294 protein-coding genes, 3 pseudogenes, 3 riboswitches and 1 other annotated feature (1 of these 301 only partly in view) are annotated in these 338201 nt (G+C 43.3%); of the genes and pseudogenes, 56 read left to right on the top strand and 241 right to left on the bottom strand.

Annotated elements, in window-relative coordinates; genetic code table 11:
* A partial coding sequence (locus ACRRU2_RS04410; RefSeq protein WP_432500086.1) for a hypothetical protein occupies positions 1-312 on the top strand: 312 nt, incomplete at its 5' end.
* A gap of 1706 nt (positions 313-2018) precedes the next feature.
* On the opposite strand, the pseudogene ACRRU2_RS04405 reads toward ACRRU2_RS04410, so the two are convergent.
* The 6 genes and pseudogenes from ACRRU2_RS04405 to ACRRU2_RS04380 form a co-directional block, all read right to left on the bottom strand.
* Positions 2019-3950: pseudogene (locus ACRRU2_RS04405) on the bottom strand (alkaline phosphatase family protein); the annotation flags it as partial.
* A gap of 125 nt (positions 3951-4075) precedes the next feature.
* Complete coding sequence (locus ACRRU2_RS04400) at positions 4076-4789, bottom strand: histidine phosphatase family protein (RefSeq protein ID WP_432500085.1); 714 nt, start codon at positions 4787-4789, stop codon at positions 4076-4078.
* Positions 4790-4816: 27 nt separating this feature from the next.
* Entirely contained in the window at positions 4817-6424 is a 1608-nt protein-coding gene (locus ACRRU2_RS04395) for an alkaline phosphatase family protein (protein ID WP_432500084.1), read from the bottom strand.
* A gap of 63 nt (positions 6425-6487) precedes the next feature.
* Entirely contained in the window at positions 6488-8110 is a 1623-nt protein-coding gene (locus ACRRU2_RS04390; protein ID WP_432500083.1) for an extracellular solute-binding protein, read from the bottom strand.
* Between the two features lie 142 nt (positions 8111-8252).
* A complete protein-coding gene (locus ACRRU2_RS04385; protein WP_432500082.1) occupies positions 8253-9131 on the bottom strand; it encodes a carbohydrate ABC transporter permease in 879 nt (292 codons plus the stop codon).
* Positions 9132-9165: 34 nt separating this feature from the next.
* Positions 9166-10134 carry an ABC transporter permease gene (locus ACRRU2_RS04380; RefSeq protein ID WP_432500081.1) on the bottom strand — a complete coding sequence of 323 codons (969 nt, stop codon included), beginning with the start codon at positions 10132-10134 and terminating at the stop codon, positions 9166-9168.
* A gap of 248 nt (positions 10135-10382) precedes the next feature.
* Here ACRRU2_RS04380 and ACRRU2_RS04375 point away from each other — a divergent pair, with 248 nt between their 5' ends.
* Entirely contained in the window at positions 10383-12713 is a 2331-nt protein-coding gene (locus tag ACRRU2_RS04375; protein WP_432500079.1) for a helix-turn-helix domain-containing protein, read from the top strand.
* Between the two features lie 61 nt (positions 12714-12774).
* Here the strand turns inward: ACRRU2_RS04375 and ACRRU2_RS04370 are convergent, their stop codons facing one another.
* Positions 12775-13566, bottom strand: coding sequence for a metallophosphoesterase (locus ACRRU2_RS04370; RefSeq protein WP_432500078.1), 792 nt, complete (start codon positions 13564-13566; stop codon positions 12775-12777).
* A gap of 141 nt (positions 13567-13707) precedes the next feature.
* Between ACRRU2_RS04370 and ACRRU2_RS04365 the strand changes: the two genes are divergently transcribed.
* The gene (locus tag ACRRU2_RS04365; protein WP_331699411.1) at positions 13708-14037 is read left to right on the top strand and encodes a helix-turn-helix domain-containing protein; all 330 of its coding nucleotides are present in this window, start codon (positions 13708-13710) and stop codon (positions 14035-14037) included.
* 10 nt (positions 14038-14047) lie between these two features.
* On the opposite strand, the gene ACRRU2_RS04360 is transcribed toward ACRRU2_RS04365, so the two are convergent.
* From ACRRU2_RS04360 to ACRRU2_RS04310, 11 genes are all read right to left on the bottom strand, one after another.
* Positions 14048-14209 (bottom strand): hypothetical protein, encoded by a 162-nt coding sequence (locus ACRRU2_RS04360; protein WP_331699412.1) that lies wholly within the window; start codon positions 14207-14209, stop codon positions 14048-14050.
* 15 nt (positions 14210-14224) lie between these two features.
* Positions 14225-14308: riboswitch (cyclic di-GMP riboswitch) on the bottom strand.
* A 153-nt stretch (positions 14309-14461) separates the two neighbouring features.
* A complete protein-coding gene (galE, locus tag ACRRU2_RS04355; RefSeq protein WP_432500076.1) occupies positions 14462-15520 on the bottom strand; it encodes a UDP-glucose 4-epimerase GalE in 1059 nt (352 codons plus the stop codon).
* A 25-nt stretch (positions 15521-15545) separates the two neighbouring features.
* Positions 15546-16658: a glycosyltransferase family 1 protein gene (locus tag ACRRU2_RS04350; RefSeq protein ID WP_432500075.1), complete on the bottom strand. Its 1113-nt coding sequence runs from the start codon at positions 16656-16658 to the stop codon at positions 15546-15548.
* 15 nt (positions 16659-16673) lie between these two features.
* Positions 16674-18476, bottom strand: a complete 1803-nt coding sequence (locus ACRRU2_RS04345) for an ABC transporter ATP-binding protein (RefSeq protein WP_432500073.1) — start codon at positions 18474-18476, stop codon at positions 16674-16676.
* Positions 18473-18949, bottom strand: coding sequence for a lasso peptide biosynthesis B2 protein (locus ACRRU2_RS04340; protein ID WP_331699416.1), 477 nt, complete (start codon positions 18947-18949; stop codon positions 18473-18475). The genes ACRRU2_RS04345 and ACRRU2_RS04340 overlap by 4 nt, the downstream gene beginning before the upstream one ends.
* Positions 18950-18951: 2 nt before the next feature.
* Positions 18952-19260: a lasso peptide biosynthesis PqqD family chaperone gene (locus ACRRU2_RS04335; RefSeq protein ID WP_331699417.1), complete on the bottom strand. Its 309-nt coding sequence runs from the start codon at positions 19258-19260 to the stop codon at positions 18952-18954.
* A gap of 3 nt (positions 19261-19263) precedes the next feature.
* A complete protein-coding gene (locus ACRRU2_RS04330) occupies positions 19264-20187 on the bottom strand; it encodes an aldolase (RefSeq protein ID WP_432500072.1) in 924 nt (307 codons plus the stop codon).
* 85 nt (positions 20188-20272) lie between these two features.
* Positions 20273-20410, bottom strand: a complete 138-nt coding sequence (locus tag ACRRU2_RS04325) for a paeninodin family lasso peptide (protein ID WP_331699419.1) — start codon at positions 20408-20410, stop codon at positions 20273-20275.
* A 14-nt stretch (positions 20411-20424) separates the two neighbouring features.
* Positions 20425-22359, bottom strand: a complete 1935-nt coding sequence (locus tag ACRRU2_RS04320; RefSeq protein ID WP_432500071.1) for an asparagine synthase-related protein — start codon at positions 22357-22359, stop codon at positions 20425-20427.
* A 465-nt stretch (positions 22360-22824) separates the two neighbouring features.
* Complete coding sequence (locus ACRRU2_RS04315; protein WP_432500070.1) at positions 22825-25566, bottom strand: hypothetical protein; 2742 nt, start codon at positions 25564-25566, stop codon at positions 22825-22827.
* A 22-nt stretch (positions 25567-25588) separates the two neighbouring features.
* Positions 25589-26779 (bottom strand): fibronectin type III domain-containing protein, encoded by a 1191-nt coding sequence (locus ACRRU2_RS04310; protein WP_432500069.1) that lies wholly within the window; start codon positions 26777-26779, stop codon positions 25589-25591.
* A gap of 137 nt (positions 26780-26916) precedes the next feature.
* On the opposite strand from ACRRU2_RS04310, the gene ACRRU2_RS04305 reads away from it, so the two are divergent.
* Positions 26917-27633 (top strand): metallophosphoesterase family protein, encoded by a 717-nt coding sequence (locus tag ACRRU2_RS04305; RefSeq protein WP_432500068.1) that lies wholly within the window; start codon positions 26917-26919, stop codon positions 27631-27633.
* 54 nt (positions 27634-27687) lie between these two features.
* Here the strand turns inward: ACRRU2_RS04305 and ACRRU2_RS04300 are convergent, their stop codons facing one another.
* The 29 genes from ACRRU2_RS04300 to ACRRU2_RS04160 all read right to left on the bottom strand — a co-directional run bounded on the left by ACRRU2_RS04300 (position 27688) and on the right by ACRRU2_RS04160 (position 61471).
* Entirely contained in the window at positions 27688-29232 is a 1545-nt protein-coding gene (locus tag ACRRU2_RS04300; RefSeq protein ID WP_432500067.1) for an oligosaccharide flippase family protein, read from the bottom strand.
* Between the two features lie 14 nt (positions 29233-29246).
* Positions 29247-30437, bottom strand: a complete 1191-nt coding sequence (locus ACRRU2_RS04295; RefSeq protein ID WP_432500066.1) for a glycosyltransferase — start codon at positions 30435-30437, stop codon at positions 29247-29249.
* Positions 30438-30456: 19 nt separating this feature from the next.
* Positions 30457-31500 (bottom strand): glycosyltransferase, encoded by a 1044-nt coding sequence (locus ACRRU2_RS04290; RefSeq protein WP_432500065.1) that lies wholly within the window; start codon positions 31498-31500, stop codon positions 30457-30459.
* A gap of 192 nt (positions 31501-31692) precedes the next feature.
* Positions 31693-32109, bottom strand: coding sequence for an adenylyltransferase/cytidyltransferase family protein (locus tag ACRRU2_RS04285; RefSeq protein ID WP_331699427.1), 417 nt, complete (start codon positions 32107-32109; stop codon positions 31693-31695).
* The gene (locus tag ACRRU2_RS04280) at positions 32096-33283 is read right to left on the bottom strand and encodes a CDP-glycerol glycerophosphotransferase family protein (protein WP_432500064.1); all 1188 of its coding nucleotides are present in this window, start codon (positions 33281-33283) and stop codon (positions 32096-32098) included. Before ACRRU2_RS04280 ends, ACRRU2_RS04285 begins: the two co-directional genes overlap by 14 nt.
* A gap of 18 nt (positions 33284-33301) precedes the next feature.
* Entirely contained in the window at positions 33302-34330 is a 1029-nt protein-coding gene (locus ACRRU2_RS04275) for a glycosyltransferase family 2 protein (RefSeq protein WP_432500063.1), read from the bottom strand.
* Positions 34331-34341: 11 nt separating this feature from the next.
* Positions 34342-35523 (bottom strand): glycosyltransferase, encoded by a 1182-nt coding sequence (locus tag ACRRU2_RS04270; protein ID WP_331699430.1) that lies wholly within the window; start codon positions 35521-35523, stop codon positions 34342-34344.
* A gap of 38 nt (positions 35524-35561) precedes the next feature.
* Entirely contained in the window at positions 35562-36755 is a 1194-nt protein-coding gene (locus tag ACRRU2_RS04265) for a nucleotidyltransferase domain-containing protein (RefSeq protein ID WP_331699431.1), read from the bottom strand.
* A 143-nt stretch (positions 36756-36898) separates the two neighbouring features.
* Positions 36899-38080, bottom strand: coding sequence for an aminotransferase class I/II-fold pyridoxal phosphate-dependent enzyme (locus ACRRU2_RS04260; protein WP_432500062.1), 1182 nt, complete (start codon positions 38078-38080; stop codon positions 36899-36901).
* Between the two features lie 11 nt (positions 38081-38091).
* A complete protein-coding gene (locus tag ACRRU2_RS04255; protein WP_432500060.1) occupies positions 38092-38700 on the bottom strand; it encodes a sugar transferase in 609 nt (202 codons plus the stop codon).
* 29 nt (positions 38701-38729) lie between these two features.
* A complete protein-coding gene (locus ACRRU2_RS04250; protein WP_432500059.1) occupies positions 38730-39797 on the bottom strand; it encodes an EpsG family protein in 1068 nt (355 codons plus the stop codon).
* Positions 39778-40698 carry a glycosyltransferase family 2 protein gene (locus tag ACRRU2_RS04245; protein WP_432500058.1) on the bottom strand — a complete coding sequence of 307 codons (921 nt, stop codon included), beginning with the start codon at positions 40696-40698 and terminating at the stop codon, positions 39778-39780. The genes ACRRU2_RS04250 and ACRRU2_RS04245 overlap by 20 nt, the downstream gene beginning before the upstream one ends.
* Positions 40664-41809: a glycosyltransferase family 1 protein gene (locus tag ACRRU2_RS04240; protein WP_432500057.1), complete on the bottom strand. Its 1146-nt coding sequence runs from the start codon at positions 41807-41809 to the stop codon at positions 40664-40666. Before ACRRU2_RS04240 ends, ACRRU2_RS04245 begins: the two co-directional genes overlap by 35 nt.
* Entirely contained in the window at positions 41806-42951 is a 1146-nt protein-coding gene (locus tag ACRRU2_RS04235; protein ID WP_331699437.1) for a glycosyltransferase family 4 protein, read from the bottom strand. The genes ACRRU2_RS04240 and ACRRU2_RS04235 overlap by 4 nt, the downstream gene beginning before the upstream one ends.
* Positions 42948-43829, bottom strand: a complete 882-nt coding sequence (gene galU, locus ACRRU2_RS04230; RefSeq protein ID WP_432500056.1) for a UTP--glucose-1-phosphate uridylyltransferase GalU — start codon at positions 43827-43829, stop codon at positions 42948-42950. The genes ACRRU2_RS04235 and galU overlap by 4 nt, the downstream gene beginning before the upstream one ends.
* 24 nt (positions 43830-43853) lie before the next feature.
* Positions 43854-45680, bottom strand: coding sequence for a polysaccharide biosynthesis protein (locus ACRRU2_RS04225; RefSeq protein WP_432500055.1), 1827 nt, complete (start codon positions 45678-45680; stop codon positions 43854-43856).
* A gap of 327 nt (positions 45681-46007) precedes the next feature.
* Positions 46008-46673, bottom strand: a complete 666-nt coding sequence (locus ACRRU2_RS04220; RefSeq protein WP_331699440.1) for a CpsD/CapB family tyrosine-protein kinase — start codon at positions 46671-46673, stop codon at positions 46008-46010.
* Positions 46663-47412 (bottom strand): YveK family protein, encoded by a 750-nt coding sequence (locus tag ACRRU2_RS04215; protein WP_331699441.1) that lies wholly within the window; start codon positions 47410-47412, stop codon positions 46663-46665. Before ACRRU2_RS04215 ends, ACRRU2_RS04220 begins: the two co-directional genes overlap by 11 nt.
* 94 nt (positions 47413-47506) lie before the next feature.
* Positions 47507-47920, bottom strand: a complete 414-nt coding sequence (locus tag ACRRU2_RS04210; protein WP_331699442.1) for a helix-turn-helix domain-containing protein — start codon at positions 47918-47920, stop codon at positions 47507-47509.
* A gap of 177 nt (positions 47921-48097) precedes the next feature.
* The gene (locus tag ACRRU2_RS04205; protein ID WP_432500053.1) at positions 48098-50407 is read right to left on the bottom strand and encodes a DUF4962 domain-containing protein; all 2310 of its coding nucleotides are present in this window, start codon (positions 50405-50407) and stop codon (positions 48098-48100) included.
* Positions 50404-52500, bottom strand: a complete 2097-nt coding sequence (locus tag ACRRU2_RS04200; RefSeq protein ID WP_432500051.1) for a heparinase II/III domain-containing protein — start codon at positions 52498-52500, stop codon at positions 50404-50406. Before ACRRU2_RS04200 ends, ACRRU2_RS04205 begins: the two co-directional genes overlap by 4 nt.
* Positions 52497-53264 carry an SDR family NAD(P)-dependent oxidoreductase gene (locus ACRRU2_RS04195; protein ID WP_432500050.1) on the bottom strand — a complete coding sequence of 256 codons (768 nt, stop codon included), beginning with the start codon at positions 53262-53264 and terminating at the stop codon, positions 52497-52499. Before ACRRU2_RS04195 ends, ACRRU2_RS04200 begins: the two co-directional genes overlap by 4 nt.
* Positions 53265-53267: 3 nt before the next feature.
* On the bottom strand, positions 53268-55103 hold the full coding sequence (locus tag ACRRU2_RS04190; RefSeq protein ID WP_331699447.1) for a sensor histidine kinase: 1836 nt from the start codon (positions 55101-55103) through the stop codon (positions 53268-53270).
* Complete coding sequence (locus ACRRU2_RS04185; RefSeq protein WP_432500048.1) at positions 55103-56143, bottom strand: response regulator transcription factor; 1041 nt, start codon at positions 56141-56143, stop codon at positions 55103-55105. The genes ACRRU2_RS04190 and ACRRU2_RS04185 overlap by 1 nt, the downstream gene beginning before the upstream one ends.
* Before the next feature lie 29 nt (positions 56144-56172).
* Entirely contained in the window at positions 56173-57771 is a 1599-nt protein-coding gene (locus ACRRU2_RS04180; RefSeq protein WP_432500047.1) for an extracellular solute-binding protein, read from the bottom strand.
* Positions 57772-57897: 126 nt separating this feature from the next.
* Positions 57898-58773: a carbohydrate ABC transporter permease gene (locus tag ACRRU2_RS04175; protein WP_432500046.1), complete on the bottom strand. Its 876-nt coding sequence runs from the start codon at positions 58771-58773 to the stop codon at positions 57898-57900.
* A gap of 16 nt (positions 58774-58789) precedes the next feature.
* The gene (locus tag ACRRU2_RS04170) at positions 58790-59755 is read right to left on the bottom strand and encodes an ABC transporter permease (RefSeq protein WP_331699451.1); all 966 of its coding nucleotides are present in this window, start codon (positions 59753-59755) and stop codon (positions 58790-58792) included.
* Positions 59756-59762: 7 nt separating this feature from the next.
* Positions 59763-59948: a tautomerase family protein gene (locus ACRRU2_RS04165; RefSeq protein ID WP_432500045.1), complete on the bottom strand. Its 186-nt coding sequence runs from the start codon at positions 59946-59948 to the stop codon at positions 59763-59765.
* Positions 59949-60583: 635 nt separating this feature from the next.
* Positions 60584-61471: a LysR family transcriptional regulator gene (locus tag ACRRU2_RS04160; RefSeq protein WP_432500044.1), complete on the bottom strand. Its 888-nt coding sequence runs from the start codon at positions 61469-61471 to the stop codon at positions 60584-60586.
* A 114-nt stretch (positions 61472-61585) separates the two neighbouring features.
* Here ACRRU2_RS04160 and ACRRU2_RS04155 point away from each other — a divergent pair, with 114 nt between their 5' ends.
* Entirely contained in the window at positions 61586-61957 is a 372-nt protein-coding gene (locus ACRRU2_RS04155) for a CidA/LrgA family protein (protein WP_331699454.1), read from the top strand.
* Positions 61954-62649 carry an LrgB family protein gene (locus ACRRU2_RS04150; RefSeq protein ID WP_432500043.1) on the top strand — a complete coding sequence of 232 codons (696 nt, stop codon included), beginning with the start codon at positions 61954-61956 and terminating at the stop codon, positions 62647-62649. Before ACRRU2_RS04155 ends, ACRRU2_RS04150 begins: the two co-directional genes overlap by 4 nt.
* A 222-nt stretch (positions 62650-62871) precedes the next feature.
* Here ACRRU2_RS04150 and ACRRU2_RS04145 read toward each other — a convergent pair whose 3' ends face one another.
* The 4 genes from ACRRU2_RS04145 to ACRRU2_RS04130 form a co-directional block, all read right to left on the bottom strand.
* The gene (locus ACRRU2_RS04145; RefSeq protein WP_432500042.1) at positions 62872-63093 is read right to left on the bottom strand and encodes a helix-turn-helix domain-containing protein; all 222 of its coding nucleotides are present in this window, start codon (positions 63091-63093) and stop codon (positions 62872-62874) included.
* Between the two features lie 10 nt (positions 63094-63103).
* On the bottom strand, positions 63104-63586 hold the full coding sequence (locus tag ACRRU2_RS04140; protein WP_432500041.1) for a DUF2975 domain-containing protein: 483 nt from the start codon (positions 63584-63586) through the stop codon (positions 63104-63106).
* A 418-nt stretch (positions 63587-64004) separates the two neighbouring features.
* Positions 64005-64202 (bottom strand): hypothetical protein, encoded by a 198-nt coding sequence (locus tag ACRRU2_RS04135; protein WP_331699458.1) that lies wholly within the window; start codon positions 64200-64202, stop codon positions 64005-64007.
* A gap of 147 nt (positions 64203-64349) precedes the next feature.
* Positions 64350-65204: a manganese catalase family protein gene (locus ACRRU2_RS04130; RefSeq protein WP_432500040.1), complete on the bottom strand. Its 855-nt coding sequence runs from the start codon at positions 65202-65204 to the stop codon at positions 64350-64352.
* Positions 65205-65408: 204 nt separating this feature from the next.
* Here ACRRU2_RS04130 and ACRRU2_RS04125 point away from each other — a divergent pair, with 204 nt between their 5' ends.
* From ACRRU2_RS04125 to ACRRU2_RS04115, 3 genes are read left to right on the top strand one after another with little or no spacing between them, the layout of a single operon-like run.
* The gene (locus ACRRU2_RS04125; protein WP_331699460.1) at positions 65409-65894 is read left to right on the top strand and encodes a DUF2243 domain-containing protein; all 486 of its coding nucleotides are present in this window, start codon (positions 65409-65411) and stop codon (positions 65892-65894) included.
* A gap of 13 nt (positions 65895-65907) precedes the next feature.
* A complete protein-coding gene (locus ACRRU2_RS04120) occupies positions 65908-66714 on the top strand; it encodes a cytochrome c oxidase assembly protein (protein ID WP_432500039.1) in 807 nt (268 codons plus the stop codon).
* Between the two features lie 57 nt (positions 66715-66771).
* Positions 66772-69903 (top strand): ATP-binding protein, encoded by a 3132-nt coding sequence (locus ACRRU2_RS04115; RefSeq protein WP_432500038.1) that lies wholly within the window; start codon positions 66772-66774, stop codon positions 69901-69903.
* A gap of 151 nt (positions 69904-70054) precedes the next feature.
* On the opposite strand, the gene ACRRU2_RS04110 is transcribed toward ACRRU2_RS04115, so the two are convergent.
* Positions 70055-70684, bottom strand: coding sequence for an HAD family hydrolase (locus ACRRU2_RS04110; RefSeq protein ID WP_432500037.1), 630 nt, complete (start codon positions 70682-70684; stop codon positions 70055-70057).
* A gap of 48 nt (positions 70685-70732) precedes the next feature.
* Complete coding sequence (locus ACRRU2_RS04105) at positions 70733-71569, bottom strand: SDR family oxidoreductase (protein ID WP_432500035.1); 837 nt, start codon at positions 71567-71569, stop codon at positions 70733-70735.
* Between the two features lie 225 nt (positions 71570-71794).
* Here ACRRU2_RS04105 and ACRRU2_RS04100 point away from each other — a divergent pair, with 225 nt between their 5' ends.
* Positions 71795-74971 (top strand): family 10 glycosylhydrolase, encoded by a 3177-nt coding sequence (locus ACRRU2_RS04100; protein ID WP_432500034.1) that lies wholly within the window; start codon positions 71795-71797, stop codon positions 74969-74971.
* Positions 74968-76416, top strand: a complete 1449-nt coding sequence (locus ACRRU2_RS04095; protein WP_432500033.1) for an S-layer homology domain-containing protein — start codon at positions 74968-74970, stop codon at positions 76414-76416. The genes ACRRU2_RS04100 and ACRRU2_RS04095 overlap by 4 nt, the downstream gene beginning before the upstream one ends.
* Positions 76417-76517: 101 nt before the next feature.
* Here the strand turns inward: ACRRU2_RS04095 and ACRRU2_RS04090 are convergent, their stop codons facing one another.
* From ACRRU2_RS04090 to uppS, 14 genes are all read right to left on the bottom strand, one after another.
* The gene (locus tag ACRRU2_RS04090) at positions 76518-77792 is read right to left on the bottom strand and encodes a DHHW family protein (RefSeq protein WP_331699468.1); all 1275 of its coding nucleotides are present in this window, start codon (positions 77790-77792) and stop codon (positions 76518-76520) included.
* A 20-nt stretch (positions 77793-77812) separates the two neighbouring features.
* Entirely contained in the window at positions 77813-79219 is a 1407-nt protein-coding gene (locus ACRRU2_RS04085; protein WP_432500032.1) for an MBOAT family O-acyltransferase, read from the bottom strand.
* A gap of 190 nt (positions 79220-79409) precedes the next feature.
* Positions 79410-80300: a hypothetical protein gene (locus ACRRU2_RS04080; RefSeq protein WP_331699470.1), complete on the bottom strand. Its 891-nt coding sequence runs from the start codon at positions 80298-80300 to the stop codon at positions 79410-79412.
* 107 nt (positions 80301-80407) lie between these two features.
* Positions 80408-80932: a thiol-disulfide oxidoreductase ResA gene (gene resA / locus ACRRU2_RS04075; RefSeq protein WP_432500031.1), complete on the bottom strand. Its 525-nt coding sequence runs from the start codon at positions 80930-80932 to the stop codon at positions 80408-80410.
* A 15-nt stretch (positions 80933-80947) separates the two neighbouring features.
* Complete coding sequence (locus tag ACRRU2_RS04070) at positions 80948-81895, bottom strand: F510_1955 family glycosylhydrolase (RefSeq protein ID WP_432500030.1); 948 nt, start codon at positions 81893-81895, stop codon at positions 80948-80950.
* A gap of 60 nt (positions 81896-81955) precedes the next feature.
* Positions 81956-82813, bottom strand: coding sequence for a M56 family metallopeptidase (locus tag ACRRU2_RS04065; RefSeq protein ID WP_432500029.1), 858 nt, complete (start codon positions 82811-82813; stop codon positions 81956-81958).
* Positions 82810-83244: a BlaI/MecI/CopY family transcriptional regulator gene (locus ACRRU2_RS04060; RefSeq protein ID WP_432500028.1), complete on the bottom strand. Its 435-nt coding sequence runs from the start codon at positions 83242-83244 to the stop codon at positions 82810-82812. The genes ACRRU2_RS04065 and ACRRU2_RS04060 overlap by 4 nt, the downstream gene beginning before the upstream one ends.
* 66 nt (positions 83245-83310) lie before the next feature.
* Positions 83311-83931 (bottom strand): TVP38/TMEM64 family protein, encoded by a 621-nt coding sequence (locus tag ACRRU2_RS04055; protein WP_432500027.1) that lies wholly within the window; start codon positions 83929-83931, stop codon positions 83311-83313.
* 62 nt (positions 83932-83993) lie between these two features.
* On the bottom strand, positions 83994-85289 hold the full coding sequence (locus ACRRU2_RS04050) for a hypothetical protein (protein ID WP_432500026.1): 1296 nt from the start codon (positions 85287-85289) through the stop codon (positions 83994-83996).
* Positions 85279-85812 (bottom strand): sigma-70 family RNA polymerase sigma factor, encoded by a 534-nt coding sequence (locus ACRRU2_RS04045; protein ID WP_331699477.1) that lies wholly within the window; start codon positions 85810-85812, stop codon positions 85279-85281. The genes ACRRU2_RS04050 and ACRRU2_RS04045 overlap by 11 nt, the downstream gene beginning before the upstream one ends.
* Before the next feature lie 194 nt (positions 85813-86006).
* Positions 86007-86291 (bottom strand): DUF3889 domain-containing protein, encoded by a 285-nt coding sequence (locus tag ACRRU2_RS04040; protein ID WP_432500024.1) that lies wholly within the window; start codon positions 86289-86291, stop codon positions 86007-86009.
* 498 nt (positions 86292-86789) lie between these two features.
* Entirely contained in the window at positions 86790-88094 is a 1305-nt protein-coding gene (locus ACRRU2_RS04035; RefSeq protein WP_331699479.1) for a hemolysin family protein, read from the bottom strand.
* 34 nt (positions 88095-88128) lie between these two features.
* Positions 88129-88539: a MerR family transcriptional regulator gene (locus ACRRU2_RS04030; RefSeq protein WP_432500022.1), complete on the bottom strand. Its 411-nt coding sequence runs from the start codon at positions 88537-88539 to the stop codon at positions 88129-88131.
* Between the two features lie 189 nt (positions 88540-88728).
* Positions 88729-89478 carry a polyprenyl diphosphate synthase gene (gene uppS / locus ACRRU2_RS04025; protein WP_432500021.1) on the bottom strand — a complete coding sequence of 250 codons (750 nt, stop codon included), beginning with the start codon at positions 89476-89478 and terminating at the stop codon, positions 88729-88731.
* A gap of 216 nt (positions 89479-89694) precedes the next feature.
* Between uppS and ACRRU2_RS04020 the strand changes: the two genes are divergently transcribed.
* Positions 89695-90783 (top strand): AI-2E family transporter, encoded by a 1089-nt coding sequence (locus tag ACRRU2_RS04020; RefSeq protein ID WP_432500020.1) that lies wholly within the window; start codon positions 89695-89697, stop codon positions 90781-90783.
* A 59-nt stretch (positions 90784-90842) separates the two neighbouring features.
* Here the strand turns inward: ACRRU2_RS04020 and ACRRU2_RS04015 are convergent, their stop codons facing one another.
* Entirely contained in the window at positions 90843-91772 is a 930-nt protein-coding gene (locus ACRRU2_RS04015) for a DMT family transporter (protein ID WP_432500018.1), read from the bottom strand.
* Positions 91773-91919: 147 nt separating this feature from the next.
* Here ACRRU2_RS04015 and ACRRU2_RS04010 point away from each other — a divergent pair, with 147 nt between their 5' ends.
* Positions 91920-92588 (top strand): Crp/Fnr family transcriptional regulator, encoded by a 669-nt coding sequence (locus ACRRU2_RS04010; protein ID WP_432500017.1) that lies wholly within the window; start codon positions 91920-91922, stop codon positions 92586-92588.
* 35 nt (positions 92589-92623) lie between these two features.
* On the opposite strand, the gene ACRRU2_RS04005 is transcribed toward ACRRU2_RS04010, so the two are convergent.
* The 5 genes from ACRRU2_RS04005 to ACRRU2_RS03985 form a co-directional block, all read right to left on the bottom strand.
* On the bottom strand, positions 92624-93259 hold the full coding sequence (locus ACRRU2_RS04005; RefSeq protein WP_432500016.1) for a spore coat protein: 636 nt from the start codon (positions 93257-93259) through the stop codon (positions 92624-92626).
* A 112-nt stretch (positions 93260-93371) separates the two neighbouring features.
* Entirely contained in the window at positions 93372-94664 is a 1293-nt protein-coding gene (locus tag ACRRU2_RS04000) for an MFS transporter (protein WP_432500015.1), read from the bottom strand.
* A 213-nt stretch (positions 94665-94877) separates the two neighbouring features.
* A complete protein-coding gene (locus tag ACRRU2_RS03995; RefSeq protein ID WP_331702008.1) occupies positions 94878-96080 on the bottom strand; it encodes an MFS transporter in 1203 nt (400 codons plus the stop codon).
* Positions 96081-96103: 23 nt separating this feature from the next.
* Entirely contained in the window at positions 96104-96694 is a 591-nt protein-coding gene (locus ACRRU2_RS03990; protein WP_432500014.1) for a TetR/AcrR family transcriptional regulator, read from the bottom strand.
* 115 nt (positions 96695-96809) lie between these two features.
* Positions 96810-97532, bottom strand: a complete 723-nt coding sequence (locus ACRRU2_RS03985; RefSeq protein WP_432500013.1) for an RNA polymerase sigma factor — start codon at positions 97530-97532, stop codon at positions 96810-96812.
* A 176-nt stretch (positions 97533-97708) separates the two neighbouring features.
* On the opposite strand from ACRRU2_RS03985, the gene clpP reads away from it, so the two are divergent.
* Entirely contained in the window at positions 97709-98293 is a 585-nt protein-coding gene (gene clpP, locus ACRRU2_RS03980) for an ATP-dependent Clp endopeptidase proteolytic subunit ClpP (protein ID WP_331702011.1), read from the top strand.
* Between the two features lie 53 nt (positions 98294-98346).
* On the opposite strand, the gene ACRRU2_RS03975 is transcribed toward clpP, so the two are convergent.
* From ACRRU2_RS03975 to ACRRU2_RS03910, 14 genes are all read right to left on the bottom strand, one after another.
* Positions 98347-100347, bottom strand: a complete 2001-nt coding sequence (locus tag ACRRU2_RS03975; RefSeq protein WP_432500012.1) for a S9 family peptidase — start codon at positions 100345-100347, stop codon at positions 98347-98349.
* On the bottom strand, positions 100344-101549 hold the full coding sequence (locus ACRRU2_RS03970) for a M20 metallopeptidase family protein (protein WP_432500011.1): 1206 nt from the start codon (positions 101547-101549) through the stop codon (positions 100344-100346). Before ACRRU2_RS03970 ends, ACRRU2_RS03975 begins: the two co-directional genes overlap by 4 nt.
* Positions 101550-101761: 212 nt before the next feature.
* A complete protein-coding gene (locus tag ACRRU2_RS03965) occupies positions 101762-102784 on the bottom strand; it encodes a hypothetical protein (protein WP_432500010.1) in 1023 nt (340 codons plus the stop codon).
* A 60-nt stretch (positions 102785-102844) separates the two neighbouring features.
* Positions 102845-103924 carry a DNA glycosylase AlkZ-like family protein gene (locus ACRRU2_RS03960; protein WP_432500009.1) on the bottom strand — a complete coding sequence of 360 codons (1080 nt, stop codon included), beginning with the start codon at positions 103922-103924 and terminating at the stop codon, positions 102845-102847.
* A 28-nt stretch (positions 103925-103952) separates the two neighbouring features.
* A complete protein-coding gene (locus ACRRU2_RS03955) occupies positions 103953-104939 on the bottom strand; it encodes an acryloyl-CoA reductase (RefSeq protein ID WP_432500008.1) in 987 nt (328 codons plus the stop codon).
* Positions 104940-105057: 118 nt separating this feature from the next.
* Complete coding sequence (locus tag ACRRU2_RS03950) at positions 105058-107127, bottom strand: MMPL family transporter (RefSeq protein ID WP_432500007.1); 2070 nt, start codon at positions 107125-107127, stop codon at positions 105058-105060.
* 52 nt (positions 107128-107179) lie between these two features.
* On the bottom strand, positions 107180-108382 hold the full coding sequence (locus ACRRU2_RS03945) for an NAD(P)/FAD-dependent oxidoreductase (RefSeq protein ID WP_432500006.1): 1203 nt from the start codon (positions 108380-108382) through the stop codon (positions 107180-107182).
* Positions 108383-108384: 2 nt separating this feature from the next.
* On the bottom strand, positions 108385-109119 hold the full coding sequence (locus ACRRU2_RS03940) for a methyltransferase domain-containing protein (RefSeq protein WP_432500100.1): 735 nt from the start codon (positions 109117-109119) through the stop codon (positions 108385-108387).
* Entirely contained in the window at positions 109112-110263 is a 1152-nt protein-coding gene (locus tag ACRRU2_RS03935; protein WP_432500004.1) for a type III polyketide synthase, read from the bottom strand. Before ACRRU2_RS03935 ends, ACRRU2_RS03940 begins: the two co-directional genes overlap by 8 nt.
* 268 nt (positions 110264-110531) lie before the next feature.
* Positions 110532-111467, bottom strand: a complete 936-nt coding sequence (locus ACRRU2_RS03930) for a methylenetetrahydrofolate reductase (protein WP_331702020.1) — start codon at positions 111465-111467, stop codon at positions 110532-110534.
* Between the two features lie 114 nt (positions 111468-111581).
* Complete coding sequence (gene metE, locus ACRRU2_RS03925; protein ID WP_432500003.1) at positions 111582-113870, bottom strand: 5-methyltetrahydropteroyltriglutamate--homocysteine S-methyltransferase; 2289 nt, start codon at positions 113868-113870, stop codon at positions 111582-111584.
* Positions 113871-114090: 220 nt separating this feature from the next.
* A complete protein-coding gene (locus ACRRU2_RS03920; protein WP_432500002.1) occupies positions 114091-115677 on the bottom strand; it encodes a copper amine oxidase N-terminal domain-containing protein in 1587 nt (528 codons plus the stop codon).
* A gap of 186 nt (positions 115678-115863) precedes the next feature.
* A complete protein-coding gene (locus ACRRU2_RS03915; protein WP_432500001.1) occupies positions 115864-116526 on the bottom strand; it encodes an HAD family hydrolase in 663 nt (220 codons plus the stop codon).
* A 722-nt stretch (positions 116527-117248) separates the two neighbouring features.
* Complete coding sequence (locus ACRRU2_RS03910) at positions 117249-117482, bottom strand: DUF362 domain-containing protein (RefSeq protein WP_331702024.1); 234 nt, start codon at positions 117480-117482, stop codon at positions 117249-117251.
* 265 nt (positions 117483-117747) lie between these two features.
* Between ACRRU2_RS03910 and htpX the strand changes: the two genes are divergently transcribed.
* Entirely contained in the window at positions 117748-118626 is an 879-nt protein-coding gene (htpX, locus tag ACRRU2_RS03905; RefSeq protein ID WP_331702043.1) for a protease HtpX, read from the top strand.
* 69 nt (positions 118627-118695) lie between these two features.
* Here htpX and ACRRU2_RS03900 read toward each other — a convergent pair whose 3' ends face one another.
* Entirely contained in the window at positions 118696-119664 is a 969-nt protein-coding gene (locus ACRRU2_RS03900; RefSeq protein ID WP_432500000.1) for an ABC transporter permease, read from the bottom strand.
* Positions 119648-120574 (bottom strand): ABC transporter ATP-binding protein, encoded by a 927-nt coding sequence (locus tag ACRRU2_RS03895; RefSeq protein WP_331702026.1) that lies wholly within the window; start codon positions 120572-120574, stop codon positions 119648-119650. Before ACRRU2_RS03895 ends, ACRRU2_RS03900 begins: the two co-directional genes overlap by 17 nt.
* A gap of 231 nt (positions 120575-120805) precedes the next feature.
* Here ACRRU2_RS03895 and ACRRU2_RS03890 point away from each other — a divergent pair, with 231 nt between their 5' ends.
* Positions 120806-121306 (top strand): NUDIX hydrolase, encoded by a 501-nt coding sequence (locus ACRRU2_RS03890; RefSeq protein WP_432499999.1) that lies wholly within the window; start codon positions 120806-120808, stop codon positions 121304-121306.
* Here ACRRU2_RS03890 and mnmH read toward each other — a convergent pair.
* Positions 121276-122307, bottom strand: coding sequence for a tRNA 2-selenouridine(34) synthase MnmH (gene mnmH, locus ACRRU2_RS03885; protein ID WP_432499998.1), 1032 nt, complete (start codon positions 122305-122307; stop codon positions 121276-121278). The two genes, ACRRU2_RS03890 and mnmH, sit on opposite strands and share 31 nt — an antisense overlap.
* A 28-nt stretch (positions 122308-122335) precedes the next feature.
* The gene (gene selD / locus ACRRU2_RS03880) at positions 122336-123382 is read right to left on the bottom strand and encodes a selenide, water dikinase SelD (protein WP_432499997.1); all 1047 of its coding nucleotides are present in this window, start codon (positions 123380-123382) and stop codon (positions 122336-122338) included.
* Positions 123383-123814: 432 nt separating this feature from the next.
* On the opposite strand from selD, the gene ACRRU2_RS03875 reads away from it, so the two are divergent.
* Positions 123815-125023 (top strand): multidrug effflux MFS transporter, encoded by a 1209-nt coding sequence (locus tag ACRRU2_RS03875; RefSeq protein ID WP_432499996.1) that lies wholly within the window; start codon positions 123815-123817, stop codon positions 125021-125023.
* A 176-nt stretch (positions 125024-125199) separates the two neighbouring features.
* On the opposite strand, the gene thrS is transcribed toward ACRRU2_RS03875, so the two are convergent.
* Positions 125200-127110 carry a threonine--tRNA ligase gene (thrS, locus tag ACRRU2_RS03870; RefSeq protein ID WP_331702044.1) on the bottom strand — a complete coding sequence of 637 codons (1911 nt, stop codon included), beginning with the start codon at positions 127108-127110 and terminating at the stop codon, positions 125200-125202.
* A gap of 609 nt (positions 127111-127719) precedes the next feature.
* Here thrS and ACRRU2_RS03865 point away from each other — a divergent pair.
* Together ACRRU2_RS03865 and ACRRU2_RS03860 are read left to right on the top strand one after the other, a co-directional pair.
* Positions 127720-128658 carry a permease gene (locus ACRRU2_RS03865; RefSeq protein ID WP_432499995.1) on the top strand — a complete coding sequence of 313 codons (939 nt, stop codon included), beginning with the start codon at positions 127720-127722 and terminating at the stop codon, positions 128656-128658.
* Positions 128659-128735: 77 nt separating this feature from the next.
* Positions 128736-129698: a TIGR03943 family putative permease subunit gene (locus ACRRU2_RS03860; RefSeq protein ID WP_432499994.1), complete on the top strand. Its 963-nt coding sequence runs from the start codon at positions 128736-128738 to the stop codon at positions 129696-129698.
* A 48-nt stretch (positions 129699-129746) separates the two neighbouring features.
* Here the strand turns inward: ACRRU2_RS03860 and ACRRU2_RS03855 are convergent, their stop codons facing one another.
* Positions 129747-130955 carry a GTP-binding protein gene (locus tag ACRRU2_RS03855; RefSeq protein ID WP_432499993.1) on the bottom strand — a complete coding sequence of 403 codons (1209 nt, stop codon included), beginning with the start codon at positions 130953-130955 and terminating at the stop codon, positions 129747-129749.
* A gap of 166 nt (positions 130956-131121) precedes the next feature.
* On the opposite strand from ACRRU2_RS03855, the gene ACRRU2_RS03850 reads away from it, so the two are divergent.
* Genes ACRRU2_RS03850 through ACRRU2_RS03840 form a run of 3 tightly spaced genes read left to right on the top strand, consistent with a single transcriptional unit; the run spans position 131122 to position 132375 of the window.
* On the top strand, positions 131122-131655 hold the full coding sequence (locus ACRRU2_RS03850; protein ID WP_432499992.1) for a TetR/AcrR family transcriptional regulator: 534 nt from the start codon (positions 131122-131124) through the stop codon (positions 131653-131655).
* 12 nt (positions 131656-131667) lie between these two features.
* Positions 131668-131994 (top strand): DMT family transporter, encoded by a 327-nt coding sequence (locus tag ACRRU2_RS03845; RefSeq protein WP_331702035.1) that lies wholly within the window; start codon positions 131668-131670, stop codon positions 131992-131994.
* Between the two features lie 33 nt (positions 131995-132027).
* The gene (locus ACRRU2_RS03840) at positions 132028-132375 is read left to right on the top strand and encodes a DMT family transporter (RefSeq protein ID WP_432499990.1); all 348 of its coding nucleotides are present in this window, start codon (positions 132028-132030) and stop codon (positions 132373-132375) included.
* Positions 132376-132415: 40 nt separating this feature from the next.
* Here the strand turns inward: ACRRU2_RS03840 and ACRRU2_RS03835 are convergent, their stop codons facing one another.
* Both ACRRU2_RS03835 and ACRRU2_RS03830 read right to left on the bottom strand, forming a co-directional pair.
* Entirely contained in the window at positions 132416-132637 is a 222-nt protein-coding gene (locus ACRRU2_RS03835; RefSeq protein ID WP_331702038.1) for a hypothetical protein, read from the bottom strand.
* Entirely contained in the window at positions 132634-133641 is a 1008-nt protein-coding gene (locus tag ACRRU2_RS03830; protein WP_432499989.1) for a TIR domain-containing protein, read from the bottom strand. Before ACRRU2_RS03830 ends, ACRRU2_RS03835 begins: the two co-directional genes overlap by 4 nt.
* A 170-nt stretch (positions 133642-133811) precedes the next feature.
* Here ACRRU2_RS03830 and msrA point away from each other — a divergent pair, with 170 nt between their 5' ends.
* A complete protein-coding gene (gene msrA, locus ACRRU2_RS03825) occupies positions 133812-134333 on the top strand; it encodes a peptide-methionine (S)-S-oxide reductase MsrA (RefSeq protein WP_432499987.1) in 522 nt (173 codons plus the stop codon).
* A gap of 183 nt (positions 134334-134516) precedes the next feature.
* Here the strand turns inward: msrA and ACRRU2_RS03820 are convergent, their stop codons facing one another.
* On the bottom strand, positions 134517-135299 hold the full coding sequence (locus tag ACRRU2_RS03820) for a hypothetical protein (protein ID WP_432499986.1): 783 nt from the start codon (positions 135297-135299) through the stop codon (positions 134517-134519).
* A 267-nt stretch (positions 135300-135566) separates the two neighbouring features.
* Entirely contained in the window at positions 135567-136286 is a 720-nt protein-coding gene (locus ACRRU2_RS03815; RefSeq protein WP_331699492.1) for a YebC/PmpR family DNA-binding transcriptional regulator, read from the bottom strand.
* Positions 136287-136597: 311 nt separating this feature from the next.
* Here ACRRU2_RS03815 and ACRRU2_RS03810 point away from each other — a divergent pair, with 311 nt between their 5' ends.
* Both ACRRU2_RS03810 and ACRRU2_RS03805 read left to right on the top strand, forming a co-directional pair.
* Entirely contained in the window at positions 136598-137047 is a 450-nt protein-coding gene (locus ACRRU2_RS03810) for a disulfide oxidoreductase (protein ID WP_331699493.1), read from the top strand.
* Positions 137048-137121: 74 nt separating this feature from the next.
* Positions 137122-137481 carry a c-type cytochrome gene (locus ACRRU2_RS03805; RefSeq protein ID WP_331699494.1) on the top strand — a complete coding sequence of 120 codons (360 nt, stop codon included), beginning with the start codon at positions 137122-137124 and terminating at the stop codon, positions 137479-137481.
* Between the two features lie 92 nt (positions 137482-137573).
* Here the strand turns inward: ACRRU2_RS03805 and ACRRU2_RS03800 are convergent, their stop codons facing one another.
* Both ACRRU2_RS03800 and ACRRU2_RS03795 read right to left on the bottom strand, forming a co-directional pair.
* Positions 137574-138212: a response regulator transcription factor gene (locus tag ACRRU2_RS03800; RefSeq protein WP_331699495.1), complete on the bottom strand. Its 639-nt coding sequence runs from the start codon at positions 138210-138212 to the stop codon at positions 137574-137576.
* 1 nt (position 138213) lies between these two features.
* Positions 138214-139056, bottom strand: a complete 843-nt coding sequence (locus ACRRU2_RS03795) for a sensor histidine kinase (RefSeq protein ID WP_331699496.1) — start codon at positions 139054-139056, stop codon at positions 138214-138216.
* Positions 139057-139315: 259 nt separating this feature from the next.
* Between ACRRU2_RS03795 and ACRRU2_RS03790 the strand changes: the two genes are divergently transcribed.
* Entirely contained in the window at positions 139316-139597 is a 282-nt protein-coding gene (locus ACRRU2_RS03790) for a hypothetical protein (RefSeq protein WP_331699497.1), read from the top strand.
* 60 nt (positions 139598-139657) lie between these two features.
* On the opposite strand, the gene ACRRU2_RS03785 is transcribed toward ACRRU2_RS03790, so the two are convergent.
* The 3 genes from ACRRU2_RS03785 to pyk form a co-directional block, all read right to left on the bottom strand.
* Positions 139658-140002, bottom strand: a complete 345-nt coding sequence (locus ACRRU2_RS03785) for a hypothetical protein (RefSeq protein WP_331699498.1) — start codon at positions 140000-140002, stop codon at positions 139658-139660.
* Between the two features lie 72 nt (positions 140003-140074).
* Complete coding sequence (locus tag ACRRU2_RS03780; protein WP_432499985.1) at positions 140075-141007, bottom strand: EamA family transporter; 933 nt, start codon at positions 141005-141007, stop codon at positions 140075-140077.
* Between the two features lie 68 nt (positions 141008-141075).
* Positions 141076-141184: riboswitch (purine riboswitch) on the bottom strand.
* Between the two features lie 38 nt (positions 141185-141222).
* Positions 141223-142641 (bottom strand): pyruvate kinase, encoded by a 1419-nt coding sequence (pyk, locus tag ACRRU2_RS03775; protein WP_331699500.1) that lies wholly within the window; start codon positions 142639-142641, stop codon positions 141223-141225.
* A gap of 105 nt (positions 142642-142746) precedes the next feature.
* Between pyk and ACRRU2_RS03770 the strand changes: the two genes are divergently transcribed.
* A complete protein-coding gene (locus ACRRU2_RS03770) occupies positions 142747-143556 on the top strand; it encodes a helix-turn-helix domain-containing protein (RefSeq protein ID WP_432499984.1) in 810 nt (269 codons plus the stop codon).
* Here ACRRU2_RS03770 and ACRRU2_RS03765 read toward each other — a convergent pair.
* The 3 genes from ACRRU2_RS03765 to ACRRU2_RS03755 form a co-directional block, all read right to left on the bottom strand.
* On the bottom strand, positions 143553-144521 hold the full coding sequence (locus ACRRU2_RS03765) for a 2-hydroxyacid dehydrogenase (RefSeq protein ID WP_331699502.1): 969 nt from the start codon (positions 144519-144521) through the stop codon (positions 143553-143555). The two genes, ACRRU2_RS03770 and ACRRU2_RS03765, sit on opposite strands and share 4 nt — an antisense overlap.
* Before the next feature lie 134 nt (positions 144522-144655).
* Positions 144656-146488 carry a polysaccharide deacetylase family protein gene (locus ACRRU2_RS03760; protein WP_432499983.1) on the bottom strand — a complete coding sequence of 611 codons (1833 nt, stop codon included), beginning with the start codon at positions 146486-146488 and terminating at the stop codon, positions 144656-144658.
* Positions 146489-146503: 15 nt separating this feature from the next.
* On the bottom strand, positions 146504-147928 hold the full coding sequence (locus ACRRU2_RS03755; protein ID WP_432499981.1) for an MBOAT family O-acyltransferase: 1425 nt from the start codon (positions 147926-147928) through the stop codon (positions 146504-146506).
* A gap of 196 nt (positions 147929-148124) precedes the next feature.
* Between ACRRU2_RS03755 and ACRRU2_RS03750 the strand changes: the two genes are divergently transcribed.
* Positions 148125-149027: a rhodanese-related sulfurtransferase gene (locus ACRRU2_RS03750; protein WP_432499980.1), complete on the top strand. Its 903-nt coding sequence runs from the start codon at positions 148125-148127 to the stop codon at positions 149025-149027.
* A 119-nt stretch (positions 149028-149146) separates the two neighbouring features.
* Here the strand turns inward: ACRRU2_RS03750 and ACRRU2_RS03745 are convergent, their stop codons facing one another.
* Together ACRRU2_RS03745 and ACRRU2_RS03740 are read right to left on the bottom strand one after the other, a co-directional pair.
* Positions 149147-150358 carry a glucosaminidase domain-containing protein gene (locus tag ACRRU2_RS03745; RefSeq protein ID WP_432499979.1) on the bottom strand — a complete coding sequence of 404 codons (1212 nt, stop codon included), beginning with the start codon at positions 150356-150358 and terminating at the stop codon, positions 149147-149149.
* Between the two features lie 236 nt (positions 150359-150594).
* Positions 150595-152541 (bottom strand): ATP-dependent DNA helicase, encoded by a 1947-nt coding sequence (locus ACRRU2_RS03740; RefSeq protein WP_432499978.1) that lies wholly within the window; start codon positions 152539-152541, stop codon positions 150595-150597.
* A 142-nt stretch (positions 152542-152683) separates the two neighbouring features.
* Between ACRRU2_RS03740 and ACRRU2_RS03735 the strand changes: the two genes are divergently transcribed.
* On the top strand, positions 152684-153862 hold the full coding sequence (locus ACRRU2_RS03735) for a chloride channel protein (RefSeq protein WP_331699508.1): 1179 nt from the start codon (positions 152684-152686) through the stop codon (positions 153860-153862).
* Here ACRRU2_RS03735 and ACRRU2_RS03730 read toward each other — a convergent pair whose 3' ends face one another.
* Positions 153863-154738: a radical SAM/SPASM domain-containing protein gene (locus tag ACRRU2_RS03730; protein WP_331699627.1), complete on the bottom strand. Its 876-nt coding sequence runs from the start codon at positions 154736-154738 to the stop codon at positions 153863-153865.
* Positions 154739-154885: 147 nt separating this feature from the next.
* Positions 154886-154988, top strand: a riboswitch (guanidine-I (ykkC/yxkD leader).
* A 121-nt stretch (positions 154989-155109) separates the two neighbouring features.
* Here ACRRU2_RS03730 and ACRRU2_RS03725 point away from each other — a divergent pair.
* Together ACRRU2_RS03725 and ACRRU2_RS03720 are read left to right on the top strand one after the other, a co-directional pair.
* The gene (locus ACRRU2_RS03725) at positions 155110-155496 is read left to right on the top strand and encodes a DMT family transporter (RefSeq protein WP_331699509.1); all 387 of its coding nucleotides are present in this window, start codon (positions 155110-155112) and stop codon (positions 155494-155496) included.
* Positions 155493-155807 (top strand): DMT family transporter, encoded by a 315-nt coding sequence (locus tag ACRRU2_RS03720; protein ID WP_331699510.1) that lies wholly within the window; start codon positions 155493-155495, stop codon positions 155805-155807. Before ACRRU2_RS03725 ends, ACRRU2_RS03720 begins: the two co-directional genes overlap by 4 nt.
* A 93-nt stretch (positions 155808-155900) precedes the next feature.
* On the opposite strand, the gene ACRRU2_RS03715 is transcribed toward ACRRU2_RS03720, so the two are convergent.
* On the bottom strand, positions 155901-160934 hold the full coding sequence (locus tag ACRRU2_RS03715; protein WP_432499977.1) for an S-layer homology domain-containing protein: 5034 nt from the start codon (positions 160932-160934) through the stop codon (positions 155901-155903).
* Positions 160935-161234: 300 nt separating this feature from the next.
* On the opposite strand from ACRRU2_RS03715, the gene ACRRU2_RS03710 reads away from it, so the two are divergent.
* From ACRRU2_RS03710 to ACRRU2_RS03700, 3 genes and pseudogenes are all read left to right on the top strand, one after another.
* On the top strand, positions 161235-161564 hold the full coding sequence (locus ACRRU2_RS03710; protein ID WP_331699512.1) for an ArsR/SmtB family transcription factor: 330 nt from the start codon (positions 161235-161237) through the stop codon (positions 161562-161564).
* Positions 161565-161607: 43 nt separating this feature from the next.
* Positions 161608-162066: pseudogene (locus ACRRU2_RS03705) on the top strand (SRPBCC family protein); the annotation flags it as partial.
* A gap of 30 nt (positions 162067-162096) precedes the next feature.
* The gene (locus ACRRU2_RS03700; protein WP_432500099.1) at positions 162097-162600 is read left to right on the top strand and encodes an SRPBCC domain-containing protein; all 504 of its coding nucleotides are present in this window, start codon (positions 162097-162099) and stop codon (positions 162598-162600) included.
* 70 nt (positions 162601-162670) lie between these two features.
* Here ACRRU2_RS03700 and ACRRU2_RS03695 read toward each other — a convergent pair whose 3' ends face one another.
* From ACRRU2_RS03695 to ACRRU2_RS03660, 8 genes are all read right to left on the bottom strand, one after another.
* A complete protein-coding gene (locus tag ACRRU2_RS03695) occupies positions 162671-167830 on the bottom strand; it encodes an S-layer homology domain-containing protein (RefSeq protein ID WP_432499976.1) in 5160 nt (1719 codons plus the stop codon).
* 55 nt (positions 167831-167885) lie between these two features.
* Positions 167886-168734, bottom strand: coding sequence for a carbohydrate ABC transporter permease (locus ACRRU2_RS03690; RefSeq protein WP_331699514.1), 849 nt, complete (start codon positions 168732-168734; stop codon positions 167886-167888).
* An 18-nt stretch (positions 168735-168752) separates the two neighbouring features.
* Complete coding sequence (locus tag ACRRU2_RS03685) at positions 168753-169622, bottom strand: carbohydrate ABC transporter permease (RefSeq protein WP_432500097.1); 870 nt, start codon at positions 169620-169622, stop codon at positions 168753-168755.
* A gap of 118 nt (positions 169623-169740) precedes the next feature.
* On the bottom strand, positions 169741-171111 hold the full coding sequence (locus tag ACRRU2_RS03680) for an ABC transporter substrate-binding protein (protein ID WP_432499975.1): 1371 nt from the start codon (positions 171109-171111) through the stop codon (positions 169741-169743).
* A gap of 102 nt (positions 171112-171213) precedes the next feature.
* Positions 171214-172638 carry a response regulator gene (locus ACRRU2_RS03675; RefSeq protein WP_432499974.1) on the bottom strand — a complete coding sequence of 475 codons (1425 nt, stop codon included), beginning with the start codon at positions 172636-172638 and terminating at the stop codon, positions 171214-171216.
* Entirely contained in the window at positions 172610-174406 is a 1797-nt protein-coding gene (locus ACRRU2_RS03670) for a cache domain-containing sensor histidine kinase (RefSeq protein WP_432499973.1), read from the bottom strand. The genes ACRRU2_RS03675 and ACRRU2_RS03670 overlap by 29 nt, the downstream gene beginning before the upstream one ends.
* A gap of 294 nt (positions 174407-174700) precedes the next feature.
* Positions 174701-175708, bottom strand: a complete 1008-nt coding sequence (locus ACRRU2_RS03665; protein WP_432499972.1) for a Gfo/Idh/MocA family protein — start codon at positions 175706-175708, stop codon at positions 174701-174703.
* A gap of 92 nt (positions 175709-175800) precedes the next feature.
* Positions 175801-176286 (bottom strand): hypothetical protein, encoded by a 486-nt coding sequence (locus ACRRU2_RS03660; protein ID WP_432499971.1) that lies wholly within the window; start codon positions 176284-176286, stop codon positions 175801-175803.
* Positions 176287-176501: 215 nt separating this feature from the next.
* Between ACRRU2_RS03660 and ACRRU2_RS03655 the strand changes: the two genes are divergently transcribed.
* From ACRRU2_RS03655 to ACRRU2_RS03645, 3 genes are read left to right on the top strand one after another with little or no spacing between them, the layout of a single operon-like run.
* Positions 176502-177599, top strand: coding sequence for an endospore germination permease (locus tag ACRRU2_RS03655; RefSeq protein ID WP_432499970.1), 1098 nt, complete (start codon positions 176502-176504; stop codon positions 177597-177599).
* Positions 177583-179064 carry a spore germination protein gene (locus tag ACRRU2_RS03650; protein ID WP_432499969.1) on the top strand — a complete coding sequence of 494 codons (1482 nt, stop codon included), beginning with the start codon at positions 177583-177585 and terminating at the stop codon, positions 179062-179064. The genes ACRRU2_RS03655 and ACRRU2_RS03650 overlap by 17 nt, the downstream gene beginning before the upstream one ends.
* A gap of 5 nt (positions 179065-179069) precedes the next feature.
* Positions 179070-180239 carry a Ger(x)C family spore germination protein gene (locus tag ACRRU2_RS03645; RefSeq protein WP_331699522.1) on the top strand — a complete coding sequence of 390 codons (1170 nt, stop codon included), beginning with the start codon at positions 179070-179072 and terminating at the stop codon, positions 180237-180239.
* A 155-nt stretch (positions 180240-180394) separates the two neighbouring features.
* Here ACRRU2_RS03645 and pgmB read toward each other — a convergent pair whose 3' ends face one another.
* The 14 genes and pseudogenes from pgmB to ACRRU2_RS03575 form a co-directional block, all read right to left on the bottom strand.
* Positions 180395-181066, bottom strand: coding sequence for a beta-phosphoglucomutase (gene pgmB / locus ACRRU2_RS03640; protein ID WP_432499968.1), 672 nt, complete (start codon positions 181064-181066; stop codon positions 180395-180397).
* 18 nt (positions 181067-181084) lie between these two features.
* Complete coding sequence (locus ACRRU2_RS03635; RefSeq protein WP_432499967.1) at positions 181085-183373, bottom strand: glycoside hydrolase family 65 protein; 2289 nt, start codon at positions 183371-183373, stop codon at positions 181085-181087.
* Between the two features lie 20 nt (positions 183374-183393).
* Positions 183394-185478 (bottom strand): amylo-alpha-1,6-glucosidase, encoded by a 2085-nt coding sequence (locus tag ACRRU2_RS03630; protein WP_432499966.1) that lies wholly within the window; start codon positions 185476-185478, stop codon positions 183394-183396.
* Between the two features lie 30 nt (positions 185479-185508).
* A complete protein-coding gene (locus ACRRU2_RS03625; protein WP_432499965.1) occupies positions 185509-186345 on the bottom strand; it encodes a carbohydrate ABC transporter permease in 837 nt (278 codons plus the stop codon).
* Positions 186345-187220: a carbohydrate ABC transporter permease gene (locus ACRRU2_RS03620; RefSeq protein ID WP_331699527.1), complete on the bottom strand. Its 876-nt coding sequence runs from the start codon at positions 187218-187220 to the stop codon at positions 186345-186347. Before ACRRU2_RS03620 ends, ACRRU2_RS03625 begins: the two co-directional genes overlap by 1 nt.
* 97 nt (positions 187221-187317) lie before the next feature.
* On the bottom strand, positions 187318-188574 hold the full coding sequence (locus tag ACRRU2_RS03615) for a sugar ABC transporter substrate-binding protein (RefSeq protein ID WP_331699528.1): 1257 nt from the start codon (positions 188572-188574) through the stop codon (positions 187318-187320).
* Positions 188575-188763: 189 nt separating this feature from the next.
* Entirely contained in the window at positions 188764-190317 is a 1554-nt protein-coding gene (locus ACRRU2_RS03610) for a response regulator transcription factor (RefSeq protein ID WP_432499964.1), read from the bottom strand.
* Complete coding sequence (locus ACRRU2_RS03605) at positions 190298-192085, bottom strand: sensor histidine kinase (RefSeq protein WP_432499963.1); 1788 nt, start codon at positions 192083-192085, stop codon at positions 190298-190300. The genes ACRRU2_RS03610 and ACRRU2_RS03605 overlap by 20 nt, the downstream gene beginning before the upstream one ends.
* Before the next feature lie 76 nt (positions 192086-192161).
* Positions 192162-192954 (bottom strand): annotated as a pseudogene (locus ACRRU2_RS03600) (ADP-ribosylglycohydrolase family protein).
* 74 nt (positions 192955-193028) lie between these two features.
* Positions 193029-194042 (bottom strand): AAA family ATPase, encoded by a 1014-nt coding sequence (locus tag ACRRU2_RS03595; RefSeq protein WP_432499962.1) that lies wholly within the window; start codon positions 194040-194042, stop codon positions 193029-193031.
* An 11-nt stretch (positions 194043-194053) separates the two neighbouring features.
* Positions 194054-194725, bottom strand: a complete 672-nt coding sequence (gene pnuC, locus ACRRU2_RS03590) for a nicotinamide riboside transporter PnuC (protein ID WP_432499961.1) — start codon at positions 194723-194725, stop codon at positions 194054-194056.
* A 72-nt stretch (positions 194726-194797) separates the two neighbouring features.
* Positions 194798-195583, bottom strand: a complete 786-nt coding sequence (locus tag ACRRU2_RS03585) for an NUDIX domain-containing protein (protein ID WP_432500096.1) — start codon at positions 195581-195583, stop codon at positions 194798-194800.
* 170 nt (positions 195584-195753) lie between these two features.
* On the bottom strand, positions 195754-196836 hold the full coding sequence (locus ACRRU2_RS03580; protein WP_432499960.1) for a lactonase family protein: 1083 nt from the start codon (positions 196834-196836) through the stop codon (positions 195754-195756).
* A gap of 51 nt (positions 196837-196887) precedes the next feature.
* The gene (locus tag ACRRU2_RS03575; RefSeq protein WP_432499959.1) at positions 196888-197532 is read right to left on the bottom strand and encodes a DsbA family oxidoreductase; all 645 of its coding nucleotides are present in this window, start codon (positions 197530-197532) and stop codon (positions 196888-196890) included.
* Positions 197533-197660: 128 nt separating this feature from the next.
* On the opposite strand from ACRRU2_RS03575, the gene xerS reads away from it, so the two are divergent.
* On the top strand, positions 197661-198743 hold the full coding sequence (gene xerS / locus ACRRU2_RS03570) for a tyrosine recombinase XerS (RefSeq protein WP_432499958.1): 1083 nt from the start codon (positions 197661-197663) through the stop codon (positions 198741-198743).
* A gap of 5 nt (positions 198744-198748) precedes the next feature.
* Here xerS and ACRRU2_RS03565 read toward each other — a convergent pair whose 3' ends face one another.
* Complete coding sequence (locus tag ACRRU2_RS03565) at positions 198749-199282, bottom strand: ADP-heptose synthase (protein ID WP_331699537.1); 534 nt, start codon at positions 199280-199282, stop codon at positions 198749-198751.
* 132 nt (positions 199283-199414) lie between these two features.
* Between ACRRU2_RS03565 and ACRRU2_RS03560 the strand changes: the two genes are divergently transcribed.
* Positions 199415-200392 (top strand): YpdA family putative bacillithiol disulfide reductase, encoded by a 978-nt coding sequence (locus ACRRU2_RS03560; RefSeq protein ID WP_432499957.1) that lies wholly within the window; start codon positions 199415-199417, stop codon positions 200390-200392.
* Between the two features lie 128 nt (positions 200393-200520).
* Here ACRRU2_RS03560 and ACRRU2_RS03555 read toward each other — a convergent pair whose 3' ends face one another.
* The 7 genes from ACRRU2_RS03555 to ACRRU2_RS03525 all read right to left on the bottom strand — a co-directional run bounded on the left by ACRRU2_RS03555 (position 200521) and on the right by ACRRU2_RS03525 (position 207856).
* Entirely contained in the window at positions 200521-201867 is a 1347-nt protein-coding gene (locus tag ACRRU2_RS03555; protein ID WP_432499956.1) for a DUF4129 domain-containing protein, read from the bottom strand.
* Entirely contained in the window at positions 201864-202949 is a 1086-nt protein-coding gene (locus tag ACRRU2_RS03550) for a DUF58 domain-containing protein (protein WP_432499955.1), read from the bottom strand. Before ACRRU2_RS03550 ends, ACRRU2_RS03555 begins: the two co-directional genes overlap by 4 nt.
* A gap of 13 nt (positions 202950-202962) precedes the next feature.
* Positions 202963-203922: an AAA family ATPase gene (locus tag ACRRU2_RS03545; RefSeq protein ID WP_331699631.1), complete on the bottom strand. Its 960-nt coding sequence runs from the start codon at positions 203920-203922 to the stop codon at positions 202963-202965.
* Positions 203923-203945: 23 nt separating this feature from the next.
* Positions 203946-204863 carry a polysaccharide deacetylase family protein gene (locus ACRRU2_RS03540; protein ID WP_331699541.1) on the bottom strand — a complete coding sequence of 306 codons (918 nt, stop codon included), beginning with the start codon at positions 204861-204863 and terminating at the stop codon, positions 203946-203948.
* A 46-nt stretch (positions 204864-204909) separates the two neighbouring features.
* Positions 204910-205920 carry a phosphotransferase gene (locus ACRRU2_RS03535; protein WP_432499954.1) on the bottom strand — a complete coding sequence of 337 codons (1011 nt, stop codon included), beginning with the start codon at positions 205918-205920 and terminating at the stop codon, positions 204910-204912.
* 511 nt (positions 205921-206431) lie between these two features.
* The gene (locus tag ACRRU2_RS03530) at positions 206432-207037 is read right to left on the bottom strand and encodes a DUF3298 and DUF4163 domain-containing protein (RefSeq protein WP_331699544.1); all 606 of its coding nucleotides are present in this window, start codon (positions 207035-207037) and stop codon (positions 206432-206434) included.
* Between the two features lie 90 nt (positions 207038-207127).
* Entirely contained in the window at positions 207128-207856 is a 729-nt protein-coding gene (locus ACRRU2_RS03525; protein WP_331699545.1) for a phosphonate ABC transporter ATP-binding protein, read from the bottom strand.
* A gap of 166 nt (positions 207857-208022) precedes the next feature.
* On the opposite strand from ACRRU2_RS03525, the gene ACRRU2_RS03520 reads away from it, so the two are divergent.
* Positions 208023-208247: a hypothetical protein gene (locus ACRRU2_RS03520; protein ID WP_331699546.1), complete on the top strand. Its 225-nt coding sequence runs from the start codon at positions 208023-208025 to the stop codon at positions 208245-208247.
* A 142-nt stretch (positions 208248-208389) separates the two neighbouring features.
* The gene (locus ACRRU2_RS03515; protein ID WP_432499953.1) at positions 208390-209124 is read left to right on the top strand and encodes an HAD family hydrolase; all 735 of its coding nucleotides are present in this window, start codon (positions 208390-208392) and stop codon (positions 209122-209124) included.
* 7 nt (positions 209125-209131) lie between these two features.
* On the opposite strand, the gene ACRRU2_RS03510 is transcribed toward ACRRU2_RS03515, so the two are convergent.
* The 26 genes from ACRRU2_RS03510 to pdhA form a co-directional block, all read right to left on the bottom strand.
* Complete coding sequence (locus ACRRU2_RS03510) at positions 209132-211393, bottom strand: DNA topoisomerase 3 (RefSeq protein ID WP_432499952.1); 2262 nt, start codon at positions 211391-211393, stop codon at positions 209132-209134.
* Positions 211394-211444: 51 nt separating this feature from the next.
* Positions 211445-212485 carry a hypothetical protein gene (locus ACRRU2_RS03505; RefSeq protein ID WP_432499951.1) on the bottom strand — a complete coding sequence of 347 codons (1041 nt, stop codon included), beginning with the start codon at positions 212483-212485 and terminating at the stop codon, positions 211445-211447.
* 48 nt (positions 212486-212533) lie between these two features.
* On the bottom strand, positions 212534-212857 hold the full coding sequence (locus ACRRU2_RS03500) for a hypothetical protein (RefSeq protein WP_331699550.1): 324 nt from the start codon (positions 212855-212857) through the stop codon (positions 212534-212536).
* Positions 212858-212942: 85 nt separating this feature from the next.
* Positions 212943-213431 (bottom strand): dihydrofolate reductase, encoded by a 489-nt coding sequence (locus tag ACRRU2_RS03495; RefSeq protein ID WP_331699551.1) that lies wholly within the window; start codon positions 213429-213431, stop codon positions 212943-212945.
* A gap of 76 nt (positions 213432-213507) precedes the next feature.
* Positions 213508-214488, bottom strand: a complete 981-nt coding sequence (locus ACRRU2_RS03490) for a thymidylate synthase (RefSeq protein WP_432499950.1) — start codon at positions 214486-214488, stop codon at positions 213508-213510.
* 95 nt (positions 214489-214583) lie between these two features.
* Positions 214584-215306 carry a sulfite exporter TauE/SafE family protein gene (locus tag ACRRU2_RS03485; protein WP_331699552.1) on the bottom strand — a complete coding sequence of 241 codons (723 nt, stop codon included), beginning with the start codon at positions 215304-215306 and terminating at the stop codon, positions 214584-214586.
* Between the two features lie 1927 nt (positions 215307-217233).
* Positions 217234-217446, bottom strand: a complete 213-nt coding sequence (locus tag ACRRU2_RS03480; RefSeq protein ID WP_331699554.1) for a transcriptional repressor — start codon at positions 217444-217446, stop codon at positions 217234-217236.
* A gap of 117 nt (positions 217447-217563) precedes the next feature.
* On the bottom strand, positions 217564-219279 hold the full coding sequence (locus ACRRU2_RS03475; protein WP_432499949.1) for an ABC transporter ATP-binding protein: 1716 nt from the start codon (positions 219277-219279) through the stop codon (positions 217564-217566).
* A gap of 119 nt (positions 219280-219398) precedes the next feature.
* Positions 219399-219896: a GNAT family N-acetyltransferase gene (locus tag ACRRU2_RS03470; protein ID WP_331699556.1), complete on the bottom strand. Its 498-nt coding sequence runs from the start codon at positions 219894-219896 to the stop codon at positions 219399-219401.
* Positions 219897-219942: 46 nt separating this feature from the next.
* Positions 219943-220644 carry a GH25 family lysozyme gene (locus tag ACRRU2_RS03465; RefSeq protein ID WP_432499947.1) on the bottom strand — a complete coding sequence of 234 codons (702 nt, stop codon included), beginning with the start codon at positions 220642-220644 and terminating at the stop codon, positions 219943-219945.
* Positions 220645-220840: 196 nt separating this feature from the next.
* Entirely contained in the window at positions 220841-221350 is a 510-nt protein-coding gene (locus tag ACRRU2_RS03460) for a GNAT family N-acetyltransferase (protein ID WP_331699558.1), read from the bottom strand.
* A 27-nt stretch (positions 221351-221377) separates the two neighbouring features.
* Positions 221378-221524, bottom strand: a complete 147-nt coding sequence (locus ACRRU2_RS03455) for a hypothetical protein (protein WP_331699559.1) — start codon at positions 221522-221524, stop codon at positions 221378-221380.
* A gap of 48 nt (positions 221525-221572) precedes the next feature.
* On the bottom strand, positions 221573-222112 hold the full coding sequence (locus ACRRU2_RS03450) for a hypothetical protein (protein WP_432499946.1): 540 nt from the start codon (positions 222110-222112) through the stop codon (positions 221573-221575).
* A gap of 569 nt (positions 222113-222681) precedes the next feature.
* Positions 222682-223170, bottom strand: a complete 489-nt coding sequence (locus ACRRU2_RS03445; protein WP_432499944.1) for a GNAT family N-acetyltransferase — start codon at positions 223168-223170, stop codon at positions 222682-222684.
* Between the two features lie 605 nt (positions 223171-223775).
* Positions 223776-224345, bottom strand: coding sequence for an HD domain-containing protein (locus ACRRU2_RS03440; protein WP_432499943.1), 570 nt, complete (start codon positions 224343-224345; stop codon positions 223776-223778).
* A gap of 9 nt (positions 224346-224354) precedes the next feature.
* Entirely contained in the window at positions 224355-224777 is a 423-nt protein-coding gene (locus ACRRU2_RS03435; protein WP_432499942.1) for a macro domain-containing protein, read from the bottom strand.
* Between the two features lie 85 nt (positions 224778-224862).
* Complete coding sequence (locus ACRRU2_RS03430; protein WP_432499941.1) at positions 224863-225294, bottom strand: VOC family protein; 432 nt, start codon at positions 225292-225294, stop codon at positions 224863-224865.
* A 28-nt stretch (positions 225295-225322) separates the two neighbouring features.
* Entirely contained in the window at positions 225323-225985 is a 663-nt protein-coding gene (locus ACRRU2_RS03425; protein ID WP_331699567.1) for a hypothetical protein, read from the bottom strand.
* Positions 225986-226139: 154 nt separating this feature from the next.
* Positions 226140-227072 (bottom strand): aldolase, encoded by a 933-nt coding sequence (locus tag ACRRU2_RS03420; RefSeq protein ID WP_432499940.1) that lies wholly within the window; start codon positions 227070-227072, stop codon positions 226140-226142.
* Between the two features lie 115 nt (positions 227073-227187).
* On the bottom strand, positions 227188-227343 hold the full coding sequence (locus ACRRU2_RS03415) for a paeninodin family lasso peptide (RefSeq protein ID WP_432499939.1): 156 nt from the start codon (positions 227341-227343) through the stop codon (positions 227188-227190).
* Between the two features lie 31 nt (positions 227344-227374).
* Positions 227375-229315, bottom strand: coding sequence for an asparagine synthase-related protein (locus tag ACRRU2_RS03410; protein ID WP_432499938.1), 1941 nt, complete (start codon positions 229313-229315; stop codon positions 227375-227377).
* Positions 229316-229532: 217 nt separating this feature from the next.
* A complete protein-coding gene (locus ACRRU2_RS03405; RefSeq protein ID WP_432499937.1) occupies positions 229533-231500 on the bottom strand; it encodes a heavy metal translocating P-type ATPase in 1968 nt (655 codons plus the stop codon).
* A gap of 358 nt (positions 231501-231858) precedes the next feature.
* Positions 231859-233274, bottom strand: a complete 1416-nt coding sequence (gene lpdA / locus ACRRU2_RS03400; protein WP_432499936.1) for a dihydrolipoyl dehydrogenase — start codon at positions 233272-233274, stop codon at positions 231859-231861.
* 3 nt (positions 233275-233277) lie between these two features.
* On the bottom strand, positions 233278-234582 hold the full coding sequence (locus ACRRU2_RS03395) for a dihydrolipoamide acetyltransferase family protein (protein ID WP_331699572.1): 1305 nt from the start codon (positions 234580-234582) through the stop codon (positions 233278-233280).
* A gap of 45 nt (positions 234583-234627) precedes the next feature.
* Positions 234628-235605, bottom strand: a complete 978-nt coding sequence (locus tag ACRRU2_RS03390; RefSeq protein WP_331699573.1) for an alpha-ketoacid dehydrogenase subunit beta — start codon at positions 235603-235605, stop codon at positions 234628-234630.
* Positions 235606-235624: 19 nt separating this feature from the next.
* A complete protein-coding gene (gene pdhA, locus ACRRU2_RS03385) occupies positions 235625-236692 on the bottom strand; it encodes a pyruvate dehydrogenase (acetyl-transferring) E1 component subunit alpha (RefSeq protein WP_331699574.1) in 1068 nt (355 codons plus the stop codon).
* A gap of 678 nt (positions 236693-237370) precedes the next feature.
* Between pdhA and ACRRU2_RS03380 the strand changes: the two genes are divergently transcribed.
* Positions 237371-238108, top strand: coding sequence for an alpha/beta hydrolase (locus tag ACRRU2_RS03380; protein ID WP_331699575.1), 738 nt, complete (start codon positions 237371-237373; stop codon positions 238106-238108).
* Positions 238109-238205: 97 nt separating this feature from the next.
* Here the strand turns inward: ACRRU2_RS03380 and ACRRU2_RS03375 are convergent, their stop codons facing one another.
* The gene (locus tag ACRRU2_RS03375; protein WP_331699576.1) at positions 238206-238727 is read right to left on the bottom strand and encodes a low molecular weight protein-tyrosine-phosphatase; all 522 of its coding nucleotides are present in this window, start codon (positions 238725-238727) and stop codon (positions 238206-238208) included.
* 226 nt (positions 238728-238953) lie between these two features.
* On the opposite strand from ACRRU2_RS03375, the gene ACRRU2_RS03370 reads away from it, so the two are divergent.
* Positions 238954-239595, top strand: a complete 642-nt coding sequence (locus ACRRU2_RS03370) for a thiamine diphosphokinase (protein ID WP_331699577.1) — start codon at positions 238954-238956, stop codon at positions 239593-239595.
* Between the two features lie 233 nt (positions 239596-239828).
* Here the strand turns inward: ACRRU2_RS03370 and ACRRU2_RS03365 are convergent, their stop codons facing one another.
* The 7 genes from ACRRU2_RS03365 to ACRRU2_RS03335 all read right to left on the bottom strand — a co-directional run bounded on the left by ACRRU2_RS03365 (position 239829) and on the right by ACRRU2_RS03335 (position 249208).
* On the bottom strand, positions 239829-240986 hold the full coding sequence (locus ACRRU2_RS03365; RefSeq protein ID WP_331699578.1) for a Gfo/Idh/MocA family protein: 1158 nt from the start codon (positions 240984-240986) through the stop codon (positions 239829-239831).
* Between the two features lie 34 nt (positions 240987-241020).
* Positions 241021-242082 (bottom strand): NAD(P)-dependent alcohol dehydrogenase, encoded by a 1062-nt coding sequence (locus ACRRU2_RS03360; RefSeq protein ID WP_331699579.1) that lies wholly within the window; start codon positions 242080-242082, stop codon positions 241021-241023.
* A gap of 22 nt (positions 242083-242104) precedes the next feature.
* On the bottom strand, positions 242105-243724 hold the full coding sequence (locus tag ACRRU2_RS03355) for a response regulator (RefSeq protein ID WP_432499935.1): 1620 nt from the start codon (positions 243722-243724) through the stop codon (positions 242105-242107).
* A gap of 40 nt (positions 243725-243764) precedes the next feature.
* A complete protein-coding gene (locus ACRRU2_RS03350) occupies positions 243765-245507 on the bottom strand; it encodes a sensor histidine kinase (RefSeq protein WP_432499934.1) in 1743 nt (580 codons plus the stop codon).
* A 111-nt stretch (positions 245508-245618) separates the two neighbouring features.
* Positions 245619-246461: a carbohydrate ABC transporter permease gene (locus ACRRU2_RS03345; protein ID WP_432499933.1), complete on the bottom strand. Its 843-nt coding sequence runs from the start codon at positions 246459-246461 to the stop codon at positions 245619-245621.
* Positions 246458-247420 (bottom strand): carbohydrate ABC transporter permease, encoded by a 963-nt coding sequence (locus ACRRU2_RS03340; RefSeq protein ID WP_331699583.1) that lies wholly within the window; start codon positions 247418-247420, stop codon positions 246458-246460. Before ACRRU2_RS03340 ends, ACRRU2_RS03345 begins: the two co-directional genes overlap by 4 nt.
* Positions 247421-247894: 474 nt before the next feature.
* On the bottom strand, positions 247895-249208 hold the full coding sequence (locus ACRRU2_RS03335; protein WP_432499932.1) for an ABC transporter substrate-binding protein: 1314 nt from the start codon (positions 249206-249208) through the stop codon (positions 247895-247897).
* A gap of 435 nt (positions 249209-249643) precedes the next feature.
* On the opposite strand from ACRRU2_RS03335, the gene ACRRU2_RS03330 reads away from it, so the two are divergent.
* The gene (locus ACRRU2_RS03330) at positions 249644-250687 is read left to right on the top strand and encodes a lytic polysaccharide monooxygenase (protein WP_432499931.1); all 1044 of its coding nucleotides are present in this window, start codon (positions 249644-249646) and stop codon (positions 250685-250687) included.
* A gap of 177 nt (positions 250688-250864) precedes the next feature.
* Positions 250865-251893 (top strand): DUF2332 domain-containing protein, encoded by a 1029-nt coding sequence (locus tag ACRRU2_RS03325; RefSeq protein ID WP_432499930.1) that lies wholly within the window; start codon positions 250865-250867, stop codon positions 251891-251893.
* Positions 251894-251895: 2 nt separating this feature from the next.
* Here ACRRU2_RS03325 and ACRRU2_RS03320 read toward each other — a convergent pair whose 3' ends face one another.
* From ACRRU2_RS03320 to ACRRU2_RS03255, 14 genes are all read right to left on the bottom strand, one after another.
* Positions 251896-252489, bottom strand: coding sequence for a hypothetical protein (locus tag ACRRU2_RS03320; RefSeq protein WP_432499929.1), 594 nt, complete (start codon positions 252487-252489; stop codon positions 251896-251898).
* 77 nt (positions 252490-252566) lie between these two features.
* Positions 252567-253238, bottom strand: a complete 672-nt coding sequence (locus ACRRU2_RS03315) for a GNAT family N-acetyltransferase (protein WP_432500094.1) — start codon at positions 253236-253238, stop codon at positions 252567-252569.
* A gap of 17 nt (positions 253239-253255) precedes the next feature.
* Positions 253256-253867, bottom strand: a complete 612-nt coding sequence (locus tag ACRRU2_RS03310) for a GNAT family N-acetyltransferase (protein WP_432500093.1) — start codon at positions 253865-253867, stop codon at positions 253256-253258.
* Positions 253868-253943: 76 nt separating this feature from the next.
* Positions 253944-254804 (bottom strand): carbon-nitrogen hydrolase family protein, encoded by an 861-nt coding sequence (locus ACRRU2_RS03305; protein ID WP_331699588.1) that lies wholly within the window; start codon positions 254802-254804, stop codon positions 253944-253946.
* A 19-nt stretch (positions 254805-254823) separates the two neighbouring features.
* Positions 254824-256179, bottom strand: coding sequence for a sensor histidine kinase (locus ACRRU2_RS03300; protein ID WP_331699589.1), 1356 nt, complete (start codon positions 256177-256179; stop codon positions 254824-254826).
* A complete protein-coding gene (locus tag ACRRU2_RS03295) occupies positions 256176-256874 on the bottom strand; it encodes a response regulator transcription factor (protein WP_331699590.1) in 699 nt (232 codons plus the stop codon). The genes ACRRU2_RS03300 and ACRRU2_RS03295 overlap by 4 nt, the downstream gene beginning before the upstream one ends.
* A 143-nt stretch (positions 256875-257017) precedes the next feature.
* A complete protein-coding gene (locus ACRRU2_RS03290; RefSeq protein WP_331699591.1) occupies positions 257018-258568 on the bottom strand; it encodes an ABC-F family ATP-binding cassette domain-containing protein in 1551 nt (516 codons plus the stop codon).
* Between the two features lie 72 nt (positions 258569-258640).
* Complete coding sequence (locus tag ACRRU2_RS03285; protein WP_432499928.1) at positions 258641-260236, bottom strand: serine/threonine protein kinase; 1596 nt, start codon at positions 260234-260236, stop codon at positions 258641-258643.
* 213 nt (positions 260237-260449) lie between these two features.
* A complete protein-coding gene (locus ACRRU2_RS03280; RefSeq protein ID WP_432499927.1) occupies positions 260450-261469 on the bottom strand; it encodes an SAM-dependent methyltransferase in 1020 nt (339 codons plus the stop codon).
* Positions 261470-261501: 32 nt separating this feature from the next.
* Entirely contained in the window at positions 261502-261843 is a 342-nt protein-coding gene (locus ACRRU2_RS03275; RefSeq protein ID WP_331699594.1) for a cyclic-phosphate processing receiver domain-containing protein, read from the bottom strand.
* Between the two features lie 47 nt (positions 261844-261890).
* On the bottom strand, positions 261891-262706 hold the full coding sequence (locus ACRRU2_RS03270) for an Fpg/Nei family DNA glycosylase (RefSeq protein WP_331699595.1): 816 nt from the start codon (positions 262704-262706) through the stop codon (positions 261891-261893).
* A 27-nt stretch (positions 262707-262733) separates the two neighbouring features.
* A complete protein-coding gene (locus ACRRU2_RS03265) occupies positions 262734-263540 on the bottom strand; it encodes a TIGR01457 family HAD-type hydrolase (RefSeq protein ID WP_331699635.1) in 807 nt (268 codons plus the stop codon).
* Positions 263541-263660: 120 nt separating this feature from the next.
* Positions 263661-264974 carry a ribonuclease H-like domain-containing protein gene (locus ACRRU2_RS03260; RefSeq protein WP_432499926.1) on the bottom strand — a complete coding sequence of 438 codons (1314 nt, stop codon included), beginning with the start codon at positions 264972-264974 and terminating at the stop codon, positions 263661-263663.
* Positions 264971-267256, bottom strand: a complete 2286-nt coding sequence (locus ACRRU2_RS03255; protein WP_331699598.1) for a DEAD/DEAH box helicase — start codon at positions 267254-267256, stop codon at positions 264971-264973. Before ACRRU2_RS03255 ends, ACRRU2_RS03260 begins: the two co-directional genes overlap by 4 nt.
* A 210-nt stretch (positions 267257-267466) precedes the next feature.
* Here ACRRU2_RS03255 and ACRRU2_RS03250 point away from each other — a divergent pair, with 210 nt between their 5' ends.
* Positions 267467-268012: a 1,2-dihydroxy-3-keto-5-methylthiopentene dioxygenase gene (locus tag ACRRU2_RS03250; protein WP_331699599.1), complete on the top strand. Its 546-nt coding sequence runs from the start codon at positions 267467-267469 to the stop codon at positions 268010-268012.
* Between the two features lie 102 nt (positions 268013-268114).
* Here ACRRU2_RS03250 and ACRRU2_RS03245 read toward each other — a convergent pair whose 3' ends face one another.
* The 5 genes from ACRRU2_RS03245 to yneA all read right to left on the bottom strand — a co-directional run bounded on the left by ACRRU2_RS03245 (position 268115) and on the right by yneA (position 271372).
* Positions 268115-268903, bottom strand: a complete 789-nt coding sequence (locus ACRRU2_RS03245) for an HAD family hydrolase (RefSeq protein WP_432499924.1) — start codon at positions 268901-268903, stop codon at positions 268115-268117.
* A 68-nt stretch (positions 268904-268971) separates the two neighbouring features.
* Positions 268972-269490 carry a hypothetical protein gene (locus ACRRU2_RS03240; protein ID WP_432499922.1) on the bottom strand — a complete coding sequence of 173 codons (519 nt, stop codon included), beginning with the start codon at positions 269488-269490 and terminating at the stop codon, positions 268972-268974.
* Positions 269491-269544: 54 nt separating this feature from the next.
* Entirely contained in the window at positions 269545-270531 is a 987-nt protein-coding gene (locus ACRRU2_RS03235) for an aldo/keto reductase (protein ID WP_432499921.1), read from the bottom strand.
* Positions 270532-270574: 43 nt separating this feature from the next.
* The gene (locus ACRRU2_RS03230) at positions 270575-270766 is read right to left on the bottom strand and encodes a DUF896 domain-containing protein (RefSeq protein ID WP_432499920.1); all 192 of its coding nucleotides are present in this window, start codon (positions 270764-270766) and stop codon (positions 270575-270577) included.
* A gap of 225 nt (positions 270767-270991) precedes the next feature.
* Positions 270992-271372: a cell division suppressor protein YneA gene (yneA, locus tag ACRRU2_RS03225; protein ID WP_432499919.1), complete on the bottom strand. Its 381-nt coding sequence runs from the start codon at positions 271370-271372 to the stop codon at positions 270992-270994.
* A 156-nt stretch (positions 271373-271528) separates the two neighbouring features.
* Between yneA and lexA the strand changes: the two genes are divergently transcribed.
* Together lexA and ACRRU2_RS03215 are read left to right on the top strand one after the other, a co-directional pair.
* Complete coding sequence (gene lexA, locus ACRRU2_RS03220) at positions 271529-272149, top strand: transcriptional repressor LexA (RefSeq protein WP_331699605.1); 621 nt, start codon at positions 271529-271531, stop codon at positions 272147-272149.
* A 78-nt stretch (positions 272150-272227) separates the two neighbouring features.
* Positions 272228-272338 carry a YjcZ family sporulation protein gene (locus ACRRU2_RS03215; RefSeq protein ID WP_331699606.1) on the top strand — a complete coding sequence of 37 codons (111 nt, stop codon included), beginning with the start codon at positions 272228-272230 and terminating at the stop codon, positions 272336-272338.
* A gap of 1642 nt (positions 272339-273980) precedes the next feature.
* Here ACRRU2_RS03215 and glnA read toward each other — a convergent pair.
* From glnA to ACRRU2_RS03125, 18 genes are all read right to left on the bottom strand, one after another.
* Positions 273981-275306, bottom strand: coding sequence for a type I glutamate--ammonia ligase (gene glnA / locus ACRRU2_RS03210; protein ID WP_432500092.1), 1326 nt, complete (start codon positions 275304-275306; stop codon positions 273981-273983).
* A gap of 133 nt (positions 275307-275439) precedes the next feature.
* Positions 275440-275838, bottom strand: a complete 399-nt coding sequence (locus ACRRU2_RS03205; protein ID WP_432499918.1) for a MerR family transcriptional regulator — start codon at positions 275836-275838, stop codon at positions 275440-275442.
* 73 nt (positions 275839-275911) lie between these two features.
* On the bottom strand, positions 275912-277147 hold the full coding sequence (locus ACRRU2_RS03200) for an aminotransferase class I/II-fold pyridoxal phosphate-dependent enzyme (RefSeq protein WP_331699638.1): 1236 nt from the start codon (positions 277145-277147) through the stop codon (positions 275912-275914).
* Between the two features lie 132 nt (positions 277148-277279).
* On the bottom strand, positions 277280-278254 hold the full coding sequence (locus tag ACRRU2_RS03195) for an AAA family ATPase (protein ID WP_432499916.1): 975 nt from the start codon (positions 278252-278254) through the stop codon (positions 277280-277282).
* Between the two features lie 87 nt (positions 278255-278341).
* On the bottom strand, positions 278342-279196 hold the full coding sequence (locus ACRRU2_RS03190) for a YdcF family protein (protein ID WP_432499915.1): 855 nt from the start codon (positions 279194-279196) through the stop codon (positions 278342-278344).
* A 19-nt stretch (positions 279197-279215) separates the two neighbouring features.
* Positions 279216-279749, bottom strand: coding sequence for a DUF402 domain-containing protein (locus ACRRU2_RS03185; protein ID WP_432499914.1), 534 nt, complete (start codon positions 279747-279749; stop codon positions 279216-279218).
* A gap of 178 nt (positions 279750-279927) precedes the next feature.
* Complete coding sequence (locus ACRRU2_RS03180; RefSeq protein WP_432499913.1) at positions 279928-282366, bottom strand: PBP1A family penicillin-binding protein; 2439 nt, start codon at positions 282364-282366, stop codon at positions 279928-279930.
* Between the two features lie 246 nt (positions 282367-282612).
* The gene (gene hfq, locus ACRRU2_RS03175) at positions 282613-282858 is read right to left on the bottom strand and encodes an RNA chaperone Hfq (RefSeq protein WP_331699612.1); all 246 of its coding nucleotides are present in this window, start codon (positions 282856-282858) and stop codon (positions 282613-282615) included.
* A 29-nt stretch (positions 282859-282887) separates the two neighbouring features.
* Positions 282888-283886, bottom strand: a complete 999-nt coding sequence (miaA, locus tag ACRRU2_RS03170) for a tRNA (adenosine(37)-N6)-dimethylallyltransferase MiaA (RefSeq protein ID WP_432500090.1) — start codon at positions 283884-283886, stop codon at positions 282888-282890.
* On the bottom strand, positions 283876-284655 hold the full coding sequence (locus ACRRU2_RS03165) for a class I SAM-dependent methyltransferase (protein ID WP_432499911.1): 780 nt from the start codon (positions 284653-284655) through the stop codon (positions 283876-283878). The genes miaA and ACRRU2_RS03165 overlap by 11 nt, the downstream gene beginning before the upstream one ends.
* Positions 284652-286628, bottom strand: coding sequence for a DNA mismatch repair endonuclease MutL (gene mutL / locus ACRRU2_RS03160; protein ID WP_432499910.1), 1977 nt, complete (start codon positions 286626-286628; stop codon positions 284652-284654). The genes ACRRU2_RS03165 and mutL overlap by 4 nt, the downstream gene beginning before the upstream one ends.
* 42 nt (positions 286629-286670) lie before the next feature.
* The gene (gene mutS / locus ACRRU2_RS03155) at positions 286671-289340 is read right to left on the bottom strand and encodes a DNA mismatch repair protein MutS (RefSeq protein ID WP_432499909.1); all 2670 of its coding nucleotides are present in this window, start codon (positions 289338-289340) and stop codon (positions 286671-286673) included.
* Between the two features lie 125 nt (positions 289341-289465).
* Positions 289466-290851 (bottom strand): putative amidoligase domain-containing protein, encoded by a 1386-nt coding sequence (locus tag ACRRU2_RS03150; RefSeq protein ID WP_331699616.1) that lies wholly within the window; start codon positions 290849-290851, stop codon positions 289466-289468.
* A 194-nt stretch (positions 290852-291045) separates the two neighbouring features.
* Positions 291046-291609 carry an outer spore coat protein CotE gene (locus ACRRU2_RS03145; protein WP_331699617.1) on the bottom strand — a complete coding sequence of 188 codons (564 nt, stop codon included), beginning with the start codon at positions 291607-291609 and terminating at the stop codon, positions 291046-291048.
* Between the two features lie 317 nt (positions 291610-291926).
* Entirely contained in the window at positions 291927-292742 is an 816-nt protein-coding gene (locus ACRRU2_RS03140) for an ABC transporter permease (RefSeq protein WP_331699618.1), read from the bottom strand.
* 2 nt (positions 292743-292744) lie between these two features.
* A complete protein-coding gene (locus tag ACRRU2_RS03135; RefSeq protein WP_432499908.1) occupies positions 292745-293533 on the bottom strand; it encodes an ABC transporter ATP-binding protein in 789 nt (262 codons plus the stop codon).
* Between the two features lie 36 nt (positions 293534-293569).
* A complete protein-coding gene (locus tag ACRRU2_RS03130) occupies positions 293570-294568 on the bottom strand; it encodes an ABC transporter substrate-binding protein (RefSeq protein ID WP_432499906.1) in 999 nt (332 codons plus the stop codon).
* Between the two features lie 139 nt (positions 294569-294707).
* On the bottom strand, positions 294708-296222 hold the full coding sequence (locus tag ACRRU2_RS03125) for a carboxypeptidase M32 (RefSeq protein ID WP_432499905.1): 1515 nt from the start codon (positions 296220-296222) through the stop codon (positions 294708-294710).
* 119 nt (positions 296223-296341) lie between these two features.
* On the opposite strand from ACRRU2_RS03125, the gene ACRRU2_RS03120 reads away from it, so the two are divergent.
* The gene (locus ACRRU2_RS03120; RefSeq protein WP_331699622.1) at positions 296342-296677 is read left to right on the top strand and encodes an iron-sulfur cluster biosynthesis family protein; all 336 of its coding nucleotides are present in this window, start codon (positions 296342-296344) and stop codon (positions 296675-296677) included.
* Here ACRRU2_RS03120 and ACRRU2_RS03115 read toward each other — a convergent pair.
* A complete protein-coding gene (locus ACRRU2_RS03115) occupies positions 296674-297192 on the bottom strand; it encodes a DUF309 domain-containing protein (protein ID WP_432499904.1) in 519 nt (172 codons plus the stop codon). The two genes, ACRRU2_RS03120 and ACRRU2_RS03115, sit on opposite strands and share 4 nt — an antisense overlap.
* 150 nt (positions 297193-297342) lie before the next feature.
* Between ACRRU2_RS03115 and ACRRU2_RS03110 the strand changes: the two genes are divergently transcribed.
* From ACRRU2_RS03110 to ACRRU2_RS03100, 3 genes are all read left to right on the top strand, one after another.
* A complete protein-coding gene (locus tag ACRRU2_RS03110) occupies positions 297343-297777 on the top strand; it encodes a hypothetical protein (protein ID WP_331699624.1) in 435 nt (144 codons plus the stop codon).
* A 2-nt stretch (positions 297778-297779) separates the two neighbouring features.
* Positions 297780-298067, top strand: coding sequence for a YxcD family protein (locus ACRRU2_RS03105; protein ID WP_331699625.1), 288 nt, complete (start codon positions 297780-297782; stop codon positions 298065-298067).
* A 175-nt stretch (positions 298068-298242) separates the two neighbouring features.
* Positions 298243-300159 carry a glycosyl hydrolase family 18 protein gene (locus ACRRU2_RS03100; RefSeq protein WP_432499903.1) on the top strand — a complete coding sequence of 639 codons (1917 nt, stop codon included), beginning with the start codon at positions 298243-298245 and terminating at the stop codon, positions 300157-300159.
* 108 nt (positions 300160-300267) lie between these two features.
* Here ACRRU2_RS03100 and ACRRU2_RS03095 read toward each other — a convergent pair whose 3' ends face one another.
* The 6 genes from ACRRU2_RS03095 to ACRRU2_RS03070 form a co-directional block, all read right to left on the bottom strand.
* Positions 300268-300858, bottom strand: coding sequence for a hypothetical protein (locus ACRRU2_RS03095; RefSeq protein WP_432499902.1), 591 nt, complete (start codon positions 300856-300858; stop codon positions 300268-300270).
* Positions 300859-301260: 402 nt separating this feature from the next.
* Positions 301261-302685, bottom strand: a complete 1425-nt coding sequence (locus ACRRU2_RS03090; protein ID WP_432500089.1) for an MDR family MFS transporter — start codon at positions 302683-302685, stop codon at positions 301261-301263.
* 70 nt (positions 302686-302755) lie between these two features.
* Positions 302756-303352 (bottom strand): TetR/AcrR family transcriptional regulator, encoded by a 597-nt coding sequence (locus ACRRU2_RS03085; RefSeq protein ID WP_432499901.1) that lies wholly within the window; start codon positions 303350-303352, stop codon positions 302756-302758.
* Positions 303353-303567: 215 nt separating this feature from the next.
* Positions 303568-304020 (bottom strand): hypothetical protein, encoded by a 453-nt coding sequence (locus ACRRU2_RS03080; protein ID WP_331698804.1) that lies wholly within the window; start codon positions 304018-304020, stop codon positions 303568-303570.
* 122 nt (positions 304021-304142) lie between these two features.
* Entirely contained in the window at positions 304143-304322 is a 180-nt protein-coding gene (locus ACRRU2_RS03075) for a hypothetical protein (RefSeq protein WP_331698803.1), read from the bottom strand.
* Positions 304323-304404: 82 nt separating this feature from the next.
* On the bottom strand, positions 304405-305634 hold the full coding sequence (locus tag ACRRU2_RS03070; RefSeq protein ID WP_432499900.1) for a DUF418 domain-containing protein: 1230 nt from the start codon (positions 305632-305634) through the stop codon (positions 304405-304407).
* Positions 305635-305773: 139 nt separating this feature from the next.
* Here ACRRU2_RS03070 and ACRRU2_RS03065 point away from each other — a divergent pair, with 139 nt between their 5' ends.
* Both ACRRU2_RS03065 and ACRRU2_RS03060 read left to right on the top strand, forming a co-directional pair.
* A complete protein-coding gene (locus ACRRU2_RS03065) occupies positions 305774-306502 on the top strand; it encodes a response regulator transcription factor (protein WP_432499899.1) in 729 nt (242 codons plus the stop codon).
* Positions 306499-308253, top strand: coding sequence for a sensor histidine kinase (locus tag ACRRU2_RS03060; RefSeq protein ID WP_432499898.1), 1755 nt, complete (start codon positions 306499-306501; stop codon positions 308251-308253). Before ACRRU2_RS03065 ends, ACRRU2_RS03060 begins: the two co-directional genes overlap by 4 nt.
* Before the next feature lie 81 nt (positions 308254-308334).
* Here the strand turns inward: ACRRU2_RS03060 and ACRRU2_RS03055 are convergent, their stop codons facing one another.
* Genes ACRRU2_RS03055 through ACRRU2_RS03030 form a run of 6 tightly spaced genes read right to left on the bottom strand, consistent with a single transcriptional unit; the run spans position 308335 to position 316476 of the window.
* The gene (locus tag ACRRU2_RS03055) at positions 308335-309618 is read right to left on the bottom strand and encodes an alpha-L-fucosidase (RefSeq protein ID WP_432499897.1); all 1284 of its coding nucleotides are present in this window, start codon (positions 309616-309618) and stop codon (positions 308335-308337) included.
* Positions 309619-309667: 49 nt separating this feature from the next.
* On the bottom strand, positions 309668-311974 hold the full coding sequence (locus ACRRU2_RS03050; RefSeq protein ID WP_432499896.1) for a helix-turn-helix domain-containing protein: 2307 nt from the start codon (positions 311972-311974) through the stop codon (positions 309668-309670).
* Positions 311975-312005: 31 nt separating this feature from the next.
* Positions 312006-312878 carry a sugar phosphate isomerase/epimerase family protein gene (locus tag ACRRU2_RS03045; RefSeq protein ID WP_432499895.1) on the bottom strand — a complete coding sequence of 291 codons (873 nt, stop codon included), beginning with the start codon at positions 312876-312878 and terminating at the stop codon, positions 312006-312008.
* 21 nt (positions 312879-312899) lie between these two features.
* A complete protein-coding gene (locus ACRRU2_RS03040; protein WP_432499894.1) occupies positions 312900-314594 on the bottom strand; it encodes an ABC transporter substrate-binding protein in 1695 nt (564 codons plus the stop codon).
* Between the two features lie 38 nt (positions 314595-314632).
* Complete coding sequence (locus ACRRU2_RS03035; protein ID WP_432499893.1) at positions 314633-315538, bottom strand: carbohydrate ABC transporter permease; 906 nt, start codon at positions 315536-315538, stop codon at positions 314633-314635.
* A 17-nt stretch (positions 315539-315555) separates the two neighbouring features.
* Positions 315556-316476, bottom strand: coding sequence for an ABC transporter permease (locus ACRRU2_RS03030; protein ID WP_432499892.1), 921 nt, complete (start codon positions 316474-316476; stop codon positions 315556-315558).
* A 388-nt stretch (positions 316477-316864) separates the two neighbouring features.
* Here ACRRU2_RS03030 and ACRRU2_RS03025 point away from each other — a divergent pair, with 388 nt between their 5' ends.
* Positions 316865-318295: a PLP-dependent aminotransferase family protein gene (locus ACRRU2_RS03025; protein ID WP_432499891.1), complete on the top strand. Its 1431-nt coding sequence runs from the start codon at positions 316865-316867 to the stop codon at positions 318293-318295.
* A gap of 146 nt (positions 318296-318441) precedes the next feature.
* Here the strand turns inward: ACRRU2_RS03025 and cyoD are convergent, their stop codons facing one another.
* The 4 genes from cyoD to cyoA are packed head-to-tail and all read right to left on the bottom strand — an operon-like array spanning position 318442 to position 322319.
* Positions 318442-318771 (bottom strand): cytochrome o ubiquinol oxidase subunit IV, encoded by a 330-nt coding sequence (cyoD, locus tag ACRRU2_RS03020; protein WP_432499890.1) that lies wholly within the window; start codon positions 318769-318771, stop codon positions 318442-318444.
* Positions 318772-319398: a cytochrome o ubiquinol oxidase subunit III gene (cyoC, locus tag ACRRU2_RS03015; protein ID WP_331698791.1), complete on the bottom strand. Its 627-nt coding sequence runs from the start codon at positions 319396-319398 to the stop codon at positions 318772-318774.
* Positions 319399-319402: 4 nt separating this feature from the next.
* Positions 319403-321370: a cbb3-type cytochrome c oxidase subunit I gene (locus ACRRU2_RS03010; RefSeq protein WP_331698790.1), complete on the bottom strand. Its 1968-nt coding sequence runs from the start codon at positions 321368-321370 to the stop codon at positions 319403-319405.
* A gap of 34 nt (positions 321371-321404) precedes the next feature.
* Complete coding sequence (gene cyoA, locus ACRRU2_RS03005; protein WP_331698789.1) at positions 321405-322319, bottom strand: ubiquinol oxidase subunit II; 915 nt, start codon at positions 322317-322319, stop codon at positions 321405-321407.
* Between the two features lie 387 nt (positions 322320-322706).
* On the opposite strand from cyoA, the gene ACRRU2_RS03000 reads away from it, so the two are divergent.
* Positions 322707-323363, top strand: a complete 657-nt coding sequence (locus tag ACRRU2_RS03000) for a hypothetical protein (RefSeq protein ID WP_331698788.1) — start codon at positions 322707-322709, stop codon at positions 323361-323363.
* 106 nt (positions 323364-323469) lie between these two features.
* Here the strand turns inward: ACRRU2_RS03000 and ACRRU2_RS02995 are convergent, their stop codons facing one another.
* The 14 genes from ACRRU2_RS02995 to ACRRU2_RS02930 form a co-directional block, all read right to left on the bottom strand.
* The gene (locus ACRRU2_RS02995; RefSeq protein ID WP_331698787.1) at positions 323470-324486 is read right to left on the bottom strand and encodes a LacI family DNA-binding transcriptional regulator; all 1017 of its coding nucleotides are present in this window, start codon (positions 324484-324486) and stop codon (positions 323470-323472) included.
* An 82-nt stretch (positions 324487-324568) separates the two neighbouring features.
* Positions 324569-325651 (bottom strand): glycoside hydrolase family 172 protein, encoded by a 1083-nt coding sequence (locus ACRRU2_RS02990; RefSeq protein WP_331698786.1) that lies wholly within the window; start codon positions 325649-325651, stop codon positions 324569-324571.
* Between the two features lie 20 nt (positions 325652-325671).
* A complete protein-coding gene (locus ACRRU2_RS02985) occupies positions 325672-327705 on the bottom strand; it encodes a hypothetical protein (RefSeq protein ID WP_432499889.1) in 2034 nt (677 codons plus the stop codon).
* 49 nt (positions 327706-327754) lie between these two features.
* Complete coding sequence (locus tag ACRRU2_RS02980; protein WP_331698784.1) at positions 327755-328597, bottom strand: carbohydrate ABC transporter permease; 843 nt, start codon at positions 328595-328597, stop codon at positions 327755-327757.
* A 13-nt stretch (positions 328598-328610) separates the two neighbouring features.
* Positions 328611-329519, bottom strand: a complete 909-nt coding sequence (locus tag ACRRU2_RS02975; RefSeq protein ID WP_432499888.1) for a carbohydrate ABC transporter permease — start codon at positions 329517-329519, stop codon at positions 328611-328613.
* 69 nt (positions 329520-329588) lie between these two features.
* The gene (locus ACRRU2_RS02970) at positions 329589-330908 is read right to left on the bottom strand and encodes an ABC transporter substrate-binding protein (protein ID WP_432499887.1); all 1320 of its coding nucleotides are present in this window, start codon (positions 330906-330908) and stop codon (positions 329589-329591) included.
* A 62-nt stretch (positions 330909-330970) separates the two neighbouring features.
* A complete protein-coding gene (locus ACRRU2_RS02965; protein ID WP_432499886.1) occupies positions 330971-332095 on the bottom strand; it encodes a DUF4185 domain-containing protein in 1125 nt (374 codons plus the stop codon).
* 31 nt (positions 332096-332126) lie between these two features.
* Positions 332127-333230 (bottom strand): glycoside hydrolase family 172 protein, encoded by a 1104-nt coding sequence (locus tag ACRRU2_RS02960; protein ID WP_432499885.1) that lies wholly within the window; start codon positions 333228-333230, stop codon positions 332127-332129.
* 364 nt (positions 333231-333594) lie between these two features.
* Complete coding sequence (locus tag ACRRU2_RS02955; protein WP_331698779.1) at positions 333595-334122, bottom strand: GNAT family N-acetyltransferase; 528 nt, start codon at positions 334120-334122, stop codon at positions 333595-333597.
* 165 nt (positions 334123-334287) lie between these two features.
* Complete coding sequence (locus tag ACRRU2_RS02950; RefSeq protein WP_432499884.1) at positions 334288-334653, bottom strand: GNAT family N-acetyltransferase; 366 nt, start codon at positions 334651-334653, stop codon at positions 334288-334290.
* Positions 334654-334773: 120 nt separating this feature from the next.
* Positions 334774-335646 carry an alpha/beta hydrolase gene (locus tag ACRRU2_RS02945; RefSeq protein ID WP_432499883.1) on the bottom strand — a complete coding sequence of 291 codons (873 nt, stop codon included), beginning with the start codon at positions 335644-335646 and terminating at the stop codon, positions 334774-334776.
* 131 nt (positions 335647-335777) lie between these two features.
* Positions 335778-337037: a tyrosine--tRNA ligase gene (tyrS, locus tag ACRRU2_RS02940; protein WP_432499882.1), complete on the bottom strand. Its 1260-nt coding sequence runs from the start codon at positions 337035-337037 to the stop codon at positions 335778-335780.
* A gap of 99 nt (positions 337038-337136) precedes the next feature.
* Positions 337137-337381 (bottom strand) — a binding site (T-box leader).
* 66 nt (positions 337382-337447) lie between these two features.
* Positions 337448-338134, bottom strand: coding sequence for an N-acetylmannosamine-6-phosphate 2-epimerase (locus ACRRU2_RS02935; protein WP_331698775.1), 687 nt, complete (start codon positions 338132-338134; stop codon positions 337448-337450).
* Positions 338135-338147: 13 nt separating this feature from the next.
* Positions 338148-338201: the 3' portion of a dihydrodipicolinate synthase family protein gene (locus ACRRU2_RS02930; protein WP_432499881.1), read on the bottom strand. 234 nt of this gene lie beyond the right edge of the window; 54 of the gene's 288 nt are visible here — the last part of the coding sequence; the start codon falls outside the window, past its right edge — the gene reads right to left on this strand; its stop codon occupies positions 338148-338150.

Raw genomic sequence — 338201 nt, 5'->3', positions numbered from 1 at the left:
CACATTCCGCTATACGTCTTCAAATGGGGCACTTTCTGCGATTTATGGATCAATAACGGAACGTCTGTCACTTTGCCGCCACAAAACTACGCTTTTGGACGTAATAACGGAACGACTGACCATCTAGCGAAGCTGTCGATTACTTATAATTATACTATGAAACGCGTCTATCGGCGTAAATTACAAAAGGAGCAGCCGCGGCATGCTCCTCGTTACTATTTTAATAGACTTGAATTGTCAGAAGAATTCCTTTATTCCAAAGTAACCGGTTCCGCCAAGTTACGGCCTACATTCGTGAGACTGCCGCTGTAGCTATCCACAACATATACCTTAACCTTATAGTTAGATCCGTTAGTATTGAAGTGTGCCGTTACCTTTTCTTGTTGATTGATTTCTTTTTCCACAGCGATGATGCCGGTTGGCTTTTTCCCTTTCCATAACTGAAACACAATAACAACCTTCCCTGCAGATTGATTCACGGTTGGCGCGACTATAACAGAAGCCTTTATGCCATTTTGCCGGGATAATTGACCACCTGTAATCACGTATGGCTTCTCGTCGCTGCCCGGCAAGACATCTCGAAGCGATATATCTTTTGCTTTCACAACGGTATAAGTTCCCCATGGCAATTGTCCAGTCGTCCCTGTCTCTGCTGTGATCTCCTTAGCAGCCGCTTTATTGCCGCTTGATATAGAAATTGTATAAGCTCCTTGCGGGACATCGAAATAATATTGCAGCCTGCCGTCGACAGGATTGTTATAAGCATCCACTACATCCATGACACCTTTTCGTCCCATCGCTGTTTGTCCTGACATATTGCCATAAACGGCTGTATAAGCTTCACTGTTATCCGCATTTGAAAGCACTACCTTTACGTCTTCTTTGTCAGCGCCATTCAGAATGATTTCACCAAATAAGTGTACGGCTCCTGTTCGCTTCCCCAATTGAAAAGCGGCAAGCGCTGTTTCGAGCGCACTCAAAGCTTCATCTATCTGGCCGCTAGCAGCCTGAATGTTTTCTTCAACGATGACCGCTTCTCGAATCGATTGCTGCAAAATCGCCTTGGAGCCAGGCTTGTATTGTCCAACTGCTTCCCCTTCTATGGCCTCTTCAACTAGCCCTATGGCCTCCGCTATTCTGTCAGTCAATGCTTGTCTAGGCGTCAAGCTGGTTATAAACAGGACCTTGCGTGTTTGCTTGCCCGCCGCTTCAGCCTCTATAATGACACGATTGATCCCCGGTACAAGAGCCTGGGTAACCGAAAAGCGCCCTGCTTCATCCCCTTTGCCAACAGCTATTCTATTGATTTTTACAGTTGCCCTCGCCTCGGTCTGCCCCGCTATGTCAATCGAGCTCTCGAATACCGTGAAATCTGCCGACAAAGGCTCATCGATCGTTAAAGCTGGTCCTTTCAAGCTGTCGATTAATATATCATCCAAAACAGTCCCCGTCGCTCCTGCTGGTCCATCAAAACCTAAAACTCTAGCTATCGTTGGAGCAATATCGATATTGTGTATTTGATTCTCATACACAATTCCCTTCTGGACAGCCTCTCCGGAAATCATAGTAAATATATGCTGGGAAGATTCATCAAGCGAATCATGCTGCCCTCTTATTACGCGAACCCGGTTAGGGTCACCAGTTTTGAAATTATAAGGCGGCTTTGGCGAAATCAACAAATCTGCAAAATGTGCCGGCGCTCCTCTCTTTATTAATTCCTCTTGAAATAAATGGGCACCGTAAAACTCTTTTTCCATCACGTCCTCGATGATTTGATGAACTGCGACTTTCTCTAGTGGAATTAAAAACTTAATCTGAGCTTGCAGCCCTACGGTTGTGATTACAATTTCAGTATCCGTCTTCGCACCTCTGCCTTCCTGGAATACGGTTTCTACCTTAAACGGTTCGCCCCTGTACGCATACCCTGCATTAGCAATCACCGCTTCAAGCTCCGGAAGACTGCTCAATGCTGGAGGGCTTGCCGCAGCGCTAGCTTCATCATCCGCCCCTAGAAGACTCATGCCATGGTCTGCAGTTAAAAAAATAGTCGTTTTTTCGTATATTCCTCTATCTTTTAAAGCTTGAACCAGCCGTCCCAATTCTCTGTCCATATGAATCACTGTGCTAGCCATGCTCCGCATCAATTCTTCCCGCGAATGCGATACAATTGAAACATCACGGACATTTTCTTCGTTATGGCCTGCCCCGTCGATTTCATCGCCATAAATGCTGAGAAATTTGGGCACCTCTGCGAATGTGACCATCTTTCCCCCGGTTTGGACCGGCTCGCCTTTAATGACTTTGATCATTTCATCTACACGCTGCGTAAACCCGCCCAACCCTGCCGCTTCTATATATGGTTGGGAGAGATTTCCCGCAAATAAGCCCCGTTCTTCAAAAAACCATGCATTGACTCCCACGATCGTTATGCCGCGTTTGGCGGCGGCTTCAGCTATATTTTCAAGAACATTCTCTCTGCCATACTGAATTATACGGTTTAATTCTTGGTCGTAATACCGATAGCTGTTTCCGGTATCCGCAGGCCACGCGCCCGAAGCGACTGCCTGCATCATAGACCCAGTAATAGACGGCACACCGGTCCGCGCATCGCTAAACAGGACGCCGTTTTGCAGCAATCCATTAATCGTTGGCGTGCCTTCATATTCGACGGAGTTAGCGAGCTCATACCAATTGTAGGCAAAGCCATCCCAATTTACATATAAAACATAACGGTCCTCTGTTTCTAATGCCAGAAGATTTTTCCCCTCTGCATGAATAGGAGCCGGAATATTCAATAAGCTTGCAATCGTTGGCGCCAGATCAGCAATGCTTGTTTCAACAGATACTCTGCCTGTTTTATTCAATGCCTGTATCGGTGCGCCGGCAATGACTCCAAATATAAATCTGGCCGAGTCTTCAAAGGAATCGGGTCTGCTTACCCCTACACTGGCCGGACAAAAGCTGTAACCGCTCTTCGGAATGATGATTATGTCTGCAAACATTGGATGTACGCCTAGCAAATCTAAATCGCTTCTGACAAGCACCTCCTCAACATAGCTTTCATTTTTCAGCAGCGCAACGAGCTCATTTTCCCGCTCTGCATCCAGCATGTTGTAACGCAATTGCAAATATTTGGCTTCGTAGTTTTTAATAAGAACCAGTTCATGCGGACCTGCTGCATTCCCCGCACTTACTTCCTTAAATGTAAATCCCCCACTAGTCAAAGCGCTATGAATATCGGTAATTTTTTTAGTTTCTGTCACAGCATCTCCACTGTGAGAGCTTAAGATATATACCGTATTCATAGGCTCACCGTACTGGTTGACTGCACTTAGGAGAGAACCCAAATGGCTGTCCAGCTGAACTAGCGTGGCAAGCAGCTCATTCAAATAGGTTTCCCTGTCTGTTATAGGGGTGTTCCGTTTGAGCATATACAAATCGTTAGCATAAATATTCAAATAATCCGGTTGTCCAGCATCAGCAAGCTGCTGCACGGCAATTGCGGCACTGTCCGCAAACTTCTTTGTGCTTGTAAAATAAATATACGTATCAGCAGCCTCGCCGCTTACAGCTGCTTCATCAATCACAACCGCTTTTTTCAAATTTTGCATAGCTTGTGTAATCGTCTGAGCCAAATTGACGCTGCTCTCCAGTCCCTTCACTTCACTGCCATCGAAATATTTATAAGTATTACCTGTCGTTTTGGGAAAAGCGCCTGTCATTGTGCTATACTTGGCAGCTTCCACGCTGGGTACAGTCGTCGAATGATTAGCAAGCCTCATACCCGAATGTACAAGGCTGTCCAAATTCGGTGTTGCTATTCCTTTCGTTTTTGCCAGCTCATAAAGCTCATTGTAAAACCCGTCCCATGTAATATGAACAACCTTGGAAGGTGATTCGCTTCCTTCTGCATAGATAAAAGTAGCGTCCTGTTTCCCATTAAGCGGCATAAAGCTGCCTGCTGCCATTGTTGCCATGATCAAAAAAATGATTAAAGTTTTTCCGGAGGTTTTCATAGATTTATCTCTCCCATCGTTTCATTTCAAAAACGATACAGCAAATAGCTATTTAGAGGCTATCCGTGAAACAAATCAGCTGGAATGCCCCTGAGCTTAACTGGCAGATCGGCTTTGTGCAAATGCGAGGTTGCTCCCAGCTCAATACAGCGCGGAACTGCCCATTTCTCCGTTCTTTGGTCCATTAGTACAACCGTTACAGAGCTTGGTGCCAGCCAAAAAGAAGACCAGGCAATCGAAATCGGAATTTGAAGCAAATGTGCAAGCCAGGTTAAACCGAGCCCGCCATGGCAAAATACTGCAACTTTATGCTTATTGGGCCTCAAGCATTTATATCGCCCGCCCTCTCGCTTATAGCCGTGAGTTTCCAGCAAGTCATCCGAGCCTTGCCTGATTTGAGCAATTTTGGCCATCAGCTGTTCATTATTGCGGAAAAAATGATTTTGCGACCAATTATCATGCGTTGGAAAAGGCTCATCATTTAAAATAAATTCTCCCGGCACATTAAAAGGCGCCACTGTTCCGATTTCTTCTATATCCTGATACATACCGGTAATTTCTTGCATCCAATCAAGCAGCTCGTATGGCTTGTTTAACCGCTTTGCCGTATATTCCATCGTATGAACGGCGCGTCCGAGCGGAGAAGAGTAAATATTATCCAGTCCCTGCTTTTCAAGTAAAGCAGCCAAAGCTTCGGCTTCCAAATGCCCGTCCGGTGTAATTGTCCCGTTATCATAGTCCGGATCGGCATGGCGAATAATGTATAGCAGCATGTTTATATCCCCCTTAACTCAAAGCTTCTATTTATTTGCATTTTTGCATGTCACATAAATTGTTTTTTTGCTCGTTTTATCTTCGAAAGCGGTCTCAACTACATATCGGTTTACCCCAGTCGTACAGGTCGCAATAAACGAAAATTCCCCATTCTCATCTGAATAACCGGCATATTTATTATTAATCGTTATAGAAGCACTAGCTGCTGTCTTGCCGGATATAGAAACATTAACGCCATACACAATTTCAGCAAGCGGATGAATAGTCAAGTGCGGGCCGCGCAAATGCTCTGCCAGAATATCATCGAGCGCTGTTCCAACCGCATGAGAAGGACCTTCAAAGCCGAGCAGCCTTGCCAGTGTCGGCGCGATGTCAACGATTGCTACAGGCTTTTCATAAACAGCTCCTTTGACAATATTGGCACCAGACAGCAGAGTAAAAGTATGCTGCACTTGCGGATCAAGCGAATCGTGATTCCCTCCTACGGCGCTCATCCCCTCTGGATCTGGCCTAAAATGATAGGGAGGTCGAGCAGAAATAAGCAGATCGGCATAATTGGCAGGCAACCCCGCTTTTATCAGCTCTTCTTTTGTCAGATGCGCCCCGTAGTATTTCTTAACTTTTATTTCACCCACAAAATCATGAATAGCCTTATGGCACAGAGGATTAACAAATGTAATCTGTGCTTGTAATGTAACAGGTACAATGACGATATCCGTAAGTTGATGTGCTTTCATCCCGGCAACAGGCAATATCTCAACAAGAAACTTTTTTCCAATATGCTTAAGTCCAATCTCAGCGATAGATGCGGCCAGATCAGCCAAGCTGGTTATTGCACCTGGCTGTCCATTATTCACCGTCTCCTTCGATTCGGCTCCATAATGCACCATTCCGTGATCTGTCGTTAAAAGAATGGTAGTACGCTCAAAAATGCCTTTATTTTTCAAGGCGCTTATAATCCGCCCCAAATCCTGATCCATTCTCATAATCGTCCTGGCTATATTGTCATACCATTCCTGTCTGCTACTTGCGATGCTAAGATAGTCGTATGGAGTGATAGCATTATGTGCTATTGTGTCAATATCATCCGCATAGATAGATATAAACCTCGGCAATTCATCCGGCACATAGCAGAAATTCCCAGTACGTACAGGCTCGCCATTAATCAATTTAATTAACGTATCCGCACGCTGGCCGAAGTTCCCAGGGGAACCCGCCACTTTAATATAGGGCTGCTGCGTATTTCCTTCAAACAATCCCCTATTTTCAAAATACCATGCATTTACCGCAGCAGCGCTAATGCCGTGACGCACAGCAGCTTCAGCGATATTTTCCGTCTTGTTTTCTCTGGCAAATTGAACAACGACATTGTTCTCCGCATCAAAGAAGCGGTAGTAATTCCCTGTGTCCGCAGGCCAAACCCCCGAAGCCAGGCATTGCTGCATAGCTCCAGTAATTGAAGGAACCCCTGTACGCGCTTGTGCACAAAGAACGCCGTCTTCGAGCAGACTATTAATATGCGGCGTGCCCTCATAGGAAGAATTAACAAGCCTGTACCACTCATAAGCAAAACCATCCCAATTGATATACAATACATAGTCTGAGCTGGACGGATTGATTATCGCTTTTGACATAGGTATTCTCCTTTCAAGAAAAAGTGCAGCCTTCAATGATTAAGACTGCACTTGCTGAATGAACTATTCGTTAATGCTTTGATACCATTCATTGGCTTCCTTCTCTAATTGTTCCCCGCCGGCCTTTCTCCACTTCTCAACAAATTCATCGAAATAATCAATCGGTTTATCGCCTGTAATGATATGAATGAATGATTCCTCTTCAATTTTCTTAAGCTCTTCCTTATACTTTCCGTCCGAAGGCAGCGGTGACAGCAAGGCATTGGAAATTCCGCCGACATCAAAATGATTGGCAAGCGCCCAGTCTATTCTCGGCTGAGCCCGTTTAATCGTCCAAATTCGCGCCTCCAGTCCGCTGACAAGCCCCATTTGCGCCACGGTCTTGGAATCATTGTCATTGATAAAGCCTGGGAAGCCATTGGTTGGATCATAGTCCCAATGCTTGCCTTTAATGCCGAATATACTCGTCATATAGTCCTCATAATCTTCACTTTGCGCATTTAAAATTTGCAGAATTTTAGCCATTTTATCCGGCTCATCCTCTAGCTGCTTTCCAAAGCCGATAAAATTGCCGCTTACCGCATTAGGCTCAGGAACGCCCATTGCACCATTTGAGCCTTTCGGCGGAACGCCATGAATCAATGTTTCCAACGCAGCGGGATTCACTTTTTGCAGCTCCAAATAAATTTCCGATTTAGAATCTCCTTCATACGTTAAAGGCTTCCAGTGGTAATAATCACCAAGGCTCGTAAAGCCGATCCGGTTATTCATAAAGGCGTGCGAGAAGGCATAATAGCCGCCTTGATTCTCTCCCGTTATAAACTCAGGATCAAGCACACCGTCCTTATACCATCTGCTTAAAGTTGCAAGCGCTTCTTTCATTTCAGGCTGCACGGAGCCGTAAACTAATTTGCCGTCCCTTTCCTGCCATATCATCGGCAAGTAGCCAAACGCCCCGTATACGGCTTGCATTCCAGATTGAGATAAGCCATAAGTATCCTTTTTGCCCGAGCGATCCGGGTCATCATTCGCAAATTTATACATCGCAGCTTCAAACTCCTCGAATGTCTCAGGAGCTTTGTCAATCCCCACATTTTTCAACCAATCTCCGCGCCATACAATCGGCTTTCTGAAGCGAACTTGATTCGGAATAGGAATGCCGTAAACCTTGCCGTCAATCGTTCCATATTTTAAAGCGTCCGGCACAGCTGCTTCTAGAAATTCCTCATAAATAAATGGTGCATATTCCTTCAGCATATCCACTGGTATTTCAGCCAAAATATCTTGCTTTACATATTTTTGCAGTGCTTCAAAGCCTATTACATCCATAAAATCCGGAATTTCACGCGATGCGAATTTCAAGTTTAATATTTCATGCCATTTGCTCGTCTCAATATTCCAAGCATCAAACTCCACGTTGAACTTTTCGCCGAAATACTTGATTAGCTCCCCATTATTATCAGGCGGCACGATATGAGAGCGTGCAAAGGAAATATGATACTTTTTATCAGGATCCGGCTTCGTCTTATCGACCTCTCCCTTCTCCCCCTCCGTTTCCTTGTTCTGAACCGCATCTGAGCTGGCTGGGGCTTTTTCAGGCTGCTTGCCTCCGTCACCGCAGGCTGAAAGAGCTACCGCAAATACAAGCAGAACCGACAACATCATGAACCATCCGTTTTTTCTCAACCTATTAACCTCCCATATTTTTTGTGCAAATCTAATTACTCTTATATTAGAGTCAATTTCACATTATCGTAAAAAGCATTATGAAAATTGACTCTTTTAGAAAAACGTATTTAACGTTTATCTACAAAGAAAAATACCTAATCTAGCCCTTAAGAGAACCGATCATGATGCCTTTCACAAAATATTTTTGCACGAATGGATACACCATAATGATAGGCAGGGTTGCGACCATGACTGTTGTCGCCTTAATGGTTTCTGGATTAACCGCCAAATCCTCATCGCCTCCCATTTCCATCATTTCTACTGTTCCTTCCAGTACGATCCGCCGCAATACGACCTGTAAAACTTGCTTTTTTGATTCGGAAATGTAGATCATACTGTCGAACCAGGCGTTCCAATGATGTACTGCCGTCCATAAGCCGAGCGTTGCAATGATCGGCATCGACAAAGGGATGACAATACTGAACAAAATTCTAATTTCATTAGCGCCATCAATCTTCGCTGATTCCTCCAGACTCTCTGGAATTGACATAAAAAAATTGCGGGCAATAATCATCTGAAACGTTAGAATTAAACCAGGCAAAATAAGCGCCCACATCGAGTTCATCAGCTTTAAATTATTAATTAAAAAATAACTGGGAATAAGTCCTCCTGAAAAAAACATCGTGAATACGATAAAGGCCGTCCAGAACCCGCGGTGCGGAAATTTTTTCTTGGAAAGCGGATATGCCGTAAATATGCTTGCGATCACCGTTAAAACTGTGCCAATTATCGTGCGGGTGAGTGTATTAATAAATCCATAAGCTATAAATTGGTTTTGAAGCACATGTGCATAATTGGTGAGCGTGAACTTAGACGGCAATATATGAATCTGCGTCAGCGCCGCTTCGCTGGAGCTTAAAGATGTTGCTAGCAAAAAAAGAAACGGATAAAGCGTAGATATACAAAGTAATATCAAGAAAGTATAGTTGAAGCAATCGAACGCGATATCCCATTTAGAAGCCTTTATTTTGACATTCATCGTAAAATATTCTCCTTTCCAGGCAAATGCGGTCCTACCACAATCCGTAGTCGTTAATTTTTTTGCTTACAGCATTAGTAATGACAATCAAAACGAAGGCAATGACATTTTTGAATAAACCTACGGCTGTAGCAAAGCTGTACTCCATTTCAATAAGACCCCGCCGGTAAGTGTAGGTGCTCAGCACGTCGCCTACGTTATACACAGCTGCATTGTACAAATTGAATATTTGATCAAAGTCGTCATTAACGATTCGTCCAACTGCAAAAATAAACATAATCGTAATAACCGGAGCCAGCGATGGCAGCGATATATACCAAATATTGTGGAACCGGTTAGCGCCGTCTACAGTTGCAGCTTCATACAGCTCCGGATTAACTCCGCTCAAAGCGGCCAAATAAATGATCGTCCCCCACCCGATTTCCTTCCAAATATCAGTTGCGACCAATATCGAACGGAACCAGCTCGGCTCTGCCAGAAAATAAATCGGCTGAATGCCAATCGACTGTAATAACAAATTAATTGGACCTATCGATGGAGATAAGAACTGAGTAAACAAACCGGCAATAACAACCCATGATAAAAAATGCGGCATGTAGCTGATCGTTTGCACCACTCTTTTAAAAAACAGCTTTCTTACTTCATTTAAAAGCAGTGCTAAAATGATTGGCGCCGGGAAGCCGAATATTAGCTTGTATGTACTAATAATGAGCGTATTTCTGAATACTTCCCAGAAGCTTCCCAAGGCGAATAAATCCCGGAAATGTTCCAAGCCCGCCCAACTGCTGCCCCATATCCCCAGGCTGAATTTGTAATTTTTGAATGCAATTAATAAGCCGTACATAGGGACATAGTGAAAAATAATGTAATAAATGATAGCAGGGATAAACAATAGAACCAAATATTTCTGATTTACATACGCTTGAAAAAAACCTGTCTTCTTCCTATCCGATTCCAACTGAAACTCATCATTATGATGCCGGTTGTGTGTACGTTGAAGCATGGAGCGATCTCCTTTCTACTTGTCTCGTTTGCAATCGCTTTGTAATTCTACAATGAGCGGAACATAGCAATTTAGATATAATAAACATTCACAAAGATTGAATTTTTGTGTTTTATTCATATAAAAATTTCACAAAAGTATAAAGGAACGGCTTTTTGCTGAAAGCGATTACAATATTTCAAGCCCCATGCTATAATATTTTTTGCAATATTAGAGTTCGGCAGCTCAATGGAACGGGGGTATTAAAAATGAGACGATTCCATAAGTTCAATACGGTTTTTTACAAGCTTATCTTCTCTTATACGATCATAATTTCTGTCACCATCATTTTTGTTGGCATAACTTTTTATTTATATTTCTCCACAAAGTTCAATGAGCAGGTCGAAAAAGTTAATTATCATATATTAGCTCATCTGAAACAAACGATTGAAGATAACATTATAAAAAAAGTGGAAGCAACCTATTTGGATTTGGTGGCTGATACCTGGCAGGACAATCCCGCCATATTTCTATTCGACCATCCGATAGAAGGTAATCATCCTACTATAAATGCGGTTTATCAGCAGTTGAACGCGATCGTTAATTTTAATGCGGAGCTTTTTGATTCAATCGGCATTTATTATGAGGATCATAATATTGTCATTTCCTCATCCTCCGGCATTTCTTATTTAAAGGATGACGTAACGGTAGATCTGAGCTGGCTCAGCGTAGCAAAGCAAACTAAAAAAACAGCAGCATGGATGGAAGCGCGACAGGTAGCTGCCAATGTTCATTCCGACTCCGGCCGGTCTGATATTGTTACCTTTGTAAGCCCCTACCCTTTTACCTCTAAAAAGGACAAGGTGAAAGGCTACATCGCTTTTCATCTAAAAGAAAGCGCATTTCACAGCATCATCCAGTCTATTGCTCCTTACGAAAACAGCCAGTTTTATCTGCTTAATGACGAAGGCAATCTAATCACACATAGTAACCATTCTGTCTTGTTCAATGGTACAGCCGATTACCCCTACATCCAAGATATTCTCCATGCTCAATCGGATAACGAAGACTTTATTATTCAAGCCGATGGAGTTGAAACACTAGTATCTTATGCTGTTATCCCAGGGGTGCAGTGGAAGATTATCAACCATACCCCTGTGAATGAATTTTATAAAAGCACAACGCCAATAAGAAATACTTTGATCGTAATTTGCTTGTTGGCGATCGTAATCGGGCTGCTGGTGTCCAATTTTTTCACCAAAAATATTTACCAGCCATTAAAAACGATTATCCAAGGCACACGGCAGCTGTTCGGCAATCAGCCATTGCCGATCGACACCAATAATGAGTACCAAATTATAGATAATGTCATTAATAATTTATCCATTAAAGTTTCTAAGCTGAAGGATACTTTGGAAACCAATATGCCCTTGATCAAGCATAATCTCATTACCGGATTGCTGCATAATACGATCACCCGTCAAAATGAGCTGGATGAAAGATTAAGGCTTCTTAATATGAAGCTTACAGGCGATAGCTTTCTTTCTCTGACTTTTCATTTGGATATACCTATGTTGAATACCCTTTCTATAGAAAGCCGCCAATATATTAAATATGATCTCATTCATTTCCTAGAAACAAATAGCACGCCTGATACACTGTTGCTTGCAACCGACCTTGCAGAAAACCAGATTTGCACTCTCGCCTGTACAGAAAATGATACTTTTGATGCTATTGTAACGTTGGTCCGTAACGCCGTCGGCTATATTTCTTCGAGCTTTAACATAGATGCTGTAGCCGTGATTGGCTCTCCCGTTACTGACCCATTAATGTTTCATAGATCATACAAGGATTCATTGGCATTGATGAAATACCATTATTTTTTGCCGGAACAAAGGATTTTATATGGAGATGAGCTTTTGGCAAGAGAAAACAGCAGCGAGGAAATTCCAGAGGAATATGTCGAAAGAATGGCTTCAAGTCTTAGAACCAATGATATTCAAATTATAAAAAAGGAAGTAAGCAATGTCCTCTCGCTTATGCAAGCTGGTAATTTTTCAGCTGATCACTGCCACCAGAAGCTGCGGGACATGATCACCATATTCCGCAGCTATTTAAAGGACATATATTTAAAGACAGAAGAAGCTGTCGGGACTGAGCGATTGGAGCATTTTAAATTTATAAGCAATATCAACCAGTTTGAAGGCTGGCTGCTGCAGGTTATTGAAGCGTGCAGCAATAGCTTGAATGACCGTCAAAAAAACAAAAACTCGGCCATTATCGAGAAGGCCAAGTCTTATATTTTGGACAATATAGACGCTTCCTTATCGCTTGATACTGTAGCTGAGCATATTTTGTTAAGCCCGCGTTATTTAAGCAAATTGTTTCGAGAAGAGACAGGAATACATTTCACAGATTTCATTACATCCGCACGAATTGAGAAAGCTCGGGAGCTCATTCTATCAACGAATGATACGATCGAACAAATATCGTATAAAGTCGGATTCAACAGTTCAGCTTATTTTATAAAGAAATTCAAAGAAAATTATGGGGTGACGCCAAAGAATTTTAAGCATAATTTTCAAATGCAAAGCAGCTAATCTGAGTGCCGAAATCAAAATACGGACATCAACAATAGATAGCATCTATTGTTGATGTCCGTTATAAATCATGTATCGTGACCTCGCTCCTCACCATAAATCTATTGTTTAAACCTGTTTGTCCAATACCCTTTGAAATATAAAGCATCCCGTATTCCATTTTATGAAGCCCTTTATAAACTCCCTTCGCAGGTAAAACTCCTTTTGGCTTTAAGCGAAAGAAGAATGGGATATTGAATTGTTTGCCATGAAAATGACCTGCCATCATATAATCGTAATGATTTTTTACAGTGGTTAGTACATTAGGATCATGCGTTATGACAACGACGGGTTTAGATTGAACGGTTACGTTTCGTTCTAGTATGGTGTTTATTGAAGAAAAAGCATCTGACACCTTGCTATGCCCTGTCGAATAATCATCGATGCCAACTAGCTGAATTTCTTTTAATTGTCGTGATTCATTTCTTAGTAAAACAATATCTAGCTTTTCAAATAGCTCGAGCAGCTGAGTGAAATGAGCATTTTGATAATCATGATTGCCAAGCACAGCATAGACTGGGATTTGACTTTCAGCTATTGTTTTGAAATACCGTTCTAGACGGGAAATACTGCTGGACTTTGATGTATAATCTCCTGTAAGCATAATATAATCCGGTGCGCATCTTTCAATAATTGCCCTAAGTTTCGCTGGTGAAATTCTCAGCATATCTACATGCAAATCGCTAATTTGCAATATACGAACACCAGTATTTAGCGGCTGATGAATATGTTCTATTTTCAACCATTGTGTTGGAAATATTAAAAAGAAATAATAGATAGCAAAGACGGATATAATGGTTAGAACAATATACAAAATTTTCCTCCTGCAGGGCTGATTGCCTCTGTTTGCTTAAAACTTTAATCCAGCGCAGTTAAAGATATTAGCTTTCACAACTTTGAATTATTCGTTATAATGAAGGATAACCAGCAATGATATAATATGGAGGCATCTGTTATGATCGGACAACGAATTCAACTTCTGCGTAAAAAAAATGCACTTTCATTAACGGAGCTTTCACAGCGAGCGGGTGTCGCAAAATCCTACTTAAGCTCAATAGAAAGAGGACTTCAACAAAACCCATCCATCCAATTTCTTGAAAAGATAAGTGAAGTACTTCACGTTTCTGTTGAAGATTTAATACATGACGATACAAATGAAAGTGCAGCTGAAACCCTGGACCAAGAATGGGAGCAGTTAGTAAGAGAAGCAATGGTTTCTGGAGTCAGCAAGGAACAATTCAAGGAATTCCTCGAGTTTAATAAGTGGAAATCCAACAGGGAATAACTATGTATACCTAAACAGCGTTATCCTGTATAAGTGTCTGGCCCTTCTCCTTCAGAATGGCCAGCACCGTTTTCACTTCTTCTGCCGTAAACCCCTTTGAGCGTGCACTAAGCATCAATTCGACCCATTCAACATCCAATTCAGTTTCATATACCGAGTTTAAACGTGACATCTCCTCAATTCCCCCATCTCATCGGGGCGGTTGCACCACTGACTCCATGCGCCTAAGGTGCCCAAATAATAGACGCACTTCCCAGTCTCCCACTGATTCATATTCAAACGCTCAAATTGAATTATAGCCCACCTTTTTTAAAATTGCTGTCTAATTATGGTTAATTTAATTGGTTTATTATCGGAATTTATGTCGAATAATTTCTACTTTTTAATAGATTTGTGATACATTTAGCGCTATATACCTATATTGTCATATGACATTTGCGCTTCTTGCGTGTAATGTCACTAGATTATCTTCGTTTTCATAACCATTGGGATTTTGGAGCTGCCAGCGCCACGCATCTTCGCACATTTCTTGAATATCAATTTGTGCTTCCCAATCTAGTATTTCTTTTGCTTTTGCTGGACTGGCATAGCAAACAGCCACATCACCAGGTCTATTATCTGCGATTGAAAAAGGAATATTTCTGCCGGAAGCTTGCTCGAACGCTGCAACCATCTCAAGCACGCTATACCCTTTTCCTGTGCCTAGATTATAGGCATCAACACCTGTACTATTGCGGATTTTCTCCAATGCCTTTATATGTCCGCGGGCCAAATCTACTACATGTATATAATCCCTTACTCCTGTTCCATCCTTAGTGTTATAGCTGTCGCCGAATATAGTAAGCTTCTCCTGTCTACCTATAGCAACTTGTGTAATATACGGCATCAAATTGTTTGGTATTCCGTTTGGATCCTCGCCGATCCGTCCGCTCTTATGGGCGCCTACAGGATTAAAATAGCGCAGCAACGCAATGCTCCAGCGAGAATCTGCTTGATATAGATCTCTCAACACTTCTTCCGTCATCAATTTTGTTCTGCCGTATGGATTCGTGGCGGTTAAAGGGAAATGCTCCTTAATCGGGCAAATTTCTGAATGGCCATATACAGTAGCAGATGAACTGAACACAAGCTTTCTTACATTGTGCTTTTCCATCATTCTGCACAGATGCAAGGTGCCATTTAAATTGTTATGATAATATTGCAAAGGCATTTTGGCAGATTCACCGACTGATTTTAATCCGGCAAAATGTATGACCGCTTCAATCTCATGCTCTTGAAAAATCCGATCCAGTCCGCATGAATCCAAAATGTTCATCGAGTAGCTTTTAAATCTACGCTTGCTTAGCTGCTTTACACGCTCCAATGCTTCTGGCTTACTGTTAGAAAAATTATCGATCACTACGATATCAAAACCTTGATTTAACAACTCTACACAGGTGTGGGATCCAATATAACCGGCCCCACCCGTAACTAATATTGCCATTATATGGCCTCCAATCTATTTATCCTTATGACACACCATACATTTGCAGCCATTGCTTTAAATTTTGTTTTATATCGAAGCCCTTTTGACCTATTTTATGATGAATGGTTTGCCTGTCAGGCTTCGTGCTTGCTAATGCCTTATCGATACTTTCGCTCCACTGCTCATAGCTTTTATCCAGGCCTATGTATTGAATGAGACCCAAACCCATATCAGTGAGTTTAGGCACCGCATCGGACACTACACACGGAGTACCAGCAGCCTGTGCTTCGAGAACTGCAATTCCAAAGCCTTCAAACTGAGACGGGAATACAAACACATCAAAACAGCTCATTAAGCTCGGCACATCCGCCCTTGTTCCCAAAAAGCGAATATTGGCATGCAGCCCCATCTGACTCGCCTCTAACTCAATAGCCGGTCTAAGCGCACCCTCGCCGACGAGCACTAGCACTGCTTTTTTTCCTTTCATAAGCATTTCTCTTAACAACTGCAAAAGAAAACGATGGTTTTTACTTGTGGAAAAGGTCCCTACATGGCCGATCATTAAACTGCCTGCTGGAATATTAAGCTCTTGTCTCACCTTATTACGCGTTTGTAAAGATGTATTCTCATATGCGTTAAGATCGATGGCATTATACAGTAATCGTGTTTTGGAAGAGGAGCCAAATAAAAACTGAGCTGCCTCGTTGCTGCAGGCACGATAGTCTGTAGCTGAGTAGCGAATTACCGCTTTCATGGCGCGCAGCATGAAGCCTGCTTTCATGCCTGATCCCTTTGGCCAGCTGCTGCTGTGCGAATGACAGATCCTTATCGGGATGCCAGCCAGCTTAGCCGACAATGCCGGGAATCCGCTTTGATAATCCATATGGGAATGAACAGCGGCGTAATCAGCGCCTGACATAATTTTTTTCAATTCATGAATATAGCCAATGGGGCCTTGATTTCCCAAACTTTTGATTTTATATATCCTTCCGCCCAAAGCTTCAATTTCCTCATCGTAATCACAGCATTCTTCTCGATGTGATACAAAGTCAAACTGCAGCATCTGTCGGTCCAAATTGCGATAAACATTCATCAATAAAGTTTCAGCGCCTCCTCTATTCATCGCGCTTACGATATGCAGAATCCGCCTAGCCATGCTCCTCCTCCTCCACTATGTAGCAACTTGCATTTGATTACTTAACAGACGGCTGAACAATCCTTTATTATCAGCAGACAGCTTAACAAAATCTCCTGACTGTACGATTTTTCCTTGATCCAGCACAATGACTTGATCTGCATTGCGGATCGTCGTCAATCTATGTGCGATGACAATGACGGTGATTTCACCTTTCAGCTTCTCAATTGCTTCTTGAATTTTTGTCTCGTTCATCGTGTCCAGCGCACTCGTCGCTTCGTCAAGAATAAGAATCGACGGCTTCCTTAAAATAGCCCTTGCAAGAACGAGCCTCTGGCGCTCCCCCCCCGACAGCCGAATGCCGCGATCGCCAATAATCGTATCCAAACCATCCGGCAATTTAAGCACAAACTCGGCAGCCGAAGAAAATTGCAGCGCCTCCCACAATTGGCCTTCACTTGCTTCTGGATCAATCATCGACAAATTATCCCGGATACTGCCATGAAATAAAAAAGGATCCTGCGGTACATAACTAATCGAGCTTCTAAGCGAGAGCAGATCCTCATCCGTCAATGTCTTGCCGTCTATAAGCACCTCGCCATGCTCGGGCTTCATTAATCCCATGACTAGATCAATTAAAGTGCTTTTCCCCGCGCCAGATTGGCCAACAATTGCAGTCATGCACTTAGCTGGAATTCGCAGATTGATGTTTTCAAGCGTGTAATAAGGTTGTTCCTGGTCATAACGGAAATAGACCTCTCGGCATTCCATTTGATGCTTCAGCTTGAGCGGCATAAATGACTTGCTTCTGCCGACATCCGAAATGTCAATTTCCTGTGCATGCAGAGAATCTTCTTGTAATTCCATTAATGCACGGAATGCAGGCGATGCCGATGCAATTTGTTCCAGATTAGACTGGATATCCGTAATACGCGGCCAGAGACGAGCGAACATAGCTAAAACGAGCAGCAAATGCCCTCCTTCATTTTGAAACATTGTAACTGAGGTGAAAACAAATGCAGCAATCAGAATAGATGAGGTAATTTTATAAACCAGCTTCGAATTACTTCTTTGCTTTACGTTTAAGTATCGTTCTTCTGCAGAATCACGCGACCAATCCTGTAACCAGCTATAACGTGACTGCTCTAAAGAATTGCTTTTAATATCCTTCATTCCGTTAAATTGATCAACGATCCCCGCCATATAGCTTTCATGAAGCTTGACGGCTTTAAATCCAATCTTCTGTGATTGCTTAATAAATCTTCGAGATACTAAAATAACCAGGCATCCGAAACCGAGTATCGAAAGTGTCATAAAAGGAGATATAAGGAATGCAATTCCGATTTGAATGGCTGTAAACACTAGAGAAGCCATAAATTGAAGCACAAGATAAGCTCCATTAGTTACACGGCCCAATTGGTCCGTTAAAGAGCTGATTAAATCTGTTTTTCGTTTTCTCATAAAAAAAGACCATTGAGCCTGTAATAATGCCCTATTGATCTCTAATCTAACACTATTAATATAACCCGTTAAAATTTGCGTATCACGCATGCTTAACCTTCGGCTAATAAGACTTTGTCCTGTAACTAAAAGCAAATACAGCGTTAGCACGATTAATAAAGCCTGCAGCATAGGCATTTGTTTCAAAAATTCTAAAAGACCCATACCAGGAATTTGGATTTGAATATCAATGATGCCAATGATCGATAGAAGCGGTATCAGCAATATAGTGCCTATTCCATCCAACAATCCGATGATCATGACCCCGAACAGATTGAAGTATAGCTTACTCCCCGCATAGAAATGCAGCTTTCTAGTAAAATATAAAATTTGTTTCATAGCTTATTCCTTTCCATTGCTTGTGACGAATATTTTTTGGAAAAGAAGCCTGTAATCGTAAACCTGCTCATTTCTTCGTATCCCGTAACATATAATGACCCGCTCCGCAGCCAGGCATGAGCAATAAGCTTTCCAGTCTCATCCTTTGCGGTTCCTAGATATAAAGTACTCTCAATGCGACGCTTCTCCAGCATTTTCATAGCTGTCACCGCGCGCACTAAACATTTCGTCTCCCAAAAAGTATATTTACACATGATTTCAATAGCTTGGTGTACGCTTATTAATGTTCGATGATTCTCTTTTTGGTAATCCTGACCTGTTTCAACCATGTATTCACCAAGCGATGCAGCAAGCTTGGAAAAAGGATAATGCAGCAAATAAAACCTAGCCCATCCTAAATACAAGGTCGCTTCTATCAAGAGAAGCTTAGTTTTGAAATCCAAAGAAAACAACATTTTTAATTTTCTGAGCATTTCTAGGCACCTTTATTTTCCCGATTCAATATAACTAGCTTTTCTTTTGATAAATGAATTAAAAATGATAGTAATTGATCTTCACAAGTGCTGCGATCAACATCAAATTCCTCCATCAACTCATCAACAATTTGCGTCACAAGCTTAGGCTCTTGAATGAGGTTCCATATCTGGCTGCCCATTACACCCAAATTATAATACTTTCCGTTTTCCACACTTAATATTACTTTTTCTTCTCCCATATCGCTTACTATATTGTTTTGACTACATACGACTAATGCATTTAATAATAGCGACTGATCTGTTATCATTGTTCATTCCCCCACAGTGATAGTATCCAATATCAAATCGACAAGCTGCGGTGCTGAAAAGCCATCTGCAGAACGATGAAGCCGGTAGATTGGTATTTGATTGCCTATTTTAGCTGATAAACCAAAATGCCAATCTGAAAGATTCATGCTGGGAATCATAAATTGTCTAAAAGTATGTTTAAAAAGTAAAGGCAGTTTTTCTAGTTTATTTACGGCTTCCAAACTATTTTCTGAACTTTCTGACATATTCAATTCGAAAATTCCAGCTAGCGGCATTTTATCTGCACAATAACGTTCCTCAACAGGCACACAAAACTTGGTAGCCCGGCCATGGATCGAGCGCAGCTCCTCATTGTCCATACCAAAGGCATCCAGGCTTTGCTGCCACAGCTTTTGCTGGGGGTAGGACGGCGTCACAATTGGATATTTTTCTATTGATGAAAAGGTGACCGGAATAATATCATCCGTTAATAGCTTATAACCGCGCTCTACGAATGCAGTCGCTAATGTAGACTTTCCTGCTCCAGATTCACCAATAAATCCGTATGCTTTTCCTGAAATAACTACTGCACTTCCATGTAATGGATAAATTGACCTTTGAAGCAGCAATATACCCATGCAGGTGCCTAGAATATATAAGCGGATTATATCTTCATCCGTCCAAGAATAAGGAGAGACGATAATTTTATTGCCATTTATTATCCGAAATACTCCGGCATCATGAGTTTGCAGCGTTACCATATCATCCGCGACTGAAATAGATTGCGTATTGGCGTTAAACCCATGTCTTAGAAATCGATCGATTACAATTTCTATTTCAGCTGAGTACTGATCTTCGCTTGCTTTCATGAGTTCTGGAAAAGAAATATCGCTCAAAATGTGTAAACCAAATGCTTTGTAACTTTCTTTAGTCCCTACATTTTGCAAATTACCCACTCCATAATAATTGATATTGGAAGCTCAATATCTTGCAGGATACGAGCTTCCAATTACTGCTTATTAGGCTTCAAGCCTAGCTCCAGGTAAGTTGATCTCTTGGAGTTCCTACCGGATAGTCATGATCAAGTTCATTTCCGTTATTTGGATGCAGTTCTGTCATATTAACTTGCAGAACTTCCAATTCGGGCATAACCCACTGCTTTTTCGTCATATGTATCACCTCCTTTAAAAGTTTCGTTTCAGAAATCGATATACGATGACGCTCCACATTAAAACACGCAGATCTTGGTCATTAGCATTTTTTGAATGAACAGCATCCTGATATTTATACAAAGCATCATTAATAATCGCTCCATCCAGAAATTGTAATATTGTATCATCCCTGCTCATCTGCTTAGCTTCTTCGATAAATGAAGGCCAGAAGGCTTGCATGCGATGCAGCCAATCCGCTCCTTGGATGCCGCGTACTGTTTGATTCATTCTTACCTGATCCGGCAAATGATTTTCAGTTGCTCGCCTTATAAGTGCACGATCTAATCCATGAAGCACATATTGGTCTTCAGGAACGGACAAACAAAATTGAATGACGCGTATATCATTTGAAGGATCTCGGCTCCATAAGCCGTAGGACAAGGATAGTTTGGAATTAATCGTATTCGTTGAATACCAATGGAATAGATCTTCGAAATGCCATTTTCTGAATTTGTATATATTCGTTTCAGTAAATATCCCGGTTGCGTCCATACCATGCATTTGGAGTTGTTCCGTTACTTTTGTTTTTCTGGCAAAGTCAGGGTTTATGATAGCTCTTGGCTTTACTAATACATGTCCTTTATTTCTGTTTAGCGCTGGCCATGTACTCATCATTTCCGACAAGACTCGCGCACGTCCAGTGCTTCTTTTCATGCTGTACGCTTTAAGCTCTTGAGCTAAGCGAATCCATCTTAATTGTTTGAACAGAAGCATGTAATTTTCTATCGCGTATCCCCAGGAAATCGTCATATTTCCACGGGCTCCGTTTAATAACACCCCGACGTTTTGTTCGGCCGCTTTCTCGAAAATGCCCTTGATCCAAAATGAATTAGCAAAGTTTTTATAAGGCATTTCCAGTATATCCAGCAGCGAATCAATTTCTGTATACGAATTAGTATCTTGAAAGTTCAAATAATTGGCTTTAATTCCGCCTATATGCTTAACGACAGATTCGATATATGAAGTCTCATTTGCCATTCTATTTTTAGGTGTATAATCAATAAAGTCATCCGTTGGAATATAACTGTATGTATGCAGCGGCTTGTTTTTTGAACGCAGCATTTTTGCCGCATAAGCCACAACCGCTCCCGAATCTAGTCCACCGCTTAAATGCGATCCTACATGACGATAGGTACGGGACCGGGCGTTGACTGCCTCTTCAAACACATCACGAAATGCTTCTACATATTGTTCATCCTGCTTAAAGCGCAGCTTCTTATCTGCCTTAATTGTAATATACCTTGAAGTCTTTACTTGATTGCCTTCTACCGTCATACTATGGGCAGGCGGCAGCTCGTATATGTCCTGATATACGTTAAGCGAAGCATCAACAGTTAGAATAGCTGTACAAATTGCAAGATACTGAGCCAACCATTGTTCATTAAGGCGTTTTTCTACTTGAGGCAAGCCTAATAATGGTTTCATCGTCGTGCATAGCGCTAATCGAAATCCATTCCAGTGGTAGTACAGCGTTCTGCTCCCTGAGGAATCTCTGGCGGCGAATAATCGCTGCTCTCGTTCATCCCAAATAATAAAGGCATAATCGCCAATCAAAAATCGGGGCGCCTCCTTCCCCCATTTTGCGTAAGAAAGAAGTATCAATTCGGCATCCGTAATATGTACTCTTCGAGCATATGGAACAGCAAGCAGATCGAATAATTCCTTGCGATTATCAATAATGGCATCAGCAGCAATCACCAATTGTCTTAACGAATCATATAGGGGATTGAGTTCATCAATAGATTCCGGAGTAATCCATTGATTATGGCAGCCAAGGAACACATTATCTTTATGCCAGGCTTGGATTGTATGACAAGGAAATTTGGCTAGAGCACTCATGATCGTACTTCCTTGATCAAGTGTAGAAGATTGTCGCTCTGTCATATAAATGGCTGTAATGGCGCTCATTCTATCCTCCAGTTAAACCGTGGTTTGTTCGTTGTGTTGAACAGAATTACCACTCACTTTTGTTCTTTATTAAGAACATAACTAAATATTACACTTATATACAACTACTGTCAACAAGTAAATCATAGATTGATTGTGAAAGATAAAAAAACTTGTTTTATGCAAGAAGTTACTATATTGAACAGCACTAGAATGGTTAACTTTCAATCGAATTATATCCTATCATCCTTGCATATACTGTCAAAATTTGTTGCATGAATATGTACATTTGACTATATTTTTTGTTTTTTATAACGAATTCATTAATCCGCTTTAATTACTACTGTGAGCGACTGAAAGTTCTTCGTAAAGAACACAATCCTCTTTCATCAGAAAAGAAAAATCCATCTTAATGTAACTCATGCATTGACATTAAGATGGATTTTATGAAGCCTTAATCGTTTCTTAAATATAAGAAAGTGACCATTAATTCATTATTTTTCCGAAAGGTTTAAATTCAGCTCTGTTTCCGATTTTTTTCCAGGTTAACAATCTATTCGTCGTCCATACTACGGAATTGTCCCTTGTCGTTTGAGCGATATTTGTATTCCATTGGGGTTCAGTACTAGCAGAGATGCCAGCAACTGTACATGTAAAGTAAATACCATCGAGCCCGTCTGCCTTTATTACTTCATCCTTTTGATAAGCCTTATTTGGTGCCCATACTCCAACATTCTGATTAATATCCATAACAACCTCTCCAGAAAAACCTTTAAATTCAATAGGTGCAGGGGCAGTATTGCCAGGGAATATGGCCTCATATACATGAGTTCCGGCATAGATCCGATCCCGGTGATTGAAATAGCTTTTGCCGGTTCTTTCCTGATTACAAGCATACCCAGCAGTAGTGCACACCCAGCCTTGGTATTCACCTGGTACAGGCGCCGAATTATTAAGCACATACCCCAGCTCATATTTCCCTGTGACCGGCATTGTTTTCACATGGCTATAAGGTTCGAACACCCCATTCACATAATTGTTAGCAGTGAAAACTTGGTCACTAGTAATCGGTTGTATGGCCGTTTCTACGATATTATTTTTATAAATAATGACGTTCTCCGTTAACTGTCTGTTCAAATTTACAGCAACTACAGGTTTAGCAGATTTGAAACGGTTGCCATCAATTAATAAATATCTGCACGTAAACGTATTCACCCAAAAGTCAAACATAATAAAGTTGTCAGCTGTATTGTTATATTCGAAGCTATTATTGACTAGTTCCAAGCTTCCTTTAATATTGTACAGCAGTGCTACCGGCTTGTTATTCCCGATAAATTGACAATTACGTATGGCGAGCTTTTCCAAATAATAGTCTGCTGTCAAGTAAAATAATTGATTAAACGTATCCCAGTTGCTGAACCGGCAGTCCGCAATTTCGTAGGCGGCCCCCTTCAATAAGGCTATCGTGGGAATGAAATTAAATTCACAGCTTTGAATGATGCCTGCAGGTAAACGAAGAGGTTTCGTATTGTGGAATATGCAATTCGAAATTCTCCAGCCATAGGCATCGCTTTGGCCAGTTACTGTATTTAATGCCGAAGTCTGTCCCTTGAATATGCAATGGGAAATACTTTGCGGTTCCTTGCCATAAAAGAGAGTCGGTTGTTGACCCGTCATAAATTTTGAATTCTCATCATGATAAAACACACAATTATTCACATCTACTAAATAGGGTAAATCTTTCGTAATATGCAGTGAGCTATTGTGAAAGTAATTATCGCTAAATATGGTTGCCGCTGCTTTTCTGGTTGCCGCTGTGCACATGTACAGTTTATTATTAGTAAACATGACATCGCCATCAAAGGTCAGGACAGCGTTAGCGTAATGATTGTTATCTATTGTAATATCTTTACAGCGATCCCAAACCTGGCTGGGACCTAGCCGCTCCATTACATTATTCGTTATGGCCACATGCTTCGTACTGACGAGACTAACGCCAATTTTGCAGTCATAAATATGATTGCTGTCTATAAAGAAATATTGATTTAATTCATAGCCGTCTTCGATATCTATTGCTGCTTGTGGTGGGGTACCGGCGATATCATGTATTTTATTGTTTTTAAAAGTGATAAATTTACCTGTACCGCTTATTCCACAACGCTTGGAATGATGCAAATGGCATTTTTCTATATACACATGTTTGGGGTATAAAGGAACTGATACACTTAATATAACGGAATTAGAGGCGGCAGGATCCGGTATATGAGCTTGATATAAAACGATCCTGGCGTATGCAGCTTGAAGAGGTACCGGGATTTCATCGAATATTTTAATAGTAGATAGTGCGGTTAAAAAGTTATCCTTGGCATCATAAAAAATGACATCCATTACACGTGATTTAATATCTGTTCCCAAATCCGCCCAGCCATTGCCGCTTATAGTGAAATAGCCAAACTTTTTTATTGCCTCGCTATTCAGCAGCAGTGTATTTTTCAAACGTATTTTGGTGCTATCATTTATATCCAACCCTGTTGAGGTGTTAATGCTGCCTTGCTCCCAGTCCTTCAGATTGTAGCCGCTCTGGAAATTGGGAGAAAGTCCGAATGCAATAGAGTCGCCTGCACAATTAAATATCTCCAGATTTTTCAACTCAATTCGTTCCGGATTATCTAGGCTAGCATCACCGCTGAAGCTGCCAATTAGAACGCCAGAACAGCTTTCATGTGTGCCTCCGCTTGAATAGTCATGGTACTCCCGATCACCTTCTAGGATGCCGTTAGTCACCTTTACGTTGTTTTGAGATCTAATATTTATAATACTGTACTTATCATATCCATTATTTCTAATTCGCAAAGTAGCTCCGTTTAAATTTAAAGTCATCCTGCTTGCCGGTAGTATTGGATTATACTCATCAATTAAATAGTTTCCGAAAGGTAGTATGATCTCCGTAAAACCTTGATCAGAAGCCCATTGTATTGCCGCATTTATACCAATGGAATTCGCTTTAGCTTGCTGCTGATCGTTTGTGTCAATAATGTTTCCCGTTATCCCCCATCTGTTCAAATCTATTATATAAGCGCTGGGAACCTCGCCAATCTTTTGATCGAGATCCAGCAGCTTTTCCTTCAAACTGGTCGTAGGATCAACATAAACCGCTTCAGCGATCGTTATTGGGTATATATAATGATCATTACTGCTATCTTTAATTTTGTTTATTTTACCTTTCATCGCTAATCACCCCCAGTTCATCTTAATTGCTTTCTATGACCCAAGTCCCTCCGAATAAAGCGGCATCTTTTCCATTCCCGCTCTGGTCCTTTAGGATACTAAATAACGGGTTTGCCGAGTCGTTCCCCCCATTCAACGTTGGTTCGGTTAAATTGTAGGCAGCCACAAGATGTCCTTGAAGAAAAATTTGGATACGATAAACCTTGCCCTTCATGGCAGGGTTATTTTTATAATCCGAAAAAATGTTGATATCATCTGCAGCATTTGATTTTAATCCCAATGATAATGATATGGTTATTTTTTGATACATGACCTCACTGAATTTAAATGAGCTCTTTCCATTAACAAGGATCGTTTCCCATACATTGCTGTACTGTACATTTCCATTGCCGTTAATAGCGAGGTAAGCGGCAGACAGGCCAGGTCTGGCATCTAAATAGTAATACCAAATATTTTTTGGAGATTGAAAAGCTTGGCAAGTCAGTTCAATTTTATCAAAAGGCAAACTCGGCAATTTAATGTAATCGGTTACTCCATTCATCTGCAATGCATAGATGCCATTCGTTCTTACAATAATGTTAACTCCATTGGATTCATACCCTGAAGAGCTTCTTGCTTTAATAGTATACCTATATTCAGTTGACGGTGCAGCTTGCTTAATCTGATAGCTTATAGGCTGCAGTTTGGATAAGGTCGCTGGAACGGTATCCACAAATAATTCATTTCGATAGATCGCATATTCTTTAACATTGGGAGATACACTTTCTTCCCAGTTTAATATAAAGCTAGTTTGTTCTAGATCGGTAATATGAACATTTTCAACTTCTGCAGGAATTGCATCATCCAGCAGTTCAACAGGCTCTTCCTCTAAAGCTCCTGCCCATTCCTCAAACATAATGGCGTTCTCTAGATTTTTCATTTCAAACGGTACCCATTTTCCATCTTGATAAGCCAGTACATTTTTATTCTGTGGCGGTTTTGTTGTAAAATCCACATCCGTGCTTTGACTTATGGAAAATTTCATATCATTATTATCAACACTTGGCAATAGAGCCCAATATTTTGGATCAGAGAGTGGTATCCCAACATTATCAACTAGGCAAAGATAGGCAGAATTATGTTCATCCGATACTACATTTCCTTTACTGTACTTAGCATTGGGGTCAAACAAGCCCTGATAATCCTTCATTTCAGCTGCCAAATATATGAACATTGACAAACACCCTCCCGCTATAAAGCCATATCCTTCCTTAAACTATTATATTTAATAAGCGGTTGATACGCTTGTTCATATGCCCTATGATGATTAAAGGAATAATTTGTATCATGAATAGAAAAGGATGGTGCAGAATGAAAGCAGCATTTATATCGGATATACATGGCAATGCTGTTGCCTTGGAAGAGGTGCTTCGGGACATTGAACAAAGAGCAGTCGATAAAATATTTGTACTGGGCGATATCTGTTACCGGGGTCCAGAACCGAAGCGGGCGTTGGAGTTAATTCAGTCTTTACAAACGGAAGTAATCAAAGGAAATGCTGACGAATGGGTTGTGCGCGGCGTGCAGCAAGGGGAAGTCCCTGATCATCTGCTAGACTTGATGAACAAAGAGAGAGAGTGGACCGTTTCCAAGCTCGACCATACGGATATGGACTACTTAGAACAGTTACCTACTGCCATACATTATAAACATGATGATGTAAGCTTGACCGCATTCCATGCGGTTCCTGACAATTTATTCAAAGTCATACTGCCTAATGCCGATGACGAAGTTTTAGACACAGAAATCGTAAAGAAAGCCAATGCAGACATTTATGTATACGCTCATATCCATAAACCATATATCCGATATGCTAACGAAAAAATTATTATGAATATTGGCAGTGTCGGGCTGCCGTTTGATGGTATGCGCATGGCCTCCTACGGAATCGTAACAATTGAGCAAAATCGGATAAGCACCTCTATTGAACGTGTCGCTTATGATACCGAGAAAGTAATAAGCTTATACCACTCGGTTAATTATCCAAATATGAATATGACAAACGTTATTAAAAATGCCAAGGTTTAATCCCTAATCAGCCCTTAATAGATTAGGTAGTAAATCATATAGTTTACTACCTAATCACCCTTCCACTCCTAGCTGTAATGACTTCATTATTTTTCTATAAACCTTCCCGATTGGCGCTTTGATTAATTGCTTTTCATACTCATTCATACTCAAAAACCAAGCCACTAGGAAATAAACGATCGAGAATAGCAAGCATTCAAACAATAACTGCCCCCAGCTTGATACTAGTAAATACTTTTTGGTAAAAACCGCAAACAAAATACTGCCTGATAAAGGCAAGCTCATTTTCATAATATTTATCCAAAATTTTTTGATCTCGATCTTTAATTTCTGTTGGTAATAAATATTCATAATGATTACATTTCCAATAATAAAAGCGATTGCCGTTGCAATAGCGCAACCTACCGCACCCCAATACTGGACAAATATAATGCTTAAAATAACATTTGCTACTGCTATGCAAAAATACAAAATGGTTTTGAACTTTTGCAAGTTTTTAGCTTGCAAAATAACCCCCCCCATACTTTGGATAAGAGAAATCAAAGAAGGCACGAGTATAATCAAGGCAATAAGATAGGAAGTATTATAATCGGAACCAACCCAAAGGTGGATGAAAGGCTGACCAAATACGATAAACCCGCTCATAGCAAAAGATAGTATGATAAATTGGACACGCCCAACCTTTATAAACAAATCAGAAAGCTCTTTGTCGGGCACTTCACGTGTAACCATGCCCGTTACCTTCGTTAAAAACACATTTGAAATAGCTGAAGAAAAACCTATAAAATAACCGCTAAAAGCAGTGCCTATAGAATAAATTGAAACCGCGATCGATCCGCTGTATATGCCTAAAATGATTTGGTCCGTAGACCAATAGATTCTTTCTATAATTAGATTCAGAAAAATAAAAGATGAAAATACGATAATTTCACGAAGCAATCCTTTAGGGATACGGCCAAATACTATTTTTATCTTGAGCACTTTAAAGCAATAGAACATGTTGAAAATAATGGATAGCATGCTGACTGCTGTCGTTACTACAGCCATAGCGATTGAACCATAACCCATGATTAATAAAGGAAGTACAATTAGCGGGCTAATGATGGAGCTAATGATTACGATAACCTTTTGAATGACGAATTTCTCTAGTGCTAGAATGATAACACTGAAAATGCCAAAGCCTATTCCTATTGCAATATTGATAACCATAATCGCCATTAAATACTTTAATGTTGTTAATTCCTCTATACTAAGCGATCTGGAAAATATTTGTTCTGCATTTAAAGTAAGAATTGTTCCCGATATTAATGCTATACTCCCTAACAATCCATACATGATGAAAAACATGCCATATAATCGGGAGCATTGCTGTTCATCATTTAGCGCTTTGTATTTTGCTGTATACCTAATGACCGCATTGCCTAAGCCAAAATTCAAAATTCCGACATAACTTGCAGCCGAGGTAGCTAAACTGTAAATGCCATACTCACTCTGACCCAACAATTTCAACATGATCGGCGTATACACAATGGATATGGCGCTGCTTATAAATAAAGCAAGATAAGACAATATGGCTCCAGCCTTCAATTGATTCCTCATATATATATCCTTTTTTAAAATATTATTTTATGAGCAATACCCGAAGTTGCGGTTCTCTTTGCATCATTTGCTAAATTTTTAATGTAATTACTTCTCAAAGCTGGATTATCTAGCAATTGTTTCACCGCAATATATATTTCATACTCATTGATCGCAACGATTGAGCCTGTGCTGCCATCTGTAATTTGTTCCCTTGCACCGTTAAAATCAGTAGTAACAATCGGCTTATTCAAACATCTCGCTTCATTAAGAGTGATGCAATAGCCCTCATGCCTGGAAGGCTGTACATATAAGTCACACTGAGCTAAATAAGGATACGGATTCGGGTTTGAGCCTAATAAGATAAAATGCTCCTGTAGGTCAAACTCTGCAATAAGCTTTTCAAGCTCCTTTCTGGAGCTGCCTTCGCCTACGCAATACCATTTTACTTTGTAACCATCTTGTATTAACCTGTCCAATGCCCTAATAGCGAGATCTTGACCTTTTTCAATCGATAATCTGCCTATCGTTAAAATTCTAATTCCTTCAAATGGATCAGAAAAGCCTCTTCCCTCTCGGGACTGATTCATTACGCTTTGAGCGGATACCAGATTATAGAAAACCGCTGTTTTTTCTTCTAAATGTGGAAGTGCATGAACGAGATTGTTTCTGGCTTGTTTGGAAACGGCATAAATTTTATCGAAATAGGGATACATCTTAGATGCAAATGTACAGTTAAAGCCTATTTTAGTAATATCAAAATGAACCCATTGCAGCTTGTTGGCAGCTTTAATTTTCTTCAACACAAAATAACTAATAAAATCCATTGGACCGGCATAAGCAACTGCGATATCATATGTTTTTGCTGTTTGTGGGTAATCTTTTAGTATAGTTTGATATAAAAATGTCCTGTCTTGCAGCAACTTACTTCCTATATACAACGAACTGGCTTTAATAAACTTACCTAGCTCCCATTTTTTTAGTGACCTCAAAGCTACATGTAGCAACGGCTTATTAATCAACTCTTTCATACCCGGATAATCAATAACATACTCGATCGTTACATGCCGGGGAATCTGATTCATAAACCCCCCGTACTCTTCCAACATAAGCAAAGTAATGTTGTAGTTCTCAGGCGGCAGCTGTTCCAGCATATTAAGCAATGCCTTTTCCGTACCGCCAACATTCATGTTGATTATCATGAAAAGCAGCTGTTTTTTTCTCATTACCTATACTCACTTTCCATTATCCAATTAATTCATAAAACTTTTCCAGTTCCTCGATGTTACCTTTTTTCTCAAGCTGCAAATAATTTACAATACTTTCTCTCAAAGCTTTATCCTTTATTATTTTCATAATTCCGTCGCACACCGCTACACCATTCATATCTACAACGAGCCCGTTCTTTCCATCCACCATTTGATTGAATACGGCATCGAATCTAGTTGTCACTACGGGTACGTTTAACATGCGAGCTTCTGCTAATGCAAGCCCAAATCCTTCAAATCGGGATGTTTGCACATAAATATCCGAATGCTTGATATACGGATAAGGATTAGATTTTACACCTAGTAGAATCAAGTGCTCTGTGAGCTTATATTCCTTAATATATTGTTCTATTTCTTCTTGCAAAGGGCCTTTTCCAAGTACATACCATCTGAATTTTACACCCATCTCTTTTAATTTTCTGCAGGCTGCCAGTGTAATGTCATATCCCTTTTGGTGGTTTAATCTGCCTATTGTCAATATTCGGATCCCGTCATAGTCATCGTTAAAGCCCTCGCCCATGTCTGCCATTTGAGATATTAATTGTGGATTATTAATATCGTAAATAACGTTTATTTTGTTTGCATATTGAGGGAATGTTTCAATGAAAATTTCTTTAGTTGAATCTGAAACAGCGACAATGCCGTTATATTGATCATAAAACCTCTTTTGAAATTTTTGCTCTTTCTCGTCTATCCTATAAGTCACATTTACCCATGCAAACTTTTTATCCGCTGCAATTTTGTCCGCTACATAGAAGGTTGGCACACCTTGAGCATAACTGATTGCGATATCATAATGCTTTGGATTGCTTTCAATAACGTGAGAGACAGATTGCCAAAAAATTCTTGCTTTTTGTGGATGGCTGTATTTTTTCATCCTTATACCTATCGAATATCTACCTCTGGATTGAATCCACTTGAAATTAAACTTCTTTATTGAATACGATATTGCTTCTTTAATACTTAAGGTGGAAAACTTAATGTAATTTAAAGGCGGTAAAATATGCACCTCTTTAGGCACAAGCTGTTCAAGCTTCCCGCCGTGTCCAAACAGCATCAAATCAACGGAATATTCAGAAAAGTCAAGCAAGGACAGTAAAGTAACTAAACTCTTCTCTGCACCTGCGACATCCAAAGAGTCTATAACAAATAATAGATTTTTTTTCATATAAACCATTTAACCTCACTTTGTCGGCTGCATTTTATCGTTGTTCTATGTTGTTATTTTTTGCTTTACCATAGTAGACGAAACACCTTGTGTGTAAGGAAAATATATAATCTCAACACCGACCATATCAAACTTTTTCTCCATTTCAACGAATAGAGGATCTCCTTTCCAGTCATCCCCTACAAACATAACGTCAAACTTTAAATACTCCCAGGCCAGAAACTTGTCACGGCTCGTTTGTTGAACGACTTTATCCACATATTTAAGTGATTGTACGATAGACATCCTGTCCGATTGAGGAATAACAGGCCATTTGTTTTTATACTTCATAACCAGCTCATCTGTGCTGACACCTACAATTAAAAAATCACATTGTTGTTTCGCATTTTTTATTATATTAAGATGTCCTACATGAAATAAGTCAAATACACCTGTTGTGTAACCAATTTTATACGGCTTCATTCATTTGCCTCCTCTCATTTTCGAAACAAACTTCATCAATCCGCTTGATCAAGCTTTCACATGCTTTGCCTTCCTCGAAGGTTCCTATGCGAGCTAAAAATTGCTTTAAATTTCTTTCGTATTCTTCCCTATCGAAATTTTCAACCTTATTTAATAAATCATTATTGCTAAACGCACTAATATAAGGTAATTCCCACAATTCAAAATATAGTTTCCTTTCTGTGCTGGAGTATTCTTCTACATCAGGGACATACAAAAAGCATGGCCGCTGTGTAAATGAATAATCAAACATTAAAGAGGAATAATCGGAAATTAAAACATCCGCAACGCTTAACAATTGCTGAATATCATCATAAGAAGTAACGTTTATTACGTCATTACTAAATGGCAGCTCTTTAGCTTTAGATAGGAGATGAGGATGGAGTCTAACAAGAACAATCCACTCTCCGCCAAATTTATTTTTCAGAGAAGCTAATAATTGTGAATAGTTAATATCATATACGTCTAAATTATTATTTTTTCTAAAAGTCGGAGCATACAGCACAATGTTATGGTCAATAGGTAGATGCAGGGCAGATAAAACTTGCTCTCGCATAGCCGGATTTTTATGAAAAAGGATATCATTTCTTGGAGTGCCAATTTCCAATATTTCGCCATCGTACCAGAATGATCTTTGAAATATCTCTGTGCTTAATTTACAGCCGGATAATAATAAATCGCATTTAAGAGAATCCTGTTTAGCCATTTGCACATAATGTTCAGGCAAGCTATGCTCCGCATCCTTTTCGATATGCTTTAACCGTAATGAACTATGCCAGGTTTGGATGTAATATTGTTTTTTTCTTTTTATGAACATTTCAGTCGTCCTGTAATTCGTAATAATTACTTTCGCAGTACATAAATGGTAAAAGTAAGTGAATGACATCACCTTCACCTTTTTAATGCCAGTGAGATTCCGCTTTGACTCCAGATCATTAAAGGCCCAGACGATATCGAACTTATTATCAGGAAAATTGGCTACTATGTATTCTGAAATATATTTTGGATTATCCCCGTATTGACTCCCATAATAACTAAATAAAAATATTTTATTATTTTTAATAGGGAGAACATTTAATATATGAATGATAGTTAAAATGAAACGTTTCTTGAAACTCGCCATCAGGTTCTTCATATCTATCCCCTTACTTATTTAAAGATCCAATCGCTTAAGCCCATTCGGCAATGGCAAGATTCTCATCTTAATCGATAACCTTCGAGCCAACAGGTATGCGATATTGAAATAAGGATGTACGTAAAATAACAACAATTGATTTTTCAAATGTCTGTCTGCTTGAACGGACCGATTAAAATGATTAAAGTACCTCTTAATATATTTCTGTATTTTTTTTCGATAAAAACGGTTGCCGCCATTCTTCCTGTTTGCCAGCAGAAGCGTATAATGGGTAAGATTGGCTTTAAGAAGTGATTTGTACGATTCACTCGTTAATTCTGAATAATACATTTCAATAAATAAATGCCTTTCTTTTAATCCGCGGATCATATCCAAATTTTTGGGACTGTAGGAAGCGACGATACTATCGTTTCTCTGATAGTAATATAGCAAAGGCAGATGTATGATAACGTATGTATTAACCCGATGCATCACATGATGTGCCCAGAATACATCCTCGAATAAAACACCTTTTCTAAATGGAATATCTTTAATCAGACTGGTTTGATAAAGCTTGCCCCAAGCGAAGTTTTTTATTTTTTCGTTAATTACGAGTTCGTACATTAGCTGTTTATTATTTAGAACTACCGGATCATCTTTATCTGAAAAGTAACGAGTATCCAATTGTAAATAATCATCATAGGCGTAATAAAATGCTGATTGAACAACTTCTGCTTTGTAATGGATACTTTTATCCACCAATTCTTCAATCATTGTTTTTTCTAACCAATCATCGCTGTCAACGAACATTGTATAGTCACCAGTTACAACCTGCATGCCGGCATTTCTAGCATCAGATAATCCGCCATTATGCTTATGAATCACTCTTACCCGGTTATCTTTCAGAGCATAACTGTCTGCAATGTCCCCGCATTGATCGGGGGATCCGTCATTCACTAGAATAATCTCTAAATGAGTGTAGGTTTGGTTAAGTATACTATCTACACAGCGGCGCAAATATAGCTCTACTTTATAGATAGGTACGACTACACTTACCACTGGATGCATATCATTACCGCCTAACTAATCAATTTGTACAGCTTTTTAAGCTCTATGCTATTTTCATAGCTTTTTATGCTGCAATTGCTGGATAGCTTCATTCTATAGCTCGAATCAAGGTAAAGCTGTTCGATGCCATCTGCAATGCCTTCTGCAGATAACTCCGCTATATGACCATCAATACCATGCTCCACCTGGCTTCCGGCGGTCGTATAATTAGTAATGACGACAGGCTTAGCCAGTATTTGAGCCTCTACAACGGTGACCGCTTTTCCTTCGTAACGCGATGGCTGCACATACAAATCTGCCCGATTTATGAAAGGATAAGGATTAAGCTGCTTGCCCAGCAAAATGAACTCATTGTCCAACTCATTCTCCTGGACCAGCTTCCGGATATCTGCTTCATCACCACCGTACCCGACCACATACCAAGCAAGCTGATCATAGCCCCTTGATTTGAGTATTTTTAAAGCTTTTACAGCTTGATCAATGCCTTTAGCATGTGAAAGTCGAGCAACAGTAACGATTTTGAAGCGTGTGTCATGACAAATTTGGCTCTCAATTGGTTCCTTAGCTCTTTCAATGACAAAGCTTTCGGAGGTGATATTTTCAATTACACTAACCTTTGATTCGAGTGAAGGATACTTATGAATAAACGATTCCTTGCAATGCTCCGATACAGCAATAATCGTATTGAATTTATCCCACATCGCAACATCCAGCTTTTCATCTGTTTCTGCCATAGAATAATCGGTATGAATCCACGCGATTTTGGTTTTGGCTTTCACTTTATTTGCTACGAAATAATGCGGCCACAAATAGCTGATCGCTACATCGTATCTTTGCTCCATAGCAGGCAGGAATGGGATGGCGTATCTCCACATATACTGCATCTGCTTATAGCCGGGTTCCGCTTTAGCACTCCATAACGCTTTATATTTAGCCAATAATCTCGTGCATCCGACAAGCCATTGTCCTTGCTTCATTATCTGTCCGATAGGCAAACGAAAGGTTTTATAAGCAAGAGATTCATCCAGTAATTGAGGGCCTTCGGGCAGCATGGGCAAGAAATCCCCAGTATGGCTGTAAAGCATAAGATCAACCTTATAGTTTTCATAATCAAAAGCTTCCAGCATACTAAGCAAGCTTCGCTCTACTCCGCCAACTTCCATATCAAATGAAGATATCAGCACCTTATTCATAACGACCTCCACTTAAAAAAGTAATGATATTTATTTCCCTACATATCCAATGATGATCTTTCTCTATGCTTACGCACAGCCCACAAAACTGGACGTAATGGAAAATAGAGAAAATGTATGGGCTTAGGCAAGCGGAGTGTTTGTGCATCCTCAGGATAGGGATATAGGAAGCTGGCAATAAATAATCCTTTTTGCTTTGCTGTAAGTAATGAAAATAAATACTTTTTATGATAGCTGCTTACTTCTGCCGTAAGCGGCTCTGAGTGCAAATTGATCATCCTTTGAATATAAAACATCGTATCCTGCACAAGCCATTCCCCTTTTCGCGAGTGGAGAAGCGGCTTCATCCCTTCTTGCAATGGGATTGAAAATAGGCGAACACATAAAAAAACGGCTAAACTCCCTAAATGCAAATACTGATGTTTTTTTAGCAATGCGGTTAATTTTACCCAGTCTATCGGCTGGCTTATGAGCTTTTTAATATCAAGCAGCCAGCGCAGCCTTGACCACCCATGCCTTGCTCCATGTGTAACTAGAAATAGAAACAGATCTTCTCTGCCCAAATAATAAATGGGACGGTTTATCAATGAGCTTTTTCGCTTACGCTCCCACAATTGAATGAAATGCGGTTCCTTGGACGGAAATGGATTTAGTCGCCAATGAATCTCGACTTTAATTTTCTTCTCAGGATGAATAAATGTGACATGGTGATGTCTCCACTTCCAATCATTAAGAATCGTATCGATGTACTCATCCTTAACATAGCCAAGACCTTCTAGCAGTTGCTCTGCTTTAGGAAGATCGTTAAGCGGCACAAGCAGGTCTAAGTCGCTGGAGGTTCTTAATGAAACATCGCCATACAAATCCGCTGCAATAATGGGACCTTTTAAAAACAGAGTACGAATGGCATTTTCTGAAAACAACTTGGCAATTTGCTCCATTTCTCCGCTTAGTGACAGCATGAGCAAAGTATTGCGGTAAAAATCTCGTTGAAACATTTGCAGAACGAAAGGTGGAATATTAGCATCTTTCATTTTTTGAATTTCCTTATTAATATAAGGAAATACACGATGATGTCGAGCCAGCTCAATCACATGGTTCCAATTAACCACTTCGAGCAGCTCATTAAATTCCATAGCTAAGTCATCTACGCTATTATCATCAAGCATAGCTAACAGCAGCTTCAATTCATTAGACAAGTCTTCCTTGGACATTTGAATCTGTGTACTCATGAATATCTCCTTCATGTCTGCAAATTATCTTATAATTCTTATATAGAACAAAATATTTAATTTCGTTCTATATAAAGAACACCTCTACAGAATATCACCGCATAACTAGATTGTCAAACTATTTACATGATTTATGAAGATCATCAAGCAGATTGAACATCCTCGCGAACGGAAGCGACTAAGCCTTCCTTTAAGCAATCAATCACTCTTTCTTGATCATGAACCGACATATTCGAGCCTGAAGGCAGGCATAGACCAGAAGCAAACAGCTCTTCACATACCGAGCGTCCCGGCTCATGTGAATAGTAGGCTGCTCCTTCATATACAGGTTGCAGATGAAGCGGCTTCCATAATGGGCGCGCTTCAATATTGGCATCTGCTAATCGCTCTAAAAGCTGAAGATGAGTAATACCCGTTATTTCTTTATCCACTAGCATAGTGCTTAACCAGCGGTTGGAGCAGCTTCCTTCCGGCTCCGATAAAAAGCTTACCCCCTCTATCCCTGCTAAACTTTGTTCATAATGTTCGTAGATTGCCCTACGTGCCAGGATACGCTGGTCAATCACTTCCATTTGAGCTCTGCCAATGCCTGCAAGTACATTGCTCATCCGATAATTGTATCCTGTACAGCTGTGCTGATAGTGAAGTGCAACATCCCTTGCTTGAGTAGCCAAATATTTCGCTTGATGGATCAGCTTCTCGTCATCAGAAACCAGCATACCGCCACCTGAAGTCGTAATGATTTTGTTGCCATTGAAAGAAAAGATACCTAACTTTCCGAAGCTGCCGCTTTGTTTCCCATTATAGGTAGAACCTAGCGACTCCGCTGCATCCTCTATAACGGGTACGTCGTATCTATTGCAGATGGACATAATCTCTGTCATTTTGGCCATTAGACCGTATAGATGCACGATAATGACTGCCTTTGGCAAGCGATTCGCCTTTTTAGCATCCTCCAGCGCTCTCTCCAAAGCTTGAGGAGACATATTCCACGTATCCGGCTCTGAATCTATAAATACAGTACTCGCGCCTATGTATCGAACGGGATTTGCACTGGCGATAAATGTAAAGCTCGGGCAAAATACAACGTCATCTCTTTGGACATTAAGAAGAAGCAGAGCCAAATGAATGGCCGCCGTGCCAGAACTGACGGCTGCAGCACTTTTAATCCCTGTGTAAGTTGCAACCTTTTCTTCGAAAGCATCGATATTCGGCCCAAGCGGCGCAACCCAGTTTGTCTCAAACGCTTGATTGATATAGTGCTGCTCGTTGCCGCTCATATGTGGTGAAGACAAATATATTCTTTTCGGTTTATCCGTTAGCATATATTACACCTCTATCCTTCTAAATTAGTCGTTTTCCCTTGAAATACAGGCATCGTTGCATGATTATCATTGGATATGCCTTTGGATTTGGCTACAACCCCAATCGTCATCCATAATATTTTGAGATCGAGTCTAAAACATTGATGCTGCGCATACCATGCGTCCCTCTCGAGCCTCTCCTCCCACGTCATCGCATTGCGGCCATGAACCTGCGCCCATCCTGTAATGCCAGGCTTAACCAAATGGCGTTTAGCTTGCTCTTCTGTGTACAGCGGCAAATATTCCATTAATAAAGGCCGCGGACCGACCAAGCTTAACTCTCCCTTTAGCACATTAAAAAGCTGGGGTAATTCATCCAGGCTTAACTTCCTGAGAAAACGTCCAACTCCAGTTAATCGAATATAATCAGGCAGCAATTGTCCTTCGTCGTCCGTTGCGTTAGTCATCGTTCTGAATTTTAAAATTTCAAAAGGTTTACCATGCAAGCCAGGGCGAACCTGCCTAAACAAAATAGGCGCACCAAAATGGATGCGCACAATTAAAGCAGTACCTAGTATGACCGGCCAAAGCATAAGCAGCAGCAAGCCGGCAACGATATAATCCATGCTTTTCTTTACCATTTATAACTCCCCTATTTGCAAGCTAATTCTTAAAAAATAAGATAGTCGCTTTTATAATTAATATTTAGCACAATGACATGCTCATAAATAAAAAAAATCAAGTATAGTGCAATCAGCAAAAAATACATTAACAGATGATCCTTCTTTCGAAAGACAGGAACAAGCCAGCCGATTAACAGCAATTGATACAAATTAAAATAAATAGATAGCCGCGCAAAAATCCAATTCTGAGAAGAAATGATCATGATTACCGTTCCAAGAATGGATAAATTAACAACGATATCACTATAGGGGCATATTTCCTTCAGCTTCTCCCGTCCCATATATGCTACAACTAATGGTGCAGCTGTTACGAGTACTCTTATAAAATTCGCTCCGCCTTCTTTGAAGCTATTATAATAGCCATATTGTGTGTCTTCTATCGCTTTGAAAAACAGCTCCGAAAAGTAGTTGTATCCGAGTACGATCCCAATCGCCAGCAATAGCATCAAAAACGTAGAGCTCTTCCAGGCCTCGCGTCTTACGATGAAATAGACGGGAATCATAACTAACGCGCTTTGATGAAATAAAGAAGCAAATACGGTTATTAACATATATAGCTTCCAATTTCCTGCGAACAATGCTTTGGTTGCTGCAAATACGATCGAAGCCGCCAAATATTGCCGCATGCCGTTCATAGAAACTAAAAAGGCGCCTGAAGCAATATAAATAAATATGCTCATTTCAAACAAACGGGAATATTGGTAAAGCGTTATGACAATTAGTACATTCGTAATTAAAGCTGTTGCAAATAGTAAAATTTGAGGATCATCGGACAATTGCTTAAGCAGCATTTGAAACAATCTGAAGCCGCGGTCACTTTGATCCGCAAGCGCAGCCCAGCTAAAATCTCCCACTTTATAAGCATGCTTGTAAAAGTAAGTATCGCCAATATTGCTTCGCAGTCCGGATACAACTACTAAGGTAGCGGCTACAGCTGCGGCCATGATTTTATTCGGCTGTACATTGGTCGAACCGTTAAATACTGGAACAGAAAAGTATCTTGCCATAGCGGCAAAAGCAAATACGATCGCTAAATTAACCCACAGAATAGTCATTCGCTTTTCCTTTCAATTGCTTGCTGTGTAGCTTTAACCGAATGTAGCCGTGAAGGAGTATACCGGGAAGGATAGCAGCAGCAACGAGCCAAGGATGGCTAAGCTCCTTCCAGATTTGCTTCGAACCAGCAAACATGCTGCTGGAGACATAATGAACAGCCTGACGATATTTGAAGCCCATGCTGGCGCTTGGAAGCTTCATCAATGCTTGACGATAGAAGGAAAAACCTTTTGGATGAGCAGCATATTGCTTAAACATATTGAGTGACGACCCATCCGGCAAATAATCTACAATGCACAGCACTTCATTAAGCATAAGCAGTTTATAATGCTGATCAAGCATGTAGTATTTATAGGCCAGGCCGACATATCTCTCTCCTTCGAACAGAGGATAAGGGTATTGGCGCGTCAGCTCTGTACGATAAACAAGCTTCTTGTCACCTGACACGCCGTGCTTATAGTACAAATCAAATAAAGAGGAGCTCTGCAGCTGCTCAGGCAATAAGGAGCCAATTACCGTACCATTTACATAGGCGTCTAAACCTACAAAGCCTGCAACAGCTGAGCTTTTATTGTTCGTCCAGAAGTTCACTATTTTATCGACTGCATCTTCAGGCAAATAGTCATCGGAATCTATGCACATATTCAATTCGGTCGTAATAAGCTCATAGGCCGTATTATGAGCTCCATGCATCCCTTGATTGCTTTGATAAACGTAGCGGATAGTAAGCCTTCCCTCTGCGATCCATTCATCAACGAGCTGCTTCGTGTTGTCGCTGGAGCCATCATCAATAATTAACCATTCAAAGCTTTCATTCGTTTGTCTAAGCAAACTATCATATAATTGAAGCAGAATATAAGCTCGGTTATACGTGGGCGTAAATATCGTTAACAGCTTCATTCTTCACCTCGTTATTTGACATATAAAACTGCTCCAGAACCTTTGCTGAATTTGTAATATTGTAATTTGACTTTTGGAGTTTATTTGTCATATTTTTGCGGTCATAGGGATGATCGACATTCAATATAGCTTGCGTAAAAGCATTAATCGTCTCAATAGGCTGGAAAGACATCAGGCCCAATTGCAAATCCGACTCATTGCTTACTCGATCTGAAACGATGCATGGCAAGCCTGCTGCTTGAGCTTCTATTAAAGTGACTGGCAAGCCTTCAAAAAAAGAAGGAAAGATGAGAACATCGAATGCTTGCATAAGCTCATCGACATTATTCCTGACACCAAGCAAAGAGATGCTGTCCGACAAGCCGTTGCTCCTAATCCACTGCTCGACCTCGGATCGAAGCGGTCCATCACCTACTAACAACATCTTGCTATCCGGCCTATGCCGAAGCACCTCCTTCATAAGCTCCAGCATAAATGCATGGTTTTTAACAGGTACGAAGCGTCCTACGTGGCCGATGACGAACTGCTCCTCCTTTAAGTTAAGCTCTTTTCTTGTCTGACATCTTATGCTTTCCGAATAGCTAAACGGCTCCAGCTCCACTCCATTGGGTAGAATCAACGCTTGCTTTGCTTGCTGGCGGAATAACCAATTAGCCGCCTCCTTGGAGCAGGCAAAGTAATGGGACGCTGACGACATTATTCGAGTACCTGCCAGCCATTTGTATAATCGATTCACAAAGCCGCCCTCACTAGCCGAGCTATGACTATGTGCTATTCTCGTCGGGATACCTGACTTGCGGGCCGCATGTAGTACGAATCCGCTCATTTTATCCATATGGGCATGAACAATGGAATAATCGTGATGCTGGCTGAAGAACTTTTTCAAAGCTTGCAAATAGCCAAAATGACCCGCTTCACTTACATAGGGAATGCGATAAATACGCCCACCCAACGATCGGATTTCATTATCGAACACGCCTTCCTTGCATGTCAGAAAATCGAATTGCAGCTTCGTCCGATCCATTTGCCGATACAAATTCATAATTAGTGTTTCTGCACCGCCGCGATTCATATTAACGACGGCATGTAAAATTCTTATCGGGTTGCTCATTGTGATTGCTTCAATCCTTCCATCTTCTTACTCATTAAAGGAATATATAAGGAATGCAGCTCACGCTTCACATTAGACAAGCTGTACTGCTCCACCAGCTTCAAGCTGCGATTGCCCATGCGTTGCCGGATACTTGCTGATCGATACAATTGCTCCAATGCTTCCGCCATAGAAGCTGCTGTTTTCACGATATAGCCGTTTATCCCATCCCGGACAAGCTCCGAATGGCCACGATTAGGAGTGGCTACAACAGGCAGTCCACAAGCCATCGCTTCCAGAATATTGACTGGCAGCCCTTCGCGCAAACTAGAAGCCACTGCTATGTCACACATCGGCAGCAGCTCCTTAATATCGTTGCGAAATCCGAGGAAATGTACTTTGGCCGCTATTCCAAGCTTTGCGGCAAGCTGCCGGCATGCCTCGAGCTGAGGCCCTTCTCCAGCTAACAGCAATCTTGCTTGGGGCACTTTGGGCAGTAAATTTGTCAGCATATGAAGCAGAAGCTGTTGATTTTTGTTTTTGTTAAATTCACCTGCGTAAAATAATAAAAATTGATCGTCATTGAAATGCTGCTTATTCCGTATGCTGGATTTGTTTATATAGCTGATAGGCCGGTATGATTCCAAATCTATTCCAACCCCATGAACATGGGCGATTTGTTTAGCTTTAAAGCTTTTGACAATGGCCAGCTTATGATCCTCGTAATTAATCGTAATTAAACAATCTGTATAACGAGAAAGCAGCTTCTCAATAGGGTAATAAATAAGCCAATGGGCAAGCGGAGCGCCCTTGCAGAAATGAAAGCCGTGAGCGGTGTAGAGCAGCTTCGTTCCCCTTTTTCGTGCTTTTCTGGCCGCAAGACGTGCTAATACGCCTCCCATTGGGGTATGACAATGGATGATTTCATAGGAATTGCGATCTATCAAGTCCCTAAGCTCGCGGTAAGCTTTAATATTATTGCGGCTGAGCGGAGAGCGCTCAATCGATATCGCGAACTTTTGATCAACAAAAGGGAGGTCCATATCGCCTTTTGCAGCGATATGAACCTCCCAGCCCTGCTCCTTGAACCACTTCATGATGGGCAAATGAAATGCTTTGAAATGATAGTCCACGGTAGCGCAAAATAGTATTTTTTTGTTCATAACCGCGCCATTTCCCTATCCATTACTTGCGATAAATATTGCAGCAGATCATGCTTTAATTCTTCACGCTGCATTGCAAACTCGATCGTCGTTTGGATGAAGCCCATCTTCTCTCCAACATCATGGCGAACGCCCTCAAATTCAAAGGCATACACAGCTTCAATTTCATTTAATGCTGCAATTGCATCGGTCAGCTGGATTTCGCCTCCAGTCCCAGGCTGCTGATTTCCAAGTACTTCGAAGATGGAAGGGTTCAAAATATATCTTCCCATAATGGCCATATTGGAGGGAGCCTCTTCCCTCGCAGGCTTCTCAATTAAATGTCTGACTCGATGGAATGCCTCTTCCATTTTTGTTCCATTAACGATGCCATACCGCGATACCTCTTCATCCGGCACTCTTTTCACACCGATAATCGAGGTATGGTATTGCTCATACTTCTCAATCATTTGTTTGATGCAAGGCTTCTTAGATGCGATAATATCATCACCAAGAAGCACCGCAAAGGGCTCATTGCCGATAAACTTTCTTGCACACCAAATCGCATGTCCAAGACCTTTAGGCTCCTTCTGCCTGATATAATGAATATCAACCATATCGGATGACTTGCGCACCTCATGCAGCAGCTCGAATTTATTATTAGAGGTAAGTGCATGCTCCAATTCCATTGAATTGTCAAAGTGGTCCTCAATTGCACGTTTCCCTTTGCCTGTCACGATTATTATATCTTCGATTCCCGATTCGATCGCTTCTTCTACAATATATTGAATCGTTGGTTTATCAACAATGGGCAGCATTTCCTTAGGCATTGCTTTGGTCGCGGGCAAAAACCTTGTGCCTAATCCAGCTGCCGGAATAATAGCTTTTCTAACCTTCATTAAATACGATCCACCCTTCTACTATTATCCAAATGCTGATACTAAGCTTGGTTGTTTAATTTCGTGATTAGCGATCGCTAACAACTGTATTCGCAGCTCTGACTTGCTCATCCGTGAAAATTGATGAATGAGTCTTTCTATTTCATCCATATGTATTTCTGAAGGTGTTCCTATATAAATTTTGGGATATACCTGCTGATCCATACGCTCACCATCCTTGAGCATTTCTTCATATAGCTTCTCACCAGGGCGAATACCTGTATATTTAATCCCAATTTCATCCACGGTATAGCCAGACATGCGGATAACATTTTGTGCCAAATCTTTAATTTTTACGGGTTCACCCATATCCAAAACGAATATTTCCCCTCCTCTTGCCAACGCACCAGCTTGAATAACAAGACAGGAGGCTTCAGGAATAGTCATGAAATAACGTTCCATATCAGGATGGGTAACCGTAATCGGACCACCCTTTTCAATTTGCTTCTTGAATAAGGGTATGACACTCCCTCTGCTGCCAAGCACATTTCCAAATCGGACTGCTACAAACTTAGTAGTGCTGCCGCGATCCATATGCTGAATGATCATTTCCGCAGCCCGTTTCGTCGCGCCCATGACACTTGTCGGGTTAACCGCTTTATCTGTCGATATCATAACGAAGGTTTGCACATGATTCGCGCTCGCTGCTTTAGCTGCATTCAGAGTGCCCAGCACATTGTTTTTGAAAGCTTCTTCCGGGTTTCTTTCCATTAAAGGAACATGTTTATGCGCAGCAGCGTGATAAACAACATGCGGCTTATGAAGCTCCATTACACTTAACATTTTTTCAGCGTCCTGCAAATCTGCAATTTCTGTAATGATCTCAATATGGGTATGTCCGAAAAGCTCCCTCAGTTCCATCTCAATAGAATAAATGCTATTCTCGCCATGACCTAATAATATTAATTTTTCAGGAAGAAACCTTGCTACTTGTCGACAAACCTCGGACCCAATAGAACCGCCGGCCCCTGTGACCAGGACAACCTTTTGTGTCACATAGCCCGAGATGCTGTCGATATCAAGCTCTACAGGCTCGCGGCCTAATAGATCCTCTACCTGCATATCGCGGAAATGACTGACGGAAACTTTGCCTGAAGCTAAATCCTCCAGCTTCGGAATCGTTTTTGTAACGGTATTCGTTTTAGCACATTCAGTAAATATCGTTGCCAGCTGTTTTTTGCTTAGAGAAGGAATTGCAATGACAATATTGTCAATTTTTTGCTGCTTGGCAACTTCAGCAATTTGCGACACTCCTCCTAATACTGGAACGCCCATAATGTCCAAATGATGTTTATGTATGTCATCATCGATGAATGCTACCAGTTTCAATTCTGACTGCTGATTGTTAAGCAGTTGCCTAGCCAGCATCGTACCTGCCGAGCCTGCACCTACAATAAGTGTTCGTTTGCTAGGCTGGCTGGTATTATGCTCAACGCCTTGTGCCATTCTCCAAACTACCCTCGAACCTCCAATGAGCATCAAGCTAAGGAGCCAGGTAATAAGCAGCAATTGAACAGGCAGCTGGCCCCAGACGATCCATTCAATAACGCCGAGAACAACGATCGAGGCAGTTACTGATTTTGTGATTGTCATAAATTCATGAATACTGGCATATTCCCATACTTTTTTATATAGCTTGTAATAACCAAACAACAAATAATGACAAATCAAGAGCATGACAAAGCTCGACCACAGTACTGCAGGCGGGCTGGACAAAGTAGTATAAAGTAATAAGTAACTTCCTAATACAGCTAACAAAATAATAAAAGCGTCCGCTAGCATAAATAAAATAACCCGAAGTTGATAATTCAAGCTATCCACCCTTTCAAATGTATTGAACGATTAAAACGTTTGATTATAAGGCTTTTTAAAAAAACCGTATAATAAAAAGCTTTAATCAAGGACTTTTTTATATTTCAAGGATAAATAAATGGGCATTCAACCCACCCTCACGCCACACTTTTGACGACTCGCGTCTAAGGTCTGTACTGACCCACAGCATGGCCGAGTGCCTCCATTGATAACGGCTAGGAGACATTGCCGGTCGTTATAACGAACACAAGAAGCATGCAGGAACGACCCTGTCGTCCTTCACTGGGGACGCACGGTTTCTTAGAATTAAAAAAAAGCGCCTGATAATCAACCGCTTTTATTGTTCAAAATAACACCTAAAACATTCGCACTTGCAAACAGCAAAGCACTTTGTACCTTTAAGGCTTGCTCTTGATTGGACTTTCCGTTCTTTAACAGCATGATCACACCATCACATAAACTCGCCAGCGATAGCGTGTCTGACAATCCAAGCACAGGAGGAGTATCGATAAGCACTCTATCATAATGGCTAGATGCAAATTTTATGAGATCTCGCATAGCTGCAGAATCGAATAAATCTGTCGAATTCAATAAGCGCTGACCGCTGGGCAAAATATGCATGCCTTCTATATCCGTACGGTAAATCGTATCACTTGGACTTAATTGCTGGCTCAGTACATTCGACAATCCCGGAGAAGCCTTAATATTAAAAGCTTTATGAAGAACAGGATTGCGCAGATTAGCGTCAATAATAAGAACTCTTTCGCCTCTTTGAGCCATACAAATAGCTAAATTTATCGTCGCTGTCGTCCTGCCGTCACCCTTGGCTGGAGAAGCAATCAGCAATGTTTTGACTTCACTGCCCTTAGATGCGTATAAAATGTTGTTTCGAATCATCCGGTACTGCTCTGATATTTCACAATAAGGATTAAAATACGATAATAGACTTTTTCCGACTATCGATTTATCCGATTTAATTCTTTCACGAACCAACTGTCTCCCCCCGAACTAGTATACTTTTCTGCTTCTTTGTGTTCTTCGAAAAATCTTTACGTTTAATTTTGGATACATGACCCAATACGTTTAATTGCAAAAGCTCTTCTATTTCGTTTTCAGTCCGTATGGTATCATCTAAAGTATCCAGCAAAAATGTCAAACCAACACTTAATGCCAGACCTAGCAGGAAAGCCGCATAAATCATAGTGTTGCTTTTCGTATTAATCGAGGTTGGATTTGGCTCTGCATCAGACAAAACCCTTACATTCGAAATGCCCAGCGTTTCTTTGCCCACTGTTTTGTACAGCTCTACACTTTTATTCGCAATATTGGCAGCTGTCTGCGGGTTGGAGTCAATAACCGATAGCAGAACAATCAACGATCCATCAACATTATCTACTTTAATTTGACCTCTTAGCTGGGAAGCGGAACGCTCCAATGACAATTGCTCTATTACTTGATTTAACAAAATAGGTTCCTTGAACAGCACTTTCGCCGTATTCATCATCTCTGTACTGGTATTAATAATGATTCGAGTGGAGGATACATAAGCCGGCGGCTCAGGGCGAGCATTGTATATTCCGCCTAGAATCGTACAGAGAGTCGTGATCAATACGATCAGCCATAACCGTTTTTTTAATTTAAGAATGATTTGCTTCAAATCAATTTCACGTGAAGGTTTCCTGCCTTTAGACGTATGTAACTCTGAAACAATTTCTGATTCCTTTAGTATCATTTTCACACCTGCTTTGTTTTTTATAACGAACGATAAGTCAATATTAGTTCATTATATAGAACATGTCAATGTATTTATACGCAATTTTCTAGATTCATTCGTTGTCAATTTGCAGAATGATTATTTTTGATGTTTTCTGCTTGCCGCTTCTGCTTGCATCGGCCTTCATATACTCTTCCTTCCATCTGCTCGAACGAACAATTTCCTTTAATGCTTTGAAATCCCCTTTACTCATGCCTTCATCAACAGCCTCTTTAATCATAGAATGCCATTCTTCATCAAGAACACTATTTATAGAAGCGTTAAGTGAAAGATCACGATCCAGTAAATATTCAATATCACTATCCAAATGATAGGCAATTTTGGCCAGCACCTGTAAAGAGGGGTTGTTCTGTACGTTTCTTTCGATGTAGCTTAAATAAGATTTTGAAACGCCTGCTAAATCCGCTAATTTTGTTATTGAGTATCCTTTTTTCTCCCTTAGTAATTTAATGCGTTCCCCGATCATAGCAATCTCCTTCGCCAGATTGAATACTTATCTTCTACAATACCTCTATTGTAGTTCTTTATAACGAACACGTCAATATGTTTTATCGTTCCTGCAACGAACAGGTTCAAGGTGAAAACTTATCCTTTTCTTTTTATAAAAAAAAGCTTTAGTCACTGCGGACTAAAGCTTCCATTTCTAATACGCCTTCGCTATTTCCAGCTTTTGTGTCTTGCCGTCACCGCCTGTGAAGTACAAATGAACACCATGATCCTGATCGTCCATAAAATAAGAGACATACTTTGGCTCATGCTTTTTCATTGGCACCAGCAGCGCGGCAATTCGGTGACTTGCCGCCTTCGGCGCAGCAGCATGCAAATGCCACTGTGGATCCAGTCCTTCAATCTCCCCAGCTTCGACATCCGTAAAATTCTGATGCTGGCTTAAGCTTACTTCGCCAGATGAGCAGTAAACAAAACGCACATCCATATCAGCTTTGTTGCCGCACACTTTAAACGAGGATGCAGACAGCTCCATTTGATGCTGCGTATGCAGCAGCCATTCAACTTTCGCTGGCTGCTGCAAATCTACCGAGTCAACGACAACAATATAACTATCATTGAAAAAGTAGATCTCGCGCTTGTAATTGCTAAGGTAAGGCACATGCTCCAAATAAGCCGCTGTGGCGTTTAAACGGCAGTAGCTGTATGCAGCCTCTGAGCGGACCTCCTCAACAACGCCAAACGCTTCTTTGCATAACACTTTATTTGTGCCGGCATATTGGCCAAGTCCATCGATCAAAAGACCGTTTACCGACCTTGTTTGTCTGCGCCAGTTCGTATGCATCGTGCTTCCAAAAGCTATATAATAGCCGCTTTCTATCGCAAGCGGCTCGCCGAATGCATGCAGCAGAAATGCATTCTGATCGCCATGGCTGTGGCTGATCGAGCCATAACCGCTGCTTTTGGCCAGCAGCATAATATGTTCGCTAGGGTCATCCATGTTTTTGTGCATGGCAACCCAGCCAATATCGCGGAACCATTTGACCTTCTCAATCGTCCCGCTATCTGGCAGCACCGATTCTACTTCTGAATAATCGTGCCTGTATACAAGCTCATCAAATCGGAAATCCCACCAGCCGTAATTGTAAAACTTCGTATCCGCATCTTTATCGTTCTTTTTCGTCTGCTCATAATACCATTGATAAAGCCCATTACCTGTAATTCCGGCAAATTGCCGCATATTGAAGCCTGTTTTCAGGCTAGGCGGCTCACCGAGAGTAGATTGGTCGCCAAAGCTGGCGCGGACCGTGTCCGGACTGTTGCAATACAAGGGGAAATCGCCAGTCTTTTGAAAAAATGGCCGCTGAAAAAAATCGATGCCGCAATAATTCTTTATTAAATTGATCGCATCAATAACAAAAGCCATTCCTGTCGTCCAATACATCGGCCCCTCGGCCCAGCCTCCATCAGCGCCTCCCCATGGCGTGTACAGGCATGAGTAATACTCTAATGTATAATCAAGCCAGTCCTGCACAGCCGGCGCTTCGCCGCGCAATGCAATACAGGCAGGCACAAGCACGGACGACAAGGAGCGGACGGCATGGCTGTCAAACGGTACCTGGTGAATCTGTGACCGGACGATGACATGATCGGCTACCTGCTTTGTCCTAGCGAGTAAAGATTCGCGAACGGCAAGGCGCTCCTCTTCTGTCAAATAATCAAATAGCCAATCATAGCCCCAAGCCAGTGCCCCCGCGATCCGGAAGGCCGCCTCGTCATTATAGTCTCTTGATGTTGTGCCGCCGGTATCCCAGGCTGCCGCATGCAGCAGCCAAAGCTTTGCCTTTTCAATTAGATCTGTATCCTGCAGCACAACCCCGGCTATGCTCATATGCCGGATCGCATACAGCATTTCCTGGCAGTCCATGTACATTTGGCGCCATAGTTTCGCTACGCGTTTGTTGTTCGGGTACCTTGCAGGCTCTGCGATTAACTCTTTTTTTGTCCAAGGCAGCACGGAACGCTCCATAAATTCATCCCAGCCGCAATATGCAGCATCTCGCCTCACCTGCTCGCGCAGCCTTTCTACTCCAGCTTGATCCAGCCATAGCCGCGGATGCTCATCCACAGCCGACTGATAGCGTGCTGACCGTTGCGGCAGCGGCGTTTCAGGCAAACCTGCATCTACACAAAAACTTCGGATCACGCTCCAATTTGCAGCCTGCAGGCCATCTGCCTCAAGCGTATATCTCCAATAGTATCGCCCCGGCTCCAAAGGAGCTTCGGGCGTATACAGATTGTACGGAATCGCTTGAATTGTTCTTGTTGTCTCCGGCTCAAACTGCTCAGTCGCAGCTATTTGCAATCTGTAGCTTGCCTCACCTTGCTGTGCAGGCATCCATGTAAAGCGAGGCGGGTTTTCAATGATGATCGTGTGCTCATTTGGTTCGTATTGAACCGACAATACACCGCTTTTGGGCTCAAAAAGCTTAAGTTTTGCGCTCACTTTGTCAGCTCCTTTATGCCTTCAACCGTGCAAACATATTGCATCGATTTGTTTTCATCTCCAACGACTAATGTCCTGTTATCCTTCGCCAACTCTATTGTACAAGGCTTTGATCCGCTCCGATAAACGGCTACGAAATCCGCCTGGTCATCCAAACATCTGGCCAGAAAGCCATTCATCGCAGCTGAAGGATCTACCGCAAGTCCCGGAGAAGTGATATGGAGCAGTCTTGCTTCAGCAGGCAGCAGCAGTGTGACAGACAGACTGCTTAATTGTTCGGGATCAAGATCTGAAGCATACTCTATTACAGTGCTTGCCGTTTTACTGGAGGAGGTAAAGTCGTATTTTTGTTCTGAATAGCTATGCACTGCTTTCACATAGTTGTATCCATCCGACTCTCCAAGGGTGAGCTCTGCAGAAATCGGCTGCCAGCTGTCAGACAAGCCCGCTACTTGCCCGCAAAAGTGAAAGGTCCAATCTATTATATTGTTATTTGATAACGCAACATTGTACCAATCAATAACCCAATCCTCCGTTAGAAGCACATGCCGACGCAGCCTTGCTCCTTCATAAGCTTCGCTTGCTTCGAGACTGATAGAAGCCTTTCCGTTCTCCGGCTGCTGATCACTGCTTGCTGCAAAATACGTGCAGCGGGCGGCGGACGGTTTCTGAGATTGGCCTCCAACGGTTACTGTATTATGGCTAACTGTGTGCGGATACCAATTTTTCTTAAGCTCAGAACCGTACGGAACAGTACCGGGATCAGGCGATACAGCAAATCTGCCATCATAAAGCATCAAATTCAGCTTATCAAAATGGCCATGATTACCGCCATGAGGGCCGAAATCAAGCAAACAAGCTAACGGATTGTCAGGATGCTGCAGCCGGGCAAAGCCGATTTCCTCCAGCTTCCAGGATATCATCTTCGACATCTGATGCTTCGATGGTCGTTCCGAACAGCCATACAATACGGCTTCCAGCAGAGCCGGGTTTCCATACTGCTCTTCTAATCCAGCAGCGCGCCCGGCTGCAGCCGCGCTTTCATAGGCGGCCTTAAGCAGCGGCAAATAGGAGGATTGACCGAAATGGGCATAGCCGATTTCCAAAACCTCTACTATTTCGCGTGTATAGGGCAAACGTTCATAAGGGCCGTCATGAAAGGCTGGCAGCTGCCCTTTTTCATCCGCAAGCAGAACTAGCACATGAAGCATTTTTTCCAGCGACTGACCATCCTTGCCCTGCAAAAAATAACCGTCAACGCCAAATCGGCCTAACATTTCGGCTGCTATCATATACGCGCGAAGCACGAATAAATGATAATAGACGCTGCCTTCGAACTCAAAGCCATCCCCGCGAATAGCGCAGCTTAAATGCTCATGCAAACCGCCTGGCCCATACACAAGCTTCTCCAGACTGTCTTTATTTTGCTCCGCTGCGTAAACACAGCATAAAGCAGCATTCAGCCACGCCGTGTAGTTATTTTCTACCTCTCCTCTTTCTACGGTTAAAATGTAATGGTATTGCTCCATACTGCTGCCAAGCATACGTAAAAACGGAACTATAACAGCACTGTCCTGTGCAAACGATACCCCATGATCCGACAGATTCAAATACGCCCTAATTAAAGTCGTTGCCCAGATCGCCTCAGTCAATGCCTGATGGAAGGCTCTTCCTTTAAGCATCCATGGTTTGGCATCCGGATGTATCGGATATATCGGAAATTGCTTCGCATATTGAACAATTAGCTGCCTTCCCCAATTACCGTACTTTGGATTTCTAGTAGAAGCGTATATTGCAGCTGCCTGCAGCGCATAGCGCGCCATCGCCTGATGCTTAAATACGAGCCATGCCCCTCTATAAGGCTCTCCGCTTAAAACACAGCCATGGGTGCAGTGAAAAACGTCGGCGTCAGCCTGCAACGGATCAAATAAAAGCTCGGTATGGTGCTCCGGGCAGACATATTGATGCCACCATCCGCCCGGCTGCAGCGGAACAGCCAAATTCCGCATTATTACCTGATCGAGCTCAAGCTGCAATTGTGCAATGGCTTCCTCATACGTGGCTGCCAGCTCTTCTTGAATAAATGTTTTCATCGCATGAACATTCCGCCGTTAATTTCAATCGTTTCGCCAGTCAAATAACTGCTCAGCTCAGAAACAAGAAACAAGGCTGATCCAGCTACATCCAGCGGCAAGCCTTCCCTGCCGAGTGGAATGCCCTTGATCGTCGCCTGCCTTGCAGCTTCCGGCGTAAAGGTGGAATGGAAGGCTGTCTCGCCAATAAAGCCCGGTGAAATAGCGTTTACTAGAATGCCGTCAGCCGCAACCTCTTTGGCAAGCCCTTTGGTATAGGCCATGACCGCAGCTTTGCTTGCAGCATAGATGGATGCACCTGCTCCGCCCCCATTATGGGCCGCAACGGAAGTTAAATTAACAATTCGGCCGCCTCCGCTGCGCTTCATGCCGGCAAGAACAGCTTTGCAAGCAAACACCGTGCTTTTAAAATTCACATCCATAACCTGTTCATAAAGCTGTTCAGTCATATCTGCATTATTAAGCCGACTAACCAAATGCCCGGCATTATTAATTAAAATTCCAACCGGACCTCCGAATGCTTGCTCCACCTCAGCAACCAGTCTTTCTACTTCTTCAACCTTAGTGACATCGGCACGGAACGCTTTGCCTTCTCCTCCGGCCGCTTCAATTTGCGCTACTGTCTCGTTAGCTCCTGCCTCGTTGTTTAGATAGTTAACAGCGACTTTAGCACCGCTTTTCGCCAGCATAATCGCAATTCCCTGTCCAATACCTCCGCTCGCACCCGTCACCAAAGCAATTTTACCATTCAATTGTATATTCATTTCCTATTCTCCTCTCTTGTTGTCTCTTGGCATAACTATCGTAATAGTTGATCCGCTGCCTTCCTTGCTATCCATTAAAATCCCGTATTCATCGCCATAAACCATCTGAATTCTGCGGTGCACATTCAAAATGCCGATCCCGCTTCGCCTCGCTTTCCACGGCTGAGCGTCATCGTCCGCCAATCTGTTCTCACGCAGCCGCTGCCGAAGCTTTTCAAGCCGCTTTTCAGATATGCCTGCACCATTATCGCTGACAGAAATAAAAAGCTTTTCCTCCTCATGCCAGGCGTTAATGCGAATATAATGATGCGGCTCAATGCCGCTTTCAAAAGCGTGCTGAAATACATTCTCGACAACCGGCTGTAAAGTAAGGCGCACCGTCCGCTCCAATAGCAAATCTGGCGCAATTAATACTTCCAGTTCAAACTCTCTGCCGATGCGATGCTTCAAAATAATCATATAATTACGTACATGATTGAGCTCATTGACGATTGTGCTTTCCTCCAAATTCGTCTGAACGGAGTAACGCAGCATAAATGCCATTGCCTCAACCATTTCGGATATATCGTCAGAATCCTGGACTATCGCATAGCAATTAATCGTTTCCAGCGTGTTGTACAAAAAGTGGGGATTAATTTGCAGCTGCAGCGCTTGGAATTCCGCCTTTTGCCGCTCCAGCTGAATATTTTGCAGCTCAAGCTGCGTTTGCTTCTCCTTTAATTCGGCATCATAAACACGTTCAATCATTTCAGAAAGCCGGCCGACCATCCGGTTATAGCTGTGCACTAGACCGCCAATCTCATCCTCGCGCGGCGCTACTTGAATTAGCTGCCAGTTTCCCCGCTCCGTTTCACGCATGCCGTTGCGCAATGTCCGAATAGGCCTGACTATCGAACGGCCAAATCGAACAGCCAGCACAAGAGCAATAATAAGCGTAATTACACCGACAAGTATTGTCGTGGAACGAATATTAGCGATAGGCACCCGCAACTCTGCAAGCGGCATCGTAATCGCCATGCTCCAGCCCGAATAGGCAGATTTTCGCGCAATAATCATCCGTTCGCTTCCAGCCACCTCGGCAATCATCCGCTCTTCATTGCCCTGCACAATGCGCTCGGGGATGTCCGTTTGCAGCAATGCGTTCATCGGTTTGGAATCAGGCGCATAGATAACCTCGCCCTCACTGTCGAGAATAAAGAAAAAGCCTTGCTCGCCCAAATCCATTTGCCGCCACAATTCCGTCAATTGCTGCTCATGAAATTCGATGGCCAAAATCCCCTTAACATCGTAAGAGGAATAGCCTCTTATTTTGCGTGCTACGGTAATGACCTTTTCTTTATCTTTCGGCAGAAGGCTTGTTCTCAGAATAGAGACAAACCCGCTTGGCTCTGTAATGCGCTCCAGCTCCTCCAGACGCTTGCTTGTATCCACACTGTGTGAGGAAAAGCCCTGGTTGCCGTCAAATATGGAACGTCCATGATAGCCCAATATATAAATCATATTGATTTGCGTCGGGTACGTAATATACATTTTGCTAAATATATTTTTTTGAATTTCGTTTGTATACCAGTAGTAGTCATAGCTGTCATCCGGATCCATATCCAAAAACCTTTTCACCTGCTTTTGCGATAAAATCGAATCGGATATGCGTTCGAATGTTTTTAGCTGATTATCCGTTTGGTTCGCAGCACTGTTAATGACCGTAGTAAAATATTTTTCGACCTGTGCATCAATGGCCCGCGAAGATTCCATATAGGAAAAAACGCCGACCATCGTAAGAGAAAGTAAAATAACGATGAAAAAATAGAGAAAGAGCTGCTTGGCCAAGCTTCGCTTCATTATTCAATCCCCAACAAAGCCCGGTACTCCGAAGGGGTGTAGCCCGTATTTTTTTTAAACGTTTTTGTAAAATGCGGATGATCCGAGTAGCCTACCTCGTAAGAAACATCCGTTATTTTATAATGAGGTATCGCAAGCGGCTTTTTCGCTTTCTCCATTCTTCTTCTAATGCGGTATTGTACAAAGGTTTCATCGGTCATCTGCTTGAACAACTGACTGAAATAGGACGGATTGAGTCCAAGCCGCTGTGCAGCATCCTCGAGAGTCAGCTCCCTGGACAGATTATTCTCGATATACAGCTTCACTTCCTCAACCGGGTCCTTGGCATTGCCCTTCCGCTTGTTTCGAATAAGCTGCAGCAGCTCTTCAAGCTGCTGCTCAAGCCATTCGAACGGATCGCCTTCTTTTGTCATCGATTGTTCAATAGATGGAGCAGCTGGAAATTGGTAAATATCTCTTTTGTTCAAGCTCCTTACGAGCTGAGCAAGCAGATCGTCGATGACCATTCGCAGCTGATCCGTAAATATCCCTTGTTTTGCACAATAGCTTTTCACATTACGCACCGCTTCACAAGCTGCTTCCTCATTCAAAATCCAAACTGCGTCCTCCAGCTCCTTTAGCCAGCGTTCCTGTTCAGCTATCGGAATAAATACAGCTTGCTGCTTGCTTTCCGAGCAGGCGATTAATTTATGAATAACATTGGCCATCCCGGTTTTTGTAACCGGCTTCAAAATATACTCTTTCACGCCGTAAGATACACACTTTTGCGCATATTCGAAATCGCTGTAGCCTGTAACTACGACTACTTCCGTTTGGAAATTGCTTTCTCGAATTTTGTGGCAGAGCTCCAGCCCATCCATGCGAGGCATCCTAATATCGGTAAATACGAAATCCGGTTTCATCCGCTTTATTTTTTCATAGGCTTCCGCCCCATTCTCAGCAGTTTCGGTCATCACCGCCGATGGAGACAGCTGCACAATCAGCTTTTCAAGCCCTTTACGTATGATCGGCTCATCATCTACTATTAAAAATCGATACATAGGACCACCTCGCTTTATAGGTTAGCTAGCTATTCATATGAATTTTCTTTATTATTGTATCTATCAGTCGCTTCTTTAATAATGGCATTTCCGCCTTTGGACAAATATTCCTCTAATGTTTTATCGAAGCTATCGATAGAATCCTTGCCATATACGATGCGCAGCACCGATTCCAAAATTAACGGCGGCATCTCGTCCGACTTCGGATTGAGATCCGGATTTTGGATCAAGGCTTCTAGACGTGGATCGAATTCAATTCCTCTTCTGCCTTCCTTGGCCAGCATATTGTCAAAAGCGTCGATCATTTGCAGGCCTGTCTCAGAAAGCGAAGATACACGTTTATTATAAGTCGTATCCTGAACCAGCCACAGCCAATAATTCAAATAGCGCATTTTGTCTGTGCCTTCTGTATCAGTCGGAACCTCAAATTTCGGCTCTCCATTAACCAGCTCGTAATCTTCTCCTTCAATCCCGAAGCTAAATAATAAATCAGCCTCGTCGCTTACCATCCAGTTGAAAAACTTTACAATATCGGCAGCTTTGTCCTTAGCATTCACGTTTATGAAGAAGGATCTTGTTACTGGATTGTAATGCGCATAACCGCCTTTGCCATCCGTGCCTGCTGGTGATGGAACTAAAGCTACTTCTGCTTCTGGCACGTTGTTTTTCAGCTGTGCTCCCCAAATCGGAAGCTCATTGGCATTCATCGACCACATGCCCGCTTTGCCGCTCGTTACATTGCTGCGGAAATCCGTGCTCTCAATCGTAGCGAACTCCTTGCTGATTAATCCTTCGTCATACATCGTTTTATAAACTTGGATCGCTTTTTTCATATTTTCGGTATCGAAGAAGCTTGGCTTAACTTGTCCGTCTGGAAACAGCTTAAACTGATTCAAATAGCCAAAAACATCGTAAGCTCCAAAAAATGTATCGGCATATTTAAAGTTTTGTCTGCCTGCAAACGGCTGCTCTACGCCGATTTCCTTAAATGCGCGCAGTACGTCAAGCGTTTCTTCTACCGTTGTCGGGATTTCCTTGTTAACCTTCTTCAGCAAATCTGTACGAATCCATGTCGCGCGGCGTGACGGATTGGATAGCACTTCCGGTATGCCGTAAATATTACCCGTCTTGGAATCCGTCATGCGATCCCAGGCCGCCTTCGGAATAAATTTCAACAAATCCTGCCCATGCTCCTGCAGCAAATCATTCAAAGGCAAAAACACACCGTTTTCTACTGAGCCGGCCAGCTCCGGGCCGCTTATTCCGCCGCTGCCTTGCACAACATCCGGAATATCATTAGTTGCAAACATCTGCACCATTTTTTCCTGATATTCATTGTGCGGGATTAAGCGGATATCCAGATCGGAATTCGTCATCTCCTCCAGCTTCTGCACGTATTTGTCTTTGTTAATATCAGGATGCTTCTCTACGTAGGCAACGTTCAGCGTACGCATCGATATTGAGAACTTTACGGGTTCCTTGTTGGCGCCAGGATCACTGCTTGTTCCATTTGCGCTGGCTTTTGGTGACTCACTAGGCTTATTTACAGGCGCTTTTTCTCCGCCGCAGCCTGCAGCCAAAGCAAGTGTAAGTAAAACGGCTCCTGCTCTTGCTACTATTTTTTTCATCCGTTCCCCTCATTTCAATTGTTTTTAGCTTGGTTAAAGCGTTTTCAAGCTTACCAACAGTATATTTTGAGCGATCACTGCGTCACAATGGACTGTGTTTGTATCGACTTGTCATTTTTTTAGGTACTAGGATTTAATGGATCCGATTAGCATGCCGCTAATAAAAAATCGCTGCAAAAAAGGATAGAGTATAATAATCGGCACTGTAGCGACCAGAATAACCGCCATCTGCACCCCTTGAACGGATTGCGAGGTTACCTCAAATGCCAAATTCCCGGTATCCGTAAGATCATCTGTAATAAGCAGCTCTCTTAGCTTAACCTGCAAAGGATACAAGCTGCGGTTATTAATATAGTATAATGCGTCCATGTATTTGTTCCAATTGGTTACGGAATAAAAAATTCCGACCGTAGCCAAAGCAGGCTTGGACAACGGCAGCACGATGCTCCATAACGTCCTTAATTCACTGCAGCCGTCGATTCGCGCGGCGTCGATAATTTCACTTGGCAGCTGGGCGAAAAAGGTGCGCAGCACGAACAAATTGAAAGCGCTGATCGCGGTTGGCACCATAAGCGCCCACAGTGTATTGGTAAGCCCCAGCTCCCGCATCAGAATAAATTGCGGAATAAGCGGCGCGCTAAAAATCATAGTGAGCAAAATAACGATTAACATCACTCTTCTGCCTACATATTCTTGGCGGGAAAGCGGATAGGCTAGCGTTGCTGTTGCCGCCAGATTGATGGCTGTACCTACCACTGTAATATAAACAGAAATAGCAAAAGCCCGCCAAATCGACTGATCATCAAATACATACTGATAATAATTCCATGTAAACTCTACCGGCCAAAACATAACCTCGCCGCGATCTATCGCTCCGCTGCCGCTGAAGGACTGCGCTATTACATTAAGAAATGGCAGAAACATCGTAAGCGACAATAAAGTTAAAAATAAATAATTTGTAATATGAAATAGTTTTCTGCTTAAACTATCACGTTTAACCAATGCTGTCACCCCTTTTCTAATACAAAGATTCTCCTGTTGCTTTTTTGCTCAGCGTATTTGCTACGAGAAGCAGGAACAAGCCTACTACCGATTTAAATACTCCTATTGCCGTAGCATAGCTGAATTGCAGCTGACGCAGGCCTGCTTTGTATATATAAGTGTCCAAAATTTCACTATTGCGAATGTTAAGCGGATTTTGGAACACAAACACTCTTTCGAAGCCGTAGTCAAGGAAGTCGCCGATTTTGAGCAAAAATAAAATCGTTACTACCGGCAGCAAGGCCGGCAATGTTATATTAAGCGTCTGCTTCCAGCGTCCTGCCCCGTCAATTTCAGCAGCTTCATATAGATCAGGATTTACGCTTGCGAGCGCAGCCAAATATATGATCGTTCCCCACCCGACATCGCGCCATAGACCCGAACCTACTAGAATGGTGCGGATATAGGATTCCTCGCCAAGAAAGTAAATTGGATCTATTCCGACCCAGCCCAGCATCACATTAAGTACGCCGGATTCTGGCGACAGTATGCCTACAAATATCCCGCTTACAATTACCCAGGATAAAAAGTGCGGAGCGTACATAATCGTTTGAACAATTTTTTTATAGAGCATCAATCTAACCTCGTTAAGAAGCAAGGCTAAAATAATGGGCGCTGTGAAAGCGAATACAATATCATAAATGCCGAGCAGCAGCGTATTTTTCAAAATATTAATAAAATCATAATGACTGAACATACGCTCGAAATGCTTCAAGCCCACCCATGGGCTGCCTGTCACACCATTAAATAAATTGAAATCCTGAAATGCTATAACCGATCCCATCAGCGGAACATATTTAAAAAGTAAAAAATATAAAATGCCCGGCAATGAGATCAAATAAAGCGCCTTGAATTTCCACATATACCCTAGCAGCTGTTTCCCGGTTAACGATTTTTTCTGCTTGTTGCTTGGGTTGCCTAGATTGCTTGCGTTACTTGCCATCGCTAACTCACCTCTTGTTCTTCAAATTGTCCGGCGCATTCTCATCAATTGGAATTTCATCAAATTCGATCTGAATATACCTCGCTTCCCTGTCAATAATCCGCGACAGCTCTCTTGTGAATACTTCTACGATTTCGTCCTTTTGCGCCTTCGTTCGGCCTTCATACATTCTTATCGATATTTGCGGCATCATCTGTCCTCCATTTTGAAAGTTTTATAACGTACTTTTATCCTAAAAGCTAGACCGTCTTCCAACAATGGAATCGCATTTTGCTACTTGTGTTTTTTTTAGGTACCCGTAATCGGGTCGCAGGAACACAATTGCCATAAATGCGCTGAATACGATCGCATTCATTCTGCAAGCCACAAAAAAAGCATCTCTGAAGGATGCCATGGATGTCGATCTTAATGGAAATGTATGCGAAGAAAACTAGACAAGTGCATATGGGGGACATATGGGGAGACATAAGGTCAACTACATGCATATTTGGCCGTTTTGAGGTGGTGCAGATGGGTGCAGACCGAATTTGTGTGAAATTTCGTATACATTTGTGATTTTTGGAAAATTTTTGCTGATTGTGTACGAAATATCGAACACATTCAGCCACATCGGACCATCAACGCCCAGTTTTGTATGAAATTTCATATACAATTGTACTTTTTGAGTCAATTCTGCTGATTGTGTATGATAATTCATATACAATTGTACCTTTTGGAACTTTTCTGCTGATTATATATGATATTTCATATACATTCTGCCACGTCGAGATTGCGGCAAGGTAGTTCTGTTCGAAACATAATCCCTTAGCACATACTTTATGTGCAGGCTCAAGTTGCTTTAAATTTTTCTCTCGTGAAAGCGATCCACTCCTGGGCTGCGCGAGACAAATAGCTATCCCTCTTCCAAGCGATCGCCAACTGCCAAGGAATAATTGGATCGATCAACGACACCGCTCGAACTTTATTAGAATCCAGTGAGCGGCAGATCGTATCCGGAAGCATCGTAATACCAAGGTCCGCCCCGACCATCTCACCGATAAAATCCCATTGCGTGCTTTCGTACACGATCCGCGGCTCAAATCCGGCTTTCCGGCATTCGCTTATTATGCGATCATGCAGGGCAAATCCGCTGCTAAACAAAATAAACTTTTCCTCAGCCAGAATTTTCAACGAAATCCGCGATTGTTTCGCGAGCGGATGCGACACAGGTACAATTACCTTCAAGCGATCATCGACGATTTGGAACGAATCGATAGCCTTTTCTTCAACAGGCAAAAGAATAACACCAACGTCCAGTGAACCGTTCTCGATATAATCCTTAATCATTCTCGCCCCTTCTTCAACCAAGGTGACGGAAATGCCAGGATAACGCTCTTGGAATGACTTGATCACACTCGGAAAGAAGTTCGTCCCCGCCATAGGCGGTATGCCGATGCGGATGCTTCCTCTGTTCAGATACGTCAGATCGTTAAGTTCCGCAGTTAATTGATCAACCATCTGAAGAATAGGTCCTGCATATCTCATGATAGTCTCACCCGCTTCTGTGAGTTTGAATTGATTCCCTTCACGAATGAACACCATTGTATTTAGCTCATTTTCCAAGTTTTTTATGGACTTGCTAATTGTCGGCTGTGTGACATTCAAAGCTTCAGCTGCCTTGGTGAAGCTATTCCATCGCATAATTTCCGATACTTGTTTAATTTGGTGAATATCCATACTAATGCAATGCCCCCCTTCCATAGACAATTGGAATGAAATCAATTCCATATATTCATTTTACTTATGAAATACGAATCTGTATATTTAAGTCTGAAAGGAGCCTTCAGATCCATGAAATCTTTGTTTAAAATTATTGTTCAAGTCCTGTTTTTAATTATTCTCGCCAAATTTTGCGATTTTCTCGTACAGTGGATGCATCTGCCTGTGCCAGGCAGTATTGTTGGCATTATAATCTTGTATACGCTGCTTAAGCTCAAAATTATTCGCCTTAACTGGATTGAGATGGGTTCCCAGTGGCTGCTTTCAGAAATGCTTTTGTTTTTCATCCCTGCAACGGTCAGCATTATTAATTACAAAGCGTTGATTATGCATAGCGGAATTCAAGTGCTCGCTACAATTTTAGGCAGCACCATTGTTGTGATGTTATGCGCAGGATTAATCGGCCAGCGGATATCTAATCGAAATGAGAGTGGCTCCGCATGATACAAGCTGGTTTTTGGTTATTATGCACGGTCATCATATACTTGGCAGCCAAACGCATATACCTGACTTTTCCTAAAATTTATTTTACCCCGCTCTTGATTACGCCACTCGTTGTTATCACCATTATTATCATAAGTGGAGTTTCATATGATACCTACAACAAGGGGGCGGTCTGGCTAACCGATCTGGTTGAGCCTGCCACCATTGCACTGGCTGTTATGCTGTATAAACATATCAATGTTCTGAAAAAAAATATTTTAGCTATTCTCGTCAGCGTTTGCTGCGGTGCAATGACCGCTTTCCTAAGTACAACGGCTTTAGCGCAGCTGTTCGGATTGAAAAACGATATTCTGGCCAGCCTTGCTCCTCGAACAGCAACGACGCCAATAGCTGTATCTATCTCTGGCATGATAGGCGGGGTCCCAACGATTACAGCTGTAGCTACCATGATTACCGGTCTTATCGGCATGATCATAGGACCTCTAATTATAAAATGGTGTAGTATCCGCAATCCGATTGGACAGGGTACACTGTTCGGTACCAGCGCACACTCGGCTGGCATCAGTAAAGCATTTGAATATGACGGAGTTGCGGGTTCCATTGCAAGCATCGCAATGATATTGACTGCTTTTATTACACTTATCATAGTCCCTTGGCTGCTCGCATTGTTTCGGCAGGGCTTCCTCCTATAACAAATTCAGCAAATGGCGTATCCAACCCCATCCTCTTCATAAAAAAAGAACCAAGCACACCAGAGTAAAGACTCTGGAATCGCTTGGTTCACTTATCATTATTATTTCTCTTTGGACCATATTATCTCGGTTCGGTTAAAGCCTTTTTGGGCATCAAATACGGTACCTATTATAGCAGAGCACTCTAAAGCTGAGCTGCCAATAATATCACAGATTGCACCCTTATTCCAAAGTGATTTCATCACTTCTGTATTCTAAAATATCTCCTGGCTGACATTCTAAAGCCTTGCAAATTGCCTCTAAAGTGGATAATCGTATTGCTTTTGCTTTACCATTTTTAAGTATGGAAAGATTAGCCATTGTAATTCCGACTCTCTCCGAAAGCTCTGTTACGCTCATTTTTCTTTTAGCCAGCATCACATCAATATTGATTATAATTGCCATCTTTTTCACCTCAGATCGTCAAATCATTTTCTGATTTTATATCAATAGCCTCTTTTAATAGCTTTTGGAGAACTGCAGCAAAAAAGGCAATTACCATAGAGGCGAAAATCAAGACCATTCCGATTATGATGATGCCTGGCGCATCGTCTTTTTCAGCAATGAGATAGAAGATCGGTAAGCCTAGCACGAACAAGCTGCTAATTATGAAAGCACAATACTTAATTTTCTTTAAAACTTGCACAGATAAATCTGAGAAAGCTTTGTTCTTGTCAATATAGCCTAAAAGTTTAAATGCTTGATACAGTGCAAAGTAAAAAGGTATCGCTGCTGCATAAAATACAATAAAAACGAGATATTTTAAATACGCATGATCAGGATACAATACTGCTGTATAATTTGCTATCTCTGGCACCAAAAATATACACAAAGCAAGAACCGGGATTCCAATAAGTATAACGGCGGTCTTTAAAAAAAGTGTTGTTCCTCGTTCCATAAAACTCCCTCAATTCATCAAGTTTTATTTTACTTTACTATATCTTTTATCGTTTTGCAATATATTTTAATTGTTTAAAAATATTTTTATGTTGTTTCACTACTTAGTCCATTACTTTTCGGTATTAAAAAAAGACCGCGATTTACGCGATCTTTAATCAATCTTAGCCAGTAAATACATTGCGACCATTCTCCAATGACATTATCCGCTCATAATTAAAAGGGATGCCACTTCGATCAAGATTGGGATTCCGACCGCTGTTGTAGTCCAATTTTTCTGATGAAATAACCCCTGTAATGGATAAAATTGGCCTACAAAGGCGGACGCTGCCGCTTCTCCATTCCCATTCTTACTCTCCGTTCTCCCTTCTTATTGCTTATCAATCGTTGCCCACAATTAATCGACACCCTCTGGCTTCTTATTTCAACTGACGCTTAAGTATGTATGTAGTTTGGCTTTCTTTTACTGCAAGTTCCCATCCTTCATCACCAAGAATATTTAAAACTCTAATGAGGGGGATATTATTGTACTTTGGAAGATGCTCTTTTTCATCCAAAAAGTATCGAACTCCGTATATATCATCCTGTTTTCTCAGGACGGTGTATTCAAACTTCATAACAATCACCTCTCACTCTTTTCTTTTGATATTACCACATAATGGATGGAATGTAAGATGAAAATATAATAATTCAATTATTCCTGAGAAAAAGAAAAAGAACTGCCAAAAGGCAGCTCTAATTACTATATTTTGTTATAAAGCTATTTAGCGAAACATATCCGTTAATCCGGGACTGTGTTCATTTGGCATTTCTGGCAGTTCAGGAACAGGAAAACCAGCGGGAGGCTGTGTTATGGCTAGCTCGCCATCATTCCGGCTTGGTGAACTTCCTTGAAATATCTCTGCAATACGAGTCTCATCAAGCCTAAAATTAAATTGTGCATTATGAAAACCCATATCCACATATTTTCTGCATTCCGGGTATTTATTAATATCATAATTGGGTACAGGAAAAAGCTTGCCCCAATTAACACCCAATACTTCTAAAGCTTTTGCAAATGCATTTTGATGAGCATTATCTCTAACAATAAGAAAGCCGAGTGTTTCACGGAAGGTTTTATTAGAACTCATCTCGTAAATTCGTGTTTTTTGAAGTACGCCCGTAGATTCAAGGACAACGTTATTCAGCATGTCGCTTATTAAATTTCCATGACTGTAAACCCAAGAACCATTCCATGGATTTCCTCCCGCATCAACAGGCAAAGAGCTTTGTGCACCCATAATGAAATGATGGGGATTGGCGTGCTTGATTGCCTCATCAAGCGGTGCCCTATCCATGCCCGAATTACCTGGAGAAGATTCGCCAGCTCCATTCAATAACTGATTGATCGTATTTTGCACAAGCTCAACATGAGCAATTTCCTCGAGAAAGACACCACGTAACAAGTCGCGGAATTGTTTATCTTTCCCTCTAAAATTAGAGCTTTGAAAAAAATATTGCATCATAGTTCGCATTTCTCCGAACTGTCCGCCTAACGTCTCCTGCAGTACTTTGGCCGCTGCGGGATCAGGCTGATCTGGTTCTATTATATTAATCAATTCTTCCTTGTAATAATACACTGGTTTTCACTCCTTATATGATTTGGTTGTTAGTTTTTACACGCTTTAGTAACGAATTTAGATTTCCCAGAGCATTATATAATTATTCGATTTTAATTTTCATTGGACGGTCTTTCCGTATCTTGTTAAAGGTTTTAGAGAAACTGTTTTAGGGAATATTGGTTACTGAGAATAAATTTTTAAGAGGAAAAGGAGAAAAGAGAAATGAGCATTCAACATAATCCAAATAAAGATAAAATTATATTTCCCTCTTCCCTTCTAAATCGCAATCTATGGTCAGGTTTCCTTTGCGGTTTGGGATTAGTCGCTTTTCTAGATGAAGTGCTATTTCATCAACTGCTTCAATGGCATCATTTCTATGATAAATCAACTACTGCAATTGGCCTGGCTTCTGATGGCTTTTTCCATGCTTTCAGCTGGTTCTGTTCAATTGGAGGTATGTTTATGTTCGCGGATCTTCGCAGATTCAAGGTTTGGTTACCAAAGAGATGGTATGGTGGAATATTACTCGGAGGAGGCTTATTTCAGCTTTATGACGGAATTATCCAGCACAAACTGATGCGTCTTCACCAAATTCGCTATGTAGACCAAGTAATTATCTACGATTTAGTCTGGAATGTAATTGCTGTAGCAATGATCGTTTGCGGAGCCTTTCTTATTAAGTATTCAAAAAGAGATAGTTTAAGATAGGGGAAAAACAATTATGAATTTTAATTTTTTTCAACAAAATAGCAGCTTCTCGCTAGTTCTACTCCTTGTCATTCTCATAGCACTTGTAAGTTATACAGCTGCTGCCGTCCAATCCGGAGATCGTTATAAACCATGGCCCATAAGTCGTTATTTTTACTGGACTATCGGCATTGTTTGCACAGCTGCAGCTGTGACTGGCCCGCTTGCGGCAAGGGCTCACACGGATTTCACCGCTCACATGGTCGGTCATCTGCTGTTGGGCATGCTCTCCCCCCTCCTTCTCACTTTAGCTGCCCCGATTACTCTTTTTTTAAAGACAATTAATGTTAAATCCGCACGTCGATTGACATATATATTAAAAAGCCAGCCTCTGCGAATGATTTCCCATCCTATTTCTGCTGCTCTTCTCAATGTTGGAGGCTTGTGGTTTCTCTATACAACAGATTTATATATGGCCATGCATAATAATCCCATACTCCATTTTTTGATACATATGCATATCTGGTTAGCAGGCTGGCTTTTTACTTTAAGTATAATCTACATTGAACCTACACCCCATCGTCATAGTTTCTTGCTTCGTTCCTGCGTGTTCGTAACGGCATTTGCCGCACATGGCATATTATCGAAGTATATTTATGCTCATCCTCCTGCAGGAGTGCCGTCAGAGCAAGCAAAAATAGGCGGTATGCTTATGTACTATGGCGGAGATATTATTGAAATCGCTATTATATTAATCTTTTGCAATCAGTGGTTTAGGAAGTCCCGCACTGTTCAGAAATTAGTAAACACTAGTCGGAGACAGGCTCCTTCGCCCCAATGATCAACTCAAGATAATCAATAGAGGATTTTATCTATTTATGTCGAAATCTCTGTTATTATGAAAAATATTAATAAAACCTACATTAAGTATATAGCCATAATTGTATTTATTTTCCTAACATTATTGTGTTTCCGATGGCTTTGGTCAGAGCTGTTTTATACTTCAGACCAGCCTCGCCCGATTAACGGGATACTTGACCTGCGCGGTACGGATTTAGGCAATTCTCCTCCCTTTAACTTGGATGGCGAATGGGAGTTTTACCCGAATCAGCTTATAACCGGACAAAATAAACCGCCAGCTGAACAAGCCGTCGCAATAAAGGTTCCAGGAAATTGGATAAACTCCTTTGATCATGATCATGGAACCTCTTACGGCTATGGTACCTATCGACTGCAGATTTTAATTGATCCTCTCGATGTGCCTGTTGCATTTTGGATAAAAAATATTGAAGCTTCTTCCCGTGCAGAAATAAATGGCGTTTCCGAAAGTAGTTTTGGCAATCCTGCATCAAACAAAACAGAATATGCCCCGAAAAACATTTCTTACACGGCTTCTTATACTAAAGAAGGGACTACAGTAATCGAATTGCTTATTCAAGTAGCCAATTTTGATCAGCCGTTTTCTGGGGGCATTTTAAATTCCATTCGTTTTGGCTCGCAGGCCGCCATTGATTACGTGCGATGGTACTCTATCGGCTTTCAGATGATGACGTTTTTTATTTTGCTGCTTCATAGTTTATATGCTTTTTTCTTTTACTTATTCAATCGTAAGGAAACAGGCTTGCTATTGACGTCCCTTGTTATGCTAACAACTGGGATAGCTATCATGAGCGGTCATGAAAATATACTTTCGCTTTGGTTGCCGATCAACTACACTTGGACGATTAAGCTAAGAATAATATCACTGCTTTGGCAAAATGTATTAATCCTTCTCGTTTTCAGAAAATTCGCTTCGGCCTCTCTGCGAAATGCAGGACTAAAAGTATATATCATAGGTGTGATCTGTCTTACCGGAGCTTTGATCGTTGCACCCGCAGCATGGGTAAGCGGCATCCTTCATTATAATATCTTTTTCCTATTTTATTTATTAGCGTTCATTAGTTTCCTTTTTACCGTTCGGACCATGATATTTAAAGAAAAAGAAGACAAAGATATTATATTTTTACTAATCTGCGCAACTGGCGTCGCATCAAGCGTAATTTGGAGCACTCTGGAGTATATTCTCAATATAACTGCCATTAATACTGTTTACTATCCAATTGATATTGTTGCGGCGCTTATTGGGTTTTCTGCTTATTGGTTCAAACGGTACTTTCGAAATGCCAGGGAAAACTTGTTACTCAACGAGCAGCTAAAAAAAACTGACAAGCTAAAAGACCAATTTCTCGCAAATACATCACACGAGCTTAGAACGCCACTGCATGGCATTATGAATATCGCTGAATCCATCGTAACTGCGGAAAAAGAAAAATTGAACGAGAGCAGTCTTCAAGATATGGAATTAATTATAACGATAAGCCGCCACATGTCTCATACGCTAAGGGATCTGCTTGACGTTACACGGCTCCAGGAGCATCGCATTACTCTTAAGCAAGAACCCTTATGGATACAATCGGTCGCACCTGGTGTAATCGCTATGCTTAAATTTATGTTGGATGGCAGACCAGTTCAACTTCATGTGAATATCGATATCTCCATACCTCCTGTATGGGCTGATGAGCAAAGACTCGTGCAAATTTTATATAATTTACTGCATAATGCCCTTAAATTCACTGAAAAAGGCACTATAACAGTTTCTGCCGAAGTGTTTGAAGACAATGTAATCATTCATGTATCTGATACTGGAGTAGGCATGAGTACTTTGACTCAAGAAAAAATATTCATGCCTTACGAACAAGGCTCTTACGGAATAAACGATGGCCGGGGCATTGGCCTTGGTCTGAGTATTTGCAAGCAGCTAGTCGAATTGCATGGGGGATTATTAAGTGTTCATTCCGAGCTTGGCAAAGGTTCCGTATTCAGCTTTCATTTGCCAAAAGCAAACAGCTTTAACATTTCAACGTCTCAGCCAAACGATCAGCTTTTTGAAGACAGTATTGATAATACAACAAAAGGATTATTAATTAAAAACGATTCCTTTAACAAACTGACAGTAACAGTTCTTCCCCCTTCCCTGCCGAACGATAAGAAAGTAAATATACTTGCTGTGGATGATGACCCTGTTAATTTGAATGTGCTTGTTAAAATCCTTTCAAACGAGTCATATAATCTTACTACTGCAAACTCTGCGCTTGAGGCGCTGGAATTACTGGAAACTCGAAAGTGGGATCTGCTGATCGCGGATGTGATGATGCCCAATATGTCTGGCTATGAGTTGACGGAATTGGTTAGGAAGCAGTACTCCTTGTCTGAACTTCCTGTTTTATTGCTTACTGCACGCAGTCAGACTGCTGATATTTATACCGGTTTCTCTTCGGGGGCAAATGATTATGTGACAAAGCCTGTGGATGCAACTGAGTTGAAATACCGGATTAGAGCTTTAATTATGATGAAGCTGTCCATTAATGAACGATTACGTTTGGAAGCTGCTTATCTGCAAGCTCAGATTCATCCGCATTTTTTATTTAACACACTTAACTCGCTTATGGCGCTAAGCACAATTGATACCGAAAGAATGAGAGAACTGGGTAATGCTTTCGCATCTTTTTTGCGAATTAGTTTTGATTTTTTAAATACGGGTGAGCTTGTAGAGTTGTCTCATGAATTAGAGTTAGTCAAAGCTTATTTATATATTGAAAAAGAGCGATTTGGAGATAGAGTGTCCGTAGTATGGGAAGTATCGCCAGAAATCAATCCACTTCTTCCCCCGCTTACAATTCAGCCGCTAGTAGAAAATGCTGTGAAGCATGGCCTTCTCAGTCAAAATAAAGGAGGTACCGTTCACATTCGCATTTTGCAACATAGTAATGTTACAACAGTTGAAGTAATAGATAATGGCGTAGGCATGGAGCAACAACAAGTTCTTCAGCTATTGAGCCCAACCATGAAAGGAAAAAGCGGTATTGGTGTTTCTAACACGAACCAACGACTAGTACAGCTATACGGTACAGGCTTATCTATTATTAGTAAACCAAACCAAGGAACTACAGTATCGTTTGTCATTCCAGAATACAAAAACAACCCGATGTAAAACAGTAAAAAGCCGATCCAATTGGGTCGGCTTTTTACTCAAGTTAATACGTTGCTTAATTAAATTTACAAAGGGATATTCAGTCAATAAAATCAGATCGGTTTGAAACATTGTCTCTTCTAATACTGCCAAGCTTTTATCGACATGATTTTTAGGGATTAATTAATTTTAATAACTCTCGCGGAGTTTCAATTTTATATTTAGCAGGAATAAGCTCATGCTGCTTGCAGCCCCATAAAGCTAACCCAAAGTCAACGCCTGCATCACGAGCACATTCATAATCATAAATGGTATCTCCAATATAAATTGAAGTTTCAGGACTCGCGTGTGAGATTTCTAAAAACTTCAATAATGGATCTGGATTGGGTTTATGTTTTTCAGTATCATCGGCACAAACCCTGTGTAATAAGTATTGTGTAAGTCCAAATGGAACGAAATCTTGCTGATATTCTTCCATTGTTTTTGAAGTTACAACCCCTTGTACAATTCCTTGCTTTTGTAAAGAATTTAACAGATCTGTAATTCCATCGAAAACCTTTATTGAGCTATAAAAATCCTTCATGAAGTAATTCCATCTCTCATTTGCAACAAGTATATCTGTGATGCCAAGCTGCGGCAACGCAGAAGCACCAGGAATACCTAACACAAATTGCAAATCCGAACTGGAAACCTCCCTGTTGTAATCTGCTTGCAACATTTTTTGCAGGGAGCTGATAACCGCTTTTTCGGTGTCTATTAAAGTTCCATCAATATCAAAGATCACATGATCATATTTGGGCATAAAAACACTTCCTTGCGATAAATTTGGTGTCTTTTGTAAAAATAAAGGCTATTTTAGGTCACACCATATCAGACTTTGCTCATACAGTTTCCCCTGCTGCTTTATATCCATTGAATATGCTCCCGTTTGCTTTTTTATTTCTTTTTTATAATATTGCCCCGTTATGCCTTCCATTGAGCAATCCATAGCTAATTTTAAAGACGGCTTTGCACCTTTTTCTGGACTGTACATAAACAGCTTCAGAAGCGGACGGAAAAAGGAAGGCGCCATTCGTGCTGATTGAGGCGTATAGATGACTCCGGGATGCACAGCATTTACCGTCACAGCAGTGCCTGACAGCTCACGAGCCAGCGCATAAGTGAACATGATAACAGCCAGCTTGGAAGCACTGTATACTTTCATGGAACTATATTGGACAGGATCAGTTAATTTCTCAATATCCAAGCTTTCCGCGTGCATTTCCGAAGCAACGTTTATTATTCGGGAAGGTGCGCTTCTCTTAATTGTTTCCAGCAATAACTGAGTCAAGAGGAACGGAGCATAATAGTTCAAAGCAAAGGTAAGCTCCATACCATCGTTATTTTTTTGATAATCTTTAAATACGCCGCCAGCGTTGTTGATTAATACATGCAATTTGTCATGACGGCTTAAAAATTGATTAGCCAAAGAGCGGATCCCATCACTCGTTGTAAGATCCGCAAGAATAAGCTCGACGTTTCGGTTTCCGCTCCGTTGTATAATATCTTTTTGCGCAGCCTCGCCACGCTCGCGGCTTCTTGCACCTATCACAACATATGCTCCGGATTTCGCAAGTCCAAGAGCTGTTTCTTTTCCGATTCCCGTGCTGGCACCCGTAACTAGACATATCTTTCCGGTCATTTTCATTGAACTTCTCCCTCCTATCAAAGTTTTTCTGTCATTAATAAGTTTCAACATTCAAGTCTCAGTTCCTTTGTAACCTCTTCAGAGTATTTTCTTACTCTCTAATAATCGTTCACGATAAAGTCATTAGAGTGCCAAAACTAGTCATTATCGCCCCCTGTAAGCTGAGAGCGCCAACGCCTATAATGGAACCGTATTCCAAATTTACATAGGAAAGGTGGAAAAAAATTGCGAAAAAATAAAAGTCGAATGTGTATGTTTCTCATCGTTTGCCTGTTCAGCACCTTGTTCCCTGCTTATGGATCAGTGCATGCGGCCGGCAGTGAAAGCAGCACCGAAGACAACAACATCTATGTGGTGACACAGGATGGAACTAAAAAACTCGAGGTGAATTATGTAAATTTCAATGTGAACCAGCCTGATCAGTGGAGCAATTATGTAGCTCTTTATACTAGTGGAGCGCCATCCACCGTTGGGTATACGAATCATAGTGACGCCGAGTATGCAGGAAAAGTATTCGTAAAAAGTAAAAATGTAGCGATACAAGTTAATGAACAAGATCAAATCATGCGCGTGATCGGACCATTGCAAGAGCCTGTAACCACAGCTACAGAATGGGAAGATAATCAATACATTGATATTCCTGAAGGCGGCTATGTATTGATATCCAGTGACAACTCGTGGAACACAGAACCAAAGCGGCGTGCCAATTTGTTCGCCTTCAAAGGAGGCACAATTGCTCTGGAGAGGAAAGGCGAGCGTCTTACTGCTGCGGATTTCCTTCCATCGACAGAGCCAGGCTTGGACGTTGAGGAAGCAACAGACAAAACCGTTACCACCCCTTCGTACACCATTAAAGGAAAAGTACTGAATTACAAAGCAGAGAACGGTCTTTCTGTAAAAGTTGGCGACATTGCCGCATCTATTCAATCCGATGGATCATTTAATCAGCCAATCACTCTCTTAGAAGGAGAAAATCCAATCTCTGTCAAGCTGCTTCAAAACGACATCCTGCTGGTTGAAAAACAGTTCACACTCACCTATCAAAAAACTGATCTGATCGAGATTGAAGCTCCGCCAGAAGACGTTACAATCAATCCCGTAGGTCCCAAAAAGCCTATCCATTATATTGACAAAGATATAACAGCAATCTCAAATGTGATCGCTATATTCACTACCGAGTACGGTGCAAAAATCCAAATTCCGACCTATAATGTCGCCATTCAGGTTGATGCCAGCAGTAAAGTGACTGCCATAATTAACCCGGCTAAAGATAGCGGTCCACCGCAATGGACAGCTGGCGAGCTTAATATTCCGCAAGGCGGTTATGTGGTCATGGCGCAAGATGACAGCTATGACACGATTGGCCTGAAAAAGTATTTGGCTACCAGCTTTAAATTAGATGATGTGGTCAAACTGCACAAAAACGGCAGTATCGTGCCTATTACTGAGCTAATGAGCGGGACAGGAACAAAACCGCGCCTGCAGCTCGACGGCATGAGCATGTATACAACCGCTGCAACGAAGACGACTATTTCTGGAAAAATCGCAAACCATGAAGACGCTGATGTCTCGATCGGCGGACAAACCATCAATCTTCAAGCTGATGGAACGTTCAGTCATGAAACAATACTTGTCGAAGGGCCGAACTATATCGATGTCGTACTATCCAAAAACGAAATTGAGGTGGATCGCAAATCGGTTATCGTCTACAGCAGGCCTTCCTTGACACCGGAAAAGCAAATTATTTTATGGGTCGATCAGGCAGCCAATGCAAAGAAATTTCAATCAAGCGACAGTGTACTCAAATTTTTGCAGCATGCCAAGGATGCAGGCGTTACAGATGTCGCTTTTGATGTGAAAGGTGTCGAAGGCTACGTTTCGTATAAAAAAAGCAGCATAACTAAGCGTCCCTACGTGAGCGAAATGATTGCCAGCGATCGCAAGGGCTCGAACCCTGATCTCGATCTGCTCGAATTGTTTCTGGAGCATGGCCATGCGCTAGGCCTTAAAATCCATGCGGCCTTTAATGTTTTTGCCGAAGGCTCCATTGCCATGAAGGATTTTGCCATCATTGACGATCATTTGGAGTGGGAAGAGCGCGTATACCGTCCAGAGCCGGAGGATAACGGAGAAATCAAGCGGCTAAGGGAAAGCGCTTATGGCAAGAAAGGTCTGTCAAGCGCATCCGGCGGAGCGGTCGTCTTGTTTGTGAATCCTTCCAACGACGAAGTCCGTAAGTTCCAATTGGATACATTCGAAGAAGTGCTTCAAAACTATGACGTGGACGGCATTATTCTTGACCGAGGCCGTTACGACAATGAAACGGCTGACTTCAGCGATGAGACAAAAGCGAAATTTACTGAGTTTCTGCAGAGTCGAGACAAAGAGCTAACGAACTGGCCAAGCGATATATTCCATTATGACAATGGAAGACGAGTTGATGGTCCGCTTATTCAGGATTGGTGGGAGTTCCGGTCCAGTACGATTCAAAGCTTTGTTGAAGAAACCCGCAGCCTAGTTGATAGCTATTCTGAAAAAAATAATAAAAAAATCCAAACTTCAGCTTACGTTGGCGCCTGGTATGAATCCTATTATTTAAATGGCGTACATTGGGGAAGCAAAAACTTCCGATACGACAGCCGCTTGAACTTTCCTGTGGACTCTATCTATACTGATAATTATTACGAAACCGGCTATTTAGATTCCGTTGATTTCTTGATGGTGGGCACCTATTACGATACGATTGCGAACATTCAGCGCTATATTACGATTGATTCCATTGTGACCAATGGAGAAAAACCGCTTTATGCCGGCATGGCGCTGGCAGATCTGCAGGACCCTGCCCTGCAGCGTGAAATTTTCCAAACCGCGCTGGGCAGCTCGGACGGTCTTATGCTGTTCGACGCATCGCTGGCCAACTGGCCGGTCGTTAAAGCTTCCATTCAAGATGAAGATTATGTGAAGGATTACCAGATCGGCATCAGCAATCCGCGCGACCCTGCATCCTTTATCGAAGGCAGCTACTATAACGTCAGCCGAAACCTTGGCGATCTCAACGTGTTCAGCGAAGAGTTCGGCACCTCGACAGGTACTAATAAATTCGGTGTAGAGGTTGTCACCGACAAGAATGGCATAGTGACTAAGGTCGTCAACAAAAATCAAGCAATTAATTGGAGCTGGGGCGCCCCAGAAGACAACAACAGCCCAATTCCGACAGGCGGCATGGTCGTCTCCGCCCTCGATGAGAACGGAGTAAGAACGAAGCGCCAGCTTGTAGCCAATACTTACAATGTAGGTGATGACATCAGGAGTGCTGCACTATCGGGCTTCCTGAACTATGATGGCAAAACAAAGGCAATGTTAAATTACTTGGCGCCGGTTCGAATATCGAGGTCAAGTTGAACAATATTGCTGCGAACGTCAATCAAAACGGCGATTTTAGCGGAAATGTTGACCTGCAGCCAGGCAGTAACAGAGTGACCTTCGCTGTATATGTTGATGGTATGAAAACGAACGAGAAGACGATTCAAGTAACGTATTCGCCTTCAACCTCTCCTTCTACGGGCGGCGCTCTTGTACTATCTCCAGTTCTGAAGCCGACAGAAGGAGGCATAGTGGTCGTTGTAACTGCCACTCAAACAACGGACGCTGACGGCAACCCGGCAATGAAAGCAGCACTTGATGCAGACACGATCTCCAAAGCTGTAGCCGAATTACAAAAGCTAGGCAATAACGCTAGTAATATCGTCGTCGAAGTGCCAGACTCACAGCAAACGGCTATCGTTACGGTGCCTGCACAAGCTCTTGCCAGCGCTGCCGCTTCGATTGAAGGTGCGGCCTTGATTGTAAAATCCGGCAGCGCCAGCTACAAACTGCCGGCTAGCCTTCTTGATACCGCTGCACTTGCTAAACAACTGGGAGTGTCTGAAGATCATATTCAAGTGACGCTTACTATTACGAAAATAACTGGAACAAACGCGACAGCGATCGCAGAGGCCGCTGCTGCTGCAGGCGGCAAGCTCATCGGAGATGCTTATGATTTCCAAATTTCCGTGCAGGCAGGCGGTAAAACGATAGACATCAATAATTTCAAAGACCAATATGTGGAACGTACTTTATTGCTTAACGGACTTGTTCCAAGCCATTCCTCTGTCATTGTTTTCGACCCGGGCACGAAGAGCTTGACGTTCGTTCCAGCACGATTCACTCAAGCTGATGACAGTACGACTGCCACATTTAAACGGACTGGTAACAGCATATATGCCGTTGTCGCTGCGAGTAAGTCATTCCAAGATACAAAAGGTCACTGGGCGCAAGCCGATATCGATCTGCTCGCTTCGAAGCAGCTCGCGAAAGGCGTTACAGACAACTATTTTGTTCCTGACCGATCGATTACACGCGCCGAATTTGCAGCTCTGCTCGTTCGTACACTCGGCCTTGTCGAAGATGATTGGAATAACACATTCAGCGATGTGCATTCGGGTGATTGGTATGCTGCTGCGGTTGCAACAGCTGCCCAAGCAGGCTTGATCCAAGGCTATGAGGACGGCACATTCCGGCCTAACCAAGCGATCAGCCGTGAGCAGCTGGCTGTTCTTGCCTCTCGCGCCAAAGCATTTGTTACAAAAATGGCTGGCAGCTTGAGCACAACTGCACTCAGAGGCTTCTCTGACGCCGATGCCATTAGCAGCTGGGCCCAAAGCGCAATGGCTGAAGCTGTTAACTCAGGCTTGATGAACGGATTATCCGATTCCATCCTCGCACCGAAAAATCAATCGACACGCGCTCAAGCCATCGTAATTTTAAAGCGTCTGGCGATTCAGCTAGAGCTTATGGATAAGAACTGATGCGAATGCAGCATTAGTTATGTTAAAGCCCTTTCGCTTCCATTGAGAAGCAGAAAGGGCTTTATTTATTCAATGATTTTTAATTCCAACCTTCGGTGGATTCACTTTTCAAACTCATACGTGCCGCTAAAAAGATTATCATCATGAAAAGCGATAATAAGCATGTCAAAATGTTCGCTCGCAAGTATTTTCTTTAAACTGAATTCGGAATAATAACGATTGTCATACACTGTCAGTTTGTTAAAGCTTTGCGCCAAATATGGCGTAAGAGGATTCATGTAGGAATCTTTCAGCAATAACACATTTAATTGATTGTCTGCATTAGGGTTTTCATAATAAATTTTCCGTCTGTCTCCTCCATAGATGCTGCCATACGTATATGTGCTGCGCCCCCGTTTGAAACCATAAAAATCGTTAAAGCTTTGATTAAATTTGGAGCCGTCCTTATTGATAACCTCGAACTGTTCAAATATAAACGGTACTTCCGGTTCGTATATCATCGTTCTATCAGCTGTTTTTGGATTGACTGCAAAGTTGATTTGCACGTTATAGCTGCCTTCAAAATGACCCGCCGTTAATGCAGAAACCTTTATATCGTTCAAAGTCATCGGCTCATCCTCGAATTGATCCGATCGATTCGAAATTTGAGTGATCATTTCTTGATAAGCAGCAAAAGCACCTTTAATATTCCAATGATGATCCGTCTCCAAGTAGAGCTCCTCTAACTGTGCGTTCGTAAATGTATCGAACTTATCTCCAATATTCACTACGTTAACAGATTCAGCTAGTTTGGACAAAAAATAATCTTTCGATTGGGCATAAGCCTCCGTCTGCATATAAGCAGGATATAAATGCATCAGTGACTTTGTTCTCGATGGATTGAAAACAAAAAAAGTTTCTGTATTTAGCTGCTCTGCAAATGCAATCATATCGTTTAATTTTGCAGCAGCAGTGTCAATCTTATCCGTATGAACGACTTTATCGGGAATCGGCAATAACCATTTTTTATTGATCATGACTAGATTGGATACAACTCGAGAATCTTTCACTACTGTTCCTTCTTCGGACTTCTGTTTCGCTTTTACTTGAAATAAGTTTTCAAGCAGCATAGAGTTGAAAATTTTAGAGTTTTGCTGCTTTTGATAGATGCCAACCATCTCGTTGCGCAGTACGATTTGATCATTGAAATACTGATTCATATCTTCGAAATAACGATGAGTGGCTAGCGCTTCAAAGCTGAAAGCAGGCAATTTGCTTAACGATCTATTTTCAATAGCAGAGATGTCTTTATCAGGAGAAATAATACTGGCAATGGCGATGCCGAAAATAATTGCTAGAAATAAGGCCATATAAACGATAGAAACAGTTTTGTTCATTCCGGCACTCCTTTTGAAAATTAAAATCTAAAATACAAGAAAGGATTGTAGGTTGAATTTATAAGATACAAGATCACTTCCACAAATAGAAAAAAGTAAAAAAACAAAGCACATGCAGTTTTTACTTTCGTTAACGTATTTCCTAATTGAAGCTTTTGCAGTCTTGGAAAAATCGGTGCAGCAACCAGAATAGCAGCGGTGAAATGAAGCCAATTCATTGATAATAACGATAACGCTTGAGAATCGAAAATATCATTGCCTCGCGAATGGAACATGGCAGCAATGAAATCAGTTGCGAAACTGAAATTATCCGCCCGGAAGAAAACCCATCCGATCATAACAAGCAGCAGAACGGCTACATGATTTAACGGATACATTTTGGAAAGCAGCTTCTCTAGCCCGGCTTTCTCCAAAGCAATCAGGAGGCCGTAGTAGATCCCCCAAGCGATGAATGTCCAGCTGGCTCCATGCCAAAACCCTGTTAGCGACCACACGATAAATAAGTTGCGGTATATTTTCCATTTAGCCACTCTGCTTCCGCCAAGCGGAATATATACGTAATCTCGGAACCAGCTGCCAAGTGAAATATGCCAGCGTCTCCAAAACTCTGAAATACTCTTTGAAATGTACGGGTAATTAAAGTTTTCTGCGAACTCAAAACCGAACATTTTTGCCAAACCGATCGCCATATCGCTGTATCCTGAAAAATCATAATAAATTTGCAGCGTATATGCGATTATACCTACCCAGGCACTGCCTGTTGAAAGATCCATGGTAGACGTAGCGAATACAGTGTCCGCAACGGAGCCGAGCGGATTAGCCAACAGCACTTTTTTAGACAAGCCTAAAATAAAGCGTTTGATGCCCTCTGCGAATTGTATGGAAGAAAACACACGTTTCTTAAGCTGATCTGCAATCGCATTATAACGAATGATAGGACCTGCAACAAGCTGAGGGAAAAAAGCAATATAAAGAGACAGGCTGAATAAATTCCGCTGGGCTCTCTCCTTTTTTCTATATACATCTATTAAATAACTGAGCGCATGAAATGTATAAAAAGATATGCCTAGAGGCAACGGTATGTCCGTTAAATGAACATTCGTCTGGAAGACATCGTTCATGGCATGGACGAAGAAATTTGCATATTTAAAGACGCCAAGCAGTCCAATATTTACAACAATAGCCAGTGTCAAAATTAATTTTTTCTTCTTCTCATGACTATCTGTTCGATCAATCCAAATTCCATAACCATAGTTCATCATAATAGATATTATCATGAGCAAGACATACCTCGGTTCCCCCCAGGCATAAAAAACGAGACTGAAAATCAATAAAATAACATTCTTGAATTTAAATGGGACTGAAAAATATAAGATAAGTACTAGCGGTAAAAAGTAAAACAAGAAAATGACTGAACTAAAAACCAAAACGAATTCCTCCTGATGGTAACGATCCAAATATATGTATTTCTGATTATAACGCAAATAAACTAAAAAAAGTTGTTATGATTTCTTAATAAAAAAACCTGTCTTACCAAAAGTTGCTTTGCTAAAAGCTGCATCGCTTACCTTTAGTGACAGGTTTCTAAAGCATTAACATTTAATTGCCAGCTTTTTATTAGCTTAGCTTCTGTTGAAGAATAGAGGCCAGCTCTTCAGCTGAATCCCAAATAATAGGTCGAATATTTTGTATTTGTACAAAAAGTTTTTCAGCCTCACTGCTGCTTGCGGTCCATATTACCGGAATGTTTAAACCATGCGCATATCCGGCTGCTAAATACACCTCAGGAGATTGATCGGTTAAATCAGCAATAATTAGTTTGCTTTCTGATATTGACTCCAAAGTATAAGTATCATCGTTCTTCGTTTTGTTATGTGCTAACAAGCGCGGCATATACCCGCATTGTTCGATTCTAGGAAAGAGGATCTCGAGCCACTCGGTTCGCAAATTGTCATTATCCGAAATCAGAACGAAGCATGGCTTTAATTTTTTGCCTCCAGCGCTGGCGGCGGCTTCACTCCATCCTTTTTCCGTAAGTTTAAAGGTATTCCCTTCCCTAATGAGCAGCTGCATAGTGACAAGCTTATCAATGATGTAGACCAGCTCCTGCAGATTAGGAGAATAGGTCAGATTATAGCTGCTGGAAAGCGGATGAATGACTACAGGCTCGCCCGGCCCTCCGGTATGCCTGTGCAAAAATTGTAACAGACGGTTCCCTTTATCATCAATAGTTAAAGGAATTTTCGGACTATTTGCAATTGATTCCAGATCGTTGGCAGATAGAGTAACCTTCTCATCACAATCTGTTAGCTCCCGGATATAAGCCGATACTAAGTAAAACATGTTCCGTTTTTTATGATGCGGCAACGAATTAATAGTTTCGTAGCTTTCTCTCAGCAGACTGTAGAATCCGTCTGGCGAACAGGAACAGCCCATGTATTTATCGTAATCGCCTTCCGTTTTAGTGGTGACTATCTCCTCACAGAACAAACAGTATTTCTTAATCATGGTAACTTATCACCTCTTATCGATTGGTATCTACCACCTTACCAACTTTTGTCGGAAAAGTAGACAAGAAAATATTTCCTGCCGGCGATAAGATAAAATAATGATGTCTATAATCCCACTAATTTATTAATGCCATTGATGATGTCCTGCTCCTTCATTTCACCAATAAATTTATCTTGAATCACACCTGAAGAATCGATGAAAAATGTTGTCGGGTAGTACTGGACATTATACTTTTTTCGAATTTGATCATTGTTGTCAATTACGATTGGAAATGTAATATTATGCTGATTAATAAAGTTTTTAACGGTTATGGTACTTTCACTTAAATTGATGCCCAGCACTACGACATTATCCTCTTTCCATTGATCATACTGTTTTTGCAGGGCTGGCATTTCATTTACGCATGGCGGACAAAAAGTGCCCCAAAAGTTTATGACCAGCGATTTTCCCTCGAAATCAGAAAGTTGATGAACATGTTTATCCAATGTAGCTAAACTAAACTCCGGAGCCATTGATCCAATCTTGACGGATTTATCTGGCTTAAAAACCGCAGAGCCGATTGAGTATCCGCCGATAAGCAATGCGATTGTCAGCACGCTAATCTGAATCCACTTGCGATATTTCTTCAACTATTATCACCTCTTCTAAACACTTTCGCCTTGACTCACAATTTGTTTCCAGTTTGAACCTCGATCCGTTGATACATAAACATTCATTTTGACTGTAGAAAAAACAAGCTCATTCCTAGTCATTGGGTTCTGAGAAATATATGTTATCGCATCCTCTGTCAAATCTGGCAAATTAACCTCAGTCAATTGTTTCAAGCCGATATCCATCCGATACATTTCACCTTTTTCATTAAAGCTGCCGACAAATAGTTCATTCTCTGCTCCAAAAGCTAGAGAAGTTACCTGCATATCAGCTATTTTTACGAATTGATTGCCTGCGTCTTCGGAAACATATAAGCCATTCTTTGTGCCTATTGCTAGTATCGAATCATTTGTTGGATGAACAGCTAGTGCACCAGGCACTTCGTTTATCCCGATCATCTCACTTTTTACCCATGTTTCGGCCTCATCTTTAGTGTAATATAAGCCTACTGTCTTGAGTCTAGTGTTTGGTTCTGGATTAAATACATAAATGGTATGCGTTTCATAGCTTGCGCTCATTAAATGGAAGTCAATTTCACCATATAGATCCAGGAAATCGAGGCTTAATCCATCATCTGTACTTTTAAGCAGGCCAAAAGGATTCTTTTTATTGGAGCCTTGGGCTGGATGCCCACTGCTGTAAAATCCATTGTCAACCGCTGTAAAGCCCATATAATCATGCTCTTCTCCTTGACCATGAGTCCATTCTCCCTGAGCATATATTTTCAATCCGTAGTGGGAAGGAATTAATATTCGCTGGCCATCCCCTGAATAACCAAGGCCATGGATATGTGTCAGCATGACCGTATTGGAACCGGGGCCTTGCAAAGAAATCACGACAGTAATGATAGCTGCTAGCAGTAAGGCAATCCAAGTCCACTTGAATCCTTTAGCCCTCCTCTTCCATATTTGCGTTTGTTTTCGATATTCCTGTTTTTTCATATTTAAGTCCCCTCCATTTTCACTACATACTGTAGTGTTATATTTTAAAAAAAGGCAAGTTTACGAACACCCGCCCAAAATGAGACTGCTCATAATAAAAGTGAACATTAAAGTTAAAAACAACGGTTTAAAATTAAGTATTGGAATGTGAAGAGTCTGTTTTGGCTCAAGCACTTGCATAATACGGTAGTTGATTGCATTTTCCGCAAAGTATACTGCAGCAGCTGCATGCTGCATCCTCCCAACGCTTGAAAGCTTAAGCAGCACATTGCCTAAATGATACTCTGTGCCCATTTGTCTCATTGCAAATTGGTCTGCAAGCAATTCTTTCCATGTCTTAAAGCTTCGCACCATTGTCTTCATCGATGGGATATACCCCATTCCCTCAAGGAGAAGAGTCAGTAAAAAAAGGTTCAGCGGATCCCTGTTCTGGACATGATATTGTTCATGAAGCAGGATCGCTTCAACTTCTTTTTTTGAAAACATGCCGATAACTCCAGAAGAGACAATTATTTGCGGCTTTAAAAGCCCTATTGTCATTGCTATAAACTTCTCATCATTTACAACTATAAATTTTGCTCCCCATTTTCGATACTTTGCATTAAGCAGCTTCGTAAGCTTTATATGTTTTTGGCTATGAAAAATGCCCAGCCATTTCCTAGTTAAGTATATTTGTTTGACAAATCGCCATAACATTCTTCCAAACGTATAAATAATGATTGCATTGATTATAAATGTAAAGATATTGTATGCCAAAGTTGTTTCATTAAATGCACTTATACAATATTGCAGAAAGTTGATAGGAAACCGAATATCCCATATTTGTTGAACAGTATACAGACCCATTTGCGCCAAAACTATAAAGCCAACTACTAATAAAAAAATAAATATAAGATTAATTCTTAGCGCAGGCTTCATATGTTTTTCCTGCTTTTTAGCCGATTTAATTTATCCGATAATTTATTAATCAATTCCGTATCGGCATCTTCCAAAGCATCAATCATATGTCCGACAACAAGATCTCCAAATTCATGAATGAGGCCTTGTGTCACCGCCTTCGTTTGCGTGTGTAGAAATTGCTCCTTGGTTTGCACTGGCTTGAAAATCGTTACCCTGCTTCTACCCTTCCCTTGGGTATTTTTACTTAAATGCTCTTTCTCCAATAAACGGTTCATTACGGTCATTACAGCGTTAAAGGAAATAGGACTTTCCTGATTCAATATAGATTGCACGTCTTTAATGCTCATACCTTCTGACAACCATAGCAGGTTCATTATTTTAGCTTCAAGAGGACCAAAAAAACGGTTCAAGCCTTCTTCATTCATATTGAATTTTTTCACGTTAGCCATTACCTTCACCCCTTACACTACGAATTGTAGTCTATTATTATGCATGGTGTCAATTGCCTATCGGTCTTATCTTTGTCCATGACCTATCAATCGGTATGCCCCATACACGAACAAGAGAAACAGCACATAAATGAAAAACACGGCTATCCAATCTGCAGTACCTGAATGTAAACTATCGCCAACAAGTGTAAAGGCAAACATGACCGGGACTTTGCCTAGAAGCGTCGAAAGCAGAAATAGTTTGAAAGAAAGTCCAAACACACCAGCATATATATTAATAACCGCTGCAGGCATGACAGGAATAATCCGGGCTGTTAACACTGACCAAAAAGTATAGCTTTTTAAAAATTGATCTAACCGTTTTAAAGATTTATACCGGCTTAGCAGCTTTGCTCCCTGCTGCTGCAGTAAAAAACGAAATAAAACATAAATTAATGCGGCGGCCAACGTTGATGCAAACACGCTCATCAGCCCGCCAAGGAATACGCCGTACTTAGCTCCAATCATTCCGCTTACCATGCCAAATGGAATACCAGGAACTGCTGCTAATGCTGCTATAGTTAAAAAATCAGTTATTACGCTCCCTTTCTCTTCTTTCACCCATGCCATTAATAAGTCCAGATTGAATAGAATCAGTATAATGACAAAAAAATTAATCAAGGCAATTATAAATTTATATCCCTTCATTAAACAATACCTAATTTCATTTTATTGTGCGATGCACCCAGATTGATTATAGCTTAAATCCCTTAAGGTTTAAAATATTTATCCGCAAGGAACTGAAAAATCCAAGGTCCACGAATTAGAACTTCCGGCTTGACGATTGTCAATTTCTTTTCCTTAAAACCCGAGGGTATGTCAAATTCAACGTATTCCAGCGCGCCAGTTTGATCATTCAGTTTGCCATGATAGCTTTTTAGTTCAAACCCCAACATATGCAACGATTTTTCTGTATTCGGATTAAAATGCAGATCCAAATACACACGTAAAATATTATCGCTTAACCTTTCAGTCCGTGTAATTGTGACCGGAAATCCGGCGATCGTAAAGGTCTTGTTCAGGTTATCTTCCGTCTTGGTAGGCACTTTGACCGCAACCTTATCTTCGTACTCGACATTAATCTCCGGGATGTGAAGTGTATATGCTGCATTAGTCTGATCCGGGTTAAGTTTAAAATAAAAATCTCTTACGGGTCCTCCGATCCCCGGTATTTTTTCGATTTCCAGCAACTTGCCATCTGCATCCTTTAAACTTAAAGTGCGGCCATTGTGAATGCCATGTACTCCATAATCTATAACTCTAATGTTGCCAGCTTGTTGCGAAATGAGTGAGAGCCTGCCTTTGCTGCCGTTTCTTGAGGCAATTGCAGTAATACTTATGTCGTTTAGAGCTGCTGTCTCGCCCATCTCTTCATAGCTGCCAAACTTTTCGGCCTTCATGAGTGTGAATGGAATCTCGAACTGATTAGGTTCCCTGATGATAATTTTTGCCGGGCCGTCTTCAATATCGAGCTTTCCTTGATACCAATAACCAGCAGACCACTGGTTTACAGATCCAACGGACGTGGAGTGCTTTATTACAAACTCCGCCCCTTTATTATTAACTAAAACAATCTCATTAGGCTTTTGAAAGAACCTGTTGCCCGTCATTGTCAAATAGGTCATTTCCTGATCCACCATAACTCCAGTAACCATAATTTCTCCTAATCCGAGCTGCATGTTAACGGGCTGTTTTAACACATAGCGATTAATTTCCTGCTCTTCTTGCTTTACAATCCCAATACCCGGCACGAACTGGAGTATTCGCTGAATACCTGCGATGACTTGCGGTTGAAACGCAGAGATGGTCAAAATAATAACTAGCAGTCCTACAGCAATAGATGTAAAAATTGATTTCCGGGATAATTTTATAGTCGGTTTCTTGCAACTGGCACCTATAGATTGATTTAATTCTTCTTGAGCACGTTGAATACCCATAAGACTGTGCTGACGAAGCTCCGAAGGCAGCGGAATACTTTTAAATTCTCGTTTCCATTCATGGTTCAAGCCATCCATCCTCCCTTGCCTGTTTCCGTAGTTTTCCAAGTGCCCGATATAATATAGTTTTTGACGTACCGAGAGGAAGCTCTAAAATGTCTGCTGTCTCCTTGATCGTGTGGTCATAAAAGAAGCGTAAAATAATAACACTCTTCTCCTCTTCATTCAACCGATCAATCATGTCCTGAAGCGATAATGACAACGGGATATCAAGCGCTTTTCCGTCATCATTTAATAATTCCTCATACTCTGGCTTTAATGGAACGACTTTGCGTCTTTGCCGAAGCAGATCGATCGAACACCGAATCGCAATGCTGATTAGCCAAGTTTTGAAATATTTAGGCTCCTTTAATCCTTGTAACGCTCGATAGGAGCGATAAGCCGTTTCTTGAACAACATCGAGCGCATCATCCCGATGGTTTAAATATAGGAAAGCGATACGATAAATGTCCGCTTCGAATTGGCTAAATAAATGAATAAATGCATTCTGATCACCGTTCTGTGCTTGCTTGACCCAACTAATAATGCTCATCACCTGCCTGTTCTTGACTATCTATTTATTTGACGGAGATGCTGAGGATTTGGCTTTACATGATTAAAAATTTTCTTATTTGAAGCTTAGGAATACTCTTTTTGTCGGTAATTCAGCTGTTCTTTTGAATAATTAAAAATAATTGCAAAAAAATAACCCAATAGATGAGCACTTATTAGTGTCTATCACTTGGGTTAAAGGAATTTAATAGATCGTATTTTATCCGTTGTCGGGTCGAATTGAATTGTTATAAACACCCCAAATTCATTTCCTTCTTTGTTTCTTAGCCAAAGTTTAAATTTTTCTTCTGACTTCGCAGGTGCTAAATCTACCCGGCCTATGTGCTTATAGTCGATAATTTCCGCATAATCAAATCGTTTTTGAGTTTCTTCTATTGCGATTTCACCCCATTTTGCATAGTCAGGTACAGCTTCGGCGGAAACGGAAGAAATAGTGAATACAGTAATTAAATTAATCATCAGTAGCAGGATCGTCTTAATGTTGAACACCTCCGTGCCTAGTTTCCCCTGATGAATGTGAAATATTCCCATTGTGCATAAAACTTCATATAGAAGCGATCGGTGCTATATATACGCACTGTATAAAGGCTGGCTCAGTAGTGGATCACCTCCCCTAGCTGGTCAGACGTTCCGTTATTACGCCCAAAATCGCAGTTTTGAAGCAGCAAAGTGACACACGTTCCGTTATTGATCCTAAAATCACAAAAAAAGCCTCATTAAGAGGCGTATAGCGGAACGTCTGGCCGCGAAAATTAAAAATTGGCGGTTTGGAGTCATATAACGGAACGTGTGGCCGCGAAAATCAAAAAAGACGGTTTGAGTCAAATTGCAGAACGTGTGTCCATGTCGATCTGATTCGGGCAAACGCAAATAATCTATAAGAGTGATAGAGAGCAAGAATGGGACTGGAGCAGCAGCAAAGTCGCCCGACTTGTAGCAGTCCCATTTTTTGGAGCGTCAAACATCATCCATTTTCTTTACTTCAATGTATTGCAGCACTAGTCCATGTTTCTGTTTTATACTGAAATCATATCCGCCGTATTCAATTGTATGATTCGTTTTGAGCTCAGAGTCTCTAACAAAATACCAGCCGCCAAGCGTGTCGACATGGTCATCTTTCATTGGAATTTGCAGCAAATGTGAGACGTCATCAAGCAGCACCTTCGCATTAATAATATAATGATCCTCATTGACTTTACGTATGTGAGAAATTTCTTCCTCATCGAATTCATCCCGAATTTCCCCAACCAGCTCTTCTACAATATCTTCAACCGTTAACAAGCCTGATGTTCCGCCATATTCGTCTACTAGTATAGACATATGTATGCGTTCAGCTTGCATTTTCTGCAGCACTTCTTTAATTGGTGCCGTTTCAATCACGTTAATGATAGGTTGAACAAACTTGCTGAGTGTAAAAGTAGCACTTGAATCCTTATCCTTAATCCCTTGTAATAATAAATCCTTGATGTTGATATAACCTATAATATTATCTCTATCTCCCTTATAGACAGGATATCTCGTATATTTCTCTTGTGAGATGCGTTCCAGCACAATTTCAAAAGAAGTATTAATTTCAAATCCAACAATTTCTGTTCTAGGAATCATAATTTCCTTGGCATGCTTATCATCAAATTCAAATACATTATTGACGAATTTTAATTCATTATTGTTGATTTCCCCAGACTTATAACTTTCCGCCAATAATAATCTTAATTCCTCTTCCGTGTGTGACACTTCATGCTCACTGGCAGGCTTCATGCCAAAAATACCGACTAAAAAGCGTGCTGAACCATTTAAGAACCAAATAAACGGATACAACAGCTTGTAAAAGATCATAATGGGTTTAGAAAATAACAGCGTTACAGCTTCCGCTTTCTGAATCGCAATCGTTTTGGGTGCCAGTTCTCCTACGACAACGTGTAAAAACGTAGCAATCACAAAAGCAGCACCAATTGTAAAACCATGAATCCAATTAACCGGAATGCCTATGCTTTCAAATAATGGATGCAAAATAAATTCAAAGGTTGATTCGCCAACCATACCAATGCCTAGAGCGGTTACTGTAATTCCTAGTTGACAAGCAGATAAATATTCATCCAAATGAGCGGTGACATGCTTTGCAGCTCTGGATCCTTTTCTTCCCTCTAACGTTAACTGTTCTATTCTTGTTTGTCTCACTTTAACGATTGCAAACTCTGTTGCTACGAAAAATGCGGTTAAAGCTATCAGAATCACAAAAATTGTTAAATTTATCGCTGTCAAAAAGTTCGTCTTACTTAAAGTAAGACTTCACCCCCTATGAAAGTAATAGTAATATCGTTTGCATTAAAGCCACACTATCATTGCGCAGTAATTTATTCATTTTTTTCAAATCTTTTTCATCGGCTAGTTCATTATTTGAAATAAACTGCTGTACTTCTTTATTTAATAGATGAATTTTTGCACGAAGCTCATAAATATCGATTTCTTCGTGAGTCTGACATTCAGCTGCTTTGGGCACAGGATTTTCAAATTGATGCTTTATATCCTGCAAACTGAAGCCTTGTTTTTTCAACCGTTCAATCGTAATTAATCTTTCTATACAGTCTTTTGGATAATGCCTATAGTTATTCTCTGATTTCTTTACTTCTAATAAGCCTAGTTGCGTATAGTAATCTATCGTACGCTTCGTGACACCAGCAGCATCAGCCAATTCACTTATTCTCAATTCTTCCTTCCCATGGTATCCCCTCCACTATCACGTTACACACAAACTAGAACGTTACACTTTATAATAACTATATTATTCCTGCGTTTACAAGAAAATTAGAAAACTCTAATCGTAAAACAAAAAATCCCTTCCCCTACATAGGAGATGAGATTTTAGGACGATTCACGTCAACTTCCGAATATATATTCATTTAGCCTGAACACGTTTTCGATTTTGGTAGTCCAATATAGCTTTATGCAATAAATATTTATTAAAGCTTGGCCACATTTCGTTAGTGAACCATATTTCTGCTTGCGCAGATTGCCATAATAAAAAACCGCTGAGCCGCTTCTCTCCGCTTGTTCGAATAATGAGTTCAGGCGAAGGACAATCGGAGGTATAGAGATGTCGTTCGAACTCTTGCTCAGACAGTTCCTCTTTGCCTTGTTCGGAAACTATGGATTTAATTGCATAAATAATTTCGCTGCGGCCGCCGTAATTCATTGCAAAATTAACGACCATTCCATTATTCGAGCTTGTCATATCTTCTGCAAATTTCATATGCTGCCGGGTATCAGCAGGAAACTTTTGAATATCTCCAATAAAATGGACCTTAATATTGTTTCGATTCATTTCTTCCATGGTTTCATCATTTACAAATTCGTTTACTAGACTAATGATATAGTCCACTTCATTTTTGGGCCGTTTCCAATTTTCTGTGGAAAAAGCATATAACGTTAAATAATCAACGTTCATTTCCCGGCAGTTTCGAATTGTTTCTTTCATCGTGTCCATGCCTGCATAATGTCCGGCCGTACGGGGCAAGCCTCTATTTGTTCCCCACCTGCCGTTGCCGTCCATCATAATTGCGATATGTTTAGGGAAGTTATGATCCCAATCTATCTGTTTAGTTATTTTTTTCATTTTGTTTTTTTCTATCAAATCAAGAATGTTCATTTCTATCACCATTCTTTTCTTCTAATACTATTGCATCTTAAAGTAATTATAACGTATACATACAATGTTTTCCAATATTTTAGTAAAAGATTTAACTCTGATGTCATTACGTATAAAGTATACTTTTTCCAGACGAATTGAAATAGATGGGCAGGAATAAGTTATATCCTAATCGAATGTTTTTAAAGAACTCAACTAGAAAAGAAGGTGTGCTTTATGCCCCAAGGCAAGTATTTTCGTATCGGATACGGAATTGCATTATTTTTATTAATCGTATTTTTGGCAAGCAAGGTAGATTTTTTGTTTAGACCGATAGGTATCGTGTTTCAAACCTTGTTTTTCCCGATTTTTGTTTCTGGTATTTTATACTATGTTCTGCGTCCGGTTATTAAGGGTCTTGAGAAGCTCAAGCTTGCCAGATGGCTGGCTATTTCACTCGTCTATATTGTTGGTCTGGGCATTATTGTGGCCGCGTCCATTTGGGTAGGACCATATATCGTCAATCAGTTCAATTCGCTGGTAGAAAGCTTGCCGCATCTGCTTGCTTCAGCGCAATCCCAGCTTGCAGAATTGCAAAAGCATGCCTGGTTTGGGCAATACCTGCCAAAGAATAAGGTGGACTGGTCTGAAAATGTAGGTGAATATTTAAATCGTGCAACGACGATTACGTTAAATTCAGTTCAAAGTATTATTTCTTTTTTCACTCAATTTCTAATTGTTCTTACTACAGTCCCATTCATCCTGTATTACATGCTTAGCGAGGGCGAGAAGGTGCCGCGTAAAATATTACACTTTCTTCCAGAAGATCAGGTCGATGACGGCCGTCATATTTTAAAAGAAATGGACGAAGCGCTCAGCTCCTATTTGCAAGGAAAAGTGCTGCTCAGCCTCTGTCTCGGCGTTCTAATATTTATTGGGTATGCGGCAATTGGACTGGAGTATCCGTTGATTCTGGCCATTTGCATGATGTTTTTCAACTTGATTCCGTATGTCGGGGGCATAATTGGAGCTGTCCCGGCTGTTATCATCGCTTTGATCGATTCACCTGCCATGGCCATTAAAGTAGTTGTAATCGTGTTGATTGCACAACAAATTGAAGGCAATTTGCTTTCACCGCAAATTATGGGACGGAAGCTTAACATTCATCCGTTAACGATTATTTTAATATTGCTCGTGGCAGGCAGCTTCGGAGGACTGCTCGGCATGTTCCTGGCGGTACCTTTCTACGCTGTTGCACGTGAGATCGTTACTTATTTCTATCAGCTGCACCTGCTGAAAAATCGCAAGAAGAAGATGCAAGCTTAATATAGTAAAAGAAAGCCCACTATTTTTCAATAAAAATAGCGGGCTTTCCTCTGCCTTAATCATCGACTTGCTCGATCAGCTTTTGTAAGACTCTCTCTTGAAAGAAGAATCGGAATAATAAGAATAAAAGCAAAGCCAATAAAATCAAAGGCCGCAAAATGTTGTCCCAGCCACAGCGCAGAAAGCAAGGTTGCCACAATAGGCTCAACTGATGAAAGTAAACTTCCTGCAGTTGCACCGACTCTTTTTATTCCTTCCAAATAAAATACATACGACAAAATCGTTCCGAACAGCACGAGCACACTTAATGACAGAAACACTGACAAATCATAATTCACTTCGTAGATCCACGGCTTGAACAAAACAAATAAAGCTGCCCCGGCGATCAGCATCCCCCAGCCTGTCACTATCAGCGTATCATGCTTCCTCATGAGCCGCTGCGGCTGAATGCTATAAACAGCAAAGGATGCAGCGCTAATTATTCCCCATATTAACGCTTGCGCAGAAATGACAAGATTATCTATGTTCCCATGCGTTGCGATTATAAAAATCCCGATAATAACGAGTAAAATCGATAAAAGCTCAAGGCGGGCCGGTATTCTCTTCGTCCGAAAAACAACATAAATCATTATAAAAATAGGGCTTATGTAGCTAATAAAGGTAGCGGTTGCTGCATTGGATGCCGAAATAGACGCAAAAAAAGCATATTGGCATAAAGCAGTGCCTACGAGTGCAAAAATAAAAATAGGAACAATATTGTTCCGGTCCTGCCAAATTGAAAAGATAGCTGCTTTTCCTTTTCTGAAGCAGGCAACTAGCAAAATAATTACCCCAGCACTTACTAAACGTACAGGAACAAGCCACTCTGCTGTAACAGCTTTGCTTTGAAATAAATATTGACCGCAAACCCCTGCTAAAGCCCAACAAATCCCCCCAAGCATGGCAAATAGATAACCTGTTTTTTTATCAGACTGTTCTCCACTTATCACCGCCACTGCATCCTCTACTGTTTAAAGTAATATACACCCTTCTACTTTTCTAATAGTAAGCTGGAAGCTGGACAATGTAAGTAGCCTAGGCTACAATCTTAATGTTAATGTCATTAATAAATCGGCGCAAAGGAGGATTACATACAATTGCTGTCCGTTAAAGTGCCTGACAATCTTTTTACCTATTTTGATCAGGCTGGGAAAACCGTCACATTTACTGCCGGAGAGCCTATTTATATGCAAGGCGAGCATGCCAATCTCTTTTACCTGATAAAAAAAGGCAGGGTCAGAGTGTATTACATATCGAGCAGCGGAGAAGAATTGACACTGGAAATAGTTGAAAAAGGCCGCTTCGTTGGTGAATCTTCCTTTCTTGGTCATTCCGTTATGCCGACCTCTGTCAGCGCAGTCAATGATGTTGAGTTAAGCTGTTGTACACTAGAGCATTTATATCCTTATATCCATCAATCCAAAGAGCTGACGATGATTATGTTTCAACTGCTTTCTTTTACTTGCTCCAGACTGGCTAATCAATTGAAAAGAGTAACCTTATACAATCGGTTTGAGCGAGTTGCCAGCTTCCTGCTGGACGAAACAGAAAATCCAAATGCTGATCGCAATATTACATCGGCCTGCATCCCATATTCTCATGAAGAGCTGGCTGTTTGTTTAGGTCTTAATCGTGTAACGGTTACGAGAGTTCTTAAGCGATTTAAAGAGGAAGGCTTGATTGAGCTGCAGTATAAGAAGGTAATTATTGTCAACCGTGAGGGGTTAGCTAACGTACTACGGGATACCAAGCTTATCAAAAGATAAGCGGCCCGTTTAGAGCCGCTTATCTTTACTTTCACTTAATGAACGGCGCCTGAATTAGGCGCTGGCATTTGTGCACCGCTTGCAGGTGCGTAAGCTTGCAATATTTGCTGCATATCCGCTTGGTTTAATTGAGGAACCTGATAGTATCCTCTTTGATTTTGATACATAAACAATTCGTAAGACATTTCAATAAAGTTTTGTACCTGAGAAGCCAATACACGTCTTACGACTGGGTTAGTCGTCTCCAAAGCCGATTTTGTCAAAAGCGAAGCATGCGATTTAATATGCCCTTGCATATAGTCGCAAATGTTTTGATCTTTTATTTCAGAAAGTGTCTGCACAGGTTTACATGGCTGGCTTGGCTGCATGCCATATACAGGCTCTAGAACATTATCAATTAAATAAGTGGACGTTTTTTCACTTGGTGCCTGGCCAGTTTTAAAACATTCTACAGTAATATTATATTGTGACTCCATGAATTGATATTGCTTGTCCAAAATTCTTATCAATTCCGGATCTTGAGCATACTGCCTGTACATCATAAATTGATCCAACGCGCCGATTGCACAGCTTAGCACTTCGTGCACATCAAATAGCTCATGCCCCCCATGATTCATATTTGCTGCTACTTGAGAATTTCCATTTTTTGTTGTTGCTTGTTGCTGTTGCATTGTGACAGCTCCTTTTATTTATAATTGTACTGATATTCCTAATATGGTTTAATGAGGTTTGGTTTATGCGAACTTTTGCATTCACAATTATTGTGAAAAATATTGTTCCGCATCATCTTGCCTTTTGTCTCACTAATGGTTTGAACAGATCAGCTTTATTCGTCTTGTTCGTTTTGTTCGTTTTATTCGTATTCCCTTTTTCTTCTTCTTTTTCAGGCGTAACTGCAAAAAAGGTAAGCAATCCTCCTATAGCGCCCAGGCTGGCCATCGTGCCGAACAAAAGCCAATGACCGCCCATCATTAATAAGGAGACGACGGATGGGCCAAGCGTTACGCCAATGAAGCGCATGCTGCTGTACAATGAAGTAATGGTGCCTCGGCTGTCCTTTTCAATGCCATTAGTAATGAGCGCGTCCATACAAGGCAGTACCATCCCTACTCCAATCCCGCTTAAACTTAAAAAGCCTACCATGAAATAAATTTCGCTTGAGAAGCCCGTTATAAGCATTGCTGCTCCAAGCAGCACCATTCCGCTAAAACCTAGCCATTTCATCCTCGTTTTATTTTGCCCAATTATTTTTCCGCTGCCATAAGAGGCTAGACAAAGAAGAGCTAGCGGAATAGCTAACACATACCCTTTTACTGCACCGTGCAAATTATATTTCGACTCTAAAATTTCTGATAAATAAAACAATACCCCAAAAATGACGAACATACAGATGCCGCCAATTGTAAATATTGCATAAAGCCAGCGCCCTTTTTCCTTCAATATATCCTTGATTTCTGATAAAAAAACTTTTAGCTCCTTTTTGGAGCTCTGTTCCTGCTTCTTCGGTTTTTTAACAAGAAATATGACTAACCCAAATGAAATGACACACAAGATTGGAATCGCAATAAAAGGCGCATACCATAGCAACAGACCTAAATACGCGCCCAGTATCGGACTGACCACCTTGCCAAATGTATTGGCGGTTTCTATGATGCCGAGTCCTTTGCTTGCTTCTTTTTCATCTTTAAACAGGTCGCCAATAAATGGTATAACGATAGGAAAAGCTCCCGCTGCCCCTACTCCCTGCAGTAATCTGCCCGCCAATATAACATAATAAGCGCTGATCCCTTCCATAAACCATGCAGCCGCTACGCATATCCCGCCTCCAGCTGCTGTTATAAGCAAACTGGGAAGAATAATTATTTTGCGTCCAAACCGATCTGATAAATAGCCTGCAATTGGGATCATCACGATCGCAATTAAACCATATACCGTAATGATCATACTGACTTGAAACGCGCTTACATGGAGCTCTTTAGAAATTTGGGGCAAAATAGGTATGAGCATGGAGTTGCCAAGCGTCATAATTAGCGGAATAGAAGCTAGAGCAAAAAGAGCCCCTTTTTGACTCTTCATGGACGACCCACCTTTTTTGTATTCACATGCTGATTATTGTGGTTTCTTTGCCGGTAATTATTCACCCTGTGAATTGTCTGACAGTAATAAGGCTGCAAACATGGACGTATATGCCCTTTGGTAAAGAATAACACTTTGCATTGTATAAGGATAAATAACCCAAGCATAAAAAAACGCAGCCATTCTGTAAAGAATGATTGCGTTTATATATTCTTATTGCCGTAACGATTCAGTCATTTTATTCGCTTTCCACATTACAGTAATGACAAGTCCGACAAACATGACAACAGCGGAAAATATATAAGGATAATTAACATTAATATCGAATAATATTCCGCTTAACGCAGGTCCGACAACCGTACCCAGGCTTGTGTAGGTTGAGTTCATCCCAGCGACGAAGCCCTGCTCCTTCCCTGCTGCTTTGGATAAAAACGTCGTTAACGCTGGACGGAGCAAATCGAAAGCCAAAAAAATAAAGGACGTAACGATTAGGACGAGCAAGAAGCCTGAAATCATCGTGGATACGACAGCCAGTCCCGCTCCTACAATCAAACAAAGCTGAATCAGCTTCTTTTCTCCAATGACATCAACCATTTTACTGAATAAAAATACTTGAACGATAGCGCCGAAGATTGAGCTGATCGTAATAATCGAGGCGATATCTTTAGGCGTAAAACCAAATTTATGGTCGGTGAACAAGCTAAATACGGTCTCGTAAGCAGACAAACCGAAAGAAAGAATAAAAACAATTACAAATGCTACAAAATATAGCGGCTTGACTGATTTTTTTAAATCTTTAAAGAAAGTCGATTGCTTGGCATGTCGTGATATTTCTGCAAGCTGTTCCTTTGATAAAGGCTCCTTCAAAAAGAAAATGGATGATATACATGCGACAAATGCAATAGCAGCAGCAAAATAAAAGGGGGCGCGTACGCCTAATTCAGCTACAAAACCGCCAATGCCCGGCCCAATAATAAAGCCGGTGCTAATCGCAGCTGACATATAGCCCATCGCTTTTGGCCGTTCTTCAATGGAAGTGACATCCGCAATATAGGCAGTAACGCCTGGCATAACAAACGCGGCACTAATGCCGCCCAATACTCTGGACAAGTATAGAACAGGCACATGCTCGCCTATACCAAAGATTAACTCTGACAAACCGAAAAGAAAAAGGCCGATAATAATCATTTTTTTGCGCCCGTACTGATCCACCCAGCGTCCTGCGAGCGGAGACATAATAAGCTGTGCAATAGCAAAGGCTGCCATTAAATAACCCATCGTTTGACCATTCAAATGCATGATATTTATAAACGATGGCATAACTGGAATAATAAGACCGACGCCAAGAAATACGATAAATATATTGCTAAGTAAAATAACTAATACGAGCTTTTGCTCTTTTATTGATTTTTGCATAGTGAAACTCCTCTTTTGTAGCATCAACGATGTGTAATCCCTCTCCAAAATACGCGCCATGAGGATTCTAATTTGGTGCGCAGCCTTTGCTCATCATTGCCATAAACAAGCTCCATCATTATCGAATCCATTATGCCTAAAAAAGCATAGGTTGGCGTCATTGCTTCATCTTTCAGAATTGTATCGGCATCAATCCACTCCTGAAACTTGCTTTTCAGAATAGCCTGCACCTTACTTTCAATATCGATAACGTCGTATTCGATCTGTTCGGCGAGATGAGCCGGTGGGAAAAACGTCATTCTTAGCCAAAATTTCATTTGTTCATCTTTTTGAAAAAGATCGATTATGAACAATAAAAAGCCATATAGATCCTTCTCAGGCTGCTGTGAATCCTTCTTATTGAAGTATGCCACGATGGCGGACCATTCACTCTCCTTCACATCGCGCAGCACTTGAAGAAACAGATCGTCCTTTCCTTTAAAATGGGCATAAATAGATTGCTTCTTCATCCCCACTTCATCTGCTATTTGAGAAAGCGACGCGCCTTCGTATCCATGAATAGTAAAATACTTAAGCGCAGCTTCTTTGATTTCATCACTTTTCAGCAGTATCACCCCACTTTTTAACGAACGTTCGTCAGGTAATATTATCAGAAAATAAATGGACAGGCAAGTATATTTTTTGCAAAAAAAATTGCCACGCCTTTAGCGTGACAATATAAGCATAGATTCAAGCTGACATACGCGCCTGGAAAGAATAATTTGAGTACATCGATGGTAAATGTCCCATTTGCGGTTGAAACGATTTCCCATATTCCCCAATTGCCGTAACCTGAGCCGGGTGATCCATTTGAATCAGTCTCAGCACTGCTTCTACTTCGCCATTCAAATAGGCTTCAGCAAGCTTCTTTAGTCCGGCAGCATCCGAATCCTCTATTATGAACTGTTCCAGATTGCTCTCATACTGCAGCCCTTTAAGATTTTTACGCGCTCTATGATAAGCAGTTTTAACTGCACCTTCTGTTGTGTTAAGCTTTTTTGCTGTCTCGGCTGAGGAGTAGCCAAGCACGCCCCTCATCAGAGTGACTGTTCGCTGCAATGGGGTCAAGTGCTTGATAAGAAGCTGAAAGGCGATCTCTAAATTAAAACGGCTAAAGCTTGAATCTGTTTGCTCGCTGCATTGCTCTTGATAGCGATTCAAAATACGATCAAAAACCTTCTTTCGGCGGACATGATCAATCCAGGTGTTTTTTGCTGTGCGCAGCAAAAGCGCTTCAATATTGTTATGCTGCTGAAGGTTAATCGACTCGAGAAATTTTATCCATGTGGCCTGTTTGAGGTCGTCGGATTCCCAATCGCAATTTGTAAGCGACAGACAGTATCTGCCGAGAGAAGCATTCAACTTCTCTATATCTATATTTCCCTGCTCCGATAGTTGAATGGGTTGTTTCATTTTCCGAAATCACTCCTTAACCACTTTTAGTTCTATCTTATATGTAAACGATTCATGCATGCCAAACGTTACGCTGCTTTGAAAAAATAAAAAAACTATTTTTAGGTGAAATCCGTATCCTTTTACATAGCTCATTCGTTTACTTGTCATTCCATACTTTTGAGGAGGAGAAAACAGTGAACAATTACGTACCTTATGTTGTTGAACAGTCCAGTCGCGGTGAGCGTTCTTACGACATTTATTCGAGACTGCTGAAGGATCGCATCGTGTTTGTCGGTTCGGAAATAACGGATACGCTCGCGAATAGTATTATCGCACAATTGCTATTTTTGACGGCAGAGGATCCGGATAAAGATATTCATATGTACATTAATAGCCCTGGCGGTTCTGTGAGCGCAGGCTTCGGCATCTATGATACGATGCAGTTTATAAAGCCTAAAATTCATACCATATGCACAGGCTTTGCCGCATCTTTCGGTTCCATGCTGCTGCTGGCTGGCGCCAAAGGCTATCGCACCGCTCTGCCCAATAGTGAAATTATGATTCATCAGCCGCATGGCGGCGTTCAAGGCCAAGCAAGCGATATTGCAATCAGTGCAAGGCGTATTTTAAAATTACGGGAGAAAATTGTTCGCATTACGTCTGAACGCACAGGGCAGCCTGTCGAAATAATCGAAAGAGATATGGATCGCGATTTCTTCATGACCGCTGAGGAAGCGCTGGAATACGGCATTATAGACAAAGTGCTCACAACCAATTAGATGCTCATAGAGCGCAATGGCTGCCAATATTGCTGGCAGCCTTTGTATTTTGATCATAAATAACGGTCAAACCAATCACTGGTCCTCTTAAGGCGCTCCAAGCGCAATGATGGTATTCCGTTTCGTGGCAGCGCATGATTGGATTTGGGGAAACGTACAAATTCAGTCTCCTTTCCAAGCCGCTTCAGAGCGGTATACAGCTCTTCTGCCTGGCCAATAGGGCAGCGCAGATCCTGCTCCCCATGCAAAATAAGCAAAGGTGTCTGTATATTTTTCACATATGCAAGCGGCGATCGGGCCCATAGCTTTTCAGCATCCTCCCAGGGATTACCTTCTATCTCCCCTTCAGTATATGAAATCCCTATATCGCTAGTACCGAAAAATGAAAGCCAATTCGAGATGGAACGCTCAGTAACCGCTGCGCGAAAACGGTCATTTTGCCCGACGATCCAGCTCGTCAAAAAGCCGCCATAGCTTCCTCCGCATACACCGAGCCTGTTTTCATCAATAAAATTATAATGGCTTAATACGTAATCAACGGCATCTAATAAATCCTCATAATCCCGACCGCCAAAGTCGCCCCGGCACGCTTGTGCAAAATGCTGGCCATATCCAAAGCTGCCGCGCGGATTAATAAATAGAATGCCATATCCTTTAGCTGCTAAAGCTTGAAACTCGTGGCTGTACGAATTCCCGTATAAAGCATGAGGACCCCCATGAATATGAAGCAGCATAGGGTATTTTTCACCGCTTTCCATTAGGGAAGGCTTCATAAGCCAGCCCTGCAGCTCCCATTCGTCAGCGGTCGTAAACCAAAAAGATTGTGGCGTGCTAACTTCCTTCTCTCTCATTATTTGATCATTCCACGCCGTTAAGCGCAACTCTTTCTTTGTAAAAGTATCTATTCGATACAGCTCTCCAGGACTAGCCGCATCGGATGAGGCGGCAATTATATAACGTCCATCCGCCGATATGGCAAGCTGATACACATCCCTATCGCCGCTTGTTACCGCCTCATAGCTGCCTTTTCTTGAAAAACGGTAGACATGAGCATTGCCGTGCAGCGAGCCAATCACATACATTGGCGATTCATCGCTTACGCTGCCATACAACGGTGCAGGCGAGGTTCCAAATGATTTCATATCGCTCAGCACAACATTCCCAATTTGCATATCAAGTTGGCTATTTATAATAGCCGGTATTCCGTCGCTTATTTGAATAGTATACAGGTTATTATGTGTAGCACTGCCATAAGCTCTGTCATTGGCGATGAAATCTATTGTATCACCTTTAGGCGAGTAGCTCGCTTGACTAATAAACAAGCTGGAATCTGTTAATTTAACAATCTTTCCATCAGATATATTAATTTTATAAATATCGCTGAAGATAAGCAGATCAGGATCAAGAACAGGATCATCTACGATTTTGGCCAAATAAGCCAGCTCTTCCCCATCTGGTGACCAGAAAGGCTGAGATGCAACTATGTCGCCATAAGTCAGCAGTTGCGTATGGGTACCCTCAGCTTCTATTACAAAAAGATGTGTGTATCGGCCATCCCACCACCCGGAACCCTCCGCTCTCGGGCTTGTTCGCGAGAAGGATTGCCCTGTAATGGTTTGTTCGTTCAATTTTCCTATTCCGGAAATTTTCTCTGCTTCCGCTTGCGTACGAGCAGTGTAAGCAATACGCAATCCATCCGGTGACCAAACAAATGTTTCTACCCCATACTTGGCACTCGTTAGCTGAACCGCATCTCCTCCTTGCCAGGGCTTGATCCAAATCTGCTTTCCTTCTGCACCAGGTCGCAAAAAGGCAAGCTTTTTACCGCATGGCGACCATATTGGAAGCTCATCTTTATCTCCTTCAGTAAATGAACGGTCATTACAGCCATCAAGTTCAACAAGACGGACATTCGATCTGTAACTATTGTTTTCTTTATCCACAGTTTTAAAGATGTAAGCTATCGTACCGCTTTGAGAGTTTACAGACGGATCGCTAATCCAAGCGTATGCATATAGATCCTCTGCCGTTATAATACCTTTTCTAATCATCATTTTTTCACCTGCCCGATAGACGATTCCTCTAAAAAAGCGATTGCGATCGCAGCCAGCATCGCTATGCCATATGGGAGCGCCTGCTCATCCAAATCGAACATGGGATGATGCAGCGGATAACTCGAATACGGTTGATTGTCGCAAACCCCCAAACGAAAGAAAACACTGGGAACGCGTTCGGAATAATAGGCAAAGTCTTCACCGCCAGTTGAAGGTTTAGCATATACCCACCTTTTTTCGCCGAATAAGCGCTCGCTTGTTTGAGTGACAAAATCGACCATTCTTTCATCATTTACGACGACAGGATAACCGATCGAATAGCTGAATTCATAATCAGCTCCGTATGACTGTGTAACGCCGCGAATAATAGATTCAATCAGCTGCGGCATTTTTTCACGCACAGCCGGACTTAACGTTCTGACAGTGCCTGCCATATTGACATCCGGTGCGATTGCGGAGTCCATAAATCCGCCTTCAATTTTGCCGATCGACACGACAACCGGCTCCAAAGGATCGACCAAACGGCTGGCGATATGCTGAAGAGCATTAATCACTTGAGCTGCAACTGCGATAGCATCGATTCCTTCATGCGGACGTGCTGCATGACCGCCCTTGCCGATAATTTTGATATGAATGCTGTCTACGGAAGCAAATGCTACGCCTTTCGCAACTGAAATCGACTTCGTTGGCAAGCTGGGAAATACGTGCAAGCCTGCCATCGCATCCACCTTGGGATTTTCCAGCAAGCCGTCCTCAATCATAGCTTTTGCGCCTGCCAGCCCTTCCTCTGCCGGTTGAAACACGAATTTTATATTGCCCTGCTTTGGTTTTCCCAAGCTTGACAATAATTGCGCTGCGCCCATTAGCATGCTTGTATGCGCATCATGTCCGCATAAATGTGCTTTCCCGGCTATGGCAGATCGGTATGATACAGTTTTCTGATCTTGGATAGGCAGTGCATCCATATCCGCTCTCAAACCGATTGTAGGTCCAGGCTTCTCACCTCTTAAAATAGCTACAACGCCTGTTTTTCCTACCTGGGTCCTCACTTCCAAGCCAAGCTTAGTCAAGTGTTCGGCTACAATTCGCGACGTGCGATGCTCCTCAAATCCAATTTCGGGATGCTGATGAAAGTCCCTGCGCCACGCAACTGCCTGCTCCTTTAACTTTTGCGCCAAATCGATAAGTCCATCCAATTGCAATGCGGCATCCTCCTTTTTGTATGCTTCTGCTTAACAAATCTATGTAGATTGCACCAATAAACATACTTATTTTTTTAGTTTATTATAGCGAACAGTTTTCGACACATCAATACAATTCACATTAGAATACTAGGATTTAATGCAAGACTGCAGCCAGATTGCTGCAGCCTTCCCACAAAATTGCTGTTTTCAATATTTCACGCCTGCAGATCCTAAAAAAAGGCAGCCGCCTCTTTAGCAGTACGCTCCGGTGTTTTCAACGATAAATATTCACCGTGCAGAAAGGTAAATACATTCATATCACTTGTCCCCAAAGCGCCCAATGTAAGTCTTGGAACAATTCTAATATGTGCTGGATAGGCAGCATTGGCTTTCTTTGGAAGAATGATCATCATATTAAAGCTGGCTACACCGATCTTTTTGAAAAGTGAAAAGAAGCTCAGCATGCTGGATGCCAGATCTCGCCAATCCTGCTCCTGTAATTGCACGATAGCAGGCATATGTTCAAACAGGCCTATGAAATCATAATGGCTTTTTGGCGCATAAGCATGGAGCCAGTTCATCGATCCTTTGCGTCCTATCCATCTTTGCTGCAGCTGTTTTTCCGTGTCTAGCAAATCTGCATAGAAAGATGTTCCGAACTGATTATAATAGCGCTCACTATACATAATGGCTTTCTGATCATAATTTGTAGGCTTTTCAGATGCTAGAACGTGTAAATGCGGATGCAGGATGCTTCCGCCAGATGGAGGCAAGTAATTCCAATTAATTGACAAATGATCAGTTTTACGGTCCGCGTCAATAACCTTTTGCAAATATGTATGAGCAGTTCTCAGACTATCGTAAATAACTTGCTCTGAAAACTGTTCAAGAGGAACATAGTGCTGTTCCGTCATCCTTACGACACCATTATGTTTGGCATAAGGAAACAAATTAGGAAACAGGATTGCCTCTCCATTGGTCAGCTTGCCGTCATTTACTAATTGTTCTGGATAAGCAGGTGTTGCCTTCCATACATTTTCAGAACAAAATGGACATTTGCTGCCGCTCGTGCTGATGCCGACTTCACTATAATCAGACGGCATGAATGGCGCGCCTGGATCAAATAGAATACGAGAGCTTTCTCCCGTTAATGGATCAAGCCTGATTTCTGTTTCCCTGCTAATAAGCTTGCCTTCCTGCATCGGATCGTGAAAAGCAGAAAGCTCCTTATGAGCGTGAAATGAAATAGCCAATAGCCTCTCCCCTTCTCCCATTAAGCTCATCATTGCCTGCACTATACCTTTTCAACAGCGTTATTGAAATACCTGCTCTATTCCGCTGTATTTATGGATCGGATGACGCTCAGGCTCATATATTTTCGTGACTGCTTCAATTATTTCATTTCTTCTTGCTTCTATTTGCTCCAGCGGCAGCTCCACTACTATATTATCAACCGGATAAGGGCCTATGCGCCAATGCCCCAGTACAGCTCCTTTAAATTCCCCGTCTATAAGCAAATACTGCAGCACTTCAAGCCCCTTGTATTGCTTCAACAGCTCATCCATATGGGCTCTTACGATTATATCGGACCTGTCCAGCATGAATACAGCAGAAGGAACTTCAGTGGCAGCAAATTGATGGATATCATCGCTACAGATAAAGCCTTTGCCCAGCTCTGCAGCTTCTGCTTCAACAATAACCTGCTCTGCCAATAAAGTCTGCACTGCCTTTTGGATCGTTTTCAGCGGGAATTGGGACCAGCTCTTTATATTGGCAGCCGTAGCAAAAGCCATTGACCGTATAAAGGTGACAATTACTTTGGACGCCGCGCGTGCAAACTGATCCTCTCCTGTTTCGACCTTAAACCATTCTGTCTCAAAATCAAACCAGCCAGTATCCCAGTCGGTATCCGGCTGATGCTCATAGATAAGAAAGGCTTCATGCAAATCTTGAAGCGCTTTCGTTATTTCGGAGGCGCTGTATTGCTGAAGCTCCTGCTTAAGCTGATCTTTGGAAATTCCTCCGGAATACTTGATCACCTGCCATACATCCTCATGGACAGCGCCAGATTTAGTTAACGGCTTACGGAATGCAGCGGCATAGACAGGCAAATCCTCCTCCAGCACATAGCCGATTCTTCCGCCGCAAAACCTGCCTTTAATTAGCCGGTTGTTTTCCCGCAGCTCGCCTGTCAGCTGTTCGTCTGGAAAGGATGCGCGGTGCACAAGCTTGGGCGGGTCGCCCGGCCGAGTATTATGCACTGGAGAAACAGGCTGCAGCAGCTTGAACAATTGCATATACTCCTGCTCATTATGGAAGCTTTCGATAGGATTAATAAAACGTTGTCTGCTCAGGCGTTCAGCCAGTACTTGCTTCTTCTCTAGTGTAATCATAGCAGCCTCCTAAATATCATTCATCACTTTACAGTCTCACAATTGTACGTCCGCGCAGCTTGCCTTCTACGATTTGCTGCAGAGCGGTTGGCAGCTGCTCAAACGTAACCTCGTGAGCCATACGATTGAGATGCTTCGGCTTCAAATCAGAAGCAAGCCGCTGCCATACCCGCAACCGAAGCTCCATCGGACATTGGACGGAATCGATGCCTAGCCAATTGATACCGCGCAAAATAAATGGATATACAGTCGTGCTCACATCCGAGCCGCCCGTTAAACCGCAAGTTGCCGCTGAACCGCCATATTGCAATGAGCTAAGAACATTTTGCAGCGTGCTGCCGCCTACCGTGTCTACAGCTGCGGCAAAACGTGCAGAATGAAGCGCTCTTGGCTCAAGTGCGCTCAACTGCTCCCTATCAATGACTGAAGTTGCACCAAGCTCCAGCAAATACGCATGCTCTTCCCGCTTGCCTGTGCTGGCAATTACCTCGTAGCCTTTGCTTGCTAACATATCTACGGCGACACTTCCCACACCGCCCGTCGCGCCAGTCACGACAACAGGTCCGGCATCAGGTTTTAACCCGTTGTCCTCCAGTCTAATAACAGACAGCCCAGCTGTAAAGCCGGCTGTGCCAAGCAGCATCGCTTCCCGCAAAGAAAGCCCGCTTGGCAGCGGCACAACCCAATTTGCAGGAACACAAGCGAGCTCGCTGTACCCGCCATGCCAGCTTACGCCAAGACCATAGCCAGTCACAACAACCTCGTCACCGGCCTTATACTTCGGATCTGCAGATTGAATAACAGTGCCAGCCAAATCGATGCCCGGAATAAGCGGATAGCTCTTTGCAATTTGTTGCCATATGGCAATCATTCCATCCTTGAAATTCACGCTTGAATAGGCAACTTGAATCGTGACCTCTCCTTGAGGCAGTTCATTTTCATGCAGCTTCTTTTGCTCCATCGTTATGGAGCCGTCGTCATGCTGTTCCAATACGTACGCTCGAAATGCTTCCAACGCGATACCCGCCTTTCCTTTTTCCAAGCCTCGATTCCTTCGTTAATATTTCCATTTTACCATAAACCTGTCCTCATCACTGCTTCTTATGAACTCGCTGCGATTCCTTTTAGATTTACTATTTTGCGCCTGGCAACCACCAATTCCATTTGCCAAGCAGCACCATCACAGCTGGAACGAGCACCATTCTGATTATGGTAGCATCGATTAGAATGGCGGCCGCAATGCCGATGCCAAGCTGCTTTACGCCAACTACCTCGCCAAAAGCAAACGGTACGGTGACTGCGATCATAATGCCTGCGGCCGCGCTTATGAGCCTGCTTATTGAGGCTAAGCCAGTAATGACCGCATGCTTATTATCTGATGTAATTTTATACTCCTCGAAAATGCGGGATAGCAAAAATACCCCGTAATCCATACTGATGCCGAACACCAGTCCAAAAATAAATACAGGTATCATAATCGCAATATTTTCAGGCTCGGCCCCGATAATGCCTTTTTGAAACAGCCAAGTTAATATGCCAAACGCTGCGCCCAGGCTCATCAAATTCATCAAGATCGTTTTAACTGGAATAAGCAAGGAGCGAAAGGCTACAAGCAGCAGAACATAGGTGGTAGTCAAAATAAACAAAAATACTTTGTTCAGATTCGTAAAAATAGCGTCAAAAACTTCTTGCTCATATTTTGCTTCTCCGCCTACCAAAAAAGGCAAGTCTGCGGAAGCCCTGCCTTCTATCTCCCATTTTCTGAGCCAATCTCTTGTTGCTTCAGCCGATTTCTCACTTTGTAGCGTTACTAGCATAAGCATCCTATTACCGTTTTGGTAATAGCGATATAGCTCTGTATTTGTAAAAATTGACTTCACTACTAGTACATTAGGATCAGCCTGCAGTTTTTTCACTAGCTTATATGCATGGTACAAGTCATCTTTATTAAAGCGGTTGGCAGATGCTTCCGCAATAATCGCAACATCGGTCGTACTAACGGAGGTGAAGTGAGCTTCATAGCTCTCAAAGGCGATTCGGGAAGGATAGCTTTGCGGTAATGAGGATGCATCCGGTACGGACAGCTTCATACTGAACAAAGGAATAAAACAGAGGACAAGCAATAAGATGGCTATAGCGCCAGTAACAACCGGTCTTTTTACCGCAAGGCGGGAAAGAGCAAGCCATATGCTGTGGCGTGCACGAACAGGTGGTCTTTCTGATTTAATAATCCGCCATAGACTTAACAAAATAATTGGCATCAGCGTAAAAACGAGCATGACCGCTATCGTCAAAACGATTATAGCGCCAAGAGCGACGGAGTGAAACAACGGCAGCGGAATAAACATAATGCCGGCCAGACCGAGAAAAAAGCAAAGCGCAGAATAAAGAACCGCTCTGCCGGCAGAGGCAATGGTAGCATGCAGCGCTTGCTGCACTGGCTTTAGTTGCAATTCCTCACGAAACCTGTTTACAATCAACAGTGCAAAATCAATGCTTAAAGCTAGTCCAACCATAGGGATAACATTAAGCACAAAATTCGACAGTTCTATTTTTTGTCCTACGAAATACATGATCCCCATCGTGCTAGCAACTGTAATAACACCTATCACGATAGGGATTAGCGCAGAAACCAAACCTCCAAAAGCTATCCATAATATAATAAAAGCTATTGGTATGCCAATCCGTTCGGCATGGGTCAAATCACGCAAGCTTGCCTTGTTAACATCAGCTTGAACGACGGGCTTTCCAGTCAGCTTGGCGGAAGCGTACTGGCTTTGCGGCAGCAGACTGTTCAGCTGATCAATAATCGGCGCAATCTGAGAGCCTTTCTCATGAAAGGACAGCAGTGCATATGCATAATTTTTATTCATCATACCTGCATACAGCAGCGGTGATTGGATCGTTTTAACGCTTTTCAGCTGCTGCACATTTTGAAGTGTCTGATCAATATAAGCTCGAAACTGCTTAACAGACGACTTATTTTCAAAGACGATCATTACAGGATCGTCAGGCATATGAAAATCACTTGCGAGCCTATCCTGTACGATTGCGTATGCACCGCTCGGCATGAGCCCATGATCCTGCAGTACAAGCGGCAAACGGACAGAAAAAAAGCCGAGCAGCAGCAAAACGAGCAGCCAGAAGAGCATAATCGATCTGCGATGCTGCATAAGGCTGGAAAGAAGCCACTGAACAACCATGACGATGCTCCTTCCTGCAAACAATACAATCTTGCTTTACTATTCGTTCTGTTTAAGGCTTTAATCTTGTCTTTCGCACTAAACGATATGCGATGAAAGGCATCACTCGGACAATCGGAAGAAGCAGCTTTGTCATTCTCGGCTCCCCGAGCAGCCATTGCAGCATTTTCCCCCATCTTCTTGGACCATTAAATTGCCGCTTAACCGCTTGTGTGTATTTTAATCGCCACTGCCGCATCGTCAGCTCGCCCTTCAAATACTGGTCTGCAAGCGGCGCACAAAGCTCGGCAGAGCGCAAAGCCATTGACATGCCATCGCCGCATAACGGCGGAATCATAACAGCCGCATCGCCTACCGCAGGAAGAGTGCTCCAGGCCTGCGGCTTGCGCCTCAGATCAACCGGCGCTACTGCAGCTTCTGAGCCTTCAATTAATTTGGCGCCTGCGAGTCTTTTTTGCAGTGCGCTGTTGCTTTTGCAAGCAGCTTCGAGCCATTCAGCTACTGATTTTGGTTTTTGGGAAAAAGCTCGCTGGCTAATAAGCGCAGCGATATTAACCTTGCCCTCTTCAATAGGGGAAATGCCCAGATAGCCTCCAGGAAAAAAATAAAGCTCTACTGCTGATTGTATGGCAGCTCCATCATAATGAGCCTTAATTCCGACATAAGCATGCTTTGCCTCGCGCTTCAGCCTATTTCTGAAATGAGCTGCCTTTTCTGCCCCTATGTAATTGGAATGCCGCTCAGGCTCAGCTGACGTAAAAGCAACGCCTGCACCGCCAATCGCTCCCCATGCTGAAATTGCAATTTTGGCTTCGAAAGCGATGGTATGCTTATTTTGCACAGCTTCGATACGGTAGCTATCGGCAGCGCAGTTTATTGATCTGACCTTAGCTCCGGTCATCACATGCACGCCAGAGCATTGTGCAGCTTCAATAAGCGCAGCATCCAGCATGAAGCGGCTAATGCCAAGCGCTGCTCCAGGCAGCGGGACAGCCAACTGTTCACCGTTAGGAAGTATTAGATTGGCATGCGCAATAAGACTAGGCTCAAGTGTCATAATTGCCTCTGACAAACCAAGCTTGTGAAGCATTCCTATTGATTCCGGAGACAGAAATTCTCCGCAAACCTTATGTCTCGGAAAGGTTTTGCCTTCAAGCAGCACCGTGCTCCAGCCACGCTCCGACAAGCTTTTTGCAAGCGTGCTGCCAGCTACGCCTGCGCCTATAATGACAGCATCATAATATTGGCTCGACATCGCTATCCACTCCGATTGCTGTTTTTGGCTCCGCTGTCCGTAATGATTACAGCATAACGAAATAGCGGACGCCATGAATAATATAGCTCCGGTCCGTCCAGCGCGCCTCGAAGCCGCTTCCAATCATAGTTGCGAAAGCCTTTGGCGACAGACAAAGGGCCATCGTTCAATATGTATCTGTTCCCAGACATGACGCGCGTAGCCAGCCAGACTGCAAGCCACGCCAACGGATGACGATGGATATCATTAATTACAACACCGAGCCTGGCAGCCTTCAGCATGCTTTGAGCGACCCGCGGCAATGCCGCGTCTGCAAAATGATGAATAAATTGCGATCCTGTTACAATATCTGCGCCAGCCGCGGGCAGCTCAAACAAATTACAGCGTATAACTTGAACGCGCGGCTCATTGTTAAAAAGCTGCCTTGCCTCTGCACATGCTTCCTCGGTAATATCAGCTAATGTAATGCGCATATCGATGCCGTTTTTGTCAGCCCAGCGCAGGAGCTGCCTGTTCACATCTCCAGAGCCGCATCCGACATCGAGCACAGCCAACCGCTTTGGCCTCCCTGCCGCTGTCCATAAGCGGCGCACGCCGTACAAGCAAGGCGCTGCTGCTCCAAAGAGGCGGTTCAGCCATCGCAATTGCCGCAAAGCTTCACGCAGCTCTCCTCCGCCCATTGAGCTATCATCCATCAATTCGTCTTCGATAGCTCTGTATTTAAGCGGCCTAAGCATAGGTTTCATCTTTCAGCTCTGCAATAGCAGAAGCTGCAGCTGGAATATAGCTTATCTGAATCATTTCACAAGTAAGTCCGGGGCCAAATGCTAGCGCAATACCGCTTGTCTTGTCTGCTAAGTTATTAATCAGCTGCTTTCTCATCTCATCGAGCACAAACAGAATCGTAGCAGAGGACATATTTCCGTATCGTTCTAGGATGGTGCGGCTGGGGCCCGTTTGCTCCTTGTCCAGACTATACACCTCTTCCAGCACGTCGATGATTCCTTTGCCGCCAGGATGAATAGCCCATAGCGATGGCAAAGCGTCGCTGCCTTGCAGCCGCTCAATCTGTTCCGGTATAAACTCGCGAATAAGCTTAGGGATTTTTGTAGAAAGATACAGATCAAAGCCATAATTGCCAACTTCCCAGACCATTTCTTCGGCACAACCCGGCAATAGAACAGAATGGCTTGTACCTAGTTCAAAGGAAGCCGGGCGGCTGCCGGCCATACTTGATGCAACAACGCAAGCTGATGCTCCGTCTCCAAAAAACGAAGCGCCAAATAATGCCTCGCGTGCCGTAGATGGCTGAATATGCAGCGTGCACAGCTCTACTGTTACGATCAGCACTTTGGCATGGCGGTCATGTTGAATGAGCTCCTTGGATAAGCAGATAGCTTTGAGGCCTGCAGCACATCCAAGAAAATTAAGGGGAATGCGGTTTACCGTCTCTCTAAGTCCAAGCTCCTTCACAAGCAAGGTGTCCAAACCGGGAAGAAATTGGCCTGTACAGCTGACGGTAATAAGGTGAGTAATTTCAGAGGATTGAATTTGACTGTCTTTTAAGGCTTTTTGTGCAGCGCGAAAAGCGATAGGTACGGATTGCTGCTTGTACATCGCCATTCGCTCTTTCGTTGTCGGCACCAGATGGTTTGCGGCCAGCGAGAAATAACGGCAGCTGTCTGAAGGCTCTAGTAAATTAGGCTCGCAGGTATACCGTGTTTTTACGCCGCACTGCTTAAACAATCGCTTCGCCCATCTTGCTGAATCCGGATATGCATGCAGCGCTTGTGCCAGCCGATGAGCAGTTTCATCTTGTTCGAGACGATAATCAGGCACAGCTGTGCCTATCCCGATAATTGCAGAAATTTCATGATTCATATTAAAATAACCTCCCTAGCCTGCACACCATACATAACAAAGCAGACAACCCTGTTTGTACCATCTTATTCGCGGGATTATTGCTATATGCTGGAAATCATATTACACCTTTCGCGCACGATAAAAGAGAGGTCGGCTTTTGTACAAAAATAAGAACAAGTGTAAGGCTCCCCTTACACTTGTTCTTATTTTTCTTCGGTAAACGCGTCTGCCAAAAAGCAGCGAAGCTGTTTATCCTTATATAGCTATAGGAGGTTCAAGCCCTGCCTCACACAGCAGCCCCGAGCCTGCTTTCCATTATCGATCGAATATCATGCACCAATTGAATGGAGGCTTCTATCTCGACCTTTCTTGTCGACAAGCTCTCTATGCTGCATCCGATCGGAATCCCTTTTTCGAGGCCAAAATCAAACAGCTCTTCAAAAATTTTGCGAGATTCCTTGACAGACTTTTCAAGTACATCAACAGAGTATTTAAGATCATTATCAAGCCATTTAGGAATGCTGATGCCGAGCCATTTCATAAATTCTAATGTTTTGGCAGAACCGCAAGGCGCAAGATTGAATAAAATAGGCACAAGCTCCTTATTGTTATCCTTGCAATAATAATAATAATCGGACAAGAAGTTTTTTGACGCTTCTACATTATAAGTAGCCTGCGATATAAAAAAGCGGCAGCCGCTATTAATTTTGCTAATAATACGCAAATGCTCGTCATTTTTTTTCATATGACGCTCTGGAATAACAACGCCGCCAAAAGTCAAATTATTACTGATCTGACTGCTAAGCTTATACGCATCAGCCAAGCTTATATTGACGATTTCCTTGCTCGAGGAAGCTCCTACAAAAACAGAGAAACGGTCCTGCTCTTGCTCAGCCTGCAGCCAATTCGTAAATTGCTCTTCTGTGTTTTTACCTACGCAGCGATAAATAATTTTAGGCATTTGCAGCTCGCTTAAATAATCATTGCTGTATTTCGTAGGTTCAATAGTCGGCAGGTATGGAAAGGGGCGATCCTCATCGATGCGGTCGCTTTCCTCCTGCACATCGTATAAAATCAAACCGTCAATTTGAAGCCCGTGCAATCTTTCACACTGCTTCTGCGATATTTCGGCTATTTTTTCTGGCGTATGAGTATGCTTAGGCGGAGTCATCCCATATGTTAGTATGCCTGGCTCTCTTCTAAGTATTTTTTCTTTTAACATTTGCTGCACATCCTCTATTTGATAATTCCATTATAAACGCATTTGGAAACTAAGGAAAGACAGGCCGCATATTTGCTTAGCAGCCTGTCTGCTTAGTCGCTCCTCGCCTTTGGCTTACACAGTTGCGCTATGACTGGAACGTGCTATGCTTGTCGCCGCCACCATATTGCGCAGCGCTTCAACTGTTTCTTCCTTGCCGCGCGTCTTAAGGCCGCAATCCGGATTAATCCAGAATAGTCTTGCGTCAAGCACCTGGAGCGCGCGATCGATCATGCTTGTCATTTCCTCAACAGCAGGAATTCTAGGACTATGAATATCATATACGCCAAGTCCGATTCCTTTGCCGTACGTGTTCAGCTCGAAGCTGTGAATAAGCTCTCCGTGACTGCGGGACGTTTCTATGGAAATAACATCTGCATCCATCGCATCAATGGAGCCAATCATATCATGGAATTCACAATAGCACATATGCGTATGGATTTGAGTCGTATTTTGTACAGTGCAAGTCGTCATGCGGAATGCCTTGACAGCCCAGTCCAAATAGTTGGCCTGATCTTCTTCCTTCAGCGGCAAGCCTTCGCGGACGGCAGGCTCATCCACTTGGATCATGCCGATTCCTGCTTTTTCAAGCGCTTCTACTTCTTGTCTGAGTGCATAAGCCAGCTGATAAGCAATCCGCTCGCGAGAAATATCCTCGCGGACGAATGACCAGTTCATTATCGTAATCGGTCCCGTCAGCATGCCTTTTACAGGCCGTTTTGTCAATGATTGCGCATATTTTGTTTCTTCTACAGTCATCTCGTTTACAAAAGCTACATCGCCATAAATAACAGGCGGCTTTACGCAACGGGAGCCGTATGATTGCACCCAGCCGTTTTGAGTAAAGGCAAAGCCGGCCAGCTTTTCGCCAAAGTACTCAACCATATCTGTACGTTCGAATTCGCCATGTACGAGTACATCAAGGCCGATTTCCTCCTGCAGCTTAATCCAATCATTGATTTCATCTTGAATAAAGGCTGCGTACTGCTCTTTCGTCCAATCCCCCTTGCGCCACAATTGTCGCGCTTTTCTGACTTCTGCCGTCTGAGGAAAGCTGCCAATTGTCGTTGTCGGGAATATCGGCAGCTGCCACTTTGCCTGTTGAGCTGCGAGACGCTCGGCGAAAGGCAGCTGGCGCTCCAGCTTCGTTTGAGCTATTAAAGCGACAGCATCTTGAATATCCTGACGCTTGCGTTTGCTGGAATGCTTGAAGGCTTCGCATGCGCGTTCATTTTCCGCAAGCTCTGCACTTATTGCATGCCCCTCGCCATGTGCCGCTTTTGTCAGCCACACAATTTCATCCAGCTTTTCATCAGCGAATGCCAGCGCATCCTTAAGCTCCTTATCGAGCTTCGTTTCAAATTGTACGGAAACCGGAACATGCAGCAGACTGCAGGAAGATTGAATAATGAGCTGATCTTCCGTGACATGCGATTGAATAGCTTTTAGCAGCTCTAACTTTTCTTTAATGGAAGCTTTCCAAATGCCGCGTCCGTCGATTAATCCTGCCCCTAGCACTTTATCCTTTGGAAAACCAAATTTTTTGATGGATGCCAAATTACCGGCAAAACCATGAACAAAATCTAGCCCTATCGCTTTTACTGGAAGCTTGACAATCTCTTCATATTGATCCGCCGCTTCGAAATACGTTTGCAATATAACATTCAGATTCGGCGCCGCAGCTGCTAACTGTCCATAGATGTTTGACAGCCGCTTCACATCCTCAGCGCTAAGCTTTGTAGAAATAACTGGTTCATCGATTTGCACCCATTGAACGCCTTCTTTTTCAAGCTCCTGCAATACTTGAATGTACAGCGGAAGCAAGCGCTCGAGCCACGCGTCAAATTCGGCAGCAGCATAACCTTTGGACAGCTTAAGGAAGGTTAAAGGACCAATAATAACCGGCTTGCCCGCAATCCCTAGCTTTTCCTTGGCCTCGCGATAAGCGAGCAGCGGTTTATTTTCAGTGAGGAAGGGCTCTGCCCCATCCAATTCTGGCACAATATAATGATAATTCGTATTAAACCATTTGGTCATTTCACTAGCGGCTGCATCCTTAGTCCCGCGGGCAATACCATAATAGACAGACAGCGGAACGTTTCCACCGTCATATGCAAATCGTTTTGGCACTATTCCAAACATGGTCGCCGTATCTAAAATTTGATCATAGTAGCTGAAATCATTAACAGGAATAAGCTCGATTCCCTTCTCCTGAAGCTTGCGCAAATGCTCCAAGCGCAGCTCCTGCAATTGCTGCTGGAAATCTTTTTCCTCCAGCTTGCCTGACCAAAACGCCTCCAGTGCTTTTTTCCATTCCCTATGCGCACCTATGCGAGGATATCCCAAAACGCTATTTTTAACCATATCATGAGCTCCTTCACTACTTGTTACATGTAAGATACCACGAAAAGAATGCTATAGTGTAACTGGATTATGCTATGGTTAGATATAACTAAAAGCTATAACAGAAATGGCAGGGCTTCGTTTTTTTATAAGCAGTAACCAAAAAACAATCAAGGCTGACCACGAAAAAAGCAATCATCCTATAGCGAGCTGCATGCTCTAAGATCATTGCTTTCTCCTGTTATTTTGTTGTTTTTTCTTGTGCTTGAAGGTGAGCCGTGAATCGCATTTGCTTAATTTCCTCTTTAGACAGCTCAGGAAGTGATGGATCCGTCTTTACGATAACGAAGCGGGAATCTCCCTCCCATTTAACCTTGGCTCCGAACGTTTCAAGTACAAGCCGCGCCGGGATATACGTTCTTCCGCCGGCAAGGCGAGCAGGCGTATTTAACGTTTGCTTTTTTCCATTAATATAGACATTTTGGGAATCTATCTTTAATTGAATGGTAGTCTTGTCTTTACTTGCCGTTACTACTCGATTTACGGGATCCCAGTTGATTTTGGCCTCCAGCTTTGTCAACAGCTCGCGGAATGGCACTAAAGTATACTGATTTTCAATTATCGGCTCGTTCTGCAGCTTTTGCAGCTCATTATTCCATACAATAGCAGCCTTATATCCGACTTTATCAGCTGGAGCAACTTCATCAATGAGCCAGTCTCCAACTTTTGGCAGATTTTCGCGAATTGGATTACTTAAGAAATCAATCCATTCTCCTGTATTGGCATCAATTGATGGATGAACCCCATTGTAGAACAACGGCACACCGGGCTTGATTCGAAGCGTATAGTGAAGAATAAGTACACCATTCTTACCGGGTACATACTCGCGATTCAAATCATATAAGGACAATAAACGTTTTTGTGCCAGTTCAATCGGATATCTAGGCACAGCTTTATCTGTAAACTTTGGCGGATCAGCATAATAAAGACTTGGGAACTTCCCTTTTGAGTCCAGTACATACCTATAGTGAAGGGAATAAGCCAGACGTTTACTGGCAGGTCCATTCTCCTCTGCCCAATGCAAATACGGTTTAATTTCATTAATAATAATTTTCGCCGCTGCCGGTGTAGTAATAAATTCGCTCTCTTTTTCAAGCGCATCATTGGCCGCATAAACATTATTTGTCCAATACACTTCGTAGGAGGCAATTTCGCCTGTAACACGATCTACTAATATAGCCATATGATTACTGTCATCACGATAACCGTTATGAAGTCGGTCATAATGCACCCAATGGACTGTTTTCTCTTGATCTCGAGTATTGTATTCCGATACCGGATAACGGTCGTGAATCCAATCATCCTTAAGCTGCCAGCTTTGCTTGCTTGCAAACTGATCTGCAATGGCGGTTGCTTCTTCAAAAGAAATTTTCTGTTTGCTTTCATCATAAGGAGGCTGCATCAAATCTCCCGTATATTTGTATAAACTGTATTTCACTCTGAAACTCGTCAGCTCTCCATCAACAGCAGATATAGCCAGTTCACCGGTATGGCGGGCATTGCCATAAAAGTCCTTCTCAACGGTCTTGAAGGTAAGCTCCCAGTAAGCACCATTAAATTTAGCCGTCACCTTTGCGCCTTCTGGCAGCAGCAGCAGCTCCTCGGCACGTTCAATAGCTTGATCAGCATTATTTATTTTCAAATCGTTTATACTTGCGGCATAAGTAGCTGCAGGACTTGTCAAATCCACTGCTCCTATTGCCAGCGCTGCTGCAGCTACTAAGGCGCAAGCCCGCTGCACAGCCTTTTTCTTTATAAATCTATGCATGCGTTTTGTTCATCCTCTCTCCTTTAAAAGATATAATCATTGCATAGTTAGACGTTATGTACTACAAAAAGTTTCCAAGGATTTAATGAATTAAAAGCAATAAGTTACGTGGAAATAGAAAAAACAAAAACCCGTGCAATGAAGCGCTTTTGAGCGCTGTGCACAGGTTTCAAAATTTCTAGTAATTTATTCAGCCGACAATTGCTTTACCAGTTCATCCAAACTGATATCAGCCAGGGATGACAACAGCAAGTCATAGTTTTCAAATGTCATATAACTGGTCACTTCATTAGGCGTAACTACTGTCTTGATGCCAGCACACTTCGCCGCAAACAATCCATGCCTGGAATCCTCAAAGGCAATCGCTTCAGCCGGCTTAATCTGCAGCCATTCTAGCGCTTTTAGATATAACTCTGGGTTAGGCTTTACCTTCTCTACATCGTCAGCAGATGCAATAAATTCGAAATAGTGCCCAATATTAAATGCCGTTAAATATTTTTCAATCCAATGTCTGTGTGAGCTGGATGCGATTGCTAAACGCAAGCCCGCTTGCTTGGCTGCAGCCAAATAATTCTCAATGCCTGGCCGCAGCGTTTGCTTCACCATATACTCATTATGCTTTTCAGCTGTAAAAGCTTCCAACTGTTTATGATCAAATGACCGTTTCGTTTGCTCCTCAAGATTTATATGAGGATTAAAGGCTTCAAAGCCTGTTCCAACGCATTGCCCCCAAACCTCGAGCGGCAAATCAACATTATAGCTGCTATACAAATCACGATAAGCATAATACCAAGGTGTCTCCGTATCCACTATGGTTCCGTCGAAATCAAAAATAAGAGCTTTAATCAATTGGCTTCACCTATCCTGTCCTCTCTCTTATTTAAAAAGCAAAGAATTATTTTATCTACTCCCTACTATATCATTTAATTTCAATCGTTTCATTCGTTTTATATCTCCATGCTTCGCTGGCTGTCCCGGGCTTATGAAATATACTTTAATATGCCAATACTAGCTGCATTTCTTCAATTTGTTTAGGAAACTTACATTGGAAAGCTCTTGACGTGTTCCACATGGGTATAGAGGCAGGTATCAACCAGCATATATTGCTTGTTGCCCTGTCTACAAGGAATCTACAACTTCAATAGATGGTCAGTCGTTCCGTTATTTGGCCCAAAATTGCAGTTTTGAGGAGGTAAAGTGACACACGTTCCGCTATTGGTCAATAAATCGAAGAAAAAGTCCCATATAAATCCGAATAGCGGAATGTGTGACCATCTCCATTCATTGTGCACATTTGGTAAGCAAAAGAAAAGGGATCGGAGAGCAGGTTTGAGACTGGAGAAGCGGCAGCGTCCGCCTTTGTAGGCTAATTTTAACCATTAGTTTGGCACAATTCGCAAAATATTAGGCTCCACGAACACTTGTCCATTCTGCCTTGACAGCAGGCACCCAACAACAGCAACGCAAAAAATAGCCCATCAGGCTGCTTGGCGCAGCCTAATGGGTTAATTAATTGGATGCTATACATTTGTAAGCTACAACATTTGTAAGCTATAAAATGTCAGCTAATGTCAGCTATAGAAGCTTGCCGCCTTTTCTATGAAATGCTTGCGATCCTCAGTCAAATCATCCTCATAGTAAATCGCACCGACGGGACAAGCCGTTTCACATGCACCGCAGTCAATACATACATCTGCATTAATAAAATACTGGTCTTCACCTTCCGCTATACAATCGACGGGACATACATCAACGCAATCTGTTGCTTTTTCTCCAATACAAGCTTCCGTTATTACAAAAGCCATTCTCTTCACACCTTTCACCATGATCTGATTTCTTGTGCAAAAAAATAGTAAATGGATATTGCGGCTGCTATTTATCGGAATTCGCTATTCAAACTCGATTTCCTTCTTGTCTCTACTAAAAATAATATGCTTTTCATTCAAAAACTTGACCAAAATCTATTTCCTGTTTGATCACAGAATGTTACTATGTAACAAGCATAGTTTTAGGTGCAATAGAAATACATATTAGTAATTACATTTTATTAGAGAAAGAAGGTTGATGAAGCTGTTTAGACGTATTATGTTGTTTCTGCTAACTAATATTTTAGTCATTACAACGATTTCTATTATTTTTGCTGTTTTTGGCATAGGCAATTACATTACGGAGGATGGCATTAATTTTGCATCCTTGCTCGTATTTAGTGCTGTTGTCGGTTTTACTGGGTCATTTATTTCCCTTGCCATGTCCAGATGGATGGCTAAAATGGCGATGCGCGTTTCCGTTCTTGATCCTAGTAAGCCTCTGTCTTCTCAAGAGCGAGACATCGTTGAACGGGTACATTATTATGCGCGTGCTGCCGGGCTTACTCATATGCCGGAGGTTGGTATTTATCAATCCCCAGAAGTAAATGCTTTTGCAACAGGCCCTTCCAAGAAACGCTCACTCGTAGCTTTGTCTACAGGGCTGCTTGATCAATTGGACAACGATGCGGTTGACGGCGTAATCGCCCATGAAATTGCCCACATCGCAAACGGCGACATGGTAACCATGACGCTGTTGCAAGGTGTCGTCAATACATTCGTCGTCTTTTTATCTCGTATTGCAGCTTATATCGTATCCAGCCTTGTCAAACGCGATGAGCTTAGCGGTATCGTACATTTTGTATGTATCATTGTGTTTCAGATTATTTTCTCTATACTTGGCACCATTGTCGTCATGGCATTTTCCCGATATCGCGAGTACCATGCGGATGCGGGCGGCGCAGCCTATGCGGGCCGTGACAAAATGATTCACGCGCTGCAATCCTTGAAGAGAAAGCATGAGCTTATTGATAACAGCCAAACTTCGCTTGCTACTTTAAAAATTAGCAATCGTCCAAAAATGCTTTCCCTCTTCTCATCCCATCCTGCTCTCGATGATCGTATTCAGCGTTTGCAGCAATAATCTAAACGTAACGCAAAGGGCAATTCCGCAGTCATTCCATTTGACTGACAGAATTGCCCTTTTTATTGTTTATCCCGCTACATCTCTTTTGGTAAACATAAACCACGCGATCAGCTGGAATACGATGTAGTAGACTGCAAGCATAATAATGGAGAAGGATAACGTCATTTCCGGCCTTAGCGGATGACCGTTTGCATATCTGCTAAGATCGATATTGGCAAATAGCAAATATTTGACCCACTCGTACTTGGCAAGCACCGATACTAGTGTATTTCCCATCAATATGCCTAATAAAGAAAAGCCTATAGCCATTGAAGAGCTGCGGAAGGAAGCGGATATCATAAATGCGAAAGTGACATACATGATAAGCTCAATGACGCTGTAGCCGTATTTTTGCAGTACGTTTAATACCATGGAGCTTTCTACAATCTGGCCGTCAGCGCCGATTGAAATCTTAGGCTGGGACAAGCTATCGAGCCCTTCCAAAGAAGCTCCTATGGCAAATGAGACAGCGAAGCATAAAACGAGCAGCAAGATGGCAAACATAAAAGTTGATATATATTTACAGAGCAAAACCTTCGCTCGTGATGCAGGCCCAACAAGCAATAGCTTAATCGTTCCCCATGAAAATTCTGCTGCAACCATATCTGCTGCGACTATAACCGTAAGGATCGTGACTAAAATAATTAAAGCGGAAGATGTGTCCATATAAGACCATAATGTATATGCGTATGGATTTATATTATTATCCAAATAATACTCATTTACTTTAATGCGATTCTCTAAGTTTATGGCTGTTTGCTCATCAAATGCTCCTTCATTTTCTGTGAGCGCTTGACGCATTGATTCGTTGCCCTGTGTAATCTCCTCGCGCCAATTCGACTGATCGGACTGCGACGATTGGTCCCACTTCATAATCCCTGCCACAAGCATTAATGCTATAATCAGCAGCCCTATCATTGCCCAAGTACGGGGTCTGCGGTATATTTTCATATTTTCATTTTTAATCAACATAGCTGCACTAGACAATTTGTTCACCCCTTGTTAGCTCCAAAAATTGATCTTCAAGTGAATAATTATCCGTCCAAATGCCGTATATGTCGATTTGTCCATGTACAAGTGTTCGAATAATTTCCGGAATACGCTCCTTGCCAGCTGTAATATGAAGCCCGTCAGCTTGTGCAATCACGCTTAGATCTGGCAATACAGCAGCTAATTGCTCCAGCGCTTGCTCTGGGTCTGTTACCTCTACTCTAATTTTATTGCTGCTGGCTGCGTTTTTCATCTCGCTTATTGTACGCACATCTATAAGCTTGCCTGTCTGAATAATCGCTATCCGATCGCACATCAGCTCCATCTCCGACAGCAGATGTGAGGAGACGATAACCGCGATCCCTTCCTCTCTTGCCAATTGGCGCAAATAATCTCGCAGCTCGCGAATGCCGGCAGGATCCAAGCCGTTAGTCGGCTCGTCAAAAATAAGCACGGATGGCTTATGCAGCAAAGCCTGCGCTACGCCAAGCCGCTGACGCATGCCGAGCGAGTAGCGCTTTACCTTCTCGTGGATGCGATTTTCCAAACCTACAAGCTTAACAACCTCATTAATTCTTTCCTTTGTCACTCCCGCATGTCTTCTGCCAAACATGACCAGGTTTTGATAGCCGCTCAAAAATTTATACATTTCCGGATTCTCAACGATAGCGCCAATATGCGTCATCGCAAGCTCGAAATGCTTGCTTACCGAAATGCCTTTAACTAATATTTCGCCTTTAGTCATTCCGATTAGTCCCACAATCATGCGAATCGTCGTTGTTTTCCCCGCACCGTTTGGCCCTAGAAAACCGAACACCTCGCCTTTCGGAACATCAAATGACAGATTGTCCACAATAACGCGGCTGCCAATTTTTTTGGTTACGCCGCGAAGCTGCAATACTGCTTCATCACTCACTGCTGTTAACCCCCTGCAAATCTCATAGTATGCGATAACTATAACGTAATTTTGCCAGAGCATAGAATGGTCTTCAGTCTAAATGCTAGCTGGACCCTGGTCCAGTCAGCTGTTGGACTTTAGAATAGCTGACTAATGAAATCCATTGCGCAATCCTTTCTGAACGATTACACTTTTTAAGTAGTGAATAACCTTGTACAACATGCGAGTGATAGTAATGGAGGTCTGGAAATGTCTACGATTATTGTAAATTGGGGGCAATCACGCGTAGCCTTGACTTGGGAGCAAACCATAAATCTTCCGCCAGCACAGCTTATTACAAGCGTGCATGGATTTTGCTTTTACGAAGAAAAGCTGTTATTAGTAAATCTGCATGCTCGCGGCTGGGATTTTCCAGGCGGACATATAGAATTGGGTGAAACGCCTGCGCAATGCATGAGGCGTGAAGCGCTGGAGGAGGCCTATGTAGAAGGAGTTTGCCAGTTGTTAGGTGCTATATGTGTTGATCACAACGACAATCCGAATTGGACGGAGCAAAGCCCATACCCGAAAGTTGGCTATCAAGTGTTCTATCGGATGAATGTTACAACGCTCCGTCCTTATCTGGCTGAATATGAAGCGGGCGAAAGAATTTTTATCGAGCCCGCAGAAATAAGCCAGTTTTATAAAAACTGGCATTCTGTCTATCAGGAAATATTGGATTATGCATGCAGTAAAATTTCTTCCACCTGATCAAATGCTTCATCTACAGTCTGAACTTTAACCAAATAGTTTTTTTCCAGCTCATATTGACCTTGCGAGAAGGAATATTTGGGATCGTAGTAATAAACGAGCATCATCTCAACTGCAGCTGCGTATTTTTCGGCTTCCAGGCAGGATTGGATTTCATGTGCAATAGGCGTATGAATTCTGGACTTGATTCGCTGGAAAGCCTGCAGGCAGGCTTCATTGTTTTTCCAAGGCTCATAGTCCTTTAATATTTGCTCGACACGCGCTTGCACGGGCAGTTCAATCATAATGGCAATACCGGTCTCTTTCTTGCTCATCAAAAAATCAGGAATGACGGCTTTACCGACTCGTTTGCTTTCCGCTTCAACGGCAAAGAAAGCGGCGTTTTGGGTCGCAAGCAGCTCTTCTACGAGCAGGCCTTCAAACATTTTCTGATTATTCGGTTCAAGCCCGATTCCTCCAAATATAGAGCCGCGATGGCCTGCCATTCCCTCCAAATCAATTACTGCATGGCCTTTTTCCTTCAACCGGCGCAATATGTCCGTTTTTCCGCAGCCTGTATTGCCCTGCAGCACGACCGCTTTCGGATTATAATTCATCGTCTCAAGCTGCCCGACTACCCACTGGCGATATGATCTGTAGCCGCCAATTAAACGAGAAGCTTGAATTCCCATTAATGAAACGACGGTTGCAGACGTTTTGCTTCGCATCCCGCCTCGCCAACAAAACACCGTTTTCTCGCCCGGAATTTCGGAAAACCGTTTTATAAAAGCTGGCAATTTAGCAGATACAATTTCCAAGCCGCGCTGTTTGGCAGCTTCTACACTGACCTGCTTATAGATTGTTCCAACCTCCGCCCGCTCCTCATCATCAAATAAAGGAATATTGATACTGCCTGGTATTGTCGCCAGTTTGAATTCGGATGGCGAACGCACATCAATCGTTGTTACCGTGTGAGCTTGCTTATGCAACCTCCACTTTTCTAGCGTTATATCTTGAAACATATTAGCAGCGCCACACTTTCAATCAGCATTAAGAAACGTAAATCCGGCCTTGTCCTTCTCCTATTACTTCGCCAATTAAGGCCGCCTCTATACCTGCATGTACGAATTGCTCCAGCAATTGCTCCGCTTCATCAGCAGCGACAGCAATCAGCAATCCTCCTGAAGTAACGGCATCGCATAAAATCCACTGATCAAGCTGGTCAAGTCCTTCTGGAAATACGACGTCTGCCTTAATGTGGTTATAATTGTTTTTCGTTCCTCCAGGTACAAAGCCAAGCTCTGCCAGCTCTCTTGTACGCGGCAAAACAGGCACACTATCTCTATGAACCGAAAATTCGGCTTTGCTGCCCTTGGCCATCTCCAGCAAATGTCCCAACAGACCGAAACCAGTAACATCTGTGCAAGCATGCACCGTATACTTGCTCATTATTTCAGCTGCCTGTCTGTTCAATGCAGACATGACTTTCGTAACCCGATCGATTTCTTGTTCCGACAATTGATTGTTTTTAAGAGAAGTCGTCATAATGCCGACACCGATCGGTTTCGTTAAAATAAGCTTATCTCCCAGCTTTGCTCCTGTGTTCGTTCTTACTTGTTCCGGATGCACAACGCCAGTAACAGCCATGCCGAATTTTGGCTCCTTATCATCAATGGAATGGCCGCCGACAATAGTAACACCGGCTTCTGCAGCCTTATCCGCAGCTCCGCGCATGATTTCCGCCAATATTTGCTTGTCCAATGTAGTAATTGGAAATGCAACGATATTAAGAGCCGTAAGTGGTGTTCCACCCATTGCATAAATATCACTAATCGCATTAGCTGCCGCAATCTGGCCAAAGGAGTAAGGGTCATCAACGATGGGCGTGAAAAAATCAACCGTTTGTACGATGGCGAGCTCATCATTTAGTTTATAAACGCCGGCGTCATCACTAGTATCCAATCCTACTAATAAATTCGGGTTTGGCTTAGCGGGCGGGAGACTGCGTACAACTTGCCCCAAATCAGCCGGGCCGATTTTGCAGCCGCACCCGCCTTTGCTTGATAACGCCGTTAACTTAACGGTTTGCTGTTCCATTTTTTATCATCCTCTTTCATAAAGTGAAAAATCTTATCCTGTCGCCTCGAAATGTGTTAAGATTGCAACGTTATATGCTCTAATAATTGCTTTTGCAACTATTTACTTACCTTAAGTTATTATAAAACTTAAATTGTATCCCTTTCAAGGCTGTATAAGTAAGCTTCTGTTATAAAAGCACATACTTAAATGATGTATAATCAATGTTTTCATTATTAATTTAACAGGGGCTTGATGAAAGCGTGATAAAACTTGCTTGTAGCAATAATGCGATCCTGTTATACTGCATAAAGATATTATCCCCCCTATAAATGAAAAGGTTGTTTGATATGTTACCATTTTCCCGATTGTGCAAGTGCAAGCCCCCCATCCCGTAATCTCAACAAACAACATGATTTGATTGAGATTTTGCAAGTATAGGGGGAAGTAAAAATGTTAAGAAAAATCTCAGCACCGTCATTATTGTTATTTATCGTATTAGTAGGATTTCCGCAGATAAGCGAAACGATCTACACACCGTCACTGCCTGATATTACGGAGCAGCTTCAAGCAAGCAGCAATCATATTCAATTAACGTTAAGCATCTATTTTCTCGGCTTTGCTATCGGTGTATTTTGCTGGGGCAGATTATCCGATTTAATTGGCCGCAGACCTTCCCTTCTTTGGGGGATTGCTGTCTATGGGATCGGCAGCCTTGGCTGTTATTTGTCTCCATCTGTTGAATGGCTGCTAGTTAGCCGTTTTATTCAAGCGTTCGGAGCAAGTACAGGCTCTGTTGTAACACAGACTATATTACGGGAGAGTATCCCGGACGATCGGCGCCATGTCATGTTCGCCCAAATTTCCGCCGCTCTCGCCTTTACTCCCGCCGTCGGACCATTGCTGGGCGGATGGATAGATCAATGGCTTGGCTTTCGCGCTGTCTTTATGACCTTAATTGTGATAAGCGTTGCTATATTCGCCTATACATGGACTTCTTTGCCGGAAACGCGAAAAGCAGCCTCTATTAAAAATACCAGCTCCTTTGCAGTAGCTAGGAGAATGCTTAAAGATGGCCGCATCTGGGCATTCGGTTTCTTGATTGGCGCAACGAACGGGATTCTTTTTAGCTATTATGCTGAAGCTCCTTTTATTTTCATTGAATTTTTCGGGCTCGAACCTGGTTGGTTTGGATTGCTTGGCATATTTGTGGCCTTGTCATCCATATTGGGCGCCATGCTGTCCAAGCAGCTTTTAAGCCGGCTGACCGCTGAAAATATTATTGCTCGTGGTTGCCTTACGGCTGCAGCCGGAGCTTTGTTATTAGTGCTTCTTACCTTCATTAACCCGCTGTCCAATGTGTTCTCACTGGTCGGCATCATTTTTTGCCTCTTTATTTTGCTGCTCGGCGTCGGTATGGCAATTCCGAATTGCCTAAGCCTGGCACTTGTACAATATAAGGATGTGGTTGGTACTGCGGGAGCGGTGTTCGGTTTGGGTTACTATTTACTCGTTAGTCTGATTACGAGTGGCATGAGCTATTTGCATAACGGTTCCTTGCTTACGATGCCGCTGTATTTTCTCGGCCTGTCCATTGCAATGGTTTTGGTCAGCAAAGTTCTTGCAAGCAGAAGCACGATGTATATGAAGCAACAACGATAAACGACTCCGCCATCCTTAGGACAGGCGCGTTTACCGATGAAATATAGGAACATGTATAAAGTGAAAACTTATACTTTCCTATATTTTAATAGATAGGAGCTGGCCCAGTCGGGTCAGCTCCTTTGTAGATTTTATTTAATTTACAATTTAACCGTTGGATGCGTGATATGCGTTATCTACCGCTTCCTGCTCTTAATCTCCGCTGCGATTTGTGCTGCAAGCTCTTCCGGCTTTCTTTGCCCCAAATCTCCTTCGCCGCGTTTTCTGACGGATACTGTATTATTATTTCTTTCTGCTTCCCCCAAAACGAGCATATAAGGGACCTTCTGCAGCTGCGCTTCGCGAATTTTATAGCCGAGCTTCTCATCGCGCACATCTAACTCAATACGAATTCCTTCCTTATCAAGCAGCTGCTTCACTTGAAGAGCATCATCCAAATAATGGTCAGAAACAGTCAGCAGCTTTACGTGAACCGGGGCCAGCCAAAGCGGAAATGCTCCTGCAAAATGCTCAGTCAATATTCCGATAAATCTTTCTATGGATCCATAAAGCGCACGGTGAATGACTACTGGACGATGTTTTAAACTATCCTCGCCGATATAGCTTAAATCGAATTTTTCTGGCATTTGAAAATCAAGCTGTATCGTACCGCACTGCCAGCTGCGCTTTAACGCATCCAAAATGTGAAAGTCTATTTTTGGTCCGTAAAAAGCGCCGTCGCCTTCATTAATTACATAATCTGCACCCAGCTTATCCAATACGTTTTTAAGCGATTGCTCCGCTTGATTCCACAATTCCTCCGAGCCCATCGAATTTTCCGGCCGAGTTGACAATTCGATGCGATAGCTAAAGCCAAGCACCTCATATACATGATCAATCAATGCAATGACACGGCTGATTTCCTCCTCGATTTGCTCAGGAAGCACGAATAAATGAGCATCATCCTGACAAAACGTGCGAACCCGCATCATGCCGTTCAATGCTCCAGAAAATTCATGGCGATGCACTTGGCCGAATTCAGCAATCCGAATGGGCAGCTCGCGATACGAGTGCAGGCTGTTTTTGTAAATCAACATATGTCCGGGGCAATTCATTGGCTTGAGTGCGAACTTCGTATCATCAACATTTGTAAAATACATATTATCTTTATAGTGATCCCAGTGCCCCGATTGCTCCCAAATGCGATTATTCATCATCAACGGTGTCCGAACCTCTTCATATTCCCGTTCCCGCTGCAGTTCTCTAGCGAAGCTTTCCAGCTCATTGCGAATCGTCATTCCTTTAGGCAGGAAAAACGGCATGCCAGGCGCCTCCTCAGAAAACATAAACAGCTCCAGCTCCTTGCCAAGCTTGCGATGATCACGTTTCTTCGCTTCCTCAAGCATATGCAAATGCTCATCCAGCTGCGCTTTTTTTGGAAAAGCAGTGCCGTAAATTCGCTGCAGCATTTTATTGTTGGAGTCGCCGCGCCAATAAGCGCCAGCTACGCTCATCAGCTTGAACGCTTTAATTTTTCCAGTAGTCGGCAAATGAGGTCCGCGGCACAGGTCAACAAATTCACCTTGACGATACAGGGAAATTTCTGCTTCCTGAGGCAGATCGCGAATTAATTCCAGCTTAAGTGAATCGTCTAACCCCTCAAACAGATTAATCGCTTCCGAGCGGCTGACAATCTGTCGAGTTATCGGCAGGTTCTCTTGGACGATGCGGGCCATCTCTCTCTCAATTTCCGCCAAATCGTCTGTAGAGAATGTTTTGTCAATATTAATATCATAATAAAAGCCATCTTCAATGACAGGGCCGATACCAAGCTGTATTTTGCTGCCGCTATACAGTCTTTTTATAGCTTGAGCCATCAAATGGGCTGTGCTGTGGCGATATATATCTAGACCATCCTTGCTGTCGAGTGTAATAATGTCCAGCTGAGCATCATGCTCAATCTGATAGTTCATGTCTACAAGTTTACCGTCAAGCTTGCCTGCAATCGCATTTTTCTTAAGTCCTGCGCTAATTGATTCAGCAATTTGCCCAACAGTTGTTCCAAGTTCATACCTCCGTTTTATTCCATCCTGCAGCATAATTTCCATAACATGCTCTCCTCCAATCTTCAAGATTAAGTTTATATGAACGCAAAAAAACGCAGCTCTCCTCGAAGGGACGAGTGCGTTCAGCTCGTGGTTCCACCCTAATTCGACCTGATGCAGGTAATAACTGCAGCAAGGTCCTTATTAGTATCCAGTAACGGGGATAAAACGGTGCCGCATAATGCTGCCATCAGACAGGTTCAACGCCACAGCTACAAAGGGGTAATATTCGCGCCGTAATTGAAGAAGCTTTCAGCAAACGCTCCTCTCTCTGGGCAATTCGTACACGATATCATGTCTTTGATCAATGCTCTATATGAATGACTTTGACTCAGCTTACTAAACTTGCTTTAGAAAAGTCAAGTTTTTTAGTCAATTCTATTAAAAAAGTTAATTTGACACATTTCCTTTATCGCGATATTATTTATGCGTAATGATTACGTTTATCTATTTTTAGGGAAAGGAGGAAAGATATTGCGCATTGCCTCTAACCGTCAACACATTCATCTTTTTTATATATTCCTGTGCGGTCTAATCGTTTGGTTCGCTTTTTTTCCTGAGTCTGTGAGATTTTTAGTGCAAGGAAAGCTCTGGGAGCTGTCTTCATTTACGATGTTCAAGACAATTTTGCTAGGCATTTTGTTAGAGACTCTCCCCTTTCTTCTGTTGGGTGTCATCGTCTCCTCACTCATGCAGCAGTTTGTGTCTGAAAGGTTTATACGAAAATGTATTCCTCGCAACCCGCTGCTTGGGGTACCGTTTGCCTTAGTGCTAGGATTTTTGTTCCCGGTTTGTGAATGCGGATTAATCCCGATCGTTAGGCGTCTACTTGCCAAAGGCATGCCCTTATATATCGGAATTGTATTTATAGTTGTTGGTCCAATTGTTAATCCAGTCGTAATTGCAGCAACCTATACTGCTTTTCGCTCTCGCCCTGATTTAATTTACTCCCGAATGGGATTAGCGCTTGCAGCCGGATTGTTAATAGGGTTAATTATATACTTTTTTGTAAAAGGAAACCCATTAAAAAATAAGCAATCAGCAGCAGACGAGCGCCAGCATAGCCACAGCTGCGGCTTGGAGAAGGAGCATGCAGACATCCATGCGAACCCGCATACCATACATACAAACAAGCCAAATAAGCTCCTTACTATGGTCGATCATGCCGGCAATGAGTTTTTTGATATGGGTAAATATGTTATGCTGGGCTCCATTCTTACAGCAGCCATTCAAACTTTTCTGCCGAGAACGAATTTAGTTGATATTGGACAAGCTGAATTCAGCTCTATTTTCTTTATGATGGGCTTTGCATACATTCTTTCTATTTGCTCAACGTCAGATGCTTTCGTCGCTTCATCATTTGCATCGATCTTTTCCAGCAGCTCCTTGCTCGCTTTTCTTGTCTTTGGACCTATGCTGGATTTCAAGAGTACTTTAATGCTTATGTCTGTATTTAAAAAACGTTTTGTGCTGCTTCTCTCTGTTCTTATATTTATAACCGTATTTGCTGGCGCTTTATTATTAGGTTATTGGTACTTTCCAAGCAATTAGTAAATAAAACAGCTTTAATTATCAACATTAATATTTAATTGTATTAATTAATTTGAAAGGAGATTTGCAATTATATTATGCACACCTTTCATTATGTTCTGCGTGCTCTGCTGATGGGCGGTTTCTCCTATCTGATCGTCAAGCTCGTCAAGGATGAACGCCTTAATTACTATATAGCGCCCCGTACGGAATTATTAGTTAAGCTATCTGCTCTGGCTATGTTTATACTAGCGGTTGTATTCGTCTATATCGCCTTGCACAATGTTACTCATAAACAGAAACCTGATTGTGGGTGCAGCCATCAGCCTTCAAAATCTAAAGCGAAAAATATCATCATTTACAGCATGTTTCTGCTGCCATTATTGCTCGGACTTTTCACCTCGGATACACTGCTCGGGAGCAATATTACTTCTCTTAAAGGGGTCAATCTTGCCACTAGCAATAATGTTACGGCTAACAGCACTGCTTCGGCTGCAGTAACAGCTGAATTATCAGCACCACCAAGCACGGTATCTTCCAGCAATGCCCCTGCCCCTGCTGAAGTGCCAACTGCAGCAAAAGACAATTTGGACACGCTGTTCCCTTTCGATGAATACACAGAAATGCATGCCACCCTTGGAAAAAAACTATATGAGCAGGATACGGTCTATGTGCAAGAAGCAGGTTTCATTGAAACGCTAACGACACTTGATCTGTACAAAGAAAATTTTCTCGGTAAAGAAATCGTTATAAGCGGCTTTGTTTATCGCGAGGACGATATGACACAAAACCAATTTGTTGTTGCCAGATTAGCTATGATGTGCTGCTCTGCAGATACGGAGCCCTATGGCATTCTAGCAACCTATAGCCACGGCAATCATTTGGCAGAGGATACTTGGGTGCGTATAACTGGCGTATTAACGACAACTGCTTACCGCGAATATGAAATTATGGACCTGGATGTCAGCAAGGTTGAATACATCGAAACGCCAAGCACGCCTTACGTATATCCCAATGACGGGTATGCGGATGAATATGATTCAAGCATAACGGCTTATTAATACTAGGGCCTCTATGAATTATTTTCATAAAGGCCCTTCGTTGTGCAATTATTGATGCTGAAGCTCTTCCTCGCTCACATTTGGAAAATCATCATCGAGCCTGCTCCAGCTTTGCTCCATCTCATCATCCGTCAGCAAGCATAGGTCAAGGCTTGTAACAATAGCTTCCCTGTCCATATCAATGCCGATAAAAACGACTTTATTGATGCGATCGCCATACACCGGATCCCACTGTTTTCGCAGCTCTGAATCCTGCATTAGCATTTCATTTTGCTCTGCTTTAGTCAGCGCAGCTACCCAGTATCCCATTGGGCCAAATTGTACGGAAGGCCCTGCCTGACTGATGCTTTGCGCCATATGATTGCGGCTGGCCAGCCACATTATTCCCTTTGCCCTGACTATTTCGGATGGCCAATAGGACATCCACTGCTTCAATCTGGCAGGATGGAAGGGCCGAACTCTCTCATAGACGAAGGAAGTAATGCCGTATTCCTCTGTTTCCGGCGTATGCTCATCCAGCTCCAGCTCTTTGATCCAGCCAGCCGATACACTTGCCTCATCAAAATTAAATAATCCAGTATCCAATATTTCAGAAGGGTCAATTTGGCCATAATTCGTGCGGATAAGCTTGGCGCGCGGCTGCAGCTTCTTTAGTAAGCTTTCCAGTTCAGCTAGCTCTTCAGGCTTGATCATATCGCATTTGTTCAGAATAAGAACATCGCAAAATTCAATTTGATCGATCAGCAGATCAACGACATCCCGCGAGTCGTTTTGAGCTACGCCTTGATTGCGCTCCAGCAATGATTCGCCAGAGGAAAAGTCATGCCAGAAGCGGTAAGCATCAACGACCGTCACCATGCAGTCCAGCTTGCAGTAACGAGACAAATCTATTCCCTGCTGCTCATCCACATACGTAAAGGTATGAGCAACCGGTATTGGCTCCCCCACCCCTGTCGATTCGATCAATATGTAATTAAAACGATTTTGCTGCACAAGCCGTTCTACCTCCCTCAGCAAATCCTCCCGAAGCGTGCAGCAGATGCAGCCATTGGACATTTCCACAAGCTGCTCATTGGTTCGTGAAAGCCCTCCCCCATTTTTAACCAGATCAGCATCGATATTAACTTCACTGAGATCATTAACAATGACAGCTACCTTCATGCCCTTGCGATTGTTCAGCACATGGTTAAGCACCGTTGTTTTTCCAGCTCCTAAATAACCGCTAAGCACTGTTACAGGAATTTTATTCAAAGACATATGTTTCCTCCTAGCTTTTTACTTAATCGTAATCATTACGTATAAGAATATAGCAACTGAAATATCATTTGTCAACCCTGCTGTTAAGTTGATTGATTTTTAAAAACCTCCTTTCAAAATTGACACTGAACCGTCCAGACGGTATAGTAAATCTGAGGTGAAGCATATGAATCGTAATTCCAAATACAATCGGGTGCTCCTTTCCGCAGCAAGCATCGTGAAGAAACAAGGCGTTGAGCGTTTAACACTAGAGGCCGTCGCCAAAAAGGCTGGTATAAGCAAAGGAGGGCTGCTCTACCACTTCCCTAACAAAGAACTACTGCTAGAAGGTATGGTTAAATATATGACGGGTGATTTTGTCCATAGTCTTCAAGAAAGAATTAACAGCAGCTCACATGATAGGGGAAAATGGAGCCGCGCCTATATTCAGCAAACTGTCGAGGATATTAATAAGGATAATGGCATTAGCGAAGCTCTAATCGTGGCTATGTTCGCGAATCCGGAGCTGCTTTTGGAAATGCAAACCCATTATGCGCAGTGGCAGCAAAATTTCGTTCAGGATGGGATCGATCCTGTACAAGCGACAATGGTTCGCTTAATTGCTGACGGACTTTGGTTTTCAGAAGTATTCGGACTAGGAAAGATTGATGAAGCATTACGAAATCAAATACTAGAAAAAGCAATTCAGTTGACAAAATAAGGAGAAATTTACTTGAATCCATTTCTACTTCTGGCAACAGCGATTATAAGCGAAGTTTTCGGCAGCACGATGCTGAAAGTATCCAACGGCTTTAAGAAGCTGCTGCCTTCAGCGGGCGTTGTAATTGGCATGGGTGTATCATTTTATTGTTTATCCTTAGCCCTGCAATCTTTAACTCTAGGTACTGCGTATGCGATTTGGTCTGGCGTAGGGACAGCATTGACAGCTATGGTCGGTGTTATGATTTTTAAAGAAACATTCAATGTGAAAAAGCTGCTCGGTTTACTATTAATAATTTGCGGAGTAGTTTTAATGAAATTAAGCAATGGAGCATCTTAACAATGATTAATAACTAACATCGGGGGCTTCAGTATGAAAGGCTACTACGCATTAACGCTCGCCATTATTTGTGAAGTATTTGGCACAACGATGCTGAAATTATCAGAAGGCTTCACGAATCTCCTCCCATCCATCGCATTTGGCGCGGGCTTCCTGACCGCTTTTTATTTTTTATCCGTCAGCTTGAAGCGTGTACCGCTAAGCTTGGCTTATGCGATTTGGTCAGGAGCAGGCACTGTTCTGACAGCAATAATAGGCATTATCGTATGGCAGGAAGTTTTTACTTTATTTTCGGCGGCTGGCATCCTTCTCATCGTGGGAGGCATCGCTCTCCTCAACGCTTCTTCAGCACAAAAAAAGAAGCTGTCTGCTTCATCATAAGATGAAGCAAGGCAGCTTCAGGAAAATATCAATTCGGTTATTATGCGAATGATGGCCTGCGTTCAATTACTTTCCCGCTTACAACTTTAACATATTCTTTGTCTCCACCTTCTACGGATGGGCCAATATAAACGTCTGCTTCCGAGGACTGCATTAGAAAAGCCGCTTGTGCTTGTGTCGGCAAAGGAATGACCTTCCTTTGAGCATGCTTGCCCAATCCGGATTTGCGCTTCATTCTTCTAATCGACGAACGCTTGTTCATAAGGAATCCCCTCCTATCAAGTAATTCATTGTATTTAACAACTCGTCATTATGTTCAACAATTTCAGCTAATTGTACATCTGTCAATGTCCGATTTCCGGAAATATGCACCGATAATGCATGCTTCTTACCCAAAGGATAGCATAATACACATACCTCTGCAATCTCACGACGCTTAAAAAATGACCATTCTCCGCTTAAAAACGTATCCAGCATGTATATTCTTTGTTCGCCTTCTTTTTTTCCCGCATTTTCATCCATGTGGAACGAACGCTCGCGGCCAACATTGCCGCCAGCCTGGTATATCCGATCTTGCTCTCTCTTCCATATGGCAGCCCCTAATACTCGAAAATCTCTGGGCGCCAGGAACGAGAATCGGATAGCCTCTGCATAGGACGCGTACTGCTGCGCTTGATTGGCTGCACCGGAATTGCGAATATACTCCCAAAAAAAATGTAAAATACTTTGCTTGCGGACGAGCAGAACGTTAGGATCTACAAACAAGCCTTCCTTAGCGATTGCTGCCATAATTTCACCACAGGCGGTATCCACAGCTGCTGCATGCTTTAAATCGGTTCGATTGGAATTGTAGCGAAGCATCGTTAAACCTGTCAAATCGGATAAAAGATGATATTCCGAGACGGTCGTTTTATGAATCAGATCATCTCTGCTTGCCAAATTATGAGGAATAATTCCATACACGCGTCTTCTGCCCAGCCTGCCCCAAAACATGCCCATTTCAAATATTGTATTATCTCTTGTAATAAATACGGGCTTGCCGCGAATAAGCGCTACATCATCTGCTGCAAACAAAAAAACTGCAAAATCGTTCGTGGAAAGCTCACGCTCCAACGCTTCCATCGTATAATCATTGCCATTAAACGCTGCAGCATACCAAGGATTTACTTCAGCAACGTACTCAAGAGCAGTACCGACCGCTCTGGCAAAATCGATTGCTTCCCTTGAGCTGCCTATAAAAACTCGCGGTTTTCTATGCCGAGTCATCAACGCATCGTGCTCCTTTGGTGAAATAATTTCCTCTATATCATAATTATACTAGATTAATTAAGCTGGAGAAAGCATATCTAACGTTTTCAGTAGACTTATTGGAAAATTAGGTCTAAAATAATAAAGCATACGAAATGATTTCTTTTGCTGCATGGAAGGTGAACAAAATGTTAAAAAAAGCTACTTTTGCCGGCGGTTGCTTCTGGTGTATGGTAACGCCATTCGAGGAACAGCCAGGCATTCATGGTATTATTTCAGGTTATATGGGCGGTACCCTAGAAAATCCGACTTATGAGCAAGTGCTAACGGGCGAGACAGGTCATCACGAAGTTGTACAAATCACTTATGATCCTGATATTTTCCCTTACGAGAAGCTGCTTGAGCTTTACTGGCCGCAAATCGACCCTACAGATGCGACAGGCCAAGGCAACGATCGGTCTAGCCAATACATCGCAGCTATTTTTTATCATGATGAAGAACAGCGCCTGCTTGCAGAAGCATCCAAAAAAGCGCTTGGCGAGAGCGGCCGTTTCGAGCAGCCGATCGTCACTCAAATTAAAGAAGCGGTTGTGTTTTACCCGGCGGAGGAATATCATCAAGATTTTCACCGCAAAGACCCTGAATACTATAAGGAATCTCGCGTTTATTCAGGCCGGGATGCTATTATCGAAAAATATTGGAGCAAATAAGAAAGAACAACACAATCGTCCTTAATTGAGGACGTACGAAAAAAGACTCATTCTCAGCAGAGATTGAGTCTTTTTTCTCAAAATAATAGAAAGCATAAGGTTTTAACTTATCCTGTTTCTATATTTCATCGATTATATCGGTAAGCGCGCCAGTCCAAAGGATGGCGAAGCCATTTATCCTTGTTACGTAACGTTGATAATGTATGGGTACACATTTACTTGATCGTTAAACTTGAATTCCGCCCAAATTTTATATAAGCCTGGCTTATGAAAATGAGTGTGAAAAACCGTTTTATCAGAAGATATCGGATGCACGTGCACAAAATTTTCCCCAGACCCATCCAAAATCACCACATGGCCTAACGCTCCCAAGTATGGCTGCGGCTTCCCGCCCAGCATGTCGAAATCAAGCGTCACTTCTTTATGAGCTTGGATGTCCGATTCCATTTTAAGTTCTATAGCCTGAGCATTAACCATTTTAGTAAATTGAGTATCTGGAATAAGCTTAGCATCATTGTTTGCCAGATCCGTATCGCCTACATGAATTTGAATAGGTTCAACGACATAATTCAGATTTTTCGGCTTAATGTCAACAAATACGTTATAAACATTATCTTTTAAATTTATCTTTTGCGAAAAGATACCATCCCGTTGTTTTTCAGGATGCAAATGAAAATATTGCTGCAAATCCGAGCTGACAACAATGACATGCATCAGCTTGTCGTGCGACGGCTCCAGCTCAGGAGCTTGATCGGTAAAATCCTTCAGTTCGATTAACAGCTCATCTTTCAAATAAAAAGCATCAGCCGTAACTTCATTGTCCGAAGGCTCCAGCTGATAATGCTCCGTGTAATGGTCTCCGGTATCCACTTTATTGTTTAAGCTCGCGTATACTTGATATCCAGCGGCTACTGAGCCGAAGCATATCCACGCTGCAATTACGCTTTTCCTTATTCTACTTTTCAAATACTCTCCTCCTTCTTGAAAATTAAGGAATACTACTCAAAAAGTATTTCTCGTGGTCATTTTTTTATACATTCAAAAGACAAAAAAGAGCTTCGTCACAAACAGCGTCACTGTCGTAAACTAACATAAAACTACGTTCACCATCTGCAGAGTTCTCCCTTGTAACAACATGCTATTGATTTATACGAAGTCGAAACCGATACAAAGGAACCTCGAATAAAAAACAAAAAAACGGGACTCGTCGTAACGAGCACCCGCTTCATACAGTTATTCTCCAAGATCTACATTATGATAAACCTGCTGGACGTCCTCTAAATCTTCAAGCGCATCAATCAGCTTCTCAAACTGCTTCAATGCATCGCCTTCAAGCGTTACCTCACTCTGAGCTAGCATCGTCAGCTCCGCTACTGTAAATTCCGTAATACCAGCAGCCTTGAACGCTTCCTGTACTTCATGAAATTGATCAGGCTCTGCGTAAACGATGACAGCATCCTCTTCTTCAATCAAATCTCTTACCTCAATGTCGGCATCCATAAGCAGCTCAAACGTTTCATCCAATGTTTTGCCTGTGATGCCTATAACAGCTGTGGCGCTGAACATATAGGCTACTGAACCGCTGACCCCCATGTTGCCGCCATTTTTATTGAAAGCGGAACGAACCTCAGGCGCTGTCCGATTCACGTTATTGGTCAATGCATCTACAATAACCATAGTTCCATTAGGACCAAAGCCCTCATAGCGCAGCTCCTCATAAATCTCTTCGCCGCTGCCTTTCGCTTTATCAAGCGCACGATCAATGATTGCTTTCGGCACATTGTAAGTTTTTGCGCGTTCCAGTACAACCTTCAGAGCGCGATTAGACTCTGGATCCGGTTCACCTTTCTTTGCCGCTACATAAATCTCTACGCCAAATTTGGCATAAATCCGGCTCGTATTCGCATCTTTACTTGCTTTTTTTTCTTTAATATTATTCCACTTGCGACCCATACTGTACCTGCTTTCCGTTATAGAATATTCAACTTATTATACCATCAATTTGTCCAATGAAAAACTGCTCATGCCTGCTATTCTTCCAATGCAGGTTCTACTGCTTGATGCCCAAGCCTATAATAACATAATAAATGCTGTGATTTGATGAACGACACGAAACTTTCACTTGATTGAAACGGTTCAAATAGCCCTAAGTAGTCATGCCTGTATTCAGGAAATGATTTATGATAATAATAAGCCTATCCCATTATTTTGCAATAAGAACAATATGAATATAATCCAATTCTCCGAAAAGGAGCTGGACCGAATTGACTAAAAGCAATCATTCTGAAACGAAGGCAGCACAGCTGCTGTTTTTCGCCTGGGGAGTCGCTTTCCTTGCAACAGCGGGAAGCTTATATATGAGCGAAGTTTTACACTATATCCCTTGCGACCTATGCTGGATTCAGCGTATTTTTATGTATCCGCTAGCTTTAATACTTGGTATTGCATTTTTTCGAGAAGAATATCAAATTATTTATTACGCGCTGCCGCTTGCCATCATCGGATCGCTTTTTTCTATCTATCACATACTAGTACAGCAATTCCCAGATACGATCGGCTCGCTGGCTGCATGTGAGGCTGGCTCATGCATCGGTGATTATTTATACTGGTTTGGGTTTATTACTATACCAATGCTTGCTTTAACTGCCTTCATCCTAATAATCATCTCACTTTTGTGGATGAAGAAGCATGCTTCACGCGTTAGTAAGACATAATAAAAACAACTTGCCAACGCTATATCAAATTTCCACCGTGCAGCTTCAATATTTTAAAGAAAGGGGAAATACTTATGAAATGGATTATGTCAGTCGTATTAGGTCTTGCTGCAGTTCTGGCTGTTTATGTTATGATCTTTCAATTTCCGGAAAAGAAAACAATCGATGAAAACAAGCCTTCTATAGAAATTCCAGAGACGCCTAATGACGCTGCCACGGCAGAGGCTGTCTATCGCAGCAATTGCATGGGCTGCCATGGCGATCAATATCAAGGAAAGGCTGGACCGGCCCTTACCGGGGTGGGCACCAAAATGTCCAGAGAAGCCATCTATAATAAAATAGTGAAGGGCGGCGGCGGCATGATCCCGTTTGAAGGAAAGCTGCCGGATGAAGATATTATTAATTTGACCAACTGGCTTTCCACCTTCAAATAATACAATAAACAGCTTCGCCGTTCTTTGGACAGGGATGAGCAAAGGGAATGTAACAAGCATTTTCCTCTGCTCGTCTTTTTTGCTTCCCCACTCTACAGACCGCGTTCATACGCATATCTTGCCAGCTGAACACGATTTTCCAGATGCAGCTTCTGCAGTATATTTTTCAAATGATTTTTTACAGTATGCTCAGATATAATCAGTGTGTCCGCAATATCCCGATTCAGCATCCCGCGGGCAACGAGCGTCAATATTTCTTTCTCTCTCGGTGTCAAAGGAGTGTCTTCAGGTTCAGGCCTGTTCGCTTGGGAAAACTCATTCAGTATACGCTGCGCAAGCTCCTGCGACATAGGCGCCTGATCGAGCGCGACCGCTTTTAAATATTCATGCCAAGCGCTTGGATTTAAATTTTTGATCAAATATCCTTGTGCTCCTTTTTTAAGCGCTTCAAACAAATGAGCAATATTGTCAGATACAGTTACCATAACAATTTTAACGTAGGGATATTTATCTTTTATAAGCTTGGTAGCCTCCAGGCCATCCATCCGCTTCATATTTATGTCCATAAGTATAAGGTCAGGCATAACCTGCTCCGTCCATTCTATCGCCTGCTCGCCATTTTCCGCTTCGCCAACAACCTCGAATAATGGATCAAGTCCAAGAATGGAGCGCATCCCTTCTCTCGCATGAGGATGATCATCCACAATCAGCACTCTAATCGGCTGAGTCATATCATGCCACTTCCTTCCCAATTTTCATAACCTCTACAATTGTGTACGGTTCCTGCCGCTGGATAGAAAACTGCCATCCCAGCTCAAGCGCTCGTTCCTTTACAATTTTTAACCCGTAGCTTTCCGCCTTCTGAAGCGATTGCGGTGTAAAGCCTTGCCCATCGTCCATAATGCGGCATCTCCAGCCCGTATCCGTATACTCCACATAAATAAAAATATGCTTGGCATTATGAGCATGTTTGCGAATATTTACAAGCGCTTCGCGAATAAACTCATACAATCCAATTTTTTCTTTGACGGATAATGCTTCTTCCTCGATCTTCCATTCATATTCTATTTTTATATTAGTCTCCAGGTATATATCACGAATCAGCATCTCCATCGATTCCTTCCAAGGCACAGTAACGAGCTCAGGCGGATAGCGAAGATTGGATATCGATTGCCTCACATACTGATTCACTTCATGCACAGTTTGTTTAATAGATTGCAGCTTGCTATTTTCTTCCGCCAAAGCGGACTGCTGAGCCAGCTCTTCAACCTTGATCGACATCAGGAACAAAGATTGTGCAATGCCGTCATGAAGCTCTTTGGCCAAATTTTCTCTTTCATGCAGAGCTGCCTGAACTAATTTGGATTGCTGCAGTTCAGCTTGAATCGTCTCAAGCACACTGAACAGCTTCGTCAACAGCAGCATAGTTACTAGAAAAACGATAACCGGAGCTAGCCAGTTCCCTAAATCCATCGACACATACGACAACAAATATTCATGACGAACATATTCCCAAACGCCGATTGTAATCGTCGGAATCGTTAATATGAGCCATTTAATTCGTTTATACAACATGAGCTCTCCCTTCTAGCGCTTGCAATGCCTGCAGCTTCACTATCTATTATGGATGATCGAAACAAAGTTAGAAATGACTCTTTCGGGCTACTGCTTGCCAAGAAACAGAAAGCGACCGAAAAGTGTCGAGAAGTATTAGGAATCGAATTCCAATTTCTGACAAACATTGCATACAAGCTTTGGTATGATTACATTCGTGTCTCATTCGTTAAAAAATATGAGAATGGTATGAAGTGTACAAAAAGGAGTGTTACTCAGCATGGAATGGATTACAGATGAGCTGTTTGAAAATGAAACGATCAGCTTGGACGGGTTTAATTTTAAAAATTGCACCTTCCGCAAATGTGTCATTATGATTCAATCATTGGATATTAACTTACTTCACTGTTCATTTCTCGAATCGATGCTTTATATCAAACCGATGCTCTCCGCCGCTGATATATCTCATCGCTTATCGAAATCCACATATGACAAAACGACTTATTTTATAAGAAATGATTGCCGGTATCCCAGAACAGTGCTTCAGCTTCAACTTCAGTAATCACATAATAACAGGGCTGCCACCCCGTCCATGAGACGTAATGACAGCCCTGTTGTATCCTTATTTGATAATGGATTGACAGGATACATAGCCGGCAATCTGCTCATTCTCAATTCCGCATATTGCCTTTTGCTTATCCGTTACGAGCACCCGCTGCCCGTTTGGCACGCGCTCCACCTCTAGTTTCTCCAATACCTGTTTGAATTCAGGAGTTCTGCGCGCCTGGTCAAGCAGCTCCATATCCCCTATCGATTGTGTAACGAAGCTGCCTTCCAGCACTTCATATGTTTTGCCGACTTCAATTTCATTGCGATTAAATAACATATAAATGACTGCGACAATAAAAGAAACAATAAAAATAATCTGCAAAATTCTGCTGAGCGTCAAGGCTTTACCGGTAAACATAACAAACTCCCTTTAATCCGATCATGCGGTGTATTTATGCTGCTCCTTCCAGTCTACACCAATGCAGACGCGCTAACAACCCGTCGGCTGATAGCTTAGCTTCTCTTTACGCCTGCGGTATGCCTCTGGCACGATAATGCCAACTAGCACAAGCAATACCCCTGCCCATTTCAACCAGCTTACCTGCTCATGGAGTACGAGCGTAGACAGCATGACAGCCACAGGAAGCTCTACTGCTCCGAGAATGCCGGCCAAGCCTTCTCCGATATACGGTACACCATAGGCGAAGAGCAGCGGCGGTATAAATGCGCCAAAACAGCCTAATAAAAGCCCGAACAAAAGCAAATCGCCCCACAAACGTCCATTTATCAAATGATGCGGCGGGAAGATCAGGCTTACAAAGAGCAGTGCGCCTGCTACCATCCAAAGCGTGCGATGCAAAGGGTTTGCTTTGGGCAGCACGCCTCCGCTTATAAGAATAAATACTGTATAGCTGACTGCTGCAAGTAGCCCAAATAGGATACCTGTCATGCTGACGGCTTGTACTTGCTCCTCCAATACACCTGCTGCAAGAACAGTTCCAGCAATTACGATAGCCAGCGACACCAGCATTATCGCCTGCGGCCATTTTCTCTGCCTCACGGCTTGTATTACCAAGCTGATCCATACAAATTGAAAAAGCAAAATAATTGCCAATGAAGCCGGAATGTATTTTAATGCATTATAGTATAACAAGCCTGTAGCAGCCTGAGGAACGCCTGCCAGCATCAGCCACGCAACCTTTTTGCCATTTAATCGCTCAAATGCTGCACCTGCCTGCTTCTGCTGACCTTTGCCTTTCCATTTCATTGCCAGACTTAACAGGCTTAATAATAAAAAACCAACCAGCAGCTGTGTGCCGACAACCTCCTGCAGTTTATAACCTTTATCATAAGCCAGAACGACAAAGGTTGATAAAATGCCATAGCTCGCGGCTCCAAAAAAAACTGCAATCATATGCTTCATAATACTATTGACCTCCTTAGTGCTGTAAAAATAAAAAAATCCTAGCCTCGAATAGGAATAATCTTCATAAGATCATATCCGCTATTCGTAGCTAGGAAGTTAAGGCTTCCTGTAGAGACCCTCACCCTAATGAAAGTGACTTTGTGAGGCTATACGAAATATTGCACAACAAAATATATTTTATCGTTTTTAATCATATTGTCAAGCGCTCAATTTTATTCTACCTCATGAATGCGGATTAAGTTTGTTGCCCCAGCCTTGCCGATCGGCACTCCTGCCGAAATGACAATATAATCTCCGCGCTGTATCAGGCGGGCTTCAACTGCTCTTTGTATCGACATATCGAATAAATCATCTGTGCTAGTAACAGGCTCGCCTTTTAGCGGCGTAACGCCTCGGACAAGCGTTAATCGCTTCATCACATGGTCATGAGCCGTAATCGCAATGATTGGCGCCTTCGGTCTATGCTTCGATACCATCCGGGCGGAAAATCCGCTTTCCGTAGGCGTAACTATCGCGCTTGTAGCAAGCTGCAAGGAGGTTGCCACAACTGCCTGGCTGATCACCTCAGTCGTTGTAGCAGGATGAGCATTGCGCTTTGCCGTAAATTGATCCTCATAATTAATCGTCGATTCTGTCCGGTGAGCGATTGTCGCCATCATTTTCACTGATTCAAGCGGATAATTTCCTGCCGCTGTTTCACCGGAAAGCATAATTGCATCGGCACCTTGCAGCACCGCATTTGCAACGTCGCTTACTTCAGCGCGCGTCGGCCTTGGATTAACCTGCATTGAATCAAGCATTTGAGTTGCAACAATGACAGGCTTGCCTGCTGCATTGCATTTATCGATCATTTGCTTCTGAATCATGGGAACATCCTCAGCAGGAATTTCTACGCCCAAATCACCGCGAGCAACCATAATGCCATCAGAGGTTTCAATAATACCGTCTAGATTGTCGACGCCTTCTTCATTTTCGATTTTGGAAATAATCTGAATATGACCTGCTCCTGCTTGTTCCAGCAGCTGTCTGACATGGAGTACATCCTCGGCCTTGCGGACAAAAGACATGGCAATCATATCTACTCCTGCAGCAACTCCAAATTGAATATGCTGCTTATCCCTTTCCGTTACGCCCGGCAACGATGTGCGGATACCCGGCAAATTAACGCCTTTGCGCGGCTTTAATGTACCGCCATTTACAATACGGCACTTGGTTTCCGTCCCTTGGGCAGAAATGACCGTAAGCTCAATTAGTCCGTCATCGATTAAAATACGGTCTCCCGCTTGTACATCTGCGGCCAGTTCAGCATAATTAACACTTACGACTGAAGCAGTACCCTCCGTCTGCTCGCTAGTTAGAATAATTTCAGCTCCGCTGACAAGCTCTACCGACTTCTCCTTCAGCGTGCCTATTCTAATTTCAGGTCCTTTAATATCCATCATCACTGCCACAACTGTGTCAGCTTTCTTCGCTGCCTGTCTAACAAGATCAATTCGCCCTTGATGATCCTGCAGCTCGCCGTGCGCCATATTCAAGCGCGCAACACTCATACCAGCAAGCATCATTTGCTCAAGCATTTCAACGGATTCACAAGCCGGTCCCATCGTACATACAATTTTCGTTTGATTCATAACGTTCATCCTCCGTTCTTGACTGCTGTTATTGTAATGGATAAAACAGACAACGTACATGAACTATAGTATGATAGAAAGACTATAGTACAACGAGGTGACTGGATGATTACGATACCGCATTGGCGCCGCGACCAGGGAATGAGCTGGTATGACAGTGCAGAACTAGCAAAAAAGCAGCATCATTTTATTGTTGTTACGTATGGAAGCTGCCTGTACTGGATAAATGGAGAAAAGGTAATGGTGAGTAAAGGCGATTTTTTACTTATACCTAGCTCTGTTCCATACTACGGAAAAAGCATTCCAACCGTTTTCCATGAGAAGCTGCATTTTGAAGTGCAGGAATTGCCGCCGTTCAGCGGGATAACGCCCACAAGCAAAACTATAAGACTGCCGTTGTTTCAATCTGACAGCTGGATAAAATCGAAAGCTGGCTGCTATGACTTAAGCGTGGAAAGAATTCGGACTGCTTTAAAGGAATTAGAAGAGGGGTTAGCCTTTGCGGAAGGGCGCTTGCTGGCAGCTTTGCTGGAGACGCTGACCTTGTGGAGCCGCGAGCTTGAGCAGGGAGAAATGACAGAGCCTATCGTACAGCATGTGGAAAAAATGAAAAAGTACATCGCAGAGCATTATCGCCAAGCCATTACCAAGCAGCATCTGGGCAGCTGCATTAAACGCTCGCCAAACTATGCTGCGGCGATATTCAGTAAAGTGACGGGCCAGCCTATAAGTGCATATGTCCATGCCGCCAGAATAAAAACAGCTGTCTATTTGCTGCAGGATTCGCTGCTGACCGTCAGCGAAATAGCCGAATATCTCGGCTATCGCGACGTCACATATTTTCAGCGAATTTTCAAACGAATGATTGGCCATCCTCCATCCGTTCTGATGAAGGATCGCCCTCCAACGCCTTAGCTAAGCCTGCGGGCAACATTTTGCGGCTGCGCTTCAATCAGTGCCATTTTCAAATTTTTTGCGCCCAGCATCGCCATATTAAATCTTGTATTATCGGTTGCTGAGCCGATATGAGGCAAAGTCAGCACATTTTTCATTTGCAGCAGCGGATGATCCTTCTGAATAGGCTCCTGCTTAAAAACATCCAGTCCAGCTCCTGCAATCCAGCCTTCCGACAGTGCTTCTACGAGCGCTTCCTCGTCAATCGTTTGTCCGCGCGACACATTAATGAAATAAGCAGACTTCTTCATGAGCTTGAATTGGTCGCGCCCAATCATGCCCTCTGTCGCTTTCGTTAACGGGGTTAACAAAAGCACGAAATCAGAAGTTTTAAGCAGCTCCTCCAAGGACGAATACCTTACGCCAAGCTGTTGTTCAACCGCTTCCTTCCGGCTGCGGTTATAGTATTGAACATCCATTGAAAATCCCAGCTTGGCTCTGCGGGCCACAGCCTCGCCTATTCTGCCCATTCCAATAATGCCAAGCGTAGCATGATGAACATCGGTTCCAAATATCGTACGTCCCGCATTGGCATTCCACAGTCCCTGTTTCACAAAATGATCAAGCTCAGCCACTCTGCGCGCGCAGCCCAATATTAGCGCAAATGAAAGATCGGCAACCGTCTCGTCAAGCACATTTGGCGTATGCATGCCAATTACTCCATGCTTCTCCATCGCATCGAAATGAAAATGATCATAGCCAACGCTGATCGTGCTGACCGCTCTCAGCTTAGGAGCCGCTTCCAACAAACGCTCATCGATCGTTCTGCCAGCAGTCAGTATGCCTTCTGCACGGCTCAAATAAAGCATCAAAGTTTCTTTGTCTATTTTTTCATTTTTATCCCAATAGTCAAGATTGAAGCTCTCTTCCAAATATTGCTTCACCTCAAGCGGCAATGGTCGATCAATAAATATCGTCGGTTTCATCACATAACTCCTTTGCGTCGTTATAAGTATGTGTTTCATTATAAATAATACGATGCCGTTTGGATAGGCTTGACTGAGCATTTTACAAGAAGAAACGGCTCGACCTTATATAAGGACGAACCGTTTCTTGAAAATTATTTTGCCTGAAGCTGTTTCACCAAGTCCTCACTCTTCACTCCAGGGCTGCCATTAATCCGTTTCAGCGCAAACAAAGTTCGCGGATCGCCCTTCACCAAGTAATTGACGCCAGATTCAGTAGTAAGTGTAGCCCGATAGCCCAGATCTTTAATTATCTGTTCGGATAGATGCGAATAATATCCAAATGGATATGTAAACACCGTTACCTTCTGGCCTGTCTTCTCCTCAATGATTTGGCTTAAACCATTTATATCCGCTTCAAGCGCTTTAGCATAAGCTCCTGTCGTTTCACCATCCATCTGTAAAATACCGACACGCGTCTGGCCGTCATCCTTGCTCTCATGCATGTCTATCGTATGATTCTGCAAATCGACCAAGCCCGAATCAACCATTTCCTTTGCTTGCTCCCATGTAAAATGCGGATAAAAATTAACGCCTGGCAAGCGATGCTCCGTCCGTCCAGCTGACCAGCCGATCGGCGAAATAGTTGCCTTCATATTAAGCTCCTTCAACACTGGAAAAGCATGCTCGTAATTGCTTAAGTAACCATCATCAAACGTTATTGCAACCGGATTTGGCGGCAGCTCCTTCTTGCCGTCTACAAAATCGATCAGATCAGGTATAGATACCGTATTGAACCCCGCTTTCGCAATAGCGAGCATATCACTTCTGAATTTATCCGGCGGCGTAATTAATGAGTTCGGCTCAAAAGGATCTGCATCGATATGATGATAGACTAAAATCGGCACTTTTGTTTTTTCAGCTGCCGCCGCTGCTGGCGCTGTGAACACCTTTTCCGCATGAGCCGCTGCATTGTCCTTCGTTGTGTAATGACCAAAGTCAGCAGGCACGTATACATTCTCATCTTCGAAAATATATCCCAGCATCATAGTGCCAAGCGAATTGCGATAATGCATCGTATCATAAAAATATCTTGGGTCGCCGCTAACTCCCGTATAACCGGTAAAATCCCAAAAATCCGTTACTTCGGCGATTTTTACCCAATATTTTTTCAGATCGTCAAGATTGTAGCTTCTCAGCTCCTGCTCGGAAGTAGCACCTGTAATCAGCCTGAAGCTGATGCCGCGCTCATCGCAATATTGCTTCATTCTCTTTAATGACTCTACATTATTGTCCAGAGCGATTGGCTCCATCTTCCCGAAAGGAGCAAAAGCCGCTTTATTACGATCCATATATTGACCTAAATTATTAACATCCTCTGCATCTCGTTTAACCTTGTTGTAGACGCCGTTTTCAGGTATGAATTGAGCGTATTCAAAGGAATCTATTTGTCTTTCAGCCAATCCCTGCAGCTTATCGTAGCCGTAAGACGGATTGAGCAACAAATATTTCAAATAAAACATCAGCTTCGACTCGCCAGAAACTTTGGCGTGCAAAGACTGCTTGAAGTCAGTCGCCTTCTCATTATAGTGGCTGATCTCCTGCAAGCTCATATGAATAACAATGTTTTTAGGCTTATATTGATCTACAATATAATACATCGTTTTTTCATAATCATGAAAATCGCCGCCATACATCAGCATGCTGTAAAATTTTGCGTCATCCCCATAATATTGATTTAACAATTCTGGAGAGATCGAGCTTGATTTGGAGCCTCCGATAATATAGGAATTATACTGCTCATGCCGCTCGTCCAAGTAAGCGATTTTTGCTACTCTCGGGTTATTAACCATATTGTATGAATGCCATTTTAAAAACTTATCACCGAACACTCCAAAAGGATCGACAATAATATTGAAGCCGCCAACTGCCAGCCCGCCTACGACAAGCGCAGCTGCAAAAGCTATTAACCATTTACGCAAGCTCATATGCTCACCTCAGCCTTAAAATTGAAAATATAAAAATTTAGAAACAGAAGTCATTTGCGTTAATGAAATGCCTAATAGAAAGGCAGCTGCAAAGGCATAGCGATAGCGCGGCTTGAAATCCTTCGTTATTTCGCTTGAATTTGGCGCAAAAAAAGCAATAATCATCGCAATAGCAAGCAGCACAATCGTATACAGATGATAGGCGCCAAAGGTAAGGAACTGGTAATACACAGCACTGCCTACGCCGTATTCCTTCCAGACAAACATCATTTTCATCACTTCCAGCGCATGTGGAAGATTGTCAGAAACGAATAAAATACGTGTGCCGACTACGCCCGCAAATGTAATTACCCATGCTAAAATAAAAGGCAGCTTCCACTTTTTGCGATACATGAAATGAGACATGCATACAAATACGCCATTAATAACGCCCCATAAAACAAACTCCCAGCCTGCTCCATGCCAAAAGCCGGATACAAAAAAGGTAATCATTACAGCACTATAGAAGTTAAAGCTGCCCTTTCCCTTTCGATATACGCTGCGAAATACATAATCGGATAAAAAGCGCGACAGCGTCATATGCCAGCGATTCCAATATTCTCTGAAATTTCTTGCCTTATATGGTGAATTGAAATTTTGCGGAAGACGAATATTAAACAGCAAAGCAAGTCCGATCGCCATATCAGCGTAACCGGATAAATCAAAATAGTAAGAAAGCGTATAGCCTACCGATGACAACCAGGCTGTAAGTGTATCACCCGCACTAATATTAGCAAAAAATTGCTGGGAGTAATTCGTTAGAGGATCAGCCAGCATTATTTTTTTGGCACAGCCAATTGAAAACAAGAATAGCCCCAGCATAATATTGGAAGCATTGAACAAGCGCTGCTTATTGTCCTGGTATTGCGGCAATACTTCAGCATGATGAACGATTGGACCTACAATCAACTGCGGGAAAAATGTAATAAATAAAAAGAAATCAATCGCTGGCGTAGGCTTAGCCGTACCGCGATAACTGTCTACCAAATAAGCAATCAACTGGAAGGTATAAAAGGATATGCCCAGCGGCAGCACAATATTAACAAGCCCGTAAGCTTGCCCAGTAATCATATTTACATTATCGATCATAAAATTCGCATATTTATAATAGCCCAAAAATAAAATATTCAGCGTCAGCCCTGCTGCCAAAAGCAATCGCTTGAGCCCATTCCTGCCGGCATTGCCACTCTTGATCATTAAATTGCCGAGCATTAAATTGACGCACATATCAATAATAAAAATTATAGTAAAGCTGCCGCTGCCTTGCGCGTAAAAGTATACCGAGGCTATAACGAGCCATAGCTTGGCCCAAAAATGAAGCTTAAAATGACTAAGCAGCCTGAATCCTAAAAAAACAATCGGCAAAAAAATAAAAATAAATGAATATGTTGAAAAAATCACAAAATACGACCTTCCTTCATCCGAATGCATAACTAGAATGAAATGGCAGTTGCCAAGAATTATTTCATTATAGCACAGATAAAGATCAATGCATAAATCGACAAATCTCTTTCTATTATTAACCAAGTGTTGAAAATCAGCGCAAACAGTTCTATCATAGAAATAATAATATGATAAAGATAGGAAGGTTTACCCAATGACACAAAAAGGCGGTTACCGCGTTTTATTGTACTATAAATTTGTTCCAATTCCCGATGCTGCAAGCTTTACAGCTGAGCATTTGACTTATTGCAAGGAGCTTGGCGTAAAAGGCAGAATTTTAATTGCGGATGAGGGCATTAACGGCACCTTATCAGGCACTTATGAGCAAACAGAGCAATATATGCAGCATATGCATGCCAACCCTCTGTTTGCCGATATGGTTTTCAAAATTGACGAAGCGGATAAGCATGCTTTCCGCAAAATTTTTGTAAGGCACAAAAAAGAGCTCGTCACTTTGCGGTATGAAAAGCCTTTAGATCCAAACAGCTTGAGCGGCAAGCGCTTATCGCCCAAGGAATTTCATGATTATTTGCAGCGCGAAGACGTCATTGTCCTCGACGGACGCAGCGATTATGAATATGATCTGGGTCATTTCCGCAACGCGATTAAGCCTACGCTGGAAACATTCAAGGAATTTCCGAAGTGGCTGCGTGAAAATATGCAAGACTATAAGGACAAGCCCATTTTGACTTATTGTACGGGAGGCATCCGCTGCGAGAAGCTTACAGGTGTTATGCTAAGTGAAGGCTTCACTGATGTATATCAGCTGGAAGGCGGGATCGTAACGTACGGCAAAGATGATGAAGTAAAGGGCAGACTGTGGGACGGCAAATGCTACGTATTCGATGAGCGTATTTCTGTAGATATTAATCATACTGATGAAGCGGTAGTTGTCGGCAAATGCTATCATTGCGGCACTCCTGCAGAAACGTATATTAATTGCGCGGATGATACCTGTCATCGCCAGCATATTGTATGCGATAATTGCGAACAGCAATATAATCATTACTGCTCGCCTGAATGCGAAGAGCATGTGCATAACCTAGCCCAGGGATAAACGTGCCCCGCTCCAAGGCATATAATAAACAGGGATATCGGCAACAACAACCGATATCCCTGTTTTATGGTTCGTCCCACTACGCAGACGAGCATTGTTTTTCATGCTATATTAAAAAGCTAATGAAGGATAGCTTTTTTGTAGTCACTCTTCATAATGGACTTCACTAATGAAGGCCATTTACTATTAGTTGGACAATACTTTTTAGCCACCTTTTCAATGGTATCCAAGCCTTTGCCCACATAATTTTTTGAAATCAGCTGCGCAAACTTCTCCACACTGTCGCTTTTCGTCTTAAAACTAAAGCCTTTATTAAACCCGTCACCGTCAATGGCATTCAATCCGAACAAGTTATTTTTCTGCTTGGCAAGCTTACTTTTGCCGTGACCGCTCTCCAGCTTCATCACCGCTACCGTGAAAAAAGCATTAACGCCGTACTTCACTTCCATTTCAAGCACAGCCTCGCCAAGCCCATGGCCTGCCAGAGCTGAATCTCCAAACAGCTTTTCAATTTGCTCGCTCGTAAGACCGGAAGCCTGGTCAACCGTCGAGGTAGGCTGATTGGCCTTTTTGTCTTTTTGAACGGTTTTCACAATTTTAGGCAAAGCTTCGCTCTTCAGCTTGGCAGACAGCTGCTGAGGATGCTGGTCTGTTGCCGACGATACTGCTTCCGTATAGCTTTGAATCGTAACTGGCTTGTTCATTTCACGCTGTTCTAATGCTCCCTCTTCTGCTTGCTCAATCCGTTTCACATAATTTCCATTTATGTATCCATCCGACTCCAGCTCAAGCCAGCCATTTTCAAGCTCGCTTACAATAGTGAGCTGGTCGCCTTGCTTCACCGTTTTAAGTATTTTAGAATCGGCATGACCCTGCTCCCGTATATTCAAAAAGTAAGCTGTAACTTCAACCATAAAGGATGGAAGGCTGCCGGCAATCTCTGTTTTCTCGTTATATGTAATTTCATTCCTTTGCAATACTTTATCTAAACTCTCTGTGATCGTTTCAGCATACAAGCTTGAATATGCCTCATCCATCGTTATGCTTTCATCCGCTAGAGCTCTATTATCGTCTTCCTCATCATTTTCCTCATAAATTTTATTCCATGCATTATTCAGCTTTTGAAAGGCGGCTAACCAGGCTGGCTTCCAATCGCTATGATGCGCTACGTCAATATGAACAGCCTCACTAGCAGGAACTTCCTCCATGACTGAGCTCGATGTTTCCAGATGGGCGGATTCAGTGCGGTGAGGCGGATTAAGCAAAAGGGTTATCACTAGCAATAAACAAATAGTCATTATACTTATTGGATGATTGATCATTTTTCTCATATCAAGTACCTCTTTCCTAAATTTATTTAAGAAGATCGGTCTTGGAAGAGTATATGTGGCAACGTCCAAGCTAAGACTGTCATTTTAAAAAAAGTGCTTAAAAATAATAAAAAAACAGCTTTCCTGTAATAGGAAAACTGTTGATATTAGTGGATTTTCAGTCCTTAAAAAATATTTTTTCGCTATTTATTATTTTTTTTCAGACAATTTATTAATGCTATTAAATTTATAGGTGTTTAGCAGAGAGAATACCGGGATACTGGCATTATTTGAATGATTTTATTCAACATCGCATCATCCATTAACTGCTCGGACAGCAATACGATTTGACCGGCATCCTCGCGCGCCCGAATCAACCGGCCGATGCCTTGCCGCAATCTCAGCAGCATATAAGGCATATCAATTTGCTCGAACGACTGCTCCGCTTCCGCACGCAGCGCTGTAAAGACAGGATCATTAGGCGGAAACGGCAGATCCCAAATAATGACCTGTGTCAATGCAGGACCCGGAATATCAAGGCCCTCCCACAAGGTAGAAGCGCAAAGCACGCTGCTTTTATCCATTTGAAACTGTTTAATTAAATGACTGATTTCCTGTGTGCCTTCAAACAGCATACCGCTCAACTCGGCATTAGAATAACAATATTGTCTAAACACTTCAAGCTGCTGCTGCGAGGAAAACAGGACGAGTGTGCTGCCACCATTTTTTTCTATCAGCTCAATCGTTTTTCGGGATTTTTCCGCTAAGGATATGGCTGGCTGCTTCATGATGGAAAGCTTCATTTGCACATCATAATCATATGGCGACTGAACGGTGAAGGATAGATGGCTTCCGATGCCAAGCGCATCGGCAAGCAGCTTGAAATCACCGTTAACAGATAAGGTAGCAGAGGAAAATACGATCGGCATCGTGCCGTTAAACACGTACTCCTTTAGCATTTCCTTTACTTTTTTGGGCATAATGATAAGCGACAATCCTAATTTGTCCTTGCTTGCCCAGCTAATAGGCTGTACAGGCTGCCGAAATTGTGACAAAGCTTGCTGAATCGTATCCAAATGCTCTTCGACAATTTTGAGCTGATAAGAATCGATCGTAAACATGCCGCCTTCATACACAAGCTGCTCTTCAATCTCGTTAATAGCGGCATGAAATTGATGCAGCTCTTTTGTCAGCCTGTCACTCCATAAAATCTCCATTCGGTCAGATGCTTCAACCTGCCTGCTAGACTGCTCCAACTGTTGAAACAAGCGTTCACTGGCCGATATCGCTTCCTCAATCGCAAGTGCGAGTGATTCTCGAATTTCACCCTGCAGCAGACGAACAACAATTTCTTCAAACACATCATGATTGAGCTTATAGGTCAATGCTTTTTGAGCCGCGGTTTCAAGCAGATGCCCTTCATCGAATACAACCGAGCTGTGTTCCGGCAGCAATGGAAGCTGTCCTTCACGCTTGCGTGATTCAAATGTCCATACATGCTGCATATAAAAATCATGCGAGCAAATAATGGCATCTGCTGTTTTACGGTAATAATCTCTCGACAGCGTTTGTCCGCAGCGATGCCTGCGATCGCAGACGAAGCAATCCTGAAATACATCCCAGCCAATCCTCGACCATTCCTTATCACTTAAATCCGGATAATCTCTGCGATCTCCGTACGGATAAAAGCTTTGCATCGTAGTCGGCTTCGTAACAAAATCTGGCAGCCCTTCATATATGTCGAACAAGCGGTCCGCGAACAGCTCATTCTCCTCTTCGCCTCTAGCTTCATCAAGCTTTTCCAAGCACAGATACTGATCTTTAGATTTCGCGAGTCTGGCATCAATTTGAAAATCCAAATGCTTGGCTATCTTGGCAAGATCGCCTTCCTCTTTTACGAGCTGCTCAATTAAGGACTCATCTGCACACGCTATAATTGCCGGCTTTCCGCTATAGCGCGCGTAGCTGATTGCATATAACAAATAAGCTAGCGTTTTTCCTGTGCCTACACCAGCCTCGGCAAAAATAATCTCACGATCCGCATACGCGCGTTCCAACTGAAACGCCATATAAATTTGCTCATCACGCACTTCAAAGCCTGATTCTGGCAGCTTTTCATAAAAAACATCTGCAATCCAATCGCTAGCCTGCTGAATAAACGGCTGCTTATGGTCATAGTCAAACGGATAATGGTTAAGCTTCACTTCTCTGTTTCTCCTTTAAGATGAACCTTCCCATCGAATGGAATCTGTTCATGTACATACCTTATTTTTGGCGAAAATGCTTCAACTACTAGTGAAAATTTGTGTATAATACAATTGAAATTGCAAAGGAGAACCTAGTCATATGAATCATATTAAATTTATGCTATACACGATTGCAGCAGGCTTGCTGGCAGGTACTCTATCTGCTTTTTTTCTGGTTAGCTTAGAATGGGTCACCAGTATGCAAAACACTTATCATTGGCTGCTTTGGCTGCTTCCGCTTGGAGGAGCACTTGTATCGTATGCTTATATTAAATTTGGCAAAGATACAAGCCGCGGCAATGCGCTTATTTTTGAACAGATTCAGACCGGGCGAGGCAGCGTTCCCTTTCGCATCGTGCCGTTTGTACTTGGCGGAACATTGATCACCCATCTATTTGGCGGTTCCGCAGGCCGGGAAGGGACAGCGATGCAAATGGGCGGCGGAGCTGCCAGCTGGCTTGGTGCTGTCGGCAATTTAAACGCAGAACAGATCAGACTATTGCTGCTTGCCGGCATTAGCGCAGGCTTCGGCTCCTTATTCGGAACGCCGCTGGCAGCGGCTGTTTTCGCATTGGAGGCTGCAGCCAGAGGCAAGCAGCGCCTTCACGCTATCATCCCTTGCCTTGCAGCCAGTTATACCGCCCATTTCGTATGTCTGCTCTGGGGCGCAAAGCATCAGCATTACTTTATTAGCCTAGTACCTCATTTTAATTTCATAATTTTAATCAAGCTTATAGCAGCCTCAGCAGCGATTGGCGCAGCTGCCTGGCTGTTTAAAAAAGCACTCTCCAGCTTGAAAAGACTGTTTCAAGCCTATTTGCCGCATACGGCTTGGCGAAGCTTCGCAGGGGGAATCATCATCATTGCACTTGTCTATGCACTGGGCACCAGAGCTTACCTTGGCTTAGGGCTTCCCTTAATCGAGCAAGCATTCGATCAGCCGGCAGCAGCACAATGGTTCGCCCTCAAACTCATATTTACTGTTATAACACTGGCAGCAGGCTTTATCGGCGGCGAGGTTACGCCATTATTCGCTATAGGCGCAACGCTTGGCAGCGCGCTTGCTCCGCTAATAGGCACATCGCCTTCGTTTTTGGCGGCAATCGGCCTTTCTGCCATGTTTGGCGCTGCCACGAAAGCGCCGCTCGCCGCATTTGTGCTTGGCCTAGAATTGTTTGGCACGGATGCAGCCTTATATTTGCTGGCAGCTTGTCTTATCAGCAGCCTGTGCTCCGGGAAAAACAGCATTTATGCTGCCCCTGTCCGCCAATCGATGTGATTAGCCGAATCGCTTCCGATAGCCGCACTTCTTGCAAAGCTCCTCAACGGCTTCTCTTCTTGAGAAGCCGTCATAAATCCGCGTTGCCCGCTCTCCATCAATAATGTCCGAAAAGCTCTGTTCATGCACGTTGCCTAAGTTGATAATACCTTCACCATCCAGACAGCAGGGAATCACAGTTCCATCGATCAGCACTCCAGCCTGATTGCGCAGCGCGTAGCAAAAGCCTTTTCCCTCGTCTGCTGGAGCAGCCAGATCAGGCCAATCGAATTCAGGATCCTGATTCAAATAAATGCGATCAGCAATTTTGACGCCAGTGCCTGGCTTGAAGCGCTCTTCTATCTGATAATCCAGGCTATATTCCTTTTCTATCATCGCCAGCAGTTCGCGATTTTTTTGCTTTTGCTGATTTAGCTCATTGTCCATGTCGAGATTCCACAATCTGTACGAAACAATCAAGTTGCTGGCGGCATTTGCCTCTCGGACAAAATCTAAAATTTGCGACAGATAGCCTTCCTTATCCTTAGATCCGGGATGCCCGTCAAAGCTGTGCAAGGAAAAATTAATCTGGCGCAGTGCAGGTTTTCCGAGCAGCTTATGCTTATTTTTCGCAATCAGCGTGCCATTAGTCGTAATATTTACTTTAAAGCCCTTCTCATGGCTAATATCGAGCAATTGGTCAAGCTTCGGATGCAAAAGCGGCTCGCCCTTCACATGGAAATAAATATAGTCGGTAAAGGGCTTGACCTGATCCAGCGTTTTACTGAAATCTGCAACAGAAATAAACCCTTTGGCACGCTGAGTAGGCGGACAAAAGGTGCAGGATAAATTGCAAATGCTCGTCGTTTCTATATAAAATTTTTTAAATCGCTTCACTGCAATCACAATTCCTATCTTGTTAAAATCGTATTGATTATCCATCTAGTATACACTAGTTAACTGCTGTAGTCTCTAGCCCAAAAAAGCTTAAAAAACAAGTTGACCCCTGCTGAAAATCATAATATAATGGCGGTACGAATGAGGTAAACAGTTTTCTAGGGTTCCGCAGTCATCCACGGCTGGCCTGGTCCGAGAGAAAACACGCGTAATAGCCGCGTTAACACGGAGGGATAAAAGCCCGGGAGATATCATCGTGATATTTCTCGAGGCTTTTTTTGTTTTTTGCGCATCCTATAAAAATATTTGCAAGTATCCACTCGTGTGCGACGCGATTATTCGCGGCTACAAAATAGAAAGGGAGAGCAGCTATGACTGTAAATCGAAATGTGTACTGGATTTTGCTAATTGTTGCAGGCTTTTTTGAAATTATGTGGGTTGTAGGATTAAAGCATGCCGATTCTGTGCTGCTTTGGGGTATGACAGTCATCGCCATACTCGTCAGCTTTGGATTGCTTATACACACCAGCAAATTTTTGCCTACTAGCACAGCATATGCCGTTTTCGTTGGCATCGGCACCGCAGGAACGGTCGTATCCGAAATGACCATATTCGGGGAGCCATTCAGCTGGGGCAAAATTATACTCATTATTGTTCTGCTTATTGGAATCATCGGACTGAAGCTTGTTACAGACGAGCATTCGCAGGCACAAGAAACAAGTAATGCTAACGAGAAAGGAGCAGGAGTAAGCAAATGAGCTGGATATATATCATTTTGGCTGGATTATTTGAAGTTGTAGGCGTTTCTGGAATAGCTAGAATCAGTCAAGCAGGAACGATTAAAAATTATTTCATTATGATTGCCGGTTTTACGATCAGCTTCCTGTTTCTTGCTCTTGCCATGGAATCTATGCCAATGGGCACTGCATATGCCGTTTGGACTGGAATAGGCACGATCGGCAGCGCCATCGTCGGCATAGTAGTATTTCATGAATCGCGCAGTAAAAAAAGAGTGTTTTTTATCGCCCTCGTTCTTTTTTCTGTTATTGGATTAAAATTGATTGAATAGGCGTTTACAGCAAAAAGGCTGAAAACAGGGGCTATCCCTGCTTCAGCCTTTTTGAACTTGATCGCTGTGCATTCCCTTTTCATTTGCTAGTTGCTATTTTTGGACTTCAAGCATACGAAGCAATACTGTGATGACTTCTGCACGGGTTGCATGCCCATTAGGAATAAACTGTTTATTGCCGCGTCCTTGCATAATGCCAGCTTCATGAACAGCGTTTACGCTTTCTCTCGCCCATTTTGGAATATCATGATAATCGGTATAGCTCCCTGTACTATCCTTTTTTGCCGGCAAATCGAGTGCACGAGCAATCATAACAGCAAGCTGTGCACGTGTAATATACGCCGCCGGTCTGAAAGTTCCATCCTCATAACCGCTTATTATGCCTGCATGAATTGCTTTCTCAACGGATTCCCGCGCCCAAGAGCTTATTGATGCATGATCGGCAAATGAAATTCCTCCCTTCGTACTATCAGACTTCAACGCATTCATTAGCATGACTGTAAATTGCTCCCTTGTCACATCGTCATTCGGTCTGAATGTGCCGTCAGGAAAACCATTTATTAAGTTTAAAGCCGCGGCACGCTTAATTAAGCTTTCAGCCCAATGATTTTTAATGTCATTAAATGTTGCTCCATTTTCAACCGCTGATTCGCTCTCGTTTTCATTTTCTTTCGAGCCGCTGGAATTATCGCCATCACCATCATCGGTGTCTCCCCCATTGCTGCCATTCTCATTTCCCCCTCCGGGAGTTTCTGTATCAGGAGGCCCAGCATCTGCAGCAGGACCGAATATAGCCACCTCCGCAATACTGTTCCAGGCGTTGGATGTATTGCCGTATCCTTTTATGCGCACGTATCGTGCGGTTACAGGTGAAAAAGAATGCAATTCAAGCTCAATACTGCTGCCCGAGCTGAATCCGTCGAAAACCTTGCTCCATGCTATTCCATCCTCAGACAGTTCAATTTGAAAATAGCTGGACCTTATATTGCCTTGATACCATGCGACTGCCAGAGCGGCCACCTTTTTCAGCCCGCCCAAGTCATATTGTATCCACTGATCGCCTTCAGCCGACCAGCGCGTATTAAAATTATTGTCGAGCGTATTTTCCGGCACATTCCCGTCATGTGTACTTGCCGTCACACCGGCAGGAATAATTTTTCTATCCTCCGGCGGCATAGTCTGATCCACCGTCTGCTTAAACACGATGTAATATACAGCCGGTTTTTTCTGAGCATTCGGGTCTTTTACTTTAATGATGGTCGTACCTGGAAGCTGTGCAGCAGGCTGTACACTTACTTCAAATTGGCTGCTTGTACCTGTAACAACAGGTACGGTTTGACGATCACGCGGCAGCTCCACATCGTAAACATATCGATCCGATTGAAAATCAGCCAACGGCACTCCATCAATTGCCAAGCCGCTGAGCACTGCAATTTCCCCGGCCTCAATCTCCCACTCATCCAGCGGAACGACCGGCACATCGTCGAGCATCGACAAATCACCGTTTATTATTGGCGTCATACGAACAGTAATCGCAGCCTCCTTCACTTCCTCCAAATGAATTGCCAGCTTCTGAACACCGACATTCCTCGTTTGGCCGGCCGGATTCAATGAAGTTGGCAGGGGCTCGGCAGGCATAACGCTAAAGGAAGCATTGACCGGACTTAAAATCTCGACTGCAAGCTGCCGTCCATCTTGACTCAACAAGGCAATCGTCCCATTCTGCTTTAACTCAATGTCGGCACGCGTATGCATAAACCAATACAGCTCGGAAGGCACCTTCAGCTTGACCTCATCCTGTACGAGAAATTGACGGCGATGATCAATAAGCGCTGTCCCCCGCTTCACAGATACGGCAGATTTTTGATAAGCTGGCGTCAAATCAGCAATTGCAAATGCTCCCTCGCTGGATTCGAACGATGTTCGCGTAATTTCTGATATAGAGCTTGCGGACTGATCTACACCGGCAGACGGCTGTATGACGAGTGTATTATGGCCTTCCGCACGTTTACGGTAATAGGTCCATCTCAATCCGGTTTCACTCATATCCCAATAGCCCGGCAAGTTATAATTTTCCGAACCCAGATCCAGCGCCCAGCGAACCCCATTCGCATCAAAGACAAATGAGCCCGTGTCAAGATCGCCGTGCGGCGCGCCGTTTTCCCCTCCTTTGAAGCCAACGAACAAAGCATTCGGATCATTCCAGCTGCTTCTCATAGTGACAGCCTTGGGAAGAATAAAATGATGATCCAAATCTGCTGGCGGTGCTGCTCCATAGCTTCCTTCACGATACCAAAGCATATCGTATAAGCCAGGATTAATCGAAGCCCCGCTTGCAAACTGATGGTACCAGGTATATTCAGGCTTGTTAAAATGCTCTGCGAACCAAAGCAAAAGTCTGCCTGGGATTAAGGAGCTGCCATTGTCAAAATAATTGAATGCCCCTTTCGGTCCCGCAATGTAAATCGGATATTCAGCAGTTTCGGCTATTCCTTCTCTTTCTGAAAAGCCAAAATCATGACCAAATACACTATTTAATGAAGAAAGAAAGTAAATGAGATACATTGTACCGTATTCCCAATAAGCAGGCCCCTCAGTTGCCGAACCGTCGGGTGCATACTGCGGCAGCCCAAACTGAATCGATTTGAAGGCTTCCCTTAAAATCAGCCCGGCAAGCTCCTCCTCCTCATCGGCGATGGCAAGAGCGCCAAGCGTCATCCCTGCATTCGATACAAAATTCCAATTGTCGCGGTTATAAACCCACCAGTAGGTTTTGTTCAAATACATAGGCACTGCCGGCGTTAATCCTTTGTCAGCTATCGCCTCGCGAATCGTTGCCCGCTGCTGCTCTGTAAGCACATGGTAAAGCCAGTCATATCCTAGCGACACCCCGTGGGTCATCATTGCCGTATCCAGAAAGTGGCCGGGACTCCAATCGGGATATGCGGCGCTAGACACATGCTCCAGCTCTTGCCAGGCTCTTTGCGCATAGCTATCGTCCTCTGTAATTTGATAGACAAATGCCAGTGTTGCGATTCTCGTTGCTGAGGTTGTATCGAGACGCAAGCCGTCCGGCTTGTTATAAACGCGCGGCTGCTCGGACAACATGGCATCTGCCTGCGATTTTACAAACTTGAACCACTCCTTCATTTGTGGATTATTATCAGCCAATTGCTGACGGATACGTGCAAAATCATCGGCAGTTGCCATCAATCTCGGATGGCTGTTGTTCGGCTGCTCCGCCTTCAGCTCGGCAATAATTTCTTCTGCTGTTGGAGCCGTGTATACATGAATGTAAGTTGAGGAGCTCCCTCCTAAAGAACTGGTCACACGCACGTAGAAAGTATCATTTCCTACATAATCTTGATTTGGCGTATACGTCCAGCTTCCTAGGCCGTCCATAACGAGCTGTCCATTGGCTGGCTGCTGCTCTACTTCATACTGCAAACCTTCCGGATGATTGCTAAGCGCTTTTAATGTACCGGAAACTGCAGTGTTTTTATTCGTCGGGTAGATCCCTTCCTCCAATTGTGGCGGCTTATGGACTGGTGTAACCGTAATAGCTACTCTAGCGGCAGCCAGATCGCCAGCTTCATTTTTAACAGTTACATAAAAGCTGTCTTCCCCCGTGAAGGATGGATCAGGATAATACTCCCATTTTCCATCAGCCGTTAAATATGCCAGACCATGTGCAGGCTCTGTAAATAACTCATAGGCAAGCAAGCCTTCATCCGCTGATTCCGCTTCGATGGCACCGCTTACAAATCCTCCTTGCAGAACGGTTTCTTGAACATTCGATACCGTAATTCCAGATGGTTCACCCACATAGACAACAGCAACAGCCGATTTCCCCTTATTGGTCCCTTCTGTTTTGGCTGTTATTAGTGCGATCCCATCAGAAAGACCCGTCACTGCACCATCCGATACAGTTGCAACGGCTGGATTCGAGCTTTCCCATGAAATTAATGTCTCCACGGCGTCTTCAGGTGAAATTTGAAGGCTTAATGATTTTGTTTCGCCTGGCAGTAGAATGACCTGCTCCTCTAGTAACTTGATTCCATCAATCGGAATCCACTGCAGCATACTGGAATCATCAAACCAAACTTTTCCAGTCCCATTTTCGTAAAAACTTTCCCAAGTGACTTTGTGTGCGTCCGCTGGAATGTCTACCACCTTTTCTATTAATGTCCAGTCCTCCGCTGCAGCAAGGGAAGTTGATTCGATATAGGCAATGCGAGTGTTCGATTGATCGTAGACCTGAATTCTATAATATACCTTGCCAGTATAATCTTCCGTCTTAACCCATTGCTGCATCCGGTATTGCTTTCCTTTTTGACTGGCAGACAAAACGATACTCTGAATAAGCGCTCCCCGGCTCATGCTGTCCGCTTCTATTTTATAAGCGTTGCTTCCTGTTCTTGCAATCGTTTGATCAACCGAATATACCGGACTTCCTGAAAATGTATAAGTGGTCCACGGCGGGCTGGCACCATTGTTCATTGTTTCATAGCCGCCATTTACAAGAAGCTCTGCCGGTGCCGCATATTCATATAACTGAATATCATCAAACCATGCAGTCCCTGTTGAATTTTCTAAGAAACCTTCCCACATGATTCTCACAGTTCCTTCCGGTATATAAATCTGCTTTTGAATAAGCGTCCAATCATTCGTTCCCCGCAAAACACTGCTTTCAACAAGCACGGTTCTAGTGCCGCCGCTGTCATACATTTGAACTCTCGCATAAACACGGCCCGTAGATATGATATCTTCTGTTTTTACCCATTGCTGAAACACATAATCTTTACCTGCTTGTCCGCTTGTCAAATGAACAACTTGCCTGACTTGCCCTCTCGCTTGCTCGCTTGCACGAATCTGATAAGAATGTTCACCTTCCTTGGACTCGGAGTTCGTAACCCCATATTGAGGCGTACCTGTGAAAGTATACGTTTCCCAATGGCTCGGATTACTGCTGCCGTCGAGCATTTCAAAGCTGCCATTCGAAATCAAGTTGGCCGGGCCAGAGGCAAAGCTTTTTTCTGCATTACCGCCAATCCATGGGATACTTGGAATGAGCAGCACTATACACAGCAGCATTGCAATACTTTTTCTCCATAAGCTTCCTTTCATACAGTCTTTACTCCTCCTTCATATAAGTGTTGAGATTTACATAGCTGAAATTCATGTACATCTCCCTTTCACAATAAAAGAGGACCTCTCCATTTTCTATAAACAGTCTTGCAACGTGCTATCCAGATCACATCATTACAGCTATCTATTCTTAAAACAACTATTCATATTTAATATTTTGCCTCAATCTGACTTGTCTTTTGACTTTTTATAATATTCCTTTACAGGAATATTCCCTTTATGGTATATTCTTATTACGATATTATTGAATGGAAATGAGGAGTGAGACAGCTGTAAACAATGGACATTTCGATTTTTGCAGCACTTGCTGAACCAAGCCGGTTTCAAATCGTTGAACTTTTGCGGGATGGCCCACTCACTGTTGGGGATATCGCAGAACGAACTGGACTGCGGCAGCCGCAAGCCTCCAAGCATCTTCGCGTACTAAGCGAAGCCGGTCTTGTCGAAGTAAATGCCGAAGCCAATAAACGATTTTATAAGCTGCGACAGGAACCGTTTAAGGAAATGGAGCAATGGCTGGAGTCATGGCACCGTGTTTGGGATGAAAGATTCGACCGCTTAGACGATTATTTAAAAGAGCTGCAGAGCAAGGAAAAAGAAGACACTTAAGTCATGATTGCACACAAATTCAAATTATTTTATTTGGGAGTGAATGAAAATGACAACAAAAAATGATGCAACGAGCAAAACCGCAGTAAAAGTTGAAGGCCGCGAATTGATTATTTCCCGCAGTTTCCATGCGTCACGAGAGCTTGTATTTAAAGCTTGGACTGACCCTAAGCATTTGCCTCAATGGTGGGGACCAAAACAATTTACGACCACAGTGCAGGAAATCAATATTCAGCCTGGCGGAGTATGGCGTTATGTTATGCACGGGCCTGATGGTAATGATTACAACAACAAGATCACCTTTATCAAAGTAGAATCCCCTGAATATCTCGAGTATGCTCATGGGGACGATACAGATGATGAACAGTTCCGGGTAACTGTAACTTTCGGCCAAGAAGGCCAGTCAACTCAGCTTACGATGCGTATGCAGTTCAAATCCATCGAAGAGCTGGAGCAATCTGTCAAGCAATATGGAGCGATAGAAGGAGCACAGTCTACTCTAGACAGGCTTGAGGTGCAGCTCCCTAAAATTATGTTGACGAAGGCTCAAGGCCAAGCGTTTATGTTAGAGCGCATTTTCGATGCGCCCAAAGAGCTCGTATTCAAAGCTTTTTCAGAAGCGGAGCATCTGAAAAATTGGTGGGGGCCTCGTGGATGGACGCTTACCCATTGCAATGTTGATTTTAGACCGGGCGGCTCCTGGCATTATTGCATGAAATGCATGGATAAAAACCAAGGCGATTTTTACGGCTTTGAATCATGGGGCAAAGCGGTTTACAAAGAGATTGCAGCAGGAGAAAAAATTGTATACGTTGATTATTTCTCAGACGCTGAGGGTAATGAATCAACGGAGCTGCCTCCAAGTGAAGTTATATTGCATTTCGAAGAGGCAGATGGCAAAACAATCGTTAGAAGCCAGTCCATATTCCATTCCGAGGATGCTTTGAAGACCGTTATCGAAATGGGCATGGAGCAAGGTATTACCGAGACTTGGGATCGTCTCGCCGAGCATCTGCTTTCGGTTATCAAATCATAAGGGTTATTCTACCAAAAGCACAAGAAGCTGTTCATGAACGATTCGGTTCATGAACAGCTTCTTTCAACTTTTACTGCTGCAACCTTTCATTCGTTTCTAACAATCTGACGATAATCACTGCCGCTTCAGCCCGGGTGACAATGCCGTCTGCTACGAAACGGTTGCCTCCGCGGCCTTCGATCAGACCGCTCTCTGCCGCTGTAGCAGCGTAACCTTTGGCCCAGACCGGAATGAGCTCGTCATCCGCGAATCCGGTATTTCCGCCGTTTTTCACCGGAAGATTCATTGCACGGACAATAACAGCCGTCATCTCGGCCCGCGTCATATTGGCCTGCGGGCGGAAGCTGCCATCGCTATAGCCATTAATCCAGCCGGCTTGCACAGCAGACTTCACTGCATCAGCTGCCCATGCACCGATTTGTTTTTGATCTGCAAAGTCAAGCGCGGCTGTTTCATCCGACGGATCAAGAGCACGAACCAGCATAGATATCAACTCCTGGCGGCTTACCGCTTTATCAGGCTGGAAGGTATGATTGCTATAGCCCTGCACAATTCCAAGCTGTGTTGCCTTTTCGATCCAGACTTGTCCCCAATGCCCTTTGATGTCGGTCAATATGACTTGCTCTGGCTGCCCTGGCGTCCGATCCATGGCAAATACAGCAAATTTCCCAAAACTGCCGATCTCCGCCTTAATCATATCGCCATCCGCTTCCCCGCCGACTTCAATCCATTTCTCCTGCTTTTCGTCGTACTGCCAAATAGACGGATATTGTGATTCTCCCAGCTTCTTCTTGTCGAATGCAAGACTCAAGAGCGCCGGCTTATTCAGTTTAACCTCCGGCTCCCCTTGTACATCGACGATCGGACTAAGCAGTTGGCGCAACATACTGGCATAGTCGATGATCTCCTTATCATCCAGCTCCAGCAGCAACAGCTTCGTGCTTTGGTCTGTCGTGCCCTCGGCAATGATCAGCTTGGCGATATTGCCCAGGCTTACTTCCCCTGCTGCCTTGCCCGGCAAATACAATTGACCCGTATGCGAAATATTAGAACTCGGACCAGATCCTCCCTGATACGGCGGAGTTACAACCGCTTTTTCAATATCGACCTTTATAGTCGCAAGATTGGAATATTCAAAACCATCATATACCCGGAACGTAAACGTATCCTCTCCCGAGACAGCAGCATCCGCTGTGTAGACAAACTTACCCTCAGCCGCATCAGTAAGCACGGCTGTCCCTTTCTTGCCGTTTGCCACTATTTCGTAAGTAAGCTTAGTCCCTTCTACATGCTCCGCTTGCAGGCTTCCTTGTACATTCTGGCCGGCTTTAACGGTATAAGCGTCATCTTGGGCGGTTGGAATTGCCTGATTGAACATCCACTGCATCGACCGGAACTGACTTGGTCTCTTCTCAAGGCCAATACCGGAGCCCCATTCCATCCAGCCTCTTCTGCCAGCGCCGTTGTTATCATTCACAAGCAGCGATAGGCTCATCACATCTCCGCGCCCGGGCCGAATCGGCGTCAGTTCCGACCAAGGCAGAGCAAGCTTATAGATCGTCAGCTTCTGCTCTTCATCCCTCGTTACCGCAGCTTTGCCGTTAGATACCGGCCCTGCCGGCAATTCTCCCATCGTCGTCCAGCGATAAATTTGCGGGCCACCAAGCGTATCCGATATGCCATATTCATACCAGCCCAGGCTTTCACCGGGAATTCCGGGAGACAAGGCAAACTGGATACTGTCATTATTCCATATGTCAGCTCCGGAGGCCGGCGCCGCATGAACATCATCCTTTATTTTTGCAGTCAAATATAACTGATCCTGATCGTAGTGCAGCCAAACTTGCCCTCTCACTTCAATGCTGCCGGTATGACCGGACAACAACACGGGTTTCCCTTGCGACAAGTCGATTGTAGGTGGAAGAACATCAATCTCCGGCTCGATATGATCGTTGATCGCAATCGTGCCCCGGTTGACCGGATTAAAGCTGAAATTTCCTGTATACACATAGGGGTCTTGCTGAGCAAACTCAACGCGAATGGATGCCTGCTGGTCCCCTCCAAGAGAAATCGGGTCAAGCGCGATGCTAAATAACTGTTTGCCGCCCGGCTGTATAGTCGTGTTAACAAGCTCTTGGCCGGATTGTCCGCCAACTTTCCAGGTTATGTTGTTGACAGTAAGTTCTGCAGCTTCTCTAAAGTTTTCTACATTTACATTCAATATTTGAGTCAATGATCCTTCATTCTGCAGCAGCGCTGGTCTAATTGTAACCTTATGCGATATGCCGGTTGCAACCTCATGCCGCAGCTTGCCGATCTTGTTGCCTGCTCCGTCCAACAAATGAACCGCTACCGAACGGAAGCCTTCCCGCGTCTCGCCAATGGTCAGAGAAAGCTCTGCTGATTGCCCCTGCGCAGCCGCAAGCGAATATCTGTTTTCCTGCATCTTTGCAGTTACAGCCAGCTGCTGAGGTCCGGTTTTGTTGTTCATGGTTACCGTGAATGTATACGGATCACCTATTGCCGCTTGCTCGCCGGCAACTGCAAAAGTATCGTCCTGTACGATCCTGTCTATGCTTCCTTTGATATAGAAAGGTTCCCCCGACAGTGTCATATAAATTTTGCCGTTATACGGCGTATAGATCTCCGTGTTGCCCATCAGATCCGTAATTTCCAGATTGTTGTTCGTTTCGATAACAGCTTGGGTTTCTTGTTGGGCCCAGACGACCCGAAGAGCTTCGCCATCCTTCGTGAACCGATGGCTGCTGATCACGCTGCCGAATGACTCGATCTTCTGGAAAACCGCATCGGCAAGCTGCCTACTTGTGGCCGCGTAGCTCGCATAAGCCGGTTTTGGCGTGTAGGCTCCCATCAGATCATTCTTATGCCGGACCAAACCAAAATTGTCTTCATTGTAATCAGGTTGCAGCCCATCATTCATAAAATCGTACCAGGCCATCCGCTCCACTCCGTGCCCCAGTCCCAACACAAATGCCCGCAGCAAATAGTTGGCCTGTGTCTTCTCATCGACTCCTTTGGTAGATTGATGCGTCGGTATACCAAATTCCGTCACCCAGATCGGCACAAGCTCATCATCATTGTATTGCTTAATCAACGTTTTCAGGTCTGCCATCGGGTCGAATATTTCGTCCGGAGTGTTCGGGACCATGTATTTCTGTATGGACATGGCATCCAGATAGTTCAGACCGGCGTTTTTGTCCTCGCCTTCTCCCACACCTTTGAACACGCCTTCGATCCAGTTCAGATCGATGCCTGCAGAGACGATGCCTACAATTGGCACATCGGGATATGCCGGCTTTACTGCGTTATAGGTCTCCTTCATCAGCTTGAAGTAATAGTCCGGCTGCGAATTGGCAGGACTGTTGCCCCGTTTGCCAAAGCCGCCATTGAATTCATTGTACACATTCAGCCCAATAATCTGATCCTTATATCTCCCCACATAGGCCTTGGCGTATTCAGCAAACCCTTTTCTGCCCGCATCCGTATAAGGCGTGCCATTGTTGTCGTAAAACGGGTTATTGAAAGCCGCGACCAGAAGTACTTTAAGGTCATTCTCCGCAAGCTTCGCCATGTAATCATTCGGCGAAGGATCAAAGGTGTATTTGCCTTTTTCCTTCTCAAGGGTCATCCATTCCACGCCGTCTCGTACGTAGGAAGCTCCCATATAACGAATAATCTCGGCCAGCTCCTTGCTCCACCCGCCAGCCGTTCTGTTCAGATGCGTATTGATGCCAAACGGCGAGTCACCGTTGCCGGGAGGCAAAGCAGAGGAGACAACCGCATAAGCGGTTTTGCGAACCAGCGGTTCAGTGCCTGGCCGCTCAGCTGAAACTTCCAGCGTAAAATATCCCAATTTGCTGAAAGGCACCGTAATCCCGGCCTGCCCGACATTTGTGTTCTCACTTCCCGATGCGACTTGCTCCCCGTAAATATCGAAAGCAGCCCAATTGATCACTGGCCAGGATGATCTTACGATAAATTTATTCGGTTCATCATCCAGAAATATGTTGCCAAGCGTCGTTTGCTGAATTTTCAGCTCCGGAAGCCAGTCGCCGATTCGAGCCGTAAACTGATCGAACAGCACTGTGGCAGTTAGCGCGGGGTTCTTAATGTCAAATCGGTCAAAAAGAATCGTAATCGCTACGGCCGGTTTATGCCATTCCCCATCATTCGCTCCGTTCCAATACTCAAACGATTTGGAACCCATTTCATTGATAACAACTTGCTGCCAATCAGATGTATCCTGCAACGTAATTCGCTGCTGGAATGTCTGTCCCGTCGCATCTGTTGTTCTTACACGCACGGACTTCAGATCCGAAGTTTTAATCCAGAAAGCCATTTGTTCAATATCAAGTTCGTCCACCTCTTTTTTGATGGAGGCATAGGGCGAGCCTGTAGGTCTTTGGCTGAAATCCGCCAGTATTTTCCCTGCATGGCTTCCTCTGTAGCTCTCAGCCGATTCGATCACCTGGTAACTGCTCTTGACGGCCGACGTATCTCCAAAGCTGAAGATCCATTCATCATTTGCTTGCTCGAAATCACTGATTACGCTATCAAAATCCTCCGGCGGCAGAGTGACATCAGCCGTAATCTGGTCGACCAGCACCGCGGCAGTTAAAGCGCCATTCTTAATGTCAAATCGATCAAAAAGAATCGATATGTTGTTCGTCGGTGCGTGCCATACCCCATCACTCGCCCCGTTCCAATGCTCAAACGATTTGGAACCCATTTCACTGATAACAACTTGCTGCCAATCGGATGTCTCCTGCAGCGTAATACGCTGTTGGAATGTCTGCCCTGTTGAATCCGTAGTTCGTATACGTATTGACTTCAGATCCGAAGTTTTTACCCAGAACGCCATTTGGGTAATGTCTAGGCCACTCATCTCTTTTTTGATGAGCACATACGGCGAACCGGTAGGCCTTTGGCTGAAATCTGCCAATAATTGCCCCATATAATTCCCTACGTAACTATCATCTGATTCGATCACTTCAAAGCTTCCCTGCACGGCAGGCGTATCGCCGAGACTAAAAATCCATTGATCAGTTCCTTGTTCAAAATCGCTGATTACGTAATTAAAATCCGTTGCAGCAGGAGCGAAGTCCGTTTCTTCAGCTGCAAACGCATGTTCTGTATTAAAATGAGCTATAACGTTCCAGATGCCTGACAAACAAAGGACCAGAAGGATGACACCAAACTTTTTAATCATACGCCTTTCATTCCTCCCTAATGTATTTTATATACATTCTTTTAGCTTAAATCTGTTATCCTTTGACAGCGGAACTTGAAAACCCTTGAATAATATACTTCTGACCCAGGAAGAAGACGATGAGCAGCGGCACGACTCCTGCCGTGGCGGCGGCCATCATCATGTTGTAGTCCACCCCCGCTTCTAGCATAAAATTTTGCATGCCGAGCGGTACCGTATACAATCTCTTGTCAAGCAGAAATATCAAGGCGTTCTCGTAATCGTTCCACGTCCATGTAAAATCAATAATGGCGAAGGTTGCCAGAACTGGCTTGGAAAGCGGCAGAAACAATTGAAAGAAAATCCGGAAATGGCCGGCTCCATCAATAAAAGCCGCTTCCGATATTTCATGGGGTATGCTCATGAAAAATTGCCGGATCATAAAGACGCCGAATACCGTAAACAAGCCCGGCAGAATGAGCGCCCAATGGGTATTGTAAATTTTCATCCAATCAAACATGATAAATTTCGGGACAAACAGCACTTGGGGCGGAATCATCATCAAACATAAATAAAGCAAAAAGATAGCATCCCTTCCTTTGAAAGGAATCCGGCTAAACCCATAAGCAGCAAATGCGGCCAACAAAGGAGCGCCGATCATTAAGATCAATGATATTTTTAAAGAGTTCAAATAAAACATCATAAATCCATCGCCTGTCATCCATACCTTGAAATGGTTAGTCCATACTGGATCAAGCGGAATCCACTGAATCGGATAAGTGAAGACGTCCTTCGGCTTCTTGAACGAGGTGCTGATCATCCAGATCATTGGTGACAAAAGCAGCAAACTGGCTAGCGCCATGAGGATTGTGTTTAAGCTTTTGACCAACCGTTCTCTGAATATTCTGAAATTTCTTGTATCCATTTTACGTCTCCTCTCCCTTTAATAATGGACCCACTTTTTCTGGCCAACCCATTGAATAAGTGTGATACAAAGGATAATTAGGAACATGGTCCACGAGACAGCTGACGCATATCCCATTTCATAGAAGTTAAACGCTTTCTTATAAGCAAAAATAGAGAAAACCGTCGTACTATTGGCCGGGCCTCCTTGCGTGATGGCATAAATCATGCCAAAGCCTTTAATGGAGCCTATAAAGCCAGTAATCGTCAGGAAAAGAGTCGTCGGGCTTACTAAAGGAAATATAATCAGTCGAAGCAGCTGCCCAAACGTCGCTCCGTCTATCTTGGCGGCTTCCAGTTGCTCTGAGGACAATTCCTGCAGCGCGGCTAAATAAATAATCATGTTATATCCGATGCCGCCTGCGGTCATCATCACTAGCACCGCATACATCGCTGTATCCGGTGAAGCGAACCATAACGGAGGATCGGATACACCAACCGATCGCAGGAATGCGTTAATCGGACCATTGGTCGGTTGAAACAGCACCATCCACACGAAGGCAACGGCTATGCCGCTGGTGAAATACGGAGCGAAAAAGAATGCCCTTAGCGTCTTCTGAAAATAAGTACGATTGTTAAGCATGACTGCAATTAAAAATCCAAGCATAATTGAAATCGGTACAGGAATTAACACCAGCAAGGTGTTCTTGACCGATACAGCAAACAAATCGTCCCTCACCATCATCCTGAAATTATCCAATCCGATAAAACGCGGGCTTTGCCCGCTAGCGAATATCCAATCCGTAAACATTAAGTAAAATGAAAACAGGGCTGGAACTAACATAAACACCGTCATTCCAATTAAATTGGGAGCAATGAATATATAACCAATCAGCCTCTGACGCTTCATCCAGTTCACGATCAGTCACCGCCTTTCTCTCTGTATTGTGTGTAGTTGTAACCATCATGCAGCTTTCGGCCAAAGAGGAAGACGGTACTCAAGCACCGCCTCCCCAAAGTCTGCGGCTTTATTTAGATGACTCTTGCAAATTCTTGTTATGCACGCGCGCCAGTTCCTTTGCGCCTTCCTCAGGAGTCAACTTGCCTGAAAACACGTTGTCATAGACAGCCTGCTGCTCGCTTCCCGTCTTCCGGTCCAGACGGCTCAATCCAAGCGGAAGGTTCCCAAATATAACCCGCTTGATCGATTCCAGATCATACGTATCTTCTGCTCCTTTGAACATAAGAGCAACGGCTTCATCGATCGGGAAATCCTTGGATGCCGGCACTCTGCCGCCTGCCGACATCGGCAGCATTCCGCCGTCCGCATACCACTGGATGAACTTCCAGGCTGCTTCTGGATGTTTGGAGCGAGGATTAATAGAAATAACATCACCCAACCCGCCGGCATAGATATAATCAGTTTGATCCTTTTCTACTTTAGGAGCTGGAGCCGCCGCCACTTTGAATGTCCGCGGAAATTCCGCCAGATTGTTCGTCGTACGGAAGACCTGATTCGTGGAGAACAGCATCGCTGTTTCACCTTTTACAAACATTTGATCCAGGGCGGGCTTTGAAGTAATCTGCTCCGTATGAGGCATCAAGCTTTTATCGGTGAACATCATGTCCGAATAAACTTGAAGCGTTTTAACCGTAAACGGATTATCAAATGCCGAGGTGCCATCTGGATTCGTCAGCTGCAAACTCTGCTTCCTCATAGAACCATTAATCGGCACATTGAAGTAATAATCGCTTTGCGCAAGTCCCCATACATTGTCATCCTTCAGCTTGGCGGCATAATCCCTAAGCTCGTCCAGCCCCCATTCTGTTGGAACCTCTAGTCCCTTCTCATCGAGCATATCCTTGTTCAGCCAGACAAACGAAGGACCTTTCGTAGTCGGAACACCATAATACTTGTCATCCACTGTCCAGAAAGCGGCGCCTTCGCCCATTTTGTCATTCACGCTGTAGTCGGTGAATGCACTCAGATCAAGTGCATTCCCAGCTTTGATCCGCTTCTCGTAAAGACTGTAATCATAACCCACATACATGTCCACAGGCTGGCTGGACATCAGCGCCGTATCCAGTTTCAGGTTGCCGGCATCGTCATTGACGAACCGCACATATTCTAATTGAATATCTGGATTTTCCTTGTTCCAGTTGTCGACTACCTCTTGAGGCCCGCTCTCGGGCGGCACGCCTCCCCACAGAGTCAGCTTGATTGGGTCTGCGCTTGCAGTTGGGCTGGGCTCGACGCTTGAGGACGGCGTGGATGACGGCGTCCCTGCTGCTCCTCCATTACCGTTATTGCTATTACTGTTTCCTCCGCAGCCGGCAAGCATCAGAGACACCGCCACTATCCATACCAATCCTGCAACTAACCGCTTTCTTTTTCTCATCTTTCCTGTAACCTCCCTAAATGGATGTTTGATTCATCCCAAATATACCAATTCGCTCCTAATCCTATAAGGGACGAAACTTGCAGATTAGCAGTACAAAACTTACATGTTATTCTCTCTCCTGAAAGAACTGGGAGTTTGTCCAACCAGGCGTTTGAATATTTTAATAAAGTAAGCATCGTCGGTGAAGCCCGTCTGACTCGCAATTTCCTCCATACTGAGCTTGGAATGCAGCAACAGGCGCTTGGCTTGTTCAATCCGAATATTCCGCAAATAGGCGATTGGCGTCAATCCTGTTTTTTTGCCGAACACGGTGCTCAAGTAATCCACGTTAATTGCTACCTGCCTGGCCAAATCTGTTACTTTAATATTTTCCTTATAGTGCTCCAGCATATATTGAATCACCAGGTTCACCTCGGGATGGTCCGTAAAGCTTACATGCTCTTCCTGTTTCTGCCGAATAAGCTCGCGTATTTCCTGTACAACATGCACAAGCAGCGATTCATGGCTTACTTCAGAATAGATTTCTGCCCAATCCCCCGGCTTTCGTCCTGCCAGCATCGTCAACATATGAAGCAGATGAACCGCAGATTTTTTCACTTCAACATGGGAAAATGACGATTCCTTCATACTCTCCCAAATTTGCGCTGTTACTTCAGCGCATTTGGATTCACTTCGCTCTTCAAAGCAGCGAATCAGCTCAGCCTCCAACTCTCCTAGTGGTGTTGTTACGCGTTTATTACCTGTCGTATAGGAATCACAACCATACCAATTACCGTTTAATAGATTCAGAGCTTGCAGCCAATCATGGGATAAACAGGCTAAGCTGCTGCCTGCCACCGATTCCACCCTCTCCATCCGGCATAATTCCATCTCCTTCTGAAAGTTCCAGCAAAAAAAGGTCGTTTGACCTGCATCATGAAACGATTGGACGAGCAAATATTGTTCTGGCCTGATATATGCCTGTTCAGCTTTTGCGGGAACAGCACCGCTTAACACAACAACAATATCCAGACTCAAACCGCGAAATTTCTCCATCGGCGTGACGAGCTCAACTGAATCAGCTTGTGGGGATGCTACCGTTCCCCAAATAACCGCCCAAATCCGATGATAAAGTGGATAAAGTGCCTCTCCCGCCGCTTTTAGCTCAGCAAGCAATTCCTCCTTGATCCGCGCCAGACTATTCAGCAAAATATCATCATTTAAGGACAGTTTCAGCAAATAATTGGAAGCCCCGTATTGAAGGGCGTCCCGCGCATAATCAAAGTGGCTCATAGCCGTCAGCATAATAAAGCGACTGCGAATTCCTGCCTTCCTCGTTTCCTTCAGCAGTTCAATACCATCCATGCCGGGCATAACAATATCGGCGATGACGACATCGGGCTTCAACTCTAGAATAGTGGCTAACGCTTCACTGCCGTTTCCCGCTTCCCCGACAACACAAAAGCCGTGTCGTTCCCAATCCAAAATTTCTCTAATCGCTTCGCGGACAAACACTTCATCTTCCACTAATAAAATCGTCCACATGCCTGTCATCTCCTTTCTGTGAATACGGCGCTGCAATCAACAGAGGCAAACGAATGCGAACCAGGGTACCTTCTGAGTCCGATATAAGTTCCAAAGCTCCCTCCCGCTTAAAAAGCAGTTCCAGCCTTTCCCTTAAATTGCTCAGTCCGATCCCGTGTCCGCTGCGTCTTCCTGGCCTGCGTGCTGCCTCTTCCATACCGATGCCGTTATCTTCCACTTCCAGAACAAGCTCGCTTCCCTCTGCCCGCGCCCTGACCCATATGGTCCCTCGGCCTTCGGTCATGTTAAAGCCATGAGCGATACAATTTTCTGCCAAAGGCTGTAAACTAAACTTGGGAACGAGTGCATATTGCACCGCTTCCTCCGTTTCATAGATGATTGTGAAATGTTCCCTGAATCGAAACGCCTGTATAGATTCATAGGACCGCAACAGTTTGATCTCTTCTTGAAGAGGAATCAACTCGATATCTGAATTAAGACTAGCCTCCAGAATTAAACCCAATGAAGTGCAAATTCCCGCAATGGCGTCCTGCTTTTCTTTTCTGGCAATCCATTTGACAGTATTCAAGGTATTCAAAAGAAAATGCGGGTTCATCTGGTAAAGCAGCATTTGGAAACGGACCGCCTGCTTTTGCCGCTCCTCCTGCTTAAGCCTGGCGATGAGCGCCACAACATCATCAATCATCCGATTGAAGCTGTCGCTAAGAGAACGAATCTCGTCTGTTGCCCCTCTTTTGACGGCTATTTTAACATTCAGCTTCTTATCCGACGCCTCCTCCATGCCTTGCTTCAATACATATAGAGGCTGAGTCATCCGAGACGCCAAAAAGAAGGTTACCAATATGAAAACGATTATGAGTATGATCAGAAATAAATATATCATCAGCCTTAATCGTTGAACCTCCTGCTGCAGCTCGCTCAAGGACATTTGACTAACCACATACCAGTCTAACTCCTCCACATAGCTATAATTGACAAGAGACAAAGCACGTTCATCCTTGAAATGCCCATTTTGTGTCTGTGAAGAAATGATTCTTTTCACACTCTCCGGACTGAAAGCAGTCTCCTTGTTTTGCATAACTGACTCTCCCTGGCCAGTGAAAATAGTCAGATCCTGATAGGCTGGATTATCTTTTAGTGTATTGCGAAACCATTCTTGAATGTTGATGCTAATACGTGCCAATCCGTAATTTCCCCGAAGATCGTCATCCAGCATTATATATAGACTCAGAAGCTTGTTTCCCTGACTTCCTCTTACATCATTCCAATCATCCGCCACCCAGCGATATGGGCGGTTGCCGGCTTGCAGTTTATTGTGCCAATCCTGCAGTTCTTTCTGCTCATTAGTCAACTGGTCATTGGGGGCATAGGAGGTATATACATTGCCGTTACGGTCGATTAAACGAAAATAAAGCTCTGTCTGATGAAAAAAAAAGCTGTTGTTGATTCCAAACATTTTGCTCTCTATTATTTTCTTTCGTTCAAGAGGATCATACTTATCAGGGGCATGCATAATCTGGATCAAGCTTTCATCCTGGCTCAGCATAATATTCGCTTTATAAGCAAATGCCATCATATCCGTTAAAGATATATAAACCTGCTGCATACGCTCAGACATGCGGTCTATCATATCAATCTGCCTAATGGATTCGAAATGTTGAAAAAGGTAATAAATACCGATGCACAGAGGAATCATTAAAAGTGTGATATAAGCGATAAAAAGTCTGTTTTTCAGCGTATTCGGAAGCCATTTTCGCCTGGTCTGCATCCTGTTTAAGTCACTCCTTATATGTACTCGAGTCTCCAAAATGTACCCTTCATTTTATCACATTCCAAAACTATATCAGCAGATTAAAAACTTGTATATCAGTATAACAATTCTTAGATGATAGAAGATTAAACATCTTTGAGCATCCAAATCATAAGGAGTATTCCGACAAACGCATAAGAAGCTGTCCATGAACCGGCTCGGTCATGAACAGCTTCTTTCTTGTGTACATCGGGAGTGTAGGAGTTCCATTTTTGAATATAAATCAATAATAAAGTCTAGCCAAATTACATTTTAAAGCGATATGCTCTTTCCGGTAGCGATTGATTCATCTACAGCAAAGCTAGCTTCCATCGTTTTATAAGCATCGCGAAATTCGCATCTGGTTGGCGTTCCATTACGCAATGCCTGAATAAAATCATCAATCTCTTCGACAAAAGGATGATGAGAGACGTCCCCGCTATCCGGCAAAATCGTCGGTATAACAGCATATTCTGTTTGTCCAGGCAGCTTGTGTGTAAAGAGCTGATTATTCATAATCGCTCCCTTCTCCCCTAGCAAATGCACATTGAACCGATAAGGTGTTTTACACTCCAAGGAAGATGAGACTTTACCGATTCCGCCATTTTTGAGCTTGAAAATGGCAATAGCATTGGGGTCAAACTCATATTCAGAGTCAGCCCAGGTGCTGCAGCTGTAAGCTGTTACCTCTGAAATTTCACCGGCAAAATAACGAAGAGCATCAATCGCGTGGCAGCCTGCTGACAGCATGCTGCTTCCGCCTCTAGCCTTCGTCTTGCTCCAACGATACTGGCCATATTGCGGGCCAACATGATGCCAATAATCAATTTGAGCCATGTAGACGCGTCCGATCGCATCATCATCAATTAAAGCCTTCGTATTTGTAAAAGAAGGATTCCACCGCAAAACAAAGCTGACAGCTGTGCGAACCGGGTGCTTCTCGAACGCCTCGGACATCGCATACAGCCCTGCTCTATCCATCGCCAACGGCTTTTCCAGCACCAAATGCTTGCCGTATTGTGCTGCTAGAACGGCCTGTTCAGGACGAAGATCAGGCGTGGAGCACAATACTACTGCGTCTACATCCGACGCCTGGATAGCCTGCTCATAATTATTCGTAACATCTGCTTGGATTCCCAATTGAACCAGCCTGCTTTTTGCAAATTCGATATTTTGACTTACTACTGCTGCAACTTCAGCATCAGCTCTCTCTGCAATCGCTTTCAAATATTCACCAGCTACCCAACCCGTACCTACTACAACAAACCTCAACTTTCCCATACGATTTGTCCTCCTAGAATTGTACTTTTTTGTTTTTGCTGTCTCATATTCTTTTACTTATGCGGAGTAAGTCCTTAGAAATACCACTAATCTTAAGACCGTAACGCTTTGAGGTACCATTGCTCTTCTGCGGGCCGCTCCTTCGTAAGCAGCCATATTTCTGTGAATGCAGCTGATGGCGCTGCGATTTTGTCCCAGGCATTATTAAAATCACTCCAGCCGAAGCTCGGGGACAAGTTCCGGATAAGCAAGGCTAGTGGATAATCTGAGCTATACCCCTTGCTTTTTGCTTCCTTTCGCAAAACCAGCTGATTTAACGATTCGATTAAACTATCGATCGATTCGATACAAATAATGGAACGATGTTCTCTCAGAAACAATTGCCGTGCCTCCTGCTCGCTGTAAAACAAATGGGTAATCTCCAATCCCAGCTTGCTCCCCCGGCTATCCATCAAAACAGCATCCGGCTTTTCCTGCTGATAAAGCAGTCTCAAACGATTGTCCGCCGTTTTGTTATACAAGCTAATAAACAGATCAACCGCTTCGCGCTCCAGCTTTTTTTTCGTGCTGACCGCCATATTCCGTTCACCTCACTGCCCATAAATGCCTTGGAAGGCGTGCAGTTCCTTCCAACTCTCTTTATATAATCATATTATCATTTTTGCCGCTTAGTTACACGACTCGTTTCACTCTAAAAAACGATCCCGCAAACCGTCAACCCCAGCCCTGCATAAACTTTGCGGAAAAGGGCATTATACCAGATAATGTATTTTCCTGTATTGGAGGAATTTTAGTGCAAGTATCTTTCTCAAGACTGCAGCTTATATTTTTGCTGCTGCTGTCGCTTGGCATATCCAATCATGTACTTATTATTCCACACCTTCTCCAAGAAGCAGGCCGGGATGCATGGGTAAGTATTTTAGCTGCGTATGTGATCCTTATAGGCTGGAGTTTTTTTCTATATCTCATTTTAAAATCAATGGGGATCACTCCGTTCAACAGCTGGCTTGAAGCCAAGGGCGGAAAAATCGGATACTGGATTATCGTCAGCGGATTAACTTTATATTTACTGGTTGCCGGAACGATGATTATTTTTGATACTGTAAAAAATATTAATATATTTTTTCTGCCAAGTACGCCTAATGCCGTTATTATTTTCAGTTTTATTATTTTGTCCTTCGGCGCAGCCAGGTCAGGTCTGAAAACTTTAATCTATTTGTCTATTCTACTATTGCCTATTGTGTGGATTTTAGGAATCGGCGTTTCATTCATGACTGTTAAAAGCAAGGATTACAGTATGCTGTACCCGCTTTTTACGGAAGGTTTTACACCCGATTTGCGAGGCATAGTCATTGTATTCGGCGGGAGTATAGATTTAATGATTTTATTGCTCTTGCAACATAAATTAAAAAAACCATTAAATTATGGCACGGTTGCTATATTATTGACGCTGTTGGCAGGATTGATTATGGGTCCGACAATCGGATCCATTACTGCATTCGGCCCTTTTCAAGCCGCTAATATGAGGTTTCCCGCATTCGAACAGTGGAGATTGGTTATGATTGGCAACCATATTTCCCATGTCGATTTTTTGGCCGCCTTTCAACTGATGGCAGGCAGTGTAATGAGAACGGCGTTGATTATTTTTTTAGCAGCTGAGCTTATCGGATACCGCATGCAAAAATATAAACGAGCAATTATGGTCGTCGCCACACTCATTATGGCCCTGCCTTCTATTATGCAATTAAGCGATATTAGAGCTCAAAAAATAATTCACAGTTATTTTTACGGCTATTCGTTTTGGTTTGGAGTAATGATTACGGCTGCTCTTTTGGTTATAGCTTATTTTCCTAGAAAGAAGGCGGATATTGCAAATGAAAACGTCACCTGAAGAAAAAGCATTATTTGCAGATTTGGATATCTTGCTAAGCAAAGGATCCTTGAAAATAAGCCGATTAAAGGAAGTATTGTCCTATTATGCAGACATTCACTTTCCTACACTTCCGGAATTGGAAAACACCAATAAGCTTACGGCTTTTTATTGTGAAGGAATGATTGATAAATTTCAGCTTAACGAGTATTTATCAAAAATGTGTCAATATATTATAGATCAGCCCCCGTTACAGCCTTTCGATTTTTCGGAAGGACTGGAAAGCTTGCCACTATTCGAAATTAACCATACATTTCTCGAGTTATTTGAAAAGCTGTTTACAGGATATTTAATTATTTATCACGAGGGCGATAAAGGCTTCTGGGCAATAAATATTTGCAATGTACCCCAGCGCTCACTGCAAGAATCCAATACAGAAATTTCTATAAAAGGACCAAAGGATGCTTTCACGGAAGACCTTTTTACCAATATATCGCTTATTAGGAAGCGACTGCAAACCAGTCTGCTATATAATGAACAATTTATGGTCGGAACGTTAAGTAAAACGCGCATTTCTTTGCTTTACCTCAAGCACAAAGCAAATCCGGAAATGATTACAGAAGCGCGCCAACGCTTAAATACTTTTAAAGTGGAAAGCCTGGTAAGCAGCGGGCAGTTAGAGCAATGGCTGTCAAACCGCACCTTTTCCTTATTTCCATTGATTGATTATATTGGACGGCCAGACTTTGTCGTGGAAACATTATTACGCGGCCGATTCATCCTGATTGTAGATGGGTCCCCTATGGCGCTGATTGGCCCAAGTAATTTTCTAGAACTGCTGAAGTCGCCTGAAGACGTTCATTTTCCCTATTACTATGTAATGTTTCAAAGAATATTGCGAATCATCGGCTTGCTGCTCAGTATATTTTTGCCCGGCTTCTGGATTGCTATCGCAACCGTTAATTTGGATCAAATCCCTTTCGCCCTGCTTGCAACTGTCGTCATTTCACGGGAAGGCATACCGCTCCCCTCTTTTCTTGAAGCGTTGCTGCTGCTGTTCCAATTCGAGCTGCTTCGCGAAGCGGGCATCCGGCTGCCTAAAGCGGTTGGCCAGACAATCGGAATTGTTGGCGGTTTAATTATCGGCGATTCACTTATTCGCGCCGGTCTAGCCTCACCTACACTACTGGTTGTTATCGCGATATCAGCTGTTGCTACATTTTGCTTAGTCAATCAATCGTTATCAGGGACGGTAGGCTTGTTAAGAGCATTTATCTTGTTGGTCTCCTCTTACCTTGGCGTATATGGATTTTTTTTAAGCATGTTTGCGATTTTAATTTATCTTTGCCGGCTCGAATCATTCGGACTTGCCTATCTTGAGCCTTTAACCTCCTTGAAATTCAAACAATGGATGGATGCGTTTTTAATGAATCCGTTCAAACGATCACGAATGTCCTCCGCCATGCTAAACAAACGAAAAAGGTGAGCGCTTTGAATAATATCAAACGATATTTTCTGAGTATAACAACATTTGCAATATTGATCTTTATCTCCGGATGTGCTTCCACCGACATTTATGACATTGAAAAACTAAACTATGCATCAGCAATTGGTGTCGATTTTAAGGATGGAAAATATCACGGATATATTCAGTTTCTCGACTTTCAATCCGTTGCAAAAACGAGCGGTCAAAAAAAATCTGTTAATGTATGGGTTGGCGAAGGAGTAGGAAATTCTTTTGAGGAAGCCTTTTTCAATTTATATAAAAGCTCTCAGGAAAGAGTGTATTGGGGGCATGTGACTTCCGTTTTAATAACAGAAGCTGCCTTCAAGAAAGGTTTTGAGTCCATCTCTGACAGTATTAGCCGATACTATGAATTTCGCTTGACTCCTTGGGTATTCGGTACACGTGAATCGATTAAGGATATTTTTTCCACTGCAGGCTTCTTCGGCCAATCGCCGCTCAGCACGATTCTCCATGAGCCGGAAGGCACTTATTCACAAGCATCTATCATTAAATCAATCAAGCTGCATCGATTAATTGCGCAAGTCCATGAACCTGGTTATACAACAGCCATTCCTGTATTGTCTTTAGATAGCAAAAATTGGAGCAACAAAGAAAAAAAAGAGCCTAAACTGACATTTGATGGGGCCTTTTTTCTTAAAAACACCACTTTTCAGAACTATATGACGTTAAAAGATTTGGAAGGCTTGCGCTGGATTCAAAAAGGCTCCATACGCATCGGTGTCCCGGTTCCGAGAAATGAACCTACCCTGCAAATCGTATTTGAAAAACCAAAAACAAAGTTGAATTATGTTCCTGCAGAAAAAAAACCTAGTTTTACAGTTAACATAAAGGCAAGAGGGTATATCGTCAATCGCTCTAAAAATGATCTGCAGGATCTCGATCAGTTGACAGAAAAAACAAAAGAAGAAATTAAGCGGGAAATTGAAGAAACATTTCGTGCAGGCAAAGAAAAACATATAGATGTTTACAATCTTGAGCATACCCTTTATCAAAAACATTTTCACAACTGGAAATCCCTATCTTCCTCAGACAGTCCATTGATCGACGATACTGCCATTCGCGAAATTAATCTCAATATCGATATAGAGCATTCAAGCTCAGACAAAAACAGGCAAATTAAAAGTAATAAATAGTCAAGGATAAACGGCTCCGCCGTCCTTTGGACAGGCGCGTTTACTGGTGAAATATAAGAACAGATATAAGGTTGCAAAGACTTATACTTTCTTAGATTGCAAAAAAAGCTTCCAACTCCATAACAATTATGGAATTGGAAGCTTCTTTTTAAATGCTAGTGCTGACGATGCAGCTCAATAAGCGCATCTGCATTCAGCTCTGCTGTGCAGCTATAAGTTACATGAGCATGGGGGAAATGCTCCTTTTTGCCAATTGCAACAGCTGTCATATGGGCGGAACGGATCGCTTCAACACCAGCGACTGCATCTTCTATGCCAACGCATGCCTCTGGCTTTACGCCAAGCTGCTCGGCTGCTGCGAGAAACACTTCTGGATCAGGCTTGGAGTTTTTGATTTCGGCAGCATCGACGATAATATCGAATTGCTCTTCCATCTTCAAGTTTTTAATAACGGAAAAAGCGTTTTTGCTGGCAGAAGCAATGGCCGTTTTAATCCCTAACCGCTTCAGCTTACCAAGCAGCTCCGGTATGCCCGGCAGCACATCGGAAGGCTTGATCTGAGCGATCAGCTCCTTGTACAAATCATTTTTTCTCTCTGCCAACGCATTTAATTGTTCTTCTGAATAATTGAGCTCTACAGGCGACAGGCTGAGCAGCAGGCGCAAAGACTCCAATCGGGAAACTCCCTTCAAATTCTCGTTGAATTCTCGAGTAAATGGAAGATTAAGCTCATCACCGATTGCTTTCCATGCGAGGTAATGGTGCTCGGCTGTATCAGTTATAACGCCATCCAGATCAAAGATGACGGCTTGCAGCTTATCGCTCATTGCATTTTCTCTCACTTTCTATACTTGGATTAGCTCAGCCTTGTAAGTCTCGTGCGGCTGTAAAGGTATGCTCTTTCCGAAAAGTGTAACGGATAGCGAATCGCCACTTGCCAAAGTAAGCTCAATACCTGATTTTGAAACAACCATTTCAATTGAACGCCCTTTGTATTGCAGCTTAAATTGATATTGGTCCCAATCGGCTGGCAGCTTCGGTGCAAGTGATAAAGTGTCTGGCTTAATACGCACTCCCGCGAAGCCGAATACGATTGCCATCCAAGTGCCGCCCATGTTGGCAAGATGCAGACCATCCTTGGTATTCCCATGCGTGTTATCCAAATCTAAACGGGCAGTTTCTTTGAAATAGTGATAGGCTTTATCCGCATAGCCGATTTTTGAAGCCATAATGCTGAAGATACAAGTCGATAACGAAGAGTCATGTGTTGTAATCTGTTCATAATAATCATAGGAACGTTTAATCGTTTCTTCCGACTGCTCATCCTCCAGCAGAAAATGCGCCAACACAGTATCTGCCTGCTTGCAAACCTGGTAACGATAAATCGTCAACGGATGGAAATGAAGCAGCAGCGGATACTTTTCCTTCGGGGTGTTTTCAAAATCCCATACTTTTTTATTTAAAAATGAATCGTCCTGCGGGTTAATGCCAAGCGCCGCGTCATACGGCAAGTACATGTTTTGCGCCGCATTTGCCCAAACGGAAATTTCATCCTCAGACAACTCCAGCTGTATTAGCAGTTCATTGTAGCGCTGCTCGTTATGAGCTTGCAGAAGCTTCAGCGTTTTTGCTGCCCATGCTAAATTATGCTTGGCCATAACATTCGTATAGTAGTTATTATTTACGCAGCATGTATATTCGTCCGGACCGGTAACCTCGTCAATATAAAAGCGGCCGTCACGTTCATGGCCAACTTCGATCCAAAGCCTGGCAGTCTCGGCCAGCACCTCGCACCCGTAGCCCGCTAAGAAATCATAATCCTCTGTTGCCATAAAATATTGAATGTAGCTATAAGCGATATCAGCGCTAATATGGTACTGTGCCGTACCTGATGGGAAAAAGGACGAGCACTCCGTGCCAGCAATCGTACGCCATGGATAAAGAGCCCCCTTCTTATGGCCCATCTCCCGAGCGCGCTGCTTCGCAAACGGCAAAATATGATGACGGTAAATAAGCAGCCCCCTGGCAATATCGGGTTGCGTAAGCAGAAAGACAGGCAGCATATATATTTCTGTATCCCAGAAATAATGTCCCTCATAGCCTTCTCCCGAAAGCCCCTTCGCTGCAATATTGCTGTATTCATCGCGGCCTGCCGATTGCAGCAGCTGGAAAACATTAAAGCGAATGCCTTCCTGCAGCTCATCATCATTTGAAATGACGATATCAGAACGAAGCCAAAAATCTGCTAAATATTGCTGTTGCTGCTCCATGATCTGGGCAAAGCTTAGAGCAGACAGCTCAGATGCTTTTTGCTTCGCAATAACAAGCGATTGCTCACCATGCCGAAGTGTATCCGTAAATACATTCCACTTCGTGAATGTGATCGGCTCAGCAGCAGCAAACACTGTGCGATATTTTACTTGCTTGGTTAAGACAATATGTTCATTTTCTAATGCTTCTGAATGACTGTATGTGGTTGCGCAGTTGACTGAAAGCTTAGAAGCCAATGTCTCATTGCGCACAAATCCGATGCCGCTTTCCGTACCGATCGCATTTGTTGTAAGCAGCTTTGCATGTCCAGAAGCTACGCGCGGATCATTGACAGCGGTATAGTTTTCAACATCGCCATTCAAATGTGATTCGATAGCAATTGTCCCTTGCACAGCGATTGGCTCAATGAGAATATGAATGGCAAGCAATTCACGAACCGTAAACGAAACTAGGCGTCGAAACGTTATTTTAAGCTCCTGCCCGGAAGGCGATTTCCAATGAATGAAGCGTTCGGATATGCCTTCCTTGAGCTTGAGCTCCCGCTTATAGGAAATGACTTCTCCCGTAAAAAGATTAAAATGCTCCCGCGCATCTCCTACATAGATATCAATGCCTTGGGCATCCATAATATTAACCAGCTTTTGCTGCGTAGAAGGAAAACCGTAGAGCTTTTCACCGTATGGAATATTGATGACATCATGAAAGGCGTTAATATAGCTCCCGCGAATCGTTTTCATATCGCCGCTATAGCCTTCCTCGAAATTGCCGCGTACTCCCAGATAACCGTTGCCAAGCGCATAGATACTTTCCTGGTTAAGCAAATCAGCTTCTGCAAGCGATGTATGATTAATAGACCAAGTCATTTTGATTGCTCCTATCCGTGTTATTCGGTAACGATCTTTACGTCCAGACCTGTTGTATTCGTTAAAATAGTTGCATACGTTTCATCGCTGTCCTGATCGATGTACAAATATAAATCTAGTTTTCCTGATCCGATTGTTAGTCCCACAACATTCATATCTTGAATATCAAGCGGCAAGCTTGGCGACAGCGTAATGATGCCATTGGGCACATCAACCTGCAGTCCAAGCATCGCCTGCAGCATAACAAACGCAGTTGCAGCTGACCAGGCCTGAGGGGAGCAAGTCGTCGGATAAGGCACAAGGCGATCGCATTCCTGTCTGCTATATCCGCAAAACAATTCAGGGAAGCGCTGATCTGGAACTTCAGCAGCAGCATGCAGCAAGCCCGAAACGAGCAGCTTAGCTTCCTTCAAGCGGCCGCTTCGCAAAAATCCGAGCAATATCATCCCATTATCATGCGGCCAAACACTTCCGTTATGGTAGCCCATCGGATAATAGCCTGTTGAATGGCTGCTCATTGTGCGAATTCCGTAGCCTGTAAACATATCCTCGTTCAGCAGTCTGCTGCTTACCGCTTCCTTCTTCGCATCGTTTAATATCGAGGACAATAGCAAATGGCCTGGATTAGAAGTTATGGAACGCACTGGCTTAAGCTCTCCATCAAGCGCAATGCTGAAAAACTGTTCTTCCTCCAGCCAGAAATACTGAACAATTTGCTCGGCTAGATGATTGGCTTCGGAACGTAATTTTCCACTTCGCTCATATTGATTAAGCGATTCATAAATCGACGACAGGCCCTGCTTCGCCCAGCAAATATAACCCTGTACTTCAATGAGCGCGATAGGCGCAGCAGCAAGCTGCCCATTCTCTTGGACAATACTATTGCTAGAATCTTTCCAGCCTTGATTCGGAAAGCCTTGCTCCGCCTCTTGCTTATAGGTCAGAAAACCGGCAGCATTTCCTTGGCTGCGCCGGTCAATCCAGCCAAGGGCTGCATCGACCGCATCCTGCAGCTCATTGATGATGGAGATATCTCCGCTCCACTTCACATATTCGACAAGCAGCACGAGAAATAACGGAGTAGAATCTACCCCTCCATAATAAGGCGAAAAAGGGGACTGGCCCGTTTGTACAAGCTCGCCAAATCGAATTTCATGCATTATTTTCCCGACTTCCTCATCGCGCCACGGATCTTCTTTTTTACCTAGATGAGCTGCAAGCGTGCGAAGCGTGCCAAGCGCGTGAGCGGGATGAAGAGGCAGCATGAATAATGCTGTAATAAGACTGTCTCTGCCAAATACAGTTGCAAACCATGGCAATCCTGCAACCATTGTAGCCCCGTAACCAATATCGGTTTGCAGCATGCGCAAATCCTGCAGGCTCCGCTCGTATAGCGAATTAAACATGGCATTTGAACTCGTCATTCTCGTATTGCGCGTTAACCATAAATCATAGCTGAACTGCAGCTTTTCTAGCCCCTGTTCAAACGGCAACAACGCTCGCTCGGTTTGATCGGTTACAGGTACGAATGCAAACTGGATTGCAGTATGCTTTCCAGCTTCTAGTGTCAGCTCATACATCAGCTCTTGTTCCTGTTCATTGACATCAGGATTGCCATCCCATTGAATGAGCGTTTGCCGCAGCTGCACATCTTTTCCTATATATTGAAGCAGCATGCTATTGCTTTTAAATACGGCAGCAGTCTTCTCTCCTACTTCACCGGAACGATAGTGGCGCACGATAAACATATCCTGAAAATCTGCATCAAATTTCACAGAAAGCTTAATTGGCTGTTCAGTTAAGAAATAGTTCGTCAGCGTCAACTGCTCACGCAAGGCGCCATCATATAAATAACTGCTTCTTTTGATCTCTATAGCGCCGCAATCCTTGATTTCATGCTTTAAAATGGTGGTCTGCATATAGCTTTCAGTCGTTCCTTCGCCTAACAGCTCAGGCTGCTCCCCGTTAATACGCAGCTCGTAGTGGCTTAGAAACCGTGTATCCTTCATATATAATCCATGTCCTAAATCTTGCCGCGAATCGGCATTGCCATATTGATCGGTTACATAAAACAACGGATGCTCCATCAAAACTTTGTTGCTCATATTGCTCCTATTCTCGCATCAGATAAGCCATTATTTAACGGCTCCTGCGGCTATTCCTTTAATGATGTATTTTTGCGCAAAAGCATAGAATATGACAACTGGAATGATCGTTAATGTCAGGCCTGCCATAGCTTGATTCCATACGATTGTAAATTCACCGAAGAAATAGAAGGTTGACAGCTGTATCGTACGCAAACCTTTGTCTGAAAGCACAAGTGAAGGAAGCAAATAGTCGTTCCAGGATGCAATGACATCCAAAATGGCTACAGTCACCGTAATGCTTTTCAACAATGGAAATACGATGCGCCAAAACACGCCAAAAGTGCTGCAGCCGTCCAGGATCGCCGCTTCCTCAAGAGCAATCGGGATCGATTTGATAAATCCGTGGTATAGAAAAACAGCAATGCCTGCATGGAAGCCGATATTCATAAAAATCAAGCCCTCATGTGTGTTTAATACAGGCAAGTGCAAATAAGTACGGATCCAGTCCATAACCTGCATAAGCGGCATCATTAACGTTTGGAATGGAATGAGCATCGTCGCTACGAAGGAGAAAAATATTATTTTACTCATTGCATTATTGCGGCGCACCAGCATCCACGCCGTCATTGATGAAAGCACGATAACGAAAACTACGGTAGCTATCGTGACATACAACGAATTGCCGAAGACGGTCAGAAAGTTCATTTTTTTCATTGCGCCAGCATAATATTCGAAGCTAAAGCTTGAAGGCAGCGCAAGTACATTTTCATAAAGCTCGGATCTCGTCTTGAACGAGTTAACAAGCATGATATAAATCGGAGACAAAAAGATAAGCGCAGCAATAATGATTAGCACGGAAATGACGCCATTATTAGCTTTTCTCATTACATTTGCACCTCTTTTCGTTTCGTAATAATAACCTGTGTAATGGTAACAAGTGCAACGATGACAAAGAATATAATCGCTTTTGCTTGACCTAACCCATAGTTGCCATAGCCGAATATTTCATTGAAAATATTCATGGCAAACAGCTCTGTTTTATGCATAGGTCCGCCATTAGTCAAGGAAAGGTTGACGTCGTAAATTTTGAAGGCTCCTGACAGCGTCAAGAACAGACAAATTGTAAAAGACGGCATAAGCAGCGGGAATATAATTTTGGTCATGCGATGCCATAAATTTGCCCCGTCAACCTTTGCAGCCTCCATAACCTCATCAGAAATACCTTGAATGCCTGCAATATAAATAACCATTGTGTAGCCTGCCATTTGCCAGGTAAACACTATTACTAGCGCAACCAATGCAAATTGCGGGTTGATCAGCCAGTTAAAGAAAACAGAATCAATTCCTGTAATTGAACCGATTTGCTTGAAGCCGTCCGTAAATATAAAGCGCCAAATATATCCTAAAATCAATCCGCCAATCAGGTTCGGCATAAAGAGCAATGTACGTGCAAGATTGCTCGTTTTAAATCCGGCAGTTACGATTAATGCGAAAATTATACCCAGTAAATTAACGCTGATTAAAGCGAAGATTGTAAATTTGATCGTAACCCAGGCTGAATCTAAAAAACGCTGGTCTTGAAACAAAGTGGAGTAATTATCAAAACCAACAAACACTTTCGGGTTGCTAGGGATGCCATCCCAATTAATAAACGAGTAATAAATACCGATTAGAAATGGGATTACGACTACGATCAGAAATATTAAAAATAACGGCATTGTGAACAAGCAATACCAAAGCTTGCTTTTGTTATTCGACACGGGTACCACCCTCTCACTTGTCTAGTCTTAACGGATATGAAGAAAGCCTAACATCCTTCAAGAAAGAGTTAGGCTTTCGATATTGAATGTCTGAGTATTATTTAGCAGCTTTTACCCATACCTCTTCGATTTTCTCCAAAAATTGCTGTGGAGTCATGGAAGCGTTAAGGAAGAACTCAGAAGTTAGCGGTGCAAGATCGTTTATAATAATACCTTGAGGGAAGTAATTAAGAGCCCAAGGAATCGTATTTCCTGCTTTCGTTGCCTCGAATACTTCTTGAGATAGCGGATCAAGTCCAGTTGCCTCAATTGTGGTTACCGCAGGAATAAAGCCAAAGTCATTCACGATTGTGTTTTTACCTGTTTCGCTAGTGTATAGCCAGTCAATGAATGCATTTGCCGCAGCAATTTGCTCTTTGGATGCTTTATTGTTAATTACCCAGCCTGCCGGGATATCAACTGCAAGCTTGTTATTTCCCGTAATTGGAAGTGGAGCCATGCCGATTTCCATTTTGTCATAATCAGCTAACATGCCGTAGCTCCAGTTGCCTTGGTGAACGATAGCCGTTTTGCCTGTTGCAAGATCACCCATTTGTGTATCATATGTGACTTCCATAGGGTTCGTGGAGTTGGCGCGAATCGCTTCCATCACTTGTGCAAACTCTTGGAATGCTGGCACTTCATTAAGTTTAACTTCGCCTTTGTTCATTTTCTCAATAAATGCAATCGGATCTTCTTGAAGTGCAAACGGTGTATTAATAATGTGACCGATTAAGAAGTATGCTTCTTGAGACAAGCTTAATCCATTTACGCCGTCTGCTTTAAGCTTCTCTAGCGCCTTGATAAAGGAGCTTGTATCGGTAGCTGCTGATGGATCATACAATTTTTTGTTGTATACCAAGCCAAAGCCTTCAACCCCAGTTGGCACACCAACGATTTTACCATCAATTTCTAGCGCCATATTTGGTGAAATATAAGATGCATATTTTTCATTGCTCATGTCGTAGTAGTAAGAAGCGAATTTTTCAGCCTCTGCACCTGGTTGAACGGAGAAGATCGTTGGACCTTCATTTGCTGCAAGCTTTGTTTGCAGCTGTGTAATGTAAGAGTCTCCGGCAGAGCCCCAAACCTCTACTTCATTGCCTGTTTCCTTCTTGTACTTTTCAACAAGGTTTTCCAGAGATTCAGCAATTTCTACCTTACTCTGGAACAATGTAATTTTGGCTTGAGCCGTTGATTGATTGCCTTCATTGCCAGCGCCATTGTCTTTGTTGCCGTTTGAGCTCTTGCCGCCGCATGCCGATAATGTCAGCATAATCGCAAGCAGTAAGAAAATAAAACTTCTTTTCTTCATGATGATACCCCCTAATCGATTGTCGATTTGTATACCCTCATTATAAGTTCTATGGTTTACAGCCTACAGGTGATATATTCGCCTAAATGAGTAAATTTTGAATCTGCTTATAATTAAACATAAAAAAAGCACATGAAACAGAACATTTCTTTCTTAAAAGGACTCGTTCTGTGTCATGCGCCTAGTCATTTATTGCTTGAATTTTTTTCTATAGCTCGTCGGAGAAAGATTAAAGTGCTTTCGGAATACTTTTCCAAAATAATTTAGTTCTTCAAAACCGCTTTCTATAGCGACATCCTGAATAGATAAGTCAGTATGAATTAATAATGAACTTGCCTTCTCCATACGCAAATGTGTTAAGTAATGGATAATTGTCGTATTATATTCCTCTTTAAATCGCTTTGCCAAGTATTGTGCTGAAAAATGAAAACGCTCTGCCAAGCTGGCGAGTGTAATATCGTCCTTAATATGGTCGTTAATATAGTTGCGTATAGCAAGGATATGCTGAGTATGGTTTAATTCCACCTTGCTATAATCAATCAATTCCATCATATCGCTAAAAATTTGCTCCAGCCGAACTGCCCACTCATCTAAACGGCTGATCCATAACGGCATCGTTTCATGCAAGCGATCATCCTTAAACTGAGAATAAATACGCATAAGCAATAAGTTGATTTCAACGGTATAATGCTGCAATTCCCGCAAAGTAACAACTTGCTTGGCAGTTAGCTCATCTAAAAAGCTGGCGATCATTTCTTTGATATGCTGTATGTTTTTCGTACGGACCGCTTCCAGAATGACAATTTCCTTATCCATAAAAGAGTAAAAGAAAGCAGGATGATCACCTTGCTTGCCATTGTTAATAATATTGCTGCTTAGTATCAATGACTTTTCTTCTAACAATGTCGGCTGCAGCAGCTCATAAGAAATCTGCTCGTTATGAAAGCCCACGAAAGTCGTTAATCGAAGGGTTCGATTCCAAGCCTCTTGCAGCTGGTTTATTTTACTTGGCACAATATACGGCGCTCGATTCGAGCTGATCAAGATCACAATAAACGATTCATGCTGTATAAAGTACCATTCTCCAACAGAATCAAAAAATTCCTTTGTAATATTTTTTAAAGCAAAATTGAACAGCCGCTCATCTCCGGCATAATATTGTCTAACAAGCTCGTCCTTGTTTCTGGGCAGAAAAGTAACGACATAAAAGTTGTTTGCAGCTATGCCCAGCGAGTTAAGAAAAGCTGAGATTTCCTCTTTTTCAAGGTCCTCCTTTTCAAATAAGCTTGAAAAACGCTGCTCCTTGGCTAAATGATTCGCCTCATTAATACGAAAATTTGTACTCAGCTCATTTAATTGCTTTTGCCTCTCTTCGTTCACCTGTGAGCATGCTTTTCGTATCGCTTGATCAAGATCATGAATTTTAAACGGTTTTAGCAAATAATCAACACCGCTTGCAAGAAGCGTGGCCCGTGCATAATCGAATTGCTGGTATCCGCTAAGCACGATAACCTTTGAAGTCCAGCCTTCCTCTCGCAGCTTTTCTAAAAATTGCGGGCCATCCATAATATGCATGCTCATGTCGCAAATAATAATTTCAGGCTGATGCGCTCTAACTAATTCAAGTGCCTCCAGACCATTTTCCGCCATATAGATTTGATCAATATGATGACTTTCCCAATCGATCGAAAGCTCGATCCCTTCTCTTACATGCTCTTCATCATCAACGATCAGAAGCTTCATGCTCGTTCCCCCCTGTTGTTTCAAATGGCAAATACAAGGCTACTACTGTGCTTTCGTAAGATCTGCTTGTAATCGACCAATGGAATTGCGGCCCGAAATATAACCGCAATCGTTTCAATACATTAGATAAGCCAATGCCCTGCCTCTCTGCGGCAACAATCTGATGCTCCAAGTAAGAGCTTTTGATGTTTTCAATTTGCTCATCCGTAAAGCCTTTGCCGTTATCCATGACCTGGATTAATATCGTGTCAGGCAAAACAGAAATGTGAACTGAAATTTTAATCTGCCCCTTTCCACGCTCTAAACCGTGAATAATACTATTTTCAACTAGAGGCTGAAGGATCATTTTGGGAACACGAATTTTCGCTGCTGCTTCAGGACAGTCAAGCTCATACTCCAGCTTTTGCTTATAGCGTCCCTTTTGCAAAATGGCATAGTGCTCCAGATGCTCAATTTCTTGATATAAATATACATTTTCGCTTTCAATATCCATAGAATAACGGAACAAAGCGCCAAATTCAGCCAAACGATCACTTACTTCACGCGCGTTTGATTTAATCGCAAGCGTACCTATAGATTGCAAGGTGTTATAAAAAAAGTGCGGATTAATTTGTGCCTGCAGCATTTTCAGCTGAGCCTGCGACAGCTCCAGCTGATGCCTGTACTGCTTGTTCCACAGCTCATCCAATTCACTTGCCATTTCTTGAAATCTTATTTCAAGTAAATCAAGCTCATCCGGGGTAGCGGGCACAGGCTTGCGCTTCAACTGAAAATTTCCCATCTGCAGCTTTTTAATATGCTGTAAAATAAGTTTAATTCTTCGCAGCATATAATAAGCGACGAAAGCGGCTAGTATAGATACAAAAGCAATCGAACCAATTTGAATCGCTAAAGTTTTGCTCAAGGCATTAGTCCTGGCTTCATTAATTAAAGACTGCGGAATTAGCTTTACTATCGTTAACGCTATTCCATTATGCGAGTCGCGGTAGTATACATAGCTTCCTTCAGATGCTTGCAGCTCGCCTTTTTCTATTGCCGAAGCATGAACCAGCTTGCGATTTAGCTCAGGCTGCCAAGGCAAGGCTTGCTCGCTATTTCTATCTGTTGTATAAAGCAGCTCCAAGTCATCACCTAAAAAAACATAGATAGGTCCCAGCTCGCTTGTTGATAATGAATGAACGACAGATCGGATATGAGCCGGCTTCACATCGAAGGTCGTCAAGCCGATGACTTCGCGAGTTGATATGTCAATAAAAGGCTTATTGATTCTAAGCCGCCGCTCTTTATTAAAAAATGTTACTTGATAAGGCTGCTGAAGCTCGTTATGGGCAGAAGACAGCTCTCCATCAATGAAATCAGGAATCGTAACTCTAGTATTGTAATTATGTCTAATACTGAATTGCTTATTCGTAAGTGCGCTTTTATAGGATACTGAACCTATTTCACTGTAATTTCCATAAATCTGTTCCAAGCGCTGGGCAATATATACACTTTCTGCAGGCGTCTGCGGCTCGGAAGATGAAAGCAGACGCACAAGCGCCGGGTCACTAAAATAAGACAGGCCTAGGAGTGATAATTCATGAAAATAAGCATGCAGCGTTGACATGGTAATGGACATGGAATTTTGGTTCAGCTCGACAAGCTGCGATTTAATCGCTTTTCCCGTAATTTGATAAGACAAATAGTTTGAAATGATAAAAGGGATAGTCGTCGCTATAATCAAGCTGATTATAATTTTTGAGATGATGCTGCCCTTAATAAATTTCATCAATATTCCCGCCTTATCCCTCACATTAATTGTTCATTGTAGCATAAGCCTAAGCAGCCTTACAAATGTTTGAAGCTTACTTTCGCAGTGTCATTATTCGATCGCATACTTGTTCCAGCCTGTCCGCAATTAATATTTTGCTGGAATATGACTCTGGAATATCCTCATAACCAAAATGTACGCCTGCAACTCCTCCCGCTATAGCAGCAATTGTATCAGAGTCTCCGCCTGCATTAGCCGCCTTTTGGACGACTTCGGAAAAAGAATGCGAAGTTAATAAAATGTGAATGACCCATTTGAAGGTGTGCTCTACAAACCCGTCTGGCTCACAATCTGGTTCCGCATCAAGCATAAGACTGTATTTTGTGTGCTTGATTTCCTGCTGTACCGCTTTATGTATATTAACCCCTTCGTTTATAATTCGATACACGATGCGGCAGTATATTTCACATGCTTCATTGCATCGATCATCGTAATGTCATTTTCGATTGCAAGCGAGCAATTCTTGTTACATCCTCCAGTTTGGTATAGCATAAGGCAGCAGGAAGACAGCGCATTAATGAGCCGTTTCCTGCACTTTGCCCTAGAGTCGTATGGGCCTCAATAGCTGAATCGAACCAATTTCTGTTATACTGGCGCAAGGCAAACCGAATAATATTTCCAATATCTTTTGGATTACTGTAATACCATTCTAAAAATCTTTTACCAATTGCAGTTAAAGGCTCTGACGGGTTTTCCAGTATGCCCTCTGCCACACATAAGGTCATCATCGTATCATCCGTCACCTCGCCAGGCTCCAAATGCCATACCCCGCCGCCGATCATATCAGTCAAATATCCGTATTGGTCAGCGATTTCCCGCCGAGTCATAAACTCAGTCGTTCCACCTAGCGCATCACCGACAGCAACACCATACAGCCCGCCTTTAATTCGGTTATATATATTCATAGCCATTCCTCCAGACTTCTGTATTTCTTGAATTTACGAAGGATCTCGTTTACTCTGCCCGCACGCTCCTCCAAGTTTCCCGACAAATAGAAATAAGGGATCTTCCGGCACTTCAAGTCAGCTATAATCTGTTTTTGAAAAATTTGTCTTTCTACAGCGCCGGAACGGTCCCAAGTATCCTCGTAAGGAATATCATCACCGCAAACAAATACGAGATCGTAGCGTTTTGACGCGTCGTCAGCTAATTGAGATAGACGGGGCAGCGCTTCGCCATGATAGGATTTCGAAAACATATAGGTTGTAATAGCATTCGTATCTACGAATAAATAATGATTTGCTTTGTGCAGCAGTCCTTCTTCCCGCTCCAAATGAATCTCGGCAAGCTCAACGAGCTGAGCCTGCGATAATCTGCGCTCCACATGATGCTGCTCCCAGTATTCCCTGCCATACTCAGGCATCCACACGGTTTGATGCAAATCAGCCATATGCGCTGCCAGTGTTGTTTTTCCTGTCGACGGCGCTCCGAGAAATACTATATTTGCCGCCAAATCACGATAGACGACGGGATGCAAAAACGTTCTGCTCTGATAAGGAGCCTTACGCACCTTAGTGCCAGATACAGGGAACTGCACTCTGTCTGGATCAACAAGCCGATTCACCGCACCAAGCACCTCGCTCATATGCTCCCCGTAAAATTCACTGCAATAAAAATGTGTAATCAGACAGCCATTCAGTATACGAAGCACATATTGCTCCTGCATGCTTTTAATCTCAGGCGTATCGCCAACCTCGCTTGGGCCATCCCATGCTTCTATGACTCGTACAGCAGGGTACAGCTTGCGAATCCAGCTCGCACGAACCGGCAGCGGAATATCTGTCGTTTCGGGACAATCATATATAATTACAATAACTTCATCCATTTCTGCCATTGCTGTTTCAATAACATGCTGATGACCGCGATGTAAAGGCGCGTACTTCCCCAGCGTAAGACCTATTTTGCGACTGTTCATATTTTCATCCCCTATTTAATAGAGTAATCAGCTTTAGCCGAAGCCAAATCAGCCATCTGTCGTGCAGACCACTGCTTTCTCCAAGAATACAATCCCATTGCTGCTATGGCTAAAAAGATGACGTAAAGAAAAGCGACCGCATAAAGCCCTTTATACGCATACATGCCAATGGACAGCACATCGACCAATAGCCAGCAATACCAATTCTCCAGTACTTTGTTGGACAGCAAATATTGTGCTATTAAACTAAGCGTTGCAATAAAAGCATCGACATAAGGAATTGAAGCATCTGTATAATGATCAAGCCAGTAGCCCCATCCGGCCGAGACTCCGACCAGGCTTATTAGCAATATGACAGCCATTGCCAGCTGTATTCTTCTAGTCGGCCTCACCTTATCACTACCGCGTTTTGTCAGCCAAATAATCCAGCCGTAAATACTTAATATGAAAAAGAATACTTGAAGCGTCATATCCGCATACAGTTTAACTTCCCAAAACATATAAAAGAAGCAGGCAACATTAACAAGTCCGATCGGCCAAGCCCATATATGCTCGCGAGCTGTCAGCCAAACGCTGAGCAATCCCGTAAGTGTAGCCACAATTTCTAATGCTGTAGATGATGTTGCATAAGCGACACCCAGCATCATAACAACCAAAACCATCATCATTCCTGTTTTATTCATCTCAAGCCACTCCCTATCCTTCTTTTCTTCAATAATGTCGAAATGACAATATCAAAACTTGTAAAAAAGTGCCTAGCTGTATATTGACAGCTGAGGCACATAGTCCGTAAAACGGTACAGCTGTGCAGCACGCTGTGAGTAGCGATTCGACATGAGCGGTTCACCCCCGCGGCCGCGCGCTTCCTCGATAATTCCTTTACGACTTTGAGTAGAAGTAATTTTTCGGATAAAGTTTTTTTCCTCAAACTCAGGTACAACCGTTTGAATAACCTGATATAGCTCTCCGATCGTAAACCGCTCTGGAAGAAACTCCCTTGCAATTGTTGTAGTGAGCATTTTATGCTGAATTTGCTGCAGCGCATCAACTAAAATGCTGCGATGGTCAAAGGCAAGATTCATGGCAAGCGCCTCGTTAATCGGAAACAGTCTGACATCCATAGCATCATCATCAGCCCGCCGGGCAGCCAAGTACTGTTCATGCACTAATGCAAAAAAAGCATGCGATATAATCCAGCCTCGCGGATCGCGTCCTGGAGTGCTATAAGCGTTAAAATATTCAATATGAACATCCTTCACACCTGTCTCTTCCTCCAGTTCGCGCTTAGCGCTGTCGAGCAAGGACTCTGTATCTTTGGAAAATCCTCCTGGCAGCGCCCAGCTGCCGGCAAACGGCCAGCCCTTCCTCTGAATAAGCAGCACTTCAAGACGGCGGTCAGGCAATGATTTTTTTCGAGTCCCTTTTGGGGTGGAGGTAATGGTGAAAATAACAATATCTGCTGGCGCTCCATCGGGCGTTCTATAGTTGCCGGGTGAATAATTGATTTCTTCATCGGCTGGTTTGTTCTTGTTCAAATCAATACTGCCGCCTTTCTATTTGATATTGTCATTATGACATATTTAAATCATATGTCAAGCAGCAAATTTAATAAATGTCTTAATGTAGGCTGATGTCTGTACTTTTTACACAAAAAATCCCGAAAAGCCTATTCATGCCTTTCGGGAATAAAATTGTTTAACAGGTAGAAATTCTAATCCAAGTATACTGGAATTACACATACCGGCTTGGAAACTTCAAGCTGTTCGCCTGTATATTGCAGTGTCCCGTCCTCGTTGATGGAGAACATAACGATATTGTTTGTATCACGATTAGCTACTAATGCAAATTTGCCGTCTGGCGTCAAAGCAAAATGACGCGGATGACCGCCCTCGACCGATACGAATTGTTTGCTGGTCAATTTGCCGGAAGCAGCATCGACAGCATACACAGCAATGCTGTCATGACCGCGGTTAGAGCCATATAAGTATGCACCGTCAGCAGAAATTGTAATCTCTGCGCAGCCATTCTCGCCTTTAAAGCCTTCAGGCAGCGTACTGACTGTTTCCTCTATCGCAAGCAAGCCTGCATGCTTGTCATAGCGTAATACCGTAATAGTAGAATCGAGCTCATTAATAACGTAAGCAAAGCTTCCATTCGGGTGGAATACAAGATGACGCGGACCTGCTCCGCCATGCAGCTGGGTAACCTGGTGAGGTTCAAGCTTATGCTTCTGCTTGTCCACCTTATAAGTAATAATTTGATCCAGTCCTAAATCCTGAACGAACAAATAGCTGCCATCTGCACTATAGAAGCTGGAATGCGGATGCGGCTTGTCCTGGCGTTCTGGGTCTTTACCCTTCCCGGCATGCTGCTGGACGTCAAGCAGCTCGCCTATTGAGCCATCTGCTGAAAGTTCAAGCGTGCCTACCATCCCCCCATGGTAGCTGGTGACCGTTATTCTTGTACTTAACTCGTCTCGCTGAATATGGCACGTAGTTGAGTTTACTGTTTTTTTGCGATTTATTACCGTCAGCTTGCCTGTGGCTGGATCGATTGAAAATGAAGAAGCTTCTCCTGCTTTGCTCCCATTAGCATCTGTCATTTCTCCAATGCTGTACGCTCTATGCTTAGCCATATCCACATTTAGAAATGTTGGATTGCGATATCCGTCCAAGCTTTGAATAATATGAAGCTTGCCTGTGGCTGGGTCAAATTCGCTTACATATATGCCAGGTCCGTCCGTTTCTGCGTAAGAACCAATATATACAAGCAAGCGCTGATTAGATGTTGTCACGAATAGCTCCCCCTTGTATCCATTCTATAAAGAGTGTCGACTGTTGTTGCATTAGTTTGCTTGAGACTCTTGCCACACTTTATTTAAAGTATCTAAAAATACTTCAGTCGGCTGTGCGCCAGATACAGCGTATTTGCGGTTAAAAACAAAGAATGGCACGCCTCTGATGCCAAGCTGGCTGCCCTCCTGCTCCTGAGCCTGTACACGATCCGCATACTGATGGCCTTCCAGTACGGCAAGCGCTTCAGTTCTGGACAAGCCTGCACGCTCCGCTATATCAGCGAGAACGTCATAGCTTGCAAGGTCAGCATTATAAGTGAAATAAGCGTTCAGCAGCATTTCTCCTACTTCTACACCTTTGCCCCTTTCTTCGGCAAACTGAGCTAATCTGTGAGCATCAAAAGTGTTAATGACAAGCATGTTGTCAAAATTGAACTCCAATCCGACTGCAGCTGCCTGCTGCTTAATGCCAGTGCTCATCTCACGAGCTTTTTCAACCGTCATACCGTATTTTTCCGCCAGCATCGAATGCGTGCTCTGCTTCAAGCTGGAATCTGCCTGGGGATCCAGTTCAAAGCTGCGGAGCTTCAGCTCCACCTCAGCCCTGTGCTCAAACTTCTCTAGTGCCGCATCTAATCTTTTCTTGCCGATATAGCAAAACGGACAAACATAGTCCGACCAGATTTCTATTTTCATTTACTGACACCTCCCTTATGTATCCATCCTTTATTATTATAGCATGAAATCAGTTGACAATCTTCTTCCCTGCCTTGCTCTGCTAAGCACCTTATTCTACAATATAGATGTGTAAAGGAGGGATTGCGGTGAATATTCTTAAACAAAAATCACGCGAAGAGCTGGATGCGCGCTTGCCTTCTATGCCTTGGTATATTGAACAATTTATTAATTACAAGCTGCCAGATTTGTCTCCAGCCTCGTTAGTTGAATATATGAGAGATTATGAAGCTTTCCTGAATTGGCTAATGGCAGAAGGGCTAAGCGAGGCTGCGTCTATTAAAGAAGTTACCTTGCTGGAGCTGGAGCGACTGCGTATGGAAAGTATAGATTCTTTTCGCATGTTTCTTTCTACGTATAAGGAGGAACGCAATAATCGCACAACGATTTCACGAAAGCTTTCATCACTTCGGTCGTTATTTCACTATTTGAGCCAGATTGCGGAGGATGAGCAGTTCTACCCCTTGCTGAAAAGAAACGTCATGGCCAAGGTTTCCATTAAACGGACTCATAAGCCAAAAGACACGGCAGCCCGGCTTGAAGGGAAACTGCTGCAGGAAGAAGAAATCTCACAATTTTTAACTTATATTAGGCATGATTATGGGCAGGAAATAGCGAAGAACAAGCAGGCTACATACTCCTATGAACTTAATAAAGTAAGAGACACCTGTATTATCAGCTTTATTTTGCATTCAGGCTTGCGTGTTTCCGAGCTTGTCAATTTGAATTTGGATGATATTGATGTAAAGAAAAAGCTATGCTATGTATTCCGTAAAGGTAAAAATGACGATACTTTCAAAACGCCCGTATACTTCCGGCAAGATGCAATCGTGGATCTTAATCAGTATTTAGCGCTTCGTGAAACACGCTACAAAGCGCCACGCAAAGAAAAAGCACTGTTCCTTGCAATTGCAAACGGCAATAAGGAAGGCTCACGCATGACAAAAAGAGCTATTCAAGCGATGGTACTCAAGTACGCTAAACGCTTTGGCAAGCCCTTCTTGTCCGTTCATAAGCTTCGTCACTCATTTGCTACCGATTATTATTTACAAAACGATATTTATAAAACACAGGAGCAGCTTGGTCACGCCTCTCCCGAAACGACACAAATTTATGCGCATCTGACCGATAAAACAATGGCTGAAGCTATTGATCGCCGTTTGGAGCAATAAAAAATTTATGGCTTGTATAGCTTCTCGATATCGGCTGCCGACAAGCCTTCTTCAATCGCAAATTCAAAATCATCAATATCATAGAGCTGAATAGGAACCTCAGCTTCAATCAGCTTTTCCTGCAATTCATATTGATCAGTTAACAATGGCATTTGCTTGCGCATGCATACCAGCACAAGCTCTGTTTCAATCGGATCTAACAAATCTCCGTAGTGCGCATTGTCTACGGCATTAATGATTGTAAACTGAACATTTTCGTTCAAAAGCAATGGGGCGCTTTCACGCCAAGGGGCTTGCAAAGCCCGGTCAATTTTTTTACGATTAAGAGGCTCTTCAAAAAATTGAATAAGGGTTTGAATGTGTGATTTCACCAATTGATCATCGTCGGGGTCGACCATAACAGGTTCGTCCCCTTCCCGTATTTCATATAATTCGCTAATCGTAGAATACGGCACAATGTAATGAATCGGTTTTGCAGGGACGAGCAAATGACCATAGGTAGCAGCTAGTATCGCTTCCATAACAAACTGTTGAACCATCTCTCTCCCTCCTTATTATCATAATATGTTCAAGCTTAATTATACCTTATCCAATTACTAGATCAACAGAGGCGTACGTACGGATCCTTTACTCAAAATGACGAAAATTCGCCTTTATTTTAGGAGGAAAAAATGTCTATCGAACATACTATTATAATCGGAGCTGGACCTTGTGGTCTTGCTGCAGCCATCGAGCTGGGCAAAAGCGGGATTAAGCCGCTTATTATTGAAAAGCGCAACATAGTTCATTCCATTTCGCAATATCCAACCTATATGCATTTTTTCAGCTCGCCTGAGATGCTGGAAATTGGCGATATTCCATTTACGACAGCTAATGATAAGCCATCCCGTCTGGAGGCGCTGAATTATTACCGTACAGCAGCACAGCGGCATGAAGTGCAGGTTCACCCTTTTCAAACCATTACGAGCATAGCTCATGAGGATGGCATTTTCTATCTTACTGGCGAGGACCGTTTCGGCAAGCCATTAAGCTATTCCAGTCATCATGTCATTATTGCCACTGGCTACTTCGATAATCCGAACATGCTGGGCATACCTGGCGAGGACAAAGACAAAGTGACTCACTTTTTCCGGGAATCGCATCCTTATGTGGGCATGGAGGTAGCGATAATTGGAGGCAGCAACTCCGCCATAGACGCTGCATTGGAGCTTGAGCGAGTTGGCGCCAAAGTAACGGTTATTTACCGGGGCTCGGATTATTCCAAGAGCATTAAGCCCTGGGTAAAGCCGACCTTTGAAAGCAAGGTGGCCAAAGGAACGATACGCATGCTGTTTGAATCTAGGGTAATCGCAATTGAGGACGATTGTGTGAGCATTGAAACCACTGGCAGCATGAAGACGATTGCTAACGATTTCGTGCTTGTACTGACCGGCTTCCACCCAGACCGCAGCTTTCTGCAGCAAGCAGGCGTAACGATTGAGCCTGAAGGCTATCCGACCTTTAATGAGGAGACGATGGAAACGAATATTCCCGGCATTTATTTGGCGGGTGTCGTCGCCTCTCGTCATGAAGCTAATGAAATCTTTATTGAGTCGGGTAGATTTCACGGCCGAAAAATTGCGGCACATATGAAAACTAACGAAAATTAACTTGAATTAATTTACTTGCCAAAAGGCATCCTTCAATCATTTGCTGAGGATGCCTTTTCGTATTATATGAAGATTACAATCCGGATGCAGGATTTTCAGGCTGTTGTAACAATGAAGCGGCTGCCTGGTTATTTCCGATCTAAATCTCCAAGTATTTTTTTCTTAAGCTGCTCCGTTTCCTCATAGCTTGGTACATGATCGCCATATCGCACAGCATCATAAACATCTATAAAGCGGCTCGCTTGCAGCTTGGCCTGTTCTTTTTCATATTGCCTTTGCAGATCGGCGCCTGTCTCCTGAGCCGTCCGTTCGCTTTTCGCACGATAGCGGTATACTCTAGCCAGCTCACCAAGCCATTGGGCATACAAAAGCCTTATTTTCTCTCTATTATCAGTAGTACGGCTCCATTTTGTTTCAAAGCTTTTTCTGCCTTTTGCATGACCGCCCCGGTGAGAACGCCGTTTCCTGCGTTTTTTAATTATTGACGTTAATTGTTCTTCTTCATCAACATAGTAGCCATACTGGCCTTCCATTGGGCCGCTTCGCTTCATAAATTTCAGCCATAAGCGATAAGCCAGCTTCAGCAATTTCTTTGACACCGCATATAAAAGCAGCAGTAATGCTGCAGCAACAGCTGCAATGACAATAATTTTTATTATTTGCTCCAGAATGAGCATCCATTTGGCAGGCTCTGAAGGTTCGACCTCAGGGAATTGCGATGGCGCCGTCGGCTCAGGCTGCTGTTCCACAACAGGCTCTTTGGGCTCTCTGGAGAGCCAGCTTAAAATCCAAGCCATTACCTTTTTAAATCCAGCCATTACAGCATCTTTATAAAATAATAGGAATGACGCTGCCAGCAAAATACATGTAATTAATGACATTAACATTCTATTGTGCTTGGCAGCTGCAATTGCAGCTGGCGATTGGCCCACATCAACCGTTTCATTTTTTATAAATCGCCCGTTAAATATGTAAAATGACATTATTAATACAACAGCGCCGCATACAAATAGCTGTGTCTCTACCTCAATAAGCCGGACAAGCAGCCATACTTTCAATGGCTGAGCTGCCACATAGGTCACAATTCCAGCGATCATGTACCTGCTGTCAAACGAATCCTTCCATCCTTTGCGCGTAAGCACAATCCCTTTCCAGCATAACAAGGCACTAAGAAGCACTAACGCTGCGAGCATCTCCTGCCGTATGCCAGGCATAAAGATGAGTGAAAACAGGAAGCAATAAATATACCCTATTGCGCATGATGCCAACAGCTCCATAATGAATCTGCTGCTTTTCCATATTCCCTTCAATGCCGCTCCGCTCCAATAAACGAGAGGAAGCATAATAAGCCAAAAAGCAATGGAAGCATGAGGCAGCAAGTAAATAGCTGCTGTCAAAAAAACCGGAAGATAAAAAAGAAGCTCTGCCGCTCCTTTGGCAAGTATGACGCCGTTTGTTTTCAGCCAATTTTTCATTCGCTTTTATCCTCCGCTAGCTCCCATACTGTAACGGAATTACCGTTCGAGCGAATTCGTGCTGCCTGCTCCTCTAGCTCATCATTCCAGAAGGTCGATATGATAAGCACATCGCGCCCTTCATACCCGTCTTCTGCAGCAGCTTGCAATAAGTAGGAAAACGGCTCCGTTTTCTCCAAGCTTAATCTAGCCATCGCTTCAAAAATAAACAATAAGTGCTCATAACCTGATCCAGGTTCAATTTTTGTAGAAGAATATTGATTATTAAGCTGCATATTGGAGCTGAAGCCAGCTTCCATTCCTTGTTCAATTGATGCTGCGGCAGCGCCTGCCGCCCACGAAATGCCCTGCTCAATCAAATCTACATTATTGACTGAGCGCCACATGCCTTCCTCATCATCAATATTCAAATAAATCATCAACTGCCGATTCGCTGTGTAATCATGTTTATGTACTTGCAGCTGACCGGTTCTCGCAGTTGCCTTCCAATTAATAGAGCGAAGTGTATCGCCCGCTTCGTATTTCCGCACTCCCGCTGTCAGAAATGGGTCATGGATAATCCACCGCTTAACAACATGCTCCCCCTGCAAGCTATGAAAAGGAAGCTGATCGAGCGCCACCTCTGCCGGCTTAGGATACACAAGCAATTCTCCCGTCAAGGGAATTTGCTTATGCCGAATATGAACACCCAGCAAATCGCCGCTGGTCATCGTGACCGTCTGCAGCCTGTAAACGCCTCTTCGTGCGGCTACAAGGCGGTGCCTTCTTGTAATTTGAACGTAGGGCTTCAGCGAAAATAAACTTTTATGGTTTTGATACACTTGACCTTTACTGACAGAAAAATTGTCCAGCTTGCCGAAATGCAAATGCGTGGAGAGCTGCGACTCCACTCTAAGCCATGGTACGGGGAACCATTTGCGATTGGCAATTCGCTCAACCAGCTCTACTTGATCACCCGCATAGCAAGCTGCAACCTTAAAGTTGCGGTCATATTGAATATCCTTTAACGCTAATCGATAAAACACTAGGCCTTGTAAATAAAACAATGCGACGGCCAACAAAATAAATCCAACTAGTAGCATGGCATACTCCCGGCTATGTTATCGTAGCTTCTGCTTCCGTAGGGACAGGAATTTGATTCAATATATCATCCAATATTTTATGCGCATCCGCTTGCATTCTTTGCATTCCTCTTAGCGCTAAACGATGGCTCAGCACAGGCTTTGCCAGCGCTTTCACATCATCGGGAGTTGCAAAGTGGCGCCCCCTCAGTATAGCTCGTACCTGCACTGCGCGCAGCAGCGCTTGCGAGCCGCGGGGACTAACGCCAGTCGCAACCTCCTCCCGTTGTCTCGTCGCTTCAATAATACTGACGATATAACGCAGCAGCTCTTCTGATACCTGAACCTGCGGATAAGCTTTCTGTGCAGCGATAATCAGTTCTCTATCCGCAACTGCCTGCAGCGTTTCCAACGGCTGCTTGCTCATAAAGCGCTTTAACAGCTCCACGCTCTCGTCAGAGGTCGGATAGCCCATTTTTATTTTAAAAAGAAAACGGTCAAGCTGGGCCTCCGGCAATGCAAACGTCCCCTGATGCTCGATAGGATTTTGCGTAGCAATAACCATAAAAGGCTGCTCCAGCTGCTTCGTTTCGCCATCGATGCTGATCTGTCTTTCTTCCATGCATTCAAGCAGGCTGGATTGCGTACGCGGCGTTGCGCGATTTATTTCATCTGCCAGCAGCAGATTCGTAAACAGCGGCCCCGCGCGAAACTCAAATTCACCAGACTTCTGATTATAATAGTGAATACCGCTCAAATCAGAAGGCAGCAAGTCGGGTGTAAATTGAATGCGTTTAAAATCAAGCTGCAGCGATCGGGCGAGCGACTTGGCCAGCATCGTTTTGCCGGTGCCGGGCACATCCTCCAGAAGAACATGGCCGGAGGTAATGAGCGCAATAATAAGTAATTCTACAACCTCTTCCTTGCCTACAATAACCTGAGCAACATTATGCTTCACCTGCTCCGTCAACTGCTTGATAGAAGTAAAGGGCATATGCTTTTTTATCTCTCCTTTGCTTACTTTTGCTTGCGGCTGCGCTGCAGCTGTTGAAGCTCTCTCCAACGAATCAGCTTGATCCCTTCCTCTTTGATGAAAGAAGTCATCTCTGGATCCAAAAACAATTGATGCTCCATACCTCGTTTTTCAGGCTGAAAATGAAAGGCTTTCAGCTCGTCCGTCACGTATGACGGGTGGATAATAAGCTCTGATACGCCTGGACGAAGCGAACGCAATAGCTGCTTCATATTGTTTTTCAGGACGTCATACGTTTCTCCTTCTGCCAAATGAAAAGGCAAGCCTACCAGATAGTCTAGAATAACAACGCCAAAGGAATCAGCCAAGGCAGCCAATTGCTTGGCCTGCTCAGCCATCTCAGGCGGAGCGACTTGACCGTCCTCCTGCAGCAGGTAGCGCGGTAAACGGAAAGGCAAGCCATAATCAGCACAAATGCTTAATACAAGCGGTAAGAAATTACGGCCCGTCGTAAGCCCATACAAGCTGCCCATATGATTGTCCGCATGTGTAGGATTCATGCCAAACTTAAGCGCTTTCTCGATTTGACTGATGATTTCAGCTCGTACCTGCGATTCATCCGCCTGCTGCTCGAATGTTTTGCATTCTTTCGGAAAATAACCTTCCTCCGTCACAAGCGAGTGAACAGCTTCTTGCGTAGTAACCGGTCCCCATTTGTACCGATCCCATTCGCTCGTAAACGTTAAATGCACGCCCACATCATACTGCGGGTTTTGCGCACTCCAGCTGGCTCCTTCAGGCGCCCAGCCGCATGGCATCATAATCGTCGCCGAGCTGATTGCTCCTGCAGCGAGCAGATGCTGGACGGATTGATTAACAGAGTGGCATACGCCATAGTCATCCCCATTAATAAGCAGCAATCTATCATTGGCATCATAGCCTAATTGTTGAGCTAAATTCATGTTTATTCTCCTCCATTCCTATACTATAGTTATTGTACTCCTAAATTTAGTTAGTTACGATAAAAATTTCCCGCAGTTCTGCACTGTTATCGATATACTCGATGTGATCAGCTGTCTGATCAATTATTTCACACAGCAGCTCCAACTCGCTTAACCCGTTGCGATATCTGACCACAACATGCAAAAACACATCCAACAGCCGCAGCTTCATCAATAATGGCATACAGTCAAGCTCTTCCTGCGTCAAGCTGACCTCTTGTGTAAAAGCGTTCATCATCAGACTTATTCCTTCATGCATAGAAGAAAGCAGATTAGGCTTATTTAGCAGGTCTGCTGCAATTACAGCAGGCTCCATCGCGCGCAAATCAATTGCAGCAAATTCAAAATCAAGTATGGCGATGATGGCCTCGCCCGAGGCGACCGTATTATTGATTACGATATCACCATGAATCCATTGCTGTGGCAGCTTTTGAAGCTCAGAACTCCATTGCTTAGCTTTGCAGAACTGTTCCATTAAAAATTCGATTTTCTTTCTTCGCAAAGCAAGCTCCGACTCCTCGTTCATCAGCTCTTCTAATAATTCAGCCGTTATAAACTCATAAGAGGCTGGCAGCTTGTAGTAAGGGTCATACACAGGCTGAGCAGTCATTTGTAGCGCTGCCAGCTGCCTGCTTAGTTGACCTGCTGCTTTCCCCAAGCCGGCAATATGAGGCGCATGCTGATTGAGGGGCCTTTCCCCTTCAATAAAATAATACAAGGCAAATAAAGTGCCATCCTCCAGCTTGCAAAAGGTGCCTCCCGTTTTATTGCGCACAGGAATAGGCGTTTGAATTGATGACTTGCTGCTATTCAGCTTCTCCAAAAGCTCATGCTCAACCTGGACGATTGCGCCATCCTTATGATTGTTATATATGCGAAGCATAAAACACTCTTGGCCTGCTGCAATTTTTCTAGTTGTATTGTTCATACCGCTTTCCATGGGCAGAACGCTCCAAGGCTCGGAAATAGAATAATGCGCTAAATAAGTATTAAGCTCGCTCTTGTTTATTTCGCTCATTCAAAAAGCTCCCCCTCTTCTTTTTTATTATAATCCCCAAGGGGAGATATTGGCAAAAATTCCGAACAACTGACAATCCTTTCCCGATGCGGGAATGCAAAATGTCGAATCAATCTAATATTTGTTGATTCATGCGCTTCCCTGGGAAATATTCATTTTCATTTCCTCATTTCCCAGACTGCTTGAACGGATTGGATTTAAATTTATAACGAAGCTCTACAGGGTATCGATTCATTGTGGATAGGGCAATAAGCAAACGAAAGGGAGGTTACTACGATCAAGTTTGGGATTCCGACCGCTGTAGTAGTCCCGTTTTTTAGATGAAATAACCCCTGTAAAGGATAAATTTGGCCTACAAAGGCGGACGCTGCCGCTCCTCCATTCCCAATCTTGCTCTTCGTTTTTCCCCTTTCTTTTTGCTTGCCAATCGTTGCCCACAAAGAATCGACACTCTCCTCTAACAAGCCCGTAATAAAAAAGATGCTGCAGCTGCAGCATCTTTTTTTTGACCCTAGTACATAGGCTGTAGCGGACCGTTTTCGTTGACGATCGATTCCAGATCATAGATCGAAATGGGGAAATAAAGCAGCCCATATACATAAGGCGCGATTTCATATTGCTGAAAATAAATGACTAGTGAGCGGTCAGCAATGTAAAAATCCTGATCAGGCCGAATAGACTTGAATGGTTCAAATGTTTCGATTTTGCGAGCTGAAATTTGCGCTTTTATATGTTCGCTTAATACCGCTACATAATTGGAGTTAGGTTTGAACAGATCCTTCAGCTGATACTGTTTTCCCGTAGAGGTCCGAAAAGTATACGATTTTTCAAGCGTCGCTCCATGCGCTCCGCCTGTATATGCGTAATTAATAAGCGAAAGGCTTAAAATATCCTTTTGGTTATTTTTCACTTCATACAAGCCAAGCATTTCAGCACGGGGATCGCTTAGATCGCCTTGAGCATTGACGAGCTGCTGAGCTCCATGTACTAACACTTTATTGATATGTGCATCAGCCTGAGCATTGCTGCCGAGACTGATATGCGGAATATACAGCTCCGCCTTGGGAAATGTCGCCTTGGAGGACTGAACAACTACAGGCGATACAAACGTTGACATAATGAGACACCTGCCTATTTGATATGATGTCTCATTATATGCAGCACCTGCTTTGAATTTTCCCGCTTCCCTTATTTCCCGTCAAATAAGCTAGTCCATTAAGCGCTTCTCACGCTCAGTCAGTCTTCTGCCGCGAACATCCACTACGATTTCACCTTTATTAAGACCGACGATGCGATCTGCAAATCGCTCAGCCCAATCACCCTGATGCATAACTGCTATTACAATAACCTGCTGCTCCTCGCACAGGCTTTTCAGATCCTTAAGCACAGCCTCAGCTGAATGGGGATCAAGGCCGGATACCGGCTCATCAACCGCAATCACTTTTGCCCCGTGCACGAGCGCTCGCGCAATAGCCATTCTTTGCTTCTCGCCACCGCTTAAAGTGCCTGCCTTTTGATGGGCTTTGTCAATTAAGCCGCGCTTCTCGATCATTTCCATCGCGCCCATATAATCATCGTTGCGCATCATGCCTGTCCATCTGCGCCATGCCGGCGTTTGTGTTATCGAGCCAATAATGACGTTTTTCAGGCCTGTTTTATTCGGAAACAAGAACGGTTTTTCTTCCAAATATGCGACCTCGCGCTTTACCTTCATGCGTCCCTTTATGCCGGCTTGAAATACATCCATGCCGTCGAATTGATATTTCCCCTTCGTCCACTTTTCCTGCAGCGCAAGACATTTAAGAAACATGGACTTACCGCTGCCGCTATTGCCTTTGATGGCAATAAAATCGCCAGGGTAGGCTTCAAAATCTATATGGTTCAATACTTTTGGACCGCCTGGTATTCGCTTTGAAAGATTTTGAATTCTTATCATTTTCCGCTCCCTTTCTGCACGTTGCAAAAGATCATTATTACTAGTGTAAGTGATATAAAAAACTCTTTCCACACGAACAAATGTTTGCTATAATAAAAACAAGAACAAACGTTCCATTACACCCATTTATTCACATCACCAATCGTTTAAAGGAGGCTGGATCACCATGATTAACAATTGCGAAAATTTCCGTTTTGTAGAGTCTAGACGTAATGGCAAGGACCTTACTTTCAAGTTTTACGACAATGGGAAGCTTACCATTATTGATAATCTTACCGAGGAGGTGATCTCGCCCAACGACTTGCGCGGCGCCAGCAAGGATTTCTATGTTCGCAAGCGCATTTCCTTTATCAAGAACAAGCTGATCGCTTCACAACTGAAATACGCCTAATCTATTTCATCATACCAGCGCATGACAGCATTTGGCTATCATGCGCTGTTTGTATTTTATTTAATAGCGGATTGACGACTTGCCCTACTTTCATGTAGATTGAATGTACAGTTGGAACTGTTAGCGAAAGGAGTAATACAAGATGAAGCAACAGCTGTTATTCGATCTAGATGATACACTTATATACTGCAACCGCTATTTCTTTGAAGTTATAGACCAGTTTGCCGATTCATTAAAAACATGGTTCAACGGATATTCAGCTGTCACCGACAGCGCGATCCGCGATAAGCAAATGGAATTTGATTTGGCGCTGATCGACAAAAGCGGGTTTAAAAGCGAGCATTTTCCTCGCTCTTTTCTGAATACGTATCAACACTTTTGCGCCATAACCGGGCGTGATAGCAGCAAACAGGAAGAAAACTTCCTATGGGATATCGGCATCAGCGTTTATCAGCATGATACCGAGCCCTATCCGAATATGGAGCAAACGTTGACTCAGCTTGCGTCAGAGGGCCATGAGCTGCATTTATACACGGGCGGCGAGCCAAAGATTCAACAGCGCAAAATCGATCAGATGGAGCTTGGCCGTTTTTTTGAATCACGCATTTATATACGCCAGCTTAAAAATTATGATGCATTGGAAGGCATTCTCCAGTCTGGCAGTTTCGACCGGACACAAACTTGGATGATCGGCAATTCGATCCGTACCGATGTCGTCCCAGCCCTTACAGCTGGCATTCATGCTATTCATATGCAGGCGCAAGAGGAATGGCACTACAATATTATTCCGATTGATCTCGAGCCGAAGGGCGCATTTTTGCGCTTGCAGCAGCTGCTTGACATCCCGCATGCCATTAAACAATTTGTCAGCCGATAGCTGTGGCTTACTCGACGCCCAGCTCGCCTGTTTCCAAATTTTTCAGGACAATCCGTCCTTGCGTCTCGGTGCTATTGGACAGCTCAAGCTTAAGCTTAGCTGTCTTTCCTTTTTCCGCCAGGGCTCTCACCTGTGCATCGCTTAATACCCGGCCAAAGCTCTCCTTCCAAATGACGAAGCCGCAGCCGCTCTTATAATTGGAGCACCCATAGCCTTTTCTTCCCATAAAGAGCGAGCCGCCGCAGCCTGGCCGTGGACATGCGGCTACAAAGCCCGGCTCCATGGTCGAAGTGGCTTTAGGGGCAGATGCCGCGCCACTTTCCGCTTTCTTGCTTGTTCGTGCTTGGCCGCTGGCTTTACTGCTTCCTTTGGCTGATTTTCGTCCGCGGGAAGCTTGACCCTCTTCTTGCTCAAACAGATGCTTGGCGGCCTGGCGCTGTTCTTTCACTTTGTCCACGATCATTGTGGCAAAACGCTTGACGTTATTCATAAACTGCTCATCCGATGCCGAACCGCGGGCAATTTCATTGAGGCGTCTCTCCCACATCCCAGTCATCTCTGGCGATGTGAGCAATTCAACACCTGCAGCACGAATCAGCTCAATGGTAGTTCTTCCTTTTTTGGTTACGACAATTCGTTTTCCCTGCATTTCTATATAGCCTACATTTTTCAGACGCTCGATCGTAGCAGCCCTGGTCGCTGGCGTTCCAAGCCCGGAATCCTTCATCGCATCGCGAACATCCTCATCCTCGATCTGCTTGCCGGCACTTTCCATAGCCTTAAGCAGTGTACCTTCAGTATAATGCTTGGGCGGCTGTGTATCCTTCTCCTTCACTATCGCCTCGCTGCATTGAACTGAGCCGTCCTTATCGATATGAAAAGGCTCCATAACCTCTTCTTCTGTTTCTTCCTCCTCTTTGCCCTCCTTGCTTTTCTTGCTTGTCCGCTTCGCTCCTTCTTTCGTCTGATCGTTGGCATAGAGCTCCTTCCAGCCAAGACTAATCCGTTCTTTAATATTCGTTTTAAATAATTCCTGTTCAATATCGGTTATAACCGTATGTAATTTATATTGGGCCGGCGGAAAAAACTGTGATAAAAACCTGCGCACGATCATATCATACAGCTTCTGCTCATCTGGCGATAATCCTTTGGCTGTACGCTTAGTCGGCAGTATCGCATGGTGGTCCTCAACCTTCGCCGGATTGCAAATCGATTTATTGCCTTTATGTACAAAGCTTCGGTCCGCCTTTTCAACCCACTGCTTATACTCTGTATATTGCAATGCAGAAAGCGCCTGATGCATTTCGGGAATATTTTGCTCTGTAACGTAATTAGAATTCGTTCTTGGATAGGAAATAACCTTATGCTTTTCATACAGCGCTTGAGCCGTATCTAACGTTTTCTTGGCGGAAAAGCCTAATTTACCGTTTGCTTCCCGCTGCAACAAGGTCAAATCATACAGCTTATACGGATACTCTTTCGTCTCCTTCATTTCATAGGACGCTATTTTGCCTGCTTTATTCTTCACCTTCGCTGCAATCGCTTCCGCTTTAGACTGCTCCGTTATTCGATCACCCTGCCAAATTCCGCTATAGGCTGTCCCAGTTTGCTGGAATTGCCCCTCAACTTCAAAAAATTTAAGTGAAGAAAAAGCCTCAATTTGAATTTGACGGTCATAAATTAAGGCAAGCACCGGCGTCTGAACACGCCCGACAGACATCAATACATTATGCTTAGTCGTAAACGCGCGCGATCCATTCATACCGATAAGCCAATCAGCTTCACTGCGAGCTCTTGCCGCCCTTGTAAGATTAGCGTGTACTGATTCATCCTTGAGCTCGTCAAAGCCTTTGCGAATCGTCTCAGGCGTAAGGTCAGAAATCCAAAGCCGCTTAACGGGCTGAACCAGCTTCAAGTGCCGTTGAATAAGCGAAAAGATATATTGCCCCTCTCGCCCGGCGTCACAGCAATTAATAAGCTGATCGCAACGCTTGGCAAGATCAGCGATAACCTTCAACTGGCTAAGCGTATTTTTATGAGGAACGAGCTTGAAGCTGCTTGGGATAATTGGCAAATCATAAATATTCCATTTCTTGTACCGGTTATCATAAGCATCAGGCTCAGCAAGACCGATCAAATGGCCGATTGCCCAAGTAATGATATATTTTTCCCCTTCAAGATGAGTACGATTGTTTTTAGCTTTCGGATCGATAGCTGCAGCAATATTGCGCCCCATATCCGGTTTTTCTGCAATAATTAATGTTTTCATTATCAATAGCTCCTTTGCGTCGAGCTAGGCCAGGAAGCTGAAACTTTCTTATTATTCATTAGTTATAAATTGAATAATTGCTCCATAGATGGACCTTACACCATCTGCCCATTTTTTATCCTCAGCATATTCACGATTAATCCAAGTAAAGGCATCTATATGTTCGGGACGTTCTTTGCTTAGTCGATTAATTGTACGCGCCGCAATTTGCGAGGATTCCGTAATATTTGTATTGTAATCCTTCCAGCTGTGAAATACGTTGAACGGGTTGTTTGCGATCTCCACTGCTCTTTTATGCGCTTTGGGCACAAACCCTTGTTCTTGGCCGGTAATTGCAAACAGCAGCGCAGGATGTATGTCAAAATCTTTAGCCGTCTGTAAAATGGCCGAAAAATACGGCTCATCCGCAAGCAGCGAGGATTTATTGACGAGATATTGCTTTAATTTTTCCGTATTGACTTTTGCGTAGCGAAGCGCGGCAGGCAGCTCATTCAGTGAACTCAGACTGGCTTCTGCTTGTACGTTGGCCTGTAATTCCGCTGCTCGATCCGCGATATGCTCTGCTTCATCACTCGCCTTCGAGCTTATCCAGCCATATATCAGCAATCCGAACACAAGCGATGCGAATAATATACTATAGGTAAAAGCCTGCTTTCTCCGCTGCTGCTTCACATAGGCGACAGCTGAAGGAAGCGGAATGACCTTCCCGCCTGCTTCAGCCGACAGCCTTTTCACGGAACGCTCCTCCGATTGTGATCCTCCTAATTGATCAGACTGCTTCACACGCCAGCTTTGCAGCGCAGCAGCAATGGAAGGCTCATTTTGATCCAGCTGCGAGCACAGCTCATCGATATCGCTGAGCTGAACCAACCGCCGCTCCTCAGCCACGCACTGTCGAAGCAATTGCTGCAGCAGATCCCTCTTCACATTCTCCTCAAAATCGGGCAGCTGCTTGTACAATATTTTTTTAACGGCATCGGCTACAATTTCTGCTCGTTTCTCGCCGGAAACAGCAGCGTATTTTTGCTGCACATATGCTCTTATTCTGCGAATATCATTACTGGATAAAATATATGCGTTCTCGGCTGTCATGAAGCTTCCTCCTTCATGTCCTATTAAACCGATAGTACCATAATTTTCTTACTCAGGGATTGGCAAATTTACAATTTGCTGCTGTAAATGTTCCTGCTCAACAAACTGGCGCAGCTGCTCTTTCTCCGAAAACGTAAATTGATATTCGCAATCACAACCCTCATCCTGCGGAATCATCTGAACGATCGTTCCGTTAGCTGCCAAGCAAATGACCAAAATTGTAAAATCAATCAAATCCTCCGGCAGAGGCGTCTCTTCTGCAAGCTCTGCGCGCAAAGTGATATCGACCCATTGCCAGTCGCGGCGCTCCAAGGCAGGATGAAGCCGCTTGAATTTCAGCTCTGTTATACGATCTGAACCGTATTGAATCATTGTTTAAGCTCCTCCCGGCCACAACGTGAATAGAAGCGCCATGCGGCGCTTCTTTGGAATTTCTTATTCCGCTTCATATAAATGCTTAATTCTTGCGTTTAAAAACCTGTGTAGTAAAATCGAATTTATTTTTTTCATCACTTGCTCTAAAATGACTTTCGGCCAGCTCCCATTCTGCCTCTGGAAGATCAGGAAAAAAAGCGTCGCCTGCCTCTACCGCTGTATGTACTTCCGTTAAAAGAACAGTATCTGCATACGGAAGCAGCTGTTTATAAATCTCAGCTCCGCCCATCACCATCAGATCAGCGGATTGCGCCAGCTCCACCGCTTCCTCCAAGTCGTGTACATATTCATATCCTTCTTTTGCGAAATCCGTTTGCCGTGTCAACACGACATTTCTGCGATTGACCAAAGGCTTTGGCAAAGACTCGCATGTTTTTCTGCCCATTAACACGGTTTTACCCGTTGTCATTTTTGTAAAATAAGCCATTTCGGCAGGCAAACGCCAAGGCAATTTATTTTCAATGCCGATCACACGATTGCGATCCATGGCAGCAATAAGCGTTATAGACATAGTATACATCCTTCCTGCGATCTAAAATCAGCTGCACCCAGCTTCAAACATGTGAAAAGATAGAGGAACTGGCGCTTTACACCGCAATCGGCGCTTTAATACTTGGATGAGGATTATACCCTTCAATCGTCAAATCTTCCATCTCGATATCAAAAATCGATTGCTTTTCCGGATTGATTTTCAACATTGGCAAATCACGCAAATCACGAGATAATTGCTCTTTGACTTGATCGATATGATTCAAATAAATATGAGCATCACCGATCGTATGCACAAATTCGCCCACTTCCAAGCCGCATTCATGCGCAATTAAATGTGTCAGCAGCGCATAAGATGGCACATTAAAGTTAATGCCCAAGAAAGAATCACCGCTGCGCTGATATAACTGGCAAGATAACTTGCCGTTTGCTACATAAAATTGAAACAACGCATGGCATGGCGGCAATGCTGCTTTACTTCCCTTTGCGCCGGCATTCACAACATCTTCCGGGTTCCATGCATTTACAATAATGCGGCGTGAGTCAGGATTACGTTTAATTTGATTAATCGCATCCTGCAGCTGATCAATTTCATTTCCTTCGGAATCTGTCCAGTGGCGCCACTGCTTGCCGTAAACATTTCCTAGCTCCCCGTATTTGGCTGCAAACTCATCATCGTTTAAAATCCGATCACAAAAAGCTTTCATTTCTTGTTCAAGCACTTGATTAAAGGCTTCATCCACTAAGCAACGACGTCCAAAATCAGTCATATCAGGACCGTTATACTCTTCAGATTCCACCCATCTTTTAAATGCCCACTCGTCCCAAATGTGATTGTTGTTTTTAAGTAAATAACGAATATTTGTATCACCTTTTATAAACCACAACAACTCACTTGCAATTAGCCGAAATGGCGTACGTTTAGTTGTAAACAACGGGAAACCTTTTGATAAATCAAATCGCATTTGATACCCAAATACACTAATTGTACCCGTACCTGTGCGATCTTCCTTTTTCACACCGTTATCTAAAATGTATTGTAAAAAATCTAAGTATGTTTGCTCCAGCTCATTAGCCAACTTAAATCCACCTCCGTATTACTTCACCTCATATATTATAGCTGAAAAATCATCTGGAGGGTAACCTTGTCTTTATTTATTCATCACGCTTTATTTTATCCCCAGATACTAGTCACCACGAGATATCCTCCAGTCAAAAGAAGAATCACGTAGGTGGTGATCCGGAATACTTGCTGACTGATCCATTTAAACAATAGCTGACCCAACAGAATACCTGCAAAAAGCGATGGCAATGCAATTAGCGACGATGTCCATATCACTTTACTCGTGCCGCTGACAGAAACCATCATGATCAAGCTGACCGAGTATGCAAATAAATAATAGGCCAAAGTCGTGCTTCTTAATACAGTTTTATCAATCCCTGCTCCTGCGAAATACAACAATAAAGGCGGCCCTGGCACACCTATGCTCGTAGTGAGCAGCCCCGATAATCCCCCGGCTATATAGTCTTTTTTACCCGTACGCTGTATAACTAGGTTTAAAATAAGCATGATCGTGACAGCTAGTATAAGTCCGCCTACAATCGCTTTTAATAATTCTACATCCAAATAAAGATAAATAAATATCCCTAAAATTAACCCTAAGCAGCTTCCTTTTATCAATTTTATTAAAAGTGATCGATCTACTTCGTTGGCTATTTTAGCAATCATAAAAACAGAAAGACAAATGGATAGAATAATATTAATCTGAATGGCCGTATGAGCCGGATAGATTAATAGTAAAAAGGGCGTTCCAACTATAGAAAAACCATATCCTGTACTGGTTTGTAGGAGTGAGGCTATAAGCACGATAATTACGAGTATGATTACATCATTCAAAATTTAAAGCACCATCTTTCTGAAACGGGAAACTTAAATGCTAACGGGCGGCATCTAGTATGACTAGTAAACCAGTCTTTGACAGTAATTTCAATAGCTTTATCAATGAAAATAATGATTAAAACCAGTTATCAATTAAATTCTCTACTGATAAATAAAATAGTTGAAATATGTGCATAAATGTTACATACAATGTTCCTACAATGAAATTAGTTTTACTTCTCCATCTTCGTGCGCTTTGGCTCATTGCTAGTAACTGTAAAAGATGCATCGGGTAACGTTTATATATGAAATTTCATACACAATACGCTGAAATATCCCAGAAAACACGATTGTATATGAATTATCATACATAACCGGTCGGGGTTACCTTCAAAAGGGCTAATGTATATGAAATTTCATATACATTACGCTGAAATATCCCGAAAAACACGATTGTATATGAATTATCATACATATCCAGTCGGGATCACTCAAAACGGCTCAATGTATGTGAAATTTCATACAGAAACGATCGACGCTTCCTGAAAACTTAAACAAATGAAAGTTAGGCTTGAATATAATTAGTGCATACACAAAGGAGAAAATAGTTAAGTACGTTAAAAAAATCAAGAAAGATTCTGCATAAAAATTCAATCAACCCAGTTAGAAAAGTTATTTACTAAAAATATCTTCCAGAATCAAACTTATTACATGCCTAGGTTCATCTTGAGGATAAAACAATAAAGTAACTATTAGAGTAATAAGTATCCAAATTATAATAAAACGAGTTTGTCTAATTCTAATCATATTAATTAAAAAGCATCCCCCCAGTGAAAGTATCAAGTTAATTATTATGGTTGAAGGAATTGAAATAATTCTCCCTAATCCCGTATGGGGATATAAATGTAATAACAACATCATAAAAGGTATATGTGGAATAAATAATAATAAAAACAACTGAATGTTGTTATTTAACTGTGTAGTTGATTTTATTAGAGCTCACCTCCCAATTTCATTAATTGAAGTTAATTCTTCGCAATTACTTAAATCTAATCATGTAACAAATACTAAACGTTAACTTCATCCCAGTTATAAATTACATATATTAGCTGACATATGATAATAACTAAATAACTAATATTAATAGAGAAACAAAATTTAAGTCTTTTTGACCTATTCAAATATTCATGATTGTCGATAATATTCAATTTAAATCTAGTCTCATTATTCTTTTGAATTCGTAATAATATACGTAATTCAACTATTCCCATTAGACTCCATATCAAGGTAAATACTAATAATAATGCATTTGCAACAGACAATAGCATGCCTGTACCTACATCTGAAGTTCTTATAAATCTAAAACACATATTAGCTATTAAAGTTATTGCGAATATACATAGCCCTATAAAACTTAATATTGGTGTATCATAGCTTCTAATGTCTTTTCCGCCTTTCAAGGAATTTCAGCAACTAACAATGAACTGTAATCAAAGGAATTATTCGTTTTCGCTTTGCCTCTTGATAAGTTCTTCAATTAATTCTTTATGCAGTGCACAAAGTCCTCCTCGGATCGGATTCATATACCCTAATTCAATTTCTATAAAATAAGTTCTATTAATTATTGAAATATCTTTTAAGTCTATATTGATCAAAAAGTCTTTTTTCATAAGATATTGTGTATTGTGTATTCTTTATTCTCTTCATTGTCTAAAAATCCAGTTTCGGAGGTCTCATGAAATTTCTCCTAGCACCAATATATTTATATTCGTAAGTGCCAAATGTGCATATAACTCATCAATTTGATAATGAGTAAATTTCAATTTCACGACAAAAAGACACGTCCCCTCTAAGGTAGTGCCTTGTCCCAACAATAAGTCCGATAGGTTAATACGACAGTCATTGCATTTGTGCAGAATACCCGTGGATTTGCGATTTTAATTTCTTATATTTTGCAGATCAAGTAATGGTGCATTTGAATTTGCTCATCACTGAACAGATTGAAAAGTTCAGCTCCGTTCCCAAAGTTAAATTTATTAACGATATCGAACTCAGTCAGCAGGTCTAAGCTGAGGTACAATGTGGCGATTCCCATCTCGGGATAGATGCATCTCACGAGAAAAAATATATCCTCCGAAGATAGTTGGTCTTTCTTCATGCTCCAGCAAAATCCGAATAGTCGCTTTCCTTTGTGCCGTCATCCTATACCCTTTTTTTCAAACATCTCATTCATTTTATCGATTCGCTTCTGAGATCCGGATGATTCCCTTGATCCCTATCTGCCAAATTGCGCCTGATGCAAACGGGAATATACGCCGCCTGCGACTACGAGTTCTTCATGATGTCCCTGTTCAGTAATACCATCTTCGGTGACGACCACAATGCGATCCGCATCCTTGATCGTAGCCAGACGATGGGCGATGACTAGCGTTGTCCGCCCCTTCGACAACTCCGCTAACGATTGCTGAATCGCCATCTCTGTCTCCGTATCCAGTGCCGAGGTCGCCTCATCAAGAATGAGTATCGGCGGATTTTTCAAAAACATCCGTGCAATCGCCAGACGCTGCTTCTGTCCGCCTGACAGTTTTACACCTCGTTCTCCAATAACCGTTTCTAGCCCTAGCTCCTGCGTACGGACAAAGGATTCGAGATGCGCCCGACGCACCGCTTCCCACACCTCCTCTTCACTCGCTTCAAGCTTGCCATACAAAATGTTTTCGCGAATTGTCCCCGCAAACAAAAATACATCCTGTTGCACAATACCGATCTGTTTGCGCAGTGAGCTCTGCGTCACCTTGCGGATATCTACTCCATCGATGCGGATGGCTCCGCTCTCTATTTCGTAGAAACGCGGCAGTAAGCTGCACAGCGTCGTCTTACCTGCTCCAGACGGGCCAACAAAGGCAACAGTCTCTCCTTTGCGAATTGTGAGATCCACCTGATGCAAAACTTGCCGTTCACCTTCATAACCGAATGATATACGGTCGAAAACAATATCTCTTTGGATTGCACCGAGTTCTGTTGCATCTGGATCATCCGCCACATCCGGCTCCGTATCCATCAGTTCCACATAACGCTTAAAGCCAGCGAAGCCTTGTGGATAGCTTTCGACAATCGCATTGATCTTCTCAATCGGACGAAAGAACACATTCGTTAGCAACAAAAAGCCGACAAAATCACCGTAGCTCAGCTGGTTTTGAATGACAAACCACGTCCCGCATACCATTACAAACAACGTCACAAATCGCATCATCATATAGCTGATAGCACCGTTTTTCGCAATCAGCTTGTACGATAACAGCTTCGTTTGACGAAAGCGGTTATTGTTGACGGCAAACGAAGCTTCTTCATGCGCTTCATTAGAGAACGCTTTAACTACACGAATACCGCCCACATTATCTTCAATCCGAGCATTGAAATCACCGATGTCGCGATACAGCTGATGAATAGCTTTCGTCATTTTTCCATTGAAATAAACCACGACCCAAATGATCGCGGGTACTACAATAAAGGTTAGCACGGCTAACTTCCAATTGATTAGCAGCATCAGTATAAAGGAACCTAGCAGCGTCATCACAGCGATGAATAAATCCTCCGGTCCGTGATGCGCCATCTCGCCAATCATATTCATATCATTGGTCAGTCGGCCAATCAGATGCCCAGTCTTCGTATTATCAAAAAAACGAAATGACAGCTTTTGGATATGGGCAAACAGCTTGCGACGCATATCCGTTTCAATATTAATACCGAGCATATGTCCCCAGTAATTGACGATATACATGAGACCTGTATTCAAAAAATAAAGAGCAATCAGTCCCACAGAAGCCCAAACAATTAAATCCCACTTGCTCCCCGGCAGCAAATCATCAATGAATACTTTCACCGCCATCGGGAACGCCAGCTCCAGCAGCCCGGCGAGTATGGCACATCCAAAATCAAGCATAAACAACCCTTTATAGGGTTGATAATAACTGAAAAACCTACGAATCATCTTGTCCTCCTGCAACGAATGTTTTGCACATCATTTTGATCATTAAGAGTTTATATAATGAAAATGATTATCATTACTATTACTTTAACATATAATGACATATTCTCATATAGCTCAGTTTAAAAGTTCGAGAATAAATATCCTTGCCCAATCCAGTTTTCAGTTTGAACACCTAGTAACTCAAAATCACCTTTTGTATATTCCTCTATTACCTTTTTCCAAAAATACTTTGAAGGATCATTATTTCCATGTTGAAGCACTTCCCAATTGCCTTTAAATTTGTCGAAAATCTGCCTGGCTGCTTCCTCGCCAATTCCTTTACGACGATATTTACGCATTACAAAAAATTCAGCGATAGATTTAACTGGATCACTTTTTTGCAGGTTGCTATAAGAATTTACTAAAACGAAACCTGCGTAACTGCCGTCGACCACTACGAAAAACGGATGGCGATCAGTGTCTGTCCAGTAATGATCCAAATATTTATATCCATACAAGCCAAACTCGTTTACATCCCGATCATTGAACTCACTAAAATCATATTCGTATAGCTCAATTAAATGGGCTAAAATTGATTTTTGCTTTTCGTCAACTTCGATGACTTCTATTTTCCGCATAATTTAGTTCCTCTCTGCTAGTGAAGTATTAACATACACCTATTAATTATCTGAATTTCTTGTTAAATTCTTCAATATTACCGTTAAAAACATTAATATCAACATACATATTTATACCATCAATTCTTCCTCTATTGTTATATTGCCAAAATATCCATTTACGTTCGCCAAGCGTTGGAAATTTGATAATATCGCGAATCCATATATCAAAGTCTATAAATTCATCTTTAATGTAAGTATTGTATGTACTGTATGTGACATAAAGGATTGGCTTCTTTTCATAATAGTTTTCGAGTAAATGAGCTAAAGTTTGTATCTCATCCCTTACTTTTTTCGGGTCATGCTTGAGGTGAATTTCAATATCAATAACTGGCGGTAGGCTGTCAGTTTCATTTGGAACAATATTAATAAAATTTTCTGCTTGTTTTTCAGCAGAACTTCTCATTGAAAAAAAATGATATGCCCCAGTTAATATCCCTTGTTTCTTCGCTTCCTTCCAATTATAATCAAATTTTTTATCAATAAAGTCATTTCCTTCCGTAGCTTTTATAAATACAAATTGATACTCATTTTCCTTTACGACCTCTGACCAGTTAATGTCACCTTGATAATGTGAAACATCAAGTCCTTTAACTTCATATTTCTTTGCAAAAAATGAATTATGCCAAATGATGCCTTTATATTCTAAAAACGCTAATGTAATAATTACTAGAAGTGCTATTACTATTATGTTACGTATTTTTTTCATTCGATCTCCTTCATATTTCGTTTTACTATGATTTCGTAGTATACATCTATTAACCTCCAAGGGGATTTTGATCTCCCCATTGCTCCTTACAAATTGTTTCTGATTATTTCAATTAACTCTTGCTTCTCTTTATCAGGTATCCATTCGCCAAGGAAAAACCCAATAAATACTTATTATATGATTTTTTCGTAAACAGCTACTCCCTTAATTTCTTTGTAAAGTACAACACAATATCATCATCTATAACAACATTATCCCCGTAGTTAATATACCGATGACCATTATGTAATCCCTTTCCATCCGGAATATATCCGCGCCTTACATATATGACTTGAGCTACCCCATAATCTGAAAAAACACCCACACCAATCCCAGCAATTGATGACTTTCGACTTATTACTTCCTCAGCTTTATCCATTAATTGTGAACCGATGCCCAATCCTCGATATTTAATTAAAACGTTAAAATCACTAATTTCTGGTATGTTCTGTTCCCTAAATGAAGGGTAATGAGAGTTCCAGATTACATTTAAATAGCCAACAAATACTCCATTAATTTCGGCTATTATTGTAACTCTCTCCCCGTTTTTCTGTTCATTTATATATCTTTTATATTGAGCAACTGGCTTGTCCCAACCTTGTTCTTTAAATGCATTTGAGATAGTAATTGGATCATTCTCATTTATTTCTCTTAGCAATAAATTCATATTGATCCCACTTTCTTTTAAGGATTTTCATGAAAGATTACTTTCTAACTTATGTTTTTGAATTTCTATATACTCATAAACCGCATCGATTTCTTGCTCATAATTGTAGTTTATTTCAAAAAACTTCTCTCCGGCTTCCAAGCATTCCATTCTAAATTTATTATTTTCCTCCATGTATTCTCTTATTGTGTTTTCCGAATCATTTTCAATACTTCCACATATTTAAACATATTTATTAATAACTTCATTACTCCAGATTTGTACTTCAATATATCTTTCGGGCCCATATGTCCCTTCCTTATTCCACTCTTGTGGTAATCCATATTTCTCTATCAATTTCATTATTTCTTCCTTTGTATATACTTGTTCTCGGTATTCTTTCCCGTCTTGATATCGCATAGTCGGAAAAAGATCCCCATACGTAAAACTTATATTATCTTCTTTAAATTCAGCTAATGATATTTTGACCTCTTTTCCATCTCTATACCACTCTTTAATCCAACCACATTCGCCCAATGTCATATAATGCGGATACATTTTTTTAGGATTCCCACCCTTAGCAATAAACGCCTCTCTCGCTTTATTCTCTAATCCCTTCCTTATTTTTATATAATCCAATGATCGCTTGCTTGCAAAAGTGTCTCCATTGTATCTTATCTTTTGTAAAATCTGTTCTGCTTCATCTATTTCTAAAGCTGATAAGCTCTTAAAAGGTCCTTGATTTCTTTCATAATAATGATAAAGGTCAAATTTCATCATCATATCTTCCTTTGGTTTCTTTTTTCGAAGATTTCACCTGAAGTTCTTTGATTCGACTTCTATATTATTGTTAACTCTTTTTCGCTATTCTACCACGTTATACCATTAAGATGAAGAACGATCGTTCGGATTAATATAAGTCTTTCTTAGGTTTTTAAATCCCGTAATTTCATGTAACGGTCTTGTATTTATGAACTTGCGTTAGCGGGTCACTTCTTCCATCTGTTTTCACCTTTTGTTCAATATGGAATTACGACAAAAAGACACGTACCCTTTTAGGTAGTGCCTTGTCCTAACAGTAAGTTCGATAGATCAACACGGCGGTTATTGCACTCGTGTGTATAACCCTTTGCTTTGCGTCCTAATCTTTCGTTTACGCATCTTCCTCCGCCACGCTGTGCACTTTATTCCTTTCCTTGAACTTGGCACTATTGATTGCCGACACTGCATCAGTAAACGCTCCTGCGATCAGTTGAATAAGGGATTAATACATTTCTGAGGGGAACAAATATTAGAGTGTTGTATAATGGGAATACCATCTTGGATATACTCTCAAATTAGCTTCTTTCTATTCAATTCGCTTTGATCATGCAAATAAATTCTATATCTGTGCCATTAACTTTGCTTAAGAATTTACCTTTCTGTACAAATCCGTTTTCGACATAAACCTTTATCGCTCTCTGATTAAAACTTGCTACAACCAATCGGAATTTCCTTATATCTAATTGTTGCTTTAAGTAATCAATGCCTTCTTTAACAAATACTCTTCCTAATCCCTTTCCAGTCTTGGATGGTTCAAGTCCTAGACCAATATCCAACATATCTTCCTTTTCATAAATACCTGCAGCGTATCCTCCTGGAACCCTTGCAGAGTTACCAAAACAGAAGTAGCCAATTAAAATTTCCACATCGTTAAAAGCACAAAAGTAATCGCCGTTCAGCAGTTCATCTATAATTTCAGCATCGGTTTCGAAATCATAAAAATTGTATGGTTCCTGATACTTCCATGTTGATATTATTTCTGCGTGTAACTGAGTCATTGGTTTAAAAGTAAAGATCATAATAATTGTTCCTTTTTTGTTTTTTTATGGTTTACTGTTATGATTCCTCTCCCGCAATTTTTGGTTTATATCGTCCAAAGATCTTTGCATCTCTTCCATTCTTTTTAGTCCTGAATATTGATTACCAATGAGACCCGCTAATCCAATGATCAAAATTAGAACTATTAAAATACTCATTTATTAAAGTCCCCCAACTTTCTTTTAGTTTTACAACGATTTCAATAGATTGAATTTCAGACATCATCGCTCCTCAAAATAATCATTAGTTTATTAATTCTATTTCTCGTCTCGAAATTGATGGTCATTAATTTTTTTTTTACGTTTTACTAACCAATCTATTACCAATCCTAGTAAGATCCAGAAAGCTAAATGCAGTACATAAATTAACGGTTTAAAAAGCTGTGTCGTATCCGGATTTGTATTAATATCAGTTAGCCAATCAACCAATAACATATTTATCGGGTTGGTAAGAAAAATCAAAATGTTCTTATCATCATTCCCAGACAAATTTAGAAAACAGATCAATAATGAAAATATACACAACCAGAACGTAAACTTTTTCATTAAAGTAGTCATTTCTGCGTCTCCCCCTGGATTAAAATCATTCAATATAGGTTTCCATAGCATTCTTTTTTAAATTGTTTCTGAAACAATGTTACAAATTCTATTCTCTTATCAAATATTTCCTTAGATAATTCGAAGTTTAATGATTCTTTTGATGCTCTTATGTATTCCAAATTCTCAGTACTATTCCATAAGCGTATCGCATCAAATACGTTCTCTTCCTTGTGTGCGCTGTACATAAACTTCAACCATACCTCTAGTGTTCCAAAATGGTCCAAAATATCTGCATCTTGTATAATTTTTATATGGAAGGGCAAATCTTCACGATTTCTAGAGTTATGAAATTCAATGATTTCTGATATTTCACCAAGCTCTTTTTCTGAACATTCTTCATATAATATTGTTTTAATTAATTGAGCTCCGGTCTTATGGTGTGGTTCAATTCCTTTTGTTACATCATGAAATAAAGCCCCCACAAAAATAACATCGTCTTTTGATGCGTCACTAGAACATAATGACTTCCTTAAATTTATCCTCCCATCTGGATAAGTATGTATTAATTCGGCCATTAAAATCGCGGTAACATCTATTCTGCTTTCTTCTTTTATCAAAAATCCAAGCTATAATCTACATACAATAATCTCAATCGGTAATTGTTTAAATTCTTCCTTTAAAATTTCCTTTACCCGACCCCATTGCAGCTTATCCAGGCCGCATCCAATTTCCGGCATAGCAAGTTTACTTATTGATTCACATATACATATCTCTTTCATTGAGCTTACTGCAGCTGTTAAGGTTTCATATGTTGGTTTATGCCAGTATTTGCTCTTCGTTATCAAATTAATTATTCTATCTACCTTATAGCATTTTCCAACTTCCAGTTCATTTCTTAACGCTTTCTCTTGCAGTGAAGACAGTTTAAACTTCTTTCGAAATAGAACTGCTATTCTCGCTCCCATTTTAGCATCAGCAGAAATACAATGAGCTAAACAATACTCGTCTGGCATAGTAAATAAATCTCTCTTAATTTCTACTAATTCCATTGATTTCACTCCAATTAATTTGTTACTTCTTACTCATTTTGTTTTTGCTTTGACAGGTTATCTTTTATTTACCAGCAATAAAAGACTAGAAGTTAATCATTGCCCCCCGTTCATCAAACACCGCTGTTGGATTCCAAGCTACTTCCCATGCATTGCCTTCAGGGTCTAAAAAGTAAGAGATTCTGCCTCCCCAAGAAGCATCGCTTGCTTCTCTAATAATTTTCCCGCCTGATGCACGTACTTCCTCAGTAATAAGATCGACTTGATCTGGTTCATCTGTATTAATAGCGAATGTAATTCCTTTAAACCCATCTTCCATCTGAACTTCTTCTAAACCACAATCTTTTAACAGTTCTTCGATTGGAAACAATGATAATAATACACCTGCTGTTTTAAACACACAGTATTGATCTGAGCTTATTTCCGTCTCGCTCCAGCCAAGCTTCTGATAAAATTTTCTTAACTCCGGCAGATTCTTAGCTCCTATAGTGATTAAACTTACTCTATTCGGTACCATTCGTTTACCTCCATTTTTTTATTGACCACTAATAAAATTGCTTCCATTCATCGCCTGCTTGCACTTCTACGCCGAACCCTCTTAGCTCACTTATATGAAGATCATAAAGCTCACTTAAACGACCAGTTCCTTCCATATATTTCCCATCAAACTGAGCACGAAATGATACTTTATCATGAGGGGCTATAGAAAATGTCTGCTCTTCAAAGTCAATTGCATTATTCTCAAAAATAGGTTTAACTGCTATTCTCTCTTCTTTTCCATAATTAAAAAATGTAAATTTACAATTAGCGCTTACAGTTCTTTCTTCCCAATTGAAACTGCAGGCGCTATCTTTTTTATTATAATCAATTGAATAAATCCCGGTTGTATTTTTCTTTAACATAAAGGTCATCTTCTCACTGACGATCGGAAAAAGTAAAATAAACGCGATGCAGCTTAAAATTATTCTGCTTAAGATTTTCGGAAATGTTGGACGGTATAATTTAACTGTTCTTGATATGCCAAAGATTAGCAGACTCAAAAATACTAGTAAGGATAGATGAAATCCAGATTGATTATTTTCTGTCCACACCGGTATACCCATGGATTGAAATAATTTATCACCATAGGACTCATTCAAGTGATTGTTGGGCAGCATAAATAAAGATATTAATATGATCAACATATAAACAATGCCTTTTCTTTTCAAAAACTCCACTCCTCACGAACTTCATCCCCTTATTATACAACATTTACCACATTTGAATGTTTCTTTTTCAAATTGTATATAAAAAAAGACACCCCCTTTTTCGGTCAGTGTCCAACTATTGGTTACAAAAACTTATACTTTTTTATATTTTAAATTAAGCTTCTTCTTGAATCGCCTCCATAATAAGCCCTTTCAGTGACTTTGTGGTGCAACCTGCTGCCGGTCTGATTATTCGATATACTTTTGTTTTGCTGGCCAAGTCAACAGCAGCAGCGAAATGCCACCGTGTCAGGCCGAAATATGGAATAAGAAAAGAACGATAAGTGTTGTTCATCAGTATTGAAATACTTTCAAGACCGCCATTTGCAGAAATATGAATTGTCTCAGCTTGCTCGTCTTTGACTAGCTCAAATACACCGCCTATTGGCATAGGATCACTACAGAATTGAGCATGAACGGGTACAGCATATTTTTGATCATACAAAATTTGGCTGCATGATGAATCCTTACCCAGTATATCGAAACTTGCTTGCCAAAGTTTCTGCTGCGGATATGCAGGGTATATGAATGGTATGTTCATAGAATCCGAGCTGGCAGATAAAGCAACGACATCGTCGCTTAAAAGTGGACACCCATGTTCAAGAAAAGCGGCTGCTGTCGTTGATTTCCCTGCTCCTGAATCACCTACAAATGCATAGGCTTTTCCGTTGATTGCAATTGCGCTTCCATGCAAGGGCAGTGTCCTTCGCTGCATCAAGAGTGCCCCCATACACGTTCCGAGCAAGTAAAGTCGAATAAGCTTCTCGTTCGCTCCAAGATGAGGGCTTATAATAATTTCCCTACCTTCCCGAACACAAAATATCGCTGCGTCTGGAACATAGAGATAAAACTCTCTGTCATTAAACCCATAATGACCTGTTAGATCCCCATGCTGCTTCCAGTCATTTTTCAAATCTCCCTGACGGATCGTCACATCTGCAGTCTTCGGTTGTGCCAATGTGGGGAGAAGCTCTTGAAGCTCAATTTCACTTTGAAGAGTTAGTCCAAAAACGCTGTACATCATATCAACAGACTTGGATATCAACATATGTTTAATCTGCCTCTCCCTCATTCAATATGATAAGCCTAAAATCCGAAAGAAGCCCTTATACTCGGGATAGTATACGGGCTTTACTTCCAAAAAGCTTTATTTCATATAACAACTAAGATGGATCAAGAAATGCGTCACACTTGATTGCGTTATTATGTCCGTCATTGTTCGCGTCTGGATTGCACCAATTCGGTCCTCCCATTGTCATCTGTACCGATAACTCTTCCAACGTTGGCTGCTGCCACTCTCGCTTCACTTGCTTTGTCATATAGATTCACCTCCTTTCACATAAATCGGTTTTAAGATATTTGCTGTAAAAAGCGATAAGCTATCAAGCTGCGCATCAGTAATCGGGCATTATGATCAAAAGCATATTCCAGCTTTGGCTTCGTCCCTAGCTTTTCAAGTGATTGCTTGATTTGAGGAACATTTAAATAGTACGAAGCATTAGAGTCCTGGCAAAGCTTATGCAATTGATCCCTAAAGTCTCCCCAATCCGGCAGCATCCGATATATCCAATCCGCTCCTTGTACGCCCCTTGCATGAATATTCATTCTCACCATATCGGGCAAGTAACCTTCTGTCGATCTTCGTATAAGGGAGCGATCGATCCCATTTTGAATATATTGCTCGTGTGGCAAAGATAAGCAGAAGCGAATAACTCTTGGATCACTGGTTGGATCACGCTCACTGACTGCATAAGGCAATGATAGCTTCGTCGTTGATGTTCCAATATGGTTAGATACCGAGAATCGTTGAAATTGATTATTTCTTGCAGTGACCTCATCTGGGGCGTAAGCTGTGAGACCGACATAATGAGACTTAAGCTTTTCCATTACCTTTGTTCGAGCGGCAAAGTCGGGATGAATGACCAGCGGGATATCCGTCTTCCTCTTTGCAAGTGCCGATCTTATCAAGTGGGCATACGCTTGCTTGACAATAATCGGGATCACATCAGATTTTCCTGCTCGCATCACCCGTGTATAATGATTCAGCTCTTGAAAAACATTCGCCCAACGAAAAGTACGCAATAGCCTTGCGTAATAATCAATGGGATCTCCCCATGAAATGGTATAGTTGCCTCGGCTCCCATTGAGCATAACGCCTACATCCTGTTCTTGGGACCGCTCCAGCATACCCGTTAGCCAAAATGAGTTTTCGAAAAACTTATAGGGTCCCTCCATCAACTCCAGCATAGTATCCATCTCATTAATCGCATTACGTCCTTCAAAATCTAAGTAGTTTTCTTCAATGTTGCCAATGTGGCGGGCTGCTGCTTGGATGTAGGGAGTTTCATTGGCAATTAATCTTCTCGGTGTCCAATCTTCAAAATTCGCTGCTGGAGTATAGCTAAAGGCATGCAGTACCTTACCTTGCCGAAGAAGCGATTTCGCCGCGAAGCTTGCAACGGCGCCTGAATCCAGCCCTCCGCTTAATCTTACGCCAACTTGGCGATGCGTTCGCAGCTTCGATTGAACGGCTATTTGAAAGACCTCTCTAAAGGCATCCACGTAATCGCCATTCGACCTTAGCTTAAGCATAGGGGACGTTACTGCCACTTCATCGTATTGCTCGATCGTGACAACGCCCTTAACTACTGTAAAGGAATGAGCGGGAGGCAGCTGCTTAATATCTTCATATACCGTGGAGTGAACATCGACTGTATCAAACATCATAGGAATGGCCAAAAATTCGGCAAACCATGATTCATTAAGCTTTTTGTGTATACCTGGTACTGCAAACAAAGGATTAATGACTGTACAGAAAGAAAAGCTTGTCGACGAATGATGATAATACAATGTTCGCCTGCCTAGCAGGTCACGTGCACCGAAAAGCTGATGACGGCGTTTATCCCAGATCACAAAGGCGTAATCGCCTATCAAATGCAATGGAGCACTTCTCCCCCATTTTATATAGGCAGCGAGAATAAGTTCAGAGTCCGTTATTGTTTTCCTCGCGCTATAATCAATTTCCAGCTGATCGCATAGCTGCTTCCTATTATCAATTATGGCATCAGCAGTAATGAGAAGCTCTCTGTTTGCATCATAACGTGGAAGACCTTCGTTGATGGATTCTGGAGTAACCCATTGTGCATGACAACCCATTGACAGCCAATCACCGCGCCAAATATTCGCTTCGTCTGCCGGATATTTCTGGAGGGCTTTCATCATTTGCACGATAGTTTCTCTAGAAGAATATTCATCGTTCAAGTTAAGGATACCAGCAATCGCACTCAACATCTCGCCTCCCTCTATGACGATAGTTTTGTTCTTTAATAAGAACAAATAAATATGATCAGATTGTATCACACCTTTACTCTTTTGTAACTATAATTCCTTTTGTTCTAAAGGTTTTAAATCTTTTTTATAAATATTCAAATTTCGAAAAAGATAATCTTATTCTTTTAAAAGAACAAAAAAAGACACTAACCATTTTTCGGCTAGTGTCCAGCTATTGTTATGATCGACGAGAACGCAACAATAAACGCAATCCGTTCAATATAACTAGAATGGTGCTTCCTTCATGCCCAACGACTCCCAGCGGTAATGATATTCCGCTAATAAAATTGGTGCTAATGAGGAAAACAATAACGGTTAAAGCAAACACAATATTTTGCTTAATAATCCTCACCGTTCTTTTACCCAGTGAAATAGATTCTGCTATGCGATCAATACCATCATTCATTAACACAATATCTGCTGTTTCTAAGGCCGCGCCACTACCAGCAGCACCCATCGCGATTCCAACCGTTGCAGTTGCGAGTGCCGGAGCATCATTGACACCGTCTCCCACCATTGCCACTGAACGATAACGCTCTTTCATCTGTTGGATTCTCTGTGCTTTATGCTCTGGAAGCAATCCTGCAAATACATGATCACGTTTAATCCCTAACTCTTCAGCGATCGCATAAGCTGTTTGCGGCTGATCGCCTGTCAGCATAATGACCTCGACCCCAGCTTCATTAAGCATAGCTACAGCTCGCTTCGCTTCATCCCTTACCCTGTCTTGAAGCGCAATAACGCCCGCAACTCCGGCTTCATTATGGAGTACCGTTACTGTTTTTCCTTGTCTCTCTAGCCTTGCAATATCGTCCAACAATTCTGCTGTACAAACGGATTCACTCAGCATTTTTGGCTTGCCAATTTTCCATAGAACCTGATTAAATCGAGCTTGCAGCCCCCAACCGGGTATCGCTTGAAACTCCGACATCTGTTGGATCGCAACTTCAATGTCTTTCTCTTCAGCCTTCGCTATAATTGCTTTCGCTAAAGGATGCTTGGATAAGCTCTCCATTGCAGCTGCCATATTTAAAACGTCTCGTACTTCATAGCCGCCATACACCAGAACATCTGTAACGACAGGCTTTCCTGCCGTTAACGTCCCGGTTTTGTCAAAAGCAATACACTTCACACCTGCCAAATGCTCCAAATAAGCAGCACCTTTAAAGAGCACACCTCTTCTTGCTCCTGTAGATATCGCTGACAGCATAGCAGGCATAATAGAAGCAACTAATGCACACGGAGAAGCAACAACCATAAAAACCATCGCTTTATAGAGCGCTGCCTCCCAAGTTAATAGTTGTAGCATCGGTGGAATCAGTATAATTGCCGCTGTTATTAAAATAATGATTTTCGCATAAAGACGTTCAAATTTCTCCATAAAGCTTTGTGATGCTGGCTTTTCATTTTGTGCAGTTTGCACTAGTTTAATTATTTTCGCAAAAAGTGTAGCTTCGCTAGATTTTGTCACTTCAACGAATAGAGCACCTTGCCCATTTAATGTTCCAGCAAACACTTCATCGCCTTGTACTTTATCTACCGGGATAGATTCTCCTGTTATGGAAGATTGATCGACTGCCGATAATCCTTCTACGACTACACCATCTGCTGGAATACGTTCACCAGGCTTCACAACCGTAATATCTCCTATTCTCAGAGCATCGATCGATACAGCTACTTCTTTACCGTGCTTCATAACGATTGCTGTTTCGGGCTTCAACTCAATTAGAGCTGTAATATCTCTGCTGCTGCGGTTCATGGTGTAGGTTTCAAGTGCTCCGCTTAATGAGAAAATAAAAATCAACAGCGCTCCTTCCATCCAATAACCGATACTGGCAGCTCCTATTGCTGCAAAAATCATTAATAAATTTACATCTAGATCCTTCTCTTTCCATAACGTTTGAATGCCTTCAGCAGCTTTGGCATAGCCGCCAACGATAAAAGCTACTGCATACAATATAACTGCTAAGGACGGAGACACAGAACCAATTGCCCAAGCAAGAGCGATAAAAACCCCGCTTACTATAGCAGCGCTAAGTTCCCCATACTTGTTCAACCATTTCTTTAATGTGGTTCTTTTACTTTCATTGCATTTAAACTGAAATTCTCTACGTGCTTTTAGCTCACTTTTGTATAGAGTTGCCATTCGAATCATCTCCTCCAATTGATAATGAATTCCATTATTACGACCCTTAAAACAGCACATGCTGCTCCATAGGCGGAGCAGCATGTAAACATAGCAACCAAGGTTGCTCAATATGAAATTGAAAAGCAGGAATCAATTTATTTATAATTATTATATAATAAAAATGAATATAAATAAAGTGAGTTTTAGCACAGCTTTTTAACTTTCCTTATCTTTCTGTATCACATTTCGTATAAGCCTATATACCCGAATATGACGTCTTTAAACCAAGGCGGTTATATACGGTACTCACAAATGTAAAAATTGTGCATAAAAAAACAGAGCCTGCCTTAGCAGACTCTGTTCAATGAGTTAGATTTTATTTTACAAATGTATGGATCGGATGTCCTAGAGCAACTTCAGCTGCATCAAGAACGATCTCGCCTAGTGTTGGGTGAGCGTGAATTGTAAGAGCCAAATCTTCTAGAGTTGCACCCATTTCGATTGCAAGAGCAAGCTCAGCAATCATGTTGGAAGCTTCTAGACCAACGATTTGTGCGCCTAGTACAAGACCGGAATCAGCATCGGATACAAGCTTCACGAAGCCTTCTGCTGCATTAAGGGAAAGCGCACGGCCGTTAGCTGCAAATGGGAATTTGCCAACTTTAACGTTGTGGCCATTCTCTTTTGCTTCCTTCTCGCTGTAACCAACGCTTGCGCATTCTGGATCGGAGAAGCAAACTGCTGGTACACATTTATAATCAATTACGCTTGGCAAGCCAGAGATAACCTCTGCTGCTACGCGGCCTTCGTACATTGCTTTGTGAGCAAGAGCTGGGCCAGCAATAATGTCGCCAATAGCGAAAATATGCGGAATATTAGTACGGCATTGCTGGTCAACCTCAACCAAACCGCGATCGGAAAGCTTAAGGTTGATTAGATCAAGTCCAAGCTCGCCATCTGTATTAGGACGACGGCCAACTGTTACTAGCAAGTAGTCAGCTGTTACTTTTTCTTCTTTGTCGCCAACCGTGTAAGTTACAGTAACTTCGCTGTCCGTTTGCTCAGCGCTCTTCGCTTGTGCACCAGTAATAATATCAACATTGGAGCCTTTAAGTTTCTTAGCAACAATCGTTGACATATCTTTGTCAAAGCCAGGAAGAATTGCATCAGAGCCTTCAATTACTGTAATCTTTGTACCAAACTTGGAGTACATTTGACCAAGCTCGATACCGATATATCCGCCGCCGATTACGATCATGCTCTTAGGAATTTCCGGCAAGGAAAGGGCTCCTGTTGAGGAAATGATACGTCCGCCAAACGGGAAAGCTTTCAGCTCGATTGGACGAGAGCCTGTTGCAATAATGCAGTTTTTAAAACGGTAGCGAGGTGCTTCCTGATCATTGAACACACGCGCTTCGTTTTCGTTAATAAACATAACCTCACCGTTAAAGTATTGCACTTTGTTTGCTTTTAGAAGTGCCGCAACTCCGCCAGTCAGTTTTTTAACGATACCATTTTTGAACTCTTGCACTTTGCTGAAATCAACTTTCGCTTCGCCAACCTCAATGCCGAAATCGGAAGCCTTGCTTACAGATTCATATTGATGTGAAGCCGAAATAAGTGCTTTGGAAGGTATGCAGCCAACGTTCAAGCATACGCCGCCAACGTTTTCCTTGTCTACTACAAGTACGTTTTGTCCAAGCTGAGCAGCACGGATTGCTGCTACATAGCCGCCAGGACCTGCACCAATGACTAGAGTGTCAATATCTAGGGAAGCATCTCCAACTACCATTTTTTAAACCTCCATAATGAACAGTTCTGGTTGTGCCAAAAGCTGTTTAATAAAGTTCATAAAGTTTTGTGCTGTTGCGCCATCGATCAAGCGATGGTCAAAGCTTAGGGAAAGTGCCATAACAGGAGCCGCTACAACTTCGCCGTCGCGAATAATCGGCTTCTCTGTAATACGTCCAGTTCCAAGAATCGCAACCTCTGGGAAGTTGATAACTGGTGTAAAGAACATACCGCCAGCTGATCCGATGTTTGAAATTGTAATGGTGCTGCCTTTCAGCTCATGTGCCGCAAGCTTGCCATCACGTCCGCGAACTGCAAGATCACGGATGGAATCAGCAATCATGAAGATGCTCTTGCGATCTGCATCCTCGATAACTGGAACGATAAGTCCGTTATCTGTATCTGTAGCAATACCAACATTGTAATATTTGCGAAGAACGATTTCTTGATTCGCTTCATCAAGCGTAGCGTTCATAATCGGGAATTCGCGGCAAGCTGCCACTAGCGCCTTTGCAATGAACGGCAGATAAGTAAGCTTGGAGCCTTTCTTCTCTGCATATGGCTTATATTTTGCACGAAGCGCAACAAGTTCTGTTACATCTACCTCATCCATAATTGTTACGTGAGGAGCTGTGTATACAGATTTGGACATTGCATTAGCAATAACCTTGCGAATGCCTTTGAATGGTACGCGTTCTTCAGGACGATGAGCTGTACCTGCAGCTACTGGAGCAGCGCCAGCGGCTGGAGCTGCTGTTTGGGCAGCTGCTTCTGCTGGAGCCTCAGTCTGAGCTGCAGCAGGTGCCGCGCCATTGAAGTTATCAACATCATCACGAGTAATACGGCCGTTCTTGCCTGTTCCGGCTACTTGAGTAAGATCAACGCTTTTCTCACGAGCATATTTGCGCACGCTAGGCGTTGCAAGAACCCCAGCGCCTGTAGCTTTTGGCGCTTCGCTAGCAGCTGGAGCGGCTTCGCTAGCAGCTGGAGCTGCCGGAGCCTCACTTGCAGCTGGAGCAGCAGGTGCTTCTTCCGCTGCCGGAGCTTCTGCTTGCTCTGGAATTTCGCCTTCTGCATCAATAATTGCTACAATCTCGCCGATTGTGCACACTTGCCCGTCTTTCACAAGTACTTCCAAAACCGTTCCGTTGACAGGGCAAGGCACTTCCACGATTGCTTTATCATTTTGGACTTCCATAATAATATCATCGTCTGTAACCTTGTCGCCTGGCTTTACATTGACTTTAATAATTTCACCTTCGTGCAAGCCTTCGCCCAGTTCTGGAAAACGATATTCAAACTTTGCCATCGAGGGAACCCTCCTTATTTTCAAAATAAATGCATCGATCTATAATTAAAATTCCATTACTTTCTTAACCGCTGCTTGAATGCGAGCAGATGTCGGCAGCCAAGCATCCTCGATTTGAGCAAATGGATAAACCGTATCTGGACCAGCTACGCGCAGTACCGGCGCTTCAAGGTGAAGAATAGCTTTTTCGTTAATTTGTGCAATAACCTCTGCAGCAACACCTGAAGTTTTTTGAGCCTCTTGTACGACAATAGCACGGTTTGTTTTTTGAATGGAAGCAACAATAGTATCGATATCTAGAGGAACTAGTGAACGAAGATCGATAACCTCTGCCTTCACGCCTGTTTTCTCCAGCTCTTCTGCAGCTTTAACTGCAGTGTGAACCATCATGCCATAAGCAATGATCGTTACATCGCTGCCTTCGCGGACAACATTGGCTTTGCCGATCTCGATCGTGTATTCACCTTCTGGCACATCTGCTTTGAATGCACGGTACAGGTTCAAGTGCTCCATAAAGAATACAGGGTCGTTATCACGAATTGCAGAGATCATTAGACCTTTTGCATCATATGGGTTGGAAGGAATAACAACTTTAATACCAGGCGTTTGAACCGCCAGGCCTTCCAAAGAATCCGTATGAAGCTCAGCGGCTTTTACACCGCCGCCAAATGGCGTTCTAAATACGATAGGCGAGTTGTAGCGTCCGCCGGAACGGTAACGCATACGAGCTGCCTGTACGAACATTTGATCAAGTGCTTCATAAATAAAGCCGACAAATTGAATTTCGGCGATTGGGCGGAAACCTTGTACCCCCATACCGACTGCAAGACCAGCTATTGCAGATTCCGCAAGCGGCGTATCAAATACGCGATCCTCGCCGAACTCTTCTTGCAAACCTTCAGATACGCGGAATACACCGCCAACCTTACCAACGTCCTCGCCGAATAGGAGCACATTGGAATCACGTTTTAACTCGACACGCATTGCATCGCGGATCGCTTCAAGCATATTCATTTGAGCCATGATCGTTTATCCTCCCTTATTATTGAAAATCGGCTTTTTGTTCTTCCAAATATTGTGGAGTAGTTTCGAACATTGTATCGATCAAGCCAGCCACTGTCATTTTTTCAACAGCTTCTGCTTTTTTGATATGCTCGTTTACAGCAGCTTTCGCTTCTTCCTTCACACGAGCTGTGTCTTCCTCGGTCCACAAGCCTTTTTTCTCAAGGAATTTGCCATAACGAGTCAATGGATCTTTAAGCGCCCACTCTGCTTCTTCATCTTTAGTACGATATTTTGTCGTATCGTCAGCCATGGAGTGTGGACGGAAACGGTAAGTCAACATTTCGATCAATGTTGCGCCTTCGCCGTTGCGGCCGCGCTCTGCTGCTTCTTGAACGGCTTTAATAACAGCCAAAACGTCCATTCCATCTACCTGCAAACCTTTAATTCCTGCTGCAACTGCTTTGTGGGCAACGGAAAGTGCTGCTGTCTGCTTTTCGTATGGAGTTGTAATCGCGTAACCGTTGTTTTGTACAACATAAATAGCAGGAAGCTTAAATGCACCCGCAAAGTTAAGACCTTCGTAGAAGTCGCCTTCTGACGAACCGCCGTCGCCTGTGTAAGCAATTGCGACACGTTTTTCATTTTTCTTCTTGAATGCCATCGCTACGCCAGTAGCATGCAAAATTTGCGCGCCAATAATAATTTGCGGCATTAGAACGTGAACATCCTCAGGAATTTGACCTCCATGCTGATGACCACGGGAATATAGGAATGCCTGATATAGTGGCAAGCCATGCCATACCAACTGAGGCATGTCACGGTATCCAGGGCAAATAAAATCGTCCTTATTAAGCGCGTACTCACTGCCGATCATCGAAGCTTCCTGTCCGGAAACAGGAGCATAAAAACCAAGTCTTCCTTGGCGTCCTAGGTTAACAGCACGCTCATCCCATGTACGGGTAAATACCATGCGATACATAATTTCTTTCAACTGTTCATCTGTCAAAGCAGGCATTAGGTCCGGATTGACGACCTCTCCATCGAGAGACAGTACGGACAGCGGCGTAACCGGTTCCGTTTGTACTTCGTATGGCAATTTGCTCATTTTGAACGCTCACCTCAATCGAAATATTTGAAAACCTACTACTTCTGTTATAATATTAATATTAACCTGTTTCATCGAAATGGTCAAAGAAAAAAACGCCAAACCACTGTTTTTTCAATAATTTTCATGAATCTAGGTGCAAGTTGTATATGCTACAGATATTTTTTTGTAGTATAACAGATTAATACAATTAACAATTAAGAGAGAATAACTCTACACTCTACAAGGACTAACTCTTGTTTTACCGTGCGAGCATTAATGTGCCAAAGCTGTAACGAATACTAGGAGACTGTCGATCTGCGCCTGATGGTCAGTCGTTCCGTTAATACTCCCAAAATCGCAGTTTTGAGGAGGCAAAGTGACAGACGTTCCGTTATTGGTCAATAAATCTCAGAAAGTGACCCATTTGGAGCCGTATAGCGGAATGTGTGTCCGCGAAATTAAAAAAATGGCGGTTTTTACACAAATAACGGAACGAGTGACCATGTTCATTCATTTCGGGTAAAATTCGCAAGCAAGATAAGTTAACGTAGTGCATGTTTGAGACTGGTGAAGCGTCCACAATGAAATGACAATCTCGACAGCTTCGTTAGAATAATAAGCCTTACTATTATTTACCCATAACACACCCTTTCCATTCAGCAATTTGAAAGGTATTTCACTAGGAGGTTGACAACTATGTCTGATGATCGTTATTTAAAAAGAACTATTGTTAAGGAAACTGTTGCAAGTCAATTTTTGGAGGAAGAAGAACGTCAGCTTAGAATTTTTCTCCCTCCAGGCTATAATGATCTGCTAAGCTACCCTGTCGTATATTGTCAGGATGGCGAAGATTTCTTCAATTTCGGCCGAATTGCGACAACAGCAACCAAGCTGATTTTGGATGAAGGACTTGAGCCCTTTATAATAGTAGGTGTTGAAGTAAACAAAAAGGTCAGAACCTCTGAATACTCGGCAGACGGTGCCAGACATGCTGATTATGTAAAATTTTTCGGCGAAGAGCTGGTGCCTTTTGTTGAAGAAAATTATGCAGCCCGCCGTGCCCCAGAGCATCGGCTGCTTGCTGGCGATTCACTTGGCGGAACAGTATCCCTGCATATTGCGTTAACCTATCCTGAGCTGTTCACCCGCATTATCTCTTTATCCGGCGCTTTTTATACTAGCTCTCAGGAAGTTCTGTCACGTTGCGGCGATTTAAGCTGGCTAAGTATGTACATGATCGTCGGCCTGCAAGAAGATGCATATGAAACAGACACAGGCATTTATAATTTTGTCGACCTTAATCGAACCATGAGACAATTGCTCGAAGAAAGGTCTGCTCATCTCTATTATGAAGAAAAAGATGGCAAGCATCAATGGGGCTTTTGGCAGAAAGAATTGCCGCAAGCGCTTAGTTATTTCATAGAAGTTGAATAACCTAAGGGCAGACAACAGTGCGGCCCTTTGGTCAGGCACATTTACCGTTTATACAAATTTAACTGCTATTTACAAAAAAGGCTGATAGGAAGCGAGCTTAAGCTTGCTCCATATCAGCCTTAACTTTATTAAGCAGCGCCTGGCAGCCAGCTTCGACCAGCTCATAGACATAATCAAAGTTGCCTGTGTAATAAGGATCAGGCACATCTTGTATCCCTTGTTTTGGCAGTAACTCCATAAATGTGAACAGTTGCTCCTTTGAGCCAGCGTATGGATGGAACCGGTCGGTCTCCCGCTCTTTTGCTTCCTTCAACAGCGCTCTAACGTTACTAATATTGCTGCTGTCCATGCACACAATATAAGTGAACTGCTCAAAATCGCCTGGAACAACTTGCCTAGCAGCCATTCCTTCGTAAGAAATATTACGATCGCTTAGAATACGGCGTGTCCCTTCATGAGGCGGTTTCCCAAGATGCCAGTCACCAGTTCCGGCAGAATCAACTTCAACCTGCGCTGACAAGCCATTATCCTGCACTAGCTTGCGCATAACCGCTTCCGCCATTGGCGATCTGCAAATATTACCAAGACAAACAAACAAAATACGAATATGCATTATCATCCCTACTCCCTTGCTCTTTTGCATGCTGAAATGACAGCCGGCTCTCCCATTCTATCGTTCACTGCACTATTTGGCAATCCATCCAACGTTCGCCGCACTATTCGTCAATCCAAAAGATCGCCTCTTTATTGTAGTAGTATCCAATTAGCTTTATACTTATTTAACGTACAACATTCCTAAAACAAGCTTCATTTAAATAGATGCATGCAACGAAAGGATAAGTTAAATGTCTAATACTGTTATTATCGTTCTAGGCGGTCAACTTGGTGATTGGGTTCTGAGATACATATCTGAAAAGCATACGTTAATTGGTGCCGATTCGGGGGCTGCCTTTTTAGTACAACACGGCTTTAATCCAGATGTTGCAATCGGAGATTTTGACTCAGTGAGTTTAGAGCAAATCGAACATATTTCAAAGCAGTCTCGTCAGATGATCAGCTGTGACCCGATTGACAAGGATTATACGGATTCCGAAATGGCTTTCCGGCTTGCACTCGATATGAAGCCTGCTGAAATAATAATGCTTGGCGCTACTGGCACAAGGCTCGATCACTCGCTTGCTAATATTGAGCTGCTCGTTCTCGCTCATCAAGCCGGTGTGCACGCAAGCATCATCGATGCTAACAATCGCATTTCACTTGCCAGCGGCAGCACAATACTAAAAAGAAGCAGCTATAAACACGTATCACTGCTTCCTCTATCCAGCAAGGTTACCGGCGTCACACTGACCGGCTTCAAATACCCGCTTACTAAAGCAACGTTAACAATGGGACAATCCATTGGTGTAAGCAATATTTTGCTTGCTGAAGAAGGAAAAGTTGAGCATAGCAGCGGCAAGCTGCTCATTATTGAAAGCAAAGATGAATAAACGGCTTGCTGAGCGACGCGTCTGTACATTCGGATCATATGGACGTACTATGGACATATGGACATTATGATTAGTATGAAATTTTGCTGATTTATATAAGAAAAGGGGGAGTCTCAGGTCATTTTTGACTGCTTGGGCATCCCTTGTCATGGCTAAAAGTTCCTTCTTCACTCATTAACAGGTATCAAGTATAACTGGAAGCTTATCGGGATACCTTCCTAAACTATGCTACCCTACTCATTCCAACATTGGCGCTCAGCTTTCACAACATCACCGGTTTGCAAAGCCTGTTCGATCAGCATACCAATATAATGGTCCTGCGATGCTTCAGCCAAGCTGTAAAACTCTGGCCCTCCTTTTACATAGCTCCCCATTCTATGCAAACACTCTGCAATCGCGATTTCATCATCATACAGTCTTGCAGGCGCATATGGATTCGTATAAAGCCACTTTTCTCCGAAAAGAACTCCTTGTAAAAAATAGCCTTCCTGGTTTTCCAGCTCGCCTTTATTGACCCGTTTTAAATCAAGCTGCAGCGGCACACAGTCAGGCTGTTGCATAATGACTCTGTTGTCAAAAATCTCACCCCGCTCGCCGCGTATATTCATATAGTTCGACCGAATCCACGACCTGTGCTGATCCTTAGTAAAATCATAAATGCCCAGCTTATCACCAAAATCAAGCCATGCCAAATCACGCTGCACAGCAATCAGCTTATCCTCAGTCGGAGGACCGTTCCTGGTCGGACCTTGAAGCATTCTCGTTTCAAAACGATGGGCCTTTATTACTGGCAATTCATAACCTAATCCAAGCATTCTGCGTATTAAGCTGACCCCATGATAAAGATGCGAAATAGAAACCGCAGCTTCTGTAACCATCCCCAGCTTGCCAGATTGAATAAAAGCAAGCCTTGCCTGATTATGGGGATGAAGATGATACTGCTCAGCTACTTGCACACGCGCTCCCTGTAAAGTCAATTTTTCGTGCATCCGTTCCATATCTGCAATCGATGCCGCTGGGGGAGTTTCCAGCAGCACAGGAATTCCCAGCTCAGCAAGCTCAAAGCAATAGCTCATCCCCGCAGTTCCGCTAACCGAGATGACGACGAAGTCAGGTTTTTCATGCGACAGCATTTGCTCCAGCGCGGCAAACGCCGGAAGGCCCCACTTCTCAATCATCGCTGCACGTTTTGCATGATCCCGAACGACTAATCCGCTCACTCTAAACTTATGTGGAAGCGCCTGAGCAATTCGCAAAAAATATTGTGCACGAAAACCTGCACCACCAACAATGCCAAATGTTATGGGCCCTGTTACAAGCTCTGTTGATGGCTCTGTTACAGTATCTTTTATAGGTATTTTTACGGGCTCTTTTGCTGGTTTCATCTGCATCTGCACCTGCTCCTCTCTTCACTGCTTGCTAAGTCTACGCATTTGGATAAACGATCACCTTTAAGCTGCCCTGCTTATTATGAATAGCTCTTTCAAGCGCATCTTGCGTTTGTTCAAGTGAATAGCGGTCGGTTACTAATGCCAGTGAGTCAATACTGCCCGAAGACAAAAACTTGACGCCATCCGGATAAGTGTTTGCATACCGGAACACGCCGTACACATCTATTTCATTGTCCGCCATAAATGGGACATTAAGCGCAATCTCATCCTGTGCCGGAAGACCGACAATGACAAGCTTGCCGCCGCGGCGAAGACTATGCAGAGCGGTTTGCAGCGCTCTTGGGTTTCCGGCAGTCTCCCATGCCGCATCCACGCCAATGCCGCCAGTCAGTTCCGCAATTTTTTGCAGCGCATCTTCATGACGGACATTTATTGTATGGGTTGCCCCAATTCGTATCGCCGCCTCAAGCCTGTTATCCTCCAAATCTGTCACAATAATCTGACTGGCTCCGAAGCATTTGGCTGCAGCAACGGCCATTAATCCTACCGGACCCATCCCCATAATCGCCACGACGGAGCCAGGCTGCAGCTGGCAGCGCTTCGCTGCATGGATGCCTACAGAGAACGGCTCAATTAGCGCCGCTTCCTCAAAACTGAGCTCATCCGGTATGGGAAACACCATATCCTGACGCATCGCCATATACTGAACAAATGCGCCGTCTACAGGCGGAGTAGCTAGAAATTGCACATCCGGGCAAAGATTATATCTTCCTTGCTTGCAATAAAAGCATTGACCGCAAGTAATACCAGGCTCCACTGCAACGCGATCGCCTACAGCAACTGATGTTACCTGTTCTCCAACTGCTGCAATTACTCCCGAGCATTCATGCCCTAAAATAATGGGCTTTTCCACCACAAAACGTCCAATCCTGCCATGCTCATAATAATGCAGATCTGAGCCGCATACTCCGACAGCCATTACTTTAATCAATACCTCATCTGCCTTAATTTGCGGCAGCTCCCGCTCCTCGAGTACAATTTGACCGGGCTTAGTCATAACCGCTGCCTTCATTGCAGCTGGCAATTGAATTGTCATGCTTGCTTCTCCTCTTTTCCTATTATTTAATCAGCTCGGTAGGATTTAATCCTGTATATTTTTTAAATATCGTGCTGAAATAAGGAACATTTTTATAACCGACTCGTTCCGCCACCTCATAAACAAGCATATTGCGGTCAAGCAGCAGTTCCCTCGCCTTTTCCATTCTTACTTTCGTTAAATAATTATTAAAGGTTTCCCCTGTAATATTTTTGAAAATGATAGATAAGTGGTTTCTTGATATAAATACTTTATCCGCCAAATCGCCCAGCGTCAGTTCTTCCCCATAGTGCTGATCCATATAATCGGTCATAAAATTAACAATTTGCTTATGCTTGCTGTTCCCCTTCCACGCCCGGCTGCCGCAAATATAAGCGATTTTATCAGAAAGCCATTGACCTAGCTCTTGCGGGGATTTCAATTGATCGATTTCTTCAAATATTTGCTCAGCTGAAAACAGCTCATCCAAAGTTATTCCAATTTCATATAGACAGTAAGCAAATATCCCCCACAGCTCCCCGGCAATCATTTGAACGATTTCGTCAGATATGCCAGGCTGCTCTTCCAGCTGCTTCACATACTGCGCAACAAGCTGTTCTGCTTTTGTCTGCTGGGTAGCTTTCATTGCGGATGCGAGCTCGTAGTAAAATTTGACTGGACGTATTTCAAAGCGTTTGCTTTCGCCTGCGACAGGATTGAATTGGAACAGATCCATCGCGGGCTCAACCCGCTTCTCTCTATGTTCAATAGCTCTAAAGGCTTCCTCGGTAGAATCAGCTATTTCAGTCCATGATTCCTTTAACCCGCCGATTCCAACATGAATGGTCAGTTTCAAATATTGCTTGACGCACAAAATCAATTCCTTGCCCAGCATGTACAGTTTAGAAGCCAGCTGTTCTGGCTCAAAGCTTTTTTCCAGGTGAAGCAGCAAAACTGCTCTTGCGCCGTGTAATTCTGTATACTCATGCAGCGAAAAAGATTGTACAGCAAGCTCGCATGCAATATTCCCAATTGCATAACGAAGCAAATTCCAATCAGCCGGTGTATATTGCCCTGCTCGAATATCCTTAACGACATGAATACCGATAACAATATGCTTTGTATTATGCCAGTAGGCATAGGCATCAGGCATATGCCTGTTATTTCCCTCCAGCCTGTAATCAAGCGTCCCGGCAGCAACAGACTTCACCCATTCTCGTTCAATAAAAGGCTCATAAATCGACCATCTGTGCTCCAGCTCATATTGCCGGATCCTTTTTTCTTCCTCATCCGCGAGCTCTGCAATCATTTTCCCCAGCAGCTCCTTCAAGGTCGGCACACTAATCGGTTTAGATACATAATCACTAATGCCATGACGCAAAGCTTGCCTTGCATGCTCAAAGTCAGAGTAGCCGCTCAAAATAATTATTTTTCCGCCATAACCTTCCTCACGCAGCTGTTGAATCATTTCGATGCCGTTCATAACAGGCATATAAATATCAGTAATGACGATATCTGGCTGCTCTGCACGAATCAATGCAAGACCGTCCGCGCCATTAAGCGCTTCGCCTGCCCATTCCGCATTCAGCTCCTCCCATGGGATAACCCGTTTCATCCCTTGAAGCACTTGCCTTTCATCATCGATAATCGCGATTTTCCACATTTTAATTCCTCCCATAAGCTTCAACTGCTTAGTGCGTTTCTTACTCCTTTGGGGGTTTTATTAACATAGGCAAAGTGATCGTTACGATTGTGCCGCCTTCTTTGCGCTCGCTCAAACTAACATTATATTCGGTGCCAAAATAACCTGCGATTCTTTCCTTTACGTTGCGAATACCATATCCGCCTGTTCGACGATTCGGTTTATACTGAGGCATTGCATTCAAGCCGTGGCCATCATCTTCTATTAGCATAACAAGTCGTTCACCTTCCGCCTGCATGCGGATTGATATATGGCCTGTGCTTTTAGCGTTAAAACCATGAACAATACTGTTTTCTACAAAAGGCTGCAAGGTTAGCTTGGGGATAAAGAGCTTGCGAATGGACGCGGGTACACTAATCTCGTATTCAAGCCCTTCACCCCAGCGAAGCTGCTGTATTTCGAGATACGCCTCTATATGCTTAAGCTCATCCTCTATCGGTATAAATGCCGCGCCATTCGACAGTCCAATTCTGAACATACGGCCCATCAACTCTAATATTCGGCTAATTTCATCCTGTCCAGCTTCTATGGCCATCCAATTCAACTGATCAAGCGTGTTGTATAAAAAATGGGGATTAATATTAGCTTGAAGCGCTTCAATTTCCGCTTTTCGCTGCTGCTCGTATCGCTGCTGCAAAGATTCATACAACGCTTCGATCCTTTCATTTTGCCTGCGATATCCTGCAAATAAATAGCCAAACTCGTTGCGATAATCCATGGGCAAAGCAACATTGTTACCGCCGACGGAATACACTTCCATCGCATGCTTGAGCTGCTTGATCGGCTTTGTAAACTGCCTGCTAATATAATGAGTCATCAGTAAAGTCACAAGTAAAGCGCCTGCGCCAACGAGCGCTATAACTTGTAGCATTTTATTCATGCTGCTGGCGGTAATGTTTTTGACGGGAGTAATTTCTACAAATGTCCATCTAGAATCTGCTTGCTTTGAATAAACGAGCAAGGCATCGCCAAGTGCCGAGCTGCTTGCGGTTCTGACATAACTGGACTGCCCAAGCTCTCCATTAAACCAGGTGCTCAGCTCAATATGCTCAGGAGCCTGTCCGATTTTCAAAAAAGTTGTGCCTTGCTTGTCGATCATAGCCCGATTCGTATCCGGAGAATTGCCGGATAGAAGTGTTCTTATATGCTCAGCCTTCACATGCAAGACCAGCATGCCTAAGTAATTATCGTTGTATACGATTTTTCGAGCAAAGCTTAGAACAGGCACCTCTCCTTGAAAACTGACAATGCTGTGCTCCCCAATCCATGAAAAATCATTATTAACAAGCAGCTGCATCCATTCTTCCTGCTCCAGCTCATCGCGATCCTTGAATTGAATATAGCTTTTGGCATCCCCCTTTAGCGGATCATCCATATATAGATCAATGCCTTGAATCAGCGGGATAGAATACGTTAAATTCGCTAGTGCTCTTTCTACATTCAGCTTGCTTACATAATGATCAAATTGATCACGCTTTTGGCTAAGAAAAGAGACAAGCTCCTGATCTCTGGATGTCGATAATGAAATTTGCTCAATCGTCGTCAGTCTGGTCGTTATTTCATTATTAAGAACATCTAACAATCTTTGCTGGTATTGGAACGTAGTTTTCAGCAATTCCTTAGACGAGCTATTATAGCTGGCCCATGCGCAAACGATAATAACAATGGAAATAATAATGGCAAAGCTCCGAAAAAATAAATGCTCGATACGAAACTTTTTAAATGGATTAGTCAAGCTGAGCATGCTCCTTCTCTATAAAAATAAAGATGCAAGAAACGGTAAAGCGCTAACCTGAGGTTAATTCTTTACCGTTTTTCTGCTTTCAAGCATGTATACTTGCAATCGCTTATTATATTAGCCCTTTATGCCAGTTGTTGCAATTCCTTCGACAAAATACTTTTGCAGAAACATGAATACGATCGTGGCAGGCATAATAGATACTAACGACATAGCCAATAACTGCCCCCATTGCTGGCCGGATTGCGAATCATTAATCATGCGCAGCGCCAGTCCTACCGTATATTTGTCAACTGAATTGATGTACAGCAAATGACCAAGGAAATCATCCCAATTCCATAGGAAGCAAAAGATCATAACCGTAACTATAGCCGGCTTAGTCAGTGGCATAACAACTCTCCAGTAGATGCCGAACCAGGAGCATCCATCTATTTTCGCCGACTCATCAAGCTCTCTAGGTATCCCTTTAATAAATTGAATGAGTAAAAAGACGAAAAACGTGCCGCCGGCTCCCGTTGCCAGCAAATGCGGAACAATAAAAGGCAAATACGTATTAACCCAGCCAAGCTGATGGAACATCGCGTACTGCGGTATAATCAACACTTGGCCTGGAAGCATTAACGTAACCATTAGCAAGGAAAACCACATTTTTTTAAGCGGAAAATCCAGTCTAGCAAAACCGAATGCAACCAAGGTACAGGAAAGCAGCGTTACGACCAAAACCGCAAATTCCAGCCAAAGCGTATTGGCATAAAACGTAGTAAAGGTTTGTCCAGGAACAGATTTCCAGCCTTCAACAAAATTGCTCCACTGCGGCACTTTAGGAAATAGATTGGGCGAGCTTAGCTCTTCATTGGATTTTAGAGAAGCTCCTACCCACCAGATAACCGGATATACCATAATCAAACTAAATACCGTCATGAATAGGTGGCGCAAAATATGGTTAGTTTTTAGTTTCATTTTCGCTTCTTGCCTCCTGACTCACTTTCGTAAAATACCCAATATTTCGATGTTCCTGCAATAATTGCTGCAAACACGACAATCATCAATAGCATAATCCAGGCTAATGCAGAGGAATAACCAAGCTGATAACGGCTAAATGCACGCTCGTACAAGTAAAGCGCATAAACATATGTTGAATTCATCGGTCCGCCCTGAGTAATAACAAATGCAGCCGTAAACATTTGAAACGCATTAATAATACCCATAATTAAATTAAAATAAAGCGAAGGCGAAAGCATAGGCAGTGTAATATTGAAAAATTGGCGCATTTTGCCCGCTCCATCTACATCGGAAGCTTCATACAGATCTTTCGGAATTTGCTTCAGACCTGCGAGAAAAATAACCATCGAGGAGCCAAACTGCCAAGTTGTAAGCAATATGAGCATCCAAATTGCTGTATCCGGGCTCGTAATCCAGCCCATCCCTTTAATTCCAAACATGGCCAGAATTTTATTAAAAAGCCCGTCGACTCCAAAAATATTGCTCCAAAGCAAGGAAACCGCGATGCTGCCTCCGATAAGCGACGGAAAGTAAATAGCCGTACGATAAGCTGAAATACCGCGAATCGCTTTGTTCAAAGCAAGCGCTACCAGCAAAGCTGCTATCAGCTTAAGCGGCACAGAGGCTATAACATATAGAAATGTTACTTTTACTGAAGTTACAAATTTACTGTCGGCAGTGAAAATGTGTTTGTAATTCTCAAAGCCTACCCAGCTGATCGGCTCCATTAACGTATAATCCGTAAAAGAATAGTAAAGAGATAGGAGCATCGGGTACGCAGTCAATCCTATAAATCCGATTAGCCATGGCGCAATAAACAAATATCCCGCTATGGGCGCATCCCACCTGCTTAGAAACGAACGTCGTTTCTTTTTGCCTAGAATAGCATCGCTATCGGCAACAGTAATTCGATCCATGTAGGTCACCTCTGTCATGTTCTTGTTCTATACTTAATTATAAAGAGTTTGGTCCAAGCGCTACATAAGAGTAATAATCGAATTCCTTTAAAAAATAATGATTTACTATCTGTCTCTAAACTCTCCCTATCAGCTAAATACATTTCGTGTATCTAATTTTCCGGTTTAAACCAGTTTTCTTATAGTTAAATACATTTCCTGCATCTAGTTCTTGCAAAAATAGCTCGATTCCAATAAATAAGCGATTCTAAGTGCATGCTTTCCCTTTAGATTGGGTATTTGGCAAAAAAGCAGCAAACTAACAACAGGAAATGCATTTAGCAAATAGTGCCCTTCATCATCTCGATAAATTGAATAAACAGCAGTCGGAAAATCTTTCGGCAGCTCAGCAAGCACATTATATATTCATCTAAGCCAACGCAAAAAAGCCACCCACTGTCATTCACGACTTTGGGCGGCTTTGCTGCGTTGTTTTTATTTCTCGTATGCTTCTGCTGCAGCTTTTAGCTCATCGAATGCTTTTTCTGGTGTAATTTTATTAAAGCTCAGCATATCGCGAACTAACGGCCAATCTTTATCGATAAAGTTTGTCCATCCTTTAGTGCCTGGCTTCCAAGTTTGACCATCAACCTCAGTAGCATGAAGAAGCTCAAGACCTACTTTATCCACATCGCTCATCGATGCTTCCAATGCGGAAGCAATTTCTTTATTTACAGGAAGACCGCGAGCTGTTTTAAGCAATTGACCCGCTTCAGGATCATTCACGAACCAGTTAACGAATTTTTTCGCTTCTTCTGCCTTTTTGGAGTTGGAAGATACGGCAAAGTACATGGAAGGCTTCAACCAGCCGCCAGCTTCAACCTCGCGAGGCATAGTTACAAGTGCGTATGCATCATTTTTCAAGCTGTTCCAAGCGCCGAAATTGTTAGAAAAGCTAAGTCTGAAAATGACTTTTCCGTTTACCATCAAGTCCATGTTCGGATCAAATTCTTTATCGGATGTATTGACATCAGCCGGCGGTACGATTCCCGCTTTGCGCAATTGTTCAAATTTAGTCGTCCATTCAATAAAGCTGTCTTTGTCTACATTGAATTTTCCGTCTTCGCTAACAACCATGCCTTTACCGCGTGCATATTGGAATGCGCTGTATGCGAAGTAATCGCCTGCATAGTCTTTTGTGAAGTATTGGCCTTCCGGCAGCTTAGCGCCGGCTTCCTCTGCAAGAGCAAAGAAATCATCCCACGTCCAGCCATTTTGCGGACTGGCTACGCCTAGCTTCTCAAGGGCAGCTTTGTCGTAAATCATGCCATAAGCAACAGAACCTAGCGGTACAGCATATTGCTTGCCGTCAAGCTGTCCGCCGCTTAAAACCTTTTCATCGATTTTAGACAAATCCACTTCCGGCGAAAGCTCGGTCAGCTGATTACGTCCAATCCAATCTGATACCCAGCCCGGATCGAGCTGAACGACATCCGGCGCATTTTTAGCAGCAGCTTGTGTGGAAAGCTTGTCCAAATAACCATCCATGCCAGAAAATTCAGGTTCAAATGTTACATGAGGATTTTTTTGCGTGTATAGATCAAGTGCAGCAAGCGTTGCTTCATGCCGCTCTTGCGATCCCCACCACATTATTCTTAGCTTTACCTGCTCATTGCCCGCAGCAGGCGCGGATGCACTCGGCACCGTGTTACTGTTTTTTTTGCCTCCACCGCCGCCCGAACATGCAACAAGAGAGCCAACCAGAGCCGTTGCAAGTACGATGCCTAGAGAACGCTTCCATCTTCTCATCACTGTCTACCCCCATCAAGTATTATGATTTGCTTTACAACTTTATATTAGCAAGCTCATTTCGTTCTTTATATAAGAGAGATGTACGAAATCTTTTAAATTAATCTGATTTAATTAGTATATTAAATATTTGCTAACTTTCAAATTAAACTTGTCATTAATATAATATCCCAATGCCGAAAGGGATAATTTTCTATTTTCGAAGATTTTATCCCTGACAATCATTTCCTTATTATCCTATACTATACTCAATGAGCACGCTTACAACATAAAACTATAAATAAAATTCCAATTTCTACATTATAACTGTATATAAGCTTACCAAGTTTATATAAATATTTGAGAAAGGAGACTATTGAATAGACACAACCTAATCACTTTCATCTTTAATTCACCAAGATGAACTTACTAAAATTTAGTAGGAGGATGTAATTAATGACCTTGATTCATTTTTCACGTCAATTTATGCTTCGTACTTTGCTGACCATCGGACTGCTTTTATTGTTATTTCTTGCGCTTTCTGCCTTCTCACAAAAAGCTTCTGCACACGGTTATGTGGACTCTCCAGCAAGCCGGGCGATACAATGCAAATCAGGCGTTAACAAAGACTGCGGACAAATCGTATATGAGCCGCAAAGCCTGGAAGCGCCGAAAGGCTTCCCCGCTGCCGGCCCTGCGGACGGAAAAATTGCAAGTGCTGCTGGTGCATTTCCGAAGCTCGATGAACAATCCAGCACACGCTGGAGCAAAGTCTCGATTACCCCAGGCACAAAAACCATAACTTGGAAATTTACTGCAAACCACGCTACCAGCAAGTTTCACTACTATATAACGAAGCCTGATTGGGATCCAAACAAACCCCTTACGCGCGATCAACTGGATCTGACTCCTTTCTGTACGCATGAATACGAGGGCAATAAGCCTCCCGCTGCATTATCCCATGATTGTGAAGTTCCTGTTAGAACGGGCTATCATATTATTTTAGCAGTTTGGGATGTAGCAGATACTGCGAATGCTTTTTATAACGTAATCGACGTTGATTTTGGCAATGGCGAGTCAGACAACGAAGCTCCTTCCGCGCCAAATGGTTTAACCGTTTCTAATATTAGTTCAACAACCGCCGCACTTGCATGGAATGCTTCATCTGACAATGTGGGCGTAGCCGGATATTATGTCTATTCAGGCAATTCACGAATTGCAACAGTTACGGATACAGAATACACGGTAAACGGATTAACCGCTGAAACAAGCTACGCCTTCTCTGTAAGAGCGTTCGACGCGGCAGGCAACGTATCTGCTCCAAGCAACGTAATTACCGTTACGACTGCAGCTGCTCCAGCAGCATATCCGGAATGGAGCTCATCAACCGTGTATGTTGGCGGAAATATCATAACGTACAATGGCTTAAACTATGAAGCAAAATGGTGGACATTGGGCGAAATTCCTGGTAAAGCTGATGTTTGGAAGCTAATTCCTTAAACAAAATTTCTACTCAATTAATTGGTTCTCCCTGCGCTATCTCGTAGCAGCTTTGGTTGCTACGAGATAGCTTTTTTTAGCGATAAATTACTTCTATCTATTCGAAAACTTATTCAAATTAAAGATATCAATAAATAGTGATATACTTCCATTAATCGGAATTAAGGAGGGATTGCTTTGGAAGCAGCAGCAATATCCAATCGTTTTATAACTTTCGCCGAAAGAGAATGCAAGGGATCAAGCAGCTTGTATGAACATCTTTCCAGAAAAATTGCCAACGACGATGAATTGCTTCAATTAGCCTCCAATTTTAGAGACGGGCAGCCCGTACCGAATCTTTTCTTCGGAGCAGTTCATTATTTATTATTAAAAGAAAATAAGCATGAGCTAAAAGAGTATTATCGCAGCATTGTAAATAAACCGAAGGCTGCTGGAACAGCGTTCCCATACTTCAAAGATTTCTGCCAAACAAATAAACACGAGATCATTCAGCTATTAAAAAATAAACTTGTGCAAACAAACGAAGTTAGACGCTGCTCTTATCTATATCCGGCATTTTGTTATATTTACGAGAAAACAAACATGCCTTTAGCATTAATTGAAATTGGCACTAGTGCGGGATTACAGCTCCTTTGGGACAAATACGGTTACTTTTACAATTCCGGTAATCAAATTTACGGAAATAATCTCGCTCAACTGATAATCGAATCAAAATTTGATGAAACCGGACTCCCGTTTCTTCTAAAAGAAAGTCCGCCAGTCAATACGAGGATCGGATTAGATCTGCACGTTAATGATCTCAACAACGCTGATGACTACCTTTGGTTGAAATCGTTAATCTGGCCAGAGCATACTGAGCGCTTTGCTACTTTTGAAAAAGCTTGCCATCGTTTAAAACAACAATCTTTAAAGTTAATTGAAGGCAATGGCGTGAAGCTGCTCACTGAAATGGCTTCAACTATCCCCCGCGACTCTGTGCTTTGTGTGTTTCACACACATGTAGCTAATCAAATGCCAGAAGATGATAAATACGAGTTAATAGAACATATTAAAAAACTTGGTGATGAAAGAGCTATTTTCCATCTATACAATAATATGTGGGATTCAGGGCAGCTCCATCTTGATTACTATTTGAATGGCAAGGAATATAAGGAAACGCTCGCCGAAACAGATGGCCATGGCGAATGGTTTAAGTGGAAACTTTAAAATTATGGAAAAAAAGTTATTTTCGAAAAATTACGCTGGACAAATCTTGGTATACACTTTGCAACGATGACAAACCACTTTGATTTGTGGAAGTACCGAACCATTCTGTATGAATTTTCATATACAATCGTCGCAATAAGCTTGGAGCGGTGAAATGTATATGATTTTTCATATACAATCGTCGCAATAAGCTTAAAATGGCGAAATGTATATGATTTTTCACATACAATCGTTGCAATAAGCTTAGAACGGTGAAATGTATATGATTTTTCATATACAATCGTCAGAATAAGCTTAAAGTGGCGAAATGTATATGATTTTTCACATACAATCGTCGCAATAAGCTTGGAACGTTGGAATGTATATGATTTTTCACATACAATCGTCGCAATAAGCTTAGAACGTTGAAATGTATATGATTTTTCACATACAATCGTCGCAATAAGCTTAAAATGGCGAAATGTATATGATTTTTCACATACAATCGTCAGAATAAGCTTAAAGTAGCGAAATGTATATGATTTTTCATATACAATCGTCGCAATAAGCTTAAAATGGCGAAATTCTTCATTTTCAACAGCCTGAAACTTAAACATAGTTCTAAGTCAGTAAAAAAATGCTTACAAACGCTGCTTCCAGCGTTCATAAGCATCTAAGCCAATTTATTTAACTATTACAAAGGAGCAAGCTTTACTGTTTCCTTCGTTTTCAACTGTTCTATCATTGCATGCCATGCTTCTGGCTTGTTCGGCAGGGCTTCATAATAACCAGTCAAAAAGGAAACGATCAATGGCGCCGGTAATTCCGACAGCTCTTCATTTTGTGGCAGAAAGCATAAATCCAGCTCAGAAACAGCAGCGCCCTCATGATCCCATGACGGATGCACGTAAGTCAGCTCAAGCCGCTTGTAGCCCATATGAGACAGCACTTCGCGGCGTACAATCGGATTCATCGGAGAAACGCCGCCAAATGAATGAATGCCTGCGCGATACGGGTCATAAATTTCAGCAAACATTCCTAAAGAAACGGTTCCGGAGTCTTTCATAATTTGCTCCAGATGCTGCTCACGATTGCGCATCAAGAAACGTCCAATGCCCAATGAAGCTTTGCCAATGATCGTAAAATCTGTCATGGCTACGCGCAGCTCTTTGTAGTATCTATATTCTGTAGCGCCAACGACTTCCTCACCGTCCAGGGCAGCATACACATAAATGGCCGGATCTTGGATCGGCTCTCTCCAAAGCTCATATTCCAGCACTTCCTCCGGCGGAAATATAGTTTGAAGCAGCTGATGGAAAGGCTTAAAGTAACGGTCGTCGATCGATGTAATACGATGATAAGTCAGCATGGACAGTTCCTCCTTCAAATAAATGGGTTGCGCCATTCCATTATAACGGCATGATTGTGGGATTCTTCATCCTCCAAGTATTGCTCAGCTATTGCAACAGGCATCCTCCCGCAGCGCAGCAGAAAAGTAATCACCGGATCCTTCCACTGCCCTTCCAGTACTTTCTCTATGTATTGCTCAGGAGTTGCATGTGCGGATTTGACCGCGTAGCCTGGCATACGCCCGCCGCCCATCAGTCTTTTCAACCCTAAATGGACTACAGTTTCATACATTGACTGCATAAGCCATTTGCCAATCCCTGACTTTCTAAAAGCGGGAGCAACGCAAATATCTACTACATAAAGGGTATCGCCGTTCGGATTATGGTTTTTAATATAACCATTATCTGTTATGTCGCTCCAGCTATGGGCATGGCCGTAATCGTCCAGCGAAACGATCAGTCCCGTCATTGAGCCGATAATGATGCCATCGACCTCCGCGCACAAAGCACCCTCAGGAAATCTAGTTACATGCTCAAGCAACTGCTCTTTACTCCACCAAAGCTCTTCCGGAAAAGGCGGAGGAAAGCTAAGCCGCTGAACATCAATTAACTGATCAAAATCGGCCGGCGTATAATTGCGAATCATCGCTTTTTGCGGCTTTTCATTTACGATCAAATAAATTTCCTTCCTCACTGCTCTACCCCTCCCTCAGATGGATAGTTTACTTCCAATCACCGTACAAATCTATACGTCTATCGCGCCAGGTCATAACTGATCCATCTTTGCGCACTTGTTCCAAAAGCTCTAAATCCAAATCACCGACAACTAGCATGTCGTGATTCATTAAACCCTCGTTAATAATACCCGCTGGCGGGAAGGGAATATCATTCGGCGCAAGAATAGCAGCTTGCCCTACGTTAGCACGCATAAAATCAACCTGTCTAAGCGCTCCAACTGTTCCGGTTGTCACTATATAAATTTGGTTTTCGATCGTTCTGGCATGGCAGCAATAACGTACCCGATAAAAGCCCTGACGGTCATCAGTGCAAGATGGACAGAAGATAACGTCAGCCCCTTTAGCGCGGGCAATTCGTACAATCTCAGGAAATTCAATGTCATAGCAAGTCAGCATTGCAATCGTGCCAAATGGTGTTTCAATCACTTCAACACCTTCTCCGGCAGACATATTCCATTCAACCACTTCAGTTGGCGTTAAATGAATTTTGTGCTGGACATGCACCGTCCCGTCCGGCTGGAATAGATGCGCGCCATTGCGCAGCTTTCCGCCTTCCACCTCAACGACATGAGTGCCGCCGATAATGTACATATTATGTTCTTTAGCAAGCCTTTGAAAAAGCTCGATATATTGAGAAGTAAACGATGGCAGCTGGTCGATCTTTAGCGCATTGCCCTTTCCATCTCCTATAGACAGCAGCTGTGTCGTAAGAAATTCTGGAAACAGCAAAAACTGAACACCATACTCCGTAGCATTGCGTACATAATGTGTAACTTGAGCTTCAAACTGTGCAAAGGAGCTAATATCCTCCAAATGATACTGCACAGCCGCTGTACGGAATTTCATATCCTAAAGCCCCTTCCCATTAATTTTTTTGCTTGAATTGCAAAGTAATTGTTGTTCCGACGCTAGGCAGGCTGAAAACGTCAATTTTCCCCTCATGCAAATCTACAATGCGTTTGGCAATAGATAACCCTAAGCCCACACCGCCTGTCGCTCTGCTGCGGGCGCCATCCACACGATAAAAGCGCTCGAATAAATGCGGAATCTCCGACTCCGGAATGCCAACCCCTCTATCCTTCACTTCTATTTTGACAATACCGCGTGAAACAGCCATGGAGACGCTAATCGGCTCTTTGGAGTATTTAATCGCATTATCCAGCAAAATAACGAGCAGCTGGCGGATTTTATCCTTGTCCCCCTGCATGCGAACGGATTTGGATAGAGCTTTGACTCTTATTTGTCTTTGGAACGTCGTCTGCATCATCGTGGCTAGCTCATCTACCATCGTTACGACATCAAAGTTATCAATATTGAGCCAATCCTCCTGCTCTGCCTCGGCGAGCATCAGCATCGATTTAATAAGATTTTGCAATCTGACCGATTCATTGCTGATTGCTTCAATTGCCTCATTACGGAGATTTTCATCATCCTTCCCCCACCGTTTAAGCATGCCGGCATAGCTGCTTATTACCGTAAGCGGAGTTTTAAGCTCATGAGAGGCATCAGCCACAAATTGCTTTTGTCTCGCAAAGGTCCGGTCAAGCCGCTCAATCATTTGATTGAACGCTCTTACCAAATGCAGCAGCTCAGCGGATTCTTCCTTTGAATTAATGGTGATTTGCCGCAGCTTTCCGCTTCGGTCTATTTCGCGTATCGTGTTAACCATCTGCTGTATAGGCGAAGTCAATCTCGATGTGAACCAGTATGTACCAAAAATGGCAAATAAAATAGCTCCGCCGCTCGTTACGCTCAGTGCGGCTACAAGCACCTGCAAGTAATCATCCAGCTCATCCAAAATACGATTAACTTCTAACATGGCGGTTACTTTGCCGTCCTCATGAATCGGCACGCGCATGTACAAAATGCGTTCGCCGCTTTTCATGACCATGCCGGTTGACATGCGCTCTTCAAACACAGCAGGCAATTCCAGCAAAATAGGATCAGAGCCGCTAATATTGACTACACGATTGTTAGGCAATATGATTCTGATCATTTCATTAATGTTATAGTATTCATTAAGCAGATCCGCGGAATTCAATCCGCGGCCGCTTTGAATACGAGGGTTTTCGAGCATGAGGTTCACTTTCGTTGAAATAACCTCCTGCTCGGTTTCAGTCGTAATTTTGATAACATAAAAGTAGACAAAAATATTAAAAAAAATGAGAATCAATATGAGCCAAAAAATCGTAAAAAGCGTAAACCGTTTACGAATCGTCATGCATCCGGCTCCTTAATCATATATCCTACACCGCGTACAGTGTGAATGAGCTTATGGCGATATCCCTTGTCCAGCTTTTGGCGCAAATATCGAATATATACATCAACCAAATTCGTTTCGCCGATAAAGTCATAGCCCCAAACCTCAGATAATATATCCTCTCTGGATTTCTCTTCATTCTTGTTTTCAACCAAATAAACAAGCAATTCAAATTCCCGAGGAGTCAGCTCGATCAGAATATCCTTGCGGAATACTTTTCTTGAACGCAGCTCAATTGTTAGATCTCCTAGCTTGATCGTATCCGAGCCTTCAGATTCACGGGGATGCTGCTGAAAAATACGCAAAATATTGCGGACCCTTGCAAGCAGCTCCTCCATAGCAAATGGTTTTGTTATATAATCATTAGCGCCATGCTCAAAGCCGCTTACCTTGTCCGGCACCGTATCTCTTGCAGTCAGCAATATAATAGGAACAGTGTTGCCGGCTTGTCTGACCAATCGCAGCACCTCTATCCCGCTCATCTCTGGAAGCATCACGTCGAGCAGCATTAGATGCCATTCTTCGTTGGTGGCCATTTCATAGCCTGTGCGTCCATCGGCAGCAACACCGACAATATAGCCTTCATGCTCCAATTCGAGCTGTAGTACTCGAGCAATTCCTGTTTCATCCTCTACGACTAATACACGTTCGTTCATGGGAAAGCTCACCTTCTTTTTATACAGATTGTTCATCTAGCCATTATGCTAGTTAATTTCATCATAATGAAGCTAAATTCTAATTGCAAGCGCCCCACGATTTGCAAATATTTCCCTGTAGCTTTAAATATTGATTCAGCTTATTACTTATTCATGGACCATTGCTCTACATCCCATGTTTTTGTAACCCAATCCTCGTAGAAGTCAGGTTCATGAGAGACGAGCACGACAGTTCCTTTATATTCCATTAATGCCCGCTTCAGCTCTGCCTTCGCAACGACATCCAAGTGGTTCGTAGGCTCATCGAATAAAATCCAGTTGCTCTCGCGCATCATTAGCTTGCACAGTCTGACCTTTGCCTGCTCGCCGCCGCTAAGCATATTAAGCGAACGTGTAATATGCTCATTTTTCAAACCACAGCGCGCAAGTGCAGCGCGAACCTCATGCTGATTCAAAAAGGAGAATTCGTTCCAAACATCGTCAAGCGGCGTTAAGGATGGCGCTTTTGCTTCCTGCTCAAAATAGGCTGGATTTAAAAAATCCCCTTGATAAGTTTCGCCTTCAATCGGCCGAATCACGCCAAGTATCGTTTTCAGCAGCGTCGATTTCCCTACACCGTTGCAGCCGACTATTGCAATTTTATCGCCTCGTTCAATCAGCATATTCATACTTGGAAGCAATGGACGGTCATAGCCGATAACCATATTTTTCGCTTCAAAAACTGTCTTTCCGCTAGTGCGTGACTCTTTGAACGAGAACGTAGGCTTAGCAGCCTCCTCCGGCCGATCAATCCGTTCAAGGCGATCCAGCTGCTTCTCGCGGCTCTTCGCTCTGCCGGAAGTCGAATATCTGGCTTTATTGCGTTGTATGAAATCCTCCTGCTTTTTAATAAATTCCTGCTGCTTCTCATACGCGTCAATATGTTGGTTTTTATTAATATCCGCCATTTCCAAAAACTTATCATAATTGGCAGAATAGCGTGTCAGTTTGGCAAATTCAAGATGGTAAATAACATTTACAACCTCGTTCATAAAGCCCGTTTCATGAGAAATGAGTATAAAGGCGTACGGATATGATTTCAAATAGTTCGTCAGCCATGATATATGCTCTTCATCCAAGTAGTTGGTCGGCTCATCCAGCAGCAGCACGGTCGGCTTTTCAAGCAGCAGCTTTGCCAGCAATACTTTGGTGCGCTGACCGCCGCTTAACGCAGCAACATCACGATCCAGCCCGATGGCATTAAGGCCAAGGCCATTGGCCATTTCCTCAACCTTCACATCAAGCATATAGAAATCGCCTATTTCAAGCTCCTCCTGGATCTCTCCCATTCGTATGAGCAATTGATCCAACGTGTCTGCATCCGCTTCAGCCATTTGCCCCGCTATATCGTTAAGTTCAGCTTCAAGCTGCAGCATGGGAAGAAATGCATCCTTAAGCACATCTCTAATCGTCTTGCCCGCTTCCAACTTCGTATGCTGGTCCAAATAGCCATAGCGAATGCGAGGCGTCCACTCTACCTTGCCGTCGTCCTTCAACAGACTGCCAGTCAGAATACTCATTAATGTCGATTTGCCTGTACCATTAGCACCGACCAGACCTACATGCTCTCCGGCAAGCAGACGGAAGGATACGTTTTTGAATAAAACCCGATCGCCAAATGTATGTGATAAATTTTCAACCGTTAATAAACTCATCTAAATTAGCTCCATTCCAGCAAAAATTAAAGCTCACCTGTCATAGACGGACAGGATGCCCGTACTATTGTATCATATCCTTATATTCTTTGTATCCATTTCCTTTAGCAGCTTAGACAAAATTGGCCTAAAAGACACATGCAGCATTTTCCGGAGAATACCATTATCGGTAAGCATAGAAAATGACCACATCGTCTGCAACAGCTCACGCGCTGGCAGCAAAGGCACAGCTGCAGCGGGCTTGATTGGAAAGTATGACAGCCATTCCTCCTCATGCCTGAACCGTTCCATCTTATTAGCTATCCAAAAGAATGAATCCTTCCCTCTTTTTTCACTTGCTTTGTCAAATGCTTCAACTTTGCTCTGCGACCATTTTGCCATAAACGGATCGGCTACGACTATAATGTAGTTCGCATGATCTACCCAGTATTGCCATACCTCATCCATTTGCCGGGCAGAAAAGTCCATTATCATCATGTGATTATGCTGCTGCGCATTAAGCCGTACATGAAGCTGCTCATGCAGCTCCTCGCTCATTTGCTGCAAACTTTGATCGTACACATCCATCCTCTCAGCTTTAACATAATAATCAATAGACAGGGCTGTGCTGCGCATATGATAAAATCTCGAATGTTTGTCTTTTTGTGATAATAGCTTCACTGCTGGCAACAGCTTTTCCCACTCAGGGCTGCCGTCATGGAATTCAGCAGCAGCTACGGAAGCCCCGCTTCTTCCAAGCAATTCAGCAAGCGCTAGTGTAAGTAGCGTAGAGCCTGCTCCGTTGAATAAGGAAAATACGCCTATTGTAAGCCCATGACTCGAAAATGCCGGCCATATAGGCGCTTGCTCATGCAGATGGCTCAATTGGCGGAGCTGCAGCAGTTTTGCCTCGACTTCCCGCATTGAGAAGTAGCGATTCGCTGGATTATGCTCCAGCATCATGCTAAGCATCTCGACAAAACCGCGAGGTGCGCCCTTTCTTCGAAGCAAGAGCTTATTACGCTGTAAGCCATTTTGCTGCTGGTTGTAAGCTGTGCCTTCCCACAGGCAATATAACAATGCACCAAGCCCATAAATATCTGTTTTTACATCCGATTGTAAATCTCCGCCAAATTGCTCCGGAGCTGCAAAGCCATAAGTGCCCAGTTTTACAGTATCTTCGTGCAAGCCGAATTTAAAATAACGGGATATCCCAAAATCGATGAGCGTCACTTTTCCCTGATGATTAAGCAGCACATTGGATGGCTTTAAGTCGCGATGTATAATCGGGATTGGCTGCTCATGCAAATAAATGAGTGCGGATACGAGCTGCATACTTATATGAAGCAGCTGATCAAGCGGAAAGATATGATTTTCTCGAAGCATCTGTGCGAGCGATTTACCCTCAACAAAGCTCATTACCATCATTTCAGGATTTGCTCCAGTTGAAGCATAGTAATCATATATTGTTGGAAGTGATGGATGTTCCAATTGCAGCAGCAGCTTTACTTCTATGGTTAGATTCAGTGTGTCGCTCGGCTTGCTATGAAAAATTTTAATCGCCCTGGCGCTGCCATGCAATCTTAAATCTGATGCTTCATACACGCTGCCCATTCCTCCTGAGCCTATTTTTCTGCGAATCTTATAGCGCTTCTCAATCACTGTTCCTTGTTCCAAATACAATTCCACTTTAGCTTCCTCCTTTATTAAGCATTCATAGCTTTGCAAAAACTATTAAACAAGGATAAACAGCTCTACCGTCCTTTGGACAGTGGCGTTTAACGATGAAATATAAAAACAGATATAAGGCTACAAGAACTTACTCTTTCTTATATTGAAAAAAGCACCCTAAGCTTACTGCTAGCATGCAGTATGCTTAGGGTGCTTCCCTAATGATGTTCATTATTTTTTATGCTTTAAACAAAGTGTAATTTCCTCACGATTATGGAAAAGCTGCTTAGCTTTTATAAGCTCGAACTTTTGCTGAAGCCGTTCGATCACTTCTCTAATCGTTTGCAAAGGCTTTTTATGCATTAGCTTAATCGTAATAACAGCAATAGCATCATCGGCCAGCGCATATTCTAAATCAAGCACTAGCTTGCTCATAAGCATCGGGCTCCAGCTCATATCGCATACAAGCAGGTCGTAATGATTTTTTTGCAGCTTTACATCAGATGCATTCTGCTTGTAGTGAATGAGCCCAGGATGATTTGATAGCGATTCATGCATATTGGCAGGATCAATAGCGGTAACCGACAATCCTCTTTCCAGCAGCAGCGACGTCCAGCCGCCTGGCGCAGCACCTACATCTAACGCATTGCGATATTGCTCATAATGAAGCCCAAACGCTCTTTCCGCCTCAAGCAGCTTGAATTTGGCGCGAGAAACTTGATTTTCTTCGCGCTGAAAACGAACTGCTCCGCCAGGCCAATCCGACAGCATTTGTTCAGGTGTTGCGAACCCTGCGTATAGCTGGGTCGCTCCAGCATAAATGGCGATAATAATTTCTGGCTGTTGAACTACCGGCTGGGAATCAATATCTTCTAGAACAGCATCGATAACAGCTTTTGTATCTGCGGTGGAGTATGTATACGGGCTGCCAGACGCTTTTCGCACATGAACAGCTGTATCTTTGTTTTCAAACGATAGTCTTGCATTGCGGACCATTTCGGCCAACGCTTCAAGGTCGTCTGTACTTCCCGTTATTGCAATTGTACGATCTACCGGCTGAATATGTCTTAAAAAAATCGGTTCATGCTCCAAAACAAGCTCAAGCAGCGCCTCTCTTTCAAGAGGGCTGTTCATCATAAACACTTCACTAGCCGCTAGCTGCGTGAAGCTTGCGCCAGGTATGAGCCGGCGCAGCTCTTCCATCGCATAATTTGCATAGTGCTGATTAGCAGTTCCTATCCATTGATTCACAGTCCGAGCCTCTTTCATTCATAAAATAAAGATTAGTTCTGATGCAGCATAGCTATTTTGGACAATAAAGAATGCGGTATAGCGCTGCCAAACAAGCTAGTCGATGCAGGAATATTTTTGCTCAGCAGCTCATGCATCTGCAGCCGTCCAGCTATGCTGGAAGTATGCAAAAATATTTGCTGAGGATATTTGCCTGTATGAACAAGATGGCGAACCACCTCTATACCAGAAGGCTCTCCCCAGCCAAGATCATAGTCCAAGGATAAAATATCAATTGCATATTCATCAATCAACAGCTTGCATTCTTCTGCATTTTTGGCTAGCACAAAGCCTTTGGGGCACACTCTGAAATCATCCAAATAGACATGTATCAACCTTGCTCCTCCATCCCGGAAGAATGATGAAGCAAATGCTCATCATCCTATTCTTTTTGACATTTGCTGCATAAGAAGCTTTTTTTTCTGCCTATAAGCTTTTTAATAATAGGCGATCCGCAGCGAGAGCAGCTCTCGCCATCCTTGCCGTAAACCTGCAGGCGAGCATAATAGCCTCCTGTGGCCTCATCTTCCTCATGCAGCGGATTTTGCTCAATACCGCCTAATTGGATCGCTTCCTTGAGTACGGCCCTTATTTCTGCAAACAGCTTTTCCCAGTCAGACTCGGTAAGCTCGGAGAGCTTAATAGCAGGCGATAATTCGCTGCGAAAAGCTATCTCGTCCGCATAAACATTGCCGATTCCAGCAAGCAATGCTTCATCGGTAAGCGCTGTTTTCAAGGAGCTGCGCTTACGGGCAAACCGTTCTTTAAACTGCCGAACAGTCAAATGGCGGTCTAACGGATCGCCGCCCAAAGGAGCATATTTTTTCTCAGCCTCTCGAACGGTTAACAGTTCGATGTCACTCGCTTCAAGACCATAAAACGCCAGTTTGTTATCGCCAAAATAAATCGATAGCGCTGCCTTATCCTTTTCTTTGGCGTCAGCGCCTTTGCTCACGTACATTCGAGCGTCGTCCGTCCAAGAAAAGCATAGGCGCTTGCCATTATCCAAATGGAATAAAAAATTGCTTCCGCGTCTCTCTACAAACCACAACGATGCGGAAACTACTTCCTTTGCAAAGGATTCTGCATGAGCGCTTTTCATTTTTTTATCTTTGCATTCGATATGTGTAATTCTGCTTCCGGCAAATTGCTCGGCCAAAAATGCGCGTTGTATTTCTAATTCAGGTAATTCATGCATATTGCTGAAATTCCCTCCTGTTTTCTTTTAAACCTTGTTAAGCAGCTGATGCGATTTGGCAATCATTATTTGCAATTCAAATAAATCCTTGCAAATATATTGAGGCTCACAGCCTGCAAGCTTGGCATAATGGTTATAATTTTCCTTTGTTGTAAGTCCTGTAAAAACCAATATAGTTCCACAGCCTGCTGATTGTCCAGCCGCGATATCTGTTGCTATATTATCTCCAATTACATAGGTTTGACTACGGTCAACTCCCAGCCGGGCTATCGAATAATCCATAAGAATGGCTGAGGGCTTTCCTATAATGATCGGTTTGATTCCAGACGCAGCCTCCAGCATAGCGCCAATTGATCCTGCTCCAGGAATGAGTCCGCCTTCTGAAGGCAAAAGCAAGTCAGGATTCGTTAAAATATACTGGCTGCCATTATGAATCTGTCTAACCGCTCTTGCTATTTTATCATAGGTTAGCTGACGATCAATGCCCTGTACGACAAAATCTGCATTCAAATCAGTAATTTGCAAGCCCGATTGCTCTATAGCTTCATGCAAACCAGATTCGCCAATCACGAAAACACGTGCATTCGGCTTCAAATTGGCAATATATGCAGCTGCCGCATTAGCAGAGGTGCATACTTGCTCCGCACTTGCCTGAATATCCATATTCCGTAATCGTCTAGCTACCTCTTCAGCTGATACGGAGGAATTATTCGTAACAAATTGATAGGGCAGCCCCTGAGTTTGCAAATACTCAATTAATGCTCCCGCACCTTCAATCGGCTTCAAGCCGTGATAAAGGGTACCGTCCAAATCAATTAAAAAACCTTTCATCATGTTCAAGCCCTTCAATCCTCTCCTGCTTGTAGCTTTACCATTGTCCGTCAGCTAGCTTAATGCTTCTGGTATAAATACAGTATATGCAATTTACAATTATTGCTGATACAACTGTTTAATTCATACACGCTGAACCTTGCGCTGCAGTCTGGCTACCCGCTGCCGCTGCTTGTCCAGCTCCAGCCTGTACTTGCTGCGGTTCATAGCCGCAAACGAGTCATTAGCAAGCTGATCTAGCGCTTGAGTTGCCAGATCAAGCGCGACAAAATAGTCCTTCTTTTTATGCTCAAAATACTTAGCCAGCTCGATGCAAGCGTCCATTCTTGAGCTCCCCTTGTTCTGCTGCTGCAAAGCGACTTTCTGCCACAATACCACAGCTCTGTCCCAATTTCCAGCCTTCTTGTCTCGGGCAGCCAGCATATTTAAAGCCGAGGGATTATTTCCATTATGTTGATATGCTAATTCATAATATTGTTCTGCTAATAATGACGCATTCATTTTTTCAAGCCAAAGCCCCGTACGCACAAGCTCCTCCAGATCTAATGTTGGAGCTAAAGTTTTAATGAGCCTGCCGCCAAGCAGCTCGCCAAATCTAATAGTTAACGCTGTTAAAGAAAGAATGTCCAGCTCATTATGCTGAAATACCCCTTGAACAATTAGCGGGTTGTCTTCAGCCAAATACTGAAAGTACAACTGTGGTGCCAGCGAGCCCGGAACATCGTCTATTCTATCAATGCCCAGCCTTTCCTCCTCGACATGACTAAGCTTGCAGGACGCAAGTGTATTGCGCCAAACGGATCGTGAAGGATGAAGCAAATCAATATGAAGCGGCTTCCAGCTATGCTTCTTGCCTAATCCATTCATAATTATTCTGTTTTCGATGAGCGGCCAATCAAAGGTTTTTCCATTGTACGTTACCAATACTTTAAAGCTGCTTACTTTTTCTAATAAATACGCCAGCATTGCGTATTCCTCGGCAGGATGCCGTATAAATGCCTGCTCCAATACATAACCGTCCCGTTCCATATATCCGATTGCAGTTATGAACGGTATATTTCCTGCTCCGCTTCCGAGGCCTGTCGTCTCCAAATCCAAAAATAACAGCTCCGTGCTGCTGAACTGCTGTGCTGGATGGAAGGCCGTTAAATGACTGACTGCTGCCTGTAATTGTTCAAGCGCATAATAGCCATGCCGCTTGCTTAGCGGATACCGGATTCGGCGCAATAAAAAGCTGCCCTGCTCGTGCTGATACAGCTTTACGTCCAAGCTTTGCCATCTAGGGTCCAATGTCTCAATTAAATCGTTAGTATTACTCGTCTCTGCTTCAAGTTCACTATCTCCTAGCTCCTCGCGCTTTGCAGCTTCAGACAATGACTCATCGTTCACTGGTGTCGTGCCTGTCAGCCGATTCATTCTTGATCGCAAGCTGCTCATAAGCTTTTCCTCGCTTCTGACAGCAGCTGTTTAGCAAGCTGCTTGCCGAGCAGTCCAACCTCTTCAATTGGACCCACGCAGGCAGGACAACCGCTTTGGCAGCCGCAGCTTTCAATTAGCGTCTCAGCTTGTGCCAATAATTGCGTATGAACCTCATACAATCTTTCACTTAATCCGATGCCACCAGGATATCGGTCATAGAAATACACGGTCGGCTTCTCAGTATGAATAGCTTTAACCTGCGGTACAACGCGAATATCAAAGGGATCGCACATCAAATAAAGCGGTGCGATATGAACAAGCACATTGGCAACACCAAGCAGCGCTGACTGCATATCGTTTTTACTTAATTGCTGTGCCAGCTCATCTTGAAATGAAAACCAGTAGCCGCAAGTATGCAGCTCCTCTTCCGGTAAATGAATCGGCCCCGAACCTATATTTTCATGCGTTCTCAGCTTAATCTTTTTGAATATCGTCGGTTTTGCCTGCAGCGTCACCTCGCCATACTGGATATGCAGACTGCCTTGCATGCTTTCCTTGTCCACATGCAGCACCTTTAAATCTACTGCCAGATTGGCATCTGTATAGTAATCTACATCAACAAGGCGAACATAAGCTTTTTTCTCTTCATAATCGAGCTTTTCCACCTGGTACTGCACACCCTCATGAATGTAGATAGCTTCCTCGTGGATAAGCGTTGGAGCACTGAACCGATCAACTTCACCAATAACTTTATTCTGGTTGGAAATATCTATAATAATAAAATTTTCGCCTGCAGCTGTCCGCAGCGAAATATGATTGGCAGGAAACGACTGATCCATCCAATACCAGCGGTTGCCGGCTTCATGCAGCACTTTTTCCTCTACGAGAAATTCCATCATATCCTCAAGCCGTTCTGCTCCAAAGCTCTCACCCGCTTGGAAAGGCAGCTCGTAGGCTGCGCATTTGACATGATCAATTAAAATAAGTAAATTATCAGGCTCAATCAGTGCTCTTTCAGGCGGTTTGTTAAAGAAAAAATCAGGGTTTTGTATCATATATTGATCAAGCGGATTGCTGCTTGCTACAAGAAAAGTGACGGAGCTCTCTGCTCGTCTTCCCGCGCGGCCTGATTGCTGCCAGGTACTGGCGACCGTTCCCGGATAACCATTGAGCACACATGCTTGCAGTTGGCCGATATCGATGCCCAGCTCCAGCGCATTCGTGCTCACTACTCCTCTAATTTCGCCAGAGCGCAGTCCGTGCTCAATTTCTCTGCGTAATTTGGGCAAATAACCGCCCCGATATCCTCTTATTGTATCGCGCTTTAATTGATGGCGAACCAAATCCTGCAAATAGGTAAGCAGCAGCTCTACACGTACCCGGCTTCTAGCAAATACAATTGTTTGTACGCCTTGCGTTAATAAATATCCGGCCAGCTTTCTCGTCTCAAGCACGCTGCTGCGGCGTATGCCCAGCTGTTTATTGACGACAGGAGGATTGTAGAACACAAAATGCTTCTCTCCCATCGGAGCGCCGTTGTTGTCGATTAGAGCAGCCTCTTCTCCAATAAGCCGTTCTGCATGCTCCTTAGGATTATCAATCGTTGCAGAAGCACAAATAAATTGCGGTGAGGATCCATAAAACTTGCAGATACGCTTCAATCTGCGAATCACATTGGCAACATGGCTGCCGAAAACGCCCCGATAAGCGTGTACTTCATCTATTACAATAAATTTCAAGTTTTCAAATAGCTTTACCCATTTCGTATGATGCGGCAATATAGCAGAATGCAGCATATCCGGATTTGTAACTACAATATGTCCGGCGCTGCGAATGACAGACCTGACATTTGGCGGCGTATCCCCATCATAGGTATGTGTTTTTAAGCCTGCTTCCATAGCGTCTGCCAGCACTTGCAGCTCGGCAACCTGATCTTGCGCCAACGCTTTAGTAGGAAATATGTACAATGCTCTTGCTTCGTCATTTTCCAGAATGGCTTGAATAACTGGCAAATTGTAGCAGAGCGTTTTCCCGGAAGCTGTAGGTGTCACTGCAACGACATGCTCGCCTCTTCTTGCTGCAGCATAAGCTGAGCCTTGATGTACATAAAGCTGTTCAATTCCTTTATTCGAAAGCGCCTTTCTCCACGACGGGTGCAAATCCTGCGGCAACGGGCAAGTAACGGAGGCGCGCGGCGGAATCGTTCGCCAATGGGTCACATTCGCCATAATTTCCTCCATCCCCTTCAATTCCTCCAGCCATTCCTCCAAGCTATCGCTTCTGCCTGTCCAACGGTTCATTGCTATCACTCCTATACTTCAATAACCCCAGCTCCGCAGCTGAATTCAACAACTATACTGTCTTCTTATTGTACAGAATGCATGTTCGCACTGCAATGAGTAATATGCCTTTCATGCGTGATTGGCTGTGAGTATTTTGTTCGACAATATGATCTTTTTCATTTATACTATTTATATCATTTAATTTCTATGGGAAAAGAGGGGATGGAAGTGGCTGAGGTTAAAATCCGCAACACTGGCGAACGCATTCAAGGAGAGGAAAACGTTCGTGCATTTTTAGAAAGCCAAGAGGTACTGTATGAGCATTGGAATCCATCCAAGCTGCCAGCTGAGCTGCAAAATAAATTTGTTCTTTCTGATGAAGAAAAACAACAAATTCTTGCCACTTTTGATGATGAAATACGCGATCTTGCTGCACGCCGCGGATATTTGACATGGGATATTATCGCTTTGTCAGATGCTACGCCTAATTTGGACGAATTGCTGAAAAAATTCGAAAACGTTCATACTCATACTGAGGATGAAGTTCGCGCTATTACGGCTGGTAAAGGTATTTTCATTATTAAAGGTACAGATGATGTGGGCTACTTCGATGTTGAGCTTGAAGCAGGCGATGTTATTTCTGTGCCTGAGCATAAGCCTCATTTTTTCACTTTGATGGAAAACAGACAAATCGTTGCCGTTCGTCTCTTTATTGAGACTGAAGGCTGGATTGCCCATCCATTTGCTGATCCGCAATTCCAATCAAAAAACTAGTGGACAGCGTATCTTTTTACTATACGCCCTTACGCTGAAAAGTACAAACCTCCAGCACCTATCAATAGGCTGACTGGAGGTTTTTTGCTGCTAGTAAGATCTTTATTTTTTTACAATATCAAATAATTGCTCAAGATTAGTTATTTCGTAAACCGGTACAATATCATCAGAGCGAACGATGCCATGACGGTTAATCCATACAGAATCCATTCCGACTGTATTGGCGCCAAGAATATCGGTAGTGAGCTTATCTCCTACCATAACGCCTTCTTCTGCAGCAATGCCAAGCTTATTCATCGCATATTCGAAAATAGCGGCTCTTGGCTTGCCTTGACCGAATTGTCCGGAAATAACAATATGGTCAAAGTAAGGCGCCAGCTGCGGTACGCCTGCCAGCTTCTCCATTTGCAGGTCAGGAGACCCATTGGTTAGCAGCAGCAGCTTGTAGTCTTTCTTCAACTGCTCCAGCACACGATAAGTTTCCTCGTATACAATTGGACGGGAACGACGCTCTGCCGGGAACTGCTCTGCAAGCTCAGCGCCTAGTGCAGCATTGTCAATTCCTAATGCTTTTAGTCCGTTTGTCCAAGCGTCTTTCCGATATTGTGGCACAATAGCTTCCATCTTGCGGAATTCAGGCTGATCGCCTGCCGTGAAATTGCCCCATAGCCCTTCAAATGGATTAATCCCGATCATTGTTGTAAAAGAGTATGTTTCATATGATTCATATAGCGCTCTAGCTTCTTTTTTCACAGCCTGCTCAAGCTCTTCAGCATCTACTCCTGTCGCAGCCGCAGCCGTCTCGCAGGTAGCTTGAAAGGCTTCCTTAATGCTTCTGTCATCCCATAGCAAAGTATCATCCAAATCAAATAAAACAGCTTGCTTAGCCATCGTGCACATTCTCTCCTATTTCTATAATTCGACTACGAATCAAATAATTAATAATTACTAATTAATAATTATTGATTAACCAAATTAATATTGTTTTTTTGTGCAAAGGTAGTTAGCTCCATTGACATCTGTTCCGTTGGAAAACGATTCAATACTCTTGAAAATGTCCATGCGCTGCCCTTCTGCGGCATTACAACGACATAATCCTTATGCACTCTTATTTCTTTAATATCAGCTGCCGGCATACGCTTGTCCCCTGTAAAGCGGCGAGATTGAACAAAATCTTTACCTACCTTCAAATAAGGCTTGCGGAAGAAAAACAACATTGCCAATAATACATAACAGCCTATCGTAACCCAAAACATCGTATCCGGCACGTAATTAGGGGCTGTCAGCATTAAAAAGCAATAGCCTACAATGAAAATAATTAGCAAGGATGGCACAATAAAATTCCGTCCTGCAAAACGCAAGCCATCATTAACCGAGCTTCCGCCGCTCGTATTAATTAAGGTTGAACCTTGCTTTTTTCTTGCTTTATTGGCTTGTTCCATATTTTTGCGCACTTTGCGCTCCCAAGATCGTGACAAATCATATTCCTCCTACTATTAAAACTGTCAGAATAATTCCAAAAATTGCTTTCCTTAAATATTGCGCTTGAATTTATCAATAAAGCGATTCGGGTAATCCGCCTCTAGTGCACTAACCTCATTTAATTGGTTCCACACCTCTTGCGGCATTTCCCAGCCAATTGCGCCCATATTATCGTTAAATTGCTCTAAAGTGCGAGCTCCAAAAATTGGTGACGTCATGCCTTCCAGCTGATTCAACCAACGCAAAGCCACCTGTGCCGGTGTTTTCCCCAGCTGCTCTGCGACTGACTGTACGGCGTCTAAAACTTGGAAGTTGCGCTCATTCGCGCGAAGCCCCCAGGAGCTTTCTCCTGCCTTGGCAGTCAACCGGCCTTCGGTAGGCTCGCTGCGGTTGTAGCGTCCTGTAAGAAATCCGCCGCCGAGGGGAGCCCACGGGATAAAGCCAATATTTTCTTCCTTGCATAAGGATAGCATTTCACGGTCCATTTGTCTGCTTACCAGGCTGTACTGGGGCTGAATTGAAATGAACTTTACATAACGGTTCATTTCGCTGCATGCCAATGACTTCATCATCTGCCAGGAATAAAAATTAGAGCAGCCAATATATCTTACCTTGCCAGATGAAACTAAGTCATCTAACGCGCGCAGTGTCTCTTCTATTGGCGTGGCAGCGTCCCAAGTATGAACTTGGTATAGGTCAATATAATCAGTTTGCAGGCGCTTTAAGCTTGCCTCAACACTGTCCATAATATGTTTACGCGAAAGTCCAGAGCCATTGATATCATCTGAAGTACTCATCCGCACCTTAGTTGCCAACACAATATTCGAACGTTTGTTCTTGATGGCTTTTCCTACAATTTCTTCAGACTTGCCTCCAACATATACATTAGCTGTATCTAGAAAATTACCGCCCTGTTCAACAAACCGCTCAATCATTTCAATCGATTCGCTCTCTGAAGTTGTATTGCCAAAAGTCATCGTGCCGAGGCAAAGCTCCGAAACAGCAAGCCCGCTTCTGCCCAGTAATTTATACTTCATCCAGTTCCAGCTCCTTATATATGTTATATATTGCCGTACAGAATCAGTGTTTTAAATCCTCTTCATCCTCAACATACTTGATACTGTCAAGCTGCTGCTTGAAGTTTTTTTTGAAATTATTCAAATATCGCTTTCTTAACTCGTCTCTCTCTGCAATCTCCTCATTCGTTAAACCTGATGTTTTGCTTTTGCGAGATAACTCATTAATTCTAGCTATTAATTGATCAATATCCATTACTGCTTGCCCCATCCTCTCAAACAATTAATTATCACTTCTTACTTTGCACTTGTAGAGATGTGTTGTCAAGTTCTTCACTTAAAGTGAGTGCCGATTAGTTCTGAATGAGAAACATTAAAAATAAAAAAACTGCTCAAATCAAAAATTTGAGCAGTCCATGCTAATGTAAATATTTAAAAGGAAACTAATTAGTAACCCGAAGCCAACACTCCTTCTTCTCAACTATGATTTTAAATTTGGAATAATGAGCTTCTGTCCCGGAACAATATGCGATGATTGTAAAACGTTACGGCTTTGAATTTTAAAAATCATATATCGAACATCGTCAGATTCATCTATATATTGCTTAGCAATGCTCCATAGCGTATCTCCGGACTGAACGACTATAATCTGTTCACCGGCTTGCGGCTCTGCAGAAGAATTGGTCGTAGCATTAGTCCCGATCAGCTTAAAGCATGTAAATAAAATCATTAAAATCACTGTACTCATAACAACTTTCTTGTAAAAACCTTTCCCGGAAAGAACTTTCTTCTGCTTAACTGGCTCAATCTTAACTGTATCATTATAAATAGATTTGTATGTACTCAAATTTGTCATCATCATTATCAGCACCCCAAACATTTGTTCTGTTATCAGAATAACACGAACAGACGTTTGGGTCAATACAAAATAAGAATATTTGTTCGGAGAACCTATGTTTGTGCGAACGGCGGTTCTATGTTATAATTTTACACAATATTAGGATTGGAGTTGATCGTCGTGTCCAAGATTTCCAAACGACAATATGCAATACTTGAATTTATAAAGCAAGAAGTACGAGATAAAGGTTATCCGCCTTCGGTTCGCGAAATCGCCGAGGCAGTAGGTTTGTTGTCAAGCTCGACCGTTCACGGACACTTGGACCGGCTTGAGAAGAAGGGCTTTATACGCCGTGACCCGACCAAGCCCCGCGCTATTGAAATATTGAATCAGGACACCGAGAGCAACGTCATCCCGCTTCCTGTAGCGAACGTGCCTATTGTAGGCCGAGTAACGGCAGGGATCCCGATTACAGCTACAGAGAACATTGAGGAATACTTCCCTCTGCCATCACATTTTGTAGGCGATAACAATGTTTTTATCCTTAATGTAATCGGTGACAGTATGATTGAAGCAGGTATACATAATGGCGATTTCGTAATAGTCCGCCAGCAGCAAACTGCTAATAACGGAGAGATTGTCGTTGCAATGACCGAAGACGACGAAGCTACTGTGAAAACCTTCTATAAAGAAAAGGATCATATCCGCCTCCAGCCGGAGAATGAGACGATGGATCCTATCAGGCTCCAGCACGTAACTATTTTAGGCAAAGTCATAGGACTATTTAGAGATTTGCATTAATCCACTAACACCCAGTCAACTCCTCCCCATAGTGCATAACCTATAACATATTCACAAGTTGGGGAGGTGAAGAACATTATGTCAGCAGTAGGTGGAGCTTTTTCAAACGCAGGTGCGATCCTTGTACTTTTCATCCTCTTGGTGATTATCACATGCAGTTTTGGATGGGGCAACAAAGGATGTTGCTAATTACTGATCTGAATTAGCAATGTCCTAATCATAGGCCATCAGTGATATTGCAGCTGCAAATGCGTCGCATTTGCAGCTGCCTTTCTTTTGCGCCCAATCCATTGCAGGCTATCATGCACCAGATCGCAGCAACCACTATGTTCACAACTCAAATATACATATCTGATACTCCGATACTTCCACAAAATGTACATGATGCATCGATAAACATTATTCTCACCAAGCAAAAAGAACGCCTATCAGCGTTCTCAGCGTGTTGCAAAAGCTCCACAGCAGCTTAATAGCCCGGATAACAGACCTAAAGAAGTAAGCGGAAAGCCGTCGATTCGTTGTAGTAGTTAAATAACCGAGCAAAAGTCGTAATGCCATCTGTTTAGAATTATAACGGAACTGAGAGGCTCTATTTAGCAAAAAAAGGTGTTTTAAAACTGTAACGGAACTGTGGAGCGCTATAAGTGATCTTTTCCCCGTTTAGGTAGTGATTTTGAGTAAATAAGGTTTCTCAGTTCCGTTAGCTTTTAGAATAAACTGATTTCCGTACAATAGCGTGTCTCAGTTCCGTTAGCGTTTTTCAACGGCCTGATTTCCTGTACTCAGTTTTAAAAATTTTGGTTTTTTGGGGATTCTAAGTGGAAAACACTGCCCTTAGGGCAACGCCTATCAGCGTTCTTTTTGTTAAATTGATCTTCTAATTGATCTTTTCTTCTGTTACCCACTTATCGCCAGCCTCAATTGACCGATGAAATTAGCTACTAAGCATTGAGTAACGAATGTATATGAAATTTCATACAGAATCAGCAGAAACGACCTAATTTTCGCGAATGTATATGAATTTTCATACAGAATTAGCGGGAATGACCCAACATTCGCAATTGTATATGAAATTTCATACAGAATCAGCAGGAACGGCCTAATTTTCACAATTGTATATGAATTTTCATACAGAATTAGCAGGAACGGCCTAATTTTCGCAATTGTATATGAATTTTCATACAGAATCAGCAGGAACGGCCTAATTTTCACAATTGTATATGAATTTTCATACAGAATTAGCAGGAACGGCCTAATTTTCGCAATTGTATATGAATTTTCATACAGAATTAGCGGGAATGACCCAACATTCGCAAATGTATATGAAATTTCATACAGAATTAGCAGGAACGGCCTAATTTTCGCAATTGTATATGAATTTTCATACAGAATTAGCAGGAACGGCCTAATTTTCGCAATTGTATGTGAAATTTCATACAGAATAGTCAGGCGCTATCCCAAAACGTCCAAATGTATTTGAAATTTCGTATACAGTCAGATACTAGTAATTGGTTTTTTCTATTTTTATGCCTACTCTTGTGCTTCATCCACACTGTATCGCCAGCTCCCAGACATCGTTAAGAGGTAAATAACGATTTCCCCAGTCACATATGCCGCAGGCCCGCAAAACTCAATAAGGTTACTACTGCTTGCTATGACGCTTTAAATTTAAGTTTCATGCAATCCTAGCCTATTAAAGCGTTCATTCATCCTCGCCTTTAAAGCTCCATATTCTGCTTACATACAAACCTAGCCTCTAAAGCGCCAAATTCTAGCTACATACAAACCTAGCCCCTAAGCGCCAAATTCTAGCTTCATGCAAACCTCACCTTTATAGCGTCAAATACTGATCTCTCTCCCACTGATGCACCTGCGTACGATAAATATCCCATTCGATTGCTTTAAGCTCATAAAAATGGGTTAACGCATGCTCGCCCAGCGCATCTGCAATCACTTCATTGTTGATCATTTCGTCGAGCGCTTCCTTCAAATCTGCCGGCAAGCTTTCAATGCCAGCCTCAAACCGTTCTTCTTCCGACATAATATAAATATTGCAATCAGTTGAAGCTTTAAGCGCCAGCTTGTTTTTAATCCCATCGAGACCGGCTTTTAGCATGACAGCGAGCGCCAAATACGGATTCGCAGCAGGATCAGGATTACGCAGCTCAATACGCGTAGATAAACCGCGCGATGCAGGAATACGAATCATTGGCGAACGATTGCTGGCGGACCACGCTACATAGCAAGGCGCCTCATAACCAGGAACTAGTCTTTTATAGGAATTGACAGTCGGATTCGTAATAGCCGCCATTGATCTGGCATGCTTCATAATCCCGGCCATGCAATGTCTTGCAGTTTCGCTCAGCCCAAGCTTATCCTTCTCATCGTAAAAAGCATTAACTTGGTCCTTGAACAAAGAAATATGGCAGTGCATGCCAGAGCCATTGACGCCGAATAGCGGCTTCGGCATAAAGGAAGCATGCAGGCCGTGCAGCCGTGCAACCGTTTTGACGACAAGCTTAAAGGTCTGGATTTGGTCAGCGGCTCGAATCGCATCCGCATATTTGAAGTCGATTTCGTGCTGGCCAGGAGCAACCTCATGATGGGAAGCTTCAATTTCAAAACCCATTTCCTCCAGCGTTAAAACGATATCCCGACGGCAATTTTCACCCATATCCATAGGAGCCAGATCAAAATAGCCGCCATTGTCATTCAACTCCGTTGTAGGCTCGCCTCGCTCATCCGTTTTGAACAGGAAGAATTCAGGCTCAGGGCCGACATTCATTGCTGAATATCCAAGCCTTTCCGCATCCTTCAGCACTCGCTTTAATATGCCACGCGGGTCGCCGGCAAAAGGCTTGCCATCAGGCATATATACATCGCAAATTAATCTGGCGACGCGATCCTGCGCAACCCAAGGAAATACTACCCATGTATCAAGATCGGGATACAAGTACATATCCGACTCTTCAATCCGAACATAGCCTTCGATAGAAGAACCGTCAAACATCATTTTATTATCCAGCGCTTTATCTAGCTGGCTGACTGGAATTTCAACATTTTTGATCATGCCGAGCAAATCTGTAAATTGCAGCCGAATAAAACGAACATCCTGCTCTTGGGCAATGCGCTTAATATCTTCTTTTGTGTACCCCATCATTACATCTCCTTCACGGTCAGAGCCAAGACTGCCTTACTATTTGCATCTGCTTTAAAAGAAACCATAGGTTATCCGACTGCTATGACCACATGATTTCTTCAACAAGCAACAGCTGTTATTCGTAACACTTTTATAATTTAAAAAAGCGCGACAATTGACCTTGAATCATCGAGGCCTTGCCAGGCCGCTGCTGCATAAGCTCCTGCTTCAGCAAACGGTGTATTTGCTTGCGTGACAGCTTCTCCGGAGTTCTCTCCTCTATCGGCGTCTCGCTGGTATCCACCTCAGCAGCCGGCAGCATAACCTGCTTTATTCCCGCAATATTAATGCCTTTTTCAATCATTGTTTTAATTTCAAGCAAACGCTCTACATCGTTAAAAGAAAACATCCGTTGGTTTCCAGACGTTCTTGCAGGGAGAATTAAACCCTGCTGCTCATAATATCGAATTTGCCTGGCCGTTAAGTCTGTAAGCTTCATTACTATGCCAATTGGAAATAACGCCATACTTCTGCGATTTTCATCAGCCATTTCGCACCAGCCTTCCGTCAAGCTTAATAAAATTAGTGTATCTATCGTACAGAAACGTGTCAACAATATCAAATTAAATAATAATCAGCCCTCTTTCTACCATACGCCGAAGCGCTGTCAGTATGCCATACTTGGCATGAGCATACGTTAATCCCCCTTGCAAATAAGCAATATACGGCTCCCTTATCGGCGCATCCGCAGAAAGCTCCAGACTCCCGCCTTGAATAAATGTTCCAGCAGCCATAATTACTTCATTCTCATAGCCCGGCATTGCAGAAGGTACTGGTGTAACATAGGCATCAACAGCGGCCGCTTGCTGAATACCCTGCACAAATGCGATTAAATGGTCCGCGTTGCCAAATTGTATCGCTTGAATTAAATCTGTCCGCGGATCGTTCCAGCGGGGCTTCGTCACAAAACCCATCGTTTCCAGCATGGCTGAAGCGAGCACGCTGCCTTTTACCGCTTGGGAAACTAAGTGCGGCGCCAAAAATAAGCCTTGGAACATAGCACGCAGCGTTCCGAGCATCGCGCCCACCTCTCCTCCGATGCCTGGAGCCGTCAATCGATACGCTGCTGCATCTACCGCAAATTGCTTTCCAGCAATATATCCGCCGGTTTCGGCTATTCCGCCACCCGGATTTTTTATCAGCGAGCCGGCCATAATATCTACGCCAACAGCTGTTGGCTCGAGCAGCTCAGTAAATTCGCCATAGCAGTTATCAACAAATACGATTAGATCGGATCGGATGCTTTTAATTTTAGCTGTCATTTCTCCAATTTTCTCTACTGTAAACGAAGAGCGCCAATCATAGCCTCTCGAGCGCTGTATGCCAATAACCTTCGTGCGTTCATTTATGGACCGCTCGATTGTTTCCCAATCCAGCTCATCGTTAGCAAGGAGCGGCACATCACGGTATCCTACTCCCCAATCCTGTAATGAGCCCAGCCCATCCTCAGGAGCGCCAATAACTTTATGAAGCGTATCGTAAGGCCTTCCTGTTATATATAACAGTTCATCGCCTGGACGCAGCAGCCCAAACAGCGCACAGCTTATCGTATGAGTTCCCGATACAAAATGAGGCCTTACAAGAGCTGCTTCAGCTCCCATAACATCCGCATATACCAAATCCAGTATTTCCCGCCCGCGATCATTATACCCATAGCCCGTTGATCCTGCAAAATGGTAATCACTCACCTGATGGCGTTGAAATGCTTCAATAACCTTCCACTGGTTGCGTTCTGCAATTTTGTCTATTCGTGCGAAGGCTGGCGCAGCAAGCTGTTCCGCTTCCTCTGCCAGCAGCATTAGCTTTTCCGAAATCTGTTCCTTGTTCATGTAAATTCGAAGTCTCCTCGTCGATCATTAAAATATCCCATTCTATTGTACCTATTTTGCAAAAAAATAGCGACAAGCCATTATTGGCCGTCGCTATCGTATTCAAGATTTTAAATCTTCCGGCCTGATCGCCATCAGCTCCTGCTTGCTAGGGGCTGAATTGGCATACATATGCAGCAGTCTTACAGCTTGGTGACGTATTGCTTTCTCTAAAATATTTCGTACAAATCTGGCATTGCTAAACGAAAAAAGCTCATTCATCTTCGCTTGCAGCAAGCACTCTCTTAATTTAAAAACAGTAGCAGGCAGCAGTACATACTCTCTGTCCTTCATCATCAATTCTCCGATTTGCAGCAGCTGGTCAATAGAGTAATCAGGAAATTGAATTTGAATTGGAAATCGGGAAGGAAGCCCTGGATTTGTCATTAGAAAATCCTCTATCTCCGCCGGGTATCCCGCCAATATTAAAATAAATTGATTGCGGTGGTCCTCCATCGCTTTTACCAGCGTGTCAATAGCTTCCTTTCCGAAATCTTTCTCACCACCACGCGCCAAGCTGTAGGCTTCATCAACGAACAAAACCCCACCCATTGCTTTGCGGACCAAATCTCGCGTTTTTTGTGCGGTGTGGCCAATATATTCCCCTACAAGATCTGCGCGTTCCACCTCTATTAGATGGCCTTTGGACAATACACCCATCTTTTGAAACAGCTTTGCAATAATACGAGCGATGGTCGTTTTGCCTGTTCCCGGATTTCCTTTGAAAATCATATGATAGACCTGCGAACCGCTAGTCAAGCCCGCCTCGGATCGCATGCGTCCAATGTAAAGCAGCGCATAAATTTCATAAACCAATGATTTCACATTATCCATGCCAATCATCGCATCGAGTTCTTTTTCGATTTCTGAATAATGATCAGCATCCGGGAGCGGCTTTATCGGCAGCTTGATATCTTCCTCCAGTACTCTGGCGGAAGCACCGCTTTGATAGGTGGGCTGGCTGTTCAAAACAACATTAATTTGTCGAGACGGCCGGTCTCTACCGCCTTCGGATCCCTTCGATTCAAATTTGTTCATCTGTCCGATCACCATTCCTTTACACAAGAAGGCTAGTCACACGCACACTACAAGTTTATTCTAGCTTGCAGCCGCTTATTAACAGATTCACTTGATCGATTCGGGAGACAAAATTCCAGTATTCAATAGAAGCCATTCCAGATTCCATTTGGTCAAAGCTAAAATTTCTCTCGCTTGATTGTACACAGGATTTAGCACCTTGGAATGAACAGAAGCCCCTTGGACTGATTCAAGCTTCAAATAGCTAGCTATCTCCATCGCCCTAGGTAAATGATAATCATGAGTTATAATAATCGAGCTTTTAATGCCATGCTCTTGCATAACCGTTTGACTGAAACGAACATTTTGAAACGTGTTGACCGATTTGCTCTCTAGCAAAAGCTTGTCCTCTGGTATACCTTTGTCTATTAAAAAGTTTCGCATCCCCTCTGCCTCGCTAATCGTGGACAGCAAGCCCCCTGTTCCGCCAGACAGCACTAAATAATTCACTTTTCCCGCTTCATAGAGCTCAACCGCCTTAACGAGACGCTCTCTCAAAGCAGGACTGGGCTGATCGCGCCAAAGCGCTGCGCCAAGTATAATGCCTGCATCAGCATGCTCCATTTGCGGAGAAGAAGAATTGTTCATTAGCCAAACTAAATATCCGCACCATATTAGAAATAGACAACATAAAATAATGATAGTATTGAAAATCTTTTTAAGCACCGATGGCTTTTTTTTCTTGGCTTTTCTTTTTCTGGTCGTTTTCCGCGCTGCAGCAGGAGGGGCACTGACAGATTTGTTAATCGGTTTGCTGCTCGCAGTCTTCGCTTCTGCGGAGCCGCCGCCAGCACTGGCCTTCGTTTTCGCTTTTTGCGGCAGTTCTCTCGTTCCTCTCGTGGCAGCAGCAGTAGATCGGCTCGTTTTTTTCCCCTTGCCGGCTTGCTCCTTTTTTAAAGACAATTTTAAAAACTCCCTTGTATTATGTATACTTTTGTTTGTAATGATCCATTGACAATTCAAAATATGGAAATTGACCAGCGTGAATAGCTTGAAGCAGCTTATCCGCAGTTTGTTTGGCGGATTCTGCTTCTTTTATAGTTACATCACCCTGTACAAGCGCATCCTGTAACTCGTCCTCATCCATCAGCATAATTTCTCCGCTCGGCAGTACGACAATATCCAAATACATATCATCGAACCAAGGCACCTGCTGATCCGTAAAGCCTTGTGCTTTGCAAATATCAATATACCACTGTACGACTTTTCCTTCGTTATTAAACATTGTCGTTACTACATAATCTTCACCCTGCGGAAAATGCTGGGTCCATACATAGTCCCGATCAGCTAGACAAACCTTCCGGTTATTATATGTTTTCCATAATGGATTGCGCAGCTCATGAATGTGATAGAACGTAACAAGGCCTTGAAAATGCTCGTCATTGCAAAAATGGCTGCTATAGGTTTTGCTAATAATTCTACGCCAATTAGCTCGATCAGAAAATTTTCTCTTCATAGTGAAAGTACCTTTCCGTTCAAGGATAATAAGAAGAATACTTATACTTTCTTATATGTTTAAAAATAATACCATAATTTACCGACGTTCACCAGTTACGAGCCTCAGCGGCGCTTAGTAACAAGGTATGAAAGAAAAAAGACTGACGCCAGTGATCAGTCTTTTTTCAATAATAATTTTAGTTCCCTTCAACCGGCAATTCCTCAAATACCTCACCTTCGTCGATAGGCGGCGGCTCCGTATTGGTCGGGGTTTCAGTTGGTACCTCTGTTTCAACTGGAGGCTCAGTTGAACCCTCTCCATCATCAACACCAGGATCCGTTTCTATCGGATCAGTAGGCGGCAATGTTGGAAATTCTTCCATTGGAATATCAGGATTTTCCCACTGATCATCAGTCACAGCTATGAAAAGCTTCTCAGACTGCGCGCTTTCCAAATTGTTCTCGGCATCGTAGGCTACTACATAGTACGTATATTTTTTGCCCCCGAACACGCTTGTATCCCAAATTGTATTCGATGTCGAATCACCGAAGTGACTGAAATTTTGTTCTCCTTCTTCCTTGCGATAAACCTTGAACGTAATATTCTCGCCTGGGTGCGGGTCCCAACTTAATACGACCTTCAGTTCAACAGGGTCAAATTCCAGTTGGAAGTTTTTAACTGCACTAGGAGCGATAACTTCCACTTCCTTAACTACTTGCGGCTTTTTGAAGCTGGACTTTTTCACATTTTTAATGGCAGGTCCCATGATTTTGGAAAATAGTGAAGCTGCCTGCGAGCTGTTGTTTTTCAGCAAATGATCCTTATCGGAATCATCATAGCCCATCCAAACGGCTGCCGACCATTCTGCCGTATAGCCGACAAACCATGCATCCCTAATGCCGTTGCCTGTATAGTTTGGAATACCATGCTGCGTTGTACCTGTTTTACCTGCAACCGGCCTGTCAATCGCTGCTCTTACCCCAGTGCCGCCCTTTTCAACGACGGCCAGCATCATTTCGGTCAAGTACCAGGCTGTTTCCTTAGATATAATTTGCTTAACTTCCGGCGCTTTATACTCATATTTGTAGTTATTGCGCCCTTTAATCATTCGAATCGTATGCGGATCGACGGTTTGACCGCCATTGGCAATAATACTGTAGGCTGTCGCCATTTGGAGCGGAGTAACCCCAGTTGTTAATCCCCCAAGCGCAAGCGACAAGTTATAATCCTCTTGCGGCAGCTCCATACCTAGCTTTTTAGAAAATTCGGCGCCTCGCTTCACGCCAATTTGGTTCAACAGCCATACTGCTGTAAGGTTGCGTGAATCTTTTACTGCTTGAGTCATAGATACCGGCACTGCTCCCCAGCGGTCGCGAGGGCAATAGTTGCCAAAGCATTTTTGATCATTTTTCAAATTAGACCAAGGGAAGTAATTCCCTGTTTCCAGAGCTGGACCATAAACACTGATCGGTTTAAAAGCTGAGCCGGGCTGGCGTTTTGAATTAATTCGATTCAAGCCCTTTTTTACATAATCTCTGCCTCCGGACAAAGCTTGGATTTCGCCAGTCCGGTGATCAATAATTACCATGGCTGCCTGCGATTTTTGCTCGTCAACGCTCTCATCGAAATTATTGTCATTGTTAAACTGCTCTTCCATTACTTTTTGCGCTATCGGATTAAGCGTCGTGTAAATATGGTAACCGCCAACGCGCAGCTCTTCCTCGGACTTATTAGTGACTTCAATTGCTTCGTCAATTATCGTATCGATAAATGCAGGATACTTCTCAACCCGTTTTTGAGCCTGATTGGCAGGCGCTTTGTACTCAACCTCTTTGGCCTTCTCCATCTCCGCTTCAGTAATATAGCCTTGATCATACATCAGCTTAAGCACAACGGCTCTTCTAGCCTTGGAGTCCTTAGGATGGTTAACAGGATTGTAACGGTTTGGAGCTTTCGGCATAGCTGCCAGCGTTGCCATCTCCCACAGCTCCAGCTGATCCAAGTCCTTATCAAAATAATAATCTGCAGCTGCCTTTATGCCATGCACCCGGCTGCCAAAAAAGATTCTATTCAAATACATCGTTAAAATTTCTGGTTTTGTTAGTTTCTGCTCCAGCGCTACCGCGATCGAAGCTTCTGTCGCCTTACGGAACAACGTTTTATCTGCTGATAAAAATACGTTTTTGGCAAGCTGCTGTGTAATCGTACTTGCGCCTTCCACCGCCTTGCGCGCAATGACGTCCTTTACGAGCGCTCTGCCGATCGCCCAGAAATCCAAGCCGGAATGCTCATAGAACCGCTGATCTTCAGTTGCTACAAATGCATCCAATAGAAGCTTTGGAATTTCATCTGCTTCCGCAATCTCTCTATTCTCATTAATATCATATAGTCTTGCTATTTCATTGTCATTCATGTCATAAATAATCGACGCTTCCCCAAATTCAAGCTTATTGCCATGCTCAGCAAGCAAACGCTCGCCATTCATAATGATAAACACATAGCCTATAATCGCGCATACGATAGCGATTACTATCGAGAAAAAGGCGACATAAAACCACGTCATGCCGGACATTCGTCGTTTTTTCTTTGCCTTGCTCGTGCGCTTCTTTGGTGCCTGTCCTGTTTGTTCAGCCATAGATGTCTCCCCTCCAATTGCTTGTGCTCGACTCCTCTGTCTTTAATTATTAGAGTCTTTAGTTCTCTCCTTATTATGCACTTTAATAAAAACATACGGCAACCTGCTAGCTGGCTATTAGCGGCGTTCCTGCATGCTGCAAAAACAAAAAGCAACCCAGTACGAGCGGGCTGCTCCTGCTTACCGCTATCTAATTAAACGAATCTTTCAGATAGAAAGTTTCAATTTACTGCATTTTAGTTCCGATTATACTTCTGATTGAGCTGAATCCTGCTGCATTAATGATACGTTGCGCTGCGGTACAAAGGTAGAAATCGCATGCTTATAAACCATTTGCTGACGGCCCTCGCTGTCAATAATTATCGTAAAATTGTCAAACGCTTTAATAACGCCTCGTATTTGGAAGCCGTTCATTAAAAAAACGGTAACCGGAATGCTGTCCTTGCGCAATTGATTCAGGAATGTATCTTGAATATTGATCGATTTGTTCATTGAACGTTACCCCCGTCTAATAGTTTGATTTATGATTTATATTCACGATAAGGTTTAAACTTTCCTGCTATTATACCATGAATTAACTGCAAATTGTTGCTAAACTTTTGGTCCATATCGATCCAGTGAATGTCGCGCATATGTCTAAACCAAGACAACTGGCGCTTGGCAAACCGCCTCGTATCTCTTTTAAGCAGCTCAACTGCAGCTTCGTAAGAGCATTCGCCGCGCAAATACATCGCTATTTCTTTATAGCCCAGCGCTTGCATAGGTACAGCTGAGGGCGGCAAATGTCTCTCCAGTATATTTTGCACCTCTTCAACAAGCCCTTCTTCCAGCATTTGATCGATGCGAAGCTCGATTCTGCGGTACAGCTCAGCGCGATCCATCGTAAGCCCAATGAGGCACAGCTCATACGGGGATTGTTTTATTTGTCCTTTTTGCTGCTCAGTAAAGGATTGCCCTGTCAGATGATAAACTTCCAGCGCTCTTATGACTCTTCTTACATCATTAGGATGAAGCCGCTGTGCTGCTTCGGGATCAATCTTTGCCAGCCTGAGATGAAGAGCTTCATTGCCTTCGCTTAGCGCATACTTCTCCTGCTCCTGCCGAAAGCATTCATCCGAGCCAAGTGGTGCAAATTGATATCGATAGCATAGCGATTCTACATACAGCCCTGTCCCGCCCACGATGAAGGGCAGCTTGCCTTTGGCAGCGATTTGCTGAATAGCCGTTTCTGCGTTCTCTTGAAACTCCGCTGCGGAGTAAGCCTGCTCCGGCTCGCAAATATCGATCAAATGATGGGGAATGCCTTGACGTTCGGAAACAGGTATCTTTGCTGTTCCAATATCCATACCACGATATACCTGCATTGAATCGCCTGAAATGATTTCGGCTTGCCATGCTTTAGCAAGCTCAATGCTTAACTTGGTTTTGCCAACTGCGGTTGGCCCAACCAAGACAAGCAATGGCTGCTTGGCACTGCCATTTGCTACAGCTGAATAATTCCAGCTGTTGTTATGCTCCATCAATATGTATCACTCCATAGCCGATTTTTGCATGGCTAATTTTTTTAAACCCAAGCTGTTCAAACTGGTCACTGAAGTTATTTTCCTTCATGATAACCGTTTTGCGCGCAACCCTGGTTGCTTCTCGAATCGCTTCAATCGTCAAAGGGCTGGCATTCGCTATTGTTCTAAGCGGCTTCATCGAGCTGGATTCATGCACCGGTTGCCGAAACATGGGATCAAAATAGATGATATCCGCGCTTTTATCCGGCAGCTTCTTCAAAAACTGCAAATGTTCTGTACATTGCAGCTCGATGCGCCGCATCGCCTCATCAATATCAGCTTCGCCGGAACGATAGGAGGCAAGCCCGTCCCGAACAAGCGCACAAAGCACCGGCTCGCTTTCCAGCGCTGTTACCTTCCCTTCCCGGCCGGCGCCAAACGAAAAAACGAGAGAATCGCCGCATAAGCCGGCCGTGCAATCTATAATATGATCACCCTGCTCGCATTTGGAAAGAACGAGCAATGGATCCTGCTCGCCCTTTAAAAGACGCTTCACCCGCACTAACGCCATGCTTGGATGAAAGAAGAAGGGCTGGGCACGATGAGCATCAAAAAGCCTAACCTCTTTTTCCGTTACGACAATAACAGCTCCCTCAGCACTTTGCTCCTTAAGCTTTTGTATGGAATGCTTCTCGCGCGGCACAAATTGTCCGCCCACCTCTCGTGCTAGCTGCTGTGCTTTGGCGATATGCGCCTCAGTAGGCTTTACCGCAGTAGTTACAATCACGACATCACCCGTTTAAACATTTTTTGCAGCTGATAGATGCTGAAATGAACAATTATTGGCCGGCCATGCGGGCAGGTGTATGGCTGCGAGCAGGCTGATAGCCTTTGCAGCAAAGTTTCTCCTTCTTCCCGCGAAATTCTGTCATTTGCCTTTATGGAAGCTTTGCAAGCACACATTATTGCCGCTTTTTCCCGCAGCTTACCAATTGGTACAGCCTTGCGCTCTGCCAGCAGCCAGTTGGTCATCTCCTCGAGCAGCTCATGCTCCTGCCCTTTAGGCATCCATTCCGGCAAAGATCGGACTAAAAACGTCTGCGGGCCAAACGGCTCCAGTTCAACGCCGGCTTGAAGCAGCAAATCAAGCTGGGACTTCAGTTGAGCTGCTTCAGCTGCTGTGAATTCCAGCGTTAGCGGAACAAGCAGATTTTGGCTTGCAATTTCAGCATTGGCGAATTTTTGTAAAAAATATTCATAATGAATTCTTTCATGTGCAGCATGCTGATCGACCAAATATAAACCGTCCTCTGCCTGGGCTACAATATAAGTGCCATGATGCTGACCGATCCAGTGCAGCTCGGGAAATGCAACAGCCCCTTCAGGGGGAGCCTGCTGCCCAGCACGCAATGGCGGCTCCTCCAGCGCAGCTGCGGACTTCTGCGAAGCAAAATCCGCTTGCTTGGAACTTGCAGGTGCGTACAATCTTTCTGTTGCATCCCTAGGTATAGCACCATAAGAAGCGCTTTGCTCTCGATAGGCTTCTCCTGGACTGCGATTGCCGCTGCCCGTCTGACTGTTTGCAGAAGGCCTGCTGACCGCCTCTTGCTTCGAGGAAACGGACTGGGAAACTCCAGCTTCTGACTGCTCCGGCTTATTCATGCTCTCCCGGTTGAAATCATTCATATGAAACGAGATCGAATCCTGTACATAAGCAGGCTTGGAGCGCGGCGGCGTCAAGCTGTCCGCTCCTTTCGGGATATAGCGCTCGCTTTCGAGGACGGCTTTAACTGCCTGTTCAATAAGCTGGCGCAGCTCCAGCTCCTTGCTGAATCTCACTTCCATTTTGGAAGGATGCACATTCACATCAAGCAGGCTGGGATGCATCTCAATCTCTATTACCGCAAGCGGATAGCGGTGAATAGGCAAATAAGTATGATAGGCATTCGCCAGTGCTTGGTTAATCATAAAGCTGCGAATATATCTTCCATTAACGATGGCAGTTATGCCGTTGCGGTTGCTGCGGCTCAGCTCTGGCTTGGATACATAACCATTAACGGTATAGTCTGCATCCGAAGCTGCGAGCTGATACATCGCTTTAGCCGTATTGCTTCCATACACTGCAGCAATAACCTGCAAGCGATCGCCCGTGCCTAATGTGCGCAGCAATGAATTGCCATTATGCTGAAGCGTAAACGCAATTCCAGGGTGGGCAAGCGCAATTCTGTTTATATAATCCGATATATGCCCGAGCTCAGTCTGAATACTTTTCATATATTTCAGCCTTGCAGGCGTATTGTAAAAAATATCGCGTACAGTAATCACTGTACCCTGCGGAGCGTTGCAGGGCTCATCCGCCGTCACTGCTCCGCCCTCCAGGACAAGCCGGCGCGCCAATCCAGTATCGCTTTCTGCCGAAATCATTTCCAGCCGTGAAACAGCCGCTATACTCGGCAACGCTTCCCCGCGAAAGCCTAAGCTGGCTATACGGAATAGATCACTATTCGTCGCTATTTTGCTCGTTGCATGACGCTGAAAAGCCTGCGGCATGTCGTCAGAAGGAATACCGTCGCCATTATCCGCAACGCGGATTAAAGTCAGACCGCCTTCTTCTATTGTAATATCGACCGTGGTGCTTCCTGCATCGATTGCATTTTCAACCAGCTCTTTTACGATTGAAGCTGGCCGTTCTACGACTTCCCCAGCTGCTATTTGATTGGCGAGCTGCTCGTCCAGCACATTGATTTTTTTGCCAGCCACTTCCCTCACCTCCGTGTTCATGATTAGCAGTAGCTATACTGTCTATTCATGCAGCATTTTAGCTTTCATATCATTCAGCCATTGCATGGCCTGCATTGGCGTTATATTCAACAAATCAAGCTTGCGCAGCTCTTTTGCAAGCATTTCTTCCTTTACTTGGCCCTTGCGCTTCGGCGCAGCTGACTCCTGCACGTGATCAGGATCATCAAAGATTGACAGCTGTACGATGGAAGAAACTGGCTGGCGCGATTGCTGATCAACCGGATTATTGCCAGCCACCGGCATAGCAGACGCTGCGCTCGCTTCGTTTATTGCGGCGCTATGATGCAACTGGACGGCTTCCGATTGCTCCAGCAGCTCGTAGGCTCGTCCTATAATAGCATTAGGCAAGCCGGCCAGCTGAGCGCAATAAATCCCGTAGCTTGTATCAGCCGCACCCGCAATGAGCTTGCGCAAAAAGGTTACGTGATCACCGCTTTCTTCGACAGCCATTCTTGCATTAGCCAGCGAAGGAAGAGTATTTTCCAAATAAGCCAGCTCATGAAAGTGAGTAGAGACTAGTGCTTTGCAGCCGATATGGTGATGAACATACTCTATGACGGCCTGCGCGATTGCCATTCCTTCCGCAGTTGAGGTTCCCCTGCCCAGCTCATCTATAATAACTAGCGAGTTGACTGTTGCTTTCTCCGTCATAAGCTGTATATCTTTCATTTCGACCATAAACGTGCTCTGGCCGCCTATTAAATCATCCGCAGCGCCGATTCTCGTAAATATTCGGTCGATAAGTGGAATTTCAGCGCGTTTGGCCGGTACAAAGCACCCGATTTGCGCCATAATGCAAATAAGCGCCGCCTGCCGCATATATGTACTTTTTCCAGCCATATTGGGGCCGGTAATGAGCAAAATCCACTGCTTCTGCTGCTCAAGCACGGTATCGTTCGCTATAAAAGGCGAATCCTCCAGCATCGCCTCTACGACAGGATGACGGCCAGCCTCAATATGCAAATTATATGCAGCATTTACAGCCGGACGCACGAATCGGCGCTCTGCGCTCACCGTTGCAAGCGATTGATACACATCGAGCTCCGCTATCATCGCAGCTGCCTTCTGAAGCCTTGGCAAATGGCCCGCTATAAATACTCTTAATTGCAAGAATCGTTCATATTCCAGATCGACCATTTTATCCTCAGCCTCCAGAATAAGCCGTTCCTTTTCCTTCAGTTCCGGCGTTACAAAGCGCTCGGCATTCGCTAAAGTCTGTTTGCGTTCATATCTTCCCTCCGGAAGCATCGAAAGATTTGCTTTGGAAACCTCCAAATAATAGCCGAATATTTTATTGAAGCCAATTTTCAACGATTTGATTCCAGTCGCCTCACGCTCTTGCTTCTCAAGCTCAGCCAGCCATTTCTTGCCATTGACGCTGGCCTCGCGCAGCGAATCCAAATATTCATCGCAGCCAGCTTTAATTAAGCCGCCTTCTCGAATCGAGACTGGAGCATCCTCTATAAGCACCTCTTCGATTTGATCGGCCAAGTCGGCACATTCATCCGCTTGATCAACAAGCGCCTGCAGCGATGCTATTCCTGAAGCACGGCATAAGGCAGTTAAAGCGGGAATGCGGCGCAGTGAAATACGAAGCGCATTTAGATCGCGTCCGTTTGCATTTCCGTAAGCTACTCTGCCTACCAATCTTTCAAGATCATAGATAGGCTGCAGCTCAGTCCGGACATCCTCACGCAAAATCAAATTCAAGTACAGTCCTTCGACTGCGTTCAAACGCTCCTCTATCGCATCCTTGCTGACGAGCGGCTTATCAATCCATCTTCTTAGCATTCTTGCGCCCATCGATGTTTGCGTCCGATCCAGCAGCCACAGCAGCGACCCTTTCTTGCTGCGGTCGCGCACCGTCTCTGTCAGCTCCAAATTCCGTCTTGTATATTGATCAAGAACCATGAATTGATTCGTTTCATATGACCTGATATGACGCACATGCGCTAGCGACCGTTTTTGTGTCTCATCCAAGTATGCTGTCATCAAGCTGATTACCTTCATGCGCTCGGCAGCCAAGCCTTCAAGCTGCTCCTCCTCAAATTGCCCCTTCAGCAAATGATCCGCAAGCTGCTCGCGAGGTGTAAGGGGGATTGGATAGCTTAGCCTGGTCTTAAGCTCCTCCAAAATATGATGCTCTCCGATTATTTCTGCTGGCGAATACAAATTCACTTCATCAAGCAGTGAATCCCAATGCTCCGGCAGTGAAGTCACGTACAGCTCGCCTGTCGACAAATCGCATGCAGCAAGAGCAAGATTCGTATGTACGCTCGTAACAGCTACGATGAAGTTGTTCTGATTGCTCGCCAGCGCCTTCGTCTCCATTACGGTTCCCGGCGTAACAATCCGGACAATTTCTCTTCGCACGATCCCTTTTACACTGGCCGGATCTTCTACCTGCTCGCAAATTGCAACTTTATATCCTTTTTCAACCAATCGGTTTATATAATTTTCTGCTGAATGGTACGGCACGCCGCACATAGGAATTTTTTCTTGCGAGCCGCCGTCACGGCCTGTCAACGTAATTTCAAGCTCTCTGGACGCAGCAATGGCATCCTCAAAAAACATCTCATAAAAATCACCTAATCTAAAAAACAAAAAAGCATCCTTCGCTTCTTCTTTTACAGCCAAATATTGCTGAATCATGGGAGTATAACCAGCCATCAAAGTTCCTCCTGCTATTGCCATTAATATTATTCCGAAAACGAACACAGTCAGCTTCCATTATACCAAGCGGAACAGACGTGCGCCATCAAACTATTGAATTATATTGTGTCTTCATTAAATGTTCACTTCCTGGCGCTTATGCGCCATTTCTCGCGAAAATCGCTTTGCTCGTTCCAAACGCGCCCTTTTTTTGCTGCTTCAAAAAGGGGGTCAATCCACTTCGCATAAGCTGCATATTGGCCAGCGCTTGTTACGACTTTTATAATGTCATCCAATCCGGCTTGCAGCTCTGTTCGATCGCCGTTATAATAAGCGGCCTCATATTTTTCCTCTGCAGCAGGCACGTAAGCAAGAGTCAGCGCTTCCTTGGCGCATAATGCCGCCAGCGCGACTGCCGCCTTTGCTGCTAGCGGGGAAACAAGCCAGCTCGGCAATGTGCGGTATTCAAAGCCGCCATGCGCTTGCAGGCGGTAATCGCCCAGCATGCCGTAGCGCGGTCTTCGCTTGCGCCCCGCTTCATCCTCCACCAGCGCCAGCGGGTAGGCGATGCAGCTGTCAAATAAGCGCAGCAGGCGTGTAGTGAGCGGTACGCCGCTAATATGAATATGGCCGCCCAAAGCAAGCCCGGGCACGGGCATGGCGCCTGCTACCCAGCGAAGCTGCGAATTCGTAATGCGCCGTTGCGAATATTGAAGCAGCCTTCTGACATTGACGATCAGTGCTTCCGGATCGCTTGCAGGTTCTGGACGCAGCTCCGCAATCGGATAGAGCAGCTTTCCTGCGATCCTCATCGTGTCTGCTCCGGCGGCGCCTCCCTTGCCGCTTCCAAAATAACGCGATGCCATTGCAATTTTGCCTCCAGCAGTCAGCAGAGCAAATTCTGGATCTGCCCCCAGAAGCAGCTTTTGAGAAAGTGCCGGATAGCTTTTTGCCGTTTGCCGATACCAGCGTATAAATTCATCTGCGGCTGCACGCTTCAGCTCAGCATTCGCAATGTCCGGCATAGCTCGCACCGGCTCGCTTCTGCCATCTCCTCCAAGCGCTATAATTATTTCGCCTATATCAATTTCTAGCGCATACAAGGCAAAAACAGCATGCTTTGCAACTAGCTGAAGCAGCCGGTCCGAGCTCCAGCTTGCCCCAGACTCTTGATCCCTTCCGCTGCTGACGACGCCGTAATCACTGTTCAGGCGCTTCAGCGTCTCCTGCTCCTTGCCGGGCGCTATTCTTGCTAAATGAACAATTTGCAAATGGCATACCACGACACGATACAATCGCACACTAGTCAGCTGCTTTCGCTGCATCAGGCCCGCCCTTCTCCACCTGGCTTCTTGCCAGGACTTAGTCAGCAACTCCTTATGCTTTGCTGCTCCGGCATTAAGCAGCCACACACCAGGGGCTTTAAAGCTTTCGTTGTATTGCTCGTTCTGCTTCAGCACAACCGCATCGCCAGCGCTCCAGCTTTTATCAGGAGCGGAATGCTCCTGCTCCCCCCATATTACTCTCACAGCGTCACCTCCTATCTATCCAACAGATTGGCAATAACGAAAACTCCCGCTATCACAGTGGCAGCAGGGAGCATTTATAGGCATTCGTTTAATTATTCATGTATAACATAAATAAGAAAGAAAAGAGGGCTTTCGCCCTCAAACTCGCCGTATGTTCGGCATAGAATACATTATCCGTGTCGCAAACGGATAAATTACAAATCGTCATCCAGCAGGTCAGAATCCAAATCCTCAAAGTCATTGTCGCTGTCGATAAATGATAAGCCCTTATCATCCAAATCCGACATTCCATGCGGCCATACCGCTACACAAACCTTTGTTTCAGCGATAAGCTCTACCGAAAATTCTCGTTCCACACGGACATTAACACTATTGCCGTTCGAAGAAATATTCGCCTCGATGCAGTTTGGCTCCTGCAGCACATCAGCATATACTTCTTCAGACGATGGCCTGTGCTTGCCATCCAAATACGACAGCGGAACTACTTCAACATATTGTACGGATTCTTTAGCTACATCAGTTTGTGAATTGTTGCTGTAAGAATACCAAATGTTGATGTCATAAGTACCAACAACCTCTATACCTTCGCTGCACCTTACCGCTTCATACTGGTGATTAATAATCCACGCACCTAGTATACTTGTAGGTTTATGTGGCGGTGTAACAGTATGAGTTACTGTTGAAAACTTACGACCTTTACCGCAGACAGCCTTCGTAATAATTTCTCTTCCGTGAAGCTGTTTATCTGCAATCGTCATTGATTTAACCTCCTCCATACAATCATTCATTTAAAGTGTATGCAGGTCTTGGGCTTTTGTTGATTAATGTATTCTAAACTAACAAAAATATTTTACAAGTCTTCTTAAAAATATGGCTGGCTTGCAGTGCGAGGGGGTATTTCCCCTCGCATTTTCTATTGCTGAGCAGTGATTTTCGTCAGCACTGCCAAGGAAATTGTATGTCCTCAGCAGTGGATAATAGGAATGTTCTGAAATAGAAGAGTCTATAAGTCATTCAAATATTGCTGCTCTTAATTTATCGAACATCCCTACATCCAGCTGCGCATTTTGCTATGCTATCGTTCGCGCCAGCCAGATGTTACTTTGCGTTCAAGCAAAGCTACCAGCTGATACATAATAGCAGCTACTACAGCAATAACAACGAGAGTTGACAGAACCAGCGTGAAATTGAAAACTTGGAAGCCATATATTATCAAGTAGCCAAGACCTGACTTTGCAACTAAAAACTCGCCGACAATAACACCTATCCAGGCAAGACCTACATTCACCTTTAAGGTTGCTATAATAACGGGAAAGGAACCTGGCAGTATAACCTTTTTGAACAGCTGCCAGCGTGAAGCTCCAAACAATCGCACAACCTTTATAAATCCGCTGTCTACTTCTCTAAACTGGTTATATATACTTAATGTCGTAATGATGACAGTGACAGATAGTGTTATAGCAACAATGGACATGAAGCCAGGCCCCAAGCCCACTATAAATATGGGTCCAAGCGCTACCTTCGGCATGCTGTTGAGCACGACGAGATACGGATCAAACACGCGAGATAAAAATGGAAACCACCATAACAGTGCTGCGATAGCCGTCCCCAATATTGTGCCAAGCGCAAAGCCTGCTATCGTTTCCGTTACTGTCACGCCAATATGCGGCCAAATTGTTCCGTCTGCCATGGATGCCGACAAATGGTTCAGCAATTTCGACGGATAGCTGAACAACAAAGGGTCAATCCATTTTTTGCGGCCGGCAGCCTCCCAAAGGCCTATAAAAATGGCGAGAATCGCAATTTGCACCATCCAAACAGCTGCGGTTCGCCGGCGCGCGCTGCGTTTGTAAGCTTGATGCAGCTCCGTTTTCATATGCTGTCTATCCATAGCTAATCCTCTCCTTCCGTGTCAATCACATCAAGCTCAGAGGTGAGCTTTTCGAACACGGATTGAAACTCGGGAAGCGTCCGCGCTATTTGCGGACTGGCAAGCCGCAGTGAATCAGGAATGACAACCTCGCAATGAATATGGCCGGGATTGCGCCCCAGCACAATTACACGGTCACACATGGCAGCTGCCTCAGACAAATCATGTGTAACCAGCACAGCCGTTTTTCCCAATCGGCGCAGGGTGCTTTGCACCAGTTCCTCGAGCTGCAGCTTAATATGAAAATCCAGAGCAGAAAACGGCTCATCTAACAGCAGAACGGAAGGATTCGTAACGAGCATTCTGGCAAGTGCCACACGTTGGCGCATGCCGCCCGAAAGCTCATGCGGATACCGCTTTCCAGCACCGGGCAAACCAAGCTCCGTTAACAGACGCTCTGCCTCCGCTTTGGATTCCTTCCTCATTCGATGCTGTATTTCAAGACCGATTAGCGTATTCTGCTCGATAGAGCGCCACGGGAACAGGTAATCCTGCTGCAGCATATAGCCGACCTTGCTGGAAGGACCATCCACCTTTAACCCGCCAAACAGCACATTGCCATAAGTAGGCTGGAACAGCCCTGCAAGCAGGTTTAAAACCGTCGTCTTGCCGCATCCGCTCGGTCCAACCAATGCTAAAAACTCGCCTTCGGCAATGGATAAACTAAAATTTTCAATGGCAACAAAGGCACCTTTCTCATTTACATAAACATGCGTAACCTGTTGAAGCTCCAAAACAGTTTCTTGCTTCATCTGCTTGCCCCCTACTGCCTGCAAACGACTATTGCATTATTCGAGCGCCTTTCTTGCATAAGTCAGGTTTACAATTTTATTGTGCTCCACTCTTGTTTTTAATTCTCCTGCAGACTCCATGACATCCAGCAAGTTATTCCATTCCTGCTCATCAATAATTGGGTCTAGCGAATACGAGCCCTGCTGCTTATAGCGGTCAATCGACGATATCATAATATCCTCATCCACGCCGTCAAAATAAGGCGCAACAACTTTCGCTATAGCCGCCGCGTCATTTCCCTCCACCCACTGCTGAGCTTTGTATACTGCATTTGTAAAGGACTGTACAACGGCATTGTTTTTCTTCAAATAGCTTTCCTTTGCCATAAACACGGTGTAAGGCAAATTGCCGCTCTCCGTACCAAACGATGCGATTACATAGCCTGTTCCTTCACGTTCGAATATTGAAGCCGTCGGTTCAAACAGCTGCACATAATCTCCTGTGCCTGACGCGAAGGCTGCTGGTATATTTCCAAAATCAACGTTTTGAATGAGCTCCAGATCTTCATGCGGCTGAATATTGTTTTTCTTCAGCGCAAACTCACCAACCATCTGCGGCATACCGCCCACCCTTTGACCTAAAAACACTGATCCTTTCAGCTTCGACCAGTCAAAGCTATCGTCCTTCTGCCTTGCAACCAGAAATGTGCCGTCAGTTTGCGTAAGCTGCGCAAAATTAATAACTTCGTCGTCCGCGCCCTGCTGATGCACATAAATGGATGTTTCCGAGCCTACCAAAGCAACATCAACAACACTTGACAGCAGTGCTGTCATCGTCTTATCGCCGCCGGGCGTAGTTGTAAGCTCAATTTCAATTCCTTCATCTTTAAAGAAGCCCTTCTCGATCGCCACATATTGCGGTGCATAAAATAATGATCGCGTCACCTCTCCTATCCGCACCTTTGTTGTTTCAGACCCTTGCTTAGAGCAGCCGCTTATTACTAAAGAAGCTGTTAAAGCTGCTGCCAACAAAACCATAACGATTTTTCGCCTCATCTGACTATGCCTCCAAACTATACACATCGATTGATGTAATAGCCTATGCACCTCTCGGTTATACGGTGCTAGCTGAGCAAATAAAAAAGGCAGCTCGCAACTAGCCTTGCGGCTATGCGAGCTGCCTTGATTATTCCTTTTACAGCTTATAAATATCTTTATACTTATTCGTCAAATAAGTAACCAAATATTGTGGATCAAGCACTTGGCCCGTAATCGATTGAACAAGCTCAGATGGGGTGCGCATTTTACCATACTGATAAATTTTATCTGCCAGCCATTCCTTGATCGGCAGCAAATTACCTGCTTCAACAAGCTGCCAGAAATCTTGGATTTGCTGCTCCATCGTATTGGCAAATTGAGCGGCATACATATTGCCAAGCGAATAGGACGGGAAATAACCAAACGCACCGCCCGACCAATGAACATCCTGAAGCACGCCGTCGCTGTCGGTTGCTGGCGCAATGCCTAAATATTGCTTATACTTCTCATTCCAAACTTCCGGCAGCTCCGCTGCTGTAAGCCCTTCGTTAAAAATCATTTTCTCCAGCTCATACCTGATAATAATATGAAGGTTATAGGTTAGCTCATCTGCTTCAATTCGAATTAGCGAAGGCTGGACGACATTATTGCCTCTGTAGAACTGATCGCAGGATACATGGCTCAAATTTGGGAAACGGGCTTGCAGCTCCTTATAATACCGGTTCCAGAACGGCCGGCTGCGACCGATTACATTTTCCCAAAAACGAGACTGTGATTCGTGTATTCCCATAGACGTTCCCGTACAAAGCGTCGTTCCAATCAACTGGTCCATAATATTTTGCTCATATAAGGCATGGCCGCATTCGTGTATCGTGCCAAATAATGCGCTCGTCACATCATCCTTCAAGTAGCGTGTCGTAATTCGCACATCGCCTGGATTAAGTCCCGTTGCAAATGGATGCATGCTTTCATCCAGTCTGCCTGCTTCAAAGTTAAAGCCGAGCTGCTGCAATATATATAAACTAAAATCTTTTTGCGCAGCTACATCGAATTGCTGGCGTAAAAAGCTCGTGTCCGGCTGATTAGGCGAAGAGGCAATGGCAGCAGAAAGCGGCACAAGCTGCTCGCGCAGTCCGCCGAAAATCCGGTCTAGCTCAGCGACCGTCATACCTGGCTCATAAGGCTCCAGCAAAGTGTCATAACGTGTTTGCCCTGCGCCCCACAAATCGATAAATTGATTCGTATAACGAATAACCTTATCCAGGTAGGGCTTAAAACCGGCGTAATCGTTCGCTTCCTTCGCTTCCTCCCACTTCGACTCAGATTGTGATGTAATAACTACATATTCCTGATAAAGCTTAGGCGGGATTAAAACACTGCGGTTATAATCCTTCCTTGTCTCTGTTACAAGTCTTTGATCGATTTCGGATAAAGATGCAAATACTTCCTTGCGCTCAAGCTCAGACAGCCATTCACCGAGCTCTGGCGAAGTAGAGAGCTTGAACATATCCGCAGAAAGCTCGCCTATAACCTCCGAACGGACGTCCATTCCTTTACGGGGAGCCCCAGTTCTTAAATCCCAATAGAGCACGCCCAGCGCCTCTTCAAAGCTTTTAATTTTACGATTGGCAGTCTTAAAGCTGTCCAACACTTTTTTCGTTTGTTCCGACATTTGAAACCCGCCCTTCAGATTAGGTATGTACTGGCAGCCAGCTTGATGTTACATTCTCAACTGCCTATAATAATAGGTATTAAGACTTCTTCTAATTCTTGTTTAAAGGAGTGACCCATTTGAACGTTCAATTTTCCAGCAGCGCTTTGGAGAAACTGCTCCCTTACGTTGCGGACGGAACAAAGCAGCTCAAGCTGCTGCATGATACGGAAGGCTGCGGCTGTGTGCTTAGCGGAGTGCCGGCGATGCAGCTGATTGAGTCGCCTTCTGTAGATGACGCATTGCTGCAGGAAACCCCGCTGCGCTTATGGCACGAGCCGCGTCATGCCGTTTTTTTTGAGCCAAGCCTAAGAATCGATTACAACACTTCAACTGACAGCTTTAGTTTGAAGAGCGATAATCAAATCTATACGCTTGATCTCAAGCTGTACACGTCTGCAGAAATAACGGACTAGCTGTTTTCTCTTGATCTGCGCAATTCCAGCGCTGCAGCTCGGGCAGCGATAACTTCCGATCTGTCACGCAGCTTATGGCGATGAATGAGCGCATCATCCCATTTGGGACTAGGGGCGCCCCATTCCAGACTTAATGAGTCGGTTCGTCTCATGCATTCTTGCAACAAGGACTCATCCGTAATCCACATGTCGATATCTTCAAATTCAAGTCCTAATGAAGCAGCCTGCACACGTTCATCCAGCTGCTCCAGCAAATCCTCGGAGCTTATGCCGAGAGGAGTCAATGAAGACAGCTTAAGCTTGCTTGTCGCTGACTGGTACATCTTTACAGCGCCTGAACGATTGCCGCGCCTTTCATGGTATTGCCCGACAGCTACCTGTATTAAAGCAACATACAGATGGGCATAGCGATCCTCGGGATGCAGTTTCCAGTATTCTTCCAGAAGCTCGTGACATTCAAAATAATCACGCACCGCATGGAATTGGATTAAATAGGAAATTAAATGCTCATTCATTTTGTATTTAAACCTCCTCCAGTTCCCGTCTAACTATGTCTTAAAAAAAATTTATTATTTTCAAAAAAAATTGAAACCTACTTCTATCTTAGACGTACTTGTCTATGATAGCAATCTTTCAAACAGACCATTCAGGAGGAGAAAGACCAGATGAAAAAAGGACTACTAGTAATGATGGCGTTGACATTGATGTTCGCCCTTAGCTTCAGCTTCAGCGACTCAGCAGATGCCCGTCGCGGCGGCGGCATCAAATCTCCAAAACAAAGCTTCACCCAGACGCCTAAGAAAACAGATAATGTTCAGCAATCCAACACAGGCACAAAATCTACGACTGGCACAAGCTCGACAGGAGCTGCTAAATCAGGCGGATTGTTTGGCGGCAGCGGCTTTATGAAAGGACTTATGCTTGGCGGTCTTGCCGGCATGCTGTTTGGCGGACTTTTCGGAAGCATGGGCGCTTTTGGCGAAATTCTTGGTCTAATGGTTAATCTGCTTGTTATTGTTGCGATCTTTATGGTCATTCGCGCGGCGTTTGTTTATATACGCAACAAGAAGCCTAATCCGGATCAGCGGAGACCTTACTAATTATGCGCATTTATACAGACGAGATCATTAACGCAGTCTGTCTGCATATTGCTGATCGTCGCGGGGTTCGCCCCGAGGATGTTGAGGTTCAGCTATCCTGGGAGGAGCAATATGGTTTTACTGCAGAAATTTGGGTTAATGGACGCAGCCAATACTTGATTGAATCCAACTTGCTTGAAGCGATCGAGCAATATATGTTTACTCAATATGATCGACGGGTATTCCGTTCCGATATTACGCTTGATGCGGATGAGGAAGAAGGAGAATTTTGGGCTAATATTGCTAATTAATTTTCAAAAATATATGATGAAATGCCTTGTTTGCTCTTTAGAGCTAGCAGGGCATTTTTTTTGCGCCTGCCAGTTACCACTATTAACCATAGCAAACTACTATTTTTTATAGCAACTTCCCCCTCCTATACGCGTCTAACCAATAGACTACTATAAGGAGTGTGAACATTCGCCTATGAAAAAAAGATGGTCGCTGTTGCTGGCTTTGACTATCATCATTCAGTCATTTGCTGCAATGTATGCGCCACAAGCATCAGCAGCAAGCAAGATGACGCAGTATCGAGTCTATCAAAACGACAAAGCCTTGAAAGAATTTTCGACCGAAGCAGAAGCTGTAAGATACGCCAAGCAATTTAACTATTCACATGTAGAAAAAATTGCCAGCCGCAGCTGGGTATGGGATAATTTCCCCCGCTACAAGGTGTATCAAAACGGCAAGTCCAGCTCAAAGTGGGATTTTCAAACCTACAATGACGCATTAGCCTTTGCCAAAACATTATCCAATGTACATATTCGCGATCTCAACAGTATCGGCTGGGTTTACTCCTCTTATCCGCAATACCAGCTGTATCAAGGTGATAAATCTTTAGCTGGCTGGTCATTCATTACACTGGATGCAGCCAAAAAAGAAGCGAAAAAGTGGGCTAATGCTCATATTATTGATCTGAACACGAATAGCTGGATATGGGACAACTTAACTGATGCCCAGCGCAAAGCCCAAAAGGAAGCAGCAGCGGTCTACGAAATAATCGTTAATGGCGTAAAAGCCCCGGATACAAAAGCCTACTCCTTTCTGAAGGATGCTATTGATGCATCCTTGAAAATTGCCAACAGCGAAGTGCGCAATGCTAAATCTAAAGCAATTATCCATTCCAATAAAGCAAGCTACAAAGTTTTGCAAAACGGCAAGCAAATATTTGAATTTGCAACCTTGCAGCAAGCCGTAAAGGATGCCAAAAGGTGGGCTAATTCAGAAGTCGTATTTGAAGGCAATGTATTGTGGTCAGGATATCCCTATTACACGGTGTATCAAGGAGAGAAGAAGCTTAAGCATTTCATGACAAGACAAGCTGCTGTCGATTATGCAAAGGGCTATTCCAACAGCACTGCACGCACCTTGGATGAACGAATCATTTGGAGCAATATTAAATCGCTGATTTATTTAGGGTGGAACGGCAGCAGCGCTGCAGCTACTATCCATAATCATGTAGCCAATACACAAGGTCTTAATATTGATTCTCCTACCTGGTTTGAGCTTACGAAGGCAGACGGCACACTTAAGGATTCTTCCGATCCGGCAGTTGTGAAAGCGTTCCATGACAAGGGCGTTCTCGTTATGCCGCTCATTCATAATCAATTCGATCGCACGATGACATCAGAATTTCTTGCGAATAGCGAGGCACAGAAAAAGTTTATTACAGCGCTCGTTAATCGCCTCGCAGCACTTGGCGTATACGGCGTCAACATTGACTTTGAAGAAGTGTCTGGAAAAGACCGCAAAGCATACACTGCTTTTGTAACCAAGCTTGCTGAAGCTGCCCATGCCAAAAAGCTGAAGGTATCTATCGATTTGCCGCGCGGCAGTGTCAGCTGGAACCATCTGACTGCGTATGATCATGCAGCGTTGGCTCCCGTTGTTGATATGATTATGATAATGGCCTACGACGAGCATTGGAGCGGCAGCGACAAAGCAGGATCAGTAGCGAGTCTGCCATGGGTGGAAGAAGGCATAAAGCAATTTCTTGATTATGGCATTCCTCGCGACAAGCTTATGCTGGGCATTCCATTCTATGTCAGAGAGTGGCGCTTGGACAGCACAGGCAAGCTTGTCGACAATCGTGCGATAATTATGAAAGAGCTGCCTAAGCTGATTGCTGAAACAGGCGCCAGCAAAATCTACGATGCTGCGGCTGGCCAATATAAATACAGCTATGTCAAAAATGGCTATACCCATCTGTTCTGGGCAGAAACCGAGGACACTGTGCTCGCCCGCATTAACCTGGCTAAAAAGTATGATCTGGCTGGTGTAGCTGCATGGCGACTAGGCTACGAAAGCAATGAGCTTTGGACAAAAATGCTTCGTGCCAAATAGTAACTGAAAAAGGCAGTCATTAAGGTAAAAAATGACCTTGATGACTGCCTTTACTAAATATTGTACAAACATTCCATAATTGCGCCTCGCTAGCAGACGCCTTTTCATTTACGCTTCATTTACAGTAAAATTGATTTTCGCCTTTAGATCGTAGGTCGTTTTGTCCATATTTCCTGCCTGCTCTACATAAAAATGTGCTGATCCGTCCATCTCATACAAGCCTGCCGCAAATCCTTTATCTACAAAATCCATCATAAATTCAATAAATTTGGGATCATCCGATGAGCTATAGCCCCCGCTCCGCTTATATTCCTCTCTGAGCGGCTCGCCTTTTATTAAAGTCGTTTGGATAAGCGGCTCATTCATCGCATATGGAATCGAGTAATTCCGCGTCTTCTCCACAAGCGGAAAATAAAACGGAGACGCAGCATGGTAAATATCGATTTGCTCCTTCTCCCCCACATACTCCAATTCAGCATAAATAGTTACCGTATCGCCTTCCACGTACGCCTCTTTATCCGCAATCAACCTGTAAACAAAGTCATCCTGCTGCTTTTCAGCACGAATGACGCTTGGTATTGCACTGGCATTAGGCGTTTCCCTTGGCTCATCTGGCCCCGGCTTTGCATTCGAGCACCCTGCCACAACTATACATAAAGCTATTAGTATCGTTCTCAATGTCTTCATTGCTGTTGCCATGCACATTCCCACCTTTAACATAAATCAATTAATAATTGCTTATTGCGCCTGTAATAAAAAGATTATTTGATTATACACTCGCAGGACTTAAAAAACAAAAGACTTTAGCCATAAAAGACTAAAGTCTTCCGACGACATGGTCACACGTTCCGCTAATTGCCTCAAAATCGCCATTTATTTAATTTCGCGGCCACACGTTCCGCTATCCGGTATAAAATAGGGATTTTTCTGCGATTTATGGATCAACAACGGAACGTCTGTCACTTTGTCGCCTCAAAACTGTAATTTTGAACGTAATAACGGAACCTCTGACCAACAGACCAACAAGCAAGCGAGAGGAGATCCCTTTGCAATCAAGCTTGTAAATCAATACGTTTTCAGATCAGCAACCGTTTATCCTCGTTAAGACGCTTTATCCACAGCTTTTTCTTCTTCAACTGCCGGCTGCGAGCGGCGCATCCGCAATGCTAAAAAGAACGTAAGCACGGCCAAGGCAAAACCAATTATATACACAAAGCGAACGCCTCCGACAAAGGAATCCACTTGCGCAAGCGGGGATTCCGGACTGCCTGACTGTTCAAGCAAATAGTTTTGTCTTGCAGACATTAAACCGACGAATACCGATACGCCTATTGCGCCAGCTACCGGCTGCAGCGTTGACAATACTGCAGTGCCATGTGTATACATCGATTTTGGTAGCTGGTTGAGGGCATTCGTTTCAGATGGCATAAACATGGCAGATACGGATATCATTAGTAAAATATAGCCTGCAACAATTTGCCATGAAGGAGTATTGGCACTTAAAAAACTGAACATAAGCAAAGTCAGAGCTAATAAAATGGACGCCGGCACCATGAGCACTCGCGGTCCAAACTTGTCAAAGAGCTTTCCCATGACAGGCGACATTAAGCCATTAAGAATACTACCTGGCAGCAAAACGAGACCTGCCGTTGCGGCCGCAAGGCCGAGCGGCCCTTGCATAAACAAAGGTAAAATAATTTCTGAGGAAAGCATCGCCATCATCACAAGCACAAACACGATCGCACCGAGTCGGAACATTGGGTATTTAAATACTTTCAAATCCAGCAGCGGTTCCTTAAGCTTTAATTGACGAATAGAGAAAATAGTCAGCAAAATAATGCCGATTATAATGGACCCTAAAACGACCGGATTTGTAAAACCGCCCTTTGCTTCACCGGCAGAGCTAAAGCCGTAAACTAATGTGCCAAAGCCGGCCATGGATAAAATAATTGAAGCGATATCCACCTTAGGCTTCGTAATTTCTGATATGTTAACTAAGTATTTAAATGCAAACAATATCGAAAATATCATAAATGGTATAACGATAATAAACAAATAACGCCAGCCCAAATACTCGACAATTACACCGGATAGGGTAGGGCCAATTGCTGGAGCAAACATAAACACAAGACCAACAAGTCCAAGCATCGCTCCCCGCTTCTCAGGCGGATACAAGAGCAGGAATATATTAAAAATGACCGGTGTCAGCAATCCTGTTCCTACTGCCTGCATAAACCTGCCTGCCAGCAGCAGCGAAAAATCGGGTGCGGCTGCGCATATGATCGTTCCCATTGTAAAAATAATTAACGTGCCCAAAAACATTTGACGGGTAGTAAACCACTGCATCATAACAGCAGACACAGGAATGACCATCCCCATTACAAGCATAAAGCCAGTCGCCATCCACTGAACCGTCGTTATTGAAATATCAAATTCTGCCATTAAAGTTTTGAGGGCAATGTTAAGCAGCGTTTCATTCAGCATGGCAAAAAATGCGCCAATTATTAAAGAAATAACAATCGGCATTACCTTTACAGACGGGTCTTGCGACAAAAATTCATATTTTTTTGGCACGGCTCCGAGCCTTTTATTCTCTCTATCGCTCAAGTTCTTTCATCTCCTTCTCTTTCATGCGCACATACTCCATAACTTGCTTATGCGCCGTTATCAACGGCTCATTGGAAAGCTCCGTAATAGCAAAAACAGCACTTCCCTGCACCATTGAAAATATAAAAGAACATACTTCCTCAGCCATTTCCCGCGGCCAGCCCGACGTGAGAAACTTTTGCAGCAACAGCTGTCTTACCGCGCCATATGCATCGCTGCAGGCTAGGCGAAGCGGCTCGCTGATCAATGACGTTTCCAGTGCAATTAAAGCGAGCGGTATGCCGTCGTACTCGGCATTTATATCAAACTGCGAATTCTCAAGTAAAAAAATATCGATTGCTTTAACCACATCCTCTTCCCGCGCCAAATACTCCTTAAACTCCCCCACTGCTTGATGCTTCGCTCGTGCTATCGCTTCTACAGCAAGCTGTTCTTTTCCATTCGGAAAATAATAATACAAGGAGCCTTTGGGACAGCCTGACTCCTTAATGATTTGATTCAAGCCAGTAGCATGATAGCCCTGCTGCTGAAAAAGCTTTGAAGCGGCAATTAGTATGCTTTCTTTGGCATCGATTTCTCTTGGCAATGTAATTCTCCTCTTTCTTCCAATTATAACGACTGGTCTATATAATTATAATCTGACTATCCGTGGCTGTCAAACAAGGATAAACGGCTCCGCCGTCCTTTGGACAGGCGCGTTTACCGATGAAATATAAGAACAGATATAAGGTTGAAAATTTATACTTTCTAATATTTTCAAAAAAAACCGAATCCCGCAAAGCGGATTCGGCCACATGTATTTCATATCGATTCAACGTCTATATCCAGCATTTGTTTATTATAATATACCTGCACCCGGTCTGGCGGGTAAGCATGAAGACAGTAGGCAATAATCGTGCTTTGGGCCTCAAAATCTTTACGGACTACCGCATCTTCTATATAAATTTTAAGCCTGCCATTATCTTCGACTACATTAATTTTGAAGGTTTCCTTAAGCTGCTTCGCCGCTAGCTTCCCTTTATTCAAATACAGCCAATAGCGGTACTCCTTATCGCCATGTTGTTCATAAAACAGCTGGATTCCTTTCGAAGCTGGCCCGCTCTTTGACCCTTTCATAATACGGGAGGGCATTTCATTTTCATTGCTGACTACAATCAGCTTTACATCATTTTTATGTGAAACAAAAAATATTGCTGCTGCAATTAGCATTAGAGTCGATAGGATTATCGTTACAAAATTGATTTTACGCCTCATTTATATGACTCCCTTGACACATTTGCGCTGACTGCATCGCGAAAAATGAATATCAGACATTACATCCATCATATCACAAAAATTGCATGCCATTAATAGTTTCATTTAACGAAAAATCCCATTCACTTACAGCCGCTGCAAATCACTTCTGCTGCATGCTTGGCCAGCACTTTATCCAGAATGCCTACAGGCATCATCGCTTCTGAAGGCAGCGTCAACGTAACCGTAAATTGTTCTTTTTCTTTAATCACTTGATTGCATACGGAGCACTTTAATATTTGCGGTTTAAAAAAACTAAGCAATCTAATTTCCTCCCTTGCACCAATCGATATATTCAATAGGAGTCAATCCTCTCTCAATTATTGCTTATATCCGATTTTGTGTCTAGTTCCGAGCATGATCCTCAGCAACAGTATAAGTGTTAAGGTTCTGCCTCCCTTTAATCCTCATCCTGCCCCCTAATGAAAAATAGGTCCACATTCTAAGCATCCGCTCCACCGGCCCTTGCTTGAACCTTTTCAACAGCCACATAGAAGCTGCTGCTTGGGCAGCATATATCAAGATAGCCAGCAATATTCCAGCCAATATACCTATTTTGCCGAACAAGCCGAATCCGTAACCGTAAAATACAGTGGTACAAATAACGGTCTGCATCAAATAATTCGTAAGCGACATTCTGCCGACCGCCTCAAAAGCTTTAAACATGACTGATTTTCTAGTAAGAAATGAAAAAATATAGGCAGCTGTAAAAATATAAGCTAAAGCTAACAGTATGCTTCCTAACGTGCCAGCAACCCCTGCAAAGCCAGAGCCTTCTTGCCAAACGCCAAAGCCTTTAAAAAGGATGCCTTGCGGAGCAAGAATAAGAGCCAGCAGCCTGTATCGCCTGCGTTCGCTATGCGGGTTTTCAAACCAGCCCTTCTTAGCTGCAGCGATTCCAAACAAAAACATCGGAGCAAGCATTAACGGCGTAAGCAATAAAATTACTACAGCTAATCCCCCAGGTATATCAATTGGAAATTCATTATTTCGAAAGCTTAAAATATCTGAATAGCTCCCTTGCCCATAAATTTCTATAGAACGAGCAACATAATCATTAATCTTGGCATTATCACCAAACAAATCGTTGGAGCCGCCATAAGATAGCGCAGCAATTAGCAGAGCTAGAACAACTGCCCAAATAACCAGTGTCCTAGGCTTGCGCTTAAGGAATAAGAGCAGCCCGAAGCTCACTACGCCGTAGGCCATAAGAATATCCCCCTCCCACAGCAAGTAGCCGTGGAGCAGACCAATCGCTGCCAGCATCAGAAATCGCCTGACAAGCGATCGCCAAGGCTTGTAGCCTTTGCGAATCAAGCTTTCTCTCAGCTTGTAAAGCCCAAAGCCGAATAAAAACATAAAGATCGGCATAAAGCTTCCTTTCACAAATACCGTTAAACATTGATGCAAAAATAGATCGAGCTTAGTCGCTAGCGGGAAGAGCGCCAATTTCTCTTCGCCGAACATGCCATACTGAAAAATCAGCATATTAGCGAGCAAAATGCCGAGCAAGCTAAATCCCCTGATCGCATCGATTATTGTTGCACGTTCACTTTTCATTTTTGTTGTAATCACATCGCATCACCTCACTAACTAGCTTACAGCACTCTGCTAAACAGCTTCATAACGCCATCTTAATTTCCGTTTAATTATTATTATTGCAGTTTAGCTATTGTTAAGGTTAATGTGATAGCATAGCAATGGGTGATGTAACATGAATAATCAAAAAATATTAATTGTAGATGATGAAACCTCAATTGCCAAAATGCTTGAATTTATATTGCGCAAAGAAGGCTTTACGCAAGTTTATTTAGCTTACTCCTGCCAGGAGGCAATGGATCAAATCTCTCGGCACGGGGCTGACATTATTTTGCTTGATATTATGCTGCCGGATGGAAGCGGACTTGAGCTTTGCAGCAAGCTGAGACAGTTCGGACAGCCTCATATTTTCTTTTTGACAGCGAAAGCTTCCGATCTCGACGTTTTAACCGGCTTTGCTGTCGGAGGCGACGATTATATTACGAAGCCCTTCAATCCGCTTGAGATCGTAGCAAGAATTAAAGCCCGACTAAGAAGAATACAGCAGCCTGCTAAACCCGCGGGTCAGACTTCCCCTGCTGTTAAATCAAATGACGTGTATCAATACGGCAGATTTCAATTGGACGCCGCTGCTGGTGAATTAACGGTTGATGGACAGCAGGTTGCTGTACCTGCTCAAGTATTCCAGCTCTTGCTGCATTTCTGCAAATATCCCGGCATCGTCTTTTCAAAAGCTCAGCTGTATGAGGCTGTTTGGGGCATGGATGGGCTAGGCGACGACAATACTGTCATGGTGCATATTCGCCGTATCCGCGAAAGAATCGAGCTGGATCCCAGCAATCCTGCCCATTTGCTTACGGTCAGAGGGCTGGGCTACAAACTTGTGAAGGAACCGAACTTATGATGAAGGTACAAAACCGTATTACTTTACATTTCATCCTGCAGCTGATTCTTTATTCTGTTTTTGTAATTATTGCACTTTTAACATTAGTTTTTATTTTAATTGGCCGTATGACAAATGAAGAAATGAAGCAAAATGTGCCGGTTGGCGCCTTGCAGGCTGTAACTAGCGAGGCTCTATATGAAAATGGATCCATTACCCTTAATAAATACTGGGACAGCTTTTTAGTTAAGCATCAGCTGTGGCTGCAGATCATTAATAGCAACGGAAAAGTGATTCATACAATTAACAAGCCAGATGACGTTCCTGAGCAATACAATTTGAAGGAGCTTCGGGAAATTAAAGAACAACATGCATACGGCAGCTATTTTATCGAATCCGAGCTGGATCTGTTCGAGGCGGAACCGCTGCTTTATTTAATAGGCTATAAAAGCCCTCTGCGCCAGCAGCTTCTGCAATGGTACAATGCCTATGAACAGAATGGACGGCCTGACGAAACAGCTATTACCGCACTTGAAGACGAGCTAAATCAAATAGGCGGCTATCTTACGATAATCAACCATGAAGGAAAAAAGCTGTATACGATAGGTAAGGAAGCAGACAACGATTCTAATGAGCTAAAGCCGCTTGAGTTGCTCGCCATTCAAGATCGAAATGGCGATCACAGTGGACAAATTACAATGCATGTTTCGGACGACGGGCTAAATACTTGGATCCTGCACAAAGATCGGGATATGAATAGCTATGTCAAACAGCCAATATTCTCTGACATTATTCGCTCATTCGGAATTGCAGCTATTGCCATACTTGCTTTATCTTTGTTATTATCCTTCTGGCTAGGATACCGCTACAGCCAGCCTCTCATTCTTTTTGCGGGCTGGTTTAATCGAATGGAAAGCGGCAACTATGATGAAGTGCTGACTGCAAAGGACAAGCGAAAGGTTTTCCGAAGAAACGGAAAGCTCCGCACGAGATACAGACTTTACCGGGAAGCTATCCATAATTTCTACGAGATGGCGCAACGGCTTGCACAAACGGAAAAAGACAGGCAGCGGCTGGAGCGTTCTAGAGAGCAGTGGATGAGCGGTATATCCCATGATTTGCGTACGCCACTTTCAACGATACAGGGCTATGCCTATATACTCGAGCAGTCGCCGGAGCAATGGTCGAAGGACGAGCTCCAGGAAATGGGCCGTATGATTCGCGAAAAGGGAGATTTTATGCTGGAGCTGATCACCGATTTTTCCTATATTAATCAGCTCAAGCAAACCGATGCGTTGGCAGGCGCAAGACCGATCGAGCTGAACAGGCTTGTGCGCCATGCTATCATAAAATATGTAAACGATGCTACATTAACAGGGGTAGATTTTCAATACGAGGATGATGAAGCCGATGCTGTCATTATTCAAGGGAATGAGCTTTGGCTGCTTCGCTTGATGGATAATTTGATTTTCAATGCAATAAAGCACAACGCGCCTGGAATAACGATTACTACAACGGTGGAAAAAAAAGAGCATAGCGCCTCCATATCGGTTGCTGACAACGGACAAGGCATGGATTCAGATACACAGGCTATGCTCTTTGAACGATACTACAGAGGCACAAATTCCGAGGAATCCAGCAGCGGCTCTGGACTTGGGATGAGCATTGCCAAAATGATCGTAGAAGCTCATCACGGAAACATAACCGTCAAGTCGCAAATTAATCAAGGCACAATAATTACCGTCAGATTCCCGCTGTCCCAAACTAATTAATAACGCAAAAACCTCCCTGCTCACGCTTGCTAGGGAGGTTTTTATTGCAAAGGACGGTGGAACCGTTTATCCTCGTTTCACTTATAATGGCTCATACAGTTCCAGCTCTATGACTGTATTAAGCTCATCCGGCAGATCTCCGCCAGGCAAGCTAATAAAGGCTCCGCCTTCGATATCGGAATATTGCTCGGCCATCCACATCGTGCCAGACCTAAGCTCTGACCCATCCGCCAATAGCCTCGCTCGTTTAATTTTGCCCTTCAAGCCCTGGAAGTAGATTGGTCCAATTCCGCGGTCAAAAATATGCGCATACAGGAAACGTCCGTTTTGCGTATACCTTCCCCACTCAGGCTTTGCAAGCGAAGCTGCTTTGCAGCCATATATGCTGCGGCCGTTTCTGCTCAGCCAATCGCCAACAGACGACAATATTTCCTTCGACTGCTTCGGAATTTCTCCTTCAGCATCCGGTCCGACATTCAGCAGCATATTGCCGTTTTTGCTCACACATTCTACCAATGCCCGTACGATTTGGCGGGGAGATTTGTAGGCGTTGTCCGAGGCGTGATAGCCCCAATGATGATTTAGCGTAAGGCAAGCCTCCCAGGGCACCGGTCGGCCAAGCTCATCCACAACGCCGCCAGGCGGAATAATCTGCTCAGGTGAATAGAAATCGCCAGCATAATTTTCCGGCTCTGCCGCCATAAAATTGCCGCCAAGCCGATTATCAATGATGATATCCGGCTGATGAGAACGAATCATCTGGATTAATTGCTCTGCCTGCCATTTTTCGCCCGACATATGATCATAAGAGAAGTCAAACCACATAATATCGATCTTTCCATAATTCGTAACAAGCTCTTCCACTTGTCCGTGCATATAAGCAATATATCGTGAAAAATCAACTTCTTTATTTTTATAAGCTTCATGCTCCCGCATGGGGTGATAACGATCGCCGTAAGCGGGATAATGCTCATGATGCCAGTCAATAATGGAATAATAAAACCCGATCGCAATACCTTCTTCGCGGAAAGCGTCCACATATTCGCGAATCAAATCTTTACCTATTTTCGTATTGCCGGCCTTATAGTCTGTCAATTGACTATCAAACAAGCAAAAGCCGTCATGATGCTTCGTCGTCATAACGACGTATTGATGACCAGCTGCTTTGGCAAGCTTCGCCCATTCCTTTGGCTGATAGCGCGTAGGATTAAATTGCTCGAAATAGGTTTCATAGTCTTCATTAGAAATCCGTTCATTGGAGCGGACCCATTCTCCGCGCGCAGGGATTGCATACAAGCCCCAATGAATAAACATGCCGTATCTTGCTTCCAGAAACCATTTTGTTCTTATGTCCCTCTCCAGCACCAGTTGCACCTCCCATATGCTAATATAATTAATAGGACCTCAATAATTACTATGGCTGCATAGATCTGCGGTATTGCGTTGCGCTCATTCCATTCGCGCGTTTGAAAGCTCTGCTAAATGTATTTAAAGAATAATAGCCTACCCAATTTGCAATTTCATTAATGGAAAGCTCGCTGTCTGTCAGAAGCGATTTCGCCTTAGACATTCTAACTTTTTCTACGTACTCAGAAAAATTCTCGCCTGTCTGCTCCTTAAAAAAGTAAGAAATGTAAGCCTCCGATGTTTGAAAAACAGTGGAAAGCATACTTAGGCTCAGCTCGGAACGCATATAATTGTCTACGATATATTTCAGCATTTCGTCCTTCAGCTCGTCGTTATGGCTCTTCTTGCGGCAGTCGATCTTCTGTGTCACCTGGCAAAAAGCTGCGGAAAGGTTTTCCAGCGCCTCCTCTGGCGGCTGCATTTGCTCCATCATTTTAATAGACAGCTCCAGCTCGGCGGCAAGACCGCCCTTTTCCATGCCAAGCATATCACAGCACTTGAGCAGGGCCGCGGACAGCTCATGCACCAGCATCTTTTTCATGGCATATGACAGCTGTCTCTCCTCATTCTTTTCTTCAATGTGCTCCAGCAGCTTTTTCGTTTCGGATTGATTGCCCGATTTCACAAGATTCAACAGTCGAGTTTCTACATCAGTAGGAAAATAGTAGGTTTCCAGCTGCATCGATAGTTCATGCTGGAAAATAACAGGACAATCCTCGTTCCATCCGCCATAGTTAGCTGCAAGACTGGCTTCTTCATACGATCTTGAAATATCAACAATATCCTCAACTTCTCCGCCGATTACCATCCATGCCCTTATATGAAAATTGCTCGTAAGCTGATGATGAAGATCAAGCAATTGCGAGCGGAGCTTAGCCTTGCATGCATCAGCGGTTTCGGCATCGATATTCATAAGCAGCGCGATTTTATTGACATCCATATCCTGCGTAAATATGCTCCGGGAATAAGCTTTCTGGATCAGTTCATGTATAGCGAGCTTTTTTATGTCGAGCTCCATGAGCACGTCCTCGCTGTAATCGCCGGCATATGTGTTGACATGCAGAATTGCAACAACGCTGAAGCGATGATTCCACTGTATACCGAGATGAGACATCGTTACTTCTATATCGCGCCGGGCATGGAATTGTCCTTTCAGCAATCGGTCAAAAAAAGCATTTTTAAGCATCGGCAGCTGCTTCTCCAGCCGCTCCTGGAGCAGTTCATTATTATGAATAAGCCTCATTACTGAATGTTGAATAACATCCATCGGGTTTTTCGGAAGCGGCGCGTCTTGATCGAGCGGCTGCGGCAAAGCCAGCGCGCCAAGCAGTCTTTGCCAGGGCCGGCTGTGCCGGTAAGCAAAGAAGCCGGCAATGAGCAAGCCTACTATTAAAGCCGTTATAAAAATAACCCATGTTAATTGCTTCAAATAATTGACCTTCTGCAGCACAACCTGCAAAGGCTGCGCGGATACAAAGGTCCAGCCGTTGAAAGAGGATGTCGTTTGGGTGACAAGCATCTTTTGACCGTTCATAATCAGCTCTGCATGAGGAGCCGCTCCTTGCGCCACCATCGGCTCAGGCACAAATTCCGGATCAGAGGAAACATAACTGATGATACGGCCCTCCTGATCAGCGATATAAGCAAACCCTCCCTGCCGAATATCGAGCTCGCGCAGCAGCGCTTGAATTTGATCATTGTCGATCATGACAACGACTGCGCCGCCATATAGACTGCGATTGCCAAAGGATTGCACATAACTGACAACGGAATATTGCTTTTTTTCATATACGGCTCGCTGCGCTGGAATATAGGTACGATAGTGATAGCCGTTTAAAATCGAAGCTGACCATTCCTCTGCCGTCATATTCTCGTAATTGAATTGCATTTCATAAAATTGCCGAAGCCCGTACACCTTACTGGGGGAGATGACCATATCGCTTTTTTTGAATACCAAAAAATAATCAATTAGAAAATGATTCGTTAATCGGTAATCAAGCAGCGCCTTTTCAGTTAATAGCAGCTTATACGGATTTGTGCCGGAATATGGCTCGCGCACATGCTGAAAAGAGACGACCTTCGTATCATTGGCAAGCTGATGCGCAATCATTTCAATTTCCGAAAAGCGTCTATCCAAAATACTTCGCGTTTGATTCAGCACAGCCAAGTTATTTTTCATCGCCTCGCTTTCAACCAGCTCCGATGTTTTATGGTAGGCAAAAATTCCTGCCAGCAATGAGCCGAGCAAAATGAATACGGATGGCGCAAAAAAGCGAAAAGGCAGTGTAAAGTGCTCGTATTTTGATCGTTTCATCTGTCGAAACTCCCCCATTGTCAAGTTAGCTTCAGCTTTCCTCCCACAATCTCCTCACATTATTCAGGCTGATTCTAGTTGCTTCACGGCACTCCTCCATTCCTTCAAACTCCAAGGTCAGCTTACCGTCATAGCCAGAATTTTTTATATATTTAAAAATACGCCTCGTATCCACCTCTCCATGACCAAAAATCGATCCGCGCAAATAATTGCCATGCGTTGTACGGAACCATTTTCCTTCGCCAGGATCTTCGTCAAAGGGACGAATATAAAAATCCTTTACATGAATTAGAGACGCGTAAGGCAAGTTGTTCATCACTCCTACCATCGGGTCCTCGTCTACGCATAAGAAATTGCCTATATCCAGCGTCGTTTTAAAGTTAGGCCGATCCACCTCAAACAATACCCTCTGTACCCGATCGCTTAACTGCACGCAGAATCCATGATTTTCAATCGTCGTCGTGATGCCGAACTGGGCTGCGTAGTCAGCAATTTGCCTGCTTCCCTCTATGATTTGCGGCAAGCTGTCTAAAAAGTAAGTGAGCGTAGTCTTTTCCTTCGGTATTGTAAAGGCGGTCACATCATGGCGCATATGGCGGATATTCATGCGATCTAGCAGTTCGACATGCTGCTTAAGCCGCTCTACCTCTGCAACAAACAATTCCTCGCTGTCTTGAACAAAGTTGGCTGGCATGGAATAGTTCGACAGTTCAATGCCTTCCTGCTTGGCGCATTCTCTCAGCTCATCCGCAAGCTCAGGCTGATCCACCAGCGTAAAGCCATAAGGAACTAGCTCCAAATGCTCGCCTCCATGCTCTTTCACCCATTTCGGCAGTTCAAGGACATTCATTTCTCCTGCATTTAATGCAGGTAATAAGCAATAGCTGCTTATGCCAAGCTTCATAAAATCCCTGCTTCCTTTTGTTTATTTATTAGCATCATAGGTTTGCTGGTACAGCTCCAAATATCGATTAAGATTCATATCATTCAATGTTTTCAAGTAGCTGTCCCATTCTTTGTTAAGGTCTGCATCACCAATTACGAAGCGTGCAGTCATTTCTTCAACGAAGTCATAGAGCGTTTTGGCCAAGTCCGCTACTTCTGAAGCCTGCTCCTCCGTAAAAAACAGTGGAGGAAGCGTTTTCACTTTAGTTGGTGCATAAGGCTCATATTTGTTTTTAGTCTCATTGTACAAAATAACTTCAAGATCGTCCTCCCCTTTGGCTACCGCGCTTAATCTGAAATCGTTGGAGCGCATGCCTGGTCCTGTCTGCGCATAATTGACGTTCTGCACCGTGCCGAATGATTTCAGCTCCGACCATTGTGCAGGCTTGCCATTAATACCAATTTCACCAGCTTCCGCTTCGCGCCATTCCTCGCCTGGCCGGCCATAATTGCTGCGCAGCGTATGCTCAAATTCGTATAAACCATCTGCCCATCTTAAGGCTACTTCCGGATATTTGGCTTTATCTGTAATAATAAACGAGCCGACTGTCATGCCAAGCGGATCATAAGCTGCATATTGAACACCGCTCGGTCCGAGCAGCGGCGGCACTGTTTTATATTCGCTCCAGCGGCCGCTCTCGCCCATCAGTTGTGTAAAGACGCCCTGATGCCCGCCAGCTGAAGCGCCAAGAATGACTTCTCCCGGGTTTTCACCTAGCTGGATAAGCTGATTTTCATCCTGTGTGAACGATTCAGGCGCAATCAAGCCTTCCTTATACAGGCGATTCATATATTCAAGGCCTTCCTTCCAGCCAGGCTTGTTGAAGGAAGCATCCACCTTGCCATCTTCATTAATATACAAATATTTCGTACTGGTGCTAAGCATCGGATTGTAAACAAAAGAATTCAATAAAAAGGCTTCAATCGAAGACCTCCAGGATTTAGGCGTAAAAGCAAGCGGCACCTCATCAGGCTTACCGTTCTTATTAGGATCCTTCTCTTTAAAAGCTTTCAGCACTTCATAAAACTCTTCCGTTGTGGTCGGCATATCAAGCCCTACCTCTTTGAGCCAAGGCTCATATATCCACATTTTTTGACTCATAGAGCAGTGATAGCATTCATTAATATCCGGCAGCGCATATATATTTCCGTCTGGCGCTGTAATAGTTTCTTTAACTAAAGGGCTGTCTGCAAATAACTTCTTCGTCTGCACCCCTTGCTCCTCTATTAAATCGTTAAGCGGCAAAAAAATTCCTTGTGAGCCAAATATCATCTGTTGAGCTGCCGACACATTGATGCCGAAAATAATGTCTGGATAATCATTGCTGGTTAAAGCGAGATTAAGCTTTTCCTGCCTGCTTTGCTCGGGAACAACCTCCCACTCTATATGAACATTCGTTTTTTCTTCATACCACTTGGTAAACTCATTCGTTGCAAAATCCTCTACTAGCGGATTGCCGCGCACCATGACTTTAAGCGTCACTTTTTCATTTACGATCGGATACGTTCCCGGCGGTGTCAGCAGCTCTTTTTCCTTCTGCTCAGCTGGCGGCTTGGATTGCCCTTCACTGCCAGCCGCCGGTGTTTGCGGCTTCGGTTCATTTTTGGCACAGGCTGCAAGCACTAGCGAAAATATTAAACAAACTGTCAAAAGATAGGTTAATGATTTTTTCATCTATAAACCTCCCCAGAACCCCCAAGGGTTATATTGAACTAGCCTTTAATCGAACCAATCATAACGCCTCTGACAAAATACTTTTGCACAAAAGGATATACGAGAAGCAAAGGCACCGATGATACAACAATCAAAGAATATTTGAGCAGCTCTCGCAAGCCTTGTCTGGCGGCCGCTGTCTTGGCATCACCCAGCATTTCAATATTTACTTCATTCTGAATAAGAATATCGCGCAGCACAAGCTGTAAAGGATACAGCTTGGCGCTTTTCAAATAAATCAGCGCATTAAAGTATTGATTCCAATGGCCTACTGCATAGAACAATGCAATAACTGCCACAATCGGCCCTGACAATGGCAGCACGATGCGCACAAGAAATTTAAAGTCGCTGCAGCCGTCAATTTGAGAGGCATCAAGCAGCTCGCGCGGAATCGTCGTTTGGAAGTAAGTGCGCATAATAATAACGTTCCACACACTGAGTGCTGCCGGTATAACCATTGCCCAAATCGTATCTATCATGCCTAAATCCTTTACAATAAGGTAGGTCGGAATCAACCCGCCGTTAAACATCATCGTAAATACAAATAAAAGCATAAACAGATGGCGGCCGCGGAAATCTTTGCGCGATAATGGATAGGCTGCCATAATGGACAGCAGCACATTAACTGCCGTACCAATCGCAGTATACAAAAATGTATTGCCAAAACCGGTAATTACCATCTTATTTTTAAATACAGCCTTATACCCATCCAAAGTCGGTTCGATCGGCCACAGCCACACCTTCCCGGACAGTACCGCAGTTGTAGAACTAAATGAAGCGCTTACAACATAGACGAGCGGATATAAAACAAGAAATAGCACAATAGAAAGAACGGTGTAATTGATTACATTGAAAATGCGATCTCCTCTTGAATCTTTAATCGCCGATTGGTCTGTTTTAGCCATATGCTTCGCCCGCCTCTCTACCATAAGCTTTCCTGTCCCAGCTTTTTGGCGGTATGATTTACAATTAATAATAAGCCGAATCCGATAATCGCTTTAAACAACCCGATCGCCGTCGCATAGGAAAAATTAATCGCTTGAGACACAAGCCCCACCTTGTAAACATACGTATCTATGACTTCGGAAGCACGCAGATTAAGCGAGTTTTGCATCAGCAATATTTTCTCAAAGCCCGTGTCCAGAAGCTGCCCCGTATTAAGGATAAGCAAAATGATAGCGATCGGCATGATACCAGGAAGATCAATATGCCACATCCTGCGCAGCTTGCTTGCTCCGTCTACGACTGCTGCCTCGTGCATCTCAGGGTCAATGCCGGATAGCGCCGCCAAAAATATAATGCAAGAAAATCCGGCGTTTTGCCAAATATGCGACCATACATAAATGGATTGAAAATAGGATGCTTTTCCCATAAAATTAACTGGGTCAAAGCCTATTGCTGCCAGCAGCTGATTCAATATCCCGGTTCTTGGATCAAGTATTTGCATAATCAGACCGACAAGCACAACGATTGAAATAAAGTAAGGAGCATAGGTGACCATTTGCACTGATTTTTTAAAACGCTGGTTTTTGACCATGTTAAGGCCAAGCGCAAGCATAATCGGAAAAGGAAAGCTCGCTATTAGCGTATACAAGCTGATTGAGATGGTATTCGTCATCAGTCTTCCAAATTCGTAAGAATTAAAAAACCGGGTAAAATGCTTGAGACCAACCCAATCGCTCCCGTAAATGCCCTTTGTCACACTAAAATCCTTGAAAGCTATTACTGCGCCGAGCATAGGCACATATTTGAACACAATAATGTAAAGCAGTGGAAGTGAAAATAGTACGTATAGCTGCCAGCGTTGTCCTACTGCTCTTAAAACATTCAGCTCACACCACACTCCATTCCTGAATTCCGGCCGGTGCTTTCACATTAACGGTTATTGGCTGATATGTATATATGAAGATTACAGAAATTTTGCATTATTTTAGAAAGCGCTGTCACAGTTATATTTACAGCTTTTTTGCATCATTATACATCATTCCAATGCTATGCAATATTTTAGAAAATCAACTTTCTCGGCATGCAGCAGTCTTTTTTCAACAATAATAATGCTCTTTAACCCATCCAGTTGGTTTTAAATACCATCCATGTTCAACAAAATAATAAAATTTCGTCATTATATCGATGAAATCTGTCCATCCTATACAATAAACCGAATGTTAGTATAATAATGATTGGCGTATTGTTACTGCCTCGAAATATATCTCAGCAAGGAGTTTATTACAATGTGGATGCCAGACCGAGATGAAGGCCCTCCTATCTACCAGCAAATTGCCGATCATATCGCTCAGCAAATATCCAATGGGGAATTTCCTCCAGGCAGCTTGCTGCCATCCGAACGTAAGCTTGCTGATCGATTTGGCGTCAATAGAAGCACCATCGTACTTGCTTACTCAGAGCTTCGCTCGCTCGGCATCATTATTAGCCGGCCTGGTAGCGGAACGAGAGTTAACCCTATACACTGGAGCTCGGAGCATCATATCAACTGGGGACAATTTGTAGAAAACGGCCATTTTTCCCCAACTCCAGCATTCATTCGCCGTATTAATGAAGCGCTTCGGCATGATCAAAATCTGATAGATTTTGCTAGCGGAGAATTAAGCCAGCAGCTGTCAGCAGCAGATGAACTGACTTTAATTATGAATTATAGTTCTCACACCCAGCATTTGGGCTACGACAATCCCCAAGGGTTTGAACCGTTAAGGGAAGCTGTTGCTCAGCTTTTGCAGGAGCATCAGCAGATCCATACGACATCATCCTCGCTGCTTATTACATCAGGCTCTCAGCAATCTCTTTATTTGATTACTCATTTCCTGCTGTCGCCTGGCGATGCAGTTGCAATTGAAGAACCTTCCTATTATTACTCGCTGCCTATGTTTCATTCTGCCGGTCTGCGTGTATACAAATTGCCTGCCGGTCCAAATGGTTTAAACCCTGATGAGGTCCGGCGTTTGTACAAAAAGCATCGCATTAAAATGTTGTTTATTAATCCTTTTTTTCAGAATCCAACCGGCAGCTGCCTTTCGCAGGAGCACCGCACAGCGCTCCTTAATCTGGCTGGCGAGCTTGGTCTGCCTATCGTTGAGGATGACCCTTACAGCCTGACTTCTTTCGATTCCAATGTGCCGCGTTCACTCAAATCGATTGATACCGTAGGCTCTGTACTTTATATCAGCTCTTTATCCAAAATTGCCGCTGCCGGCTTGCGCATAGGCTGGCTGGCCGCGCCAAGCTCAGTCATTGATCGGCTGGCAGAAGCCCGTCAGCAGATGGACTTTGGCCATAGCATCGTGACGGAAGCGGTCGCATCGCAATTTATCGCTTCCACTTATTTTTTGCCGCATATTCAAAGGCTGCGCATACAGCTTCAATACAAGAGAGATATGCTTATAGAAGCGCTAAATAAAGAGCTGCATGGCTTGATTAGCTTTGATGTGCCAAGCGGCGGCATTCACCTGTGGTGCAAAATTATTCCTTCGTTTCAGGAGCATAAGCTGCTTGAAGAAGCGATTCGTCAAGGTGTTGTCTATGTGCCGGGAAGCGTATATGGGTCTGATCCAAGCTATGTCCGCTTCACCTTTGCACGTCCCGCATCGGAGCAAATTGCTACTGGAATAAGCAAGTTCGCTGCTGCGCTGCGTACGGTCATCAGCTAACAAGACTGTGGAAAACGGAGTTAACCAATTACATCAACACTTACCTGCAGAAATTAGTTACGAATGTTGAGTTATAACTACTTATTATTAAAAAAACGGTTCGTCCTTAGCTTAGGACGAACCGTTTCTTCTTGTGCTCGCAATTTTTAAACCGCAACCATATTGTGCAGCATAATCCAAATCGAACCCGCTACAATGATGACTAATATAACAAGTCCCATTATTAAAGAAATGAGATTGTAACGCGGCTGTTCCTCATCACGCAAATGCATGAAGAACAGGAGCTGAACCGCTAGCTGCAGCACTCCAAATATCATTAAGACGATAACATTGGCTGTTCCTTCAAGCCATTTGTTAAGCACGATCATTATTGGCGCTATCGTTAAAACAATCGATAGCACAAAACCGATTGTATATGACTTCAATGAGCCATGCCCATGCTCCTTATGCGAATGCGATGCTTGTTTAGCAGACATTTAGCTCACCCCCAGCAAATAGACAATAGTTAGAACGAAAATCCATACGACGTCAAGGAAATGCCAGAACAAGCTTACAATCTGCACCTTACGTTTCGTAACCGGGGTGATTCCTCTTTTACTAATTTGAAGCATAATCATAAGCATCCAGACCAGCCCTATTAGAACGTGAAGGCCATGGGTGCCTACCAAGGTGAAAAATGCAGACCAGTAGGCGCTTGTTCCAATCGTTGCTCCCTCATGAACGAGATGAAGGAACTCATTGACCTCCAAAACAAGAAAGGCTGCACCCAGCAAAGCCGTAATGCCTAGAAATCCGATAAGCGCTTTTTTATTGCCTTTATTCATTGCAAGTACGGCAAGTCCGCTTGTATAGCTGCTCGTAAGCAAAATAAAGGTCGAAACAATAATTCCGCCAAGCTCAATAAGTTCACCCGGTAACGGGCCAGTGCTCGTATTGCCGCGCAATACAATAAACGCAGCGAACAAAGTACCGAAAATAATAACATCCGTCATGAGATATATCCAAAAGCCAAAGGTGCGCAATTGCTCCATATCTACATGTTCATGATGCTCATCATGAGAATGATTAGGAGCATTGTTTATAGAAATATTCGATTGAGCCATTAGACTATCCCCTCCTTAACGCAGCTTCAGTCCGCTTAATCTCGTCGACTGAAACGTAGTAGTCAGTATCGTAATTAAAGGAGTGAAAGATCATGCTTCCAGCTACGCCAGCTAATCCAATCACAATCAGCCATGTCCAGCTGAACACAAAACCAAAGCCTGCTAAAAACCAGAAGAAGGACATTACAAATGGTGTGCCCGAATTTTTCGGCATATGAATAGGCTCAAGCTTCGGCACGGCTTTAGCCGGCTGTCCTTTGGCAATTCGCTGCTTCTCTTCCCACCAATCATCCTGCTCGGTAACCTGCGGCAAGGTAGCAAAGTTATAATATGGCGCAGGTGATGGCAGCGACCATTCCAAAGTACGTCCATTCCATGGATCGCCCGTCTCATCTTTAACCCGATGCTTCACACTGTATATGATTTGCCATACTTGGAATAGGAAAGCTGCTCCCATGAGCACTGCCCCGATTGTCGACACAAAATTCATTTCCCACCAGCCTTTGTCCCAGCCGTAGGAAACTACACGTCTTGTCATTCCCATCAAACCTAACACGTACTGCGGCATGAAGCATAGATAGAAACCGATATTCCATAGCCAGAAAGCCCATTTGCCCGGCTTTTCATGCAGCTTGAAGCCGAACAGCTTAGGCCACCAGTAATATAAGCCTGCAAAATAACCAAAGACGACACCGCCAATAATCGTATTATGAAAATGCGCGATCAAAAAGTAACTGTTATGGAATTGAAAATCAGCAGGCGCTACAGCCAGCAGAACCCCCGTCATGCCCCCTACGACGAAGCATACGATAAACCCGATCGTCCAGAGCATCGGCGTCTCGAAAGTAAGTTTCCCTCTGAACATCGTAAACAGCCAGTTGAACACTTTTACGCCGGTCGGAATGGCGATAAGCATCGTCGTTACCGCGAAAAAGGCGTTAATATCTGCCCCTGATCCCATCGTAAAGAAGTGATGCGCCCATACGATAAAGGATAGCAAACTTATAATCATCATGGCATAAACCATTGATTTATACCCAAACAGCTTTTTCTTGGCAAAGGTTGCAACAATTTCTGAAAAAATACCGAAAGCCGGCAATATAATAATGTAAACTTCAGGATGTCCCCACATCCAAATGAGGTTAATGTACATCATCGGATTGCCCCCGCCATCAAGCGTAAAGAAATGTGCGCCTAGATAGCGGTCCAAAAATAGCAATGCCAGCGTTGCTGTAAGAATAGGAAATGCAAAAATAATTGCGATCGAGCTAGATAAAACGGACCAGGAGAACATTGGCATTTTCATAAGCTTCATGCCTGGCGCACGCATTTTCAATATCGTGACAAGGAAGTTAATCCCCGTCATCAAGCTGCCGATACCGGATATTTGAATGCCCCATATATAGAAATCCTGACCAACACCCGGATTGAACATCTTCTCTGAATACGGTGGATAAGCAAGCCAACCCGCATCCGGCGATCCTCCGATTACAAAAGATAAATTAAAGAGCATCGCACCAAAGAAGAACAGCCAAAAGCTAAGTGCATTCATAAATGGAAAGGCTACGTCTCGCGCACCGAGCTGCAGCGGAACCATCACATTAAACAACCCGAACATAAACGGCATTGCCATAAACAAAATCATAATTACGCCATGCGTTGTAAATATTTCATTATAATGGCTCGGCTCCAAAAAATTCATGTTCGGCATTGCAAGCTGCGCGCGCATGAGCAGCGCATCTACACCGCCGCGGAACAGCATAAGAAATGCTGCCAATATATACATAATGCCGATTTTTTTATGATCGACAGTTGTCAGCCACTCCCGCCAAAGCCAGCCCCACTTTTTGTAATAGGTGAGCACGAAGATTATCGCGATGGAAACGAGCAGGATACTGGCGTCAGCGCCATATATTAAAGGATCGCCCGTGACAAAAAATTCTGAAGCAAAGCTTTTCACTTTCTCCCACATTAGTCTCTCTCCTTACATGTAAAATCGATTGTTGCTATTCATTATGTTTGTGCTCATGCCCTGCATCACTTACCGGAGTATGATGATGACTATGTGAAGACGCATATTTTGTCACTGTTCGTTCAAATAACTGATCTGGAAAAGCTGAAAATTTTAGCTGCTCAGAAGCTCCAGGCTTGCGCAATTCATTGTAGCCTTCTTCCGTAAGCACTGGCGAATTGCTTTTCACCTCAGATACCCATTGATCAAATTCCTCTTGGGAGGTTGCATGCACATCAAAATACATTTTTGCAAATTCCTTGCCGGTAAAGTTAGCGCCAGAGCCCCAGTACTCGCCTGGCTCATCCGCCTGTAAGTACAAATTCATCGCCATGCCCGACATCGCATAAATTTGACCGCCCAGCTGCGGAATCCAAAACGAATTCATTGGCGAATCGGCTGTAATTTCGAAATGAACAGGCACATCCTCAGGAAAAGCTACGTAATTCACCGTCGCTATCCCTTGCTCGGGATATTGGAACAGCCACTTCCAATCCAAAGACGTTACCTGTATCGTAATTGGCTCCTGCGCAGATTCAATAGGCTTTGACGGCTCCAATGCATATGAATATTTCACGGTTACCGCGCCCAATATAATGATGATTAGAATGGGAATGCCCCACCATATCAGTTCCAGCTTCGTGCTATGCGACCATTCAGGATCATACTTGGCCGTACGGCCCTTTTTATCGCGATAGCGCCATACAATTACGGCAGTCATAATTAGAACGGGAACAATTACGATTGAGACTAATAGAGTTGAAATATATATTAGATCTCGTTGTTGTGCTGCAATTGGCCCTTTGGGATCCAGTACAATCATGCTTTCTGTGCAGCCGCTTGTAAAAACGAGCAGCACAAGCAGCAGGCTTGCTAACGAAAACCAGCGGACTCCTTTGGGTAGCTTCATCTTGTCATCTCCTGTCAACCATATACGATATAAACAATTTGATCTTGTTCTACTTTAAGTTTGAATGTGATTTATGTCACCAACCATTGCTCATCGTAATTTAGCCGTCCATGTTCAATTTTTCGAAATATTTCCGACCTAAGTTTGTCACAAAACAGATGATTACTCCTTAAATTTGGCAAAAAAAGACGGCCCGCAAGATCAAAATATGATCTATACGAGCCATCTTTTATTAAATATTTTGAAACATCTCGGACACAATATTGAAAACAGTGCATCGGGAATTGCAAATATATGTCCGCAGCAGAGCAGAAATGGTCTAACGCCGCAGCTTGTCTCATATATATATCACATCTTCATCATATTTGATAAGGATGTGACCTTATTATGCTCAACAGCATGATGAAAATAGCAGAATGGCTGATTGTAGCAGGAGTAGCATTATTTTGGATGATCACTTATATTCTCATCATTATCCGAAGTAAAAAGGATCAATTTTGTGGAATGCCGCTCCCAGCAATTTGCGCAAATATTACTTGGGAATTTTTATTTACTTTTGTAATGCCCTTTCATCCCTTGCAGCAGGCCGTAACGTTTATATGGTTGTTGCTTGATTGTGTTATTTTGTTTCAATATTTCATCTACTCGAAAAAAGCCGACAAAGCGACTCCGCTCCACACGACCTATCAGATTGTGCTCTCCTTGCTCATTATGTTCTTGCTTCTGCATTACGGCTCAGCGCTTGAGTTTCAAGATGAAATGGGCGTGTACTCCGCCTTTTCAATCAATCTGATGATGTCCGTTTTGTTTGTTAACCTAGTCAGGGAGAAAGGGCTGCTGGGCCAGTCATTAGCTATCGCTTATTTCAAAATGATTGGCACCTTGTGCGCATCAATACTTTGCTACGCAATCTATCCGCAATCGATCCTGCTAAATATATTATACGTCCTTACGTTTGCAGCGGATGCTGTATACGTCGTTATAATTACACAAAGATCGCTGCCCAAATCTTCGTCTTCCGACCTTTCCACAAAAGCGTTGTAAGCTGCTCCTTTAAGGAAAAACGGCTTCAAAGTCCTTGGATACGCGCGTTACGCAATAAAAGTAGTGCTCAGCATCTGCCGAGCACTGCTTTTATTTTCCACTTCTTTTATCCAAAACGTATACTTGACTCTCTTACGACAAGTCGAGGCAGCAGCTTAATCTGGCCTTCTGAATTGTTATTGCCATGCAGCCGATCCATCAAAATTTGAGCGGCATGCCTGCCGATTTCTTCCTGCATCAAGGATACTGAGGTCAGCTTGGGATACACTCTTGATGCAATATCCAAATTATCCATCCCTACAATTGCTATATCGTCCGGAATGGATAGGCCTGCTTCTTCACACGCCTTCATTACGCCGATTGCCATTAAATCATTAGCCGCTACGATCGCCTGCGGTTTAGCTTGTTTTTCAAACAGCTGTTTAGCGGATAAATAACCGCCGCTCTCTGAATAGTTGGATTCCATTACGAACGACTCATCCAATTCCAAATTCGCATCAAGCATAGCGTCGCGATAACCGGCATACCGCTGGGCTCCTGTTTGTTCGTCTAAGCTTCCGCCGATAAATGCTATTTTCTCAATCCCTTGCTTTATAAGATGTTCGGTGCCCAGCTTGATCCCTGCATAAGTATCAACATATACGTAATCGAACCTGTCGCCGCCTTTTTTCGACTCGTATTTATTCGTTAATACGATTGGCGCCTTCAATGCGTTGATCGCTCGAATATTTTCCTCGCAAAAATGAAAGGACACCATGATCATCCCGTCTGCGACTTTTTCTTTTACGTTCTGTATGGCTTTCAATTCTTCCTTCAAGCTATGCTTTGTGTAGAAGAGAATGAGCAAATAGCCATATGATTCCAGCACCTGATTAATTCCATTTATCATTTCAAAATAAAATGGATTGCATATATCCGGAACGGCAAAAATAATTTTTTGCGTTCTTCTTGTCTTCAGCATTTTGGCCGCATTGTCTGGCGCGTAGTTTAATTCCTTCGCGGCTTGAAGTATTTTTTCTTTTGTTTTGACACCGCAATATCCATTTCCTGAAAGAGCTCTTGAAACAGTTGCTGGCGACATTCCGACTTTCTCTGCGATGTGATATATCGTACTCTTATCCATAAAAACCCCCAATTGATTTTAAATGCAATCGGTTCCATTGATTAAGGGTATCATTCTATGCATGGATTAGCAATAAACACGATTAGATAACCTCTCGCTCATCATTGCCTGGCAGTTCCGGGAACGGAGCATGAGGCTCGGCTTGATACCAAAAGGCAGTAGAAGCAATATCGCTTTGCTGCGGCAAATAACGTCCGTCAGCTCGCCAGCCAAGATCTTGAATCGTAATTTTAAGGGCTTGCTCAAAACGGATCGGATCCATCACATGCCATCGGTACATGCCGAACCTCGTTTGACTGCGATACAGCCCGTCAGGCTTAATCAATTGATGCATGCCCAAATAAGCGGTTGAATACGTGCAATATTCGCCCTTCGGCTGCTCCCAATTCCATGCGCCGCCAAAGTAATCCTCAGTTCCTGTACCGCATATCGTCGGAAATTGTTCATCGCCATCCATATAAAATTTAATTTCACCCTCACCCCACCAGCCTGTATTATTTACCTGCCATGCAAGATAGGTGCCAACATAATGTCCTTTTCCTTGGATTCCATCTACAATTGTATGCACATCCTTATAAGCTACCGGGCTGCTTCTGCGCCACTGTGCATGAAAATAAGCGGCATCATCCGGCACTGTCGTCAGTGTGTAATCCAGTTGATAGTAGAGCACCGTATTTTCGGAAGAGGTATTTTCTATCGTCACTTTAGCTGATTTTCTAAAAGGCATCAGCCAGTAACAGTTCATCCCTCCTGCTGGATTAACCGCAACCGGTATCGAGTTTACATTTACCCGCTCCTGCCAGCCGTTACAAAACAAATCACCTACCGGTACTTCAACGGAAGGCTGCTCTTCCTCATCCCAATAAAAACGAATAATGAGATTGCGCCAAAATGTCGGAAAGCAAGTGAGCCATATATGTTGAATAGCCCCAGGGCCTTCGATCTGCCCCATCGTAAACGTAGTGCCTGCTGCTATTTCTACCGAGGGCGATACTTTCCAGCCAACGCCTAAATCCCGGGCACTGTTGGCTCCGGTGCCTGTAGCCGCCATACCGCCCTTTCCTTTTTCACCTGTAAAATTTTCAGCGCTGATCGATCTTGTCTGCGCATTGGACAGCCTTGCTAAATTTCCAAGCCCCATTTCCAACCCATTAAAACTGCTCATCGACAATCTCTCCTTATCTATTATAGTTTTCCAAAGCGATCCAGCATGCGCATATAGCCTTCGGCTGCTGCCCCATTGCCCCAGTCAAAAATCGTAAATTCCCCCATCGGGTCATGTATAGGATCCGTTCTCCCGTCATGCCCGTAGTTCTCCATCATAAAGCCGTAATCCTTTTCATTCAAAAATGGCCATGCCTTTTCCCATCTTTGTTTGACTTTCTCATTCTCAGGGCAATACATCATCGTAAATGAGGCACGCAGCGCTGCCAATCCCCGTTCCTTATATTCTTCTATATCCAGCTCATAGCCATATGCGGTTATCAGCTCAGCGAATAGGCTTTGCCGGGCGTCATTCCACTCCGCGTCGGCATTCATCACACCGAATCCTCCCAGAGCCGGCACATAAATATAAGGCGGCTGCCAGGAAGCTTGCGTCATAAGCAGCTCATCCAAGCAGCGTTGACCAAGCTGCAAATACTGCTGCTCATTCGACTCCCGGTAACAGGCAAGCAGCGCTTCAGCTGTCCAGTACATAGAGAAATTGCACTGCTTGTACATATTATTTCTATTAATCTTACGGCCTCGCCATTCCTCCTGTCCCCAGCGGCTGCACGACCAGTACGTTTCAAAATCTTCCCATCGGCCGCACGGGATTATTTCCTCACAAACGGCATGCAGGGCTTTGTATGCGGCATCCTTGTACACTGTACGGCCAGAAATTTCATACATTTTCATCAGGAAAGTAACAGACAGTGATGTTTCCGGGGATTCGTCCAAAATGCCCAGCGGCCGCCCGCTTTTCGGATCAATCCAGCCCGGGAAAAAACCTCGCTTATCCTGCAAGGCCAATAGAGCATCCGCATAGCTGCAGGCGTATTCCAGCAGGCGCTCGTCCTGCTCCAGCTCTTCAAACCAGCGAAGCATGAGCAGCGCTGTCCAGCTCATATCCAGCACATGCAGCGGAGCCTCGCGAATATTGAGATGGAAAGGATTGCGGTTCGAATTGCCCCAATACATAGAAGACCAGCCTTTAGAACGGTTATATACTTTGCCCTCCAGCTCCACCTGTTCCATTTCCGTTGCCAGTACAGATGGAAACCATCCATTGTGCTGGGGCGCGCATAAAGCAAGCTCCTTCATTTTTTGGGCGCGTTCTATATAATCTTCATTGCCCGTTAATCGGCCATAGCGATACAAACCATGTGCTGAACGCAGCGAGCTGAACCAGGCTTGATTCCAAACGGAGAGTACCTCACGCTCATTAGGCACGCCGGGATAATTAGGGCTTTGTGTCACGTTCACGATAAATGCTGGAGCGCCAACCTCTTTGCCATTCAGCTCGAATTGCTGCCAAACGATATGTTCCCAATTATGAAATGCCCAGTGGTAGGCTCGGGCAATATAAGGCTCGAGCTCGCCGCTATTAGGTTGACCCTTCGCAAATAAAGGACTGCCCCAGCCCTGCCAAAAAAAGCTGAGCAGCTCCCGCCATGGATTGGCGATACTTCTCTTGTCATCGGATATAAACAAATAGAACCCGAATTCTATTTGTCCGCTTGCAAATTGTGTTCCTGGCTGCCGTACATACAGCACATGCTCTTTGACGGATGTACAGCACATTCCAAGCGACAGCTCATTAAGAGGCGCATCCATATCCATATACCAGCGAGGCGGTTGCTCCTTGCTGCCTTTCTTGCTGCTGCCCGCTTTGGTGAGCAGCTCCAAATCTGGAACGACCGCGAGCCATTTTGCCCCGTCATGCACAATCAGCGCCGGACTGCGGAAGGAATGCTGATCGATCACATGCTCGGCAGTTGGCGTAAGATGCGGCGACCAGTGAAAGGTTGGAGAAAATGCAGGCTTAAGCTGAATGCGCCAATCATCCTGCAGCACAACCTGATCTAATGCAAATCGGATATGAACCTTCGCTCTATTTGAGGCAGGATAAGTTACCTCTATTTGCGGCTTTATTGAACCCAAATAATCGCATGTGACAGACTCTATATAGCTCCTAAAATGGTTATCCAATTGTATCTGTTCATAAGTCCGCTCCATTATGCGCTCCTTCTGTCCTTCCAGCATAAGGACGAATATTTAATAACTTTCAGCCTTTAACTCCCGACATCGTAATGCCTTGCACATAGTATTTTTGCAGAAATACAAACAATAGCAAAATAGGAATCGAACTGATCGTATCTGCCGCCAAAATCCTGCCCCATTCTGTTACCTGAGCGTTAGAAAAAGTTGCGATCGCTACTTGCAGCATTTGTTTATTCTGGTCATTGATTACGACTAGCGGCCATAGATAAGAGTCCCACTGTCCCAAAAAAGTAAGAATGGCCAGCGTCACAATTGCAGGAATTGAAGCAGGCAAAATAATTTTTTTATAAACATTGAACCATGAAGCTCCATCGATTCTTCCAGCTTCCAGCAAATCGCGAGGGATTTCCGAAAAAAATTGAACGAGCAAAAATACACTGAACACCGATACGACCGCAGGAACAATTAATGCTGCATAGGAATCGATCCAATTAAAATCATTCATTAATAAATAGCTCGGAACGAGTGTTACTTCACCTGGAATAACAAGCGCAGAAAGAAACAGCGTAAAAATCGTTCTCTTGAAGCGAAAGCGCAGCTTGGCGAATGCAAAAGCCGCAAGTGAATTAATAAATAAAGACATTAATGTAACAGGAACAGCTACAAGCAATGTATTGACAATAAACCGGCTGAAGGGCTTAACATCATCTGTAAAAATGTCAAAATAGTTTTGCAGCGTCCAATTTACCGGAAATATCGTTCTCCACTGCAGCTCAGATGAATATTTAAAAATTTCTGCATGCTCCCGGAAAGAACCTAGCACCATCCATACAATCGGAAGTAGCGTAACAAGCGCCAGGCCTATCATTACAATTAATTTTACCGTTGTTAGCAGTTGCCTCTTCATCTCATTACGCCCCCTAATACTCCACATCCGATTTAAAAAGCTTTAGCTGGAATATTGAAATTGAAAGTACAATGACAAACAAAATCATAGCAGCCGCTGCCGCATAGCCCATTCTCATTTGATCAAACGCTTGATTGACAATATAAAACGTGGCCGTCGTCGTAGAGTTTGCTGGTCCTCCACCAGTCAATATAAAGATCGGCCCCGATATCTTAATAGCATCCATCGTCGTAATAATGACCACAAAAGCCGTCGTCCGTTTTAAAAGAGGCAGGGTAATGTTGTAAAACATGCGCAATTTGCTCGCTCCATCAACCTCCGCTGCTTCGTATATCGCTTTGGGAATATTGTTTAAACCTGCCAAATAAATAATCATAAAAAAACCAGCTGCCTTCCACATCCCCAAAATCATAATTCCATACATGGAAACGCTCGGATCCGACAGGAAACTGATGGTTGGCAAGCCGAATATTTTTAGAAATGCGTTCAATAATCCGAAATCTTTGTTGTAGAGCAATCTGAATACGGTAGAGGCTACACCAATGGCAATTACGACGGGCAAAAAGTATACGGTTCGAAATAGACCGCTGTACCAAGCTGTTCGTTTGACAAGCAAAGCTAAGCAAAGAGCGATCGCCGTCTGTATCGGAATAACAAAAACCGCGAAATGAAGAGAATGCAGCAAGCTATTTAAAAACTGCTTATCATGCAGCAGTTCCTTATAGTTTTCCAAGCCGATAAATGCCGCGTTAGGATTAATAAGATTAAAATCTTTAAAGCTGACGAAAATTGCACTTATCATCGGATAAAACGTAAACAGCAGCAGACTCGCCACCGCAGGAAATATAAAAGCAAAAGCAGATCGCTCTTCCTGCATGCGGAAGGAGTTCCATCCGGATGATTTACTCTTCATCTGCTTCATCTTTCTTCATCCTTTCTTTGAAGACAAAGAGGGATGCGGCTCACCGGTCCCTCTTTGCTGCTCCATTCATTACTTCACGCCCGCAATAGCTTTATCAATTTTTTCAACAGCTGCATTCATAGCCTCATCAACATTCTTATTGGCAAGCGTCACATCCTCGAACAGCTCTGTAATCGCTTTGCTGACTGCTGGATAAGCCGGCGAAACTGGACGGGGCTTAGCATAGGTAGACGATTGCTTCACCCAAATATTAAGCGGATATTGCTGCAGCTCCGGGAATGCTTCTGATACAGATAGTCGTGCAGGCAGATTCTTTGTTACTTCATACCATACCTTTGCCCCTTCCTTGCCAGTTACCCAATTGACAAACTCCCATGCTTCATCAGGATGCTTGGATTTTTTCGTAATTCCCATATTCCAGCTGCCCATCGGCGTCACTTGTTTTTTATCCTTCCACAGCGGAGCTACTGCCCAGTCCTTGAAGTCAGGGAAGCTATTTACAAGATAAGGCAAATGCCACGGGCCGTTCATCATAATGCCTAATTTTCCTGACTCAAACGCTTCTGGCGGCAGCTCTTTAGTCGCAACCTTTGAATCATTGTATAAGCCGCTGAAAAATTCCAATGCCCGTTTTGTTTCCGGTGAATTCAAGTAGCCATTTGCTGTTTTTCCGTCCTCGCTAAGCACTTCTGCGCCTGCCTGCCAGAGTAAGCTCATTTTGACAAAAGCCGAGCCTTCTCCGCCCCCGACTCCCCATGCCGGATCCCAGCCGTAAGTATTTTTTTCGGGATTGTTAATTTTTTTGGCAGCTTCCAGCACCTGCTCCCAGGTCCATGCTTCATCTGGATTTTCGGAAGGCAGCGGAATATTATTGTCTGCAAACAATTTTTTGTTATAGAACATGGCTACACTTGCGTCATTCAGCGGTGCTGCCCAAATTTTCCCGTTATAAGTTAAGCTTTCTCGCACAGGAGCAGTAATATCGTCTAGATCGCCATTTGCAGCAAAATAGGAATCAAGCGGGATAACCGCTTCTTGATGCGCGTAGGAAGCTACGAAAGGACCGTCTATGCCCATAATATCAGGAGCTTTGCTTCCAGACAGCGCTGTGCGTATCTTCGTTTCATAATCATCGTATGGAATAACTTCCATCTTCACCTTAATGTTGGGATGCTCCTTCTCAAACGAAGCGATCAATTGTTTCAATGCTTTTACCTCAGCCTCATTATCATGGCGCCAGTACGTAATCGTAACCTTTCCGCCAGAGCCTCCGCCCCCCGAGCACCCGGCAAGCACCCCTAAAGCAAGCAGGACAGCCATAAGTAAATACACAGCTTTTGCTTTGTTCTTCATACGCCTTGCCCCTTCTTTCTTAGCACTTTCTTTCATACTCGAACCTCCTTTTAGTGGCCATGCTATTTAAACGCTGGGCGTTTAAACCGAATACTTGGCTAGGATTGTTTTCTCTCAAGGCTGGCCTTAAACCAGAAAACGTTATACGGCTCCCATAATGACAAGCTGAAATAAATCGTTTTTCCATCGTCCTCAACGTACCGTTCATTCATATATGGAGCATACAAGCCGGGATAATCTGCTGCTTTCACGACTTCAATCGGCTCCCCCCATGGTCCCCATGGCGTAAGCCCCTCCCGTATGACGACTGCACCTTCCTTTGAATAAGTCATAAGCCATCTTTCCAGGTAGGTATTCCAAACGACCGACAGCTCGCCAACATCATCATCCACAATCAGCTCAGCTTTAGACATATTGTTATCCCATATTGGCATGCCAGCTTTATCCGTACCGGCAAAGTAAACATATGCATCCATTTGCTCTATTTTCTTTTCATTCACCTTCATCAGCTTAACGCCGCCGAATCGTCCGGACGGGATGCTCCAAAAATAAATTTCCGACTCACCTTGTCTGTTTTGTACTTTGTAAGGGCTTACTTGAATAAAGTTGCTGTCTCCTGGCCACGTCAGACCATCCAGAAGCGTCCAATTCTGTCCTTCATCAGTTGATTTGCCAACCCCTGCATAATTAGCGTCCCACTCGCCGGGTGCTCCCCAGTGATTGACCGACATGAAGTATAAATAGAGTGCTCCGTTCGCATAGACCCCATGTGTCGGGATTTTAGTCATTTCATCGAAATCGGCTTTCTTGGAAGGCAGCAGCTCCTTCGCCAGACCAAAATCATCTGTAATCATTCCATCAAAGGCAATGCCGTCTGCCGGATTTTTATCTGTCGTGTATGCCATTACATTCGAGCGCCAGAAGCTGCCGCCAGCACCCGTCAAAGAAGGATTTTTTTCACCAAAAGTATCTCCGAATACGAAATAGGTTTTCTTCTTTACGTTGATCATAGAACCAAGATCGGTACCATAGACAACATATTTATCTGTCTTGTTTGGTGATGCTTCCCCCGTTAATTGAGCAACCTGCTGCAAATCTGAAACACCGCCTAAAACAAAGGGCTGATCTTTCATTTCCAGCAATCGTTTTACCTCCGTGCCGCCTATGCAGCCTGTTAAAACAGCAAACAACAGGACAACAGCTATGCTAAATTTTGACTTCATCGGGCATCCCGCCTTTTATCATTTCCGCTCTTTACGGATTAGGATGACTGAAAATTGTCTTTAAGCTTGCCGTGTTGAAATGTTTTATATTGGATAGCGGCATTCGCCGCTCCACTTTTGGCAATGACGCAAAGGGACGATGCGGCTCCTGCTGATACCAATACGCTGTTGAGGCTATGTCATCGCTGCGGTGATTATTATGGCCATGCTCGATTGTCACTCTAATACTCTTCTCAAACATAATCGGATCAAGAATATGGTACCTGTATGTAGAAATTTTCCCGCCCCAATTGGCATCCCCTCCGAGAATCAATCCATGATATGGCGTACAAACTTCCTGCTGCGGGCACCATGCCGTATTAAAATAATCTTCCGTGCCCGTGCCATGCATATTCGGCGGCCAAGGCTCGTCATCGATAAAGATCATATCATCGCCTTCCCCGTACCAGTTCCATTCCCTAGTCTCACGCAGATTGTGAACATTGAAATTACAGCCTACATAATGCCCTTTTCCTTCTGCATGAAGAATGACATAATTTCCTTCGCCTGACGTATTTTTGCCGCCGAATTCAAACTCGGCATTATCTACTCCTGCATCAGATATGCCATCTGTAGGACATTCTCTATTCCACTGTGCATGGAAGCGCAGCTCTCCCTCAGGAAGCTTATCGTATTCCTCATAGTTAATGTAAAAGTAAAATTTAATAGGCGTCTCTGCTTCACTTTCAATTTCAAATCTGGCATCAGATGCAAAGGGCATTCTGAAAAAGCAATTAAAAGCTTTACCGTCCTCTGGACTCATCATCAGCGCAGCAGAACTGAAATTTTTCGTTATACCGTGTCCCATGCCGAAAAAATCTCCGATCGGCGCTTCTACACTTGGCTCAAGCTCCTGATCCCAATACATGCGCAGTACAACTTTACGAGGCAAATATTGCTCTAGCTGTGGACCTTCCGGCGCCATCGTCATCCATATATGCGTAATTGCGCCTGCACCTTGAATATGGCATATTTGCTTGTTCTCGCCTGGCATAATCGTATAATAATCTTTATTGCCACCTGAACGATCATAACTGGATTGCCGCCTGCTCTTACCAGTCCTTGCCTGGCTTAGTGAAGTAAGATTATGCATCATTTCCGCTCTCCTTTTGTCAGCTTTTATAACTAAAATTCGATATGAAATCTGTAATCGATTCCACATTCGACAAATTCCACACTAATAATTCCTCGCATAACACTGCTTATAATTAAAAAAGCGACAAAACTCCCTAATGAGATACTGAAAAACTCTGCTTATTGAACGAAATGACCACTCTTTGTATCCGCTTACAAGGTTTCGTTCATTCATGCAATCGATTTCAGAAATATCTTATTACTATTTTTTCCTGTTGTCAACGATAAGATGAAAGAGGCAGTCCCAATCGCTCCAAAGCTGGGACTGCCCCTCTTACAGACAAAACATAAAAACGTTAATATTCATTACAGTACGGATAGGTGTTTTATAAGCATGAAAAACGCCATTCTGAGCTTAGCACCGCATAATAATATTCATCCCACCAAGTACCGTCATCTCTTGGAATACATTGCAAAAAATGGCCTTCCCGTCTCATGCCGAGCTTCTCCATCACTCTGTAGGAAGGCGTATTTTCCGGATGGCAGGTAGCCACAACCCGATGAAGCTTTTGCTCCTTAAAGGCATAATCCAGCACAGCAGCGGCGGCTTCTGTCGCATATCCCTTGTTCTGATATCCCGAATGAAAAATCCAGCCAATCTCGTACGAATGCTCGCCAAACCAAGGATGGAACACGATATGTCCAATGGTCCTCGCTTCTTCCCGAAGGGAAACCGCAAAATTTCTTGCTTGCTTCCCCATGTTTTGCTGCACGAAAAGCTTCGCTTTCTCTTCGGTATAAACCTCTTCCGGCAAATATTTCATTACCTCCATACTGGAGGTATAATTAAAAACATCATTCCAATCATTATATTTAAATTCCCTTACAATTAATCGTTCTGTCACGATATGCACGGCCTTCGCTCCCTATTAAAGTATTCGATCATCTGAATTCCTTTAATAAATATGGAAATGCAAAACGCCTTATGCTCCGTTTTAAATAAACTGCGAACCAACCTCCCTCCGATCCAAAACTAACTATTTAGTATAATCACCGTTTAAGAAAAAGTCGAAGCGTCCTTAGGACTGGCATGTTTTTTGAACGGCATGTTTCATTGTAACAAATCCCCTAACGAATAGCGATTCATTGCGAATATAGCAACAAACAACAATAGAACGAAACAGCGATTCAGGCCTAACAGCTATTGGGGCAAGTGCTAAAACTTCATGATTTTTATTTTCTTCAACGATCTGAGCTTTGCTTAGAAGCAGATGTCCACATATTTCGCCGCCGCACTCTGCAACTAATGACAGTTCCGAAACGAATCCCTCTGACTGTCTTACGCTTTCTACCAGTCTAGCTTCGTCGTTACGATTTCCAAATGCAGCATAATGAACTTGAAATATACCCTCGAGATCTGCTTCCGATTCAGTTCTAATAATCATGAAATTCTCCTTGTTAGCAATGTGCTTTATGCACGCCAGCAATACGCTAGCAACACATCAGTTGCATGCTATGCGATACGTTTGCAGAACGCCTGCAACACACCAGCATTACGTTATTTTCTATAGCAGTTTTGCTCTCTCCAAATCCGCCTGCTCAGGCTGCTCATACATATTAAATAGGCGCCAAAGCCAGCTGCTGCTCATTGTTAACCATTCTGCGGCATCTCTATCAACCATATTTCCTCTTCCAGTAGACGTAATTTCATTCGCTAGCGAAAAGCCATGCACGCCGTTCGGATAAATATGCAGCTCAAACGGAACATCATGCTTAGCGAGGGCTTGTGCAAACAGCAGCGCATTTTCAACAGGTACAACATTGTCCATATAGGTGTGGAAAATAAAAGCTGGCGGAGTATGCGCGCATGCATGCAGCTCACAGGACAGTTGGCGCTGCATCTGTTCAGATGGCTGATCTCCCATCGCAATTTTCCACATATTGTTTAAATGTCCCGCCGTGTCATCTCCGCAAGTTATAACCGGATAACCCAATATCAACGCATTCGGTTTATTCTCGCCAGCCTCAATGCCAGCCGCTTCAATCAGCTTCGGATCATTCCACATCGTTCCGAGACTTGCTGCCAAATGACCGCCTGCGGAAAAGCCGCATACCGCAAGCCGATCTGGATCCAAATGCCACTCATCCGCCTGCTTGCGAATAAGACTCATCGCACGGGAAGCATCGATAAATGGTGCTGGAAATTGGCCGTGCTCGGCTGTTGAATACCGAAGCACGAAAGCATGAAAGCCTTGTGCCAAATAACTAAGCGCCACAGGATCTGCTTCACGGTCCGAGGTGTAGCTGTAACCTCCGCCTGGCAGCACCAAAACTGCAGGCCGCTTCGCCCAATTTGTCATTTCTCTGGAATCCTCGATTAGATAAGCTGTTAAAGTTACACGATTGTCTTCGGTCAATTGAAATTGCAGCGTTTTCATAAAATGCCCTCCAGTATGTTGACAATTCATCATGGCAAGGAATTACATCTTCCTCTACTATCTATTAAAACAGATCACTCTCGAAATGCAAAGCAGCCTCTGACAATATTTTGCCAGAGACTGCTTATATGCTAGACGATTTTGACCAAGCTGTAGTTTTTCTTGCCTTTGCGAATAATAATAAACTTGCCGCCGATCGCATCGCCTTCTGAAACCTCGTAAGCCAAATCCTGCATCCGCTCACCGTTCACCGATATTGCGCCATTTATTATATCTTCGCGAGCTTGACGCTTGGATGGTTCGATGCCGACATCTACAAGCCAATCTACAATATTTTTAGTTTCCTTAGCAGCTTCAAATGTCGGCATTTCCTTAAAGCCCTGCTCAATCTCATCAACAGTCAGCTCTTTGATATCGCCGCTGAAAAGCGCCGCTGTAATTCGTTTCGCCTGCTCCAGCATTTCCTCGCCATGAACGAAACGGGTCATTTCTTCTGCAAGTGTTTTTTGCGCCTCACGCTTATGCGGCTCAGTTTGCACTTTTTCCGCAAGTAAATCGATTTGCTCTTTCGTTAGGAACGTAAAATACTTAAGGTATTTCACAACATCCCGATCATCTGTATTTGCCCAAAATTGGTAAAACTCGTAAGGAGTAGTTTTCTTTGGATCGAGCCATACTGCCCCGCCGGCTGTTTTGCCGAACTTCGTGCCGTCCGCTTTAAGCATAAGCGGAATCGTAAGCCCGAATGCTTTGGACTCTGACCCTTCTTTCCTGCGAATCAAATCCAGCCCGCTCGTAATATTGCCCCATTGATCCGATCCGCCGATTTGCAGCTGCACATCCTCGTGCTTGAACAGATGCAAGTAATCGATCGACTGCAAAATTTGGTAGGAGAACTCTGTAAAAGATATTCCGCTGTCCAAGCGGCTTGCCACTACATCCTTTGCCAACATAACGTTTATGCTGAAATTTTTGCCAAAGTCGCGCAAAAACTCAATAACATTGATTTTATGGGTCCAGTCATAGTTGTTTACCATACGAATTTGATTATCGCCTTCAGTAATAAACAGCTTCTTCATCTGTTCCGTCAGCGCTTCTACATTGGCTTGAATTTGTTCTAATGTTTGCAGGGAACGCTCTGATTGACGACCGCTCGGATCGCCGATCGTTCCCGTTGCACCGCCAATAAGAATAACAGGCTTATGCCCTGCCAGCTGGAATCGCTTCAGCATAATAAATGGGATCAGGTGTCCAATATGCATACTGTCGCCTGTAGGATCTACACCGCAGTATAATGAAATGGATTTCTCATTCGTTAATTCGCGCAGCCCTTCTGCATCCGTTTGCTGGTTAATGGCATCACGCCACTCTAATTCATCAATAATATTCATCTTGCACACACTCCTCTAAAGTTAATACGGCCCAAGGATAAACGGTTTCGCTGCCCTTTATGCTTGAAAAACAAAAAAATCGCCGCCTTGTCTTGACAGACAAGGGACGATTCATTAACCGTGTTACCACCCAATTTGTATTCTCGCTTAAATATCAGATGAAAATCTGAAATGAAAAAGCTCCGAAATACCACTCTTGGCAAGTTATCGTTCGCCACTCCGCTTGGCATTACCCAAGATACTCCAGAGTTGTAATTCACAGTCATTGTATGTACCGAGTCGCATCAACCTCGGCTTTCTGAGACAGGAACAAAGCTGCTACTAAGCTCTTTCATCGTATAGCAAATATTAGATTACAGACAGTATAGAGAAATAAATTGGCAATGTCAACCTTGTTCGCACAGTCATTTTCACTTTATTCGTGAAAGCGCCTCCGTAAATCTTGCCGTAATATCCCGCGGCCTTGTAATCGCGCCCCCTACTACAACGGAAGTCGCACCCAGCTCCAGGCAGCGCTTGAACATTTCAGGAGTAAGTACATTTCCTTCAGCAATAACAGGAATGCGAAGTTCTTTCAACACAAGCTTCAAAAAATCAAAATCGTTATGATAAAGCTTGTTTAAAGCAGTTTCTCGCGTATAGCCGTAAAGTGTTGTAGATACGCAATCAAATCCTAATTGCTGCGCAAGCACAGCCTCGCTAAGCGTTGACACATCGCCCATCAGCTCTATTGCCGGATTCTGTGATCTGCAATAATTAACCAGCTCTAATAACGTTTCGCCATTAGGGCGCGCGCGCATCGTAGCATCCATCGCAATCATGTCGCAGCCGCTCTCCAGCAGTTCGTCAATTTCTATTTTCGTAGCTGTAATGAACACTTCACTGCCCTCGTAATCTCGCTTCACGATACCGATCACTGGCAATGCTACCTCTTGCTTAATCGCTATAATGTCCCGCTTCGAATTCGCTCTTATCCCCGCGGCTCCGCCCTCCTTGGCTGCCAATGCCATTTTGGCCATAATAAAGGAGCTATGCAGAGGCTCATGCTCGAGCGCTTGGCATGAAACTACTAATCCGCCTTTTATAACATTCAGCATAGTGCAGTTCTCCTTATTTGCTAAAATAATAAGCTGCTGTCTCCTCAATTTCTTTATTCAATTGTAC

It is taken from the genome of Paenibacillus sp. GXUN7292 (assembly GCF_050864975.1).
Lineage (GTDB): Bacteria > Bacillota > Bacilli > Paenibacillales > Paenibacillaceae > Pristimantibacillus.
This window is presented reverse-complemented; position numbering and strand designations above follow the sequence as displayed.

Excerpts from the sequence above, each read along its gene's own strand:
- ACRRU2_RS04400 (WP_432500085.1), bottom strand. The coding sequence starts at position 4,789 with ATGCTGCTATACATTATTCGCCATGCCGATCCGGACTATGATAACGGG.
- ACRRU2_RS04395 (WP_432500084.1), bottom strand. The coding sequence starts at position 6,424 with ATGTCAAAAGCGATAATCAATCCGTCCAGCTCAGACTATGTATTGTAT.
- ACRRU2_RS04385 (WP_432500082.1), bottom strand. The coding sequence starts at position 9,131 with ATGAATGTCAAAATAAAGGCTTCTAAATGGGATATCGCGTTCGATTGC.
- ACRRU2_RS04380 (WP_432500081.1), bottom strand. The coding sequence starts at position 10,134 with ATGCTTCAACGTACACACAACCGGCATCATAATGATGAGTTTCAGTTG.
- ACRRU2_RS04375 (WP_432500079.1), top strand. The coding sequence starts at position 10,383 with ATGAGACGATTCCATAAGTTCAATACGGTTTTTTACAAGCTTATCTTC.
- ACRRU2_RS04365 (WP_331699411.1), top strand. The coding sequence starts at position 13,708 with ATGATCGGACAACGAATTCAACTTCTGCGTAAAAAAAATGCACTTTCA.
- ACRRU2_RS04360 (WP_331699412.1), bottom strand. The coding sequence starts at position 14,209 with ATGTCACGTTTAAACTCGGTATATGAAACTGAATTGGATGTTGAATGG.
- galE (WP_432500076.1), bottom strand. The coding sequence starts at position 15,520 with ATGGCAATATTAGTTACGGGTGGGGCCGGTTATATTGGATCCCACACC.
- ACRRU2_RS04350 (WP_432500075.1), bottom strand. The coding sequence starts at position 16,658 with ATGGCTAGGCGGATTCTGCATATCGTAAGCGCGATGAATAGAGGAGGC.
- ACRRU2_RS04345 (WP_432500073.1), bottom strand. The coding sequence starts at position 18,476 with ATGAAACAAATTTTATATTTTACTAGAAAGCTGCATTTCTATGCGGGG.
- ACRRU2_RS04340 (WP_331699416.1), bottom strand. The coding sequence starts at position 18,949 with ATGCTCAGAAAATTAAAAATGTTGTTTTCTTTGGATTTCAAAACTAAG.
- ACRRU2_RS04335 (WP_331699417.1), bottom strand. The coding sequence starts at position 19,260 with ATGATAACAGATCAGTCGCTATTATTAAATGCATTAGTCGTATGTAGT.
- ACRRU2_RS04325 (WP_331699419.1), bottom strand. The coding sequence starts at position 20,410 with ATGACGAAAAAGCAGTGGGTTATGCCCGAATTGGAAGTTCTGCAAGTT.
- ACRRU2_RS04320 (WP_432500071.1), bottom strand. The coding sequence starts at position 22,359 with ATGAGCGCCATTACAGCCATTTATATGACAGAGCGACAATCTTCTACA.
- ACRRU2_RS04315 (WP_432500070.1), bottom strand. The coding sequence starts at position 25,566 with ATGAAAGGTAAAATAAACAAAATTAAAGATAGCAGTAATGATCATTAT.
- ACRRU2_RS04310 (WP_432500069.1), bottom strand. The coding sequence starts at position 26,779 with ATGTTCATATATTTGGCAGCTGAAATGAAGGATTATCAGGGCTTGTTT.
- ACRRU2_RS04305 (WP_432500068.1), top strand. The coding sequence starts at position 26,917 with ATGAAAGCAGCATTTATATCGGATATACATGGCAATGCTGTTGCCTTG.
- ACRRU2_RS04300 (WP_432500067.1), bottom strand. The coding sequence starts at position 29,232 with ATGAGGAATCAATTGAAGGCTGGAGCCATATTGTCTTATCTTGCTTTA.
- ACRRU2_RS04295 (WP_432500066.1), bottom strand. The coding sequence starts at position 30,437 with ATGAGAAAAAAACAGCTGCTTTTCATGATAATCAACATGAATGTTGGC.
- ACRRU2_RS04285 (WP_331699427.1), bottom strand. The coding sequence starts at position 32,109 with ATGAAGCCGTATAAAATTGGTTACACAACAGGTGTATTTGACTTATTT.
- ACRRU2_RS04280 (WP_432500064.1), bottom strand. The coding sequence starts at position 33,283 with ATGAAGAACCTGATGGCGAGTTTCAAGAAACGTTTCATTTTAACTATC.
- ACRRU2_RS04275 (WP_432500063.1), bottom strand. The coding sequence starts at position 34,330 with ATGCATCCAGTGGTAAGTGTAGTCGTACCTATCTATAAAGTAGAGCTA.
- ACRRU2_RS04270 (WP_331699430.1), bottom strand. The coding sequence starts at position 35,523 with ATGAATAAGGTGCTGATATCTTCATTTGATATGGAAGTTGGCGGAGTA.
- ACRRU2_RS04265 (WP_331699431.1), bottom strand. The coding sequence starts at position 36,755 with ATGAGTACACAGATTCAAATGTCCAAGGAAGACTTGTCTAATGAATTG.
- ACRRU2_RS04260 (WP_432500062.1), bottom strand. The coding sequence starts at position 38,080 with ATGCTAACGGATAAACCGAAAAGAATATATTTGTCTTCACCACATATG.
- ACRRU2_RS04255 (WP_432500060.1), bottom strand. The coding sequence starts at position 38,700 with ATGGTAAAGAAAAGCATGGATTATATCGTTGCCGGCTTGCTGCTGCTT.
- ACRRU2_RS04250 (WP_432500059.1), bottom strand. The coding sequence starts at position 39,797 with ATGACTATTCTGTGGGTTAATTTAGCGATCGTATTTGCTTTTGCCGCT.
- ACRRU2_RS04245 (WP_432500058.1), bottom strand. The coding sequence starts at position 40,698 with ATGAAGCTGTTAACGATATTTACGCCCACGTATAACCGAGCTTATATT.
- ACRRU2_RS04240 (WP_432500057.1), bottom strand. The coding sequence starts at position 41,809 with ATGAGCAACCCGATAAGAATTTTACATGCCGTCGTTAATATGAATCGC.
- ACRRU2_RS04235 (WP_331699437.1), bottom strand. The coding sequence starts at position 42,951 with ATGAACAAAAAAATACTATTTTGCGCTACCGTGGACTATCATTTCAAA.
- galU (WP_432500056.1), bottom strand. The coding sequence starts at position 43,829 with ATGAAGGTTAGAAAAGCTATTATTCCGGCAGCTGGATTAGGCACAAGG.
- ACRRU2_RS04215 (WP_331699441.1), bottom strand. The coding sequence starts at position 47,412 with ATGATACTAAAGGAATCAGAAATTGTTTCAGAGTTACATACGTCTAAA.
- ACRRU2_RS04210 (WP_331699442.1), bottom strand. The coding sequence starts at position 47,920 with ATGATCGGGGAACGCATTAAATTACTAAGGGAGAAAAAAGGATACTCA.
- ACRRU2_RS04200 (WP_432500051.1), bottom strand. The coding sequence starts at position 52,500 with ATGAAAACATTTATTCAAGAAGAGCTGGCAGCCACGTATGAGGAAGCC.
- ACRRU2_RS04195 (WP_432500050.1), bottom strand. The coding sequence starts at position 53,264 with ATGAATATACAATTGAATGGTAAAATTGCTTTGGTGACGGGTGCGAGC.
- ACRRU2_RS04190 (WP_331699447.1), bottom strand. The coding sequence starts at position 55,103 with ATGAAGCGAAGCTTGGCCAAGCAGCTCTTTCTCTATTTTTTCATCGTT.
- ACRRU2_RS04185 (WP_432500048.1), bottom strand. The coding sequence starts at position 56,143 with ATGTATCGATTTTTAATAGTAGATGATGAGCCGATCATACGTAAAGGG.
- ACRRU2_RS04180 (WP_432500047.1), bottom strand. The coding sequence starts at position 57,771 with ATGAAAAAAATAGTAGCAAGAGCAGGAGCCGTTTTACTTACACTTGCT.
- ACRRU2_RS04170 (WP_331699451.1), bottom strand. The coding sequence starts at position 59,755 with ATGGCAAGTAACGCAAGCAATCTAGGCAACCCAAGCAACAAGCAGAAA.
- ACRRU2_RS04165 (WP_432500045.1), bottom strand. The coding sequence starts at position 59,948 with ATGATGCCGCAAATATCGATAAGAATGTATGAAGGCCGAACGAAGGCG.
- ACRRU2_RS04160 (WP_432500044.1), bottom strand. The coding sequence starts at position 61,471 with ATGGATATTCACCAAATTAAACAAGTATCGGAAATTATGCGATGGAAT.
- ACRRU2_RS04155 (WP_331699454.1), top strand. The coding sequence starts at position 61,586 with ATGAAATCTTTGTTTAAAATTATTGTTCAAGTCCTGTTTTTAATTATT.
- ACRRU2_RS04150 (WP_432500043.1), top strand. The coding sequence starts at position 61,954 with ATGATACAAGCTGGTTTTTGGTTATTATGCACGGTCATCATATACTTG.
- ACRRU2_RS04145 (WP_432500042.1), bottom strand. The coding sequence starts at position 63,093 with ATGGCAATTATAATCAATATTGATGTGATGCTGGCTAAAAGAAAAATG.
- ACRRU2_RS04140 (WP_432500041.1), bottom strand. The coding sequence starts at position 63,586 with ATGGAACGAGGAACAACACTTTTTTTAAAGACCGCCGTTATACTTATT.
- ACRRU2_RS04135 (WP_331699458.1), bottom strand. The coding sequence starts at position 64,202 with ATGAAGTTTGAATACACCGTCCTGAGAAAACAGGATGATATATACGGA.
- ACRRU2_RS04125 (WP_331699460.1), top strand. The coding sequence starts at position 65,409 with ATGAGCATTCAACATAATCCAAATAAAGATAAAATTATATTTCCCTCT.
- ACRRU2_RS04120 (WP_432500039.1), top strand. The coding sequence starts at position 65,908 with ATGAATTTTAATTTTTTTCAACAAAATAGCAGCTTCTCGCTAGTTCTA.
- ACRRU2_RS04115 (WP_432500038.1), top strand. The coding sequence starts at position 66,772 with ATGAAAAATATTAATAAAACCTACATTAAGTATATAGCCATAATTGTA.
- ACRRU2_RS04110 (WP_432500037.1), bottom strand. The coding sequence starts at position 70,684 with ATGCCCAAATATGATCATGTGATCTTTGATATTGATGGAACTTTAATA.
- ACRRU2_RS04105 (WP_432500035.1), bottom strand. The coding sequence starts at position 71,569 with ATGAAAATGACCGGAAAGATATGTCTAGTTACGGGTGCCAGCACGGGA.
- ACRRU2_RS04090 (WP_331699468.1), bottom strand. The coding sequence starts at position 77,792 with ATGAACAAAACTGTTTCTATCGTTTATATGGCCTTATTTCTAGCAATT.
- ACRRU2_RS04080 (WP_331699470.1), bottom strand. The coding sequence starts at position 80,300 with ATGATTAAGAAATACTGTTTGTTCTGTGAGGAGATAGTCACCACTAAA.
- ACRRU2_RS04070 (WP_432500030.1), bottom strand. The coding sequence starts at position 81,895 with ATGAAAAAACAGGAATATCGAAAACAAACGCAAATATGGAAGAGGAGG.
- ACRRU2_RS04065 (WP_432500029.1), bottom strand. The coding sequence starts at position 82,813 with ATGAAGCCTGCGCTAAGAATTAATCTTATATTTATTTTTTTATTAGTA.
- ACRRU2_RS04060 (WP_432500028.1), bottom strand. The coding sequence starts at position 83,244 with ATGGCTAACGTGAAAAAATTCAATATGAATGAAGAAGGCTTGAACCGT.
- ACRRU2_RS04055 (WP_432500027.1), bottom strand. The coding sequence starts at position 83,931 with ATGAAGGGATATAAATTTATAATTGCCTTGATTAATTTTTTTGTCATT.
- ACRRU2_RS04045 (WP_331699477.1), bottom strand. The coding sequence starts at position 85,812 with ATGAGCATTATTAGTTGGGTCAAGCAAGCACAGAACGGTGATCAGAAT.
- ACRRU2_RS04040 (WP_432500024.1), bottom strand. The coding sequence starts at position 86,291 with ATGATTAATTTAATTACTGTATTCACTATTTCTTCCGTTTCCGCCGAA.
- uppS (WP_432500021.1), bottom strand. The coding sequence starts at position 89,478 with ATGAACATTCTTGATTTGATAGAAAAAAACAAAATGAAAAAAATAACT.
- ACRRU2_RS04020 (WP_432500020.1), top strand. The coding sequence starts at position 89,695 with ATGCCCCAAGGCAAGTATTTTCGTATCGGATACGGAATTGCATTATTT.
- ACRRU2_RS04005 (WP_432500016.1), bottom strand. The coding sequence starts at position 93,259 with ATGCAACAGCAACAAGCAACAACAAAAAATGGAAATTCTCAAGTAGCA.
- ACRRU2_RS04000 (WP_432500015.1), bottom strand. The coding sequence starts at position 94,664 with ATGAAGAGTCAAAAAGGGGCTCTTTTTGCTCTAGCTTCTATTCCGCTA.
- ACRRU2_RS03995 (WP_331702008.1), bottom strand. The coding sequence starts at position 96,080 with ATGCAAAAATCAATAAAAGAGCAAAAGCTCGTATTAGTTATTTTACTT.
- ACRRU2_RS03985 (WP_432500013.1), bottom strand. The coding sequence starts at position 97,532 with ATGAAACAACCCATTCAACTATCGGAGCAGGGAAATATAGATATAGAG.
- ACRRU2_RS03975 (WP_432500012.1), bottom strand. The coding sequence starts at position 100,347 with ATGATGATTAGAAAAGGTATTATAACGGCAGAGGATCTATATGCATAC.
- ACRRU2_RS03960 (WP_432500009.1), bottom strand. The coding sequence starts at position 103,924 with ATGATTACACTAGAGAAGAAGCAAGTACTGGCTGAACGCCTGAGCAGA.
- ACRRU2_RS03950 (WP_432500007.1), bottom strand. The coding sequence starts at position 107,127 with ATGGTTGTTCAGTGGCTTCTTTCCAGCCTTATGCAGCATCGCAGATCG.
- ACRRU2_RS03945 (WP_432500006.1), bottom strand. The coding sequence starts at position 108,382 with ATGTCGAGCCAATATTATGATGCTGTCATTATAGGCGCAGGCGTAGCT.
- ACRRU2_RS03940 (WP_432500100.1), bottom strand. The coding sequence starts at position 109,119 with ATGCTTAGGCCGCTTAAATACAGAGCTATCGAAGACGAATTGATGGAT.
- ACRRU2_RS03935 (WP_432500004.1), bottom strand. The coding sequence starts at position 110,263 with ATGAATCATGAAATTTCTGCAATTATCGGGATAGGCACAGCTGTGCCT.
- ACRRU2_RS03930 (WP_331702020.1), bottom strand. The coding sequence starts at position 111,467 with ATGTTAAAAGAAAAAATACTTAGAAGAGAGCCAGGCATACTAACATAT.
- metE (WP_432500003.1), bottom strand. The coding sequence starts at position 113,870 with ATGGTTAAAAATAGCGTTTTGGGATATCCTCGCATAGGTGCGCATAGG.
- ACRRU2_RS03920 (WP_432500002.1), bottom strand. The coding sequence starts at position 115,677 with ATGCATAGATTTATAAAGAAAAAGGCTGTGCAGCGGGCTTGCGCCTTA.
- ACRRU2_RS03910 (WP_331702024.1), bottom strand. The coding sequence starts at position 117,482 with ATGGCTTTTGTAATAACGGAAGCTTGTATTGGAGAAAAAGCAACAGAT.
- ACRRU2_RS03890 (WP_432499999.1), top strand. The coding sequence starts at position 120,806 with ATGTCTACGATTATTGTAAATTGGGGGCAATCACGCGTAGCCTTGACT.
- mnmH (WP_432499998.1), bottom strand. The coding sequence starts at position 122,307 with ATGTTTCAAGATATAACGCTAGAAAAGTGGAGGTTGCATAAGCAAGCT.
- selD (WP_432499997.1), bottom strand. The coding sequence starts at position 123,382 with ATGGAACAGCAAACCGTTAAGTTAACGGCGTTATCAAGCAAAGGCGGG.
- ACRRU2_RS03875 (WP_432499996.1), top strand. The coding sequence starts at position 123,815 with ATGTTAAGAAAAATCTCAGCACCGTCATTATTGTTATTTATCGTATTA.
- thrS (WP_331702044.1), bottom strand. The coding sequence starts at position 127,110 with ATGGAAATTATGCTGCAGGATGGAATAAAACGGAGGTATGAACTTGGA.
- ACRRU2_RS03865 (WP_432499995.1), top strand. The coding sequence starts at position 127,720 with ATGTTCAAGACAATTTTGCTAGGCATTTTGTTAGAGACTCTCCCCTTT.
- ACRRU2_RS03860 (WP_432499994.1), top strand. The coding sequence starts at position 128,736 with ATGCACACCTTTCATTATGTTCTGCGTGCTCTGCTGATGGGCGGTTTC.
- ACRRU2_RS03855 (WP_432499993.1), bottom strand. The coding sequence starts at position 130,955 with ATGTCTTTGAATAAAATTCCTGTAACAGTGCTTAGCGGTTATTTAGGA.
- ACRRU2_RS03850 (WP_432499992.1), top strand. The coding sequence starts at position 131,122 with ATGAATCGTAATTCCAAATACAATCGGGTGCTCCTTTCCGCAGCAAGC.
- ACRRU2_RS03840 (WP_432499990.1), top strand. The coding sequence starts at position 132,028 with ATGAAAGGCTACTACGCATTAACGCTCGCCATTATTTGTGAAGTATTT.
- ACRRU2_RS03835 (WP_331702038.1), bottom strand. The coding sequence starts at position 132,637 with ATGAACAAGCGTTCGTCGATTAGAAGAATGAAGCGCAAATCCGGATTG.
- ACRRU2_RS03830 (WP_432499989.1), bottom strand. The coding sequence starts at position 133,641 with ATGACTCGGCATAGAAAACCGCGAGTTTTTATAGGCAGCTCAAGGGAA.
- msrA (WP_432499987.1), top strand. The coding sequence starts at position 133,812 with ATGTTAAAAAAAGCTACTTTTGCCGGCGGTTGCTTCTGGTGTATGGTA.
- ACRRU2_RS03815 (WP_331699492.1), bottom strand. The coding sequence starts at position 136,286 with ATGGGTCGCAAGTGGAATAATATTAAAGAAAAAAAAGCAAGTAAAGAT.
- ACRRU2_RS03805 (WP_331699494.1), top strand. The coding sequence starts at position 137,122 with ATGAAATGGATTATGTCAGTCGTATTAGGTCTTGCTGCAGTTCTGGCT.
- ACRRU2_RS03800 (WP_331699495.1), bottom strand. The coding sequence starts at position 138,212 with ATGACTCAGCCGATTAGAGTGCTGATTGTGGATGATCATCCTCATGCG.
- ACRRU2_RS03795 (WP_331699496.1), bottom strand. The coding sequence starts at position 139,056 with ATGTTGTATAAACGAATTAAATGGCTCATATTAACGATTCCGACGATT.
- ACRRU2_RS03790 (WP_331699497.1), top strand. The coding sequence starts at position 139,316 with ATGGAATGGATTACAGATGAGCTGTTTGAAAATGAAACGATCAGCTTG.
- ACRRU2_RS03785 (WP_331699498.1), bottom strand. The coding sequence starts at position 140,002 with ATGTTTACCGGTAAAGCCTTGACGCTCAGCAGAATTTTGCAGATTATT.
- ACRRU2_RS03780 (WP_432499985.1), bottom strand. The coding sequence starts at position 141,007 with ATGAAGCATATGATTGCAGTTTTTTTTGGAGCCGCGAGCTATGGCATT.
- pyk (WP_331699500.1), bottom strand. The coding sequence starts at position 142,641 with ATGAATCAAACGAAAATTGTATGTACGATGGGACCGGCTTGTGAATCC.
- ACRRU2_RS03770 (WP_432499984.1), top strand. The coding sequence starts at position 142,747 with ATGATTACGATACCGCATTGGCGCCGCGACCAGGGAATGAGCTGGTAT.
- ACRRU2_RS03765 (WP_331699502.1), bottom strand. The coding sequence starts at position 144,521 with ATGAAACCGACGATATTTATTGATCGACCATTGCCGCTTGAGGTGAAG.
- ACRRU2_RS03760 (WP_432499983.1), bottom strand. The coding sequence starts at position 146,488 with ATGAGCTTGCGTAAATGGTTAATAGCTTTTGCAGCTGCGCTTGTCGTA.
- ACRRU2_RS03750 (WP_432499980.1), top strand. The coding sequence starts at position 148,125 with ATGACACAAAAAGGCGGTTACCGCGTTTTATTGTACTATAAATTTGTT.
- ACRRU2_RS03745 (WP_432499979.1), bottom strand. The coding sequence starts at position 150,358 with ATGAGAAAAATGATCAATCATCCAATAAGTATAATGACTATTTGTTTA.
- ACRRU2_RS03735 (WP_331699508.1), top strand. The coding sequence starts at position 152,684 with ATGAATCATATTAAATTTATGCTATACACGATTGCAGCAGGCTTGCTG.
- ACRRU2_RS03725 (WP_331699509.1), top strand. The coding sequence starts at position 155,110 with ATGACTGTAAATCGAAATGTGTACTGGATTTTGCTAATTGTTGCAGGC.
- ACRRU2_RS03720 (WP_331699510.1), top strand. The coding sequence starts at position 155,493 with ATGAGCTGGATATATATCATTTTGGCTGGATTATTTGAAGTTGTAGGC.
- ACRRU2_RS03715 (WP_432499977.1), bottom strand. The coding sequence starts at position 160,934 with ATGAAAGGAAGCTTATGGAGAAAAAGTATTGCAATGCTGCTGTGTATA.
- ACRRU2_RS03710 (WP_331699512.1), top strand. The coding sequence starts at position 161,235 with ATGGACATTTCGATTTTTGCAGCACTTGCTGAACCAAGCCGGTTTCAA.
- ACRRU2_RS03700 (WP_432500099.1), top strand. The coding sequence starts at position 162,097 with ATGTTGACGAAGGCTCAAGGCCAAGCGTTTATGTTAGAGCGCATTTTC.
- ACRRU2_RS03695 (WP_432499976.1), bottom strand. The coding sequence starts at position 167,830 with ATGATTAAAAAGTTTGGTGTCATCCTTCTGGTCCTTTGTTTGTCAGGC.
- ACRRU2_RS03690 (WP_331699514.1), bottom strand. The coding sequence starts at position 168,734 with ATGGATACAAGAAATTTCAGAATATTCAGAGAACGGTTGGTCAAAAGC.
- ACRRU2_RS03685 (WP_432500097.1), bottom strand. The coding sequence starts at position 169,622 with ATGAAGCGTCAGAGGCTGATTGGTTATATATTCATTGCTCCCAATTTA.
- ACRRU2_RS03680 (WP_432499975.1), bottom strand. The coding sequence starts at position 171,111 with ATGAGAAAAAGAAAGCGGTTAGTTGCAGGATTGGTATGGATAGTGGCG.
- ACRRU2_RS03675 (WP_432499974.1), bottom strand. The coding sequence starts at position 172,638 with ATGTGGACGATTTTATTAGTGGAAGATGAAGTGTTTGTCCGCGAAGCG.
- ACRRU2_RS03670 (WP_432499973.1), bottom strand. The coding sequence starts at position 174,406 with ATGCAGACCAGGCGAAAATGGCTTCCGAATACGCTGAAAAACAGACTT.
- ACRRU2_RS03665 (WP_432499972.1), bottom strand. The coding sequence starts at position 175,708 with ATGGGAAAGTTGAGGTTTGTTGTAGTAGGTACGGGTTGGGTAGCTGGT.
- ACRRU2_RS03660 (WP_432499971.1), bottom strand. The coding sequence starts at position 176,286 with ATGGCGGTCAGCACGAAAAAAAAGCTGGAGCGCGAAGCGGTTGATCTG.
- ACRRU2_RS03650 (WP_432499969.1), top strand. The coding sequence starts at position 177,583 with ATGAAAACGTCACCTGAAGAAAAAGCATTATTTGCAGATTTGGATATC.
- pgmB (WP_432499968.1), bottom strand. The coding sequence starts at position 181,066 with ATGAGCGATAAGCTGCAAGCCGTCATCTTTGATCTGGATGGCGTTATA.
- ACRRU2_RS03635 (WP_432499967.1), bottom strand. The coding sequence starts at position 183,373 with ATGACTTGGTCTATTAATCATACATCGCTTGCAGAAGCTGATTTGCTT.
- ACRRU2_RS03630 (WP_432499966.1), bottom strand. The coding sequence starts at position 185,478 with ATGAGCAACAAAGTTTTGATGGAGCATCCGTTGTTTTATGTAACCGAT.
- ACRRU2_RS03625 (WP_432499965.1), bottom strand. The coding sequence starts at position 186,345 with ATGAGAAAAGCTAATAATGGCGTCATTTCCGTGCTAATCATTATTGCT.
- ACRRU2_RS03615 (WP_331699528.1), bottom strand. The coding sequence starts at position 188,574 with ATGAAGAAAAGAAGTTTTATTTTCTTACTGCTTGCGATTATGCTGACA.
- ACRRU2_RS03610 (WP_432499964.1), bottom strand. The coding sequence starts at position 190,317 with ATGAAGCTTCTGATCGTTGATGATGAAGAGCATGTAAGAGAAGGGATC.
- ACRRU2_RS03605 (WP_432499963.1), bottom strand. The coding sequence starts at position 192,085 with ATGAAATTTATTAAGGGCAGCATCATCTCAAAAATTATAATCAGCTTG.
- ACRRU2_RS03595 (WP_432499962.1), bottom strand. The coding sequence starts at position 194,042 with ATGAACAGTCGCAAAATAGGTCTTACGCTGGGGAAGTACGCGCCTTTA.
- pnuC (WP_432499961.1), bottom strand. The coding sequence starts at position 194,725 with ATGAATAAAACAGGAATGATGATGGTTTTGGTTGTTATGATGCTGGGT.
- ACRRU2_RS03575 (WP_432499959.1), bottom strand. The coding sequence starts at position 197,532 with ATGAAAATAGAAATCTGGTCGGACTATGTTTGTCCGTTTTGCTATATC.
- ACRRU2_RS03565 (WP_331699537.1), bottom strand. The coding sequence starts at position 199,282 with ATGGTTCAACAGTTTGTTATGGAAGCGATACTAGCTGCTACCTATGGT.
- ACRRU2_RS03560 (WP_432499957.1), top strand. The coding sequence starts at position 199,415 with ATGTCTATCGAACATACTATTATAATCGGAGCTGGACCTTGTGGTCTT.
- ACRRU2_RS03555 (WP_432499956.1), bottom strand. The coding sequence starts at position 201,867 with ATGAAAAATTGGCTGAAAACAAACGGCGTCATACTTGCCAAAGGAGCG.
- ACRRU2_RS03550 (WP_432499955.1), bottom strand. The coding sequence starts at position 202,949 with ATGCTACTAGTTGGATTTATTTTGTTGGCCGTCGCATTGTTTTATTTA.
- ACRRU2_RS03545 (WP_331699631.1), bottom strand. The coding sequence starts at position 203,922 with ATGCCCTTTACTTCTATCAAGCAGTTGACGGAGCAGGTGAAGCATAAT.
- ACRRU2_RS03540 (WP_331699541.1), bottom strand. The coding sequence starts at position 204,863 with ATGAATTTAGCTCAACAATTAGGCTATGATGCCAATGATAGATTGCTG.
- ACRRU2_RS03535 (WP_432499954.1), bottom strand. The coding sequence starts at position 205,920 with ATGAGCGAAATAAACAAGAGCGAGCTTAATACTTATTTAGCGCATTAT.
- ACRRU2_RS03530 (WP_331699544.1), bottom strand. The coding sequence starts at position 207,037 with ATGTCAACGTTTGTATCGCCTGTAGTTGTTCAGTCCTCCAAGGCGACA.
- ACRRU2_RS03525 (WP_331699545.1), bottom strand. The coding sequence starts at position 207,856 with ATGATAAGAATTCAAAATCTTTCAAAGCGAATACCAGGCGGTCCAAAA.
- ACRRU2_RS03520 (WP_331699546.1), top strand. The coding sequence starts at position 208,023 with ATGATTAACAATTGCGAAAATTTCCGTTTTGTAGAGTCTAGACGTAAT.
- ACRRU2_RS03515 (WP_432499953.1), top strand. The coding sequence starts at position 208,390 with ATGAAGCAACAGCTGTTATTCGATCTAGATGATACACTTATATACTGC.
- ACRRU2_RS03510 (WP_432499952.1), bottom strand. The coding sequence starts at position 211,393 with ATGAAAACATTAATTATTGCAGAAAAACCGGATATGGGGCGCAATATT.
- ACRRU2_RS03505 (WP_432499951.1), bottom strand. The coding sequence starts at position 212,485 with ATGACAGCCGAGAACGCATATATTTTATCCAGTAATGATATTCGCAGA.
- ACRRU2_RS03500 (WP_331699550.1), bottom strand. The coding sequence starts at position 212,857 with ATGATTCAATACGGTTCAGATCGTATAACAGAGCTGAAATTCAAGCGG.
- ACRRU2_RS03495 (WP_331699551.1), bottom strand. The coding sequence starts at position 213,431 with ATGTCTATAACGCTTATTGCTGCCATGGATCGCAATCGTGTGATCGGC.
- ACRRU2_RS03480 (WP_331699554.1), bottom strand. The coding sequence starts at position 217,446 with ATGAAGAAAGACCAACTATCTTCGGAGGATATATTTTTTCTCGTGAGA.
- ACRRU2_RS03475 (WP_432499949.1), bottom strand. The coding sequence starts at position 219,279 with ATGATTCGTAGGTTTTTCAGTTATTATCAACCCTATAAAGGGTTGTTT.
- ACRRU2_RS03470 (WP_331699556.1), bottom strand. The coding sequence starts at position 219,896 with ATGCGGAAAATAGAAGTCATCGAAGTTGACGAAAAGCAAAAATCAATT.
- ACRRU2_RS03465 (WP_432499947.1), bottom strand. The coding sequence starts at position 220,644 with ATGAAAAAAATACGTAACATAATAGTAATAGCACTTCTAGTAATTATT.
- ACRRU2_RS03460 (WP_331699558.1), bottom strand. The coding sequence starts at position 221,350 with ATGAATTTATTGCTAAGAGAAATAAATGAGAATGATCCAATTACTATC.
- ACRRU2_RS03455 (WP_331699559.1), bottom strand. The coding sequence starts at position 221,524 with ATGGAGGAAAATAATAAATTTAGAATGGAATGCTTGGAAGCCGGAGAG.
- ACRRU2_RS03450 (WP_432499946.1), bottom strand. The coding sequence starts at position 222,112 with ATGATGATGAAATTTGACCTTTATCATTATTATGAAAGAAATCAAGGA.
- ACRRU2_RS03445 (WP_432499944.1), bottom strand. The coding sequence starts at position 223,170 with ATGATCTTTACTTTTAAACCAATGACTCAGTTACACGCAGAAATAATA.
- ACRRU2_RS03435 (WP_432499942.1), bottom strand. The coding sequence starts at position 224,777 with ATGGAATTAGTAGAAATTAAGAGAGATTTATTTACTATGCCAGACGAG.
- ACRRU2_RS03430 (WP_432499941.1), bottom strand. The coding sequence starts at position 225,294 with ATGGTACCGAATAGAGTAAGTTTAATCACTATAGGAGCTAAGAATCTG.
- ACRRU2_RS03420 (WP_432499940.1), bottom strand. The coding sequence starts at position 227,072 with ATGTTGATATCCAAGTCTGTTGATATGATGTACAGCGTTTTTGGACTA.
- ACRRU2_RS03415 (WP_432499939.1), bottom strand. The coding sequence starts at position 227,343 with ATGACAAAGCAAGTGAAGCGAGAGTGGCAGCAGCCAACGTTGGAAGAG.
- ACRRU2_RS03410 (WP_432499938.1), bottom strand. The coding sequence starts at position 229,315 with ATGTTGAGTGCGATTGCTGGTATCCTTAACTTGAACGATGAATATTCT.
- ACRRU2_RS03405 (WP_432499937.1), bottom strand. The coding sequence starts at position 231,500 with ATGGCAACTCTATACAAAAGTGAGCTAAAAGCACGTAGAGAATTTCAG.
- lpdA (WP_432499936.1), bottom strand. The coding sequence starts at position 233,274 with ATGGTAGTTGGAGATGCTTCCCTAGATATTGACACTCTAGTCATTGGT.
- ACRRU2_RS03395 (WP_331699572.1), bottom strand. The coding sequence starts at position 234,582 with ATGGCAAAGTTTGAATATCGTTTTCCAGAACTGGGCGAAGGCTTGCAC.
- ACRRU2_RS03390 (WP_331699573.1), bottom strand. The coding sequence starts at position 235,605 with ATGGCTCAAATGAATATGCTTGAAGCGATCCGCGATGCAATGCGTGTC.
- pdhA (WP_331699574.1), bottom strand. The coding sequence starts at position 236,692 with ATGAGCAAATTGCCATACGAAGTACAAACGGAACCGGTTACGCCGCTG.
- ACRRU2_RS03380 (WP_331699575.1), top strand. The coding sequence starts at position 237,371 with ATGTCTGATGATCGTTATTTAAAAAGAACTATTGTTAAGGAAACTGTT.
- ACRRU2_RS03375 (WP_331699576.1), bottom strand. The coding sequence starts at position 238,727 with ATGATAATGCATATTCGTATTTTGTTTGTTTGTCTTGGTAATATTTGC.
- ACRRU2_RS03370 (WP_331699577.1), top strand. The coding sequence starts at position 238,954 with ATGTCTAATACTGTTATTATCGTTCTAGGCGGTCAACTTGGTGATTGG.
- ACRRU2_RS03365 (WP_331699578.1), bottom strand. The coding sequence starts at position 240,986 with ATGCAGATGAAACCAGCAAAAGAGCCCGTAAAAATACCTATAAAAGAT.
- ACRRU2_RS03360 (WP_331699579.1), bottom strand. The coding sequence starts at position 242,082 with ATGACAATTCAATTGCCAGCTGCAATGAAGGCAGCGGTTATGACTAAG.
- ACRRU2_RS03355 (WP_432499935.1), bottom strand. The coding sequence starts at position 243,724 with ATGTGGAAAATCGCGATTATCGATGATGAAAGGCAAGTGCTTCAAGGG.
- ACRRU2_RS03350 (WP_432499934.1), bottom strand. The coding sequence starts at position 245,507 with ATGCTCAGCTTGACTAATCCATTTAAAAAGTTTCGTATCGAGCATTTA.
- ACRRU2_RS03345 (WP_432499933.1), bottom strand. The coding sequence starts at position 246,461 with ATGAAACTAAAAACTAACCATATTTTGCGCCACCTATTCATGACGGTA.
- ACRRU2_RS03340 (WP_331699583.1), bottom strand. The coding sequence starts at position 247,420 with ATGGATCGAATTACTGTTGCCGATAGCGATGCTATTCTAGGCAAAAAG.
- ACRRU2_RS03335 (WP_432499932.1), bottom strand. The coding sequence starts at position 249,208 with ATGAGAAGATGGAAGCGTTCTCTAGGCATCGTACTTGCAACGGCTCTG.
- ACRRU2_RS03330 (WP_432499931.1), top strand. The coding sequence starts at position 249,644 with ATGACCTTGATTCATTTTTCACGTCAATTTATGCTTCGTACTTTGCTG.
- ACRRU2_RS03320 (WP_432499929.1), bottom strand. The coding sequence starts at position 252,489 with ATGTTTAAGTTTCAGGCTGTTGAAAATGAAGAATTTCGCCATTTTAAG.
- ACRRU2_RS03310 (WP_432500093.1), bottom strand. The coding sequence starts at position 253,867 with ATGATTCGCAATTATACGCCGGCCGATTTTGATCAGTTAATTGATGTT.
- ACRRU2_RS03305 (WP_331699588.1), bottom strand. The coding sequence starts at position 254,804 with ATGAAATTCCGTACAGCGGCTGTGCAGTATCATTTGGAGGATATTAGC.
- ACRRU2_RS03300 (WP_331699589.1), bottom strand. The coding sequence starts at position 256,179 with ATGACGATTCGTAAACGGTTTACGCTTTTTACGATTTTTTGGCTCATA.
- ACRRU2_RS03295 (WP_331699590.1), bottom strand. The coding sequence starts at position 256,874 with ATGAACGAACGTGTATTAGTCGTAGAGGATGAAACAGGAATTGCTCGA.
- ACRRU2_RS03290 (WP_331699591.1), bottom strand. The coding sequence starts at position 258,568 with ATGAGTTTATTAACGGTTGAAAATTTATCACATACATTTGGCGATCGG.
- ACRRU2_RS03270 (WP_331699595.1), bottom strand. The coding sequence starts at position 262,706 with ATGCATGAATTACCTGAATTAGAAATACAACGCGCATTTTTGGCCGAG.
- ACRRU2_RS03265 (WP_331699635.1), bottom strand. The coding sequence starts at position 263,540 with ATGATGAAAGGTTTTTTAATTGATTTGGACGGTACCCTTTATCACGGC.
- ACRRU2_RS03260 (WP_432499926.1), bottom strand. The coding sequence starts at position 264,974 with ATGAGCAGCTTGCGATCAAGAATGAATCGGCTGACAGGCACGACACCA.
- ACRRU2_RS03255 (WP_331699598.1), bottom strand. The coding sequence starts at position 267,256 with ATGAACCGTTGGACAGGCAGAAGCGATAGCTTGGAGGAATGGCTGGAG.
- ACRRU2_RS03245 (WP_432499924.1), bottom strand. The coding sequence starts at position 268,903 with ATGGCTAAGCAAGCTGTTTTATTTGATTTGGATGATACTTTGCTATGG.
- ACRRU2_RS03235 (WP_432499921.1), bottom strand. The coding sequence starts at position 270,531 with ATGAAGTATAAATTACTGGGCAGAAGCGGGCTTGCTGTTTCGGAGCTT.
- ACRRU2_RS03230 (WP_432499920.1), bottom strand. The coding sequence starts at position 270,766 with ATGGATATTGATCAATTAATAGCTAGAATTAATGAGTTATCTCGCAAA.
- yneA (WP_432499919.1), bottom strand. The coding sequence starts at position 271,372 with ATGATGATGACAAATTTGAGTACATACAAATCTATTTATAATGATACA.
- ACRRU2_RS03215 (WP_331699606.1), top strand. The coding sequence starts at position 272,228 with ATGTCAGCAGTAGGTGGAGCTTTTTCAAACGCAGGTGCGATCCTTGTA.
- glnA (WP_432500092.1), bottom strand. The coding sequence starts at position 275,306 with ATGGGGTACACAAAAGAAGATATTAAGCGCATTGCCCAAGAGCAGGAT.
- ACRRU2_RS03205 (WP_432499918.1), bottom strand. The coding sequence starts at position 275,838 with ATGGCTGATGAAAATCGCAGAAGTATGGCGTTATTTCCAATTGGCATA.
- ACRRU2_RS03200 (WP_331699638.1), bottom strand. The coding sequence starts at position 277,147 with ATGCTGCTGGCAGAGGAAGCGGAACAGCTTGCTGCGCCAGCCTTCGCA.
- ACRRU2_RS03195 (WP_432499916.1), bottom strand. The coding sequence starts at position 278,254 with ATGAACAAATTTGAATCGAAGGGATCCGAAGGCGGTAGAGACCGGCCG.
- ACRRU2_RS03185 (WP_432499914.1), bottom strand. The coding sequence starts at position 279,749 with ATGAAGAGAAAATTTTCTGATCGAGCTAATTGGCGTAGAATTATTAGC.
- ACRRU2_RS03180 (WP_432499913.1), bottom strand. The coding sequence starts at position 282,366 with ATGGCTGAACAAACAGGACAGGCACCAAAGAAGCGCACGAGCAAGGCA.
- hfq (WP_331699612.1), bottom strand. The coding sequence starts at position 282,858 with ATGAACAAATCGATCAATATTCAAGATACATTCCTGAATCAATTGCGC.
- miaA (WP_432500090.1), bottom strand. The coding sequence starts at position 283,886 with ATGGAGCATAACAACAGCTGGAATTATTCAGCTGTAGCAAATGGCAGT.
- mutS (WP_432499909.1), bottom strand. The coding sequence starts at position 289,340 with ATGGCTGGTTATACTCCCATGATTCAGCAATATTTGGCTGTAAAAGAA.
- ACRRU2_RS03145 (WP_331699617.1), bottom strand. The coding sequence starts at position 291,609 with ATGACGATTGCAGATAAACAGCTTCACGGAAGAGAAATTATTACGAAG.
- ACRRU2_RS03140 (WP_331699618.1), bottom strand. The coding sequence starts at position 292,742 with ATGGATAGACAGCATATGAAAACGGAGCTGCATCAAGCTTACAAACGC.
- ACRRU2_RS03135 (WP_432499908.1), bottom strand. The coding sequence starts at position 293,533 with ATGAAGCAAGAAACTGTTTTGGAGCTTCAACAGGTTACGCATGTTTAT.
- ACRRU2_RS03130 (WP_432499906.1), bottom strand. The coding sequence starts at position 294,568 with ATGAGGCGAAAAATCGTTATGGTTTTGTTGGCAGCAGCTTTAACAGCT.
- ACRRU2_RS03125 (WP_432499905.1), bottom strand. The coding sequence starts at position 296,222 with ATGTCGGAACAAACGAAAAAAGTGTTGGACAGCTTTAAGACTGCCAAT.
- ACRRU2_RS03115 (WP_432499904.1), bottom strand. The coding sequence starts at position 297,192 with ATGAATGAGCATTTAATTTCCTATTTAATCCAATTCCATGCGGTGCGT.
- ACRRU2_RS03110 (WP_331699624.1), top strand. The coding sequence starts at position 297,343 with ATGAAAAAAGGACTACTAGTAATGATGGCGTTGACATTGATGTTCGCC.
- ACRRU2_RS03105 (WP_331699625.1), top strand. The coding sequence starts at position 297,780 with ATGCGCATTTATACAGACGAGATCATTAACGCAGTCTGTCTGCATATT.
- ACRRU2_RS03100 (WP_432499903.1), top strand. The coding sequence starts at position 298,243 with ATGAAAAAAAGATGGTCGCTGTTGCTGGCTTTGACTATCATCATTCAG.
- ACRRU2_RS03095 (WP_432499902.1), bottom strand. The coding sequence starts at position 300,858 with ATGGCAACAGCAATGAAGACATTGAGAACGATACTAATAGCTTTATGT.
- ACRRU2_RS03090 (WP_432500089.1), bottom strand. The coding sequence starts at position 302,685 with ATGCCGATTGTTATTTCTTTAATAATTGGCGCATTTTTTGCCATGCTG.
- ACRRU2_RS03080 (WP_331698804.1), bottom strand. The coding sequence starts at position 304,020 with ATGAGGCGTAAAATCAATTTTGTAACGATAATCCTATCGACTCTAATG.
- ACRRU2_RS03065 (WP_432499899.1), top strand. The coding sequence starts at position 305,774 with ATGAATAATCAAAAAATATTAATTGTAGATGATGAAACCTCAATTGCC.
- ACRRU2_RS03060 (WP_432499898.1), top strand. The coding sequence starts at position 306,499 with ATGATGAAGGTACAAAACCGTATTACTTTACATTTCATCCTGCAGCTG.
- ACRRU2_RS03050 (WP_432499896.1), bottom strand. The coding sequence starts at position 311,974 with ATGAAACGATCAAAATACGAGCACTTTACACTGCCTTTTCGCTTTTTT.
- ACRRU2_RS03045 (WP_432499895.1), bottom strand. The coding sequence starts at position 312,878 with ATGAAGCTTGGCATAAGCAGCTATTGCTTATTACCTGCATTAAATGCA.
- ACRRU2_RS03040 (WP_432499894.1), bottom strand. The coding sequence starts at position 314,594 with ATGAAAAAATCATTAACCTATCTTTTGACAGTTTGTTTAATATTTTCG.
- ACRRU2_RS03035 (WP_432499893.1), bottom strand. The coding sequence starts at position 315,538 with ATGGCTAAAACAGACCAATCGGCGATTAAAGATTCAAGAGGAGATCGC.
- ACRRU2_RS03025 (WP_432499891.1), top strand. The coding sequence starts at position 316,865 with ATGTGGATGCCAGACCGAGATGAAGGCCCTCCTATCTACCAGCAAATT.
- cyoD (WP_432499890.1), bottom strand. The coding sequence starts at position 318,771 with ATGTCTGCTAAACAAGCATCGCATTCGCATAAGGAGCATGGGCATGGC.
- cyoC (WP_331698791.1), bottom strand. The coding sequence starts at position 319,398 with ATGGCTCAATCGAATATTTCTATAAACAATGCTCCTAATCATTCTCAT.
- ACRRU2_RS03010 (WP_331698790.1), bottom strand. The coding sequence starts at position 321,370 with ATGTGGGAGAAAGTGAAAAGCTTTGCTTCAGAATTTTTTGTCACGGGC.
- cyoA (WP_331698789.1), bottom strand. The coding sequence starts at position 322,319 with ATGAAGCTACCCAAAGGAGTCCGCTGGTTTTCGTTAGCAAGCCTGCTG.
- ACRRU2_RS03000 (WP_331698788.1), top strand. The coding sequence starts at position 322,707 with ATGCTCAACAGCATGATGAAAATAGCAGAATGGCTGATTGTAGCAGGA.
- ACRRU2_RS02995 (WP_331698787.1), bottom strand. The coding sequence starts at position 324,486 with ATGGATAAGAGTACGATATATCACATCGCAGAGAAAGTCGGAATGTCG.
- ACRRU2_RS02990 (WP_331698786.1), bottom strand. The coding sequence starts at position 325,651 with ATGAGCAGTTTTAATGGGTTGGAAATGGGGCTTGGAAATTTAGCAAGG.
- ACRRU2_RS02985 (WP_432499889.1), bottom strand. The coding sequence starts at position 327,705 with ATGGAGCGGACTTATGAACAGATACAATTGGATAACCATTTTAGGAGC.
- ACRRU2_RS02980 (WP_331698784.1), bottom strand. The coding sequence starts at position 328,597 with ATGAAGAGGCAACTGCTAACAACGGTAAAATTAATTGTAATGATAGGC.
- ACRRU2_RS02975 (WP_432499888.1), bottom strand. The coding sequence starts at position 329,519 with ATGAAGCAGATGAAGAGTAAATCATCCGGATGGAACTCCTTCCGCATG.
- ACRRU2_RS02970 (WP_432499887.1), bottom strand. The coding sequence starts at position 330,908 with ATGAAAGAAAGTGCTAAGAAAGAAGGGGCAAGGCGTATGAAGAACAAA.
- ACRRU2_RS02965 (WP_432499886.1), bottom strand. The coding sequence starts at position 332,095 with ATGAAGTCAAAATTTAGCATAGCTGTTGTCCTGTTGTTTGCTGTTTTA.
- ACRRU2_RS02960 (WP_432499885.1), bottom strand. The coding sequence starts at position 333,230 with ATGATGCATAATCTTACTTCACTAAGCCAGGCAAGGACTGGTAAGAGC.
- ACRRU2_RS02950 (WP_432499884.1), bottom strand. The coding sequence starts at position 334,653 with ATGATTATTAGAACTGAATCGGAAGCAGATCTCGAGGGTATATTTCAA.
- ACRRU2_RS02945 (WP_432499883.1), bottom strand. The coding sequence starts at position 335,646 with ATGAAAACGCTGCAATTTCAATTGACCGAAGACAATCGTGTAACTTTA.
- tyrS (WP_432499882.1), bottom strand. The coding sequence starts at position 337,037 with ATGAATATTATTGATGAATTAGAGTGGCGTGATGCCATTAACCAGCAA.
- ACRRU2_RS02935 (WP_331698775.1), bottom strand. The coding sequence starts at position 338,134 with ATGCTGAATGTTATAAAAGGCGGATTAGTAGTTTCATGCCAAGCGCTC.